This is a genomic window from Labedella gwakjiensis (assembly GCF_003014675.1).
Lineage (GTDB): Bacteria > Actinomycetota > Actinomycetes > Actinomycetales > Microbacteriaceae > Labedella > Labedella gwakjiensis.
The window spans coordinates 3174386-3634445 of record NZ_PYAU01000001.1 but is presented as its reverse complement, the minus strand read 5'-3'; the positions used below and the strand labels follow the sequence as shown (position 1 = coordinate 3634445).

General features: G+C 67.9%; 428 protein-coding genes, 14 tRNA genes, 1 other RNA gene, 2 pseudogenes and 1 riboswitch (2 of these 446 cut by a window edge). Of the genes and pseudogenes, 222 read left to right on the top strand and 223 right to left on the bottom strand.

Going from position 1 to position 460060, the window contains the following annotated elements:
• From CLV49_RS17130 to mutM, 9 genes are all read left to right on the top strand, one after another.
• Nucleotides 1-1131, top strand: partial view of an ATP-dependent DNA helicase RecG gene (locus CLV49_RS17130; RefSeq protein WP_106564624.1) — the 3' portion only. Its footprint begins 1041 nt before the window's first position; the window shows 1131 of its 2172 coding nt (coding positions 1042-2172); the start codon falls outside the window, past its left edge; it ends in the stop codon at nt 1129-1131.
• A 51-nt stretch (nt 1132-1182) separates the two neighbouring features.
• A complete protein-coding gene (gene coaD, locus CLV49_RS17125) occupies nt 1183-1668 on the top strand; it encodes a pantetheine-phosphate adenylyltransferase (protein ID WP_106564623.1) in 486 nt (161 codons plus the stop codon).
• A complete protein-coding gene (locus tag CLV49_RS17120; protein ID WP_106564622.1) occupies nt 1665-2687 on the top strand; it encodes an AAA family ATPase in 1023 nt (340 codons plus the stop codon). Before coaD ends, CLV49_RS17120 begins: the two co-directional genes overlap by 4 nt.
• Before the next feature lies 1 nt (nt 2688).
• Nucleotides 2689-3951, top strand: coding sequence for a DUF58 domain-containing protein (locus CLV49_RS17115; RefSeq protein WP_106564621.1), 1263 nt, complete (start codon nt 2689-2691; stop codon nt 3949-3951).
• A complete protein-coding gene (locus CLV49_RS17110) occupies nt 3948-6242 on the top strand; it encodes a transglutaminase TgpA family protein (protein WP_106564620.1) in 2295 nt (764 codons plus the stop codon). Before CLV49_RS17115 ends, CLV49_RS17110 begins: the two co-directional genes overlap by 4 nt.
• Nucleotides 6243-6335: 93 nt before the next feature.
• Nucleotides 6336-6830: a YceD family protein gene (locus tag CLV49_RS17105; RefSeq protein ID WP_106565191.1), complete on the top strand. Its 495-nt coding sequence runs from the start codon at nt 6336-6338 to the stop codon at nt 6828-6830.
• A gap of 3 nt (nt 6831-6833) precedes the next feature.
• A complete protein-coding gene (gene rpmF, locus CLV49_RS17100) occupies nt 6834-7037 on the top strand; it encodes a 50S ribosomal protein L32 (RefSeq protein ID WP_106564619.1) in 204 nt (67 codons plus the stop codon).
• A 46-nt stretch (nt 7038-7083) separates the two neighbouring features.
• The gene (gene rnc, locus CLV49_RS17095; protein WP_106564618.1) at nt 7084-7779 is read left to right on the top strand and encodes a ribonuclease III; all 696 of its coding nucleotides are present in this window, start codon (nt 7084-7086) and stop codon (nt 7777-7779) included.
• A gap of 12 nt (nt 7780-7791) precedes the next feature.
• Nucleotides 7792-8685, top strand: a complete 894-nt coding sequence (mutM, locus tag CLV49_RS17090; protein ID WP_106564617.1) for a bifunctional DNA-formamidopyrimidine glycosylase/DNA-(apurinic or apyrimidinic site) lyase — start codon at nt 7792-7794, stop codon at nt 8683-8685.
• On the opposite strand, the gene CLV49_RS17085 is transcribed toward mutM, so the two are convergent.
• Nucleotides 8675-9772, bottom strand: coding sequence for a GNAT family N-acetyltransferase (locus CLV49_RS17085; protein WP_106564616.1), 1098 nt, complete (start codon nt 9770-9772; stop codon nt 8675-8677). The two genes, mutM and CLV49_RS17085, sit on opposite strands and share 11 nt — an antisense overlap.
• A 193-nt stretch (nt 9773-9965) precedes the next feature.
• Here CLV49_RS17085 and smc point away from each other — a divergent pair, with 193 nt between their 5' ends.
• The 3 genes from smc to CLV49_RS17070 are packed head-to-tail and all read left to right on the top strand — an operon-like array spanning nt 9966 to nt 14931.
• Nucleotides 9966-13499, top strand: a complete 3534-nt coding sequence (smc, locus tag CLV49_RS17080; RefSeq protein WP_106564615.1) for a chromosome segregation protein SMC — start codon at nt 9966-9968, stop codon at nt 13497-13499.
• 54 nt (nt 13500-13553) lie between these two features.
• Nucleotides 13554-14429, top strand: a complete 876-nt coding sequence (gene ftsY / locus CLV49_RS17075) for a signal recognition particle-docking protein FtsY (protein WP_106564614.1) — start codon at nt 13554-13556, stop codon at nt 14427-14429.
• Nucleotide 14430: 1 nt separating this feature from the next.
• Nucleotides 14431-14931, top strand: coding sequence for a DUF2004 domain-containing protein (locus tag CLV49_RS17070; RefSeq protein WP_106564613.1), 501 nt, complete (start codon nt 14431-14433; stop codon nt 14929-14931).
• Between the two features lie 25 nt (nt 14932-14956).
• On the opposite strand, the gene lipA is transcribed toward CLV49_RS17070, so the two are convergent.
• Nucleotides 14957-15964 (bottom strand): lipoyl synthase, encoded by a 1008-nt coding sequence (lipA, locus tag CLV49_RS17065; protein ID WP_106564612.1) that lies wholly within the window; start codon nt 15962-15964, stop codon nt 14957-14959.
• Nucleotides 15961-16593 (bottom strand): lipoyl(octanoyl) transferase LipB, encoded by a 633-nt coding sequence (gene lipB / locus CLV49_RS17060; RefSeq protein ID WP_106564611.1) that lies wholly within the window; start codon nt 16591-16593, stop codon nt 15961-15963. The genes lipA and lipB overlap by 4 nt, the downstream gene beginning before the upstream one ends.
• 90 nt (nt 16594-16683) lie before the next feature.
• Between lipB and ffh the strand changes: the two genes are divergently transcribed.
• Nucleotides 16684-18258, top strand: coding sequence for a signal recognition particle protein (ffh, locus tag CLV49_RS17055; RefSeq protein ID WP_106564610.1), 1575 nt, complete (start codon nt 16684-16686; stop codon nt 18256-18258).
• Between the two features lie 68 nt (nt 18259-18326).
• On the opposite strand, the gene CLV49_RS17050 is transcribed toward ffh, so the two are convergent.
• Nucleotides 18327-19466, bottom strand: coding sequence for a glutamate--cysteine ligase (locus tag CLV49_RS17050; RefSeq protein ID WP_106564609.1), 1140 nt, complete (start codon nt 19464-19466; stop codon nt 18327-18329).
• Between the two features lie 272 nt (nt 19467-19738).
• Between CLV49_RS17050 and rpsP the strand changes: the two genes are divergently transcribed.
• From rpsP to trmD, 4 genes are read left to right on the top strand one after another with little or no spacing between them, the layout of a single operon-like run.
• Nucleotides 19739-20164, top strand: coding sequence for a 30S ribosomal protein S16 (rpsP, locus tag CLV49_RS17045; protein WP_106564608.1), 426 nt, complete (start codon nt 19739-19741; stop codon nt 20162-20164).
• Nucleotides 20165-20166: 2 nt separating this feature from the next.
• Entirely contained in the window at nt 20167-20403 is a 237-nt protein-coding gene (locus CLV49_RS17040) for an RNA-binding protein (protein ID WP_106564607.1), read from the top strand.
• A 10-nt stretch (nt 20404-20413) separates the two neighbouring features.
• Entirely contained in the window at nt 20414-21079 is a 666-nt protein-coding gene (gene rimM / locus CLV49_RS17035; protein ID WP_243696517.1) for a ribosome maturation factor RimM, read from the top strand.
• Between the two features lie 11 nt (nt 21080-21090).
• Entirely contained in the window at nt 21091-21780 is a 690-nt protein-coding gene (gene trmD / locus CLV49_RS17030; RefSeq protein WP_106564605.1) for a tRNA (guanosine(37)-N1)-methyltransferase TrmD, read from the top strand.
• A 24-nt stretch (nt 21781-21804) separates the two neighbouring features.
• Here trmD and map read toward each other — a convergent pair whose 3' ends face one another.
• Nucleotides 21805-22572: a type I methionyl aminopeptidase gene (gene map / locus CLV49_RS17025; protein ID WP_106564604.1), complete on the bottom strand. Its 768-nt coding sequence runs from the start codon at nt 22570-22572 to the stop codon at nt 21805-21807.
• A gap of 96 nt (nt 22573-22668) precedes the next feature.
• Here map and CLV49_RS17020 point away from each other — a divergent pair, with 96 nt between their 5' ends.
• The 8 genes from CLV49_RS17020 to dprA all read left to right on the top strand — a co-directional run bounded on the left by CLV49_RS17020 (nt 22669) and on the right by dprA (nt 28816).
• Nucleotides 22669-23160: a hypothetical protein gene (locus tag CLV49_RS17020; protein ID WP_106564603.1), complete on the top strand. Its 492-nt coding sequence runs from the start codon at nt 22669-22671 to the stop codon at nt 23158-23160.
• A gap of 155 nt (nt 23161-23315) precedes the next feature.
• Nucleotides 23316-23663: a 50S ribosomal protein L19 gene (gene rplS / locus CLV49_RS17015; RefSeq protein WP_106564602.1), complete on the top strand. Its 348-nt coding sequence runs from the start codon at nt 23316-23318 to the stop codon at nt 23661-23663.
• 78 nt (nt 23664-23741) lie between these two features.
• The gene (gene lepB / locus CLV49_RS17010) at nt 23742-24512 is read left to right on the top strand and encodes a signal peptidase I (protein WP_106564601.1); all 771 of its coding nucleotides are present in this window, start codon (nt 23742-23744) and stop codon (nt 24510-24512) included.
• 63 nt (nt 24513-24575) lie between these two features.
• Nucleotides 24576-25220 (top strand): ribonuclease HII, encoded by a 645-nt coding sequence (locus tag CLV49_RS17005; protein ID WP_106564600.1) that lies wholly within the window; start codon nt 24576-24578, stop codon nt 25218-25220.
• A gap of 10 nt (nt 25221-25230) precedes the next feature.
• A complete protein-coding gene (locus tag CLV49_RS17000; protein ID WP_106565190.1) occupies nt 25231-25554 on the top strand; it encodes a DUF2469 domain-containing protein in 324 nt (107 codons plus the stop codon).
• Nucleotides 25555-25707: 153 nt separating this feature from the next.
• Nucleotides 25708-26064, top strand: coding sequence for a YraN family protein (locus CLV49_RS16995; protein WP_106564599.1), 357 nt, complete (start codon nt 25708-25710; stop codon nt 26062-26064).
• Entirely contained in the window at nt 26064-27599 is a 1536-nt protein-coding gene (locus CLV49_RS16990) for a YifB family Mg chelatase-like AAA ATPase (protein WP_106564598.1), read from the top strand. The genes CLV49_RS16995 and CLV49_RS16990 overlap by 1 nt, the downstream gene beginning before the upstream one ends.
• Complete coding sequence (dprA, locus tag CLV49_RS16985) at nt 27596-28816, top strand: DNA-processing protein DprA (RefSeq protein WP_243696518.1); 1221 nt, start codon at nt 27596-27598, stop codon at nt 28814-28816. The genes CLV49_RS16990 and dprA overlap by 4 nt, the downstream gene beginning before the upstream one ends.
• 39 nt (nt 28817-28855) lie before the next feature.
• On the opposite strand, the gene CLV49_RS16980 is transcribed toward dprA, so the two are convergent.
• Nucleotides 28856-29869 carry a hypothetical protein gene (locus tag CLV49_RS16980; protein ID WP_106564596.1) on the bottom strand — a complete coding sequence of 338 codons (1014 nt, stop codon included), beginning with the start codon at nt 29867-29869 and terminating at the stop codon, nt 28856-28858.
• A 133-nt stretch (nt 29870-30002) separates the two neighbouring features.
• Here CLV49_RS16980 and CLV49_RS16975 point away from each other — a divergent pair, with 133 nt between their 5' ends.
• Nucleotides 30003-30923, top strand: coding sequence for a tyrosine recombinase XerC (locus tag CLV49_RS16975; RefSeq protein WP_106564595.1), 921 nt, complete (start codon nt 30003-30005; stop codon nt 30921-30923).
• A 43-nt stretch (nt 30924-30966) separates the two neighbouring features.
• Here the strand turns inward: CLV49_RS16975 and CLV49_RS16970 are convergent, their stop codons facing one another.
• On the bottom strand, nt 30967-31518 hold the full coding sequence (locus tag CLV49_RS16970; protein WP_127054223.1) for a murein hydrolase activator EnvC family protein: 552 nt from the start codon (nt 31516-31518) through the stop codon (nt 30967-30969).
• A 461-nt stretch (nt 31519-31979) separates the two neighbouring features.
• Between CLV49_RS16970 and rpsB the strand changes: the two genes are divergently transcribed.
• The 9 genes from rpsB to CLV49_RS16925 all read left to right on the top strand — a co-directional run bounded on the left by rpsB (nt 31980) and on the right by CLV49_RS16925 (nt 38816).
• Nucleotides 31980-32957 (top strand): 30S ribosomal protein S2, encoded by a 978-nt coding sequence (gene rpsB, locus CLV49_RS16965; RefSeq protein ID WP_106564593.1) that lies wholly within the window; start codon nt 31980-31982, stop codon nt 32955-32957.
• 22 nt (nt 32958-32979) lie between these two features.
• Entirely contained in the window at nt 32980-33807 is an 828-nt protein-coding gene (gene tsf, locus CLV49_RS16960; protein ID WP_106564592.1) for a translation elongation factor Ts, read from the top strand.
• A gap of 113 nt (nt 33808-33920) precedes the next feature.
• Nucleotides 33921-34634, top strand: coding sequence for a UMP kinase (pyrH, locus tag CLV49_RS16955; RefSeq protein WP_106564591.1), 714 nt, complete (start codon nt 33921-33923; stop codon nt 34632-34634).
• Between the two features lie 34 nt (nt 34635-34668).
• Nucleotides 34669-35223, top strand: coding sequence for a ribosome recycling factor (frr, locus tag CLV49_RS16950; protein ID WP_106564590.1), 555 nt, complete (start codon nt 34669-34671; stop codon nt 35221-35223).
• A 35-nt stretch (nt 35224-35258) separates the two neighbouring features.
• Nucleotides 35259-36266, top strand: a complete 1008-nt coding sequence (locus CLV49_RS16945; protein ID WP_244906356.1) for a phosphatidate cytidylyltransferase — start codon at nt 35259-35261, stop codon at nt 36264-36266.
• 53 nt (nt 36267-36319) lie between these two features.
• Nucleotides 36320-36871: a DivIVA domain-containing protein gene (locus CLV49_RS16940; protein WP_106565189.1), complete on the top strand. Its 552-nt coding sequence runs from the start codon at nt 36320-36322 to the stop codon at nt 36869-36871.
• Nucleotides 36872-37056: 185 nt separating this feature from the next.
• The gene (locus tag CLV49_RS16935) at nt 37057-37617 is read left to right on the top strand and encodes an aggregation-promoting factor C-terminal-like domain-containing protein (RefSeq protein WP_243696519.1); all 561 of its coding nucleotides are present in this window, start codon (nt 37057-37059) and stop codon (nt 37615-37617) included.
• 153 nt (nt 37618-37770) lie between these two features.
• A complete protein-coding gene (locus CLV49_RS16930) occupies nt 37771-38070 on the top strand; it encodes a hypothetical protein (RefSeq protein WP_208019761.1) in 300 nt (99 codons plus the stop codon).
• A 26-nt stretch (nt 38071-38096) separates the two neighbouring features.
• On the top strand, nt 38097-38816 hold the full coding sequence (locus CLV49_RS16925; protein ID WP_106565186.1) for an alpha/beta hydrolase: 720 nt from the start codon (nt 38097-38099) through the stop codon (nt 38814-38816).
• Between the two features lie 16 nt (nt 38817-38832).
• Here the strand turns inward: CLV49_RS16925 and CLV49_RS16920 are convergent, their stop codons facing one another.
• A complete protein-coding gene (locus CLV49_RS16920; protein WP_106564588.1) occupies nt 38833-39879 on the bottom strand; it encodes an AI-2E family transporter in 1047 nt (348 codons plus the stop codon).
• A 219-nt stretch (nt 39880-40098) separates the two neighbouring features.
• Between CLV49_RS16920 and CLV49_RS16915 the strand changes: the two genes are divergently transcribed.
• Nucleotides 40099-41976: a DUF8094 domain-containing protein gene (locus CLV49_RS16915; RefSeq protein ID WP_127054225.1), complete on the top strand. Its 1878-nt coding sequence runs from the start codon at nt 40099-40101 to the stop codon at nt 41974-41976.
• On the top strand, nt 41973-42914 hold the full coding sequence (locus CLV49_RS16910) for a tetratricopeptide repeat protein (RefSeq protein ID WP_106564586.1): 942 nt from the start codon (nt 41973-41975) through the stop codon (nt 42912-42914). Before CLV49_RS16915 ends, CLV49_RS16910 begins: the two co-directional genes overlap by 4 nt.
• Before the next feature lie 69 nt (nt 42915-42983).
• Here the strand turns inward: CLV49_RS16910 and glgB are convergent, their stop codons facing one another.
• Together glgB and CLV49_RS16900 are read right to left on the bottom strand one after the other, a co-directional pair.
• On the bottom strand, nt 42984-45158 hold the full coding sequence (gene glgB / locus CLV49_RS16905) for a 1,4-alpha-glucan branching protein GlgB (RefSeq protein ID WP_243696679.1): 2175 nt from the start codon (nt 45156-45158) through the stop codon (nt 42984-42986).
• 89 nt (nt 45159-45247) lie between these two features.
• Entirely contained in the window at nt 45248-47416 is a 2169-nt protein-coding gene (locus CLV49_RS16900) for an alpha-1,4-glucan--maltose-1-phosphate maltosyltransferase (protein ID WP_424978071.1), read from the bottom strand.
• Between the two features lie 104 nt (nt 47417-47520).
• Between CLV49_RS16900 and glgP the strand changes: the two genes are divergently transcribed.
• A complete protein-coding gene (glgP, locus tag CLV49_RS16895; protein ID WP_106564584.1) occupies nt 47521-50094 on the top strand; it encodes an alpha-glucan family phosphorylase in 2574 nt (857 codons plus the stop codon).
• Nucleotides 50095-50121: 27 nt separating this feature from the next.
• Here the strand turns inward: glgP and ybaK are convergent, their stop codons facing one another.
• Nucleotides 50122-50616, bottom strand: coding sequence for a Cys-tRNA(Pro) deacylase (ybaK, locus tag CLV49_RS16890; protein ID WP_106565184.1), 495 nt, complete (start codon nt 50614-50616; stop codon nt 50122-50124).
• A complete protein-coding gene (glgX, locus tag CLV49_RS16885) occupies nt 50613-52661 on the bottom strand; it encodes a glycogen debranching protein GlgX (protein WP_106564583.1) in 2049 nt (682 codons plus the stop codon). Before glgX ends, ybaK begins: the two co-directional genes overlap by 4 nt.
• Nucleotides 52662-52721: 60 nt before the next feature.
• Between glgX and CLV49_RS16880 the strand changes: the two genes are divergently transcribed.
• The 6 genes from CLV49_RS16880 to gatB all read left to right on the top strand — a co-directional run bounded on the left by CLV49_RS16880 (nt 52722) and on the right by gatB (nt 60946).
• On the top strand, nt 52722-53945 hold the full coding sequence (locus CLV49_RS16880; protein ID WP_106564582.1) for a cysteine desulfurase family protein: 1224 nt from the start codon (nt 52722-52724) through the stop codon (nt 53943-53945).
• Between the two features lie 40 nt (nt 53946-53985).
• The gene (mnmA, locus tag CLV49_RS16875) at nt 53986-55110 is read left to right on the top strand and encodes a tRNA 2-thiouridine(34) synthase MnmA (RefSeq protein WP_106564581.1); all 1125 of its coding nucleotides are present in this window, start codon (nt 53986-53988) and stop codon (nt 55108-55110) included.
• 132 nt (nt 55111-55242) lie between these two features.
• Nucleotides 55243-57576 (top strand): NAD-dependent DNA ligase LigA, encoded by a 2334-nt coding sequence (gene ligA, locus CLV49_RS16870; RefSeq protein WP_106565183.1) that lies wholly within the window; start codon nt 55243-55245, stop codon nt 57574-57576.
• Between the two features lie 60 nt (nt 57577-57636).
• Complete coding sequence (gatC, locus tag CLV49_RS16865; RefSeq protein ID WP_106564580.1) at nt 57637-57936, top strand: Asp-tRNA(Asn)/Glu-tRNA(Gln) amidotransferase subunit GatC; 300 nt, start codon at nt 57637-57639, stop codon at nt 57934-57936.
• The gene (gene gatA / locus CLV49_RS16860; protein WP_106564579.1) at nt 57933-59444 is read left to right on the top strand and encodes an Asp-tRNA(Asn)/Glu-tRNA(Gln) amidotransferase subunit GatA; all 1512 of its coding nucleotides are present in this window, start codon (nt 57933-57935) and stop codon (nt 59442-59444) included. The genes gatC and gatA overlap by 4 nt, the downstream gene beginning before the upstream one ends.
• The gene (gatB, locus tag CLV49_RS16855) at nt 59444-60946 is read left to right on the top strand and encodes an Asp-tRNA(Asn)/Glu-tRNA(Gln) amidotransferase subunit GatB (RefSeq protein WP_106564578.1); all 1503 of its coding nucleotides are present in this window, start codon (nt 59444-59446) and stop codon (nt 60944-60946) included. The genes gatA and gatB overlap by 1 nt, the downstream gene beginning before the upstream one ends.
• A 99-nt stretch (nt 60947-61045) precedes the next feature.
• Here the strand turns inward: gatB and CLV49_RS16850 are convergent, their stop codons facing one another.
• Nucleotides 61046-61609: a TIGR03086 family metal-binding protein gene (locus tag CLV49_RS16850; protein WP_106564577.1), complete on the bottom strand. Its 564-nt coding sequence runs from the start codon at nt 61607-61609 to the stop codon at nt 61046-61048.
• A gap of 115 nt (nt 61610-61724) precedes the next feature.
• On the opposite strand from CLV49_RS16850, the gene dinB reads away from it, so the two are divergent.
• The 6 genes from dinB to CLV49_RS16820 all read left to right on the top strand — a co-directional run bounded on the left by dinB (nt 61725) and on the right by CLV49_RS16820 (nt 67060).
• Nucleotides 61725-62978 (top strand): DNA polymerase IV, encoded by a 1254-nt coding sequence (gene dinB, locus CLV49_RS16845; protein WP_106564576.1) that lies wholly within the window; start codon nt 61725-61727, stop codon nt 62976-62978.
• Between the two features lie 52 nt (nt 62979-63030).
• Nucleotides 63031-63399, top strand: a complete 369-nt coding sequence (locus CLV49_RS16840; protein WP_106564575.1) for a spore germination protein GerW family protein — start codon at nt 63031-63033, stop codon at nt 63397-63399.
• A gap of 15 nt (nt 63400-63414) precedes the next feature.
• Nucleotides 63415-63524, top strand: a riboswitch (TPP riboswitch).
• A 36-nt stretch (nt 63525-63560) separates the two neighbouring features.
• Nucleotides 63561-64193: an ECF transporter S component gene (locus CLV49_RS16835; protein ID WP_106564574.1), complete on the top strand. Its 633-nt coding sequence runs from the start codon at nt 63561-63563 to the stop codon at nt 64191-64193.
• A 65-nt stretch (nt 64194-64258) separates the two neighbouring features.
• Complete coding sequence (locus CLV49_RS16830) at nt 64259-65668, top strand: ABC transporter ATP-binding protein (RefSeq protein ID WP_243696520.1); 1410 nt, start codon at nt 64259-64261, stop codon at nt 65666-65668.
• Nucleotides 65665-66462: an energy-coupling factor transporter transmembrane component T family protein gene (locus tag CLV49_RS16825; protein WP_106564572.1), complete on the top strand. Its 798-nt coding sequence runs from the start codon at nt 65665-65667 to the stop codon at nt 66460-66462. The genes CLV49_RS16830 and CLV49_RS16825 overlap by 4 nt, the downstream gene beginning before the upstream one ends.
• A 1-nt stretch (nt 66463) precedes the next feature.
• Complete coding sequence (locus CLV49_RS16820) at nt 66464-67060, top strand: nucleoside/nucleotide kinase family protein (RefSeq protein WP_106564571.1); 597 nt, start codon at nt 66464-66466, stop codon at nt 67058-67060.
• Nucleotides 67061-67068: 8 nt separating this feature from the next.
• Here CLV49_RS16820 and CLV49_RS16815 read toward each other — a convergent pair whose 3' ends face one another.
• The 5 genes from CLV49_RS16815 to orn all read right to left on the bottom strand — a co-directional run bounded on the left by CLV49_RS16815 (nt 67069) and on the right by orn (nt 71358).
• Nucleotides 67069-68274 (bottom strand): D-alanyl-D-alanine carboxypeptidase family protein, encoded by a 1206-nt coding sequence (locus CLV49_RS16815; protein WP_158261999.1) that lies wholly within the window; start codon nt 68272-68274, stop codon nt 67069-67071.
• A gap of 82 nt (nt 68275-68356) precedes the next feature.
• A complete protein-coding gene (locus CLV49_RS16810) occupies nt 68357-68698 on the bottom strand; it encodes a metallopeptidase family protein (RefSeq protein ID WP_208019832.1) in 342 nt (113 codons plus the stop codon).
• Between the two features lie 51 nt (nt 68699-68749).
• Complete coding sequence (locus CLV49_RS16805; protein WP_158261998.1) at nt 68750-70393, bottom strand: serine/threonine-protein kinase; 1644 nt, start codon at nt 70391-70393, stop codon at nt 68750-68752.
• A 218-nt stretch (nt 70394-70611) separates the two neighbouring features.
• Nucleotides 70612-70687 (bottom strand) — tRNA-His (locus CLV49_RS16800).
• Between the two features lie 50 nt (nt 70688-70737).
• A complete protein-coding gene (gene orn / locus CLV49_RS16795; RefSeq protein WP_106564567.1) occupies nt 70738-71358 on the bottom strand; it encodes an oligoribonuclease in 621 nt (206 codons plus the stop codon).
• Between the two features lie 61 nt (nt 71359-71419).
• Between orn and CLV49_RS16790 the strand changes: the two genes are divergently transcribed.
• From CLV49_RS16790 to nadE, 6 genes are all read left to right on the top strand, one after another.
• Nucleotides 71420-71641, top strand: a complete 222-nt coding sequence (locus CLV49_RS16790; protein WP_106564566.1) for an SCO4848 family membrane protein — start codon at nt 71420-71422, stop codon at nt 71639-71641.
• A 43-nt stretch (nt 71642-71684) separates the two neighbouring features.
• A tRNA-Arg gene (locus tag CLV49_RS16785) sits at nt 71685-71757 on the top strand.
• Between the two features lie 145 nt (nt 71758-71902).
• A complete protein-coding gene (gene mvk, locus CLV49_RS16780; protein WP_106564565.1) occupies nt 71903-72853 on the top strand; it encodes a mevalonate kinase in 951 nt (316 codons plus the stop codon).
• Nucleotides 72850-73824, top strand: a complete 975-nt coding sequence (gene mvaD / locus CLV49_RS16775; protein WP_106564564.1) for a diphosphomevalonate decarboxylase — start codon at nt 72850-72852, stop codon at nt 73822-73824. The genes mvk and mvaD overlap by 4 nt, the downstream gene beginning before the upstream one ends.
• Entirely contained in the window at nt 73821-74909 is a 1089-nt protein-coding gene (locus CLV49_RS16770; protein ID WP_106564563.1) for a phosphomevalonate kinase, read from the top strand. Before mvaD ends, CLV49_RS16770 begins: the two co-directional genes overlap by 4 nt.
• 23 nt (nt 74910-74932) lie before the next feature.
• Nucleotides 74933-75760, top strand: a complete 828-nt coding sequence (gene nadE, locus CLV49_RS16765; RefSeq protein WP_106564562.1) for an ammonia-dependent NAD(+) synthetase — start codon at nt 74933-74935, stop codon at nt 75758-75760.
• 85 nt (nt 75761-75845) lie between these two features.
• Here nadE and CLV49_RS16760 read toward each other — a convergent pair whose 3' ends face one another.
• Nucleotides 75846-76598 (bottom strand): hypothetical protein, encoded by a 753-nt coding sequence (locus CLV49_RS16760; RefSeq protein ID WP_106564561.1) that lies wholly within the window; start codon nt 76596-76598, stop codon nt 75846-75848.
• A gap of 113 nt (nt 76599-76711) precedes the next feature.
• On the bottom strand, nt 76712-76999 hold the full coding sequence (locus CLV49_RS16755) for a hypothetical protein (protein WP_243696521.1): 288 nt from the start codon (nt 76997-76999) through the stop codon (nt 76712-76714).
• Nucleotides 77000-77264: 265 nt separating this feature from the next.
• Here CLV49_RS16755 and CLV49_RS16750 point away from each other — a divergent pair, with 265 nt between their 5' ends.
• From CLV49_RS16750 to CLV49_RS16735, 4 genes are all read left to right on the top strand, one after another.
• On the top strand, nt 77265-77636 hold the full coding sequence (locus tag CLV49_RS16750) for a hypothetical protein (RefSeq protein ID WP_106564560.1): 372 nt from the start codon (nt 77265-77267) through the stop codon (nt 77634-77636).
• Nucleotides 77637-77689: 53 nt separating this feature from the next.
• Nucleotides 77690-78187 (top strand): DUF6993 domain-containing protein, encoded by a 498-nt coding sequence (locus CLV49_RS16745; RefSeq protein ID WP_106564559.1) that lies wholly within the window; start codon nt 77690-77692, stop codon nt 78185-78187.
• Nucleotides 78188-78252: 65 nt separating this feature from the next.
• On the top strand, nt 78253-79935 hold the full coding sequence (ettA, locus tag CLV49_RS16740; protein WP_106564558.1) for an energy-dependent translational throttle protein EttA: 1683 nt from the start codon (nt 78253-78255) through the stop codon (nt 79933-79935).
• On the top strand, nt 79935-80411 hold the full coding sequence (locus CLV49_RS16735) for an acyl-CoA thioesterase (protein WP_106564557.1): 477 nt from the start codon (nt 79935-79937) through the stop codon (nt 80409-80411). The genes ettA and CLV49_RS16735 overlap by 1 nt, the downstream gene beginning before the upstream one ends.
• A 43-nt stretch (nt 80412-80454) precedes the next feature.
• On the opposite strand, the gene CLV49_RS16730 is transcribed toward CLV49_RS16735, so the two are convergent.
• Nucleotides 80455-81324 carry an acyl-CoA thioesterase gene (locus CLV49_RS16730; protein ID WP_106564556.1) on the bottom strand — a complete coding sequence of 290 codons (870 nt, stop codon included), beginning with the start codon at nt 81322-81324 and terminating at the stop codon, nt 80455-80457.
• Nucleotides 81325-81379: 55 nt separating this feature from the next.
• On the opposite strand from CLV49_RS16730, the gene CLV49_RS16725 reads away from it, so the two are divergent.
• Entirely contained in the window at nt 81380-82039 is a 660-nt protein-coding gene (locus CLV49_RS16725) for a DUF8185 domain-containing protein (protein WP_106564555.1), read from the top strand.
• 14 nt (nt 82040-82053) lie between these two features.
• Here CLV49_RS16725 and CLV49_RS16720 read toward each other — a convergent pair whose 3' ends face one another.
• The 4 genes from CLV49_RS16720 to pepN all read right to left on the bottom strand — a co-directional run bounded on the left by CLV49_RS16720 (nt 82054) and on the right by pepN (nt 87848).
• A complete protein-coding gene (locus CLV49_RS16720) occupies nt 82054-83730 on the bottom strand; it encodes an FAD-binding dehydrogenase (RefSeq protein ID WP_106565181.1) in 1677 nt (558 codons plus the stop codon).
• A gap of 63 nt (nt 83731-83793) precedes the next feature.
• Nucleotides 83794-84186 carry a globin gene (locus CLV49_RS16715; protein ID WP_106564554.1) on the bottom strand — a complete coding sequence of 131 codons (393 nt, stop codon included), beginning with the start codon at nt 84184-84186 and terminating at the stop codon, nt 83794-83796.
• Nucleotides 84183-85205: a mechanosensitive ion channel family protein gene (locus tag CLV49_RS16710; RefSeq protein WP_106564553.1), complete on the bottom strand. Its 1023-nt coding sequence runs from the start codon at nt 85203-85205 to the stop codon at nt 84183-84185. Before CLV49_RS16710 ends, CLV49_RS16715 begins: the two co-directional genes overlap by 4 nt.
• A gap of 96 nt (nt 85206-85301) precedes the next feature.
• Nucleotides 85302-87848: an aminopeptidase N gene (gene pepN / locus CLV49_RS16705; RefSeq protein WP_106564552.1), complete on the bottom strand. Its 2547-nt coding sequence runs from the start codon at nt 87846-87848 to the stop codon at nt 85302-85304.
• An 87-nt stretch (nt 87849-87935) separates the two neighbouring features.
• Between pepN and CLV49_RS16700 the strand changes: the two genes are divergently transcribed.
• The 3 genes from CLV49_RS16700 to CLV49_RS16690 are packed head-to-tail and all read left to right on the top strand — an operon-like array spanning nt 87936 to nt 90079.
• Entirely contained in the window at nt 87936-88562 is a 627-nt protein-coding gene (locus CLV49_RS16700) for a mycothiol-dependent nitroreductase Rv2466c family protein (RefSeq protein ID WP_106564551.1), read from the top strand.
• Nucleotides 88563-88617: 55 nt separating this feature from the next.
• A complete protein-coding gene (locus tag CLV49_RS16695; RefSeq protein WP_106564550.1) occupies nt 88618-89091 on the top strand; it encodes a ribose-5-phosphate isomerase in 474 nt (157 codons plus the stop codon).
• Nucleotides 89084-90079: an Fpg/Nei family DNA glycosylase gene (locus CLV49_RS16690; protein ID WP_106564549.1), complete on the top strand. Its 996-nt coding sequence runs from the start codon at nt 89084-89086 to the stop codon at nt 90077-90079. Before CLV49_RS16695 ends, CLV49_RS16690 begins: the two co-directional genes overlap by 8 nt.
• 134 nt (nt 90080-90213) lie before the next feature.
• Here the strand turns inward: CLV49_RS16690 and CLV49_RS16685 are convergent, their stop codons facing one another.
• Together CLV49_RS16685 and CLV49_RS16680 are read right to left on the bottom strand one after the other, a co-directional pair.
• Nucleotides 90214-90696, bottom strand: a complete 483-nt coding sequence (locus tag CLV49_RS16685; protein ID WP_106564548.1) for a Dps family protein — start codon at nt 90694-90696, stop codon at nt 90214-90216.
• 113 nt (nt 90697-90809) lie between these two features.
• Nucleotides 90810-94172: an SCO7613 C-terminal domain-containing membrane protein gene (locus tag CLV49_RS16680; protein ID WP_106564547.1), complete on the bottom strand. Its 3363-nt coding sequence runs from the start codon at nt 94170-94172 to the stop codon at nt 90810-90812.
• Nucleotides 94173-94725: 553 nt separating this feature from the next.
• Here CLV49_RS16680 and CLV49_RS16675 point away from each other — a divergent pair.
• The gene (locus CLV49_RS16675; protein WP_106564546.1) at nt 94726-95271 is read left to right on the top strand and encodes a gamma carbonic anhydrase family protein; all 546 of its coding nucleotides are present in this window, start codon (nt 94726-94728) and stop codon (nt 95269-95271) included.
• A 274-nt stretch (nt 95272-95545) separates the two neighbouring features.
• Here the strand turns inward: CLV49_RS16675 and CLV49_RS16670 are convergent, their stop codons facing one another.
• Together CLV49_RS16670 and CLV49_RS16665 are read right to left on the bottom strand one after the other, a co-directional pair.
• Nucleotides 95546-95743 carry a hypothetical protein gene (locus CLV49_RS16670; RefSeq protein WP_106564545.1) on the bottom strand — a complete coding sequence of 66 codons (198 nt, stop codon included), beginning with the start codon at nt 95741-95743 and terminating at the stop codon, nt 95546-95548.
• A 77-nt stretch (nt 95744-95820) separates the two neighbouring features.
• A tRNA-Gly gene (locus CLV49_RS16665) sits at nt 95821-95894 on the bottom strand.
• Between the two features lie 211 nt (nt 95895-96105).
• Here CLV49_RS16665 and CLV49_RS16660 point away from each other — a divergent pair.
• The 5 genes from CLV49_RS16660 (at nt 96106) to clpX (ending at nt 100457) form a co-directional block, all read left to right on the top strand.
• Nucleotides 96106-96182 (top strand) — tRNA-Pro (locus tag CLV49_RS16660).
• A 43-nt stretch (nt 96183-96225) separates the two neighbouring features.
• Nucleotides 96226-97566: a trigger factor gene (tig, locus tag CLV49_RS16655; protein ID WP_106564544.1), complete on the top strand. Its 1341-nt coding sequence runs from the start codon at nt 96226-96228 to the stop codon at nt 97564-97566.
• 157 nt (nt 97567-97723) lie between these two features.
• Nucleotides 97724-98338: an ATP-dependent Clp protease proteolytic subunit gene (locus CLV49_RS16650; RefSeq protein ID WP_106564543.1), complete on the top strand. Its 615-nt coding sequence runs from the start codon at nt 97724-97726 to the stop codon at nt 98336-98338.
• Nucleotides 98339-98373: 35 nt separating this feature from the next.
• Nucleotides 98374-99042 carry an ATP-dependent Clp protease proteolytic subunit gene (locus CLV49_RS16645; protein WP_106564542.1) on the top strand — a complete coding sequence of 223 codons (669 nt, stop codon included), beginning with the start codon at nt 98374-98376 and terminating at the stop codon, nt 99040-99042.
• A 137-nt stretch (nt 99043-99179) separates the two neighbouring features.
• Nucleotides 99180-100457 (top strand): ATP-dependent Clp protease ATP-binding subunit ClpX, encoded by a 1278-nt coding sequence (clpX, locus tag CLV49_RS16640; RefSeq protein WP_106564541.1) that lies wholly within the window; start codon nt 99180-99182, stop codon nt 100455-100457.
• A gap of 82 nt (nt 100458-100539) precedes the next feature.
• Here clpX and CLV49_RS16635 read toward each other — a convergent pair whose 3' ends face one another.
• Entirely contained in the window at nt 100540-102579 is a 2040-nt protein-coding gene (locus CLV49_RS16635; protein ID WP_106564540.1) for a M3 family metallopeptidase, read from the bottom strand.
• A gap of 63 nt (nt 102580-102642) precedes the next feature.
• Here CLV49_RS16635 and CLV49_RS16630 point away from each other — a divergent pair, with 63 nt between their 5' ends.
• The 3 genes from CLV49_RS16630 to CLV49_RS16620 all read left to right on the top strand — a co-directional run bounded on the left by CLV49_RS16630 (nt 102643) and on the right by CLV49_RS16620 (nt 104349).
• Complete coding sequence (locus tag CLV49_RS16630; RefSeq protein WP_106564539.1) at nt 102643-103461, top strand: methyltransferase domain-containing protein; 819 nt, start codon at nt 102643-102645, stop codon at nt 103459-103461.
• Nucleotides 103462-103534: 73 nt separating this feature from the next.
• Nucleotides 103535-104140: a winged helix-turn-helix domain-containing protein gene (locus CLV49_RS16625; RefSeq protein ID WP_106564538.1), complete on the top strand. Its 606-nt coding sequence runs from the start codon at nt 103535-103537 to the stop codon at nt 104138-104140.
• Entirely contained in the window at nt 104137-104349 is a 213-nt protein-coding gene (locus CLV49_RS16620; RefSeq protein ID WP_106564537.1) for a hypothetical protein, read from the top strand. The genes CLV49_RS16625 and CLV49_RS16620 overlap by 4 nt, the downstream gene beginning before the upstream one ends.
• A 6-nt stretch (nt 104350-104355) precedes the next feature.
• Here CLV49_RS16620 and CLV49_RS16615 read toward each other — a convergent pair whose 3' ends face one another.
• The 7 genes from CLV49_RS16615 to CLV49_RS16585 form a co-directional block, all read right to left on the bottom strand.
• Nucleotides 104356-104601 (bottom strand): hypothetical protein, encoded by a 246-nt coding sequence (locus tag CLV49_RS16615; RefSeq protein WP_106564536.1) that lies wholly within the window; start codon nt 104599-104601, stop codon nt 104356-104358.
• Nucleotides 104598-105077: a GNAT family N-acetyltransferase gene (locus CLV49_RS16610; protein ID WP_106564535.1), complete on the bottom strand. Its 480-nt coding sequence runs from the start codon at nt 105075-105077 to the stop codon at nt 104598-104600. Before CLV49_RS16610 ends, CLV49_RS16615 begins: the two co-directional genes overlap by 4 nt.
• Nucleotides 105078-105088: 11 nt before the next feature.
• Complete coding sequence (gene valS, locus CLV49_RS16605) at nt 105089-107674, bottom strand: valine--tRNA ligase (protein ID WP_106564534.1); 2586 nt, start codon at nt 107672-107674, stop codon at nt 105089-105091.
• 75 nt (nt 107675-107749) lie between these two features.
• Entirely contained in the window at nt 107750-109402 is a 1653-nt protein-coding gene (nikE, locus tag CLV49_RS16600) for a nickel ABC transporter ATP-binding protein NikE (protein ID WP_106564533.1), read from the bottom strand.
• Nucleotides 109399-110265 carry an ABC transporter permease gene (locus CLV49_RS16595; protein ID WP_106564532.1) on the bottom strand — a complete coding sequence of 289 codons (867 nt, stop codon included), beginning with the start codon at nt 110263-110265 and terminating at the stop codon, nt 109399-109401. Before CLV49_RS16595 ends, nikE begins: the two co-directional genes overlap by 4 nt.
• Nucleotides 110262-111233 (bottom strand): ABC transporter permease, encoded by a 972-nt coding sequence (locus CLV49_RS16590; RefSeq protein ID WP_424978090.1) that lies wholly within the window; start codon nt 111231-111233, stop codon nt 110262-110264. The genes CLV49_RS16595 and CLV49_RS16590 overlap by 4 nt, the downstream gene beginning before the upstream one ends.
• Before the next feature lie 5 nt (nt 111234-111238).
• Nucleotides 111239-112879: an ABC transporter substrate-binding protein gene (locus CLV49_RS16585; RefSeq protein WP_106564530.1), complete on the bottom strand. Its 1641-nt coding sequence runs from the start codon at nt 112877-112879 to the stop codon at nt 111239-111241.
• Nucleotides 112880-113004: 125 nt separating this feature from the next.
• Between CLV49_RS16585 and CLV49_RS16580 the strand changes: the two genes are divergently transcribed.
• The 5 genes from CLV49_RS16580 to ndk all read left to right on the top strand — a co-directional run bounded on the left by CLV49_RS16580 (nt 113005) and on the right by ndk (nt 119326).
• Nucleotides 113005-113640: a TetR/AcrR family transcriptional regulator gene (locus CLV49_RS16580; protein ID WP_106564529.1), complete on the top strand. Its 636-nt coding sequence runs from the start codon at nt 113005-113007 to the stop codon at nt 113638-113640.
• A gap of 197 nt (nt 113641-113837) precedes the next feature.
• On the top strand, nt 113838-117179 hold the full coding sequence (ileS, locus tag CLV49_RS16575) for an isoleucine--tRNA ligase (protein WP_106564528.1): 3342 nt from the start codon (nt 113838-113840) through the stop codon (nt 117177-117179).
• Nucleotides 117176-118513 (top strand): bifunctional folylpolyglutamate synthase/dihydrofolate synthase, encoded by a 1338-nt coding sequence (locus CLV49_RS16570; RefSeq protein ID WP_106564527.1) that lies wholly within the window; start codon nt 117176-117178, stop codon nt 118511-118513. The genes ileS and CLV49_RS16570 overlap by 4 nt, the downstream gene beginning before the upstream one ends.
• The gene (locus CLV49_RS16565) at nt 118510-118896 is read left to right on the top strand and encodes a DUF4233 domain-containing protein (protein ID WP_243696523.1); all 387 of its coding nucleotides are present in this window, start codon (nt 118510-118512) and stop codon (nt 118894-118896) included. Before CLV49_RS16570 ends, CLV49_RS16565 begins: the two co-directional genes overlap by 4 nt.
• 10 nt (nt 118897-118906) lie before the next feature.
• The gene (gene ndk, locus CLV49_RS16560) at nt 118907-119326 is read left to right on the top strand and encodes a nucleoside-diphosphate kinase (protein WP_106565180.1); all 420 of its coding nucleotides are present in this window, start codon (nt 118907-118909) and stop codon (nt 119324-119326) included.
• A 69-nt stretch (nt 119327-119395) separates the two neighbouring features.
• Here ndk and CLV49_RS18220 read toward each other — a convergent pair whose 3' ends face one another.
• The 4 genes from CLV49_RS18220 to CLV49_RS16540 form a co-directional block, all read right to left on the bottom strand.
• Complete coding sequence (locus CLV49_RS18220; RefSeq protein WP_127054229.1) at nt 119396-120196, bottom strand: hypothetical protein; 801 nt, start codon at nt 120194-120196, stop codon at nt 119396-119398.
• Nucleotides 120169-120708: a hypothetical protein gene (locus tag CLV49_RS16550; RefSeq protein WP_127054231.1), complete on the bottom strand. Its 540-nt coding sequence runs from the start codon at nt 120706-120708 to the stop codon at nt 120169-120171. The genes CLV49_RS18220 and CLV49_RS16550 overlap by 28 nt, the downstream gene beginning before the upstream one ends.
• A gap of 100 nt (nt 120709-120808) precedes the next feature.
• Nucleotides 120809-122212, bottom strand: a complete 1404-nt coding sequence (locus CLV49_RS16545) for an HNH endonuclease signature motif containing protein (RefSeq protein ID WP_106564523.1) — start codon at nt 122210-122212, stop codon at nt 120809-120811.
• A 256-nt stretch (nt 122213-122468) separates the two neighbouring features.
• The gene (locus CLV49_RS16540) at nt 122469-123068 is read right to left on the bottom strand and encodes a vitamin K epoxide reductase family protein (RefSeq protein WP_106564522.1); all 600 of its coding nucleotides are present in this window, start codon (nt 123066-123068) and stop codon (nt 122469-122471) included.
• A gap of 393 nt (nt 123069-123461) precedes the next feature.
• On the opposite strand from CLV49_RS16540, the gene CLV49_RS16535 reads away from it, so the two are divergent.
• On the top strand, nt 123462-126176 hold the full coding sequence (locus CLV49_RS16535; RefSeq protein ID WP_341810421.1) for an Rne/Rng family ribonuclease: 2715 nt from the start codon (nt 123462-123464) through the stop codon (nt 126174-126176).
• Nucleotides 126177-126246: 70 nt separating this feature from the next.
• Here CLV49_RS16535 and CLV49_RS16530 read toward each other — a convergent pair.
• Nucleotides 126247-126507 (bottom strand): annotated as a pseudogene (locus tag CLV49_RS16530) (DUF4031 domain-containing protein); the annotation flags it as partial.
• 215 nt (nt 126508-126722) lie between these two features.
• On the opposite strand from CLV49_RS16530, the gene rplU reads away from it, so the two are divergent.
• The 10 genes from rplU (at nt 126723) to CLV49_RS16480 (ending at nt 133810) form a co-directional block, all read left to right on the top strand.
• Nucleotides 126723-127031: a 50S ribosomal protein L21 gene (gene rplU / locus CLV49_RS16525; RefSeq protein ID WP_106564519.1), complete on the top strand. Its 309-nt coding sequence runs from the start codon at nt 126723-126725 to the stop codon at nt 127029-127031.
• A 17-nt stretch (nt 127032-127048) separates the two neighbouring features.
• Nucleotides 127049-127312, top strand: a complete 264-nt coding sequence (gene rpmA, locus CLV49_RS16520; protein ID WP_106564518.1) for a 50S ribosomal protein L27 — start codon at nt 127049-127051, stop codon at nt 127310-127312.
• Nucleotides 127313-127463: 151 nt separating this feature from the next.
• Nucleotides 127464-129005: a GTPase ObgE gene (gene obgE / locus CLV49_RS16515; RefSeq protein WP_106564517.1), complete on the top strand. Its 1542-nt coding sequence runs from the start codon at nt 127464-127466 to the stop codon at nt 129003-129005.
• Nucleotides 128992-129780, top strand: a complete 789-nt coding sequence (proB, locus tag CLV49_RS16510) for a glutamate 5-kinase (RefSeq protein ID WP_106564516.1) — start codon at nt 128992-128994, stop codon at nt 129778-129780. The genes obgE and proB overlap by 14 nt, the downstream gene beginning before the upstream one ends.
• 73 nt (nt 129781-129853) lie before the next feature.
• Nucleotides 129854-131119 (top strand): glutamate-5-semialdehyde dehydrogenase, encoded by a 1266-nt coding sequence (locus tag CLV49_RS16505; protein WP_106564515.1) that lies wholly within the window; start codon nt 129854-129856, stop codon nt 131117-131119.
• Nucleotides 131120-131213: 94 nt separating this feature from the next.
• On the top strand, nt 131214-131459 hold the full coding sequence (locus CLV49_RS16500; RefSeq protein WP_208019762.1) for a hypothetical protein: 246 nt from the start codon (nt 131214-131216) through the stop codon (nt 131457-131459).
• Nucleotides 131460-131472: 13 nt separating this feature from the next.
• Nucleotides 131473-132069, top strand: coding sequence for a nicotinate-nucleotide adenylyltransferase (gene nadD, locus CLV49_RS16495; RefSeq protein WP_106564514.1), 597 nt, complete (start codon nt 131473-131475; stop codon nt 132067-132069).
• Complete coding sequence (locus CLV49_RS16490) at nt 132066-133154, top strand: hypothetical protein (protein WP_106564513.1); 1089 nt, start codon at nt 132066-132068, stop codon at nt 133152-133154. Before nadD ends, CLV49_RS16490 begins: the two co-directional genes overlap by 4 nt.
• 133 nt (nt 133155-133287) lie before the next feature.
• Nucleotides 133288-133689: a ribosome silencing factor gene (gene rsfS, locus CLV49_RS16485; protein WP_106564512.1), complete on the top strand. Its 402-nt coding sequence runs from the start codon at nt 133288-133290 to the stop codon at nt 133687-133689.
• 48 nt (nt 133690-133737) lie between these two features.
• Nucleotides 133738-133810 (top strand) — tRNA-Ala (locus CLV49_RS16480).
• Between the two features lie 209 nt (nt 133811-134019).
• Here CLV49_RS16480 and CLV49_RS16475 read toward each other — a convergent pair.
• Both CLV49_RS16475 and CLV49_RS16470 read right to left on the bottom strand, forming a co-directional pair.
• Entirely contained in the window at nt 134020-134520 is a 501-nt protein-coding gene (locus CLV49_RS16475) for a DUF4395 domain-containing protein (RefSeq protein WP_106564511.1), read from the bottom strand.
• 30 nt (nt 134521-134550) lie between these two features.
• Nucleotides 134551-134985, bottom strand: coding sequence for a thioredoxin family protein (locus CLV49_RS16470; protein WP_106564510.1), 435 nt, complete (start codon nt 134983-134985; stop codon nt 134551-134553).
• Nucleotides 134986-135088: 103 nt separating this feature from the next.
• Between CLV49_RS16470 and CLV49_RS16465 the strand changes: the two genes are divergently transcribed.
• The 3 genes from CLV49_RS16465 to CLV49_RS16455 all read left to right on the top strand — a co-directional run bounded on the left by CLV49_RS16465 (nt 135089) and on the right by CLV49_RS16455 (nt 137132).
• Nucleotides 135089-135676 carry a dihydrofolate reductase family protein gene (locus CLV49_RS16465; RefSeq protein WP_106564509.1) on the top strand — a complete coding sequence of 196 codons (588 nt, stop codon included), beginning with the start codon at nt 135089-135091 and terminating at the stop codon, nt 135674-135676.
• 32 nt (nt 135677-135708) lie between these two features.
• On the top strand, nt 135709-136500 hold the full coding sequence (locus tag CLV49_RS16460; protein WP_106564508.1) for an EI24 domain-containing protein: 792 nt from the start codon (nt 135709-135711) through the stop codon (nt 136498-136500).
• Nucleotides 136501-136571: 71 nt separating this feature from the next.
• Entirely contained in the window at nt 136572-137132 is a 561-nt protein-coding gene (locus CLV49_RS16455; RefSeq protein WP_106564507.1) for a YceI family protein, read from the top strand.
• Here the strand turns inward: CLV49_RS16455 and CLV49_RS16450 are convergent, their stop codons facing one another.
• From CLV49_RS16450 to CLV49_RS16425, 6 genes are all read right to left on the bottom strand, one after another.
• A complete protein-coding gene (locus CLV49_RS16450; RefSeq protein WP_106564506.1) occupies nt 137133-138185 on the bottom strand; it encodes an FUSC family protein in 1053 nt (350 codons plus the stop codon).
• Nucleotides 138182-138910 (bottom strand): SOS response-associated peptidase, encoded by a 729-nt coding sequence (locus CLV49_RS16445; RefSeq protein ID WP_106564505.1) that lies wholly within the window; start codon nt 138908-138910, stop codon nt 138182-138184. Before CLV49_RS16445 ends, CLV49_RS16450 begins: the two co-directional genes overlap by 4 nt.
• A gap of 44 nt (nt 138911-138954) precedes the next feature.
• Nucleotides 138955-139992, bottom strand: a complete 1038-nt coding sequence (locus tag CLV49_RS16440; RefSeq protein ID WP_106564504.1) for an App1 family protein phosphatidate phosphatase — start codon at nt 139990-139992, stop codon at nt 138955-138957.
• A 107-nt stretch (nt 139993-140099) separates the two neighbouring features.
• Entirely contained in the window at nt 140100-140774 is a 675-nt protein-coding gene (locus tag CLV49_RS16435) for a DedA family protein (RefSeq protein WP_106564503.1), read from the bottom strand.
• Nucleotides 140775-140783: 9 nt separating this feature from the next.
• A complete protein-coding gene (locus tag CLV49_RS16430; RefSeq protein ID WP_106564502.1) occupies nt 140784-141734 on the bottom strand; it encodes a M56 family metallopeptidase in 951 nt (316 codons plus the stop codon).
• 58 nt (nt 141735-141792) lie between these two features.
• On the bottom strand, nt 141793-142182 hold the full coding sequence (locus CLV49_RS16425) for a BlaI/MecI/CopY family transcriptional regulator (protein WP_106564501.1): 390 nt from the start codon (nt 142180-142182) through the stop codon (nt 141793-141795).
• A gap of 90 nt (nt 142183-142272) precedes the next feature.
• Here CLV49_RS16425 and CLV49_RS16420 point away from each other — a divergent pair, with 90 nt between their 5' ends.
• From CLV49_RS16420 to holA, 9 genes are all read left to right on the top strand, one after another.
• A complete protein-coding gene (locus tag CLV49_RS16420; RefSeq protein ID WP_106564500.1) occupies nt 142273-143697 on the top strand; it encodes a cytochrome ubiquinol oxidase subunit I in 1425 nt (474 codons plus the stop codon).
• Nucleotides 143698-143707: 10 nt separating this feature from the next.
• On the top strand, nt 143708-144712 hold the full coding sequence (gene cydB / locus CLV49_RS16415) for a cytochrome d ubiquinol oxidase subunit II (protein ID WP_106564499.1): 1005 nt from the start codon (nt 143708-143710) through the stop codon (nt 144710-144712).
• A gap of 9 nt (nt 144713-144721) precedes the next feature.
• Nucleotides 144722-146389 carry a thiol reductant ABC exporter subunit CydD gene (gene cydD, locus CLV49_RS16410; protein ID WP_106564498.1) on the top strand — a complete coding sequence of 556 codons (1668 nt, stop codon included), beginning with the start codon at nt 144722-144724 and terminating at the stop codon, nt 146387-146389.
• Nucleotides 146386-148095, top strand: a complete 1710-nt coding sequence (cydC, locus tag CLV49_RS16405; protein WP_106564497.1) for a thiol reductant ABC exporter subunit CydC — start codon at nt 146386-146388, stop codon at nt 148093-148095. The genes cydD and cydC overlap by 4 nt, the downstream gene beginning before the upstream one ends.
• Nucleotides 148092-149459 (top strand): aminodeoxychorismate synthase component I, encoded by a 1368-nt coding sequence (gene pabB, locus CLV49_RS16400; protein WP_106564496.1) that lies wholly within the window; start codon nt 148092-148094, stop codon nt 149457-149459. Before cydC ends, pabB begins: the two co-directional genes overlap by 4 nt.
• 76 nt (nt 149460-149535) lie before the next feature.
• Nucleotides 149536-152088, top strand: coding sequence for a leucine--tRNA ligase (gene leuS, locus CLV49_RS16395; protein ID WP_208019763.1), 2553 nt, complete (start codon nt 149536-149538; stop codon nt 152086-152088).
• Between the two features lie 209 nt (nt 152089-152297).
• Nucleotides 152298-152990: a ComEA family DNA-binding protein gene (locus CLV49_RS16390; protein ID WP_243696524.1), complete on the top strand. Its 693-nt coding sequence runs from the start codon at nt 152298-152300 to the stop codon at nt 152988-152990.
• Nucleotides 152987-155311 (top strand): ComEC/Rec2 family competence protein, encoded by a 2325-nt coding sequence (locus CLV49_RS16385; protein ID WP_106564494.1) that lies wholly within the window; start codon nt 152987-152989, stop codon nt 155309-155311. The genes CLV49_RS16390 and CLV49_RS16385 overlap by 4 nt, the downstream gene beginning before the upstream one ends.
• Nucleotides 155312-155351: 40 nt before the next feature.
• Nucleotides 155352-156413, top strand: coding sequence for a DNA polymerase III subunit delta (gene holA, locus CLV49_RS16380; protein ID WP_106564493.1), 1062 nt, complete (start codon nt 155352-155354; stop codon nt 156411-156413).
• 180 nt (nt 156414-156593) lie between these two features.
• Here the strand turns inward: holA and rpsT are convergent, their stop codons facing one another.
• Both rpsT and CLV49_RS16370 read right to left on the bottom strand, forming a co-directional pair.
• Nucleotides 156594-156854: a 30S ribosomal protein S20 gene (gene rpsT, locus CLV49_RS16375; RefSeq protein WP_106564492.1), complete on the bottom strand. Its 261-nt coding sequence runs from the start codon at nt 156852-156854 to the stop codon at nt 156594-156596.
• Between the two features lie 113 nt (nt 156855-156967).
• Nucleotides 156968-157735 (bottom strand): alpha/beta fold hydrolase, encoded by a 768-nt coding sequence (locus tag CLV49_RS16370; protein ID WP_106564491.1) that lies wholly within the window; start codon nt 157733-157735, stop codon nt 156968-156970.
• Nucleotides 157736-157798: 63 nt separating this feature from the next.
• Between CLV49_RS16370 and CLV49_RS16365 the strand changes: the two genes are divergently transcribed.
• The 6 genes from CLV49_RS16365 (at nt 157799) to hemW (ending at nt 165055) form a co-directional block, all read left to right on the top strand.
• Complete coding sequence (locus tag CLV49_RS16365) at nt 157799-158953, top strand: pyridoxal phosphate-dependent aminotransferase (RefSeq protein ID WP_106564490.1); 1155 nt, start codon at nt 157799-157801, stop codon at nt 158951-158953.
• Between the two features lie 49 nt (nt 158954-159002).
• Nucleotides 159003-160226 (top strand): amidohydrolase, encoded by a 1224-nt coding sequence (locus CLV49_RS16360; RefSeq protein ID WP_106564489.1) that lies wholly within the window; start codon nt 159003-159005, stop codon nt 160224-160226.
• A 5-nt stretch (nt 160227-160231) separates the two neighbouring features.
• Entirely contained in the window at nt 160232-161212 is a 981-nt protein-coding gene (locus tag CLV49_RS16355) for an epimerase (protein ID WP_106564488.1), read from the top strand.
• An 86-nt stretch (nt 161213-161298) separates the two neighbouring features.
• Nucleotides 161299-163152: a translation elongation factor 4 gene (gene lepA, locus CLV49_RS16350; protein WP_106564487.1), complete on the top strand. Its 1854-nt coding sequence runs from the start codon at nt 161299-161301 to the stop codon at nt 163150-163152.
• A 4-nt stretch (nt 163153-163156) separates the two neighbouring features.
• Entirely contained in the window at nt 163157-163825 is a 669-nt protein-coding gene (locus CLV49_RS16345) for a DUF1990 family protein (protein ID WP_106564486.1), read from the top strand.
• Nucleotides 163826-163831: 6 nt separating this feature from the next.
• Nucleotides 163832-165055, top strand: a complete 1224-nt coding sequence (gene hemW, locus CLV49_RS16340) for a radical SAM family heme chaperone HemW (RefSeq protein WP_106564485.1) — start codon at nt 163832-163834, stop codon at nt 165053-165055.
• A gap of 42 nt (nt 165056-165097) precedes the next feature.
• On the opposite strand, the gene CLV49_RS16335 is transcribed toward hemW, so the two are convergent.
• From CLV49_RS16335 to CLV49_RS16325, 3 genes are all read right to left on the bottom strand, one after another.
• On the bottom strand, nt 165098-165775 hold the full coding sequence (locus CLV49_RS16335; protein WP_106564484.1) for a DUF4870 domain-containing protein: 678 nt from the start codon (nt 165773-165775) through the stop codon (nt 165098-165100).
• A 326-nt stretch (nt 165776-166101) separates the two neighbouring features.
• Entirely contained in the window at nt 166102-166446 is a 345-nt protein-coding gene (locus tag CLV49_RS16330; RefSeq protein ID WP_106564483.1) for a hypothetical protein, read from the bottom strand.
• A gap of 134 nt (nt 166447-166580) precedes the next feature.
• Nucleotides 166581-167165, bottom strand: coding sequence for a hypothetical protein (locus CLV49_RS16325; protein ID WP_106564482.1), 585 nt, complete (start codon nt 167163-167165; stop codon nt 166581-166583).
• 101 nt (nt 167166-167266) lie between these two features.
• Between CLV49_RS16325 and CLV49_RS16320 the strand changes: the two genes are divergently transcribed.
• From CLV49_RS16320 to CLV49_RS16295, 7 genes are all read left to right on the top strand, one after another.
• A complete protein-coding gene (locus CLV49_RS16320) occupies nt 167267-167467 on the top strand; it encodes a hypothetical protein (protein WP_106564481.1) in 201 nt (66 codons plus the stop codon).
• Nucleotides 167468-167557: 90 nt separating this feature from the next.
• Nucleotides 167558-168136 carry a hypothetical protein gene (locus tag CLV49_RS16315; RefSeq protein ID WP_106564480.1) on the top strand — a complete coding sequence of 193 codons (579 nt, stop codon included), beginning with the start codon at nt 167558-167560 and terminating at the stop codon, nt 168134-168136.
• 222 nt (nt 168137-168358) lie between these two features.
• Nucleotides 168359-168817: a PDDEXK family nuclease gene (locus tag CLV49_RS18215; RefSeq protein WP_127054235.1), complete on the top strand. Its 459-nt coding sequence runs from the start codon at nt 168359-168361 to the stop codon at nt 168815-168817.
• 118 nt (nt 168818-168935) lie between these two features.
• Nucleotides 168936-169208 carry a hypothetical protein gene (locus tag CLV49_RS16305; protein ID WP_106564478.1) on the top strand — a complete coding sequence of 91 codons (273 nt, stop codon included), beginning with the start codon at nt 168936-168938 and terminating at the stop codon, nt 169206-169208.
• A 193-nt stretch (nt 169209-169401) separates the two neighbouring features.
• Nucleotides 169402-169620, top strand: coding sequence for a hypothetical protein (locus CLV49_RS18210; protein ID WP_127054237.1), 219 nt, complete (start codon nt 169402-169404; stop codon nt 169618-169620).
• Nucleotides 169621-169815: 195 nt separating this feature from the next.
• Complete coding sequence (locus CLV49_RS16300) at nt 169816-170361, top strand: hypothetical protein (RefSeq protein WP_106564477.1); 546 nt, start codon at nt 169816-169818, stop codon at nt 170359-170361.
• A 123-nt stretch (nt 170362-170484) separates the two neighbouring features.
• On the top strand, nt 170485-170787 hold the full coding sequence (locus CLV49_RS16295; RefSeq protein WP_106564476.1) for a hypothetical protein: 303 nt from the start codon (nt 170485-170487) through the stop codon (nt 170785-170787).
• On the opposite strand, the gene CLV49_RS16290 is transcribed toward CLV49_RS16295, so the two are convergent.
• From CLV49_RS16290 to CLV49_RS16270, 5 genes are all read right to left on the bottom strand, one after another.
• The gene (locus tag CLV49_RS16290) at nt 170784-171365 is read right to left on the bottom strand and encodes a recombinase family protein (protein WP_106564475.1); all 582 of its coding nucleotides are present in this window, start codon (nt 171363-171365) and stop codon (nt 170784-170786) included. The genes CLV49_RS16295 and CLV49_RS16290 overlap by 4 nt on opposite strands.
• A 531-nt stretch (nt 171366-171896) precedes the next feature.
• Entirely contained in the window at nt 171897-172217 is a 321-nt protein-coding gene (locus tag CLV49_RS16285; RefSeq protein WP_127054241.1) for a hypothetical protein, read from the bottom strand.
• 16 nt (nt 172218-172233) lie between these two features.
• Complete coding sequence (locus tag CLV49_RS16280; RefSeq protein ID WP_106564473.1) at nt 172234-172650, bottom strand: hypothetical protein; 417 nt, start codon at nt 172648-172650, stop codon at nt 172234-172236.
• 1 nt (nt 172651) lies between these two features.
• Nucleotides 172652-173029: a hypothetical protein gene (locus tag CLV49_RS16275; protein WP_106564472.1), complete on the bottom strand. Its 378-nt coding sequence runs from the start codon at nt 173027-173029 to the stop codon at nt 172652-172654.
• 249 nt (nt 173030-173278) lie between these two features.
• Nucleotides 173279-173995, bottom strand: a complete 717-nt coding sequence (locus CLV49_RS16270; RefSeq protein ID WP_106564471.1) for a hypothetical protein — start codon at nt 173993-173995, stop codon at nt 173279-173281.
• A gap of 414 nt (nt 173996-174409) precedes the next feature.
• Between CLV49_RS16270 and CLV49_RS16265 the strand changes: the two genes are divergently transcribed.
• Entirely contained in the window at nt 174410-174868 is a 459-nt protein-coding gene (locus CLV49_RS16265; RefSeq protein ID WP_106564470.1) for a hypothetical protein, read from the top strand.
• A gap of 7 nt (nt 174869-174875) precedes the next feature.
• Here CLV49_RS16265 and CLV49_RS16260 read toward each other — a convergent pair whose 3' ends face one another.
• Nucleotides 174876-175949, bottom strand: coding sequence for a tyrosine-type recombinase/integrase (locus CLV49_RS16260; protein WP_106564469.1), 1074 nt, complete (start codon nt 175947-175949; stop codon nt 174876-174878).
• A gap of 182 nt (nt 175950-176131) precedes the next feature.
• Here CLV49_RS16260 and hrcA point away from each other — a divergent pair, with 182 nt between their 5' ends.
• The 14 genes from hrcA to CLV49_RS16190 all read left to right on the top strand — a co-directional run bounded on the left by hrcA (nt 176132) and on the right by CLV49_RS16190 (nt 192003).
• The gene (gene hrcA / locus CLV49_RS16255) at nt 176132-177151 is read left to right on the top strand and encodes a heat-inducible transcriptional repressor HrcA (RefSeq protein WP_106564468.1); all 1020 of its coding nucleotides are present in this window, start codon (nt 176132-176134) and stop codon (nt 177149-177151) included.
• 93 nt (nt 177152-177244) lie between these two features.
• Nucleotides 177245-178348, top strand: coding sequence for a molecular chaperone DnaJ (gene dnaJ / locus CLV49_RS16250; RefSeq protein WP_106564467.1), 1104 nt, complete (start codon nt 177245-177247; stop codon nt 178346-178348).
• 3 nt (nt 178349-178351) lie between these two features.
• The gene (locus CLV49_RS16245; protein WP_106564466.1) at nt 178352-179083 is read left to right on the top strand and encodes a 16S rRNA (uracil(1498)-N(3))-methyltransferase; all 732 of its coding nucleotides are present in this window, start codon (nt 178352-178354) and stop codon (nt 179081-179083) included.
• A gap of 50 nt (nt 179084-179133) precedes the next feature.
• Complete coding sequence (locus CLV49_RS16240) at nt 179134-179490, top strand: HIT domain-containing protein (RefSeq protein WP_106564465.1); 357 nt, start codon at nt 179134-179136, stop codon at nt 179488-179490.
• Nucleotides 179477-180544, top strand: a complete 1068-nt coding sequence (locus CLV49_RS16235; protein ID WP_106564464.1) for a PhoH family protein — start codon at nt 179477-179479, stop codon at nt 180542-180544. The genes CLV49_RS16240 and CLV49_RS16235 overlap by 14 nt, the downstream gene beginning before the upstream one ends.
• The gene (ybeY, locus tag CLV49_RS16230) at nt 180541-181002 is read left to right on the top strand and encodes an rRNA maturation RNase YbeY (RefSeq protein WP_106564463.1); all 462 of its coding nucleotides are present in this window, start codon (nt 180541-180543) and stop codon (nt 181000-181002) included. The genes CLV49_RS16235 and ybeY overlap by 4 nt, the downstream gene beginning before the upstream one ends.
• Nucleotide 181003: 1 nt before the next feature.
• Entirely contained in the window at nt 181004-182302 is a 1299-nt protein-coding gene (locus tag CLV49_RS16225; protein ID WP_341810430.1) for a hemolysin family protein, read from the top strand.
• The gene (gene era, locus CLV49_RS16220) at nt 182299-183285 is read left to right on the top strand and encodes a GTPase Era (RefSeq protein WP_106564462.1); all 987 of its coding nucleotides are present in this window, start codon (nt 182299-182301) and stop codon (nt 183283-183285) included. The genes CLV49_RS16225 and era overlap by 4 nt, the downstream gene beginning before the upstream one ends.
• Nucleotides 183286-183377: 92 nt before the next feature.
• Entirely contained in the window at nt 183378-184571 is a 1194-nt protein-coding gene (locus CLV49_RS16215; RefSeq protein WP_106564461.1) for a sensor histidine kinase, read from the top strand.
• Nucleotides 184572-185264, top strand: a complete 693-nt coding sequence (locus tag CLV49_RS16210) for a response regulator (protein WP_106564460.1) — start codon at nt 184572-184574, stop codon at nt 185262-185264.
• A 58-nt stretch (nt 185265-185322) separates the two neighbouring features.
• On the top strand, nt 185323-186084 hold the full coding sequence (locus CLV49_RS16205) for an ABC transporter ATP-binding protein (RefSeq protein ID WP_106564459.1): 762 nt from the start codon (nt 185323-185325) through the stop codon (nt 186082-186084).
• Nucleotides 186081-187472, top strand: coding sequence for an ABC transporter permease (locus CLV49_RS16200; RefSeq protein WP_106564458.1), 1392 nt, complete (start codon nt 186081-186083; stop codon nt 187470-187472). Before CLV49_RS16205 ends, CLV49_RS16200 begins: the two co-directional genes overlap by 4 nt.
• Nucleotides 187473-187644: 172 nt before the next feature.
• Nucleotides 187645-189405, top strand: coding sequence for a 2-isopropylmalate synthase (gene leuA, locus CLV49_RS16195; protein WP_106564457.1), 1761 nt, complete (start codon nt 187645-187647; stop codon nt 189403-189405).
• Nucleotides 189406-189621: 216 nt separating this feature from the next.
• Nucleotides 189622-192003, top strand: a complete 2382-nt coding sequence (locus CLV49_RS16190; protein ID WP_106564456.1) for a PhoX family protein — start codon at nt 189622-189624, stop codon at nt 192001-192003.
• A 3-nt stretch (nt 192004-192006) separates the two neighbouring features.
• Here CLV49_RS16190 and CLV49_RS16185 read toward each other — a convergent pair whose 3' ends face one another.
• Complete coding sequence (locus CLV49_RS16185) at nt 192007-192666, bottom strand: trimeric intracellular cation channel family protein (protein ID WP_106564455.1); 660 nt, start codon at nt 192664-192666, stop codon at nt 192007-192009.
• A gap of 126 nt (nt 192667-192792) precedes the next feature.
• Here CLV49_RS16185 and recO point away from each other — a divergent pair, with 126 nt between their 5' ends.
• Genes recO through CLV49_RS16170 form a run of 3 tightly spaced genes read left to right on the top strand, consistent with a single transcriptional unit; the run spans nt 192793 to nt 195069 of the window.
• Nucleotides 192793-193530: a DNA repair protein RecO gene (gene recO / locus CLV49_RS16180; protein WP_106564454.1), complete on the top strand. Its 738-nt coding sequence runs from the start codon at nt 192793-192795 to the stop codon at nt 193528-193530.
• The gene (locus tag CLV49_RS16175) at nt 193527-194342 is read left to right on the top strand and encodes an isoprenyl transferase (RefSeq protein ID WP_106564453.1); all 816 of its coding nucleotides are present in this window, start codon (nt 193527-193529) and stop codon (nt 194340-194342) included. Before recO ends, CLV49_RS16175 begins: the two co-directional genes overlap by 4 nt.
• Before the next feature lie 28 nt (nt 194343-194370).
• A complete protein-coding gene (locus tag CLV49_RS16170) occupies nt 194371-195069 on the top strand; it encodes a DsbA family oxidoreductase (protein WP_106564452.1) in 699 nt (232 codons plus the stop codon).
• A 125-nt stretch (nt 195070-195194) separates the two neighbouring features.
• Here the strand turns inward: CLV49_RS16170 and CLV49_RS16165 are convergent, their stop codons facing one another.
• Entirely contained in the window at nt 195195-195644 is a 450-nt protein-coding gene (locus CLV49_RS16165; protein WP_106565176.1) for an aminoacyl-tRNA deacylase, read from the bottom strand.
• A gap of 127 nt (nt 195645-195771) precedes the next feature.
• Between CLV49_RS16165 and dusB the strand changes: the two genes are divergently transcribed.
• From dusB to CLV49_RS16140, 5 genes are all read left to right on the top strand, one after another.
• On the top strand, nt 195772-196947 hold the full coding sequence (gene dusB, locus CLV49_RS16160) for a tRNA dihydrouridine synthase DusB (protein WP_106565175.1): 1176 nt from the start codon (nt 195772-195774) through the stop codon (nt 196945-196947).
• Nucleotides 196937-198232 (top strand): deoxyguanosinetriphosphate triphosphohydrolase, encoded by a 1296-nt coding sequence (locus CLV49_RS16155; protein ID WP_106564451.1) that lies wholly within the window; start codon nt 196937-196939, stop codon nt 198230-198232. The genes dusB and CLV49_RS16155 overlap by 11 nt, the downstream gene beginning before the upstream one ends.
• A 10-nt stretch (nt 198233-198242) precedes the next feature.
• Nucleotides 198243-200096 carry a DNA primase gene (gene dnaG, locus CLV49_RS16150; RefSeq protein WP_106564450.1) on the top strand — a complete coding sequence of 618 codons (1854 nt, stop codon included), beginning with the start codon at nt 198243-198245 and terminating at the stop codon, nt 200094-200096.
• Between the two features lie 33 nt (nt 200097-200129).
• Nucleotides 200130-200990, top strand: a complete 861-nt coding sequence (locus tag CLV49_RS16145) for an ATP-binding cassette domain-containing protein (RefSeq protein ID WP_158261997.1) — start codon at nt 200130-200132, stop codon at nt 200988-200990.
• Between the two features lie 49 nt (nt 200991-201039).
• Nucleotides 201040-201112 (top strand) — tRNA-Asn (locus CLV49_RS16140).
• 95 nt (nt 201113-201207) lie between these two features.
• Here the strand turns inward: CLV49_RS16140 and def are convergent.
• The gene (gene def, locus CLV49_RS16135) at nt 201208-201774 is read right to left on the bottom strand and encodes a peptide deformylase (RefSeq protein WP_106564448.1); all 567 of its coding nucleotides are present in this window, start codon (nt 201772-201774) and stop codon (nt 201208-201210) included.
• A 102-nt stretch (nt 201775-201876) separates the two neighbouring features.
• Here def and CLV49_RS16130 point away from each other — a divergent pair, with 102 nt between their 5' ends.
• The 7 genes from CLV49_RS16130 to CLV49_RS16100 all read left to right on the top strand — a co-directional run bounded on the left by CLV49_RS16130 (nt 201877) and on the right by CLV49_RS16100 (nt 209418).
• The gene (locus tag CLV49_RS16130; RefSeq protein ID WP_106565174.1) at nt 201877-202746 is read left to right on the top strand and encodes a DMT family transporter; all 870 of its coding nucleotides are present in this window, start codon (nt 201877-201879) and stop codon (nt 202744-202746) included.
• Nucleotides 202747-202895: 149 nt separating this feature from the next.
• Nucleotides 202896-204152: a glycosyltransferase gene (locus tag CLV49_RS16125; protein ID WP_243696525.1), complete on the top strand. Its 1257-nt coding sequence runs from the start codon at nt 202896-202898 to the stop codon at nt 204150-204152.
• Nucleotides 204153-204158: 6 nt separating this feature from the next.
• A tRNA-Ile gene (locus CLV49_RS16120) sits at nt 204159-204232 on the top strand.
• Between the two features lie 406 nt (nt 204233-204638).
• Complete coding sequence (locus tag CLV49_RS16115; RefSeq protein WP_127054243.1) at nt 204639-206420, top strand: hypothetical protein; 1782 nt, start codon at nt 204639-204641, stop codon at nt 206418-206420.
• Between the two features lie 83 nt (nt 206421-206503).
• The gene (gene hisD, locus CLV49_RS16110) at nt 206504-207823 is read left to right on the top strand and encodes a histidinol dehydrogenase (protein ID WP_106564446.1); all 1320 of its coding nucleotides are present in this window, start codon (nt 206504-206506) and stop codon (nt 207821-207823) included.
• A 12-nt stretch (nt 207824-207835) separates the two neighbouring features.
• Nucleotides 207836-208312 carry a transcriptional regulator NrdR gene (gene nrdR / locus CLV49_RS16105; protein ID WP_106564445.1) on the top strand — a complete coding sequence of 159 codons (477 nt, stop codon included), beginning with the start codon at nt 207836-207838 and terminating at the stop codon, nt 208310-208312.
• A 35-nt stretch (nt 208313-208347) separates the two neighbouring features.
• Nucleotides 208348-209418, top strand: coding sequence for a quinone-dependent dihydroorotate dehydrogenase (locus tag CLV49_RS16100; RefSeq protein WP_106564444.1), 1071 nt, complete (start codon nt 208348-208350; stop codon nt 209416-209418).
• On the opposite strand, the gene CLV49_RS16095 is transcribed toward CLV49_RS16100, so the two are convergent.
• Nucleotides 209393-209983 (bottom strand): DUF3043 domain-containing protein, encoded by a 591-nt coding sequence (locus CLV49_RS16095; RefSeq protein WP_243696526.1) that lies wholly within the window; start codon nt 209981-209983, stop codon nt 209393-209395. The genes CLV49_RS16100 and CLV49_RS16095 overlap by 26 nt on opposite strands.
• A gap of 39 nt (nt 209984-210022) precedes the next feature.
• Here CLV49_RS16095 and CLV49_RS16090 point away from each other — a divergent pair, with 39 nt between their 5' ends.
• The 6 genes from CLV49_RS16090 to CLV49_RS16065 all read left to right on the top strand — a co-directional run bounded on the left by CLV49_RS16090 (nt 210023) and on the right by CLV49_RS16065 (nt 215573).
• Nucleotides 210023-211438, top strand: a complete 1416-nt coding sequence (locus CLV49_RS16090; protein WP_106564443.1) for a dipeptidase — start codon at nt 210023-210025, stop codon at nt 211436-211438.
• A gap of 78 nt (nt 211439-211516) precedes the next feature.
• On the top strand, nt 211517-211894 hold the full coding sequence (gene erpA, locus CLV49_RS16085; protein WP_424978120.1) for an iron-sulfur cluster insertion protein ErpA: 378 nt from the start codon (nt 211517-211519) through the stop codon (nt 211892-211894).
• Between the two features lie 170 nt (nt 211895-212064).
• The gene (ctaC, locus tag CLV49_RS16080; protein WP_106564442.1) at nt 212065-212973 is read left to right on the top strand and encodes an aa3-type cytochrome oxidase subunit II; all 909 of its coding nucleotides are present in this window, start codon (nt 212065-212067) and stop codon (nt 212971-212973) included.
• The gene (ctaD, locus tag CLV49_RS16075; RefSeq protein ID WP_106564441.1) at nt 212970-214697 is read left to right on the top strand and encodes an aa3-type cytochrome oxidase subunit I; all 1728 of its coding nucleotides are present in this window, start codon (nt 212970-212972) and stop codon (nt 214695-214697) included. The genes ctaC and ctaD overlap by 4 nt, the downstream gene beginning before the upstream one ends.
• Nucleotide 214698: 1 nt before the next feature.
• Entirely contained in the window at nt 214699-215118 is a 420-nt protein-coding gene (locus CLV49_RS16070) for a cytochrome c oxidase subunit 4 (protein ID WP_106564440.1), read from the top strand.
• An 8-nt stretch (nt 215119-215126) separates the two neighbouring features.
• Nucleotides 215127-215573 (top strand): GNAT family N-acetyltransferase, encoded by a 447-nt coding sequence (locus CLV49_RS16065; protein ID WP_243696527.1) that lies wholly within the window; start codon nt 215127-215129, stop codon nt 215571-215573.
• Between the two features lie 119 nt (nt 215574-215692).
• Here the strand turns inward: CLV49_RS16065 and CLV49_RS16060 are convergent, their stop codons facing one another.
• The 5 genes from CLV49_RS16060 to ctaE all read right to left on the bottom strand — a co-directional run bounded on the left by CLV49_RS16060 (nt 215693) and on the right by ctaE (nt 220543).
• A complete protein-coding gene (locus CLV49_RS16060; RefSeq protein WP_106564438.1) occupies nt 215693-216265 on the bottom strand; it encodes a P-loop NTPase family protein in 573 nt (190 codons plus the stop codon).
• Between the two features lie 94 nt (nt 216266-216359).
• A complete protein-coding gene (gene qcrB / locus CLV49_RS16055; protein ID WP_106564437.1) occupies nt 216360-217979 on the bottom strand; it encodes a cytochrome bc1 complex cytochrome b subunit in 1620 nt (539 codons plus the stop codon).
• Nucleotides 217979-219043, bottom strand: coding sequence for a cytochrome bc1 complex Rieske iron-sulfur subunit (qcrA, locus tag CLV49_RS16050; RefSeq protein WP_106564436.1), 1065 nt, complete (start codon nt 219041-219043; stop codon nt 217979-217981). Before qcrA ends, qcrB begins: the two co-directional genes overlap by 1 nt.
• 39 nt (nt 219044-219082) lie before the next feature.
• Nucleotides 219083-219895, bottom strand: coding sequence for a cytochrome bc1 complex diheme cytochrome c subunit (gene qcrC / locus CLV49_RS16045; RefSeq protein WP_106564435.1), 813 nt, complete (start codon nt 219893-219895; stop codon nt 219083-219085).
• Between the two features lie 18 nt (nt 219896-219913).
• On the bottom strand, nt 219914-220543 hold the full coding sequence (gene ctaE, locus CLV49_RS16040) for an aa3-type cytochrome oxidase subunit III (RefSeq protein WP_481808293.1): 630 nt from the start codon (nt 220541-220543) through the stop codon (nt 219914-219916).
• 142 nt (nt 220544-220685) lie between these two features.
• Between ctaE and trpD the strand changes: the two genes are divergently transcribed.
• The 8 genes from trpD to CLV49_RS18650 all read left to right on the top strand — a co-directional run bounded on the left by trpD (nt 220686) and on the right by CLV49_RS18650 (nt 226461).
• A complete protein-coding gene (gene trpD / locus CLV49_RS16035) occupies nt 220686-221741 on the top strand; it encodes an anthranilate phosphoribosyltransferase (RefSeq protein ID WP_106564434.1) in 1056 nt (351 codons plus the stop codon).
• Between the two features lie 92 nt (nt 221742-221833).
• Nucleotides 221834-222835: a dihydroxyacetone kinase subunit DhaK gene (gene dhaK / locus CLV49_RS16030; protein WP_106564433.1), complete on the top strand. Its 1002-nt coding sequence runs from the start codon at nt 221834-221836 to the stop codon at nt 222833-222835.
• 40 nt (nt 222836-222875) lie between these two features.
• On the top strand, nt 222876-223508 hold the full coding sequence (dhaL, locus tag CLV49_RS16025) for a dihydroxyacetone kinase subunit DhaL (RefSeq protein WP_106564432.1): 633 nt from the start codon (nt 222876-222878) through the stop codon (nt 223506-223508).
• Nucleotides 223505-224206: a dihydroxyacetone kinase phosphoryl donor subunit DhaM gene (dhaM, locus tag CLV49_RS16020; protein WP_106564431.1), complete on the top strand. Its 702-nt coding sequence runs from the start codon at nt 223505-223507 to the stop codon at nt 224204-224206. The genes dhaL and dhaM overlap by 4 nt, the downstream gene beginning before the upstream one ends.
• 95 nt (nt 224207-224301) lie before the next feature.
• Complete coding sequence (locus CLV49_RS16015) at nt 224302-224511, top strand: Rv0909 family putative TA system antitoxin (protein ID WP_106565169.1); 210 nt, start codon at nt 224302-224304, stop codon at nt 224509-224511.
• A gap of 14 nt (nt 224512-224525) precedes the next feature.
• A complete protein-coding gene (locus CLV49_RS16010; protein WP_106564430.1) occupies nt 224526-224885 on the top strand; it encodes an RNA-binding S4 domain-containing protein in 360 nt (119 codons plus the stop codon).
• Between the two features lie 119 nt (nt 224886-225004).
• A complete protein-coding gene (locus CLV49_RS18655) occupies nt 225005-225769 on the top strand; it encodes an MFS transporter (protein WP_341810438.1) in 765 nt (254 codons plus the stop codon).
• A complete protein-coding gene (locus tag CLV49_RS18650; RefSeq protein ID WP_341810439.1) occupies nt 225742-226461 on the top strand; it encodes an MFS transporter in 720 nt (239 codons plus the stop codon). Before CLV49_RS18655 ends, CLV49_RS18650 begins: the two co-directional genes overlap by 28 nt.
• A 32-nt stretch (nt 226462-226493) precedes the next feature.
• On the opposite strand, the gene CLV49_RS16000 is transcribed toward CLV49_RS18650, so the two are convergent.
• The 3 genes from CLV49_RS16000 to CLV49_RS15990 are packed head-to-tail and all read right to left on the bottom strand — an operon-like array spanning nt 226494 to nt 229522.
• The gene (locus tag CLV49_RS16000) at nt 226494-227669 is read right to left on the bottom strand and encodes a Gfo/Idh/MocA family protein (RefSeq protein WP_106564429.1); all 1176 of its coding nucleotides are present in this window, start codon (nt 227667-227669) and stop codon (nt 226494-226496) included.
• Between the two features lie 54 nt (nt 227670-227723).
• A complete protein-coding gene (locus CLV49_RS15995) occupies nt 227724-228821 on the bottom strand; it encodes a Gfo/Idh/MocA family protein (RefSeq protein WP_106564428.1) in 1098 nt (365 codons plus the stop codon).
• Nucleotides 228806-229522, bottom strand: coding sequence for a ThuA domain-containing protein (locus CLV49_RS15990; protein WP_106564427.1), 717 nt, complete (start codon nt 229520-229522; stop codon nt 228806-228808). Before CLV49_RS15990 ends, CLV49_RS15995 begins: the two co-directional genes overlap by 16 nt.
• A 187-nt stretch (nt 229523-229709) precedes the next feature.
• Between CLV49_RS15990 and CLV49_RS15985 the strand changes: the two genes are divergently transcribed.
• From CLV49_RS15985 to CLV49_RS15970, 4 genes are all read left to right on the top strand, one after another.
• Nucleotides 229710-230762 (top strand): LacI family DNA-binding transcriptional regulator, encoded by a 1053-nt coding sequence (locus CLV49_RS15985; protein ID WP_106564426.1) that lies wholly within the window; start codon nt 229710-229712, stop codon nt 230760-230762.
• Between the two features lie 58 nt (nt 230763-230820).
• The gene (locus CLV49_RS15980) at nt 230821-231585 is read left to right on the top strand and encodes a ThuA domain-containing protein (RefSeq protein ID WP_106565168.1); all 765 of its coding nucleotides are present in this window, start codon (nt 230821-230823) and stop codon (nt 231583-231585) included.
• Nucleotides 231582-232610 (top strand): Gfo/Idh/MocA family protein, encoded by a 1029-nt coding sequence (locus tag CLV49_RS15975; RefSeq protein ID WP_146145363.1) that lies wholly within the window; start codon nt 231582-231584, stop codon nt 232608-232610. The genes CLV49_RS15980 and CLV49_RS15975 overlap by 4 nt, the downstream gene beginning before the upstream one ends.
• Before the next feature lie 103 nt (nt 232611-232713).
• Nucleotides 232714-233721 carry a sugar phosphate isomerase/epimerase family protein gene (locus CLV49_RS15970; protein WP_106564424.1) on the top strand — a complete coding sequence of 336 codons (1008 nt, stop codon included), beginning with the start codon at nt 232714-232716 and terminating at the stop codon, nt 233719-233721.
• Between the two features lie 149 nt (nt 233722-233870).
• On the opposite strand, the gene CLV49_RS15965 is transcribed toward CLV49_RS15970, so the two are convergent.
• Nucleotides 233871-235856 carry a S9 family peptidase gene (locus tag CLV49_RS15965; protein ID WP_106565167.1) on the bottom strand — a complete coding sequence of 662 codons (1986 nt, stop codon included), beginning with the start codon at nt 235854-235856 and terminating at the stop codon, nt 233871-233873.
• A 123-nt stretch (nt 235857-235979) separates the two neighbouring features.
• On the opposite strand from CLV49_RS15965, the gene CLV49_RS15960 reads away from it, so the two are divergent.
• A complete protein-coding gene (locus CLV49_RS15960) occupies nt 235980-237053 on the top strand; it encodes an alkene reductase (RefSeq protein ID WP_106564423.1) in 1074 nt (357 codons plus the stop codon).
• A gap of 120 nt (nt 237054-237173) precedes the next feature.
• Here the strand turns inward: CLV49_RS15960 and CLV49_RS15955 are convergent, their stop codons facing one another.
• Nucleotides 237174-237938, bottom strand: a complete 765-nt coding sequence (locus CLV49_RS15955) for an SDR family oxidoreductase (RefSeq protein ID WP_106564422.1) — start codon at nt 237936-237938, stop codon at nt 237174-237176.
• 160 nt (nt 237939-238098) lie between these two features.
• Between CLV49_RS15955 and CLV49_RS15950 the strand changes: the two genes are divergently transcribed.
• Nucleotides 238099-238857, top strand: coding sequence for a glycerophosphodiester phosphodiesterase family protein (locus CLV49_RS15950; RefSeq protein ID WP_106564421.1), 759 nt, complete (start codon nt 238099-238101; stop codon nt 238855-238857).
• Between the two features lie 94 nt (nt 238858-238951).
• Nucleotides 238952-239317: an RNA polymerase-binding protein RbpA gene (locus CLV49_RS15945; RefSeq protein WP_106564420.1), complete on the top strand. Its 366-nt coding sequence runs from the start codon at nt 238952-238954 to the stop codon at nt 239315-239317.
• A 79-nt stretch (nt 239318-239396) separates the two neighbouring features.
• Here the strand turns inward: CLV49_RS15945 and lnt are convergent, their stop codons facing one another.
• The 9 genes from lnt to CLV49_RS15900 are packed head-to-tail and all read right to left on the bottom strand — an operon-like array spanning nt 239397 to nt 249304.
• A complete protein-coding gene (gene lnt, locus CLV49_RS15940) occupies nt 239397-240974 on the bottom strand; it encodes an apolipoprotein N-acyltransferase (RefSeq protein ID WP_106564419.1) in 1578 nt (525 codons plus the stop codon).
• A gap of 43 nt (nt 240975-241017) precedes the next feature.
• Nucleotides 241018-243435, bottom strand: coding sequence for a DEAD/DEAH box helicase (locus CLV49_RS15935; protein WP_106564418.1), 2418 nt, complete (start codon nt 243433-243435; stop codon nt 241018-241020).
• Nucleotides 243432-244178, bottom strand: coding sequence for a twin-arginine translocase subunit TatC (gene tatC, locus CLV49_RS15930; RefSeq protein ID WP_106564417.1), 747 nt, complete (start codon nt 244176-244178; stop codon nt 243432-243434). Before tatC ends, CLV49_RS15935 begins: the two co-directional genes overlap by 4 nt.
• Nucleotides 244179-244226: 48 nt before the next feature.
• Nucleotides 244227-244493: a twin-arginine translocase TatA/TatE family subunit gene (gene tatA / locus CLV49_RS15925; protein ID WP_106564416.1), complete on the bottom strand. Its 267-nt coding sequence runs from the start codon at nt 244491-244493 to the stop codon at nt 244227-244229.
• Nucleotides 244494-244527: 34 nt separating this feature from the next.
• Nucleotides 244528-245541, bottom strand: coding sequence for a helix-turn-helix transcriptional regulator (locus tag CLV49_RS15920; protein ID WP_106564415.1), 1014 nt, complete (start codon nt 245539-245541; stop codon nt 244528-244530).
• Between the two features lie 2 nt (nt 245542-245543).
• Nucleotides 245544-246569, bottom strand: coding sequence for a helix-turn-helix transcriptional regulator (locus CLV49_RS15915; protein WP_106565166.1), 1026 nt, complete (start codon nt 246567-246569; stop codon nt 245544-245546).
• 37 nt (nt 246570-246606) lie between these two features.
• Nucleotides 246607-247545, bottom strand: coding sequence for an FKBP-type peptidyl-prolyl cis-trans isomerase (locus tag CLV49_RS15910; protein WP_106564414.1), 939 nt, complete (start codon nt 247543-247545; stop codon nt 246607-246609).
• A 53-nt stretch (nt 247546-247598) separates the two neighbouring features.
• Nucleotides 247599-248624, bottom strand: a complete 1026-nt coding sequence (locus tag CLV49_RS15905) for a tRNA (adenine-N1)-methyltransferase (RefSeq protein ID WP_106564413.1) — start codon at nt 248622-248624, stop codon at nt 247599-247601.
• The gene (locus CLV49_RS15900) at nt 248621-249304 is read right to left on the bottom strand and encodes an HAD family hydrolase (RefSeq protein WP_243696528.1); all 684 of its coding nucleotides are present in this window, start codon (nt 249302-249304) and stop codon (nt 248621-248623) included. Before CLV49_RS15900 ends, CLV49_RS15905 begins: the two co-directional genes overlap by 4 nt.
• An 82-nt stretch (nt 249305-249386) precedes the next feature.
• On the opposite strand from CLV49_RS15900, the gene CLV49_RS15895 reads away from it, so the two are divergent.
• Nucleotides 249387-250271, top strand: a complete 885-nt coding sequence (locus CLV49_RS15895) for a PAC2 family protein (protein WP_106565165.1) — start codon at nt 249387-249389, stop codon at nt 250269-250271.
• A gap of 69 nt (nt 250272-250340) precedes the next feature.
• On the opposite strand, the gene mshC is transcribed toward CLV49_RS15895, so the two are convergent.
• Genes mshC through CLV49_RS15880 form a run of 3 tightly spaced genes read right to left on the bottom strand, consistent with a single transcriptional unit; the run spans nt 250341 to nt 253845 of the window.
• The gene (mshC, locus tag CLV49_RS15890; protein WP_106564411.1) at nt 250341-251603 is read right to left on the bottom strand and encodes a cysteine--1-D-myo-inosityl 2-amino-2-deoxy-alpha-D-glucopyranoside ligase; all 1263 of its coding nucleotides are present in this window, start codon (nt 251601-251603) and stop codon (nt 250341-250343) included.
• Nucleotides 251604-251643: 40 nt separating this feature from the next.
• On the bottom strand, nt 251644-252498 hold the full coding sequence (locus CLV49_RS15885) for an undecaprenyl-diphosphate phosphatase (protein WP_106564410.1): 855 nt from the start codon (nt 252496-252498) through the stop codon (nt 251644-251646).
• An 18-nt stretch (nt 252499-252516) separates the two neighbouring features.
• A complete protein-coding gene (locus CLV49_RS15880; RefSeq protein ID WP_106564409.1) occupies nt 252517-253845 on the bottom strand; it encodes a M20/M25/M40 family metallo-hydrolase in 1329 nt (442 codons plus the stop codon).
• Nucleotides 253846-253944: 99 nt separating this feature from the next.
• On the opposite strand from CLV49_RS15880, the gene CLV49_RS15875 reads away from it, so the two are divergent.
• A tRNA-Leu gene (locus CLV49_RS15875) sits at nt 253945-254031 on the top strand.
• Nucleotides 254032-254470: 439 nt separating this feature from the next.
• On the opposite strand, the gene CLV49_RS15870 is transcribed toward CLV49_RS15875, so the two are convergent.
• Nucleotides 254471-256276: a DEAD/DEAH box helicase gene (locus tag CLV49_RS15870; RefSeq protein ID WP_106564408.1), complete on the bottom strand. Its 1806-nt coding sequence runs from the start codon at nt 256274-256276 to the stop codon at nt 254471-254473.
• Nucleotides 256277-256383: 107 nt separating this feature from the next.
• Between CLV49_RS15870 and CLV49_RS15865 the strand changes: the two genes are divergently transcribed.
• Nucleotides 256384-257196 carry an SGNH/GDSL hydrolase family protein gene (locus CLV49_RS15865; RefSeq protein ID WP_106564407.1) on the top strand — a complete coding sequence of 271 codons (813 nt, stop codon included), beginning with the start codon at nt 256384-256386 and terminating at the stop codon, nt 257194-257196.
• On the opposite strand, the gene CLV49_RS15860 is transcribed toward CLV49_RS15865, so the two are convergent.
• Nucleotides 257169-258017, bottom strand: a complete 849-nt coding sequence (locus CLV49_RS15860; RefSeq protein WP_106564406.1) for a TrmH family RNA methyltransferase — start codon at nt 258015-258017, stop codon at nt 257169-257171. The genes CLV49_RS15865 and CLV49_RS15860 overlap by 28 nt on opposite strands.
• Before the next feature lie 99 nt (nt 258018-258116).
• On the opposite strand from CLV49_RS15860, the gene CLV49_RS15855 reads away from it, so the two are divergent.
• A complete protein-coding gene (locus CLV49_RS15855; RefSeq protein WP_243696529.1) occupies nt 258117-258998 on the top strand; it encodes a Sir2 family NAD-dependent protein deacetylase in 882 nt (293 codons plus the stop codon).
• Here CLV49_RS15855 and CLV49_RS15850 read toward each other — a convergent pair.
• Nucleotides 258995-259582, bottom strand: coding sequence for a hypothetical protein (locus CLV49_RS15850; protein ID WP_106564405.1), 588 nt, complete (start codon nt 259580-259582; stop codon nt 258995-258997). The genes CLV49_RS15855 and CLV49_RS15850 overlap by 4 nt on opposite strands.
• Complete coding sequence (locus CLV49_RS15845; protein ID WP_106564404.1) at nt 259579-260472, bottom strand: alpha/beta fold hydrolase; 894 nt, start codon at nt 260470-260472, stop codon at nt 259579-259581. The genes CLV49_RS15850 and CLV49_RS15845 overlap by 4 nt, the downstream gene beginning before the upstream one ends.
• Before the next feature lie 104 nt (nt 260473-260576).
• On the opposite strand from CLV49_RS15845, the gene CLV49_RS15840 reads away from it, so the two are divergent.
• Nucleotides 260577-261278, top strand: coding sequence for a 3'-5' exonuclease (locus CLV49_RS15840; protein WP_106564403.1), 702 nt, complete (start codon nt 260577-260579; stop codon nt 261276-261278).
• A gap of 114 nt (nt 261279-261392) precedes the next feature.
• Here the strand turns inward: CLV49_RS15840 and CLV49_RS15835 are convergent, their stop codons facing one another.
• The 3 genes from CLV49_RS15835 to glgA form a co-directional block, all read right to left on the bottom strand.
• Nucleotides 261393-261644, bottom strand: coding sequence for a type B 50S ribosomal protein L31 (locus tag CLV49_RS15835; RefSeq protein WP_106564402.1), 252 nt, complete (start codon nt 261642-261644; stop codon nt 261393-261395).
• Nucleotides 261645-261852: 208 nt separating this feature from the next.
• Nucleotides 261853-262635: an ABC transporter ATP-binding protein gene (locus tag CLV49_RS15830; RefSeq protein WP_106564401.1), complete on the bottom strand. Its 783-nt coding sequence runs from the start codon at nt 262633-262635 to the stop codon at nt 261853-261855.
• Between the two features lie 41 nt (nt 262636-262676).
• Nucleotides 262677-263861, bottom strand: a complete 1185-nt coding sequence (gene glgA, locus CLV49_RS15825; protein ID WP_106564400.1) for a glycogen synthase — start codon at nt 263859-263861, stop codon at nt 262677-262679.
• A 45-nt stretch (nt 263862-263906) separates the two neighbouring features.
• On the opposite strand from glgA, the gene CLV49_RS15820 reads away from it, so the two are divergent.
• Nucleotides 263907-265151 (top strand): glucose-1-phosphate adenylyltransferase, encoded by a 1245-nt coding sequence (locus CLV49_RS15820; RefSeq protein WP_106564399.1) that lies wholly within the window; start codon nt 263907-263909, stop codon nt 265149-265151.
• Nucleotides 265148-265825 (top strand): phosphoserine phosphatase SerB, encoded by a 678-nt coding sequence (gene serB / locus CLV49_RS15815; protein WP_243696530.1) that lies wholly within the window; start codon nt 265148-265150, stop codon nt 265823-265825. The genes CLV49_RS15820 and serB overlap by 4 nt, the downstream gene beginning before the upstream one ends.
• A gap of 7 nt (nt 265826-265832) precedes the next feature.
• Here the strand turns inward: serB and fabG are convergent, their stop codons facing one another.
• Nucleotides 265833-266543 carry a 3-oxoacyl-ACP reductase FabG gene (gene fabG, locus CLV49_RS15810; RefSeq protein WP_106564398.1) on the bottom strand — a complete coding sequence of 237 codons (711 nt, stop codon included), beginning with the start codon at nt 266541-266543 and terminating at the stop codon, nt 265833-265835.
• An 87-nt stretch (nt 266544-266630) separates the two neighbouring features.
• Between fabG and CLV49_RS15805 the strand changes: the two genes are divergently transcribed.
• From CLV49_RS15805 to CLV49_RS15795, 3 genes are read left to right on the top strand one after another with little or no spacing between them, the layout of a single operon-like run.
• Nucleotides 266631-266948 carry a DUF3099 domain-containing protein gene (locus CLV49_RS15805; RefSeq protein WP_106565162.1) on the top strand — a complete coding sequence of 106 codons (318 nt, stop codon included), beginning with the start codon at nt 266631-266633 and terminating at the stop codon, nt 266946-266948.
• Complete coding sequence (locus tag CLV49_RS15800; RefSeq protein ID WP_106564397.1) at nt 266945-267169, top strand: hypothetical protein; 225 nt, start codon at nt 266945-266947, stop codon at nt 267167-267169. Before CLV49_RS15805 ends, CLV49_RS15800 begins: the two co-directional genes overlap by 4 nt.
• Nucleotides 267166-268008, top strand: a complete 843-nt coding sequence (locus CLV49_RS15795; RefSeq protein WP_106564396.1) for an SURF1 family cytochrome oxidase biogenesis protein — start codon at nt 267166-267168, stop codon at nt 268006-268008. Before CLV49_RS15800 ends, CLV49_RS15795 begins: the two co-directional genes overlap by 4 nt.
• A 42-nt stretch (nt 268009-268050) precedes the next feature.
• Here CLV49_RS15795 and CLV49_RS15790 read toward each other — a convergent pair whose 3' ends face one another.
• From CLV49_RS15790 to sufB, 7 genes are all read right to left on the bottom strand, one after another.
• The gene (locus CLV49_RS15790) at nt 268051-269649 is read right to left on the bottom strand and encodes an ABC-F family ATP-binding cassette domain-containing protein (protein WP_106564395.1); all 1599 of its coding nucleotides are present in this window, start codon (nt 269647-269649) and stop codon (nt 268051-268053) included.
• An 80-nt stretch (nt 269650-269729) separates the two neighbouring features.
• Complete coding sequence (locus tag CLV49_RS15785) at nt 269730-270914, bottom strand: MalY/PatB family protein (RefSeq protein WP_106564394.1); 1185 nt, start codon at nt 270912-270914, stop codon at nt 269730-269732.
• Between the two features lie 55 nt (nt 270915-270969).
• Nucleotides 270970-271299 (bottom strand): metal-sulfur cluster assembly factor, encoded by a 330-nt coding sequence (locus tag CLV49_RS15780; protein WP_106564393.1) that lies wholly within the window; start codon nt 271297-271299, stop codon nt 270970-270972.
• Nucleotides 271300-271304: 5 nt separating this feature from the next.
• The gene (gene sufC, locus CLV49_RS15775; RefSeq protein ID WP_106564392.1) at nt 271305-272069 is read right to left on the bottom strand and encodes a Fe-S cluster assembly ATPase SufC; all 765 of its coding nucleotides are present in this window, start codon (nt 272067-272069) and stop codon (nt 271305-271307) included.
• Nucleotides 272070-272073: 4 nt separating this feature from the next.
• Entirely contained in the window at nt 272074-272400 is a 327-nt protein-coding gene (locus tag CLV49_RS15770; protein ID WP_106564391.1) for a non-heme iron oxygenase ferredoxin subunit, read from the bottom strand.
• A complete protein-coding gene (gene sufD, locus CLV49_RS15765) occupies nt 272400-273620 on the bottom strand; it encodes a Fe-S cluster assembly protein SufD (RefSeq protein WP_106564390.1) in 1221 nt (406 codons plus the stop codon). The genes CLV49_RS15770 and sufD overlap by 1 nt, the downstream gene beginning before the upstream one ends.
• Nucleotides 273621-275039, bottom strand: a complete 1419-nt coding sequence (gene sufB / locus CLV49_RS15760) for a Fe-S cluster assembly protein SufB (protein WP_106564389.1) — start codon at nt 275037-275039, stop codon at nt 273621-273623.
• 331 nt (nt 275040-275370) lie between these two features.
• Here sufB and CLV49_RS15755 point away from each other — a divergent pair, with 331 nt between their 5' ends.
• A complete protein-coding gene (locus CLV49_RS15755) occupies nt 275371-276396 on the top strand; it encodes a COX15/CtaA family protein (RefSeq protein ID WP_106564388.1) in 1026 nt (341 codons plus the stop codon).
• Between the two features lie 254 nt (nt 276397-276650).
• On the opposite strand, the gene CLV49_RS15750 is transcribed toward CLV49_RS15755, so the two are convergent.
• Nucleotides 276651-277571: a heme o synthase gene (locus tag CLV49_RS15750; protein WP_106564387.1), complete on the bottom strand. Its 921-nt coding sequence runs from the start codon at nt 277569-277571 to the stop codon at nt 276651-276653.
• A gap of 269 nt (nt 277572-277840) precedes the next feature.
• Here CLV49_RS15750 and tkt point away from each other — a divergent pair, with 269 nt between their 5' ends.
• The 6 genes from tkt to pgl are packed head-to-tail and all read left to right on the top strand — an operon-like array spanning nt 277841 to nt 285977.
• Complete coding sequence (gene tkt, locus CLV49_RS15745) at nt 277841-279931, top strand: transketolase (RefSeq protein WP_106564386.1); 2091 nt, start codon at nt 277841-277843, stop codon at nt 279929-279931.
• A gap of 30 nt (nt 279932-279961) precedes the next feature.
• Complete coding sequence (tal, locus tag CLV49_RS15740; protein ID WP_106564385.1) at nt 279962-281071, top strand: transaldolase; 1110 nt, start codon at nt 279962-279964, stop codon at nt 281069-281071.
• Nucleotides 281068-282678 (top strand): glucose-6-phosphate isomerase, encoded by a 1611-nt coding sequence (locus tag CLV49_RS15735; protein ID WP_106564384.1) that lies wholly within the window; start codon nt 281068-281070, stop codon nt 282676-282678. Before tal ends, CLV49_RS15735 begins: the two co-directional genes overlap by 4 nt.
• A 28-nt stretch (nt 282679-282706) precedes the next feature.
• Nucleotides 282707-284251 carry a glucose-6-phosphate dehydrogenase gene (gene zwf, locus CLV49_RS15730; protein ID WP_106564383.1) on the top strand — a complete coding sequence of 515 codons (1545 nt, stop codon included), beginning with the start codon at nt 282707-282709 and terminating at the stop codon, nt 284249-284251.
• The gene (locus CLV49_RS15725; RefSeq protein ID WP_106564382.1) at nt 284248-285210 is read left to right on the top strand and encodes a glucose-6-phosphate dehydrogenase assembly protein OpcA; all 963 of its coding nucleotides are present in this window, start codon (nt 284248-284250) and stop codon (nt 285208-285210) included. The genes zwf and CLV49_RS15725 overlap by 4 nt, the downstream gene beginning before the upstream one ends.
• Complete coding sequence (gene pgl / locus CLV49_RS15720; RefSeq protein WP_106564381.1) at nt 285207-285977, top strand: 6-phosphogluconolactonase; 771 nt, start codon at nt 285207-285209, stop codon at nt 285975-285977. Before CLV49_RS15725 ends, pgl begins: the two co-directional genes overlap by 4 nt.
• An 82-nt stretch (nt 285978-286059) precedes the next feature.
• On the opposite strand, the gene CLV49_RS15715 is transcribed toward pgl, so the two are convergent.
• The 17 genes from CLV49_RS15715 to polA form a co-directional block, all read right to left on the bottom strand.
• Nucleotides 286060-286419, bottom strand: coding sequence for an RNA polymerase-binding protein RbpA (locus CLV49_RS15715; RefSeq protein WP_106564380.1), 360 nt, complete (start codon nt 286417-286419; stop codon nt 286060-286062).
• Nucleotides 286420-286431: 12 nt separating this feature from the next.
• Nucleotides 286432-286683 (bottom strand): preprotein translocase subunit SecG, encoded by a 252-nt coding sequence (gene secG, locus CLV49_RS15710; protein ID WP_106564379.1) that lies wholly within the window; start codon nt 286681-286683, stop codon nt 286432-286434.
• 67 nt (nt 286684-286750) lie between these two features.
• Nucleotides 286751-287539 (bottom strand): triose-phosphate isomerase, encoded by a 789-nt coding sequence (gene tpiA, locus CLV49_RS15705; protein ID WP_106564378.1) that lies wholly within the window; start codon nt 287537-287539, stop codon nt 286751-286753.
• Complete coding sequence (locus CLV49_RS15700) at nt 287533-288744, bottom strand: phosphoglycerate kinase (protein WP_106564377.1); 1212 nt, start codon at nt 288742-288744, stop codon at nt 287533-287535. The genes tpiA and CLV49_RS15700 overlap by 7 nt, the downstream gene beginning before the upstream one ends.
• Nucleotides 288745-288754: 10 nt before the next feature.
• Nucleotides 288755-289759: a type I glyceraldehyde-3-phosphate dehydrogenase gene (gene gap / locus CLV49_RS15695; RefSeq protein ID WP_106564376.1), complete on the bottom strand. Its 1005-nt coding sequence runs from the start codon at nt 289757-289759 to the stop codon at nt 288755-288757.
• A gap of 142 nt (nt 289760-289901) precedes the next feature.
• A complete protein-coding gene (locus tag CLV49_RS15690; RefSeq protein ID WP_106564375.1) occupies nt 289902-290528 on the bottom strand; it encodes a superoxide dismutase in 627 nt (208 codons plus the stop codon).
• A 153-nt stretch (nt 290529-290681) separates the two neighbouring features.
• The gene (whiA, locus tag CLV49_RS15685) at nt 290682-291662 is read right to left on the bottom strand and encodes a DNA-binding protein WhiA (protein WP_106564374.1); all 981 of its coding nucleotides are present in this window, start codon (nt 291660-291662) and stop codon (nt 290682-290684) included.
• A 64-nt stretch (nt 291663-291726) separates the two neighbouring features.
• Nucleotides 291727-292605: an RNase adapter RapZ gene (gene rapZ / locus CLV49_RS15680; protein WP_106564373.1), complete on the bottom strand. Its 879-nt coding sequence runs from the start codon at nt 292603-292605 to the stop codon at nt 291727-291729.
• Nucleotides 292606-292648: 43 nt separating this feature from the next.
• Nucleotides 292649-294556 (bottom strand): excinuclease ABC subunit UvrC, encoded by a 1908-nt coding sequence (gene uvrC, locus CLV49_RS15675; protein ID WP_106564372.1) that lies wholly within the window; start codon nt 294554-294556, stop codon nt 292649-292651.
• A 2-nt stretch (nt 294557-294558) separates the two neighbouring features.
• Nucleotides 294559-297450 carry an excinuclease ABC subunit UvrA gene (uvrA, locus tag CLV49_RS15670; RefSeq protein WP_106564371.1) on the bottom strand — a complete coding sequence of 964 codons (2892 nt, stop codon included), beginning with the start codon at nt 297448-297450 and terminating at the stop codon, nt 294559-294561.
• A gap of 124 nt (nt 297451-297574) precedes the next feature.
• On the bottom strand, nt 297575-299638 hold the full coding sequence (uvrB, locus tag CLV49_RS15665; protein WP_106564370.1) for an excinuclease ABC subunit UvrB: 2064 nt from the start codon (nt 299636-299638) through the stop codon (nt 297575-297577).
• Between the two features lie 47 nt (nt 299639-299685).
• Nucleotides 299686-300297: a pyroglutamyl-peptidase I gene (locus CLV49_RS15660; protein WP_106564369.1), complete on the bottom strand. Its 612-nt coding sequence runs from the start codon at nt 300295-300297 to the stop codon at nt 299686-299688.
• Nucleotides 300294-300899 (bottom strand): dephospho-CoA kinase, encoded by a 606-nt coding sequence (gene coaE / locus CLV49_RS15655; protein WP_106564368.1) that lies wholly within the window; start codon nt 300897-300899, stop codon nt 300294-300296. Before coaE ends, CLV49_RS15660 begins: the two co-directional genes overlap by 4 nt.
• A 3-nt stretch (nt 300900-300902) precedes the next feature.
• A complete protein-coding gene (locus CLV49_RS18385; protein ID WP_158261996.1) occupies nt 300903-301559 on the bottom strand; it encodes a TetR/AcrR family transcriptional regulator in 657 nt (218 codons plus the stop codon).
• A gap of 236 nt (nt 301560-301795) precedes the next feature.
• A complete protein-coding gene (rpsA, locus tag CLV49_RS15645) occupies nt 301796-303244 on the bottom strand; it encodes a 30S ribosomal protein S1 (protein ID WP_106564366.1) in 1449 nt (482 codons plus the stop codon).
• 205 nt (nt 303245-303449) lie between these two features.
• On the bottom strand, nt 303450-305171 hold the full coding sequence (locus CLV49_RS15640; protein ID WP_106564365.1) for a DUF885 domain-containing protein: 1722 nt from the start codon (nt 305169-305171) through the stop codon (nt 303450-303452).
• 60 nt (nt 305172-305231) lie between these two features.
• Nucleotides 305232-307886: a DNA polymerase I gene (gene polA / locus CLV49_RS15635; RefSeq protein ID WP_106564364.1), complete on the bottom strand. Its 2655-nt coding sequence runs from the start codon at nt 307884-307886 to the stop codon at nt 305232-305234.
• Between the two features lie 59 nt (nt 307887-307945).
• On the opposite strand from polA, the gene CLV49_RS15630 reads away from it, so the two are divergent.
• On the top strand, nt 307946-308362 hold the full coding sequence (locus CLV49_RS15630; RefSeq protein WP_106564363.1) for a hotdog fold thioesterase: 417 nt from the start codon (nt 307946-307948) through the stop codon (nt 308360-308362).
• A gap of 71 nt (nt 308363-308433) precedes the next feature.
• On the opposite strand, the gene CLV49_RS15625 is transcribed toward CLV49_RS15630, so the two are convergent.
• Nucleotides 308434-309039 carry an ANTAR domain-containing response regulator gene (locus CLV49_RS15625; RefSeq protein WP_106564362.1) on the bottom strand — a complete coding sequence of 202 codons (606 nt, stop codon included), beginning with the start codon at nt 309037-309039 and terminating at the stop codon, nt 308434-308436.
• A gap of 38 nt (nt 309040-309077) precedes the next feature.
• Here CLV49_RS15625 and CLV49_RS15620 point away from each other — a divergent pair.
• Together CLV49_RS15620 and CLV49_RS15615 are read left to right on the top strand one after the other, a co-directional pair.
• A tRNA-Leu gene (locus CLV49_RS15620) sits at nt 309078-309160 on the top strand.
• Nucleotides 309161-309253: 93 nt separating this feature from the next.
• Complete coding sequence (locus CLV49_RS15615) at nt 309254-309682, top strand: hypothetical protein (protein ID WP_106564361.1); 429 nt, start codon at nt 309254-309256, stop codon at nt 309680-309682.
• A 172-nt stretch (nt 309683-309854) separates the two neighbouring features.
• Here CLV49_RS15615 and pyk read toward each other — a convergent pair whose 3' ends face one another.
• The 41 genes and pseudogenes from pyk to CLV49_RS15410 form a co-directional block, all read right to left on the bottom strand.
• Nucleotides 309855-311270 carry a pyruvate kinase gene (pyk, locus tag CLV49_RS15610; protein WP_106564360.1) on the bottom strand — a complete coding sequence of 472 codons (1416 nt, stop codon included), beginning with the start codon at nt 311268-311270 and terminating at the stop codon, nt 309855-309857.
• Nucleotides 311271-311352: 82 nt separating this feature from the next.
• Entirely contained in the window at nt 311353-312810 is a 1458-nt protein-coding gene (locus CLV49_RS15605) for a glutamate synthase subunit beta (RefSeq protein ID WP_106564359.1), read from the bottom strand.
• A complete protein-coding gene (gene gltB, locus CLV49_RS15600; RefSeq protein WP_106564358.1) occupies nt 312803-317377 on the bottom strand; it encodes a glutamate synthase large subunit in 4575 nt (1524 codons plus the stop codon). Before gltB ends, CLV49_RS15605 begins: the two co-directional genes overlap by 8 nt.
• Nucleotides 317378-317775: 398 nt before the next feature.
• Nucleotides 317776-318735 (bottom strand): prolipoprotein diacylglyceryl transferase, encoded by a 960-nt coding sequence (gene lgt / locus CLV49_RS15595; protein ID WP_166426836.1) that lies wholly within the window; start codon nt 318733-318735, stop codon nt 317776-317778.
• 82 nt (nt 318736-318817) lie between these two features.
• Nucleotides 318818-319639 (bottom strand): tryptophan synthase subunit alpha, encoded by an 822-nt coding sequence (gene trpA / locus CLV49_RS15590; protein ID WP_106564356.1) that lies wholly within the window; start codon nt 319637-319639, stop codon nt 318818-318820.
• The gene (gene trpB, locus CLV49_RS15585; protein WP_106564355.1) at nt 319636-320847 is read right to left on the bottom strand and encodes a tryptophan synthase subunit beta; all 1212 of its coding nucleotides are present in this window, start codon (nt 320845-320847) and stop codon (nt 319636-319638) included. Before trpB ends, trpA begins: the two co-directional genes overlap by 4 nt.
• A gap of 4 nt (nt 320848-320851) precedes the next feature.
• Complete coding sequence (trpC, locus tag CLV49_RS15580) at nt 320852-321622, bottom strand: indole-3-glycerol phosphate synthase TrpC (RefSeq protein WP_106564354.1); 771 nt, start codon at nt 321620-321622, stop codon at nt 320852-320854.
• A gap of 4 nt (nt 321623-321626) precedes the next feature.
• Nucleotides 321627-321857, bottom strand: coding sequence for a DUF6704 family protein (locus tag CLV49_RS15575; RefSeq protein WP_106564353.1), 231 nt, complete (start codon nt 321855-321857; stop codon nt 321627-321629).
• Nucleotides 321858-321899: 42 nt separating this feature from the next.
• Complete coding sequence (locus CLV49_RS15570) at nt 321900-322493, bottom strand: Trp biosynthesis-associated membrane protein (RefSeq protein ID WP_158261995.1); 594 nt, start codon at nt 322491-322493, stop codon at nt 321900-321902.
• A gap of 5 nt (nt 322494-322498) precedes the next feature.
• Complete coding sequence (locus CLV49_RS15565) at nt 322499-324016, bottom strand: anthranilate synthase component I (protein WP_106564351.1); 1518 nt, start codon at nt 324014-324016, stop codon at nt 322499-322501.
• Between the two features lie 5 nt (nt 324017-324021).
• Complete coding sequence (gene hisI / locus CLV49_RS15560; RefSeq protein ID WP_106564350.1) at nt 324022-324402, bottom strand: phosphoribosyl-AMP cyclohydrolase; 381 nt, start codon at nt 324400-324402, stop codon at nt 324022-324024.
• Nucleotides 324399-325163, bottom strand: a complete 765-nt coding sequence (gene hisF, locus CLV49_RS15555; protein ID WP_106564349.1) for an imidazole glycerol phosphate synthase subunit HisF — start codon at nt 325161-325163, stop codon at nt 324399-324401. The genes hisI and hisF overlap by 4 nt, the downstream gene beginning before the upstream one ends.
• A gap of 12 nt (nt 325164-325175) precedes the next feature.
• Entirely contained in the window at nt 325176-326015 is an 840-nt protein-coding gene (gene hisG, locus CLV49_RS15550) for an ATP phosphoribosyltransferase (RefSeq protein ID WP_106564348.1), read from the bottom strand.
• A 49-nt stretch (nt 326016-326064) separates the two neighbouring features.
• Entirely contained in the window at nt 326065-326328 is a 264-nt protein-coding gene (locus tag CLV49_RS15545; RefSeq protein ID WP_106565161.1) for a phosphoribosyl-ATP diphosphatase, read from the bottom strand.
• A 29-nt stretch (nt 326329-326357) separates the two neighbouring features.
• Nucleotides 326358-327020 (bottom strand): ribulose-phosphate 3-epimerase, encoded by a 663-nt coding sequence (gene rpe, locus CLV49_RS15540; protein ID WP_106564347.1) that lies wholly within the window; start codon nt 327018-327020, stop codon nt 326358-326360.
• Nucleotides 327021-327055: 35 nt separating this feature from the next.
• Nucleotides 327056-328456, bottom strand: coding sequence for an RsmB/NOP family class I SAM-dependent RNA methyltransferase (locus tag CLV49_RS15535; RefSeq protein ID WP_106564346.1), 1401 nt, complete (start codon nt 328454-328456; stop codon nt 327056-327058).
• On the bottom strand, nt 328453-329376 hold the full coding sequence (locus tag CLV49_RS15530; RefSeq protein ID WP_106564345.1) for a methionyl-tRNA formyltransferase: 924 nt from the start codon (nt 329374-329376) through the stop codon (nt 328453-328455). Before CLV49_RS15530 ends, CLV49_RS15535 begins: the two co-directional genes overlap by 4 nt.
• Nucleotides 329373-331319: a primosomal protein N' family DNA-binding protein gene (locus CLV49_RS15525; RefSeq protein WP_106564344.1), complete on the bottom strand. Its 1947-nt coding sequence runs from the start codon at nt 331317-331319 to the stop codon at nt 329373-329375. The genes CLV49_RS15530 and CLV49_RS15525 overlap by 4 nt, the downstream gene beginning before the upstream one ends.
• A 9-nt stretch (nt 331320-331328) precedes the next feature.
• Complete coding sequence (gene metK, locus CLV49_RS15520) at nt 331329-332522, bottom strand: methionine adenosyltransferase (RefSeq protein WP_106564343.1); 1194 nt, start codon at nt 332520-332522, stop codon at nt 331329-331331.
• A 138-nt stretch (nt 332523-332660) separates the two neighbouring features.
• Nucleotides 332661-332918: a DNA-directed RNA polymerase subunit omega gene (gene rpoZ / locus CLV49_RS15515; protein WP_106564342.1), complete on the bottom strand. Its 258-nt coding sequence runs from the start codon at nt 332916-332918 to the stop codon at nt 332661-332663.
• A gap of 79 nt (nt 332919-332997) precedes the next feature.
• Nucleotides 332998-333921, bottom strand: a complete 924-nt coding sequence (gene gmk / locus CLV49_RS15510; RefSeq protein ID WP_106564341.1) for a guanylate kinase — start codon at nt 333919-333921, stop codon at nt 332998-333000.
• The gene (gene pyrF / locus CLV49_RS15505; RefSeq protein ID WP_208019765.1) at nt 333918-334745 is read right to left on the bottom strand and encodes an orotidine-5'-phosphate decarboxylase; all 828 of its coding nucleotides are present in this window, start codon (nt 334743-334745) and stop codon (nt 333918-333920) included. The genes gmk and pyrF overlap by 4 nt, the downstream gene beginning before the upstream one ends.
• Nucleotides 334742-338035 (bottom strand): carbamoyl-phosphate synthase large subunit, encoded by a 3294-nt coding sequence (carB, locus tag CLV49_RS15500; RefSeq protein WP_106564340.1) that lies wholly within the window; start codon nt 338033-338035, stop codon nt 334742-334744. Before carB ends, pyrF begins: the two co-directional genes overlap by 4 nt.
• Nucleotides 338035-339210 carry a glutamine-hydrolyzing carbamoyl-phosphate synthase small subunit gene (gene carA, locus CLV49_RS15495; protein ID WP_106564339.1) on the bottom strand — a complete coding sequence of 392 codons (1176 nt, stop codon included), beginning with the start codon at nt 339208-339210 and terminating at the stop codon, nt 338035-338037. Before carA ends, carB begins: the two co-directional genes overlap by 1 nt.
• Nucleotides 339207-339722 (bottom strand): PH-like domain-containing protein, encoded by a 516-nt coding sequence (locus CLV49_RS15490; protein WP_106564338.1) that lies wholly within the window; start codon nt 339720-339722, stop codon nt 339207-339209. The genes carA and CLV49_RS15490 overlap by 4 nt, the downstream gene beginning before the upstream one ends.
• Nucleotides 339715-341055: a dihydroorotase gene (locus tag CLV49_RS15485; protein WP_106564337.1), complete on the bottom strand. Its 1341-nt coding sequence runs from the start codon at nt 341053-341055 to the stop codon at nt 339715-339717. Before CLV49_RS15485 ends, CLV49_RS15490 begins: the two co-directional genes overlap by 8 nt.
• A 1-nt stretch (nt 341056) precedes the next feature.
• On the bottom strand, nt 341057-342004 hold the full coding sequence (locus CLV49_RS15480) for an aspartate carbamoyltransferase catalytic subunit (protein WP_106564336.1): 948 nt from the start codon (nt 342002-342004) through the stop codon (nt 341057-341059).
• A pseudogene (gene pyrR / locus CLV49_RS15475) lies at nt 342004-342630 on the bottom strand (bifunctional pyr operon transcriptional regulator/uracil phosphoribosyltransferase PyrR); the annotation flags it as partial. The gene CLV49_RS15480 and the pseudogene pyrR, both read right to left, overlap by 1 nt.
• 75 nt (nt 342631-342705) lie before the next feature.
• Nucleotides 342706-343119 carry a transcription antitermination factor NusB gene (nusB, locus tag CLV49_RS15470; protein ID WP_106564334.1) on the bottom strand — a complete coding sequence of 138 codons (414 nt, stop codon included), beginning with the start codon at nt 343117-343119 and terminating at the stop codon, nt 342706-342708.
• Entirely contained in the window at nt 343119-343682 is a 564-nt protein-coding gene (gene efp, locus CLV49_RS15465) for an elongation factor P (RefSeq protein ID WP_106564333.1), read from the bottom strand. The genes nusB and efp overlap by 1 nt, the downstream gene beginning before the upstream one ends.
• Before the next feature lie 101 nt (nt 343683-343783).
• Entirely contained in the window at nt 343784-344221 is a 438-nt protein-coding gene (locus tag CLV49_RS15460) for a type II 3-dehydroquinate dehydratase (protein ID WP_106564332.1), read from the bottom strand.
• A 2-nt stretch (nt 344222-344223) separates the two neighbouring features.
• Nucleotides 344224-345339, bottom strand: coding sequence for a 3-dehydroquinate synthase (gene aroB, locus CLV49_RS15455; protein ID WP_106564331.1), 1116 nt, complete (start codon nt 345337-345339; stop codon nt 344224-344226).
• The gene (locus CLV49_RS15450; protein WP_243696531.1) at nt 345336-345875 is read right to left on the bottom strand and encodes a shikimate kinase; all 540 of its coding nucleotides are present in this window, start codon (nt 345873-345875) and stop codon (nt 345336-345338) included. The genes aroB and CLV49_RS15450 overlap by 4 nt, the downstream gene beginning before the upstream one ends.
• On the bottom strand, nt 345868-347112 hold the full coding sequence (gene aroC, locus CLV49_RS15445) for a chorismate synthase (RefSeq protein WP_106564330.1): 1245 nt from the start codon (nt 347110-347112) through the stop codon (nt 345868-345870). Before aroC ends, CLV49_RS15450 begins: the two co-directional genes overlap by 8 nt.
• Nucleotides 347113-347170: 58 nt before the next feature.
• Nucleotides 347171-348052: a shikimate dehydrogenase family protein gene (locus CLV49_RS15440; RefSeq protein WP_106564329.1), complete on the bottom strand. Its 882-nt coding sequence runs from the start codon at nt 348050-348052 to the stop codon at nt 347171-347173.
• A gap of 6 nt (nt 348053-348058) precedes the next feature.
• Nucleotides 348059-349495 carry an endolytic transglycosylase MltG gene (mltG, locus tag CLV49_RS15435; RefSeq protein WP_106564328.1) on the bottom strand — a complete coding sequence of 479 codons (1437 nt, stop codon included), beginning with the start codon at nt 349493-349495 and terminating at the stop codon, nt 348059-348061.
• Nucleotides 349492-349983, bottom strand: a complete 492-nt coding sequence (gene ruvX, locus CLV49_RS15430; RefSeq protein ID WP_243696532.1) for a Holliday junction resolvase RuvX — start codon at nt 349981-349983, stop codon at nt 349492-349494. The genes mltG and ruvX overlap by 4 nt, the downstream gene beginning before the upstream one ends.
• A 3-nt stretch (nt 349984-349986) precedes the next feature.
• Nucleotides 349987-352644 carry an alanine--tRNA ligase gene (alaS, locus tag CLV49_RS15425; RefSeq protein ID WP_106564327.1) on the bottom strand — a complete coding sequence of 886 codons (2658 nt, stop codon included), beginning with the start codon at nt 352642-352644 and terminating at the stop codon, nt 349987-349989.
• A 71-nt stretch (nt 352645-352715) separates the two neighbouring features.
• The gene (locus CLV49_RS15420) at nt 352716-352949 is read right to left on the bottom strand and encodes a hypothetical protein (protein WP_106564326.1); all 234 of its coding nucleotides are present in this window, start codon (nt 352947-352949) and stop codon (nt 352716-352718) included.
• Between the two features lie 160 nt (nt 352950-353109).
• On the bottom strand, nt 353110-353739 hold the full coding sequence (rpsD, locus tag CLV49_RS15415; protein WP_106565157.1) for a 30S ribosomal protein S4: 630 nt from the start codon (nt 353737-353739) through the stop codon (nt 353110-353112).
• 310 nt (nt 353740-354049) lie between these two features.
• On the bottom strand, nt 354050-355390 hold the full coding sequence (locus CLV49_RS15410; protein WP_106564325.1) for a replication-associated recombination protein A: 1341 nt from the start codon (nt 355388-355390) through the stop codon (nt 354050-354052).
• A gap of 144 nt (nt 355391-355534) precedes the next feature.
• Between CLV49_RS15410 and CLV49_RS15405 the strand changes: the two genes are divergently transcribed.
• From CLV49_RS15405 to CLV49_RS15395, 3 genes are all read left to right on the top strand, one after another.
• Nucleotides 355535-356323 carry a peptidylprolyl isomerase gene (locus CLV49_RS15405; RefSeq protein WP_243696533.1) on the top strand — a complete coding sequence of 263 codons (789 nt, stop codon included), beginning with the start codon at nt 355535-355537 and terminating at the stop codon, nt 356321-356323.
• 90 nt (nt 356324-356413) lie between these two features.
• Nucleotides 356414-357643: a DUF349 domain-containing protein gene (locus tag CLV49_RS15400; protein WP_424978162.1), complete on the top strand. Its 1230-nt coding sequence runs from the start codon at nt 356414-356416 to the stop codon at nt 357641-357643.
• A gap of 157 nt (nt 357644-357800) precedes the next feature.
• Nucleotides 357801-358364, top strand: a complete 564-nt coding sequence (locus CLV49_RS15395; RefSeq protein ID WP_106564323.1) for a hypothetical protein — start codon at nt 357801-357803, stop codon at nt 358362-358364.
• On the opposite strand, the gene CLV49_RS15390 is transcribed toward CLV49_RS15395, so the two are convergent.
• The 15 genes from CLV49_RS15390 to CLV49_RS15320 all read right to left on the bottom strand — a co-directional run bounded on the left by CLV49_RS15390 (nt 358351) and on the right by CLV49_RS15320 (nt 371707).
• Nucleotides 358351-360603, bottom strand: a complete 2253-nt coding sequence (locus CLV49_RS15390) for a RelA/SpoT family protein (protein WP_106564322.1) — start codon at nt 360601-360603, stop codon at nt 358351-358353. The genes CLV49_RS15395 and CLV49_RS15390 overlap by 14 nt on opposite strands.
• Before the next feature lie 27 nt (nt 360604-360630).
• Nucleotides 360631-361674 carry a protein translocase subunit SecF gene (gene secF, locus CLV49_RS15385; protein WP_106564321.1) on the bottom strand — a complete coding sequence of 348 codons (1044 nt, stop codon included), beginning with the start codon at nt 361672-361674 and terminating at the stop codon, nt 360631-360633.
• Nucleotides 361674-363395: a protein translocase subunit SecD gene (gene secD, locus CLV49_RS15380; RefSeq protein WP_106564320.1), complete on the bottom strand. Its 1722-nt coding sequence runs from the start codon at nt 363393-363395 to the stop codon at nt 361674-361676. Before secD ends, secF begins: the two co-directional genes overlap by 1 nt.
• Before the next feature lie 62 nt (nt 363396-363457).
• On the bottom strand, nt 363458-363838 hold the full coding sequence (yajC, locus tag CLV49_RS15375) for a preprotein translocase subunit YajC (protein WP_243696534.1): 381 nt from the start codon (nt 363836-363838) through the stop codon (nt 363458-363460).
• 135 nt (nt 363839-363973) lie between these two features.
• The gene (gene ruvB, locus CLV49_RS15370) at nt 363974-365014 is read right to left on the bottom strand and encodes a Holliday junction branch migration DNA helicase RuvB (RefSeq protein WP_106564318.1); all 1041 of its coding nucleotides are present in this window, start codon (nt 365012-365014) and stop codon (nt 363974-363976) included.
• Nucleotides 365011-365628, bottom strand: coding sequence for a Holliday junction branch migration protein RuvA (gene ruvA, locus CLV49_RS15365; RefSeq protein WP_106565155.1), 618 nt, complete (start codon nt 365626-365628; stop codon nt 365011-365013). Before ruvA ends, ruvB begins: the two co-directional genes overlap by 4 nt.
• Nucleotides 365629-365698: 70 nt before the next feature.
• On the bottom strand, nt 365699-366265 hold the full coding sequence (gene ruvC, locus CLV49_RS15360) for a crossover junction endodeoxyribonuclease RuvC (protein ID WP_106564317.1): 567 nt from the start codon (nt 366263-366265) through the stop codon (nt 365699-365701).
• Between the two features lie 2 nt (nt 366266-366267).
• Nucleotides 366268-367026 carry a YebC/PmpR family DNA-binding transcriptional regulator gene (locus CLV49_RS15355; RefSeq protein ID WP_106564316.1) on the bottom strand — a complete coding sequence of 253 codons (759 nt, stop codon included), beginning with the start codon at nt 367024-367026 and terminating at the stop codon, nt 366268-366270.
• 90 nt (nt 367027-367116) lie between these two features.
• Nucleotides 367117-367728 (bottom strand): pyridoxal 5'-phosphate synthase glutaminase subunit PdxT, encoded by a 612-nt coding sequence (gene pdxT / locus CLV49_RS15350; protein ID WP_106564315.1) that lies wholly within the window; start codon nt 367726-367728, stop codon nt 367117-367119.
• Nucleotides 367718-368623 carry a pyridoxal 5'-phosphate synthase lyase subunit PdxS gene (pdxS, locus tag CLV49_RS15345; RefSeq protein ID WP_106564314.1) on the bottom strand — a complete coding sequence of 302 codons (906 nt, stop codon included), beginning with the start codon at nt 368621-368623 and terminating at the stop codon, nt 367718-367720. The genes pdxT and pdxS overlap by 11 nt, the downstream gene beginning before the upstream one ends.
• A gap of 104 nt (nt 368624-368727) precedes the next feature.
• Complete coding sequence (locus tag CLV49_RS15340; protein ID WP_106564313.1) at nt 368728-369285, bottom strand: HIT family protein; 558 nt, start codon at nt 369283-369285, stop codon at nt 368728-368730.
• Nucleotides 369282-371204: a threonine--tRNA ligase gene (gene thrS, locus CLV49_RS15335; RefSeq protein WP_243696684.1), complete on the bottom strand. Its 1923-nt coding sequence runs from the start codon at nt 371202-371204 to the stop codon at nt 369282-369284. Before thrS ends, CLV49_RS15340 begins: the two co-directional genes overlap by 4 nt.
• Nucleotides 371205-371382: 178 nt before the next feature.
• A tRNA-Val gene (locus CLV49_RS15330) sits at nt 371383-371457 on the bottom strand.
• Nucleotides 371458-371512: 55 nt separating this feature from the next.
• Nucleotides 371513-371583, bottom strand: a tRNA-Cys gene (locus CLV49_RS15325).
• Nucleotides 371584-371635: 52 nt separating this feature from the next.
• A tRNA-Gly gene (locus tag CLV49_RS15320) sits at nt 371636-371707 on the bottom strand.
• A 174-nt stretch (nt 371708-371881) separates the two neighbouring features.
• Here CLV49_RS15320 and CLV49_RS15315 point away from each other — a divergent pair.
• From CLV49_RS15315 to CLV49_RS15310, 3 genes are all read left to right on the top strand, one after another.
• A tRNA-Val gene (locus CLV49_RS15315) sits at nt 371882-371954 on the top strand.
• A 165-nt stretch (nt 371955-372119) separates the two neighbouring features.
• Complete coding sequence (locus CLV49_RS18380; protein ID WP_158261994.1) at nt 372120-372260, top strand: hypothetical protein; 141 nt, start codon at nt 372120-372122, stop codon at nt 372258-372260.
• Nucleotides 372261-372393: 133 nt separating this feature from the next.
• Entirely contained in the window at nt 372394-373326 is a 933-nt protein-coding gene (locus tag CLV49_RS15310) for an alpha/beta hydrolase fold domain-containing protein (protein ID WP_106564311.1), read from the top strand.
• 1 nt (nt 373327) lies between these two features.
• Here CLV49_RS15310 and CLV49_RS15305 read toward each other — a convergent pair whose 3' ends face one another.
• Both CLV49_RS15305 and zapE read right to left on the bottom strand, forming a co-directional pair.
• Nucleotides 373328-373852: a type II toxin-antitoxin system PemK/MazF family toxin gene (locus CLV49_RS15305; RefSeq protein ID WP_106564310.1), complete on the bottom strand. Its 525-nt coding sequence runs from the start codon at nt 373850-373852 to the stop codon at nt 373328-373330.
• Nucleotides 373853-373989: 137 nt separating this feature from the next.
• Nucleotides 373990-375030 carry a cell division protein ZapE gene (gene zapE / locus CLV49_RS15300; RefSeq protein ID WP_106564309.1) on the bottom strand — a complete coding sequence of 347 codons (1041 nt, stop codon included), beginning with the start codon at nt 375028-375030 and terminating at the stop codon, nt 373990-373992.
• Between the two features lie 172 nt (nt 375031-375202).
• Between zapE and CLV49_RS15295 the strand changes: the two genes are divergently transcribed.
• Entirely contained in the window at nt 375203-376105 is a 903-nt protein-coding gene (locus tag CLV49_RS15295; protein ID WP_106564308.1) for a sulfurtransferase, read from the top strand.
• Between the two features lie 46 nt (nt 376106-376151).
• Nucleotides 376152-376586: a SufE family protein gene (locus tag CLV49_RS15290; protein ID WP_106564307.1), complete on the top strand. Its 435-nt coding sequence runs from the start codon at nt 376152-376154 to the stop codon at nt 376584-376586.
• A gap of 48 nt (nt 376587-376634) precedes the next feature.
• Here CLV49_RS15290 and CLV49_RS15285 read toward each other — a convergent pair whose 3' ends face one another.
• The gene (locus tag CLV49_RS15285) at nt 376635-377840 is read right to left on the bottom strand and encodes an alpha/beta hydrolase family protein (protein WP_106564306.1); all 1206 of its coding nucleotides are present in this window, start codon (nt 377838-377840) and stop codon (nt 376635-376637) included.
• A 19-nt stretch (nt 377841-377859) separates the two neighbouring features.
• On the opposite strand from CLV49_RS15285, the gene CLV49_RS15280 reads away from it, so the two are divergent.
• The 4 genes from CLV49_RS15280 to CLV49_RS15265 all read left to right on the top strand — a co-directional run bounded on the left by CLV49_RS15280 (nt 377860) and on the right by CLV49_RS15265 (nt 383057).
• Nucleotides 377860-378459 carry a DUF3000 domain-containing protein gene (locus CLV49_RS15280; RefSeq protein WP_243696535.1) on the top strand — a complete coding sequence of 200 codons (600 nt, stop codon included), beginning with the start codon at nt 377860-377862 and terminating at the stop codon, nt 378457-378459.
• Nucleotides 378452-379648, top strand: coding sequence for an HRDC domain-containing protein (locus CLV49_RS15275; RefSeq protein WP_243696536.1), 1197 nt, complete (start codon nt 378452-378454; stop codon nt 379646-379648). The genes CLV49_RS15280 and CLV49_RS15275 overlap by 8 nt, the downstream gene beginning before the upstream one ends.
• A 72-nt stretch (nt 379649-379720) precedes the next feature.
• A complete protein-coding gene (locus CLV49_RS15270; RefSeq protein ID WP_106564304.1) occupies nt 379721-380917 on the top strand; it encodes a thiolase family protein in 1197 nt (398 codons plus the stop codon).
• Between the two features lie 4 nt (nt 380918-380921).
• The gene (locus CLV49_RS15265; protein WP_106564303.1) at nt 380922-383057 is read left to right on the top strand and encodes a 3-hydroxyacyl-CoA dehydrogenase NAD-binding domain-containing protein; all 2136 of its coding nucleotides are present in this window, start codon (nt 380922-380924) and stop codon (nt 383055-383057) included.
• Nucleotides 383058-383133: 76 nt separating this feature from the next.
• Here the strand turns inward: CLV49_RS15265 and dxs are convergent, their stop codons facing one another.
• The 5 genes from dxs to dut all read right to left on the bottom strand — a co-directional run bounded on the left by dxs (nt 383134) and on the right by dut (nt 390176).
• Nucleotides 383134-385113, bottom strand: coding sequence for a 1-deoxy-D-xylulose-5-phosphate synthase (gene dxs, locus CLV49_RS15260; protein ID WP_106564302.1), 1980 nt, complete (start codon nt 385111-385113; stop codon nt 383134-383136).
• Between the two features lie 123 nt (nt 385114-385236).
• A complete protein-coding gene (acnA, locus tag CLV49_RS15255; RefSeq protein ID WP_106564301.1) occupies nt 385237-388077 on the bottom strand; it encodes an aconitate hydratase AcnA in 2841 nt (946 codons plus the stop codon).
• 214 nt (nt 388078-388291) lie between these two features.
• Nucleotides 388292-388981, bottom strand: a complete 690-nt coding sequence (locus tag CLV49_RS15250) for a DUF3159 domain-containing protein (protein ID WP_106565153.1) — start codon at nt 388979-388981, stop codon at nt 388292-388294.
• Nucleotides 388982-389001: 20 nt separating this feature from the next.
• Entirely contained in the window at nt 389002-389724 is a 723-nt protein-coding gene (locus tag CLV49_RS15245) for a DUF3710 domain-containing protein (protein WP_106564300.1), read from the bottom strand.
• Nucleotides 389721-390176, bottom strand: a complete 456-nt coding sequence (gene dut, locus CLV49_RS15240; RefSeq protein WP_106564299.1) for a dUTP diphosphatase — start codon at nt 390174-390176, stop codon at nt 389721-389723. Before dut ends, CLV49_RS15245 begins: the two co-directional genes overlap by 4 nt.
• Nucleotides 390177-390258: 82 nt before the next feature.
• Between dut and CLV49_RS15235 the strand changes: the two genes are divergently transcribed.
• Entirely contained in the window at nt 390259-390663 is a 405-nt protein-coding gene (locus CLV49_RS15235) for a DUF3093 domain-containing protein (RefSeq protein WP_243696537.1), read from the top strand.
• Between the two features lie 2 nt (nt 390664-390665).
• Here CLV49_RS15235 and CLV49_RS15230 read toward each other — a convergent pair whose 3' ends face one another.
• On the bottom strand, nt 390666-390959 hold the full coding sequence (locus CLV49_RS15230; protein ID WP_106564297.1) for a DUF4193 domain-containing protein: 294 nt from the start codon (nt 390957-390959) through the stop codon (nt 390666-390668).
• A gap of 195 nt (nt 390960-391154) precedes the next feature.
• On the opposite strand from CLV49_RS15230, the gene sepH reads away from it, so the two are divergent.
• On the top strand, nt 391155-392201 hold the full coding sequence (sepH, locus tag CLV49_RS15225; protein ID WP_106564296.1) for a septation protein SepH: 1047 nt from the start codon (nt 391155-391157) through the stop codon (nt 392199-392201).
• Between the two features lie 4 nt (nt 392202-392205).
• Here sepH and CLV49_RS15220 read toward each other — a convergent pair whose 3' ends face one another.
• Nucleotides 392206-393336 (bottom strand): alkaline phosphatase family protein, encoded by a 1131-nt coding sequence (locus tag CLV49_RS15220; RefSeq protein WP_243696538.1) that lies wholly within the window; start codon nt 393334-393336, stop codon nt 392206-392208.
• 65 nt (nt 393337-393401) lie between these two features.
• Here CLV49_RS15220 and CLV49_RS15215 point away from each other — a divergent pair, with 65 nt between their 5' ends.
• The gene (locus CLV49_RS15215) at nt 393402-395876 is read left to right on the top strand and encodes a DNA gyrase/topoisomerase IV subunit A (protein ID WP_106564295.1); all 2475 of its coding nucleotides are present in this window, start codon (nt 393402-393404) and stop codon (nt 395874-395876) included.
• 37 nt (nt 395877-395913) lie between these two features.
• On the opposite strand, the gene CLV49_RS15210 is transcribed toward CLV49_RS15215, so the two are convergent.
• Nucleotides 395914-398010, bottom strand: coding sequence for a DNA gyrase/topoisomerase IV subunit B (locus tag CLV49_RS15210; protein ID WP_106565151.1), 2097 nt, complete (start codon nt 398008-398010; stop codon nt 395914-395916).
• A 172-nt stretch (nt 398011-398182) separates the two neighbouring features.
• On the opposite strand from CLV49_RS15210, the gene CLV49_RS15205 reads away from it, so the two are divergent.
• Nucleotides 398183-398413, top strand: coding sequence for a DUF7455 domain-containing protein (locus CLV49_RS15205; RefSeq protein ID WP_106564294.1), 231 nt, complete (start codon nt 398183-398185; stop codon nt 398411-398413).
• An 88-nt stretch (nt 398414-398501) separates the two neighbouring features.
• Here the strand turns inward: CLV49_RS15205 and CLV49_RS15200 are convergent, their stop codons facing one another.
• The 7 genes from CLV49_RS15200 to CLV49_RS15170 form a co-directional block, all read right to left on the bottom strand.
• On the bottom strand, nt 398502-399563 hold the full coding sequence (locus CLV49_RS15200; RefSeq protein WP_106564293.1) for an alanine racemase: 1062 nt from the start codon (nt 399561-399563) through the stop codon (nt 398502-398504).
• Complete coding sequence (locus CLV49_RS15195; protein WP_106564292.1) at nt 399560-400297, bottom strand: alanine racemase C-terminal domain-containing protein; 738 nt, start codon at nt 400295-400297, stop codon at nt 399560-399562. The genes CLV49_RS15200 and CLV49_RS15195 overlap by 4 nt, the downstream gene beginning before the upstream one ends.
• 10 nt (nt 400298-400307) lie before the next feature.
• Nucleotides 400308-401057 (bottom strand): type 1 glutamine amidotransferase, encoded by a 750-nt coding sequence (locus CLV49_RS15190; RefSeq protein ID WP_106564291.1) that lies wholly within the window; start codon nt 401055-401057, stop codon nt 400308-400310.
• A complete protein-coding gene (locus CLV49_RS15185; RefSeq protein WP_106564290.1) occupies nt 401054-402331 on the bottom strand; it encodes a MurT ligase domain-containing protein in 1278 nt (425 codons plus the stop codon). The genes CLV49_RS15190 and CLV49_RS15185 overlap by 4 nt, the downstream gene beginning before the upstream one ends.
• 4 nt (nt 402332-402335) lie before the next feature.
• Entirely contained in the window at nt 402336-403658 is a 1323-nt protein-coding gene (locus CLV49_RS15180) for an RNA polymerase sigma factor (protein ID WP_106564289.1), read from the bottom strand.
• A 367-nt stretch (nt 403659-404025) separates the two neighbouring features.
• Nucleotides 404026-405345, bottom strand: a complete 1320-nt coding sequence (locus CLV49_RS15175; RefSeq protein ID WP_106564288.1) for an MFS transporter — start codon at nt 405343-405345, stop codon at nt 404026-404028.
• A 53-nt stretch (nt 405346-405398) separates the two neighbouring features.
• Nucleotides 405399-406328 carry a proteasome assembly chaperone family protein gene (locus CLV49_RS15170; RefSeq protein ID WP_106564287.1) on the bottom strand — a complete coding sequence of 310 codons (930 nt, stop codon included), beginning with the start codon at nt 406326-406328 and terminating at the stop codon, nt 405399-405401.
• A 114-nt stretch (nt 406329-406442) separates the two neighbouring features.
• On the opposite strand from CLV49_RS15170, the gene CLV49_RS15165 reads away from it, so the two are divergent.
• The 3 genes from CLV49_RS15165 (at nt 406443) to sucB (ending at nt 411040) form a co-directional block, all read left to right on the top strand.
• The gene (locus CLV49_RS15165) at nt 406443-407930 is read left to right on the top strand and encodes a leucyl aminopeptidase (RefSeq protein WP_106565150.1); all 1488 of its coding nucleotides are present in this window, start codon (nt 406443-406445) and stop codon (nt 407928-407930) included.
• A gap of 177 nt (nt 407931-408107) precedes the next feature.
• Entirely contained in the window at nt 408108-409481 is a 1374-nt protein-coding gene (gene lpdA, locus CLV49_RS15160) for a dihydrolipoyl dehydrogenase (protein ID WP_106564286.1), read from the top strand.
• A 68-nt stretch (nt 409482-409549) separates the two neighbouring features.
• A complete protein-coding gene (sucB, locus tag CLV49_RS15155; protein ID WP_106564285.1) occupies nt 409550-411040 on the top strand; it encodes a 2-oxoglutarate dehydrogenase, E2 component, dihydrolipoamide succinyltransferase in 1491 nt (496 codons plus the stop codon).
• A gap of 1 nt (nt 411041) precedes the next feature.
• Here the strand turns inward: sucB and CLV49_RS15150 are convergent, their stop codons facing one another.
• On the bottom strand, nt 411042-412568 hold the full coding sequence (locus CLV49_RS15150) for a protein kinase family protein (protein ID WP_127054247.1): 1527 nt from the start codon (nt 412566-412568) through the stop codon (nt 411042-411044).
• A 160-nt stretch (nt 412569-412728) separates the two neighbouring features.
• Between CLV49_RS15150 and CLV49_RS15145 the strand changes: the two genes are divergently transcribed.
• A complete protein-coding gene (locus CLV49_RS15145; protein WP_106564283.1) occupies nt 412729-413436 on the top strand; it encodes a DUF4191 domain-containing protein in 708 nt (235 codons plus the stop codon).
• Nucleotides 413437-413442: 6 nt separating this feature from the next.
• On the opposite strand, the gene CLV49_RS15140 is transcribed toward CLV49_RS15145, so the two are convergent.
• A complete protein-coding gene (locus CLV49_RS15140) occupies nt 413443-413877 on the bottom strand; it encodes an RDD family protein (RefSeq protein WP_106564282.1) in 435 nt (144 codons plus the stop codon).
• Nucleotides 413878-414014: 137 nt separating this feature from the next.
• Between CLV49_RS15140 and glnA the strand changes: the two genes are divergently transcribed.
• Nucleotides 414015-415439, top strand: coding sequence for a type I glutamate--ammonia ligase (glnA, locus tag CLV49_RS15135; protein WP_106564281.1), 1425 nt, complete (start codon nt 414015-414017; stop codon nt 415437-415439).
• Between the two features lie 66 nt (nt 415440-415505).
• Here glnA and CLV49_RS15130 read toward each other — a convergent pair whose 3' ends face one another.
• From CLV49_RS15130 to CLV49_RS15120, 3 genes are all read right to left on the bottom strand, one after another.
• Nucleotides 415506-416924, bottom strand: a complete 1419-nt coding sequence (locus tag CLV49_RS15130; protein ID WP_208019767.1) for a UDP-glucose dehydrogenase family protein — start codon at nt 416922-416924, stop codon at nt 415506-415508.
• 76 nt (nt 416925-417000) lie between these two features.
• Entirely contained in the window at nt 417001-418434 is a 1434-nt protein-coding gene (locus tag CLV49_RS15125) for a glycosyl hydrolase (protein ID WP_243696539.1), read from the bottom strand.
• Nucleotides 418435-418489: 55 nt separating this feature from the next.
• The gene (locus CLV49_RS15120) at nt 418490-420025 is read right to left on the bottom strand and encodes a glycosyltransferase (RefSeq protein ID WP_106565148.1); all 1536 of its coding nucleotides are present in this window, start codon (nt 420023-420025) and stop codon (nt 418490-418492) included.
• A 973-nt stretch (nt 420026-420998) separates the two neighbouring features.
• On the opposite strand from CLV49_RS15120, the gene CLV49_RS15115 reads away from it, so the two are divergent.
• Entirely contained in the window at nt 420999-421304 is a 306-nt protein-coding gene (locus CLV49_RS15115; RefSeq protein WP_106564279.1) for a hypothetical protein, read from the top strand.
• A 32-nt stretch (nt 421305-421336) separates the two neighbouring features.
• Here CLV49_RS15115 and CLV49_RS15110 read toward each other — a convergent pair whose 3' ends face one another.
• The 3 genes from CLV49_RS15110 to CLV49_RS15100 form a co-directional block, all read right to left on the bottom strand.
• A complete protein-coding gene (locus CLV49_RS15110; protein WP_106564278.1) occupies nt 421337-424333 on the bottom strand; it encodes a bifunctional [glutamine synthetase] adenylyltransferase/[glutamine synthetase]-adenylyl-L-tyrosine phosphorylase in 2997 nt (998 codons plus the stop codon).
• A 4-nt stretch (nt 424334-424337) separates the two neighbouring features.
• Nucleotides 424338-425693 (bottom strand): glutamine synthetase family protein, encoded by a 1356-nt coding sequence (locus tag CLV49_RS15105; RefSeq protein ID WP_106564277.1) that lies wholly within the window; start codon nt 425691-425693, stop codon nt 424338-424340.
• 79 nt (nt 425694-425772) lie between these two features.
• Nucleotides 425773-425961: a hypothetical protein gene (locus CLV49_RS15100; RefSeq protein ID WP_106564276.1), complete on the bottom strand. Its 189-nt coding sequence runs from the start codon at nt 425959-425961 to the stop codon at nt 425773-425775.
• 87 nt (nt 425962-426048) lie between these two features.
• Between CLV49_RS15100 and ppgK the strand changes: the two genes are divergently transcribed.
• Nucleotides 426049-426846, top strand: coding sequence for a polyphosphate--glucose phosphotransferase (ppgK, locus tag CLV49_RS15095; RefSeq protein ID WP_106565147.1), 798 nt, complete (start codon nt 426049-426051; stop codon nt 426844-426846).
• A 61-nt stretch (nt 426847-426907) separates the two neighbouring features.
• Here ppgK and rnpB read toward each other — a convergent pair.
• The 3 genes from rnpB to CLV49_RS15080 all read right to left on the bottom strand — a co-directional run bounded on the left by rnpB (nt 426908) and on the right by CLV49_RS15080 (nt 428919).
• Nucleotides 426908-427285, bottom strand: an RNA gene (gene rnpB / locus CLV49_RS15090) — RNase P RNA component class A.
• A 46-nt stretch (nt 427286-427331) separates the two neighbouring features.
• The gene (locus CLV49_RS15085; RefSeq protein ID WP_106564275.1) at nt 427332-428066 is read right to left on the bottom strand and encodes a zinc ribbon domain-containing protein; all 735 of its coding nucleotides are present in this window, start codon (nt 428064-428066) and stop codon (nt 427332-427334) included.
• Nucleotides 428067-428100: 34 nt separating this feature from the next.
• Complete coding sequence (locus tag CLV49_RS15080; RefSeq protein WP_106565146.1) at nt 428101-428919, bottom strand: Nif3-like dinuclear metal center hexameric protein; 819 nt, start codon at nt 428917-428919, stop codon at nt 428101-428103.
• An 80-nt stretch (nt 428920-428999) separates the two neighbouring features.
• On the opposite strand from CLV49_RS15080, the gene CLV49_RS15075 reads away from it, so the two are divergent.
• The 4 genes from CLV49_RS15075 to CLV49_RS15060 all read left to right on the top strand — a co-directional run bounded on the left by CLV49_RS15075 (nt 429000) and on the right by CLV49_RS15060 (nt 432327).
• Entirely contained in the window at nt 429000-429812 is an 813-nt protein-coding gene (locus CLV49_RS15075; protein WP_106564274.1) for a thymidylate synthase, read from the top strand.
• A 62-nt stretch (nt 429813-429874) separates the two neighbouring features.
• Nucleotides 429875-430315 (top strand): dihydrofolate reductase, encoded by a 441-nt coding sequence (locus tag CLV49_RS15070; protein WP_424978730.1) that lies wholly within the window; start codon nt 429875-429877, stop codon nt 430313-430315.
• Between the two features lie 44 nt (nt 430316-430359).
• Nucleotides 430360-431685, top strand: a complete 1326-nt coding sequence (locus CLV49_RS15065; protein ID WP_106564272.1) for an MFS transporter — start codon at nt 430360-430362, stop codon at nt 431683-431685.
• Nucleotides 431686-431745: 60 nt separating this feature from the next.
• Nucleotides 431746-432327 carry a GIY-YIG nuclease family protein gene (locus CLV49_RS15060; protein ID WP_243696540.1) on the top strand — a complete coding sequence of 194 codons (582 nt, stop codon included), beginning with the start codon at nt 431746-431748 and terminating at the stop codon, nt 432325-432327.
• An 18-nt stretch (nt 432328-432345) separates the two neighbouring features.
• On the opposite strand, the gene CLV49_RS15055 is transcribed toward CLV49_RS15060, so the two are convergent.
• Entirely contained in the window at nt 432346-433251 is a 906-nt protein-coding gene (locus CLV49_RS15055; protein ID WP_106564271.1) for a LysR family transcriptional regulator, read from the bottom strand.
• 72 nt (nt 433252-433323) lie between these two features.
• Here CLV49_RS15055 and CLV49_RS15050 point away from each other — a divergent pair, with 72 nt between their 5' ends.
• Nucleotides 433324-434277, top strand: a complete 954-nt coding sequence (locus CLV49_RS15050; RefSeq protein ID WP_106564270.1) for an EamA family transporter — start codon at nt 433324-433326, stop codon at nt 434275-434277.
• An 83-nt stretch (nt 434278-434360) separates the two neighbouring features.
• On the opposite strand, the gene CLV49_RS15045 is transcribed toward CLV49_RS15050, so the two are convergent.
• Both CLV49_RS15045 and CLV49_RS15040 read right to left on the bottom strand, forming a co-directional pair.
• A tRNA-Val gene (locus tag CLV49_RS15045) sits at nt 434361-434433 on the bottom strand.
• A gap of 98 nt (nt 434434-434531) precedes the next feature.
• Nucleotides 434532-435005 (bottom strand): peroxiredoxin, encoded by a 474-nt coding sequence (locus CLV49_RS15040; protein ID WP_106565144.1) that lies wholly within the window; start codon nt 435003-435005, stop codon nt 434532-434534.
• Nucleotides 435006-435224: 219 nt separating this feature from the next.
• Here CLV49_RS15040 and aceE point away from each other — a divergent pair, with 219 nt between their 5' ends.
• The 6 genes from aceE (at nt 435225) to CLV49_RS15010 (ending at nt 442933) form a co-directional block, all read left to right on the top strand.
• Nucleotides 435225-437951, top strand: coding sequence for a pyruvate dehydrogenase (acetyl-transferring), homodimeric type (aceE, locus tag CLV49_RS15035; protein ID WP_106564269.1), 2727 nt, complete (start codon nt 435225-435227; stop codon nt 437949-437951).
• Between the two features lie 17 nt (nt 437952-437968).
• A complete protein-coding gene (locus CLV49_RS15030) occupies nt 437969-439168 on the top strand; it encodes a PucR family transcriptional regulator (RefSeq protein WP_106564268.1) in 1200 nt (399 codons plus the stop codon).
• A gap of 94 nt (nt 439169-439262) precedes the next feature.
• Nucleotides 439263-440177 carry an ACP S-malonyltransferase gene (locus CLV49_RS15025; protein WP_106564267.1) on the top strand — a complete coding sequence of 305 codons (915 nt, stop codon included), beginning with the start codon at nt 439263-439265 and terminating at the stop codon, nt 440175-440177.
• A gap of 14 nt (nt 440178-440191) precedes the next feature.
• Nucleotides 440192-441196 (top strand): beta-ketoacyl-ACP synthase III, encoded by a 1005-nt coding sequence (locus CLV49_RS15020; RefSeq protein ID WP_106564266.1) that lies wholly within the window; start codon nt 440192-440194, stop codon nt 441194-441196.
• A gap of 84 nt (nt 441197-441280) precedes the next feature.
• Nucleotides 441281-441529, top strand: coding sequence for an acyl carrier protein (locus CLV49_RS15015; RefSeq protein WP_106564265.1), 249 nt, complete (start codon nt 441281-441283; stop codon nt 441527-441529).
• Between the two features lie 159 nt (nt 441530-441688).
• Entirely contained in the window at nt 441689-442933 is a 1245-nt protein-coding gene (locus CLV49_RS15010; protein WP_106564264.1) for a beta-ketoacyl-[acyl-carrier-protein] synthase family protein, read from the top strand.
• A gap of 145 nt (nt 442934-443078) precedes the next feature.
• On the opposite strand, the gene CLV49_RS15005 is transcribed toward CLV49_RS15010, so the two are convergent.
• Nucleotides 443079-443582: a DUF3145 domain-containing protein gene (locus CLV49_RS15005; RefSeq protein ID WP_166426843.1), complete on the bottom strand. Its 504-nt coding sequence runs from the start codon at nt 443580-443582 to the stop codon at nt 443079-443081.
• A gap of 285 nt (nt 443583-443867) precedes the next feature.
• On the opposite strand from CLV49_RS15005, the gene CLV49_RS15000 reads away from it, so the two are divergent.
• From CLV49_RS15000 to CLV49_RS14990, 3 genes are read left to right on the top strand one after another with little or no spacing between them, the layout of a single operon-like run.
• Entirely contained in the window at nt 443868-444710 is an 843-nt protein-coding gene (locus tag CLV49_RS15000; protein ID WP_106564262.1) for an amino acid ABC transporter substrate-binding protein, read from the top strand.
• A gap of 30 nt (nt 444711-444740) precedes the next feature.
• On the top strand, nt 444741-445397 hold the full coding sequence (locus CLV49_RS14995; RefSeq protein WP_106564261.1) for an amino acid ABC transporter permease: 657 nt from the start codon (nt 444741-444743) through the stop codon (nt 445395-445397).
• Entirely contained in the window at nt 445387-446187 is an 801-nt protein-coding gene (locus CLV49_RS14990; protein WP_106564260.1) for an amino acid ABC transporter ATP-binding protein, read from the top strand. Before CLV49_RS14995 ends, CLV49_RS14990 begins: the two co-directional genes overlap by 11 nt.
• A 37-nt stretch (nt 446188-446224) precedes the next feature.
• On the opposite strand, the gene dnaE is transcribed toward CLV49_RS14990, so the two are convergent.
• From dnaE to murD, 13 genes are all read right to left on the bottom strand, one after another.
• Nucleotides 446225-449746 carry a DNA polymerase III subunit alpha gene (dnaE, locus tag CLV49_RS14985; RefSeq protein ID WP_106564259.1) on the bottom strand — a complete coding sequence of 1174 codons (3522 nt, stop codon included), beginning with the start codon at nt 449744-449746 and terminating at the stop codon, nt 446225-446227.
• A 48-nt stretch (nt 449747-449794) separates the two neighbouring features.
• Nucleotides 449795-450718: an RluA family pseudouridine synthase gene (locus CLV49_RS14980; protein ID WP_243696541.1), complete on the bottom strand. Its 924-nt coding sequence runs from the start codon at nt 450716-450718 to the stop codon at nt 449795-449797.
• A gap of 1 nt (nt 450719) precedes the next feature.
• The gene (gene lspA, locus CLV49_RS14975; protein WP_166426844.1) at nt 450720-451352 is read right to left on the bottom strand and encodes a signal peptidase II; all 633 of its coding nucleotides are present in this window, start codon (nt 451350-451352) and stop codon (nt 450720-450722) included.
• 10 nt (nt 451353-451362) lie between these two features.
• A complete protein-coding gene (locus CLV49_RS14970) occupies nt 451363-451974 on the bottom strand; it encodes a DivIVA domain-containing protein (protein WP_106564257.1) in 612 nt (203 codons plus the stop codon).
• A 125-nt stretch (nt 451975-452099) separates the two neighbouring features.
• Nucleotides 452100-452399: a YggT family protein gene (locus CLV49_RS14965; RefSeq protein ID WP_243696542.1), complete on the bottom strand. Its 300-nt coding sequence runs from the start codon at nt 452397-452399 to the stop codon at nt 452100-452102.
• A 6-nt stretch (nt 452400-452405) separates the two neighbouring features.
• Nucleotides 452406-452888 (bottom strand): cell division protein SepF, encoded by a 483-nt coding sequence (locus CLV49_RS14960; RefSeq protein WP_106564256.1) that lies wholly within the window; start codon nt 452886-452888, stop codon nt 452406-452408.
• Between the two features lie 36 nt (nt 452889-452924).
• Nucleotides 452925-453599, bottom strand: a complete 675-nt coding sequence (locus CLV49_RS14955; protein ID WP_106564255.1) for a YggS family pyridoxal phosphate-dependent enzyme — start codon at nt 453597-453599, stop codon at nt 452925-452927.
• 3 nt (nt 453600-453602) lie between these two features.
• Nucleotides 453603-454787, bottom strand: coding sequence for a cell division protein FtsZ (ftsZ, locus tag CLV49_RS14950; RefSeq protein WP_106564254.1), 1185 nt, complete (start codon nt 454785-454787; stop codon nt 453603-453605).
• Nucleotides 454788-454952: 165 nt separating this feature from the next.
• Nucleotides 454953-455951 carry an FtsQ-type POTRA domain-containing protein gene (locus tag CLV49_RS14945; RefSeq protein WP_106564253.1) on the bottom strand — a complete coding sequence of 333 codons (999 nt, stop codon included), beginning with the start codon at nt 455949-455951 and terminating at the stop codon, nt 454953-454955.
• On the bottom strand, nt 455948-457357 hold the full coding sequence (murC, locus tag CLV49_RS14940; protein WP_106564252.1) for a UDP-N-acetylmuramate--L-alanine ligase: 1410 nt from the start codon (nt 457355-457357) through the stop codon (nt 455948-455950). The genes CLV49_RS14945 and murC overlap by 4 nt, the downstream gene beginning before the upstream one ends.
• A 39-nt stretch (nt 457358-457396) precedes the next feature.
• Nucleotides 457397-458488 carry a UDP-N-acetylglucosamine--N-acetylmuramyl-(pentapeptide) pyrophosphoryl-undecaprenol N-acetylglucosamine transferase gene (locus tag CLV49_RS14935; protein WP_106564251.1) on the bottom strand — a complete coding sequence of 364 codons (1092 nt, stop codon included), beginning with the start codon at nt 458486-458488 and terminating at the stop codon, nt 457397-457399.
• A complete protein-coding gene (gene ftsW / locus CLV49_RS14930) occupies nt 458485-459735 on the bottom strand; it encodes a putative lipid II flippase FtsW (RefSeq protein ID WP_106564250.1) in 1251 nt (416 codons plus the stop codon). The genes CLV49_RS14935 and ftsW overlap by 4 nt, the downstream gene beginning before the upstream one ends.
• A protein-coding gene (gene murD / locus CLV49_RS14925; protein ID WP_424978188.1) for a UDP-N-acetylmuramoyl-L-alanine--D-glutamate ligase crosses the window boundary here: on the bottom strand, nt 459698-460060 show its 3' end. 1194 nt of this gene lie beyond the right edge of the window; only the last 363 of its 1557 coding nucleotides appear in the window; its start codon lies beyond the right edge, outside the window; its stop codon occupies nt 459698-459700. The genes ftsW and murD overlap by 38 nt, the downstream gene beginning before the upstream one ends.

Sequence of the window (460060 nt, the reverse complement as noted above, 5' to 3'; positions counted from 1 at the left end):
CTCGCTCCGGTCCTCCTCACCGGTCAGCTGTCCACGGCCGAGCGCCGCCGTGCGTTGCTGCGCATCGTGAGCGGCCAAGCGCGGATCGTCGTGGGCACGCACGCACTGCTGTCGAGCGGCGTCGAGTTCTACGACCTCGGACTGGTCGTCGTCGACGAGCAGCACCGCTTCGGTGTGGAACAGCGCGAGGCGCTCCGACGCAAGGGAGCGGTTCCGCCTCACGTCCTCGTGCTCACGGCCACGCCCATCCCGCGTACCGTCGCCATGACGGTGTTCGGAGACCTCGACGTGAGCGCACTCCGACAGCTGCCCTCCGGGCGTCAGCCGATCGAGTCCTTCGTGGTTCCGCTCGCGGAGAAGCCCCTGTGGATCCGGCGGGCATGGGAGCGGTTGTCCGAGGAGCTCGAAGCGGGGCGGCAGGCCTTCGTCGTGTGCCCGGCGATCGAACCGGGCGAACAGATCGCCTCCGACGACGGTTCGGATGCTCCTCCCGACGATGACGAGAACACGAGGCCGCCGCTCTCGACCGTGAGCGGCGTGCTCGCCGAACTCCGCGCCCATCCGGCCCTCGCCGGGCGGGTCATCGAGCCGCTCCACGGGCGGATGGCATCGGACGAGAAGGACCGGGTCATGCGCGGGTTCGCGGACGCGCGGATCGACGTGCTCGTGGCCACGACCGTCATCGAGGTCGGCGTCGACGTTCCCGGGGCGTCGATGATGGTCGTGCTCGACGCCGACAGGTTCGGCGTCTCGCAGCTGCACCAGCTGAGAGGCCGCGTCGGTCGTGGAGGTCTGCCGGGCCTGTGCCTGCTCGTCACGTCCGCTCCGGAGGAGACCATCGCGCGCGATCGTGTGGAGGCCGTCGCCGCGACGCTCGACGGATTCGAGCTCGCTCAGGTGGACCTCGAGCTCCGTCGGGAAGGCGACGTTCTGGGCAGTGCGCAGTCGGGTGGACGATCCCAGCTCAAGCTGCTGCGGGTCGTCTCCGACTCCGACGTGATCGAACGGGCCAGGGGGTTCGCCCTCGAGGTCCTGCGGACCGATCCCGATCTGTCCGCCCAGCCAGCCCTCCGCGCCGCCCTCGATCGGCGCCTCGACGAACAGACGCGCGCGGCCCTCGCGAAGAACTGAGAATCTGTGGGGGACCGGCCAGGCTCCCTGTGCGCCGGATATGCTGGCTCAATGGTTCACCGGATCGCCGTGATTCCCGGCTCCTTCGACCCCGTCACCCTCGGCCATCTCGATGTCATCGAGCGTGCGGCGGGTCTCTGGGACGAGGTCCACGTCGTCGTCGTGCACAATCCCGGCAAGGAGGCGATGCTTCCGATCAACGAGCGGGTGTCTCTCCTCGAACGGTCGATCGCCGACGCGGGATTCGACGGACATATCGTCGTCGCCTCGTGGAGCATGGGACTGCTCGTCGACTACTGCACCGACGTCGGAGCGCATGTCCTCGTCAAGGGCATCCGTTCGCAGGTCGACGTCGCCTACGAGACGCCCATGGCGATCGTCAACCGCAAGCTCGCCGGAGTCGAGACGGTCTTCCTCCTCCCGGACCCGGCCCACGGCCACGTCTCCAGTTCACTCGTCCGGCAGGTCGCAGCACTCGGGGGCGACGTCTCACCCTATGTGCCGCACGCTGTCGCCGAGAGGATCCAGCGCGCATGACCGACACCACGGCGCAGCGGTCCGATCGGCGAGGCGAGGAGTCAGGAGACCTCACGTTCGACGAGGCGCACGACCTCACTCGACGCATCATCGCGAACGTCGAGAGCGTGATCTCCGGGAAGACGGACGCGGTCCGGATGGCGCTCACCGTCGTGCTCGCCGGGGGCCACCTCCTCCTCGAGGACGTCCCTGGCGTGGGCAAGACGATGCTCGCGCGCACGCTCGGGACATCGGTCGGCTCGAAGGTCAACCGCATCCAGTTCACCCCCGATCTGCTTCCGTCGGACGTCACGGGCGTGTCCGTCTACAACCAGGTCGAGCGCCGGTTCGAGTTCTCGCCCGGACCGATCTTCGCGAACATCGTCATCGGAGACGAGATCAACAGGGCGTCCCCGAAAACGCAGTCCGCGCTCCTCGAGAGCATGGAGGAACGCCAGGTCACGGTCGACGGAACCACCTATCCTCTCGCCCGTCCGTTCACCGTCGTCGCCACACAGAACCCGATCGAGATGGAGGGCACCTACGCGCTGCCCGAGGCCCAGCGCGATCGTTTCATGGCGCGGATCTCGATGGGGTACCCGTCGGCCGATGCCGAGGTGGCCATCCTGACGCGCCGCGAGACCTCGAACCCCCTCGACGCCATCGGCCCGGTCGTCACGAATGATCAGCTCGTCCGCGTGATCGAGACGGTCACGGCGACATACGTGTCCCCGGCCGTCACGCACTACGCGGTCGCGCTCGCGCGGGCGACGCGCGCCCATCCAGACCTCCGTCTCGGGGCGAGTCCGCGGTCCACGCTGCAGCTCGTGCGGGCAGCCAGGGCCCTCGCGGTGATCGAGGGCTACGAGTTCGTCCTGCCCGATCATGTCGACCGACTCGTCGTCCCCGTTCTGGGTCACCGCCTGGTGGCCACCAACAAGGCTCTGGGGCACACGGGGGACAGCGACGCCTTCCTGTCGGCCCTCCTCGACGACATCGTCGCGGCGACGCCCGTTCCCTCCGTCGTCCCCCGGACCTGACATGCCCGTGCGCCGGTGGTTCCGACGACGGCCGCCCTTCCGACCCACTCGCAGGGGCTGGGCCGTCGCCGTCGTCGCCGTCGTCGTCCTGATCGCCGCGGCCGTCTTCGATCGTCGCGAGGGTTTCATCGTCGCCGTCTTTCTCCTGACCCTGCTCATCGTGAGCACCGTGTTCGTCGTCGCCCGTCGAGCGGGACTGGTCGTCTCCCGACGACTGTCCTCCGACATCCTCTCGGTGGGTGAGGACGCCGCTGTGGTCCTCGACGTCCGGACAGACACGTGGGATTCATCGATCAGTCGGTGGAGGGACGTCGTGCCGGAGTCGTTCGGCCGGCCGCCGATGGGGGACGCCCACGTCCTCACATCGGCGAGTGTCGGCGGTTCGGTCCGCGCCACCTACCGGGTGCGTCCTCGACGGCGCGGCGAATTCGTGCTCGGCCCGCTCGTCGTCACCAGGGAGGATCCCTTCGGTCTCGTGTCCGCGGAGAGGTCGTCGACGGGACGCAGTGATGTCGTGGTCACACCACGCGTCTTCCCGCTCGTCCCGTCCGAGCTGATCCAGGCGAGCGGAGAGGGTGCCCGCCACGAACACCGGATGTCGAGCCATCCCCGCGTCGACGAACTCATCGCACGCGAATACCGCGCCGGCGACCCCATGCGACGCATCCACTGGCGTGCGACGGCGCGTCGCGGCGAGTTGATGGTGCGGCAAGAGGAGCAGGAGGTCGACCCCGCCGTCATCCTCGTCCTGGACACCGGGGAGCGCGTCGACGGTCCGCGGATCGATCCCGGGATGTTCGAACACATGGTCGAGATGGCCGCGTCGATCGCCGTGCACACGCTCGCGGCGGGTTTCAGACTGACCCTCGTCGAGTCCGTGCCGCGCGACACCGACGCGGCACGGAGGTTCGAACCCTCGCAGTCCGCCGACGTCTTGAAGCGGCTCGCCGTGGTCGCGCCGATTCGCCCGGACGACGATACTCCCGACATCGCCGTCGTCACGCGCGACGTCCTCGATCGGGCGGGTGCACCGGTGCCCGTCGTCGCGGTCCTGGGTGACGGCGGTGTGACGACGACCCGTCGTCTCGGCCCGCTCGCCCGTCTGGCCGATCCCGCGATCGCCTTCCTCCCCACGGTAGACGGGGGAGCAGCGGTCCTGCGAGGCGCCGGATGGGTCACGGGCGCCCTCGATCCGGAGCGAGCGGTCCCGGAGATCTGGAACGACACGGTCCTGTTGGATTCTGCTGTCGGGGGCCCACGATGACCGCCGCCGATCCGAGTGTCGCGCCGGTCGACGACGCGCAGCCGCGCGGGCGTCAGTGGACGACGGTGCTCGCGATCGGCGCCCTTCTCGCGACGTCGCTCCTTCCGCTCGGCGCCGTGATCCAAGGGATGGATTGGTGGCTGACGGCCATCGGAGCCATCGCCGCCGTCCTCGTCCCGGCAGGAATCGTCAGGTCCGTCGGTGGTCGTTCCTGGGTCGGGACGCTCGTGGGCGGGGGAGTCTGGCTCCTCGGCCTGGTCATCGTCTACGCCCCCGGGTCCGCCATCCTCGGCGTCATCCCCACACCGGAGACGATCTCGGCCTTCCGTGATCTCGCCGTCGAGGCGGGCCGATCACTGTATGTCCAGAGCGTGCCCGTCGAGCCCATCACCGCCCTGCAGTTCCTTCTCGCAGTCGGACTCGGCGCGATCGCCGTCCTCGCCGACGTGGTCGGAATGTCGCTCCGCTCGCCCGCACTCACGGGTGTCCTCGCAATCGGGATGCTCGTCCCGCCGTCCATCTTCACCGGCAGTATCGACCTCGTCGCGTACGCGATCGTGGCCGTGGTCTTCCTCGTCGTGCTCCGATTCGACGGCCGCCGACCCGCGGTGGCGGCGGGTTCCAGCTCCGCCCGGTCGGCCGCCCTCATGGTGGGTGCCGCGGCTGTCGCCGTGACGGTGGTCGCCGCGACCCTCGTGCCCACCTTCTCCACCCGCAGCCTCATCGAGCCGGACGGCGAATCGGCCTTCGGTTCCGGAGTGAGCGAGCTCGCCGATCTCGGACGGGACCTCCAGAGGCCGGGGAACACACCGCACCTCCAGTACCAGACCACGTCGACCTCCGCCCAATACCTTCGGCTGCTCACGCTCGATCGGTTCGAGGGCACGCAGTGGACCTCGAGCGGTGAACACGCCACGGCGGCGCAGGCCGACGGAGAGCGCCTGACGGTGCCCGGCCTCGACGGCGAAATCGCGAGGGAGGAGGCCACGGCGAACGTCGAGATCACCGGCCTCGTCGGCGATCTCCTCCCCGTGCCCTTCCCGTCCGTCGCCGTCGACGGGCTGTCGGGCCAGTGGCAGTGGGACACGGAGGGGCTGACGCTGTCGAGCCCGACCGCGACGGTCGAGGACCAGGAGTACTCGGTGACCTCCCTGGTCATCGAGCCGACGGCCGATCAGCTGCGGAACGCTCCAGCGGAGTACCCGGACGACGTGACGCCGTTCCTCGATCTTCCCGACGAGGTCCCGGACACGCTCCAGTCGGTGTTCGACGAGGTGACGGCCGGGACCGCGAACGGCTACGACGCCGCCTACGCGATCCAGCAGTTCTTCCGGACCGAGTTCCGCTATTCGGTGTCGACACCGGTGCAGGACGGCTACGACGGCGACGGTTTCGACGCAATCGCCGACTTCCTCGAGGAGCGCAGCGGCTACTGCGTGCATTTCGCCTCAGCCATGGCCATCCTGACCCGCATGGCCGGGATCCCCTCACGCGTCTCCCTCGGCTACCTGCCGGGCGATCGCGTCGGTTCGGACGACGACGGTTTCGTCGCCTACCGTGTGGGAAGCGACGACCTGCACGCATGGCCGGAGCTGTACTTCGCCGGGGTGGGGTGGGTGCCCTTCGAGCCGACCCCCGGTCGTGGCGTCGTCCCGTCGTATGCGCTCCAGACGAGCGAGGCTCCCGACGAGGACGACGTGCCGGATGGGTCCGCGACGAGGACGCCGTCGGCGACACCCACTCCGTCCGCATCGACAGATCCCGATGCCTCGTCTGCCGGGAGTGCGCGCGACGTCTCGGCTGCGCAGACGACGGCTGTCGGTTCGGTGCTGCTCGTCCTCGTACTCCTCCTGGTCCTCTCACCCGGTGCCATCCGTCTCATGCGGCGCCGTCGGCGATGGGCGGCGGCGACGATCGGATCCACCGTGCTCCCCGTCTGGGACGATCTGGTGGATTCGGTCGCCGACCTCGGCTACCCGCTCGGCGAGGCCGATTCAGAGCGCGACCTCGCCTCGCGACTCGAGGGGATCCTCCGGGACGACGTGACGGCACGGGAGGCCCTCGGCCGTCTCCTCGCCTCGACCGAGGCGGAGCGGTACGCGGGACCGGGGGCCAGGACGGATGAGGGGATGATCGTCGCGCGTCGAGACGACGCCGTGAGAGTCGTCGGGGCACTCGGACAGGTGGCCTCCCGCTCTCGGCGTGCGCGGGCGGCGATCGCCCCCGCCTCGGTGCTGAGCCCCATGCTGGGCGCCCGTGCACGACCGGTCCAGGCCCATCGGGACACCTAGGGGTCGGGGCGAGGATAGAATCTCCCGGTGACTGGACTGAAGAAGACGCCGTACACGGTCGGAGTGAGGGACCTCGAGGGGCGTCCCGGTGAGATGCGCGAGCACTCCTACGATTTCCCCGTCCCCGATCAGCTGGGAGAGGGGCTCGTCGCCGTCAAGGAGGGCACACAGCTGCACGCGGAGATCCGGCTGGAGTCGGTGCACGAGGGCATCCTCGTGACCGCGGAGATCGACACGACGGCCGATGGTGAGTGCGGTCGGTGCCTTCGTGAGATGTCCCAGCCTGTCGAAGTCGAGTTTCAGGAGCTTTTCGCGTACTCTGGATCGGAAGCGTCTGAGTACGAGGTTCTCAACGACCACGTCGATCTTGAACCTCTCGTCAGAGATGCAGTGGTTTTGTCACTGCCGTTTCAACCGGTATGCACTCCCGATTGCCCCGGTCTCGACCCCGAGACCGGCGAGCGAATGGAGAGTCGGCCGGACCCGGAATCCCGTGAAGCCTCCGATCCTCGGTGGGCTGCGCTCGCGGAGTTCGCCCCCAGACCAGGTGCCGCAGGATCGGGCACGGAAGACAAAGAAGAAGGTTGAATCATGGCTGTTCCGAAGCGGAAACAATCCCGTGCCAACACGCACGCTCGTCGTTCGCAGTGGAAGGCTGAGGTCCCCACGCTCGTGAAGACGGTCGAGAACGGCAAGGTCACGTACAGCCTGCCGCACCGTGCCAAGGTCGTCGAGGACTCCGCGGGCACCCCGCTCTTCCTCGAGTACAAGGGCCGCAAGGTCGCCGACGTCTGATTCCGACATGGAGCCCGATGAGGGCTCGCCGTCGACACGTCTTCCCATGAGCCACGATGAGCATGATTCGCTCATCGTGGCTCTTGGCGTGCCCATCAGTCCCGAACTGCTCGAGCTCGCGCTGACCCATCGCTCGTTCGCCTACGAGCACGGCGGCGTCCCTCACAACGAGCGGCTCGAGTTCCTCGGCGACTCCGTGCTCGGCCTCGCCGTGACGGAGAAGCTCTACCGCGACAACCCGGATCTGCCGGAAGGGTCCCTCGCCAAGATGCGCGCGAGCGTCGTCTCGACGGTCGCACTCGCTGTCGTCGCACGCCGGATCGGGCTCGGCGAGCACATCCGGCTCGGTCGCGGCGAGGAACTCACCGGAGGCCGCGACAAGTCCTCGATCCTCGCGGACACGACGGAAGCGCTGTTCGGCGCCGTCTTCCTCGACAGTGGACCCGAGGTCGCGAAGGACCTCGTGCTGCGCCTCGTCTCACCGCTCATCGGCGAGATCGACCGATTCGGGGCCACCATGGACCCCAAGACGAGCCTGCAGGAAGCCGCAGCTGCCCTCGGCGGACCTGCCCCGACCTACACGGTCTCCGCTTCTGGACCCGACCACTCGCGGACCTTCGTCGCGCGGGTGTCCGTCGGCACGCTCGTGACGGCGGAGGGTACCGGGACGAGCAAGAAGCACGCGGAGATGGCGGCCGCGCTCTCCGCATGGACCGAGCTCGACGCCCGGTCCTCTCGGTGATCGTCGGACCCGATGCCCGAACTCCCTGAAGTCGAAGTGGTCCGCTCCGGCCTCGAGGCCGCCGTGACAGGGGCCGCCGTGACCGGCGTCGACGTCCTCGACCGCCGTTCGCTCCGACGGCATCTCGGCACGGTCTTCGAGGAGGACCTCGCCGGGCGCACGATCACCGCGGCCGTGCGTCGCGGCAAATTCCTGTGGTTCCCCCTCGACGACGGCCGTGCCCTCACCGCTCACCTCGGGATGAGCGGGCAGATGCTGCTGCGCCGCCCGGGCGAGACGGATCGCTTCACACGCGTCGCCCTGTCGCTCGAGAACCCCGACCACGGCGAGCTGGTCGTGAACTTCGCGGATCAACGCATCTTCGGGGGGCTCGCGATCGATCCCCTCGTGATCACCGCGGACGCACGGCCCGCCGGGCACGCGGGCGAGGGCACGGCCGAGCCGCTCATCCCCGAGCGGGTCGCCCACATCGCCCGCGACGCTCTCGACCCGTTCCTCGATCACGAGCGCGTGGCTGCGCGTATCAGGGCGAGCCGAAGCGGAGTGAAGCGGCTGCTCCTCGATCAGACCGTGATCAGCGGGATCGGCAACATCTACGCCGACGAGGCCCTGTGGGCCGCGATGACGGCACCGGAACAACCCGGCGCATCGCTCGACGACGACGACGTGGAGCGGATCCTCGAGGAGGTTCGCTCGGTGCTCCGGAAGGCGCTCGTCGAGGGTGGGACGAGTTTCGACGCGCAATACGTCAACGTCAATGGACAGGCCGGCTACTTCGCCCACAGCCTGAACGCCTACGGGCGTCAGGGCAAGCCCTGTGCGCGCTGCGGTACGAGCATCGTCCGCGTCGCCTTCGCGAACCGCTCGAGCCACTACTGCCCGGTCTGCCAGGTCCTCACGGGGTGAGGGCGGTGGCGCGGAGATCCTTCCGCCACCCACCCTCGGCGCCGACGGGGCGGAAACCGAGGGCTTCGTTGACGTCGAGCATCGGCCGATTCTCTTCGGCGTTGAAGGTGGTCACGACGCGCGATGCGGGTGAGACGTCACGCAGGGCGATGAGGTTCGCCGCCTTCACGAGCATGCCGAGGCGACGTCCGCGGTGTTCTCGAACGACGAGCGTCGACTCCTGGACGACGGGTCGGCGGCGATCGGCGGGGACGAGCAGCTCCGTGAACGCGACGAGTCGCCCGCTGGCGTCGTGCCGAGCGACGGTCGTCAGGCCGAGGCGGCCACCGTCCTGACGGTCCCTCTCCATCCGCCGGACTCGAGCGGCATCCCAGATCTCCTCGTCGAGATCCATTCCGGCGACCGGAGCATCTGTCGACATCCGCTGCTGGAGGTCGACCATGTCGTTCAGCCAGGACTCGGGGACGGGCCCCGCCGCGGTGTGCAGGGAGTAACCCTCGGCCCGACGAGAGGCGTCGTCCCTCGCTGAGACGAGCAGAGGCGCGGTCTCGCCGACGTCGAGTCGGGACATCCGCTCGATCTGCTCGAGCCGGTATCCCCGTGCCGTCGCGAAGCGGACCTCCGGCGCGTTCGCGGCAACAGCGCCGAAACCCGTCGGCGGCCGGAGCTCCGGCCCGCCGCGGAACGGTCCGTGGGCGACGAACGCCTTCAGAACGGTCCGGTCGGCCTCGGCCGCCCATCTTTCGAGTCGCTCGAGAAGGGCTGTGCCGATGCCGGCGTCGCGATAGTCGGGCAAGACCTCCACGGAGACGAAGGCGGTGGGGGAGCCGGTCTCGACGGGAAGCTCGATGACTCCTCGGCCGACGATCCTCCCGTCCGTTCGAGCGAGGAGGAGTCGCTTGGGCTCGTCGACCGTGTTCCGCCATGCCGGGAGCAGCTCTTCGGCCGTCGGCGAGAACTCGTCGGAGCCGATGGCCTCGGCCTCTATCGCGTTGCGCACCTCGACCATCTCGCGGAAGTCCTCGGCACCCGGTCCCTCGAGAGACGCCGGGATGATCGCCTCGTCCAGTTCGACCCTCTCGGCCATGACGTTCCTCCATCCGCGGCCCGCGCGGGCAGCCGATCAGGATACATCCAGCACCGATCGCCGACCAGTGTCCTCGACCGGCGATCGACGGCGCCGCTCCGTCGCTCGCAGCGTGGGAGCGGGGCGCCGCGCCGGGGGTCGGCTACCGTAGACCCGAATCGATCGCGACGGATCGGCCGAAGGGACAGCGCGCGTGTACTTGAAGAGCCTCACGCTCAAGGGTTTCAAGTCGTTCGCGTCCCCTACGACGTTCGCCTTCGAGCAGGGCGTGACGTGCGTCGTCGGGCCGAACGGCTCGGGCAAATCCAACGTGGTCGACGCTCTCGCCTGGGTCATGGGGGAGCAGGGCGCGAAGACCCTCCGCGGCGGCAAGATGGAGGACGTCATCTTCGCGGGTACCTCGACGAGGGGACCGCTTGGTCGCGCCGAGGTCACGCTCACGATCGACAACTCAGACGGCGCGCTGCCCATCGAGTACACCGAGGTCACGATCAGCCGAACGCTGTTCCGCAACGGCGGCAGTGAATACGCGATCAACGGCGAGAGCTGCCGCCTCCTCGACGTGCAGGAACTGCTCTCCGACTCGGGCCTCGGCCGGGAGATGCACGTCATCGTCGGGCAGGGGCAGCTGGACGCCGTGCTCCGCGCGAGCCCCGAGGAGCGTCGCGGATTCATCGAGGAGGCCGCCGGCATCCTCAAGCACCGTCGCCGCAAGGAGAAGACGGTCCGCAAGCTCGAGGCCATGCAGACGAATCTCACGAGGTTGAGCGATCTCGCTAGCGAGATCCGTCGTCAGCTCAAGCCGCTCGGCCGCCAGGCCGAGGTCGCACGGGAGGCCCAGACGATCGCCGCCGTCGTCCGCGACGCCCGTGCCCGCCTGCTCGCCGACGAGGTCGTGGGCCTCCGCCGGCAACTCGAGGACTTCTCCCGCAACGAGTCGGAGCGGCACACCGAGCGGATCGTCCTGCAGGAGCAGCTGGAGCAGAAGACTCTCCGCATCGCGCGCATCGAGCAGGAGCAGCAGAGTGATGCCGTGGACGGTGCGCGCCGCACGAGCTTCGCGCTCGAGTCCATCCAGGAGCGCACCCGAGGGCTCTACACGCTCGCGACCCAGAAACTCGCGCTCCTCGGGGCCGAGGCCGAACCGACGGAGCTCACCGAGGGCGTGACGCCAGAGGCCGTTGCGCGGGCCGCCGCCCTCGTCGTCGAACTGCAGGGCGGACTCGCCGGCGCGGAGGCGGCGTGGACCGCGGCGCGCACGGCGACGTCGTCCGCTCGAGCGCGCCTCGACGCGATCGACGAGGAGATCGCCGCGCAGAGTGCGCTCGTGTCCCGGCACGATCTCGAGATCACGAAGCTCGTCGGTCAGGCCGACACCGCCGCCAGTCGACTCGCCGCCGTGCGCGGTGAACGACTGCGCCAGCAGAACGCCATCGATCAGGCCGAGGTGCGACGAGACGAAGCGGCGAGCACGCTCGCGCGGATCGATGAAGAGTCGCCGCTCCGCGACCTGGGGGACAGCGGTCTCGACGAGGCGTACGAACTCGCTCAGGGGGAGGTGTTCGAGGCCGAAGCCGAGATCGATCGTCTGCGCGAACAGTTGCACGGCCACGAACGCGAGCGGGATGCTCTCACCGCCCAGGTGCGTGCCCTCGGTCGGGCGCTCGAGGTGAAGGACGGCGCGTCCGACCTCATCAGGGCGTCGCTGCCGGGCATCCGGGGGATCGTCGGCGACTCCGTCCAGGTGTCGTCCGGATTCGAGACGGCGATCGCCGCCGCCCTCGGATCGACGGCGGAGGCCGTCCTCGCCGAGGACATTGACGCGGCCGTCGCGGCCGTGACGCGTGCGACGGATGACGACCTCGGCCGCGTCGAGGTCGTCATCGGCGACGCGCATGCGCCATCCGCCGCGTGGCCGGAGGTCGACGGTGTGACCCCGGCCTCGTCCGTCGTGACGGCTCCCGACGGGGTGATGGGTCTGCTCGCGTATGTGGGCGTCGCCGACGGCATCGCCGCAGCGCGTGCGGCGATGCCGACGCTGCGTGCGGCCATGGACGGCGTGCCGGTCACGATCGTGACGCGAGCGGGGGAGGTGCTCACGGAGCACCTTTTGCGAGGCGGCTCCGGCGGAGAACAGGGCCGTATCGAGCTCGTCGCGGAACGCGACGCCGCTGCCGAGCGTCTCACCGTGGTGGAGCGCACCATCGACGAGGAACGGTTCGAGCTCGCGGAGCAGCGGGCCGCCGTGTCGGCCGCGAAGGAGCGCTCCCAGCTCGCCCTCGGCGCGCTGCGCGAATACGACGCGCAGCTCGCTGCCGAGACCGAGAAGGTCAACAGGGCTCGTGTGCAGGCCGAGGCATCCGCCGCCGAGTTCGATCGTCTCGTCGTCGCCTTCGATCTGTCCGCCGAGCAGCTCTCCGCGGCCGAGTCCGCGGCCGACCGCGCGAAGGCGGAACTCGAGACGGCGCGTTCTCGTCCCCGGCCGATCCTCGACGTGTCCGCCCGCGACGCACTGTCTGCGGAATTCGAGCAGGCTCGGGAGCGTGAGGTGGAGGCGCGACTCGAGGTCGAGACGGCGCGCGAGCGCATCCGGGCCGAGCAGGAGCGCGTCCAGGCGCTCGAACGGCGTCGCGCCGCGGAACGTCAGGCGGCGGAGCAGGCCGCGCGCCGGGCGGTCGTCCGTCGGCGCCAGATGGACACGGCCCGGCGGGTGGTCGATGCCCTCCCCGCCGTCCTGTCGTCGCTCGATCGTTCCGTCGCCGAAGCCCGGCTCGTCCTGTCGCGCGCGGAGGCCGACCGCTCGAGCCAGAACGAGGAGCTCGGTCGGCTGCGACGGGAGGAGCAGGCCCTTCGTGAGCGGCTCCAGGCCATCACGGAGAGCGTCCACGGCCTCGAGCTGCAGATCTACGAGAAGAAGCTCCACCTCTCAGGGCTCCTCGAGCGCGCTGGGTCGGAACTGGGCCTCGTCGAAGACGTCCTCGTCGCGGAGTACGGACCGGACGTCGAGATCCCGGTCGCCGACGCCGAGCCGGACGAGAACGGGAATCGACCGAGCGTGCCGTTCGAGCGCCAGCAGCAGCAACGCCGATTCGAACAGGCCGAGCGGAAGCTCGCGCAACTCGGCCGGGTCAATCCGCTCGCGCTCGAGGAGTTCGCGGCTCTCGAGCAGCGTCACACCTTCCTCACCGAGCAGCTCACCGATCTCACCAAGACCCGAGCGGATCTCGTGACGATCATCGAGGAGCTCGACGAGAAGATGCAGGTCATCTTCGAGGCGGCGTTCGAGGACACCCGTACGGCATTCGGCGAGGTCTTCCCCGTCCTGTTCCCGGGCGGTACGGGCAGCATCCGGCTCACCGACCCCGAGAACCTGCTCACGACGGGCATCGAGGTGAGCGTGAAGCCCGCCGGCAAGAAGATCGAGCGGCTGTCGCTGCTCTCCGGCGGAGAACGGTCGCTCGCCGCCGTCGCGCTTCTGATCGCCATCTTCAAGGCTCGCCCGAGCCCGTTCTACATCATGGACGAGGTGGAGGCGGCCCTCGACGACGCGAACCTCGGCCGACTCCTCGCGATCTTCGAGGATCTCCGGGAGACGAGCCAGCTCATCGTGATCACCCACCAGAAGCGCACCATGGAGATCGCCGACGCCCTCTACGGCGTCTCCATGCGCCAGGACGGCGTGTCCGCCGTCGTCGGTCAGCGGGTCGTGGAGGAGCGCGCCTCCTGACGCCGTCGTCCACCGTCGACGATTCGCGAGCCCGGCCCCCGGTAGGCTGGGAGGATGGCAGAACGCACTCCGTGGTCCCTCAGCGGGGCCCTGCGCGGCATGTTCCAACGTCCGACGATCACCGAGGACACGTGGGACGATCTCGAGAACGCCCTCATCGGCGCCGACTTCGGTCCCGATGTCACGGAGGCGGTCATCGCTGAGCTGCGCGCCAACGTCGAGCGGTTCCGTACGACCGATCCCCGCGACCTCCAGCGCATGCTGCGGGAGACCATCGAGGAGCGGCTGTCGAAGTACGACACGACGTTGCGGCTGACGGACCGGCCTGCCGTGGTCCTCGTCGTCGGTGTGAACGGCGTGGGCAAGACCACGACGATCGGCAAGTTCGCGCGCTTCCTGGGAACGTACGGACGCACGGTGGTCGTCGGTGCGGCCGACACCTTCCGCGCGGCTGCCGTCGACCAGCTCGCCACCTGGGCCGAGCGGGGCGGCGCGCAGATCGTGCGCCCGCAGCAGCAGGGTCAGGACCCCGCGTCGGTCGCTTACCAGACGGTGGAGTTCGCCCAGCGCACCGGTACCGAGATCGTTCTCATCGACACCGCCGGCCGGCTCCACACGAAGGGTGGGCTCATGGACGAGCTCACGAAGATCCGCCGCGTCGTGGAGAAGCAGGCTCCGGTGGCCGAGGTGCTCCTCGTCCTCGACGCGACCACCGGCCAGAACGGCCTCATGCAGGCGCAGGCGTTCATCGAGCACGCGGGTGTGACGGGCCTCGTCATCACGAAGCTCGACGGTTCCGCCAAGGGCGGATTCGTCCTCGCCGTGCAGGAGCAGACTGGCATCCCGATCAAGCTCGTGGGGCAGGGTGAGGGCATCGGGGACCTCACGGGATTCACGCCCCACGTGTTCGCACAGAAACTGGTGGGCTGACATGGCAGTGGAACACGACTTCTTCGGCGTCGTCGAGGCATCGAGCGACGGGAGCGCCTACTGGTCGGAGAACGTCGAGCTCGGCGACCTCTCCGTCGACGTCTCGCTCGTCGCCGAGGATGCCGGCGATCTGCGTGAGGAGGACCTCGACCTCGTCCAGGCCATGATCCTCTCGCTGGACGGGATCGATCGCGAGACCCGGGAATCGATGGTCGCCGAGCTGGGTGACCGCTCGTCCGTGACGGTGACGTACGTCGACGCCCTCATCGAGGAACTCGGGGACGCGATCCACGACGTGCTCACCGACTCGTCCGGCGATCTCCCGATGGACGTCCTCCGTTCGCTCATCGTGTCGAGGATCGAGTTCCGTCCACTGTCCCGCGGTACGGACGACGTCTTCGCGGTGCTCGAATACACCCTGGGTGAGGACCTCAGCGAAGAGTTCCTCGTCGCCTCGATCAACCGCACCGGCGAGATGGTCGACACGGAGATCCAGGACTGATCCCAGCTGTCGTTCGCCTCGGCCGTCAGGCCGGGGTGCCGGCCGACACGGTGGCCTCCTGTCGGAAACCGCCGGCGTCGGCGAGATGTCTGAGGGCCTCAGGCACCTCGCGACCGTGAGCGAGCATCGTCCGCGCCCACAGGCGGCCGGCGCGATACGAGGAGCGCACGAGCGGTCCGGCGAGCACCCCGGCGAAGCCGATCTGCTCGGCCTCTTCGCGGATCTCGACGAACTCCTGCGGGGTCACCCAGCGGGCGACCGGTAGATGGCGCGGAGTCGGGCGCAGGTACTGGGTGACCGTGATGATGTCGCACCCCGCCTCGTGCAGGTCGCGCAACGCCTCGGACACCTCGGCCCGCTCCTCGCCCATCCCGAGGATGAGGTTCGATTTCGTCACGAGACCGGCGTCCCTCGCTCGGGTGATGACGCCGAGCGAGCGCTCGTAGCGGAACGCCGGCCGGATGCGTGAGAAGAGACGCGGAACGGTCTCGACGTTGTGTGCGAAGACCTCGGGCATGGATTCGAAGACCACGTCGAGCAGGGCGGGATCTCCCGAGAAGTCTGTCGCGAGGATCTCGACGCCCGTTCCCGGGTTCATCGCGTGGATCCGTCGCACCGTCTCGGCGTGCAACCATGCGCCCTCGTCCGGAAGATCGTCGCGCGCGACGCCCGTGACCGTCGCGTACCGCAGTCCCATACGCCGCACCGAGACGGCCACACGCGTCGGCTCGCCCGTGTCGTAGGCGGCCGGTTTCCCGGTGTCGATCTGGCAGAAGTCGCAGCGACGAGTGCATTGGGACCCGCCGATGAGGAAGGTCGCCTCGCGGTCCTCCCAGCACTCGTAGATGTTCGGGCAGCCGGCTTCCTGACAGACCGTGTTGAGACTCTGGCTCGACACCAGTTCACGGAGTTGCCGGTACTCCGGCCCCATCCGTGCTCGTGTCTTGATCCACTCGGGCTTCCGCTCGATCGGTGTCTCGGCGTTCCGCGCCTCGATACGGAGGAGTCGGCGGCCGTCGGGCGCCGCGGTCATGCGGGCACCTGCTCGGAAGCGAAGGCGGCGGTGACCATGTCCGCCACATCTGCGGGCACCATGCGCCGTCCTGCCACGATCGACAGCGTGGACACACCGGCGTCGGAGATCCCGCACGGCACGATCGTGTCGTAGGCCGCTAGTGAGTTGGAGCAGTTGAGGGCGAACCCGTGGAGGGTGGTGCCGGAGACGACGCGCACGCCCACAGCACCGATCTTGACGGCGCCTGTGGGGGAGTCGACCCAGACGCCGGACCTGCCGGTGATCCGGATGCCGACGACGCCGACCTGCGCGGCGACGTCGATCATGACCTGTTCGAGGCGACGGACGTGACCGACGACGTCTCGGTACTCCGCCAGTCTGACGATGGGGTAGCCGACGAGCTGTCCGGGACCGTGCCACGTGATGCGGCCGCCTCTGTCGACGTCGATGACGGGGCTCCCGTCGCGGGGCAGGTCGCCTGGTTCCGTGCGGCTCCCGGCGGTGTAGACCGAGTCGTGTTCGCAGAGGATGACAGTCTCTGGCCGGACCCCGGCGACCACCTCTGCATGGATCTCGCGTTGCAGCCGGAGTCCGTCGGCGTATGGGAGCGTGTGCGGAGCGAAACCCGCGAGAAGCACATCGGTCATGGGCCAAGTCTGCAATTAATGTATCCAGTACACAAATACGACACGCGACGATGAGGAGGCGCGCTCATCGACCGGTAAACTGGAGGTCTCATGGCTACCTTTGGAAATCTCTCCGACCGCCTCGCGGACACCTTCAAGAACCTGCGCAAGAAGGGCACCCTGTCGGCGTCGGACGTCGACGGCACCGTTCGTGAGATCCGCCGGGCGCTGCTGGAGGCCGACGTCGCATTCGATGTCGTCAAGGACTTCACCTCGCGCATCCGGGAACGGGCTCTCGGCGACGAGGTCAACAAGGCGCTCAACCCGGCTCAGCAGGTCGTCCAGATCGTCAACGAGGAGCTGGTCGCGATCCTCGGCGGGCAACAGCGCCGCCTCGAGTTCGCGAAGAACCCGCCGACGGTCATCATGCTCGCGGGTCTCCAGGGCGCCGGTAAGACGACGCTCGCGGGCAAGCTCGCGAAGTGGCTCGCGAAGGACGGGCACACGCCGCTCCTCGTCGCGGCCGACCTCCAGCGTCCGAACGCTGTCACGCAGCTGTCCGTCGTCGCTGAGCAGGCCGGTGTCGCCGTCTTCGCACCCGAGCCGGGCAACGGCGTCGGAAACCCGGTGAAGGTCGCCAAGGACGGCGTCGCCTACGCCCGTTCGCGCCAGTACGACACGGTCATCGTGGACACGGCCGGTCGACTCGGCGTCGACGCGGAGCTCATGAAGCAGGCCGCCAACATCCGCAAGGCGGTGGACCCTGACGAGGTCCTCTTCGTGATCGACGCGATGATCGGCCAGGACGCGGTCAACACCGCCAAGGCGTTCCAGGACGGCGTGGACTTCACGGGTGTCGTCCTCTCCAAGCTCGACGGCGATGCCCGCGGTGGAGCGGCTCTGTCCGTCGCCTCCGTGACGGGCCGCCCCATCATCTTCGCCTCCACGGGTGAGGGCCTCGACGACTTCGAGCCGTTCCACCCGGACCGGATGGCGTCCCGCATCCTCGACCTCGGTGACATCCTCACCCTCATCGAGCAGGCCCAGGAGGCCTTCGACGAGGAGGAGGCCCGCAAGGTCGCGGAGAAGTTCGCGACGGACACGTTCACGCTCGAGGACTTCCTCAAGCAGATGCAGCAGTTGCGCAACATGGGCTCGATCAAGAAGATGATCGGCATGCTCCCGGGCGCCGGAGCGATGCGAGAGCAGCTCGACTCGTTCGACGAGCGCGAGATCGTGCGGACCGAGGCCATCATCCAGTCGATGACTCCGGCGGAGAGACGCAATGCGAAGCTCCTGAACGGCTCCCGCCGCCTGCGTATCGCCCGCGGCGCCGGCACGAGCGTGACCGAGGTCAATCAGCTCGTCCAGCGGTTCGAGCAAGCGGCGAAGATGATGAAGACCGTCGCCCGCGGGGGAGTGCCCCAGATGCCCGGCATGGGGCCGATCCCTGGCGCTCACGGCGGAGCATCGCGGAAGCAGTCGGCCAAGGCGAAGAAGAAGTCCGGTGGCTCGCGGTCGGGCAACCCCGCCAAGCGGGCGGCAGAGAACTCCGGTGCTCTCGCTGCCGCGCCGCAGCCGGGCTCCGGTTCGGGCTTCGGGCTCGGATCCGGTGGCGCGGCTCCGGCCGGTGCCCCGTCGGAGGATGAGCTCGCCGCATTGCAGAAGTTCCTCGGTCGCGGCTGAGCCTCGGCGCCGCTCCGTCGCCTGCCGGTGAGTGTCAGGCCGGGGAGAGTGTCAGGCAGGGGTGAATGTCAGGCCGGAGCGATTCCGTGTCGCAGCTCGTGAGCGAGGGAACGGACCACGGCCGTCAGATCGCCGCCGTTCGCCGCGGCCACCCGCTGCTGACGCTGCGAGCTCGCGCCGGCGTCGAGGATGTCGCCGATCGAGGCGAGCTCGGCCGAGCACCCTAGCCGCTCGGCCGTCGGAGCGAGCGTCTGCACGAGTGAGCGCAGGTCGTCGGAGACGAGAGACTCCCGTCCGTCCGAGCCGACGATGAGCTCGGCGTCGAGGCCGTACCGCGCGGCGCGCCACTTGTTCTCGCGGACGTACCATGGCGCGAGGGTCGTGGGTGACTCTCCGCGGTCGAGAGCGGACGAGAGGTCCTCCGTGAGGCAGTGGATGAGGGCGGCGACGGCCCCGAACTCGGTGAGGGTCGAGGTGCTGTCGCACGCCCGGAACTCGAGGGTGCCCCAGCGGGGAGCCGGCCGGATGTCCCAGCGGACCTCGGTGACGTCCTCGACGATCCCGGTCTTCGACATGTCGTCGACATAGCGCTCGAAGTCGCCCCACTCGCGGAGCTGATACGGCAGGCCGGCCGTCGGAAGCTGCTGGAACATGAGCGCACGATTGGACGGGTACCCGGTGTCGACCCCGGCCCAGAACGGGCTGGACGACGACAGGGCCTGGACGTGGGGCGACCACGTCAGCAGGGCGTCGAGGAGCGGCATCACCTTGTCACGGTCCTCGATGCCGATGTGGGTGTGGACACCCCAGATCATCATGTTGCGTCCCCACCACTGGGTGCGGTCGATGAGCTTGTGGTACCGGGGCTTGTCCGTGACCGGCTGGTCGAACCACTGCCCGAACGGGTGAGAACCGCTCGCGATGAGCTCCACACCGAGGGGATCGATGATCTCCCTCACCTCGGCGATCTGCCCCTCGAGGTCCCGGACGGCCGAAGGGACGTCGTGGTGCACTCCGCTCACGAGTTCGACGGTATTGAGGAGGAGCTCACCCGTGATGTGCGGGTGGTCCGATCCGTCTGGTTGCTTGAGTCCTTCGAGGACCTCGTCGGCGATGGAGCGGAGCTCTCCCGTCTCGGCGTCGACCAGCGCGAGCTCCCACTCGAGACCGATCGTCGAGCGTTCCGACGAAGCGAACTCGATCTGCACGTTGTGCCCCTTCCGGTGGGCTGGCTGGCGTCGTCGCCATCCTTCCATGCGTCGACCGGCTTTCGCGGACGGCGCGGACGGCTGTTGCCTCCCGTGTCGGCGACGACCCCGGGATTAGGACGAGCGCTCGCGTCGTGACAGAATACAGAGTTGGATGCGCCGTGCCCGACCCTCTATCCGGTCCGGCTGCGTCCCCTCGAGCTCATGCCGAGTGTGCCCCCACGCTCACGGCGGCAGTTCATACGACATCTCATACACATCAGGAGCATCGTTTGTCCGTCAAGATCCGTCTCAAGCGCCTCGGTAAGATCCGCGCGCCCTACTACCGCATCGTCGTCGCCGACTCGCGCACCAAGCGCGACGGCCGCGTGATCGAAGAGATCGGCAAGTACCACCCCACCGAGGAGCCCTCGTTCATCGAGGTCGACTCCGAGCGCGCGCAGTACTGGCTCTCCGTCGGCGCTCAGCCGACCGAGCAGGTCGCCGCGATCCTCAAGCTCACGGGCGACTGGGGTCGCTTCAAGGGCGACAAGGACGCCGTCTCGACCGTCAAGGTCAAGGAGGCGAAGGTCGCCTTCGTCGCCGACGAGAAGAAGAAGCCGGTCCTCAAGCCCAAGTCGGAGCCGAAGGCCGCTCCCGCTCCGGAGGCCGCCGAGACCGAGGCGCCCGCAGAGGCCGCCGACGCAGACAAGGCCTGACGTTGCTCGGACCCGCGCTCGAACACCTCGTCAAGGGGATCGTCGACAATCCCGACGACGTCCGCGTGGTCGAACAGAACACCGCACGCGGTGAGGTCCTCGAGGTTCACGTGAACCCCGAGGACCTCGGCCGCGTGATCGGTCGTTCGGGCCGCACCGCGAAGGCGCTCCGCACGCTCATCACGGCTCTCGCCGACGGACGGCGCGTGCGCGTCGACGTCGTCGACACCGACGCCTGACGTGGCGGACGTGGATCGCAAGACCGAACTGCGCGTCGGTCGGCTCACCAAAGCGCATGGCCTGAAGGGCGCTCTCAAGGTCGAGCTCTACACGGACGACCCGTCGACGCGCTTCACTCCCGGAGCCACTTTCTCGCTTCAGGTCCCCGCGGACTCCCCGTGGTCGGGAAAGTCGATCGAACTGGCCGAGCTCCGCTGGTACAACCAGCAGCCCGTGGCTTTCTTCGTCGGAATCGACGACCGCACGGCCGCCGAGACTCTCGTCAAGGCGATCCTCTGGGTCTCGCTCGATCCCGACGCGCTCCCCGAGGAGGAGAACGCGTGGTACGACCACCAGCTCGTCGGCCTCCGTGTCCTTCACGGCGATGACGAGGTCGGTCGAGTAGCCCGCGTCGACCACTTCCCGGCGCAGGACCTCCTCGTCGTCACCACGCCGGCCGGCGAGGTCCTCGTTCCCTTCGTCTCGGCCATCGTGCCCTCCGTCGATGTCGTGGCCGGCACGGTCATCGTGACGCCTCCTCCGGGTCTCTTCGAGATGAACGCCGACGCCGATACAACGGAAGCCGACGCAGCCGACAGCGACGCAGCCGACAGCGACGCCCCGGAGGCCGTCTCCGACGAGAGCCAGGGCGAGCCCGACGGCGACGCGTCGCCGGAGCACAAGCCCGAAGGCTGAGGAGGAGCGCCATGCGTTTCGACGTGGTGACGATCTTCCCCGAGTTCTTCGACACCCTGGACATCTCGTTGCTCGGCCGCGCCCGTCGGGGCGGCACCGTGTCGTGGACGATCCACGATCTCCGCGATCACACCCATGACCGCCACCGGACCGTCGACGACACCCCGTACGGCGGCGGTGCGGGTATGGTCATGCGGCCGGAGCCGTGGGGCGAGGCACTCGACGGGATCCTCGACGGCGCCGACGATCCTCTCGTGATCTTCCCGTCGCCGGCCGGGGAGGTCTTCTCCCAGGCCATGGCGAGGGAGCTGAGCGCAGAATCGCACCTCGTGTTCGGCTGCGGCCGCTACGAGGGAATAGATCAGCGAGTGTTCGATCACACGGCGGCGCGCGCTCGGACGCGGCTGGTGAGCATCGGAGACTACGTGCTCAACGGCGGAGAGGTCGCCGTCGTGGCGATGCTCGAGGCGATCATCCGTCTCGTCCCCGGCGTCGTCGGAAACCCGGAGAGCCTCGTCGAGGAGTCTCACGAAGCCGGTCTCCTCGAGTACCCGTCCTACACCAAGCCGAAGGAGTGGCGAGGCCTTTCCGTGCCCGATGTCCTCCTGAGCGGCAACCATGGGGCGATCGCCGATTGGCGGCACGCGGCGAGTGAGGAGCGCACGCGACGCGTCAGGCCCGACCTGCTCCCGCCCTCCTGATCCCGCCGGTGGGCGAGAAGGACGTCAGCCCCGCGCCGTGAGGACGATCGGGCCGTCGTCGGTGATCGCGATCGTGTGCTCCATGTGAGCGCCTCGCGAGCCGTCGGCGCTTCGCAGGGTCCACCCGTCCTTGTCCGTGTAGATCTCGTCCGTCGACTGCAGGAACCACGGTTCCACGGCGACGACGAGGCCGGGTCGCAGCGGGTAGCCGCGGCCGGCGCGCCCGTTGTTCGGGATGTGCGGGTCGCCGTGCATGGTGCGACCGACGCCGTGTCCACCGAAGTCGGTGTTGATCGAGTAGCCGGCGGAGGTCGCGACGGCCGCGATCGCGGCGGAGATGTCGCCGACCTTCGAGCCTGATTGCGCTGCGGCGATCCCGGCGTCGAGAGCGGCCGTCGTCACCTCGATGAGGCGGGCGTCCTCTGGCCGTGCGCGGCCGACGACGACACTCACGGCGGAGTCTGCGACCCAGCCGTCGACGGACGCGGCGAAGTCGAGGCTCACGAGATCGCCGTCGCGGAGCCTGTAGTCGAAGGGGAGGCCGTGAAGCACGGCATCGTTCACCGAGGTGCAGAGGACCTTGCCGAAAGGCATGGCGCCGAACGACGGGTGGTAGTCGATGTAGCACGAGGTCGCGCCACGCTGTGTGATCATCTCGTGGGCGAGCGCGTCGAGCTCGAGGAGGTTCACTCCGACGGCCGCCTCGGCTGCGAGCCGCGTGAGGACGTCGGCGACGAAGCGTCCGGCCGGTCGCATCTCCTCGATCTCGGCGGGCGTGCGCAATTCGATCATCAGTTACCTCCTCGTCCATTCTGACAGGCCGCGGGAGGGGGCCCCGACACAGCCGACGCCCCGCCAACTCCCAGCGGCCGATCCTAGAATCGGCTCATGCTGTTGCGACGCACGTTCTTCTACTGGCAGTTCATCGCCGCCCTCGTGCTCCCGCTCTGGCTCTTCGTCGGCTGGGGCGTGTCGAGCGGAAGCGGATGGTCCTTCGTCGGCCTGCTCCTCCTCGCACCCCTCCTGTTCGTGTTCCTCACGATCGTGGGCGTCATCGTCTACATGCGGGCGGGAGTGCGGCGCACCAACGCGGTCTCCTGGTTGGATGTCGGCCTTCTCGGAGCGCTCCACGTGGCGATCATCGCTTTCGGACTCTTCACCGAGGCCACCTCGGCGATCGCCGTGGTCGGCGTGATCCTCGGACTCGCCGCGTTCTGGGGTGCGGTCTGGCAGCTCGTCGAGGAGACGCGGTCACGAGCCCGTGCCGCTCTCCGCGAGTTCGAGCAGATGACCTCGAGCCCCCCGAGCGCACCGCGAGCCCATTCCGTGGACGGCCGGGTCATCGTCGTGGAGGAGACCCACAGGGGCACTGTCGCCTGACGCTTTGCGGATCGCGACGTCCGCATGGCACAATAGATGATTGTGCCGCTCTCGGCTCCTGCCTCTGGGGGTCTCCGTGAATCGAGCGGGCGCACCTCATCGTTGAAACCCCGAACGCGCGATCGACCAGAGGCGGTCGCAGAGAGTGAATCATCATGCACATCCTCGACTCCGTCGATGCAGCATCCCTGAAGTCGGACATCCCCGCCTTCCGCGCCGGCGACACCGTCAAGGTGCACGTGAACATCATCGAGGGCAGCCGCTCGCGTATCCAGGTCTTCCAGGGTGTCGTCATCGGCCGCTCGGGCGAGGGCGTCCGTGAGACGTTCACGGTCCGCAAGGTGAGCTTCCAGGTCGGCGTCGAGCGCACGTTCCCCGTGCACTCCCCGAACATCGACCACATCGAGGTCGTGACTCGTGGAGACGTCCGCCGCGCGAAGCTGTACTACCTGCGCGACCTGCGCGGCAAGAAGGCCAAGATCAAGGAGAAGCGCGACGCGTAAGCAACGCGCCGGACGCCTTGCGCGTCATCTTCACGGAGCTCCCCACGGTTACACTGGTGGGGAGCTCCGGGCGGTTAAATGACAGACAACACTCTCTCGGTGGACGATGCGTCCACCTCGTCCCGGCGTACCCGTCGGCGTTCGGGAGAGGGTCCTCGCAAACGCGGCGCCCTCTATTTCCTCCGCGATCTACTGGTCATCTTCGTGGTGGCGCTCCTCGTCTCCTTCCTGGTGAAGACCTTCCTGATCCGCTCCTTCTACATCCCGTCCGGGTCGATGCAGAACACACTCCAGATCGACGATCGCATCATCGTGAATCAGCTCGTTCCGGAGGTCGTACCGCTTTCGCGCGGCGACGTCATCGTGTTCCGCGATCCAGGTGGCTGGCTCGACAGTGCTCCCGAGCCCGAGCGCTCTCCCGTCGTCGAGGCGATCGATTGGACGCTCGGCCTGGTCGGACTGACATCCCCCGACAATGACGAGCACCTCATCAAGCGGCTCATCGGCCTGCCGGGCGACCACGTGGTGTGTTGCAACACCCTGGGACAGATGAGCGTGAACGGCGTCCCGCTCGATGAGCCCTACGTGCTCCTCCCGGATGCGTCGTCACCCGTCTCGAAAGACGCCTTCGACGTCGTCGTCCCGGAGGATTCCCTCTGGGTGATGGGGGACAACAGATGGAACTCGAAGGACTCTCGCTACAACACCAGCACCCCGGGCGGAGGCTTCGTACCGATCGACGACGTCGTCGGTCGTGCGTTCGTGGTGAGCTGGCCCATGTCGCACTGGGCATGGCTCGATGACTACCCGTCGGTCTTCGACGCTGTACCGGATCCCGCCGATGAGTGAGGCTGGTCGACGGGACGTCGTTTATCGCTCGAAGGTGGACGGTCGGACGGACAGCGCGCGCTGATGGTCGTCGTCCTTCCGCATCTCGAGGTCGAACGGGAGATGTTCGGCGCCGGCGCCCCCCTCGTCATCGGCATCGATGAGGTGGGGCGAGGTGCGATCGCCGGTCCGGTCGCAGTGGGTGTCGCCGCCGTCGCCCCGTCGTGTGCGCCTCTTCCGGATGGTGTCCGTGATTCGAAGCTCCTGAGCGAGAAGCGACGTGAGCTCCTCGAACCCGTCGTGATCGAGTGGGCCGTCGCGACAGCCGTCGGGTTCGCCGAGGCCGATGAGATCGACGAATTCGGCATCATGCGGTGCCTGGGCCTCGCGGGGAAGCGGGCCCTCGCGTCTCTCCACGCCCAGGGGGTCGACGTGCTCGCGAGCACGCTGCTGCTCGACGGCAACCACGACTACGTGAGCGCCTCACTCTCGACGCCTCTGCGCATCGTCACCCGAGTCAAGGCCGACCGCGACTGCGGGTCCGTCGCCGCGGCGTCGGTCGTAGCGAAAGTCGCCCGCGATCGCGTGATGATCTCCCGTCACGCCGAGCATCCCGACTACGGATGGGCCGGCAACAAGGGCTACGGCAGTTCGGCGCACCTCGAGGCGATCGGGGCGGTCGGCGCGACGGTCCATCACCGACGCACCTGGCTTCACGCGACCGCCTAGGATGGGTTCGATGGACGAGGAAGAGATCGAAGACTACGACCGCGAAGTCGAGCTCGCGCTGTACCGCGAGTACCGCGACATCGTCGGCCAGTTCGCCTACGTCATCGAGACGGAGCGTCGCTTCTACCTCGCCAATGAGGTCGAGTTCGTACGTCGTGACACCGAACACGACTTCTACTTCGAGATCACCATGAAAGACGTCTGGGTCTGGGACGTCTATCGCTCCGACCGCTTCGTGAAGTCGGTGCGCGTCCTGACCTTCAAGGACGTCAACATCGAGGAGCTCTCGAGCCGGGACTTCGAACTCCCGAAGGAACTCGCGCTCGACGAGTAGCGCCGCGGCCGACGGATCGCCCCACGGGTCTCCGTCGTCGATGAGCGCTATGAGCGTCGTCCACAGACGCCCAGGCCGCCGGGATTCCACCGAACACGCGACCCCGACCGAGCGCGACCGCGGCTCCCCGCATGCTCGTGTGCGGAGGTGCACATGGCACGCAAGGACGAATTGGGGCGGCGCGGGGAGGACCTCGCTGTCGTCTTTCTGGAGCGGTCAGGATACGAGATCCTGGCCCGCAATTGGCGGTCCCGAACCGGCGAGATCGACATCGTCGCTCGGAAGGAGACGGTCACTGCGATCGTCGAGGTGAAGACCCGCACGAGCGTGGTCTCAGGCCACCCGTTCGAGGCCATCACCTTCCGCAAACTCTCGCGGCTTCGAGCGCTGGCCGCGGAATGGAGCGCGGCAGATGGGGGCGGGGCGTCGCTCTTGCGTATCGACGTCATCGGCGTCGTCGCGCCGGTGGATGCGCCGGCCGTCGTCGAGCACCTCACGGGGGTGATGTGATGCCGGTGGGGCGCACATGGGCGGTGAGTCTTCTCGGGCTCGAGGGGGCGATCGTCGAGGTGGAGACGGACGTGTCGTCCGGACTGCCACGGTTCACGATCATCGGGCTCGCGGATCGGGCGATCTCGGAAGCGGAAGGCCGGGTCCGGCAGGCGATCGCCAACTCGGACTGCACGCTGCCGCCGCAACGGATCACGGTCAACCTCTCGCCGGCCGGGCTCCCCAAGAACGGGACGGCCTTCGATCTCGGCATCGCACTGTCCTGCCTCGCGGCGACCGGAGCCGTTCCGGCCGAGTCGATCACTCGGGTGGTGCACGCGGGGGAGCTCGGTCTCGACGGCCGGTTGCGGCCCACCCCGGGAATCCTGCCGATCGTGCGCGCGGCGCAGCGAGCCGGCCGCGCCACCGTCATGGTTCCGGCGGCCAACCAGGCCGAGGCGTCGTTGGTCCCAGGCATCGAGGTGGTCGCCGTGGACTCTCTCCGCGCAGCCGCGATCTGGCATGGGGCAGAACTCGAGCCCGGACACCCGGTCCTCGAGGCGACGGCGGCCCCGCCCCGTCTTCCACCAGCGCCGCTCGAACTCGGCGACATCCTCGGTCAGGAGGACGCCGTCGAGGCGCTCGTGACGGCTGCGGCCGGCGGGCACCATCTGTTCCTCCTCGGCCCGCCCGGGTCGGGCAAGACGATGTTGGCCGAACGACTGCCCGGCATCCTCCCACCTCTGTCCACCGCTGCAGCTCTCGACGTCTGCTCCGTCCGGTCCCTCGGCGGTGAGCGGGTGGGAGCATCGCTCGACACCGTGCCACCATTCGAGAGTCCGCATCACACGGCCACCGCTGCCGCCGTCGTCGGGGGCGGGAGCGGGCTCATCAGACCGGGTGCGGTGGCGCGGGCCAGTCACGGCGTCCTGTTCCTGGACGAAGCCCCCGAGTTCGCTCGAGTGGTCCTGGACTGTCTTCGGCAGCCGCTCGAGACAGGATGGATCACGATCCATCGGGCCAACGCGATCGCACGCTTCCCTGCCCGTGTGCAGCTGATTCTCGCCGCGAACCCGTGCCCATGCGGTCAATACGGCGCGCCAGAGTCCTCGTGCCAATGCCCGCCGTCGGCCATCAGGCGGTACTTCTCACGAGTCTCCGGGCCGCTTCTCGATCGGATCGACCTGCAGGTCACCGTCAGACGCGTCTCGAGCGCGACGATGCGGAACGCCGACGAGCGGCCGGTCTCCACCACCGCGGCCGCTCGCGCTCGGGTGATCGAAGCCCGGGAGCGTGCCGGACATCGACTTCGGGGCACTCCGTGGTCGCTGAACGCGCATGTTCCGGGCTCGTGGCTGCGGTCGTCTTCCGTTGCTTTGTCACCTGCCGTACTCCGCCCCCTCGACCGCGGACTCGAGCGGGGAGCTCTCACCATGCGAGGGTATGACCGCGTCCTTCGCGTGGCATGGACGCTTGCCGACCTCCGAGGCGCCGACCGGCCCGACCTCGACGACGTCAGTCGTGCCCTGTTCCTCCGCAAGGGGATCAGCTCGTGACGCTCCTCGGCTTCTCGGACGATCGCGTCGCCGAGCTCGCGGCCGCGATCGCCGACGGACCGCAGCCCGTCGACTCCGACCCCGTCGGCTGGTGCGAGGATCTCATTGCTCGTGCCGCGTGGTCGTGTGTCGCGGAACCCGGGGACGGAGCGGCCGGCGGGGTCGTCGCAGCGATCGGTGCAGCGACGTCCCTGCGGCTTCTCACGTCCTCCGGGGCCACACGGAGACTCCGGTCACTGTGCGCCGAACGCGGTCTGGAGGATGTGACCGAGGCTGTGGTGGCGGCCTGGCGATCCGGCGCAGCACGCTGGGCGGCGCGTCTCGATCCGACAGCTGTCGAGCGGTCCATCGATCTTGCGCGTCGTACCGGGGCCCGGCTTGCCACCCCGGGGGCGCCGTCGTGGCCGACTCGATTGGACGATCTCGGGGTGCATGGCCCCACCGCCCTGTGGGTGCGGGGGAGAAGGCTCGCGGCCGAGTTCGACCGGTCGATCGCGCTCGTCGGCGCTCGCGCCGCGACCGGATACGGCGAACACGTCACCATGGACGCAGCGAGTGGGCTCGTCGATCGAGGTTTCACCGTGATCTCCGGTGCGGCCTACGGGATAGACGGGGCAGCCCACCGGGCAGCCCTCGCGGATGGAGGCACCACCGTCGCGTTCCTCGCCGGTGGCGTCGACCGCCCCTATCCGAGTGGGCATACGTCTCTCATCTCACGGATAGCCGAGGTGGGTGCCGTCTACGCGGAGGTTCCGTGCGGCGTCGCTCCGACCAAGTGGCGGTTCCTGCAGCGGAACCGTCTGATCGCCGCCGCATCGGCGGCCACGGTCGTCCTGGAAGCCGGTGCACGCAGTGGCTCCCTGAACACGGCGGGTCACGCGGCCTCTCTCGGGCGCCCGCTCGGGGCTGTCCCCGGTCCCGTCACGTCGGTCGCCTCGGCGGGGTGCCACCGCCTCCTCCGCGAATACCATGCCACCTGCGTCACAACGGCAGCGGAGATGGCGGAGCTCGTGGGACCCCCTGTGGTCGTCGAGTCCGCCGTGGGGGCAACTGCATCCGCCCACGTGCTCGGTGCACTCCGGCTCCGGCGGGTGACGACCGTCGCGGAGCTGGTCACGACGACGGGACTCACGACGAGAGACGTTCAATCGGCATTGGGACTGCTCGATCTCGATGGATCCGTCATCGAGAGGGGAGACGGGTGGGTGCGTAGGTGATGACACCCGTGCCGACGGGTTGCAGTCAGATCTGCGGAATCAGCTCTCGGGACCCTCCGTGGACCGCGCTGACGTTCGCCGGAGTCGGCGGACCACCGCCTCCGTCCGCTTCCACTCGAGTTCACGAGACCGGATGTCGGCGACCACGGAGTCGAGACGATCCTCGGCGTCCGCGAGCTCCTCCTCCGCGACTCGGACGGCGTCCCGCTTTCGGGCCAGGTCCTCGCGGATCCCCTCCAGCCGGGTTGCGAGCACCTCCCGCTCGGTCTCGCGCGTCAACCGGTCCGCTCGTGCCGTCGCCTCCGCACCCTCGGCGGCAGCCAGATCGCGCTCGAGTCGGCGTTGCTCGGTCGTCGACGACTCGGAACCTCGACGGCGCCCCCGCGACGAGCGCGCCGATCCGTCGGTGAGTATCGAACGGTGTCCATTCCCACCCGGCGGAGCGCGATGGTGTGGCGTGTCGCCCCCCTCGTCGCCCGTGTCCGAGTCCGCGCCGCCCTCCTCGGCATCAGGATCGTCCCGGTTCTGTGCCAGCCCGTCAGGGGGAGCGGCGACGAGCGCACGGATGTCGCTCGCCGCCATCCCACCGGTCCGAGGAAGGGTGACGAGGCGGCCTGTGCGCAGCGCTGCTTCCACGTCCGTGTCTGCAAGCGCCGCGAGCACGGCATCCGACAACTCGGCCGACGAGGCCACGCTCAGAGACACTCCCGATTCGGCCGCGAGGGAGCGCGCGTCCTCGACCAGACGCGCGACGACAGCGTGTCGATCCCGCGTGGCCTCCCGCAGATCGTCGCGGTCACCGGCGGCCGTGATCGACTCGATGCGATCGCGCAAGCTCGCCACCGGCTCGAGCGCGGCCGGGGACGAGCGGACCAGGGCGTTCATGGCCCAGGCCGCCGAGGTCGGCTTCGTCAGTGCTCGGATCGCTTCGGCGAGCGAGGCGGCCCCGCGCTTCTTCTCCTCCGCTGCTCGTGCATTCCGAGACGCGGTGAAGGTGTCGATCGGCGACGCATACAGCTCGTCGGCGACCGAGCGGAGTTGCGCGGCGTCCATGCGTCGATTCCAGCACATCGGGACCCTCTCGGTCCCTCATCCTCAGGGGTTCGTCCGCCGCGAACAGGACCGGACCCGCTCGGCCGGCGGGGCGGCTCCGCCGACGTGCGCCGGGGTGGTGCAAGCTGGGGGTATGGACCTCAGGACGGCGATCGACGCGTTCCTCGGCCATCTGCGTGACGAACGCAACCTCTCGCCGGAAACGGTCCGCGCCTATCGCTCCGATCTGGCGACCTTCGTGGCGTGGGGAGAACGGCGGTCCGTTCGATCTGTGGAGGATCTCGATCTCCCTGTCCTCCGCGACTGGTTGTGGTCGTCGGCCAAGGACGGACTGGCGCCGCGCACGCTCGCGCGACGTTCGGCGGCGTTGAAGAGCCTCTGCCACTGGCTGGCCGCGACGGGCCTGACGCCGCATGACGTCGCGGGTCGCCTACGCACGCCGAAAAGCGGCTCACACCTGCCGGCGGTCGTCCAACAGCCTCAAATCGACGAGCTCTTCGACGCCCTCGAAGAGGACGCCGCCTCGGGGGATCCGATCGCCCGACGGGACCGTGCGGTCGTCGAGCTGCTCTACGCCTCCGGAATCCGTGTGTCGGAGCTCTGCGGGCTCGATCTCGGCGATCTTGATCTCGATCGCTTGACCGCGCGCGTCATCGGCAAGGGCGACAAGGAACGTGTCGTACCGTTCGGCGTCCCCGCCCGCGTCGCCGTGGTCGATTACCTCGGAGACGCTCGAACGGCCCTGCTCGAACGATCGGGGGATCGCGCCCGTGTGGAGACGGCGCTCTTCCTCGGAGCACGGGGGAGACGCCTCGGAACGCGGACGGCGTACTCGATCGTGCAGCGTCTCTATTCGCGCGTGGATGGGATCGCGGCGTCCGGCCCGCACAGCCTGCGGCACTCGGCGGCGACCCATCTGCTGGACGGGGGAGCCGACCTCCGGAGCGTTCAAGAGATGCTCGGGCACGCCAGCCTCGGGACGACGCAGATCTACACGCATGTCTCGATGGAGAGGCTGGCGCAGAGCTACCGCCAGGCACATCCGCGCGCCTGAACGTGTCCGGTTCCTCCGTCAGGAGCGAACCGCGGCGGCGACGTCAGTTCCCGAGGGGAAGCAGAACGGACCGCGCGGGTCTGCCGAAGAACGGTAGCGGGTCGACGTAGTCTCCGCCGACGCGGACGCCCAGGTGGAGGCACCCCGACGCGCAGTGCATCGCCTCCGCGGCTTCGAGGGTCCCGATGACCGTTCCAGGCGTCACCGCGTCCCCGACGGTGACAGCCGGGACGACGGGATCGTACGACGTGACGATTCCGCCGCCGTGGTCGACGGTGACCACGGAGCGGCCGGCCACGGGCCCGGCGAAGAGGACCGTGCCGGCCGCGGGCGCCGCTACCGACGCTCCGACCCCTGCTGCGACGTCGATGCCGCGGTGCCCGGCGCCGTACTCGTGATCAGGACGATCGAACGGACGCTTCAGAACGCGCGGCTCCGGAACCGGCCAGGCCCAGGAACCCTGGCCGCCCACGACCTCACCCGACGCTTCGATCTGACCCGTGGCGCCGGCCGCCTCGACCGCGATGGCCGGCACGTACCCGAAGCCCAGGACTCCGGCGCCCATGAGGACGATCGCGAACACGCGGCCGGTCATCAACCGGCAGGGGTTTCAGCGGCGACGGGCCGGCGGCGGGAGCGCGTGACGCGGACGGCGCATCCTCTGGGAGACAGGGAGACTCGGACGGACGGGTGGGCGCAGGCGCGGGTGTGCATCGCCCCACTAGACCGCATGCAGATCGCGTCCCGATGGTGTCGCCGGGCACATGGGGGATATGCCGGTCGATGTGAGTCTGTGGACGACAGTCGTCCGTCGTCGGCAGCACCGGTCGCCGCATCGGGGGCCGTATCGGTGGTGTACCATGATCGGAGCACCTCGCTGAGCGGGGTGACTACGCGTGCCCACTTGCGGCAGCACAACCACCGGTCCCCAACTCTCCCGATCGAGCGCGAGCTCGAACGGTCGCGGGGGCGGTCGTGCGCCAGGGCACCAGGAGACCGGTCGACCGACCGGCGACAACCGAATGGCGCTCACGCGCCGGAAAAGGAGAACGGCTCATGGCCGTCGTCACCATTCGCCAGCTGCTCGACAGCGGCGTGCACTTCGGGCACCAGACCCGCCGTTGGAACCCGAAGATGAAGCGCTTCATCTTCACGGAGCGTTCCGGCATCTACATCATCGACCTCCAGCAGTCGCTCGCCTTCATCGACAAGGCGTACGACTTCGTCAAGGAGACGGTCGCCCACGGCGGCACCATCCTCTTCGTCGGAACGAAGAAGCAGGCGCAGGAGTCCATCGCCGAGCAGGCCACCCGTGTCGGCCAGCCCTACGTCAACCAGCGCTGGCTCGGTGGCCTCCTCACGAACTTCCAGACGGTCTCGAAGCGCCTCGCTCGCATGAAGGAGCTCGAGGAGCTCGACTTCGAGGACGGCTCGAAGTCCGGCTTCACCAAGAAGGAACTCCTCATCAAGAAGCGCGAGCTGGACAAGCTCCACAAGTCGCTCGGTGGTATCCGCAACCTCACGAAGACGCCGTCGGCGCTCTGGGTCGTGGACACCAAGAAGGAGCACCTCGCGATCGACGAGGCCAAGAAGCTCGGCATCCCGGTCATCGGCATCCTCGACACCAACTGCGACCCGGACGAGGTCCAGTACCCCATCCCGGGTAACGACGACGCCATCCGCTCCGTGAGCCTGCTCACGCGCATCGTGGCCGACGCCGCCGCCGAGGGCCTCATCCAGCGTCACCAGAAGCCCGAGGAGGGCGCCGAGCCCGCCGAGCCGATGGCCGAGTGGGAGGCCGAGCTCCTCCAGGCCGGCCAGGCCTCCGCCGAGACCCCCGCCGCCGAGGCCGAGCTCCCCACCGAGGAGAACGACGCCGACGCCGCCGTGGCCGAGAAGAACGAGGCCAAGGGCGACGACGCTCCCGTTGAGGACCCGAAGACCCCCGAGACGGACGCCGAGACCGAGGCTCGTCTCGAGGCCGAGGCTTCCGAGGACGAGAAGGTCCCCGCCGCCGACGCCGACAACAACTGAGCACCGAAGGAGTAACCGCCGCATGGCAAACTTCAACATCGCCGACCTGAAGGCTCTCCGCGAGCAGCTCGGCACCGGAATGAGCGACACCAAGAATGCTCTCGTCGAGGCCGACGGCGACGTCGAGAAGGCCACCGAGATCCTCCGTCTCAAGGGTGCGAAGGGCAACGCGAAGCGTGCCGACCGCTCCACGAGCGAGGGCCTCGTCGCCACGACGCAGACCGACGCGGGCGTGACGATCATCGAGCTCGCGTGCGAGACCGACTTCGTCGCGAAGAACGACAAGTTCGTCGCTCTCTCGGAGAAGGTCGTCGCAGCGGTGGCCGCCGCCGCCGCGACCACCCTCGAGGAGGCACTCGCGGCTCCTGTCGACGGCATCACCGTCGCACAGGCGATCGACGACCAGGCCGCCACCATCGGCGAGAAGGTCGAACTCCGTCGTGTCGCACTCGTGACGGGTGACCAGTTCTCCGTATACCTGCACCGCACGTCGAAGGACCTGCCGCCGCAGATCGGTGTCGTCGTCGCCCACACGGGTTCCGACGCCGAGACGGCCCGTGGTGTCGCGCAGCACATCGCGATGTTCGCGCCGCAGTACCTCACGCGCGGCGACGTCCCCTCGGACGCCGTCGACAAGGAGCGCGAGATCGTCACCGAGATCTCACGTGGCGAGGGCAAGCCGGAAGCGGCGCTTCCGAAGATCGTCGAAGGTCGCCTCACCGCGTTCTTCAAGCAGGTCGCGCTGCTCGAGCAGGACTACGCCCGCGACAACAAGCAGCAGGTCGGGAAGATCCTCGAGGCCGCGGGCCTCACGGTCACCGACTTCGTGCGCTTCAAGGTCGGCGCGTAACCGATGATTGAAAGAGTCCGGATCGCTCATGGCGGTCCGGACTCTTTCGTGTGTACGGCGAGCTCGCTCGCCCACTAGTTTTAGGCAAGACCCTCGGGAAGGAACGGGCCAACATGACCGCACCGCAGAAACGACGTGTACTTCTGAAACTCTCGGGGGAGGCGTTCGGCGCCGGAGCCCTCGGGGTCAACCCCGACGTGGTGAGCCAGCTCGCTCGCGAGATCGCCGCAGCTGCTCGAGAGGTGGAAGTGGCGATCGTCGTCGGTGGCGGCAACTTCTTCCGCGGCGCCGAGCTCTCCCAGCGAGGCATGGACAGGGGACGTGCCGACTACATGGGCATGCTCGGGACCGTCATGAACGCGCTGGCCTTGCAGGACTTCCTCGAGCAGGCGGGAGCCGAGACGCGCGTCCAGTCCGCTATCGCCATGACACAGGTCGCCGAGCCGTACATCCCGCGTCGCGCCGAGCGTCACCTCGAGAAGGGTCGCGTCGTGATCTTCGGAGCCGGAGCGGGGCTCCCGTACTTCTCGACAGACACCGTGGCTGCTCAGAGGGCCCTCGAGATCGGCGCCTCGAGCGTCCTGCTCGCGAAGAACGGCGTCGACGGCGTCTACTCGGCCGACCCGCGGACGAATCCCGATGCGACGCGCATCGACCACATCTCCTACCAGGAGGCCTTGCAGCGAGGGCTGAAGGTCGTCGACTCGACGGCGTTCAGCCTGTGCATGGACAACGGCATGCCGATGCGCGTGTTCGGGATGGAGCCGGAGGGCAACGTCACCGCGGCCATCGAGGGCAAGGAAATCGGGACGCTCGTCAGCAACTAGACTCGTCCCAGTACCGCAACGTGAGGAGAAGCGAGTGATCGCCGAAGTTTTGGCCGATGCATCGAGCCGGATGGACAAGGCCGTCGAGGTCGCCAAGGACGATTTCGCCACCGTGCGAACGGGACGGGCGAACCCGCAGCTGTTCCAGAAGGTGCTCGTGGACTACTACGGCACTCCGACGCCGCTCGCGCAGCTCGCCTCGCTGCAGAACCAGGAGGCGCGCACCCTCATCGTCACCCCGTACGACAAGAGTGCGCTCAAGGACATCGAGCAGGCGATCCGCGACATGCCGAACCTCGGGGCGAACCCGACGAACGACGGCAATCTCGTCCGCGTGAGCCTCCCCGAGCTCACCCAGGAGCGCCGCAAGGAGTTCGTGAAGCTCGTCAAGTCGAAGGGCGAGGACGCGAAGGTCTCCGTCCGCAACATCCGCCGCAAGGCGAAGGACGACCTCGACGCCCTCAAGAGCGAGGTCGGCGATGACGATGTGGCGCGCGGTGAGAAGGAACTCGAGAGCATCACCAAGGCTCGGATCGACGCGATCGACGAGGCTCTCAAGCGCAAAGAAGCAGAGCTGCTCGAGGTCTGACCCGTGAGCCGTGACTCGACACCATGGCGTCGGACGTGACAACGCCGGACGACGGTGACCCGTCGTCGCCGACGTCTCCAGCGGAGGCTCGCCGACACTCCCAGTTGAACGCGAAGCGCGCGGAGATCGAGGAACGCGTCCGATCCACGCGCGCCGACCTCGAAGGCCGTGTCACCGAGGCCCGCGCCCAGTTCGACCAGGCGAATGAACGTGTAGAGGCGCGCGTCGGACGCAACCTCGTGATGGCGATCGGGATCGGCGTCGGTCTCGGGGCCGTGCTGCTCCTCAGCCTCTTCGTGTTCAAGGGTCTGTTCGCCGTCTTCGGCGCGGCCGTCGTGGTCTTCACGACCCTCGAGCTCGCGACGGCCCTCCGCCACTCGGATCGTCGGGCAGATCGCTGGCCCGCTGCCGGTGCCGGTCTGGTGATCGTGGCGGCCGCGTACTTCACGGACGGACCGACGCGGTGGGCCGTGATGATCGCGGCGATCACGTTCGTTGTCGTGTGGCGTCTCATCGCGCAGATGGCGGCAGGCGATGGGCGTGCGCCGCTGGAGGTCGTCCTCGACCTCGCCGCGGTCGTCTTTGTCCAGGCCTACGTGGCCGGCCTCGGGAGTTTCGCCGTCATTCTCGTCGCTCGCGACGGTGGAGAACTGTGGGTGTTCGCCTTCATCTGCCTCGTCGTGGTCGTGGATGTCGGCGCCTACGCGTCCGGCCTGACCTTCGGCCGCCATCCGATGGCGCCACGGGTGAGCCCGAACAAGACGTGGGAAGGCTTCGCCGGTGCGTTGATCCTGAGCCAGGTCGCCGGTGTCCTGATCGCCGTCTTCCTGCTCGGTCAGCCGTGGTGGGTCGGCATGATCTTCGGTGCGGTCATCATCCTCTCGGCGACGATCGGCGATCTGTCCGAGTCGATGATCAAGCGTGACATCGGTGTGAAGGACATGAGTTCCTGGCTTCCCGGCCACGGCGGCTTCCTCGACCGGCTCGACTCGATCCTCCCATCGGCCCCCATCGCCTACCTCCTGTTCGTGATCTTCTCGTGACCGGCGCGAGTGTCTCAGCTTCCTCCAGGCGAGGGGTGGGCGAGAATAAGACGGTGTCGACGTCTCCTTTCCCCGCCGTCCGCCGTGGTCGCGGCTACGATCCCGCCGAAGTCGACGCGTTTCTGACGGATGCGCGAGCGGCGTACGACCTCGATCCGTCCGCTGAACCCGTCCTCAGCGCAGAAGACATCCGTCGGGTGTCGTTCGGCCTGGTCCGCAAGGGATACTCGACCTCTCACGTGGACGCGGCGCTCGAGCGACTCGAGGACGCCTTCGCGATCCGCGAGCGCGAACGCTCGCTCGACATCGTCGGTCGGAGGGCGTGGCTCGCGGAGACGCGCGAGACCGCGCAGGTACTCCTGAACCGATTGTCCCGTCCCGCGGGCGAGAGGTTCCGGCGCGTCGGGAAGCTGACGCAGGGGTATGCGATCACCGATGTCGACGCTCTTGCCGCCCGCCTCGTGGCCTACTTCGAGACAGGCGCGGCTGTGGACGTCGACGTGGTCCGAACCGCCGTCTTCCGCGCGCAACGCGGGGGATATGCGGAGGAGCAGGTCGACCGTGTGCTCGACGCCGTCGTCGATGTGATGCTCGCCGTTCGGTGACGCGCTGAGCTGTTTCGTGACATTTTCGTGATCTACGCTAAAATCGTTGGATCGTGGGTAAGCATGTCGCAATCTCAGTTCCCGTCCCGGCCGTAGGCCGCCAGCGGGATGTCCGTAGTTCTTCTTCGCGGAAGCGCCTTCCGCTGACCCTTCTCGGATCTCTCGCCGCGATCGGCTTCATCGCCGTGAACGTGGTGGATCCGTATTCGGGTGCGACGGCGTCGCCGTACTTCCAGATCGTCCCGCGCTACGAGCAGACGGATGTTCAGAGCCTCGCTCTCGCCGGCGACTACGACACGACCTTCACACGCGACGTCTACGACTCCGAAGCCGCTCCGCCGCCCCCGCCGCCGCCTCCGCCCGTGGAGGAAGAGGTAGAAGACGAGACGTCCGACGCGTCCTCCGGGTCCGGCTTCACCGCGCCGAGCGCCGCCGTGCCGGATCCCGGCACCGCACAGGCGATCGCGTACGACAAGGTCGTGGCGCGCGGGTGGGGCGAGGACCAGTACTCGTGCCTCGTCGCGCTCTGGAACAAGGAGTCCGGCTGGAGGGTGAACGCGCACAACGCCAGTTCCGGTGCCTACGGGATCCCGCAATCGCTCCCTGGTAGCAAGATGGCGACGGCCGGTGCCGATTGGGCCACCAACCCGGCGACCCAGATCGAGTGGGGTCTCGGCTACATCAGCGGTCGGTACGGCACGCCCTGCGGCGCATGGGGCCACTCCCAGTCCGTCGGCTGGTACTGACCGTCGATCGTCCCAGCCCGCAGCACGAGGTGACAGCATGCCCGGGCCGCGTGAGGCTGGTCTGTCTCCTCGGCTTCTGACCGGCCGTGACCTCGACGGGATCGACGACGCGCACCGCGTACGATCGATCGTGAGGACGGGAGCGGAACCACAATGCCACGCAGTAATCGACCGCGCCGATCCGGTGGCGGATCCGCAGACCGCGAGGAGTCCGACCTGTCGTCGTTGCTCCAGGGATGGAAGCGAACGGAAGTCCGTCGTGGCATCACCTGGTCCGTCCAGCCGATATCGGCGGCTCGGGCCCAGAAGGACTACGTCTGCCCCGGGTGCGGCGGCACGATCGACTCGGGAGTGGCCCACGTCGTCGCGTGGCGAGCCGACGGTCTCCTCGGCGATGCCGCCGATCTCGCGGCCCGAAGGCACTGGCATCTCCACTGCTGGAAGATCCAGTGAACCCGTCCTCGATCGGAAGGAAGACGATGACCGAGATCCGAGGCGGTGTCGAGCTACCCGCTCGCCGCGAGGACATCGAGCTGCGCACAGATGACGGCCTGACGCTCGTGGGCGAGCTCGCTCGTCCGGAGGTCGGCGACGGAGTGGCGACCCTCGTGACCCTGCATCCTCTGCCGACAGCCGGCGGGTTCATGGACTCACACGTGCTGCGCAAGGCCGCCGGGCGTCTTCCGGCGCTGGCCGATCTCAATGTCCTCCGCTTCAACACCCGTGGAACGTCATCTCCTCGAGGGACGAGCGACGGCGAGTTCGACGGCGGAACGGCCGAGCGTGCGGACGTAGCAGCGGCGATGCGGTTCGTGGCGGAGCGCGGTCTGCCGCGCCCGTGGCTGCTCGGCTGGTCGTTCGGCACCGAGCTCGCCCTCAAGTACGGCCGCGAGCACGACGTCGAGGGCGCCATCCTCCTCTCGCCGCCACTCCATCGGGCGACGCCCGACGAGGTGGCCGCATGGGCCGGGGATGAGCGACGGCTCGTCGTGCTGGTCCCCGAGTTCGACGACTATCTGCGTCCGGCAGAGGCCGCGGAACGGTTCGCCTCCGTGCCGGACGCCGTGCTCATCCCGGTCGAGGGCGGCAAGCACCTCTGGGTGGGGGAGAACCTCACGCGCCGCGTTCTCGACGAGATCGTGCGCGTGGTGAATCCGGCGGCTTTGCCTCTCGCGACGGACTGGCCGGACGCCGGCTGACCTGTCGACGGGGAGGTCAGAGCTCGTTCTGCCGTGGGATGACGACCTGCTTGATGATGAGCAGCACCGCAGCCGCCGTCGGGATGGCGATGAGCGCGCCCAGGATCCCGAGGAGCGACCCGCCGGCGAGGGCGGCGATCACCACGACGGCGCCCGGCACGGCCACTGCCCGTTTCATGATGTTGGGGCTGAGGACGTACGCCTCGATCTGCATGTAGACGAGGTAGTAGATCGCTGCGATCAGGGCGGTGATCGGTGAGCCGAGTCCCGGGATGAGACACACCAGCGAGATGATGATCGACCCGGTGAGCGTGCCGACGAGCGGGATGAGCGAGAAGAAGAACCCGATGCATGCCAGGACCGGCGGGAACGGCGCATCGATGATCGACAGCATGATGTAGCTGAGGATCCCGCTGCACGCCGCGATCGTCACCTGTCCTGTGACGTACCGTCCGACGGACGCGGTGATCTGCTCGGCGAGATCGGCGAAGCGTTCCCGCTTCGTCGCCGGGACCAGCTGGTAGAGGCCGCGCTTCGTCGCGGGGAGCGATGCGGTGAAGTAGATCATCAGGATGAGGACGATGACCGCTCCGAAGAACCCGGAACCGATCGCGAAGACCACCTGGACGGCGCCGCTGCCGATGTTCGAGATGTTGTCGGTGATGAACGATCCGGCCTCGCTGATGATGAGGTCGACGTTGAGGAACGGGAACTGATCCCGGAGGTTCTCGATGAACTCATTGGAGCTGATCTGCAGTTGCAGCACCGGCACGAGCCTCGCGAGATCGCTGATCTGGTCGACGATGATCGGCACGACCATCCAGACGAGACCCCCGAAGAGCGCGAGGAGGGCCACGACGACGATCACGAGCGCCGCCCACCGGGGCAGACCCCTCCGCTCGAGCCACGTGACGATCGGGTCGAGACCGAGGGCCAGGAACAGTGCGGCACCGATATAGACGAGGATCGTCTGCAGCGTCACGATCGAGAGCAGGATGAGCAGCCCGAGGCCCACACCGAGAGTCCCGACGAGCCCGACGCGGAACGCATTCTGGATCCTCATCCGACCTCCCTCTCGACCTCGACCCGATCATCCTATGGGCCGGTATGGACCGGGCCGGGACACGACGCGGCTGGTGTATGGCGGGAGCCGGGCGACGTGCGGAGGCGGCGCTCAGCCTTTTTCCGATATTCTGGATCGTCCCGTGTCCGTTGCCGCGCCGTGTCCATCCCGCTCGACGTGCCTCTCCGGCCGTCCATCGGCAACGTAGAAGGAGTGTTCGTGCGTTTTGTTCTCGCCATTGCCGCATTCGTCGTCGCTGCGGCGATGATCGTGTTGGGCATCGCCCAGCGCACGGTCTTCCTCCCGCCGTCCACCGTCGCAGCGGAGGGGACCGTCGAGGGCGGCCTTCCGTACACGCTCGTGAGTGGAGCGGTGCTGAACTCCCGCGAGGGCTCCCAGACCGTGACGGCGACGGGCTCCGACACCGTCTTCGTGGCCTACGGGCGCACGAGTGACGTGATGGCCTGGCTCGGTACGAGCGAGTACGCCGAGCTGTCGGTCGACGAGGAGACGGGCGAGCTCACGACGACCATCCGCGGCGGAGACGAGGCCGAGGAGCCGACAGAGACGGCATCACCTGCCCCGACGGACACCGCGGCGCCGGCCGATCCCGATTCCGAGGAGGACGCGGCGACGGAGGATGCGACCGGGGACGCGACGACCGACGACGCCCAGGCAGCTGACCTTCCCACGGATCCGCGCGGCTCCGACCTCTGGCTGAGCGAGTACGACGAGGACGAGGCCGTCATCGCGCCGATCAGCGTCCCGGATGACGTGAGCGTGCTCATCGCCTCCGACGGGGAGGCGGCAGCCCCGGCGACGGTTCGGCTGTCATGGCCCGTCAGCAACGCCACTCCGTGGGCCGGACCGCTGATCGCGGGCGGCATCCTCCTGCTGATCGTCGGCCTGGTCCTCTACCTGCTGGGCCTCAACCACCTCCGGAAGTCGCGCGGCCCGCGGCGCAAGGGGATCACGGCCGGTCCCGGCCTCGAGCAGACGGCGAAGCCGCCGAGGCGGAGACGACGTGCGCGGCGGACCCGCGCCCGCGCGAGCATGCGTGTCGGGATGCCGGTCATCCTCATCTCCGGGTTGCTCCTCAGCGGCTGTTCGGCCAACTACTGGCCGGACCTGTCGTCGTCCGGATCCACGCCAGAACCCACGGACAGCGCCGCCGTCGTACCGGAAGCCACCGACGAGTCCGCGACTCCCGCTGTCACGGTTCCCCAGCTGGAGCGCATCATCACACGCATCTCCGCCGTCGCGACGGAGGCCGACGCTGACCGCAACAGCGAGCTCGCCGCGACGCGATTCACCGGTGCCGCGCTGCTGGAACGGCAGTCGAACTACTCGGTCAGGGGCAAGGTGAGCGACTACGCCGCCCCGCGGGCGATCCCGTCGTCTCCACTGCTCCTCTCGCTGCCCCAGGCGACCGACGTCTGGCCGCGCTCCGTGTTCACGGTGGTCGGGGACCAGGAGGACACCGAGACGCCGCTGATCGCGCTCATGCTCCAGCAGGACGACCCGCGCTCGAACTACAAGGTGGCGTACGCCGTGGCTCTGGAACCGAACGCCACGATCCCCGAGTCCGCGCCCGCGTCGATCGGGGCTGCGTTCATCCCGCCGGACTCGCCGCTCATGCTCGTGACGCCGGCCGATCTGGCGACGCAGTACGCGGATCTGGTGGCGAAGGGGGCGGAGAGCGAGTTCGCCGCCTCGTTCGCGGAGTCCGATCCGTTCCGGGAGCTCATTGCGGCTGACCGGAAGAGCAAGCAGGATGCTCTCCCCTCGACGGCGAGCATCGATTTCGCGACGTCGGCAGGCGAGACGGATGCGCTGGGACTCGCCACGATCTCATCAGGAGCCATCGTCGCCGTGAGCATGACCGAGGGCGAGACGGTCAAGCCGACGGAAACAGGCGCTGTCGTGAAACTCAGCGGAGCCGTCGCCGCCGTCGTCGGACTCGAGGAGACGGCCAAGGGCGCCGAGGTCCAGTACTCCGACCAACTCCTGTTCTACGTGCCTCCCGCGGACTCGACCGATCAGGTCGTTCTCCTCGGGTTCAGTCAGTCACTCACCTCTGCGAAGGAATTGCCATGAGCATCCCCATGAACTCCGGCGCGAACCTCCGAGGAGCCGTCGACCTGTCGGGGCTCTCCACTCGCCAGCCCGCGCAGCAGGCCGCTCCGGGGCGGCCGGCGTCGACAGACGCGATCCGCGTGCCGTCCCTCGTCCTCGAGGGCGACGATCAGAACTTCGGTCAGTTCATCGAGCTGTCGTCACGTGTTCCCGTCATCATCGACCTGTACTCCGCCCGCTCAGAGGCGAGTGTGGCTCTGAGCCCCGTGCTCGAGCGCATCGTCGGTCAGCACGCCGGCAAGGTCGTGATCGTCCGGGTGGACGTCGACTCGAACCCTCAGCTCGTCCAGGGCCTACAGGCGACGACCGCTCCGACCGTCGTCGTCCTCATCGGCGGTCAGCCGATGCCGCTCTTCCAGGGCGCCCTGCCCGAGGCACAGCTGACGGATGTGGTCGCTCGAGTGATCGAGGCGGCCGCTCAGAGCGGTGTCGCCGGTCAGGTGACGGTCGAGGGCGACGCGTCGCAGCCCGTTCCCGAGCCCGAGCTGCCGCCGCTGCACCAGGAGGCGTACGACGCGATCGCCCGCCGGGACTACCCAGCAGCCATCGCCGCCTACCGCAAGCAGATCGCGCAGCAGCCGAGCGACCGCGAAGCGGTGGCCGGACTCGCCCAGGTCAGCCTGCTCGACCGCCTCGACGGCAAGACCGTCGACGCGATCCGGTCGGCGGCCGCCTCGGATCCCGAATCGGTCGACGCCGCTCTGGACGTCGCCGATCTGGATCTCTCCGGTGGGCACGTCGCTGATGCGTTCGACCGCCTCCTCGCGCTCTTCCCGTCCCTCGACGGCGACGGTCGCGATGCGGTCCGCACGCGCCTACTCGACTACTTCGAGATCGTCGGAGTCGCAGACCCCCTCGTCGTGTCCGCTCGGGCACGGCTGGCGGGGCTCCTCTACTGACCAGCCCGCTCGATACCGAAGGGGCACGGCGACATCGGTCGCCGTGCCCCTTCATCGGTTCTCAGCCGATCAGCGGCGTCGCTTGAGCCAGAGGCCCGCGAGCGGGGGAAGGGTGATGTCCGCCGAGGCCGGACGACCAGCCCACGGCTCGTCCCGCGCCGTGACGCTCCCGAGGTTGCCGACGCCTGAGCCGCCGAAGTCGCCGGCGTCCGAGTTGAGGATCTCGTCCCAGATGCCGGCCTGGGGGAGACCGGCCCGGTACGGACCGACGGTCGCTCCGGAGAAGTTCATGAAGACCGCGATCTCGTCGCCATTCCCGTCGCGTCGGAGGAACGAGACGATGTTGTGCGTCGAGTCGCCACCGTCGAGCCACTCGAAGCCGGCGGGCGAGTTGTCGAGCGCCCACAGCGCGGGGTTCTCCGTGTAGACGCGGTTGAGCTGTGTCACGAGGGAGTGCAGTCCGCGGTGCGCCGGCTGGTCGAGGATCCACCAGTCGAGGTCGCGCGACTCCGACCACTCGCTGAGCTGGCCGAACTCCTGACCCATGAACAGGAGCTGCTTGCCCGGGTGCGACCACATGAAGGTGAGGTACGCACGGAGGTTGGCGAGCTTCTGCCAGTGATCACCGGGCATCTTGCCGAGGAGCGATCCCTTGCCGTGCACGACCTCGTCGTGGCTGATCGGCAGGAGGAAGTTCTCGCTGTAGGCGTAGAGGAACGAGAACGTGATCTCGCCGTGGTGGTACGAGCGCCACATGGGATCGTTCGCGATGTACTGGAGCGAATCGTGCATCCAGCCCATGTTCCACTTGAAGCCGAAGCCCAGCCCGCCGCCGTTCGTCGGGGCGGTGACCCCTCCCCAGTTGGTGGACTCCTCGGCGATCATCACGACCCCGGGGTTGCGCCGGTATGCCGTGGCGTTGGCCTCCTGCAGCAGGCTGATGGCCTCGAGGTTCTCGTTGCCGCCGTGGATGTTCGGCAGCCACTCGCCCGGTTCCCTGGAGTAGTCGAGGTAGAGCATCGACGCGACGGCATCGACGCGCAGACCGTCCACGTGGAACTCCTCGAGCCAGTACAGCGCATTGGCGACGAGGAAGTTCCGGACCTGCGGGTTACCGAAGTCGAAGATCAGCGTGCCCCAGTCCTTGTGCTCTCCGCGGCGCGGATCGGGGTGCTCGTAGAGCGCCTCGCCGTCGAAGCGGGCGAGTGCCCACGCATCGGTGGCGAAGTGGCCGGGCACCCAGTCCATGAGCACGCCGATGCCGGCCTGATGCAGTCGATCGATGAGGTAGCGGAGGTCGTCGGGGTTGCCGAAGCGGCTCGTCGGCGCATAGTAGCCCGTGACCTGGTAGCCCCAGGAGCCGCCGAACGGGTGCTCGGCGAGAGGCATGAATTCGACGTGCGTGAAGCCGAGTTCCGTGACGTAGTCGATGAGGTGGTCGGCGAGCTCACGGTACCCGAGTCCGAGCCGCCACGATCCAGCGTGCAACTCGTAGACACTCATCGGGCCGTCGTGCGGGTTGCTCGCCGCGCGCGCGGTCATCCACTCGTCATCGTTCCACGTGTAGTGCGATTCGGTCACGATCGATGCCGTGAGCCCGGCCGTCTCCGCGTGCCGCGCAAGGGGGTCCGCCTTCGTCACCCACTCGCCGTCCCGGCCGCGGAGCTGGAACTTGTACATGGCACCGGGCTCGACGTCGGGGACGAAGAGCTCCCAGACGCCGGAGCCTCCCATGGAGCGCATCGAGTGCGCCTCGCCGCTCCAGTCGTTGAAGGTGCCGACGACGCGCGCAGCACTCGCGTGCGGTGCCCAGACGGTGAAGGATGTGCCGTGCACGGCGCGATCGGCCGTGCCGAGGGTGCGGTGGTGCGCGCCGAGCACGTCCCAGAGGCGCTCGTGGCGGCCCTCGCCGATCAGGTGGAGATCGAGCTCGCCGATGGTCGGAGCGAACGCGTACGCGTCGTCGGCGATCCAGTCGGGACCGCCGTCGTAGCTCGCCTCGATACGGTACGGCTGATGGCCGGTCACGTGCGCGCCCTGCCAGATCCCGGAGTGCACGTGCGTCAGCTCGACGCGTGCCCCGGAATCGAGGATGGCGGCCACGCGCGTCGCGAGGGGGCGACGCGTGCGGATCACCGTGAGTGCGTCACTGACACCCTCGGCCGCGACGGGGTGGCTGCCGAGCACGGAATGCGGGTCGTGGTGCGTCCCGGAGGCGACGGCCCCGAGGAGATCGTCGCTCAGCTCCGGTAAAGCGACCTTGTCAGGGGCGGACCGCTGGGCGGATACCGTGACGTGCTCGGTCGGCTGCGAAGGGATGGGGGGAATCGTGCTCACGGTCGGTCCTCCAGGATCTCGAGAATGTGCACAGGGGTCGTGAAGGCGTCGAGACGCACGTAGTTGTGCTCGCCCCACTCCCAGACGGTGTCGGTGATGACGTCACGCACACGGAAAGGTGTTCCGCTCGGGATGCCGAAAGCGGTGGAGTCGAGGTGAACCGTCGTCTCCCTCACCGAGTGCGGGTCGACGTTGGCCACCACGATGACGGTGTCAGCCGTTCCCGTCGGCGACAGCTCGGCGCTCAGGTGCTTCGAGTACACGAGGATGCTGTCGTCGTCGGAGGAGTGGAGCCGCAGGTTGCGGAGCTGACCGAGTGCGGGGTGCTCGCGTCGAACACGGTTGAGCGTGCCGATGAACAGCCCAAGCGACGAGCCCGCGGCCTCGGCCGCCGCGTAGTCGCGCGGCTTGTACTCGTACTTCTCGTTGTCGATGTTCTCCTCGGACCCCGGACGCGCCACGTTCTCGAAGAGTTCGAAGCCGGAGTACACGCCCCAGAGCGGTCCGGCGGTCGCAGCGAGTGCGGCGCGGATCGTGAAGGCCGCGGGACCGCCGAACTGCAGATACTCGGTCAGGATGTCCGGCGTGTTCACGAAGAGGTTCGGCCGGTAGTAGTCGGCCGTCTCGGTCGAGATGCTCCCGAAGAACTCCTCGAGCTCCTCGCGCGTGTTGCGCCAGGTGAAGTACGAATACCCCTGCTGGAATCCGACCTTCGCGAGGGCGCGCATCATCGCCGGTCGGGTGAACGCCTCGGCGAGGAAGACGACGTCGGGGTCCGACGCGTTGACCTCGCCGATGAGCCACTCCCAGAACTCGACGGGCTTCGTGTGGGGGTTGTCGACGCGGAAGGTCCGAACGCCGAGGGACATCCAGTAGCGGACGATGCGGAGGACCTCGGCGCGAATGCCCTCCGGATCGTTGTCGAAGTTGATCGGGTAGATGTCCTGGTACTTCTTCGGCGGGTTCTCGGCGTAGGCGATCGTGCCGTCCGGGAGCGTCGTGAACCATTCCGGGTGCTCGGTGACCCAGGGGTGGTCAGGCGACGCCTGCAGCGCGAGGTCGAGCGCGACCTCCATGCCGAGCGCGGAGGCGGCGGCGACGAATGCCTCGAAATCGGCGACCGTTCCGAGGTCGGGGTGGATGGCGTCGTGACCGCCTTCGGCGGATCCGATCGCCCACGGCGAGCCCGGGTCGTTCGGCCCGGCGTCGAGGGTGTTGTTCGGCCCCTTCCGGAAGGCGCGACCGATGGGGTGGATCGGCGGAAGGTAGACCACGTCGAATCCCATGGCCGCGACGGCGGGCAGACGCTCGGCCGCGGTCCGGAAGTTGCCGGAGGACCAGGAGCCGTCGGCGTTCTTCTTCGCACCTTCGGAGCGGGGGAAGAACTCGTACCAGGAGGCGAAGCCTGCCCGGGTCCGCTCGACGACGATGGAGCGCTCGTCCGACTCCGAGCGGAGCCCCATGAACGGCCGTTGCCGAGCGATCTCTGCGAGGTCGGGGTCGTCGAGGACAGCGCGACGGGCCTCCGGGTCGGTCGAGGAGGCGAGGGTCGCCGCATGATCTGACAGCAGACGGCGCTCGTCCTCGGGACGACCCTCATCGGAGGCGGCCTCGGTCAGCAGCTGCTCGCCGATCGTGTACATGAGTTCGACGTCGATCCCCGCGTCGATCTTGATCTCCGCGTTGTGGTGCCACGTCGCGAATTCGTCGGCGAACGAGAGGATGCGGAACGTCCACGTCCCCTCGTCGTCGAGTCGGGCGGATCCGACCCACGTGTCGGTTCCGGGCGCCCCGGGATCGAGGATCACGGTCGACCGGGCGCCGGTGGGGGAGGTGAGGAGCGCGCGTACCCCGATGAGGTCGTGTCCCTCGCGGAACGCGGTCGCACCGAACGACACGACCTCGCCCGCGAAGGCCTTCGCCGGCCAGCGGCCTGCCTCGACCTCGGGCTTCACGCCGAGGATCGGCAGTCTGCCGACCGTGGCGGGAGCCGAGGACGTCGACGTGCCGCTCGTCGTCGCCGGCTCCGGGGTCGGGGCTGCCGCGGCGGCCTCCGGTTCGGTTCTCTGAGGCTGCGGCGTCACCGCGGCCGAGGCTGATCGTTTCGGCGTCGTCGCCGACTGGACATCGCGTGCGGCCGGTGTGCCGGCCTTCTTCTTAGCCACTCTCCGACCGTACCGGGTCGCGACCCCGAGCGGCAGGGGCGCGACGGGGCTCGGGGGCGTGAACACCGACGCGCTACACTCCGCTCCTCGTCTAGGCTGAGCGCGTGAAGGCCATCCGTCGTTTCGCCGTCCGTCCAGCCCTCCCCGAACGCCTCGCCGCGCTCGAGACCCTTGTCGGGAATCTGCGGTGGGTCTGGCATGAGCCGACCGTGGCGCTGTTCTCCGACATGGCTCACGGCGTGGAGGATCGACTCGCTCGCGACCCCGCCGAACTGTTCGCCTCTCTGTCCCAAGCACGGCTCGACGAGCTCGCGGCCGACGACGTGTTCGTCGCTCGCGTGGACGCGCTCCGGGACGATCTCCAGCGCTATCTCTCCGAGCCGCGCTGGTACCAGGGCCTCGGCGAGTCCGCCCCGACGTCGATCGCCTACTTCTCGCCCGAGTACGGGATCACGGCGGCCCTGCCGCAGTACTCCGGCGGCCTGGGCATCCTCGCGGGCGATCACCTGAAGAGCGCGTCCGACCTCGGGGTGCCTCTCGTCGCGGTCGGCCTCTTCTACCGGTCCGGGTACTTCAGCCAGTCGCTCTCGGCCGACGGGTGGCAGCAGGAGACCTACCCGATCGTCGATCCGGACGGTCTTCCGCTCTCCGTCCTGCGTCATCTCGACGGCACCCCCGTGGACATCGTGCTCGCGCTGCCGGACGGACGCTCTCTCAATGCGCGCGTCTGGGTCGCGCGGGTCGGGCGGGTGACGCTCCTGCTGCTCGACACCGACGTGCCGGAGAACGATGCCGACCTCTGTCAGGTCACGGACCGTCTGTACGGCGGAGGGGAGGAGCACCGTCTCCGGCAGGAACTGCTCCTCGGAATCGGCGGCGTCCGGGCGATCAAGCAGTGGTGCGATCTGACGGGCGCCGACATGCCCACGGTGTTCCACACGAACGAGGGACACGCCGGTTTTCTCGGACTGGAGCGCATCTCCGACCTCGTGGGAGCGGGCCTCGGATTCGCGGAGGCCCTCGAAGTGGTGCGCGGTGGCGAGGTTTTCACCACACACACGCCGGTTCCGGCCGGCATCGACCGCTTCGATCCCGAGCTCATCACCCGGTACTTCTCCACGGAACTGCTCCCGGGTGTCGAGTCGCGCGATGTGCTCTCGCTCGGCCTCGAGTCTGCAGTGGACGGGCGACCAGGGCTGTTCAACATGGCGATCATGGGTTTCCGTCTGGCGCAGCGCGCGAACGGCGTCTCGCGGTTGCACGGAGAGGTCTCCCGCCGGATGTTCCGATCGCTGTGGCCGGGGTTCGACGAGAACGACATCCCCATCGGGTCCATCACGAACGGCGTGCACCCGGCGACCTGGACGAGTACGCCTCTCACCGACCTGGCCGAACGGGCGTGGGGCACGCGTGACACGACGTCGGTCGACTGGCGCGACCACGCGGTCTCCGACGCGGACCTGTGGGAGACGAAGCGGCACCTCCGGGCCGAGCTCGTTGCGGACGCCCGGCGGCGGGTCGAGGCGTCTTGGGTGTCGCAGAACCCGGGCGGCGTCGTTCCTGAATGGGTGCACGGGGTCCTCGATCCCGACGTCCTGACCATCGGCTTCGCGCGTCGTGTGCCGACCTACAAGCGCCTCACGCTCATGCTGCACGACGAGGACCGTCTGCGCGCGCTCCTCCTCGACCCCGAGAGACCGATCCAGATCGTCGTCGCGGGCAAATCCCACCCGGCTGACGACGAGGGCAAGCGCCTCATCCAGCAGCTCGTCGAGTTCGCGGCCGAGCCGGAGGTGCGCTCGCGCATCGTCTTCCTGCCCGACTACGACATGGCGATGGCGAAGACGTTGTTCCCGGGTACCGACGTGTGGCTCAACAACCCGCTGCGTCCCCTCGAGGCGTGCGGCACGTCGGGAATGAAGGCCGCTCTCAACGGCTCGCTGAACCTGTCGGTGCTCGACGGGTGGTGGGCGGAGTTCGCCGACGGTGCGAACGGATGGACCATCCCCACGGCGGCCGCGAACCTCTCGCCGGAGGAACGGGACCGGATCGAGGCGGCCTCGCTCTACGAACTGCTCGAGCACCACATCGTTCCGAGCTTCTACGACAGGGGCGAGTCCGGGCTGCCACACGGATGGCTCGCCACGATGCGACACTCGCTCGCCACACTCTCGCCGGAGCTCAGTGCCGACCGGATGCTGCGGCAATATGTCGGCGCCCTCTACCTGCCGGCTGCAGCCGCGGCTGAGCGACTGAGCGAGTCCTCGTACAAGCCGGCGCGCGAGCTCGCGGCGTGGAAGCGCCGCGTCGTCGAGGCGTGGCCGCGGGTCGAGATCAGTCACGTCGAATCGGGCGGGCTCGACGTCACGCCGCAAGTGGGGGAGACGCTGCGGCTGCGCGCCTACGTCGCGCTCGGTGGCTTGACACCGGACGACGTGAGCGTCGAACTCGTCTACGGTGCGGGCTCAGCGGAGGGCGAGCTCACCGACGTCGCGACGCTCCCGCTGCAGCCGGTCGACGGTCCCAGTGGACGCGGCGACGGAGAGACGAGTGTCGTCTACGGAGGAGAGCTGCGCCTCGAGCGCTCGGGAAACTTCGGCTACACCGTGCGTGTCGTTCCCCATCACAGGGACGTGGCGAGCGACGTGGAGATGGGGCTCGTCGCCGTCGCGCGGTGACGGGCTCGGCCACGGCGTCCCGGGGCACTAGGGCGCGGTGATCGCGGAGACGCTCGCGTTCGTGAGTACGACCAGATCCGCCGGTGACAGCTCGACGTCGAATCCTCGGCGCCCTCCCGACACGAAGACCGTCGGGTGAGGCTCGGCCGATGCGTCGATCACGGTGCGGTGAGAGTGCTTCTGGCCGAGTGGGCTGATGCCGCCGGCGACGTAACCGGTTCGCCTCTCGGCTAAAGCCCGGTCGGCGAGGGCCGCGCGCTTCGCGCTCACGGCGGAAGCGAGAGCCCCCAGGTCGAGCCGTTCGGCCACCGGGATGACCGCAACCAGGAGTTCGTCGTCCGCTGTGACCATGAGCGTCTTGAAGACCCTGTCCATCGGAACATCCAGAGCCGTCGCAGCCTCGAGGCCGTAGGCGGTCACGGCCGGATCGTGGGTGTAGACGTGACCGCTCCAGGTGATCCGTGCCGAGTCGAGTACCCGCGTCGCAGGCGTGGCGGGGATACGTGGGGCGGAACGACTCACGGCACCGCTCGGAACAGGAGCACGCACGTTCCCGGGATATCCATGCGTGAGCCGGGCTCGTGCATCGAGATCTCGTGGACCGGACGCTCGTCGGCGCTCGACCACAGCAGTTCATAGCACGCGATGCCCTCGTGCCGGGGAAGCGCGATGGTGGTCGGCCGCTCCATGCCGTGGACGACGAGCAGGATCTGGTTGAGGTCCTCGGTCTCCGGGGTCGAGGTCGCGAGGTACTGCAGCGTGCGGTGATCCGGCCGCGTCCACTCGTCGTCGCTCATCGTTCCACCGTCGGCGTCGTACCAGTCCATGCGACTCGCACTCGGCGTCGTCTCTCCCGGACGGCCGTACCGGGACGGCCGGAGCGCCGGGTTCTCCGCGCGCAACGACAGGAGACGCTTCGTGTGCTCACGGAGGTCCTGCTGCCAGTCGAGGAGGCTGTGGCTCATCCAGGTGAGCTCCGAGTCGTGGCAGTAGGGGTTGTTGTTACCGCGCTGCGACCGGCCGAATTCGTCGCCGGCGGTGATCATCGGTATTCCCGCGGAGAGGAGCAGGGTGCCGAGGAGGTTGCGCATCGCCTTCCTGCGCACGGCGAGGATGGCCTCGTCGTCGGTGTCGCCCTCCGCGCCGTGGTTGAAGGAGCGGTTGTTGTCGCTCCCGTCGCGATTCGACTCGCCGTTGCCCACGTTGTGCTTCACGTCGTACGACACGAGGTCCGCGAGGGTGAAGCCGTCGTGCGCCGTGACGAAGTTGACCGAGGCGAGCGGTCCGCGGTCGGTGGAGAACGTGTTCGAGGATCCCGTGAGGCGGGTCGCGAAGCCGCCGATGCCGACGGGGGCGTGCTCCGCGCGCCGCGCGTAGTCCACGTCGCTGAGCCAGAAGTTGCGGACGCGGTCGCGGTAGCGGTCGTTCCACTCGTGCCAGCCGTCGGGGAAGTTGCCGGTCTGCCAGCCACCCATCCCGGTGTCCCACGGCTCGGCGATCATCTTGACGTCCGCGAGGCGCGGGTCCTCGACGATCCGGCGGAGGAGCGGGTGGTCGCGGCGGTACTCGTGCGTCGCGTCGCGCCCGAGCGCCGGTGCCAGGTCGAAGCGGAAGCCGTCGACCTGGACGTCGTTCGCCCAGTAGCTGAGCGAGTCGATCACGAGTCGCTGAGCGGCCTCGGTCGCGAAGTTCACGGTATTGCCCGTGCCCGCCGTGTCGATGTAGTGGCCCTCGGCGGTCTGTCGGTAGTAGCTCGCATTGTCGAGGCCGCGGAGGCTCGTCGTGGGCCCGCCGGGCCCCTCTTCCGCCGTGTGGTTGTAGACCACGTCGAGCACGACTTCGAGACCGGCCTCGTGGAGGAGCTTGACCATTCCCTTGAACTCACGGAGCACCGCGGAGGGGCCGTCGGCCTGCGCGCGCTTCGAGGCGTAGGCCGAGTGGGGCGTGAAGAAGTTGAGGGTGTTGTAGCCCCAGTAGTTCGTGAGGCCCTGCTTGATGAGTCGCTGCTCCGAGACGTATGCGTGGATCGGGAGGAGTTCGATCGTCGTGACCCCGAGATCGAGCAGCCGTGCGATCGTGTCCGGGTGAGCAAGACCGGCGTAGCTCCCGCGCAGGTCCTCCGGGACGTTCGGGCTCAGCCTGGTGAGCCCCTTCACATGGGCTTCGTACACGACGGTGCGGTCGAGGGGGATGCGCGGCTTGGCGACGCCGCCGAAATCGAACTCGGTGTCGGGCACGGCGGAGCGGAACACCCCCGGCTTGCGGCGGACGAGCCCGGTGCCCCACGGATCGAGCAGGAACCGGGACGGATTGAAGGCATGGTTCGGACCGTTCGGCCCATCGGCGCGGAGTGCGTACCGGGTGCCCACCTTGAGGCTGCGCGTCCGTGCCGACCACACACCGGCTCCAACGTCCTGAAGAGGGACCGTCTTGACGATCCAGTCGAGGTCGGTGTCATCGAAGATCACGAGTTCCACGGCCGTGGCGTTGGCCGACCAGACGCGGATCTCGCCGCCTCCGGAAGTGAGCCTCACACCGAGGTCGCGGAGGGGATCGGCGGCAGTCATGCGTTCTACAGTAGGGGTGACGAATGTCGTCGGCGTTACGGCTGTGAGGAGGGCGATCCGATGCCGGTCTATCTCGACCACTCCGCGACCACTCCTTTGCGCCCGGAGGCGGCCGCCGCGTGGATGGAGGTCGCCTCGTCTATCGGCAACTCGTCGTCGATCCACAGTCATGGGCAAGCGGCCAGACGCACACTCGAGGAGGCGCGCGAGACGATCGCAGCGACACTCGGGGTGGACGGGATCGAGGCGCTCATCGTCTCGGGCGGGACCGAGGCGATCAACCTCGCGATCAAGGGCCTGTACTGGACGCGCAACGCCGACTCCGAGCGACCGGTGGTGGTCGCGGCACGGGGGGAGCACCACGCGACGATCGACGCGGTGGAGTGGCTCGTGGACCACGAGGGTGCTGAGGCCGCGTGGGTCGATCTCCTCGACGACGGGGCCGTGGATCTCACGCACCTCGACCGGGTGCTCGCCGAAAACGCCGGCCGGATCGCCGTCATGACCGTGATTGTGGCCAACAACGAGGTCGGGACGATCCAGCCCGTCCGGGAGATCGCGGTGCGCGCGGTCGCGGCCGACGTGCCCCTGCACCTCGACGCGGTGGCCGCCTACGGTCATGTGCCGCTCGACCTCCGCGCGCTGCGGTCGGAGACCGGAGCGACGGGCGCGACGGGACCGGTCGCGGTCTCGGTGTCCGCCCACAAGATCGGGGGCCCTCAGGGGATCGGGGTGCTCGCGCTCCATCGGGGTGCAACGGTGGAACCGCTTCAGCACGGCGGAGGTCAGCAGCGACGGCTCCGTTCGGGCACGCAGGATGTGGCGTCCGCGGCGGCCTTCGCCCGTGCGGCGCTGCTCGCGCGTGCCGAGCTTCCGTCGGAAGGACGGCGACTGCGCGTGCTGAGGGATCGGCTCGTGGCGGGAGTGCTCGCGTCCGTGCCGGACACGAGGGTGAACGGTGCGCCGCTCGATGGACCCGATCGACTCCCCGGTAACGCCCATTTCGCCTTCTCCGGATGTCAGGGCGACTCGATCCTGTTCCTGCTCGACATGGCGGGGATCTCGGTCTCGACCGGGTCGGCGTGCCAGGCCGGAGTGCCTGAGCCGTCTCACGTCCTCCTGGCCATGGGGCGGTCGGAGGACGAGGCGCGCTCTGCTCTCCGGGTGACGCTCGGTCGTACGACCACCGATGCCGACGTCGATGCATTCCTCACCGCGATACCCGGGGTGATCGCCTCGGCGCGGAAGGCCGGTCTCTCCGAGCGTGACGTCGCGCTCCGCTGAGCCACGGACCGACGGCTGTGGCCCGCCGTAGACTGGACCCATGAAGGTTCTCGCGGCGATGTCCGGTGGCGTCGATTCGGCGGTCGCAGCGGCGCGAGCCGTGGACGCCGGTCACGAGGTGGTGGGGGTGCACCTCGCCCTCAGCCGGATGCCGGGCACGCTCCGCACCGGCAGCCGGGGCTGCTGCACGATCGAGGATTCGATGGACGCGCAGCGCGCGGCGAACCTCATCGGCATCCCCTACTACGTCTGGGACTTCTCCGAGCGGTTCAAGCTCGACGTCGTGGACGACTTCATCGCGGAGTACTCGGCGGGACGCACCCCCAACCCGTGCATGCGCTGCAACGAGAAGATCAAGTTCGCAGCGCTTCTCGAGAAGGCGATCGATCTCGGTTTCGACGCCGTCTGCACGGGGCACTACGCGCGCCTCGAGCGTTCGGCCGCCGGCTCCATCGAACTGCACCGAGCGAGCGACGAGGCGAAGGACCAGTCGTATGTGCTCGGCGTCCTCACCGGCGACCAGCTCGAGCACTCGATGTTCCCGCTCGGAGAGACGCCGTCGAAGGCCGTCGTCCGGGCGGAGGCCGCCGCTCGCGGCCTGAGCGTCGCGGCGAAGCCGGACAGCCACGACATCTGCTTCATCCCCGACGGCGACACCCGCGGCTGGCTGGCCGAGCGTGTGGGTGCGGAGACGGGCTCCATCCTCGATCGCGACGGCCGGGTCGTCGGCGACCACGACGGAGCCCACGCATTCACCGTGGGGCAGCGCCGCGGGCTCCGACTCGGGGTGCCGGCGGACGATGGCAAGCCCCGTTTCGTCCTGGAGGTGCGGCCGAAGACCAACGAGGTCGTCGTCGGACCGAAGGAGGCTCTCGCGATCGCGGAGATCGGAGGCCGACGCTTCTCGTGGGCCGGAGCTCCGGTGGAGGACGCGGGCGAGGCGTTCCGTTGTGATGTCCAGATCCGCGCGCACGCCGACCCCGTGCCGGCTGAGGCTCGCGTCGTCGAGGGAGCCGACGGGATCGAGTTCGTCGTCGTCCCCGATGTTCCGCTCGATGGAGTGGCCCCCGGGCAGACGGCTGTCGTGTACCTCGGGACGCGCGTGCTCGGTCAGTTCACCATCGACCGCACCGTGAGTGCCGTTCCGGTCACCGCCGGCGCCTGACCGCCGCACGGTGGTCCCTCGACCGCGCCACCCCCTGAGAGTGTCGGTGGCCGTCCCTAGACTTGACGCGTGAACGCGACAGACGAATCGGGGAACACCCACGCCGTGACGGGCGACTCAAGCGGCTCGGAGATCGACCCGGCAGACCTCTCTCCGGAGCAGGCGGCCGAAGAGTCCCACCGGCTCACCGGGCGCATCCTCGAATTGCGGGACGCCTACTACGAGCGCGACGAGGTGCTCGTGGACGACGCCGAATACGACGCGATGCTGCGGCGTCTCGACGAGATCGAGCGGCTCTTCCCTGCGCTGCAGAGCCAGGACAGCCCGACGCAGACGGTCGGCGGCCGCGCGCAGACGACCCTCTTCGATCCGGTCACGCATCTCGAGCGCATGCTGAGCCTCGACAACGTGTTCTCCCGCGAGGAGTTCGAGGTCTGGGCCGGCAAGGTCGTCGCGGCCAGCGGTCGGCCCATCCGCTGGCTGTGCGAGCTGAAGATCGACGGACTCGCCATCAACCTGCGCTACGAACGCGGGCGCCTCGTGAGCGCGGCCACCCGCGGCGACGGCGTCGTGGGGGAGGACGTCACCGAGAACGTGCGGCGGATGTCGGTCATCCCCACCCAGCTCCAGGGAGATGCCCACCCGGAGGTCGTCGAGGTGCGCGGCGAGGTGTTCTTCCCCGTCGAGGCGTTCCGCGAACTCAACGCCGCGCAGGCCGAAGCGGGAGAGCGTGTGTTCGCGAACCCGCGTAACGCCGCGAGCGGCTCGCTGCGGCAGAAGGCCGAGGGCAAGAACGCGAAGGCCATGGAGCTCATGGAGAGGCGCTTGTCGAGCCTCGGCATGCTCGTGCACGGCATCGGTGCGTGGCCGAACCCCCCGGTGTCGAGCCAGTCGGAGGTCTACGACCTGCTCTGCTCGTGGGGGTTGCCGACGTCGAGTCACTATCGCGTGGTCGATTCCGTCGAGGAGGCCGCCGATTTCATCGTCCGCACGGGCGAAGACCGCCACTCGGTCGAGCACGAGATCGACGGAGTCGTCGTCAAGGTCGACGAACTCGCGCTCCACGACGAGCTCGGCGCGACGAGCCGGGCCCCGCGATGGGCGATCGCCTACAAGTACCCGCCGGAGCAGGTCAACACGACGCTTCTCGACATCGTCGTGAGCGTGGGGCGTACCGGTCGTGCCACGCCGTTCGCCGTCATGAAGAAGGTGCGCGTGGCGGGAAGCGAGGTGCGCCAGGCGACACTCCACAACCAGGACGTCGTGAAGGCGAAGGGTGTCCTCATCGGCGACACCGTGGTCCTGCGCAAGGCCGGCGACGTCATCCCCGAGGTCCTCGGTCCGGTCGTGGAGCTCCGAGACGGGACCGAGCGCGAGTTCGTCATGCCGACGAACTGCCCGGAGTGCGGCACCCCGCTCGCCCCGGCGAAGGAAGGCGACGTCGATCTGCGGTGCCCGAATGCGCGAAGCTGCCCGGCGCAGGTGCGGGGACGGGTCGAGCACATCGGCTCGAGAGGTGCCCTCGACATCGAGGCCCTCGGAGAGGTCTCCGCCGCCGCGCTCACCCAGCCCATCGTGCCGGAGGATCCGCCGCTCCACACCGAGGCCGGACTGTTCTCCCTCACGCTCGCGGATCTCTTCCCGATCGAGGTGATCGTCCGTGACAACGAGACGGGGCTGCCCAAGCTCCGCGACGACGGCACGGAGAAGACGGACACCCCGTTCCGACGCCAGCGGAAGAAGAGCGACGGCCCGTTCGACCCGGAGGCCGAGGGCTTCCAGGGCACCGAGACGCACGTTCCGTCGAAGAACGCCGTCGACCTCATCGCCAACCTCGACGGTGCAAAGCAGAAGCCGTTGTGGCGGTTCCTCGTCTCCCTGAGCATCCGGCACGTCGGGCCCGTCGCCGCGCGGGCCCTCGCCGACTGGTTCGGCTCCCTGGCCGCCATGCGGTCGGCGAGCCGAGAGGAACTCGCGGCCGTCGAGGGCGTGGGTCCGACCATCGCGGATGCCCTGATCGACTGGTTCTCGGTCGACTGGCACCAGGAGATCATCGACCGCTGGTACGCCGACGGCGTGCCGTTCGAGACTCCAGGACACCCCGGTCCCGGAGCGGCCGCGAACGCCGGCGGAGTGCTCGCGGGCATCACGGTCGTGGCCACGGGGTCACTCGAGGGATTCACCCGTGAGGGCGCCCTCGAGGCGATCATCGCGGCTGGCGGCAAGGCCGCATCGAGCGTGTCGAAGAAGACCGACTTCGTCGCGGCAGGTCCCGGGGCGGGCTCCAAGCTCGCGAAGGCGGAGTCGCTCGGTCTGCGCATCATCGACGCCGAACAGTTCGCCCTCCTCGTGACGGAGGGGCCGGGGGCCCTTTCCGAGACGAGCGGCGAACCGAGCGGTGCCGACGACGCGATGGACGACCTCGCGGTTGCCGACGCGACGACCGAGGCGGCCACGGGCGACTGAGCGCCGTCCCGCCACGGCCTAGAATGGGGCGACACCCCGACATCCATCTGACGGAGATCCATGTCCGAAATCTCGGAGGAGCAGGTCGCACATCTCGCGAACCTCGCCCGCATCGCACTCACCCCCGAAGAGATCACGAGCCTCACGAGCGAGCTCGACCAGATCGTCGACAGCATCGCGAAGGTGCAGGAGGTCGCGACACCAGACGTGCCCGCGACGAGCCACCCCGTGCCGCTCGAGAACGTCTTCCGCGACGACGTCGTGGGACAGACGCTCACGCGCGAGCAGGCTCTCGCCAACGCGCCCGAGCGTACGGAGGACCGGTTCAAGGTCTCGGCGATCCTGGGGGAGGAACAGTGAGCGAGCTCATCCGTAAGTCCGCGAGCGAGCTGTCCGACCTGCTCGGATCGGGCGAGGTCTCGAGCGTCGAGGTCACGCGCGCCCACCTCGACCGCATCGAGGCGGTGGACGGCGAGGTCGCGGCCTTCCTCCACGTGTCGTCCGATGCGCTCGACGTCGCCGCGGCGATCGACGAGCGCCGGGCAGCCGGTGAAGACCTCGGTCCTCTCGCCGGGATCCCCTTGGCGGTGAAGGACGTGCTCGTCACGACCGACATGCCCTCCACCTCGGGGAGCCGGATCCTCGAGGGCTACATGTCGCCGTTCGACGCGACGGTCGTCGCGAAGTCGCGCGCCGCCGGTCTCATCCCGATCGGCAAGACCAACATGGACGAGTTCGCCATGGGGTCCTCCACCGAGCACTCGGCGTACGGACCCACGCACAACCCGTGGGACCTCGACCGCATCCCCGGCGGCTCGGGCGGTGGCTCGGCCGCGGCCGTCGCCGCCTTCGAAGCCCCTCTCGCCCTCGGCAGCGACACCGGCGGCTCGATCCGTCAGCCGGCGCACGTCACGGGAACGGTCGGCGTGAAGCCCACGTACGGCGGCGTCAGCCGCTACGGAGCGATCGCCCTCGCGTCGTCCCTCGACCAGGTGGGTCCTGTGACCCGCACGGTCCTCGACGCCGGTCTCCTGCACGACGTCATCGGCGGCCACGACCCGTTCGACTCGACCTCCCTGCGTGACGAGTGGCCATCGATGGCCGCAGCAGCCCGTGAGGGCGCGTCGGGGGGTTCGCTCGCAGGCCTCCGCGTCGGCGTCGTCTCCCAGCTGAACGGCGACGGCTTCCAGGCCGGGGTGCGTCGTCGTTACGAGGAAGCACTCGCTCTCCTCGAGCGCAACGGTGCCGAGCTCGTCGAGGTCAGTGCACCGCACTTCGAGTACGCGATCGCCGCGTACTACCTCATCCTGCCGGCTGAAGCCTCCTCGAACCTCGCGAAGTTCGACTCCGTGCGATTCGGCATGCGGGTCACACCTCCGGGTGGCGGCACGGTCGAGCAGGTCATGTCGGCCACCCGTGAGGCCGGCTTCGGCCCCGAGGTCAAGAGGCGCATCATCCTCGGCACCTACGCTCTGAGCGCCGGATACTACGACGCCTACTACGGCAGCGCCCAGAAGGTCCGCACGCTCATCCAGCGCGACTTCGAGCAGGCGTTCACGTCGGTCGACGTGCTCGTGAGCCCGAGCGCGCCCACGACGGCGTTCCGTCTCGGAGAGAAGCTCGACGACCCGCTCGCGATGTACCTCAACGACATCGCGACGATCCCCGCGAACCTCGCGGGAGTCCCCGCGATGAGCGTGCCTATCGGACTCGCTCCGGAGGACGGCCTTCCCGTGGGACTCCAGATCATGGCGCCGCTCCGCGAGGACGCCCGTCTGTACCGCGCGGGTGCGGCACTCGAAGCGCTGCTCCTGGAGCAGTGGGGACATGGCCTCCTCGCCGAGGCACCGGAACTGGGAGGCAAGTGATGGCGAAGGATCGCCTGATGGACTTCGACAAGGCGCTCGAGCTCTTCGAGCCGGTGCTCGGTTTCGAGGTGCACGTCGAGCTCAACACGAAGACCAAGATGTTCTCGTCGGCTCCGAACGGCTTCGGCGACGCTCCCAACACGAACGTCTCACCCGTGTGTCTCGGCCTCCCGGGTTCCCTCCCGGTCGTGAACGAGCAGGCCGTGCGCTACTCGATCAGCCTCGGTCTCGCGCTCGGGTGCAGCATCGCGCCGAGCTCGCGGTTCGCGCGCAAGAACTACTTCTACCCGGATCTGGCCAAGAACTACCAGATCTCGCAGTTCGACGAGCCGATCGCCTTCGAGGGCCAGGTCGACGTCGAGCTCGCCGACGGCAGCGTCCGGACGATCCCGATCGAGCGCGCGCACATGGAGGAGGACGCCGGCAAGCTCACGCACGTCGGCGGCTCGACCGGGCGCATCCAGGGTGCCGAGTATTCGCTCGTCGACTACAACCGCGCGGGTGTGCCTCTCGTGGAGATCGTCACGAAGCCGATCTACGGCGCCGAGCACGATGCGCCGGAGCTCGCGAAGGCCTACGTGTCGACGATCCGCGACATCGTCATCGCGCTCGGCATCTCGGACGCCCGTATGGAGCGCGGCAACCTGCGCTGCGACGCGAACGTGTCGCTGCGCCCTCGCGGCCAGGAGAAGCTCGGGACGCGGACGGAGACCAAGAACGTCAACTCCCTACGCTCGGTCGAGCGCGCCGTGCGATACGAGATCCAGCGCCAGGCCGTGATCCTCGCCGAAGGCGGGACGATCACGCAGGAGACGCGGCACTGGCACGAGGACACCGGGTCGACGTCTGCCGGTCGGCCGAAGAGCGACGCGGACGACTACCGCTACTTCCCCGAGCCCGATCTGCTTCCCGTCGTGCCGTCGGCCGAGCTGATCGAGGAGCTCCGTGCCGCACTTCCCGAGGCGCCTGCCATCCGTCGCCGCCGGCTCAAGGAGTCGTGGGGCTACACGGACCTCGAGTTCCAGGACGTCGCCAACGGCGGACTGGTCGCCGAGGTCGAGCTGACGATCGCCGCCGGGGCAACGCCCGCCGCGGCGCGTAAGTGGTGGACGGGGGAGATCTCGCGGCTCGCGAACGCCGGAGGTGTCGAGGCCTCCTCGCTCATCTCCCCGGAGAACGTCGCGGAGCTCGCGCGGCTCGTCGACGCCGGCACCCTCACCGACAAGCTCGCCCGACAGGTTCTCGAGGGCGTCATCGCCGGCGAAGGCACGCCGCAAGAGGTCGTCGATGGCCGGGGACTGGCTGTCGTGTCGGACGACGGAGCCCTCATCGCCGCGATCGACGAGGCCCTCGCGGCCCAGCCCGACGTGCTCGCGAAGATCCAGGACGGCAAGGTCCAGGCGGCCGGAGCCGTCATCGGAGCGGTCATGAAGGCGATGCGGGGCCAGGCGGATGCGGCCCGCGTGCGTGAACTCATTCTGGAGCGCGCCGGCCAGGTGTGATGACGGTCCGCCACTGGCGGCCGTCCGACGAACGACGATCGGAGCGTCTCCCACTGCTGTGGGCGGCGCTCCGATCGCGTCGGGCGGCGGTCCTGCGGCTCAGGCCGGGTTGCGTCCCGTGAGGGCGAGCAGCTGGAACTGGAGAGGAGCGTCCTCCGGCACGGTAATCGGCGCGCCGTAGAGGCCGCTCGCCTGCAGGGTCTCCCGCTGCGGGGCGAAGACGGTCCAGACCGCTTCGACGAGATCGTCGTGCAGGCGCTCGTCGTCGCCGATCGCACGTGCCAGGTCCCACGTGTGGATGGCGACGTCCGATACCTGCTCGGTGAGGTAGGCGAGCGCCGTGACCGTGTCGGAAGAGAGCTGGACGTGCTGGCGCTCGTCATGGGCGCGCCACGCCTGCGAGGCGCGCTCATGGTGCCGCTCCCATTCACTGACGAGGTCGTCGCCGAGGGGTTCGACGACGAGTCGGGCCTGTGCGAGGGAGCGTCCGTCGAGGAGCGGACCCACCCACTGCTGCTCCTCGGTGACGTGAGCCACGAGCGCCCGAACGTCCCAGTCGTCGTCGGGAGTGGGGGCGGTCCAGTCGGTGATGCGTCGGACGCGTCGACCGAATTCTTCGCCCGCCATTCGTTGGAACTCGAGCCATTCCTCGTATCCGTACATCGTCGCCTCCTGAAGTCGAGCTTACGGAAAAGCAACGCTGCGTGGGCGCCCGCATTCCCTCCCGCGCGGTACCGTGGACGGCCGCGATGTCGGTGGCCGATGGGACAATGGATCCATGGGTCGCGACGACGGAGCAGGACGGCAGGTCACCGTCGGCTCCGCCGACGATTCGGAGACTCCCATCCTGCACATCGACATGGACGCGTTCTTCGCCTCTGTCGAACTCCTGGATCGACCGGACCTCCGAGGTCTCCCCGTCATCATCGGCCACCGCGACGGACGTTCCGTGGTCACGAGCGCCACGTACGAAGCTCGGAAGTTCGGCGTGGGCGCGGCCATGCCGGTCTCCAAAGCGCTCCGGCTCTGCCCTCATGCCGTCGTCGTGCCGCCCAACTACGCGGCGTACTCTCACTTCTCCGGTGAAGTGATGCGTATCTTCTCCGACGTCACTCCGCTCGTCGAACAGTTGAGCATCGACGAAGCGTTCCTCGACGTCTCCGGTGCGCGTCGTCTGCTCGGCTCTCCGGCAGAGATCGCAGCGCTCGTTCGCGAACGGGTCGAGTGCGAGACGGGTCTCACCTGCTCGGTGGGCGTCGCCGCGTCCAAGTTCGTCGCCAAGATGGCGTCGACGCGGGCGAAACCCGACGGCTTCCTCGTCGTCCCGAAGGCTGACACCCTCGCCTTCCTGCACCCCTTGCCGATCCGCACACTGTGGGGGGTCGGGCCGTCGACGGAGGAGTCCCTGCGCCGTCTCGGGCTCGCAACGATCGGCGACATCGCCGAGGTGCCGATCGCTGCTCTCCGGAGCGCCGTGGGCAACGCGGGCGCGAACAAGCTGCACGACCTCGCTCTCGGTCTCGACCCGCGGTCCGTCGAGACGACACGGATCGAGAAGAGTATCGGCCACGAGGTCACGTTCCACACCGACATCACCGACATCGGTCAGCTGCGGGTGGAGCTCCTCCGGCTCGCGGACAAGGTCGCCGTCCGCCTCCGCGAACGCCACTGGGTCGCCCGCACGATCGGCCTGAAGGTGCGCTGGACGGATTTCACGACGCTGTCGCGATCGCACACCCTGCCGGAGCCGACATCCGTCGGCCGTCGGCTGCACGAGGAGGCGGTGTCCCTCCTCGACGGGCTTCGGCCCCTCCGACCGGTCCGACTCATCGGCATCCGGGCGGAGCACCTCTCGCCGGCTGGAGACGGGGCACTGCTGTGGGACCCCGACGAGGACTGGCGTGAGGCCGAGAATTCCGTGGACGCGGTGCGAAAGCGTTTCGGCTCGTCGGCACTCGCCCCGGCATCGCTTCTGAGGGAGCCGTCCGGCGGCGCAGGAGGCCCACGGACGGCGCCCTTCCCCGACGACTGATTCGCGGTTCCGACCCCTTGGAAGTGCCCGTGCGCGCGGGTAGCGTGGCATCATGACGAACCCAGCGCTCGACCTCGCAGACCGTTTCCGCACCATCGGAGTCAAATCCGTCTACGGAGACCCCGTCGACCTCGACGGCTCCACCATCGTTCCCGTCGCCGTGAGCGTCTTCGGTTTCGGCGCGGGTGAGGGCGAGGGCACCGGAGACGGCGCTTCGGGCGACAAGACCACGGGAAAGGTCGGCGGTTCGGGTGCGGGCGGCGGGGGCGGTGGCTACTCGTGGCCCGTCGGCGCCTACGTCTCGGAATCGGGAACAGTCCGGTTCGAACCGAATGTCATCTCGCTCATCATCGTCTCGGTGCCGCTCATCGCCGTCACCGGCAAGGCCCTCAGCCTGATCATCAAGGCGCTCAAGCGGTGAGCTGCGCGCTATAGTTGCGATGAACACGGGAGTCCGGTGAGCCGGGCTGAGAGGAAGGTCCTCAACCTTCGACCGTCGAACCTGATCTGGATCATGCCAGCGCAGGGAGTCTGACATCTCATCACCCGTGCCCTATCCACTCATCGAGAGGGGCACGTCACGTGCACGCAACAACATCGTCCATCGATTCATCGTCGACCGACCGTTCGGAACGGTCCCTGCGGTGGCGGGTCATCGACATCGTCATCGCTGCCGTCCTCGGCGTCGCGACAGGCCTCATCTTCTGGTTCTGGAACACCGTCGGGTACCTCTGGTTCCAGACGGCCGACGCAGTCACGCCGGGCTTCGGCGGCGTCGCCGTGGGTATCTGGCTCATCGGAGGCGTGATCGGCGGGCTCGTCATCCGGAAGCCGGGGGCCGCGCTTCTGGTCGAACTGATCGGCGCCGTCGTGTCGATGCTCGTCGGCAACGTCTGGGGCGTTTCGACCGTGTACTCCGGCATCGTGCAGGGTCTCGGCGCCGAACTCGTCTTCGCGGCGTTCGCCTACCGTCGTTTCGGTGTCGTCACGGCCGCCCTCGCGGGAATCGGCGCGGGTGCCGCGGCGTGGCTCTTCGAGTTCTTCACCGGGAACATCGAGAAGAGCGCGACGTTCAACGTCATCTACCTGTCGTCGGTCGTTGTCTCCGGTGCTCTGCTGGCCGGCGTGCTCGGTTGGCTTCTGGTCCGTGCCCTGGCTGCGTCGGGTGCGCTCAGCCGATTCGCCGTGGGCAGGGACGCGCGGCGGGACGTATGACCGGAGGAGCGCGCATCACCGCGACCGGTTGGGGCTGGAGGCACGCGGGTCGAAAGCGTGCAGCGGTGGCCGACGTCTCGATCGACATCGCTCCGGGGGAGCGGGTCCTTCTGCTCGGCGCGTCGGGCTCGGGGAAGTCGACCCTCCTCGCGGGAATCGCGGGTCTCCTCGGGGGCGATGAGGATGGAACGGCTGTCGGAACCCTGACGGTGGACGGTCGTGACGCACGCGAAGCGCGCGGCCGAACCGGTCTGGTTCTCCAGGACCCCGATGCCGCTCCCGTGCTGTCCCGTGTCGGGGACGACGTGGCGTTCGGATGCGAGAACCTCGGGGTGGAGCGCGACGAGATCTGGCGACGGGTGGCGCGGAGCCTCGAGGCGGTGGGGCTCGATGTCCCGCTCAGCCGCCAGACATCACAGCTGTCGGGTGGGGAGAAGCAACGCCTCGCCATCGCGGGAATCCTCGCGATGGACCCCGCCGTCATCCTCCTCGACGAGCCGACCGCGAATCTCGACCCCGTGGGGGTGTCCGAGGTCCGGGCTGCCATCGAGAGAGCCGTCCTCGATGACGGGACGACCCTCGTCGTCGTGGAACACCGTACGGAGGTCTGGGTCGACCTCATGACCCGCGTGATCGTGCTCGACGCCGGCGGCGGGGTGTTCGCAGACGGTCCGCCTGCGGAGGTCTTCGCACGCGCCGGCGCGGCTCTCGCGGACGCCGGTGTCTGGGTGCCCGGGGTGTCCGTGGGCCTACCGGATGCCGGCAGACCCGGCTCCGACGACGGAGCGGCGCTCTCGACGTCCGTCCTCTCGATCGGTCGATCGGCCGAGGCGATCGTCCGATCCCGTCTTGATGTGGTGGTGCCGATGCACCGCTCGACGGTCGTGGTCGGGTCGAACGGGGTGGGGAAGTCCACGCTCGCACTGACACTCGCCGGCCTCCTCCCGGAGAGGGAGGGGACGGTGACGGCTTCGGCCGCGCTCGCGACATGGCGGGGCCCCCGTCCCTCCCGGTGGTCGTCGCGTGATCTCCTCACCCGGATCGGCACGGTGTTCCAGGAACCGGAACACCAGTTCCTCGCCTCGACGGTGCGAGACGAGCTCGCGATCGGCCCGCGGGCACTCCGGCTCGGGGACCACGAGGTGCAGGGGCGCGTCGACGAGATGCTGGATGTCCTCGGCCTCGCCGAGCTCGCGCGTGCGAACCCGTTCACGCTCTCGGGAGGGCAGAAGCGGCGGCTCTCCGTGGGCACCGTCCTCATCGCCCGGCCCGCCGTGATGGTGCTCGACGAGCCGACGTTCGGACAGGACCGTGGGAGCTGGATCCGCCTCGTGGCCCTGCTTCAGAAGCTCGTCGCGGACGGTGGGACCGTCGTGTCGGTCACTCACGACGCCGGGGTCGTCCGTCACCTGGGGCAGCACGTCATCAGGCTCGACGACGTCGGGGTTCCTGGTATGACGGAGGCGGCCGCATGACCACCCTCCGCGTTGCGGCGCCGGCCGTTCTCACACGGGGGGCGCTCCTCGACGACATCAACCCCGTCTCGAAGATCATCGCAATGGTCATCCTCTCCGTTCCGCTCATCGTCACCATCGATTGGGTCAGCGCCGCCGTGGCGATCGCCATCGAGCTCGTCCTCCTTCCGCTGTGCGGTCTCGCACTCGGGGCTCTGCTGCGCCGGGCGGTCCCCCTGGCGATGTTCGCGCCGATAGCGGGCATCAGCATGCTCCTCTACGCAGAGCCGGAGGGCCGCGTCCACGCACAGTTCCTCACTGCCACGATCAGCGATTCGTCGATCCAGCTCGCTGTCGCAGTGACGCTCCGCGTCTTCGCGCTCGGCCTGCCCACGATCCTGCTGTTCTCCCGTGTCGACTCGACGGAGCTCGCTGACGCGCTCGCGCAGGTGGCACGGCTCCCCGCACGGCTCGTGCTGGGGGTCGTCGCCGGTGTCCGCCTGCTCGGGCTCTTCATCGACGACTGGCGGAGCATGGAACTCGCGCGTCGCGCGCGGGGAGTCGGTGATGCCGCGCCGATCCGTCGACTCTTCTCGATGTCGTTCCAACTGCTGGTCTTCGCTGTCCGCCGTGGTACGAAGCTCGCGACGGCGATGGAGGCCAGGGGTTTCGGCGCGCAGTCGACACGCACGTGGGCCCGTCCGTCGTCGCTGTCCTGGAGAGATGCCGTCTTCCTCCTGGGATGCGTTGCCGTGATGGCGGCGGCGATCGGTGGGGCGGTCGCCGCCGGGACGTTCCGTTTCGTGGGGTCCTGACGTGGTAGTCACTCGATCGGACGTCAGGAGCGAGCTTCGGCGCTCCGACGGCATCGTTCTCATCGACGGCCGGAGCGGTGCGGGCAAGTCGACTTTCGCCGACCTCCTCGTGTCACGCTGGCCCGGCGAGGTTCCGCCGGTGCTGGTGCGGATGGACGACATCTATCCGGGGTGGTCTGGACTCGACGACGCGTCGGAGCAGGTGTGGAGCGAGCTCCTCGCCCCGCGAGCGGTCGGAATGCCTGGACGCTGGCGGCGTCACGACTGGGTTCTCGGCCGATCAGCCGAGTGGCATGATGTTCCGGCCGACCGTCCGCTCGTGATCGAGGGGTGCGGCACGCTCTCGAGGACGAACGCCTCAGCCGCGAGCCTCCGCATCTGGCTCGAGGCGGGTCCCGTCGTCCGCAAGAGGCGTGCGCTCACGCGAGACGCCGGCGCATTCGACGGACACTGGGACATGTGGACGGACCAGATGGAGTCCTTCATCGGCCGCGAGGACCCGATCGCGTCTGCCGATCTCGTGCTGGGGAATGACGGCGGCGAGGCGGCGGATTGGCTCGACGACGTCCTCGACCGTTCCACCGGCACCACCGTCTAGAGACGCGCTCAGCCCTCGTGGAGGTCGGCGATCAGGGCCGAGATCACGGGGATCGGGTGGGTGATCCGCCACAGCACGCCCGGATCCTGGAGCCGCTCGTCGAGTCGCAGTGGCGCCGTCTCGGTACGCCCGCCGGCCGTCGCTTCGACCGAACCGATCGTCGTCCCCGCACCGGCGGCCTCGAGCGGGTCGAGGGTCGTCGTCACCACGGGGGTGGAGACCGCCCAGTGCGGTTCCGACACGGCAGCCCCGGCGGACGCCGTCACCTCGTCGCCCCACGGCGCGGTGACGGTGACCAGTGGGGTGCCGACGGCGATGAGCGACTCGTCGACGACCGCAGTGGCGGCCTGCTCGGCGAGAGCGCGGACCGCCGCCTCGAGAGCGTCCCAGTCGGACTGCCGGAGGATGGCGCCGTAGGCCCGGTAGGTCGTGTCCCCGATCTCGACGCTCAGGCCGAACAGCAGGCAGATGCCGGCAGCGTCCGTGTAGCTCCGTGAGACGCCCGTGATGCCGAGCTCGGGCAGGTAGGTCGTGGTGTTCTCGATCCCTCTCCTGGACGGGAGTCCCTCGACCGTGCTCGTCAGCACCGAGTCGATGGCGGGATCCTGGAGGGCCAGTGCGGCCACGACGGCGAGGTCGGAGGCCGTGCCGGCGCTCTCCTCGGACAGACCGGTGGCGTCGGCGACTGTGATGCCGTCGAGTCCGTTCTCATCGAGCCAAGCCCGAGCGGCGACGAGGTAGTCATCGACGGAGCCGAAAGCCCATCGAACGAGAGTGTCGGCGTGGTTGTTGCTCGAGCCGAGGAGGAGCGCCTGGAGCATTCCCCGCTCGCTCCATTGGTCGTCCGTGTACACGGTGACGGTCCTGGCTCCGGCCGCCTGGTAGTCGCGGTAGGAGAGGAAGTCCTCTGAGGTGATCGGGACGATCGCTCCCTCGTCGTCCGCAGCGAGGGGGTGCGCATCGAGCACCACGAGCGCCGCGATGACCTTGGTGGCGGCGGCCATCGGCACGGGCTGCGTGTCGCCCGCCACGGCGAGCGGTGTCCCCGTCGGATCTTCCGTCAGGGCGCTGGCACCGTCAGCGGGGAGTACCGGATCATTGGCCGGAATCTCGTCGACAGGGATCGTGGAGGTGGTCGCCTCGGGGAGCGGACCGAGGAGAGTGGCCGGGCCGTACAGCCCGACGGCCAGGATCGCGACGGTTCCGACGCTCACTCCGATGACGCGTCCTACCCCCACGAAGACCCCCGGCTACCCGACATGGGTTCAGGCTAACCCGGATGCGCCGCTCGGCTCGTCAGCCCCAGCCGAGTCGGTGCAACTCCGCGTCGTCCAGACCGAAGTAGTGTCCGATCTCGTGGACGAGGGTCACCCGCACTTCGGCGCGCAGCGAGTCGACATCGTCGACGTGGTGGAGGAGTGGTTCGCGATAGATGCTGATGGTGTCGGGCAGCTCGCCGAACCCGTACTGTCCCCGTTCGGTCAGGGCGACGCCGTGGTACAGACCGAGAAGGTCGAGGGAGCCGTCCTCCGGACGGTCCTCAACGATGATCGCGACATTGTCGAGGTCGGCGACCATGTCATCGGGGAGCGTGTCGAAGACCTCTTCGACGAGGGCTTCGAAGTCGTCCGGCGTCATGTCGATCACGAGGACTCATCGTATGCGGTCGAGTTGTGACAGAACCGGACGTCAGCCGCCGGGGCCTTTTCCGTTGTCGGCACCGTTCCCGTTCCCGTTCCCGTTCCCGTTGCCCTGACCTTTGCCGTTCCCGTTTCCGTTGCCCGGCGCAGTCTGGTCCGTTCCTGGTCCCGCTTCACCTCCGGGCGTGTTGTCGTCCGTTCCGGGTTCCGGTCCTGAGGGAGTCGACGTGTCGGAGGCGGGACTCTCGGTCTCGTCGTCGGTACCGGCGTCGGTGGCGTCGTTCTCGGTGTCGGTGGTCTCGGTGTCGGTGGCATCGGTGGCATCGGTGGCATCGGTGGCCGGGATGGCATCGGGGGTTTGCGCGGTCTCGGAAGCTGCGGCGGCGGCTTTCCGCTCGTCGACGAACGAGGTGATGCCGGTCGAGAACTCGTCCATGGCCGTCGAGAGGGTGGCGATCCCGACGCCGCCCGTGTTCGAGGCGCTCACGGGTGCTCGACCGCTCGTCAGTAACCCCGCGAGGCCTCCGCCGAGACCGATGGTGACGACGGCGGCGCACGCGACGAGGAGGAGGCGACGACGAGAACGGCGACGGTCCACCTGGCGGCGTGCGCCTGGCCTGTCACGTCGGAGTCGGCGTGCGGGCACACCGAGCGTCACTCCAGCGGCGCGGACGGCGGCAGGCTGGGGAACCGCACCATGAGTCATGGGCTCCGTCGGTGTGGGGGAGGAGGCACCGACGTCGGGAATGCGCTTCGTGACGGTTGCGGCTACGTTCGTGACTCCGCCCTGGGCGGGCGACACCCTCGCGAGCGAGACCGTCTCCGTCGCGACGAGGGGACCCGTTCCCTCCGAGCGGAGGATTTCACGCGCCGAGGCGGCCACATCGAGGGCTGTCGGCCGCGCCTCGACGGAGCGGGATGTCATGGCTGTGAGGAGGGACTTCCAGGCGTATCCGAGCTCGCCGGGGATCGTGGGGTCGCGCTGGACTCTCGCCACGAGCGACTCGGTCATCCCGCCGGGGAAGGCGCGCGTGCGGGTGAAACTCTCGAGCAGGACGAGACCGAGGGAGTAGATGTCTCCGGCCGGGGCGGGGGTGATACCTCTCGTCTGTTCGGGACTCAGGTAGGCGGCGGTTCCCATGATCGTGCCGGGCATGGTGAGCCTGGCCGAGTCGACGAGATGCGCGATTCCGAAGTCGGCGAGCTTGGCCCGGAATTCCCGTGTCGGCGAGACGGACGGAGCGAGGAGGACATTGGACGGCTTGATGTCGCGATGGACCATGCCGGCGTCATGAACGGTGTGCAGCGCCTCGGCCAGGTCGAGCGCCATAGCTGCGATGTCGACGTCGCTGAGGGGGCCGTCGCTGATGCGCTCGTGGAGTGTGGGACCGTCGACGAGTTCCATGACGAGAAAGGCGTCATCGCCCGGAGCGACCCGTGCGTCGTAGAGGGTCACGAGGGAGGGGTGGTTGAGGGCGGCGAGAAGTCGGACTTCCGTCGAGGCCCGTCGGGCCTGGTGTTCGCCGTCCGAGGTGTCACCGAACAGTTTGACAGCGACGGGTCGGTGCAGGACCTCGTCCGTGGCTCGGTAGACGTTGGCCATACCGCCTCGTCCGATGAGGGAGTCGACCCGGTATCGCCCGCCGAGGACGTGACCGATGAACGCGTCAGCGGGGACGTGTCCGACGGTCATCCATGCTCCTCTGTCGTGGGCAGCACGATCGCCCGCCGCTCCCAGTCTGATGGACCGCGCAAACGAAAGTTGGCCGTTGACAGACCCCGGAAGCCGGTGCATTCCGCACCCCCGACTTCACGAAGCCACGGCAGAGATCCGTTGACCTCACGAAGCCACGGCAGAGATCCGTTGACCTCACGAAGCCACGGCAGAGATCCATTGACCTTAATGAACACTGGGGTGAGTAACGGGGCTTGAACCCGCGACCTCCTGGACCACAACCAGGCGCTCTACCAACTGAGCTATACCCACCATGTGCGCCTGTTCCGGGCTGACCCGGAAGACGCAACTCGAAAATTGTATTACACGTTTGAGGTGTATGCGTTCACCGTGGCCGCGGCGGCTGCTTTTGCCTCGTCGGATGTGGGCCCGGGGAGCGGAACGAAGACCGCCGACCGGTAGTACGCGAGTTCGCGGATGGACTCGAGGATGTCGGCGAGGGCGCGGTGCCCGCCGTCCTTCGACGGTGCGTTGAAGTAGGCACGGGGGTACCACCGGCGGGCGAGTTCCTTCACCGAGGAGACGTCGACGTTGCGGTAGTGCAGGTGGGCGTCGAGCCGTGGCATGAACTTCGCCAGGAACGCCCTGTCCGTGCCGATGGAGTTTCCGGCGAGCGGTGCCTTCTGCGCATCGGGGATGTGGTCGACGACGTACTGGAGCACTCGGAACTCGGCGTCGGCGAGGTCGAGGCCATCCGGGATCTCCTCGATGAGTCCCGACGTGGTGTGCATGGTCGTCACGAAGTCGCCCATGTTGGCGAGGGCGGCATCGCTGGGTTTGATGACGACGCTCAGCCCCTCGTCGACGGGGTTCAGATCGAAGTCCGTGATGACGACGGCGATCTCGACGAGTTCGTCGACCGAGAGGTCGAGTCCCGTCATCTCGCAGTCGATCCAGACGAGGAGGTCGCTGCCTGTGGTCATGCTCCGATCCTATCCGCGACCGCCGACACCCCGGTTCGGGCGCCGGTAGGCTGGTCGCACCATGCTCGTCGCCCTCGCCATCGCCCTGCTCGTGAACGCCGCGTACAACGTGATCGTGTGGCCCCGTTTCCTGTCGCGCATCGCGAAGGACCCACGGGCCCGCGCGGCGGATGGTTCTCGCACCGCGTTCTTCCGCGTGCACCTCGTGTTGATCTCGGTGGCTCTCGGTCTGGCTGCTGTCTCCGCTGTTCTCGGTATCGCCGCACTCGTCACCGTCGCCTGATCCAGGTCGCGGGACACCGGTGGGCTATCCTGGTTGCCGGTCTGCCCTCATAGCTCAATGGATAGAGCAACGGCCTTCTAATCCGTAGGTTGCAGGTTCGAGTCCTGCTGGGGGCACTGGAGCAGAGCGGATCTATCGGATCCGACAGCGCGTCGAATCTCCTCCCAGCGCAACCGCGCTCCGGGCGGACGCCGAACGGGTACAGTCGTGGGCGGCGCGCGAACGGCCGCGTCCGTCCGGAACCCTCGGGAGGAATCGGCAGTGGAACGTCGGAGCGGAGTGCTCGGGTCCGGGCATACGCGCGCGAAGTTCATCCTCATGGGTGAGCATTCCGTGGTCTACGGCCGGCCGGCCATCGCTCTTCCCCTGCCGGCGCTCGCCATGGATGTCGAGATCTTCGCGGTACCGGGGCCGGCTCGGATCGCATCCGATCTGTTCACCGGCGCTCTCGCCGACGCCCCCGCCGATCTCGCGGGTCCGGTCGCGGCCATCGACGCAGCCAGTCGTGCCTTCGACGTCCCGCTGAGCGATGTCACCGTCGCCATCGAGAGCACGATCCCGGCCGAGCGTGGGCTGGGTTCGAGTGCGGCGACGGCCGGCGCGATCGTCCATGCGTTCGCCGATGCGGCCGGTCGGCGGATCGGCGACGTCGAGCACTTCGACCTCGTCCAGGTGGCCGAGCGGGTGGCGCACGGAACGCCCAGCGGCCTCGACGCCGTGGCGACGAACTCCCGTGTCCCCGTACTGTTCAGAGGCGGTGTGGCGCAGAGCCTGCCGATGTCGCTCGACGCGACGTTCGTCATCGCCGACACGGGTGTCCGCGGGCGTACGAGGGACTCGGTCGCCTCCGTGCGCGCGCAACTCGCGCAGCGACCCGAATGGACGGAGGACCGCATCGATCGTCTCGGGGTTCTCGCGGAAGGTGCCGTTGGCGACCTGGGCGAGGGTGCCGCTGATCGCCTCGGAGCGCGCATGGCGGAGGCGCATGGCATCCTCGCCGAACTCGGTGTGAGTTCTGACGAACTCGACGCACTCGTGCGTGCTGCCTCGTCCGCTGGCGCTGTGGGCGCGAAGCTGACCGGTGGTGGACGCGGGGGGTGCGTCGTCGCTCTCACGAATTCCCCGGCTCACTCGGTGGAGGTCGCCGATGCGCTCATCGCGGCGGGTGCGCACGCGACCTGGACCTACGACACGATGGTGCCGATCGCATGAGCGGCAGGTCGACGGCTGTCGCTCATTCGAACATCGCGCTGATCAAGTACTGGGGCAAGGTGGATTCGCGGCTCGCCATCCCCGCGACGAGCAGTGTGTCGCTGACGCTCGACGCCTACCGCACGGAGACGACCGTCGAGTGGGGGAACGATCGCGATTCCGTCGTTCTCGACGGAGATCCGTTGTCCGGGGTGCCAGCTGATCGTGTGTCCCGATTCCTGGATCTCGTGCGCGACCTGTCGGGTCGGAGCGAGTACGCCAGCGTCGTCTCTCGGAACACGGTGCCCACCGCTGCCGGTCTCGCGTCGTCAGCGTCCGGATTCGCGGCTCTCGCCGCCGCGGCCACGTCGGCGGCCGGGCTGTCTCTGAGCCCCCGAGAGCTGTCGATCCTGGCTCGGAAAGGCTCCGGTTCCGCCTCGCGCAGCATCTTCGGCGGTCTCGCCGTCTGGTATGCCGGGACGGACGACGCTTCGTCCTACGCTGAGCCCCTTCACGACCCGGGGCTCGATCTGGCGATGGTCGTCGCCGTCGTCAATGCCGGGACGAAGGAGATCTCGAGCCGCGACGCGATGCGGCTCACCGCGGACACCTCGCCGTACTATGACGCGTGGGTGTCGTCGTCGCGCGTCGACTTCGCGGGCATGCTCGAGGCGGTCGCCGCAGGGGACTTCACCCGAGTCGGAGAGCTCGCCGAATCCAACGCCATGCGGATGCACGCCTCGATGCTCGGATCGACACCTCCCGTCTCGTACTGGGAGCCCGACAGCGTCCGGTGTCTTCGACTCGTCCGCGAGCTGCGTGCTGCGGGCACCGAGTGCTACGCCACGATGGACGCCGGACCCAACGTGAAGGTCTTGTGCCGTCGTCCGGATGTCGCGAGTGTTTCCGCGGCCGTCGGATCTCTCGGTGTGGCCGGAGTGACCACGTCGCTCCCGGGACCGGGAGTGCGTGTCACGGAGGCTCCGCGATGATCGAGGTCGCAGCGCCGGGGAAGCTCTTCATCGCCGGAGAGTATGCGGTGGTCGAGCCCGGGTATCCGGCGGTCCTCATCGCCGTGGACCGGTTCGTCACGGTGACGCTCGAAGCGAGTGCGGGGCGCGGACAGCTGATCTCCGATCAGTTCGGCCATCTGCCCGTGGTGTGGCGGCGCGACGGCGATCGACTCGTCATCGACAGGGATCAGCGTCCGTTCGACTACGTGCTGTCCGCCATTCGCGTGGTCGAGGCCTTCGCCCTCGAATCGGGTCGTCGGCTGGACTTCTACGACCTGGCGATCCGTAGCGAGCTCGACGACCGTTCCGGCCGGAAGTTCGGACTGGGGTCGAGCGCCGCCGTCACGGTCGCGACGGTGACGGCCCTCGATCGGTTCTACTCGCTCGGACTCGACGAGCTCTCCCGCCTCAAGCTCGCGCTTCTCGCGACGATCGGCGTGAATCCGCTCGCGTCGGGCGGCGACGTCGCGGCGAGTCTCTACGGCGGGTGGATCGCATTCTCATCTCCTGATCGCGGGTGGGTCGCGCGTCGATCCGCGGAGACGGACGTCGTCTCACTGATCGCTGAGGACTGGCCGGGGCTATCCGTTCGCAGACTGCCCCCGTTGACCGGGGGTCGACTCGTCGTGGGCTGGACAGGCGAACCCGCGTCGACGGCTCAGCTCGTCGATGGGATCCAGAAACGGAAGCAGCAGGAAGACAGCCACTACGAATCGTTCCTGGAGGACAGCAGGGCGTGTGTCGAGGCTCTGGTCGCCGCGTTCGACGCCGACGATCTCGCGGGCGCCCAGAAGCAACTCCACCGGGCACGTCGACTGCTCGTCCGACTCGGTGTCAGCGTCGGGATCTCGATCGAGACCCCCGACCTCACTCTTCTGTGCGACTCGGCCGAATTCGTCGGCGCAGCGGCCAAGTCGTCGGGTGCCGGAGGAGGCGATTGCGGCATCGTGCTGGCGGATGAGGCGACCGACCTCGACCCCATGTTCCGTCAATGGGAGCTCGGTGACATCAGGAGGCTCTCGCTCCATGTCCACCCGGCTCCGGAAACGGAAACGACTCCGTAATCCAGCGGGTTTAGGCTGATGTCATGCGTGATCTTCAAAGCGACATCATCGCCGAGCTGGGCTCCCTTCCGGAGGTGGATCCGGCCGCCGAGATCGAGAGGCGGGTCTCGTTCCTCGTCGACTACGCCACCACGACAGGCGCGGCCGGATTCGTGCTCGGGATCAGCGGTGGACAGGACTCATCCCTGGCCGGACGGCTCTGCCAGTTGGCGAGCGAGCGGCTCCGCGAGGGGGGCGGCACGGCCGAGTTCGTCGCCGTCCGGCTACCGTACGGCGTCCAGCACGATGAGGACGATGCGCAGCTCGCCCTCGGCTTCATCGCCCCCGATCGGAGCGTCACGTTCAACGTGAAGCGCGGCGTCGACGGCTTCTTCGACGAATACGGAGACGCCGTCGGCGATCGGATGACGGACTTCACGAAGGGGAACGTGAAGGCTCGGGCACGGATGGTCGCCCAGTACGCCATCGCCGGTCAGCGCGCCCTCCTCGTGGTGGGAACCGATCACGCCGCTGAGGCGATCACCGGCTTCTTCACGAAGTTCGGAGACGGGGGAGCGGACATCCTGCCTCTCAGCGGGCTCACGAAGAGGCAGGGCAAGGCCCTCCTGCAGCATCTCGACGCCCCGGCTCGCTTGTACGAGAAAGCGCCGACGGCCGACTTGCTCGATGACACTCCCGGGCAGACGGACGAGGCGAACCTCGGGCTGACGTACAACGACATCGACGACTATCTCGAAGGTCGCGAGGTCGCGGACGACGTCGCCGAGGCGATCGAGACGCGCTTTCTCATGACGCGGCACAAGCGCACCGTGCCCGTCACTCCGTTCGACGATTGGTGGCGCACGGCGTGACAACGAGCGAGGTGCCGGCCCGCAGTAGCGGACCGGCACCTCGCTCGGCGTGGGGTCTCGAATCCCGCACCGACGGACGGTGAGGTCAGGCCGAGCGTTCCTCCGTGGACGGGGTCTTACTCGTCGCGGCGATGCGCTGGTCGATGGCCGCAACGTCCTCGATGAGTTTCTGCGTCTGGGTGTCCGTCTTCGGCTCGCGGATGTTGCGGTCGGCTAGCGCCGTCGTTGCAGCCGCCGGGCGTTCGGTCTCCTGCGCGGAGGGAGCCGGGGACGTGTGCGCCTTCTGGTGCTGCTCGGCGACCCACCCGTCTTGCCGACGCACGAGGTCTCGCTCCGAATCGTCGGTGTTGAAGGACCACCGCTCGATGTCGCTCTGGAAGAGCTTCTTCGCCTTCGCGGGGCGATGCTGCCAGTCGAGGAGGCGGTCACGGAACTCGGTGAGCGCTGGCGCGAGCTCATAGCCGAAGGTGGCGGAATTTCGCTTCATCTCGGCGAGCTGGTGAGCGGCCCAGTCGGCGACGATCGGGGCGGACTTGATCGGCAGGAGTCGCACGAGGATGTCGGCCTGCCCGACCGCACGGTCGGCGAGAACCTGTTCGCCGGGCGTGAGGGAATTCCACACCGACGCCTCGGTCGCCGCGTCGATGAAGGCGGCGATCGCCGCCGACTTCTGCTCGCGTTCGCGCTGATCGACCAGACGGCGGACTGCCGCCTTCGCGATCGATGCGGACACGAATCCGGAGACGAGGATCGCGAGCACGATGGTCGCAGCCGTGAAGAGAGTCGGGCGCGTCTCGGGCGCCGTCAGCCAGGTCGTGAGGTCATTCCACCAGTCCATGCGCCGAACGATACCGCTGCCGTCGGCATGTTCCCGGCATTAGTGGAGGGTGTCGCCGGATGACCGGGATCCCCCGTTCGGGGCCGTGGACGTTCGCCTCGACAGGTGCGGCGTCACCCTCCGAGTCGAAGGCAATCGACGGCATCGTCGAGGGACCAGAACCGGCCGTGATCGACGAACCTCGCGTAGGTCGGCGAGTATCGCTTCGCCAAGAAGATCTCGCCCGCTGCCGTGTCGAGGAGCTCGACATGACCGACGACGGCGAACGTGGGCGTGGAGACACGCCAGAGCCTTTCACCGCGCGCATCGACCCGCACGGTGCCGGACGACGGCGAGGTGGTGGGGGCGGAGGTCGACGTGACGGCGACCGGTGCTTCGATGGTGAGGGTGTCGAGGGTCATTCCCGTTGTCCTTTCTGATGTGCGGCCGGCCCCGCTGAACTCGTGATCGAAGGCTACGACGCACCACCGACATCGCCGTCGGGCGGCCTGCGACGTCGTCCACAGGGGGACGGGCGGGGAGTTGTCCGCCGACGCGGCGATCGAGGGCAGCGCCCCTCGATCCGCTCCTGCACACTCGTGTTGCGGTCGTCGCTCCGGCGGACCCGGCATCCACGCCGGAGCGGCGATCCGCACCGCGGTCACGACGGTGGAGGAGTGCAGACACATGGGGGACCGGGCGATCGTGAGAGGTTCGGTGGACGGACGACCCCGCTCCGTCCGCACGGACGACGGCCTCGTCGTCACGAGCTTCCTGCTGAGGACGCGAGCAGACGGGGCGGCCCGCATCCGGCTGCCGAGAGGCGCTTCACCCGGCTGCTTCCTCGTGACGGTGATCGGCGAACCTGCTCTGGACATGTCCAACAGCCTCTGCGATGGGGCGACTGTCACCGTTGCGGGCGCGATCGTGCTGCGTGAATCCTCCGATCCGCCGCACGTGCTCGCCGAGCTCCACGGAGACCTCGTCGACGTCGACCGGGAATCCCGCGTGCATCCTGCGTCTGTGGAGCGACCAGGTGGCCGGGCGTTCCTCTCCTAGACTCGAACGAGCACGCAATCGACCGCCTGTCGGTCCGACTCAGGGGAGCGCCCGTGGAATCCGATCGACTCGAGCGTCGACCGACGCGAGGAGCCCGCGGCGTTTTCGCTGCGTCGGCGGTCGCGGCCGTCGTCGTGCTGGCCGGCTGCACGATGCAGGCGCCCACCACGGTGGAGACCACGACGACATCGTCGCCCACAGCGACGCCGACCGCGGAGGCGATCGTCCTCGTCCCGGACGGCACGGCGGAGGACAACAAGCCGTTCTTCGACCAGGTGAACGCGGCGACGGCGGAGAACGCGGACGCCGGCGGGCGGGACTTCATCGACGCCCTCGTCGCGGCGGGATTCGACAAAGGTGCGATGGAGGTCACGAACGACGCCACGACGCTGGGCGATCGGGCGGAGTCCATCCAGTTCAGTGTCCGCTGGGGCGAGTCCTGCCTCATCGGACAGTTCGGTCCGTCGGTCGACGGGTACCACTCGACCATCCAACCCGTGCTCGGCACCGGTCTCTGCCTCATTGGCGACACCCGCGTCATCGACTGGTGAGTCCGGCCGTGTGTCACCGCGACGGATACGTCTGGAGCGCGCTCGCCCCGTAGACTGGACCCGATATGGCCGAATACATCTATTCCATGGTCCGTGCCCGCAAGGCGGTCGGCGACAAGCTCATCCTCGACGACGTCACGATGGCGTTCCTCCCCGGCGCGAAGATCGGCGTCGTCGGTCCGAACGGCGCCGGTAAGTCCACGATCCTCAAGATCATGGCCGGTCTCGACACCCCGAGCAACGGCGAAGCGAAGCTCACCCCCGGTTACTCGGTGGGCATCCTCATGCAGGAGCCGGAGCTCGACGAGTCGAAGACCGTCCTCGAGAACGTCCAGGAGGGCGTCGGCGAGATCAAGGGCAAGGTCGATCGTTTCAACGAGATCTCGCTCGCGATGGCCGAGCCCGATGCCGACTTCGACGCTCTGCTGGCCGAGATGGGCGTGCTTCAGGAGGCGATCGACGCTGCTGACGCCTGGGACCTCGATTCTCAGCTCGAGCAGGCCATGGACGCCCTCCGCACGCCTCCGGGCGATGCGAGCGTCGCGAACCTCTCCGGTGGTGAGAAGCGCCGCGTCGCGCTCTGCAAGCTTCTGCTCCAGAAGCCCGACCTCCTGCTCCTCGACGAGCCCACCAACCACCTCGACGCCGAGAGCGTCCTCTGGCTCGAGCAGCACCTCGCAAAGTACCCGGGCGCCGTGCTCGCTGTGACACACGACCGGTACTTCCTCGATCACGTCGCCGAGTGGATCGCCGAGGTCGACCGCGGGCACCTGTACCCCTACGAGGGCAACTACTCGACCTATCTCGAGAAGAAGCAGGAGCGACTCAACGTCCAGGGCAAGAAGGATGCGAAGCTCGCGAAGCGCCTGTCGTCGGAGCTCGAGTGGGTGCGCTCGAACGCGAAGGGCCGCCAGGCCAAGTCGAAGGCGCGCCTCGCCCGCTATGAGGAGATGGCGGCGGAGGCCGAGCGCACGAGGGTCCTCGACTTCGAGGAGATCGTCATCCCTGTCGGTCCCCGTCTCGGCAGTCAGGTCATCGACGCATCCAAGCTCCAGAAGGGCTTCGGCGACCGCATCCTGATCGACGGCCTCACCTTCACTCTTCCGCGCAACGGCATCGTCGGCGTCATCGGCCCGAACGGTGTCGGCAAGACGACGCTCTTCAAGACCATCGTCGGACTGGAACCGCTCGACGGCGGCACCCTGAAGGTCGGCGAGACCGTCGACATCTCGTACGTCGACCAGAGCCGCGGCGGCATCGACCCCAACAAGAACCTGTGGGAGGTCGTCTCCGACGGCCAGGACTACATCCAGGTGGGGAAGACCGAGATCCCCTCCCGCGCCTACGTCTCGCAGTTCGGGTTCAAGGGTCCGGACCAGCAGAAGAAGGCGGGAGTGCTCTCCGGTGGTGAGCGCAACCGCCTCAACCTCGCCCTCACGCTCAAGCAGGGCGGAAACCTGCTGCTGCTCGACGAGCCCACCAACGACCTGGACGTCGAGACGCTCGGAAGCCTCGAGAACGCACTCCTCGAGTTCCCCGGTTGCGCCGTGGTCATCACACACGACCGGTGGTTCCTCGACCGCATCGCGACCCACATCCTGTCCTACGAGGGCACGGAGGAGAACCCCGCCAACTGGTACTGGTTCGAGGGGAACTTCGAGGCGTACGAGGAGAACAAGATCGAGCGCCTCGGGCCGGACGCCGCGAAGCCCAACCGCTCGGCGTATCGGAAGCTCACGAGGGACTGATGCGCCTGCACGTCCCCGTCCATCTGCGCTGGGGCGACCTCGATGCGTACAACCACGTCAACAACGTGGAACTCATGCGCCTGCTCGAAGAGGCGCGTGTGCGCGCCTTCTGGCGGAGCGATGAAGACGGCGACGGCGTCGACCGCGGCATGGCGCTCATCGAGGCGGAGGCCGGATCCGACACGATCACGCTCATCGCACGGCACGAGGTCGCCTATGTCGCACCGATCGCCTATCGTCGGGCTCCGCTCGACGTGCAGCTGTGGATCTCGCACCTCGGCGGAGCGAGCCTCGACGTCTGCTACGACGTCTACGGCACGGGTGAGACGTCGCGTGACCTCTACGCGCGAGCGGTGAGCACCATCGTCCTCGTGGACTCGTCCACGAGCCGTCCGCGGCGCATCACGGACGAGGAGCGCTCTGCGTGGTCGGTCTACCTCGGAGACCCCCTCCAGCTGGGACGCAAACGCGACTGACGCCTGAGTCCGGCGTGCCTGTCCACGGGCACGGCCGTTCGATTCAGCGAGTCGACGGGATGCGGATCATTCCCTCCTGGGCGACGCTCGCGACGAGGACACCGTCGCGCGTGTAGAAGGCACCCCGGGAGAGACCCCGTCCGCCCACCGCGCTCGGGGAGTCCTGCACGTAGAGGAGCCAATCGTCGACGCGGGCGGGGCGGTGCCACCACATCGCGTGATCGAGGCTGGCGATCTTCGCTCCAGGGGTCGCCCACGGGATGCCGTGCCGGCGGAGGACGGGCTCCAGGATCGTGTAGTCGCTCGCGTAGGCGAGCGCCGCCTGATGGATCAGGGGCGAGTCGGGAAGGGGACTCGTCGCGCGCATCCATACCGCCTGACGGTCGACGTGCTCGCCCTCCACGCTCAGGTAGATCGGCGACGGTATGTGCCGCATGTCGAAGGGGCGGTCCCGAGCCCAGGTCTGGGCCACGGGGTGGTCGAGATCGCCGAGGAGATCGGCTGCAGACGGGAGGTCCTCTGGCTGTGGAACGCCCACAGGAGCGGCGTGCTGATGATCCAGGCCATCGTCTTCGTCCTGGAACGAGGCGATGAGCGACAGGATGGGGACACCGTTCTGGTAAGCCTGCGTGCGACGGGTGGAGAAGGACCGCCCGTCGTGGATGCGATCGACCGCGAACGTGATCTCCTGGCTCGCATCGCCGGCTCGCAGGAAGTAGCCGTGCATCGAGTGGACCGAACGGTCGGGCGCGACCGTCCGCATGGAGGCGGTGAGCGACTGCGCGAGGACCTGACCGCCGTACACGCGGCCGTGAGGCATCCACTGCGACGGTCCGGTGTAGATGTCCTCCGTGGTGCGTGCCCCCGTGTCCGTGAGATCCAGCGTGTGCAAGAGCGACTCGATGGGGTTCATCGGCTGGCCTCCTCTGGACACCCTGACGGCGTCGGTCACGTAAGTTTATGAGGACATGAGTTCCACGATCACCTTCCCAGACCCGGCGTCCCTCTCCGACGCCCGGACGTACCTCGCGCGCGCTGCTCGTGTCGACGACACAGCGGTTCGTCTCGTCCTCCGGGGCGGAGTCCTCGCGCTCTACACGGCTGCGCTCTCCCCGCGGGGCCTGATGGATCGTGGTTTCACGGTGCTCGGGCTGCGCACCATGCGTGCGGCGAGCGGGTCCGACCTCGATATCGTCGTCCCGGTCCGCAGCATCCTCGATCGCATTGCGACGCCGGGTCCCGACGCGGGTCCGCCTCTGGATCTCGCGCTCCCCGATCAGAGGGTCACGACGGTGTGGGCAGGGATCTCGCCGCCCCGCTCAGGGTGGCTCCCGATCGGCGATGTTTCCGCCGCGACACTCGTCGAGACGGCGCGCCGTGGTGTGGCGGACGTCGCCGATGCCGTTCCAGAGGCCGCGGGGGACCACGTCGTGCATTCGATCAGGCAGGCTGTGTGGACACGGCCCATCGGGGATCGAGACGACCTGCCGAGCGGCGCGGCTTTCGCCGCGGACGCTCTCGGTTTCATCCCGGACGGAGACGAGAACGTCCCGATCTTCGCGAGCGGGTCCTGGGTGCGGCTGAGTCCGCGGCGCGGCCACGTTCTGGCTCGTCGCAGCGCGGTCTGATCACCCTCCGCCGATCACACGGCGGCGGCGACGCTCCGGCCCACCGTTCGACCGGAGAAGAGACACCCTCCGAGGAACGTCCCCTCGAGCGCTCGATAGCCATGCATCCCGCCCCCTCCGAATCCGGCGACCTCGCCCGCCGCATAGAGCCCGCCGACGGTCGTCCCATCGTCACTGAGGACGCGTCCCTCGAGATCCGTCTCGATACCGCCGAGGGTCTTTCGGCTCAGCACGTGCAGCTTGACCGCGATCAGGGGACCGGCAGCTGCATCGAGAAGCCGGTGAGGAGCGGCGACCCGCAGGATCCGGTCGCCGCGGTACTGACGCGCCGATGTGATCGCTGCGAGTTGGGGATCCTTGGAGAACGGATTCATGGACTGCGCGTCGCGATCGCGGATCGCGCGCGTGACCTCTCGTCGGTCGAGCGGGGCGTCGGGGGAGAGCGACTTCATTCCATCGAGCAGGCCTGACAGCGTCCTCGACACGACGAAGTCCTCGCCGTGATCCTTGAACGCCTCGACGGGCCCGGGGGCTCCGGCTCCGAGTCGCTTCGCCAGCAGCCGGAGATCCTTCCCGGTCAGGTCGGGGTTCTGTTCGCTGCCCGAAAGTGCGAACTCCTTCTCGATGATCTTCTGGGTGAGGACGAACCAGCTGTGCTCGTACCCTGTCTTCAGGATGTGCCCAAGCGTTCCGAGCGTGTCGAAGCCGGGCGAGTAGGGGTGGGGGAGCCGACGTCCTAAGGCATCGAGCCACAGCGACGACGGACCCGGGAGAATGCGGATGCCATGGCCCGGCCAGACCGGGTCCCAGTTCGTGATCCCCTCGGTGTAGTGCCACATCCGGTCGGTACCGATGAGCCGAGCTCCGGCACGCTCGGCGATCCCCCATCCGCGGCCGTCGACGTGGGCCGGCACTCCCGACAGCATCGACCGCGGCGCCCGTCCGAGACGCTCGGGCCAGTAACGACGGACCAGGTCGGGAGATCCTCCGATTCCGCCCGTCGTCAGCAAGACCGCGGAGGCCGCCACCCGGAAGTCGCCGATGGGAGTTCTCGTCGAGGACTGTCCGCGGGCGGCTTCGCTCGGCTCGAGGATGGTTCCACTCACACCGACGGCCGTGCCGGCCACGAGGTCCACGGCATCGACACGGTGTCGGTGCAGGACCCTGATACGGCCTGACGCTACGTGGGCCTCGACGCGCTGGACGAACGGGGCGAGGACGCCAGGACCCGTGCCCCAGGTGACGTGGAATCGCGGCACCGAGTTCCCGGGTCCCTCCGGACCGGCGCCGCCACGCTCGGCCCAGCCGACGATGGGGAAGAATCCGACACCGAGCGAGCGGAGCCACGGCCGTTTCTCACCGGCGGCGAATTCGACGTACGCCCTGGCCCATCGCTTCGGCCAGGTGTCGTCCTCGCGGTCGAACGCTGCTGTCGCCGTCCAGTCGCTCCACGCCAGATCGACGGAATCGCGGACGCCCATGCGACGCTGCTCGGGCGAATCGACCAGGAAGAGTCCGCCGAACGACCACCATGCCTGCCCGCCGAGGGAAGCGGGCGGCTCCTGGTCCAGCACGATGACGGACCGGCCGGCCGAGGCGATCTCGTGGGCCGCAACCAGCCCGGCGAGTCCTGCTCCGACGACCACGGCGTCAGCTGAGAGGGTGGCGCCAGCGGTCACGTTCTCGGTCATCATCGACTCCTTCGTCAATCACGTGATGCACCGATCGTATGGCGATGTCGCCGACGACCGCCTCTACTCGTCGAACGTGTTGACCATCGCGTGGGCCGCCCGCTCGAGGTAGGCCCAGAGTTCCGCCTCGTGCAGCGGAGAAAGCTCGAGCGTGTCGAGGGCTGCGCGCATGTGGTGCAGCCAGCGATCGCGGGCATCCGGATTCACCTTGAAGGGCATGTGGCGCATGCGGAGACGCGGGTGGCCGCGGGTCTCTCCGTACGTCGAGGGACCGCCCCAGTACTGTTCGAGGAAGAGGAGGAGGCGCTCGGCCGCCGGTCCGAGATCCTCCTCCGGGTACATCGGCTTCAGGACGGGGTCGCCCGCCACACCACGATAGAACTCGGTGACGAGCTTCTCGAAGGTCGGTCGACCTCCGACGTCGTCATAGAACGATCGTGCGAGAAGGTCGTTCATTCGTCGGTCGCTTTCGGCTTGCGGATGCGCGATGGCTTCTTCGTGGGAGGTGTATCGACGACGCCGACGGGTTTGGTGCGCGGGGGACGGGCGCCGGACACGCTCGCGGCTCCGTCGAAGCCCTCGAGCACGACGCTCTTCAGCGACGGGAGCTTCACGTCCATCTCGTCCATCGCCGCCTTCAGTCGGAGGCGCAGCTCGCGCGCGACGTCGTCCTTCGCGCTCGTGCGCGTCTTGATGACCAGGCGCACGACGAGCGCATCGTCTGAGATCGACTCGAGACCCCAGGACTCGGGACGCTCGAGGATCCGTGTGCGCCACTTGGTCTCACGAGCGAGCGCATTGGCCGTATCGAGGAGTCGGTCCTGAACCGCGTCGACGTCGACGTCGTACGGGACGGCGAGGTCGACGATGACACGGGCCCAGCCCTGCGACATGTTGCCGACGCGCAGGATCTCACCGTTGCGCACGAACCAGAGCGTTCCGTTGACGTCGCGCACCTGGGTGATCCGGATGCCCACTGCCTCGACCACTCCGGTCGCCGGACCGAGGTCGACGACGTCGCCGACGCCCAACTGATCCTCCATCACCATGAACAGACCGTTCAGAACGTCCTTCACGATGTTCTGGGCGCCGAAGCCGAGGCCCGCGCCGAGCGCCGCCGTGAGCAATGCGAGCGACCCGATGATGTCCTTGTCGACCGTGTTGACGATGAGGACGATAGCGATGACGGCTACGACGACGTTGACGATGTTCGACAGCACGGTGCCGATCGTCCTGGTCCTCTGGACCACTCGCACGGCAGCGAGCGGGGAGACCGAGAGCTCTTTGGTGTCGTCGGCGTTGTTCGAACGCTTGACCCCGTTCACGATCCGGTCGACAGCATGGCGGATGACGAGGCGCATCAACCAGACGGCGGCGAACGCGAAGGCGACGATGAGAGCGATGGACGTGAGTTTGCCGAGGAACGTCGTGTTCAGGAACGTGCCGACGGCATCGAGCATCTCATTGAGGTTCATCGGATCCAGCCTATCCGCGAGCCGGTCGGAGAAGACTGAACGCCGGACCCCAGGAGAGGGATCCGGCGCTCAGCGACCACGCAGGGGCCGGGTCCGTCAGCGCTTGTCTCGAGCCTGTGCAGCCACAGCGCGCTCGACACCCGCGAGGTTCTCGAGGACGAGGCGCCGGAGTGCCGGTGCTGCATCGGTGTGGGCGTCGAGCCAGGAACGGGTCGCGTCCACGAGTTCCTGGTCCGCGAGGGCGGATGGGTACATTCCCGCCACGAGGTACTCGGCGATCTTGTAGCTGCGCGATTCCCAGATCTCCTCGATCGAGTCGAAGTACCGCTCGACGAAGGGCCGCAGCACCTCGGTGTCGGCGGCACGCTGGAAGCCGAGGCCCGTCGTCCGCACGATCGTGTTCGGCAGCTTGTCCGAGTCGAAGACCGAGGACCACGCAGCGGCCTTGCCGTCGGCGGTGGGGATCGAGGCGCGCGCGTGCGCTGCCGACTGCTGCCCGGTCGCCGTGTTGTCGGCGGCGAGTTCGGCCTCGATGAGGGCTTCGTCGGCCCGGCCTCCCGCCGCCAGAGCGATGAGGAGCTCCCACCCGAGGTCGGTGTCGATGTCGAGCCCTTGGAGGGTCTCCGTCCGATCGCGGAGGTTCTCGATGATGTCGAGGTGCTCGTCGCTCGATGCGAGGGCGGCGAAGAACTTGACGAACTGGAACTGCGCGTCGCTCCCGGGCTCGGCGTTCCGGGCGAGTGTCCAGAGCGTCGATGCCGCCTCGTCGCCGGCAGCCTTCTGGCGCTCGGGGGCGACGTAGGCGCCGACCGCGAGCAGCAGCTGGTTGAGCGTCGTGCGGATCGTGGTCGACTCGGTCTCGCTCGCGATGTTCCCGAGCACGAGAGCCACGTAGTCGCTCGCCGGCGTCTCGGCGTCACGGGTCGCGTCCCATGCCGAGCCCCAGACGAGCGAGCGGGCGAGCGGGCTCTCGATGTCCGAGAGGTGGGCGATAGCGGTCGCGAGTGACACCTCGTCGAGACGGATCTTCGCGTAGGCGAGGTCGTCGTCGTTGAGGAGGACGAGGTCAGGACGTGCGAGGCCGATGAGCTCCGGCACGGGCGACGACGCTCCGTCGACGTCGATCTCGACGCGATGCGTTCGGCGGAGGCTACCGCCCTCGAGCGAGTAGAAGCCGATCGCCAGGCGGTGCGGACGCAGCGTCGGGTAATCGGAGACAGCCGTCTGCTCGATGACGAAGGAACCGATCCGGCCCTCGTCGTCCGTCTCGATGGCGGCGCGGAGCGTGTTGACGCCCGCTGTCTCGAGCCACAGCTTCGACCACGATCGGAGCTCCCGCCCACTCGTGGCCTCGAGCTCGTCGAGCAGGTCGTTCAGCACGGTGTTGCCGTAGGCGTGCTTGGCGAAGTAGGCGGAGACCCCGGCGAGGAAGTCCTCCTGCCCCACCCAGGCGACGAGCTGCTTGAGGACCGAGGCGCCCTTGGCGTAGGTGATGCCGTCGAAGTTCACCTGCACGTCCTCGAGGTCGCGGATCTCCGCGACGATCGGGTGTGTCGAGGGCAGCTGGTCCTGCTTGTACGCCCACGACTTCTCCATGGCGGAGAAGGTCGTCCACGCCTCGGTCCACTCCGTCGCCTCGGCGACCGCGAGAGTCGAGGCGTACTCGGCGAAGGATTCGTTGAGCCAGAGGTCGTTCCACCACTTCATCGTGACCAGGTCGCCGAACCACATGTGGGCGAGCTCGTGCAGGATCGTGACGACGCGGCGCTCCTTCACGGCGTCGGTGACCTTCGATCGGAACACGTACGTCTCGGTGAAGGTGATCGCGCCGGCGTTCTCCATGGCCCCGGCGTTGAACTCCGGGACGAAGAGCTGGTCGTACTTCTCGAACGGGTACGGCATGCCGAACGCGTTCTCGTAGAAGGCGAAGCCCTCCCGGGTCTTCTCGAAGATGTAGTCGGCGTCGACGTAGTCGGCGAGGCTCTTGCGAGCGAACACCCCGAGCGGGATCGTGCGGCCGTCGCTCGAGGTCAGTTCGCTGTGCACCGAGACGTAGGGTCCCGCGACGAGAGCCGTCACGTAGGACGACAGCACCGGGGTGGGGGAGAAGCTCCACGTGCTGACACCGTCGCCGGCTGCGACCGGCTCGGGCGTCGGAGAGTTGCTCACGACGCTCCACGCCGACGGTGCGGTCACGGTGAACGTGAAGGTCGCCTTCAGATCGGGCTGCTCGAAGACCGCGAACACCCGACGCGAGTCGGGTACCTCGAACTGCGTGTAGAGGTAGACCTCACCGTCGACCGGGTCGACGAAACGGTGGAGTCCTTCGCCCGTGTTCGTGTAGAGGGCATCGGCAACGACCGTCAGCTCGTTCTCCTCGGCCAGGTCGTCGAGGGCGATGCGCACGCCGTCGCTCACGACGGACGGGTCGAGCTCGCGGCCGTTGAGAGTCACCGAGTGGACGGACGCCGTGATGGCGTCGATGAACGTCGAGGCTCCGGCCGATGCCGTGAAGCGGACGGTGGTCGTGCTGAGGAACGTCTCGTCACCGGTGGTGAGGTCGAGCGTCACGTCGTAGCTCGATGTCGAGACGATGTTCGCCCGCTCGATCGCTTCGGCGCGGGTGAGGTTCTCTCCGGGCAACAGTGCCTCCTGTGATGTGTGTGGATTCTGTCCATCGGCCAGCCTAGTGCGGCCGTTCCGGGTCTCACCCGGAGCTAGAGTCGGAGTATGGCTTCCTCCGACACCACCGCCGAGACGGTGACCGTGGACTTCTGGTTCGATCCCTCCTGCCCCTGGGCGTGGATGACGTCCCGCTGGGTCGACGAGGTCGCTCGTCACCGCCCCCTCGACGTCACCTGGCACATCATGAGCCTCGCCGTCCTCAACGAGGACAAGGACGTGTCGGAGGAGTACCGCGCGTTCTTCCCCCGCGCCCTGCGGTACACGCGACTGGTCTCCGCGGCGAAGGAGATCCACGGAGACGCCATCGTCAAGCCGCTCTACGATGCACTCGGCACACGCATCCACCCGGGCGAGAGCATCGATGTCGACGCGGTCATCGCCGGCGCCCTCGATGAGGTGGGTCTCGAGGCCGACTTCGCACGCTACTCGGAGTCCGACGAGTACGACGCCCCCATGCGAGCGAGCCATTTCGACGGCATCGAGCGCGTCGGTCAGGAGGTCGGCACCCCGATCCTCTCGGTGGACGGCGTCGCCTTCTTCGGCCCGGTCATCTCGCCGGCGCCGAAGGGGGACGAGGCGCTCGCCCTGTGGGACGGCGTCGTCGCCGCTGCACGGTACCCGGGATTCTTCGAGCTCAAGCGCACGCGCACCGTCGGGCCGATCTTCGACTGAGCCGGGGCGCGCCCGATCGCACGATCCGCCGCGCACGCGACCCTAAACTGGGCGCATGCGCATCCACATCGCCACCGATCACGCCGGCCTGGAGTTGTCCCGCCGGCTGCAGGACCACCTGATCGACGCGGGACACGAGGTCGTCGACCACGGTCCGCAGAGCTACGAGCCGCTCGACGACTACCCGGGATTCTGCATTGCAGCGGCCGAGGCGGTCGTGCGGGACCAGGCAGCAGGAATCGACGCCCTGGGTGTCGTGTTCGGTGGCTCGGGCAACGGTGAGCAGATCGCCGCGAACAAGGTGACGGGTGTTCGCGCGGCCCTCGTCTGGAACGAGAGCACAGCTCTTCTCGCTCGGCAGCACAACGACGCGAACGTCATCTCGATCGGCGCGCGCCAGCACCCCGAGGACGAGGCGATCTCGTTCATCGACGCCTTCATCGCCGAGCCGTTCTCGCAGGACGAGCGGCACATCCGTCGGATCGGCCAGATCGCGGCATACGAGGCGTCGCGCTCCACCGATGCCTGAGGGTCATTCCGTCCACCGCATCGCCCGCCAGTTCGGGCACAACTTCGTGGGTCATCGGGTCTCCGCGTCGTCGCCGCAGGGGCGCTTCGCCGAGGGCGCGACGGTGCTCGACGGCCGCGAGATGCTCGGCGCCGTCGCGGTGGGCAAGCAGATGTTCCTCGAATTCGATGGGGGCGTCTTCCTGAGGGTCCATCTCGGTCTCTACGGAGCCTGGGACTTCGCAGGTCGGATCGACACAGACCCCACGATCATGTCGGCGGGCGGCCGCATGGGTCAGACCAATCAGCGGGGGACCGTGCGGCTCGACACCGTCGCGGACGGTGCCTTCGAGGACTCGGTGTCGAGCATCGGCGCGCCGAGGCGCGCACGCGTCCGCATGTCGGAGCAGACGAGCGCCCTGCCCGGCGTCGAGGCGGAATCCTTTCCCCCACCCCCTGTCGGTGCTGTCCGCCTTCGGCTCCTCACCGAGGAGTCGCTCGCCGATCTTCGGGGGCCGACGGCATGCGAGCTGCTCGACGCGTCTGGTGTCCAGGCGGTGATCGAGCGGCTCGGGCCCGACCCGCTCGTCGACGAGATCGACGTCGGGGAGCGTCGCTTCGTGGAGCGGGCCGGTAAGCGGGGCACGGCGATCGGGCTTCTGCTCATGGACCAGTCCGTCGTGAGCGGCATCGGCAACGTCTACCGCGCCGAGCTGTTGTTCCGCGAGCGGGTGAATCCTCACACGACGGGTAAGCGGGTGCCCACCGACACTCTGCGCGAGCTGTGGCGCGATTGGGTGCAGTTGCTGCGTATCGGGGTCGAGACGGGTCAGATGATGACCATCGACGGTCTCGAAGGCGAAGCGTACGACCAGGCCATGGCGAGTCGTGCCGATCGGCACTGGGTGTACAAGCGTGAGGGCCTGCCGTGTCGTGTCTGCGGCACGTCGATCGTCCTCGAGGAGATGGGCGCCCGGAAGTTGTACTGGTGCCCTGTCTGCCAGGCGTGACGGTGGCTCGGAAGCCATGCCACGCCCCGTCCGTCCGCAGGTCTGCGTGGTGAGGCATGACGTGAAAGGGCCCTCCCCGTTCCCGGGGAGGGCCCTTTCAGGTCACGTGATGAGCGGCGGAGAGGCCTGACCGACTACTTGCTGATGTGGGCGACGAGGAACCAGCGGTCTTTCTCGAGCCCTCTGGCGATCTCGATTGCGACGTCCTGGCTGGCTGCGTCGATCTCGCCGAGCTCGTCGACAGCGGCGTGCACACCCACGAGGGCTGCATCGATCTGGGCGACGATCTCCGCGATCGTGTTGTCCGACTGCTGGAAACCGGCGGTGAGCGAGCCGGTCGTGGTCTTCGCTGCGACCGTGGCCAGTCGCGCGTCGACCGGGAGGCCGAGGGCGACAATCCGCTCTGCGGCGAGGTCTGCCCACTCCTGCGTGTGGGCGACGACGTCGTCCAGCAGCTCGTGCACGCCGATGAAGTTCGCACCGCGCACGTGCCAGTGAGCCTGCTTGCCGTTGACGACGATGGCCGTCAGGTCGATGACGAGGGGGCTGAGGAACTGCGCGACGCCGGCGGCGACGTCGGGGCTGACGGAGGTCTGGGAAACGGTGATGTCGGTCATGGGCTCTCCTTGAGGTCTGTTGAGTACAACCGTACGCGTCCCTGGGCATTCCGCAAGCAAGAGAAGGCTCGGCTTACTCCCCGCTGACCGGGGGTTTTCTAGTGAGGCAAGCCTCACCGAAGCGCGACGAGAGCCCGGCGGGCGTCCCGGATGTTCTTCACGCGCTGCTCGTATCGCGCGGCGAAGACGATGAGGACGACACCGCAGACGCCTGCCCAGAGCCACCAGTAGCCGGACTCGTAGAGCCCGGAGATCCACGGCCAGAGCTGTGCCAGCCCGTGGGTGATGACCGTCAGAGCGCCGATGACGATGGGAGCCTGCAGTCGCCGGAGGACGCCGATAAGAAGGACCCCCACGGCGACGAGGCCCACCGCGATGACCCGCCACAACGTGGTCTCGCCGAAGTCGTACGCCAGTGAGGGCAGGATGAGCAGGATCAGCCCCGGTGACAGCATGGGCCACGAGCGCGCGGCGCGATCACGTGCGAGCCGGATGGCCCCCGCCACGATCGCGGCGGCGGCGAGCGGCACACTGACGTACTCGACCTGGGGCACGGTCGCCAGCATGGTGACACCGAGGACGACGGCACCCACGGTCGACGTGATCGCCGTGACCACGGAGGATCGCCCTGATCGAGTCGTCGCGACGACGGCGGTGGCGCCGACGATCAGGAGCCAGGACAGCCCGTCGACGCCCTCCAGTGATCCCTGCCCGACGAGGCACGACGCGCAGACGACCACGACGATCGAGCTCGCGGTCGCTGCGGCGTTCGCGAGGAGAGCGGAAGCCCGGAAGAGCGAGACGGCGACCGCCGCGATGAGGAACGCCGACGTGGCACCGGCGAGCAGTGCGAGGATCTCCGCCGGGGCACGGGTGCCGTCGGGTCCGAGGACGCGGAAGATGAGGGGTGCACCGATGGCCGCCAATGCCGTGAACCACGCGATGGTGCGTCCACGCAGGAGCCACGAATCTCGGAGCAGGACCAGGGCAAGAACCAGGAGCGCGACGCCGATCGCGACGACCACGACGGCGCGCCCGATCGGCCCGGACCCCGCCTGGAACGCACTCGGGAGTGTCGCGATGGCCGCAGCCGCACCGACAACCACGTCGGCGCCCTGGATGCGCCCGAGCGGCGTCCGTCGGCCTTCGATGGTTCGCGTACGACTGATCGTCGAGACGCCTCCCACGATCATGAGCAGCCCGGCGACGGGCAGGGAGTAGAACTCGACCGTGTCCACCGACCGATCCGCGAGGAACCACCAGAGCGCCGCGGTCGCGAGGATCGCGCCGACCCAACCGAGCTGTCGACGGGGGTGGACGCCTCCGATCGGGCGGAAGGCGACGAATGTCGGCGCGGCGGCGAGGATGAGGAGCGAGAGTGGCCCGAGCGGAGCGCCGAGGCCGGCCGTGAGGACGAGGATGACGAGCGCCGGTACGGCGGTCCCGATGTCCGCGGCGAGAGCGACGGACCGAGACCGCGCGACCCGGACGGCGTTGACCGCAGCGATGAGGCCGAGGGTGCCGCCGGCCGCGAGGACCCCCAGGCCCTCGGTCGCTCCGTGGTCGAGCCACAGGCCGATCTCGGCCGCCATGACCGTCGACGTGGGCACGATGGCCGACACTGCGATGACACGAACGATCTCGGGCCGACGTCGTCCGCTCCAGCAGACCGCCGCAGCGAGAACCGAGAGCGCGATCGCGATCCGCCAGCCGACGTCGGCCACTCCGTTCTGGAGGACCCACACGATTCCCCAGGATGCGACGGTCGCGACCGCAGCGAGACAGGCGACGACGACGGCCTCGACAGTGGTCAGCCGGCCGACGAGGAGGGCGAGCGCGATGAGCACGGCGGCACCGGCGACCGCGACGCCGAAACCGTCGGGGACCGGCCCGCCGACGAGGTCGATCGATCGCGCCCACGAAGGCGCGACGAGGCCGATGCCGATGACGGCGACGGCGACGCTGGTCGAGGCGATCACTCCCGACGCTGCGGCCCCGGGTGTGCGCCGCTGGGAAACGAGCGCGCGGGCGCCGACCAGGATGACGAGCGTGACAAGTGCGGCCCCCGGCCAGACGGCCGCGCTGGCGGTCGCCAGCGCGGAGGTGAGCAGCGCGAGCATGATGCTGCACGCGAACGCCGTCGTGCGGATCTGGGGGCCAGGTCGACTCCACACGCACAGCACGAGTGCGACAGCGGCGGCGATGAGGAGGATCGCGATCGACACGACCACGCCCGGAACGGCGAGTGCGCCGCCGATGACGGCGAGCGACAAGACGACCACGGGACCCCACCCCCAGATCGCGACGACCCGCCCAGCGCCGAGGGCGCGGAGCTGGAGGGCTACGAGGACCGCGGTGACGCCCAGGCCGGCGGTGGACTCGGCGAGACCCTCCATTCCCACGAGAAGCGCTCCCGTCGGGTACGTCCTGAACCACGGAGAGGACAGCGCATCGCCTGCATGTTCGACGACGAGGCCCGCCGGGAGCAGCAGTGCGAGGGACGTGAACGACATCATGACGGCCGAGACGAGGTGCAAGGTGCGCCGTGCCGCATCCGGCACGGACTTCGCGACGGCGACGACGACAAGCGCGGCCGCCGCGAGGAACACGGGGCGCAGCGCATCGACGACCGGGGGAGTCGTCGCCACTTCGTCAGCGGCGGAGACGGCGAGGCCCCCTAGCGCAAGCGCCAGTCCGAGCCCCGCGAGGACCCGCCACGCCGGGCCCGCGAGGGCGGTCGTCGACCGATGAGCGACGAGGAGGACGAGACACCACGCGGCCGCAGAGAGGGCGAAGGCGAGGACGGGTCCCCCGTCGATCGTGCGGAATGCGGCACCGGCCACGGAGATGGCCACGACTCCGAAGATCAACGCGCCGAGGCGAGTCATCTCGCGCTCGGCCCGAGGCACCGGTGCGACGAGTTCGACCGCGCCGACGAGGACGGCCGCAACAGCGCCGAGCAGTACTCGTGCAGCCCCGTCGTCCAAGGATGCCGAGCCACCGACACCGAGCGCGAAGACCCCGACCGGAGCGACGAGGACCGCGGAGAGGGAGGGGGCTCGGAGACCCGTCAGTCGGGCGATGCCGACGAGGATGGACGCGAGGACCACGAGAGCAAGTCCGGTGTAGAGCCACACGTCGAGACGATCGACGGAGAACAGGCGATTCACCCGAATGATCCACACGTCGAGAAGGAGCAGCACGACACCGATGACGGCGATTCCCTCAGCGGTGCCCGCGAGTCGACGGGAGCGCAGCGTCCACGCGATACCCAGGACGAGGAGGCTCGCGATACCCGTGAGGATCGAACGAAACTCCACGGTGGCGAAGACGTAGGCGAGAATCGCGAAGAAGATGGCGAACACCGAGACGAGGACGACACCCGCCGTGAGGAGGAGGATCTGTCCGGTCGAGCGACGGTGCTGCTCGGGCGACTCGCCGATGCGCTGAGGCGAGACCGGCTGTCGAGCGGGCACTCCGGCGCGGCCCTGCGAAACCGGGAGGGCCTCATCACGGGGCGCGGGTCCACCAGGGGGTGGGAACGGACCGGGCGCCGGGATCGCGCCGGCTGCCGTCTCGCGAGATGTCGTCGTCGGGCCTGCAGCCGCCCATGCCTGAACGACCGTCGGTTGGTCAGGGGGCGTGGGGCGAGAAGCTGCCCGTTGCCAGGCCTCGTGCCGGATATCGACGATGACGGCCTGGCGCTCCGCCTCCGTCTGCACCATCGCCCGCCCGAGCTCCAGGACTCGGGCAGCGAGTGGCGTGCGGAGGTCGAGCCCGCAGAACCCGCATACCGACGCGCCCAGCGTTCGGAAGCAGGACGGACAGAGCGACGTGTCCACGAGGTCCGCGGGACGCACGGGCCAGAACCGTTGCGGATGGGCCGTTCGAGGGTGCTGCGAATCGGTCATGCCGCACACTCTGCCAGAGGGCGTGCGAGCTTCTCGTACTGGGCCCCCCGATGTGGGATCCCCCGCCGTCCACAGGTCGGTCGTGCCCAGGCCGTGGGGGAGCGGCTAGCGTGTGGCCATGAGTGAAGACCACCACGTCCCATCGACCGCCATCGCTCTTCCCGGCGTACCGGCCCCACGCATCGCCGATGGCGTCTTCATCGCTCCCGGCGCGCGCATCGTGGGCGACGTGACGATCGCCTCCGGTGCGAGCGTCTGGTACAACGCGGTCGTGCGGGCCGAGCGCGCGCCCGTGGTGATCGGCGAGCGGAGCAACCTCCAGGACGGGGTAGCGGTGCACGTCGATTCCGGGAGCGGAGTCACCATCGGCGCGGGAGTGTCCGTGGGTCACAACGCGGTCGTGCACGGCTGCCGGATCGGCGACGGCAGTCTCATCGGCATGGGTGCCGTCGTTCTGAGCGGAGCCGTGATCGGAGAGGAGAGTCTCGTCGCCGGGGGAGCTGTGGTGCTCGGCGGGACCGTCGTCCCCCCGCGCAGTCTCGTCGCGGGCGTCCCCGCCAAGGTCAGGCGTTCGCTCACGGACGACGAGATCGACGGCCTCCGGCGCAACGCCGACACCTACATCGAGTACAGCGCGCTGCACCGTGGCGCGATAGCCGGGTGAACGGGGGACGCTTCCCGAGCTACCGCCCCGAACGGTGGTGGCGCGTCATGAATGTGTCGGTGTTCGGCGCGGTCGGGCGATCATCGACACCGATACCGAGCCCCACGACAACGTCGTGATCTGGCGGACCAGGATCGGGCTGTGGTGTTTCACCCCTCCGACCATGATGTGGGGAGGGAGTAGCGGATGGATGCCCCGGTCGTCTCGGCGCGAACGTCGGCGATTCCTCGCAAAGCTCGCGCGATGGGTCGAGCAGGGCGACTGAGGGGTCAGCCTAACCGCGCCGTCCCCCGGTCGAACGCCCGGCACGGGTGAGCCCACCGAGACAGATCGTGAGCCCGACGAGGAAGGCCACCCCGAGCCCGGGACGGCCGAGTCCGAACGCGATGGCCGAGGCGACCGTGAAGGCCGAGGCGGCGAAGGTCCAGAGGGCACGCGCCCGCGTGAGACGCCTCTGATCGCGTGCGTTCATGCTCGTCGCTCGGTGATCATGCCTTCGGCCCCAGGTCGCGCTCGCGGACGACCCGTATACCAGGAGGTCGGTCGAGATGGAGGGGCTGACGAGAATCGAACTCGCATCATCTGTTTGGAAGACAGAGGCTTTACCACTAAGCTACAGCCCCGAATCCGGCGGATATCCGTCGGGGGGATTTCAATTGTCACTGCTACGAAAGCGGCGTCAGACGCCGCAAGCGCCCTGCAAGGTTACTACATCGACGTGGCCGTTCCGTGCACGTGGGTCAGGGTGCCGCGCTCGATTGAGGCTAGACTGCATGAGGTCCATCCGCCCGACGCCAGCTACGCGAGGTCGTGTGACCACCGGCTTGAGTCAGCCGGGGCGTAGCTCAGCTTGGTAGAGCGCCCGCTTTGGGAGCGGGAAGTCGCAGGTTCGAATCCTGTCGCCCCGACCACGACCACTGACGTCAGATCCACCAACCAGGAGAACGTACCAACGTGAAGACCACCGTCGAAAAGCTCAGCCCGACGCGCGTCAAGCTCGCGATCGCCGTGACGCCGGACGAGCTGAAGCCCAGCATCGACCACGCCTACGGACACATCGCCGAGCAGATCAACGTGCCCGGATTCCGCAAGGGCAAGATCCCGCCGCCCATCATCGATCAGCGTGTCGGCAAGGGCGCCGTGCTCGAGCACGCCGTCAACGAAGGCCTCGACAAGTTCTACCGCGAGGCCGTCACGACCGAAGGCATCCGCACCCTGGGCCGTCCAGAGGCCGACATCACCGAGTGGCCCAGCGACAAGGACTTCTCCGGCGACCTCCTCGTGACCATCGAGGTCGACGTCCGCCCCGAGGTCGAGGTGCCCGCGCTCGACGAGATCACGATCGAGGTCGAGCCCGCCGCCGTCACCGACGCGGACATCGACGAGGAGCTCGAGCGTCTCCGTACCCGGTTCGGCACGCTCGTCACCGTCGACCGTCCGGCCAAGACGGGTGACTTCGCCCAGATCGACCTCATCGCCACGATCAACGGCGACGAGGTCGACAACGCCTCCGGCATCTCCTATGAGCTCGGCTCCGGCGAGCTGCTCGAAGGTATCGACGAGGCGCTCGAGTCGCTCACCGCCGGTGAGACGACGACGTTCTCGTCCGACCTCCTCGGTGGAGAGCACGCCGGCGAGACCGCTGAGATCACCGTCACGGTCACGGCTGTCAAGGAGCGCGAGCTTCCTGAGGCCGATGACGACTTCGCCCAGATCGCGAGCGAGTTCGACACCATCGCCGAGCTCCGCGAGAGCCTCACCGAGCAGGTCGAGCGTCAGAAGGCCTTCGGTCAGGGCAACGAGGCGCGCACGAAGCTCGTCGACGCCCTCCTGGAGAAGGTCGACGTCCCCGTTCCGCCGAAGCTCATCGAGGACGAGGTGCACCGTCACCTCGAGGGTGAGGGTCGTCTCGAGGATGACGCTCACCGCACCGAGGTCACGGAATCGAGCGAGAAGACCTTCAAGACGCAGATCCTCTTCGACCAGATCGCGGAGACCGAGAAGGTCCAGGTCAGCCAGGAGGAACTCACGTCCTACCTGATCCAGGGTGCAGCCCAGTACGGCATGGAGCCCGGCGAGTTCATCAAGGTGCTCGACGAGAACGGCCAGATCCCGCAGATGATGGGCGAGGTCGCACGCAACAAGGCGATCGCCATCACGCTCGGCAAGGTCACCGTCGTGGACACCGATGGCAAGCCCGTCGACCTCAGCGGGTTCATCCCGTCGGACGACGACGAGATCGACGAGTCTGAGGACGCCGCCGCCGATGCGGACGACGAGTCCGCCTCGAAGTAGGCCGTTCCTCTTCCGTGAAGCGGGTCGTCGACGTCATGTCGACGGCCCGCTTCGCCGTTGATGCGGCTCGATATGCGCCCACGGCGAACACGGCGACCCGCCAGCGTCGCACCCGATAAGTTCGATAACGCAAGCGACAACTGAAACGGAGCGCGACATGGCAGAGCCTCTGATGGCCCAGAGTGTATTCGATCGACTTCTGAGGGACCGGATCATCTGGCTGGGCTCCGAGGTCCGGGACGAGAACGCGAACGAGATCTGCGCGAAGATCTTGCTCCTCGCGGCCGAGGATCCCAAGAAGGACATCTACCTCTACGTCAACTCGCCCGGTGGATCCATCACCGCGGGTATGGCGATCTACGACACGATGCAGTTCGTCCCCAATGACATCGTCACGGTGGGGATCGGTATGGCGGCCTCGATGGGGCAGCTTCTGCTCACGAGCGGCACGAAGGGCAAGCGGTACATCACGCCGAACGCCCGTGTCCTGCTGCACCAGCCGCACGGTGGCTTCGGCGGAACCTCGAGCGACATCCAGACTCAGGCGCAGCTCATCATCGACATGAAGAACCGCCTCGCGCAGATCACGGCGGATCAGACGGGCAAGTCGCTCGAGCAGGTCAACGCGGACGGTGACCGTGACCGCTGGTTCACCGCGCAGGAGGCCCTCGAGTACGGCTTCGTCGACCACATCCGCGAGTCCGCGACCGACGTGATCGGCGGCGGCGGTACCGAGGTCGCCGACGGCGGCACCGGAAACCCCGCGGTCTGATCGCCGGCGAGAGAACGAGAGACAGGACGAACCCCATGCAGACCCCCACGTTCGCTGCTGCCGGCCGCTCCATGGAGATGCCGGGAGCGCGCTACATCCTCCCGAGCTTCGAGGAGCGCACCGCCTACGGCTACAAGCGCCAGGACCCCTACGCGAAGCTCTTCGAGGACCGCATCATCTTCCTCGGAGTTCAGGTCGACGACGCGTCGGCCGATGACATCATGGCCCAGCTCCTCGTGCTCGAGAGCATGGACCCGGACCGCGACATCGTGATGTACATCAACTCACCCGGTGGCTCCTTCACCGCGATGACGGCGATCTACGACACGATGCAGTACATCCGGCCCCACGTGTCGACCGTCGTGCTCGGCCAAGCGGCCTCGGCCGCTGCCGTGCTCACAGCTGCGGGCACGCCGGGCAAGCGCCTCGCGCTTCCGAACGCGCGCATCCTGATCCACCAGCCCGCCGTCGGCGAATCCGGTCACGGGCAGGCGTCAGACATCGAGATCCAGGCGGCCGAGATCCTGCGCATGCGGACGTGGCTCGAGGAGACGCTCGCGCATCACTCGAACCGTTCGCAGGAGCAGGTCAACAAGGACATCGACCGCGACAAGATCCTCGGTGCGGCAGAAGCCCTCGAGTACGGGCTCATCGACCAGGTCCTCACGACCCGGAAGAACCCGCTGGCCATCACCCAGGGCTAGCACCGGACACCGTCCGGGCTCCACTCACGACGCTGCGCAATCGACCTCGAAAAGCCGAGGCGGTTGCGCAGCGTTGTCGGAGGGAGCGGCTAGGCTGACAGAACAGTACGTACCACCGCTTAAGAGGGAGTGACCGCATGGCTCGGATAGGCGAGAGCGCAGACCTCCTGAAGTGTTCGTTCTGCGGCAAGAGCCAGAAGCAGGTCCAGCAACTGATCGCCGGCCCCGGTGTGTACATCTGCGACGAATGCGTCGAGCTCTGCAACGAGATCATCGAGGAGCGTCTCGCCGAAGCGGGCGAAGAGCCCGCAGGTGACTTCGAGCTCCCGAAGCCCAAGGAGATCTTCTCGTTCCTCGAGGAGTATGTCATCGGGCAGGTGGCAGCGAAGAAGGCCCTGTCTGTCGCCGTCTACAACCACTACAAGCGTGTGAAAGCCAAGTCGACCCTCACGAGTGCGGATTCGCTCGGTGACGACATCGAGATCGCGAAGAGCAACATCCTGCTCATCGGCCCGACCGGTTGCGGTAAGACATACCTCGCGCAAACCCTCGCGAAGCGGTTGAACGTGCCGTTCGCCGTCGCTGACGCCACGGCGCTCACCGAAGCGGGCTACGTCGGTGAAGACGTCGAGAACATCCTCCTCAAGCTCATCCAGGCGGCGGACTACGACGTCAAGCGAGCCGAGACCGGCATCATCTACATCGACGAGGTCGACAAGATCGCCCGCAAGGCCGAGAACCCGTCGATCACGCGTGACGTTTCGGGCGAGGGCGTCCAGCAGGCGCTCTTGAAGATCCTTGAGGGAACGGTGGCGTCGGTGCCTCCGCAGGGTGGCCGGAAGCACCCCCACCAGGAGTTCATCCAGATCGACACGACGAACGTGCTGTTCATCGTGGCCGGGGCGTTCGCGGGGCTCGAGGAGATCATCTCGTCCCGCGCCGGCAAGAAGGGCATCGGCTTCGGTGCGCCCCTTCACTCCAAGCTCGATGAGATCGACCTCTTCACCGAGGTACTCCCGGAAGACCTCCACAAGTTCGGTCTCATCCCCGAGTTCATCGGCCGTCTTCCCGTGGTCACGACCGTCACCCCACTCGATCAGCACGCTCTCATGGAGATCCTGACCGTGCCACGGAATGCGCTCGTGAAGCAGTACCAGCGCATGTTCCAGATCGACGGGGTCGAGCTCGACTTCGCCCCGGATGCTCTCGAGGCGATCGCCGACCTCGCGGTGCTCCGGAAGACCGGAGCTCGTGGTCTCCGCGCCATCATGGAGGAGGTCCTCGGACCGATCATGTTCGAGGTGCCGTCGACCGACGAGGTCGCCCGGGTCGTCGTCACGCGGGCGTCGGTTCTCGACAATGCGGCTCCCACGATCGTGCCCCACGCCGAGCGTCGCCAGGACAAGTCCGCGTAGACCGGCCGTCGCCGGAACGTCACGAAGGGCGCCGCATCCTCAGGGATGCGGCGCCCTTCGCCGTGACGCGGGTCTTCCGCGCTCAGTCTGCGAGCAGTCCACGCCTTTTCAGGAGGGGAGTGATGTCGGCGTCGCGGCCGCGGAACTCCCGGTAGGACGCGATCGGGTCCGTCGAACCACCGATGCCCAGGACGTAGCGCCGGAACCGGTCTCCGTTCTCACGCGTGAGCCCGCCGTTCTCGCGGAACCATTCGACGGTGTCGGCGTCGAGGACCTCGCTCCAGATGTAGGAGTAGTAGCCGGCGTCGTAGCCGCCTGAGAACGTGTGCGCGAAGTACGTGCTCGCATAGCGAGGCGGTACCGACGGGTTGTCGAGTCCGACCCGCGCGAGGGCCGCGGCCTCGAACGCAGCGACATCGGTGATCTCCTCGTCCGCCGTGACGCGGTGCCATGCCTGGTCGAGAAGCGCGGCCGCGAGATACTCGCTCGTGCTGAACCCCTCATTGAACGCCGCGGACTCGTGGAGCTTCTGCACGAGATCTGCCGGCATGGGCTCGCCGGTCGTGTGATGCACGGCGTAGTTCGCGAGGATCTCCGGCCAGAGCATCCACATCTCGTTCACCTGGCTCGGGAACTCGACGAAGTCGCGATGGACGCTCGTGCCAGAGAACCGGGGGAAGGTGACATCGGCGAGGAGGCCGTGCAGCGCGTGCCCGAACTCGTGGAACGCGGTCACGACCTCGTCGTAGCTCAGGAGAGTCGGCTCCCCGGGCGACGGCTTGGGGACGTTGAGGTTGTTCACGACGATCGTGGGCTGGTCGAGGAGACGATTCTGCGCGATGAGCGAATTCATCCAGGCGCCGCCGCGCTTGGAGTCGCGCGTGTACAGGTCGAGGATGAAGAGGCCGAGGGCGCTGCCGTCCTCATCGAACACCTCGAAGACACGGGCATCCTGGTGGTAGGCGACGAGGTCGGGTCGCTCCGTGAAGGACAATCCATAGAGCTTCGAGGCCGCAGTGAAGATGCCGTCGTGGTAAACGCGCTCGGACTCGAAGTACGGTCGCATCGCTGCGGTGTCGACGGCATAGCGCTCTCGGCGGACGATCTCGGTGAGGAACGCCCAGTCCCAACTCTCCACGGCGCCCGTCTCCGAGACCCGGGCGAGCTCTGCCTGTTCCGCACGGGCGTTGCGCGCGGCAGCCGGCGCGAGACGCTCGAGCATATCGGCGACGTTCTCAGGATTCTTCGCCGTCTGGTCGGCCGTCACGAACGACGCATGGTCGGCGAAGCCGAGGAGACGGGCACGCTCGGCGCGCAGCTTGACGATCTCGAGCAGGACGGAGCGGTTGTCGTGGTCACCGCCACGCGTACCGCGCGACCGCGATGCGGTCATGATGCGCTCGCGCACGTCGCGGTTCTGGAGAGAAGCAAGCGACGGGTGACCGGTCGGAAGTACGAGTGTGATGACGTACGAGCCCTCGAGTCCGCGATCAGCGGCGGCCTGGGCGGCGGCGGAGATCTCGCCCGAACTGAGACCCGCCAGGTCCGCAACGTCCTCCACGACGACGGCGAGGTCGTTCGTGTCGGCGAGGAGGTTCTTCTCGAAGGCGGTGGTGAGCGAGGACAGCCGTGCGTTGTACTCCGTCAGTCGTGACTTCTCGTCGTCGGACAAGCCGGCGCCTGCGAGCGTGAACTCGGTGTAGTACCGCTCCAGGAGGTACGCCCGCTCGTCGTCGAGCCCGAGGTCGTCGCGAGCGTCCCACAATGCGCTGATACGGGCGTAGAGACGGGAATCGAGGCGGATCGAGTCCTCGTGAGCGGCGAGCAGGGGAGCGATCCGTTCCTCGATCGCGTTCGTCGCGTCATTGGAATCGGAAGAGCTCTTGTTGTAGAACACGTGCAGGACGCGGGAGAGGATCGCACCGGAACGCTCGAGCGCCACGAGGGTGTTGTCGAAATCGGCCGGCTTGCTCTGGGACGCGATCGCCTCGACCTCCTCCCGCTGCTGAGCCATGCCCGCCTCGATCGCGGGAAGGTAGTGCTCGTCGGTGATGCGCTCGAACGGCGGGAGCTGGTATGGGAGTGTGCTGGCTTCGATGAAAGGGTTGTCCTGTGTCGACATCCCTCCACACTACGACCTCGTCACACGGCGGAATCCCGCACGACGGGGCAATAGGCTCGACACATGCCTGACGCACCACAACGCACCGAGCGATACACCCACGGCCACCATGCGAGTGTTCTCCGAGCTCATTCCTGGCGGACCGTCGACAACTCCGCCGCCTACCTGGCCCCTCATCTCCGACCGGGTCTCGATGTGCTCGACGTCGGGAGCGGGCCCGGCACGATCACCGTCGACATCGGTCGCCGTGTCGCACCGGGTCGAGTCGTCGGCCTCGACGCAGCAGCGGACGTCGTCGGCCAGGCGACTGCCCTCGCGGAGTCGGAGGGCCTCCGGAATGTCGAGTTCACCTCGGGTGACGCGTACGCCCTCGACTTCCCGGATGACTCGTTCGACATCGTGCACGCTCACCAGGTCCTTCAGCACCTCGGCGACCCGGTCGCGGCACTCCGCGAGATGCGACGCGTGACGCGACCAGGCGGTATCGTCGCGGCTCGCGACGTCATCTACCTGTCGGCGTCCTGGTACCCGCTCCTTCCTGGTCTGGCCGAGTGGATGCGGATCTATCAGGGAGTGGCCCACTCGAACGGGGGCGATCCCAACGCAGGTCGCGCGCTCAAGGCCCTCGCCCATGAGGCCGGATTCAGCGACGTGACGAGCACCGCGTCGATCTGGTGCTTCTCCGGCCGAGAGGATCGGGAGTGGTGGGGCGGTGCCTGGGCGGAGCGAGCGGTCGCCTCGAGCTTCGCGCCGCAGTCGATCGAAGCCGGTGTCGCGACCCTCGCCGACCTCCAGGCGGTGTCCGACGCGTGGACCGCGTGGGTGGATGACGATGACGCCTGGTTCTCGATGCCCCACGGGGAGATCATCGCTCGCGTCTGAGCACGTCAGCGTGCAAAGCAAACATTGCAAAGAAACCCTTGCAAAGGAAGCTTTGCGGTAGTACGGTCGAGCCATGACCGACGATGACGGCCCCGTGGCCGAAGAGCGCACCCTCGACATCTCCGCGATGAAGGCCATAGCTCACCCTCTGCGCGTGGCCATCTACGACACCCTGTCTCAATACGGGGCCCAGACGGCTTCGGGCCTCGGCGCACATCTCGGAGAGTCCTCGGGCGCGACGAGCTATCACCTGCGCCAGCTCGCGAAGCACGGGCTCATCAGGGAGGTGCCTGGCAAGGGGACCGCGCGAGAGCGCTGGTGGGAACGGCCGCCGGGCGGCGTCACGATGGGCGGCGCAGACGTCCTCTCCACTCCGTCGGGGCGAGAGGCCTCCGGGTTCGTCCTGCGGGAGATGATCAACAGGCGAACGCGTGAGATCCAACGGTTCTTCGTCGACGACTTCCAGCGTGAGAGCGTGGCGTGGCAGGAGGCGGCGACGTTCTCCTCAGCGAATCTGCGTCTGACGGCCGACCAGCTCGACGCGCTCAACTCCGAGGTCTACGCGCTCCTCCAGACCTGGGTGGACCGCCATCGCGACCAGGAGGGCGACGGGGTCCGGCCCGTCACGGTCCAGTACAACAGTCTTCCGCTTCCAGAGAGCCTCGAGGGGGAATCATGACAACCGTCGCTGCGGGAACGCTCGTCGACCGCGGAACGGAATCGGCCGACGGCGTGGATCTCGCCCTCATCCGACTCGGACGTGCCCTCGAAGCGTGGGGTATCCGTCGCGCCCACGGTGCGTTCCGACGAGAACAGCTCATCGCTCGGTATTCCGAGAAGCGCTCCACCGCGGCCGCGATCGCTCATTCGGGCATCCTTCCCCGCTGAGCGACGTCACCAGGCGTCGGCGTCGTCCTCGCCGTCCACGGTGCTGATGCGCGGGATTCCGCCGTCGATCGTCACAGTCGTACCGTCGTCGAGAGTGGCGATCGGACGGCCCTCGAGCCACGTGAGCGTCCAAGACGAACCCTCGCCGGCCGGACCCGCCGCGGCTTCTGCCTCACTGATCGCCGCATGGATGCCGATCGGCACCGCCGTGGGCGGAGCACTCCCGAAGCCCCAGCGCGTGCCGAGCTTCACGGACCCGACTCCTCTGCGACGGAGGAGGTCGATTGCGCGGCCATCTCGTACGTCACCCAGCTGGTGCGCGTCGCGAGCTTGTCGTAGACCGCCTGCGCAGCGGCGTTGTCGTCAGCGGTGATCCAGGAGACACCCGAGCGGCCTTCGGATGATGCGAGCGACCGAAGGAACTCGAGCAGTTCCGTGGCGACTCCGGCACCCCTCGCGGATTCGGCCACGAACAGGTCGTCGAGGTAGAGGGCGGTCGTGCCCTCGAGAGGCTGAGCGATCGTGCGGACATGCGCGAGGCCCACGAGGTCTCCGTCGCCGTTCTCCGCAACGAACGCACGGAGTCCGTGGTCGCCGCGCACGATCCACTGCCAGGTCTTCACCGACCGCTGATCAGTGAGGGGCTGGTGGTAGAACTCGGCATAGCCCTCGTACAGGGTCAGCCACGGGAAGAAATCATCGTCGCGGGCGGCGCGGATCATGGTCATGGTCGGTCCGTTCAGGATTCGGTGACGGCGAGGTCGACACGCGTGACCGCGAGGTCGCCGCCCTCGACGATGGAGAGGTCCGCGATGCGGCCGACGGCTCGCAGATCGCCCGCGACCGCGCGGAGACGCTCGGCGGACTCGGCGGGAGCCGCGATCTCGGCGAAGGAGACCGGGGTCTTCTGCGAAGCCTTCGCGTCCGTCTTGGCACGGCGGATCGAGGTGAGAGCGAGGCTCGTCAGGTCGAGGAGCTCGGTGTCACCGCCGGCGGCCACGGCGAGCTCCTCCTCCGTCGGCCAGGAGGCCACGTGGACCGAGGTGTCGTGCCACCATGACCAGGACTCCTCCGTCGCGTAGGGGATGACCGGCGCGAACAGGCGGAGCAGCACGTCGAGGGCGAGCCGGAGGGCGGCGGCGGCGGAGGCCTGCCCCGGGGTCCCCTCGGCGTAGGCGCGCTCCTTCACGAGCTCGAGGTAGTCGTCGCAGAACGTCCAGAAGAAACTCTCGGTGATCTCGAGCGCACGTGCGTGGTCGTATCCCGCAAGCGCCCTGGTCGCGTCGGCGACGACGGTGCGCAGCGTCGCGAGCATGCTGAGGTCGACCGGCTCCGTGACCTGTGCGTCATCCGCGGCGGGGAACGAGAGGATGAACTTGGACGCGTTCAGCACCTTGATGGCCAGACGGCGACCGATCTTCACCTGGGTCGGGTTCTGGGGATCGAAGCCCGCATCCGTCCCGAGGCGCGCGGAAGCCGCCCAGTATCGGACAGCGTCCGATCCATGCTGCTCGAGGATCACCGCCGGGGTGATGACGTTGCCCTTGGACTTCGACATCTTCTTGCGGTCCGGATCGAGGATCCAGCCGGACAGCCCTGCGTGGTCCCACGGCTTCTGATCGAACTCGAGAGCCGAGCGCAGCATCGTCGAGAACAGCCAGGTGCGGATGATGTCCTGACCCTGCGGTCGCAACGAGAACGGGAACACGGCGTCCCAGAGCTCGGGATCCGTGTCCCACTTGCCGGCCAACTGAGGGGTCAGCGACGACGTGGCCCACGTGTCCATGATGTCCACCTCACCGACGAAGCCGTTCGGCGCACCACGTTGCGACTCGTCGTAGCCGTCCGGCACGTCGCTCGACGGGTCGACGGGAAGCGACTCCGGAGACGGGACGATGGGGGAGTCGTGCACGGGCTCACCATCGGCGTCGAGCGGGTACCAGAGCGGGATGGGTACACCGAAGAACCGCTGACGGGAGATGAGCCAGTCACCGCTGAGTCCGTTCACCCAGTTCTCGTAGCGGACGCGCATGAAGTCGGGGTGCCATTCGAGCTCCCGGCCGAGGTCGAGCAGCCGGGCCTTGAGCTCCTCATCCCGAGCGCCGTTGCGGATGTACCACTGACGCGTCGAGACGATCTCGAGCGGCCGGTCGCCCTTCTCGAAGAACTTCACCGGGTGCGTGATCGAGCGTGGCTCTCCGATGAGGTCACCCGACTCCTTCAGGAGTTCGACGACGGCCTGCTTCGCGCTGAAGACCGTCTTCCCGGTCACCGCTTCCCACGCCTCGAGACCGGTAGGTGACGTGATCACGTCCGGCGCCTCGGCGATGATGCGACCGTCACGACCCATGATCGTGCGATTGGGGAGGTCGAGCTCGCGCCACCACACGACGTCGGTCACGTCGCCGAAGGTGCAGACCATCGCGATGCCGGCCCCCTTGTCCTGCTGGGCGAGGTGATGGGGGAGAACGGGAACCTCGACGCCGAAGAGCGGGGTCGTGACCGTGGTTCCGAAGAACGGCTTGAAGCGCTCATCGTCGGGGTGGGCCACGAGGGCGACACAGGCGGGAAGCAGCTCCGGTCGGGTCGTCTCGATCTCGATCGTGCCGCCGTCGGGGCGGTGGAACGCGATGCGGTGGTACGCGGCCGGCTGGTCCTTGTCCTCGAGTTCGGCCTGGGCCACCGCCGTGCGGAATGTGACGTCCCACAGGGTGGGGGCCATGGCCTGGTACGCCTCGCCACGCTCGAGGTTGCGGAGGAATGACTTCTGGCTGATGCGGAGAGAGTCGTGGTCGATCGTGCGGTAGCTCTGTGTCCAGTCGACCGAGAGTCCGAGGGAACGCCAGAGCGCCTCGAACTGCTTCTCGTCCTCGACGGTGAGACGCTCGCACAGCTCGATGAAGTTGCGGCGGCTCACGGGCACCTGATCGGCCGCCTTGACGCTCTTGCCCTCGCCTCCGTCATGGGGCGGGACGAATCCATCGATGTATGGGAGTGTCGGGTCGCAGCGGACGCCGTAGTAGTTCTGCACGCGACGCTCGGTGGGCAGGCCGTTGTCGTCCCAGCCCATGGGGTAGAAGATCGTGTGGCCCAGCATCCGCTGGTACCGGGCGATCACGTCGGTGTGGGTGTAGCTGAAGACGTGCCCGATGTGCAGCGAGCCCGAGGCCGTGGGCGGGGGAGTGTCGATCGAGTACACCGATCCGTGCCCGCGCGACACCGCGGCGTCACGATCGAATCGGTAGGTCCCGTCGTTCTCCCACGTGGCGCCCCACTTCTCCTCGAGGCCTTCGAGTGCGGGCTTGTCGGGCAGGGCGTTGCTCATGGGATCTCCGATTCGATGTGGGCGGCACCGTGTCAACGTGCCTCTTGTGATCCCCTCATCCTACGGGAGGCCGACTCAGCCCTCGTCCGGACGACGGAGCCGAGGCACGTCGGCGAGGAGTCGTCGTGTGTACTCGTGGCGAGGCGTCGAGAAGACGAGATCAGCCGGGCCGGTCTCGACGATCCGACCGCCGTTCATGACCGCGACACGATCACTCATGTGCTGCACCACGCCGAGGTCGTGGGAGATGAAGATGAAAGCGAGCCCCCGGCGTCTCTGGAGGTCGTCGAGCAGATCGAGGACGCCAGCGGCGACCGTGGCGTCGAGCGCCGACACCGGCTCGTCGAGGACGAGTACTCGCGGTTCGGCCGCAAGCGCTCTGGCGATGGCGACGCGCTGGCGCTGCCCGCCTGAGAGCGTCGAAGGAGAGCGGTCGAGGAGGCTCTCGTCGAGTGCGACATCGGAGAGGAGACCTCTGATGCGTTCGCGGCGCTCCGCCACGGGGCCGGGAGGGAGCGCGTCGGCGAGTACCTGGAAGACGGAGGCCCGCGGGTCGAAAGCGCTCGAGGTGTCCTGCGCGACAGAGCCGAGCACGCGTCGGCGGGCGCGTCGCCTCCTCTCGGGGATCGTCGACCACGGTTCGCCGGCGAGGAGGACGACTCCCCGATCGGGCTCGTCGAGTGCGAGGAGGAGGCGAGCAAGCGTCGTCTTCCCCGACCCCGATTCGCCCACGATGCCGAGGGTCTCTCCGCTCGAGACCGAGACGTCGACGTCCGCGACCGCCGCCGTCACGTCGGCGCCCGTTCCGAAGCTCTTCGAGACGCCCGTGGCTTCGAGGACCCTCACGACGCCGGGCATCGCGGCCGCGACAGGCTGCTCCTCGCCGCGGGAGGCGGCGGTCAGCGCGACGCCGCGGGGCACGCTGCTCGGGACGGCGCGGACGAGGTCGCTCGTGTACGGGTGGCGTCCTCCCACGAGGATGTCCGCTGTCGTGCCCTCGTCCACGATGGCTCCCTGGCGCATGACGATCACGCGATCGGCCAGGTGCGACACGACACCCAGGTCGTGACTGATGAGGAGGAGCGCGGTTCCCGAGGAACGGAGCTCTCCCAGGAGCCGCAGTATTCCGGCTTGCACCGTCATATCGAGGGCGGTCGTCGGCTCGTCCGCGATGAGGAGACGGGGTCCGGCGGCGATCGCCGACGCGATGAGAGCACGCTGGCGCAGGCCACCAGACAACTCGTGGGGATACTGGCGTGCCCGCAACTCGGGCCGGGGCACACCGACGCGCCGCAGCAGGTCGACGACCTCGTCGTCCCGAGATTGGTCACCCCGAGGGAACGCACGTCCACGCCCGCGATGCAGCCGGAGGGGATCGCCGATCTCCCTTCCGACTCGGCGCAGAGGATCCAGGGAGACCAGCGCGTCCTGCGAGACCAGCCCGACCGCGCCGCCCCGAAGGCGTCGCAGGTCGTTCTCTCCGGCCGTCAGGACATCGATCCCGGCCACCTCCAGTCGCCGGGCGGTGACGGACGCTCCGTCACCGGCGAGACCCAGGACCGAACGGGCCGTGACGCTCTTTCCCGAGCCCGATTCGCCCACGACGGCGACGCACTCGCCGGGCGAAACGGTCAACGACACGTCGCGCACGACGTCGGTACGGCCTCCGTCGAAGGAGATCGCCAAGCCGTCGATGGCGAGCACCGCGGACGCCGCCTTCTCGCTCATCGGCGCGTCCGTCCGCGGGCGTCGAGCGCGCGACCTATCGCCGTCGCCGAGAGCGTCGTCGCCACGATCATGAGTCCGGGGAACACGGTGAGCCACCACGCCGTCGTCAGGTAGACGCGGGCCGAGGCCAGCATGGCGCCCCACTCGGGTGCGGGCGGCTGGGCGCCGAGACCGAGGAAACTGAGCGAAGACGCCCACACGACGGCCTGGCCGACGCCGAGCGTGGCAAGGGCGAGGAGAGGCGCGAGCGCGTTGGGGAGAACCGTCCGCGTCAGGATCCGGAACGGCCCGTGCCCGAGCAGCCGAGCTGCTTCGACATATCCGGACGCGCGCACCGTCAACAGACTCGTCCGGATGATGCGTGCATAGCCGGGGGCCGTCGAGAGTCCCACGGCGATGGTCGCGGCGACGGGACCCGGGCCGAGGACGAGGATGACGAGGAGCGCGGACAAGAGAGCGGGGAAGGCGAAGAGCACCTCGACGGTGCGGCCGACGACCGCGTCGCCGAGACGCCCGCCGAAGACGGCTGCGAGCGCGAGGACCAGAGCCGTCGACAGGCCGATCGCTGTGGCCGCCACGCCGATCAGGAGAGAGGAGCCAGCCCCGTGCACTACCCGTGTGTAGACGTCTCGGCCGGATTCATCGGTTCCGAAGAGATGGGCAGGGGAGGGCGGCGAGAATGCATCGAGCGGGGCGACGGCGGTGGGATCCTGCGGGGCGACGAGGGCCGGCGCCACGCAGGCGATCACGAGAAAGAACACGAAAGCCACGGCACAGGCGAGCCCGACGGTGATCCGCGGCCGCGCGGACGGCGCGGGAGGCGGAACGAGCGGATCCACGGCACGTCCATCGACGACGGTCATCGTGATCCTCCGGCCGTGCGCGGATCGAGGAGGCGGGTGAGTGCGTCGGTCGCCATTGTGAGCACGACGTAGACGAGTGCTGAGACGAGGACCACGCCGGTGACGACGGGGATGTCGCGAACGGTGATCGCGGAGAGCAGAGTGCGCCCGAGACCCGGTCGGGCGAAGATCGTCTCCACGACGACCGCTCCGCCGATGAGATATCCGAAGGCCCAGGCGGAGAGTCCGAGAGCGGGGAGGGCGGCGTGCCGGAGTGCGTGACGCGTCACGAGGCCCATCCGCGTCTCACCCCTGGCTCGAGCGGAGATCGCGAACGGCGAGTCGAGGGCCTCGGCGAGGGAGCCGCGCATCACCTGTGCGAGGAATCCGGCGATGGGGATCGCCAGGGTGACGACTGGCAGGACGAGGCCCGCCGCCGTCCCGTTGGACACGGGTGGGAGCCAGGACAGAGCGGTACTGAAGACCGCGATGAGGATCGTCGCGAGCCAGAAGTGGGGGAGAGCCGAGGCGACGATCTCGACGGTGTCGCCGATGCGCGCGGCGATCCGGGACCCGTGAGCCTGGGCGAGAGTGAGGCCGAGCGCCAGCACCCACGCGACCACGAGGGACAGCACGGCCAGGAGGAGGGTCCCGGGAACCGCGTCAGCGAGGATCGTCGCGACCGGCTGACGGAGGGCATACGACGTGCCGAGGTCGAGGCGCAGCAGCGAGAGCATCGCGATCCCGTACTGCACGGGAAGCGGTTGGTCGAAGCCGAATTGCCGGCGGACCGCATCCACCGCTTCCTCGGACGCTTGTGAACCCGGACCGCCCAGCGCGGCTTCAGCCGGGTCTCCCGGAACGAGGCGGGTGATGAAGAAGACGAGGGTGGCCGACGCCCACAGGACGACGACCGCGCGCAGCACCGACGCGCCGAGCCATCTCAGGATGGCGGCTCGGCGCGTCGAGGTCGTGGAGGCCCGAGGCACTCGGTTCAGGACAACCAGGCGTCGGCGAAGCTCGGCGTCGACACCGTGCCGAGGGCACGCGCGTCGTGCACCGTCGTCGAGAGCAGGAAGTGGTTCTGCTGGTCGTAGAGCGGCAGGATGTAGAAGCCCTCGAGGACGTCGGCCTGAGCCTCCTCGTACAGGGCCGACCGATCACCGTCGTCGAGCGTCGCGCTCGCTTCGTCGAGGAGGGCGTCGATGGCGGGATCGTCCACCTGGGCGTGGTTCGCGAAGTAGCCGCTCGGCGCCGGCACGATGCCGTCGGAGTGGTAGAGGATGCGCAGCACGTCGGGTCCGACCTTCGTGTACGGAGCGCTCACGAGGTCGTACTCATTCGCGCCGAGAGCCTCGTACCAGCTGGCGAGGTCGAGGAGATCGAGTTGGACGTCGAATCCGGCCTCAGCGGCGTTCGCCTGCAACTGCTCGAACAGTGACACTTCGGCGGGTATCGACTGGTTCGTGCTCACGGGGAACGTCAGGGTGAGGCGTTCCCCGTCCTTGGTTCGGACGCCGTCCTCGTCCTTCTCCGTCCACCCGGCACCGTCGAGCAGCTCGTTCGCGGCGTCCAGGTCGAACTCGAAGAGCGACGGGTCCGAGTAGGCGGACGGCTCGACACTCGCCAGAGGCGAGTAGGAGCGCTCGGCGGTCCCCTGGAACAGTGAACTCACCGCGTCATCGACGTTGACGCTGCGGATGAAGGCCTCGCGCACGTCGACGTCGTCGAACGGCGCCTTGCCCGAGTTGAGCTCGATGCGGTTGGACGATCCGGGACGCGGGGCGTCGAGTTCGACCACGGCGTCGGAATCCTGCGCCTGGACGAGGACATCGGGCTGGACGTTGTCGATGACGTCGACCTCACCGCTCTGCAGCGCGGCGTAGCGGGAGGCCGAGTCGGGGATGAAGCGCCACTCGATCCCGTCGAGGTAGGCGGCTCCCTCGTGCCCGGCGTCGGCCGGAGCCGAGGAGTAGTCGTCGTTTCGAACGAGGGTCACACGATCCTGCTTCGTCCACGACTCCACGACGAACGGGCCGGTGCCGATGGGGCTCTCGCAGTTCGCCTCGAGTCCGCGCTCGAGGCCGGCGGGCGACTCGATCGCGAGCCATGGCTGGGAGAGCGACTCGAGCAGTGCGCTGTCCGGGGCTGAAAGGGTGAATCGGGCCGTCGTGTCGTTCACGGCCTCGACCGATTCGACCTTCGCGACGGCGAGGTAACCGGTCGACGACTGCGTGGCCGGGTCCTGGAGGTGTTCGATGTTGGTCTTGACGGCCTCGGCGTCGAGCGGGGTTCCGTCGGTGAAGGTCACACCGTCCTTGAGAACGAAGTCCCACGTGAGCGCGTCGTCGGAGACGGACCAGGACTCGGCGAGCCACGGAATGATCGTTCCCTCGTCGTCGCGTGAGACGAGGGATTCGAGGAACTGGGTGGCGAGCAGCGCCTGCGGATAGTTGCCACCGACATGAGGGTCGAGGCACGTGGGCTCTGCGTCACCGCTCGCGTACGTGAGAGTGCCACCGGTCGTGGGGCCGGTGGCCGCCGGCTCGGGGCTCGAGCTGCAGGCACTCAGCGCGACGGCTGCGATGGCCGCCGTGGCGACGACGACGGAGGAACGATGGAGTGGAGAGCGCACGGAAGTCCTCGGGACGAGACGGAGTGGTTAGTGTACTGAGTACAGAAAGAGCCTACTGCAGCCCGAACCATGCGGTGCACGGTGCGGAGGACCCCTGAGCCCTCCGGCTACGAGAGGATGGGCGTATGACCACGAGTGAGCGACGCCCTCGCGCGGGCGCCTCGCGCGTCGGGCGTCCTCGGCGGTCATCACCGGTGATGCTCGAGGAGGCTGCGGCCGAACTGTTCCTGGAACAGAGCTACGACGGCACCACGATCGACGAGATCTCGACTCGCGCCGGAGTGGCTCGCACCACCTTCTTCAACTACTTCGGGAGCAAGGGCGACCTCTTGTGGGTCGAACTGGACGCCGCGATTCCGCGATTGCGGGCCGCCCTCGATGCGCCGGAAGGCCCCACCCCGGGTCTCGAGAGTGTGGAGGCCGCGCTGTCCCGGGTCGCCGACGGCATCTCCGCGGCGCGGGTTCCGTGGGCGATCGCGCATCGCGACCTGATGGGAACGACGGCGGAACTCCAGGCCACCGGACTCGCACGCCTTCTGGAGGTCGTCGACGTCATCGCGCGGCACCTGTCTCGGCGGGAACCGACGCTCGGCGATGCCGGGGCGCGGGCAGCCGCATCGGCGATAGCAGGCGCCGCTATGGCCGGTGCCGCGCAGTGGATCGGGACAGGCACGGCCCGAGGTCCCCTCGCGGACCACATCCGCGAGGCCGTGCAGCCCGTGATCGTCGGCTGGCGAGCACGAATCGGCGCTGTAGACTGAAGTCACCAGTACAGATCCGGCCATCACCGGGGAGCTTCCGGAAGAACGGGTCTCGCGACCCCGGTAGAACCGGACGGGGCAGGCCCGTGACAGCCGCAGACGAGAGGCCCGATCATCCACCCGGGTGGCCAGGCAAGCAGGGTGGTACCGCGTCGGTCACGGCGTCCTTGCGGAACGAGTCGATCCGCAGGAGTGAGATGACCTACCCCCGATCCGCAGACGCCGCCGGTCTTTCGAGCGATCCAGAGAACCACGAGCCCGGCGCATCGTTCGGTGTCACGTCGAACCCGTCCTTCCCGCGCCTCGAGGAGGATGTCCTCGCCTTCTGGAAGGCGGACGGGACGTTCGCCGAATCCATCGCCCGGCGTGAGGGCGCGCCCGAGTGGGTCTTCTACGACGGCCCGCCGTTCGCCAACGGCCTTCCGCACTACGGCCATCTGCTCACCGGGTACGCCAAGGACCTCTTTCCTCGGTACCAGACGATGCGCGGCAAGCAGGTGCACCGGCGCTTCGGGTGGGACACCCACGGCCTTCCCGCCGAGCTCGAGGCCATGCGCCAGCTCGGCATCACGACGAAGGACGAGATCGAGGAGATGGGGATCGGTGCCTTCAATGCGAAGGCGCGCGAATCCGTGCTCGCCTACACGCAGGAGTGGCAGGACTACGTCACGCGTCAGGCGCGCTGGGTCGACTTCGAGAACGACTACAAGACACTCGACATCACGTTCATGGAGAGCGTGATCTGGGCGTTCAAGCAACTCCACGACAAGGGACTCGCCTACGAGGGCTACCGCGTCCTTCCGTACTGCTGGAACGACGAGACGCCTCTGTCGAACCATGAGCTGCGGATGGACGACGACGTCTATGCGATGCGTCAGGACCAGTCCGTCACGGTCACCTTCCCCCTCGTCGGCGAGAAGGCCGAAGCACTGGGACTCACCGCCGTCAACGCCCTCGCCTGGACGACGACCCCGTGGACCTTACCCACCAACATGGCTCTCGCCGTGGGACCGGAGATCGTCTACGCGGTCCTACCGGCCGGCCCGAACGGCGCCGCCGATGGGAGTGAGGGAGGGGCCGCCCGCTACCTGATGGCCCAGGACACCGTCGCGGCGTACTACAAGGACCTCGGCTTCGACAGCGCAGAGGATGCCGTGGCCGCGATCGAGCGCACGGTCACGGGCACCGAGCTCGGTGGCGTCCACTACGACCGCCTGTGGGACTACTACGCCGACACGGAGGCCTTCGGCACCGAGAACGCGTGGCAGATCCTCGTCGCCGAGTACGTGGCGACGGGCGAAGGCACGGGTATCGTCCACCAGGCTCCGGCCTACGGCGAGGACGACCAGATCGTATGTGCCGAAGCCGGCATCCCCGTGATCCTCTCTCTCGACGACGCCGGTCGTTTCCTCGATACAGTCCCCGACGTGGCCGGTGAGCGTTGGTTCGACGCCAACAAGCCCCTCACGCAGTCGCTTCGGGCGTCTGGGCGTCTCCTGCAGATGCGCAGCTACGAGCACAGCTACCCGCACTGCTGGCGGTGCCGGAACCCTCTCATATACAAGGCGGTGTCGAGCTGGTTCATCCGCGTGACCGAGATCAAGGACCGCATGGTGGAGCTCAACGAGCAGATCACGTGGGTTCCGGACAACGTCAAGGACGGCCAGTTCGGCAAATGGCTCGAGAACGCACGTGATTGGTCGGTGTCGAGGAACCGGTACTGGGGATCGCCGATTCCCGTCTGGAAGAGCGACGACCCGAACCACCCGCGGGTGGACGTGTACGGCTCGCTCGACGAGTTGGAGCGCGACTTCGGCGTGCGACCCGATGACCTCCACCGCCCGTTCATCGACGAACTCACCCGGCCGAACCCCGACGACCCCACCGGACAGAGCACGATGCGCCGCATCGAGGACGTCTTCGACGTGTGGTTCGATTCGGGATCGATGCCGTACGCGCAGGTGCACTACCCGTTCGAGAACCAGGAGTGGTTCGACTCTCACAATCCGTCCGATTTCATCGTGGAGTACATCGGACAGACCCGCGGCTGGTTCTATGTGATGCACGTACTCGCGACGGCGCTGTTCGATCGTCCGGCGTTCTCCAACGTCATCAGCCACGGGATCGTCCTCGGCAGCGACGGACAGAAGATGTCGAAGAGCCTCCGCAACTATCCGGACGTCTCCGAGGTCTTCGATCGTGACGGTGCCGATGCGATGCGATGGTTCCTCATGTCGAGCTCGGTCATCCGCGGCGGGAACCTCGTCGTCACGGAGGCGGGTATCCGCGAAGGGGTCCGGCAGTTCATCCTGCCGCTGTGGAACTCGTGGTACTTCTTCGCGCTCTACTCGAACTCCGCGCGTCCCGGCGGCTACGAGGCCACGTGGCGCACCGACTCGGCGGACGTGCTCGACCGCTACATCCTCGCGAAGCTCCGCACGGTGGGCGAGGAGGTCACGCGACACCTCGACGCACTCGACTCGCCCCTCGCGGCGAACGCGCTCCGTGACTTCGCCGACGTGCTCACCAACTGGTACGTCCGACGCTCACGCGATCGGTTCTGGACGGGAGTGGGCGAGGACGGCGTCGGAGCCGACGCGTTCGACACCCTCTACACGGTGCTCGAGGTGTTGACGCGCCTCGCCGCCCCGCTCCTTCCCCTGACGACCGAGCGCGTGTGGAAGGACCTCACCGGGGGACGCAGCGTGCACCTCGAGGATTGGCCGGACCTCGAGTCCCTGCCGAGCGACGACGATCTGGTCTCGTCGATGGATGCGGTCCGGACCATCACGGGTTCCGTGCTGTCGCTCCGGAAGAAGGAGGGGCTGCGCGTTCGTCTTCCCCTCGCGGGACTCACCGTCGTGTCGACGGAAGCCGAGCGGCTCGGCGAGTTCGAAGCGATCCTCCGGGACGAACTCAACGTCAAGAGTGTGACGATCGAGCACCTCGAGCCGTCGAGCGCCGAGCGCTTCGGTGTGTCATCCCGCCTGACCGTCAACGCCCGGGCGGCCGGCCCCCGACTCGGCAAGCGGGTGCAGGAGGCCATCAAGGCGTCGAAGTCGGGAGACTGGTCCGACGTCGACGGGGTCGTGACCGCCGGCGGCATCGAGCTCGAGCCGCACGAGTACGACCTCGTCCTCGAGGCGGCTGACGGGTCGGAGGGCGCTGCTGTGGCCGTGCTGCCGACGGGCGGATTCGTCCTCCTCGACACCACTCTCACGCCCGAGCTCGAGGCCGAGGGGCTCGCGCGCGACATCATCCGTGCCGTGCAGGACACCCGTAAGGCCGCGGACTTCGACGTCAGCGACCGCATCAGTCTGCACCTCGTCTTCGCCGACCGCGAGGACGAGGCGGCGATCGAGCGGTGGACCGAGGAGGTGGCCCGTGAGACGCTCGCGACGGACATCGTCGCCGGATGGCGAGAGAACCTCGCCGTCCCCGGGGACGCTGAACACGTGGCCTCGATCACGGCCGGAACCTATGCGAACGTGGGCTCCGTGGAGATCGCGGTGAGCAGGATCGACGGAGGAGACCGATGACCGAAGACGCCGAGAACGTCTACCAGGCGCTGCTCGGACGCGTCGGCGAGGGCGCGCCTCGGCGGCGACTCGCACCGACGCGCCGCGTCCTGGAGCTCCTCGGAGACCCGCAGCGCGCGTACCCGATCATCCAGATCGCCGGAACGAATGGGAAGACGAGTACCAGCCGCATCACCGAGAGCATCCTGCGCGCCTACGGGCTTCGGACGGGCCTGTTCACGAGTCCGCACTTCGTGTCCTTCACCGAACGCATCACGATCGACGGCGAACCGATCTCCGACGAGGCCATCGCCGCGAACTGGGACGACATCACGCCGTACGTCGAGATGGTCGATGCGGAGCTCGAGGCGGCCGGAGAGAAGCGGCTGACGTTCTTCGAGGTTCTCACGGTCCTCGCGTTCGCGTCGTTCGCCGACGCGCCCGTCGACGTCGCCGTCGTCGAGGTGGGAATGGGCGGGGAGTGGGATTCCACGAACGCCGCCGACGCGGCCATCGCCGTCTTCACTCCGATCGGGATGGACCACGCAGCACAGCTTGGGAACACCGTCGCGGAGATCGCTCGGACGAAGTCGGGGATCGTCAAGCCGGGGGCCGTGGTGGTGACCGCTCCGCAGGCGCCGGAGGCTCTTGCAGAGATCGAACGCGCTGCCGAGCTGAGCGAAGCGACCCTCGTGCGGTCCGGTACCGAGTTCGAGCTGCTCGACGATCGGGTCGCCGTCGGTGGTCAGCTCATCACCGTCAGGGGACGAGCGGCGACCTACGACGAGCTCTACCTGCCGCTCTACGGGGATCATCAGGGCGTGAACGCGTCCGTGGCGATCGCCGCGGTCGAGAGCTTCCTCGGTGGGGGAGCGATCCCGCTCGCAGCGGAGCCCCTCGGCGACGGTGTCGGCTCGGCGACGTCGCCCGGTCGGCTGCAGCTCATCGGCGCCGATCCGACGATCCTCGTCGACGCTGCGCACAACCCGCACGGCGCCGAGTCGCTCGTCGCCGCCCTCGGTCGTTACTTCGACGCGAACGAGATCGCCTTCGTGGTGGGCATCCTCTCGGACAAGGACGCTGCGGGCATCCTCACGACGCTCGCGCCGATCGCAGCTCGCTTCCACCTCACCCAGCCGGAATCCGACCGATCCATCCCGTTCGAGGACCTCGCGAGCATCGCGCGGGTGATTCCCGGGGTGGAGGCCGACGGCTATGAACGGGTCGAGGATGCTCTCGAGGACGCGCGGACCTGGGCGGCTGCGGGTGAGAAGCGCATCGTCGTGGTCACCGGTTCGATCGTCCTCGGTGGCGAGGCGGCCGCCTTCGCCGACGATCAGGGGTGGAAGCCGTGAGCCTCTTCCGGAACGCAGGCCGCTCCGGCGGGCGCCCGCGGTCGGTGCGTGGGTCGCTTCTGTCGATCGTGCTCGGCTTCGAGATCATCGTCGTGTTCCTGGGCGCGCTCGTCGCCTTCGGTCTCGACGCCTTGGAACCGCCGGTGGCCTTCATCGGGGGTGGCGTGCTCGTGGCGGTCATGATCGTCACCCTCGGACTCGTCCGGTTCCGGATCGGGGCCGTCATCGGCACGGTCGTTCAAGCCGCTATCGTTGCAAGCGGCTTCCTCGTCCCGGTCATGTTCTTCATCGGGGGGACGTTCGCCGCGGTCTGGGTGTACTGCCTGATCGTGGGGACCGGGATCGACCGGAGGAATTCGGCCACCGACACAACGGATATCTGAGGAGATGCTCATGGACGTCGAAGAAACCCTCGTCCTCGTCAAGCCCGACGGGGTCGCCCGCAATCTGACCGGTGAGATCCTGCGCCGCATCGAGGCGAAGGGGTACTCTCTCGTCGACATCCGCATGATCGAGCCCGACCGCGCCCTGCTCGCCCAGCACTACGCGGAGCACGAGGGCAAGCCGTTCTATGAGCCGCTCGTGGAGTTCATGCTCTCCGGGCCCGTCGTCGCACTCCGCGTGGCCGGGAACCGCGTCATCGAGGGCTTCCGCTCGCTCGCAGGGACGACCGACCCGACGACCGCTGCGCCTGGGACGATCCGTGGTGACTTCGGTCGCGACTGGGGACTGGCCGTGCAGCAGAACCTCGTGCACGGGTCTGACAGCCCGGAATCCGCGTCACGAGAGCTCGGTCTCTGGTTCGCATCCTGACGCGAGCGTCGCCGCTGTATCGACGGCCCGGACCCGGTGAGGGTCCGGGCCGTTTTTGCGGTTATCGGACTAACACCCCGGTGCGGTGGGGTCCGCGTCGCAGTCGTCCGGCACGTTGACAGTCTTTGCGGTACCTACGTAAACGTCGACGGTGTTGGCGGAGGACACGGTCCCCTCGACGGTGATCCACTCTCCGTCTCCGAATCGGAAGGCGACGGAGTAGTCGACGGCCAACGAGACCTCGACTGTTCCACGATCCGAGTAGGTGTGTGACGTGTCGGTTTCGGAAAAGCGGGGGACGCCGAGGTTCTCCCACGTCGCGCCGGGAGTGGAGAAGACGTTCTGAGAACCATCACCCCAGTCCCACCGGTACGCCGTCGGTGTGAACCGGACGGTCACGGCGTGACCGAGGAGGGTTCCGTCGTGGGTGTTGGTGGTGGTCTCGGCGATCGCGTTGGCGGGTCGTCCGCGAAGGGCCCAGCCGTCGGGTTCCATGTGGATGGCGGGTGTGGTGGGGGTGAAACTGGCGAGATCGGTGAGGGTGATGCTCCGGGTGCCGGTGTCTCCACACCGGTCGCTGCGGCAGGTGCCGAGAGTGTCGGTGATTTGTGTGGGGTCAACGCCGGTTCCAGGGGAGCTCGTATCTGGGTTCGGAGATACTCCAGATCCGCCGGGGCTGGAAGGAGACGGGCCCCCGTTCTCCGTGTTTTGCGTGCCGGTGAGGTCCGCCGAACCGCCAGAAGCGCCAGCGTCGATGCAGAGCCCCGATACGGCGCTGGCTTCGACGCAGGCTGCCGTCAGGGCGATATTTCCGGGAAGGGTCGCCGCTGCTAAGAGGTGGGTTACGAGCAGTACGTGGGCGAGGGCCATTGGTTCATTTCAGTGATGAGGAGCGTTTCAGAGTCGGACGAATTCGGGGTGAAGTACACGATGAGGGCGACCCGTAGGACCCGATCCGGTACGTCGAGGGGTTCTCCGTCCTGGTTCACGACTTCCGTCCGAGAGAGGTCTCTGCAGAGCGTGATGACGGTCGCGTCTGGCCAGTCCTTTAGCGGCGGGTCTTCCACCAAGACGACGGAATCGAAAGAGGTCGTCCCCGACACCCGCTGCTCCGAGTAGGTGGCATCCTGTTCGGCCAGAGTTGCGAAGTACTCATCCGTGACAAGTGGCTTCAGCGAATCGAGAGAAGTCGAGCCAGACGAGTACCCGTCAAACGCCGCGTTGAAAACGGTGAAGGCGTCGATTGCGGCGGCGAGATCCGCGGACTGAGTGTCCGACGCGACGGGTGTTGGCGTCTTCGTTGTCCCTGGATCTGCAGCGCATGCCGATGCGGTCAGTGCCAGTGCGAATGTGGCGATGAGCGCGCCGAGTTGCTTGGTCAATCGTGTTTCCCCCACGTCGAACACCCTAAGGCCCGGAGGAACTCCGCGTGTGGCCCCGTCCACAAGCCCCGCGAGACGTCGAGCGAGCGCTTCCCTGATGTCATCCGGTGCGTGTGAGTGGTGGCCCGGTGCGGGTCTTCGTGGTGTGCGTCCGGTCGGGGTGGCCGGGTCCGCGGACGTGGGGGATCCCGTCCGACATCGTGAGTCGCCAGGGCCCTCTGTCGATGTTCTGGTGGTGCCCCCAGCACAACAGGACCCCGTTGTCGGTGTGAGTCTCACCGCCGGCCCGCCAGGGAATCACGTGGTGGACTTCGCACCATCCCGCGGGCGTGGTGCACCCAGGGATGACGCACCCGCCGTCGCGGGCGGTGATCGCCCTGCGTTGCGAGGAGGTGAAGCACCGTTGCACAGACCCGAGGGACAGGATCCGCCGGTCCGGGTTCATCGTGACGGTCTGGATGCCACGGGAGTCGGTCATCTTCTCGATCGCGTCGACGGAGATCGGGGTATCGACGCCATCGATCGATCCGACGCCACGACCGGAGTCGAGCACCGTCTGTGTCACGGTGACGATGATCGCGGGAGCTGCCCCGGCCAGTTCGGGGGCGTCCTTCACGCGCGACGCGGCGCTGACGATGTCGGCCAACGTGTCGTGGCGTCTCTGCGCCGGAGTGCGATCATCCACGGACTCCACGGACTCCACGGACTCGGCGGCCTCCACGGGTCGGGTCGTGTCATCCAGCTGCCGTGGACCGTCGGTGAACGTGACTTTACGGACGTGGGCGTCGATGAGGCGCTTCAGGCCCGCGCCGATCTCCAACGTAAGCAAGCCATGAACAGGGATGAGCCCATCGTGGGTGTCCGGTCCGATCGTGAACCGCCGCTTCCGCCTCGCGACCTCTTCGCGAGGCCTGACCCCGTCGGGATCGATCGCTTCGACGAACAGGTGCGCCTGTCCGCGGACGAGGTCCGCGCGCAGCGGCGGGTGATCCGGGGATCCCTCTGCGAGGTGAACGAGGGCTTCCTCGGCCTCGGCGATCACGACCGGATCGATCCGCGGTGAGACCCCCTCGAGGGCATCGGTCAGGATCGTCGCGGCATCGACACCGAGGTTCCCCGCGGACACGGCCCGAGCGACGGAGGGATAGACCGACCTGGTCTCCGCGCCGGTCAGCGACAGCCCGGCATTCAGCGTGGCACCGAGCCGGATCCGTCGCTTCGCGTCCCGATCCGCCAACCCGGTGAGCGTCGCGACAGCGTCGACCGCTGACGCAAACCTGAGAGCGGCGAGAGCGTCGACGGGGCCGCCGGTGCGCTGCTCCGCGTCCCCGGCCAACGCGACGCGGGCCGCGTCGACGAGGCGGCCGAGACGCTCCACGTCACGGACCATCATCATCCACTCGGAGGTCGACAACCGGCCGGGAACGAGGCCGGCGACGGGCGCGGTGAGGACCTCGGTCGCGTGGGCGACCGCGTCCTGGAGAGCCGCGCCGTGGGTGGTCATGCGTCCAGTGAACACGACACCACCGACACTCGCGAAGGTATCCGTAAAAGGAGTCAGAAACTCGGACGGATACTCCCTGTGGACGACAGGTCACGTCTTCGATGCGATGCCCATCGACACCCCCTCCGGCCGTCTTCAGCGATCCCGGGAGCGGGCGCGAGCTCGCGATTATCGCTCATTGACGGGCTCAGGATCGGGGGCATCGACGGGCTCGGGATCGAGCGGAGCGACGGCTGACGCCGACCGCGAGGGGGCGTTAGAGCCGGTTCAGGACGTCCAGTTGAAGTTGTGCGATCACCGCGACGACGACGTACGCGAGCACCGTCGCGAGCGGCACCCAGCGCAAGAGCACACGACCGGCGCGACGGGCACGGGCGCCGAGGGGGAGAGCTCCCTCGGCGAGCACGTAGGACGTGACGGCGAAGAAGGACGGGATCGTGACCGACCACGTCACCATGCACCACGGGCAGAGCGTGCCGAGGACGAAGATGCTCTGGGAGATGAGCCAGACCACGAAGGTGATCGCGCCGACGAACCCGAGCCAGAAGAGCATCCAGAACCACCGCGCGAACCGGGCACCCGAGAGCAGCGCGACACCGACGACGATCGGGGCGATCCAGGCAGCGAGCCCGAGGATCGGATTGGGGAAACCGAAGAGGGAGCCCTGTGGGGAGTTCAGATTCTCCGAACACTGGACGAGGACGCTGAAGTCGCATCCCGCGGCGCGCCCGGGATTCTCGAGCGCCTCGAACTTCTCGATCGTCAGCGAGAAGGCAGCCCACCACCCGACGACTCCCGACACGATGAGCAGCAGGGACAGGGCTATGGGGCGTCGCCCCTGCGAGGTCGGGATCACCGCTCGATTATGGCACCGCGACTCTCGGAGGAACCCGAGGGAACATGCAGATCCAGCGGTCCGTGCGATAATGACGTCAGACGAGTTCGGCCCGCGCGTCGAACAACGTCGTCAAGGTTTTTCAGGCTCGGCCCCCGGAGAACGGGAACCGGTGCAGTTCCGTCGATGCGACGCATCGCGGCCAGCAGCGCCGGTCCGGATTCGAGGGCTCCTCGCTCGTCGAGGGGTCTGAAGTAGTCGGTCACGAAGGCCGACGGTGCGCGACACGGGTGAGCCACAGAGCACACCCCCGTCGCCATGGACACAGGATTCGCTCGGACCGCCTCGGCGGAGTCGAGCTGGAAGATTCCCGGGGCGAAGGCGCGGCTCACCCGGATGAGGAGTACACCAGAGATGGTGAAAGACAACGAACAGTCAGCCGGCGCAGCCGGAAACACTGAGGCCGAGGACGTCACGCCGGAGCGGGGCGAGAGCCTCACCGTCGAGACCGTCGACCAGTCGGCTGGTCCACAGAACGCGGAGGCAGGACAGCCGGTTGCACAGGCCGACGTCCTCGACACCTCGGGCGCACCGGTCGACGAGTCGGCCGATGACGAGTCGATCAACGCCGACCGCAGCGGCGATCGCACGGTCGACGTCTCCTCTGAGTCCGCCGACGCGGTAGCCGATCCCGCCGGAGACCCGTTCGCCGGAGTGGCCATGAGCACCACGACGCTCATCTTCCATGCCCCGGCGATCGCGCCCCTGCCCGCTCTGACTCGCGACGACCGTCCCGACCTCGACGACGATGACGAGGACGACGACGAGCGCGGATCGAACGTCCGGCGCCGATCGCGCCGCCGTCGCGGCGAGGACGGCGGACGGGGGAGCGGCGAGCAGCAGCAGTCGTCCAACCGCGGCCGCCCGCAGCGTGAGCCGGAACTCATCACCGAACCTCAGCGGGTCAAGGGTTCGACGCGTCTGGAGGCGAAGAAGCAGCGCCGTCGCGATGGCCGTGACGCCGGCCGGCGTCGCACCGTCGTGACCGAGGCTGAGTTCCTGGCGCGCCGCGAGTCCGTCGACCGCGCCATGGTCGTGCGGTCCAAGGACGGGCGCATCCAGATCGGCGTCCTCGAGGACGGTGTCCTCGTCGAGCACTACGTCGCACGCAATCAGGACGCCTCGCTGATCGGAAACGTCTACCTCGGCCGTGTCCAGAACGTGCTCCCCAGCATGGAGGCCGCCTTCGTCGATATCGGACGTGGACGGAATGCCGTGCTCTACTCCGGAGAGGTCGACTGGGACGCCGCCGCCGAGAACTCCAGCGAGGGCAAGAACCAGCCCCGTCGCATCGAACTCGCGCTCAAGCCGGGCGACAAGGTGCTCGTGCAGGTCACCAAGGACCCTGTCGGGCACAAGGGTGCGCGTCTCACCAGCCAGGTGTCGCTGCCCGGACGGTACCTCGTGTACGTCCCCAACGGATCGATGAACGGCATTTCGCGCAAGCTTCCGGACACGGAACGCGCGCGCCTCAAGCGCATCCTCAAGGAGGTCTTGCCGGAGAGCTCCGGCGTGATCGTGCGGACGGCGGCGGAGGGTGCGACCGAGGAGCAGCTGACGGTCGACGTCAACCGCCTCACGTCGCAGTGGACCGAGATCAGTCACTACGCGGAGTCCGCTCAGGCGCCGGCGCTGCTCCACTCGGAGCCCGACCTCCTCATCAAGATCGTCCGCGACGTGTTCAACGAGGACTTCCAGCGCCTCGTGATCGCCGGCGACGACGCCCTCGAGACGATCGAGACGTACGTGCGCCAGGTCGCGCCAGACCTCGTCGACAGGATCGAGCGGTACGAGGGTCAGCGCGACGTCTTCGACGAGTTCCGCGTGAGCGAGCAGATCGAGAAGGCGCTCGACCGGAAGGTCTGGCTGCCCTCCGGCGGTTCGCTCGTGATCGACCGCACCGAGGCCATGACGGTCGTCGACGTCAACACGGGGAAGTTCGTCGGCTCCGGCGGCAACCTCGAGGAGACCGTCACGAAGAACAACCTCGAGGCCGCCGAGGAGATCGTCCGTCAGCTGCGTCTGCGCGACATCGGCGGCATCATCGTCGTCGACTTCATCGACATGGTCCTGGAGTCGAACAGGGACCTGGTCCTGCGTCGCCTCGTCGAGTGCCTGAGCCGCGACCGCACGAAGCACCAGGTGGCCGAGGTCACGACCCTCGGTCTCGTCCAGATGACGCGCAAGAAGCTCGGTCTCGGGCTGCTCGAGTCGTTCAGCGAGCCGTGTGAGACCTGCGCGGGCCGAGGGGTCATCGTTCACCACGAGCCCGTGGCCAAGGGCGGTCGCCCGGTTCACTCGTCCGGTGGCCAGCAGAACGGCTCGGATCGCCGCCGCAAGGGTGGACAGAACGGCAACGGCGGAGCCAACGGCGGGCAGAACGCGCCCCAGCAGGCTCCGGCCGCCAAGGCCGCACCTCACGCCATCACCGACGACGCCAAGAACGCGCTCGCTCAGATCGCCGCCTCGACCATCCACCACACGGGTGCGTCCGCTGCGGACGAGTCCACCGACGGGCAGGTCGAGAAGGCACAGCCCACCGTCGAGTCGATCGACGCCGTCGAGGTGGACGGCACGGCTCTGTCCGTCGAAGCCACCCTGGCTGACGCGGGGTCCGCCGTCTCCGGGTCCGCCGTCTCCGGGTCCGCCGACACCGATTCCGTCGAGACCGGGTCGACGGCGGCGTCCGGATCGCCGGACAACGACGCCGAACTGCCCTCTGAGGATGCCGCCGTGGCTGCGACCGAGCCCGTCGAACGTCGTGCACCGCGCACCCGAGAGCCCCGCAAGGGACGCCGCGGTGGCCGGGCGTCGTCGGACAGCGTGCTCGGACCGGTCGAGACGAGGGAGCCGTCCGGATCGCCTCTCGCGATCCTTGACATCCCGATCGCACCGGCAGGCTCGTCGTCGCAGCGTGTCGACAAGCGCGCAGCTGAGGACCTCCTCGGCTCCGTCCTCGACGCCCTTCCGGAGCCGAAGCGTCCCGGTCGGGGACGCGGTCGCAGCCGACGTGTGACGACGGCCGCTCTCACCGGCACCCCGATCTCGCACGAGGACGAACAGGGCTGATCCCCGCGCGCTGAGCCCGTCGATGCGATCCCGACACGTCGGGTCCCGTCGACGGGTTCAGCACGCTTCAGCGGTCCTTCGCGCGGATCCGCAGGCCGGAAGCGATCAGCCGTCGGGTCAGTTCGTTCGCCGATACAGCCACGGCACCCGCGGCCACGAGGCGATCCTGCTCCCGTGCCGGCACGTCGTAATGGTCGAGATCGAAGCTCCGGGACGGGAGTCCGGCGGCTCGCGCGAAGCGGTGCAGTTCGTCGATCGACGTGTCACTCACGAGGTGCGACCACAGGGTTCCGTGGGCCGGCCACAGCGGGGGATCGATGAAGACCGTCATATCCGGAGTCTACGAGCCGCGCCGCGCCGCGCGTCATTTGCCGGGAACGGCTCCGATGACGTAAACTCGACCCTTGGTGCGCGCAGCTTATCCCTGCGATCGAACCGTAGTTTTCTGAACCGACAGACTTTCCTTCCCACGAGGTCTGGCGCGGGCAGTGACACTTTCCAAATCGAAGCCAGCGAGCGCGAGCTCCCGGGAGAAGTAGGTACGAAGTGGTTTACGCAGTAGTGCGAGCCGGCGGTCGCCAGGAGAAGGTCGAAGTCGGCACCATCGTGACGATGGACCGCGTCAAGGCGGACAAGGATGGCAAGCTCACGCTCGCCCCCGTCCTCCTCGTCGACGGTGACACGATCACGTCCGACGCGAAGTCGCTCGAGAAGGTCGTCGTGTCGGCCGAGGTCATCGAGAACCTCCGCGGACCGAAGATCATCATCCAGAAGTTCAAGAACAAGACCGGCTACAAGAAGCGTCAGGGGCACCGTCAGGAGCTCACGCGCGTCAAGGTCACCGGAATCAAGTAGCCAGAGGAGAGACAGACATGGCACACAAAAAGGGTGCGAGCTCCACTCGCAACGGTCGTGATTCCAACGCTCAGCGACTCGGCGTGAAGCGCTTCGGTGGTCAGGTCGTCCTCGCGGGCGAGATCATCGTGCGTCAGCGCGGAACGCACTTCCACCCCGGCGTCAACGTCGGTCGTGGCGGCGACGACACGCTCTTCGCGCTGTCGGCTGGCTCGGTCGAGTTCGGCCAGAAGGGCGGCCGCAAGGTCGTCAACATCGTGGCGGCAGCCGCAGCCGAATAGTCGGCGCTTTCCGCCTCGCGGCGGTTCTTCAGGCAGGGGCGAGCTTCGGCTCGCCCTTGTCCGTTTATCGGGGTCCATCCCCGCCAGTACGAAACGTCCCCCGACTTCGGAGGGACGGAATGATCCATGAGATCGAAAAGGAAGTGGTTCGATGGTCACCTTCGTCGACGAGGTGACGCTGCATCTCCGGGCCGGCAACGGCGGTAACGGCTGCGTCTCCGTACGCCGTGAGAAGTTCAAGCCCCTCGCAGGACCGGATGGCGGCAACGGCGGCAACGGCGGGGACATCGTGCTCGTGGCCGACCCCCAGACCACGACCCTGCTCGGCTACCACCGCGCCCCCCACCGCTCCTCGCAGAGTGGCGGATTCGGGATGGGCGACTACCGGAACGGCACGACGGGGGAGACACTCGAGCTCCCGGTGCCCGTCGGTACCGTCGTTCGGAGCGCCGACGGCGAAGAGCTCGTCGACCTCGTCGAGCCAGGAATGCGCATCGTCGTCGCCCCCGGCGGTCAGGGCGGGCTCGGCAACTCGGCCCTCGCGAACACGAAGCGCAAAGCGCCCGGGTTCGCGCTTCTCGGCACGCCCGGTTGGGAGGGCGACGTCGTCCTCGAACTCAAGACCGTCGCCGACATCGCTTTCGTCGGATACCCCTCTGCCGGCAAGTCGAGCCTCATCGCCGCCGTCTCGGCCGCGAAGCCGAAGATCGCCGACTACCCGTTCACGACACTCGCTCCGAATCTCGGTGTCGTCCAGGCCGGCGAGGTGCGGTTCACCGTCGCGGACGTGCCCGGACTCATCGAAGGGGCGAGCGAGGGCAAGGGTCTCGGCCTCGACTTCCTCCGCCACGTCGAACGCTGTTCAGCGCTGCTGCACGTCCTCGACTGCGCGACCCTCGAGCCCGATCGCGATCCGATCTCGGACCTCGATGTGATCCTCGGCGAACTCGAGGCGTACCCGGTGCCGGACGGCCAGACGCCGCTCACCGAGCGTCCGCAGCTCATCGCACTGAACAAGGTCGACGTGCCCGACGCACGTGAACTCGCCGACATGGTACGTCCCGAGCTCGAGCGCCGCGGATTCAAGGTGTTCGAGATCTCGGCCGTGAGCCACGAGGGACTCCGTCAGCTGACCTTCGCCCTCGGCGACATCGTGTCGGCCGATCGCGCCTTGAAGGCGGCCACCCCGGCGCCCGAGCGGATCGTCATCCGTCCGACGGCCGTCGACGAGCAGGGCTACGAGATCAAGGTCGAGGGTGGCACGTACGGTCCCGTCTACCGGATCCTCGGTGCGAAGCCGGAGCGCTGGGTCGCCCAGACCGACTTCACGAACGATGAGGCGATCGGCTTCCTCGCCGACCGGCTCGCGAAGCTCGGTGTCGAGGACATGCTCATGAAGAAGGGCGCCGTCGCCGGATCGACCGTCGTCATCGGGCCCGGAAGCGGCATCGTCTTCGACTGGGAGCCCACCCTCACGTCGGCGGCCGAACTCATCACGACGCCTCGTGGAGCCGACGCCCGACTCGACACCAACGACCGCCCGACCCGCGGTCAGCGTCGCGACGCCTACTTCGACCGGATGGACGCCAAGGCCGAGGCCCGTGCAGAGCTCGAGCGCGAACGCAAGGCCGGCCTCTGGCAGGACGGTGACGACGAGCAGAACGAACCCCTCGACGACGATGACGCTCGCTGACCGATCGGCGGTGCGGGCGGCGCGCCGCGTCGTCGTGAAGGTGGGGTCGTCGTCGATCAGCGGGGAGAACTCCGGAGCGATCGAACCCCTCGTCGACGCCATGGCGTCCGCCCACTCGCGAGGCACCGAGATCATCCTCGTGTCATCGGGCGCCATCGCGACGGGGATGCCGTTCCTCCGGCTGTCGTCCCGACCGACGGATCTCGCCACCCAGCAGGCTGCGGCAGCGGTCGGACAGAACCTCCTCGTCAACCGGTACCAGCAGAGCCTCGACCGGTTCGGCATCGTCGCCGGGCAGGTCCTCCTCACCGCCGGTGACCTCGAGAACGCGACGCACCGCAGCAACGCGCAGCGGGCAATGGAGCGTCTCCTCGGTCTCCGCATCCTTCCGATCGTGAACGAGAATGACACGGTCGCGACGCACGAGATCCGTTTCGGTGACAACGACCGGCTCGCGGCGCTGGTGTCGATCCTCGTCCAGGCGGACGCCCTCGTCCTCCTGAGCGACGTCGACGCCATCTACACCCGTCCTCCGGCTGAGCCCGGTGCCGAACGCATCACCACCGTGATCGACGACTCGGACCTCGACGCCGTCACGTTCGGCGAGTCCACGAGCGGGGTCGGAACAGGGGGAGCGTCGACGAAGGTCAGCGCCGCCCGTCTGGCTGCGTCCTCGGGCACGGGTGTTCTCGTGACGTCGACTGCGCGTGTCGCAGAGGCCCTCGACGGGGCCGACATCGGTACGTGGTTCCGGCCGACGCCTCGGTCGTCCTGAGCGGTCTCGGGCCACTCGACCGGTGGTCCGACACAAGAGCGGCGTGATCGTGACCGCTCGCTAGAATCGGCGCATGACCGAAGTGACCGTCGAGACCTCTCTCCTCGAGCGATTCCACGCCGCTCGTGCGGCGTCCATCGCCCTCGCCACGACGACTGGGCTCGAGCGCAGCACAGCTCTCCTCGCGATCGCGGACGCGATAGACGCACGCACCGACGACATCGTGGATGCGAACGGCCTCGACCTCGCCAACGGACGGGAGAACGGTCTCTCGACGGCACTGCTCGATCGGCTGTCGCTTTCTCCGGAACGTGTCGCCTCCTTGTCAGCGTCGGTGCGCGAGATCGCAGCGCTCCCGGATCCGCTCGGTCAGACGGTCAGGGGCTCGCGTCTGGCGAACGGTCTCAAGATCGACCAGGTCCGCGTGCCGTTCGGCGTCGTTGGCGCGATCTACGAGGCACGACCCAACGTGACGGTCGACATCGCCTGCCTGGCCCTCGCGAGCGGAAACGCCGGCATCCTCCGCGGCGGCTCAGCCGCCGAGCGCAGCAATGCCGTGCTCGTCTCGATCATCCGATCGGCCCTCGACTCGGCGGGGCTCCCCGCCGACGCCGTCCAGACCATCGACGACTTCGGGCGGGAGGGTGCGTCGGCCCTCATGCAGGCGCGCGGTTTCGTCGACGTGCTCGTGCCTCGGGGGAGTGCCGGCCTCATCGAGACGGTCGTGTCGTCGTCGACCGTCCCCGTCATCGAGACGGGAGCCGGCATCGTGCACATCGTGCTCGATCGGTCGGCCAGGGAGGACTGGGCCGTCGACATCGTGCACAACGCCAAGGTGCAACGCCCCAGCGTCTGCAACAGCGTGGAGACGCTCCTCGTCCACGCCGACGCCGCGCGGAGGCTCCTGCCTCCCGTGCTCGACCGCCTCGCCGCCGCCGGAGTCACCGTTCACGGGGACGAAGCGACGCGGTCCATCTGGCCCGCCGCTCTACCGGCGAGCGACGACGAGTGGTCGACCGAGCACCTCAGCCTCGACATCGGCGTGCGAGTCGTGGACGGGCTCGACGACGCCGTCGCCCATATCCGTCGCTACTCCACGGGACACACGGAGTCGATCATCACGGAGGATCTGGCCGCGGCCGAACGATTCCTCGCAGAGGTCGACTCGGCCGTCGTCATGGTCAACGCGTCTACACGCTTCACCGACGGAGGCGAGTTCGGCTTCGGCGCCGAGGTGGGCATCTCCACCCAGAAGCTCCACGCTCGCGGCCCGATGGGCCTGTCGGAGCTCACGAGTACCAAATGGATCGTCCGAGGCAACGGTCAGAGTCGCTCCTGACTCCTCCCGCCCGCCGCGTGTGGGGTCGTCGGGCCGGACGGTGAACGGATAGACTGACGAGGCGCCAGATGCGCACGAACGAAACGGAGCTCGGATGTCGATGGTCGCGGTGTCGATGATGGTGAACCTGGTCGCCGAGGCTGAGGCGCACCACAACGAGCTGCCGATGCCGGCCGTCATGTTCGGGGTCGTCGCTGCGGTGGTCTTCGCGATCCTCGGTTTCGTCATGTTCACCTACCGGGACGTCGCGAACCGTCGCCCCGGGGCGAACTCGTCCTCCGCGACCCAGCACGGTGGCGCGGACGCGCACGGTCACGACTCGACCGCCAGCGGACACTGACGCGAACGACGTGGTGGCTGAGACGCGTCGCCCGCGGATCGGGGTGATGGGCGGAACCTTCGACCCGATCCACCACGGCCACCTCGTGGCTGCGAGCGAGGTCGCGACGTCCTTCGATCTCGATGAGGTCGTCTTCGTCCCCACCGGTCAGCCCTGGCAGAAGACGGTCGTCACGGAGAGCGAGCATCGCTACCTGATGACCGTCATCGCGACGGCAGCGAACCCGCGCTTCACGGTCAGCCGGGTCGACATCGATCGCGATGGTCCCACATACACGATCGACACGCTTCGCGATCTGGCTGCTGCGCGACCGGATGCCGACCTGTTCTTCATCACCGGGGCCGATGCCATCGCGCAGATCCTCAACTGGAAGAACGTCGAAGAATTGTGGTCGCTCGCCCATTTCGTCGCCGTGAGCAGGCCAGGACACGCGCTGTCCGTTTCGGGATTGCCGAGCAGGCGCGTAAGCTTGCTGGAAGTTCCGGCCCTGGCGATATCGTCGACGGACTGTCGGAGCCGGGTGAGCCGGGGGTTTCCGGTCTGGTATTTGGTTCCTGATGGCGTCGTCCAGTACATCACCAAACACCACTTGTATCGGAGTAGCACATGACCACGCCCGCTGAGGAGCAGCCGCTCTCGCGCCGGCAGCTGCGTGAGCTGCAGAAGTCCGGTCGACCCTCCTCGACCGGCACGCGCGCACCGACCGACGCACCAGACGTCGAACCGACCACCGCTGAGCCCTACGCGAAGGTCGCGCCGACCGACGAGGTCATCGAGACGGCGGAGATCGTCTCGTCGTCGTCGGGCGACACGGTCGACGAGTCGGCTCCCGTGCCGACGGGCGCTCCCGAGGTCACCGCGCACGAGAGCGATCCCGTGGTCCCGGCGATCCCGGCGGACGGCGTACCACTGACCCGTCGACAGGCGCGCGAGCTCGAACGAGTGCGCACGGCGTCCATCTCCGTCATCGGGGCAGACCAGGGCTCGTCATCCGATGAGACCGGCGAGGTCGTGACGGCGGAGGCGATCGAGGACCCGACGGGGGAGCACGCCCCTGTGGTCGCCCCGGAAGCCGAACTCGCGGTCGTCGAGAAGGGCGCCTCCGAGACGGGCGATCTGACGGAGGCGGTCGTCGATGTCGACCCCGCGCCGGCGGAGGCGACGGATTCCGGAGGACAGGACACGTCGGAGCCCGCGACGATCGTGGCCGGTGATTTCGGCGAGGCCGCCCTCGAGACGGACACCGACCCGCTCGCCGAGGAGCAGCCGTTCGACGAGCTCATCGCCACCGGTATCGCCGAGGCTGAACAGACACCCACGACATCGAGCACGCTCATCGTCGGATCACCGATGACCACCTTCACGGGTCCTATCGGTGGCACGGGGGAGATCATGGTCACGGGATCGATCGACCTTCCGCGAACTCTCACCGGAACAGCCGACCCGGGCTCGGGCGGCGATCGCGCGGATTACGACCGGTCGCTCGATCACGAGCCGCCGGCACCCCCCACCGCCGGGACCCCCGTGTCGGCGTCGCGCGCCGTGAGCACCCACACGTCGGCTCGCGACATCATCGCTCCGCCCGCCCGTTCCAAGAGACCGAGCATCGTGCCCGTTCTCGCGATCATCGCCGGTGTCCTCATGGTCGCCGTGCTCGCGGTGGTCGTCACCAGCCTGCTCACCGGAACACTCTGAGTCGGCACGCATCGAGTCAATACGCGCTGACTGGGGACATCCCCCGTCGGCGCCCCTCGGCTCGACCCATCTCGATCGGATACCGCGCACGCCGGCCCGAATTCCGCACGCCTGAGGTTCAGGAGGAACCTGAATGACCGCAACAATCGAAGCCCGCGAGATGCTCGCGATCGCCGCCGACGCGGCGTCGTCGAAGTCCGCCGAGGACCTCGTCGCCCTCGACGTGTCCGAACCCCTGCCGCTCGTCGACATCTTCCTGCTCGCCACGGGCCGGAACGAGCGCAACGTCGTCGCCATCGCCGACGAGATCGAGGATCGTCTCATCGCGTCGGGAACGAAGGCCGTGAGGCGGGAGGGCAAGGCCGAGGGACGCTGGATCCTCCTCGACTTCGGAGATCTCGTCGTCCACGTCTTCCACGAGGAGGAGCGGCTGTACTACTCGCTCGAGCGCCTCTGGAAGGACTGCCCGGTCGTCCCGATTCCCGAAACAGCGGCGATGACCGGAGCCGTGTCTCCCGATTCGCCCACCGCTTGATCCTGTTGTAGGATCGATGAGTTGCCTCCTCCGGGAGGGAACGAATCTGGGTCTGTGGCGCAGCTGGTAGCGCACCTGCATGGCATGCAGGGGGTCAGGGGTTCGAGTCCCCTCAGATCCACCGAATTCATCAGTTCTCATCAGAGTCGAACCCCCGCGATGCATCAGCATCCGGGGGTTTCCTGGTTCGAGTCGGCTGTGCTCATCGTCGGTGCTCGTCAGAGTCGAACCCCGTGGCTTATCGAGTCGAACCCCGTGGTTCATCGGAGTCCGCTCGAACGGAGAACCCACTGGCCCCAGAAGCGTCACGGGGGTTCGAGTCTGTCCTCCTCAGGTGGCGATCGGGGTCTTCGGGCGGATGAAGCCGGCGCGGATCAGGACGAGATAGACCTGGCAACCGAGGCAGAAGCCCACGAACGCCTGCAGGAACGACGCGATCACGATGAATGCCGCGGCCACGGCGAGGCCGAAGGGCACGCCCGCAGCGTGGAGTACGAGTCCAATGGTCGAGATCACGAAGCCGACGAGCAGAGCGAAGCGGGGCGGGCGCGGGTCCTCCACATCGGCTGGTCCGAGGTGAGGCCGGATGACCGTCCGGAAGACGGCCGCGAATGGATGCGCTCCGTTGCCGAATACCGTTCCAGCCCCGAAGGACGCCCAGAGGACGATGAGGAGCAGGAACTCTGGGCCGGCGAGGCGGGCCGTGATGCTTTCTTCCAGAGGACGGAGGAGCGCCACGAGCAGGACGATCACGGCGAGGACGAACGTATACCCCCCGACGAACCGAGGGGCGCGGACATCGATCGGACGAGACGGCGGTTTCTGGGGCATCGAGACGGTCCTTTCCAGGGCATGGTGCGATCAGCGGACGGGGATCGAGGACAGCCCGTCGAGCACATCGGTGAGGGCATCGAGCCGGGGGCTCCCGCCGATCCGCGATACGAGCCGGCCCCGACGATCCAAGACGAACACCGTCGGGGTCTGCAGGATGCGCAGCCGCGAAGCGAGCTCTGCATCGTGCGTCAGATCGACGTCGAGGTAGGTCAGCTCCTCCCGATCCGAGGTGATCCTCTGCAGCAAGCGGCGAGTCGCGGGGCAGCTGCTGCAGAACTCCGTGGAGAACTGGACGAGGGTGGCCGTCCGTCCGAGCACGTCGAGGCCCGGCAACTGCCCGGGTGCGAACGACGAGTCGTCTCCGGGTCGTGCGCGACCCGTCGTCGAACGGAGGACGATCGCGATCGCGGCGGCGACGGCCAGGACAGCGGCGGTGATCGAGAGGGCGGCGAGGGGCTCCACTCCATCACGCTACGACCGGATCGAGCGTCGTGGAGCAGTGTGACGATCGATGACGCGCCGACGTCGCGCAACGGTTGTCGGGGGCTCTCGATACCGTGGCCCCATGGGACGAATCCTCTTCGACACGGCGACGAGCATCAATGGGTGGATAGCCGACGAGGCCGGCTCGCTGGACTGGCTCTTCGCCGTGGAGAACGGTGATACCCCGGATGAGGAGCTCTTCCCCTCCGGCGCAACCGTCCTCGTGGAAGGTTCGAGCACCTACGAATGGCTTCTGGCCGAGCAGGACATCCTGGCTCATCCGGAGAAGTGGCGTGAATTCCACGGCGAGAAGACGACGTTCGTGTTCACTTCGCGATCACTGCCCGTGCCGGAGGGGGCGGACATCCGCTTCGTCTCGGGTTCCGTCGCCGACATCCTGCCCGAGATCCGCCGCGTCGCCGGCGACGGGGACATCTGGGTCGTGGGCGGAGGCGACCTCGCCGGGCAGTTCCTCGACGCCGACGCTCTCGACGAGATCGCACTCTCGGTCGCTCCGGTCGCGTTGACGGGCGGAGCAGCGCTGTTCCCGCGTCGCGTCGAAGCCGACCGTCTGCGGCTCGTCTCGGCGACCGCGGTCGGCCAATTCGCCCGCCTCGTCTACACGGTGAGGGGGACCGCGCCGCAGAACGACCCGACGGAGCCGCGGTGAGGACTGCCGATCGTGCACGCTAGCGTTGAGGCGTGAACAAACGGTCCCGTCCCAGCGCCGCTGCCCGCTTCTTCACAGGGGCCGGCTACTTCTGGCGAGGCTTCGCGGTCTGGGGCACTCGTCCGAGCCTGATGGCCCTCGGTGCCGCTCCGGCCCTCATCGTCGGCGCGCTCGTCGTGGCGGCGCTCGTCGCCCTCGGGTTCTTCGTCGACGACCTCGTCGTTCTCCTCACGCCCTTCGCCGACGGCTGGGCCGCCGCGCTTCGGAACACCGTCCGGCTCGCCGCCGGAGCCGCGATCGTCGTCGCAGCGCTCCTCCTCGTGGTCGTGACCTTCACGGCGCTCACGCTCGCCGTCGGTGATCCCATCTACGAGCGCATCTGGCTGCGCGCGGAACGCGACCTGGGGGAGTTCGACGGCCCGGTCGAGTTGCCGTTCTGGGCAGGTATCCGCCGGGCCACGGCGTCGGGCCTGCGGCTCGTGGGATTCACCGCCGTCGCCGGCCTCGTCGTCTTCGTGATCGGTCTCATCCCCGTGGCCGGCACGGTCCTCGGCCCCGTCTGCGGATGGACCGTCGGAGGGTGGGCGATCGCACGAGAACTTCTCTCGCGGCCCGTCGACGCGCGAGACCTCGACCGCCGCACGGAGACCGCGATGCGAGCGGCCGATCGCCCGCTCGTCCTCGGGTTCGGGCTCATGGTCTACGTGGTGTTCCTGATCCCGTTCGCCGCCATCGTCGCGATGCCCGCCGCGGTCGTCGGTTCGACGTTCCTCTTCCGCCGCCTCGCGAAGCCGTTCGAAATTGCTCAGGCGAATCGGGAATAGACGCCGGATCTATTCACTTGCATCCAGTTGAGCCGGGACGGACTCGGCTCGATGAAGGAGATCCGCACACAATGACTGCATCCTCGACGATCGACATCCCCGGCTACAAGGTCGGCACCTGGGCTCTCGACCCCTCCCACAGCGAGGTCGGCTTCAGCGTCCGCCACATGATGATCAGCAAGGTCAAGGGAACGTTCGGAACCTTCTCCGGGTCGTTCACGACCGCCGAGAACCCCACCGACTCGACCGCCACTGCGAGCGTCGACGTCGCCACCATCAACACGAAGGACGAGGGCCGCGACGCCCACCTCCGTTCCGCCGACTTCTTCGACGCCGAAACGTACCCCACGATCGACTTCGTCTCGACGGGTGCCCGCGACGAGGACGGCGACCTCAAGGTCGACGGCAACCTCACGATCAAGGGAATCACCAAGCCCGTGACGTTCGACTTCGAGTTCGGCGGCTTCGGTCAGGACCCGTTCGGCAACTACAAGGGCGGCGCGACGGCTCAGACCGTCATCAACCGCGAGGACTTCGGCCTCACCTGGAACGCGGCCCTCGAGGCCGGCGGCGTGCTCGTTGGCGAGAAGGTCACGATCACGCTCGACCTCCAGGCCGTCCACCAGGCCTGATCACCCCTCGGCCTCTGAACGGCCGACGATCTCCTCACGCACCCGTCGGAGGTCCTCGAGAAGAGAACCGATCAGGATCCAGTGATCCGGGTTCGCTCGTGGGACCACGACGGGTGCTGTGAGGAGCGGGGGCTCGAGGTCCTCCTCCGGCACCGTCCCGAGCCCCGCATCGACGACCCCGCGCAGATCGTGGCCGGCTCGCTCGAGCTGCGAGGCGATCTCGGCGACCACCGGGTCGTCGATGAGAGAGCCCTCGTACTCGTCATGGATGTTCCGCGTCATCCCGACGACGCGATTGACGAGGGCCGTGAGCCGTGCAAGCAACTCGTCCGTCTCGGCCACGAGCGGGCCAACGCTCCCTCGACGCGGGTTGAGCGACAGCGACTCCTCGGCCTCCGTCACCGCCGTCACAGCTTTCTCCCGCATGGGCCGCAGGAGTCGTGCCTGAATCATGAGCGTCTCGAGCTCCGCCCGTCCGATCGGGCGTCGAAGCGCGCGACCGAGCTCCTCCAGGTGATCGGCGACCGCCCGTCCCAGAAGGTCGACGGCCTCGCGAGCCGGGCCGATCGCGACGGGCGGCACGATCAGCGCGTTGATGACGAGCGCCGTCGCCGCGCCGATGAGGGTCTCGACGATACGGAGAGCCGCATACTCCGGCGTCGCGGCACCGAGGGCGAGCACGAGCATGGCGCTGATCGCGACCTGATTCGCCGACGTCGGCGACAGCCGCAGCGCCCATGAGGCGAAGATGGCGACGACGATCGCCACGATCACGATCCAGCCGGCGGACCCGAGCGCCAACGACACGCCGGTGGCGATCGTCACCCCCGCCACGACTCCGATACTGCGTTCGAGCGCCTTGACGAGGGTCTGGTTCACGCTCGGCTGAACGACGATGAGCGCGGCGACGGCGGCGAACACGGGGAGTTCACCGGGCAGTGCGATACCGGCGATCAGCCACGCGAGCACGGTCGCGAGCGACGTCTTGACCGCCTGCAGCAGGGGGATCCGGCGGGCGGATCGGACGGCGCGGGCTGCGGCGAGGCGCCTCACTGGCCGTCCGACGGATCGACCGGGTCCATGAGCTCCCTGCCCGTGTTCGCCACGTTTCCGACCGCCTTCGAGACGGGGTGGAAGGCGACGCCGGCGACGACGGAGTCGCTCGCCTCGAGGACGCGGTCGAGGAGCGAAGCGTCACCTGCGGTCGACGGATCGATCCAGGTCTCGGCCACGTCGTCGCTCAGCATGACCGGCATGCGGTCGTGGATGTCGGAGAGCGCTCCGCTCGACGCACGCGTCATGATCGACGTGGACAGTAACCAGCGCGCGGGGTCGTCGTCCGCAGCGGCGGGATCCCGCCACCAGGAGTACAGGGCCGCGAACGAGAACAGTGCGCCGTCGTCCGGTCGGATGAAGTACGGCTGCTTGCCCGCGGCGCTCGTCCGCCACTCGTAGTAGCCCGTGGCGGGGACGAGCGCGCGCCTCGAACGGACGGACTGACGGAACGCCGGTCTAACGGCCGCCGACTCGATGCGGGCGTTGAACATCCGCGCTCCCATCGACGGATCCTTGGCCCACGATGGGACGAGCCCCCACCGAGCACCCTCGAGACGCGTCGCGACGGTGCCGTCGTCGTCCGCCGACTCGATCACCACGGGTACCCGTGTGGTCGGGGCGATGTTGAAATTGGGACCGGGGAGGTCCTCTCCCGGTCGATCGACATCGAAGATCGTGAGGAGTTCGTTCGACTCCTTGGCCACCGCGTATCGCCCGCACACAGCTTCAGGCTACTCCGCCAATGCGGGCACGCGCCCGCCCGGCGTCACTCGATCCCGTGGCGAGACAGTCGCTCGAGCAGTCCGGCTCCGTCCGGTGCGTAGACCCACGGCGGTGAGTCTCCGCCGTGCTCCTCCGCCTTGGAGCGACCACCGGCCAACACGGCTTCCGACGCCGAGAGCTGCCGGATGGCCACAGCTCTGACGTTCTCCGGGTGGTTCGCGGCGAAGTCGCCGTAGAGGTCTTCGTCGTGCTGTCCGTCGTCACCCACGAGCAGCCAGGAGATATCAGGGAACTCCTCGGCGAGCCGGAGCAGGTTCGTGCGCTTGTGCTCGCGACCCGATCGGAAGATCCGCTCCGGCGTCGGTCCCCAGTCCGTGAGAAGGATCGCCCCGTCCGGGTAGAGGTTCCGGGACAGGAAGCGCGTGAGAGTGGGGGCGACGTTCCACGCACCGGTGGACAGGTAGATCATCGGGGCGCCCTCGTGATCGCGCATGATGCGCTCGTAGAGCACGGCCATCCCCGCGACGGGCGTGCGCGCATGCTCGTCGAGGACAAACGTGTTCCACGCGGCCACGAAGGGCCGGGGGAGGGCCGTGACCATCACCGTGTCGTCGATGTCGGAGAGGATCCCGAACCGTACGTCAGGCGCCACGATGAAGACGGGCGCTTCGACCGGTTCCGATCCGTCGGCGCTCAGCGAGATCCGCTGCCACCCAGGAGGCAACTCCGCCTGCACGACGGCGTCGACGAGTCCGCCGCGATCGGCGACGACGGTGTGCTCCGTCTCGCCGACGCGCACGGTCACCGTGCTCGAGACGACAGGAATGCTCGTGAAGCTGCGCCAGCCGCGGAGGGAGCGTTCCGGCTCGTCCTCGACCTCAGGCTTCGCGAGCAGAACGCGGCAGAGGACGCGGACCCAGGTCGTGGACCCGTATCCGGCGAACGGGATGACGGTGGGAACGAGCCCGCGTTTCACACCGCGGCCGTGTCGCCAGGCGAGAAACGCGTCGTCGATGCGCGCCGCTCGGTGGAGCCTCGTCGCGAGTGCGCTGGGAAGGGTGCCTTCGGGGGTCGGTGCCACGAATCCAGTCTTTCATGAGGTTGACCCCCGGCCGCGACCCCTGGCACGGCCGGACGACACTGTGCCGCGCTGTCTGCGGGGAACGACGCGGCGCCGTCTCGTTCCGCTCAGACGGTGTCGTCGTCGGAGTCGGCCGTACCGGCGGTTCTCCGCATGTGGCGTGCCTCAGCCCGCGCGAGAAGCTTCCGAACGAGCATCACGACGAGCAGGAAGGCGACGATCACGGCGACGAAGAGATAGCCGGCGTAGTGCAGCCGATCGGAGAGCTCGCGGTAGCCACCGGCTGCTGCCGAGCCGATCGACACATACGCGAGGGCCCAGATGACGCACGCCGGAGCGGTCCAGGAGATGAATCGGCGGTAGCTCATGGCGCTCATGCCGACCGTGAGGGGGATGAGCGAGTGGAGGACGGGGAGGAACCGGGAGACGAAGACGGCGATGCCGCCACGACGCGCGAGATAGGTTTCCGCGCGCACCCAGTTGTGCTCGCCGATGCGGCGACCGAGGCGCGATGACCGGATGCGAGGACCGAAGAAGCGCCCGAGTGCGAAGCCGATGCTCTCACCCGCAAGGGATCCGACGATGACGGCGATCACGAGGGACCAGTACTCGATCCGAGAGTCGACGCCCGTACTCGCCACGATGACGATCGAGTCACCCGGCACGATGAGCCCGACGAGGATGCTCGTCTCGAGCAGGATTCCGATACCGGCGATGATCGTGCGGACGACCGGATCGACGCTGCCGACGGCGTCGAGGATCCAGGTCAGCGCGTCGTTCACGGTGCGAGCCTACGCGACGAGGCTGAAGGTGAGCAGGAGTGCGAGGGGCAGCAGGAGGAGGGCGATCGCACCAGCCATGATGGCGCTCCGTCGTCCCCGATCCAGGGGCGGGGGCCCGTCGACGAGACGACGGATACGGGTCGTCGCCACCCGGGTGTCGACGCGATAGTCGCGCGCGGGCGAGTCGACGTCGGCGGGGGCGGCCGGAGCGCCGGCGGAGCCGATGAGTGCGATGGCGCTCGCCAGTTGCCGGCTGTCCACCACGGTCCGCGCGTGATCGTCGGCGATGAATTCGACCAGGGCCTCCACGGCGATCTCGGCGAGGTGAGCGATGGGGAACCACGGCAGGGCATTGCCCCAGGACCGGAAGCTCAGGAGGACGAGGGCGTGCTGCTGCTGGAGGTGCGCGCGCTCGTGCTCGAGGACGGCACGGAGCTCGTCTCGATCGAGGAGCTCGAGGAGCCCGTCGGAGAGGACGGTGACGGACCGGAACGCGCCGGGGAGGCAGTACGCGACGGGCGCCGGGTGGTCGAGTCGGCGTGTTCCCGGCTCGCCCGGCACGGGATCGCTCAGCAGTGTCACGAGGTCGAGGTGACGACGGCGCTGGCGCTCGGTGCGGACGAAGGTGGACGCGAGGTTCAGGAGGAGATGGCCCGTCAGGAGGACGGCGAAGCTCAGGGACCCCACCTGGAAGATGGTGGCGCCCTCGGGGATCCGGCCGGCGAGAGTCTCGTCGACGAGGGCCGAGAGCGCCTCGAGCGGAGAATCGCCGTAGGCGGAGAGGCCGAACAGGAGGAGCGAGCCGATCATCGAGAGCCCACCGGTGAGCGCGATGGACTGCCACAGGAACAAGGCCGTGCTGGGTGCTCGCGACGGCCAGCTCGCTCGCGAGAGTCGGGCGGGGATGGGCCATGCGAGAGCCCATGCCAGAACAGCCAGGACGATCGTGAACGCGATCATGTGGTCGGTCCGGTCAGCTGCGGTGCCGGCCCCGTCGACGAGAACCGGCGCGGCAGCGTCACTCGGGGGCGCCGCCGTCGCGCGGGCGATCCAGGAGTCCGCGGAGAGCCGCGGCCTCCTCTGGGCTCACCTGTCCGAGGAAGCGGGCGAGGACCTCGCTCCGATCGGTCGACGAACCGAGGATCTCGTGCATGAGATCGGCCGTGTGGTCGGCGTGGCTCGACGACGCCTTGTACAGGTGCGGGCGCACGGTGCGGTCGCGCACGACGAGCCCCTTGTGCTCGAGGCGCGAGAGCACGGTGAGCACGGTCGTGACGGCGAGCTGTTTGCCGCTGGTGTCGCGCGCGCGCTCTTCCAACGTCTCCTGAAGTTCGGTGGCCGAGAGGGATCCCTCCGCCGCCCAGAGAGCGTCCATGATGCTGCGCTCGAGCTCGCCCAGTTGTGCCATGTGAACAGAGTACCGCTCGATCGCAATTTGTTCTACACTCCGTAGAAGAACGTGTTCTACACCGTGTAGAAAACGTTGGACGGAGGACTCGTGGAGGACCTGCTCGACCCGCTCGCCCTGTCGAGGTGGCAGTTCGGCCTGACGACGATCTATCACTTCCTCTTCGTACCGATCACCATCGGCATGGCGAGCGTCGTCGCCGTCTACCAGACCATGTGGGTCCGCACCGGCAAGATCGTCTACCTGCAGCTGGTCCACTTCCTCGGCAAGATCTTCCTGATCAACTTCGCGATGGGCGTCGTCACGGGGATCGTGCAGGAGTTCCAGTTCGGGATGAACTGGTCCAACTATTCGCGATTCGTCGGCGACGTCTTCGGCGCTCCTCTCGCACTCGAGGGGCTCCTCGCGTTCTTCCTGGAGGCGACCTTCATCGGCCTCTGGATCTTCGGCTGGGACAAGCTGCCGCCGAAGCTCCACCTCGTGACGATCTGGGCCGTGGCCGTCGGCACGATCCTGTCGGCGTACTTCATCATCGCCGCGAACGCGTTCATGCAGAACCCCGTCGGCTACACGATCAACGAAGCGAAGGGGCGCGCAGAGCTCGTCGACATCGGAGCGGTGCTGACGAATCCGGTCGCCCTCGCCGCGTTCCCCCACACGATCCTCGCGGCGTTCATGGTGACGGCCGGCGTCATGATCGCCGTTGCGGCCTGGCACCTCAAGCGCAACCAGAACATCGAGACGATGCGACCCACCCTGAAGTTCGGTCTGTGGCTGATGGTCGGCGCCTTCGCCGGTACGGCGCTCTCCGGCGACCAGTTGAGCCTCGTGATGGTGGATACGCAGCCGATGAAGATGGCGGCGGCCGAGGCGATGTACAACACGTCGACGGGCGCCGACGCGTCCTTCTCGATCTTCACGCTCGGAACACCGGACGGCGTGCACGAGCTGTTCTCCATCCGCATCCCGTACCTGCTCTCTTTCCTGTCGACCCACACCTTCGACGGGACCGTCGAGGGCATCAACGACCTCCAGGCGCAGTACGTCCAGCTCTACGGTCCCGGCGACTACACCCCCGTCATCTGGGTCACCTACTGGGCGTTCCGCTGGATGATCGGCCTCGGCGCCGCCCACGCCCTCGTCGCCGTCGTCGGCCTCTGGCTCACCCGCAAGGGACGCACGCCGACCGCGAAGTGGGTCTGGACGATCGCCATCTGGGCCTCGCCGATGTCGCTCCTCGCCATGAGCGTCGGGTGGGTCTTCACCGAGATGGGACGTCAGCCCTGGATCGTCTTCTCCCTCATGAAGACCTCCGACGCGGTGTCGCCCAACGTCTCGGGGCTCGAGGTGCTCATCTCGATCATCGCGTTCACGATCGTCTACGGCATCCTCGCCGTCGTCGAGTTCCGGCTGATCCTGAAGACCGCGCAGAAGGGGCCGGAGCCCATCGAGCTCGAGGGGGACGACCCCGAGGACCCCGCTGCCAAGCCCATCGTCCGAGCCACCGTCTACTAGGAGACCAGCCATGGATCTGCCCACACTCTGGTTCTGGATCGTCGCAGCCCTGTTCGTCGGCTACTTCGTCCTCGACGGCTTCGACTTCGGCGTCGGCATGTCGCTGCCCTTCCTCGGGAAGGACGACACCGACCGCCGCGTGCTCATCAACACGATCGGTCCCGTCTGGGACCTCAACGAGACGTGGGTGATCGTCGCCGGAGCGGCGATCTTCGCGGCCTTCCCCGAGTGGTACGCGACGCTGTTCTCGGGGTTCTATCTCGCACTCCTGCTGATCCTGCTGGCACTCATCATCCGCGGAGTGTCGTTCGAATACCGGCACCAGCGACCGGAGCTCGCCTGGAAGCGTCGATTCGATCTGATGATCACGGTCGGATCGGCCGTTCCGGCCTTCCTCTGGGGTGTTGCGTTCGCGAACATCGTGCAGGGTGTCCCTCTCGACGCCGACCACAACTTCACCGGGACGTTCTTCTCCCTCCTGAACCCCTATGCGCTGCTCGGAGGGCTCACGACCCTGCTCCTGTTCTTCACGCACGGGGTCTACTTCGTCGCGCTCAAGACGGACGGTGAGATCCGGGCCCGCGCACGCCGGCTCGGAGTGCGCGCGAGCATCCTCACGATCATGGTCGCCGCCGGCTTCCTCGCGTGGACGGTCCTCGCCTTCGGCACGCTGCTCGGAACGGCGTTCGCCGCGGTGGCCGCCGTCGCACTCATCGGCTCGGCGATCGCGAACGGGCGCGGGCGGGAGGGGACGGCGTTCGCCCTCATGGCCGTCACGATCGCGGCAGCCGTACTCGCGCTCTTCTCCAGTCTGTTCCCCGCCGTCATGCCGGCGTCGAACGACGTGGCCAACTCCCTGACGATCGCCAACGCGTCGAGCAGCACCTACACGCTCACGATCATGTCGTGGACCGCCCTGATCTTCCTGCCCCTCGTCCTGGCCTACCAGGCGTGGACGTACTGGACCTTCCGCAAGCGGATCACGCGCGCTCACATCGACGCGGCAGCGCACTAGCCTGGGAACGTGCGCCCCCTCGATCCCCGTCTCGTGCGGTACGCATCCGCCGCACGGACCTTCCTCGCGCTCGGCGGCGTCATCGCGGTAGCACAAGCGCTCTCGGTCGTCGCGTTCGCCTGGCTCGTCACCGAAGCGGTGACGGGCGCGATCGCCGGGCGCGGCCTGGACGACCTGAGTGCCACGCTCATCGCGCTCGGTCTCGTCGTCGCGGTGCGCGCGGTCCTCGCGCTCCTGCAGGAGGCCGTGGCGGCCAGAGGGGCCGCTCTCGTCAAGTCGCAGCTCCGGTCGCGTGTGCTCGATGCGGTCACGACGCTCGGACCCGGCTGGCTCGGGGAACGGCGCTCCGCCGAGATCGCGACCGTCATCGGGCGAGGCATCGATGCTCTCGACGGCTACTTCGCACGGTACCTGCCGCAACTCCTCCTCACGGCCATCGTCACCCCGATCGTTCTGATCGCCGTCTTCTCGCAGGATCTCCTCTCAGCCGTCATCCTCGCCGTCTGCCTGCCGATCATCCCGGTATTCATGATCCTCATCGGCTGGGCGACGCAGTCCATGCAGAAGCGCCAGTGGAGCGAGCTCACCGCGCTCTCGACGGCGTTCGATGACACGATCGGCGGTCTGTCCACTCTCAAGGCTTACGGGCGCCAGCACCGACAGGTCGATCGGCTCCGCGACATCACACGACGCTTCCGTCAGCGCACGATGGCCGTGCTGCGCGTGTCCTTCCTGTCGAGCTTCGCCCTCGAGCTCGCATCGAGCCTCGCCGTCGCGCTCGTCGCGGTCACGATCGGGTTGCGGCTCGTCTCGGGAGAGATCGACCTCGTGTCTGGACTGTTCATCCTCCTGTTGGCACCGGAGTTCTTCCTGCCCATCCGCCAGGTCGGCGTCAACTACCATGCGGCCGCCGAGGGGGTCGAAGCCGCTGACCGCGTCTTCGAGATCCTCGACGACGCCCGCGCCGCGGCACCCGTCCGTGACACCGGCTCGACGCCCACGGCGGGGGAGCGCGGACTGACGTTCCGCGACGTCCGGATCGCCTACGACTCCGACTCGTCGTCCGGACGGACCGTCGTCGACGGGTTCTCGGCGGACGTCGCGCCTGGCGTGCTCACCGTCCTGTCCGGACCGAGCGGCTCGGGTAAGTCCAGTCTCGTCTCGGCCCTGCTCGGATTCGTCCCCTTCGCGGGCGCGATCCGTGCAGCGGGGCATGACGCCGTCGGCGGCGCCGCACGCGAGGCCCTCGCGTGGAGCGGTCAGGCGCCGACGCTCTTCGCCGGAACGATCGCGGAGAACGTCGCGCTCGGCGACTCGACCCCGTCGACCGACCGCGTCACCGAGGCGCTGTCGATCGCTGCTCTCGAGCATCTGGATCCGGCGACTCCGCTCGGAGAGCGCGGAACCGGACTCTCCGGCGGTCAGTCGCAGCGCGTGGCGATCGCCCGGGCGGTCTACCGCGTCCTCGACTCCGATGAGCGGGTGCTCGTCCTCGACGAGCCGAGTGCCGCGCTCGACCACGAGACCGAGGCCCGGCTCGTGGCCAACCTCGTCCGGTTCAGCCGGACGGGTCGGGCCGTGCTCGTCGTCTCTCACCGCGAGGCCTTCATCGGGCGGGCCGACGTCGTCGTCCAGCTCGCTCCGGCGGACTCCCGCGTCGTGGCGGGTGCGCCGTGAGGCGCCGCGCCGCTCGCCCCTCGCCCCGCGACGAGGTCCTGCGTCTCGCGCGACCCCGTCTCAGCGCGTCGGCGCCCGGACTCCTCACGGGACTCGCGGCCGCCGCGAGCACCGTCGCGCTGCTGGCGTGCAGCGCATGGCTCATCGTGCGGGCCTCGGAGCAGCCGCCCATCCTCTTCCTCGGTATGGCCGTCGTCGGGGTCCGCGCATTCGCGCTCTCCCGCGCGTTCTTCCGATACCTCGAACGGCTCTTCAGCCACGACGCCGCCTTCCGCTCGCTCGAGGCCGTCCGCGTCCACGTCTTCGAGCGCCTCGTGCCGCTCGCGCCGGACGGCCTCGCGCGATCGAGCAGGGGGAGCGTCCTCTCGGCAATGGTGTCCGATGTCGACGACCTGCAGGATCATCCGCTGCGGGTCGTCCAGCCTCTCGCGACGTCCCTCGGCGTCGCGGTGGTCGCGGTCGTGGTGGTGGCGACCGTGTCACCGGCGGCGGCCGTGACGCTCGCGATGTGCCTCATCGGCTTCGTCGTCGTGAGCGCGCTCGTATCGACCGTCGTCGCCTCCTCGGCCGAGCGCACGATCGCCCCGCTGCGTGCAGGGCTCGTCGGCGCCGTCGTCGAGCACATGCGCGCCCTCGACGTGCTCATCGCCTTCGGCGTCGCCGGCGATTCCCTCGACCGTCTGCGCGCCGCCGATCAGGCCCTCACCGGTGCCGTGGTGCGGCGAGCCGCCGGAGCCGCCGTGGGCGCCGCGGGCCTGAGCCTGTTCGGAGGCCTTGCGGTGGCTCTCGCGCTCCTCGTGTCGATCCCGTCGGCCTCGACCGGGGCGCTCGACGGTCCGTCGTTCGCGATCGTCGTGCTCGTGCCTCTCGCCGTCTTCGAGATCGTGTCGGCTGTTCCCCTCGCCCTCGGTGTCGCTCGCCAGGTGAATGCAGCGGCGGATCGCGTGGCGGAGGCGGCGCCAGCCGATGCCCCGGCGCACCTGCCGGCCGAGACGGGGTCGACGGATGCCCCGGCGCAGAGCGATGCACCGGCTATCGCTATTCGACGCCTCGTTGCGACCTGGCCGGACGGGACCCCGGCAGTGCGGCACGCGAATCTCGTCGTCGCCGAAGGAGAGCGGGTCTGGATCGACGGGGAGAGCGGGTCGGGGAAGACGTCGCTCGCGCACGTCCTCGTGCGATTCCTCGACCACGAGGGGGACTACATGCTGCGCGGGGTCGACGCCCGCTCCCTGCACCCCGACACGGTTCGCGAGGTCGTCGGGATCGTGGAGCAGAACCCGTTCCTCTTCGACGAGTCGATCCGCCAGAACCTCCTCTTCGCTCGCGACGACGCTGACGACGCCGAGCTCGAGGCCGTCCTCGATCGTGTCGGGCTGGGGGAGTGGCTCGCGGAACGCGGCGGGCTCGACGCCCGCGTCGGCGAACGCGGCGCCCTCGTCTCGGGCGGGCAGGCCGGTCGGATCGCCCTCGCGCGGGCGCTGTTGCGTGATTTCCCGATCGTCGTGCTCGACGAGCCGACGGCGAGCGTGGAATCGGATCTCGCCGACAGGCTGCTCCGCGACCTGCTCGACGCGAGCGCCGACCGCACGGTCATCCTCATCTCGCACGCCGACGTGCCCAGGGGACTCGCGGTCTCCCGCGCGACCATGCGCGACGGTGTCCTCGTCCCCGCGTCATCCGTCGGCGCGGGAGCGGACTCGTGACGCCGGCTCACGGTCCCGACGACTTCGAGGCGATGGCCCGACGGCTCGTCGCCGACGAGGCGAACGTCTTCTGGCTCGACGCCGGCCCGGATGCGACGGACGGGTGGAGCTACCTCGGTCGCGGGACCCGCACGCTGTCCGCTCGCGGCGGTGTCGTGCGTGTCGGCGGCGACGTCACCGGGTCCGATGTCCTCACGACGCTGTCACAACTCGTCGAGAACGCTGCGGCCTCCGATCCGGCTGCGGCCTCCGACCAGGCTGCGGCCTCCGGCGGTCCGATGTTCCGTGGAGGCTGGGTCGGCGTGCTCGGGTACGAGTACGGCGCCGGTCTCGTCGGTGTGCCGCGTTCGACCAGCGATCTTCCCGACGCCCTGTTCGTCGAGTGCGATCTGCTCTGGTCTCTCGACCATCGCACGGGCGCGGTGACGCGGATCCTCGGCGATGACACGACGCTCGCCGACATGTCGGGTCGCCCCGCGGTACCTCCGTCATCGGACGCTCCCTCCGGCGCCGGTCCGACCGTTCACTGGCGACACGATCGAGTGGGGTACATGAGCGCGATCGCCGCGAGTCTCGACGCGATCTCGCGCGGAGACGCATATCAGGTGTGCCTCACCAACGAGGCGATCGTCGAGACCCCCGCCGATCCGTTCGAGGTGTATCTGCGGCTCCGGCGGGAGAACCCGGCTCCCCACGGCTGCTTCCTGCGCATCGATGACGTGGCCGTCGCCGGTTGTTCCCCCGAGCGGTTCCTCGCGGTCTCGTCGGATGGCGCCGTCGAGACGAGACCCATCAAGGGCACGCGGAGGCGCGATCCCGATCCTCACGTGGACGCCGAGCTGGCGTCCGAGCTCCGCTCTGACGAGAAGGAACGGGCCGAGAACCTCATGATCGTCGACCTCATGCGCAACGACCTCGGTCGCGTCGCGGCGCTCGGTTCGGTCGACGTGCCGGACCTCTTCGCCGTCGAGTCGTACCCCAGCGTGCACCAGCTCGTCAGCACCGTCACGGCGCAGCTCGCTCCCGGACTCACGGGGATCGACGCTGTGCGCGCGAGCTTCCCCGCCGGGTCGATGACGGGAGCGCCGAAGCATCGTGCGATGTCCCTCCTGCACGACCTCGAGGGCGGTCCGCGTGGCCTCTACGCCGGCGCGATCGGCTGGTTCGGAGCGGACGGAGCCGTCGACCTGGCGATGGTGATCCGCTCGATCGTCTTCGCAGACGGTATGGCGCGGATCGGCACGGGTGGAGGCATCACGGCCCTCTCCGATCCCTCGCGAGAAGTGGACGAGACTCTGCTCAAGGCGCGCCCCCTGCTCGCCGCCCTCGGCGCCCCCGCCACACTGCCCGACCCCTCCGCCTGAACCGGTAACGTAGAGGATCGGGTCCGACGGCCCTGCCCGTCGAATCCCCGATCTCCCCGCAACGAATGAGAGTTCCGTGACCGACGCCCCGACCGTCCCCGCCGCACCGACGTACGACCCCACCGCCATCCAGGCGAAGTGGCTTCCGGTGTGGGAGAAGCTCCGCCCGTTCGCGACGGACGACACCACGGACACCCGCCCGCGCAAGTACGTGCTGGACATGTTCCCGTACCCGTCCGGCGACCTGCACATGGGTCACGCTGAGGCCTACGCTCTCGGCGACGTCATCGCGCGCTACTGGCGTCAGCAGGGCTTCAACGTGCTGCACCCCATCGGCTGGGACGCCTTCGGTCTGCCGGCGGAGGGCGCCGCGATCAAGCGAGGCCTCGACCCGCGGCAGTGGACCTACGACAACATCGCCCAGCAGAAGGCGAGCATGCGTCGCTACGCCGCGTCGTTCGACTGGGACCGCACGCTCGAGACGTGCAGCCCCGAGTACTACAAGTGGAATCAGTGGCTGTTCCTCAAGCTGCGCGAGAAGGGACTGGCCTACCGCAAGGCGAGCCTCGTCAACTGGTGCCCGTTCGATCAGACGGTGCTCGCCAACGAGCAGGTCATCGACGGCCGCTGTGAGCGCTGCGACAACATCGTCACCAAGAAGGACCTCACGCAGTGGTTCTTCGGCATCACCCAGTACGCCGACCGCCTCGTCGACGATCTGAACCAGCTCGAGGGCTCATGGCCGTCGAAGGTCCTCACGATGCAGCGCAACTGGATCGGGCGCTCGAGCGGCGCGGACGTCACCTTCGCCATCGAGGGACGGGACGAGCCCGTCACGATCTACACGACGCGACCCGACACCCTGTACGGTGCGACCTTCATGGTGGTCGCCCCGGACGCGTCGCTGGCCGCCGAACTCGTCGCCGACGGTTCAGACGAGCTCAAGGCGCGCTTCGAGACGTACCTCGGCGAGGTGAAGGCGCAGACCGACATCGAGCGGCTGTCGACCGAGAAGGAGAAGACGGGCGTCTTCCTGGAGCGCTTCGCGGTGAACCCTCTCACGGGGGAGCGCCTGCCGATCTGGGCCGCCGACTACGTGCTGTCCGACTACGGACACGGCGCGATCATGGCCGTGCCCGCGCACGACCAGCGCGACCTCGATTTCGCGAAGCGGTTCGACCTGCCGGTCCGGGTCGTCGTCGATGTCAATCAGCCCGTCACGGGCATGATCCCCGTCATCCCCGAGGGCGCGGAACTCGAGGACCTGCCGGATCTCGACCCGCTCGCCGACGGCAAGGCGCTCACCGGTCCCGGTCGTCTCATCAACTCCGGTCCGTTCAACGGTCTGAGCAAGAACAACGCGATCCGGAAGATCACGGAGGCCCTCGAGTCGTCCGGTCTCGGCGCGCCCGCCAAGAACTACCGTCTGCGCGACTGGCTGATCTCCCGCCAGCGTTACTGGGGCACACCCATCCCGATCATCCACTGCCCGGCGTGCGGCGAAGTCCCCGTACCGGAGGACCAGCTGCCCGTCGAGCTGCCGCCGACCGAGGGCCTCGACCTGCAGCCCAAGGGCACGAGTCCGCTCGGCGCGGCCGAGGACTGGATCAACGTGGACTGCCCGTCCTGCGGCGGTCCGGCGAAGCGCGACTCCGACACCATGGACACGTTCGTCGACAGCTCGTGGTACTTCCTGCGCTTCCTGAGCGTGGGGGACGACACCCAGGCGTTCGACCCCAAGGAGGCCGAGAAGTGGGCTCCCGTCGACCAGTACATCGGCGGTGTCACCCACGCGATCCTCCACCTGCTCTACTCGCGCTTCATCACGAAGGTGCTGTTCGACCTCGGCCTCGTGTCGTTCACCGAGCCCTTCAGCGCCCTGCTGAACCAGGGCATGGTGATCATGGAGGGCTCTGCGATGAGCAAGTCGCGCGGCAACATCGTGAAGCTGAGTGACCAGCTCGACGAGCACGGTGTCGACGCCGTGCGCCTCACCATGGCCTTCGCCGGACCTCCGGAGGACGACATCGACTGGGCCGACGTGTCGCCTGCGGGTTCCGCGAAGTTCCTCGCGCGCGCCTGGCGCGTGGCGCAGGACGTCACGAGCGCTCCGGACGTCGTGTGGAAGACGGGCGACGAGAAGCTCCGCCGCGTGACGCACCGGTTCCTCTCGGATGCACCTGGCCTCATCGAGTCGTTCAAGTTCAACGTCGTCGTCGCGCGCCTGATGGAGCTCGTGAACGCGACCCGCAAGGCGATCGATTCGGGTGCCGGCCCTGCCGACGCCGCCGTGCGCGAGGCTGCGGAGGTCACCGCGATCGCGCTCAACCTCTTCGCCCCGTACACGGCGGAGGAGATGTGGGAGGCGCTCGGGTACGAGCCGACCGTCGCGCTCGTGCAGTGGCGGAAGGCCGACCGCACGCTGCTCCGCGAGGAGAGCGTGACGGCTGTCGTCCAGGTCGACGGCAAGGTGCGCGACCGTCTCGAGGTGGCTCCGAACATCGACGACGCCGAGCTCGAGAAGCGGGCCAGGGAGTCCGCCGCCGTCACGAAGGCGATCGGCGATCGCGAGGTCGCGACGGTCATCGTGCGGGCGCCGAAACTCGTGAACGTCGTCACCAAGCGCTGACACGGTCGGGGGACGCGAGTTCTCGGCGCCCGGCCGGCGGCCCGTCCTGAACCGAAGGCGGATCGACCGTGCTCACGCCCCCTGGTCCGTAGCCGACCGGGCGTGAGAGGACGCGCCTCCTGGTCGATGCGGGCTTGTGGATGACAGGTTGTCCGCTGCTTCCTCGGGGCGTCGCACGCCGATCGCTCTGAGAGCCCTACCGTCGGCGTGTGATCCCCTCGACCCCACACGTCCCGATCCATGTCGCTTCCGCGGGCACGGACCGACGCTCGCGGCTCGCGGCACGAAAACGGCGGGCGAGGATCGGCGTCTCCGCCGCCGTCGTTCTCGTGCTCGTGTTCCTGGGGATCGCCGCTCTCGTCGCCGGAGCACGTTCGGCGGCCGACACGAGTCGTACGACCATCCCCGTGGATGGACCGACGACGGCGACGGCAGAGGACGATCTCGAGACGGGGGCGCCCGCAGCATCACCCGGCGTCCTCTACGTCCACGTCCTCGGCGCGGTGGCGAAGCCGGGGCTCTACACGCTCGACATGGGCGCTCGTGTCGTGGACGCGATCGCGGCGGCCGGGGGATTCTCCGCCGAGGCCGACACGGGCTCCGTCAATCTCGCGCGCACGCTGACGGACGGCGAGCAAATCGCCGTGACGAAGCCGGGTGAGGCGCCCGCGCCGGGTAGCGCCGCCGGAACCGAGGACGGTGCCGCGGACGCCCCCGTCAACCTCAACTCCGCGACCGCCGCACAACTCGAGTCGCTACCCCGCATCGGGCCGGCCCTCGCCGAACGGATCATCGCCTGGCGCACGGACAACGGTCCCTTCCGACTGGTGGACGAGCTGCTCTCGGTCCCCGGTATCGGAGATGCGATCCTCGCCGGGCTCGACGGGCTCGTGACGGTGTGAACGACCTCCGCATCGTGTCACCCGCCGTGGCGGCGTGGCTCACCGCTCTCGCCTGCACACAGAGCCGCTCCGTGCCGGTTCTCATCGGCGTCGTCCTCGGGGGCGGCGCGATCGCCCTCCTCGCTGCGGCCGCGCGGACAGGCTCGCGCCGTGGTCTCTCACGGACCCTGTCCACCGTGGCCGTGTGCCTCGCCCTCAGCGCCGCCGTGGCCACGGGTGTGTCCGCCTCATCGCACCTGCGCACTCCGGATTCGCTCGAACGCGCAGCGGATACAGCCAGCCTCCTCGATATCCGGGCCGACGTGAGCGGCTCTCCGATCGCGCTCGGTGGCGCGTCTGAACGCGTCGTCGTCGACGTGACCATCACGGGCGCCGCGTCCCGACAGGGCCGGGAGAGCGGCCTCTCCGTTCCAGCCGTCCTCTTCGTCGGCGCCGACGAGGATCTCCGGATCGGGGACACCCTGGAACTCACCGCGCGCATCCAGCAGGGGCGCACCGGAGACCGGGAGGCCTATCTCGTGACAGACGTCGGCGGCCACGTCACGCGCACACCCGCCCCACCGGTCATCGACACGGCGGCAGGTCTGCGCGCGGCCTTCGTCGATCTGGCCGGCCGGTTCCCCGGAGACGGAGGCCCTCTGCTTCCCGGACTCGCCGTCGGCGACACGAGTCTCGTCGACGACGAACTGACGGATCGGATGACCGCCGCGTCGCTCAGCCACCTCACGGCCGTATCCGGCGCGAACTGCGCTCTCGTTGTCGGGGCGGTTCTCGGGGTGCTCGCGCTCTGCGGTTCCCCGCGGTGGGTGCGCGTCGCCGGGAGTCTTCTCGCCCTGGGGGGCTTCGTCATCCTCGTGACACCCGAACCGAGCGTCGTGAGAGCCTCCATGATGGCGGCGATCGTGCTGGTCTGCGAGGGGATCGGTCGCCGCTCTCTCGGCGCATCGGTCCTCTTCTTCGCGGTGGTGGTCTGTCTGCTCATCGACCCGTGGTTGTCCCGCGAGTTCGGCTTCGCGCTCTCCGTCGCCGCGACGGCCGGCCTCCTCTTTCTGGCCGGCCCCCTGACGACCGTGCTGCAGAAGATCATGCCCCTGTGGCTCGCCGGGGCGGTCGCGCTACCCCTCGCCGCCCAGCTCGCGTGTCAACCCATCATCGTGCTGCTCGACCCGAGCGTGCCTCTGTGGGGAGTGCCCGCGAACATGCTCGCCGCCCCGGCCGCCCCCATCGTCACGATCCTCGGCATGTCGGCGTGCCTGCTCCTCCCGGTCCTCCCGGGTCTTGCGAATGTGCTCGCCGTCCTCGCCTGGCTGCCATCCCAGTGGATCGCCGGAGTGGCCGCGGCCACGGAGGCCGCCCCACTCGCTCGCCTGCCCGGCGCGCCGGGCGTCGCCGGAGTGCTCTCGGCCTCGGTGGTCCTCGTGCTGGTCGCTGTGCTGGCGGGCTCGCGATCGCCGGTGATGCGCCGATGGGTCGCGAGCGCGCTGACCGTCGCGATCTGCGGGTACCTCGCCGTCCTCGGGGGCGCACGGGTCGGCGAGCTCTGGTCCCGCCCGGACGACTGGTCGGTCGCGATGTGCGACGTCGGCCAGGGCGACGCCGTGCTCGTCCGGAGCGATGATCGCGTGGCGCTCATCGATACGGGCCCCCATCCCGATGCACTCGATCGATGCCTCGATGACCTCGGGATCGGGCGCATACAGCTCCTCGTCCTGAGCCACTTCGACGCCGACCACGTCGGCGGTGTCGACGCGGTCGCCGGTCGCGTGGACACGGTGCTCCATCAGCCGCTCAGAGAACCGGCCGATCGCGCACTGATCGCACGCGCCGTCGCCGCAGGGGCCGCGGCACACGAGGCGACGGTCGGCTCGTCGGGTGACCTCGGAGCGTTGCCCTGGCGCGTCCTCTGGCCGCCGCCCGAGCCATCGTCGTACACCGGGAACGACGGCAGCGTCGTCATCGAGTTCGGCGGCGGCGTCGACGCGCTCTTCCTCGGTGATCTCGGAGCCGACTCCGAGCTGGCACTCCTCGCAGAGGGGACCGTCGGATCCGATTACGCGATCGTGAAGTTCGCCCATCACGGCTCGGCCGATCAGTACGACCCACTGTACGAGCGGATCCGGGCGGTACTCGCGCTCATCTCGTGTGGTCTCGACAACGACTACGGTCACCCGGCGCCGAGCTCCCTCGCCCTCCTCTCTCGCGTCGGGACCGCGGTAGCACGTTCCGACCAGGACGGAACGACCCTGGTCTCCCTCCGGGCAGGCGAGCTCGAGACCTGGTCGTCGGGCCCGAGCGGGGCCCCGGAGGGGCCGAGTGGATGACGGCCGTGCGCCCTAGAATCAAGAGGTCGGAGGAGGTCGCATGGCGGAGCGTCGCGCATCGAAAGCAGGGGCGTCGAAAGCCGGCGCCAAGCCGTCGGCGAGGGTCGCGATCCCGCAGCTCGCCTGGCACGACGTCCGCCCAGCGCCGGTGGTCCTCGTCTCCGGCGCACAGGAGTTCCTCGCCTCACGGGCGATGACGGCACTGCGGGACTTTCTCCGAGCGGAGGACCCGAGTCTCGAGGTCTCCGATATCGAGGCGGACGCCTACACGTCAGGCGAACTCATCTCACTCGCGAGCCCGTCGCTCTTCGGCGAGCCACGTCTCGTGCGCGTGTTCTCCGTCGAGAAGTGCACGGACGCGTTCATCGACGAGGCCGTGCGGTACCTCGAGTCCCCGCCGGACGGCGCCACAGTCGTCCTCCGTCACGGCGGGGGAGTGCGGGGCAAGAAGCTCCTCGACGCCGTGAGGGCCGCGTCGGGCGTCGCCGTCGAAATGGTGTGCGCCGACCTCAAGAAGGACGCCGAGAAGATGGACTTCGCGTCCCGCGAGTTCCGCGTGGCGGGCCGTCGGATCGCGCCAGGCGCTCTCCGCCAGGTGGTCGCCGCGTTCTCCGATGACGTCGCCGAACTCGCCGCCGCGTGCCAGCAGCTCATCGCGGACATCGAAGGCGACATCACCGAAGAGACGGTCACGCGCTACTACGCCGGCCGGGTCGAGACGTCGTCGTTCACCGTCGCCGATGCCGCGATCGCTGGACGGACGGGCGAGGCGCTCGTCTCGCTCCGCAACGCCCTCGACTCCGGAGCCGACCCCGTGCCGATGGTCGCCGCCTTCGCGATGAAGATGCGAACGATGGCGAAGGTGAGCGGCAGTAGAGGATCGTCAGCAGCGTCCCTCGGCCTCGCACCCTGGCAGATCGACCGCGCCCGCCGCGACCTGTCGGGGTGGACGGACGCCGGACTCGGAGTCGCGATCCAGGCCATCGCCGAGGCCGACGCCAACGTCAAGGGCGGGGGGCGCGACCCGGTCTTCGCACTCGAGCAGATGATCGTCACCGTCGCGTCCCGCGGCACCGTCGTCCCCGTACCCGACGCCTTCTGACATCTCGCCGCGCCGCAACCGCCCGCGTGGTTCGTTCCCCGTGCACGGCGCGACGGCACCACGGCGCGACGGCGCGACGGCACCACGACGCGACGGCAGCTGGAAACGACGAATGCCCCGTCCGACGGACGGGGCATTCGGCACGCTGTCGACCCGAGGGTCAGCTGCGGAGCTTGTCGATCAGAGCGCGGCGACCTTGCTCGCGATGGCCGACTTGCGGTTCGCGCCCTGGTTCTTGTGGATGACGCCCTTGCTGACGGCCTTGTCGATCTTGCGACCGGCCACCTTGAGAGCGGCGACGGCCTGCTCCTTGTCGCCGGCCGTGATGGCGGTGCGCGTCGCGCGGATCGCCGTCTTGACCTCGCTCTTGACCGCCTTGTTGCGCTCCTGAGCCTTCTTGTTGGTGCCGATTCGCTTGATCTGCGACTTGATATTTGCCACGTGTACGTACGCTTTCGTCGAGGTTGTATGGAGATGCCGGGAACGAGAGAGGGTCGTGACCGGCGATTCGTGTGGTGAAACCCACACGCAAGCCAACAGGAAACGATACCAGTTCAGGCGTCGGAGGGGAAATCACGACGTGGCCCACCGCCACCCGCATCCGGGGCCGCGGCAACCGCGTCGAGGACGATACGTGTGAAGGCCTCCGGGGCCATGAGCGACACGAGGTGGCCGGCGCGAGGCACGACGATGAACGGAGCCTCCGGGCGTGCCGCTCGAAAGCGCCTCTCGTCCAACCGGAAGTGGTCGAGAGCGCCCGTCACGAACTGCACCGGCCCGTCGTATCGTCCGAGCGAGTCGATCGGGTCGGTCAGCCCCACGGCCGCGAGCGTCTCGTCCATCGCGTCGAGCGCGACGCCGCCGGCTCCGACGTCGGCGGAGGCCGTGCGTCCGACCGTGAAGCGCGCCATCGTGTCGTTGAGCCACATCCCGCGGTCCGGAAGGCGTCGGATCACGCGCGCGAGGCCGCGGTAGCCGGCGAGTCCGAGCCCCGTCGGCAGGGTGAAGCACGACGAGGCCACGAGCAGGGCAACGGACGACGGACGGCGTCCGGCGTACTCCATCGCGAGGTACCCGCCGAGCGACAGTCCCACGATCACGACGCGGCCGCCGAGCGCCGTCACGGCGTCGTCGATCGCCGAGAGGGCTCCGTCGAGCGAGAACGTCTCACCGATGCGTGCGCCGTGGGCGGGCAGGTCGACGGCCTCTGCGCGGATCCCCGCGGCCTCCACTGCCGCGAGCTGACCGCGCCACATCGATCGGGACGTCCGGATGCCGTGGACGAACAGCACGGGAGGGCGAACGCCTGCGACTCGATCCATCCGGTCATCGTAGGCGGCGACCGACGGCGACGACACCTGCTTCCCGCGTACTAGCGTGGCCCCATGCCGCAGCTCGCCTCGCACATGTCGTCCGTGCCGGAGTCCGGCATCCGCCGCCTCTTCGAGATCGCCCTGACGCTCGACGACGTCAACATCCTGGCTGTGGGCGAGCCGGACCAGCCCGTGGCCCCGCACATCGTCGCCGCCGCGACCGCGGCCTGGGAGGCGGGCGAGACCCGATACACGCCCAACGGAGGCATCGCGGACCTGCGTCGGGCGATCGTCGACAAGCTCGCGCGCGACAACGGGATGCACGTGGACGTCGAGCAGGTGTGGGTCACCGTCGGCGCGACACAGGCGCTCATGCAGGCGATGGGGTTGCTCCTCGACGCCGGCGACGAGATCCTCGTGCCCGACCCCGGCTACACGACCTTCTCCATGAACGCGCGCATGCTCCAGGCCGTCCCCGTGCCGTATCGACTGTCGCCGGAGGACGGCTTCGCCCCCGACATCGCCGAGCTCGAGACCCTGGTCACGCCGCAGACCCGGGTTCTCCTCGTCAACTCGCCGTCGAATCCGCTCGGCCGTGTCTTCTCCGCCGAGGTCCTGCAGGGCCTCGTCGACTTCGCGGCCCGGCACGATTTGTGGGTGCTGTCCGACGAGGTGTACGAGTACTTCACGTTCACCGGACGTCACGTGAGCCCGGCGACCCTCGACCACGACGGTCGGGTGTTCAGCGTGTTCTCGCTGTCGAAGACCTACGCCATGACGGGCATCCGTGTGGGCTACCTCGTGACGCCGCCCGGATTCTCCGCCGAGATGCGCACCGTGCAGGAGGCGATGATCAGCTGCGTCTCGACGCCGGCGCAACGCGCGGCGGTCGCCGCCATCACCGGGCCGCGCGAACCCGTCGATGTCGCGTCTCGGCACTACGAGGCGAATGCACTGGCCGCCTCGGCTCTCCTCACCGAGCGCGGCATCCGCTTCCTCGATCCGGAGGGGGCGTTCTACCTCTGGATCGACATGTCCCACGCGACCGGCGGCGACGTCGCCACCTGGGCCGAACGTTTCCTCCTCGAGCATCGAGTGGCGGTCGCGCCGGGCAGCGCCTTCGGACGGTCGGGGGAGGGATGGATCCGCGTCTGCCTGGCCGCCGACAGGCCCCGCCTGCTCGAGGGCCTCTCGAAACTGCCGCGACCCACCCCCGAGGGTCGCTGAGGTGATCGCACCTCGTGGCGCATCGCGTCCACGGCGATACGCTCGACGCATGACCTCCCAGCATTCTCCCTTCGCCATCGTCGGCGGGCGCGTCGTGCCCGTCTCCTCAGAACCCATCGAGAACGGCGTCGTGCTCGTCGAGAACGGACGCATCACCGCCGTCGGCACGGGACTCGACGTTCCAGAGGGCTGGGACGTCGTGGACGCGAGCGGCAAGGTCGTCCTGCCGGGCTTCATCGAATCCCACGGCCACGTGGGCATCCACGAGGAGGCGAATGGCAAGGCCGGCGACGACACGAACGAGATGACCGACCCCAACACCGCGTTCGTCCGGGCGATCGACGCCGTCAACATCGAGGACGAGGGCTTCGTCGACGCTCTGAGCGGGGGAGTCACGACGGTCGTCGTGAAGCCAGGCTCCGGCAACCCCATCGGCGGCCAGACCGTCGCCATCAAGTCGTGGGGCGGCCGCACGATCGACGAGCAGCTCGTCTCGAACTCCGTGAGCGTGAAGTCGGCGCTCGGCGAGAACCCGAAGCGTGTGTACGGCGAGAAGGGCAAGACCCCGAGCACGCGCCTCGGCGTCGCCTCGGTCATCCGGCAGGCCTTCATCGACGCCCAGGACTACGCCGAGGCACGTGCAGCCGCCGCGCGCGACGGCAAGCCGTTCTCACGCGATCTCGCGAAGGACACCCTCGTCCGTGTTCTCGACGGCGAACTCGCCTGGGACCAGCACGTCCACCGTCACGACGACATCGCCACGGCTCTCCGCCTGCAGGACGAGTTCGGCTACCGCCTCGTGATCAACCACGGAACCGAAGGGCACAAGGTCGCCGACGTGCTCGCCGAGCGCGATGTGCCCGTCATCTTCGGGCCCATGCTCACCTCGCGTTCGAAGGTGGAGCTCAAGGACCGTGCGATCGGCAACCTCGCGACGATCGCGAACGCAGGGGTCCGGGTCGCGATCACGACCGACCACCCGGTCGTCCCGATCAACTTCCTCATCCTCCAGGCGGCACTCGCGGTGAAAGAGGGTCTCGATCGCGACGTCGCCATCGAGGCGCTCACAACGAATCCCGCCTCGTTCCTGCGCCTCGACGACCGGGTCGGCTCCCTGGCGCCCGGTCTCGACGCCGACATCGTGATCTGGTCGGGCGATCCCCTCGACACGACGAGCATCGCCGAGCGCGTCTACATCGACGGGCGACTCCAGTTCGAGGTCGTCGAGGGAGTCGCCACCGTGGCCGACCGCTTCGCTCGCCGGAACGGCTGAGTCCGATGGCCGAGGGGGAGCGACGCCGCGCGGTCGTCGCGGGCGCCGCGGGATTCGTCGGAACGGCCATCGTCGCCGATCTCGCTGCTCAGGGGTACGACGTCGTGACGATCGGTCGAGTGCCGACCGGTGGAACGCACGCCTCGTGGGGCGACACCGGCGCTGTCGACGCCGCGATCGACGGCGCGTCCGTCCTGATCAACCTCGCCGGGAAGAACGTCAGCTGCCGCTACACGGCCCGTAATCGTCGCGAGATCCTGGTCTCCCGCACGGCGACGACGTCGGCGCTCGCCCGCTCCATCGCCTCGGCCGACTCACCCCCTCCGGTCTGGATCAACGCGAGCACGGCCACGATCTACCGGCACGCGATGGACCGACCGATGACGGAGTCCACAGGCGAGATCGGATCGGGGTTCTCCGTCGACGTCGCGACGGCATGGGAACGGGCGTTGTTCACGCCGGAACTCCCGGGAGTGCGCCGGGTGGCTCTCCGCATGGCGATCGTGCTGGGGGAGGGCTCGGCTCTCGCCCCTCTCCTCGGCCTCAGTCGGGTGGGCCTCGGAGGCCGCCAGTACGACGGGCGCTGGTGGGCGCCGCGCTCGAAGCGCGATGCCGGCGCCTTCCACGAGTACCAGCCGACCCACGGGCGCCAGATGTTCAGCTGGGTGCACCTCGACGACGTACTCGCCATCGTCCGACGCTCGATCGACGATCACGCGATCTCCGGCGCGATCAACGTCGCCGCCCCGAATCCGGTGGACAACGCGGAGCTCATGTCCACTCTCCGTCGGGTGCTGGGCGTGCCCTTCGGCGTTCCGCTGCGTCGCTGGATGATCGAGGTCGGAGCGATCGGGATGCGCACCGAGTCCGAACTGCTGTTGAAGAGCCGCTGGGTCGTCCCGGAGACGCTCACCGCGGCCGGCTACTCGTTCCGCCACCCGGAGCTCGAGGGCGCCGTTCGCGCGATCGTGGAGGGCCGCTCCTGAGGGGGTCACGATCGATCCGTCCGCACCGACTCCGGCACCGTGGGACAATGTGATGTCCACCGAACACCCCCTGACGTGAGGACCGCGTGAGCCCCCGAGCGACTACGGCACTCCAGCCCGCCTCCACACCCCCGGCGTCGATCCGGAACTTCTGCATCATCGCGCACATCGACCACGGCAAGTCGACGCTCGCCGACCGCATGCTCCAGATCACGGGCGTGGTGTCGGATCGTGACATGCGCGCCCAGTACCTCGACCGCATGGACATCGAGCGCGAGCGCGGCATCACCATCAAGAGCCAGGCCGTGCGCATGCCGTGGGAGCGCAACGGAGAGACCTTCGCGCTCAACATGATCGACACGCCGGGCCACGTCGACTTCACATACGAGGTCTCCCGCTCGCTCGCGGCCTGCGAGGGTGCCATCCTGCTCGTGGATGCCGCGCAGGGCATCGAGGCTCAGACCCTCGCGAACCTCTACCTCGCCCTCGAGAACGACCTCGAGATCATCCCTGTCCTCAACAAGATCGACCTGCCGGCCGCCGACCCCGACAAGTACGCGGCCGAGCTGGCCGGCCTCATCGGCGGCTCGCCCGACGACGTGCTCCGCGTCTCGGGGAAGACCGGCATGGGCGTCGAGGAGCTCCTCGACCGCGTCGTCGACCGTATCCCCAACCCGCAGGGCGACGCGAACGCTCCGGCCCGCGCGATGATCTTCGACTCCGTCTACGACACGTACCGCGGCGTCGTCACGTACGTGCGCATGATCGACGGCTCGCTGAGCCCCCGTGAGCGCATCCAGATGATGTCGACGCGCGCGATCCACGAGCTCCTCGAGATCGGCGTCTCGTCTCCCGAGCCGATCCCCACGAAGGGGCTCGGTGTCGGCGAGGTCGGCTATCTCATCACCGGCGTGAAGGACGTGCGTCAGTCGAAGGTCGGCGACACGGTCACGACCGCGTCGAAGCCCGCGACGGAAGCGCTCCCGGGCTACACCGACCCGAAGCCGATGGTCTTCTCCGGTCTGTACCCGATCGACGGCGCGGACTACCCCGACCTGCGCGAGGCCCTCGACAAGCTCAAGCTCTCCGACGCGGCCCTCAATTACGAGCCGGAGACCTCCGTGGCCCTCGGGTTCGGTTTCCGCTGCGGGTTCCTCGGTCTCCTCCACCTGGAGATCATCACCGAGCGACTCGAACGCGAGTTCGGCCTCGACCTCATCGCCACGGCGCCGTCCGTGACGTACGAGGTGACGACGGAGGACAAGAAGAAGGTCATCGTCACCAACCCGAGCGAGTTCCCCGGCGGCAAGATCCAGTCGGTGTCCGAGCCCATGGTGAAGGTCGGTGTTCTGGCCCCGAAGGACTACGTCGGCACGATCATGGAGCTGTGCCAGTCGCGACGCGGCAGCCTCCTCGGCATGGAGTACCTCGGAGAGGACCGCGTGGAGCTGCGCTACACGATGCCGCTCGGCGAGATCGTCTTCGACTTCTTCGACCACCTCAAGAGCCGCACGCAGGGCTACGCCTCGCTCGACTACGAGCCGTCGGGAGACCAGGAGGCCGACCTCGTGAAGGTCGACATCCTGCTCCAGGGCGACCAGGTCGACGCGTTCAGCGCCATCGTGCACCGCGACAAGGCCTACGCGTACGGAGTGCTCATGACGGAGCGCCTCAAGAACCTCATCCCGCGCCAGCAGTTCGAGGTGCCCATCCAGGCGGCGATCGGCGCCCGGATCATCGCGCGTGAGTCGATCAGGGCCATGCGCAAGGACGTCCTCGCCAAGTGCTACGGCGGTGACATCACCCGGAAGCGCAAGCTGCTCGAGAAGCAGAAGGAGGGCAAGAAGCGCATGAAGATGGTCGGCAAGGTCGAGGTACCCCAGGAGGCGTTCATCGCGGCGCTCTCCGGCGACACCGAGACGAAGAAGGACAAGAAGTAGAGCCATGCGCCGCGAGAGCTTCGAGGACCTCCACGTCGACTACGGCGCCGTCGGTGCCACCGCTGCCCCGGACATGATGCAATACCCGCCCCGCGGGTTCCGCTCCGCCGAGGTCGAGGTGCGCCTCGGCAGCGGCGCCGAACGCTTCACGCAGGCCGTGGACGCGATCATGTCGTGGGACCTCTACCGCGGCTCCGGCATCGCCGTCCAGGTTCTCGCCCACGGCGAGCCCGGCGCCTACACGGGCGTGAAGTTCGCGGAGGACGGCACCCCGATCGCGCCGGCCACGCTCTCGGCCGAGGAACGCTTCACCGCCGACGGAACGCCCTACGTCTCATCGGGTGCGTCCGCCCGTCTGAGCGGTCGTGTGGGTGTCTACCGCGTGACGAGCCGTGTGCGCGTCGTCTCCGTCGTCGAGGACGAACGGCGCGTGAGCGTCACGTTCGGCACGCTCGGCGGCGGCGTCGCGAGCGGCGAGGATGCGTACATCGTCGAACTCGCCGAGGACGACAGCGTGCGGTTCATGCAGCGCTCGGTCTTCCGAGCGAAGGCGCTGCACTATCGTGTGCTCCCGTGGCTTCCGCGCCGTCGATGGGTCGCCCTGTCGACGCGCTTCGCCCGCACGCTCTCACCCCTCTGGGCGGCGCGCACGCGCGGCAAGGTCACGGAGTAGCGGCGCGTGGCCGGTCCGCTTCCCCTCGCCGACCCGGCCCCGCGCGACGGACTCCTCCCGGACTCGGTCGCCCTCGGGGCCGAGGATCGACCTTTCGGCGTGTACGTCCATGTGCCGTTCTGCACCGTCAGGTGCGGGTACTGCGACTTCAACACCTACACGGCCACGGAACTGCGCGGCGCCTCGCAAGCCGACTACGCCACCCAGGCGATCGGAGAGATCTCCCTCGCGGCCGATGTGCTCGAACGCGCCGGTCTGCCCGAGCGGCCCGCACGCACCGTCTTCTTCGGTGGAGGGACGCCGACGCTCCTCCCGGCGTCACACCTCGTGCGGATGCTCGACGCCATCCGATCCTGCGTGGGCATCGCCGACGGCGCGGAGGTGACGACCGAGGCGAACCCCGACAGCGTCGATGCCGACTATCTCGCCGAGCTCGCGGAGGCGGGATTCACGCGGGTGTCGTTCGGCATGCAGTCCGCCGTTCCGAGTGTCCTCGCCACCCTCGACCGCACCCACGACCCCGAACGGATTCCGGTCGTGGTCGAGGCGGCGAGGGCCGCGGGCCTCCAGGTGAGCCTCGACCTCATCTACGGCACTCCCGGCGAGACCCTCGACGACTGGAGGACATCCGTCGAGACGGCCGTCGCGCAGCGCCCCGACCACGTGTCCGCGTACGCGCTCATCGTCGAACAGGGCACGAAGCTCGCCCGCCGGATCCGTTCGGGCCAACTCGAGACGCCGTCCGACGACCTCCAGGCCGACATGTACGAGCTCGCGGACGAGCTCCTCGGTCGCGCCGGATACTCCTGGTACGAGGTGAGCAACTGGGCGACGGGACCGGCGTTCCGTTCACGGCACAACCTGTCCTATTGGACGGGATCGGACTGGTGGGGTGTCGGCCCCGGGGCCCACAGTCACGTCGGCGGCGTGCGCTGGTGGAACGTCAAGCACCCCGCGGCCTACGCAGCTCTCCTTGCGGACGGTGCGTCGCCGGCGCACGGCCGCGAGACACTCGACGACGCGACCCGGCTCGTGGAACGCATCCTTCTGGAGACGCGCATCGTCGACGGACTCGCGATCGACGCTCTTCCGTCCGAGGGTCGTGTGGCCGTCGCCGGTCTCATCGCGGACGAGCTCGTCAACGCAGAAGCCGCCCTGCGCGGTCGGGTCGTATTGACCCTGCGCGGGCGGCTCCTGGCCGACGCCGTCGTTCGGCGACTCGTCGGCTAGCGTCCGTTCCCGACCGTCACGGACGGGAACGGACGCACGGGCTCACTTGATGAATCGGAAGTTCACCGGGTAACGGTACGCCTGACCACTGTTCACCTTGACGCCGCCGATGATCGAGAACACGAGGTTCGCGAGGTACGGCAGCCAGGCGATGAAGCTCAGGAGGGCGCTGATGCCGCCGTAGCCATAGCCGCCGCCGAAGATGAGCGAGACGCTGAGGATCGTCGTGATGATGCTCACGGCGATGTTGGCGATGATCCACGTGATCTGCCAGTTCAGCGCTTCCTTGGACTCCTGCTTCGTGAAGCCGCCACGGTCCTTGAAGACGAGGAAGATGATGAGGGACGGCAGGAAGCCGAGCACACCACCGAAGTGCGACCACATCGCCCACTGCTTGTCCTCGGCCGGCGTCAGGGGCGCTGCGCCGGACGGCTGGCCGTAGGGCTGCTGGCCGTAGGGCTGCTGCGGTCCGCCGTACCCGGGCTGGCCACCCTGGGGAGCTCCGTAGCCCGGCTGCCCCTGCGGAGCGCCGTAACCCGGCTGGCCCTGCGGAGCACCGTAGCCCGGCTGCCCCTGGGGAGCGCTGTAACCCGGCTGGCCCTGCGGAGCACCGTACGGCTGCTGCGGCGGGGGAGGAGGCTGCTGGGATCCGCCGTATGGCGGCTGGCCGTTCGGATTCGGCTGCTGATCTCCCGACTGGGGGGAGTTGGGGTCGGACATCGCCGTTCCTTTCGATCGAGGGTCGTGCGCGGCGGAGTGATCGGAACGACGTGCGTGTCGCCGGGGCCGCGTGGCACAGGATCACGGTATCGGTCAGGCCGAAGAGCCCGCAATCGCCGTGCCGACGGTGTCGAATCGTGTCTCGTCCCCGACACGAGCGGCCCTCGGCCGTTCCCGACTCGGAACGGGTATCATTGGCACTCGAATATTTCGCGTGGTCAGGCCCTTTAGTGATTCAGGGCCTGACCTGCTTGTTTCTAGAAACAAGCCTCCTCGATCCCGCCACTATACGGGTTTCAAAGGGGAGCGTAGGGGGAGCGGCGGTCTCAATCGAAGCGTGACTTGAGGAGGCGCAAAGCGAACCAGTAGACAGCGATAGCTAGAACTGCTCCGTCTATGGCGATGGTCCCGCCGACGTAGGCGTTGGGTCTCTCTCCGATTGCCACGACATAGGCCGCGATGACCGTTCCGCCTAGGCCGCAGAAGACGCCGAGATTCACAAGCACGAGTTCCATCCCAACAGGTGAGAAGAGAATACGCAGGCGCGTGACTTTGCTGTGTCTTCCAAGTCTGGGTCCCTCAAGGTCGCGAAGACTTCGGGTCTCGACCAGGAGGATGAGTACGCCGATCGGGTAGAGAGTCGCCAGGAGCGAAGCACCGTCCAATGTCATGGTGGGAACCTATCGCCCCACGTCGTCGGCGATGGGTCTGCCCCCTCTGTAGACGCGATCCGACGGCGGGACGATGCTCAGGTACGAGAAGGCGTCGGAAGTGGACGAGCTGAACAGGTGGACATGTGAAAGCACTAGAGGCTTGTCCTGTCGAGAGAACCTTCTGAAGTGTCGAAGGGTGCTTCCCACCCCTCGCGTCGGCAGAGGTCCGCGAGGGGCATCGACATCGCCTCCGCTAGTTCGGGATGCTCCGGAAGGTCGTTGATACGCATAGCGATCGTGTGGAAGGCAGAGACGCGCGTGTTCGGCCAGGCGATGTCCTTCCGAACGGCAAGAAGAAATTCCGCCATCAGACGCATCGTGATCGAGACCGGGGGCGACGAGTTCGCCGCGAGGCGGTAACGGAAGAACTTCTCGATGGCCTCGTCTGAGCCCCACACGATGACGAAAGTCTGGAAGTCCGCCATCACGTCTTCGAACTTCTTCAGGGCTGCTGCACTCCGGTGAGGCGTGAGAATGTCGCCCATCGCTTGGAGGAAGGGCTGGTACATCTCGTACGTCTTCTGAGCAACGCGGTCTTCCAGTGCGCGGAGGCGTGCTGCCTCATGTTCGGCCTGCTGCGCCCGTCGGGCAGACCTAGTCGCCCACAATGCCGAGAACACCGCGACCACCGCAGGGACGACGAGTGCGACGATCTGAAGCCACAGCGGAAGAGTCATGCCGTGATCGTAGACCGGACGGCGTCCGCGTGGCATGGTGGAGTCACCCGCGGAGGGTCGGCTGTCGTTGATGCTCCCCTGCCCCACGAGAAGGAGCCGTCGTGACCTACATTCACCTTGTGTTTCCAGACGAGCCCGGCGTGAGCTGGGAAGGCGACACCGCACCGGAGGAGTACACCACCGACCGGGGCATCTACCAGCTCGTACGAGTGGGTAACCCGGTCGGAACTATCGATGACGCCACCGGCTTCAAGTTCGACCGCAACCGGTTCGCCTGGTACGAGCCGAAGCCCACTGTCTAGGCGAGGTGCAGCCTTTGTCTGAGAAAGGCAGGTCGTATGGGTCGGGGTGGCACGCGCGGAGGGAACGACCCAGCAACTAGGTTTTTGAGCATGCCAGATGTGTTCAGCGGTGAAGCAGTGATTGGGTTCGGCCCCGACGATTCACTGTGGGCCGTGACCACACGAGTGTCCCAGGAGCTAGGCGAGGTGTTGTCCCGGGTCGGTGGGAAGCTCCGGACCGAGGGGTTCACCGGCTCGGCGAACGACGGAACCCTCCTTCAACGAAAGACACTCGGTGAGTTGCAGGCAGCTTTCGAGAGCCACAATCTTCAGCCGAGTTGGGTTCGCCAGTTCATGGAGGTCAGACAGGTCGGGTTTCCCCGCAGACCTGTCCAAGGGCTCGGTGCAACCCTCCACACTCACTTCGGCATTCGAGACATGAGCATCCATTTTCAGGGAACCAGCTCTGTCGTCGTACGCGGAGCCAAGGAACAGATGCAGGAGTTCATGGACTCTGTTGACCGGCGTGACTTCGATGTGTGGGACTTCACGTCAGTCGCGTTTGGGCATCCGAAGCTAAGGACGCGTTGGAGTCAGCGCTGGTGGGTGCGAGCAATCATTGTCGCCGCCATCGGCTTGCCCTTCGCAATCTTGACGATCTGGATCGGCTTCGTGAACGGCTGGAACTAACCGCTCGTTCACGATCCACGGTAGGTAGATGGGTCCCTTCCGTCGAGTTCCAACCGCCCCAGTAGACCTCTTGTTTGTGGAGAAGTGTCTGCAACGGTCAGGGGAGGTCGGTTCGCCTGGTCTCGACATTTTCTCTTGCTCACCTTGTTCGTTCCGGCTTCGCTCGGCGTATCAATTACCAGCGGTAGTAGCGAAGTTGGCCATGAAATTGAGGAGCGAACCGTGGACATTAAAATTCAGGAACAGAAAGCACGTCGGGCGGCACAGCGTCAGGGTCTGCGTCTCGTGAAGAGCCGTCGGCGTGATCCCCACGCTGAGGACCACGGGACCTACGTGTTCGTAGAGGACAAGGCCGGTAGCCGGAAGGGAGGCGGTCAGGCAGCGAAGTCGGCGTTCGACCGGGGCGGCGGCCTGCGTCTCCATGAGGTACTGGTAGCCCTGTTCGGGCACGACATTGATGTGCGGGTGAATGACTACGTCAATGTGGCGATCGAGAATTACCGGTCTCTCCTGGAGTGGCACGATGGGTGGCCTGACCCGGAGCGTGGACGATGGACCCTTTACACCGCAGACGAGAACGATGACCCGCACGTCATGTTCGGGGGCCTGGGTGACCTTGATGACGTGTTGAAGGAGGCGCACGAGCACCTGGACCGCCACTACGGAGTAGACCCCGTCTGATCGGATGTCGGGGGGCTCCTCGTACACTCGGAGTCGCGCGGGCCGGTGCGCTCCGAGAGAGGAGTGTCCCAGTTTGTTGCCGAAACCTATTCGCGTCTCCCGCGTGGAGTGGGTCTGTATGCGGAACGATCCCGTCATTCCCAAGGCGGTGATTCGGCTCGTCGTCGTGACGCCTCCGTCCGGTGGCGATCAGGTCCAGGCATACAGGGTGGTCACCTGGGCTGAGGAGTCCCGTGACCGAAAGCTTGTCGGATACTACGAGTCACTTCAGGACGCGAATTCGGTCGTGCTTTTCGACGTGCCGGACCCGGAATCGATCGTGAAGGGTCTGGACGCCTTCGGGATGTACAAGGCTGCCCCCGGGCCTCGACCGCGACGGACCCAGGTCTAGAACCGGACTGTGTCCGCCTGACAGGGTTGATCCACCCGGGGTTGACTGACCTTCGCTGGCCCTCCCCGGCAGCCCAGGGGACGTGTTGGGCCAGATGTGGACAACGTCACGCAACGGAGACTAACGAGGCATTCTCAGTACCCCTTCAGCGAGGGGTAGCGGGACCCCGTTGGTACAGAGCTAAACTCACATCATGTCCGCCACCCTCAAGGTTCAGCGTAAGCCTTCCGTTCAACCCGTACCTTCCAGCGCTGAGCGCCTGGTCAAGGTCGTTCGGAGTCGCAGCGACGAACACATTGCTGACGAGATCCGGGCTCGACGGTCGATGTCGAACGACGAGCGCGTCGAGCGCGAGAAGACCCAGCGACGCAGCCGTGCCGAGGCTGCTGCTGCTCGCCTTCGCGCCAGCTAATTGCCTCACTCATCACCCCATCTTCGAGCCACACGACGCTGCGTAGCGAGCGATCTAGGCCTGGATGTCGAACACGCCTTCCGCGACGCTCGCCACTACTGTGCCGATCACCACGCACTGAGGACATTCGTCAACAAGAGGGCTGGTTCGCCAGGGGTCGGTGAGCCCGTTAAGGACGTCTTCCCGTACCCAGGGGTGCTAAGCCTGCACGTGGGCCGTGGACGCGGGGCGACCTACTGGGACGAAGTCGAGGACGTGTGCTGGCTGCTCGCCTACGGTGACACTCACGCGACGCACGAGGACCGAGACGTCTACAAGCACTTCATGTCTCTGAGCGATAAAGACCTTTTGCTTCCGACTCCTGACGACTACGAGGCGCTGGAAAGAATTAGCTCTGCAAACTTGCTCGATGAGTTCAGGGCGATTGGCCGCACTGCCTATGAGGAAGCTCGCGCCAACCCTGGCACCGAGGTGCAGTACTCCGGGTTGCTGGATGACTCGGAATTGCTCGTCGTCATCGACCTCTACGTCATCGAGAAGGAACAGTGTGAAGAAGGATGGGTGTCCTGGATTCTTCCCAGGGACACGCCATTCTCCGAGGGCCAGGTGTACGACCTCCTCGAAGCGATCTTGCCCGACAACGTGGATTTGGACACGCTTCGGCAAGCCGCCACCGTCGGGTCGCGGCCCGTTCGCTACGACGAAATCGCCTGGACCTGGAGCACGTACGCGAGCGAGTAGGACCGCCTTGTCTCAGTTCTTGAGACAACCCATGCGACGTGCCATTCTGACTGTGTCAGTCAGGGTCGGCCCTCCTCTCTAGAATTTTCGACCTCCCGAACGTGCGACAGCCAAGGAGAACCTATGATTCAGCCCCAGGATGTTCAGTACGCCGAGGGAAAGCACGTCGAGATTGACGTGGACGGTCATGCCGTTCACATTCGAGTTCTGAACGACAACACATGGCTCGGACAGCCGTTGCGAGAGTCGGAGTGGTACGTCGTGTCGTTCGGCGCCCACACGGGTCATATAAGCGTGGGTAGAGACGGCGTCAGCTACGCGTACACGGCTTCGGCTGAGCTGTCCGATGGACTGGGGCGAGAGTTCGACTCGTTTGGCGAAGCAATTAAGTTCGTTGTCAGGCAGCAGGGGCCAACCGGCCGCTAACCCCGAGGAGCCGACGTCAGCCTATAGACCGTAGCGACCGAGATTTCGAGCGTGGATGAAATCTCTGCGATGCTCTCGCCAGAATCCCGCAGCGTCTGCGCTTTCCTAGCCGTCGCGGGATCGGTCCTTGGACGTCCGCCCTTGCGATTTTTCCCCTTCGCTGCGGCTAGCCCTGCGATTGTGCGCTCAGAGATGAACGAGCGCTCCATCTCCGCAAAGATGGCGAGCATCTGGAGCATGGCCCTGCCTGTGGGAGTAGAGCTGTTCAGGCCATCGGAAATCGACTCCACGAAAATGCCTCGCTCGGTCAAGTTGGCAAGGAGCTGTGCGACGTGCGCCGTTGAGCGCCCGATGCGGTCGAGCTTGTAGACGACGATGGTGTCGCCTGTACTCGCGTCGGCCAGCATGGCGTCGAGAGCAGGACGAGAAGACTTCGATCCAGAGACTCCATGATCGACGTACCTGTTCCTCTTCAGTACCTTCGCGTTGTCGAGCGCATCGTGTTGGAGGCTCTCATCCTGCTTACCTGTGCTTACTCGTACGTACCCAAGGCGCGTACCCGTCGAGGATGTTGTCATTCCCCAAGCCTCGCACAAAGCCATACGTTTCTGCAACGCAAAAACGTATGGGTATTTACCGAAGAAAGATCGAGGTTGGGGCCCGGAACGACGAGTGAGTGACATCGCCTCGATCTGTCGCATCTGGGCATCGTTTTTGAGAACAAGAATGTGACCCCCCACTAGAAAGTAGCCGCCCCCAGCAGGCTCTCGATTTCCTGATGGGGGCGGCCTCCGGGGTGCCGGGCGACACGTCCGGATTCGGGTTCACCAACGGAGGAGAGGAGGAACCCGAAGTGTTGAGGAGGCGTCAGGTGTGCTCCCGGCCGAATTGACGCACCAAGATCGTCGCCCGCATCTCAGCAGGGATGTCCACCTCCAGAGCCTCGCCACCCACTGCGGTGAGACAGTGCACTCGTCCAGCGTCCATGACGTAGACCAGGCGTCGTCCGTTCCGACGCGAGGCCGACACCCGAGCGGCAGGGGAAGCGCTCCAGGACGCACTAGAGAGCTGGATGGTCTGGCTACCGGCGAACGACGGGGCGTGGGTCCTCACGGTCGCTCCGGAAGGCGCTGGACGAGTTTCCCGAATGTTCCGAGGCTCATCGTGACGTGCTGCTCCTGTAGTTCTCTTCCGGGCGAGTACGACACGACCGCGGGGAGGGCCGTGCCGCCGTCATCGAAGTTCTCGGCGCGACGGAGGGCGGCATCGGGAGTCTCGTCGTTCGCGATGCTGACGGCAAGACTCCATCCTGGAAGATCGAGAGTCGGGCGGTTGGCGTCGCCTGAATCCACTGCGACCCCGCTCTGGGTCAGGGCGATCGCGACCAGCTCGGAGAGAGCGGAGTGGCGGTCCATTGTGGGTGTGTCCATGGGTGTTTCTCCTAGTTCAGAGCGTGATGGATGTTCTACGCGACCCGTATGTGCGATTCAGGTCTCGGAGAGCCTGGGTCCGCTCCTCAAGATCGTCCAACGCCCAAGCTGCTTTCCGAGCGGCGTCCCGTGCAAGATCTTCTTCCGGCGATCCCTCTGTCCACACTCGGAAACCCTCTGGAGCTGGACCGGGACGGACAATCTCGTGGCCCCACTTGGAGCGCTGGGCTTCAGCATCGTGGAACGTTGTCAGGAAGCTTTCGCCATGCCGGTTGATCGACTCTTGGATGTGCTCGGCCGTGAGGACGACAGTGTCGCCCCGCTTCCAGACCGCACCGAACAAGACGGTGCCTGAGCGGAGGACGTGAAACTCCTCGCCTGCCTTCGGCATCGTCGCGGAAGCGGCCTTGTCGGTTGTCGTGGTGTGTGTCATTTCAGTTCTCCTCCTGGGTGTGAGTTCGTGGGGTGATCGCGAGGACTGCCATCGCCCCGGCCATCTCGTGTTCGCCTTCGGCGGTGAGACGATCACGAAGTGCCGCCGCGAACTCGGGGTTCCGGCGTGCTGTCTGTCCGACCGCCAGAGCAAGGCGCTCTCCGTCTCTGAGCTGGCGCACGACCTCCTCGTCATCCACGCCCATCGTGGTGAGGATCGTGGACACAAGGCGTTCCGTCGTCGCTGCGGCCCGGAGTACGGTCGCCGCCTGCCCCGCCGCTAGGGCCGCTCTGCGGACCGCCATGACGTCGCTGAGAGCCAGTGACAGTGCACCAGCGAAGTCCGACACGCTGGGCCCGTCTTCCATGCTGGCGGTCACGAGGAGGCTAGTACCCAGATGATTTCGAGCGTGCCGACGTAGGGAGGATTCGCCAATTCCGAACTTCGTCGCGACGTCGGAGACAGGGGTCAGTCCAGCGAGAGATCGATCGATTTCGGCCCGGGAAACATGGGTGCAGACAGAACAGGGTCTCGCCATCTCGGTGCTCCCTCCGTCGATACGTCGATTCGGTGTCGTATGTACTATCGGCCCCGAATCGATTTTCTTCAGTGGTCTCTCGTTACGTGTTCATGACGAGACTCTTAGGCCGTAGTGACGTGCGACCTCCAGGCGTGCTCGTCTGTCAGGCGCGAAGAGGAGCGCCATGTTGATCGTCTTCTGTCGCTCACCACGAAGGACGGCGAGGGGTACGAACGGGCGAGACTTCCGGGCTGTGCGGCGGTCATCCTTGTAGAGGTCCCGGAGGGCCACGAGGTCCTGGATGGTGAGCTTGAACCCTTTGGGGCGAGAGGCGAAGTCCAGTGCTGCCATACGGAGTGCGAGCTGACGACGGAGGCGGGTAATGGTACTCACAGAGCACTCCAGCTTCCGGGCCTGTTCGGACTTGGAGAGGCCTTTGACGGCCTTCAACTCCTTGAGCGTCCAACGAGGGCGTGGCTTGCTCTTCCGCCCTGCACGCGAGCAACGGGCGATGTAGCCAGCGTCGTACGTCTCAGCTACTCGGACAGCGGCTGCCTGAGCCAGCGTCTCCCAGTCGTCCCACGAGAGGTGTGGAGCCAGTTCACGAACACGGACGAACAGACGTTCCGCTGTCATGTCCACGGGGTCCAGGCCCCAGTAGGTGCCAGCTCGTACGAGGTCGTTCAGTCGGTAGAACTCCTCAACGACGAGGATGCGAAGAGTCTTGGCCCGGAACTTCCGTGGTCTGAAGTAGTCGGGGTTGGGTGCCTTCTTCGCTTTGTGCGTGACGGAAGGTCCCAAGAGGGTGGGGGCGGGGAAGGCCATGTCGGCTCCATTCGAAGTGAAGTGATGAATTTCGAATGGGCCTCAGCGGATGGAGCCTCTACTAGTCCGCCTAGCGCCTCAAGGAAGTGATGCGTGGGGAGTCGGGTATTCCGTAGCTCCCCACGCGAATGCTTCACTTCACTGGAGCGTCTCCAGCATATCACGCAGGCCGAATATCCTCGCTTTCATCTGGTGTTTAGCGCGTACGGACGGGAACTAGAGAGGGTGGCAATGGGACCCCATGTACTCATCTACCGGGGCAGATAGTTCTATGACCTAGGTAGAAAATTGACGTAGAAGTTGAAGGGGCACGAGGCTCTATCTGTTCATCTGCTGGAGCAGATAGTTCTATGAACCAAGCACCCACCTCGCTTCGAAAAGCCTCTTCTTCTAGACGCTCGATACTCTCTCCCCATGCACAGACAGGGGTCGCCCGAGGACTGGGCCAAGTTCCACGAACTACTCGGTCGGTACATCACTGCCGCGGGGAACGCGGAATCGATGATGTACCGTCTCCTCCTGTTGATGCGCTCGCAGGCGGGGTTACCGACCCTCGAAAACGCCCCTATGTGGGGCGGTCTGCTTCGCATCCTCCGAGCAGACGCTGCCGGTGGTCCCTGGGAGGAGGAGATGACGTATCTCCTCCGGAGCGCCGATCGTCGTGGACGACTTCGGAACTCCATCGTCCACACCGGCTGGTTCGCCGTCGGACCGGATGGCTATGTGGGTCGGCGGCATTCGGCACACGACGACGGAAGCATGTTCATGACCATGTCACGGGACGTCCTAGAGACCGATATCGAGATTATGGAGCAGTTCGAGAACGACCTGGAGAGCTTCGGGCAGAGGGTGCAGAGCGAGCGCCGCCTGTAAGTAGGGCTCAGGCACGCCTACGAATCCCCGCACGAGCGGCCACCTGAGCATCACGAGCGGCGTCGGTCCCCTGGTAGACGAGAGCCATCCGCTCCGTGGTGTGGTCCCCCCGGTGCATCACGTCCTTCAAGGTCGCGCCGTTCTGGGCCACGTGAGTCAGGCTGATGTGCCTGATGTCGTGGAAATGCATGGTCGGGACTCCAGCGGCCTCACGTGCCTTGATGAAGGCGCTCCGGAGGGCGTTGTGAGACAGCCGATCACCTTTTTTCCCCACGAACATGGGAGCCAGGTCAAAGATGTTCCGTGCGTCCACGTACGCCCTCAGCTCCTCCAGTCCCTCGGGAAGGAGCGTCAACTTCTTCACCCGTCCGGTCTTCGTCTGCCGAAGCGACTTGGAACCGATGTTGGTCAACTGCCGCTGCACGGTCAGGACGCCCGTCTTCTTGTCGAAGTCACCACGGTTGAGTCCAAGTACCTCCCCGAGCCGGAGGTGGGCTGAGAAAGTCACCCAGAGCACAACCTGAAGCTCCAGAGGCGTGTGCTCCAGTACGTCGAGGAACTGATTCACAGTGAACACGGGTCGGGTGGTGTGCGCCTGCTCACCGCGCTTCTTCTCGACGTTGCACGGGCTGATGCGAATGTACTTCCAGGAGACGGCCTTCTTCATGATCTTCCTGAGGAGCTGATACGCCGCCTGACGCGATGCCTTCCGGTGAGCGTTCGCAGCCCACCAGAGGTCCACCTCCTCCTCATCGATGTCTCCGATCCTCTTGGACCCGAACGTCGGCAGGATGACCGCACGGAGGGCGGAGAGATCGTTGCGGTACGTGCCCGGGGCCACCTCTGTCTGCCGGATGACCATGACCTTGTCCACGACCGCGGAGAAGAGAACGCGCGACTTCTCCTTCTCCACGTGCTCACCACGTTCTATGTCCACGAGGACTGTACGAAGGTGACGAGCTGCGTCCGTCTTCGTAGTGAAGGTTCCGCCGCTCACCCTCTTACCCACCGTGTTGATGTACCGGACGGACCAGCGTCCGGATTTCTCCAGGCGGATGGAGCCCTTGGCAATTCTGCTCATGATGTGTGCCTCCTTGGTATGTCAGTTCTTATACGCCGGAGGAGGCTTGATTGACCAAGGTCAACGGGGAGCGAATTGGGAGCGGACGACACGACTTCCGCGCCAGCACTGGGCGAGCGGGTAAGGGGTATCATTGGCACTCAGAGACGGTGAGTGCCAACGCGATCGACGGGAGGGCGCCGGTGGTATCGGAACGCGGACTGGATGTCCTTCGTGCGATCGTGCACGACTACGTCGCCTCTCGCGAGCCCGTGGGATCGAAGTCCATCGTCGACCGCCACGCGTTCGGGGTCTCGGCGGCCACCATTCGCAACGACATGGCCCTCCTGGAGGAGGAGGAGCTCATCGTCGCTCCCCACACGTCGAGCGGCCGGGTGCCGACGGACAAGGGATACAGGCTCTTCGTCGACCAGCTCGCCGACCGCCGTCCGCTCTCGAGCGCGCAGCGCGTCGCGATCGAGCAGTTCCTCGGAGAGTCGGTCGACCTCGACGACGTGCTGTCGCGCACGGTCCGGTTGCTCTCGCAGCTCACGAACCAGGTCGCGATCGTCCAGTACCCCACGTTCTCGAAGGCATCCGTACGGCACGTCGAACTCGTGACGCTGGCGCCGTCCCGACTGCTCGCCGTCCTCATCACCGATTCCGGTCGCGTGGAGCAGCGCGTCATCGAGACCGGAACCCCCGTCGACGCCGAAGCCGTCGAGAGGCTCCGCACCGCCATCGGCGACGCGACGGTCGGATTCTCGATCGCCGAGGCGGCCGCCGCGCTCGAGAAGCTGCCGAACGCCGTCGACGCGCCGGATCGGGACCTCGCCATCCTCGTGACCGACGCCGTGATCGGGCAGCTCGGTCATCACCGCCAGGACCGCCTGGTGCTCGCGGGATCGGCCAACCTCGCGCGGACGGAGGACGACTTCCGTGGGAGTATCTTCCCCGTGCTCGAGGCGCTCGAGCAGCAGGTCGTCCTGCTCAGGCTCTTCGGGGAGATGCAGTCGGACGCCTTCGGTGTGACCGCGCGCATCGGTCGCGAGAACGCGGCGTACGGTCTCGCCGAGACGTCGGTCGTGGTGAGCGACTATTCGACGGCGGGCGAGACCGCCCGGCTCGGCGTCCTCGGCCCCACCCGCATGGACTACAGCAACAACATGGCGGCCGTCCGCGCCGTCGCCCGCTACCTCACGCGGCTCCTCGGGGAGTCGTGACGAACCTGGTCCGGACTTCCCGGGCCACCGAACATCCCATCCACGCCGTCTGCGCCCACGAGGCGCCGACGCACCCCAGACGAAAGGCCCTGTGTGGCTGACCACTACGACGTCCTCGGCGTCTCGCGCGACGCGAGCGCCGACGAGATCAAGAAGGCGTACAGGAAGCTCGCGCGCGAACTCCACCCGGACGTGAACCCCGGGGCGGACGCCAGCGAGAAGTTCAAGGCCGTCACCCACGCCTACGACGTCTTGAGCGACCCCGAGCAGCGCCAGCGCTACGACCTCGGCGACGCCGGCGGCTTCGGGGGCGGCGGCGCCGCAGGCTTCTCCGGTTTCGGGGACATCTTCGATTCGTTCTTCGGTGGCGGAGCCCAGCGCGGCCCGAAGTCTCGACGGGAGCGCGGGCAGGATGCCCTCCTGCGCGTCGAGGTCGACCTCGACGAGGTCATCTTCGGAACGCACCGCGACCTCGAGGTCGACACGGCCGTGGTCTGCGGAACGTGCAACGGCAGCTGCTGCCAGCCCGGCACGAGCCCTGTCACGTGCGACGTGTGCCGCGGAGCCGGACAGATCCAACGCACCGTCCGCTCGCTCCTCGGCAACGTCGTCACGGCCTCCCCGTGCGGTACCTGCCGCGGATACGGCACCGTCATCCCGAACCCGTGCGTCACGTGCGGCGGCCAAGGGCGCGTCAGGGCGCGGCGCACCGTTCCGGTCGACATCCCCGCCGGCGTCGACACCGGCTTGCGTCTCCAGATGCCCGGCAGCGGAGAGGTCGGGCCGGCCGGCGGGCCGAACGGCGACCTGTTCCTCGAGATCAAGGTGCGCCACAACGAGGACTTCAGTCGCGACGGCGATGATCTCCTCTGCACGCTCGAGGTCCCGATGACGGATGCGATCTTCGGCACAGAGGCCTCAATCCCCGGTCTCGACGGCAACGTCGATGTCGAGGTGCGCGCGGGCGCGCAGAGCGGCGAGGTCCTCACCATCAAGGGCCGTGGCATCACGAAGCTCCGTGGATCCGGGCGCGGAGACCTCCGCATCGGACTCCAGGTCGTCACTCCCACCAAGCTCGACCACAAGGAGCGCGAGCTCATGGAGGCATTCGCGAAAGGCCGGAAACAGCACGGGCCGCAGCTCGCTTCCTTCCACCAGGGCATCTTCTCGAAGCTCCGCGACCGCTTCCGCGGCTGAGCCGTGAGCTCGCTCTTCTACGCGGACGATCTCGCAGATCGTGATGGTGGCGCGCTCGTTACGGTGGACGGCCGCGAGGCCCACCACGCCGCCGTGAACCGGCTGCGTGTGGGGGAGCAAATCCTCCTCGGTGACGGCAGGGGCACGCTGGCCGACGCCTCGGTCGAGGCGGTCTCTCCGACCTCCGTCTCCTTCCGCATCGGGGACCCGCGTCGGCAGGAGCGGCCGACACCCGAGATCTGGCTAGCCCAGGCCCTCGCCAAGGGCGACCGCGACGAGCTCGCGATCCAGGCCGCCACCGAGGTGGGGGTGTCCGGCGTGATCCCGCTCCAGGCCGCCCGGAGCATCTCGCGGTGGTCGGGCCCGAAGGTCGAGAAGGGCGTGACCCGCTGGACGTCGATCGTGCGGGAAGCGAGCAAGCAGGCGATCCGCGCCTGGGTCCCCGAGGTGACCGCTCCTCTGCCTCCTGCCGATCTGGTGGCGGACGGGGATGCCGTCCTCGTGCTCGATCCTCGCGCCGATGTCCGGCTCGCCGACGCCGTGCGCACGGTGCCCGATTCGACGCGGCGAATCGTGCTCGCCGTCGGACCGGAGGGCGGCTTCACACCCGAGGAGCTGACGCGTCTCGAGGACGCTGGAGCGGTCCTCGTCGTGCTCGGCGACACCGTGCTCCGGACGTCGACGGCGGGGCCGGCCGCCATCGCCGTGACGAACGTCGCCCTCGGCCGCTGGTGACCGGCTCCCGGGCGCCCCGGCTCCCGCCCCACGCCCGTAGACTGGATCGCATGGACACCACCGAGCCGAGCATCTTCAGCCGCATCGTCGCGCGCGAGATCCCAGCCGACGTCGTCTTCGAGTCCGAGCGGATCATCGCGTTCCGCGACATCGCCCCGCAGGCCCCCGTTCACGTGCTCGTCGTGCCGAAGACCGAGGCCTATCGCGACGTGACGGAGCTCGCCGCCGGAGACCCGGGGCTGCTCGCGGAGGTCGTCGCCGTCGCTCGGGACATCGCCGACGAGCACTCGGACGGCGACTTCCGTCTCGTGTTCAACACCGGAGAGCGAGCAGGGCAGACGGTCTTCCACGTCCACGCCCACGTCCTGGCCGGCGGACTCGAGGAGGGGACGCTTGGCGGAGCCTGACGGCGGCGCGGTGTCGCGCCTGCACATCGACGGCATCGCCCTCGTGCGCCTGTTCGGTCCGCAGGACCGCCTCCTGCGCACGATCGAGACCCAGTATCCGGACGTGGAGCTTCACGCCCGCGGCAACGAACTCACCCTCACCGGCGACCCGGAACAGGTAGCCGCAGCCACCACTCTCATCGAGGAGCTCCTCATCATGATCCGCAACGGACAGGACGTCGAACCCGCTGAGGTGCGCTCGTCGGCGAGCATCATCGAGAGCGATGGCCGACCGGCCGACGTGCTCGGCGGCCAGGCCATCCTCACCTCCCGCGGGAAGAGCATCCGGCCGAAGACGGCGGGCCAGCGGTCCTACGTCGACGCGATCGACGAGAACACCATCGTCTTCGGGATCGGCCCGGCCGGCACGGGCAAGACCTACCTCGCTATGGCGAAGGCCGTGCAGGCGCTGCAGCGCAAAGAGGTCAATCGGATCATCCTCACGCGACCGGCCGTCGAGGCGGGGGAGCGGCTCGGCTTCCTCCCCGGCACCCTCACCGACAAGATCGACCCCTACCTGCGGCCGTTGTACGACGCGCTCAACGAGATGATGGATCCGGAACTCGTTCCGAAGCTCCTCGCCGCCGGCACGATCGAGGTGGCCCCGCTCGCCTACATGCGCGGTCGCACGCTCAACGACTCGTTCATCGTGCTCGACGAGGCGCAGAACACGTCGCCCGAGCAGATGAAGATGTTCCTGACGCGTCTCGGTTTCGGGTCGAAGATGGTGATCACGGGCGACATCACCCAGATCGACCTGCCCACCAACGCTTCCGGACTCCGCCTCGTCACGCGTGTCCTGACGGACATCGACGACATCCACTTCGCGCGTCTCACCAGTGAGGACGTCGTGCGCCACACCCTCGTTGGCCGCATCGTGGACGCCTACAGCGAGTACGACGCGAAGAAGCAGGCGGATCACTACGAGCGCGAGCAGGCCAGGGAGTTCGCCAACCGCGCGGAGCGACGCGGTGCGTCCCCCCGGGATCGTCTGCCCAGAGGAGGCCGTGCATGAGCATCGAGATCAACAACGAGTCCGGCGTCGAGGTCGACGAGGCCAAGATCCTCCGGGTCGCCGACTTCGCCCTCGGCGTCATGCACGTGAGCGAGGAGGCCGAGCTCAACATCGTGCTCGTCGACGAGGCCGCGATGGAGCAACTCCATGTCCAGTGGATGGATGAGCCCGGGCCGACCGACGTGCTCAGCTTCCCCATGGACGAACTCCGCCCGGGCACCGAGGAGGAACCCACCCCTCCCGGCCTCCTCGGCGACATCGTCCTGTGTCCGCAGGTCGCCGAGTCGCAGGCGGAGACGGCTGGGCACCCCACGATCAACGAGCTCCTCCTCCTCACCGCCCACGGCGTGCTCCACCTGCTGGGCTTCGACCACGCGGAGCCCGAAGAGGAGCGGGAGATGTTCGGCATCCAGCGGGACATCCTGCTCGGATTCGCGATGAGCGAGCGGCGCGGCTGACGTGCTCCTGCTCTGGCTCATCGCCGGGTCGTTCGTCCTCGTCGCCTTCGCCGGGCTGATGTCGGCCGCCGAGGCCGCCATCTCCGTGAAGTCGCGCTCCGACATCCTGTCGATCGCCATCGAGTCTCGCGCCAGGCGCTCACTCGTGCGTATCGCGGAGGACACGGGTACCCACGTGAACGCGATCTCGTTCATCAGGATCAGCGCGGAGACCACCGCGGCCGTGCTCGTGACGCTGGCCTTCTCGTTCTCCCTCGAGTCGCTGTGGCTCGCACTCGTCCTCTCCGCTCTGCTCATGACCGCTGTGTCCTTCGTGCTCGTCGGAGCGAGCCCCCGTGGATTCGGCCGATCGAACGCCGACTCGATCCTCGAGGTGACCGCGCCGATCGTCCACGCGGTGCGCGTCGTCCTCGGTCCCCTCGCCGACGCGCTCGTCGCTTTCGGCAACAGGGTCACTCCCGGCGTCTCCCGCAACTCGGCGTTCTCCTCGGAGGAACAGCTCCTCAGCATGGTCGATGAGGCCACGGAGCTCGCCGTCCTCGAGGAGGACGAGCGGGCCCTGATCCACTCGATCTTCGAGTTCAATCAGACCGTCGTCCGGGAGGTCATGGTCCCGCGGACGGACATGATCGTCGTCGACGCGTCGGAGAGCGTCCAGGCGGCCACCGGCGTCTTCCTCCGCACGGGAGTCTCGCGGCTGCCGGTGATCGACGGTGATATCGACGAGGTCGTCGGCATCCTGTACTTGAAGGACGTGGCCAGGATCGGCTACGAGACTCCCCACGAGGCTGACGTGCTCACCGCAGCGGCCATCGCCAAGCCGGCCCTCTTCGTGCCCGAGTCGCAGAAGGCCGACGCGCTTCTTGCTCAGATGCAGGTCGAATCGACGCACCTCGGGATCGTGATCGACGAGTACGGCGGAGTGGCCGGCCTCGTGACGATCGAGGATCTCATCGAGGAGCTCGTCGGGGAGATCTCCGACGAGTACGACACCGAGCTGGAGGAGGTCGTCCCGCTCGAGGAGGGCGGCCACCGGGTGAGCGCTCGGCTCGCGATCGACGAACTCGGCGAGCTCTACGGGATCGAGCTCGAGGACGACGACGTCGACACTGTCGGCGGTCTCCTCACGAAGCATCTCGGGCGACTCCCCGTCGCCGGCGACCAGGTCACGGCGAACGGGCTCGTCCTCGTCGCCGAACGAGTGGACGGGAGACGCAAGCGACTCGTGAGCGTCGTCGTCCGACCGACGGAGGCGCTCGACGAGATCCGCGCGGCGCTCGACAGAGAGGCAGCGGAATGACGAACGAACACTCTGAGCACGACGCGGAGGCCCCAGTGGGGTCCACGCAACCATCCTCCGACGCTTCCCCCGACACCGATGCGGCGAACGCCGGGCCCGCCTACCGCGCGGGATTCGTCTCGTTCGTCGGGCGACCGAACGTCGGTAAATCGACCCTCACGAACGCGCTCGTGGGCGAGAAGGTCGCCATCACGAGTTCGAAGCCCCAGACGACGCGTCGCGCCATCCGCGGCGTCGTCCACCGTCCGGACGGGCAGATCGTCATCGTCGACACGCCGGGTATCCACCGGCCGCGAACCCTGCTCGGTCAGCGCCTGAACGATCTGGTCGAGGCGACGCTCGGCGACGTCGACGTCATCGGTCTCTGCATCCCCGCCGACGAGAAGATCGGCCCGGGGGACCGCTTCATCAACGAGCAGCTCGACCGCTACGGTCGGGCGAAGAAGATCGCCATCGTCACGAAGATCGACGATGTTCCCCGTGACAAGGTCGGGGATCAGCTGATCGCGGTGTCACAGCTGCGCGAGTGGGACTCGATCGTTCCGGTGTCCTCCACCGAGAGCATCCAGCTCGACGTCCTCGCGGACGAGATCCTCGCCCTGCTTCCCCCGTCCGTTGCGCTCTATCCTGCGGAGGCCGTCACGGAGGAGACGCTCGAGGATCGGGTGGCCGAGCTCATCAGGGAGGCCGCTCTCGAAGGCGTCACCGACGAACTCCCTCACTCTCTCGCCGTCACGATCGACGACATCCAGCGGCGTGAGGACAAGGACATCGTCGAGATCTACGCGAACGTGTTCGTGGAACGCGACAGCCAGAAGGCGATCATCATCGGAAAGGGCGGTTCACGTCTCAAGGACGTCGGCTCCCGCGCCCGCGCCGAGATCGAGCCGCTCGTGGGCTCACCCGTGTTCCTGTCCCTCCGGGTCAAGGTCGCGAAGGAATGGCAGCGCGACCCGAAGCAGCTGAGGCGCCTCGGCTTCTGAGCGTCAACCCAGCGGATGATGTTCGTCGGCCCGGGGGCGGAACCCCGGCCGGTGGGCGTCCGGCGTGCCTCCTCTCTTGTTAGCGTGGTCGGATGATCCGGGTCCTCACGCGCACGCAGAAGGTCGTCGACGTCGTCGTCGCCGCGGGCATCGGACTGATCCTCCTCCCGTTCGTCTTCTTCTCGCCCGACCCCGTGATCGCCGGCTTCGTCGTCCTGTTCCTCGCATCGGCGCTCGCTGTCCGTCGGTACTCGCCGGTGATCGCACTCTCCGCCGCATGGTTCGCGGTCGCGGTTCAGCTCACAACGCAGCAGCCGGCGAACGTCTTCGACGTCATGATCCTCCCGGTCCTCTACGCGGTCGGTCGCTACGGCGAAGGCTGGGTGCGCTGGTACGGACTCGTGTCGGCGATCGTCGGCGGCGTGATCGCGTCCGTCTACACGGTCTCGCAGGTCTACGGCGTCGGGGTCCCGATCTACGATTCGACCGGGTGGACGGTCACGATCTTCAGCGTCGTCACAGCGTCCGCCGCGGCCGTGTTCGTTCTCACAATCGCGTGGGGACTCGGCGTCATCATCCGCCAGGCGGAGACGACGAGGGCCTCCCGCGCCGAGCAGTACCGCCTGGAGCAGGAACGGCTCTCCGCCGAACGCACCGTGGTCGTCGAGCAGGAGCGCAACCGGATCGCGCGTGACATGCACGATGTGGTCGCGCACTCGCTCGCCGTCGTCATCGCCCAGGCCGACGGCGCCCGGTATGCGATGGTCACGGCTCCACAGATGGGGGAGCGTGCCCTCGAGACCATCTCGGAGACTGCGCGCGAGGCCCTCATCGACGTGCGTGTCCTGCTTGCAGAGCTCCGGCACAGTCAGTCGGGTGGCCCGCAGCCGATGATCGGCGATCTGGGTCGACTGGTCGACCAGATGAGGGCTGCCGGACTGGGCATCCGATTCGTGGAATCCGGCGTCGCACGCCCGATGCCGGCCAGTCATCAGATCGCGGTGTACCGAATCGTGCAGGAGTCGCTCACCAACGCGTTGCGCCACGGTGACAAGACGAGGGATGTCGCCGTCACGGTGCGCTGGGTCGAGCAGGGTGTCGCGGTGTCTGTCGAGAACGCCGTGCCCCCCGTGCCCACAGCGCCGTCGCCCGGCCACGGCATCGCCGGGATGCGTGAGCGTGCAGAACTCACGGGCGGCCGTCTCACGATCGACCGTCCCGGTGGCATGGCCTTCCGCGTCGACGCCTTCATCCCCTTCCCCGCCCCCCTCCGAGAGGCCCCCTAAGTGACCGACGCCCCGATCTCCGTTCTGCTCGTCGACGACCAGTCGCTGTTCCGTGCGGGTATCCGCATGCTCGTCGACTCGCAACCCGACCTCACGATCGTCGCGGAGGCTGAGGACGGCGCTGGCGGCGTCGAGCGGGCCATCGAACTCGAACCGGACGTGATCCTCATGGACGTGCGCATGCCGGTCATGGACGGGATCGCGGCGACGGGCGCGATCCTCGAGCGCTTCGACGCGTCGGGGCGGCCCGCACCGAAGATCATCGTCCTCACGACGTTCGACCTGGACGAAGCGGCCGCGACCGCCCTCCGCCGGGGCGCGAGCGGCTTCCTCCTCAAGGACACGCACCCCGAGTTCCTGCTCGCCGCGATCCGGACCGTCTATGCGGGCAACGCCGTCATCGCCCCCGGCGCCACGGTGGAACTCTTCCGCCACGTCGGCGCGGCGGCCACCGCAGCTGTGCCTCCGGCCTTCGCGACGCTCACATCCCGAGAGCACGACATCTTCCTCTTCGCGGCCGCCGGCCTCAGCAATTCGGAGATCGCCGCACAGGAGTTCGTGAGCGAGGCGACCGTGAAGACCCACATCTCCCGCGTGCTCTCGAAGCTCGGCTTGCGCGACCGCGTCCAACTCGTGATCTTCGCGTACGAGCACGGGCTCGTCGACCCCGGATCGGTTCATCCTCGGGGATGACGCATCATCACCCCGGCTGCCGACGCGGCGGCGGGGGTCCGGTTCCTAGCGTGGAACCATGACGATCACCACTACAGAAATGGGCCTCGCGGCCCGCGTCGCCGGCGTCTCCCGGCGATTCGGAGTCGGCCACGGCGCCGTCGTCGCCCTCGACGACGTCTCGGTCGGGATCCGACGCGGACAGTTCACAGCCATCATGGGCCCGAGCGGCTCCGGCAAATCCACTCTCATGCACGTCATGGCCGGACTCGACTCGAGCGACGGTGGACAGGTCTGGGTCGGCGACACCGACATCACCTCGCTCGGCGATCGCGACCTCACGCTCCTCCGGCGTCGTCGCATCGGCTTCGTCTTCCAGTCCTTCAACCTCGTCCCGACGCTCGACGCCCGCGCGAACATCCTTCTGCCCTTCGACCTCGACGGTCGGAAGCCGACGGGGGACGAGTCGCGGTGGATCGACTCGCTCGTGTCCACGCTCGGCATCGCCGACCGGCTCACACACCGACCCCACGAGCTCAGCGGCGGGCAGCAGCAGCGCGTCGCCATCGCCCGTGCCCTCGCGACCCGGCCGGACCTGGTCTTCGCCGACGAACCGACGGGGAACCTCGACTCGCGGAGCGGCCGCGAGGTGCTGACGCTCCTCACGGAGGCGTGCTCGCGCTTCGGGCAATCCATCGCGATGGTCACCCACGACCCGGTGGCGGCGTCCTACGCCGACCGCATCCTCTTCCTCGCCGATGGTCGCATCGTGGACGAGCGGGACCGTTCGACACCCGAGGAGATCTCCCGTCTCATGCTCGCCATGGAGGATGCGCGATGAGGATGCGCTGGCGCGACTACCGTGCGACGGTGCTCGTCGCCGCTCTCTCCGGCGCCTTCGGCGCCCTCCTCCTCCAGGGCACGGTGCTCCTCAGCGTGCTCGTCTCCGGAGACTCGATCGGGCAGAAGGAGTCGGCCCAGGTCGCACTCGGCCTGGTCGCCGTCGTGTTCTTCGCGATCGCCATCTTCGTCGGCGGCATCGTCACAGCCAACACCGTGGGCACCGTCATCGCGGGACGCACGCGGGACATCGCGCTCCTGCGGCTCGTCGGCGCCGACGCACGTCGGCTGAGGGCGCGCACCGCGATCGACGGGATCACCATCGGCTTCACAGGCGCCGTCATCGGGACTCTCGCGGGTGTCGGCCTCATGGCCGGACTGATAGCGGCAGGCGTCGCCACGGGTGACCTTCCGGACGAGGACTACGGCGTCGTGTCGTTCGCGCTCGTGGCGCCCATCGTCGCCGTGACACTCACGACGTGGCTCTCCTCGTGGGTCGGGTCGCGCCGCATCCTGTCCGTGAGCCCGATCCAGGCGTCCGCCGCCGCGGTGGAACCGGACGAGGAGACCATCCGCGCCGCCACAGGTCGCCGGGTCGGCGCCATCGTGCTCATCGTCGTCGGCGCCGTGCTCCTCGGTGCCGGAGTCGTCGTCGGATCGATCTCCATGCTCGGAGTGCTCGTGGGGATGGCCGGCGGCATCCTCTCGTTCTCCGGCGTCGTGCTCGCCGCCCCCTTCATCATGCCGGCGGTGCTGCGACTCATCGGTCGGGCCATGGGCTCGTCGCCGACGGCACGGCTCGCGGCGGAGAACGCCGTGAGGAACCCCGCACGCAGTGCCCGAGCCACGATCGGTCTCGTCATCGGCGTCACACTCGTCACGATGTTCGCCGTCGCCGCCGCCAGCTACTACGACATGATCATGCGGGCGGCGGAGCAGTACCCCGACGACTTCGCCGGCGTCGATCAGACGCTCGTGATGACCATCGGCGTCTTCGCGGTGCTCTTCGGATTCAGCGCCGTCATCGCCGCCGTCGGGATGGTGAACACGCTCTCCCTCAGCGTGCTGCAGCGGCAGCGCGAGCTCGGGCTCCTCCGCGCCCTCGGTTTCACCGCTGGTCAGGTCCGCCGAATGGTCCTCGCCGAGGCCGCGCAGATGTCGGTGGCATCGGTCGCCTTCGGACTCGTGCTCGGCATCGCCTACGGCTGGTGCGGAGCGCAAGCGCTCCTCGGCTCGATGCTCGGGGGCGCCTTCGTCGGACCCAGCGTCCCGTGGTTCATCCTCGTCGGGGCGGTCCTGATCGCGGCGCTCCTCGCGGCCTCGGCGTCGGTCGCTCCGGCTCGACGCTCGACACGCGTCACCCCGGTCGCGGCCCTCGCCGTCGACTGAGCGACGTGAGCGGACTGCACGGTGCGACGTGGAGCCTCCCGTCGCACCGTGCTAGCCTGATCGCGTGTTGTTCGGTTCGCTCCTCCTTAGCTGCCGCGACGAGGCTTAGCCGCTTTCTCCTCGTCGCGGAGTCCGTCGTGACCTACGTAGACGTTTCGCAAGGAGTAGAGCAATGAAGAACACCCAGACCGCATCGGCTATGCCGATCCACAAGTACCGTCCGTTCCACGAGCAGATCAGCGTCGAGCTGCCGGATCGCACCTGGCCGGGCAAACGCATCGAGACAGCGCCCCGCTGGTGCGCCGTCGACCTCCGCGATGGCAACCAGGCGCTCATCGACCCCATGAGCCCCGAGCGCAAGCGCGTCATGTTCGACCTGCTCGTGAAGATGGGCTACAAGGAGATCGAGGTCGGTTTCCCCAGCGCCTCCCAGACGGACTTCGACTTCGTGCGCAGCCTCATCGAGGAGGGCGCGATCCCGGATGACGTCACCATCCAGGTCCTGACCCAGGCGCGCGAGCACCTCATCGAGCGAACCTACGAGTCGATCGCCGGCGCGAAGCAGGCGATCGTCCACCTCTACAACTCGACGAGCATCCTGCAGCGCGACGTCGTCTTCCGCACCGACAAGCAGGGCATCATCGACATCGCCCTCGCCGGTGCCCGGCTCTGCCGCGAGATGGAATCCCGTGTGCCCGAGACCACCGTATACTACGAGTATTCGCCCGAGAGCTACACGGGCACGGAACTCGACTTCGCGGTCGACATCTGCAACCAGGTCATCGAGATCTTCGAGCCGACTCCCGAGCGCAAGGTCATCATCAACCTGCCGGCGACGGTCGAGATGGCGACCCCCAACGTCTACGCCGACTCGATCGAGTGGATGTCTCGTCACCTGGCACACCGCGAGAACGTCATCCTGTCGCTGCACCCTCACAACGACCGGGGGACGGCCGTGGCGGCCGCAGAACTCGGCTACCTGGCGGGCGCCGATCGCATCGAGGGCTGCCTCTTCGGCAATGGCGAGCGCACCGGCAACGTCGACCTCGTCGCGCTCGGTGTGAACCTCTTCACCCAGGGCATCGACCCGCAGATCGACTTCAGTGACATCGACTCGATCAAGCGCACGGTGGAGTACTGCAACCAGCTCCCCGTCCCCGAGCGCAGCCCGTGGGCCGGCGACCTCGTGTTCACGGCGTTCAGCGGCTCCCACCAGGACGCCATCAAGAAGGGCTTCGAGCGGATGGCGGCCGACGCGGCCGCCCGTGGAGTCTCGGTCGACGACATCGAGTGGGCCGTTCCCTACCTGCCGGTCGACCCGAAGGATCTCGGCCGCAGCTACGAAGCCGTCATTCGCGTGAACTCCCAGTCGGGTAAGGGCGGCGTCGCCTACCTGCTGAAGACGGACCACGGGATGGATCTGCCCCGGAAGCTGCAGATCGAGTTCTCCGGCGTCGTCCAGGCGAAGACCGACGCGGAGGGCGGCGAGATGACGAGCGCCGCCATCTGGCGGATCTTCGAGGACGAGTACCTGCCGTCTCCCGTCGAGGAGGCCAAGTGGGGACGCTTCGAGCTGCGCCACGCGCGCACGTCGAGCGATCTCTCCGGCGTCGTCGACCTCGTCGTCCAGCTGCGCGACGGTGACGAGGTCGCCGAAAGCACGTCGACGGGCAACGGCCCGATCGACGCCTTCCTCGAGATCCTCCGCGGTCACGGTGTGGACGTCACGCTCTACGACTACGTCGAGCACGCCATGAGCGCGGGCGGCGACGCACGGGCCGCTTCGTACGTCGAACTCCAGGTCGAGGGCGAGCGGCTCTGGGGCGTCGGGATCGACAGTGACATCGCCGTCGCCTCCTTGAAGGCGATCGTGTCGGCCGTGAACCGCGGGGTGCGCACGGGACAGCCGGAGCGGGAGCTCGCCTCGGTCTGACGAGTCGTCCCGATCCGCGGGCGATCAACGGGCGGTCACCGGTGCTCACGCGCCGGTGACCGCCCGTTTCGCTCGGAGAGGGGAGACCGCAGAGCGCCCAGTGCGTCACGTTCTGTTCACCTGCGGTTCCCGGGGAAGTCATGCGTGATCGACTGGGCGTTCCCTGTGCCCTGTTTGAGTGGTCAGAGTCCCCGCCCACTCACGGAGAGCCAGGTTATGACCACCTCACTGCGACGCATCGATCTCCCCATGGCCGGCCACGTGAAGGGGAAGCGGAGCGCGGTCACGTGCGCGCTCAAGTGCTCCAACGCGTGCGCCTCGGGAGTCTGCAACACGTCGAGCAACAGTTACTTCCGCGACATCGTGCAGGCCCAGGTCTCCCGCCGCACGGCGCTCGGGCTCGGACTCGCCGGGGTCGTCACGGTCGCCGCCGGCTCGTTCGGCATCTCTCGCGGAGGCGCGGCCACCGCCGCGACGGCCGGCGGCCCGTTCGCCGCGGCTGCGCCCTCGGCCCTCTCCTTCGCGCCCATCGATCCCGTGCCCTACACGGTCGACGCGTTCACGGTGCCTGAGGGCTTCTCCTGGCAGCCCATCATCCGCTGGGGCGACCCGCTCTTCGCGAGTAGCGCGGAGTTCGACATCACGAACCAGACGGCGGCGTCGCAGGCCGGGCAGTTCGGTTACAACAACGACTACACCGACATCGTCGAGCTTCCCGGGACCGACCGCCTCCGCGCGCTGCTCTTCGTGAACCACGAGTACACGAACGAGACGATCATGTTCTCCGAGGAGGAGATCGCGGCTGACGCAGCTCGAGTTCGCGCCGTCGGCCGAGCCGCGCACGGACTCTCCGTCGTCGAGCTCGAGCGCGAGGCCGTCGACCGCCCCTGGTCGTACGTCCGCGGGGGAGAGCACAACCGACGATTCCTCATCGACACGCCCTACACGGTGACGGGTCCGGCCGCCGGCTCGGCCCTCCTGACGACGACCGCAGACCCCACCGGGACCACCGTGCTCGGGACGCTGGGCAACTGTGCGGGCGGAACCACCCCGTGGGGAACGATCCTCTCGGGGGAGGAGAACTTCAACGGCTACTTCCGATCGGCCGGGACGAGCGCGGCCGAGAAGCGCTACGGCCTCGGGTCCGCCGCGACGGCGCGCCAGTGGGAGCTCGACGACCCGCGCTTCGATGCGAGGAACGCCGGATACGAGAACGAGGTGAACCGCTTCGGCTGGATCGTGGAGGTCGACCCCTTCGATCCGACCTCGACGCCCCGCAAGCACACGGCCATGGGCCGCCTGAAGCATGAGGGCGCCAACGTGATCGTGGCCCCGAACGGCAAGGTCGTCGCGTACATGGGCGACGACGAGCGCTTCGACTACCTGTACAAGTTCGTCTCGCGGAAGAGCTACATCGAGGGCGACCGCGCACACAACCTCACGCTGCTCGAGGAGGGCGACCTCTACGTCGCGCGCTTCACGGGCGACTCGCCGTCCGAGGAGATCACCGGCACCGGCGCCGTCCCGTCCGACGGCTCGTTCGACGGGACCGGGCAGTGGATCCCGCTCGTCGTCTCCGGTGCGTCGGCGATCTCCGGGATGAGCGTCGAAGAAGTCCTCGTGCACACGCGACTCGCGGCCGACATCGCCGGCGCCACCAAGATGGACCGCTGCGAGGACGTGGAGCCGAACCCCGTCACCGGCAAGATCTACGTGGCCTGCACGAACAACTCCAACCGCGGAAACGCCGGCACGGAGGGGGCCACCGAGGTGAACCCCCGTCTCCAGAACCGCGACGGTCACATCGTCGAGATCACCGAGGACGGCGGAGACCAGACGGGCACGACCTTCACGTGGAATCTGCTCATGCTCTGCGGGGACTACTCCCAGGGGGACGTCGTCTACTTCTCGGGCTTCCCGCAGGAGCAGGTGTCGCCGATCTCCTGCCCCGACAATCTCGCGTTCGACTCGGTCGGCAACCTCTGGATCTCGACGGACGGGGCGCCCGACGGGATCGGCTACAACGACGGACTCTTCAAGGTGTCGCTCGACGGAGCCGATCGCGGAAAGGTCGAGCAGTTCCTCTCCGTCCCGGCCGAAGCGGAGACCTGCGGGCCCGTGATCCACGACCGCGACCAGCACGTGTTCGTCTCCGTTCAGCACCCGGGGGAGGACGGGACGTACGCCGCCCCCACCTCGTACTTCCCCGACTACGCGAACAGTCCGTCCGCGCGACTCGTCGGTGCGGTCGCGGCACCTCGTCCAGCCGTCGTGCAGGTGCTTCCGACCGTCCAGCTCGAGCCCGAACCCACTCCCACCCCGACGCCGACGCCGTCGGCGACCCCGACGGCCGGCCCCACGAGCACGGCGTCTCCGTCACCGACCGCCTCCGGCACCCCGGGCGGGGGCGTCGGCAACGGCGGAGGCACGGGGAACGGAACGGGTGCGGGCGGCGGACTCGCCAACACGGGAGCCGAGACCGGTGGTGTCATCGCCGCCGCTGCGGCGCTCGTCGCGGCCGGGGCAGCGGCCATCGGACTGCGCGCCCGTCGCGCCGGTCGTTCGACGGACGCCGACGAGGCGCCGACCGACGCCTGAGCGTCAGCGGCGTCGCCGCCAGGTCTGCCAGCCGGAGAGCGCTCGCTGCTCCGGAAGGCTCCAGCCGAAGCTGATCGCGAGCACGCGGATGAGCGTGGTCACGACGACGCAGGCGATCGCCGCTGCGCCGACAGGGAGGCCGAGGCTCGCGGCGACGACGAGCGTCGCGGTTCCCACCCCCGCCGCCACGGCGTAGAGCGAGCCGACGTGCATGAGCGCGACGGGCAGGTTCAACATGACGTCGCGCACGACACTGCCGCCGACGGCAGCGACGACGCCGACGAAGATCGCCGGAACCTCTGGCAGGCCCATCGCGAGTGCCTTCGACGAGCCGATCGCACCGAACAGGCCGATGGTGAGCGCGTCGAGACCGATGATGACGGGACCGAGCCGCGAGAAGACCCGGAGCAGCAGCATCCCGAGCAGAGCGGCGGCCGTCGCGACGATGAGGTAGCCGTTCGACTGCAGCGCCGCTGGTGGGAGTCCGAGGAGGATGTCACGGCCGAACCCGCCCCCGAGTCCCACGACGATCCCGATGATCCCGACGCCCAGGAGGTCGAGCCGGTTGTCGGTGAAGCGGGCGGCGAACATCGCCCCTTGCACGCCGCCGACGGCGACGGCCGCGAGGTCGATCCAGAGCGGGATGGTGAAGAGCGGTGACACGGCACCATCGTGCCACGGTGCGGCTCGGTCCTGCGCCAGCGGATGGGCCGACGGCGGACCGGGAATCCGCCGCGCCGGGCGCGGCGCGACGGACCTCCGGTCGGGCGGAGCGGGGATAATCGACTCATGCCCGTGTACCGAGATGAAGGCGTCGTGCTGCGCACGACGAAGCTCGGTGAGGCCGACCGCATCGTCACGCTCCTCACGAAGCAGCACGGCAAGGTGCGCGCCGTCGCCAAGGGTGTCCGCCGCACGTCGTCGAAGTTCGGCTCACGACTCGAGCCGTTCATGGTCGCCGACCTCCAGCTCTACGAGGGCCGCAGTCTCGACATCGTGAACCAGGCAGAGACACTCGGGGCCTACGGAGCGGACATCGTGTCGGACTACCCCACGTACACGGCCGCGAACGCGATCGTCGAGACAGCTGACCGTCTCACGGACTCCGAGCCGCAGCTCCAGCAGTACCTGCTCCTCGTCGGAGCCCTGCGTTCCCTCGCGCGACGCGACCACGACCCCGCTCTCATCCTCGACGCGTACCTCCTGCGGTCGCTCTCCCTCGCGGGCTGGGCACCGAGCTTCTTCGACTGCTCCCGGTGCCAGAAGCCCGGACCGCACTCGCACGCCGTCGTGCAGTTGGGTGGCGTGGTGTGCGACGACTGCGCACCCACCGGCAGCCCGCGCCTCGACGACGACACCCTCGAACTCCTCTCGGCCCTCCTCACGGGCGATTGGGGGATCGCGGACGACAGCCCCGACCCCGTGCGCCGCCGGGCCAGTGGAGTCACAGCCGCCTACACGCAATGGCACCTCGAGCGGGGACTGCGGTCCCTCGCGCACCTCGACCGGAGGCAGATCACCTCATGACGCCGAAGCCGTACACGCACCGCGATGCCGTGCCGTACCGTCCGCTCGACTGGACGGGTCTCTACCCGCCGGAGCTCCCGAAGCGCGTCGTGCCGAACCACGTGGCGATCGTCATGGACGGCAACGGTCGGTGGGCGAACAAGCGCGGCCAGACACGAATCGAGGGCCATCGCGCCGGCGAGGCCGCGTTGCTCGACGTCGTCGCCGGCGCCGTGCAGCTGGGCGTCAAGCACCTGAGCGTGTACGCGTTCTCCACGGAGAACTGGAGCCGCTCGCCCGACGAGGTCCGCTTCCTCATGGGGTACAACCGGGACGTCCTCCACAGGCGCCGCGACCAGCTCAACGAGTGGGGCGTGCGTATCCGGTGGGCCGGACGTCGACCGCGACTCTGGCGCTCCGTCATCTCCGAACTCGAGTACGCGGAACGCCTCACGGCCGGCAACTCGACGCTGACCCTCACGATGTGCGTGAACTACGGCGGTCGCACCGAGATCGCCGACGCGGTCCGCGGCCTCGCGGAAGAGGTCAAAGCAGGCCGGCTGAAGCCGTCGGGCATCTCCGAGAAGACGATCTCGCGCGCCCTCTACCTGCCGGACATGCCCGACGTCGACCTCTTCGTCCGCAGCTCGGGGGAGCAGCGGACCAGCAACTTCCTGCTCTGGCAGAGCGCCTACGCCGAGATGGTCTTCCTCGACACGCTCTGGCCGGACTTCTCGCGGACCGATCTCTGGGAGGCCGCGCAGATCTACGCCTCCCGAGACCGACGGTTCGGCGGAGCGGTCGACAAGCCGACGGGATCGACCGCGGAATAACGCGCCGCGCACGGAGGTTGCGCACATCATGAATTCCGACACCCTCCGCGTCGACGTCTGGTCCGACATCGCCTGTCCGTGGTGCTACATCGGCAAGCGCCGTTTCGAAGCGGGAGAGGCGGCCTGGCGCGAGAGCACATCCGCCGACGCTCCTGCCGTCGAGCTGGTCTTCCACAGCTTCGAGCTCTCTCCCGACACACCGGAGGACTTCGAAGGCGACGAGGCCGACTACCTGGCCCGTCACAAGGGCATCGACGCCGGCCAGGCACGGCAGATGCTCGACCACGTGACGGGGATCGCGGCGACGGTCGGGCTCGAGTACCGCTTCGACCTCCTGCAGCACACCAACACGGTGCTCGCTCACGAGCTCATCCACTTCGCGGCGTCGCAGGGGCGCCAGCTCGAGATGACCGAGCGTCTCATGCGCGCGTACTTCACCGAGGGCCGTCACCTCGGACGCACGGACGAGCTCGTGTCGCTCGCTGCCGAGATCGGCCTCGACGCCGATGCCGCCGCGACAGCTCTCCACGAGCACACGTTCCGCGACGACGTCATGGCCGACGAGCGCCAGGCGAGTGAGCTCGGCATCAACGGCGTCCCCTTCTTCGTCATCGACGGGAAATGGGCGCTCTCGGGCGCTCAGGAGCCGGCGACCTTCGCCGCTGCTCTCGCGCACGCCGATCGAGAGCGCACCTCGGTACCGGTGTCCGGGGGAGCGGAAGCGTGAGCGTCGGCGCGGGATTCTCGGCTCCGGACGGGGGATTCACCTTCGTCGCACCCGCGCAGGACGCATGCGAGGGCGACGCGTGTCTCATTCCCGGAGCGACACCGAGCGCCGCAGGAGAGGCGGACTCACTCCTCGCCGGTGATGTCCGCGACGGTCGCGTCGAGGGCTGAGAGCAACGCGTCCCCGTCCACGAACGTGCTGAGTCCGTGGGCGCCGCCGCCGAGCGCGACCCGGTGTCCCTGCACACGCTCGTCGGCGAAGACCGGCCAGGCTGTCGTGCTCCCGAGCGGAGTGATCGTGCCGCGCTCGTAGCCGGTCGCCGCTTTCGCCTGTTCGGCATCGGGGAGCGACAGCCGATTGGTGCCGACGGCCGCCCGCAGCTTCGCCCAGTCGATCTTCCGTCCGCCTGGTACGAGCGCGAACAGGTAGTCGCCGTCCGAACGGCGCACGACGAGCGACTTCACGATGTCTCCGGGGGAGATGCCGAGCATTTCGGCAGCCTCGGCCAGGCTGCGCGCTGCCGGGCGCGTGACGACGTCGACATCGAGTCCGAGGGCGTCGGCGTGGGCGCGCATCGATTCTGTGCCCCTCAGGACCTTCTCGACTGCTCGATCCGAGCGGCCCTCGCCGCTCAACGGGCTGTCTTCGTTCGGCTGGGCCATCCGCTGGTGTCCGATCTGGGAGAATGGGGAGGACATGACGATGCAATCAACGATAGGCGAGCGGCCGGCGACGCGCCCCGCTCCCGCGCCCCTGACGATCGGACCGCTCCGGCTCGACGTGCCGGTCGTGCTCGCCCCGATGGCGGGTATCACCAACACGGCGTTCCGCCGCCTGTGCCGCGAGTTCGGTGCCGGACTCTACGTGAGCGAGATGATCACCTCGCGCGCGCTCGTCGAGCGCACGCCCGAGACGATGCGACTCATCACTCACCACGAGTCAGAGACCCCTCGAAGCATCCAGCTGTACGGAGTGGACCCGAAGACCGTGCGCGAGGCAGTGTCCATCCTCGTCGACGAGGACCGGGCCGACCACATCGACCTCAACTTCGGCTGCCCCGTTCCCAAGGTGACGCGGAAGGGCGGGGGAGCGGCGCTCCCCTGGAAACTCGACCTCTTCCGCGACATCGTCGAGAACGCCGTCTCGGCTGCGGGGAGCGTGCCCCTCACCATCAAGATGCGCAAGGGAATCGATCCCGACCATCTCACGTACCTCGAGGCCGGTCGCATCGCAGAGGGCGCCGGGGTCTCGAGCATTGCGCTCCACGCGCGCACGGCGAGCGAGTTCTATTCCGGGGAGGCCGACTGGAGCGCGATCGCGCGTCTCAAGGAGACGATCTCCGCCGTCCCCGTCCTGGGCAACGGCGACATCTGGTCGGGCGAGGACGCGCTTCGCATGATGGACGAGACCGGTTGCGACGGCGTCGTCGTCGGACGCGGCTGCCTCGGACGCCCCTGGCTCTTCGGTGATCTCGCGGCGGCGTTCACGGGGTCGGACACGCGGTACCGGCCGGACCTGGGTCAGGTCGCGGCCACCTTCCGGCGCCACGCGGAGCTTCTCGCCGAGTTCTTCGACAGCGAAGAACGCGGCTGCCGAGACATCCGGAAGCACGTCGCCTGGTACTTCAAGGGCTACCCTGTCGGCGGCGATCTCCGGACGCGTCTCGCGATGGTCGAGTCGCTCGTACAGCTCGACGAGCTCCTCGCCTCCCTTCCTCTCGACGCGCCCTATCCGGGTGCCGACGCCGAGGGCCCCCGCGGCCGCGCGGGGACGCCCAAGCGCCCCGTCCTGCCCGAGAACTGGTTGTCGTCCCGCGCACTCGCGACACAGGAGGCGAGCGACCTGACCGAGGCGGAGCTCGACACGAGTGGGGGCTGAGACGGACGGGCAGTACACGGCGTTCGACTCGGAACGCTGGCTGCCCGAAGAACACTCATCGCGTCGCAGTGACTTCGCACGGGATCGCGCGCGGCTCCTGCACTCCAGTTCGCTCCGTCGCCTCGCCGCGAAGACCCAGGTGCTGTCGCCCACGGCCGGCCTCGACTTCGCCAGGAATCGGCTGACCCACTCCCTCGAGGTGGCCCAGGTGGGTCGCGAACTCGCGACGAGCCTCGGCCTCGATCCGGACATCGTCGACACCGCGTGCCTCGCCCACGACCTCGGCCACCCTCCCTTCGGCCACAACGGCGAGCGCGCCCTGTCCGAGTGGGCGAGCGACGTCGGGGGCTTCGAGGGCAACGCGCAGACCTTGCGGATCCTGACGCGACTCGAGCCGAAGGTCTTCGGAGACGACGACCGCAGCTACGGGCTCAACCTCACCCGGGCGAGTCTCGACGCCAGCTGCAAGTACCCGTGGCCTGCGTCGTCGTCGCTGCCCGATCCCGGCGGGCGGGAGAAGTTCGGCTTCTACGAGGACGATCGCGCCGCGTTCGACTGGGTGAGGCAAGGGGCGCCCGAGCGGAAGCCGTGCGTCGAGGCCCAGGTCATGGATCTCTCGGACGACATCGCCTACTCGGTCCACGACTTCGAGGACGCCGTCGTCGGCCAGTTCATCGATCCGGCCTTCCTCAACGCGCGAGCGGGACACGATTCCCTCATCCGCGCGATCCGCGACTGGAACGGACCCCGCTTCTCTCCGGACGACCTCGCGGCCGCGTTCGATCGCCTCGCCGGCTTCGACGTCTGGATGACGAGCTGGGACGCGTCCAGACGAGACCTCGCGAAGCTCAAGAACTTCACGAGCCAGATGATCGGCCGGTTCGCCGGTTCAGCCGTCGCCGCGACGCGGGCGGCGTTCCCCCACTCATCCCTCGCCCGCTTCGGCGCCGACGTCGTCGTCCCCGACGACGTGGCCGCGGAGATCGCCGTCCTGAAGGGTGTCGTCGGGGCATACGTGATGACGAGCGAGCCGCGTCAGCCGGTGTACGCGCAGCAGCGCGAGATGCTCACGACGATCGCCGACGCCCTCTGGGACACCGCCGGGGCCGGACTCGACACGGGACACCGGGACGAGTGGGAGGCCGCCCCCGACGACATAGCCAGGCGTCGTGTCGTGGTCGACCAGGTGGCGAGTCTCACCGACCAGGCCGTCATCGCGTGGATCGAACGCGGCCGTCCCCTGAGCACCGGTGCATCGGGACCGGGCGACCTCGCCCACGGCTAGAATTCACGTCATGGCAGGGCGGATTCGACAGAGCGACATCGACGAGGTGAAGTCGCGCACGAACATCGCCGACATCGTGGGAGACCACGTGAGCCTCAAGAGCGCCGGTGTCGGTTCGATGAAGGGGCTGTGCCCCTTCCACGACGAGCGCAGCCCGAGCTTCCACGTGCGCCCGCAGGTCGGCTTCTACCACTGCTTCGGCTGCGGCGAATCGGGCGACGCCATCTCCTTCCTCCGAAAGATCGATCACGTCACGTTCACGGAGGCGGTCGAGCGTCTTGCGGGCCGCATCGGCTTCACCCTGCACTACGAGGACGGCGGTCGTGCGGACGAGGACGGACCCAACAGGGCACGACTGCTCGCCGCCAACACCGCGGCAGAGCAGTGGTTCCAGGAGCAGTTGCACACGGCGGCGGCCGATCCGGGACGGCGCTTCCTCGGGGAGCGTGGCTTCGATGCCGCAGCGGCCGCACGCTTCGGCGTCGGCTTCGCCCCGCAGAGCTGGGATCAGCTCACGAAGATGCTGCAGGGCCGTGGGTTCACACGCGAGGAGATCCTCGCCTCCGGACTCGTCTCCCAGGGCGACCGGGGTGCGTACGATCGGTTCCGCGGTCGTCTCATCTGGCCGATCCGCGACGTGACGGGGCAGACCGTCGGGTTCGGTGCACGGCGACTGCTCGACGACGACAAGGGCCCGAAGTACCTGAACACACCGGAGACGCCGGTGTACCACAAGGCGCAGGTCCTCTACGGGCTCGACCTCGCGAAGCGCGAGATCTCCCGGGGGCACCGCGTCGTCGTCGTCGAGGGTTACACCGACGTCATGGCCGCTCACCTCGCGGGTGTCGGTACCGCCGTCGCCACGTGCGGCACCTCGTTCGGCGTCGATCACATCAAGGTCCTCCGGCGCATCATGGGCGACGACTCGAGCGGGGGAGAGGTGATCTTCACCTTCGACCCCGACGCGGCCGGCCAGAAGGCCGCACTGCGGGCATTCAGCGAAGAGAAGCGGTTCTCGGCGCAGACCTACGTGGCGATCGGACGCGATGGTCTCGACCCGTGCGACCTCCGCCTCGCCCACGGCGACGGGGCGGTCCGCGGCCTCATCGATTCCAAGGAGCCGATGTTCGAGTTCGTCATCCGCCAGGTGCTCGCCGACTTCGATCTCGACACCGTCGAGGGTCGCGTCGCCGCCTTGCGCAAGGCCGCCCCAATCGTGGCGGACATCCGTGACCCGTCACTCCGCCCCGGCTACGCGCGCGTGCTCGCTGGCCGGCTCGGGGTCGAACTCGACGAGGTCACACGGGCTGTGAACGCAGCCTCCCGCCGCAGCTCCGGTCCCACTCTTCAGGACCCTGTGAGCGTCGTCCCCGTCGTCGAACGCGCGGCGTCCCTCCGTGACCTCCCGTCGGATCCCGCGACGCGACTCGAGCGAGATGCCCTCATGGCGATCGTTCAGCACCCCGACCTCGTCGGCCGTGAACTGGTGGAGTCGGCAATCCACACCCGGATCGACAACCCGACCCTGGCGCTCGTCCGCGACGCACTGGCCGCGAGCATGGACCTCTTCGGCACACCCGAGTGGTTCCTGCGTGTCGCCGAGTCCCTCCCGGAGCCGTATCGTCCCTTCGTCCGGCAGCTCGCGGTGGCGCCGATCCCTCAACGCGACGGCGACCGCTTCGCCGGCTACGTCCGCGGCATCACCACGTCGCTCGTCGAACGCGACCTCCTGCAGCGCGAGGCGGAGCTGCGGCGGATGATCCAGCGCAGCGACCCGACGGACCGCGACGCCTCCCGCGACCTGCAGCGGCGCCTCGTGGCCCTCGGCGACGAGCGACGTCGGCTTCAGAGCGGCGTGGCGTGACGTGAGGGTGCGAGGGGGTGCAGGATGGAACGTGTGACGCCTTCCTCACCTGACCTGCGCGCCATCGTCGTCGACGACGTGAGCGTTGACTTCCCCGCCCACGGCATCAGCGGGGCGCACCGCGCCGTCGACGGTGTCTCGCTGTCCGTGGACTGGGGCGATGTCGTCGCCATCATGGGGGAGTCCGGGTCGGGGAAGTCGAGCCTCCTGCGTGTCCTCGCCGCCGACCACCTCCGCCCCTCCGGGCAGAACACCGTGCCGCAGATCGTCGGCGGAGAGGCCCGCGTCAACGGATCATCGGTGCGCAGGCTCCGTCGCCGGGACCTCCCGCGTTTCGACTTCGACGTGGCGTTCCTCCGGCAGGACGCAGCGGACACGCTCGATTCCGAGCGCACAGCGGCCGAGATCGTCGCGGCCCCCATCCTCGAGCGCGACCGTCGGTACAACCGGAAGTCCCTCGACATGAGGGTGGCGACGCTCATGGACGAACTGATGCTGCCCCTCGGCGCCATGGGCAAGTACCCGTTCGAACTCTCCTCAGGTCAGCGGCAGCGTGTCGCGCTGGCGCGGGCCCTCGCGCTCGACCCGAAGATCCTCATCGCCGACGAACCCACCGCCGGCATCGACATCTCCGTTCGCTCCGCCGTCTCCGACCTCGTCGATCGCCGCCGGCAGGCCGGTGAGTTCGCTGCGGTCTTCGTGACACACGACATCGACCTCGTCCGCGCCCTCCGCGGCAGCGTGTTCGCGCTGCACAGCGGCAGCGTGGTCGGGGTCGGAACCGTCGACGGTCTGCTCGAGTCGGCCGAGCACCCGTATCTCACCGCTCTGGCGCACGCCATCGGCCCGTCCCGCCGCCGTCCCGGACGCACCATCGGGGGATCGATCACGTGATTTGGCGTCCCGTGAAGTTTTGCTAGAGTAGTCGAGTCCTCAGGGATGATCCTCGATAGCTCAATTGGCAGAGCAATCGGCTGTTAACCGATAGGTTCTTGGTTCGAGTCCAAGTCGAGGAGCAACGGTGTAGGTCAGGATCGACGACCGATGGCTGTGAAGAAGGGCTCGTCACCACGATGACGGGCCCTTTCTTCGTCTTCCCCTGCTCATCAGCTCACGCGTCGAGGTCGTCGACTCCCGGCGTCCAGCTCGAACCGGGCTTCCCCCACCCGCGCTTCCGCTCGATCTTGTCGGCCGTGCGCTGATAGGCGTGCTGCAGCCGGTCGACGTAGAGCGTGCCGTCGAGGTGGTCGTACTCGTGCTGGAGGATTCGGGCGCGCCAACCGGTCACATCGAGATGGACGGCAGCGCCATCGAGGTCAGTCCCCGTGATCACGGCACGATCACTGCGCCGCAGGGGGAACCGTTCGCCGGGGAACGACAGGCAGCCCTCGGACTCGTCGTCCTCGTCAGGGTCGCCCGGTTCCGGTGGCGAGATGAGCAGTTCGGGGTTGATGACGACACCGCGCCACGGGGCGCCCTCCTCGTCCGCGTAGCCGTAGACGAAGATGCGCAGGGGAACGCCCACCTGCGGGGCCGCGAGTCCGACACCGGGTGCGGCGTCCATCGTCTCGAACATGTCGGCGACGAGCATTCGGATGCGGTCGTCGACGGCCTCGACGGGTGACGCGGGGGAGTGGAGCACGGGATCGCCGGAGATGCGAATCGGGAGAACAGCCATTCGCTGAGCCTAACGAACGGAGGCCGAGGGTAGGCTCGCACCGTGTTTCTCGCCCCACTCGACGACCTCACCGACATCACCGACGAGTTCGTCAGGGACCCGATGCAGCTCGCGGGCATCCCGCTCGCCATCATCGGAGCGGTCTTCCTCTCGGTCGGGGCGCAGTTGCAGCACCGGGGTGTCACGAAGGTGGAGGCGCAGAGCGGCGGCACGACCTCGTCCGGCCTCAATCTCGCTCAGCTCTCCGCACTGCTCACCCGGCCGTCCTGGGTCCTCGGCACTCTCATGCTCGGTCTCGCTGTCGTCTTCCAGCTGGGCGCTCTCGCGTTCTCGCCGCTCATCATCGTCCAGCCTCTCGGCGCGATCGCCCTCGTCCTCACCGCGATCATCAATTCGAAGACGCACGGGGTGCGCCTGAACACAGCATCCGTCAGAGCGATCGTCGCGTGCGTCGGCGGTGTCGGACTCTTCGTCACGATCGCGGCCCTGGTGGCAGGAGAGAAGGAGGTCACCGACGACAACCTCGTCGTCATCCTCGGGCTCCTCGCCGTCGTCCTCGCCGTCTTCGGCGCGGCTTTCCTCCTCCAGCGTCGCCGCACCCGAGCCGTCTTCTACATCGTCGCGGCGGGATTCATCTACGGTTTCGTGGCGACTCTCGCAAAAGTCATCATCAATCGTGTCCAGAACGGCAACGTCGAGTGGCTCACGATCCTCTGCGGCGTCGCGCTCCTCGCGGGCGCTGCGCTCGGCGCCTACTTCGTGCAGAACGCCTACTCCTCAGGGCCCCCGGACCTCGTCATCGCCGGCCTGACGGTGATCGACCCGATGGTCGCGATCGGGATCGGCATCGTGGTCCTCGGTGAGGCCGCCGGTGCTCCGCTCTGGGCGGTCATCGGCTTCGTCATCGCCGGAGCCCTCGCCGTCTGGGGCGTGCTGCAGCTCGCGCGCCATCACCCCCAGCTCCAGGTCTGAGCCCGATCGTCCCGGCACGCCGGGCCGATCGAGACCACGGCTGATCCGTTCGCGGCGGCTACACTGGGACGACCGCAGACCGGCACCGCCAGACACCGCCAGAGGGCCAGCGAACGGCGTGCCGGCCGATACCGGAGGATCATCCCACTTTGTCCGACTCATCGAGCACGACCCCGTCTCACGATCGCGAACAGCCCGAGAAGCCGCTCACGATCCTGATCGGTGCCGACACCTTCCCGCCGAACGTCAACGGAGCCGCACGCTTCGTCGAGCGCCTCGCGGCCGGCCTCGTCCGGCGTGGTCACACAGTGCACATCGTCGCGCCGGCCGCGTCCCGCAAGCACGGCACGTTCCAGGAGACCCACGACGGCGCGGTCATGACGGTCCACCGGCTCTTCAGCGTGCGGTGGCTTCCGCACGACTGGCTCCGCTTCGCGCTCCCCGTCGTCATCCAGCACAATGCCGCGAAGATCCTCGACGAGGTCCGACCCGATGTCGTGCACTCCAACTCGCACCTCATCGTGGGGCGCGGTCTGAGCATCCAGGCGGCCAAGCGCGGCATTCGCGTGGTCGCGACGAACCACCTCATGCCCGAGAACATGATGGAGTTCACCGTCGTCCCGAAGTGGACGCGGGGTGCCCTCCTCCGCTGGGCCTGGGGCCAGACCCGCGACATCCTCGGTCTCGCGGAGTCGATCACGACACCCACGCGTCGAGCCGCCGACTTCCTCGAGAAGAACACCGGCCTCACGGGCGTCATCCCGATCTCCTGCGGTATCGACGCCGACATGTACACGCCGAGCTTCGCGCCGCGCACCGAGAACAGGATCCTCTTCGTGGGCCGTGTGACGGGCGAGAAGCACATCGACGTCCTCATCCGTGCCCTCGGCCGACTGCCTCAGCACCTCGACGCCAAGCTCACCATCGTGGGCGGCGGCGACCAGAAGCGCAATCTCGAGGTCCTCGCCGAGCAGCTCGGGCTCGCCGATCGGGTCACCTTCGCCGGATACGTCACCGAGGAGGAGCTGCGCGCGAGCTACACGAGAGCAACGGTCTTCGCGATGCCCTCGATCGCCGAGCTGCAGTCCATCGCCACCATGGAGGCGATGGCTTCTGGTCTTCCCGTGGTGGCCGCCGACGCCATGGCGCTTCCGCACCTCGTTCACGACGGCGAGAACGGGTTCCTCTTCGCGCCGGGCGACGTCGATGAGCTCGCCGCCCGCCTCACCGACGTCCTCGAAGCGGAGCCCGAGCGGCTCGAAGCCCTCAAGAACGAGTCCCTCCGCCTCATCCAGGCCCACGACATCAATCGGACGCTGTCGACGTTCGAGAGTCTGTATCGTGGGGAGACGGTGCCGGACGCAGCAGCGGACCACCAACCGGAGCAGGCCCGCGGCGAGGCGTGAGGTCCCGGGGCGTTAGCTCAGTCGGTCAGAGCAGCGGACTCATAATCCGTCGGTCGTGGGTTCAAGCCCCACACGCCCCACTCGTCCGTCGTCCGGCTGCGCGTCCGTGACACGACGAACACCATCCCGGTGGCCGCTTCGCCGCCGATGTCCGGTCGCCCCCTGAGGACGCGGCCGAGGGGCGCGACGGGTCGCGCGGGTCACCGACAGGGTGAGGCAGTGGATGGTTCCTCCCGTCCGGCCCAGCTGTTCCACTCGGGTGGAGCACGTAGGGCGTCCCCCTCATCGGTTACGGCAACAGGCAGCGCCGAACGCCACCCCCTGTCTCGCCGACGTGGAGCTTGTAGCGTGAGGACAACGACCGTCTCGTCGCGCTGTCGGCGCCGCCGGTTAGGGTGAAGACCAGCCGACGACCGATTCGACGAATCGGGGGTCGCGGAGACGAAGACCATCGGAACCGTGCGCGAGCTCGAGTGAGGGATGACGATGACCGATCACAACCAGAACACACCGGAATGGCAGGACCCGAACGGTCGCCAGGGCGCTCCGAGCGGGGGAGACGTGGAGGGCGGAAACCAGTCCGGTGGACAACAGCCCAGCGGCCAGCCGGGCCAGTACACGCACAACACCGGTGCCGCTCCGGAAGGTCAGTACGGCCAACCGGGTGAGTACGCCGGTCCGTCCCAGCATTCGGCCGAGGGACATTACGGGCAGCCGGGTGAGTACGCCTACCCGGACTCCGCGACGGCACCGGCCGGCTACACCGATCAGTTCGGCCAGCCAGGTCAGTACGGCCAGCCAGGTCAGTACGGCCAGCCAGGTCAGTACGGCCAGCAGGGCCAGTACGGGCAGCAGGGCCAGAACGGGCAGCAGGGTCAGTACGGTCAGCAGCCGTTCGGCCCCTCGTCGTCCTCCCATCCGAACGAGACGGGCCAGCACGCTCCCTACGGGCAGCCCGTGGCGCCGTCCGGCTACCCGGATGCCGCCGCGCAGCCGAAGCAGCGGAGACCGCGGACGGACGAGAACGGCGAGCCCTACGGTGTCGGACCGTTCAGCCTCCGCGAGACCATCGTCGCCGGCCTCGGGGTCCTCCTCCTCATCGCGTCGTTCCTCCCGCTCGTCGGAGGAGAGTACGCGTCGTACGTCGGCTACTCCAACCTCTGGGGCCCTGCACCGTGGCTCGTGATCCCCGGCGCGCTCCTGTTCGTCGCCGCAGCTGCTCTCGTCGTGCTCCGGCGCACCGTGCCGTCCGTCCGCTGGCGGGTCGGCTCCCTCTCGGTCGATCAATTCGCCTCTGCAGCGGCGATCACCAGCGCCGGGTTCCACCTCGGCGCGATCTTCCTCATCCTCGGACTCGTGGGTTGGCTCGGGGGCTCGGTCAACGGCTTCACACCGGGAGCCGGCCCGATCCTCGGTCTCGTCGTGTCGCTCGCCGCCATCGCCGTCACGACCTTCGGCAACCGCATCCCGCCGTTCTCCGCCGACTTCCAGGGACGCTCCGAATCGGAGGCGCATCCGCTGGCTCGCGACCCGAAGGCCGTGCCGCAGCGGCCCAAGCCCGAGCCGCAGGCGCAGCAGCCCTGGGACGGAGCGCAGAACCAGCAGTCGGGTTCGTGGCCTGCCCCGACCGCATCGACGGCAGGGGGCTACGCGGAGACAGCGACCGGCGGCTGGCCGCAGGAGACCTCCGAGCCGTGGCCGGGAACCCCGGCAGCGTACGAGCAGGAGTCCGGAGCCCCGGCGACGACTCATCAGACCGACGCGCGCGCTCAGGACGCCGTCGTCGCCGAGCCTGCCGCCGGCCAGCCGGACCCCCGGGCGGTGTTCGACGCAGACACCCCCGATCTCGCGTCCGGTGGTTCCGCAGACCCGTCCCCGTCCGCATCGCTCGCCTCCACGCCGACGCCCACGACGGCGTACGAGCCGATCGACGAGTCGACGATCCTCCGGGAGCAGACGACCGGCGTCGAACCATCCACATCAGAACGAGTCGAGGGCGAGCCCGCCGTGCAGTTCGCTGCGTCCGAGCCCGCGGTCGAGGCCGCACCGGCGGAGGAGCCGCCCGCTCCGGCGGTCTTCGCCCCGTACTGGGTCCTCGCCCCCGAGAACCGTCAGGTCGTCGACATGTCGGACGGATCGCCCCTCTTCGAGGTCGGCCCGACGGCTTGGGCCCTCGCCGTCGGCGAGCACCACGGCGGACTCGTCATCCGAGCGGACGACGGTCGCGTCGGACTGCTCCGCTCGGTCGACGACCTCACACGCGGCTGATCGTCCGTCGCCCCGGGAGGCCGCCCACAGCGCGTTCCCGGGGCGACGTCATGGGCCGGTGCTCCCGGTAGGCTGAGGGGGCCATGATGCAGTCCATCGATCTCCGCGGGCGCACGCTCGACACTCTCGCCCTCCGCCAGCTCATCCCTCGACCGGTCGTCGATGTCGCCGTCGCCAGTTCCTCCGCCCGGACCCTGATCGACGACGTCGCAGAACGCGGCGAGGACGCGCTCGTCGAGCAGTCCGAGCGCTTCGATGGCGTGAGACCCCTCGCGCTGCGTGTGCCGCAATCGCACATCGACGATGCGGTCCGCTCCATGGACCCGGCGGTACGCGCCGCCCTAGAGGAGGCCATCAGGCGGGTCACCGCGGCCTCCTCTGCGCAGGTTCCCGCAGCTTCTCGCACGATGCTCGGCGACGGTGCGGTCGTGGAGCAGCGCTGGCACCCTGTCGATCGTGTCGGTCTGTACGTTCCGGGCGGCAAGGCGGTCTACCCGTCGAGCGTCGTGATGAACGCAGTGCCGGCGATCGTCGCCGGCGTGCGTTCCATCGCACTCGCCTCTCCCGCCCAGAAGGAGCACGGCGGTGGTGTCCACCCCACGATCCTCGCCGCCGCCGGTCTCCTCGGGATCACCGAGATCTACGCCATGGGCGGAGCCGGGGCCATCGGTGCGTTCGCGCACGGCGTCCCCAGCATCGGTCTCAGCCCGGTCGACGTGGTCACCGGGCCGGGGAACGTGTTCGTAGCGGCCGCCAAGCGCCTCGTGAAGGGACTCGTCGGCATCGATTCCGAAGCCGGAACCACCGAGATCCTGGTGATCGCCGACGAGTCAGCCGACCCTCGACTGGTCGCCTTCGACCTCGTGAGCCAGGCGGAGCACGACGAAGCGGCCGCGTCCCTCCTCGTGACGGATTCCGAGACGTTGGCGCGCGCTGTCACTGAGGTCCTCCCCAGCGTGGCGGCCGGCACGGCGCACAGCGAGCGCGTGAGAACGGCCCTCGCCGGCCCGCAATCGGCGGTCGTCCTCGTCGACGATCTATCGGCCGCAGCCGCCTTCAGCAACGTGTACGGACCGGAGCACCTCGAGCTCCAGGTGGCCGACAACGATGCCCTGCTGTCGGACATCCACTCGGCCGGCGCGGTCTTCGTCGGCCCACACTCGCCGGTGAGTCTCGGTGATTACCTGGCCGGCTCGAATCACGTGCTGCCGACAGGGGGAGGAGCCCGCTTCGCCTCCGGTCTGGGTGCCTTCACATTCCTGCGGCCCCAGCAGATCGTCCGATACTCCGGTCCCGCGCTCTCCGAGGTGGCAGACCACATCGTGGCGCTCTCCCTCGCCGAGGCGCTTCCGGCGCACGGCGAAGCCGTCACGGCCCGATTCACCCCACCCCACGCGGACTGACGGAGGCCCACCATGCACTGTCCTTTCTGCCGGTTCCCCGATTCCAGAGTGATCGACTCGCGCACGAGTGACGATGGCTTCTCGATCCGACGCCGACGCCAATGCCCGGAGTGCGGCCGCCGATTCAGCACCACCGAGACCGCCAGCCTGGGAGTGATCAAGCGCAGCGGGGTGGTCGAGCCCTTCAGCCGCGACAAGGTCGTGAGCGGGGTCCGCAAGGCGTGCCAGGGACGCCCCGTGACGGACTCCGATCTCGCCGTCCTCGCGCAGCGCGTCGAGGAGACGATCCGGCAGACCGGTTCCGCTCAGATCGATGCGAACGACATCGGGCTCGCCATCCTGCAGCCACTGCGCGAACTCGACGAAGTGGCCTACCTGCGCTTCGCGAGCGTCTACCAGGCCTTCGACTCTCTCGACGACTTCGAGGAGGCGATCACCCTCCTGCGCGTCGAGCATGCGGGCGACGAGCGTCCTCGCCGCGTGGAGTGAACCGGTCCAGCCGTCCCCCCTACCCCGGAGCCCGAATGTACCGAGCCCTCTTCTCCCTCTTCCTCAAGCGGCTCGACCCCGAGCGGGCCCACCACCTCGCCTTCGCGGTGATCCGATCGATCCCGCGCCTGGGGATCGCCGGAGCCGTCTCGCGATTCACCCGGGCGGAGCCGGACGAAGAGGTGCGCGCCCTGGGTCTGACGTTCTCGTCGCCGTTCGGCGTCGCCGCCGGCTTCGACAAGAACGCCGAGGCGATCATGGGGCTCGGCAGTCTCGGCTTCTCGCACGTCGAGGTCGGGACGCTCACCGCTCGTTCGCAACCGGGCAACCCGAAGCCGCGCATGTTCCGCTTCGTGGAGGACCGGGCCGTCGTCAACCGCATGGGCTTCAACAACGGGGGAGCCGCTGGTGCCGCCGAGCGCATCCGCGCCGTCCGATCCCTCCCCGGCCGCCCCGTCATCGGGGTCAACATCGGCAAGAGTCGTGTCGTCGAGGTCGACGATGCGATCGACGACTACCTGGAGAGCACCCGCGTGCTCGCTCCGCTCGCCGACTATCTCGTGGTCAACGTGTCGTCGCCGAACACGCCCGGCCTCCGCGGCCTGCAGGAGATCGACCGGCTCGCGCCGCTCCTCTCCGCCGTGAAGGCGGCTGCCGGTGGCACCCCGCTGCTCGTGAAGATCGCTCCGGATCTCGCCGACGACGAGGTTGTCAGGATAGCGGTCCTCGTCCAGGAGACAGCCCTCGACGGGGTCATCGCCACCAACACCACGATTTCCCGCGACGGCCTGACGACCCCGTCGAACGTGATCGAGGCCGCCGGTGCCGGCGGGCTGTCGGGCAAACCGCTCGCCGAGCGATCGATCGCCGTACTGCGCATCCTGCGACGCGAGTTGCCCGCGGACAGCTGTGTCATCTCGGTCGGCGGTATCGAGACGGCAGAGGACGTGCGTGAACGACTCGAAGCCGGTGCCACCCTGGTCCAGGGCTACACCGGCTTCGTCTACGCCGGGCCTTTGTGGGCCCGCGCCGTCAATCGCGGACTGGCTCGGCTAAGGGTGCAGCGCGGGCCCGTCGTTCCTACTCGGGGTACTGCCGGCGCTTGACCTGCGGCTTCGGCAGGCGCAGCACACGGAGCTGGAGCGACCTCATCGCCGCATACCACCGCACACCGCGCTCCACCTTGGACTCGCCGAACTTCGCTGCGAGGCGCTTCCGGAGCGAGCGGCCCAAGAGGAAGACGTCGATGAGGGCCAACAGGAAGAAGGCCCAGATCACGAGCATCGAGTAGACCTGCACCTCGGTGACCGGGATGAGTGTCAGCAGGATGACGGCGAACATCACGGGGATCAGGAACTCGCCGACATTGAATCGAGCGTCGACGAAGTCGCGGATGTACTTCTTCTGCGGACCACGGTCGCGCGCAGGGAGGAATTTCTCATCGCCCGCCGCGTAGCCGAGTCGAGCCTTCTCACGGGCCTCGGCCATCTTGGCGCGGGCTTCCTTCGCGGCGAGCTTGCGATCGCCGGGCACGAGCGGTCGCTTGTTCGCGGCCTCGCGTTCCTTGCGGGTGGGCGTCGGGCGCCCCTTACCCGCGGCGATGCGCGCTTCGGTCTCAGCGTCGCTCGACGACGTCGTCGTCGTCGGGATCTCTGTCTTGTTCCTGGTCACGGTCGGTTCCTCCACCCACTGGCTCTTAAGATTACCTGCATGAGCCATTCCCCAGCTGACAGCGTGCCCGCAGCCGAGCGCGATAGCGCGATCACCGACGCCGTCCGCCTCGGCCTGCCCACGACGATCGCCGATCTCTCGGCCCTCGTGCGCATCCCCTCCGTCTCCTGGGCGGCGTTCGATCCTGCGCACGTCCAAGCGAGCGCGGAGTCCGTCGCCGCCCTGGCCGAGAGCACGGGTGTCTTCGATTCTGTGCGGATCGCCCGCGCGACGATCGGCGACACCGATGAGGTCGGACAGCCCGCCGTTCTCGCCCGACGGTCTGCCCGGAACGGCGCCCCGACGATCCTGCTCTACGCGCACCACGACGTGCAGCCCCCCGGAAAGGACGAGGACTGGGACACCGAGCCGTTCGAGCCCACGGTCAGAGGTGACCGCCTCTACGGCCGCGGCGCTGCCGACGACAAGGCCGGTGTCATGGCGCACATCGCCTCGATCAGGGCTCTCACCGAGGTGCTCGGGCCCGACTTCGACCTCGGCATCGCCCTCTTCATCGAGGGCGAGGAGGAATTCGGCTCCCGGTCGTTCGAGACGTTCCTCGCGGACAATGCCGAGGAGCTGCGGGCCGACGCGATCGTCGTCGCCGACTCCGGCAACTGGGACGAGGTCACCCCCGCGCTCACCGTCAGTCTCCGCGGAAACGTCACCTTCCGCCTCTCCGTCCGCCCACTCGAACACGCGTCGCACTCGGGGATGTTCGGGGGAGCGGTGCCGGACGCGATGCTCGTGATGATCCGCCTCCTCGACTCCTTCTGGAACGAAGACGGCTCGGTCGCCGTCGAGGGTCTCTCCTCGCATGTCGGGGAGACCCCCGACTACTCCGAGGCGCAGCTCCGCTCGGAGACGGGGCTCGTGGACGGTGTCGGTCCGATCGGTTCGGGCTCCCTGCTCAGCCGCATCTGGTGGCAGCCGTCCATCACCGTCACGGGCATCGACGCGCCCACCGTCGCGAACGCCTCCAACACCCTCATTCCCGAGGTATCCGTCCGAGTGAGCGCGCGCATCGCACCGGGGCAGTCGGCCCAGGACGCCGCCGATGCCCTCATCTCCCACATCCGGGCACACACGCCGTTCGGCGTCGTCGCCCAGGTCGACGACATCGATACAGGAAACCCGTTCCTCGTCGACACGTCCGGTCCGATCGTCGCCGCCACCAAGAAGTCGATGGCGGACGCGTGGGGCGTGGAGCCTGTCGATTTCGGCGTCGGCGGCTCCATCCCCTTCATCGCGAGCCTCGTGGAGTCGTTCCCCGATGCAGAGATCCTCGTGACCGGCGTCGAGGATCCGCACTCGCGCGCTCACAGCCCGAACGAATCCCTCCACCTCGGTGTATTCCACCGTGCCGTCCTCGCGGAGGCGCTCCTGCTCGCACGCCTCAGCGCGGGGGAGCGATGAATCGGACCGTACGCGGGTCCCACGCGGTAGACTCGGTGGACCGGCGCTCGCCGGCCCACCGATGATCCGAGGAGAGTCATGACGGACACGATGACCACGGCCACCGACGCCGGCACCCCTGAGACCAAGGCTCACGGAGTCGGTCTCACGGACACCGCCGCGGCGAAGGTCAAGAGCCTCCTGGAGCAGGAGGGGCGCGAGGACCTCAGACTGCGTGTCGCGGTCCAGCCGGGCGGCTGCTCCGGCCTGATCTACCAGCTGTACTTCGACGAGCGTCTGCTCGACGGCGACGCAGCCGTCGATTTCGAGGGCGTCGAGGTCGTCGTCGACAAGATGAGCGTCCCGTACCTGGAAGGCGCCTCCATCGACTTCGAGGACACCATCCAGAAGCAGGGCTTCACCATCGACAATCCCAACGCGCAGGGCAGCTGCGCGTGCGGAGACAGCTTCCACTGATCCGTCCACGGCAAGCGGGGGTCGACCATCCGGTCGGCCCCCGCTTCCGCGTATACATGCGGATATCACGATTTCGACACGTCGTAGAACCAGGGCCCGTGGTCATCGGCTCTCGCCGCATTCGGGCTAGACTGTCAGCGAACCAACAGTGTCTTGCGAAAGGTCCCCAGGTGCGCTCGAAACGACTCCGATGGGCTGCAGTTCCGGTCGCCCTCACCCTTGCGGTAGTGCTCGCCGGCTGCACCCAGGCTGAACTGAACGGCTATCTGCCGGGCTTCAAGGAGGGCGAGGCGCCCGTCACGAACCGGACGGAGATGGTCTCCGGTCTGTGGACCAACTCCTGGATCGTTCTCCTCGTCGTGGGCATCATCACCTGGGGTCTCATCCTCTGGGCCGTCGTGGTGTACCGACGCCGGAAGGGCCAGACCGGCCTGCCCGTGCAGATGCGGTACAACATGCCGATCGAGATCTTCTACACGATCGTGCCGCTCATCCTGGTCCTCGGCTTCTTCGCGTTCACGGCACGTGACCAGGAGATCATCGAGACGCAGTACGAGAACCCGGACGTGCAGATCGACGTCTACGGCAAGCAGTGGGCCTGGGACTTCGTGTACAAGGGCGCTGCCGACGGCGAGGACGTCTGGTCTGCCGGCGTGCAGGCTCAGGACATCGAGGGCGATGACACCGAAGCCGGAGCCGTCGATCAGGACCAGCTCCCCACCCTCTACCTGCCGGTCAACGCCGAAGTCAACTTCGACCTCAACTCTCGCGATGTGCAGCACTCCTTCTGGGTCATCGACTTCCTGTACAAGAAGGACCTGTACCCGGGCATCACAAACCACATGGCCGTGCAGCCCCTCCGTGAGGGCACCTATGCCGGCAAGTGCGCCGAGCTCTGCGGCGAGTACCACTCGCGCATGCTCTTCAACGTCAAGGTCGTGTCGCAGGAGGAGTACGACGACTACATCCAGTCGCTCGTCGACCTCGGGAACGTCGGCGACTACGGCAGCACGTACGACAGGGACTACACGCCCGGCTTGACCGGCGGCGAAGGAACGGAAGAGGGAGCAGGCTCATGACGAGTGTCGTCGATCTGCCCGCGGGCCAGGCGAAGGTCGTGAACGCCAGCGGCGTCGACCGAAAAGGCAACATGGTGGTCAACTGGATCACCTCGACCGATCACAAGACGATCGGGTACATGTACCTGATCTCGTCGTTCTTCTTCTTCTGCATCGGCGGAGTGATGGCCCTCATCATCCGCGCGCAGCTCTTCGAGCCGGGCCTCGAGATCCTCGCGACGAAGGAGCAGTACAACCAGCTCTTCACGATGCACGGCACGATCATGCTGCTCATGTTCGCCACCCCGCTCTTCGCGGGTTTCGCGAACGTGATCATGCCGTTGCAGATCGGCGCCCCCGACGTCGCGTTCCCGCGCCTCAACGCCTTCGCCTTCTGGCTCTTCCTCTTCGGCAGCACCATCGCGGTCAGCGGATTCCTCACCCCGGGTGGCGCTGCCGCCTTCGGCTGGTTCGCGTACACGCCGTTGTCGAGCACCACCTTCACGCCGGGGCTCGGCGGTCACCTCTGGGTGTTCGGTCTCGGCCTCAGCGGATTCGGCACCATCCTCGGTGCCGTCAACTTCATCACCACGATCATCACCATGCGCGCTCCCGGCATGACGATGTTCCGGATGCCGATCTTCACGTGGAACACGCTCGTGACGTCGCTGCTCGTGCTCATGGCGTTCCCTGTGCTCGCCGCGGCCCTCCTGGCCCTCGGCGCCGATCGCGTCTTCGACGCCCAGATCTACGACCCGGCTCACGGAGGCGCGATCCTCTGGCAGCACCTGTTCTGGTTCTTCGGTCACCCGGAGGTCTACATCATCGCTCTGCCGTTCTTCGGCATCGTGTCGGAAATCTTCCCGGTGTTCAGCCGCAAGCCCATCTTCGGATACAAGACGCTCATCTACGCGACCATCGCCATCGCAGCGCTCTCGGTCACGGTGTGGGCGCACCACATGTACGTCACGGGCTCGGTGCTGCTGCCGTGGTTCGCGCTCATGACGATGCTCATCGCTGTGCCGACGGGTGTGAAGATCTTCAACTGGATCGGCACCATGTGGCGGGGGTCGATCACTTTCGAGACGCCCATGCTCTGGAGCATCGGCTTCCTGATCACCTTCACCTTCGGTGGACTGACGGGCGTCATCCTGGCGTCTCCGCCCCTCGACTTCGCGGTGTCGGACTCCTACTTCGTCGTCGCCCACTTCCACTACGTCGTCTTCGGCACCGTGGTGTTCGCGATGTTCGCCGGTTTCTACTTCTGGTGGCCGAAGTGGACGGGCAAGATGCTCAACGAGAAGCTCGGGTACTGGCACTTCTGGATCCTGTTCATCGGCTTCCACATGACCTTCCTCATCCAGCACTGGCTCGGCGTCGTCGGAATGCCGCGTCGTTACGCCACGTACTCACCGGAGGACGGCTTCACCTGGATGAACCAGGTGTCCACGGTCGGCGCCATGGTCCTCGCGAGCTCGATGATCCCGTTCTTCCTCAACGTGTTCATCACCGCCCGCACGGCGCCCAAGGTCACCGTGAACGATCCGTGGGGTTACGGCGCGTCGCTCGAGTGGGCCACGTCCTGCCCGCCGCCGCGTCACAACTTCACCTCCATCCCGCGCATCCGCTCCGAGCGCCCGGCGTTCGACCTGAACCATCCGGAGGCGATGCCCGTCGGCGTCGGCCCGGCCAAGGATGCTCCCGACGCACCGGTGTACGACGCCGGTTCCGAGAAAGTGAAGTGACGTGAGGGCTAATACCAACCTCTTCTGGCTGCTCACGGCCTTCTTCGGGCTGTCGGCAGTGGTGTACACCGGCTGGAATCTTCTCGACGACAAGCACATCGTGGAGTGGGTCGGCACTGTCGCATTGCTCCTGAGCACGGCGCTCGGGGCTTTCCTCGCGTTCTACCTCGGACGGGTCCACAAGAACCAGGGCGGTGAGCTGCCCGAGGACACCCTGACGGCGGACATCGACGATGGCGACCCGGAGATCGGGCACTTCAGCCCGTGGAGCTGGTGGCCGATCTTCCTGGCCGGCGCGCTCGCGCTCGTCTTCCTCGGAGTCGCAATCGGGCCGTGGATCGCCTTCATCGGCCTCCCGCTCGTGCTCATCGCCATCGTCGGATGGTGCTACGAGTACTACCGCGGCTACTTCGCCCGCTAGGAGATCACGTGACCCTCATCCGACGGGGATCGCTCGACGATCGAGATGCCGTTTTCCAGCTGGCCCGACAGTTCGTGACCGAGACGGCGTCCATCGATCTCGACGGATTCACGGTCGCCTTCAACAACGTGATCCGGTGGCGCGAGAACGAGACCAATGTGCTCCACGTCGCAGAGAACGATGAGGGCGCCGTCATCGGCTACACCCTCATGAGCGTCTCACGACTGCTTCACGTGTCCGGTCTGACCGCGCACCTCCAGGAACTCGTCGTCGACGAGTCCGCGCGCGGCAAGGGAGTCGGCTCCGACCTCGTATATGCGAACGAGCTCTATGCGATGGAACGGGGCGTTCGGAGACTGACGATGTCGACATCTCGCGCCGGCGAGTTCTATCGTCGCCTCGGCTATGAGGTCACCGCCGAGTTCTACAAGAAGATCCTCCCCGCCGGCGGCTGATCGACGATCGGTCATCGACCTTTCGCAGGGCGTTCCCCGCTTCGGCGGAGGGACGCCCTCGTGTTTGGACACGGCCATCTCGAATCCTGCTCGCGTCGAATGCAGAGGGAGATGTGGCCTCACCCGGCAAAGCCGTCCAGCCAGGCCTGTGTGCATCGTGGAGACCGGAGGAGAATCACGTCCAGTCCAGGTGGAGGCGCAGCGGCGACCGAGCGGATGAGCTTCCGGTTGCGCGTGAAGGTCGACCAGGACCACCTGACGACGTGTTCGGGATCGGTGAAGACCGTGCGCAGGGCCGGTTCACGGTTCCCGTTCCACAGCTCGATACGCGCCCATCGCCGGACGAGTGTTCGGCGGATCACACGTGCCATGACGACGGCGCGGGAGTAGTCGAGACCGATGAAGAGCTCGGCCCGATCGAGGAGGACGGGCCGAGCCGACGAATAGCTCCACTCGCTCACCCACGCATCTGCGTGGGCGATCGCCGTCACATCGGCGACGAACGACTCCCGGGGCGTCCAGGACGGCCCGTGGAAGAGGGAATCGAGCTCCGTGTAGGGAAGGCTCAGTCGGCTCGCGAGGGCGGCCGCCAGTGTCGTCTTGCCCGCACCCGACGAACCGGCCACGAGGATCCGTCGGGGGAGTCGAGGCTCGACGGGAGAGGGGTCGTTCTGCTGTTCACGGTCGACCATGACGAACGGCTCCCTTCCCGATGACCGGTCGATTCTATCGACAGGTGGGGGAAGAGAGCCGTTCGGTGAGGTGAGCCGTCGGGCGAGCCGATGCTCAGTGGTCGTGGTGCGACGCCTCGATCTCGCCACGCGACACCGGCGCGATGCGGTCCTCAAAGAACCAGCGGGAGAGCGACGCACGCACCTTCTGTGCCGCCGAGATCTTGCCACGGGAGTTCGGGCGGATCATCAGAGGCTTGTAGTCGTGGTAGCTCACGAGCTTCCACCGCTGGTACTCGTCGATCGGCTCGTGCTTCTCGATGTACTCACCACCGGGGAGGCGGATGATACGGCCGGACTCGTAGCCGTGCAGGACGATCTCTCGGTCCTTCTTCTGGAGCGCCAGACAGATGCGCTTGGTGATGAAGTAGGCGATGAACGGACCGGCGATGACCATGAACTGCAGAGCATGGATCACGCCCTCCATCGTGACCTTGAAGTGAGTCGCGATGATGTCGGAGCTGGCCGCGGCCCACAGACCGGCGTAGAACGTGAGGCCGGCTGCGCCGATAGCGGTACGCGTGGCCGCGTTCCGCGGACGGTCGAGGATGTGGTGCTCGCGCTTGTCACCCGTGACCCACGCCTCGACGAACGGGTACAGCATCGCCAACACGATGAAGATACCCAGCGCGCCGAGCGGGATCAGGATGTTGAACGACCACGTGCGCTCGAACAGGACGAACTCGAGGTGCGGCGGGATGAGACGGAGAGCCCCATCGGCGAAACCGATGTACCAGTCCGGCTGTGTACCGGCCGAGACCGGTGACGGGTCGTACGGCCCGTAGTTCCAGATCGGGTTGATCGTGAAGAACGTGGCGAGCAGGGCGATGACGCCGAACACGATGAAGAAGAAACCACCGGCCTTGGCGGCGTACACCGGGAGGACCGGGTAACCGACGACGTTCTGCTGGGTCTTGCCCGGTCCGCTGAACTGCGTGTGCTTGTGCACGACGACGAACACGAGGTGGAGCGCGATGAACAGCAGCACCAGGGCGGGCAGCAGCAGGATGTGGAGCGTGTACAGCCGCCCGACGATCGCGGTTCCGGGGAACTCCCCACCGAAGAGGAGGAACGAGATCCAGGTACCGACGAGGGGGATTCCCTTGATCATCCCGTCGATGATCCGCAGACCGTTTCCGGAGAGGAGGTCGTCGGGGAGCGAGTATCCGGTGAAGCCTTCGGCCATCGCGAGGATGAAGAGGACGAAACCGATGACCCAGTTGAGCTCGCGCGGCTTGCGGAACGCACCGGTGAAGAAGATGCGCATCATGTGCAGACCGATGGACGCGACGAACAGCAAGGCGGCCCAGTGGTGGATCTGACGCATCAGGAGTCCACCGCGGATGTCGAACGAGATGTCGAGGGACGACGCCATGGCAGCCGACATCTCGACGCCCTTGAGCGGCACATACGATCCGTCGTAGTGCACCTCGGCCATCGACGCCTGGAAGAAGAACGTCAGGAAGGTACCGGACAGCAGGATCACGACGAAGCTGTAGAGCGCGACCTCGCCGAGGAGGAACGACCAGTGGTCGGGGAAGACCTTGCGGCCGAATTCCTTGACCACGGCGGAGATCGACGTGCGCTCGTCGATGTAGTTGGACGCAGCGGCCGTGATGCCGCCCGACCGCTTCTCGGCGACGGGTGCCGGACGGTCTTCAGTGGTGGTGCTCATCAGTGACGCTCCCAGAAGGACGGTCCCACGGGTTCCTTGAAATCGCTCTGCGCGACGAGGTAGCCCTCGTCGTCGACAGCGATGGGGAGCTGGGGGAGGGGACGTGCGGCCGGTCCGAAGATGACGGCTGCGTGGTTGGCCACGTCGAACTGCGACTGGTGGCACGGGCACAGCAGGTGATGGGTCTGCTGCTCGTAGAGGGCTACGGGGCACCCGACGTGGGTGCAGACCTTCGAGTAGGCGACGATGCCGTTGTACGACCAGTCCTTCTTCGATTCCTCTTCGTTGAGGTCTTCAGGCTTGAGCCGCATGAGGAGGACGATGGCCTTGGCCTTCTCCTCGAGCATGTGGTCCATCTCCGGGAGACCTTCGGGGATGACGTGGAAGACCGAGCCGATCGTCACGTCCGATGCACGGATGGGGGTGCCATCCGGGTCGCGTGCGAGTCGGGTTCCTGCCTCCCACGCGGTGTTCTCGAGGAGCTCGACCGGGTCCTCGCCCTCCGGTGCCAGCCCGCGGAAGAGCACGACGGCGGGGAGCGGGAACGCGATCAGCGCTCCGATGAGGGTGTTGCGGATGAGCGAGCGTCGGCCGAAACCGCTCTCCTCGTTCGCCTCCTGGAAGATCTCGACGGCGCGGGCGCGGGTCTCGTCCGTTCCCCTGACGGGGTGACGGATGTCGATCGCCTCGTGATCGTGCATGAGGGCCTTGCCCCAGTGCACCGCTCCGATGCCGATGCCCAGCAGCGCGAGGGTCATGCCGATACCGATGAACATGTTGTTCAAGCGGACCGACAGGAGGTCCTCCGGCGTGATCGGGAAGGCCATGTAGGCCGCGACCGCGAAGAGGCTGCCCGCGAGGGAGAGGTAGAACAGCGTGTAGACCGTACGTTCAGCCCGCTTGGCCTTCTTGGGGTCGGTGTCCGTGACGCGCAACCGGTGCGGCGGGAGGCCTGGGTCGCGGACGGCATCGGAGGACACCACAGCCGTGCCCGGCGAGACGGACTGCACCTCGTCGTGGTCGCCGGCAGCGGTGAGCTCTGTGCTCTGACCGTCCTGTGCCATGTTGCTCCTTCTACTTTCCGTGCTGTGAGACGTGGGTGACTAGTTGGACCGAGCCGTGATCCACACGGTCAGAGCCACGATGATGCCCATGCCGGCGATCCAGAGGAACAGACCCTCCGCGACCGGTCCGAGCGATCCGAGGGGGTGTCCACCGACGCTCGTCGAGTTCTCCTGGAACTTGAGGGCCGTGATGATGTCGCGCTTGTCCTCGGGCGTGAGGTTGGCGTCGTTGAACACGGGCATGTTCTGCGGACCGGTGAGCATCGCCTCGTAGATGTGCGTCTCCGTGACACCGGTGAGCTCCGGAGCGTACTTGCCCTCGGTGAGCGCTCCGCCGGCACCGGCGACGTTGTGACACATCGCGCAGTTCACTCGGAAGAGCTCAGCGCCGCGGGCGGCGTCTCCATCGGCGTCGAGGTACTTGTCCTCGGGGATGGCCGGACCGGGGGAGACGGAACCGACGTACTGGGCGAGTGCCGAGATCTGCTCATCGGTGAACTGGACCGGCTTGACGGGTGCCTGGGGTGCGTTGGCCTGGAGCGGCATGCGTCCGGTGCCGACCTGGAAGTCGACGGCGGCCTCGCCGACACCGATGAGCGACGGGCCCTCCTTGCTGCCTTCGAGATTGAGGCCGTGGCACGTGGCGCAGTTGGCCTGGAAGAGCTTCTCGCCCTCCTCGACCGTCGCCTGCGTCGCCGTGCTCGAGGTGTCCGCGACGGCGGTCGACGAGCTGACGAGGGCGTACGCGCCGCCGGACAGCAGGAGACCGAGGGCGATGAGCGAGACACTCGCGAGGGGCGAACGCCGGCCCGTCTTGCGGATCCCGGATGTCTTCCGTGAAGTTCTGAACATGTGCTGCGCTCTCCGGTGCTATTTCAGGACGTAGATGACGACGAAGAGGCCGATCCAGACGACGTCGACGAAGTGCCAGTAGTACGAGACGACGATCGCGCTCGTCGCCTCCTTATGACCGAACGACTTGACCGCGTAGGCGCGTCCGATGACGAGGAGGAAGGCGATGAGACCCGCGGTCACGTGGAGGCCGTGGAAGCCGGTCGTGAAGTAGAACACCGAACCGTACGAGTCGGAGCTGAGCGTGACGCCCTCGCTCACGAGCGTGGCGTACTCCCAGATCTGGCCCGCGACGAAGATGGCGCCGAGGGCGTAGGTGAGGAAGAACCACTCCACCATGCCCCAGTTCTTCGGGTGCCCAGAGGTCGACCGCGGCTGGAGCTTCTCCGCCGCGAACACCCCCATCTGGCACGTGACCGACGACGACACGAGGATCAGCGTGTTCACGAGGGCGAAGGGGACGTTGAGCAGGCTCGACTGCTCAGCCCACAGCTCTGGGGCCATGGAACGGAGGGAGAAGTAGATCGCGAAGAGGCCGGCGAAGAACATCACTTCGCTTCCGAGCCACACGATCGTTCCCACCATCACCGGGTTCGGTCTGTTGAGTCGCTGCGCTGCGGCCGCGAAGTTCACTGGGGTGCTCGTCACCTCTCCATTATGGACGATGCCGGCGGCGTTTACGCGCACCACAGCAACCAATTCTACAAGTCGTCGAACTTAGGATCCCCTTAGTCGAACCGGTGAAACGGCAGGGAATCCGGCGCGAATGTGCCCCGGATAGGATCGGATCATGACCGACACGCCGTCTTGGCCAACACTCATCACGTCGCTGCTCGCTCGCGAGGATCTCAGTGTGGCCGAGGCCACCTGGGCCATGCAGCGCGTGATGCGCGGCGAAGCGAGCGACGCCCAGCTCGCCGGATTCCTCGTCGCGCTGAATGCAAAGGGAGAGACCGTCGACGAGATCATCGGGTTCCGCGACGCGATCCTCGAGCACGCCGTGCCCCTTCCAGCGGACTCGATGGCCCTCGACATCGTCGGCACCGGGGGTGACCGCTTCGGAACCGTCAACGTATCGACCATGGCAGCGGTCGTCGCCGCCGCGACCGGCATCCCCGTCATCAAGCACGGCAACAAGGCGGCGAGTTCGAGGTCCGGATCGAGCGACGTCCTGGCGACCCTTGGCATCGACCTCACGCTGTCGCCCGAGCGGGTCGCCTCGACCGTCGCAGAGGTCGGGATCACCTTCGCATTCGCCGGGGCATTCCACCCCGGCTTCCGGCATGCAGGTCCCGTGCGGGCGCAGCTCGGCATCCCGACCGTGTTCAACTTCCTCGGGCCCCTGTGCAACCCTGCACGTCCCGAGGCGTCAGCGGTCGGCGTCGCATCACTCGAACGTGTCCCCCTGATCGTCGGAGTCTTCCGCACGAGGGGCGCGACCGCGCTCGTCTTCCGCGGAGACGACGGACTGGATGAGCTCACGACGACGGGGCACTCGCACGTGTGGGAGGTGAGCAGGGGTCTCGTCACCGAACACGATCTCGACCCTCGCGATCTCGGCATCCCACTGGCCAGCATCGAGGACCTCGTCGGCGGCGATCCCGAGCACAACGCCGAGGTGGTACGGCGGACCCTGGCGGGAGAGACCGGCGCCGTCCGCGACATCGTGCTCCTGAACGCCGCGGCCGGCATCGTGTCGTACCGCCTCGCGGAGGATCCGGCGCAGGGTCAACAGAGCGTCGTCGAGCGGTTCCACGCGGCGATGCAGGTCGCGGCCCGAGCGATCGACTCGGGGGCGGCGACCCGGAAGCTCGAGGCGTGGGTCGACGCGACGCGCACGGCCTGACGAAGGTCCCTTCCGCCGCATCCGTCGTCCGGCGTACCGTGTGCAGTGACGGACCACCCTGATCCGATCGTCCCGAAGAGGTGGAGATTTCAATGAAGAAGCTCATCAACGACCCGAAGAACGTGGTGCAGGAGTCTGTCGCGGGATTCGCCGCGGCGCACTCCGACATCGTCACGGTGTCGAGCGACCCCCTGTTCATCGTCCGCGCAGACGCGCCGATGCAGGGCAAGGTCGGCATCGTGAGCGGGGGAGGAAGCGGACACGAGCCTCTCCATGGCGGATTCGTCGGCTACGGCATGCTCGGCGCCGCCGTGCCCGGCCCCGTCTTCACTTCTCCGACACCCGATCCGATCATCGCCGCGACGAAGGCCGTCGACGGCGGAGCCGGTGTGCTCCACATCGTCAAGAACTACACGGGCGACGTGCTGAACTTCGAGACCGCGGCCGATCTGGCCGGTGCCGACGGCATCGAGGTGCGAACGGTCGTCACCGACGACGACGTCGCTGTTCAGGACTCGCTCTACACGGCCGGTCGGCGCGGCGTCGGCGGTACCGTGCTCGTCGAGAAGATCGCCGGAGCGGCGGCGGAACGCGGTGACTCCCTCGACGCCGTCGCCACGATCGCCGAGCGCGTCAACGCGAACGTCCGCACCATGGGCGTGGCGCTCACTCCGTGCGTCGTACCGCACGCCGCAGAACCCAGCTTCACCCTGGGAGACGACGAGATCGAGATCGGCATCGGCATCCACGGTGAGCCCGGCCGCGAGCGGATTCCGCTCGAACCGGCCGATGCGATCGTCGAGCGCCTCCTCGAACCGATCCTCTCGGACCTCCCGTTCGCCTCGGGCGACTCGGTGCTGCTCTTCGTGAACGGGATGGGCGGGACTCCGCTCGTCGAGCTGTACATCGTCTACCGGCACGCCGTGGAGGTCTTGGCGAGCCGTGGAATCACGGTCGTCCGCAACCTGGTGGGCAACTACATCACCGCACTCGAGATGCAGGGTGCATCGATCTCGGTCCTCAAGCTCGACGACGAGACGATCGAGTTATGGGACGCCCCCGTGCAGACCGCCGCGCTGCGGTGGGGTCGATGACGGAGCACGGCCGAGCGCGGCCGCAGAACGGAGAGAACGTATGACATTGGGAACCGATTGGGCCATCGCCTGGGTGCGTCGCTCGGCCGCGGTGGTCGCCGAGCACCGGGTCGAACTCATCACACTGGATCGGGAGATCGGCGACGGCGATCACGGGGAGAACCTCGACAGGGGATTCACCGCCGTCATCGCCAAACTCGACGGACTCCCCGAGGGCTCGACGCCGGCCGACGTGTTCAAGCTCGTCGCCACCACCTTGATCTCGACGGTGGGTGGCGCGTCCGGGCCTCTCGTCGGCACCGCCTACCTCAAGGCCGCCGGCGCTGTGAACGGGAAGGCCGACCTCGACTCTGCGGCCCTGGTCGAGCTGTTGACGGCAGCTCGTGACGGCGTCGTACTCCGCGGCAAGGCCGCCGTCGGAGACAAGACGATGATCGACGCATGGACTCCGGCTGTCGCCGCCGCGTCCGCGGCAGCGGAAGCGGGGGCCGATGAGAAGGCCGTCCTCGAGGCGGCGGCCGACGCGGCGAGCGAGGGCGCGGCGGCGACCGAGCCGCTCGTCGCGCACAAGGGACGCGCGAGCTACCTCGGCGAACGGGCCATCGGTCACCGCGACCCCGGGGCGCAGTCGAGCGCTCTCATCCTCCGAGCCGCCGCGGAGGCCGCGGCATGACGGTCGGGATCGTCGTCGTCTCGCACAGCGAGAAGATCGCCGACGGCGTCGTCGAACTCGCGGCGCAGATGGCCGAGAACGTCGCGATCATCGCGGCAGGAGGCACGGACGACGGGCGCATCGGGACGAGCTTCGATCGTGTGTCCGCAGCGCTCGCCCGTGCGGAGTCCGGCGACGGAGTCGTCGTGCTCTGCGATCTCGGCTCCGCCGTCCTCACCGCCGAGACCGCCCTCGACTTCCTCGACGACGACGAACGGGACCGCATCGTGATCGCCGACGCGCCGCTCGTCGAGGGCACCGTCGCGGCAGCGGTCGCGGCCGCCACCGGTTCGGACCGCGCCGGGGTCGCGGCTGCGGCCGGCACGGCCAACGGTCAGGAACGATCCGGCCCGTCCCCGTCGAACGAACCGGCGGAGGATCCGGATGCGCCCGCGTCCGATGGCCCCTACACGCGTTCCGTCGACCTCGTGAATCGCGATGGTCTCCACGCGAGGCCGGCGGCGGAATTCGTCAAGCTCGCCTCCCGCTTCGACGTCCCCGTGTCGGTGAATGGGAAGGATGCCAAGAGCCTCCTCGCCATCATGGGCCTCGGGCTCACGGTCGGTACGACTGTCGAGCTCTCGACACCGGACCCCGGGGGGCGCGAAGCGGTCGACGCCCTCGCAGACCTCGTCCGGTCAGGCTTCGGCGAGGTCTGAGTCCCCGCAGGCTCAGCGAGGCGGGGTTGTCGAGCGCCGCCCGCCACGTGAGGATGGGGACACCGGATGACCCCGGCCAGACAGAACGGATCGACATGGGAATCGACGACATCTCGAAGAAGGCGCAGGAGTTCCTCAAGGACGAGCGCGTGACCAAGGCTCTGAAGAGCGAGCAGGCCGAGGGGGCGAGCGACAAGATCCTCGACGGGATCGCCGCGGCGGCCGACAAGGCGACCGGCGGGAAGTTCGCGGGTCAGATCGACGACGCGAAGAAGGCTGCGGACAAGAAGATCGGCAACGAGTAGCGAGGGAGTGGTTCATGGCGACGGTCCGTGTCGACAGCTGGATCTGGGCCGTCCGCCTCGCGAAGACCCGTTCGGCCGCCACGGCGGCGTGCAAGGCCGGCCACGTGCGCGTCAACGGAGAGCGCGCGAAACCAGCACAGTCGATCGGCGTCGGGGACGAGGTGCGCGTCCGTCTCGCGGACGAGCGGATCCTCGTGGTACGAGGACTCCTGGTCAAGCGCGTGTCGGCGAGCGTGGCGGCGGATAACTACACGGATCTCACCCCGCCGAAGCCTCCGCGGGTCGAGGTCCCGGTGACCGTCGAGCGAGACAGGGGGAGTGGCCGTCCCACGAAACGCGACCGCCGCGATCTCGAACGCCTGCGCGGTCGGTGACGTCCGGACCCGTGGGATGCTGGGCGATTTCTACTCCTCTCCCTGCCGGTCCGCAAGGGTGAAACGGAGGCCGACTATCGGGTCGTGAACGGGTCTATGGTTTTCGCCGAGGAGGCACCATGTCGACCACTGACACGTCCCACGACACCGCTCCGATCCGGAGTCTCGTCCCCGCCCGGATGGACCGATTGCCGTGGACTCGATTCCACTGGTCGATCGTCGTGGGGCTCGGGTTCTCCTGGGTACTCGACGGCCTCGAGATCCAGATCGTCGCCTCGGCCGGCTTCCAGAAGGAATTCGGGCTCAGTGCCACCGAAGTCGGTGTGACCGCGACGGTGTACCTCATCGGTCAAGTGATCGGAGCGCTCGTCTTCGGGCGGCTCTCCGATCGTCTCGGTCGCAAGAAGCTGTTCATCCTGACGCTCGTCATCTACCTCGCGGCGTCCGGCCTCGCGGGGCTCGCGCCGAACTTCGAACTCCTCCTCGTGTGCCGATTCATCGCGGGCGCCGGGATCGGCGGCGAGTATGCGGCCATCAATTCGGCGATCGACGAGCTCATCCCGGCGAAGTACCGCGGACGCGTGGACATCGCGATCAACGGAACCTACTGGGGCGGAGCGGCTCTCGGCACCGCAGCCAACTTCTTCTTCCTCAACGAGGCGATCTTCCCCGAGACGGTCGGATGGCGACTCGCGTTCTTCATCGGCCCCATCCTCGGCATCCTCATCATCTTCCTGCGTCGGCACATCCCCGAGAGCCCACGGTGGCTCATGACCCATGGTCGCGAGGAGGAGGCCGAGCGCACCGTCGACGACATCGAGGGCGTGTCGAACGGGAGGGCGGCACTCTCGCGAAGGTGGACGATTCCGAGGCGATCGAGCTGAAATCGACCGGATCGATCCCGTTCCGCGTCATCGCGCGCGTGCTGCTCAAGGACTACCCGAAGCGCACGCTCGTGGGGGCGACGATGATGATCACGCAGTCGTTCCTGTACAACGCGATCTTCTTCACCTACGCGCTCGTCCTGCAGAACTTCTACGGACTCGACTCGTCGACGACACAGCTCTACTTCTTCCCGTTCGCGATCGGCAATCTCATCGGACCGCTCATCCTCGGGCACTTCTTCGACGTGTGGGGGAGGCGCAACATGATCCTGCTCACCTATGGCGTCTCCGGCGTGGTCCTGGGTGTCTCGGCCGTGCTCTTCCAGGCCGATATGCTCACGGCGACGACGCAGACGATCTTCTGGTGCGTGGCGTTCTTCTTCGCCTCGGCCGGCGCATCGTCCGCCTACCTCACCGTGAGCGAGATCTTCCCGCTCGAGCTCCGCAGCCAGGCGATCTCGTACTTCTTCATCATCGGACAGCTCGCCGGCGCCTTCGCGCCCACCATCTACGGAGCCCTCGTCGGCGACGGTACGGACCGCGGACCGCTCACGATGGGGTACGTCCTCGGCGCCGCCATCATGATCGTGGGCGGTCTCGTGGCGAAGATCTTCGGCGTCGACGCGGAGAGGCAGTCCCTCGAGGCGATCACGAAGCCTCTCTCGCTCTACGAGGTGGGGACGAAGGACTGAGCCCACGCCTCGGACAGCTCCGGAACCCGCTGTCAGGCAGACGTCGGAGTGAGGCGCGATCGGTCCGCCGCGCTGCGTTCGACGGCCTCGAGCACCCGCTGCACCTGGAGAGCGTTCGCGAAAGAGGGTTCCGGCTGACGGCCCTCGGCGATCGCCGTCACGAGATCGACGACCTGGTGGGTGAAGGCATGCTCGTAGCCCAGTCCGTGCCCCGTCGGCCACCACCGGTCGACGTACGGGTGAGACGGATCCGTCACCTGGATGCGGCGGAAGCCCTGGGCATCGTCCGGGTCGTCGCCGTCGAAGTACTCCAGCTCGTTCATCCGCTCGAAGTCGAAGGCGATCGAACCCCGGTCCCCGTTGATCTCGATCCGGTTCGCGTTCCGGCGCCCGAGAGCGAATCGCGTGGCCTCGAAGACGCCGATCGCTCCGCCGCTCAACCGAGCGGTGAAAGCCACGGCGTCGTCCACCGTGACGGGTCCGCGCGGGGCTCCTTCGGCAGCGCGCCCGCCGAGGCCTTCCTGCTGAGCGAGGACCGGACGCTCGGTGACGAACGTGGTGAGGACGGCGGACACCTCGTCGATCGTCTGCCCGGTCAACCACTGAGCCGTGTCGATGCTGTGGGCGCCGATGTCGCCGAGCGCCCCGGAGCCCGCTTTCTCCTTGTCGAGACGCCACGTGAGGGGAGCCTCGGGAGAGCTGAGCCAGTCCTGCAGGTACTGGGCACGGACGTGGCGGATGCGGCCAAGGCGCCCGTCGTCGACGAAACGTCTGGCCAGGGCGAGCGCTGGAGTACGGCGGTAGCTGAAGCCGCACATGGCTCGGACGCCCGAGGCGAGGGCTCCCTGGGCGGCGTCCGCCATCTCCTGGGCCTCGGTCACCGTCCGGGCGAGGGGCTTCTCGCAGAGCACGTGCTTCCCCGCGGCGAGCGCAGCGATCGCGATCTCCGCGTGCTGGTCGCCGGGGGCGCAGATGTCGACGATGTCGATGTCGTCGCGAGCGATGACCGCGCGCCAATCGGTCGACCACTCGGCCGCGCCGAAATTGGCCGCCGCGGCCCTGGCACGGTCTTCGTCCCGTCCCACGACGACGACGAGCTCGGGCTCGAGGGGGAGCGGGAAGAAGCGGTGAGCCGTGCGCCAGGCGTGCGCATGGGCCCTGCCCATGAAGGCGTGGCCGATGAGCGCTACGCGGAAGGACGAGGTCATGCTGTTCTCCTTGTGCTGAATGCGTCGATGCAGACGGGTCGGGGAAGCGCTCGACTACGCCGGTGCGCGTGGGGACTGCAGCGGAACGAGCTCCGGCTTCGACACCGTACTGCCGATCGTCATCACGGCGCGTTCCCTCGTCGAACGCAGGATCGCGTCCATGACGTCGAGGACGTGGAAGGCGAGTCGACCGGATGCTCGGTGCGGGCGGTCTTCCACGATCGCCGTCGCGAGATCGGCGAGTCCGACCCCGCGTCCCGTCCCGATGTATCCCGCGGAATCGGGCAGGACGGTCCACGCGGGTCGAACCGCTGTCGCCACCTCTACCAGTTCGGAGAACATGTTCGGGTCGGGCACGGCGAGCGTCCCGGACGTGCCGAAGACCTCGAAGAGGGGAGCGCGAGTACTCCAGACCTCGAAGCTCACCGTGACCGTCGTCGTCACGCCGTCCGCATGCTCGAGCAGCGCCGTGATGTGGGTGTCCACCGCGACGTCGATCGGTGCGCCGGCGAGAGGTCCCGTCTCGATGGTCCGTTCCCGCTGCGAACGCGTGCCGAGCCCCGATACGCGGACGACGGGGCCGAAGAAGTGCACGAGAGCGCTCAGGTAGTACGGTCCCATGTCGAAGAGCGGTCCGGCACCTTCCTGGTAGTAGAAGGCCGGCGCGGGGTGCCAGCGCTCGTGGCCGGGCGCCGACCAGAAGACCTGGGCCGCCACGGGCGTGCCGATGGCGCCGGACTCGAGAGCATGTCGGGCCGTCTGGATGCCCGTGCCGAGCACGGTGTCCGGTGCGCTCCCGATCCGCAGACCGAGTCTGTCGGCGAGGTCGAGCATGGGTGCTGCCTCAGCAGGGCTGAGACCGAGCGGCTTCTCGGCGAAGACGTGTTTCCCGGCCTCGAGAGCCCGCGTGCCCACCTCGACGTGCGCCGCAGGGATGGTGAGGTTGAGGACGGCGTCGACCTCCGGGTGCGCGATGAGCTCATCGACGCTCATGGCGGAGACACCGTGTTCCGCCGCGACGGTCTGCGCCCTCGATACGTCGAGGTCGGACACGGCGAGCAGCCGAAGACCGGGGAAGGTGGGGAGGTTCGCGAGGTACTGCTCGCTGATCTTCCCGACGCCGACGATGCCGACGGTCAGCGGGACGCCCACAGGAGACCCCTCTCGATGATGGTCCGGACGTTGGGGTCTTCGAGCACCTCGACGCGGTGCCCGGGTGTCGAGACGAAGATGCGCCCGGCGCCCCACCGGCGCGTCCAGATCGCCGGCGACGTGACGGAGCGATGCCACGGGTCCCACTCCCTGGCCGCCTGCGTGGTGGTCGCGAGGACGTCGTTGTAGTCGTCGTGCAGCACCCAGTACTGCTCGGTGACGAGCGTGAAGTCTGTGATACCGGCGGTGATCGGATGCTCGGCCGCCGCCGCGGTCATCTCGATCGTGTGGGGGACGTAGTTGTCGGATTGATCGCCGGTGCGCTCGTCGGCGTGCTTTCCCGGGTGCGAGGCGAACTGGCCGCCGATCAGGTGGAGGTAGTCGGACGTGTTGCGGTAGGAGTCGGCGATACCGCCGTGCCACCCCGCGAGTCCCGTTCCGTTCTCGACGGCGGCGCGCAGTCCCGCGAACTCGTCCGCTTCGATCGTCGACATGGTGTTCGACTGGACGATCAGGTCGATCTCCGCAAGGACTGCGGCGTCCGCATAGACGGCCGGCGATTCATCCACCCGCACCTCGAAACCGTTCGCCTCGAGGAACGGGATGAAGAGCTCGGTGGCCTCGACGGGCTGGTGACCGTCCCATCCGCCGCGGACGACGAGGGCCTTCCGGGTCGCCGTGGCGGGGGGAGCATCAGTCATCGTCATCCTTGAGGAGCTGGGTATGCCTCTCGCGACCAGGTTCGGTGCGAGTTGCGAAAGTCCGAACGGTGGTCGGACGGGCGCGGATTCATTCTGCACCCGATTCACGGGCCGTGCAATCGGCCGCGCGTGACCGTGATCGCCAACGGACACATCAGAGTTGCGCAACTTCGGATACTCTCGAGACATGGTCGGACCGGAGAGCACAGCGCCGCGCGCCACGATGAGGTCGATCGCGGAGCGCGCGGAGACGAGCGTTCCCACCGTGTCGAAGGTGCTCAACGGCGGGACCGACGTCTCGGAGGCGACGAGACGACGTGTGATCGACGCGGCCCACGAGCTCGGCTACCGGCGGCGTCCGCGCACCACCGGGAACCCCCGACGGCCCCGCGAGTCGGAGCTCGTCGACGTCGTCGTCGGCCACGTGGGGAGCAGTTGGATCAGCCGCGTGCTCGAGGGGATCGAAGAGGAATGCGCCGCAGCCGGAACGGATCTCGTCCTCAGTGTCGCGCGTGCGGACGGGAAGTGGCTGCGGCGCATCACGGGACGACCGTCCATCGGAGCGATCCTCGTCGTCACCGAGGCCGATGCCGCCGAGCTCTATTCCCTCACCTCGAGCGGCGTCCCCGTCGTCGCGATCGACCCCGGATCGCGCCCTCCCGCCGATATCGCGAGCGTCGGGTCGACCAACTGGGACGGTGGTCGGATGGCAGCCGAGCACCTGCTCGATCGTGGTCACCGCTCCTTCGGCATCGTCGCCGGTCGGCGCTCGCATCCGTTCAGCAACGCTCGTGTCGACGGATTCCTCACGGCCGCTCGCGGAGCGGACGCCACCGTCCCGGCCGAGCGCCAGGCGTTCTGCGACTGGGATCGCGAGATGGCGCGCCTCGCGGCCATCGATATGCTGTCGCCTGCCGAGCGACCGACGGCCGTTTTCGCGTGCTCCGACGTGATGGCGCTGGGTGTGTACGACGCGGCTGCGTCGCTCGGCCTCGCCATCCCCGACGATCTCAGCGTGGTCGGATTCGACGACGTCGAGGAGTCCGCACTGGCGGCACCGCCGCTCACGACGGTGCAGCAACCGATCTCCGAGATGGGGGCCACGGCGTTCCGCATGCTGCACCAGGCCGCGACACGCGGCCGATCCGCTTCCGACGTGTCCCAACGCCTCGAGCTCGAGACGCGCCTGGTCGAGCGTCACTCGACAGCACGACCTCCCCTCGGTCCGCGTCAGCCGTGACGCCGACCGAGACATCAGACACCGTATGGTGACAGCCATGCACGAAGGAGAGCACACGATGACACGACCGATCCGAGTCCTCGTCTGGGGCGAGAACCATCACGAGAAGCACGACGAGATCGTCCAGCGGCACTACCCCGACACCATGCACGGGACCATCGCCGCGGGACTCCGCGAACTCCTCGGTGAGTCCGCCGTGGTCGAGACGGCGACCCTCGACGACGAGGAGCACGGCTTGTCGGAGGAGCGTCTGGCGCGCACCGACGTGCTGCTGTGGTGGGGTCATATGCTGCACGACGCAGTGGAGGACGCCGTCGTCGATCGTGTCCGTGAGCACGTGCTCGGCGGGATGGGCCTCGTCGCTCTGCACTCCGCGCACTTCTCGAAGATCTTCATACGACTCATGGGCACCACCTGCTCGTTGCGCTGGCGCCAGGCCGACGATCGCGAGCTCGTCTGGACCGTCGCGCCGACGCACCCGATCGCGGAGGGCGTTCCCCAACCGATCGTCATCCCCTCGCAGGAGATGTACGGGGAGTTCTTCGACGTCCCGACCCCCGACGATCTGGTCTTCGTGTCCGGGTTCTCTGGGGGAGAGGTGTTCCGCTCCGGGATGACGTTCTCCCGTGGGCACGGGCGCATCTTCTACTTCTCACCCGGCGATCAGGACTACCCCGTCTATCACGATGCGGGGGTCAAGCGTGTGCTGTCGAACGCCGTGCGCTGGGCGCACCAGGATCGCGAGAGGGTGGCGCCCCGGATCGGGATGTACCGGGAGAACGACTTCCATACGGCTCGCGAGTGGGACGGGAGTCCGTTGTGAACGCGGTGCGCTCTGTCATCGTCGTCGGCGCGGGCGCGATGGGCCGGACGTGGCTCGACACGATCGCGCGACGCTCGGATCTGCATGTCTCCGCGGTGGTGGACGTCGTCGAGGGGGCCGCCCGCTCGGCGGTCGAGGAACGCGGATGGGATGCTCCCGTCTTCTCGACCGCCGACGGCGCCCTCTCGGCCGTCCACGCCGACATGCTGCTCAACGTGACGATCCCTGAAGCTCATCTCGCTGTGAGCAGCGCTGCTCTCCGGGCCGGAGTCCCGGTGCTGAGCGAGAAGCCCGTCACGCCGACGGTGGCTGAGGCGCTCCAGCTCGCGGATCTCAGCGAATCGACGGGCGTACTCCTGGTGACGAGTCAATCCCGACGATTCTCGCCCGGCATCTCGACGTTCCGCGACGCCCTCCAGGCACGCGGGGGAGCGGGACAGCTCGACACCCGGTTCTTCCAGAATCCCCGCTTCGGCGGTTTCCGCGACCGTATGGATCATCCTCTCCTCGTCGACATGGCGATCCACAGCTTCGATCAGGCGCGCTTCCTCCTCGACGAGGATCCGGAGTCGGTGTACTGCGAGGAGTTCGCGCCGAGCTGGAGCTGGTTCGACGGAGGCGCGGCCGCTGAGGCGATCTTCCGGTTCCCGAGCGGTGCCCGCTTCTCCTATTCGGGCAGCTGGTGCGCCGACGGCCTCGTGACCTCGTGGAACGGCGACTGGCGGGGGAGCGCTCCCGATGGCACCGTGACGTGGGACGGGGAGGCCGAGGTCGTGGCCCAGGGGAGGGACGACGATCCCGCCGCCGTGCCACTGGGTCCCGCACCGGACGGGGAGGGGCTCGACGCGGCCCTCGCGGAATTCGTCGCGGCCCTCGATGGAGGTCCCGTTCCTTCTGGAGAAGTCCACCTCAACGTGTGGAGCCTCGCGATGGTCGAGGCGGCCGTCCAGTCCGCCGATCGAGGGGAGCGGATCGTCCTCGCCGACGTCTTCGATGCGGCACGACGCGACGCTTCGGCTCGATGAGGAGCCGAACGACGGGTCCTCTCTGATATGTTGCCGTACACGCCAAATCTCCCGTCATGGCCGCGCCGGCCGGACGGACATCACGGACGATGAAGGGGACGCAATGACGCGACCGATCACGCTGTTCACGGGCCAGTGGGCCGACCTGCCGTTCGAGGAGGTCGCACGGCTCGCAGGGGAGTGGGGCTACGACGGACTGGAGATCGCCTGCTGGGGCGACCACATCGACGTCTCGCGCTGGGACGACGATGCGTACGTGCAGAGCCGACGCGACATCCTCGAACGCAACGGGCTGACCGTCTTCGCGATCTCGAATCATCTGACGGGCCAGGCCGTCTGCGACGATCCGATCGACGAGAGGCATCGGGACATCCTCAGCGACCGCGTGTGGGGAGACGGGGACCCCGAGGGGGTCCGGCTCCGGGCGGCGGAGGACCTCAAGGACACGGCCCGCTTCGCGGCCCGTCTCGGTGTCCCGATCGTCAACGGGTTCTCCGGATCGTCGATCTGGAAGGGCGTCGCGATGTTCCCACCGGCCTCCGATGAGTGGATCGCGGCGGGGTACCAGGACTTCGCAGACCGCTGGAACCCGATCCTCGACGTCTTCGACGAGGTCGGGGTGCGGTTCGCACTCGAGGTGCACCCGAGCGAGATCGCCTACGACTATTGGACGGCTCAGCGCACACTCGAGGCGATCGGGCATCGATCGGCCTTCGGCTTCAACGTGGACCCGTCGCACTTCGTGTGGCAGCGGATCGATCCCGTGGCATTCGTGCTCGACTTCGCCGAGCACGTCACGCACGTGCACGTCAAGGAGTCGATCACGAATCTCGACGGCCGCAACGGCGTCCTCGGATCCCACTTGCCCTGGGCGAACCCCCGTCGTGGGTGGACGTTCGTGTCGACGGGACATGGCGCCGTTCCCTGGGAGCCGTTCTTCCGGGCCCTGAACGCGATCGGGTACGACGGGCCCACGAGCGTCGAATGGGAGGACGCCGGCATGGACCGACTGGTCGGCGCGCCCGAGGCGCTCGCTTACGTGAGGCGACTCAACGCCATCACGCCGTCGGCGGAGTCGTTCGACGCGGCGTTCTCGACGTCACGCGAGTAGTAGCGCCGGGGAGGGGGTCGGGAACCCCCTCCGCACGCTCCCATGTTCTCGAACTGACATAATGTGCATTATCAGCGTTATCTCACGGGTGGCAGGAGACCAGCGATCGGGCGCCCGGGCGATGATCCCCGGGCACCCGATCCCGCCCGTCACACCGGAAGGACGCGGCTCCACCACTCGAGGATGACGTCGAAGCGGTCGCGACGGTGGCGCGGACGACCCGAGCGGCTGAGCTCGTGGTTCTCGCCGGGGAAAACGACGAGTTCGGCGTCGACCCCATGGCGCTTCAAGGCTGCGTAGTACCGCTCGGCTTGAGACAGCGGGCATCGGAGGTCATCCTCCGAATGCAGCACGAGCGTCGGTGTGCGCACCGAGCCGACATGCGCCTGAGGGCTCTGTCGAGCGATGTCCTCCGGCGACGTTCCCACGTATTCGTCTCCGAAGAAGTCGCCGATGTCCGACGTGCCCACGAAGAGTTCCGGGTCGAGGAAGCCGCGTTCGACGATCGCACCGGCGAACCGGTGGTCGTGCGCCGTGATCCACGCCGTGAGGTAGCCGCCGTAGCTGCCCCCGAGGACGCCCACGCGGTCGGCGTCGAGCGTCTCGTCGGCGTCGAGGACCCCCTCGAAGAAGTCGATGACGTCCGCGAAGTCGACGGTGCCCATGGCGTTCTTGATCGACCGCCCGAAAGCCTCACCGAAGCCCGCCGCGCCACGCGGGTTGCAGTAGACGACCGCGTACCCCGCGTCCGCGTACACCTGGGATTCGTCGAAGAGCGCTCCGGTGTAGGCGGCGAACGGACCTCCGTGGATCATGAGGAGCGTCGGGAACGGCCCGTCACCCTCCGGCTTGACGAGCCAGCCCTCGACGACCTGGCCATCACGTCCCGTCACGGCGTGGTGCTCCACCGGGAGGATGCCGGCGTCGCGGAGACCGATGGAGAAATCGGTGAGCACCTCGGGGCTCGGACCGCCGAGCAGGGCGACCTCCCCGGAGTCGCGGGAACCCGCGACGACGGCGACGATGCGATCCCCCGACGCGTCGATGCCCGACACCACATCGGAGTCCGACGTGAGAACGGTTCTCGATCCATCGGCCGCGAGACGCTCTGCTCTGATCGCACCGCGAATGCGATTCGCGAACACGACCGAGCCGTCGCCTGTGAACACGATGTCGGACACCTCTCCGATGTCGGTGTCGGTGACGTCCGTGAGAGCCTCGGCCCGGGCATCCGGGCTGGGCATGCGGTACAGCGAGGTGTTCCGAGCCACGAAGTCGCGTCCGGAGTCCCCCAGTTCCTGGGCCAGGACGTGGAGGACACCGTCGGGTGCGAACGCGAGGCCGGCGATGGACCGGCGCGCATCGGCGGCAGACAGTCGTCGCGGCTCATCCTCGCCGTCGACACTCACACTGTAGACGTCGTTCGCACGGTCGACATCGGCCGTCTCGTGGAGATCGGAGATGAACGCGACGGCGGAACCGTCCGGCGTGAACACGGGGTGCGAGACATCGGCGTCGAAGGACGACAGGCGTCGCGATTCGGGAACGGTCGGCGCGTCGGGAGCCTTCTCCCCCGAACGCTCGGGGACCGGCTGCACCGCGGGTTCCGCCGTGACGTCCGGGACGTCGACGACGAAGAGGGACGCTCGCCGGTCGGTCGTGTAGCCGACCCCGTTGGCGCGGAACGTCCTCGTCGTGAAGCGCCGAGGAGCCTCAGCGCCCGCGCCGATCTCGGGCACCGTTCCGTACCGTCCCTGCTCGGCGACGCGCGCCGTGTAGGCGATGCGACTCGAATCGGGCGACCATGCGATGTCCGAGACCCCGAGCAGCTGGGCGGTGACGACCACAGGCTCGCCGCCGTCGGACGAGACGACGTGCAGCTGAGGCGGCTCCCCCGGCGCCGCCCGCAGGAAGGCGATGAGAGACCCGTCCGGCGAGTGCCGCGGTGCGCTGTCTCGGAAGCCGCGGGTGATGCGCCGTGGCTCGCCGCCCGTGAGCGGGACGCTCCAGAGCTGTCCGACGTACGCGTCGGCCGAGATGTCCGGGCGGGTCACGGAGACGACGGCGACGTCGCCTCTCGGGTGGATGCTCGGTCGACCGGGCGTGGACAGGAGAGGGAGATCGGTTGCCTTCACCATCCCATTCAACGCCGAACCCGTCCCGCCGCCAAACCGCGGACTCTCTGAAGACGGGAATACGGCGACGAGGGGGTCCGTTCGGCCAGAAGGCGCCATCGGGCGTCGAAACGGAAGGACACGATGAACCTCTACGCTCCACTCACCGCCGGCGAGCTCTCACTCCCGAACCGCGTCGTCATGGCCCCGCTCACACGGGTGCGTTCCCACGCCAACGGCGTGCCGAGCGATCTGAACGTCGAGCACTACGCCCAGCGCGCGGGACTCGGGCTCATCATCAGCGAGGGCACCTACCCGTCTGCCGAGTCGAAGTCGTACCCCGGGCAGCCCGGTATCGCCACCGAGGAGCAGGCGGCCGGCTGGTCGCGCGTCGCCGAGGCCGTCCACGAGGCCGGTGGCCGGATCGTCATGCAGATCATGAACGGCGGGCGGGTCTCGCACACCGACATCACGGGCACCGAGCGCATCGTCGCTCCGAGCGCCATCGCGATCGACGGAGAGGTCCGCACGCCGTCCGGCAAGAGCGCGTACCCCGTCCCCCACGCCCTCACGACGGAGGAGCTCTCCGTCGTCCGGGACGAGTTCGTCGCTGCCGCCCGTCGCGCGATCGACGCCGGACTCGACGGCGTCGAGGTCCACGGCGCCAACGGGTACCTCCTCCACGAGTTCCTCTCCCCCGCCGCCAACCGCCGCGAGGACGCGTACGGCGGATCCCCCGCAGCGCGTGCGTCGTTCGTCGTGGAGGTCGTGCGCGCGGTGGCCGACGAGATCGGAGCGGGCCGCGTCGGCCTGCGTCTCTCCCCCGCCCACAACATCCAGGACATCGCCGAGACTGACGCGGACGACGTCCGGGCAACGTACACGGCGGTCGTCGAGGGGATCGCCCCGCTCGGACTCTCCTACCTGAGCGTCCTCCACGCGGAGCCGACGGGAGAGCTCGTCCAGGAGCTCCGCTCGCGCTTCGGCGGCGTGCTCATCGCGAACAGCGGCTTCGGAACGGTGACGACGAAGGCGGAGGCCGAGCGCCTCGTCGCCGAGGGCTCGGCGGATGCTGTCGCCGTCGGTCGTCTCGCGATCGCGAACCCCGACCTCGTCGAGCGCTGGCGCGGCGGCCACCCCGAGAACGAGCCCAACCCGGCGACGTTCTACGGTGATGACGCGACCGGCTACACGGACTACCCGCGCCTCTCGGCCTGACCAACGGACCGGCCTGATCGAGACGGTCTGGCCGATCAGACGAACGAAGCCCGTCAGCCGGTGTAATCCCCACCGGCCGACGGGCTTCGTGTCTGTCTCCGCGTCGGGTCAGACGATCGTTCAGTTGCCGCCGAAGTCCGATACGTCGCCGACGTAGCGCGTGTGGTCCGCCCCGATCGGCTCGACGGCGGCGCGTGCGACCTCCGCGGCGAACTCGGAGACGTTGAAGAGCCGACCGGCGGCTTCCTTGCGTGCGGAGATCGCACCGGGATTCGCGCGCTCGAGGAGCGTCGCCGTGATGGTGCCCTCGATCATGTCGCCCGAGACGACGACGAACTCGACTCCGGCCGACTCGAACTCCTCGATGCGCGCGCGCAGGGCGTCCTCGCCCGCCCGCTTGGAGCGGGCGACGGGCTCGTACTCGGGCATGGTGGGCGTCGAGTGGATGAAGTGCGCCTGGTGGCTCGTCACGAAGACGATCCGCGATCCGACAGCGAGCAACGGGAGCATCGCGTCGACGACGCCGACCTGTGCATCGCGGTTGAGGACCATGGCGTAGTCCTCCGCCATTCCGCTCTCCATGCCGCCAGACGCGTTGAGGACGAGGACGTCGAGCGAGCCGTAGGCCTCGCGGATCTGTGCGGCCATGCCGGCGACGGAATCGGCGTCGGTCAGGTCGGCGCCGACGGTGAGGGCCGTGCCACCGGTGGCGCGGATCTCCTCGGCGAGCTTGACCGCTCGCGCCTCCTTGTTCCGGAAGTTGATGACCACATTGGCTCCGGCCGCGGCGAAGTAGCGCACGGTGTCGGCGCCGATGCCGCGGGACGAGCCGGTGACGAGGACGTTCTTGCCCTCGAGTGAGCCGGGGGCGAGGGGGTGTGACACGGAGGATTCCTCTCAAGTGGGACGACGGCCGACAGCGGCGAACGATCCGTGACGGACGTCATGTCAAGCTGGGGCCAGCCCCGAGACTACCAAGCGGTGATCGTCTTGAGGCAACGGGGCTCCGGACGGCCCCGCCGCGGACAGAACCGAGGAGACACACATGACCACCCGCTACTTCGACTCCCCGCTCCCCCGGGTCTTCGCTCATCGGGGGCTCGCGACGTCCGCACCCGAGAACACGGTGGCCGCCTTCCAAGCCGCCATCGCCGCCGGCGCCGACTACGTCGAGACCGATGCGCACGTCACGGCCGACGGCGTAGCCGTCCTCGCGCACGACCCGACCATCGTCGTCGGACAGACGACGATCGAGATCGCCTCGACCGCCTCGGCTGATCTGGACGCTCTCGACCTCGGCGCCGGAGAGCGCGTGCCGCGTCTGCTCGACGTGCTCGAACGGTTCCCCGACACGCCGTTCAACATCGATGTGAAGGCACCGTCCGCCGTGCCGTCGGTGGTCTCCGCGATCCATTCGGCGGACGCCCGCGACCGCGTGCTCGTGACCTCCTTCGACGGAGCGACGCGGTCGGCAGTGCTCCGAGCGCTTCCGGGAGTAGCCACGAGCGCGTCCAGCGACCTCGTCGCCCGCGCTCTCCTGCCCGCGCGTCTCGGCCTCGCCGGCATCGTCGGCCGCATCCTCCGGGGCGTCCCGTGCGTGCAGGTGCCCGAACGGCACCGCGGAATCGCGGTCGTCACACGACGATCCGTCCGTGCCTTCCACTCCGCCGGGATCGAGGTCCACGTGTGGACCGTGAACGACCCCCGAGACATGCGGCGGCTCCTGGCACTCGGGGTCGACGGAATCGTGACCGATCGGTGCGACGTCGCGCTCCGAACCATCGGTAGAGCGACTCGAAGCTGAGCACGGCCTGGGAGCATGACGGCCGTTGGAAGAGAAAACCCAGCTTGAAGCGTTATAACTTGACGAACCACACTATGCGAGAGGAGACCACACAATGGCAGATCGCAGCCTGCGCGGAATGCGCCTCGGATCCCAGAGCCTGCAGAGCGAGGAAGGGGTCGTGTTCTCGGAGCGGATCGCACACGAGTACTCGTGTGCCGCTTGCGGCAACGACACCGTCCTCATCTTCGCCGCCGACGCGGACGCACCCGACACCTGGGAGTGCAAGACCTGCGGTGCTGAGGCCGTCCTGATGGTGGACAGCAAGCCCGTCGACATCGATCACGGGGACGTCAAGGCCCCGCGTACCCACTGGGACATGCTGCTCGAACGGCGTACTCGCGCGGAACTCGAAGAGCTCCTCCAGGAGCGCCTCGACTTCCTGCGTGCCCGACGCGGACAGCACAAGATCGGCGCCTGAGCCGCTTCTCCCTCGCAGAATCCACGAAGCACCGGACGGAAACGTCCGGTGCTTCGTCGTGTGCGCTGTTCGAGACCGCTCAGCCGCGACGCCCGCGCCGGGCGCCGAAGAGTCCGGCGAGAAGAAGCGTCCCGATCCCCCATCCGACGATGAGCCCTTCGGTCTGGCCGCCGAGGACGACAGCCGGCGTGAGATCACGCGAGAGAGGGACGTCTTCGACCATGGCCCCCGGCTCGTAGGCCGGGACCGTCGCGATCGTCCGACCGTCGGGACCGATGACCGCGCTCAGACCGACGGTCGAGATGCTCACGACGCTCCGTGACGTCTCGATCGCGCGGAGGCGCGTGATCGCCAGCTGCTGCTGGTTCTCGTCGGTCTGGCCGAAATCGGCGTTGTTCGTCTGGGCGAGCAGAACCTGCGCACCACGATCGACGGAGTCGCGGATCACGGCATCGTCGACGATGTCGAAGCAGATGCTGATCCCCGCGATGACCCCGTTCACGTTGAAGATGCCGTCGCGCGTCCCCGGCGTGTAGTCGCGCGCGATGAGACCGATGAGGTCGGGGGCGAACGGCTCCCAGAACTCCCTGTCCGGTACGTACTCGCCGAACGGCACCGGGTGCTTCTTGTCGTACCAGTCGGTCGCGCGACCGTCCTGCCAGAGGAGCGAGGTGTTGTACACCTTGTCCTCCCGCTCCTGGTTGGTCCCGAGGATGACGGGCGCACCGCCCGCGAGCTGGCTCAGCGCGTCGAGCGCACGGCCTGCCGACGGCACCGTGGCCGGGTCGTACTCACTCGCCCCCTCCGGCCACACGATCATGTCGACGCCCTCGTCCAGCACCGGCAGGCTCGCGTCGAGCTGTCCGGAGATGAGGTCGCCGGGCTTGCGCTCGGCCGCATCGAAGTAGCCGGCCTTGGTGTTCCCCTGCACGGCCGCGATCCGGGAGGTTCCGAAGACGGACGTCGGCCACGCCGGTACCGCCAGAACGGCCACGACGAGGACGACGGGGACCGCCATCCTCCGCACGAGACCGGGAGCGGGCTCGCGGAGGACCTGCACGGTGACGGCGACGACGACGACCATGACGAAGCTCAGACCGGAGATGCCGACCCAGGCGACGAGGGGGGCGAAAGGGCTCTCCGACTGACTCAGGGCGACCCGGCCCCACGCGAAGCCGCCGTACGGCCACGTGCTGGCGACCATCTCCCGAGCGGTCCACAGCGCGCCGATGAGTACCGGGAGCACGGCGAGCCGAGCGATCGTGCCCGACCAGACGCGCGGGAACCAGCGGTACGCCAGGGTGATGAGCACCGCTCCTGCACCGAAGAACAGGGACTCGAGGACGGAGAGCGCCACCCACGGCACCGGCCCGAGGTACAGCGCCGTCCACGACACGTGCACCAGGTAGAACGAGAGCCCGGCGATGAAGCCGACGAGGAAGGACGTACCGGCCCGTCGTCCGACGACCGCGACGAGAACGATGCCGATCCCGACGAACGTGAGCGGCCACGCCCCGAGATCGGGGAAGCCGGCGTCGAGCACCGGCCCGGCGCCGAGCGCGAGGAGGACCGCAGCCCACAGGGGCACGATCGGAGCGTCGCGGTCGCGCGGGTCAGCGGCTGACGGGAACGGCTGACGGGAGGGGGTTCGGGTCACTCCACAACCCTACGATCGGAAAGCTGGGCGAACGGACCGAGCATCAGACGGAGCTGTACGCGACGATGCCGCGACGCACGGCGTCGAGTGCGTGCCGGGCTGTCACGCCGACGGGCGGGTCGGCGACCGTCGAGAGCTGGTCGAGGAGATCGATCGTCTGCTTGCACCACCGGACGAAGTCCCCGGCGGCCAGGTCCGCGTCGCGCAGGACGACGTCGAGAGGTGATCCGGACGCCCACTTGTACATCGCGAGAGCGAGGCCGTTGGCCGGTACATTGCTGCCGGGCAGCCGATGCGCCTGCTCGACGTCGTCGAGGACGCTCCAGACCTCCTGCGTGGCCGTGAGTGCTTCGCGGAATCGTCCTCGCGGGAGGTAGCGCTCCGGCACGTCGGTGTCGTCGCGTCGGGGCTCGTACACGAGGCAGCAGGCGAGAGCGGCGAGGCTCGGCGCATCGAGGCCGTTCCAGAGCCCACGTCGGAGACACTCGGCCACGAGAAGATCGCGTTCCCCGTAGATGCGACGAAGCGCCTGCCCCTGCGGCGCGAGGGAGATCCCTCCGGGCCCCTCCCCCTCGACGAGGTATCCGAGCTCGACGAGCACGTCGACGACACGGTCGAAGACCTTTGCGACGGCGCCCGTGCGTGTGTTGATCTGCCGACGCAGCGCGTCCGTCTCGCGACGCAACCGGAACCACCGCTCGGCCCATCGAGCGTGCTTCTCACGGTCGGAGCAGCCATGACACGGGTGGGCCTTGAGCCTCTTCCGGAGAGAGGCGATCTGACGGGAGCGGCGTTCACGCTTGGCGGCGGAGCCGGCGTCAGGTCGCTGCTTCTCCAGATCGCCGAGCTCTCGACGGATGGACGCGTACTCCGCGAAGTCCCCCAGGTGGCAGCGCATCGCCTCCGCGTAGCCCTCGAGGGAGCCCTCCTGATCCCGCACCTTTCTGGCGAGGTCGACGACAGCCCGGTCCGCCTGGAACTGCGAGAAGGACGACTCGAGGATCTCGCGGGTGCGCCGGCGGCCGAATCGGTCGATGAGATTGACCGCCATGTTGTACGTCGGTCGGAAGCTCGAGTTGAGCGGATAGCTGCGTCGTGATGCGAGGGCCGCGACGGCCTGGGGGTGCAGGCCGTCGACCCATTGGACGACCGCGTGGCCCTCCACGTCGATGCGTCGCCGTCCAGCCCTGCCGGTGAGCTGCGTGTACTCCCCCGACGTGATCGGGACGCGCGCCTCGCCGTTGAACTTCTCGAGCTTCTCGAGCACGACCGTACGAGCCGGCATGTTGATGCCGAGGGCGAGGGTCTCGGTGGCGAAGACCACCTTGAGGAGTTTGCGCTGGAAGAGCTCCTCGACGACCTCCTTGAACGCCGGCAGCATCCCGGCGTGGTGGGCGGCGACGCCGCGCTCGAGCCCGTCGCGCCACTCCCAGTACCCGAGAACCGCGAGGTCCTCGTCCTGGAACGCGGCTGTCCGCTCCTCGATGACGGCACGGATCTCGTGCCGCTCGTGTTGCTCGGTCAGCCGGACCCCCGCCCTCACCACCTCGCGCACGGCCTGATCGCAGCCGACGCGGCTGAAGATGAAGAAGATGGCGGGAAGGAGATGGTGCTCACCGAGCAGCTCCACGGTGCTGGCGCGCGAGGTCCGCTCGTGGCGCTGCGGTCCCCTCCGCCGGTGGTATCGGCTGACGTCGTCGTACTGCTTCGTCGAGAGCGAGCGACCACCGAACTGCGCGAGACGGACGAGTTCCGGATTGACGTTGGGCTCGTCCCCCGATGTCTTGGCATCGAAGAGGTCGAGCAACCGGCCGCCCATGAGCACATGCTGGTCGAGCGGAACCGGACGCTCCTCCGAGACGATCACATCCGTGTCACCACGGACGGTGTGCAGCCAGTCTCCGAACTCCTCTGCATTCGACACGGTCGCGCTCAGCGAGACGAGTCGGACGGCAGGCGGCAGGTGGATGATGACTTCCTCCCAGACGGCGCCGCGGAAGCGGTCAGCGAGGTAGTGCACTTCGTCCATCACGACGAAAGCGAGGTCGGCGAGAAGTGCCGAGTCTGCATAGAGCATGTTCCGAAGCACTTCCGTGGTCATCACGACCACACGTGCTCCGGAGTTGATGTTCGTGTCACCCGTGAGGAGACCGACGTTCTCAGCGCCGTACGCGTCGACGAACTCGCCGTACTTCTGGTTGCTGAGGGCCTTCATCGGGGCGGTGTAGAACACCTTCGCCCGCTCCTCGCGCATGGCCAGGAAGACGGCGAACTCCGCGACGATCGTCTTCCCCGCTCCCGTCGGGGCTGCTACGAGCACGCTCCGACCGGCCTCGAGGCGTTCGCAGGCCGCCTCTTGGAACGGATCGAGCGCGAAGGACAATCCGTCCCGGAACTCGCGGACGAGGGCCGTGCGCCGGGAGGCCGCGTACCGCTCGGCCGGGGAGAGTGTCTCGCTCACACCGCGAACTCCGGGTCGGGCGCCGACACGCGGCGGGCTGCGCGTCGATCGTGGACCCAGGCCACCCCGTAGGCGGCGAAGTAGAGGATGACCATCGGGATCGCGAGGAGGAACATCGAGACCACGTCGGCCGCCGGCGTGGCGAGGGCGCAGAACACCATGATCGCGAGGATCGCCCACCGCCAGGACTTGATGATCGACGACGCCGAGAGCACTCCGACGAAGTTCAAGAGGACGAGGAACACCGGCAGTACGAAGGCGATCCCGACGGCCAGCACGAGCTTCAGGACGAAGTCGAAGAAGTAGCTCGCCGTGTAGATGCCGCTTCCACCCTCCGGGATGAAACCGGCCATGAGTTCGACGATGTGCGGCATGACGAGCCAGCCGGCGGCGGCACCTCCGAAGAAGAGCGGGAGAGCGGCCCCGAGGAAGCCGAGCGCGTAGCCGATCTCCCGACGCTTCAGACCCGGGACGAGGAACGCCCAGATCTGGTAGAGCCAGACCGGTGCCGATACGACGATGCCGACCGTGAGCGCGATCTTCATGTACAGGTCGAAGCCGGAGGTGACGGTCTCGAAGTTGAGACTCGCGTTCATCTTCTCGGCCAACTCGGCGATGGGCTGCGACATCGCGCGGATGACGGGCTCAGCCACGATGAAGCCGAACACCATGCCCACGACGATCGCGAGGGCCGAGATGAACAGTCGCTTCCGGAGTTCGAGCAGGTGTTGGCCGAGCGACATCCGCCCCTCGGTGTTCTTCTGCCTGCGCTGTTTCGCGGGCACGACCGGTTACGGCGTCGTGTCGGCGTCGCGTCGAGCAGACGCGCTGGGGGTCACGGTGCTCTCGTCGGTGCGGACGCCCGAGTCGGTGCGGACACCGTAATCGGATCCCGGGTCCGACGGCTTCGACGCGTCGTCGTCGCGGACTTCCTTCTTGAAGATGCGCACGGACTGTCCGATGCTCCGTGTGAGAGCGGGGAGTCGGGTCGCGCCGAACAGCAGCAGCACGATCACGAGGATGATGACGAGATGCCATCCGGTCAGGTTGCCCAACATGCGCGATCCTCCAGAGGGTCGATGTTCGTCGAGTCTACCTCGCGCCGCCGGAGATAGGGCTGGGAGAACCGCCGTTCGCGGCGTAGTTGCCGAGCGCATCCCCCGCCCACGCCGCCACCGCTGCCCTGGCCTCCGGCGGTCCGACGACCGTCACGAGCCCCGCGAGACCGGAGACGAATCGCGTCAGGGTCCCGTAATGCGCCAGTCTGACCGTGACTCGGACGCGATGTCCGTCGACCGCGGTCCGTTCGCTTCCACCGATCCACTCGTCGATGAGCGGCAGGGCAGCCTCCGACACCTCGAGTTCGACGCTCAGGTCCTCAGGAGAGGCCTGGAAGAGGGTCTCTGGCAGAACGACGTCTCGCGCCTCCGCGTGCGCCGGCTCCTCCGTCACCTCGATGCGCGACATCCGGTCGAGCCGGAACGTCCGCACGGCCGACCGGCTGTGATCCCAGGCGCGCACATACCAATCCGCGTCGAGCGATTCGACCCGGAGCGGGTCGACCGTGCGGCGTTCGCGCTCTCCTCGTGCGTTCACGTAATCGAACGCGAGCGAACGGGCTGTCGCGACCGACTCGCGGATCGTCGCGAGCGCCGCATCGAGGTCGCCGGATCCCACGGCGACTTCGCTGGGAACGGCGGAGGCCCCGATCGCGAGCTTCGCCATGAGGGCACCGACGACGTCGCGATCAGCCTGCTCCGGAAGCCCCGAGAGGTACTGCAGTCCGGCGATGAGCGCTGCGGCCTCGCGTGCCGAGAAACGCGGCGACTCGTCGATTGCGACGAGGTGCGTGATGGCGATCTCGTCGTCCTGCTCGAAGGCGTCCCAGTCGATGTCGAAGAGATCGTCGTGCTGGTACTGCGTCGTCTCACCGGGGACCCCCGACACGGCGATGAGCCTCACGGCCTGGCGGATCTGTTCAGGCGGCACCCCGAAGTGCGCGGCGGCATCGGCCACGCTCACGCGGTCGTGGTCCATGAGATACGGGACGAGAGACAGGAGGAAGGCGAGCTTGTCCTGTGCGTGCACGGGCTGGAACGAGGCCATGATCAGTCCTCCTCGTTCTCTGACGACGCCGAGTGTGCGTTCGCGAGCATGGTCAGTCTCTTGACGACGGCGGCGCGCAGGTCGCCGGGACTCAGCGCCTCCACCTCCGGTCCGAACGCCGCGAGCTCGTCGGCGAGGATGTCGACGTCCGTGTAGTGCAGGGTCAACACTCCCCCGAGGTCGGCGCTCGAGTCGGGTCGGCGCGCCAGTCGTGTCTCGGCGTCGGATCCGGGGACGACGCGGACGGTCGCCCGCTGCGACCGCCACAGGGCGTCGAGCTCGCCGAGGGCACGGTCGGCGAAACCGCCGCCCTCCGGGAGGGGGAACGTCTTCGAGGTCGACCGCGGCGTCCCGACGATGCGTGCGAGGAGGAAGGTGCGTGGAGCGGCCGCGTCCTCGTCGATCCCGTACAGGTGCCAACGCCCACGATGCTGGACGAGGGCGAGCGGCGATACGCTGCGCCGTCGCGGGGCCGCGTCGCCGGGCTTCAGGTAGGGGAACGTCACGATCGTGTGCCGCTCGAGGGCGGAGCGCAGGGGCTCGAACGAACTCTCTCGCGTGCGCAGTCGAGGCGCATAGCCGATCACGGGATCGTCCGACGGGATGCCGAGGGAGCGCAGCTTCAACAGGGCCCGCTGGGACTCGGCGGACAGGGAGCCCTGACGCCAGACTGTCGCCGCCAGGCCGAGGAGGGTGATCTCCTGAGCCGAGAAGGTCAAGTCGGACGGGAGATCGTAGTCACCCTTCGAGATGCGATAACGCATCAGGTGGTTGTTGCCCTGCTCCCCGGGCGGCTCGACGGTCTCCATCGGGATTCCGAGATCGCGGATATCGTCCTTGTCGCGCTCGAACTGCCGCTCGAGACTCGCGTTGTCACCGCCAGGGGTGAACCGCTGGCGGTAGCCCTGCACCGTCGACAGGATCTCGTTCTTCGTGAGTCCGTTCTCCGTCGCCACGAGTGCGAGGACGAGCGAGAACAGTCGCTCCTCGACGGGCACCCGCACGGATGGACTCGACGATTCAGGCACGGTCACATCCTACGTCCGGCAGGCGTCGAGCCAGCGATCAGCCGACCCCGAGGATGTCGATGACGAACACCAGCGTCGAGTTGGCGGGAATGGACCCCGACGCGGTATCGCCGTAGCCCTGGGAGGGCGGGATCACGACGACCACCTGGGAGCCGACCTGGGCCCCCACGAGAGCATCGGCGAACCCGGGCACCACCTGATCGGTCGTGAACTGTGCGGGGGTGCCCCGCTCCCACGACGAATCGAAGATCGTCCGCTCCGTCCAGAGCGCCCCCGTGTAGTTGACGGTCACGAGGTCGCCCTCCTTCACCGTCTGTCCGCTCCCCTGCAGCAGCGTGGCCTTCCGGAGGTCGGCGGGCGGATCCGTCTTCGGGATCGTGAGACCGGGCGTGCCGTCCGCCGCCGTGACCACCGACGGGAGGCCCGGGGTCGTCACGGGCACGGGGAAGCCGTCGGCCTTGGCGAGGTAGCTCTTGTGGACGTCCATCACGGCGAGGATCGTGTCGTCCTCATCGATGCCGTACTGCGGGTTCCCGCCGGACGGTCCGAAGGCGTCCTCCGCCGAGATGGCGACGGCCACGCGCGACCCGGCCGTGGCGCAGACGAGCCCCTTGGCCATGCCCGGCAGGAGGTTCTCCGGGGAGAACGTGGTCGGAGCGGACGCGTCGTAGGCGGACTGAGTCACGACCTCGCCGGTGCGTCCGTTGACGAGGGTGTAGTCGATGACGACGAGCTCGTCGGGGAGGACCACGTCGCCGTCGCCCTCGATGAGCGTCGTGCTCTGGGTCTTCGTGGTGTAGACGTCGCTCGGGGCGTCGACGACCGGGGCCGTGCCGAAGTCGCCGTCTGCGGTGATGACGTTCGAGGCGTCACCAGGTGTCGCCTCGGGGGTGCATGCGTCTGCCGGCGACGTGCACGCCGTCAGCGAGAGGGCGACGAGCCCAGCGGACAGGAGCAGGATGGGTGCCTTACGCACGGTGCCTCGATTCGGTGCGGGCGGGCCTTCGGCCCCGGGATGCGCGGTTCAGTTTAGTCGGCGTCCGGGCCCTCGCCCGACACCTCGTCGCGCGACCGGACGAGGTCGGCGCTCGCCGCCGCCGCGCGGACACGTTTGCGGAGGCTCTTCGGGCTGGACTCGCGTTCGCCGAGGGCTCCAGGAGTCCACAGCTCGACGTCCTCGTCGGAGAAATCCGACTTCGACGGGCGACGCTTGAGCTCCGGCAGCACGGCTCCGTCCGCGAGACGCCTCGCGGTCAGCAGGAAACCGGTGTGTCCGATCATCCGGTGGTCCGGGCGCACGGCGAGCCCCTCGACGTGCCACCCGCGGACCATGGTCTCGGTGGAGGACGGGTCGGTGAATCGTTCCGTCTCCCGGATGGCCTCGGCCACACGAGACAGCTGAGTCACGGTGGCGACGTAGCAGAGGAGGACGCCGCCGGGGGTCAGGGCATCGGCGACGGCGTCGACGCACTCCCACGGGGCGAGCATGTCGAGGACGACCCGGTCGGCGCTCCCCCGCTCGACGGCGCCGGGGAGCTGCTCGACGAGGTCTCCCACGACGACGTCCCAGGCTGCCGGGTCGTATCCGAAGAAGCTCGCGACGTTGTCGCGTGCGACGTCGGCGAATTCCTCCCGGCGCTCGAACGACGTGAGGTGACCGGACTCGCCGATCGCTCGCAACAGCCAGATCGAGAGAGCACCGGACCCGACGCCGGCCTCGACGACGCGCGCTCCGGGGAAAATGTCGGCCGACGCGAGGATCTGAGCAGCGTCCTTCGGGTAGATGATCGCGGCGCCTCGAGGCATCGACATCACGAAGTCGACGAGCAGGGGGCGGAGGGCGAGGTACTCGATTCCCGCCGTGTTGGTGATGACCGAGCCGTCGTCTCGGCCGATGAGGTCGTCGTGGTTGATCATGCCGCGGTGGGTGTGGAACACCTTGCCCGACTCGAGGCTGATCGTGTGCAGCTTGTTCTTGGGTCCCGTCAGCTGGACGCGATCCCCCACGCGGAACGGCCCGGAATTGCGGACGCGCTCACCGCTCTGCGCGCTCATCGGACGCCCGCGTCCGCGCGGCGTGCGGCGAAGAGATCGGCGATGTCCTGAGCGGTACGGCCGGCGAGGGTCGGCCAGACGACGTGGTCGTCCGACTCGGGGATGGAGACGGCGTGCGGAACGGCGACGGCGACGGTCCCCGCAGCGACAGCGGACGCGAGGCCCGTGCGCGAATCCTCGATCGCCACACAGCGACGGATATCGACTCCGAGGCTCTCCGCCGCGCGCAGATACGGGTCGGGATGAGGCTTCGGCCGCGAGACCTCGTCGCCCGTGATGAGGACCTCGAACGGGTCGTCGTCCATCCGATCGACCACGTGACGAGCCATGCTGCGTACAGACATCGTGACGAGCGCGACGCGGACGCCGGCCGTGCGGAGGTCGGTGAGGAGCTCCAGGGCACCCGGACGGAACGGCACGCCGTCGGCTGTGATGCGGTCCATGACGGTCCCCGTCAGCTGCGACACGATCTCATCAGCTGAGAGGTCCACACCGTGCGAGCGGAGCGTCTCCGCCGAATCCCACAGCCCGGCCCCCACGAGCTGCATCGCATCCTCGTATGTCCAGGTGTGTCCGAAGGACTCCACGAGATCGGTTTCGGCCGAGATCCAGTACGGCTCGGTATCGACGAGGGTTCCGTCCATGTCCCACAGGACGGCGTCGGGCATCAGAGAGGTCACGGGGTGCAATGCTACCCGGTCGTCGAAAGCGCCTATCCTGGAGTGATCGATCGGCCGGAGGGCTGCGGAAGGGCTGGTGCACGTGACGGCTGAAGTCGAAGCGTTCTCGCGGGGACGGGTCCTCGTCGTCGCTTTCGAAGGGTGGAACGACGCGGGCGACGCGGCGACGGGCACGGTCCGACTCCTGAAGGAGCAGCTCCAGCTCGTCCCTCTCGCTTCGGTGGACCCCGAGGACTACTACGACTATCAGTTCACTCGCCCCACCATCGCCGCCGGCGACGACGGTCGCCGGACGATCCAGTGGCCGGGGACCACGTTGTACGGACCCGCCGTCGAGAGCGACGGGCAGGGATCCGTCTACCTCCTGCTCGGAATCGAGCCGTCGAGGAGCTGGAAGAGCTTCACCGCGGAGATCCTGGACGCGGCGCTCACCGCCGACGTGTCCGCGGTCGTCTTCCTCGGAGCGATGCTCGCCGACGTCCCCCACACGAGGCCGATCTCCATCTTCACCACGAGCGAGAACCCCGACGTCCGTCGTGCATTCGCCGTCGAACGCTCCTCCTACGAGGGGCCGGTCGGCATTCTGAGCGTCATCGCGGACGCCGCCGAGGTGCTCGGCATGCCGACCATCTCCGTGTGGGCCTCGGTTCCGCACTACGTGCACAACGCGCCGTCGCCCAAGGCGGTCCTCGCGCTCGTCGACCGTCTCGAGGAGATCATCGACGTCGTCATCGACCGCGGAGAGCTCCTCTCCGAGGCCGCAGAGTGGGAGCAGGGCATCGATGTCCTGGCCGAGGAGGACGACGAGATGGCCACATACATCCAGCAGCTCGAGCAGGCGAGGGACACCGTCGAATCCCCCGATGCGAGCGGCGATGCGATCGCCGAGGAGTTCGAACGCTATCTCCGCCGTCGCGGTGACAAGCCAGACGGCAAGAGCGGCGACGAGCCGTGGGGAAAGGCCTGACGTCCCGTCGAGCCGTGCTCGATCCCCGATCCTGAGCCGTTCCCCTCGCGGACGCGGACGGATCCGCGATCAGTCCGCGAGGAGGGCGACGCCGAGGAGCGCGTCGATCGCGCTGACCAGGAGACCGGGGTCGTCGACGCCGGATCGGACGGCCTCGTCGACGACGGCGATCGTGCCCGGTGTGTCGAGATCGTTCCGCAAGGCCGAACGCATCGCCTCGACGACGTCGCGCGCCGACACCTGCTGCCGCGGCTCGGAGTGTCGCCCGTCGACGACGTCCCGCCAGCGCACGACGCGGTCGGCGGCCTCGTCGAGGACGGAATCGGTCCACTCCCAGTCCGAACGGTAGTGGTGCGCGAGCACGGCCAGCCGGACGGCCCGTGGGTCGACCCCGCGTGCGCGGAGCTCGGAGACGAGAACGAGGTTGCCGAGCGACTTCGACATCTTCTCGCCCTGATAGGCGACCATTCCGGCGTGACTGTAGACGGCTGCGAGGGGGTGACCAGACAACGCGGCCGCGTGCCCCGCACTCATCTCGTGGTGGGGGAAGACCAGGTCGGAACCGCCGCCCTGCACCGTGAAGTCTGTTCCCAGATGATCGAGCGCGATCACCGAACACTCGATGTGCCAGCCGGGCCGACCGGCGCCGACGACCGTCTCCCAGCTCGGTTCGCCCACTCGCGCGGCACGCCACAGCAGCGGGTCGAGAGGGTCCTTCTTCCCGACGCGGTCGGGGTCTCCCCCGCGTTCGGCGCTCAGGCGCTCCATGAGAGCCCGGTCGTACCCGCTCTCCGAACCGAGGGTCCAGACACCGGGAGCCGAGGCCGCGGCGATGTCGAAGTACACATCGTCACCCGCGTCGGAGTCGGGCGTGTCGACGCGATAGGCGACACCGGCGTCGAGGAGACGCACGACGGCCGCGGCGATCGGATCGATCACCTCGGTGACGGCCACGTAATCGTCGGGCGGCAGGACGCTCAGGGCCGTCATGTCGTCGCGGAAGAGCTGGATCTGCTCGTCGGCCAGGGAGCGCCAGTCGAGACCGCGTTGCGCCGCGCGCTCCAGGAGCGGGTCGTCGACGTCGGTGATGTTCTGCGCGTAGTGCACTTCGAGGCCCGCATCGAGCCACACGCGCTGCAGGGTGTCGAAGGCGAGGTACGTCGAGGCGTGCCCGATGTGGGTGGCATCGTACGGGGTGATCCCGCACACGTAGAGACGGGCGGTGTCCCCCGTGTGCACCTCCACGAGTCGCCCGCTGGCCGTGTCGTGGAGCAGGGGCGCACAGGCCTCTCCGGGGACCGTGGGGACGTCGGGACGGGGCCAAGCACGCATGCCCTCAGCCTAGGCGAGCGTCCGCGCCCCGCGGACCAGGTCAGGCCTGCATCGCGCCCGTCGAGAGGAGGACGATCAACACGAGGCCGAGCACGATCCTGTAGACCACGAAGGGCAGGAACGACCGCTTGGAGATGTACTGCATGAAGAACTTGATCACGACGAGCGCGACGACGAAGGCGATGACGGTCGCGACGAGGGTCTCGAGCGGCCCGTAGACCTCCGGGAGGCATCCCGTCGCCCCGTCGACGCACGGGTCGGTGATGGACTTCGCCACTTGGTACAGTCCGCTTCCGAAGACGGCGGGGATCGCGAGGAGGAACGCGTAGCGAGCGGCCGCCTCGCGCTTGTAGCCGAGGAACAGGCCGGCCGTGATCGTGCCACCCGATCGGGAGACGCCCGGGATCAGGGCGAGCGCCTGTGCCATGCCGTAGACGATGCCGTGCGGGTAGGTGATGTCCCCGAGCTCGCGACGCTTCGCCCCGACGTAGTCAGCGATACCCAGCAGGATGCCGAAGCCGATGAGCGTCCCGGCGATGAACCAGAGCGAACGGAACGTCGTCTCGATCTGATCCTGGAACAGCAGACCGAGCACCACGATCGGAACCGAACCGATGATGATGAGCCATCCCATCCGCGCGTCGGGATCGTTCCGCGGGACGCGACCGGCGAGCGAACGGAACCACGCCCCGATGATGCGCACGATGTCTCGCCAGAAGAAGATGACGACGGCGAGCTCCGTGCCGATCTGCGTGATCGCCGTGAACCGCGCTCCCGGATCCTCTCCCGTCCCGAGGAACTCGCCGACGATGCGCAGATGAGCACTCGAGGAGATCGGGAGGAACTCGGTGAGACCCTGGACGAGGCCAAGGATGATCGCATTGACGAAGTCCACTCGGGGCTCTCCTGACGGTCAGTAGGTGCGGAACAGATCCTCGAGGACTCGCCGCCCGAACACGAGCGACTCGAGCGGCACGCGCTCATCCACCCCGTGGAACATCGCGGGGAAGTCGACGTCCTCCGGCAGGCGGAGCGGAGCGAACCCGTAGCCGGTGATTCCCAGCCGCGAGAGCGCCTTGTTGTCGGTCCCCCCGGAGAGCATATACGGGAGCACGACGGCCTCCGGGTCGTGCGCCTGGAGGGTCGCGACGGCCGCATCGATCAGCGGGCCCGCGAACGGCGTCTCGAGTCCGATGTCCTGCTGAACGATCTCGATCTCGATGTCTTCGCCCACGATCGCGCGCACCTCGGCCAGGACGTCGTCCTCCTCGCCCGGGAGGGTGCGGATATCGACGAGCGCCGTGGCGACGTCGGGGATCACGTTGTGCTTGTACCCGGCCTCGAGGAGCGTCGGGTTGCTCGTCGTGCGGAGCGACGCGCGGATGAAGCCGGCGGCCGTGCCGGTCGCGATGGCGATCTCGTCCGGCCCCGTGGTTTCGGGGTCGACGCCGAGGATCTCGGCAAGCTCCGCGAGAAGGGCCGTGGTCGTCTCCGTCAGGCGGATCGGCCACTCGGTCCGGCCGATCGCCGCGATGGCGACGGCGAGCTTGGTCACCGCATTGTTCTCGATGACCCTCGATCCGTGAGCCGCGACACCTTGAGCACGGAGACGGATCCAGACGAGCGACTTCTCCGCCGTCTGCATGAGGTACGCCCGACGTCCACCGACCGTGATCGAATACCCGCCGACCTCACTGATCGCTTCCGTCGCGCCGTCGAACAGCTCAGGGCGCGTCTTCACGATGTGCTGCGAGCCGTAGACGCCGCCGTTCTCCTCGTCTGAGAAGAAGGCGAGCACGAGATCCCGCTCGGGGGCTCCCCCACCACGGGCCAGGTCGGCCACGGCGGTGAGGATCATCGCGTCCATGTTCTTCATGTCGACGGCGCCTCGGCCCCACAGCATGCCGTCTCGGATCTCTCCGGCGAACGGGTCGACGGACCAGTTCGCCGGATCGGCTGGAACCACGTCGAGGTGACCGTGCACGACGAGAGCCGGCTTGTCGGCATCACGACCCGCCACACGCGCGACGACGCTGGTCCGCCCCGGAGCCGCGTCGATGAGTTCGGGATCCAGGCCGAGATCACGCAGATACGCGGCGACGTACTCCGCCGCGTCCTTCTCCGGCTTCGCCTTCCCTTCGCCGTAGTTCGTCGTGTCGAATCGGATGAGATCCCGCGCGACGCGGACGGTCTCGTCATTCTCGAGGTCCGGTGTCGTGCGGTCGTCTGGGGAGGAGGGCATGCGTCCACGCTACCCGCTGCCCTCGAGGGTGTGAAAACACGTCCGGAATTCGTGCTATCGTCGTTTCTCGGCGCCCGAAGCTGGGAGCCGAAACAACTCGCGCGGGTGGCGGAATTGGCAGACGCGCTAGCTTGAGGTGCTAGTGCCCTATTAATGGGCGTGGGGGTTCAAGTCCCCCCTCGCGCACGTGAGTTGGAAGGCCCGGATCATCGCGATCCGGGCCTTCTGTGTTTTTTAGCGCCGCGGCAGAGCGTGGAACGCTACCCGATGGCAGGTGCTGGATACACGTCCGATGGGCACCTTGCCTCCCGCAGCAGATCGGGAGTCCCGACCCAGCGGCAGGTGCTGGATACACGTCCGATGGGCACCTTGCCCCCCGCAGCAGAACGGGAGTCCCGACCCAGCGGCAGGTGCTGGATACACGTCCGATGGGCACCTTGCCTCCCGCAGCAGAACGGGAGTCCCGACCCAGCGGCAGGTGCTGGATACACGTCCGATGGGCGCCTTGCCTCCCGTCCGACCGCGGGAGCACGCCCCGACCGCAGGTGCTGGATACACGTCCGATGGGCGCCTCGCCCCCCGGCAGAGAGAGGTGCCCGACGCTCGAGGTAGCCGTCGACAACGCTCAGTGGGAGCCGAGGCGGCGGCGGAGGTAGTCGATGCGCTGCTGCAACTGGGTCACACTCGCCTGAGCGACGGGCGGGCCGCCGCATACTCGACGGAGCTCGGCGTGCACGAGGCCATGCGGCTCGTTCGTGTTCTTCGCGTACAGCCCGACGAGACTGTTCAGCAGACTCCGCTGCTCCTTGAGCGTGCGATACAGGGCCTGTGGCGGCTGCTCCTCTGGCGGCGCCTGCTTTCTCTTCCCGTCGATGCGTCGCGCCTGCCGCTGATGACGTTGGGTCAACAGCTCATGCACCTGATCAGGCTCGAGGATCCCGGGGATACCGATGAAGTCGAGCTCCTCCTCGGTGCCGGGCACGGCATAGGAGCCGAACTCATCACCGTCGAAGACCACGCGATCGAAGGTCGCATCCGACGCTATCGCCTCGAAGCTGAACTCGCCCATGAGCGAGTCCGAGGCCTTGTCGGAACGGTTCGCCTCCCCCATCATGGCGTCTTCCGGATTCCAGAGATCGCCCTCGGCGTTCGGATCCTGGCGCCGATCGAGCGCGTGGTCCCGCACGCGCTCGAGCTCCGCCGCGAGGTTCATGAGCTGCGGGACGTTCGGGAGGAAAACGCTGGCGGTCTCGCCTCGTCTCCTGGCACGCACGAAGCGTCCGATCGCCTGCGCGAAGAAGAGCGGAGTCGACGCGGAGGTCGCATAGACGCCGACCGACAATCGCGGCACGTCCACCCCCTCGCTGACCATGCGCACGGCGACCAACCACCGCCCGGTGCCTTCGGAGAACGAGTCGATCTTCGCGCTCGCTTCGGCGTCGTCGGAGAGGACCACGGTGGGAGCTTCCCCGGTCAGCCGCTCGAGGATGGCCGCATAGCCTTTAGCGGCGAAGTGATCGGTGGCGATCACGAGACCGCCGGCATCGGGGACACCGTGCCGCACCTCGGTCAGTCGCCGGTCGGCGGCGCGGAGCACGGATGGGATCCACTCCCCCGCCGGGTCGAGTGCTGTGCGCCAGGCCTGAGAGGTGATGTCCTTCGTGTTGCCTTCGCCGAGCCGGGCCTCCATCTCGTCGCCCGTGCTCGTCCGCCACCTCATGTGCCCCGCATACACCATGAAGATCACCGGCCGGACGACGCCGTCGGCGAGGGCCCGCCCGTAGCCGTAGTCGAAGTCGGTGACCGACGTCCTGATGCCCTCTCGATCCGGCAGGTACGTGACGAAGGGGATGGGCGCGGTGTCCGATCGGAACGGCGTCCCCGTCAGGGAGAGTCGCCGCACGGCCGGCGAGAACGCCTCACGGATCGCATCGCCCCAGCTCAGCGCGTCCCCTCCGTGGTGGACCTCGTCGAGGATCACGAGCGTCCGCGACGAGGCGGTGAGGCTCTCGTGGAGCGCGGCTCGCGTCGCAACCTGGGCGTAGGTCACAACGACCCCGTGGAAGTGGCGGCCTACGACGCCTGCGCGGTTGCTGAACTCCGGGTCCAACCGGATGCCGGCACGACTGGCCGCTTCGGCCCACTGCTTCTTGAGGTGCTCCGTCGGTGCCACGACGGTGACGCGGTCGACCGTGCGACGCGAGAGGAGCTCAGCGGCGAGTCGGAGCGCGAAGGTGGTCTTCCCCGCACCCGGCGTCGCCGCGGCGAGGAAGTCGCGCGGCTCGCTGGCGAAGTACGCGTCCATCGCCTCTGCCTGCCAGGCACGGAGCTTGCTGACCGTTCCCCACGCGGCGCGCTCGGGGAACGCCGGCGAGAGATGCTCCGCTGCGGCGGTTCCGATGCGGGGTCCGGCTTCGCCGTTCTCCGTCATCCCGTCCGCATCCACTCGCAGTACATTAGACGACTCCGCCGACACCGCGGACCGCCGGTGACGGGGATGGGTACTCTGGACGGACCGAGTGGAAGAGGAGGTCGCCCATGTCGGAGACAGCGCACGAGATGCTCCACCCGTGGTCCCGTTACGTCGCCATCGGCGACTCCTTCACCGAGGGGATCGGGGATCCGGAGCCCAACGCCCCCGGAGGAAACCGCGGCTGGGCCGATCGAGTCGCCGAGGTCCTCGCCGCCGGAAACGAGAACTTCCGGTACGCCAATCTCGCCGTTCGCGGCAAGCTGATCCAGCAGATCATGGACGAGCAGATCGAACCGGCGATCCAACTCCGGCCGGATCTCATCACGATCTCCGCCGGCGGGAACGACGTGATCCGCCCGGGCACCGATCCGGACGAGATCGCCGCGAAGTTCGAGACCACCATCGAGAGACTCGCGGCCGACCGCGCGACGATCGTCGTGTTCACGGGTGTCGACGTGGGTTTCTCCCCCGTCTTCCGCAGCATCAGGGGCAAGGTCGCGATCTACAACGAGAACATCAGGAGCGTCGCGGCGAAGTTCGACTGCATCGTGGCGGACCAGTGGGCCCTCACGGAGATCCAGGATCAGCGGATGTGGGCCCCGGACCGCCTCCACCTCAACCCGATCGGACATCACACGGTGGCACGGATGGTGCTCGACGCCCTCGACGTGCCGAACACGCTCGAGCCGATGAGGCCGGAGCCGTTCCCGGAACGATCCCGGCGCGACGTGCGCAGCGAGGACATCCAGTGGGCTCGCGAGTACCTCGTACCGTGGGTCCTTCGTCGCGTCCGCCACCAATCGTCCGGCGATGCCATCTCCGCGAAGCGTCCCATCGCCGGACCGCTCGTTCAGCCGGCGGAACTCCGCGAGGACTGACGCGACGACCCCGCCTCCCGGACGCGGAGCGCCCAGAGCGCGACGGCGCTCGCCGAGGCCACGTTGAGCGAGTCGATCCCGTGGAGCATGGGAATCGTCACGACGGTGTCGGCCGCGGCCAGAGCCGCTCGGCTCAGTCCGTCACCCTCTGTGCCGAGAGCGATCGCGAGTCTCTCCGGCGGATCCACTTCGAATGCGCCGAGACCCACGGCGCCGTCGGCGAGGGCCAGCGCGGCGACGTGGAAACCGGCATCCGAGAGGATGCGACGAGAGGTCGCCCAATCCGGCAGTCGCGTCCACGGGACCTGCAGGACGGTCCCCATGCTCACGCGCACACTGCGGCGGTAGAGCGGATCCGCGCAGCGTTCGCTGACGAGAACCGCGTCGGCCCCGAGGCCGGCGACGGATCGGAAGATCGCTCCGACGTTGGTGTGGTCCACGATGTCTTCGAGGATGACGACCCGGCGCGCCCCCGCGATCACCTCCTCCACGGAGCGCAGCGGCGGCCGGTGCATCGCCGCCAGGGCGCCGCGATGCAAGTGGAACCCCGTGAGCTCCTCGAGGAGATCGGGCTCGCCCACGTAGACGGGGACGTCGGGGAAATCGACGAGCAGCGGCTCCACATCCGGCAGCCACTTCTCCTGCAGCAGCACCGAGCGCGGACGGTGCCCAGCACGGATCGCGCGGCCGATGACCTTCGTGGACTCCGCGATGTACAGGCCCCCAGCCGGTTCCGTCTTCTTCCGCAGCGCGACGTCCGTGAGCCGCGAATAGTCCTCGAGTTCCGTCAGCCCGTCCGCCGTGATCGTCTGGATGCGCATGCTCGCGTTCAGCCTTCCGTGTCTCCGCACATCGTGAGGAAACAATTCCGTCAGGTGCGTCGTTTACCATCGTGTCAGGTTCGTGAGTCGGGAGGTTCCATGACGATGCTCGTCGGATCGAACGCGGGCGACACCGTCACACCGGGAGTCGACGACGCCGTGGCCCTCCTTCGCGGTAAGCGATCGGTGTTCCTCACCGGGGCCGGCGTCAGCACGGACTCGGGCATCCCCGATTACCGCGGGGAGGGCGCGCCGAAGCGCAGCCCCATGAATGTCGCGCAATTCCTCACCGATGCCGCCTTCCGTCAGCGCTACTGGGCGGGATCGCACCGCGGGTGGAAGCGATTCGCCTCGTCGCGGCCGAACGATGGGCACCACGCCATCGCTCGGCTCGAGGAGGCCGGCCTCTCGTCCGGAGTCGTGACTCAGAACGTGGATGGTCTGCACATCAGGGCGGGTTCGCGTCGCGTCGTCGACCTCCACGGTTCGATGGAGCAGGTCCGTTGTCTCACGTGCGGTCAGATGTTCAGTCGCGACAGCGTCGCCGAACGCATGGTCGCCCAGAACCCGGCGTTCGACCTGTCCGACGACGAGGAGCTCGGGCCGGACGGTGACGTGCTCGTGGCGGGGATCGAGACCTTCGACGTCCCCGACTGCACGGTCTGCGGCGGTGTCTTGAAGCCGGACATCGTCTTCTTCGGCGAATACATCCCCCGGGAGAAGTTCGAAGAGGCGACGCAACTGATCTCCGAGGCCGACGTGCTCGTCATCGCGGGATCGTCCCTCGTCGTCAACTCGGGGATCCGTCTGCTCGAGCAGGCGAGACGATCGCGGAAGCCCGTCATCATCATCAACAGGGGTGTGACGAAGGGCGACGGTCGGGCGGCCGTCAAGATCGACGCCGGAGCGTCCCAGACGCTCACGGCCATCGCGGACCGCCTCCTCGCCGACAGGGCCGTCGACGGCGAGGACCAGGCCTAGCGTCGAGCCACGAGCGCCGCGAACAGCTCCAGGAGCCGCTCAGCGGGTTCGGCCCAGGCCTCCGGGTCCGTCGCGTCCAGCCGTGATGGCGCGAGCCCGAGTACGGGCTGCCGGGTGCGGCTCGCCCCGATCGCGATGCGCTGATCGGACGACGTCGTGGTCACGATCGCGTCGGCGCGAGCGAGCAGGAGTCGACGGAGCAGCGGGACCATCCTCAACCAGGTGAGAGCGCCGATGGCCGGTCCGGATCGGCGGCGCCCGGCGAGCGTCCGCCTGGCGTCCTGACCCGTGCCGGTGACGAGCGCGTAGCGGCGGCCCGCACTCCCCCACATGGGCGCGGGAGAGAACACCACGTCCGGATCGATCGTGTTGAGGCCCAGCGCCGTGAACAGCTCCCTGGGGTCGTCGGGGCTGCGCAGCAACTGCCACGGGAGGTCGGGGAGGAGGCGGAGCTGCTCGCGCGTCGAGACGATCATCGTCACCCGGCCGCGCCGCGCCAGAGCCGCGACAAGACCGCGCGTCGTCGTGGAGAGCCTGTCGTTCGCATCGTCTGTCGCCCATCGGCAGTCGACGAGGATCCTCACGCAGGTCTCCGAGTCAGGAAGTCCTCGATGTAGCCGGCTGCGGCCTCGGGAACCTCGTAGTGGATGAGGTGACCGACCGACGGGATGACCTCGAGTCGCGCGTCGGCGAAGAGCTGCTGAAGCCGGTGCTGCGCGGCCACGGGCGTGATGTCGTCTCGCTCTGCCGCGATGAGCAACGTCGGCACGACGATCCGCTCGGCCACCATGCTGACGTCGGTCGACACCGAGGCGCGGAAGGCCTCGAGGACGACGCGACGGGAGGCGAAGCGGGAGAAGTACATCTGGTGCTGGGAGTGGATCCAGTTCCGCAGGCCACGCTCGCGGGTCTTGGCCATGGCCTCGCTCATGATGCGGACGACGATGCGACTGCGCAGGACCGCGAAGCCGATTCGCTCCGGCAGCGCCGCGGCCGCCCAGTAGTAGAACACGGCGAGCCGCGTCAGGACGCCGCGCGGACCCGAGAGAGCCGGAGCGGCTATCGGGTTGACGAGGATCAGGGCAGGTGTCGGGAGTCCGTCGGCGACCGCGGCCGAACTCACGATCGAGCCGAACGAGTGACCGAGGATGATCGCCTCGCCTCCTGGCACCACGGCATCGACGAAGGCGCGAAGCCACGCCGAGTATCCGGGGATGTCATGCGTGGAGACGAGCGACTCCGATTCGCCGAACCCCGGGAGATCCGGTGCGACGAGTCGATAGCCGGAAAGGTGAGCCACGACAGGCTCGAGGCCGTGGTGGTCGCCGCGGAATCCGTGGACCAGCACGATCGTGGTCCGGGCATCGGGGTCTCCGTACTCCCACCATCTGGTCGTGGTGCCGAGCACCGACGTGGCGTGCTCGCGGACGGGGACGCGGCGCAAGAGCGCATCGTAGGGGGATGTGACGGCCATGAGACCTCCAGTTTAGGGGCCACGACCGGCTGCCCGGTGGCTTCCGGTCCGACTCGCCCGTTCGGTGACGACCGAGTGTCGTCGGTCGCATCTATCGTGAAGGCGTGGATAGCGACAGACCTTCTCCGTGGTGGTCCCTCCTCGGGGTCTTCGACCTCGAGACGACCGGGATCGACGTCCGGACCTCGCGGATCGTGAGCGCCCACGTCGGCCTCCTCGACGCCGACGGGTCCGTCATGCGCAGTCGGGACTGGCTCGCCGACCCCGGTGTCGAGATCCCTGAGCAGGCCACGGCCGTGCACGGGATCACCACCGAGACCGCCAGGAGCGAGGGACGCCCGGCTCCCGAGGTCGTCGCGGAGATCGTCCACGAGTTGAACATGTTCTTCGACGCGGGCATCCCCGTGGTGATCTACAACGCACCGTACGATCTGTCCCTCCTGGCAGCCGAGGCGCGCCGGCACGGCGTCGCACCCATCGAGAACCCCACGCCCATCATCGATCCCCTCGTCATCGACAAGGCCGTCGACCGCTACCGCCGCGGCAAGCGGACTCTCGCGGCCGCCGCTGGCTTCTACGGGGTCGATCTCCTGTCGGCCCATGAGGCGAGCTCCGACGCGATCGCCGCCGGTCGCGTCGCACAGGCGATCGCACGTGCGTATGCAGACGCCCTCGATGTCCGCGCCGAAGACCTGCACGGTCTGCAGATCGACTGGTGTCGGACGCAGGCGGAGAGCTTCCAGGACTACATGAGACGGACGCGCGACCCCACCTTCGTCTCGATCGGCTCCTGGCCGGTGCACTGAGGTGAGAGTCCCCTCTCCGCGCCCGTCGTCGCGCAGAGGCGAGCCGCGGACGACGAAGGCCGGCCCCCGTGGGGGCCGGCCTTCGTCGTCTGCTCCGCCGATCGGCGGTGAGGCTTACTTGCCGAAGCTCTTGAAGCGCTGGTTGAACTTCTCGACGCGACCGGCCGAGTCCATGATGCGCTGCTTGCCCGTGTAGAACGGGTGCGACTCCGACGAGATCTCGACGTCGATCACGGGGTACGTGTTGCCGTCTTCCCACTCGACCGTCTTGTCGCTCGACACCGTCGAACGGGTGAGGAACGAAGCGCCGGAGGCGAGGTCGCGGAACACGACGGCGTTGTACGTCGGGTGGATGTCAGTCTTCATCGGGGATCCTTGGTGTCTACGAGTGTGGAGTGTCTACGAGTGCGACGGTCTGTTCACCGCCGACGTGTCGGGGCCCATCGCCCGGTCCGTCGAACTGCTCCCGGGGCGGACGCACACGAATGCGTGCTGACCGACTGTCGAGTTTAGCAGAAATCGGGTGCGATCGCCCGGCAGCGGCGCGCCGCCGGCAGCGCGTATCGGCGGACGGTCAGACGGAGCGGGCCGAGAAACGGCCGTCCCGCTCCTCGAGCGAGATCCCGAGCCCGAAGGTCTCGGAGAGGGTCTCCGATGTGAGGGCCTCGGACAGAGGGCCGCTCGAGACGATGCCTCCCCCGGAGAGCAGGAGTGCGTGGGTGAATCCCGGCGGGATCTCCTCGACGTGGTGCGTCACCATGACGATCGCCGGCGAGTCGTCAGCCTGCGCGAAACCGCTCAGCAGACCGACGAGCTCCTCGCGAGCCCCGAGGTCGAGGCTCGCGGCCGGTTCGTCGAGCAGCAGCAGCTCGGGGTCGGTCATGACGCTCCGCGCGATCTGGACACGCTTCTGCTCGCCGTCGCTGAGGGAGCCGAAGCGGCGGTCGGCGAGCCCGTCGAGCTTCCACTCCCCGAGGACACGATGGGCCCGCTTCACGTCGATGTCCTCGTAGGACTCGTGCCACCGGCCGGTGACGGCGTAGGCGGCGGTGAGGACGACGTCGAGCACCGACTCCGATTCGGGGATGCGTCGGGACATCGCCGTCGAGGCCAGCCCGACACGCGAACGGACGTCGAACACGTCGACGCGGCCGAGGCGGTTGCCGAGGAGATCCACTGAGCCTGTCGTCGGGAACATGAAGCTCGAGGCGAGCTGGAGGAGGGTGGTCTTCCCCGCTCCGTTCGGCCCGAGGATGACCCAGCGCTGGTCGCCCGTCACCTGCCAATCCACGTCACGCAAGATGGCGTTCCCGTTTCGGACGACGGACACAGCTGAGAGATCGAGAACCGACGACATGGTCTCTAGCCTACCGGCCGCATGTCGCCGATCGTGCCCCGTCACCGGGCCAGGACCGAGTCGTACAACGCACGCGTGTCATCGGCGATCCGCTGCCAGCTGAACAGCTCCTCGGCGCGTCGACGACCCGCGGCGCCCATCTCGGCCGCACGCGGATCGGAGACGATCCGGGTGAGGGCGTCGGCCAGGTCGGCGACGAAGCGGTCGGGGTCCACGGGCGTGCCCGTCCCGTCGGTCACCTGCTCGATCGGCACGAGTAGGCCCGTCTCGCCGTCGGCCACGACCTCGGGGATGCCTCCCGTGGCCGATCCGACCACCGGCGCGCCACACGCCATGGCCTCGAGGTTGACGATGCCGAGGGGTTCGTAGACCGACGGGCAGACGAAGGCCGTCGCCCCGGTGAGCACCGCGCACAGTTCGCGTCGCGCGAGCATCCGGTCGATCCAGACGACCCCTGCGCGCGTCTGCTGCAGCTCCCGGACGCCCGCCTCGACCTCCGCGAGGATCTCCGGCGTGTCGGGAGCACCGGCGCACAGCACGAGCTGCACGTCGTCCGGCAGGCTCTTGGCCGCCCGCAGGAGGTACGGGAGACCCTTCTGGCGTGTGATCCGACCCACGAAGACGATGGACGGCTTGTCCGGGTCGATACCAGCCGACCGCAGGAAGTCCGGGTCCTCCACGGGCTGCCACTGCTCCAGGTCGATCCCGTTGTAAATCACCTGGACCTTCTCGGGATCGAGGGACGGATAGCTCCGCAGGATGTCGGCGCGCATGCCGCCGCTCACGGCGACCACCGCAGCGGCAGCCTCGAACGCCGTCTTCTCGATCCAGCTCGAGACCCGGTATCCGCCGCCGAGCTGCTCGGCCTTCCACGGCCTCAGCGGCTCGAGACTGTGGGCGGTGACGACGTGCGGGATCCCGTGGAGGAGGCTCGCGAGATGGCCGGCGCCGTTCGCATACCAGGTGTGGGAATGCACGAGATCGGCACCGCCGCAGTCCTGGGCGATGAGGAGATCCGTACCCAGCGTGCCGAACGCCGGGTTGGCCGAGGCGAGCTCCGACGGTACCTGGTAGGAGAAGGTGTCCGGCTCGTCTCGAGGCGCGCCGAACGCTCGCACCGTCACATCGATGTCTCGTCGCAGCGCTCGGACGAGCTCCGTGACGTGGACGCCGGCGCCCCCGTAGATCTCCGGTGGATACTCCCGTGACAGTAGGTCGACTCGCATTCTCCGACGGTAGTACACGACCCCCCTCTCCTCTAGGGTGGGGGCATGCCTGCAACGAAGAAGGTCTTCGGAATCGTCCTCGCCGGGGGTGAGGGAAAGAGACTGATGCCCCTCACCGCCGATCGAGCGAAGCCCGCCGTTCCTTTCGCCGGTCAGTACCGGCTCATCGACTTCGCCCTGTCCAACCTCATCAACTCCGGTCTCACGCAGATCGTGGTGCTGACGCAGTACAAGTCGCACAGCCTCGACCGGCACGTCTCGCAGACGTGGCGGCTCTCCGGCCTGCTCAATTCGTACGTCGCGTCCGTTCCCGCGCAGCAGCGCCTCGGGAAGCGATGGTTCTCGGGCTCGGCCGACGCGATCTTCCAGAGCCTGAACCTGATCCGCGACGAGAAGCCGGACATCGTCGTCGTGGTCGGCGCCGACCACGTCTACCGCATGGACTTCAACGACATGATCGAGGCGCACATCGCCTCGGGCAAGCCGGCGACGGTGGCCGCCATCCGCCAGCCGATCGAGCTCAGCGATCAGTTCGGCGTCATCGACGTGCAGCCGGACGACCCCACGTCGATCCGCGAATTCCTCGAGAAGCCGATCAACGCGACCGGTCTCGCCGACGCTCCCCACGAGGTCTTCGCATCGATGGGCAACTACGTCTTCGACGCCGACGCCCTCATCGAGGCCGTCACGGTCGACGGCGAGTCGACGACGTCCAACCACGACATGGGCGGCGACATCGTTCCGTACTTCGTGAACAAGGGAGAAGCCGGCGTCTACGACTTCAAGCGCAACGACGTCCCCGGGTCCACGGATCGCGATCGGGCCTACTGGCGCGACGTGGGAACGATCGACAGCTTCTTCGAAGCGCACCAGGACCTGATCTCGACGCTCCCGATCTTCAACCTGTACAACGCGGACTGGCCGATCTTCTCGCAGCAGCTGAACTCGCCGCCGGCCAAGTTCGTGCGCGACGGGCGAGGCAACCTCGGCGAGACGATCGACTCGATCGTCTCTCTCGGCTCGCTCATCTCCGGCGCGCACATCGAGCGGAGCGTGCTCGGGTCCTGGGCCCTCGTGGAATCAGGGGCGCGCGTGATCGACTCCGTCCTCTTCGACCGTGTCACCGTGCGTCCGGACTCGATCGTCCAGCGGGCCATCCTCGACAAGGAGGTCGTGGTGGAGGCAGGTGCCCAGATCGGCGTGGACCACGATCGTGACAGGGCGCGTGGATTCACCGTCACCGACTCCGGCCTCACCGTTGTCGGCAAGGGGGTCAGGGTCGTCCCGTGACCGCCCGTGACACCCTGGCCGAGACGGCGCCGCGATTCCTCGTCGTCCTCGACGTCGACTCCACCCTCATCGAGAACGAGGCGATCGAGCTGCTCGCCGCCGAGGCGGGAGCCCTCGACCACGTCGCACGGGTCACCGAGCGTGCGATGCGAGGCGAGCTCGACTTTTCGGAGAGCCTCCGAGAGCGCGTCGCGACCCTCGCAGGGCTCCCGCAATCCGTCTTCGCCGACGTCGCTCCGCGCATCGTTCTGACGACGGGGGTCCGGGAGCTCATCGCCGGGATCCATGACGCCGGTGGTGCCATCTGCGTCGTCTCCGGGGGCTTTCACGAGCTCCTCGATCCCCTCGCCGCGCGCCTCGGACTCGACGGCTGGCATGCGAATCGACTCGAGGTGCGCGACGGCATCCTCACGGGCGCCGTCGACGGCGACATCGTCGACGCGCGGACGAAGGCTGACCGCTTGCGCGAATGGGCCGAGACGTGGAAGCTCCCGCTCGCACGCACGGTGGCGGTCGGCGACGGAGCCAACGACCTCGAGATGATGGCGGCGGCCGGACTCGGCGTCGCCTTCGACGCCAAACCGGCTGTCCGAGCCCGGGCGGACGTCGTGCTTCCGGATCGCGATCTCTCGGCCGTCCTCGCCCTCCTCGGACTCCCCCGCGTCTCGCTCTGACGGCGGGTCAGTGCCCCATCCCGAGGCCTCCGTCGACAGGGATGACAGCACCGGAGATGTAGCCGGCGTCGTCGCCGGCGATCCACGAGACGACCTTCGCGACCTCTGCCGACGTCGCGTAACGACCGGCCGGGATCGACTTCAAGTACTCGGCCCGCTGCTCCGCCGGAAGAGCGTCGGTCATGTCCGTCTCGATGAAACCGGGCGCGACGACGTTGGCCGTGATCCCGCGGGCGCCGAGCTCCCGGGTGATGGATCGGGCCATACCCACGAGTCCGGCCTTGGAAGCCGCATAGTTCACCTGCCCGGGCGAGCCGTAGAGACCCACGACGCTCGAGATGAGGACGATACGACCGAAGCGAGCCTTGAGCATGCCCTTCGACGCGCGCTTGACGACACGGAACGATCCGCCGAGGTTCGTGTCGACGACGCGGTCGAAATCGTCCTCCGACATGCGCATGAGGAGCGTGTCGGCGGTGATCCCCGCGTTGGACACCAGGACCTCGACCGGTCCGAGTTCACGCTCCACCTCTGAGAAGGCCGCGTCGACGGATGCGGCGTCGGTCACATCGGCGCGCACCGTCAGAGCGCCGTCGGGTCCAGAACCCGAGCGGGCGGTGACGGCGACGCGGTGGCCGGCGGCGATGAACTCCTCCGCGATCGCGAAGCCGATGCCCCGGTTGCCTCCGGTGACGAGAACGGTACGTGCAGTAGTCATGAGATCCTTTTCGAACGTGCAAGGGGGCCGCGATAATGCCTACCCCCGGCGTACAGCCTAGGAGATGGACGTAGGCTGGTGACGACCATGAAACAGCCTTCCATCACCACCCTCCCGCCGTCGCCGGACGACGAGCGTCGGAGTCGGATGCGCAAGTACACCATCGCGATGAGCGTTCGAATGGTCTGCATCCTGCTCATCTTCGTGGTGCCGGGCTGGTGGATGTGGGTGTTCGCGATCGGCGCTATCGTCCTCCCCTACATCGCCGTCGTGCTGGCGAACGTCGGCGATGGTCGTCGCGGAACGGTCGAGCAGCCCGGACTCGCCGCTCCCCTCTCCATCGAGCGTGGCGACCGGCGCACCGACGCACGTGCCGATCAGGAGACGGACGGAGACCGGCTGTGATCGGGCTCGGCGGCGAGATCGCTCGCCACACGTGTTCACGCGCGGGCTGCGTCGCCACGGCGACCTCGCGGGTCGAATGGCGCAATCCCCGTATCCACGGCCCGGAACGCACCAAGGTCTGGCTCGCCTGCGACGAGCATGTCGACTATCTGCACGACTTCCTAGCGGCTCGAGACTTCCCGGTGTCCGTCGTTCCCCTGGCCGCGGAGAGCGAACGATGAACCGTTGGCGTTTCGCGTTCTCGCGGAGGTGGTTCGGGTACCTCGCCGTCGCGATCGTGTTCGCGATCGTCTGCGTGCTCCTCTCGAATTGGCAGCTCGCCCGCCGCGCGGAGAAGACCCACGAGATCTCCCTGGTCACCGACAACTACGATGCGCGTCCCGTCGCCGTCGACGCGCTCCTGCCCGACCTCGATGCGTTCGACCCGGCCGACGAGTGGCGCCCGGTCGTCCTCGAGGGTACGTATCTGACCGACGACGAGGTCCTCGTCAGAAATCGTCCGCGTGGAGGTCAGCCCGGCTTCGAGCAGCTCGTCCCGTTCCGGACCACGGACGGCTCCGTGTTCGTCGTGGACCGAGGATGGCTGCCGACGGGCAACGAGCAGGATCTCCCGGATGTCGTCCCGGCCGCACCGAGCGGCACCGTGACGGTGACGGTGCGGTTGCGCCCGGGTGAGCCGACGGTCGCCGGCCGCGGCGCGGGCGAGGGCCAGATCGCGACGATCCACCTGCCCGAGCTGGCCGAGCGCATCGGGGAACCCACGTACACCGGCGCCTATGGCCTGCTCGTCGACGAGTCGCCGGCGCCGGCGGAGACCCGACCGGCTGCGGCGCAACGTCCCGTCGCGGACGAGGGCGCCCACCTGTCCTACGCCTTCCAATGGCTCATCTTCGGGATCCTCGGCTTCGTCTTCCTCGGGTACGCGATCCGTCAGGAGTACCGCGCTCTCAACGCCGACGACCCCGAGGAGCAGGAGCGAGCCGAGAAGCGCGAGCGCAGACGACGTGAGAAGCGGACGGACGCGGACGTCGAGGACGAATTGATCGACGCCTCACGCTGATCCCGCGGTGGACCGCGACGAGACGATCGCGGGGCCCGTTATTCAGGCGAGCGAGATGAGCTCGGCGTAGTCCTTGTTCCAGTGATCCTCGACCCCGTCGGGCAGGATGAGCACACGCTCGGGGTTGAGGGCTTCGACCGCACCCTCGTCGTGACTGACGAGGACCACGGCGCCCTCGTAGTGCGCGAGAGCGTCCAGGATCTCGTCGCGGCTCGCCGGGTCGAGGTTGTTGGTCGGCTCGTCCAGGAGGAGCACGTTGGCCCCGGAGACGACGATCATGGCGAGAGCGAGTCGTGTCTTCTCGCCGCCCGAGAGGACGCCGGCCGGCTTGTGCGAGTCGTCGCCCGTGAAGAGGAAGGAGCCGAGCACCTTCCTCGCTTCCGTCTCGGTGATGTTCGGCGACGACGACACCATGTTCTCGAGCACGGATCGCTTGACGTCGAGGGTCTCGTGCTCCTGGGCGTAGTAGCCGATGCGAAGTCCGTGACCCGGCTCGATCTGGCCGGTGTCCGGCTTGTCGACGCCGGCCAGAATACGGAGAAGTGTGGTCTTGCCCGCACCGTTGAAGCCGAGGATGACCACCTTGCTTCCCCGGTCGATCGCGAGATCCACCGCGGTGAAGATCTCGAGGGAGCCGTACGACCGGGAGAGGTTGGATGCCATGAGAGGTGTCCGCCCGCACGGGGCCGGCTGCGGGAAGCGCAGCTTCGCGACGCGGTCGACCGCGCGCACCTCGTCGAGACCCGCGAGCATCTTCTCGGCGCGCGCGACCATCTGGTGCGCGGCGGCGGCCTTCGATGCCTTCGCCCCGAAACGCGCAGCCTGCAACTGCAACGTCGTGGCCTTCTTCTCGACGTTGACGCGCTCCTTCTTGCGGCGCTCCTCGTCGGCCTCGCGCTGCTTCTGGTAGTTCTTCCAGTTCATGTTGTACGTGTCGATGACCTGGCGATTCGCGTCCAGATAGAACACACGGTTGACCGTCTCGCCGACGAGCTCGACGTCGTGGCTGATCACGATGAATCCGCCCGTGTAGTTCTTGAGGAAGTCGCGGAGCCACACGACGGAGTCGGCGTCGAGGTGGTTCGTGGGCTCGTCGAGGATCATGGTTCGCGCGTCGGAGAACAGGATCCGCGCCAGCTCGATACGCCGGCGTTGACCACCCGAGAGCGTCTTGAGGGGCTGGTCGAGGATGCGATCCGGGAGCGCGAGGTTGCTCGCGATCGATGCAGCCTCGGCCTCGGCCGAATAGCCGCCGAGCGTGTGGAACCGCTCCTCGAGGTCGCCGTAGCGCTTCATGGCTGCGGCGCTCTCTGCGGCGTCCGACGATGCCATCGCCATCGTCGACTCCTGCATACCGAGCACGAGACTGCCGAGGCCGCGGGCGTTGAGGATGCGGGTGCGTGCGAGCTCCTCCGGGTCTCCGGAGCGCGGGTCCTGGGGCAGATAGCCGAGCTCCCCGCTGAGATCGACGGAGCCGGCGTTCGGCTGCAGCTCCCCCGCGAGCACCTTGGTGAGCGTGGTCTTGCCCGCGCCGTTCCGGCCGACGAGGCCGATCTTGTCTCCATCGGACACCCGGAAGTCGACGCCCTCCATGAGTACGCGCGCTCCCACGCGGATCTCGAGGTCGTGAACGCTCAGCACGGTGTGTCCGTTTCTCGTCGGGCGCGCGCAGGGGCTCGCCGCTTCGACGGTAGGGGTGGAGGGGGGATCAGCCTCCCAGTCTACGACGTCGCGCGCGACCTATCGGCGTCGCGTACCTCGTCGGCCACGACCACGATCCGGTCGATCGCCTCCTCGAGGAGCGCGGGGTCGCACGCGATGTTGACGCGCACACGTCCAGCTCCCCCTGGCCCGAAGTCGCTGCCGGTGCGGAGGGCCACCCGTGCTCGGCGCAGGATGACGTCTGCCGGTTCCTCCCCGAGACCGAGTGACGAGACGTCGACCCACGCGAGATACCCGGCGCGCGGCTCGGAGACGACGACATCCGGGAGCTCGGTGCCGAGCCGGCGGACGAGCGTGTGGCGGTTGCGTTCGATGGTGCGAACGGCGCGTGCGAGCCACGCATCGCCCTCCGTATACGCCGCAATGCTCGCGATGACTCCGAACTGCCCGGTTCGCCAGGCGACCTCGACGGGGAGGGAACGGAGCACGGCGGTGGTCCGCGGCGAGGCGGCGATCATGAGGGCGCACTTCAGCCCGGCGATGTTCCAGGCTTTGCTCGCAGCGTGCAGCGCGAATCCGGTCCGGCGCGCAGCGTCCGACACCGACAGCCACGGGACGAAGCGAGCGTCGGAATGCGTGAGGGGTGCGTGGATCTCGTCGCTGACGATGGTGGCGTCGAAGCGGTCGGCGAGATCGGCGAGCTCGGCGAGGGATCCAGCATCGTGCGGGTACCCGAGCGGATTGTGCGGGTTGCACAGCAGGAGCGCGCGCGACCCCGCCCGGAACGCACGCTCGATCCCCTCGAGGTCGAGCGCGCCCGTTTCGAGGAGCGGGACGTCGACCACAGTGGCGCCCGCCTCGTCGGCGAGCATGTAGAACGGCGGATAGACGGGAGGGGTGATGACGAGCCCCGTACCGACGTCGATGCGCCGCAGGATCTCGACGATCCCCATGCTCACGTCAGCGGTGGTCTGTACCGTGGCGTCGGCGAGATCCCATCCCCAGTGCCGCCGTGCGAAGCCCGCGAAGGCGTCGGGCAGGCCCGTCCGGGAGGCGACGTAGCCGGTATCGCCCGCCTCGATTGCGGCGTGCAGGGCTCGAGCGATCGGCTCTGCGAGAGGGAAGTCGGATTCGGCGACGAACATGGGGATGACGTCGTCGGGGTACTCGCGCCATTTCTCGCTCGTTCGGGAGCGGAGCACGTCGATCGGTGCAGCGGACAGCTCGTCCGTCGGCTCGGTCATGGGACCTCCAGGAACGACGAAGCCGACCGGGGCGAACCGGTCGGCTTCGAGTTGGTCAGATGGCGAATCCGAGCGCGCGCATCATGTCGCGTCCATCATCGGTGATCTTCTCTGGACCCCACGGCGGCATCCACACCCAGTTGATCCGGAACGCGTCGACCACGCCATCGAGGGCCTCGGCCGTCTGCTCCTCGAGCACGTCGGTGAGCGGGCACCCGGCCGATGTGAGGGTCATGTGGATGATGAGGGCGTTGTTCTCGTCGTCCCACCCGAGATCGTAGATGAGACCGAGATCGACGATGTTGATCCCCAACTCGGGATCCATCACATCCTTGAGTGCTTCCTCGACCTGGTCGAACTTGTCGGGAGCGAGCGTCGTGACCATGGCCTTTATGCTACGGGAGCGTCGGAGAGATAGCGATCGTATCCCTCGTCCTCGAGGCGGTCCGCCAGCTCCGGCCCACCCTGCTCAGCGACCTTCCCGGCGACGAACACGTGGACGAAGTCAGGCTTGATGTACCGGAGGATGCGCGTGTAGTGGGTGATGAGGAGGACGCCGAGGCCGGTGTTCTCCTTGGCGCGGTTGACGCCCTCCGAGACGATCTTGAGCGCGTCGACGTCGAGCCCCGAGTCGGTCTCGTCGAGCACGGCGAACGACGGCTTGAGCAGCTCGAGCTGGAGGATCTCGTGGCGCTTCTTCTCGCCGCCCGAGAACCCCTCGTTGACATTGCGCTCCGCGAACGTGGAGTCCATCCGCAGGTCGCTCATCGCGCTGCGCACGTCCTTGATCCAGCTGCGCACCGACGGAGCTTCGCCGTCGATCGCCGTCTTGGCGGTGCGGAGGAAGTTGGTGACGGTCACTCCCGGGATCTCCACCGGGTACTGCATCGCGAGGAAGAGGCCGGCACGGGCGCGCTCGTCGACGCTCATCGCGAGCACGTCCTCGCCGTCGAGCGTGATGCTTCCCGACTCGACCGTGTACTTGGGGTGGCCGGCGATCGTGTAGGCGAGCGTCGACTTGCCCGAGCCGTTCGGCCCCATGATCGCGTGCGTCTCGCCCTTGCGGATCGTGAGGTCGACGCCCTTCAGGATGGGCTTCGTTCCCTGATCGGTCTCCACACTGACGTGGAGGTCGCGGATTTCGAGTACAGACATGGGACTAGATCTCTTTCGTTACGGTCGGGTCGATGTAGATGTCGCCGTCGCGGAGTTCGACCGCGTAGACGGGGACGGGTTCGTAGGCCGGCAGCGTCAGGGGCTTCCCTGTGGTGAGCTCGAACTTCGAGCCGTGCGCCCAGCACTCGAGGGTGTCGTCCTCGACGAAACCCTCGGCGAGCGAGATATCGCCGTGCGTGCAGGTGTCGCCGATGGCGTGCACGACTCCGTCGCCGTCGAGGACGAGAGCGATGGGCGCTCCCCCGACGACGACGCGCTTGGCCTGATTGGGTGCCAGCTCGGAGAGCGGGCAGACGTTCTCCTGCACGATCAGCGCTCACCCGCTGACAGGGTGGTTCCGGCGAGCTCGGCCTCGATGGCCGTGCCCAGGCGTTCCTGGAGCTCGGCGTCGTCGATCTGCTGCACGATCTCGGTGAGGAACCCGCGCACGACGAGGCGTCGAGCCTCCTCCTCCGAGATCCCACGAGCCTGCAGGTAGAACAGCTGCTCGTCGTCGAAACGGCCGGTCGCGCTCGCGTGCCCTGCTCCCGCGATGTCACCGGTCTCGATCTCGAGGTTCGGGATCGAGTCGGCGCGGGTGCCGTCCGTGAGGACGAGGTTGCGGTTCTGCTCGTACGAGTCGGTGCCCGTGGCCTTCTGCCCGATGAGCACGTCGCCGATCCAGACGGAGCGGGCCCCCTGCCCTTGCAGTGCACCCTTGTAGGTCACGCGGCTGCGGGTGTGCGGAGCGTCGTGGTTGACGTAGACCTGCTGCTCGAGGTGCTGGCCGGCGTCAGAGAAGTAGAGCCCGAGCGCCTCGATGTCGCCGCCCTCCGACGCGAGGTGCGTCGACGGGTTCACGCGCACGACGGAGCCGCCGAGCGACACGACGACGTGCTTGAGCTTGGCGTCGCGCCCGATCTTCGCGAAGTGCGCGGCGAGGTGGAGAGCGTCGTCGTCCCAGCCCTGCACGCTCACGACGGTGAGGTGGGCGCCGTCGCCGACGACGATCTCGACGTTCTCCGTGAGCTTCGCCTGACCGGCGCTGTCGAGGATCACGAGTCCGGAGCTGAAGGGCGCGGCTGTGATCACCGTGTGCGCGGCGCGCGGCGTCGTGCCGAGCGTCGAGCGGCGGATCACTGCGCGCTTCTTCTCTTCTCCGGAGACATCGATGCGCAGCACATCGGCTGTCTGCGACCAGGCGTTCGCCGCCGCTCGCTCCTCCGGGATGCCGGCGAGCCCGCGCTCGGTGCTCGCCGCGTCGGCCCACGCGACGGAGACTCCGTCGACGGAATCGGCGTCGACGGCGTACGCCGAGCCGTCGAGGTCGCCGGAGATGAGCTCTCCGAGCTTGTCGACGGGGGTGAGCTTCCAGGACTGCTCGCGTCCCGTGACGGCGGCGAAGTCGTCGACGTTCGTCGACGTGAAGCGCTCCGATCGCGTCTGGACGGGGACGAAGCGCCCCACGCCGTCGCTGTGGGCCTTGAAGCCGTGTTGGCCGGTGGTCTCGAGGGTCTGGCTGGGTGTTCCAGCCGGCACTGCGGTCGTCATCTAGCCGACGGATCCTTCCATGCCCATTTCGATGAGCTTGTTGAGTTCGAGCGCGTATTCCATGGGGAGCTCTCGCGCGATGGGCTCGATGAACCCGCGCACGATCATGGCCATGGCCTCGTCCTCCGGCATTCCGCGGGACATGAGGTAGAAGAGCTGCTCCTCGCTCACGCGGGACACTGTCGCCTCGTGGCCGAGCTGCACGTCGTCGACGCGGATGTCGATCGCCGGGTAGGTGTCGCTGCGCGAGATCGAGTCCACGAGCAGGGCGTCGCATCGGACCGTGTTGGCCGAGTGGTGCGCGTTGGCGTCCACCCTGACCTCTCCGCGGTATCCGGCACGTCCGCCGCCGCGCGCGATCGACTTGGAGACGATCGACGACTGCGTGTACGGCGCCATGTGGATCATCTTGGCCCCGGCGTCCTGGTGCTGGCCCGGGCCGGCGAACGCGACGGAGAGCGTCTCGCCCTTCGCGTGCTCACCGGTGAGGTAGATGGACGGGTACTTCATCGTGACCTTGGACCCGATGTTGCCGTCGATCCACTCCATCGTCGCGCCCTCCTGGGCGATCGCACGCTTGGTGACGAGGTTGTAGACGTTGTTCGACCAGTTCTGGATCGTCGTGTAGCGAACGCGGGCGTTCTTCTTCACGATGATCTCGACCACGGCGGAGTGCAGCGAGTCCGACTTATAGATCGGGGCGGTGCAGCCCTCGATGTAGTGGACGTAGCTGCCCTCGTCGGCGATGATGAGCGTTCTCTCGAACTGGCCCATGTTCTCCGTGTTGATGCGGAAGTACGCCTGGAGCGGGATCTCGACGTGGACGCCCGGGGGGACGTAGACGAACGAGCCGCCCGACCACACGGCCGTGTTGAGCGCCGCGAACTTGTTGTCGCCGGCGGGGATGACCGTGCCGAAGTACTCCTCGAAGAACTCGGGGTGCTCCTTCAGCGCCGTGTCGGTGTCCATGAAGATGACACCCTGGCGCTCGAGCTCCTCGTTGATCTGGTGGTAGACCACCTCGGACTCGTACTGGGCCGCGACTCCGGCGACGAGGCGCTGGCGCTCCGCCTCCGGGATGCCGAGGCGCTCGTACGTGTTCTTGATGTCGTCGGGAAGCTCTTCCCACGTCGCGGCCTGGCGCTCCGTCGACCGGACGAAGTACTTGATGTTGTCGAAGTCGATGTCCGAGAGGTCTGCGCCCCACGTGGGCATCGGCTTACGACCGAAGAGGTCGAGCCCGCGCATGCGGCGCTTGAGCATCCACTCCGGCTCGTCCTTCAGTCGCGAGATGTCCGCGACGACCTCCGGCGACACTCCACGGCGCGCGGAAGCCCCCGCGACGTCGGAGTCCGACCAGCCGAATTCGTACACGCCGAGGCTCTCGAGCTCTGGGCGATCGATCAGGACGTCCGACATGACTACCTCTCTCTCCTCCATCGGCAACAGGGGCGTGCGAACACGCATTCCCCGAACCGACACGTGACACCGTGCGATGAGGCACAGCTCCCGACGAGCGAGCCCCGTTCCCGGGCACCCGACCCGTTCGGGCATGGTTCTCGAGACCTCGTCGTCTCCGTAGAATGGTTGTGGAAGCACCGATCGGACCGTCGCCGTTCGGGAGAATCCCTCTCCGCGAACACCAGCCGATCCGGTCCCGGCCTCAACCCCACGATTCTACAGGGTGCAGCATGCCCGCGGGACGTCGTCCGGGCGGCCTTTCAGCAAAAGAACGCAGGAAGAAGTCGAGATGAACGCCCCGACCCGCACGACGAACCGTCTCACGGAGGCGCTCGCGCGCTTCTGGGGCTGGCTGCGGATCCGGTTGGCGCACTTTTGGGCCTGGCTGCCGACGAGCATCGATCGCCGGGTCCGCATCATCGTCTGGGCGAACTTCGTCGCTCAGACCGTCATCGTCGGAACGGGCGGCGCCGTCCGCCTCACGGGTGCAGGACTCGGATGCCCCACGTGGCCGCGCTGCACGGCCGACTCCTTCGTGACGACACCCGAGATGGGCATCCACGGCATCATCGAGTTCGGCAACCGCACGCTGTTCTTCGCGGTGGAGATCATCGCGATCCTCGCGGTCCTCTTCGTGATCCGCTACCGGAAACAGCGCCGCGACCTGTTCGTCCTCACGATCATCCCGGCAGCGAGCGTCTTCCTCCAGGCCATCGTTGGCGGCATCACGGTCCTCAGCGGACTCAACCCCTACGTCGTCGGACTCCACTTCGTGCTGAGCGTCGTCCTCGTCGTCCTCGCCGCCGTCCTCGTGTACCGCGTCTACGAGGCGCCGGGACCGCGGGTGCGCGTCGCGCCGTCCTGGTACGCGGGTCTTGCGCATCTCACCTCTTTCTTCGTCGCCGTCACGGTCGTCGTCGGCATCCTCACGACGGGCTCAGGACCGCATGCTGGAGACGGCGGCGCCAAGCGCAACGGGCTCGATCCCGAGCTGCTCCAGCACGTCCACAGCTGGCCTGCCTACATCACACTGGGCCTGACCGTCGTGCTCGTCGTCGGGGCCGTTCGCTTCCCGCCGCGCCCACGGACGCGCACCTTCGTGCTGTGGCTGCTGGGCACTGAGATCGTTCAGATCATCGTCGGAGTCACCCAGGCACGTCTCGGACTCCCCGAGATCCTCGTGGGCATCCACATGGTGCTCGCGTGCCTCCTGACGGCCGCGATGACCGCCGTGGTGCTGTCCCTGAAGAGCCCGATCGCGTCGACGGTCGGCGAGGCCGAGCGCCAGCCCGTCACGGGGTCCGTCGCCGCCTGACGGGTCGACGGCCAGTTGGCCCCACGTCGAGCGCCGTCCCCCGTTGCGGGCTGCCCCACGTCGAGGGTGTCCCCACGTCGAGGACCGTCACCGCGCTGACGGCCCTCCCTCCGTTCCACGCGCCCGCCTCCGCATCGCGCCCACTTCAGGTCGAGCCGAGCGCCACACGAAAACGTGTGGCGCTCGGCTCGATGTGTAGCGCTCAGGAACTCCGGCCCGCGAGAAGAGTCGCGAGTCCGAGATGTCCGCGCCGCTTAGAAGGGCAGCAGCGGGTCGATCGCGATGGCGAGGAACAGGATCGTCAGGTAGCTGATGGACCCGTGGAACACGCGCATCGGCGACACGGTCTCGTGCCGGATCGCCAGGTTGTAGAGACGGTGGGTCTCATAGATGAACCAGACGCCGGCTCCAAGAGCGGTGACCGTGTAGACGACCCCCATCCCGGCTGCCGGGATGAGCAGGAGCGAGCACGCGACCGTCGCCCACGTGTAGAGGATGACCTGCAGACCGACCTGAGCACGCCCGCGGACCACGCCGAGCATGGGGACGCCGACCGACTTGTAGTCCTCGCGGTACTTCATCGACAGGGGCCAGTAGTGCGGAGGCGTCCAGAGGAAGACGACGCTGAAGAGGATGAACGGCGCCCAGGTGAGCGAGTTCGTCACGGCTGCCCAGCCGATGAGGACGGGGAAGCACCCGGCGATCCCGCCCCAGATGATGTTCTGAGACGTGCGTCGCTTCAGCCACAGCGTGTACACGAAGACGTAGAACGCGATCGCCGCGACCGACAGCGCGGCGGCGAGGAGGTTCGTGAAGGCGAGGAGCCAGGCCGTCGAGACGACCGCGAGTATCCAGGAGAACACCAGCGCTTCCCTCGGGGTGAGGTCACCCGTCACGAGCGGCCGCTTGCTCGTCCGCTTCATGACCTTGTCGATATCGCGGTCGATGTACATGTTGAAGGACGCAGCGGACCCGGCGCTCATCGCGCCACCGAGAACGGTCGCGATCACGAGCCAGAGGTCGGGCAGGCCGCCCTCGGCGAGGATCATGACCGGGATCGTCGTGACGAGCAACAGCTCCATCACACGAGGCTTGGTGAGGGCGACGTAGGCCTTCGCCTTTCGACGGAAGCCGATCCTCTCGGATACGACGCGTTCTTCTACGGCTGCCTTCATCGCTCCTCTAACCGGTTCTCGTCCCGTCCGATTCTACGCGATGTCGAACGCGCGGCACTCCACTACTCCTCGCTTCGAGGCGATGCAACATCGGGAAACCGTGCATCTCCCGTCCCTATACTGGTCCTGCCCGCATCGGGCGCACCCCTCTCCTCGCTCGTCAGAAGCGGCGGCGCGTCCGGTGTCGACGGCGGCGCCGCGAGCGCGCCAACACCCCACCGAGTCGAACCCGCTGTTCGCTCGGTTACGAATTGGGAAGGATCAGTCACGTGGCAGTTCTCGAATGGGACGGAGTCGACGCGAAGGCCGTCGACACGGCGCGAATCCTCGCAGCCGACGCGGTGGAGAAGGTCGGGAACGGCCATCCGGGTACCGCGATGAGCCTTGCGCCCGCCGCCTACCTCCTCTTCCAGAAGGTCATGCGCCGCGACCCGCGCGATCAGGACTGGCTCGGCCGCGACCGCTTCATCCTCTCGGCCGGCCACAGCTCGCTGACCCAGTACGTCCAGCTCTACCTCGGCGGCTACGGTCTCGAGCTCGACGACCTCAAGGCGCTGCGCACGTGGGGATCCAAGACCCCGGGGCACCCCGAGTACGGCCACACGGATGGCGTCGAGATCACAACGGGACCGCTCGGTCAGGGCCTCGCCTCGTCCGTCGGTTTCGCATACGCCGCCCGCTACGAGCGCGGCCTGTTCGATCCTGAGGCGCCGCAGGGCGAGAGCCCCTTCGACCACTTCGTCTACGTCATCGCAAGCGACGGCGACATCGAGGAGGGAATCACGAGTGAGGCGTCCTCGCTCGCCGGCCACCAGCAGCTCGGCAACCTCGTCGTCATCTACGACGCGAACCAGATCTCGATCGAGGACGACACCGACGTCGCCTTCACCGAGGACGTCGCGGCCCGCTACGAGGCCTACCACTGGCACGTGCAGACAGTCGACTGGAAGAAGACGGGCGACTACGTCGAGGACGTGCAGGAGCTCTTCGACGCGATCGAGGCCGCCAAGGCCGAGACGACGAAGCCTTCGCTCATCGTCCTCAAGACGATCATCGGTTGGCCGAGCCCGACCAAGCAGAACACGGGAAAGATCCACGGTTCGGCCCTCGGCGGCGACGAGCTCGCCGGCGTCAAGAAGGTCCTCGGCTTCGATCCCGAGAAGACCTTCGAGGTCTCCGACGAGGTCATCGAGCGCACCCGCGGCGCCGTCGAGCGCGGAGAGGCCGATCGGGCGGAGTGGCAGAAGTCGTTCGACGCGTGGGCCGAGGCCAACCCGGAGCGCAAGCAGCTCCTCGACCGCCTGCTCACCGGCGAGCTGCCAGAAGGGGTCGAGGATGCTCTCCCCGTCTTCGAGGCGAACACGGTGGTGTCCACGCGCAAGGCGTCCGGCAAGGTCCTGTCGGCGCTCGGCGAGGTCGTCCCCGAACTGTGGGGCGGTTCGGCCGACCTCGCGGAGTCGAACAACACGACCATCGAGGGCGCCACGTCCTTCATCCCCGCGAGCCGTTCGACGGAGATGTGGACGGGCGACCCCTACGGTCGCGTCCTCCACTTCGGCATCCGCGAGCACGCGATGGGCGCGATCCTCAACGGCATCGTCCTCCACGGTCCGACGCGCGCCTTCGGCGGCACCTTCCTGATCTTCAGCGACTACATGCGGCCGGCCGTCCGGATCGCGGCCCTCATGCAGATCCCGTCGATCTACGTCTGGACGCACGACTCGGTCGCCCTCGGAGAGGACGGACCGACGCACCAGCCGATCGAGCAGCTGTCGACGCTCCGTGCCATCCCGAACCTCGCTGTCGTCCGCCCCGGCGACGCCAACGAGGTCTCCTACGCGTGGCTCGAGATCCTCAAGCGTCGGGGCGGGCCTGCCGGTATCGCCCTCACGCGCCAGGACATCCCGGTGTTCGAGCGCGGAGACGGCGACGCGAGCGGCGACACCTTCGCGTCGGCGAAGAACGTCGCGAAGGGCGCGTACGTCCTGGCCGAGTCCCCCACGGGAACGACCGACGTGATCTTCCTCGCGACAGGCTCCGAGCTGCAGATCGCAGTGGACGCCCGTTCGACCCTCGCCGAGGAGGGCATCGGCGCTCGTGTGGTGTCGGTCCCCTCTCTCGAGTGGTTCGAGGAGCAGGACGAGGCCTACCGCGAGTCGGTCCTCCCGTCGTCCGTGACCGCTCGGGTATCGATCGAGGCCGGTCTGGCGTTGTCCTGGAGGCACATCGTCGGAGATGCCGGTCGCAGCGTGTCCATCGAGCACTTCGGCGCGTCGGCCGACTACAAGACGCTGTTCAAGAAGTTCGGCATGACGACGGAAGCAGCCGTCGCCGCCGCCAAGGAGTCGCTCGGTCACTGACCGGGCAGGAAGAAGAAACGGGTACACCCCATGAGCGACAACCCCACTACAGCCCTCTCCAACGCCGGCGTCAGCATCTGGCTCGACGACCTCTCCCGTCAGCGCATCGCGTCGGGCAACCTCGAGCAGCTCATCGCCGAGAAGAATGTCGTCGGTGTCACGACCAACCCCACGATCTTCGCCGGCGCTCTCTCGCAGAGCGAGTCGTACGCCAAGCAGGTCGCCGAACTCGCCGCGCAGGGAACCGATGTGACCGACGCGGTCTTCGAGATCACGACGGACGACGTGCGTGACGCGGCGAACATCTTCTCGAAGGTCTACGAGTCGACAGCCGGATTCGACGGTCGCGTCTCGATCGAGGTCGAGCCGGGCCTCGCCCGCGACGCCGCCGGGACGATCGCCGAGGCGCAGCGCCTCTGGACGAAGATCGACCGCCCGAACGTCATGATCAAGATCCCGGCCACCGTCGAGGGCCTCGAAGCCATCGCGGAGACCATCGGTGCGGGGATCAGCGTCAACGTCACGCTCATCTTCAGCCTCGAGCGCTACCGCGAGGTCATCAACGCCTACCTCACGGGTCTCGAGAAGGCGCGAGCCGCCGGCATCGACCTGTCGACGATCCACTCGGTCGCGTCCTTCTTCGTGTCGCGCGTCGACACGGAGATCGACAAGCGACTGAGCGCGATCGGCACGGACGAGGCCGAGGCTCTCAAGAGCAAGGCCGGGGTCGCGAACGCGCGCCTCGCATACCAGGTCTACGAGCAGGCATTCGGATCGGAGCGGGCCAAGGTCCTCACCGCGGCGGGTGCCAACCCGCAGCGCCCCCTCTGGGCGTCGACCGGCGTGAAGGACCCGAACCTCTCCGACACCCTCTACGTCACGAGCCTCGTGGCCGAGGGAGTCGTCAACACGATGCCGGAGAAGACGCTCGACGCGACGTTCGACCACGGAGACGTGACGGGTGACACCGTGACCGGCGAGTACGAGAACGCGAACGCCGTCCTCGACGCCCTCGCCGGTCTCGGCATCTCCTACGACGAGGTCACGGCCCAGCTCGAGAAGGAGGGCCTCGAGAAGTTCGAGGTGTCCTGGAACGAACTGCTCGAGACCGTCGGATCCGCCCTGGAGAGCGCGAAGTGAGCTTCAAGATCCAGGTGAGCGGAGCGGCCGCCGAGGCCGTCGCCACTGCGGTCCCGACTCTCGTCGCCGATCTCGTCGCGTCCGGCATCACCGGGCAGAACCCCGACCTCTGGGGTCCAGACGCCGTCGAGGAATCCTCGAAGCGTCTCGGTTGGGTCGAGGCCGCGAGCATCTCGCGCCCCCTCGTGGCCGAGATCGCCGAGCTGCGCGAGCAGCTCGCCGCTCGCGGCGTCACCCGCATCGTGCTCGCAGGCATGGGCGGGTCGTCGCTCGCTCCCGAGGTCATCACGCAGACCGTCGGCGCGGAGCTCACCGTCCTCGACTCCACGGCGCCCGGTCAGGTGCGCGCGGCCCTCGCCGACCGCCTCGCGGAGACGGCCATCGTCGTCTCCTCGAAGTCGGGCTCGACGGTCGAGACCGACAGCCAGCGTCGTATCTACGAGGAGGCGTTCCGCGCCGCGGGCATCGACCCCGCGGAACGCATCATCGTGGTCACCGACCCCGGCTCGCCCCTCGAGTCGTCGGCCCGCGACGCCGGCTACCGCGTGTTCCTCGCGGATCCGAACGTCGGAGGCCGCTACTCGGCGCTCACCGCATTCGGCCTCGTCCCGAGCGGACTCGCGGGCGTCGACGTCGGAGAGCTCCTCGACGAAGCGCAGGCCATCTCCGTCGAGCTCGCCGTCGACAGCGAGCAGAACCCCGGGCTCATTCTCGGCGCGGCGATCGCCGCGACGTCCCCACGGCGCGACAAGCTCGCGATCGTGGCCGACGGCACCCACATCGTCGGATTCCCCGACTGGGCCGAGCAGCTCATCGCGGAATCCACGGGGAAGCTCGGTACGGGAATCCTGCCGGTGGTCCTCGAGCCTCTCGCGACGGAGATCACCGCCGGATACTCCGACGTCCAGGTCGTCCGCATCGTCGACGACGCCGATTCCCACGGACACCTGTTCTCCGGGGACGACCACCACGGCGAGATCCACGTGAGCGGGACGTTGGGCGCGCAGATGCTCGTCTGGGAGTACGCCACGGCGGTCGCCGGGCGACTCCTCGCGATCAACCCGTTCGATCAGCCCGACGTGGAGTCGGCGAAGGTCGCGACGCGTGGCCTGCTCGACGCCACCCCGGAGCCCACAGCTCCGGCATTCGTCGACGGCGGCGTCGAGGTGCGAGCGACGGACGGGCTCGTCGATGGTCAGTCGACCGTCCGCGGCGCGATCGACGCGCTCCTCGCGGCGCTGGGCGAGGACGGCTACGTATCGATCCAGGCCTACGTCGACCGGGTGGCGACGCCGCAGCTCGATGGCATCCGCGACCTGCTCGCCGCCCGAGCGGGCCGCCCCGTCACCTTCGGATGGGGGCCGCGATTCCTGCACTCGACCGGCCAGTACCACAAGGGTGGACCGGCCACCGGTGTGTTCCTGCAGATCACCGAGAACACGACGGAGGACCTCCCGGTCCCCGGTCGGCCGTTCACGCTCGGTCAGCTCATCCGCGCCCAGGCTGCCGGTGACGCGAGCGTGCTCGCCGACCACGGCCGTCCCGTGCTCACGCTGACCCTCGCCGCAGGCGCCGACATCACCGCGCTCTTCGAAGCCGCAAACTGAGCTCGCGCTCTCCAGCGAAAGAACCTGAATGCCTCCTGTCCCTATCACCGCGGACTCGAATCCCCTCCGGCACGAGTCGGATCGCCGACTCAACCGCATCGCCGGCCCCAGCGGTCTCGTCATCTTCGGCGTGACAGGGGACCTGTCACGCAAGAAGCTCATGCCTGCCGTGTACGACCTCGCCAACCGTGGGCTCCTCCCCCCGGGCTTCGCCCTCGTCGGGTTCGCCCGGCGGGACTGGGAAGACCAGGACTTCATGGAGGTCGTCCATGACTCCGTCCAGAAGTACGCCCGGACCGAGTTCCGCGAAGAGGTGTGGGAACAGCTCGCACAGGGAATCCGCTTCGTCCCCGGTGAGTTCGGAGACGACGCGGCGTTCGAGCACCTGAAGCGCACGATCGAGGAGCTCGACTCCGAGCGCGGGACGATGGGCAACCACGCGTTCTACCTGTCGATCCCACCGAAGGCGTTCCCCCAGGTCACCGAGCAGCTCAGGCGGTCGGGACTCGCCGAGCAGAAGGACGGACAGTGGCGACGGGTCGTCATCGAGAAGCCCTTCGGAAGCAACCTCCGCACCGCGCGAGAGCTCAACGCCGTGGTCGAATCGGTGTTCCCCCCGGACAGTGTGTTCCGCATCGACCACTACCTGGGCAAGGAGACAGTCCAGAACATCCTCGCCCTGAGGTTCGCCAACCAGCTGTACGAACCCATCTGGAACGCGAACTACGTCGACCACGTCCAGATCACGATGGCCGAGGACATCGGCGTCGGCGGCCGGGCCGGGTACTACGACGGCATCGGTGCTGCCCGTGACGTCATCCAGAACCACATCCTCCAACTGCTCGCACTCACCGCGATGGAGGAGCCGATCGCGTTCGACGCGGCCGCCCTCCGTGCCGAGAAGGAGAAGGTGCTCGCCGCCGTCTCCCTGCCGCAGGACCTGTCGACGGCTACGGCACGTGGACAGTACGCCGGCGGGTGGCAGGGGGGCGAGCGTGTCCCGGGATTCCTCGACGAAGACGGGATGAACCCGCAGTCGACGACCGAGACGTTCGCGGCCATGCGCCTCGACATCAACACCCGTCGGTGGTCCGGAGTTCCGTTCTACCTCCGCACGGGTAAACGTCTCGGCCGTCGCGTCACGGAGATCGCCGTGGTGTTCAAGCGCGCCCCTCAGCACCTCTTCGCCGACTCCCAGACGTCCGAGCTCGGCCAGAACGCTCTCGTGATCCGCGTCCAGCCGGACGAGGGCGTCACGATCCGCTTCGGGTCGAAGGTGCCGGGCGCCGGTATGCAGGTCCGCGACGTGACGATGGACTTCGGCTACGGCCACGCATTCACCGAGGCGAGCCCGGAAGCGTATGAGAGGCTCATCCTCGACGTGCTCCTCGGCGACCCGCCGCTCTTCCCTCGCCATGAGGAGGTCGAGCTCTCCTGGAAGATCCTCGACCCGATCGAGGAGTTCTGGGCCGCGCAGGACGGCCCGCTCGAACAGTACACACCGGGATCCTGGGGTCCCTCGTCAGCTGACGCCCTCATCGAGCGCGACGGCAGAACCTGGAGACGTCCGTGATCGTCGACCTCCCCGACACCACCGTCAGCGCGGTGTCGAAGACCCTCGTCACTCTGCGTGAGGACGGCGGCGCCGTCGCCCTCGGGCGCGTGCTCACCCTGATCATCGTCTCCTCCGACGGCGAGGAGGAGGAGGCCATCGAGGCCGCCAACGACGCTTCGCGCGAGCACCCCATGCGTGTCATCGTCGTCTGCCGCGTCGACAACGCCGCGGCCGACCCCCGTCTCGACGCGGAGATCCGCGTCGGCGGCGATGCCGGAGCGAGCGAGGTCATCATCCTCCGAGCCCGCGGCGACGCCGCGAGCAACGAGGAGAGCCTCGTAACGGGTCTGCTCCTTCCCGACGCCCCCGTCGTCGCGTGGTGGCCGAGCAAGCCTCCCGCCGATGTGGCCAACTCCCCCATCGGCCACATCGCCCAGCGGCGGATCACCGACTCGTCGACGGCAGACGACCCTGAGGCAGCCCTCCTCCGTCTCGCGGAGAGTTACAAGCCCGGAGACACGGACTTCGCCTGGACGCGACTGACCCTGTGGCGCGCGCAGCTCGCCGCCGTGCTCGACCAGCCGCCGTACGACGAGGTGACGGCCGTCTCGGTGTCAGGCTCCTCGGACTCCCCGTCGACCATCCTCCTGGCCACCTGGCTCGAGATGGCCCTCGACGTGCCCGTCCAGCACGAGCTCACCAGCGGTCGCTCGGGCATCGGAGGGATCCACGGCGTCGCCCTGGAACGCGCGAGTGGTGAGATCTCGCTCGAACGACCGGAATCGACCATCGCGTCCCTTCGGCAGCCCGACCAGCCGACGCACGACATCGCCCTCCCACGCCGGACCCTTCGGGACTGCCTCGCCGAGGAGCTGCGCAGGCTCGATCCCGACGTCCTGTACGGTGAAGTGATGACCACCGGTCTCCCGCGGTTCCTCGCGGAGGTCGGCGCAGTGAAGGGACACTCGGGCGAATGACGAACGATCGGCGCGTGCTCGTCCACTCGGATGCCGAGGCCCTCGCAGCCTCCATCACGGCTCGATTCCTCACGAAGGTGATCGATCTCCTCGACGAGCGCGACCACGTCAATGTGGTGCTCGAGGGTGGACGGATGGGTGTCCGAGTTCTCGAGACCATCAACGCATCGCCCGCTCGTGACGGAGTCGACTGGTCGCGTGTGCACTTCTGGTGGGGCGATGAACGGTGGGTCCCCGCCGACCACGAGGACCGCAACGACGTGAAGGCCCGTCGTGCACTGATCGATCACATCGATCAGCCGTCCACGTGCGTCCACGCCTTCGCCTCGTCGGACGCCGGCCTCACGCTCGATGAGGCGACCTCGGCGTATGCCGACGAACTCGCTGCCCACGCCGAGTCCGATTCCGGTCTGCCGATCTTCGACATCACCTTCCTCGGTGTGGGCCCGGATGGGCACACCGCGTCGCTGTTCCCCGACCGGGCCGAGGTGAACGAGCGCGAAGCGACCGTCGTCGCGGTTCGGAACTCGCCGAAGCCCCCGGCCGAGCGCCTCTCCCTCACCCGTCACGTTCTCAACTCGTCCCAGCGGATCTGGGTGGAGATGTCGGGCTCCGACAAGGCGTCCGTGCTCGGGCTCGCTCTCGCCGGAGCATCCTATGCGGAGGTTCCCATCGCGGGCATCAAGGGGCGCAAGCGCACGGTCTTCTTCGTCGACCGGGCGGCCGCGTCCGAAGTACCCGACAGCCTGATCGCTCGCGACTACTGACGCCGTCGTCGGCCTTACGCAGGTCGCCCCACGACGAAGGCCCCGACCGTGTTGGTCGGGGCCTTCGTCGTAGATCAGGTGGTCAGGCGTTCGTTCCGCGGCGTTCGCGCAACTGACGGAGTGCGTCGTCGAGCAGCTGCTCGGCTTCCTCCTCCGTACGACGTTCCTTCACATAGGCGAGGTGCGTCTTGTACGGTTCGAGCTTCGCGACCTCCGGCGGGTTGTTGCGATCCCGACCTGCGGGAAGACCGGAAGACGGGCAGTCGATGATCTCGGGGATCTCCTCGTCGGGGAGATTCGCCGCGAAGTATCGCACGGTTTCATTGCCGAGCGCGTCCCAATACGAGATCGCCACCCGGTCGGCGTGGTAGCCGTGATCCTGCTCACCCATGGGCCCGGCGCCGACGCGCGAGCCCCTGATTGCACTTCCTCCAGCAGCCATTTCCGTGCCTTCCTAAGCGGCCGTCGCGAACTTCGTGAGAAGCCCGAGAACGACGATCGATGCGAACCAGACCAGGCCGAGGATGACCGTGATGCGATTCAGGTTCCGCTCAGCGACGCCCGAGGCGCCCAGATTCGAGCCCATTCCCCCGCCGAACATGTCGGAGAGGCCCCCGCCCCGACCCTTGTGAAGCAGGATCAGGAACGTCAGCAGGAGGCTGGTGATTCCCAGCACGACCTGGAGGACGACTTGCAGAATATCCACGGAGGACCTTTCTTCGACGGCGCGGTGATCCGAGGCCGCCGTCAAGTATAACCGGCGGCCGGCGGAATCAGACTCCGACGTGCTTCTGGAACCGGACGATGCTGGAGAACTCGGCCACATCGAGGCTTGCGCCGCCGATGAGAGCACCGTCGACGTTCGGTTCACGCATGAAGCCGGCGATGTTCGACGACTTGACGGAGCCACCGTAGAGGATTCGCGTCCGAGCCGCAGCGTCCTCCCCGAGCACCGATGCGATCACGCCGCGCAACGCGGCGGCGACCTGCTCTGCCTGGTCGGGCGTCGCCGCCTGGCCGGAGCCGATCGCCCAGACGGGCTCGTACGCGACGAGGATGTCCGCCGACGCGTCGAGGCCCTCAAGAGCTGTCGTGAGCTGCGCCACGGGGACGGCGCTCGGACCCTGCTCTGCGAGGTCCTCGGCAGTCTCGCCTACGCAGATCACGGGGACGATCCCGTGCTTCACCGCGGCGGCGGTCTTCGCCTTGACCTGCTCGTCGTCCTCTCCGTGCAGCGTGCGCCGCTCGGAGTGCCCGATGATCACGTACGTGCAGTCGAGCTGAGCAAGGAACGCACCGGAGATCTCACCGGTGTAGGCACCGGAGTCGTGGGCGGAGAGATCCTGGGCGCCATAGGCGATCGGGAGCTTGTCTGCCGCAACCAGTGTCTGCACACTGCGCAGATCGGTGAACGGCGGGAACACGGCGACCTCGGCGTCCGCGACGTCGTGCCCCGCGTCCTTGAGCGTCCACGCGAGCTTCTGCACGAAGGCGATCGCCTGCAGATGGTCGAGATTCATCTTCCAGTTGCCCGCAAGGAGCGGGACTCTGTTCACTACCATCCGAGGACCTCCAGTCCCGGGAGACGCTTGCCCTCGAGGAACTCGAGGCTCGCGCCACCACCTGTAGAAATGTGACCGAACTGGTCGTCTGAGAAGCCGAGGGCTCGCACAGCAGCAGCCGAGTCGCCCCCTCCGACGACTCCGAGGCCGTCGACGTCGGTCAGCGCCTGCGCGACGGCCTTCGTGCCGGCCGCGAACGGCTCGAGCTCGAACACGCCCATGGGGCCGTTCCAGAAGACCGTCTTCGATGCCTGGATCCGCTCGGCGAAGAGCGCGGCCGTCTCCGGTCCGATGTCGAGTCCGAGACCGCTCGAGCCGAAGCTCGTGGACTCGATCGAGTCGGCCGCCGTGACCTCGTGCTCGGCATCCCCCGAGAAGGAGGCCGCCACGACGACATCGGTCGGCAGCACGATCTCGACGCCGCGTTCCTTCGCGTCCGCGAGGTAACCCTTGACCGTTTCGATCTGATCGGACTCGAGCAGGCTCGAACCGACGGAGTGACCGAGCGCAGCGAGGAACGTGAACATCATCCCGCCGCCCACCAGCAGCGTGTCGACCCGCGGAAGCAGATGACCGATCACACCGAGCTTGTCCGACACCTTCGACCCGCCGAGGACGACCGTGTACGGCCGCTCGGGGTTCTCCGTGAGGCGGTCGAGCACGTCGAGCTCGGTCGCGATGAGCAGTCCGGCGGCGCTCGGGAGAGCCGCCGCGAGCTCGAACACGCTCGCCTGCTTGCGGTGGACCACACCGAAGCCGTCGGACACGAAGACATCGCCGAAAGCGGCGAGCTTCTCGGCGAAGGCCTGTCGCTCGGCGGCATCTTTGCTCGTCTCCTCCGCGTTGAAACGCAGGTTCTCGAGGAGGGCGATGTCGCCGTCCTCGAGCGACGCGACGGCCTCGGCTGCCGCGTCCCCGACGGTGTCCGAGGCGAAGGTCACAGGCTTGCCGAGAAGCTCGCTCAGCCGCTGAGCGACGGGAGCCAGCGAATACTCCGGCTTGGGCTCGCCGTCAGGACGACCCAGATGGGAGATCACCACCACACGGGCGCCCTGAGTGAGGAGCGCGTTGAGGGTGGCGAGGGATGCCCGCACACGGCCATCGTCCGTGATGACCCCGTCCTTGACGGGGACGTTGAGGTCACAACGGACGATGACGCGCTTGCCTGCGAGCGAGCCCAGCGAATCGAGGGTGCGCAGAGTCACGGGTACCGGCTCAGAGACGGTCGGCGACGTACTCGGTGAGGTCGACGAGACGGTTGGAGTAGCCCCACTCGTTGTCGTACCACGCCGACAGCTTGACCTGGTTGCCGAGGACACGGAGGAGCCCGGCGTCGAAGATCGACGAGTGCGGGTCGCTGACGATGTCGCTCGAGACGATCTCGTCCTCCGTGTACTTGAGGATGCCCTTGAGCGGGCCCTCGGCTGCCTCCTTGTAGGCGGCCTTGACCTCCTCGACCGTGACAGGGGTCTTGGTCTCGACAGTGAGGTCGGTGATGGAACCGGTGGGGATCGGCACGCGCAGCGCGAACCCGTCGAGCTTGCCCTTGAGCTCCGGCAGGACCAGGCCGATAGCCTTCGCGGCCCCCGTGGAGGTGGGGACGATGTTCACGGCGGCAGCGCGGGCACGACGCAGGTCGCTGTGCGGGCCGTCCTGGAGGTTCTGGTCAGCGGTGTACGCGTGCACCGTGGTCATGAGGCCACGCTCGATGCCGAACTTGTCGTTGAACACCTTCGCGAGCGGCGCGAGGCAGTTCGTCGTGCAGGACGCGTTCGAGATGATGTGGTGGTTCGCTGCGTCGTAGTCGTGCTCGTTGACGCCCATGACGAACGTGGCGTCCTCGCCCGATGCGGGAGCCGAGATGAGGACCTTCTTCGCGCCGGCCTCGATGTGCTTGCGGGCGTCGTCGGCCTTGGTGAAGCGACCGGTGGACTCGATGACGATGTCCACACCGAGCTCGCCCCAGGGGAGGTTCGCGGGGTCGCGCTCGGCGAACACCTTGATGGCCTTGCCATCGACCGTGATCTTCTCGTCGTCGAACTCGACGGTGGCGTCGAGGCGGCCGGTGATCGAGTCGTACTTCAACAGGTGGGCGAGCGTCTTGTTGTCGGTGAGGTCGTTCACCGCGACGATCTCGAGGTCGCTGCCCTTGGCGAGGGCGGCGCGGAGGTAGTTGCGGCCGATGCGACCGAACCCGTTGATACCGATCTTTACTGACAAGAGTGACTCCTGTTTATGTGGCGCGGAAGCGCTGTCTTCTGTCCCGGAGGACGGGGGTATGTGGGTCTCACCGATCCGACGATCGTGTCATCGGCGGAGAAGAAAGGGCCGCCCGGGGTGGAGCCCGGGGCGGCCCTATCGCTTATGACAGTACCAGGAGGCCGTCGGTCTTCTCGCGCGCTGCGGTGAAGCGCGCCTGAACGTTCGACCAGTCGACGATGTTCCAGAATGCCTTCACGTAGTCCGCGCGCACGTTCTGGTAGTCGAGGTAGTAGGCGTGCTCCCACACGTCGAGCATGAGGAGCGGAACGAGACCGAGCGGGACGTTGCCCTGCTGGTCGAAGAGCTGGAAGACGCTGATGCGCTGCCCGATGACGTCCCACGCGAGCACGGACCAGCCGGACCCCTGGACGCCGAGCGCGGTCGCCGTGAAGTGGGACTGGAACGCCTCGAACGAGCCGAACGTGTCGTCGATGACGGCCGCGAGCTCGCCGGTGGGCTTGTCGCCGCCGTTCGGGGACATGTTCGTCCAGAAGATGGAGTGGTTCACGTGACCGCCGAGGTTGAACGCGAGGTCCTTCTCGAGCTTGTTCACGTTCGCGAGGTTGCCGGATTCTCGCGCTTCGGCGAGCTGCGCGAGAGCGGTGTTCGCACCCGTCACGTAGGTCTGGTGGTGCTTCGAGTGGTGCAACTCCATGATGCGCCCCGAGATGCTCGGTTCCAACGCACTGTAGTCGTAAGCCAGATCGGGAAGTGTGTATTCAGCCATCGATATCTCCTCTTTCCCGCCCTTCACCCGAGTCGGCGAAGGGCCTTTGAGCGACACGTCGAGTCTACTCTCGCGCGTCATGCCGTCGCCCCGGATTGCATCGATCGGGCCGCGGTGCGACGGCCGGTGGTCGGCCCGATCCCGATGGCCCGATCAGAGGTCGTCGAGGTCCGGAGGCAGGTTGGCCGACGTCCCCGGAAGACCCAGGTCCGACGCCTTCTTGTCCGCCATCGCGAGCAATCGGCGTATCCGACCGGCGATGGCGTCCTTCGTCATCGGCGGGTCGGCGTGATGTCCGAGCTCGTCGAGGCTCGCGTCGCGATGCGCGAGCCGGAGCCGGCCGGCGTACGCGAGATGCTCCGGCACGTCGTCGGCGAGGATGTCCATCGCCCGCTCGACCCGCGCACAGGCGGCGACGGCGGCCTGCGCCGAGCGACGCAGGTTGGCATCGTCGAAGTTGACGAGCCGGTTGGCCGTCGCGCGGACCTCGCGCCGCTGGCGCATCGCCTCCCAGGAGGCGACGGTCTCGGCAGCACCCATCAGCGAGAGCATCGCACTGATCGCCTCGCCGTCGCGGATCACCACCCGGTTGACACCGCGCACCTCTCGCGCCTTCGCCGTCACCCCCAGGCGGCCGGCCGCGCCCACGAGCGCCATCGCCGACTCGTTGCCTGGACAGGTCACCTCGAGCGCCGAGGAACGCCCCGGATCGGTGAGTGAGCCTGCCGCGAGGAACGCTCCCCGCCACACGGCCGCGATCTCGTCGCGCGAACCGGTCGTGAGACGGTTCGGCAGCCCTCTGACGGGTCGCCGTCGGGCGTCGAGCAGACCGGTCTGACGGGCGAGGGTCTCGCCGCCGTCGATGACACGGACGAGGTAGTACGGGGTCCTCCGCGATCCGGACGGTGAGACGACCGACCCCTCACTCCGCATGCCGTAGAGCTCAGCGAGGTCGCGCCGGACCCGCGTCGCGAGCTCTGGCGTCTCGAGCTCAGACTCGATAGCGATGCGGCCGGAGATGACGTGGAGCCCTCCGCTGAAGCGGAGGATCGACGCGAGCTCGGCCGCACGTACGGACGTACGTGCTTCCTGTACTCGGGTGAGCTCCGCTTTGACGTCCGTCGTGAGGGCCAATCTTCGTCCTTCGTGTGTCGTGTTCGGGTCGGCGTGTGTCGCGTTCCGGAGAGGTGGTGCCCCGCTATTCGCGACCGAGATCGCGATGGTTCAGGGTGACGGCCACGCCGTCGAGATCTCCGAGCCGCGCGGCCAGATACTCCGTCATCGCGACCGAGCGGTGCTTGCCGCCCGTGCATCCGAGCGCGACGACCGCGTGGCGCTTGTTCTCGCGCTGGTACCCGTCGAGCACGGGGACAAGGGCTTCGAGATAGTGGTCGAGGAAGTCCGTCGCTCCCTCGCGACTGAGCACGTAGTCGCTGACGGCCTCGTCGAGGCCGGTCAACGGCTTCAGCTCCGGGACCCAGAACGGGTTCGGCAGGAAGCGCGCGTCGGCCACGAGGTCGGCATCGGGAGGCAGACCGTACTTAAATCCGAAGCTCATGACGGTGAGGTGGAGCGACGGCGCGCTGTCATCCGAGAACAACGCCCTGATCTTGGTGGCGAGCTGGTGGATGTTGAAGTCCGACGTGTCGATGACGATGTCGCTCGACTCCCGGATCGCCGCGAGACGTCCGCGCTCGATGCGGATCCCGTCGATGATCGTGCCGGAGCCCTGCAACGGGTGCGGTCGGCGGACGGCCTCGAATCGCCGGACGAGGGCGGCGTCCGATGCGTCGAGGAACAGTATCCGCACGTGCGATCCGTCACGCATGCTCTGGACGATGTCCTGGAGCGCCGCGAAGAAGTCTCGACCACGCACGTCGACGACCGCGGCGATCTTCGGGATGGCTCCTTCTGCACGCGATGCGAGGTCCGTCAGTGGCCTGAGCATCTGAGGCGGCAGGTTGTCGACGACGTACCAGTCGAGGTCCTCGAGCACGTTCGCCGCCGTGGAGCGGCCGGCGCCGGACATCCCGGTGACGACGAGTACCTGCTGGGGTGACGGAGCGTCCTCGGCCATCCTCACCTCGTTCCTGTCCACCGCGCGCCGGACGTGCTCCAGCCTAGTCACTCCTCAGCCGCTCGTGGACGGCCGCGGCGAGCTGTGAACCGATGCCCTTGACCTCGGCGATCTGATCGGGCGTCGCGGATTTCAGCCTCGATACGGAGCCGAAGGCCGTGAGGAGCTGCTTGACTCGCGACGGTCCGAGACCGGGGATCTCACCGAGGACCGAGGAGATGTCGCGGCGACGTCTCTGCCGTTGGTAGCTGATCGCGAACCGGTGGGCCTCGTCGCGCACACGCTGGATGAGGAACAGGGCTTCACTGCCGCGAGGCAGGATCACCGGGTAGTCGCTGTCCGGAGTCCAGATCTCCTCCAGTCGCTTCGCGATCCCGGCGAGGGTGATGCCCTCGACGCCCGACTCCTCCAGCGCCCGCTGCGCCGCGGTGACCTGCGGTACACCACCGTCGACGAGGAGGAGCTGTGGCGGATAGGCGAACTTCTTCGGCTTCGCGACGGCCTCGACCTCGCCGTCCGTGAGCGGATCGGGCGTCTCGGCGGGCTCGTCAGGGTCGGGGGTCCCTCTCAAGTACGCGAGTCGACGGGTGAGGACCTGGTAGATCGAGTCCGTGTCGTCCGTCGACGAGGCGATCGAGAAGCGTCGGTACTGGTCCTTGCGGGGCAGCCCGTCCTCGAACACGACCATCGACGCCACGATGTTCGTCCCCGAGAGATGAGAGACGTCGTAGCACTCTATGCGGAGGGGGGCCTCGTCCATGTCGAGCGCCTCCCGGATGTCGCCCAAAGCGTTCGATCGTGCAACGAAGTCGCCACTCCGACGCATCTTGTAGAGCTGCAGCGAATGCTTCGCGTTCACGATCGCGGTGTCCATCAATGCGACCTTCTCGCCCCGCCGTGGGACCTGTACCTTCACCTTGCCGCGTCCGCGCCGCTCTCCGAGCAGCGCCTCCATCTCGTCGAGATCGTCTGGAAGCGCCGGGACGTAGATCTCCTTCGGGATCGTCTCGCGCCCGGCGTCGGCGTACACGCGCAGCAGTGTCTGCTCGACGAGCTCAGGGGTCTCCATGTCGAGCTCCTTGTCGACGGTCCAGGAGCGCACGCCCCTGATGCGCCCGCCGCGCACGATGAATTGCTGAACAGCGGCCGAGAGCTCGTCGTGCTCGAAGCCGAAGACGTCGGCGTCGACGCGGTCCGCGAGGACGACGGCGCTCTTCTCGAGCACGGCTTCGAGAGCGAGCAGACGGTCCCGATAACGTGCAGCCGCCTCGTAGTCCTGTCGCTCCGCCGCCGCCTTCATCTTCTTGGTCGCATCCGTCACGAAACGGCGATCGTGACCGGACATGAACGCCACGAAGTCATCGACGATGGCGCGATGCTCCTCGATCGTCACGCGTCCGGAACAGGGTCCGCCACAACGTCCGATCTGTCCGGGGAAACAGGGACGTCCCGACTGCATCGCCCGCTTGTAGCTCGAGTCCGAGCACGTGCGGATGGGAAACGCCTTGACCATCAGGTCGATGGTGTCGTGGACTGCCCAGATCTTCGGGTAGGGCCCGAAGTACTTCGCGCCACGGATACGCGTGTTCCGCGTGACCATGACGCGCGGAGCTTCGTCCCCGAGCGTGATCGCCATGAACGGGTAGGTCTTGTCGTCTCGGAACTTGACGTTGAACGGCGGATCGAACTCCTTGATCCAGGTGTATTCGAGCTGCAGGGCTTCGATGTCGGAGCCGACCACTGTCCAGACGACACCCGTCGCGGATGTGACCATACGACGGGTGCGCTCGTGCAGGGTGTGCAACGGAGCGAAGTAGTTCGACAACCGTGCTCGGAGGTTCTTCGCCTTGCCGACGTAGAGGACGCGCCCCCCCTCCCCCGTGAACCTGTAGACACCCGGCTCTGTGGGGATCTCACCGGCCTTCGGCCGATAGCTGCGCGGATCCGCCATTCTCAGCCGGCCTTGCGCGTGAGGTTCCGCTCGGCGTCGAAGATCTCCTTGAGGAACACACCCGTGTGGCTCTTCTTGACCGATGCGAGCTTCTCCGGGGTGCCGACCGCGAGCACCCGGCCACCTCCGGCGCCACCCTCCGGGCCCATGTCGATGAGCCAGTCTGCGGACTTGATCACGTCGAGGTTGTGCTCGATGACGATGACCGTGTTGCCCTTGTCGACGAGGCTGCCGAGAACAAGGAGGAGCTTGCGCACGTCCTCGAAGTGCAGTCCCGTCGTGGGCTCGTCGAGAACGTAGACGCTCCGCCCATTGGTCCGCCGCTGGAGTTCCGTGGCGAGTTTCACGCGCTGAGCCTCTCCACCGGAGAGGGTCGTGGCGCTCTGACCGAGACGGACGTACCCGAGTCCCACGTCGACGAGGGTCTTGAGGAAGCGGTGGATCGAGGAGATCGGCTCGAAGAACTCGGCAGCCTCGGCGATCGGCATGTCGAGCACTTCCGCGATGTTCTTGCCCTTGTAGTGGACCGTGAGGGTGTCGCGGTTGTACCGCGCTCCCCCGCACACCTCGCATGCGACGTATACGTCCGGCAGGAAGTTCATCTCGATCTTGATCGTGCCGTCGCCCGAGCAGGCCTCGCAGCGGCCTCCCTTGACGTTGAAGCTGAATCGGCCGGGCTGGTATCCCCTAGTCTTCGCTTCCACCGTCTCCGAGAAGAGAGTGCGGATCCTGTCGAAGACCCCGGTGTAGGTGGCGGGGTTCGAGCGGGGCGTGCGGCCGATGGGCGCCTGGTCGACGTGGATCACCTTGTCGAGCTGCTCGAGGCCCGTCACCCGCGTGTGCTTCGCCGGCACCTTGCGCGCCCCGTTGAGCTTGTTCGCGAGGACGCGGTAGAGCACGTCGTTCACGAGAGACGACTTTCCCGATCCGCTGACGCCGGTGACGGCCGTGAAGACACCGAGGGGGAAGTCCACCGTGACGTTGCGCAGGTTGTTGGCCGAAGCGCCGACGACGGAGATCATCCGCTCGGGGTCGACGTCCCGACGGCGCGACGGCGTCTCGATCGACTTGCGTCCCGACAGGTAGTCGCCCGTGAGGGAGTTGCGCTCGGCGACGAGGGACTCGTAGTCACCCGAGTGCACGACCGTGCCGCCGTTCACTCCAGCGCCAGGTCCGATGTCGACGATCCAGTCGGCCGTCCGGATGGTGTCTTCGTCGTGTTCGACGACGATCAGGGTGTTGCCGAGATCGCGAAGCTTCACGAGCGTCTCGATGAGTCGCCGATTGTCGCGCTGGTGCAGACCGATGCTCGGTTCGTCGAGCACATAGAGCACGCCCGTGAGCCCGGAACCGATCTGGGTGGCCAGGCGGATGCGCTGAGCCTCCCCGCCCGAGAGGGACCCGGCGGATCGTGCCAGGTCGAGGTAGCCCAGTCCCACCTCGTTGAGGAAGTCCAGTCGCAGCTTGATCTCGCGGAGCACCTGAGCGGCGATCTTCGCCTCCCGCTCGGTGAGCTCGAGACGGTCCATGAACGAGCGGGCGTCCTCGAGGCTCAGGAGCGAGACGTCGGCGATGTTCTCGCCGTGGATGAGGACGGAGAGCACCTCCGGCTTGAGGCGCTTCCCCTGGCAGACGGGGCACGGGACCTCGCGGAGGTACTCGGACCAGCGCGACCGCTGCACGTCGGTCTCGGCCTGCAGGTACTGACGCTCGATGTAGGGCATGACCCCCTCGAAGCCCGAGGAGTAGCTCATCTCGCGCCCGTATCGATTGCGCCACTTGACCTTGACCTTGAAGTTCTCACCGCGGAGAACCGCCTCGCGTACACGCTCGGGAAGGTCTTTCCACGGGGTGTCGAGGGAGAAGTCGAGGTCGCGAGACAATCCGTCGAGGAGCTTCTCGTAGTACTGGTAGAGACCCTTGCCCTGCGTGGTCCACGGGACGATGACGCCCTCGTTGAGGCTGAGCGTCTCGTCTCCCAGGAGGAGCTCGTCGTCGACAGCCATGCGCGTGCCCAGACCGGAGCACTCGGGGCATGCGCCGAACGGCGCATTGAAGGAGAACGTGCGGGGCTCGATCTCCGTGAGCTGGATGGAGTGGTTGTTCGGGCAGGAGAGTTTCTCCGAATACGTGACCGTTCCGTCCGGTCCGTCCTCGTCCACGAAGTTGATCTGCACCACGCCGTCGGTGAGGGAGAGAGCGGTCTCGAGCGAGTCCGTGAGCCGCGACAGCGCATCGGGGCCGGCTACGAGGCGGTCGACCACGACGGAGATGTCGTGCTTGTACGACTTCTTGAGGGTGGGCGGCTCGCTGAGCTGGATCGTCTCGCCGTCGACGACGGCTCTCGCATATCCTTTGGCCGACAACTCCTGGAAGAGGTCGACGAACTCGCCCTTCTTCTGGGAGACGACGGGGCTCATGACCATGTATCGCGTGCCGGCCTCGAGCTCCATGAGCTGGTCGGCGATCTGCTGGACCGTCTGGCGCTGGATCTTCTCACCGCACACCGGGCAATGCGGGATGCCGACGCGCGCCCACAGGAGGCGCATGTAGTCGTAGACCTCGGTGATCGTGCCGACGGTGGACCGCGGGTTACGGTTCGTCGACTTCTGATCGATCGAGACGGCGGGACTCAGACCCTCGATGAAATCGACGTCCGGCCGGTCCACCTGCCCGAGGAACTGCCGGGCGTAGGCGGACAGCGATTCGACGTATCGACGCTGACCTTCGGCGAAGATCGTGTCGAACGCGAGGGACGACTTTCCGGACCCTGACAGGCCCGTGAAGACCACGAGCGCATCACGAGGGATGTCGAGATCGACGTTCTGGAGATTGTGCACTCGGGCACCACGGACGCTGAGCTGAGCGCTCTGTTCTACGGGGGAAATCGACACCTCGAAAGTCTACGGGGACCCACTGACACTGGGTCCCGCCGAGCACTCGCCCTCCGCGAACAGGCGTGCGGCGGTAGACTCCGCGCCCCGCGAGCCGCTGGTTTATCCGCTGCCCGCCGACCGGTCAGATATGACCAGCCTTCTCCATCTGGCGCAGTTCCCGCTTGAGCTCGGCGACCTCGTCACGGAGGCGACCGGCGAGCTCGAATTTGAGCTCGGCCGCCGCTGACAGCATCTGAGCGTTCAGGTCGGCGATGATCGACTCGAGATCGTTCGCGCCCTCGGCTGCGAGCCCCTCCCGGCGGAGGTTGGGGGTTGGGCTCTTCTTCTTGCCGTCCCGCCCGGCCAGAAGCCGTTCGGTGTCCTCCCCCTCGCGAGCCAGCATGCCGGTGATGTCGGCGATCTTCTTGCGCAGAGGAGTGGGGTCGATACCGTGTTCGGCGTTGTATGCGAGCTGACGGTCGCGACGCCTGTCCGTCTCCTCGATCGCGCGCTTCATCGAGTCGGTCATGACGTCGGCGTACATGTGCACCTCGCCCGAGACGTTTCGCGCCGCACGCCCGATCGTCTGGATGAGCGAGGTCGACGAGCGCAGGAAGCCCTCCTTGTCCGCGTCGAGGATGGCGACGAGCGAGACCTCCGGCAGGTCGAGTCCTTCACGCAGGAGGTTGATGCCGACGAGCACGTCGTATACACCGGCTCGGAGTTCGGAGAGCAGTTCCACACGACGAAGTGTGTCGACGTCCGAGTGCAGGTAACGCACGCGTACGCCAGCCTCCGTGAGGAAGTCGGTGAGTTCCTCGGCCATCTTCTTCGTGAGAGTGGTCACGAGGACGCGCTCGTCCTTCTCGGCGCGCTCCACGATCGATTCCAGCAGATCGTCGATCTGGCCCTTCGACGGCTTGACCACGATCTGAGGATCGACGAGGCCCGTCGGTCGGATGATCTGCTCCACCACGCCGTCGGCGATCCCCATCTCGTACCGCCCTGGGGTCGCCGAGAGGTAGACCGTCTGACCCACACGGCTCTTGAACTCGTCCCATTTCAACGGTCTGTTGTCCATGGCACTCGGAAGCCGGAAACCGTGCTCGACGAGAGTGCGTTTGCGGGAGGCGTCTCCCTCGAACATGGCCCCGATCTGCGGCACCGTGACGTGAGACTCGTCGATCACGACGAGGAAATCGTCGGGGAAGTAGTCGAGGAGGCAGTTCGGTGCTTCGCCGGGCGCGCGTCCGTCGATGTGCCGCGAATAGTTCTCGATGCCCGAGCAGAACCCGATCTGCTGCATCATCTCGAGGTCGAAGGTCGTGCGCATACGCAGCCGCTGTGCCTCGAGGAGCTTGTTCTGCTTCTCGAGCTCCGCCAGCCGCTCCTCGAGCTCCACCTGGATGGTTGCGATCGCCCGCTGCATCGTCTCCGGGCTGGCTGCGTAGTGCGTGGCCGGAAAGATGGAGACGGCGTCGAGCTTCTTCACCACATCTCCCGTGAGCGGATGAAGGGCGTACAGCGCCTCGATCTCATCGCCGAACATCTCGATGCGGATCGCGAGCTCCTCGTAGACGGGGATGATCTCGATCGTGTCGCCACGGACGCGGAAGTTGCCACGGGAGAAGTCCACGTCATTGCGGTTGTACTGCATCCCGACGAACGAGCGGATGAGGCGGTCGCGTCCCACCGAGTCACCGACGTGCAGGGCCACCATGGCATCCAAGTACTCTTCGGCCGCGCCGAGTCCGTAGATGCACGAGACCGTCGACACGACGACGACGTCGCGGCGGGAGAGCAGCGAGTTGGTGGTGGAGTGGCGGAGACGCTCGACCTCCGAGTTGATCGACGAGTCCTTCTCGATGAAGGTGTCCGTCTGCGGGACGTAGGCCTCCGGCTGGTAGTAGTCGTAGTACGAGACGAAGTATTCGACGGAGTTGTTGGGCATGAGCTCGCGGAACTCGTTCGCGAGCTGCGCAGCGAGGGTCTTGTTGTGGGCGAGCACCAGCGTGGGCCGCTGCGTGGCCTCGATGAGCCACGCCGTTGTGGCCGACTTTCCCGTACCCGTGGCACCGAGCAGGACGACGTCGGTCTCGCCCGCGTTGATGCGACCCGCGAGCTCGGCGATCGCCGCGGGCTGGTCGCCGCTCGGCTTGTACTCGCTGACGACCTCGAACGGGTTCACGGAGCGTGTCGGTTGCATGCTTTCATTCTAAATCCCGCCACCGACACCGGGTCCGGGTCGCGCGATCAGAACTCCGCGCCGCGGCTCACGCGGATGTCCTCCGTCGTTCGAGCCGCAGAGCGGATCACCGCCGCGAGAGCGGTGGCCGACGCCGCGGCCGACAGACGGTCGAGGGTGGGAACGTGGACGAAGCCGCCTCGACGTTCCGGCTGACCCTCGAGCATGTGCATGAGGGCGAAGAAGACGTGGTTGCACACGAACGTGCCGGCCGTGTTGGACACCCCCGACGCGACACCCACCTCGTCGATGGCCGCCGCGCACGCTTTGACCGGGAGCCCGGACAGGTACGCGACGGGAGCGTCGTCGATGATCACGCGATCGATCGGCTGTCTCCCGGCGTTGTCGGGGATTCGCGCGTCGTCGAGGTTGACGGCCACGCGCTCGACGTCCACGCTCGTCCGGCCACCGGCCTCCCCCACCGCCACGACGAGATCCGGCGAGACCTCGTGGATCAGGAGGGCGAGACGACGAGGCGCCTCATCGAAGAGGCACGGAAGCGTCGCACGCACGATGTCGACGTCGCCGATCCTGTCGGGAAGCAGGGCGACTGCCTCTGCCGATGCGTTCACCGTCGACCCGCCGAACGGCTCGAAGCCGGTGACCAGGACGCGAGTCACCGACGGCCCGCCACGAGATCGGCCCACAGGGAATCCACCTGCGCCTCTGTCTCCTCGAGCGAGCCGGTCGTGTCGATGAGGACGTCGGCGATCCGACGTCGCTCCTCGTCGCTGGCCTGGGCGACGACACGGCGTCGCGCCTCCACCGGATCGAGGTTCCGGAGCGAGATCAGTCGCTGAGTCCTGATCTCCGCGTCGGCGTCCGCCACGACGACGAGATCGAAGTCGTGGTCGACGCCGGTCTCGACGAGGAGCGGGACGTCGTAGACAGCGATGGCGTCCGGGTCGTTTCGCGCGATCGTCGCGAGCCGTTCCGCCGCGAGACGCCGAACCTCCGGGTGGACGATCGCGTTCAGATCGTTGCGCGCGGCCTCGTCGGCGAACACGATGGATCCGAGAGCCGCCCGATCGAGCGAGCCGTCAGCGGCGATGACGTCGGAGCCGAAGCGTTCGGCGATCGCCGCGAGACCGGGGCTCCCCGCGTCGACGGCCTCACGAGAGAGCAGGTCGGCGTCGACGACCGACGCGCCCAGCTGGGACAGACGCGACGATATCGTCGACTTTCCCGACGCGATGCCGCCGGTGAGCGCGATGACGCGCATGACTCAGCGGGCCGCGAGCTGGGTCTCGAGGTAGGTGATCGCGACGGTGCGCGCCTCGTCGAGCAACCACTCGTCGCCATCGGCCTCCGCGTCGAACGCGAGACGCTGAAGGGAACGCGAGAGCTCGATCGCGACGGCGACGCGAGCCGTCCACGCCTCGTCGGTCGGAAGGTCGAACGCGGCGAGCTGACCCACGACGGCGTCGATGTAGGAGGTCGTGCGCAGGTTGTACTTCTCTTGGCTCTCCTCGTCCGCGAGGACGCGGTACTGCGTCGCCCGGTAGCCCGGTACGGTGCGTCGCGCGACGACGTTGGTGTCCGTGAGGATGTCGAAGGCCTGCTGCCACGTGGCGGGCTCCGCCGCCGAGAGCGCCTCGATGCACATCTCGACGTAGCGCTTCGTCATGTAGTCGTACACGCCGAGCATGAGCGCGACACGATCGGGGAAGAAGCGGTAGACGGTGCCGATGGCCATCTCTGCACGCTTCGCGACTTCAGCGGTGGTGACTCCCGCGTGGCCGGTCTCGTCGATGATCTCGCCGCATACGCGGAGGATGGTCTCGAGGCTCAGCCTGCTGCGTTCCTGCTGCGGGCTGTTGCGGAGGTCGGCTGACTCCGCGTAGTCGAGGGCGAGGAACCGTCGCAATGGGTCAACATTCACTACGTTCAGGTCCTTCTCGTTGGTTCGAGTGGTGAGCACGGAAACCTCGGGGTATGGGCAGCAGTACACGCTTACCCTAGCATCAGCGGACCCCTCGACCCGTCGGCGCGACACGCCGCCGACGAGGTCAGGACTGCGCTCGCCGGACGGCGAGAGGCCCGCGCAGCCCGGATGAGACCGGGCCGCGCGGGCCTCTCGTGCCACCCGGCCGGACGGATCCGACCGGGTGGTGATACTCAGGAGTTGCTGGAGAGCTTCTCGCGAAGAGCGGCGAGCGACTCGTCGTCGGCGAGGGTACCCGCGCCGGCCGACTCGCTCGAGAACGTCGAGCCGGCGGAGCTGTCGATGGACGACTCCTCGGCGGCCGCCTGAGCGACCTGACGCTTGTGGGCTTCCCAGCGGCCCTGTGCGGCAGCGTAGTCCTGCTCCCACTTCTCGCGCTGGGTCTCGAAGCCTTCCTTCCACTCGTTGGTCTCCGAGTCGAAGCCCTCGGGGTACTTGTAGTTCCCCTGCTCGTCGTACTCGGTGAGCATGCCGTAGAGGGCCGGGTCGAACTCGGTGCCCTCGGGGTCGACGCCCTCGTTCGCCTGCTTCAGCGAGAGGGAGATGCGACGACGCTCGAGGTCGATGTCGATGACCTTGACGAAGACCTCCTCGCCGACCGACACGACCTGCTCCGCGAGCTCGACGTGCTTGCCGGAGAGCTCGGAGATGTGGACGAGACCCTCGATGCCATCCGCGACGCGGACGAACGCACCGAACGGGACGAGCTTCGTGACCTTGCCCGGGGCGACCTGGCCGATCGCGTGGGTACGGGCGAAGACCTGCCACGGGTCCTCCTGGGTGGCCTTGAGCGAGAGCGACACGCGCTCGCGATCGAGGTCCACCTCGAGGATCTCGACGGTGACCTCCTGGCCGACCTCGACGACCTCCGACGCGTGCTCGATGTGCTTCCAGCTGAGCTCGGAGACGTGGACGAGACCGTCGACGCCGCCGAGGTCCACGAAGGCACCGAAGTTGACGATCGAGGAGACGACGCCCTTACGGACCTGTCCCTTCTGGAGGTTGTTGAGGAAGGTCGTGCGGCTCTCGGACTGCGTCTGCTCGAGCAGCGCACGGCGCGACAGCACCACGTTGTTGCGGTTCTTGTCGAGCTCGAGGATCTTCGCCTCGATCTCCTGGCCGAGGTACGGCGTGAGGTCGCGAACGCGGCGGAGCTCGATGAGCGAGGCCGGAAGGAAGCCACGGAGTCCGATGTCGACGATGAGACCGCCCTTGACGACCTCGATGACGGATCCGGTGACGACGCCGTCGGCGTCCTTGATCTTCTCGACGTCTCCCCATGCACGCTCATACTGAGCGCGCTTCTTGGAGAGGATCAGGCGACCTTCCTTGTCCTCCTTCTGGAGGACGAGGGCTTCGACGCTGTCGCCGACCTTGACGACCTCTGAGGGGTCGACGTCGTGCTTGATCGAAAGTTCACGCGAGGGGATGACACCCTCGGTCTTGTATCCCACGTCGAGGAGGACCTCGTCGCGGTCGATCTTCACTACGGTGCCTTCGATGAGGTCACCGTCGTTGAAGAACTTCAGAGTCTTCTCGACCGCGGCAAGGAAGTCTTCAGCAGAGCCGATGTCGTTGATAGCGACCTGCTTGGTTGCCTTTTCGGTCGTTGCGGTTGTCATGTAGTGGGTGCTCCAGTATGGACGGATATCAGGCCTGGCACGGATGGTGGTGATGTGTTTCGCGCCGGGCAGGCGGATAGGACGTCGCGAGTGCGACATTCCATCATAGACACTCCATGGGGCACTGACCAAGCGTCGTCTGCCAAGAAGAGACGGATGGGACGCCGACCGTGATCGACGTCCCATCGCGTGAACAGCCCGCCTCTCAGCCGAGGAGCGTGCGGCGGAGGGTGTCGAGCCCGACACCCCCGAGGTCGAGCGCCCGCTTGTGGAACGTCTTCATGTCGAAGGAGTCGCCCTCGCGCTCCTTCGATTCGTCGCGGATCTGCTCCCAGATTCGCTGACCCACCTTGTACGAGGGCGCCTGTCCCGGCCACCCGAGGTACCGGTTGACCTCGAACTTCACGAAGCCGGCGTTCATGTTGACGTTGCGACCCATGAAATCGAATGCGTAGTCGGCCGTCCACTGGCCGGATCCGTCGGGAAGCTGCTTCTCGAGGTGCACGCCGATGTCGAGGACGACGCGAGCGGCTCGCATGCGCTGACCGTCGAGCATGCCGAGACGATCAGCCGGGTCGTCGAGGTAGCCGAGCTCCTGCATGAGACGTTCGGCGTAGAGCGCCCACCCCTCCGCGTGGCCCGAGGTACCGGCGAGTTGACGACGCCAGGTGTTGAGGAGCGCACGGTTGTAGACCGCCTGCCCGATCTGCAGGTGGTGACCGGGGATGCCCTCGTGGTAGACCGTCGTGAGCTCTCGCCAGGTGTCGAACTCCTCGACGCCCTCGGGAACCGACCACCACATGCGGCCTGGACGTGTGAAGTCGTCGGACGGGCCGGTGTAGTAGATGCCTCCCTCTTGGGTCGGTGCGATCATGCACTCGAGGCTCTTGATCGGATCGGGGATGTCGAAGTGCGAGCGGGAGAGCTCGTCGACGGCCCGGTCGCTCGTCTCCTGCATCCACGTGCGCAACGCATCGGTGCCATGGAGCTTCCGGCTCGGATCCCCGTCGAGGAACTCGATGGCCTCGAGCACGCCGGCGCCCGGCTTGATCTGGTGGGCGATCGACTCCTGCTCGGCGACCATCCGCGCGAGCTCCTCGATGCCCCACTCGTACGTCTCGTCGAGATCGATCGTCGCGCCGAGGAACTTGCGCGACTGGATCGCGTAGAGCTCACGTCCGACGGCGTCCTTCTCCCCGGCGACGGGCTCGAGTTCGTGAGCGAGGAAATCGGCGAGCTCCTGGTACGCGACCGCCGCCTCCCCCGCGGTGCTGGACAGCTCGCTCGCGAGCGACGCGGGCAGCTGACCGGAGTCCGGTGACGCGTTGGCGGCGAGACCCGCGAAGAATCCATCCGAGTCGGCGAGCTTCTTCGCCTGTTCGAAGACCTCGTGCACCTGCCGCTTCGCCGGAACGATCCCGCGCCGGATCCCTTCGCGGAGGGATTCGATGTATCCGTCGATGGCGCCGGCCACATTGCCCAGACGGGTCGACACGATCTCCCAGTCGTCGACCGTCGACGTGGGCATGAGGTCGAAGACCTCGCGGATGTCCTGCGCCGGCGAGGCGATCACGTTCACGTCGCGCAGGTGCAGACCGGCCTCGTGCTCCTCGATATCGAGGGCGAGGGAGTCGCGGAGGTCCGACTTCGTGACCTCGTCGACGGCGTCAGACGGAGCAAGGGCGTCCAAGGCGGAGATCGTCCGGCGAGCGGCGGACGCGTAAGCCTCTGCTCCGGCGGGCGACAGATCGCCGTAGCCGCCGGAGTCGGGCATCCCGCCGATCCAGACGGCGAGGCGGGGCTCGAGGTCGGCGAGCGTGGTGACCCACTCCTCGGCCACGGCGTCGATCGCGGTCGGGGTGCGCTCGGGCTGGCCGCCCGCCGCCGCGACTCCTTCGGGACCGGAGGTGTATGCGTTTTCAGTCATGCTCGCGAGCCTATGTCGCGACCCGACGCGCCTGCAATCCGGTCGATGCCCTGGACAGGATCAGTGGGCGGCGGCGTCCCAATCCGTGCCGTGACCGAGCTGTACCTCGAGCGGCACCGTGAGGTCGGCCGCTCCGGCCATCCGAGAGGTCACGATCTCCTCGACCTCGTCCGTCTCAGACGCGTCGACCTCGAAGATCAACTCGTCGTGGACGGTCATGAGCATGCGGGAGCGCAGGCCCCTGCTCGTGAGGTCCTCCTCCACGCGCATCATCGCGAACTTCATGATGTCGGCGGCGGAACCCTGGATGGGCGAGTTGAGCGCAGCGCGCTCGGCGTTGTCACGGAGCACGCGGTTGGGACTGGAGAGGTCGGGGAAGGGACGACGGCGACCGAAGATCGTCGTCGTGTACCCGTCCACCTTGGCCTGGACGACGACATCCCTCAGGTAGTCGCGGACGGCGCCGAAGCGCTCGAAGTAGTCGGTCATGAGCACCTTGGCCTCGGACTGATCGATCCGAAGCTGCTTGGAGAGCCCGAAAGCGCTGAGACCGTAGGCCAGCCCGTAGGACATGGCCTTGACCTTCGTGCGCATCAGATTCGTGACGTCCGCTGGATCCACTCCGAAGATGCGGGCACCCACGAAGCGGTGCAGATCCTCGCCCGAGCGGAAGGCTTCGATGAGTCCGGCGTCGCCCGAGAGGTGGGCCATGATGCGCATCTCGATCTGCGAATAGTCCGCGGTGAGCAACGTGTCGTAGCCGTCGCCGACCCGGAACGACTGCCGGATGCGCCGACCCTCCTCCGTGCGGACCGGGATGTTCTGCAGGTTGGGGTCGGTCGACGAGATACGGCCGGTGGCCGTGCCGCTCTGGACGTAGCGCGTGTGGATGCGGCCGTCGTCGGCGATCGACTTGTCGAGGGTCTCCACGATCTGGCGGAGCTTCGTCGCGTCGCGGTGCTGCAGGAGGAGGTCGAGGAACGGGTGCGGATTGCTCGCCTGGAGGTCGGCCAGCGCACCGGCGTCGGTGGAGTATCCCGTCTTGTTCGGGCGTGTCTTCGGCATGCCGAGCTGATCGAAGAGCACCTCCTGGAGCTGCTTCGGCGACCCGAGATTGACCTCGCGCCCGATCTCGGCGAAAGCGGCCTCCGCGAGGTCGGCGGCGCGGGTGCCCAACCCGCCCGAGAGATCGGCGAGGGACGCATGGTCGACCGTGACTCCGCGGAGCTCCATGGCTGCGATCACGAGGAGAGTCGGCATCTCGATGTCGCGGAGAACCCCGAGCGAGCCGGCATCGAGCGCCGTCGTGAGCTGGTCGACGATGCGACCGACGTACCAGGCCGCGGTGGCTGCGGTGGGAGCGTCGTCGTCGGGGACGAGCTGGTTGGGGTCGGCAGCAGGGAGGTCCTCGTCGAGCATCTTCCGGGTGAGGTCCGCGAGCGACGCCTCCTTGCCGCCGGGAGCGAGGAGCCAGGCCCCGATCTGCGTGTCGAACGCGAGACCGGCGAACGGCACACCGGCGCGAGCGAGGGCCTTCACCTGCGGCTTGGCGTCGTGCATGAGCTTGGGCGCGTCGCTCGCGAGCCACTCCTCGAACGGCGCGTAGTCTGCCCCGCCCGTCTGCCACGGAAGCAGGACGATCTCATCGGCCGACGCGATTCCCGCCGACACCGGTCGGCCGTCGAGCACGTCGATGCTGAGCCCGAGTCCGTGGGGCGACGCCGCCATCGATCGCGTCAGCCAGCCGCGCAGTTCCTCGTCCAGGAGGCGCTGTGTGGCCGGCACCGTGATGCGGGGAGCGGAGACGACGGGTTCACCGCCGGCGATCCCCTCGAGCGTGAGGACGCGTTCGAGGAGCGTCCGGAACTCGAGCCGTCCGAAGACGGACCGCACCTCCTCTTCGTCGATCGGCTGCTTCTCGAGCTCGTCGATCCCGACCTCGACCGGCGCGTCCGTGACGAGTCGGTTCAAGCGGCGGTTGCGGACCGCGTTCTCCTTGTGCTCGCGAAGGCTCTCCCCCACCTTGCCCGTGATCTTGTCGGCGTTCTCGAGGATTCCGTCGAGGCTCCCGTACAGACCCAGCCACTTGACCGCGGTCTTCTCACCCACCTTCGGCACGCCGGGGAGGTTGTCGCTCGTCTCCCCGACGAGGGCGGCGACCTCCGGGTACTGGTGCGGCTCGATGCCGTACCGCTCTCTGACCTTCGCCGGGTCGTAGCGGGTGAGATCGGAGACACCCTGACGCGACGGGTAGAGCAGAGTGACGTCGTCGTTGACGAGCTGGATGGTGTCGCGATCCCCGGAGACGAGCAGCGTCCGGAACCCCTGCTCCGTGGCGCGAACCGAGAGCGTCGCGAGCACGTCGTCGGCCTCGAAGTCCTCGAGCATGATCGTCGCGATGTTCATGGCCTTGAGCGCGTCCTGGAGGAGCGGGACCTGCCCGATGAATTCGGACGGCGTCTCTCCTCGCGTGCCCTTGTACTCCGGATACTCGCGCGTGCGGAAGCTGAAACGCGAGATGTCGAACGCCACGGCGAGATGCGTGGGCTTCTCCGCCTTGAGCAGGTTGATGAGCATCGCGATGAAGCCGTGGATGGCGTTCGTGTGCTGTCCATCCCTGGTCTGGAAACTGTCGACCGGAAGGGCGTAGAACGCCCGGAATGCGAGCGAGTGACCGTCGATGACGAGGAGGGTAGGCTTTTCGGATTCCGACACACGCCCAGCCTACAAGCCACCTCCGACGGTGCCCGGCGGGCGACGACCAGGAGGCGATCATGCCCGAAGACCGACACGAGGACGCGCTCGACTTCGTCCGGAAACGGGGGGCCGGAGCCCTCGCGGAGAAGATGGGCATCGAGTTCACCGAGTTCTCCGTCGACCGTTCCGTGGCCACGATGCCCGTCGAGGGCAACACCCAGCCGGCGATGCTGCTGCACGGCGGAGCATATGTCGTGCTCGGGGAGTCTCTCGGCTCGATGGCGGCGAACCTGTGGGCCGGCGCGGATCGGCTGGCCGTCGGGATCGACATCAACGCGACCCACACCCGATCCGCGACGTCCGGGATCGTCACGGGAGTCTGCACCCCGATCCATCTGGGGCGTTCACTGACGGTCCACGAGATCGCGGTGACGGACGAGGCAGGTCGGCGCTGCTCGACGATCCGCATCACGAATCTCATCAAGGACCGCTGAGCGCTCGCACCCGCTCACGACGAAGCCCCCGGCGCCATCGCCGGGGGCTTCGTCGTCGTCGGGGTGTCTCGCTACTTCTTGGCGGCGAGCTGTTCGATGATCGCCTGGGCGACGTCGTGCATCGTGAGCCGCCGATCCATCGATGCCTTCTGGATCCAGCGGAACGCCTCGGGCTCCGAGAGGCCCATCTTCTCGTTGAGCAGCCCCTTCGCGCGGTCGACGAGCTTGCGGGTCTCGAAGCGCTCGACCATGTCGGCGACCTCGGCTTCGAGGGTGATGATCTGCTGGTAGCGGCTGAGCGCGATCTCGATCGCCGGGAGGAGATCGTTGGGCGTGAAGGGCTTCACGACGTACGCGAGTGCCCCGGCGTCGGCAGCCTGCTCGACGAGCTCCTTCTGACTGAAGGCCGTGAGGAGCACCACCGGGGCGATCTGGGCCTCCGTGATGCGGCGCGCGGCGGCGATGCCGTCGAGCTGCGGCATGCGGACGTCCATGACGACGAGGTCGGGGCGCAGCTCGGTGGCGAGAGCGACGGCCGTTTCGCCGTCGCCGGCCTCGCCGACGACCTCGAAACCGTTGTCTCGGAGGATCTCGACGATGTCCAGTCGGATCAAGGACTCGTCCTCCGCGACGACGACGCGTCGGGGAGCTGTTGCAGGTTCTTCGTGCTCGGTCACAAGTCGATCCTACGGTAACCTGATCCACGGTGTTGTGCGCCGGTGTGGCGGAATGGCAGACGCGGAGCACTCAAAATGCTTTGTCCGAGAGGGCGTGTGGGTTCGAGTCCCACCACCGGCACAATCCATCTCCTCTACTCTCCCCTGTATGGAGCGGCGAGAACGCTCGCGTGAAGACCCTCCGCGGGACACTTCTTCGTCGAGGAGACGACTGATGAGCATCCGGCGGACGATCGAGTCTCCCCACGACCTCGAGGACGGCTGGTTCGTCGTCGTCGATGACGACGGAGACCGCGAGGTCGCGCATTTCTCCTCCGCGGAGTACGCCCGCATCCGCGACCGGAGGAAGGCGGCCGACGAAAGCCACCTCGACCACGACGTGGTCGAGGTCGAGGGTTGGCGGCGGTACCGCGTCGGCGACTCCATCGAGCTCGCCTCCGGTGAGGCTCTGGAGGACGGATTCCGGCGAAGCGTACGAAAGCTTTGGCTGCCGTCCATCACGCTTCCCGTCTACATCGTCGGGCTGTTCCTCCTCGACCTGACGGGTCTCCCCTGGCGCACCGATCTCGCGCGCCAGCTCTTCATCGGAGCCGCCTGCGCCTCCCCGTCGTCTTCCTCGTCCGTGCCGCGTTGTGGAGGGTGACCCGCTCACCCGACGCACGGTTCACGCGTGCGATGGCCGGCCGGTACCGTGACGAGTTCGACCGTCAGCGAGCCCTCGAGGACTAGCGGACGCTCGACTGCTCGCGGGAACGACGGAGGCCGTCGTCGATGTCGGATGACATCGACGACGGCCCCGGTCCGGCCGTTGTCCTCTACAGGACGTCGCCCACGTTGTGAACGCGGACGTCGTTCGTCGAGCCGGGGATTCCGGGAGGGGAACCGGAGATGATGATGACCTTCTCGCCCGTCTCGGCGCGGCCCGTCGAGGTGAGCACCTCGTCGACCTGCGCGACCATCTGGTCCGTGTGCGTGACGCGGTCGACCACGAAGGACTCCACACCCCAGTTGAGCGCCATGCGGCGGCGGATCGCGGGGTCGGGCGTGAACGCCAGGATGGGGATGGGGCTGCGCAGACGGCTCATCCGGCGCACCGACTCCCCCGATTCGGTGAACACGCAGAGATACTTGGCCTCGACGAAGTTCGCGATGTCGACGGCGGCGAGCGTGATCGCGCCGGCCTGCGTACGCGGCTTCGTGCCGAGCGCCGGAACGCGCTCGAGGCCGTGCTCCTCGGTCGACGACACGATGCGCGCCATGGTCTGGACGGTGACGACCGGGTACTTGCCCACGCTCGTCTCACCGGACAGCATGACGGCGTCGGCGCCGTCGAGGACGGCGTTCGCGACGTCGGACGTCTCGGCGCGCGTCGGGACGGGGCTCGAGATCATCGACTCGAGCATCTGCGTGGCGACGATGACCGGCTTCGCGAGGCGACGCGCGATCTCGATGGCGCGCTTCTGCACGATCGGAACGGCCTCGAGCGGCAGCTCGACGCCGAGGTCTCCACGCGCGACCATGATCGCGTCGAACGCCTCGGTGATGTCCTCGAGGTTGTCGACGGCCTGCGGCTTCTCGATCTTCGCGACGACGGGGAGCTTGCGCCCCTCCTCCGCCATGATCTCGTGGACGCGGACGATGTCCTCCGCGTTGCGGACGAACGACAGCGCGATGATGTCGGCGCCGAGACGGAGTCCCCAGCGCAGGTCGGCCTCGTCCTTCTCGGACAGAGCCGGGACGTTGACCGCGACGCCGGGCAGGTTGATGCCCTTGTTGTCCGAGACGGGGCCGGCGACGATGACCTCGGTCGTGACGACGACGCCGTCCGTCTCGAGGACCTTGACGCGGACCTTGCCATCGTCGATCAGGAGGAAGTCGCCGGGGGCGACGTCCTGCGGGAGGCCCTTGAACGTCGTGCCGCAGATCTCCTTGGTGCCGAGGATGTCCTCTGTGGTGATCTTGAAGATGTCTCCGACGGCGAGATCGTGGGGTCCGTCCGAGAACTTGCCGAGGCGGATCTTCGGACCCTGCAGGTCGACGAGCACCGCGACGGCCTTGTCGACGTCGTCTGCGGCCTTGCGGATGTTGGCGTAGACGCCCTCGTGGACCTCGTAGCTGCCGTGGCTGAGGTTCATCCGGGCCACGTCGACACCGGCCTCGAGGATGGCTCGGATGTTCTCGTAGCTGGAGGTCGCCGGACCCAGGGTCGCGACGATCTTTGCACGTCTCATGCGTTGGTCTTCTCCAAATTTTGCGCTGATGTGCGCGTGGATGGCGGGACGAAGCGGCCGTTCGGCCGCTCCTTGCGGAAGTCTAGAGGCTGATGGGGCGGTCCGTCGGCCGGACGGGGAAGGGCAGGCTCGTCTCGCCCTCGAGGTAGCGGTCCACCGCCGATGCGGCGGCCCGTCCCTCGGCGATCGCCCAGACGATGAGCGACTGGCCGCGCCCGGCGTCGCCGGCGACGAACACACCCGGCTCGGACGTCTGGTACTCACCGTCGCGCTGCACGTTGCCGCGACCGTCGAACGGAACGCTGAGCTGCGTCGACAGGTCGTCGGATTCCGGCCCGGTGAACCCGAGCGCCAGGAGGACGAGGTCCGCGGGGATCTCGCGCTCGGTGCCGCTCTTCGGGACGCGCTTGCCGTCGATGAACTCGGTCTCGGCCACGCGCAGGGCGACGACCTCCCCCGCGTCGTTCCCGACGAACTCGACCGTCGACACCAGGTACTCGCGCTCACCACCCTCCTCGTGGGCGCTCGCCACCTCGAAGAGGGTCGGGGTCATCGGCCACGGCTGGGCGTCGGTCCGCTCGCTGGCCGGCTGGCGGCCGATCGCGAGGTTCGTGACGGACGCCGCACCCTGACGATGCGCCGTTCCGATGCAGTCCGCGCCGGTGTCGCCACCGCCGAGGACGACGACGTGCTTGTCCTCCGCGACGATCTGGGCGGGGACCGAGTCACCGGCGCCGACCTTGTTCGCCTGGACGAGGTACTCCATGGCGTAGTGGACACCCTTGAGGTCTCGCCCGGGGATCGGCAGATCACGCGGGACCAGGGCGCCCGTGGCCACCACGACGGCGTCGTAGCGCGCACGGAGGTCCGCCCACGAGATGTCGACGCCGATGTTCACGCCCGCGCGGAAACGCGTTCCCTCGTCCTGCATCTGGCGCAGACGCTGGTCGAGGTGGCGCTTCTCCATCTTGAAGTCGGGGATGCCGTAGCGCAGGAGGCCGCCGATGCGGTCGTCCCGCTCGTACACCGCGACGGTGTGCCCGGCGCGGGTCAGCTGCTGCGCGGCGGCAAGCCCTGCGGGGCCCGATCCGACGACGGCGACGGTCTTGCCGGTGAGCCGCTCCGGCGGGTGGGAGTCGACCCAGCCGTTCTGGAACGCCTGGTCGATGATCGAGACCTCGACCTGCTTGATCGTCACCGCAGGCTGGTTGATTCCGAGCACGCAGGACGACTCGCACGGGGCCGGGCAGAGACGGCCCGTGAACTCCGGGAAGTTGTTCGTCGCGTGGAGGCGCTCGATGGCCTGTCGGCCCTCGCCGCGCCACATGAGGTCGTTCCACTCGGGGATGAGGTTGCCCAGGGGGCAGCCCTGGTGGCAGAACGGGATGCCGCAATCCATGCAGCGGCCCGCCTGGCGGCGCACCTGCGACGGATCGCCCTGCTCGTAGACCTCTTTCCAGTCCATGATGCGGACGGGCACGGGGCGTCGCTTCGGCAGCTCCCGCTCCCGTACCTTCAAGAAACCCTTGGGATCAGCCACCGGTCACCTCCAGAATCCGTCGCCACACGACATCGCCGTCGGGGTCGAGCCCCTCGTCGATCGCTCCACGGCGCGTCTCGAGGACGGCCGCGTAGTCGCGTGGGAGTACTTTCACGAACTTGTCCATCGTCTCCGGATCGGCGAGGAGCCGTTCCGCGAGCGTCGAGCCGGTCTCCGCCTGGTGCCTCTCGAGCAGATCCGTCACGATCTCGACATCGGCCGAGTCGAGCGGAAGGAGCGACAGCTCTCCCGACTGCAGGGACTGGGTGTTCACCCGTGCCTCGTCGAGGTCGTAGACGTAGGCCGTGCCACCCGACATGCCGGCGCCGAGGTTGCGGCCGGTGCCACCGAGGATGAGAGCGAGCCCACCCGTCATGTATTCGAGCGCGTGGTCTCCCACGCCGTCGACGACGGCCGTCACGCCCGAGTTGCGGACGAGGAACCGTTCGCCGACGATGCCGCGCAGGAACATCGTGCCCTGCGTCGCCCCGTAACCGATCACGTTTCCGGCGATGACGTTCTCCTCGGCGACGAAGCCGCTGCCCCGCGCCGGTCGGATGACGATCTGACCGCCGGAGAGCCCCTTGCCCACGTAGTCGTTCGAGTCGCCCTCGAGGCGCAGCGTGATGCCGTTGGGCAGGAACGCACCGAAAGACTGGCCGGCGGAGCCGTGCAGGGTCACGTCGATGGATCCGACCGGGAGGCCGTGTTCGCCGTGACGGATGGTGACCTCGTGGCCGAGCATCGTTCCGACGGCACGGGCGGTGTTGCGCACGGGCAGCTCGATCTTCACGCTGCCGCCGTGCTCCAGCACGTCACGGCTGTCGCGGATGAGGCGCACGTCGAAGTGGTCCTCGAGCTCGTGGTTCTGCTCGCGCGCATTCAGCCGCGGCTCGTCGTCCGCGAAGTCGGGGCCCACGAGGATCGGCGCGAGGTCGAGACCCGACGCCTTCCAGTGGTCGACGGCGCGATCGACGTCGAGCACCTCGTGATGACCGATCGCCTCGTCGAGCGAGCGGAAGCCCAGCTCGGCGAGATACTCGCGCACCTCCTGGGCGATGAACTCGAAGAAGTTCACGATGAACTCGGGCTTGCCGTTGAAGCGGGCGCGGAGCTCCGGGTTCTGCGTCGCGACGCCGACAGGACACGTGTCGAGGTGGCAGACGCGCATCATGATGCAACCGGAGACGACGAGTGGTGCCGTCGCGAAGCCGAACTCCTCAGCTCCCAGCAAGGCGCCCACGACGACGTCGCGGCCGGTCTTGAGCTGGCCGTCGACCTGCACGACCACCCGGTCGCGCATCCCGTTGAGCATGAGCGTCTGCTGGGTCTCGGCGAGACCGAGTTCCCACGGCGTGCCGGCGTGCTTCAGCGAGTTGAGCGGACTCGCGCCCGTTCCGCCGTCGTGGCCCGAGACGAGGATCACGTCGGAGAGCGCCTTGGCGACCCCGGCCGCGACCGCACCGATTCCCGACTGGCTCACGAGCTTCGTGTGGATCCGAGCCTTCGGATTCGCCCGCTTGAGGTCGAAGATGAGCTGCTTGAGGTCCTCGATCGAGTAGATGTCGTGGTGCGGGGGCGGCGAGATGAGGCCGACGCCCGGAGTCGCGTGACGCGTTCGAGCGACCCAGGGGTACACCTTGGCCGGCGGGAGCTGACCGCCTTCTCCCGGCTTGGCGCCCTGGGCGAGCTTGATCTGGATGTCGTCGGCGTGCGTGAGGTACATGCTCGTGACGCCGAAGCGACCGGAGGCCACCTGCTTGATGCTGCTGCGGCGCTCGGGGTCGAGGAGACGGTCGACGTCCTCGCCGCCCTCCCCCGTGTTCGACTTGGCGCCGAGCCGGTTCATCGCGATCGCGAGGGTCTCGTGCGCTTCCTGCGAGATCGAGCCGTAGCTCATCGCTCCGGTCGAGAACCGCTTGACGATCGCCTCGATCGGCTCGACCTCGTCGAGCGGGATCGACGGCCGGACGCCCTTCTTCAGGGCGAACATGCCGCGGAGGGTCATGAGCTCCTCCGCCTGACCGTCGACCATGGCCGTGTACTCACGGAAGATGTCGTATCGCCGGGTGCGCGTCGAGTGCTGGAGGCGGAACACCGTGTCGGGGTTGAAGAGGTGGGGCTGCCCGTCGCGGCGCCACTGGTACTCGCCGCCGCTCGCGAGCCGCTCGTGCGCGACCGCAGCGGGGTCCTCGGGGTACGCGGCGCGATGGCGCTCGGCGTTCTCCTTCGCGATCACGTCGATCCCGACGCCTCCGAGCTTGGACTCCGTGCCCGTGAAATAGGCGTCGACGAACGACTGGCTGAGACCGACGGCCTCGAACGCCTGAGCACCCGCATACGAGGACACGGTCGAGATGCCCATCTTGGACATGATCTTGAGCACGCCCTTGCCGAGCGCGTAGATCAGGTTCTTCACGGCCTTCTCCGGAGTGATCCCGGAGATCATCCCGGCCCGCACGAGGTCCTCGCAGGACTCCATCGCGAGATACGGGTTCACCGCGGAGGCGCCGTACCCGATGAGCAGCGCGACGTGGTGGACCTCGCGGACGTCGCCGGCCTCGACGACGAGTCCGACCTTCATCCGGTTCTGCTCTCGGATGAGGTGGTGCTGGACCGCCGCGAGCATCAACAGGGACGGGATCGGTGCGAGCTCCTTCGTGGAGTCGCGGTCGCTCAGGACGATGAACTCGCTCCCGGCCTCGATCGCCTCGTCGACCTCCGCGCACATCTCGGCGATACGCGACTGCATCGCCTGCGGGCCGTCGTCGACGCGGTAGAGACCGCGGATCGTCGTGGTCGTGCGGGCGCCCGGCCGCGGGTCGATGTGCTGGATCTTCGCGAGCTCGTCGTTGTCGATGACGGGGAAGTCGAGGATGACCTGCTTCGCGTGCTCCGGTCCCCACGAGAGCAGGTTCCGCTCCGGGCCGAGGCCGGAGGACAGCGAGGTGACGACCTCTTCCCTGATCGAGTCGAGAGGCGGATTCGTCACCTGGGCGAACTGCTGGACGAAATAGTCGAAGAGCAGACGGGGGCGCTTCGACAGGACGGCGATCGGCGTGTCGGACCCCATCGCGCCGAGCGGCTCCGCACCGTTCTGGCCCATGGGCATGAGGAGGATGCGCACCTCCTCCTGCGTGTAACCGAAGGTGCGCTGGCGCCGCGAGACCGACGCCGGCGTGTGAACGATGTGCTCGCGCTCCGGGAGGTCCGCGAGGCGGATCCGGCCGGAGTCGAGCCACTCGCCCCACGGCTGGGACGCCGCGAGGGAGTCCTTGATCTCGTCGTCCTCGATGAGGCGCTGGCCCTCCGTGTCGACGAGGAACATCCGTCCGGGACGGAGCCGTCCCTTGCGCTTCACGCGCGCCGGGTCGATGTCGAGCACACCGGTCTCGCTGCCGACGACCACGAAGCCGTCATGCGTCTCGAGCCACCGTCCCGGACGCAGACCGTTGCGGTCGAGGGTCGCACCGACGAGTGTGCCATCGGTGAAAGTGAGGGCGGCCGGCCCGTCCCACGGCTCCATCTGGAGCGAGTTGAACTCGTAGAAGTCGCGCCGGCTCTTCGGGATGTCCGGCTGCTTCTCCCAGGCCTCCGGGACCATCATCATCATGGCGTGCGGGAGCGATCGGCCGGTGAGCGTGAGCAGCTCGAGGACCTCGTCGAACGACGCGGAGTCGCTCGCGCCCGGCGTGATGATGGGGAGCAGCGGGTCGATGTCCCCGATGAGCTCCGATTCGAGCTGCGACTGGCGGGCACGCATCCAGTTGCGGTTGCCCTCGACCGTGTTGATCTCGCCGTTGTGCGCCATCATGCGCAACGGCTGAGCGAGCGGCCACGACGGGAACGTGTTCGTCGAATACCGCGAGTGCACGATCGCGAGCTTCGACGCGAAGCGCTCGTCCGACAGGTCCGGATAGAAGGGCTCGAGCTGGAGCGTCGTGACCATGCCCTTGTAGACGAGGGTGCGGCTCGAGAGCGAGATGAAGTAGGCGCCGAGGGTGCGCTCCGCGCGCTTGCGCAGGCGGAACGTCTGGCGGTCGAGCGCGATCCCGGAGCGGGGCGCCTCGTCCTCCCCCGTCAGGGTGCTGGAGACGAAGAGCTGCTCGAACGCCGGCATCGCGGCCCGCGCGAGCTTGCCCAGGTTGTCCGGGGCGATCGGCACCTCTCGCCACCCGAGGACGCGAAGGCTCTCGTCCTCCGCGATCTCGGCGATGCGGGCCTTGAGCGTCTCGCGCTCGTCGCGATCCGTCGGGAGGAAGGCCATGCCGACCGCGTAGCTCCCCATCGCCGGCAGCTCGAAGTCCGTGACGGCGCGCAGGAACTCGTCAGGGATCTGCGTGAGGATGCCGGCGCCGTCGCCGGTGCCGGCGTCGGAGCCGATGGCCCCGCGGTGCTCGAGGTTGCGGAGCGCGTCGAGGGCACCGTCGATGATGTCGTGTCCAGCGGTGCCGCGCAGTGTCGCCACCATGGCGAGACCGCATGCGTCCTTCTCGGCCGCCGGGTTGTAGAGGCCCTGGGCCTCGGGCACGAGACTGAACTGGGAATACGGAGGGCGCTGAGCCATGGAGAGTACCGTCCTCACGAGGTCAAGGAGAGTGAGGGACATCGATGGCCCTGCTGCGGGTGGCGGAGGTCAGGTCCCCCGGTGGTCCGGTTCGTCGCTCTCGACGGAGTGACGTCCGGTCGCGATGAGGCCGGCGCCTTCGTCGACGCTTCGACGGAGTGATGATCGCCGGTTCGCGAGGCTGGTGCTTGTCGCCCGTGTGCCTGTCGCCCGGTCAGGTATCGCCCGGTCGCCGTGCTCTCGACGGATTGTGTCAGTCGGTCGCGGTGGCTGTTGTCATGCGGCGGTGTGGGTCGTGACGTCGTCTTCGTCGTCGCCGTCTTCTCGACGGATGTCGTCACCGCGAGCACGAGTCTACCCCAGCGCCGGACGCGCTCCGCTCGACCGCCTCGCGGTGGTCATGAGCGTGTCGTCGTGTCGGGAGTCGACGTTCCCGCTGCGCTGAGACGGTCGTCGACGTCGCTGGACTCCGGGGCGTCGGGATCGCTCGTGTCGACGAGGTCACCCGATGGGGCGTCCGGGTCGACCCACGCACGACCGGGGTAGTAGGGGGACGGCTCGACGCCCACGTGGCGACGCCGCTGGACGACGTTGATGATGATGCCGAGCGCGACGGCGCCGATGGCTGCCCACACGTTGACGCGGAGACCGAAGATGATCTCGCTCGGATCGATGCGGATCGATTCCCAGACGATACGCCCCAGCCCGTACCAGATCAGGTAGATGCTGAACACACGGCCCCACTGCAGGCGGAAACGACGCTCCAGCCAGAGGATCACGGCCACGCCGATGAGGTTCCAGATGATCTCGTAGAGGAACGTGGGATGGAACAGGGTCCCGGCCGGGAGACCGAGCGGCCATGCGGCATTGGTCGACTCGATCTCGAGTCCCCACGGCAGCGTCGTGGGCTGCCCGAAGAGCTCGTGGTTGAAGTAGTTGCCCAGTCGGCCGAAAGCCTGCGCGAGGAGCATCCCCGGCGCGAGGGCATCGGCGAAGGTCCAGAACCGGACGCCGGTCTGGCGGCTGGCGAGCCATGCACCGACCGCACCGCCGAGCAGTGAACCGAAGATCGCGATCCCGCCCTCCCAGATGGCGATGACCTTCCACAGCTCGGCGCCCTCGAAGAAGTAGTCGTTGGGGTGGGTGAGCACGTGGAAGATGCGGGCACCGATGATGCCGAGCGGGACCGTCCACAGGAGGTAGTCGAAGATCACGCCGGGCTCGACGCCTCGTGCGGTGAGGCGGCGCGACGTGAGGGTGGCGGCCACGATGATGCCGAGGAGGATCCACAGGGCGTAGAAGTGGATGGTGAACGGCCCGAGCGTGATGCTGCTCACCTCTGGGCTGGGAATGCTCACGGGGAACACGTCGGATACGCACCTTTCACACGTCGGAACGGGGTCGTCCGTCCGATGGGCCAGTCTAGTCGGCGGGGGCTGTCTAGGTGGAGCGGATGCCCTCGTCGCGGCGGACCTCGCCAGCACGCGAGGTACCGGTCGCCAGATCGGCGGCGACGCGGGCGACGGCGTCGACGCCTCCGGATGAGAGGGCGGTGACGAGGGCGGAGCCGACGATCGCACCATCGGCGTAGTCGAGAACCTCGCGGACCTGCTGCGCCGACGAGATGCCGAGGCCGACGCACGTGTTCTCGACGCCCGCATCGCGCAAGCGGGAGACGAGGCTGCGCGCGGCGGAGTCGACGTCGGTCCGGGCCCCGGTGATGCCCATCGTGGACACGGCGTACACGAACCCGCGGCTCACTTCGACCGCTCGCGCGAGACGGGCGTCGGACGAGGACGGGGCCGCGAGGAACACGCGATCGAGGCCGGTGCGCTCGGAGGCTGCGAGCCACTCCTCCGCCTCGTCCGGGATGAGGTCGGGGGTGATGAGTCCGGCGCCGCCAGCGGAGACGAGGTCATCGGCGAAACGCTCGACCCCATAGGAGAGGACCGGGTTCCAGTACGTCATGAGGAGGACGGGAACCGACACCTGATCGGTGATGCGCCGCACGGCCTCGAAACCCTGACTCAACCGGAATCCGCGAGCGAGAGCCTGCTGCGTCGCGGCTTGGATGACCGGGCCGTCCATGACGGGATCGGAGTACGGAAGCCCCAGTTCGATGACGTCCACGCCGTTCTGCGCGATGGCGACGGCTGCGTCGATCGATTCCTCGAACGAGGGGAAACCCACAGGGAGGTAGCCGACGAGCGCGCCTGAACCGGCGTCGACGCGTGTGCGGATGACGTCGGAGACGGCGCTCATGACTGCTCCGCCCCGGAGTCGATCAAATCGAAGTATCGACCGGCCGTCTCCATGTCCTTGTCTCCGCGGCCGGAGAGGTTGACGAGGATGATCGCGTCAGGGCCGAGCTCCTTGCCGAGCTCGAGGACCCCGGCGAGGGCGTGCGACGACTCGATCGCCGGGATGATGCCCTCGGTACGACTCAGGAGGCGCAACGCCTCCATCGCCGCGGCGTCCGTGACGCCGCGGTAGGTCGCCCGGCCGATGCTCGAAAGCCACGAGTGCTCCGGTCCGACACCCGGGTAGTCGAGGCCCGCGGAGATCGAGTGCGACTCGATGGTCTGGCCGTCCTCGTCCTGCAGCAGGAAGCTCCGCGCGCCGTGAAGCACACCCGGCCGGCCGCGCGAGATCGTGGCGGCGTGCCGAGGCGTGTCGACCCCGTCGCCCGCAGCCTCGAAGCCGTAGAGCCCGACCTCGGTGTCGTCGAGGAACGCGTGGAAGATCCCCATCGCGTTGGATCCGCCGCCGACGCACGCCGCGACGGCGTCCGGCAGTCGACCGGTGAGGGCGAGGACCTGCTCGCGCGACTCCTCACCGATGATCTTCTGGAGGTCGCGGACCATCGCGGGGAACGGGTGGGGACCGGCCACGGTGCCGAAGATGTAGTTGGTGGTGCCGACGTTCGTGACCCAGTCGCGCATGGCGTCGTTGATCGCGTCCTTGAGCGTCCGCGAGCCGGTCGTGACGGGGATGACCTCGGCGCCCAGGAGACGCATCCTGGCCACGTTGAGGGCCTGACGCTCCGTGTCCACCTCGCCCATGTAGATGACGCAGTCGAGGCCGAAGAGGGCTGCGGCTGTCGCGGTGGCCACACCGTGCTGGCCGGCACCGGTCTCGGCGATCACGCGGGTCTTGCCGATCCTCTTCGTGAGGAGGGCCTGACCGAGCACGTTGTTGATCTTGTGAGACCCCGTGTGGTTGAGATCCTCCCGCTTGAGGAGCACGCGTGCGCCGCCGGCGTGGCGGGCGAAGCGCTCGACCTCTGTCACGACGGACGGACGTCCGACGTAGTCCTTGAGGAGCCCGTCGAGCTCCGCATGGAAGGCGGGGTCGAGCTTCGCGAGCTCCCACGCCTCCGACAGCTCGTCGAGGGCTTCGATCAGGGACTCGGGGACGTAGCGTCCTCCGAATTCGCCGAAGTACGGACCGGTCTCGTCGCGCAGGGCCACAGGGTCACACCGCCAGGAAGGATTCGAGAGTGGATACGGGGTCATTGGTGACGAGGGCCTCGCCGATGAGGACGACGTCGGCACCCGCCTCGCGGTACGCGGCGACGTCCGCCGGGACCGAGACGGCCGACTCGGCGACCTTCACCACGTCGTCGGGGATCGTCGGCGCGAGGCGCGCGAAGAGCGTCTTGTCGAGCTCGAACGTGCTGAGATCGCGAGCGTTCACTCCGACCAGGCGGGCACCGAGGTCGAGGGCCCGCGACAGTTCGTCCGCGCTGTGCGTCTCGACCAGAGTGGTCATGCCCAGCTCGGTCGAGAGGGCGAACAGCTCGGAGAGAGCGCGGTCCTCGAGGGCCGCGACGATGAGGAGGACGAGATCGGCGCGGGCCGCCCTCGCCTCGAACACCTGGTACGGCTCGGAGATGAAGTCCTTGCGCAGGATGGGGACGTCGACGCGCTCGCGCACGGCACGGAGGTCGTCGAGGGATCCCTTGAACCGGCGCCCCTCCGTGAGCACGCTGATCGCGCTCGCTCCCCCGATCTCGTACTCGGCGGCGAGGGCCGCCGGGTCGGTGATCTCGGCCAGGTGACCGCGAGACGGACTGGCGCGCTTCACCTCGGCGATGATCTTGACGCGGTCGGAGCGCGACAGAGCCGACAGCGCGTCGAGTGCCGGCGGCGCGGCGATGGCGGCCCTCTCGACCTCGGCGCGCGGCGTGACCTCGCGCCGGGCCCGTGCGTCTTCCGCTGCGCCGGCCGTCAGTTCGGCCAGCATGCGGTCAGTGCCCCTTCGAGACGTACTTGTCCCCATAGGCGCCGTAGCCCGCCTTGGACATGATGAGGCCGGCGAGAGCGCCGACGAGCAGCAGTCCGACGCTGGCCCAGACGAGGACCGGCATGTCGAGCCAGAAGAAGAGCGTCCCGAGAGTGATGGCCACGAGCATGACCACGACGGCGGTCCAGGCTGCGGGCGAGTGTCCGTGTCCGAGCTCGGTCGAGTCGTCGCTCATTGGTCTCCTTCGTGTGCGGGCGTTCGGGGAAAGTCTACCGGTTCACCGGGTGGGGTCGTCGCCGCGGCTCAGCTCGTCCCAGCTGTCCACGGCATCGAGCGGAGCGCCGTCATCGGCGTGTTCGAAGCGGACGGCGTCGTACTTCCGCGACGGGCCAGGCCACCGGCCGGCCGTCGCCACCACGACCACGCCGATGAGCACGAGGAGTGCACCGACCACGACGCCGAGGGCTGGCCAGGGAGAGGTGTCCACCGAGTCGACGACGGCCGCGATCGAGTCCCTGCCAGCGATGCCCGTCGCCGTGCTGATCGCCGACGAGGACGAGGCGATCGGATCGATGATCGCGAGGACCGCCGACAGCACGACCGAGGCGCCGATGAGCCCCACGAGCGATCCGAGGACGACACGGAACAGCCGACCGGCGATACTGAGCGCCGCGCCGGCCGCGAGACCCGCGAGCCCGAGAGCGGCGAGGGCCGGCGCCGCGGACTCCCCCGTCGCCTCGACCGCGACACCCTCGGTCTGATCGGCCGTGACCTCGAAGACGAACCACGTGCGCGTCCAGATGAGGAAGACGAGTCCCGATACCACGAGCACCGCGAGGATCGAGAGCGACTTGAGGCGCTTGGGACTCACCGCACTCACCGGACCCGCTGCATCGCGTCTGCGACGGCGACGGCTCGCAACGGGGCCGCCGCCTTGTTCTGAGACTCGAGGAATTCGCTCGCCGGGTCGGAGTCGGCGACGAGGCCGCCGCCCGCCTGCACGTACGCCGTGCCGTTCATGATCGTCGCGGTGCGGATGGCGATCGCGAGGTCGACGTCGCCGGAGAAGCCGAAGTAACCGACCACTCCCCCGTAGACGCCGCGCTGGGCCGGCTCGAGCTCGTCGATGATCTCGAGTGCGCGCGGCTTCGGGGCACCGGACAGGGTGCCGGCCGGGAACGTCGCCCGGAACACGTCGAGGCTCGATGCTCCGGGGGTCAGATCACCCTCGACGCTCGACACGAGGTGCATGATGTGGCTGAACCGCTCCACCCTCATGAACTCGGTGACCTCGACGCTGCCGGGCGTGCACACCTTGAGGAGGTCGTTGCGCGCGAGGTCGACGAGCATGAGATGCTCGGCGCGCTCCTTGGGGTCGCCAGACAGCTCGGCCTCGAGCTCGGCATCCTCCTCCGGTGTCGCACCGCGGGGCTTCGACCCGGCGATGGGATGGGTGAAGACGCGACCGTCCTGCACCTTCACGAGGGCCTCGGGCGACGAACCGACGATGTGATACGGCTCACCGTCGGGCGTTTCGAGACTCAGGAGGTACATGTACGGGCTCGGGTTGAGACTGCGGAGGATACGGTAGACGTCGATCGCCTCGGCGTCCGTGTCGAGCTCGAACCGCTGAGACACGACCACCTGGAAGATGTCGCCGTCGCGGATGTAGTCCTTCGAGGTGACGACGGCGTCGAGGAAGTCCTGACGTTCGGTGCGATGACGGGGCTCTGCGCGGCGATCGAGGTCGACGGTCGCGAGCCATGCCTCCGACGGTTCGGACAACTCGACCTGCATGCGATCGAGTCGCGACTGCGCCTCGGCCCAGGCATCGTCAGGGCCCTCGCCGTCCGAGAGGACGTTCGCGATGAGCATGACCGTACCTCGTCGGTGATCGAGCACCACGATGTCTGCGGCGAAGCTCACGGCTTGCCCCGGCACGCCGATCTCGTCCACCGGGCGATTGGGCAGCCGTTCGATCTGCCGGATGGCCTCCCATCCGATGAAGCCGACGAGACCGCCCGTGAGCGGCGGGTGGCCGGCGATCTTCGGCGTCTCCCAGCGCGCGTGCAGTGCCTCGACGGCTCGAAGCGGCTCCGCGGGGGCGTCAGGGCCGAGGGCGCGCTCGGCCGAGAGTCCGAGGTCGATCCAGACGGACTCGTCCCCCCTCTGCGTGAGGACGCCGAAGGAGCTCACCCCCACGAAGGAGAATCGGCTCCAGATGCCTCCCTGCTCCGCCGACTCGAGGAGGAACGTGCCCGGCTTGCCCTGAGCGAGCTTGCGGTAGATGCCCACGGGTGTCTCCCCGTCAGCGAAGAGCTCGCGGATGACAGGGACGACGCGGTGCGTCGCGAGGAGCGCGTCGAAGCTCTCTCTCGTGGTCGATCCGGCCATTCCGCTCATGAGGATGCACCCCCTTCGGTCTGCTCGGCCTCTCCGAAGACGACCTCGAGCCGGTCGGCGTCGAAACACGTCCGTGTGCCCGTGTGGCAGGCGACCCCGACCTGGTCGACCTGGACGAGGACGGTGTCGCCGTCGCAATCGAGGGCTGCGGAGCGGACGTACTGGGCATGACCCGAGGTGTCGCCCTTCCGCCAGAATTCCTGCCGAGAACGCGACCAGAAGGTGACGCGCCCCTCCGTGAGGGTGCGGCGGAGGGCTTCGGCGTTCATGTAGCCGAGCATGAGGACCTCTCGGGTGTCCCACTGCTGGACGACGGCCGGCACGAGGCCGTCCGAGGCGAAACGCACGCGGTCGATCACGGGCTGGACGTCGGTCATGAGCGCACTCCGATTCCTTCGGCCTGCATGGCCGACTTCACGTCGCCGATGGACAGCTGGCCCGAGTGGAAGACGCTCGCGGCGAGGACGGCGTCGGCGCCGGCCGAGATCGCCGGAGCGAAGTGCTCCGTCCGTCCAGCGCCGCCAGACGCGATCACCGGGACGGAGCTCACCGACCGCATCGCCGTGATGAGCTCGAGGTCGAAACCGTCCTTGGTGCCGTCGGCGTCGATGGAGTTGACGAGCAGCTCACCCGCCCCGCGTTCGATGGCCTCGCGCGCCCACTCGAGCGCGTCGATGCGCGTCACCGTGCGGCCTCCGTGGGTGGTGACGACGAAACCCGACGGCGTCGTGTCTGCCCGGGTGACATCGAGCGAGAGCACGACGACCTGGGCGCCGAAGCGATCGGCGATCTCGCCCACGAGCTCGGGTCGACGGATCGCCGCCGAATTCACTCCCACCTTGTCCGCGCCGGATCCGAGGAGCCGCGCGACGTCCTCGGTCGAGCGGATGCCGCCTCCGACCGTCAGGGGGACGAAGACCTGCTCGGCGGTCGCCGTGACGACCTCGTAGGTCGTGTCGCGGCTCTCGACCGTCGCGGTCACGTCGAGGAAGGTGATCTCGTCCGCTCCTTGAGCGGCGTAACGGGATGCGAGTTCGACCGGGTCCCCCGCATCGGCGAGGTTCTGGAAGTTGACGCCCTTGACGACGCGTCCGTCCGCGACGTCGAGGCACGGGATCACACGCACGGCGAGTGACATCGTCTGCCTCCCCTACAACCGCGCCGCGTGGATGGCGCTCACGAGGATGGCGCGCGCACCGAGCTCGTACAGCTCGTCCATGACCGAGTTCGTGTCCTCGCGGCGGACCATCACCCGGACGGCCACCCACTCGGGGTCGCGCAACGGGGAGACCGTCGGCGATTCGATGCCGCGGGCGATGACCGTGGCCTGTTCGAGGAGCGCGACGGGCAGGTCGTAGTCCATGAGGACGAACTGCCGCGCGACGAGGACACCCTGCAGACGGCGCAGCAGCGTCGACATCGCGGCGGGGGCCGCAGGGGACGAGATGAGCACGGCGCTCGACTCGAGGATGACCGGTCCGAAGATCGTGAGGCCGGCGTTGCGCAACGATGACCCGGTCTCGACGACGTCCGCGACCGCGTCGGCCACACCGAGCTGCACGGCCGACTCGACCGCTCCGTCGAGCTTCACGAGGGTCGTCTCGACACCGGCGCGGGCGAGGAAGTCGCCCACGAGTCCCGGGTAGCTCGTGGCGAGCCGCTTCCCCGCGAGGTCGCCGATCTCCGAGAACGTCCCCGTCGGGCCTGCGAAACGGAACGTCGACCTCGCGAAGTCGAGCTCCGTGACCTCGACCGCCTCGCTGTGCGAGTCGAGGAGGAGGTCACGACCGGTGATGCCGACGTCGAGCGCGCCCGAGCCGACATAGGTCGCGATGTCGCGCGGGCGGAGGTAGAAGAACTCCACGTCGTTGCGGGAGTCGATCAGGTGGAGGACCTTCGGGTCCTTCCGGACGGCATAGCCGGCCTCGTCGAGCATGAGGGCGGCCGTCTCGGCCAGCGAGCCCTTGTTGGGCACTGCGATTCGCAACATGTGGGTCGTACTTTCGTCGGGGACAACGGGTGACGTCAGGATGAGCGCGTCACAGATGTCGGTAGACGTCAGCAGTGTCGAGGCCCTTCGCGAGCATGAGCACCTGGAGGTGGTACAGGAGCTGCGAGATCTCCTCGGCCGTGGCCTCGTCCGACTCGTACTCGGCGGCCATCCAGACCTCTGCTGCCTCCTCGACGATCTTCTTGCCGATCGCGTGCACCCCGGCATCGAGTTCACGGACGGTCTTCGAGCCCTCTGGGCGGGATCGTGCCTTCTCGCCGAGTTCGGCGAAGAGGTCGTCGAAGGATTTCACCACCCCAGCCTACCGGGGATGACGGGGTGTCACGCGCGAGCGGCGTCCGCGAGCGATCGGAGCTCGGAGATGCGGGCGGCGGGGTCCTCCCCGCCGAAGACGGCCGAGCCGGCGACGAAGACATCGGCGCCCGCCGCCGCAGCGGTGGCGATCGTGTCGACCGCGATACCGCCGTCGACCTGCAGGTCGAACGCGAGGCCGCGGCGCTCCCGGATGTGGGCGAGCGCCTGGAGCTTCGGCATCGTCTCCGGCATGAAGGACTGACCGCCGAACCCTGGTTCGACGGTCATGATCAGCACGAGATCGAACTCGGCGAGGTCGTCGACGATCGTCTCGATCGGTGTACCCGGCTTGAGGGAGACACCGGCCTTGGCGCCTCGAGCCCGCAGCTCGCGTGCGAGCTCGACGGCGTCGGTCGCGGCCTCGGCGTGGAAGGTGACGCCGGCGGCGCCGGTCGCCGCATACTCGGGTGCCCACCGGTCGGGATCATCGATCATGAGGTGCACGTCGAGCGGAATCGGTGAGACGGCCTGGATGCGCTCCACCATCTGGCGACCGAAGGTCAGATTCGGGACGAAGTGGTTGTCCATGACATCCACGTGCACGGCGTCCGCCGTTACGATCGTGCGGAGCGCCGCCTCCATGTTGACGAAGTCGGCGGACAGGACACTCGGGTGGATGCGGGCCGTCATGAGCACAACCCTAACGGCCCAGCGGGGCCGTCGACTCAGGAGTCGACGGACAGCAGCGCGATGAACATGGCGTCCGTCGCATGCCGATGCGGCCAGAGCTGGGCGCTCAGGCGATCGCCGTCGTCTCCGAGGTCGAGACCGTCCCCGGCGATACCGCGCAGGACCTCCCCAGCGTCGATCTCCGACACCCGTCCGCCGGCGCGACGGATCGCCGCCGACACGACGGCTCGGGTCTCCGCGAGGTGGGGCGAACACGTCACGTAGGCGACGAGCCCGCCGGGACGGGTCGCGGCGATGGCCGAGTCCAGGAGCCGGTTCTGGAGGTCCGCGAGCTCGGCGACGTCGCGGGGCTGCTTGCGCCAGCGCGCCTCGGGCCTCCGGCGCAGCGCTCCCAGACCCGTGCACGGGGCATCGACGAGTACTCGATCGAACTCCCGCGGGTGCCGCTCCCCCACCGTCGTCCCGTCGAGGACCGTCACCGGCACATCGAGCGGCACCGGCGCGATCGCCCGACGGACGAGGTCGGCGCGCGCGGGGACGAGCTCGTTCGCCGCGAGTCGGGCGCCGGAGGCGAGGGCCTCGGCCGCGAGGAGGGCCGTCTTCCCGCCGGGACCGGCGCAGAGGTCGAGCCAGCGCTCGCCGGGGACGACGGCGCGAGCGCGGCTGAGCGCGAGAGCGACGAGCTGCGACCCCTCGTCCTGCACGCGAACACGCCCTCCCGACGCCGTGACGGCCGCGTCGGGATCGCCGCCCGCGCCGGCGAATCCGACGGGAGAGAAGCGATTCGGGATCGCGTCGTCCGGGCGCTCTGCGAGCCCCGGGAGCGCGGCGAAGTTCACCACTGGAGCGTCGTTGTCGGCCTGGAGCAATTCGTCGAGCTCGGCCTCACGCCCCTCGGCCGCGAGTGAACGACGGAAAGCACGGAGCACCCACTCGGGGTGGGAGGTCAGGGCGGCCGTGCGATCGTCTTCGCTCGTCGCCGCGTCCGACACCGCTCGCCTCCACGCGTCCGGGGAACGCCGCGTGATCGCGCGGAGCACTCCGTTCGCGAAGCCCACCGCCGATCGGGAACCGAAGCGGCGGACGAGGGCGACGGACTCGTTCACGGCCGCGTGGTCGGCCACCCGCATGCCGACCACCTGGTGGCAGCCGAGGCGCAGAGCGTCGAGCACCGTCGCGTCGATCTGCGCGACCGGGCGGGCGGCCGCGATCGCGATGATCCGGTCGTAGTAGCCCGCCATCCGGAGCGTGCCGTAGCAGAGCTCGGTGGCGAGGCCGGCGTCGGCCCGATCGAGACCGGCTGAGGCGATCGCCCCCGGAAGCAGGAGGTTGGCGTACGCGTCGTCACGGCTGACGGCCGAGATGACGTCGAACGCCACGAGCCGGGCCGGCTGGACGCGCTCGTCGGGCCGATGGTTCCGTCGGTCGTCCCTCATGATGCGGCCACCTCTGCTCCCCTGTCGACCCCGAGTCCCCGCCACCAGGATGCCGCGTCCATCTCCTTCTTCCCCGCCGGTTGCACCGTCACGAGGCGGATGGGCTCCGTCGCGGTGCCGACGAACACGCCTGTGTCGGTCGAGGCGACGGTTCCGGCCTCCAGGGCCGGATGTGCGCCGGTCGCGCGGTCTACAGCGAGGACCTTGACGCGGGTCTCGCCGACCGACGTGTGCGCGCCGGGTTCCGGCGTCATCGCCCGGATGTGCGCGATGACGTCGAGCGCAGCACGGTCCCAGTCGATTCGGGCGTCGGCAGCCGTGAGCTTCGGCGCGAACGACGGCTCCCCGGTCTGCTCCAACGGGCGCTCGCCGCGAGCGATCGCGTCGACGACGGAGACCACGTCTGCGGCACCCGAGACCGCGAGCTCCGCCAGCAGGGCGCCCGACGTCTCCTCGCCCGTCAGCTCACGCTCGCGGCGCGACCACACCGGGCCGGCGTCGAGGTCGGGAACGAGCTGGAAGACCGTCGCCCCCGCTCCCGATCGGTGCGCGATCGACTGCTGGACGGGAGACGCGCCGCGCCACGCGGGCAGGGCCGAGAAGTGGAGGTTGATCCACCCCGCCGACGGTCCGCTCAACAGCGGTTCCCGTACGAGTCCGCCGAACGCGACGATGACGCCGAGCTCGGGATCGGTCGCGAGGATCTGTTCAGTGGCGTCGGCGTCCAATCGTGCGGCGCGGATGACGGTGAGATCGCGTTCCTCCGCAGCCGTCGCGACGGGCGACGGCGTGAGGACCCTCCTCCGGCCGACGGGGGCGTCCGGTCGTGTCACGACCGCGACGACGTCGTGACCCGCCGCGATGAGCGCATCGAGCGTGGGGACCGCGGTCACGGGGCTTCCAGCGAAGACGATCCTCATGTCCAGACCTCCGGGTCGTCGAAATGCAGCCGCAGTGAGGGCGCGGCACGTTGGGGACGGCCGGCGACGGGGCGTCGCCGGGTCGTCGCGTTGCGGATGAGGGCCGAGCGCAGCTCCCGCGCGACGTCTGCTCCCGCTCGGTAGTCGAACCGCACGACCGATCGTACGCCGCCGGTCTCGACGGGGATCGGCCCGAGGATGTCACGGACGGCGACATCGGCGAGGGCATCGACCGCCGTCCCGACGGCATCGGCCGGCCCTGTGACGGTCGCCGTCCTGACGGCAGGCGGGAAGCCGAGTGTCCGCCGATCGGCGAGTTCGCGCGAGGCGAAGAGAACGTGGTTTCCCGCGGCGAAGGCCTGGGCGAGTCCACCGGACACCCCGGCGAGGACCACGGGCGCGCGCGGAGCCGCGAGAGCCGCGGCGTTCGACCACCACCGCATCGCATCCTCCGCGATCGTGAGCGACTCCCGTGCGAGCATGCGCTCCCCGTCCAGGAGGAGGACAGCGGCGTAGCCGCCGGTCGCAATGGGTTCGGCTCCGCGAGTCGCGACGACGAGCGACGGGGACGCCGGAACGGTGAGGACGCGATGCTCGCCGTCCGCGACGACGACCCGTGAACCGGGGAAGGCTCGACCGAGCTCCTCGGCCGTGCGTCCGGAACCGCGCGAGACCAGACGCAGGGCACCCCCTGAGCACACGTCGCACGTCCACGGCGCCGCGACGGCACCGCACACGCCGCACTGGGGTTGGGCTCCCCGCCGGGCGACGCCGAGTGGACCGTGACAGCGCGCGCACGTCGCGGCCGTGCCGCACGAGCCGCACGCGACGACCGGCGCGTAGCCGGGCCGGGCGACCTGAACGAGGACGGGACCGCTCGCGAGTGCTTCACGTGCGAGCTTCCACGCCGTCGCAGGGATCCGCGCGCTGGCCTCCCCCGGTGGATCCTCCGCGAGGACGACGCGCGGCCGCACGACCGGGGAGGGCGACACGGAGGCGAGCCACTCCATCTCCACGAGCCTCTGGGCATCGACGCTGCGGGCGTGGGAGAGCAGCACGAGACTCGCGTCCGATTGCGACTGCCGGATGAGGGCGACGTCTCGAACGTGGGCGTACGGGGCCAGGGGCTCCCGATGAAGCGGATCGCCGTCGTCCCAGACGAGGATGAGCCCGAGCCGAGACGCGGGCGCGAGGAGCGCCGAGCGGTTGCCGATCACGATGTGCGGACCGTCGCCGAGCGCGGAGAGGAACGCGCGGTAACGCGAAGCCGGGGGCTGTGCCGCGTCGAGTCGGAGAACGAGGTCACCAGCGCCGAGCTGCCCGAGCGCCGCCTCCAGCTGGTCGAGGTCCCGGTGGTCGGGCACCGCGATCAGGGATTGGCGCCCTCGTGACGACGTGTTCACCGCGAGACGCGCAGCCGTCGCCGCCCACGCGCCGATCGATCCGTCTCCGACCGGCACGAGTCCAGGGACGGCGTCCACGGCGAATCGGCCACCGTCGGCGATGCCCTCGTCGAGCCCCGATCCGGCGTATCCCTCGAGCGGAGCATGCATCGCGCCGCCGGCAGGGACGCCGGGAGCCCCGGCGGCCACGTACGCCTTCTCCACACGCACCTGCCGCTTGGGTACGGCGAGCCGCAGGACATCGCTCGCGGAGCCCGCCGCACGGTCCGCGACGGCCCGTGCGACATGCCAGACCTCCGGAGAGAGCACAGGCACCTCGGAGACGAGGGTCTCGAGGGGGCTGAGACTCCCCTGGTGCTCCGAATCGTCGACGACCTCCACGACGAACGCGTCCGCGACCCGCCCGGCCGAGCGCAGGGGCACCCGCACACGCACCCCGGGGACGACCCCGTCCAGCTCCGCCGGTATCGCGTAGTCGAAGAGGTGGTCCAGCTGCGGAAGGGGCGAGTCGATGACGACCCGCGCGACCCGGGCGCTCACACCGGCGCCCTAGAGGCCTGCGGCTGCCCGCAGGTCGGCGACACGGTCGGTGCGCTCCCAGGTGAAGTCGGGGAGCTCTCGACCGAAGTGGCCGTACGCAGCGGTCTGCGCGTAGATGGGGCGGAGCAGGTCGAGGTCCTCGATGATGGCGGCAGGACGGAGGTCGAAGACTTCGCGGATCGCCTCGGCGATCTTCTCCTCCGGCACCGTTCCGGTGCCAAAACTCTCGACGTAGAGGCCGACGGGAGCGGCCGCGCCGATCGCGTACGCGACCTGCACCTCGAGCCTCTCGGCGAGACCGGCGGCGACGGCGTTCTTCGCGACCCATCGCATCGCATACGCGGCCGATCGGTCGACCTTCGACGGATCCTTGCCGCTGAATGCGCCACCGCCGTGGCGGGACGCTCCGCCGTAGGTGTCGATGATGATCTTCCGGCCCGTGAGCCCCGCATCGCCCTTCGGGCCCCCGATGACGAAGGTGCCCGTCGGGTTGATGAGGAAGCGCGTGGAGGAGGTGTCGAGATCGACGGTGTCGAGAACCGGGCGGATGACGTGCTCGGTGACAGCGGCCCGGACGTCGGCGGTCGAGATGCCCGCGGCGTGCTGGGTGGACAGCACGATCGTCTCGACGGACTGGGGTGTCGATCCGTCGTAGCCGATCGTCGCTTGCGTCTTGCCATCCGGGCGCAGGAAGTCGAGCTCACCGCTCTTCCGAACGGACGCGAGCTTCTCGGCGAGCCGATGGGCGACCCAGACGGGGATGGGCATGAGCTCCGGGGTCTCGTTCGTCGCGAAGCCGAACATGATGCCCTGGTCGCCCGCTCCCTGCGCGTCGCGCGCGTCGATGCTCGACTGCTCGCGCGACTCGAACGCGGCGTCGACGCCCTGGGCGATGTCGGGAGACTGCTGCCCGATCGACACGGAGACGCCGCACGACGCGCCGTCGAAGCCCGTCTCGGACGAGTCGTACCCGATACCGGTGACGACGTCGCGAACGATCTGCGGGATCTCGACGTACCCCGTCGTGGACACCTCACCGGCGACGTGGACGAGGCCGGTCGTCACGAGGGTCTCGACGGCTACCCGACTCGCGGGATCGACCGTGAGGAGCGCATCGAGGATGCTATCGGAGATCTGGTCGCAGACCTTGTCCGGGTGTCCCTCGGTGACGGACTCGGAGGTGAACAGGCGACGCACGGTCATGGATGGTCTCCATCGGGGAAAGGTTCGGTGCTCGACGATGTGTCGGCGTTCCCAGCATGCCTGGATCGACCGACACCGGTGGTGCATATGACGACGAAAGGCCGGCACCCGCGGGCGCCGGCCCTCGTCGTGGTGGGGCTATTCCGCCAGCGGGCGGACGGTCAGCTTGTCCTCGTTGATCTCGCGCATCGCGACGGAGAGGGGCTTGTCGTCGACGTTCGAGTCGACGAGCGGGCCGACGTTGTCGAAGAGGCTTCCCTCGTGGAGGTCGGCGTAGTAGTCGTTGATCTGACGGGCGCGCTTCGACGCGAAGATCACGAGGGCGTACTTCGAGTCCACCTTCGACAGCAACTCGTCGATGGGGGGATCGATGATTCCTTTTTGGCGATCGGCCATGGTTTGTTCACACTCCTGGTGCGTTAGTCGTGAGCGGATTCGAGGAGGCTGGAGAGCAGAGGACGCTGCTCGAGAGCGATCAACGCGAGGTCGCGGATCCGCGGGTCACCAGTAAGTCTACGACCTCGGCGGCCGCGGTGCCCACGTCGGAGTTCACGATGCGGTGATCGAACTCGTCCTGAGCCGCCAATTCGATGTGCGCCGTCTCGAGCCGACGTGCCTGTTCCGCCTCATCCTCGGTGCCCCGACCGATGAGTCGACGGACGAGTTCGTCCCACGACGGAGGCACGAGGAACACGAGGGTCGCCTCGGGCATATGCCGCCGCACCTGACGCGCTCCCTGGATGTCGATCTCGAGCAGGACACTGTCTCCGCGCTCGAGCGCCTCGTCGATCGGTCCCCTGGGCGTGCCGTAGCGGTGCGAGTTGTGGACCGTCGCGTGCTCGAGGAGCTCGTTCGCCGCGATCATGCGGTCGAACTCCTCGTCCGTCACGAAGAAGTAGTTGACGCCCTCGACCTCGCCCGGTCGCGGCTTCCGTGTGGTCGCGGACACGCTGAGAAGCACGTCGGGATAGTTGTCGCGAATGTACGAGGCGACGGTGCCCTTTCCGACCGCCGTGGGCCCCGCGAGCACGACGAGCCGGCTGCGGCGGCGCGAGCGGTTCACGGACTCGCGATCGGCGAGGAAGGACTTGAGCTTGCGACGCTGATGCACCCCGAGGCCGCCGAGACGCTTCGACGGCGAGATCCCGAGTTCGTTCATGATGCGCGGGAGCTTCGTCTGACCGATCGCCGGGACGCTCAGCAGGAGGTCGGTGACGCGGAGACGTCCCTCGACGCCGACCGGATCGGACGTCGCTGCATCGAGCACGTCGACGGAGGATCGTGTCCCACCGGCCACCGCCGCCTTCACGGCGGCGCGAGCGCGACGTGCGGCGACGGCGGCGTGGGACGCCGCGGTGCGGTCGACCTCCGGTGGTCGACGACCCGAATCCTGCGTCACAGCGCTCCTCTCACCTCCGCCGCTCGCTCGACGATGGCGTGTTCGATCCCGTCGGGACCGGCCAGGAGGAGACTGCGTGATTCGCTTACGATAACGCCACCGGAGAGGTTCCCGTAAATCTGCCGGGCCTCGCCTGTGTGAGCGCCCTGATGACCGAAGCCAGGCGCGAGCACCGGCAGGGCGGCTGTGACGTCGCCGAGACCTGCTGACGCCAGGTCGACCGTCGCGCCAATGACGACGCCGATGGGACCGAGCGCGTCGCCCGTCCCCCTGTTCCACGAGGCCACGTCGTCGAGGACGGTCCGGGCGAGCGTCCGGCCGTCGGGTGACCGGGTCGATTGGACGCGGGCGCCGGCGGGGTTCGACGTCGCTGCGAGGACGAAGGCGCCCTTCCCCGCCGACGACGCGGCGGCGAACGTGTCGTGCAGATCGTCGACGCCGAGGTAGGGATTCAGGGTCAGCGCGTCCACCTCGAGCGGCGCGCCGACGGTGAGCCAGGCGGCCGCGTAGCCGGCCATGCTCGACCCGATCTCTCCGCGCTTCACGTCACCGATCACGAGGAGCCCAGCGGAACGCGCGGCGGCGAGGACGTCTTCGAGCGCCGCGAACCCGGCAGAGCCGAATCGTTCGAAGAACGCCACTTGCGGCTTGACGATGCCCGCGACACCCGCTGTGGCCTCGACGACCCTCAGGCCGAAGTCGCGGACTCCCGAGGCGTCGACGGGAAGCCCCCATGCGGTGAGGAGGCTCTCGTGCGGGTCGATGCCGACGCAGAGCCGGCCGACGTCGTCGAAGACGCCGAGCAGTCGGTCGCCGAAGCTCACACGCGTGCCTCGCGTTCCCGCTGGTACTCCTGCAGGCTCGTCACCTGGAAGCCGTCCCGGATGGCGCCGAACGAGGCGACGGCGGCCGTGAGCTGCGCGATGGTCGTGAAGAGCGGCTTGTCGGCGGCGACGGCGGCTGCGCGGATCTCGTAGCCGTCGGCGCGAGCCGAGCGGCCGGACGGCGTGTTGATCACGATGTCCACCTCGTTCCGGTTGATGAGATCGACGATCGACGGCTCCCCCACGACCGCCTCGTCACCCTCACTGAACTTCCGCACCTGCGTGGTGTGGATGCCGTTGCGGCTCAGGACCTCAGCCGTTCCCACGGTCGCGAGGATCGTGAAGCCGAGTTCCTGGAGTCGGAGCACCGGGAGCACGATCGAACGCTTGTCGCGATCCGACACGGAGACGAACACCGTGCCCTCGAGCGGGAGACCGCCGTACGCGGCCTCCTGGCTCTTGGCGAACGCCGTCGGGAAGTCGCGGTCGATGCCCATGACCTCGCCGGTCGAGCGCATCTCCGGGCCGAGAACGGAGTCGACGATGTCGCCGTTCTTCGTGCGGAATCGCTTGAACGGCAGCACGGCCTCCTTGACGGAGACGGGCGAGTCCATCGGGACGAGTGAGCCGTCGACGGCCGGGAGGAGCCCGGATCCGACGAGACCGCGGATCGTCGACCCCGTCATGATGAGCGACGCCGCCTTCGCGAGAGGGATCCCGAGAGCCTTGGAGACGAAGGGCACCGTGCGCGAGGCACGCGGATTGGCCTCGAGCACGTAGAGCACTCCCTGCGCGATCGCGAACTGCACGTTGAGGAGTCCGCGGACGCCGACCCCCTTGGCGATCTCGAGCGTCGCGTCACGCACCCGGTCGATCTGGGCCTTGCCGAGGGTCACGGGCGGAAGGGTGCAGCTCGAGTCGCCCGAGTGGATGCCGGCCTCCTCGATGTGTTCCATGACGCCACCGATGTAGAGCTCTTCGCCGTCGTAGAGGGCGTCGACGTCGATCTCGATCGCGTCGTCCAGGAACCGGTCGACGAGCAGCGGGTGCGTGGAGTCCACGATCCCCTGGTCGGCGATGCGGTGGAAGTAGTCCTCGAGCGACGCGCTGTCGTAGACGATCTCCATGCCGCGGCCTCCGAGCACGAAGCTCGGACGCACGAGGACCGGGTACCCGATGTCCTCGGCGATCCGCACGGCGCCGTCGAAGTCGGTCGCGGTGCCGTTCTTCGGCGAGAGCAGGCCGGCCTGGTCGAGGATCGTCGAGAACGCTCCGCGCTCCTCGGCGAGGTCGATCGCCTCCGGCTGCGTCCCGAGGATCGGGACGCCGGCCGCCTTCAGTCCGTTCGCGAGACCGAGGGCCGTCTGGCCGCCCAGCTGCACGACGACACCCACGAGTTCGCCCGACAGGCTCTCCGCGTGGATGACCTCGAGGACGTCCTCGAGCGTGAGCGGCTCGAAGTAGAGGCGGTCGCTCGTGTCGTAGTCGGTCGAGACCGTCTCGGGGTTGCAGTTGATCATGATCGTCTCGAAGCCGGCCTCCGAGAGGGCGAACGACGCGTGGACGCACGAGTAGTCGAACTCGACGCCCTGACCGATGCGGTTGGGCCCGGAGCCGAGGATGACGACCTTGCGCCGGTCGCTCGGCGCGACCTCCGTCTCCTGGTCGTAGCTCGAGTAGTGGTACGGCGTGAGCGCGGGGAACTCGCCGGCGCACGTGTCGACGGTCTTGTAGACGGGACGCACACCGAGGATGTGCCGGACCTCGCGCACCTCGGTCTCGCCGAAGCCGCGGAGCTGACCGATCTGGGCGTCGGAGAAGCCGTGGTCCTTCGCGACGGTGAGCAGCGGCGTGTCGAGCACGGGAGCCGAGCGGATGTAGTCCGCCACCTCGTTGATGAGGACGATCTGGTCGAGGAACCACGGGTCGATCTTCGTGGCTTCGAAGGCCTCCTCGACCGTCGCACCGAGTCGGAGGGCCTGCTGCACGACGACGATGCGTCCGTCGGTGGGCGTGCGCGCGATCTCGAGGAGTTCGGCCGCCGTGCGCGATTCCTCGCCCCAGTGGAAGCTCGACCCCTTCTTCTCGAGCGAGCGGAGGGCCTTCTGCAGCGCCGTCGCGTAGTTGCGGCCGATCGCCATGGCTTCGCCGACACTCTTCATCGTGGTCGTGAGCGTGGGGTCGGCTGCGGGGAACTTCTCGAACGCGAAGCGCGGGACCTTCACGACGACGTAGTCGAGCGTCGGCTCGAAGCTCGCCGGCGTGACCTTCGTGATGTCGTTCGGGATCTCGTCGAGGCGGTAGCCGATCGCGAGTTTGGCGGCGATCTTGGCGATCGGGAAGCCCGTCGCCTTCGACGCCAGGGCGCTCGAGCGCGAGACGCGCGGGTTCATCTCGATCACGATGACCCGGCCGTTGGACGGGTCGACGGCGAACTGGATATTGCAGCCGCCGGTGTCGACGCCCACGGCGCGGATGATGTCGATGCCGATGTCGCGGAGGTTCTGGTACTCGCGGTCGGTGAGGGTGAGCGCCGGAGCGACGGTGATCGAGTCGCCCGTGTGCACACCGACCGGGTCGACGTTCTCGATCGAGCACACGACGACGGTGTTGTCCGCCGTATCGCGCATGAGCTCGAGCTCGTACTCCTTCCACCCGAGGATCGACTCCTCGAGCAGGACCTCGCTCGTCGGGCTCTGGTGGATGCCGTCGCCGACGATGCGTCGCAGCTCCTCCTCCGTGTAGGCGAAGCCCGAGCCGAGCCCGCCCATCGTGAAGGACGGGCGCACGACGAGCGGGTACCCGAGGTCCTCGGCGTACGACACCGCCTCGTCGACGGAGTGGGCGATGTAGGAGCGGGCCACGTCGGCCCCGGCGTCGAGGACGAGCTGCTTGAAGACCTGACGGTCCTCACCCTTCTGGATCGCCTCGAAGTTCGCACCGATGAGCTCGACGTCGTACTTCTCGAGGATGCCGTGGTCGTGCAGCTGGATCGCCGCGTTGAGCGCCGTCTGCCCGCCGAGCGTCGGGAGGATCGCGTCGGGACGCTCCTTCGCGATGATGGTCTCGATGACCTCCCACGTGATGGGCTCGACGTAGGTGGCGTCCGCGAAGTCGGGGTCCGTCATGATCGTCGCCGGGTTCGAGTTCACGAGGATGACGCGCACGCCCTCCTCGCGCAGGACACGACAGGCCTGGGTGCCCGAGTAGTCGAATTCGACGGCCTGGCCGATGACGATCGGGCCGGAACCGATGACGAGGACGCTGTTGATGTCGTCGCGCTTGGGCATTAGTTCTGCTCTCCTGTGGAGGTGGTCTCGTTCCGTCGCGCGATCACGAGATCGCGGAAGCGGTCGAACAGGTGGTTGGCGTCGTGCGGGCCGGCCGCCGATTCAGGGTGGTACTGCACGCTGAAGGCCGGGATGTCGAGGCAGCGCAGACCCTCCACGACGTTGTCGTTGAGGGAGTAGTGGCTCACTTCGGCACGCCCGAAGCCCTCCGGGCTGTCATGGACGCCCTCGACGGGCAGGTCGACGGCGAAGCCGTGGTTCTGCGAGGTGATCTCGACCCGGCCCGTCGTCTTGTCGAGCACGGGCTGATTGATCCCCCGGTGCCCGAAGGGAAGCTTGTAGGTCGGGAAGCCGAGGGCGCGACCGAGCAGCTGGTTGCCGAAGCAGATGCCGAAGTACGGAACGCCCGCGCGCAGCGACTCGCGGAGCAGTTCGACGTGGGCGTCGGACGCCGCAGGGTCACCTGGACCGTTCGAGAAGAACAGCGCGTCGGGATTCAGCGCCTTCACCTGGTCGGCCGACGCGGTCTGCGGCAGCACCTCGACGTCGAAGCCGCGCTCCGACAGATAGGTGAGCGTGGACTTCTTGACGCCGAGGTCGAGAACGGCGACCGTTCCGACCCTCTCGCCGCTCGCGGGGATCCGGTACGGCTCGGCCGTCGACACGTCGCCGGACAGATTGCGTCCGCGCATGTCGGCTCCGTGGCGCACGAGCTCGAGTTGCGCGCTCGAGGACAGCTCGGCCTCGTCTCCCGAGAAGATGCCGGCCTTCATCGCACCGGCCGACCGGATGTGCCGGGTGACGGCTCGCGTGTCGATGCCCGCGATGCCGACGACCCCGTCGCGGGTCAGCTCGTCTCCGAGCGAGCCCTCCGCACGGAAGTTCGAGACGACACGGGAGGGGTCGCGGACGACGTAGCCGGCCACCCAGATCCGTCCGGACTCGCGATCCTCCGTGTTGACGCCCGTGTTGCCGATGTGCGGTGCCGTCTGCAGGACGATCTGGCCGGCGTACGACGGGTCCGTGAGGGTCTCCTGGTAGCCCGTCATCCCGGTCGCGAAGACGACCTCGCCGAGAGTGCGCCCGATCGCTCCGTACGCGCGGCCGGCGTAGCGGGTGCCGTCCTCGAGGACGAGGACGGCCGGAGGGCCGGGGACGAATCGGTTCTCAGTCATGAAAGGGACTCACTCTCGGTGGGTGCGGGGGGAAGTGGGACGAGGAGGCGTTCGAGGTCGGCTATCACGGCGAGCTGATCGGCGTCGACGACACGGACGTAGGAATCGCAGGGGACGCCGCCGATGCTCCAGCCGATGCGGATGAGGCCGTCGGATTCGACGACCCGATCGATCGCGACGTTGGTCGCTGCCACCGAGGTGAGGGTCGTCGCCTCGATGAAGCTCGGCCGCTCCCCCGGGATGGCGAGCACGACGCCGGAGGGTGCGATCGAGAGGACGGCCCGGGCACGGAAGCCGAGTCCGCGGACGGCCAGTCGTTCGAGTGGACGATCGCCTTCCGTCGTCGCGACGTAGAGCACGTCGACGGACGAGACGGGCACGTAGCCCTCCGGCACCTCGGGGACGACGAGGTCGGCGTCGCGGCGCACGCGTGAACGCCAGCCGAGCCACATGACCGTGAGGATCGCGGCGAGGACGACGGCGACGATCAGCCCGGGGAGGAGCTTATCCACGAGCGCTCACCGCCGTCACGTCACGGACGACCTCGTCGTGCGGACGCAGGACCCCGTCGAGCACCGTCGGAACACCACGGTGGACGGTGGCGACGACGCGTCCGGGCAACGACCGTCCGAGGTACGGCGAGTTCACGCTCCGCCCCGCGAGGTCGTCGACGGCGAACGTGCGCGACACGTTCGGGTCGTACAGGGTGACGTCCGCCCGGGACCCGGCCGCGATGGGCGAGCCCGCGTGAGCGAGCCGACCGATCTGCGCCGGCGCTTCCGAGAGCACCCTGGCCACGTCGCCCCAGCCGATCATGCCGGTGTCCACCATCGTCGTCTGCACGACGCTGAGGGCCGATTCCAGTCCGACCATGCCGTTGGCCGCCTCCGGCCACGCGCAGTCCTTGTGCTGCTCCGGATGCGGGGCGTGGTCGGTCGCGACGATGTCGATCGTCCCGTCGGCGAGCCCGGCGCGTACGGCCGCGACGTCTTCCGCTGACCGCAGCGGAGGGTTCACCTTGAAGCGCGCGTCGTAGGACTCGGCGAGGTCCTCCGTGAGCAGGAGATGGTGTGGCGTCACCTCGGCGGTCACAGCGATGCCGCGCGCCTTGGCCCAGCGGATGATCTCGACGGACCCGGCGGTCGAGACGTGGCAGACGTGAAGCCGGCTGCCGACATGCTCGGTGAGAAGGACATCGCGCGCGATGATCGCCTCCTCGGCGACGGCCGGCCATCCCGCGAGGCCGAGTCGCGTCGCGACCTCGCCCTCGTTCATCTGAGCGCCGACGGTGAGCCGCGGCTCCTGCGCGTGCTGCGCGATCGCCCCGTCGAACGCCTTGACGTACTCGAGGGCACGACGCATCAGGAGCGGGTCGCTCACACAGACGCCGTCGTCCGAGAAGAGCCGGACCCGCGCCCGGGAGGACGCCATGGCGCCGAGTTCAGCGAGCCGCTCCCCCGCGAGACCGACTGTGACGGCACCGATCGGCTGGACCGTGGCGTAGCCGGAGGCCTCTCCGAGGGCGAGCTCCTGCTCGACGAGACCGGCCGTGTCGGCGACGGGGGACGTGTTCGCCATCGCGAAGACCGTCGTGAACCCACCGGCGGCGGCGGCGCGCGTCCCGGTCAGGACGGTCTCGCTGTCCTCGTGCCCGGGTTCACGAAGGTGGGTGTGCAGGTCGACGAGTCCCGGGAGCGCCTGGAGGCCATCGGCGTCGACGACGGTCGCGCCCGACACGGACAGGCCCTGACCGACGTCGGTGATGAGACCGTCGGCAACCGCGATGTCGGCACGAGAGCCGTCGGGCAGCGTCGCCGCACGGATGAGGAGGGTGGGTGTCGACATGTCAGTCCTCACGTTCGCCGGAGAGAAGGAGATACAGGACGGCCATGCGCGCCGAGACACCGTTCGCGACCTGCTCGCGCACCGTCGACTGCGCGGAATCCGCTGCTCGGGAGGAGATCTCGAGGCCGCGGTTCATCGGGCCGGGGTGCATGACAATCGTATCCGGGCCGAGACGCGCGAGGCGTTCGTCGTCGAGTCCCCAGCGCCTCGCGTACTCGTGCGGGCTCGGGAAGAACGCGTCGTTCATCCGCTCCGTCTGGATGCGGAGCATCATGACCACGTCGGGGTGCGTCGTGAGGGTCGCATCGAGATCGTAGGAGGTCTCGGCCGGCCATCCCGTGAGGTCGAGCGGAATGAGTGTCGGCGGGCCCACGAAGACCGTGCGCGCGCCGAGAGCGGAGAGGAGCCACACGTTCGATCGGGCCACTCGCGAGTGCAGGATGTCACCCACGATGGCGACCGTGATGCCGTCGAGGCCGCGACCCCTGCTCGCCGAGCCGTGGATCCGTCGCCGCATCGTGAAGGCGTCGAGGAGCGCCTGCGTCGGGTGTTCGTGCGTGCCGTCTCCGGCGTTCACGATGCCCGCGTCGATCCATCCGCTCGCCGCGAGCGTGTGCGGCGCGCCGGACGCCCCGTGACGGATGACGACGGCATCCGCCCCCATCTCCTCGAGGGTCTGAGCCGTGTCCTTCAGGCTCTCTCCCTTCGAGACGCTCGATCCCTTGGCGCTGAAGTTGATGACGTCGGCCGAGAGCCGCTTGGCCGCGGCCTCGAACGAGATGCGCGTGCGCGTCGAGTCCTCGAAGAACAGATTGACGACGGTCTTGCCGCGCAGGGTCGGAAGCTTCCGCACCTCACGGGTCTGGGTCTCTGCCATGTCCTCGGCGACGTCGAGGATGTGGATGGCCTCGTCGCGGGAGAGGTCTCGCGTGGACAGGAGGTGGCGCATCAGGACTCCCCTCCATCGGTCGAGCGGCCCTGCTCGATCGAGACGGATTCTTCGCCGTCGACGTCCTCGAGACGCACGTAGATGCGCTCGCTCGGTGACGACGGCAGGTTCTTGCCCACGAAGTCCGGGCGGATCGGGAGCTCGCGATGTCCGCGATCGACGAGCGCCGCGAGGCGCACGGCCCGCGGACGGCCGATGTCGCCGAGCGCGTCGAGGGCGGCACGGATGGTGCGTCCCGAATAGAGGACGTCGTCGACGAGGACGACCGTCGCACCGTCGATACCACGCGGCGGGATCGAGGTCGGCGCCGGTGCGCGCGTGGGGTTCCGCGAGAGATCGTCGCGGTACATCGTCACGTCGAGCGAGCCCGTGGGGACGTCCGTCCCGGAGAAGTCGGAGACGAGACCGGCGATCCGGCGACCGAGGATGACGCCGCGCGTCGGGATGCCGAGGATGACCAGATCCTCCGCTCCGCGATTGGATTCGAGGATCTCGTGCGCGATGCGGGTCAGCGCCCGCGAGATGTCAGCATGCTGCAGCACGACGCGTGCACTCATGTCCGACTCCCTTCTCCGCCTCTCGGACGGTGTTAAAGGTTGTCTCGTTGCTCTGGCGAGCCTATCAGCCCGCCGACGTGGCTCGTCCCGAGCGAGCGCGCGCGTTGCAGATGGCGCCGTCGCACGGGAGGAGTTCCCCCGGAATCAGGAGGCCTGCTGCGCGATGCGTCCGAGCAGACCGTTGATGAAGCTCGGCGAGTCGTCCGTCGAGTACTCCTTGGCGGCCTCGACGGCCTCGTCGATCGCCACGCCCGTGGGGATCTCCTCGTTGAAGAGGACCTCCCAGACGCCGATGCGCAGGATCGCCCGATCGATCGCGGGCATACGCTCGAGGGACCAGCCCTGGGAGAACGTCTCGATCTGTTCGTCGATCTCGACCTGGTTGTCGATGACGCCGTCCACGATGTCGCGAGCGTACAGCCACGACGCCGCACGGTCAGGTTCGCTCGCCGCCCGCCCGGCCTCAGCCGAGAGCGCCTCGGCCGGGGTGATCCGACGCACGTCGGCCGAGTAGAGGATGTCGAGCGCGCGCTTGCGCGCCTTCGTCCGAGCGCCCACTAGTCGGTGACCCGGCCCAGGTAGTCGCCCGTGCGCGTGTCGACCTTGACGCGCGTGCCGGTCTCGACGAAGAGCGGCACCTGGATCTGATGTCCCGTCTCGACGGTCGCCGGCTTGGTGCCGCCCGTGGAACGGTCTCCCTGGAGGCCCGGCTCCGTGTAGGTGATCTCGAGCACGACGGAGGCGGGGAGCTCGACGTAGAGCGGGTTGCCGTTGTTCATGGCGACTGTCGCCATCTGGTTCTCGAGCATGAAGTTCGCGGCATCGCCGACGATCTCGCTCGGGACGGTGATCTGGTCGTAGTCGCTCGTGTCCATGAACACGAAGCCGGAGCCGTCGTTGTACAGGTACTGGTAGTCGCGGCGGTCGACGTTCTCCGTCTCGATCTTCGCGCCGGCGTTGTACGTCTTGTCGACGACCTTGCCCGTCATGATGTTCTTGAGCTTCGTGCGCACGAAGGCGCCGCCCTTGCCCGGCTTGACGTGCTGGAACTCGATGACGGACCACAGCTGTCCGTCGATGTTGATGACGACGCCGTTCTTGATGTCAGCGGTTGAAGCCATGGGGATGTCCGTTCGATACGCGTTCAGGGAGCAGCGGTCGTGAACCGCGGAGGGGCCGGAGACGGCCAGCAGCCGAGTCTACCGTAGGGCCGGGGAGCCGGTCAGGAGCGGCCGACGATGTGCAGCAGGGCGAGGCGGTACGAGTCGAAGCCGAATCCGGCGATCACGCCGGATGCAACGCCCGAGATCACGCTCGTGTGGCGGAACTCCTCACGGGCGTGCGGGTTCGAGATGTGGACCTCGATGAGGGTCCCTCCCGGCTTCGTCACGAGAGCCGCCGCGTCCCTCAGCCCGTAGCTGTAGTGGGTGAACGCCGCCGGGTTCAGGATCACCGGCGAGCTCGAGTCGACGGCCTCGTGCAGCCAGGAGATGAGCGTCGCCTCGTCGTCGGTCTGACGGAGGTCGAGGTCCCACCCGTCCGGGAGGGACGTGACGAGCGACGCCTCGAGGGCCGCGAGGTCGGCCGAGCCGTAGACGTCGGGCTCGCGGCTGCCGAGGCGCCCGAGGTTCGGGCCGTTGAGGACGAGGACGGTCGGCATGGCTACGAACCTACCTCCTGCCACGCCGTGAAGAGGAGGGACTGGTCGGGCGCCGTGAGGACGGTCGGCCGCGCGATGTCGTCGAGCACGATGAAGCGGAGCAGCCCCGCACGCGCCTTCTTGTCGCGCTGCATCGTCGCGAGAAGCGTGTTCCAGCGTCCGACCGGGTAGTCGATCGGCAGATCGAGTGACGAGAGGACCGAACGGTGCCGGTCCACGACGGCGTCGGACAACGGGCCGGACAGACGACCGAGCTCGGCCGCGAACACCATGCCGATCGCCACGGCCGCTCCATGCCGCCACTGGTAGCGCTCGGCGTGCTCGATCGCGTGTCCGAGCGTGTGACCGTAGTTGAGGATCTCGCGACGGCCCTGCTCGGTGAAGTCCTCGCTCACGACAGCGGCCTTGAGCGCGATCGACCGCTCGACGACCTCGCGGAACTGGTCCGTCGTCGGGTCGGTGACGCGCGCGACGTCGTCCTCGATCACCTCGAGGATGCGCGGGTCGCCAATGAATCCGCACTTCACGATCTCCGCGAAGCCCGCGAGGATCTCGTTCCGCGGCAAGGTGCCGAGAAGGTCGAGGTCGGCGACGACGGCGGCGGGAGCGTGGAACGCGCCCACGAGGTTCTTCCCCTCGTTCGTGTTGATGCCGGTCTTGCCTCCGACGGCCGCATCGACCATGCCGAGCACCGTCGTCGGGATCTGCACGACCGCGACACCGCGGAGCCACGTCGCCGCGACGAACCCGGCGAGATCGGTCACCGCCCCTCCGCCGAGTCCGATCACCGCGTCGCTCCGCGTGAAGTCGGCCTGCCCGAGGATCTGCCAGCAGAACGCCGCGACCTCGACGCGCTTACCGGTCTCCGCGTCGGGGACCTCGGCGAGCAGGGCCTCGAGCGAGGAATCGAGGAGTCTCGCCCGTAGCTTCGCGGCCTCGGCTCCCAGCGTCGGCGGGTGCACGATGAGCACCTTGCGCACTCCGGTCCCGAGCGCGTCGACAACACGGTCCAGGATGTCGCGCCCCACGTGCACGTCGTAGCCGTCGGTTCCCCCGACGTGGATGGGAGAGGAGTCCGCGCGCCCCGTGGGCGAGCCCTGCGTGTTTCCGGTGGTCATATCCGTCCTTTCGCCCAGTGCGCGATCTCATCGGCGATCCGCGAGATCGGGAGCGTCGATGTGTCCCACGTGGCCGTCGCGAGCCGCTCATAGAGGGGCTTCCGCTCGGCGAAGATGCGTTCCCACGACTCGACGCCGTCCGTGAGGAGAGGCCGATTCGATCCGGCGATCCGCGATCGTACGGCCTCGGGGCTCACCGTCAAGTAGACGACGGTCGCTGCGGAGAGCAACTCGGCCGTCGAGGGGTGGACGACCGCTCCGCCTCCGAGCGAGACGACGGAACGCTTCGCCACGGCCCGTGCGACGGCGTCACGTTCGTACTCGCGGAAGGCGTCCTCGCCCTCGCGCTCGAAGATCGCAGGGATCGGGCCGTGCGCGGACACGACGACACGATCGGTGTCGCTGAAGGGCATCCCCAGCAGGCGGGCGACGCGGCGTCCGATCTTCGACTTGCCCGCAGCCATCGGGCCGATCACGACGAGGGCCCGAACGTCGAGGGGCCGGGCGTCATGGGACCGAGCGTCGACCTCAGGCACCGGTCGGGGCCGCCTCGACGCCGTCCTCGCCGAGACGCGCGTCCGACGCGGCGGCCGTCCGCAGCTCCTCCGGGATGGCCGCGAGGTACGACTCGAGGTTCCGGCGGGTCTCCCCCACCGAGTCGCCCCCGAACTTCTCGAGCACGGCGTCGGCCAGCACGAGCGCTACCATCGCCTCGGCGACGACGCCCGACGCGGGGACGGCGCAGACGTCCGAACGCTGGTGGTGGGCCGTGGCCGTCTCACCGGTGGCGACGTCGACGGTGCGCAGCGAATGCGGGACCGTCGCGATGGGCTTCATTCCGGCACGGACCCGCAGAACGGTTCCCGTGCTCATGCCGCCCTCGGTGCCGCCGGCGCGATCCGTCGAGCGGACGATGCCGTCCTCACCGATGAAGAGTTCGTCGTGAGCGCGCGATCCGCGGCGCGTGGTCGTGAGGAAGCCGTCGCCGACCTCCACTCCCTTGATCGCCTGGATCCCCATGAGCGCCTGGGCGAGACGCCCGTCGAGGCGGCGGTCCCAGTGCACGTGGGAACCGAGGCCTGGGGGCAGACCGAAGCCGAGGACCTCCACGACACCCCCGAGGGTGTCGCCATCCTTCTTCGCGTCGTCGACCTCGGCGACCATCGCGGCGCTCGTCTCGGCGTGGAAGCACCGCAGAGGATCGGCATCGAGTGCCGCCACGTCGTCCGGTCCGGGCAGAGGCGCGTCCTCTGGCACGCGCACGGGCCCGATGGAGAGCGTGTGGCTCACGAGGCGGATGCCCAGCTCGGACAGGAACGACCGCGCGACCGAGCCGAGGGCGACGCGCGCGGCGGTCTCGCGGGCGCTCGCGCGCTCGAGGATCGGCCGGGCCTCGTCGAAGTCGTACTTCTGCATCCCGACGAGGTCGGCGTGTCCGGGACGGGGGCGGGTGAGGGGCGCGCTGCGCCCGCGCGAACGCTCCGTCGTCTCGACGGGCTCGGCGCTCATGACCTCGCTCCACTTCGGCCATTCGGTGTTGCCGACCCGCAGAGCGACAGGACTGCCGAGGCTCAGCCCGTGTCGGACACCTCCAGAGAGGGAGAGCTCGTCTTCCTCGAACTTCATCCGGCTGCCTCGGCCGTAGCCGAGCTTGCGGCGGGCGAGATCCTCGCGCATGGCCGCGAGCGAGACGGGCACGCCGGAGGGCAGTCCCTCGAGGATCGCGATGAGTTCCGGGCCGTGGGATTCCCCGGCTGTGAGCCAACGAAGCATGGTCCCATCCTTCCACAGCGCGGGCGGCGGCCCGTCCCTGTGACGGCGGCCGTCGGCCTCAGCGAAGCGACGTGACGACCCCGGAGGACGGCAGTCCGACGACGTCGAACATCGCGCGGGTCACCGGTCCGACCGCGTCGCCCCATTCGCCCTCGTCGAGGCCGGCGAAGACACGGACCTGCTGGGCGGCCTGATGGACGAGCATCGACAGCCCGTGGACGACGGTCGCTCGCTCGGCGATGCCGCGCTCGACGAGCGCGCTGGGCCAGGGAGAGTACGCGACGTCGAGGACGACCGCGCCGGGGACGAGCGCCGCGAGCGGAAGGGCTGGCATGGCCGTTCCGCCCGGGAGGGTCGAGACGACGAGGTCTGCTCGAACCGCCGCCACGTCGGCGAGAGCGACCACGGTCACGTCGAGACCGAGCGAACGCGCGAGGCCGACCGTCTCCCCGGCGCGCTCCGGGGATCGGACCGCGAGGGTGAGGGAGACGGCGCCGAGCTCGACGGCCGCGACGACGGCGGAGGCCGCCGTCGCCCCGGCCCCGAGGACGAGGACGCGTCGGACGTCGTCCGGTAGGGCCGCGCGGACGGCATCGACGATCCCCGCGACATCCGTGTTCGATCCGCTGAGCGGAGCCTGTCCACCGCTCTCGGGCCAGACCAGGGTGTTGACGGCACCCGTCAGTTCAGCCGCACGATCCCGGGTGGTCGCGGCGACCCAGGCCTCTCTCTTGAGCGGCATCGTGATCGATACGCCGCGCCGTCGAGGGGGCGACGAGCTGAGGAAGTCGGTCAGCCCGCCAGCGACCACCTCGGTCCTGTCGTACTCGGCGTCGAAACCGATCACCTGGTAGGCGGCGCGGTGGAGTATCGGCGACCGCGAGTGCTCGATCGGCGATCCGATCACGCCGAAGAGCGGGACGGGCGTGTCATCATCCACGACGGGTCAACACCCGCTGTCGGGGTTGTCCGCGCACCAGGCCCTCAGCTGGGCGACGGCGGCGTCGTGTTCGGCGATCGTGTTGGAGAACACCGTCTCGCCGGTGTCGAGGTTCACCGTGACGAAGAAGATCCAGCTGCCGTCGGCCGGGTGCATCGCGGCGTCGATCGCGACGTCCCCCGGACTCGCGATCGGACCGACGGGGAGGCCGTCCCGCTGATAGGTGTTCCACGGGTTGTCGGAGCCGAGCGCCTCGGCCGACGACCATACCGAGCCCGACGCCTCGTTCACGCCGTACTGCGCCGTCGAGTCCATCTCGAGTCGCATGCCGTCGTCGAGGCGATTCTGGATCACACGGGACACCTTGTAGAAGTCGTCGGCCTGCCGTGCCTCGCGCTGGATGATCGAGGCGATGGTGAGGACGCGCTCACGGTCCTCCACCGGCACGCCGGCACTGTCGAGCGACGAGATCGTGCGGTCGACGAGCGTCTTGACGACCTGCGTGGCGGTGAGTCCCGGGTCGAACGTGTAGGTCGCAGGGAAGAGCCACCCCTCCATCGAGACGGCATTCTCCGGGACACCGTATTGCGTCGGGTCCTCGATCGCAGCCTCGAAATCCTCGACGGGGATGTCCGTAGCCGCCGAGAGCTCCTCGATGATGGTGGCGCCCGTGAGTCCCTCACGGATCACGGCCGTGCGTTCGATCTTGTTCGCGGGGTCCTGCAGCGCGTCGAGCGCCGACTGCGCACTCATCTCCTTCGCGAGTCGGTAGACGCCCGGCTGGAACACGACGTCCTCGTCCTGTGCGAGGAGGAGCTTATAGAACGCCTCAGCGGTCTTCGTGACCCCGGACGACGCGAGCGTGTCGGAGATGTCGGAGCCCGTCTCCCCGTCGGCGATCGTGACGAGAACCTCTCCCGTCCCGGAGCCCTCGAAGTCGTTGGGTTCCTCCCAGCCCATCACCGCTCGGATCTGCGGCTCGAACGTGTTCCAGACGTAGAGGCCGCTCGCGACGAGGCCCACGACGACGAGGAGCGCGATGATCGTGCCGATCAGGCCACGGCGACTCCTCTTCTCGCGCGGAGGGTACCCGTCGTCCTGGGCGGCGGCACGACGCGACGCGCGATCGGCCGCGACCGTCGGTTGTTCCGCGGTGGCCGTCCCCAGCAGGATGTGCGGGCGCTCCGTCTCCGCCGACTCGTCAGGCACCGAGACGGGCGAGCCGTCGGAGCCGCCGCGCGCGGTGTCGTCCGGACGCTCGGCGGCCGATCGCTGCCGTGCCTCCCGACGGGACAGAGGCTGGGGTGTCGTGGCACCACGTGCAGGATCGCCACCGGGGCCGACGGAGCGGGACGCGCCGTCCGCGGAATGCGACCCGTTCAGGAGGGCGGTGAACGGGTCCTGTTCTTCGGACGGAGCGTCCTTGTCTGGCGTTCGACTCATGGGGTGGGGGGAAGTTCCTCTGCATCGACGAGCGATCCGGGGGGCCGTCCCGTGCTGCGCTCGGTGTCGAGGGCCTGCTGCAAGATGACGACGGCGGCGATCTGATCCACGATCATACGGGACGACTTCTGGCTTCGACCCGAGGTGCGGAGCACCGAATTGGCCGAGACGGTGCTCAGCCTCTCGTCGACCAGCCGGACCGGCCGACCGACGGCACCGGCCACTCGCGCGGCGAAGCCTCGCGCGTCGTCCGTCGACGCCGTCTCGCGCCCCGACAGCGCGAGCGGGAGGCCCACGAGGATCTCCGCCGCGTCGTACTCGACGGCGAGCTCGACCACACGGGCCAGGTCCGAACCATCCGCAGCACGCCGCACGGTCTCGAGGGGCGTCGCGAGCATGCCGTGGAGGTCGGATCGGGCGACGCCGATCCTCGCCTTCCCGACGTCGATCCCGAGCCGCACCCCGGACCGGAAGGCGTCATGCACCACCGATCAGGCTCCGATGCCGCCGACGATCGCGGAGAGGGCCGCGTCGATCTTCGACACGTCGCTCCCGCCACCCTGAGCGAGGTCGTCCTTGCCGCCTCCGCCACCGCCGAGGACACCTGCAGCGATGCGCACGAGTGCGCCGGCCTTCGCACCGGCGGACCGAGCCGATTCGGTGGTCGCCACGATCACGACGGGACGTCCGGAGACCTCGGCCGCGAGAGCGACGACGGCCGCCTCGGATGCGAGCTTCGCGCGCACCTGGGTGGCGAGCGAACGCACCTCGTCTCCCGACCCGATCGATCCGAGGTTCTCCGCCACCACGAGGACGTCCCCGACCCGACGCGCCGCGGAGGCGAGAGTGGGCACACGCTCGGCGAGAGCGCGCGACTCGAACGCCTGGATGCGCTTCTCGGCCTGCTTGAGGCTCGAGACGAGGTCGGCGATCCGGTCGGGCAGCGATTCCCTCGGCGTCTTCAGGCTGCTCGAGAGCTGCGACACGATAGCCCGCTCGACGGCGAAGTCGCGGAACGCCTCCGGCCCGACCAGAGACTCGACGCGCCGGCTGGTGGAACCGACGGACGACTCGCTCACGAGGTTCACGATGCCGACTTCAGCACTCGTTCGTACGTGGGTGCCGGCGCACAGCTCGCGCGACCAGGGGCCGCCGATGTCGACGACGCGAACGACGTCGCCGTACTTCTCACCGAAGAGCGCCATGGCACCGAGCGACTTCGCCTCGTCGAGCGGCAGCTCGCGCGTGACGACCTCGAGGTTGTCCTGGATCGCGTTGTTGGCGATCTCCTCGATCTCCGAGCGCGTCTCGGGCGAGAGCGCCTGGTTCCAGGAGAAGTCGAGACGGAGGTACCCGGCCTTGTTGTACGAACCCGACTGATGAGCGTCCGGACCGAGGACCTGACGGATGGCGGCGTGGATGAGGTGGGTGCCCGAGTGGGCCTGACGCGCTCCCCTGCGGTAGTCCGGGTCGACGATGGACGTCGCCTCATCGTCGATCGCGACCTCGCCTGACGAGACCCGCACGGTGTGCGAGATCAGTCCCTTGACCGGTTTCTGCACGTCGAGGACCTCGAGCTCGTAGCCCGGCCCGACAATGAGACCCTTGTCCGCGTCCTGACCACCCGACTCCGCATACAGCGAGGTCTCGGCGAGGATCACTTCGGCGGTCTGGCCCACGCTCGCCCGCGAGACGGACTCGCCGTCCACGATGATGCCGAGGATGCGGGACGCGGTCTGCAGCTCGTCGTAGCCCGTGAAGACGGTCTCTCCCGCCCGACGGAACTCGCTGTATGCCGAGAGGTCGGCGAGCACCGACTTCTTCGCCTTCGCGTCGGCCTTGGCCCGCGTGCGCTGCTGGGTCATGAGGGTGTCGAACGCGTCGCGGTCGACGGTCAGGCCGGCCTCCTCGGCGATCTCGAGGGTGAGATCGATGGGGAACCCGTAGGTGTCGTGCAGGAGGAACGCGGTGTCACCCGGGAGCGCGGCTGTTCCGGCCGCCTTGGTCTTGTCCACCGCGAGGTCGAGGATCGTCGTCCCGCCGGCGAGCGTGCGGAGAAATGCCTCCTCCTCGCCGATCGCGGCGCGGGAGATCCGGTCGTAGTCGGTCTCGACCTCCGGGTACGCCGCCTTCATCGCATCGCGTGACACCGCGAAGAGTTCGGGGAAGGTCGCGCCGTCGACGCCCAGGAGGCGCATGGAGCGGACGCTGCGACGGAGAAGCCGGCGCAGGATGTAACCCCGGCCCTCGTTCGACGGGGTGATGCCGTCGCTCATGAGCATGAGGGACGAACGCACGTGGTCGGCGATGACGCGCATGCGGACGTCGTCCCCGTGATCGGCGCCGTAACGGCGGCCCGACAGCTGAGCCGCCATGTCGAGCACCGGACGGACCTGATCGATCTCGTACATGTTCTCGACGCCCTGCTTGAGGAATGCGACGCGCTCGAGGCCCATACCCGTGTCGATGTTCTTCCGCGGAAGGTCACCGGCGATGCGGAAGTCGACCTTGCTGCGAACGTCCTCGATCGCGTACTGCATGAACACGAGATTCCAGATCTCGACATAGCGGTCGTCGTCGGTCGCCGGGCCGCCGTCGGCTCCGTACGCCGGGCCACGATCGAAGAAGATCTCCGAGCAGGGGCCGGCGGGGCCGGCCTGACCCGTCGACCAATAGTTGGTGTCCTTGCCGAGGCGTTGGATGCGCTCATCGGGAAGCCCGGCGATCTGCTTCCAGAGGCGGATCGCCTCGTCGTCGTCCTCGTAGACGGTGACCCACAGGTCCTTCTCATCGAAGCCGTAGCCGCCGGCGGACTCGGGGCTGGTGAGGAGCTCCCACGCGTACCCGATAGCGCCTTCCTTGAAGTAGTCGCCGAAGGAGAAGTTGCCGTTCATCTGGAAGAAGGTGCCGTGACGCGGCGTCTTCCCGACCTCTTCGATGTCGTTCGTCCTGATGCACTTCTGCACGCTCGTCGCGCGGGAATACGGCGCGGGAACGAGCCCCGTGAGGTACGGGATGAACGGAACCATGCCTGCCACGGTGAAGAGCAGGGTCGGGTCATCGCTCACGAGCGAAGCGGACGGAACCACCGTGTGGCCGCGTGTTCCGAAGAAGTCGAGCCAGCGTTGCCGGATGTCAGCTGTCTGCATGGTTCCGTTCGAGTCGTTCGGGGCTCATGGCCCGGTGTTCGTGTGGTGGAGCCGGCGGAGCCGCCGACCCGTCAGTCCTTCGACAGCCTGTCGATGGCGTCTTCGGCCTCGCGGGTGACGTCTTCGAGCGAGGAGCGGAGTTCCGCCTCACGTTCCTTGTATGCGTCGGCGATGGAGTCGCCGAACTCGCGCATCTTGTCGTCGAGGTCAGCGAAGAAGGCGTTGCCCCGCTGGGACTTGTTGACCTGGTGGGCGACGACGAACCCGCCGATGATGCCGAGGATGAGGTAGGCGATGGACTTCATGGAACTGCTCCTCCGGGGACGTCGATCTGCGGTGCCGGCCAAGAATCCATCCTAGTCGGCGACCCGATGCGAGGGCACCGACCGGCGGGACGCCGCTTCCCCGAGGACGACGAAGGGGGCCACGGCGAACCGTGACCCCCTTCGAGTGATGACTGACGTGTCAGCGCGCCGCGTAGTACTCGACGACGAGCTGGACTTCGCAGGTCACGGGGACCTCTGCACGCTTCGGGTCGCGCACGAGGCGCGCCTGGAGCTTGTCGAGCTCGACCTCGAGGTAGCCCGGGACCTTGGGGAGGACGTCGGCGTGTCCGCCGGCTGCCGCCACCTGGAAGGGCTCGGTGCCCTCGCTACGAGCCTTGACGTGGATGAGCTGACCCGGCTTCACGCGGAAGGAGGGACGGTCGACGATCTTGCCGTCGACGAGGATGTGGCGGTGCACGACCATCTGACGCGCCTGCGCCGTGGTGCGGGCGAGGCCGGCGCGCAGGACGAGGGCATCGAGACGGTGCTCGAGGATCTCGACGAGGTTCTCACCCGTGAGGCCCTTCGTGCGACGAGCCTCCTGGAAGGCGATGCGGAGCTGCTTCTCACGGATGCCGTACTGGGCGCGGAGACGCTGCTTCTCGCGCAGACGAACGGCGTAGTCCGAGTCGGCCTTGCGCTTGGAACGGCCGTGCTCACCCGGAGCGTACGGACGCTTCTCGAGGTAGCGGGCGGCCTTCGGGGTGAGCGCGATGCCGAGCGAACGCGACAGGCGGGTCTTGCTACGGGTACGTGACTTGGTAGACACGGTTTCCTTTCGGATGGAATTCTCTGACGTCTCCATGGCGCCGTCGGCGACATGGGTCGGAGTGCGTACGCGCACCCCGGAAAGTTCACGGGGGAACCTTCCGAACGATTCGGTCCGTCCGCGCCGGCAGACTGAAAGCACAGCAGCACGGATCGGTCGATGTTCGGTTGTAAGAGGGTTCGGACCTGGGCCGCTCGGCTACAGAGCGCATCCCGTCGGTCGTCGTCGCGCAGCCGCACGCTTCGATCGGACCTAGGCCGTCGACAATCCTAGCACGGGGCGGTGGTGATGCTGTTGCGCTGTGGCGGTCTCATCCCGTGATGCCGCGGATGATGCGACGGAGCTTCTCGAGCCGGGATCCGACCTCCCGCTCGTGACCGTGCGTGGTCGGTCGATAGTACTGGGCCGTGCGGAGTTCGTCAGGGAGGTACTGCTGCGCCACGACCCCCAGATCGGCGTCGTGCGGGTAGACGTAGCCCTTGCCGTGGCCGAGCCGCTTCGCACCCGCGTAGTGGGCGTCGCGCAGGTGGAGAGGGACACGCCCGAACGCACCGGCCCGCACGTCGGCGATGGCCGCGTTGATGCCGTTGTAGGCCGCGTTCGACTTCGCCGCCGTCGCGAGGTAGACCGTGGCTTCCGCGAGCGGGATTCGCCCCTCCGGCATCCCGATGAGCTGAACCGCGTCCGCGGCCGCGACCGCGATCGGCAGGGCCTGGGGGTCGGCCATGCCCACGTCCTCCGACGCCGAGATGATGAGGCGACGGGCGATGAATCGCGGGTCCTCCCCTGCCTCGATCATGCGCGCCAGGTAGTGCAGCGAGGCGTCGACGTCCGAGCCCCTGATCGACTTGATGAAGGCGCTGATGACGTCGTAGTGCTCGTCGCCGTTCTTGTCGTAGCGCAGGAGAGCCCGGTCCACCGCGGTCGACACGATGTCGGCCGTCACGACGGCGCGCTCCTCCTCCTCGGCGACGGCGCCGGCCGAGAAAGCCGCGGCCTCGAGGGCGGTGAGGGCCCGACGCGCGTCCCCGGAGGCGAGACGCACGATCGCGTCCTTCGCCTCGTCGTCGACGTCGACCCGGCCGCCGAGCCCGCGCGGGTCCTCGATCGCCCGGTCGACGAGGAGGCGGAGGTCCTCGTCTGACAGCTGCTGGAGGGTGAGCAGGAGAGACCGGGAGAGGAGCGGGGAGATGACCGAGAAGGACGGGTTCTCCGTCGTCGCCGCGATGAGGATGACCCAGCCGTTCTCGACGCCGGGAAGGAGGGCGTCCTGCTGCGCCTTGGTGAAGCGATGGATCTCGTCGAGGAAGAGGACGGTCGACAGGCCGTAGAGATCGCGCCCGGAGAGCGCCTCCTCCATCACCTGACGCACGTCCTTGACTCCCGCCGTCACGGCGGAGAGCTCGACGAAGCGGCGTCCGGACGAGTGCGCGATCGCCTGGGCGATGGTCGTCTTCCCTGTACCCGGCGGCCCCCACAGGATGACGGACACCGATCCCTTGGTCCCCTCCGTGTCGCTCGCGAGGCTCCAGAGCGGAGAGCCCGGCCCGAGGAGATGGCGTTGGCCGGCGACCTCGTCGAGGCTGCGCGGGCGCATGCGCACCGCGAGCGGGGACGAGCCCGGGTGCAGTCCGGGCGCAGAGGAGGCCATGCAACCAGGCTACTGGCCGGGCCCGACACCGGGGCCGAGCGTGTCTGTTCTGGCCACTCCACCCGTCCCAGTAAAGTGCTAGGGGGTTCGGGGACGATAGAGCCCTCGTCCCGGGCATCGACCCGATCAGCAGCGGAGGACTACGTGGCAGCCAGCAAGAACGAGGAGCGCGCGGCACGCGAGGCGCGTCAGCGGCTCAAGGCGTACAAGGCCCGCCAGGCCGTGCACGCGCACCGCACCTCGCGTCGGGTCCGCGACAACTGGATCGCCGCCGTCCTCGTCGTCGTGGTCGCCTCGGCCGTGACCCTCGGTCAACTCGCGTTCCTGAAAGCCGGACCGTTCGAGGCCGCTGCCACCCCGTCGGCCAGCGCGTCGGCCGATGCGTCCGCGGCCCCCGCGGTGGACCTTCCCTCCCCCGACTTCGCCGAGGACCGCACGTGGACCGGCACCATGACGATCAACGACATCCCTCTCGGCATCGAGCTCGACGGCGCGGCAGCACCGCAGGGCGTCTCGGCGTTCGTCGCCCTCACGCAGGCCGGCTTCTACGACGGGCTCTCCTGCCACCGCCTCACGACATCCGACGGCTTCGGCGTCCTGCAGTGCGGTGACCCGAACGGCGACGGCTCGGGCGGACCCGGATTCAGCTATGGCCCCATCGAGAACGCACCGGACGACGACGTCTATCCGGCTGGCACGATCGCCATGGCCCGCCAGAGCGGCGACGGCGAGAGCATGGGCAGCCAGTTCTTCATCGTCTACGAGGACACGACGATCCCCTCGGACGAGGCCGGCGGCTACACCGTCCTCGGACAGGTCACGAGCGGACTCGACGGGCTGATCTCCGGCGTCGTCGATGCCGGCACTGCCGACGGCTCGACAGACGGCTCTCCCGCCGTCGCGACGACCATCACCTCGGTAACGGTTCAGTAGCCCGTCGCGTCGCACCGAGCCCCTCGTAATAGGCTGGGGGCTCGGTACGGTCGCACCACAGCGCGACCGCGAGCGACAAGGGTGATGCACGTGACAACGTCTGGGCAGCAGGAGTGGGGCCGCGTCGACGACGACGGCACCGTATACGTCCGCGAGGGTGAGGAGTGGCGCACCGTCGGCCAGTTCCCCGACGGGACACCGGACGAGGCGATGGCGTACTTCCAGCGGAAGTACACGGATCTCGCCGGTCAGGTCGTCCTCCTCGAGCAGCGGGCGCGCAACGGCGCGCCGGCCGCCGACGTCGCGCGAGCGGTCACGCGTCTGAAGACGGAACTCCAGACCCCCAACGCCGTGGGTGACCTCGAGTCGCTGCGTGGGCGGGTCGCGGCGCTCGACACCACGGTGTCGGAGCTCACGGAGCAGCAGAGCGTCGAAGCCCAGGCGGCCGTCGCAGGCGCCATCGCCGAGCGCACGGCGATCGTCGACGAGGCCGAGGCACTCGCCGCTCTCGATCCCGCCAAAGTCCAGTGGAAGCAGGCGACCGAGAAGCTCAACGATCTCTTCGCTCGCTGGCAGGCGCACCAGCAGACGGGGCCGAAGCTCCCGAAGGCGGAGGCGAACGAGCTCTGGAAGCGTTTCCGCACGGCACGCACGACGATCGAGCAGCACCGCCGCACGTTCTTCGCCGAACTCGATTCCGTCCACCGCGACGCCAAGTCGAAGAAGACGAGCCTCATCGAGCAGGCTGAGGCCCTCATCCCGAAGGGCATCGACGGCGTTCCCGGGTACCGGGATCTCCTCGACGAGTGGAAGCGCTCCGGACGCGCCGGCAAGAAGACGGACGACGCTCTCTGGGCGCGATTCAAGGCCGCTGGCGATGCGATCTACCAGGCCAAGGCCGAGGTCGACGCCGCCGAGAACGAGGAGTACACCGCGAACCTCCAGGTGAAGCTCGCTCTCCTCGAAGAGGCCGAGCCGCTCATCGGCGAGAAGGACCTCGACACCGCCAAGAAGGCCCTCCTCTCCATCCAGCGGCGATGGGACGCCGCCGGAAAGGTGCCCCGCGACCAGATCCGTCCGATCGAGGATCGGCTGCGCAAGGTCGAGCAGGCCGTCCGCACCCTCGAGGACGAGCAGTGGCGCCGCAACAACCCCGAGACGAAGGCCCGCACCGAGGGCCTCGCCTCGCAGCTCGGCTCGGCGATCCAGAAGCTCGAAGCCGACCTCGAGTCGGCCAAGGCCTCGGGTGACGCCCGCGCGGAGGCCGAGGCTCGCGAGGCGCTCGAGACCCGACGCGCCTGGCTCGACGCGATCGGCTGATCACGCGAGGTGACGATGCGGGGCCGGCGACGATTCGTCGGCCCCTTCTCGTGCACCGATGGTTCTCTCCCCACCGCGCGAGACGGGTAGAGACTGCCGTCCACAGATAGGCCCGGAGCGGCGGACGACACCGACCGGTTCGCTCATGCTGTCAGGCATGTCCTCTCCAGCGCTCCCTCTCCTGTTCATCGGCGGCCGCGAGTTCTCCATCGCAGAACTCTCCTCAGCACGTATCGACGGCGAGCTGCTCCCCGTGGGCGATGGATTCGCCCCGGTGGGCGAGCCCGTCGGTGTGCGGCATCGCGCCGCTGCCCTCGTCGGCGACATCCCGCCGGCCTATACGGTCGTCGGCCGCAGCGCCGCCTGGCTGCACGGAGCGGGGGGACGATGCCCCGTCCCTGTCGAGGTCGGAGGATCCGGGCCGGCCGCGCGGTGGGTCCGGCCTTATCGCTCGGTCCGGACGATGAGGATCCGGGACGAGCACCGGATGCACGTCCCCGTCGGTCGACTGAGTGTCGCGGTCCTCACCCCGGTCGGGACGGCGATCGACCTCGCGCGCATCGGCGTCTCCCCCGAGGACGACGCTCTCCTACGGGCGATCGTGCGTCGGTGCGGCCTCGAGAAGGCGCAGCTGCTCGCCGACCTCGACGATTGGACGCATCTCCCGGGCAAGCGACACGTCGCCGGACGCATCGAGGCCGCGTGTGTCAGCCACCGTTGACGCGATAGACGTCGTAGACCGCATCGATACGGCGGACAGCGTTCAACACCCGTTCGAGGTGGGTGGTGTCCCCCATCTCGAAGACGAAGCGGCTGATGGCCAGACGGTTGTTCGAGGTGGACACCGTGGCGGAGAGGATGTTCACGTGGTGCTCGCTGAGCACGCGCGTGACGTCCGACAGAAGGCCGGCCCGGTCGAGCGCCTCGACCTGGATCTGCACGAGGAAGAGGCTCTTCGAGGTGGGCGCCCAGTCGACGTCGATCATCCGCTCGGGTTCCTGCAGGAGCGACTGCACGTTGTGGCAATCCGACCGGTGGACCGACACTCCCGTGCCACGCGTCACGAAGCCGACGATCTCGTCACCGGGAACCGGCGTGCAGCATTTCGCGAGCTTCACGAGGATGTCCGGCGCTCCGCGAACGAGGACCCCGGAGTCGCTGTCCGGCAGAGGGCGCGTGCGCCCGCGCACGGGGAAGTCCAGAGCTGTGGGATCGTCCGCGTCGGTCTCACCCTGGATGAGAGCCGCGACCTTCTCGAGCACCGATTGCGTCGAGACGTGACCCTCGCCGACAGCGGCGTACAGCCCCGAGACGTCTTCGTATCTCAGCTGAGAGGCGACCTCGGCGAACGAGTCCTGATTCATGAGCTTCTGCAGCGGCATGTTCTGCTTGCGCATCGCTCGGGCGATCGCGTCCTTGCCCTGCTCGATCGCCTCGTCGCGGCGTTCCTTCGTGAACCACTGACGGATCTTGTTGCGTGCCCGCGGGCTCTTGACGAAGTTCAACCAGTCCTGGCTAGGACCTGAGTCGGGGTTCTTGGAGGTGAACACCTCCACGACGTCGCCGCTGTTGAGCTCGGACTCGAGTGGCACGAGCCGGCCGTTGACCTTGGCACCCATCGTGCGGTGACCGACCTCGGTGTGGACCGCGTAGGCAAAGTCCACGGGAGACGCGCCTGCTGGGAGCCCGATGACGCGACCCTTCGGAGTGAAGACGTACGTCTCCTTCGCGCCGATCTCGAACCGCAGCGAATCGAGGAACTCGCTCGGATCGGCCGTCTCGGCCTGCCAGTCGGAGATGTGCGCGAGCCAGGCGAGGTCGTTCTCCGACGGAGCTCCCCCGGCCTTCGTGCCGTTCATCCGCTCCTTGTACTTCCAGTGGGCGGCGACACCGTACTCGGCGTGCTGGTGCATCTCGTGCGTGCGGATCTGGATCTCGACCGACTTGCCGCCCGGCCCGATGACGGTCGTGTGGAGCGACTGGTACAGGTTGAACTTCGGCGTCGCGATGTAGTCCTTGAACCGCCCGGGCAGCGGTGTCCACCGGGCATGGATGGACCCGAGCACGGCGTAGCAGTCGCGCACGCTGCCGACGAGAACGCGGATTCCGACGAGGTCGTAGATGTCGTCGAAGTCGCGGCCCCGCACGATCATCTTCTGGTAGATCGAGTAGTACTGCTTCGGTCGTCCCACGACCTTGCCGCGGATCTTGAGACCCTTGAGGTCCTCGCCGACGGAGTCGATGACGTTCTGGACGTACTCCTCGCGCTGCGGGGTCCGCTGCCGCACGAGGCTCTCGATCTCGGCGTAGATCTTCGGGTGGAGGACCGCGAACGACAGGTCCTCGAGCTCCCATTTGATCGTCTGGATACCGAGTCGGTGCGCGAGCGGCGCGTAGATCTCGAGAGTCTCCGTGGCCTTCCGTGTGGCCGATTCGGGCTTCACGAAACCCCAGGTGCGCGCGTTGTGGAGACGATCGGCGAGCTTGATGATGAGGACGCGGATGTCCTTCGACATCGCGACGATCATCTTGCGGACGGTCTCCGCCTGGGCGCTGTCGCCGTACTTGACCTTGTCGAGCTTGGTGACGCCGTCGACGAGCATGGCGATCTCGTCGCCGAAATCACCACGGAGGTCGTCGAGGGAGTAATCGGTGTCCTCGACCGTGTCGTGGAGGAGCGCGGCGGCGATCGTCTTCGCCCCGATACCGAGATCGGCCAGGATCTGCGCGACAGCCACGGGGTGGGTGATGTACGGCTCACCGCTCTGACGCTTCTGGCCACGGTGCGCACGCTCCGCCACCGTATAGGCGCGCTCGATGATCGAGATGTCGGCCTTCGGCTCGTGCATCCGCACGGTGCGGATGAGCCTGTCGACAGCGCCGGCCGGCTGTGCTCGCGAGAAGATCCTCGGCACGAGGCGGCGCAGAGAGGCAGTCTGCGACGGAGTCGTCTCGGTCATCGCACGCACCACCTCTCTGATCCGAGGTTACTCTGCGTCGGAGGACTGTCCGGCCATCGCGGGGCGCACGGCCGACGTCGATCGAGACCGGTTGAGGAGGATTCGCTTGTCGCGCTTCGCGATCTCAGGCTCCCCTTCGCGGAACAGCGCATAGAGCGGTGCTGCGACGAAGATGGTCGAGTAGGTGGCGACGAGGATGCCGACGAGCAGCGAGAGCGAGATGTCGCGCAACGTTTCCGCGCCCAGGACGAACGCACCGATCACGAGGATGGCAGCGACCGGCAGAGCGGCGACGACCGACGTGTTGATCGACCGGACGAGGGTCTGATTGACCGCGAGGTTGACCGACTCGGCGAACGTACGCGGAGACTCTTCGCCATCCTCTGAGGTGTTCTCTCGGATCTTGTCGAACACCACGACGGTGTCGTACAAGGAGTAACCGAGGATGGTGAGGAATCCGATCACCGCCGCCGGCGTGATCTCGAACCCGCTGAGCGAGTACACACCGAGCGTGATGACGAGGACGTCGACGAGGGCGATGATCGCGGCCGCGGACATCTTCCACGTGCGGAAGTAGATCGCCATGATGCCGAAGGTCAGGACGAGGAAGATCACGAGACCGGTGAGAGCCTGCCGCGTGACGTCTTGGCCCCAGGATGCACCGATGAAGGAGGTGCTGACCTGGCTCGGCGAGACACCGTACGCGTCGGCGAGGGACGCGGCGACAGCGGTCGTCTCGTCCGGGGTGAGCTGGTCCGTCTGCACACGCACGGCCGTCTCGCCGACCGTGCTGACGCGCGCCACGGCGTCGGGCGCGGCCTCCGCGACGGCCTCCGTCGCCGTCTCCTGGTCGATGCTGTCCGCGTTCTCGACGGTGAACTGCGACCCGCCGGTGAACTCGATACCGAAGTTGAAGTACGAACCGGTCGTCGCACCCTTGATGAGGGGGACGGCGATCGAGCCGAGGACGAGGATGAGGGCCACGGTGAACCAGATCCGGCGGTTGCCGACGAAGTTGATCGACCGCTTGCCCGTGTAGAGATCGTTTCCGAACTGCGTGAGGTTGGCCATCAGGAGTCCTTGTCCTTCGTGGAGGTCGACGTGCTGCTCTTCTGCGATTCCGCGAGCTTGCGCTCCGCGATCGTCTGGCGGCGCTGCGCCTCGCGGCTCGACGACGCGAGCTTGGCCTGCTTCACCGTCTCCGTGGGCGACCGGAACTGGGCGCGCCCGCGATAGACGGCGCCGAGCGCCTTCGGATCGAGACCCGAGAGCTTGTGACCGCTCGAGAAGAACCGGGTCTGGGCGAGCAGCTGCAGCATCGGGTGCGTGAAGAGGAGCACCACGAGCACGTCGATGATCGTCGTGAGTCCGAGGGTGAACGCGAATCCACGCACGTTTCCAACCGCGACGGCGTAGAGCACCACGGCCGCCAGCAGGTTGACGCCCTTGGACGCGTAGATGGTGCGCTTCGCACGCTTCCACGCCGCCTCGACAGCGGACTCGAGTCCGCGGCCGTCACGGAGCTCGTCCCTGATGCGTTCGAAGTACACGATGAACGAGTCGGCCGTGAAGCCGATCGCCACGATGATTCCCGCGACACCCGCGAGCGACAGCCTGTAGCCCTGGCGCCACGAGAGCAGCGCGATCGCGAGATAGGTGAGCACGCCGGCGACGACGAGTGACGCGATCGTCACGAAGCCGAGGAGACGGTACTGGAAGAGCGTGTAGATGACGACGAGGATCAGACCGATGAGACCGGCGATGAGACCGATCTGCAGCTGAGCCGAGCCGAGCGTCGCCGAGATCTGCTCGGAGGACGAGACCTCGAAGCTGATCGGGAGCGCGCCGTACTTGAGCTGGTCGGCGAGCGTCTTGGCGGTCTCCTCGGTGAAGCTTCCCGAGATGCTGGGTCGACCGTCGGTGATCAGTCCGTTCATCGACGGGGCCGAGATGACCGAGCCGTCGAGGACGAACGCGAACTGGTTCTGCGGAGCCGTGGCTCCGTAGAGGCGCTGGCTGATGTCGGCGAAGATGTCGGTTCCGTCTCCATCGAGGGTGATGTTGACGACCCAGCGTCCGGTCGTTCCGCCGGACGACGTGGTCTCCAGCCCGCTCGAGGCGTCGGTGATCGCCGATCCGCTCAATTCCACGGGACCGAGGATGTACTTCACCGTCCCGTCCGATTCGCACGTGACGAGCGGCTCGTCGTCCGGCGCGTCGGCGACATCGGCCGGAGGGTTGGCGCAGTCGTAGGCCTGGAACTCGGCTTGCAGCGCCGGCGTGATGTACTCCAGGTCGCTCGCGTTCGTCGGGGACGTGCTCGGCGTGGCCTCGAGGGAGGGATCCGGCGACGGGTACGGCGTCTCCGCGCCGTCCTCACCAACGAAGGTGTTGGCGGGTGCCGAGGTCGCGAGGACCGGTCGGAACTCAAGCTGGGCGGACGCCTCGATGCGCTGTCGCGTCTCCTCGTCGGCCTCACCGGGGATCGAGACCACGATGTTCTGGCCGCCCTGGGTGTTGACCTCGGCTTCCGAGACACCGGAGGCGTCGACGCGCTGCCGGATGATCGACACGGCCTGGCTGAGCTGTTCCTGGGAGACCTGCTGGCCGTCCTCGAGTTGGGCTTCCAGGATGATCTGGGTGCCGCCCTCGAGGTCGAGCGCGAGTTTCGGAGCGACGGTCGCATTGCCCCAGATCACACCACCCGCGAGCACTGCTCCGAGGACGATGAGGATAACGCCCAACCACGCGAGAGAACGCGATGCATTTCTGACCGGTGTCGATCGTGCCAACTCGGTACTCAGCTTTCTACGACCGTGCCGCCCACGAGGGGCGGCACGAAGGGGTGGATCGACTAGTTGTCGGACTTCTTCTCGGCGTCTGCCTGCTTCTCGGCATCCGTCCGCACGTCGATGACGGGCTCACTCGCGACGAGCGGATCCGTCGAGGAGGTCGACTCGTCCACGATCCCGTGGTCGTCGACGGGGGCGGCGTCCACGTCATCGATGACGCGCGCGATCGTCTGGCGGTGGACGGTGAGAACCGTACCGGGCGCCACCTCGAGCGCGACCTTGTTGTCGTCCTCGTCCATGGTGAGGATGGTGCCGAACAGACCGAAGTTCGTCATGACCTCGGCGCCCGGAGCGACCTTCGACTGCAGCGCTTCCTGGTCGCGCTTGCGCTTCTGCCCGTTGCGGAACATGAAGAAGATGAGCACGGCCAGGATGGCCAGCATGCCGAGAGTCAACGGGTCCATGAGGGGGGTGACACCTTTCGCGGTACGGAACCGCTGATCGATAAGTACGTTACGTATGGGGATTCGCCGCTCGGAAGCGCGTGTTTCGCCGCGCGCCCGGAAGGCCAGCTTGAATTATAGGTCATCGGTGAGGTACGGACCTGTGGCCCTGTCCACACCGCTCCGCTCGATGCCGAAGTGGCGGAAGGCGAGCGGAGTCGCCACGCGTCCGCGTGGTGTGCGGGTGAGCAGACCGATCCGGACGAGGAAGGGTTCGACCACGCTCTCGATCGTCTCGGCTTCCTCTCCTACGGATACGGCGAGGGTTCCGAGGCCGACCGGTCCCCCGTCGAACCGCGTCAGGAGGATGTCCATGACCGCACGATCGAGACGATCGAGACCGAGCGGGTCCACGTCGTAGAGTTCGAGCGCCCCGCGCACCGCCGTGAGATCCGCCCCCGTGCCGTGGACGAGCGCGAAGTCGCGCACGCGACGCAGGAGCCTGTTCGCGATTCGAGGGGTTCCGCGGCATCGGCCCGCGATCTCGGCGATGGCCGACGACGAGATGTCGAGGTCGAGCAGGAGGGCGGCGCGCGCGAGCACCCGCTCGAGATCCGACGCGTCGTAGAACTCGAGGTGCGCGGTGAATCCGAAGCGATCTCGCAGCGGGTTGGGGAGCAGACCGGAACGCGTGGTGGCCCCGACCAGGGTGAACGGCGCCAGCTCGAGCGGAACGGAGGTGGCTCCCGCTCCCTTACCTACCATGATGTCGATGCGGAAGTCCTCCATCGCGAGGTAGAGCATCTCCTCCGCCGACCGTGCCATGCGATGGATCTCGTCGATGAAGAGGATCTCCCCGGGGAGCAGACTCGACAGCACCGCAGCCAGGTCCCCGGCGTGCTGGATGGCCGGCCCGCTCGACAGACGGAGCGGGCGCCCGCTCTCGGCGGCCACGATCATGGCGAGCGTCGTCTTGCCGAGGCCCGGAGGACCGGCGAGGAGGATGTGGTCCGGCGTGCGGTTCTGGATGGCCGCGGCCCGGAGGAGGAGCTCGAGCTGACCGCGCACCTTCGGCTGACCGACGAACTCGGCGAGGGTAGAGGGGCGCAGAGCCCCTTCGAAGGCGAGTTCGGCCTCGGACTCGGGGGCCGCGTCGAGCGCACGATCGTCGCTCACGCGCTCGACCCGTTCCGCGGCGCCGGACCGAGCTGCGCGAGCGCGAGGCGCAAGAGCGTCTGGACGGGCGCGTCGGCCGCCTCCGGGTGGGCCGTCGCGACGTCGTCCACGGCGGCTGCGGCGACGCGCTCGGGCCACCCCAGACCGACGAGCGCGCTCACGACGTCTGAACCGGCCGACACCGGCACGGCCGAGCGCTCCGGCTGCTGGGAGATTCCGAGCAGCTTCCCCGCGAGTGAGACCACGATGAGCTTCGCCGTCTTGGGACCGATGCCCGAGACCTTCCGGAACGACGCGTCGTCGTCGGCGGCGACGGCCGCGGCGATCTGTCCGGGCCCGAGGTGAGACAGGACGCCGAGGGCCGACTTCGGTCCGACGCCGGCGACTCCGAGCAGCAGGTCGAAGACCTCACGGTGCTCGACCGTCTCGAAGCCGAACAGGGTCATCGCGTCCTCTCGGACGATGAGCGTGGTGTGGAGGAAGGTGTCGTGGCCGACGGTCATCGCGATGGCGTGCTCCGGCGTGACGAGCACGGCGTAACCGACTCCGCCCACCTCGATGTGCGCCGTCGCTCCGGTCACGGCGAGCACGCGGCCCCTGATGCTGGAAATCACCGTCACAGCCTACGGCGGCCCACCGACAGCGCCACGACCGGCGCGCGGACACCGCCGAGGCGAGGACGACTCAGCGCTTGCTCGCGCGCTCCGCCGCGAGCCACGCACGCTGCGCCGGGGTCATCGCGGAGGGGTCTCCTCCCGACGCCGCAGCGGGTGCAGCCCCTCGCCACGCATGACAGATCGCGAGGGCGAGCGCGTCGGCGGCGTCGGCCGGCTGCGGCAGCTCGGCGAGACCGAGGACGCGGGCGACCATCGTCTGCACCTGCTTCTTATCAGCGGCGCCGTACCCGGTGATCGCCGCCTTGACCTCGCTCGGCGTGCGCAGACCGACGGGGATCGTGCGCGACGCCGCGGCGTGCAACGCGAGGCCGCTCACCTGCGCCGTACCCATGACCGTCCGCAGGTTGTGCTGCGCGAACACTCGCTCCACCGCCATCGCGTGGGGCTTGTGCTCGTCGATCGCCGCTTCGAGCCCGAGACCGATCGTCAGCAGCCGCTGTTCGATCGGGCTCGACGGCTCGCTCCGGACGACGCCGTAGTAGACGAGGGACACGCGGCGGTCCGGCTCCACGTCCACGACGCCGATGCCGCACCGGGTGAGACCGGGGTCGACCCCGAGCACCCGGAGCGTCACGGTCAGTCCTCGGTCTCGAGCTGCGCCTGGACGTCAGGGGTGATGTCGTAGTTGCTGTAGACGTTCTGGACGTCGTCCGAGTCCTCGAGCGCATCGATGAGACGGAAGACCTTGCGTGCGGTCTCCGCGTCCACCTCGATCTTGAGGTTCGGAACGAATGCGACGTCGGCGGAGTCGTAGTCGATCCCGGCCTCCTGCAGCGCCGTGCGGGTGGCGACGAGATCGCTCGCCTCCGTGAAGACCTCGAACGTGTCCTCCTCGGCGACGACCTCCTCTGCTCCCGCCTCGAGCACCGCGAGCAGGACGTCGTCCTCCGTCGTCCCCTCGGACGGGACCACGATGATCCCCTTGCGTGCGAAGTTGTAGGCGACGCTGCCGGGGTCGGCCATCGCGCCGCCGTTGCGCGACATCGCTGTGCGCACCTCGGCCGCCGCGCGGTTCTTGTTGTCCGTCAGACACTCGATGAGGAGCGCGACGCCGTTCGCGGCGTAGCCCTCGTACATGATCGTGGTGTACTCGACGACCTCACCGGTGAGGCCTGCACCACGCTTGATGGCGCGATCGATGTTGTCGTTCGGCACCGAGGTCTTCTTGGCCTTCTGAACGGCGTCGACGAGGGTCGGGTTGCCCGAGAGATCGGCGCCACCCATCTTCGCGGCGACCTCGATGTTCTTGATGAGCTTGGCGAACGACTTCGCGCGCCGCTGGTCGATGACGGCCTTCTTGTGCTTCGTCGTCGCCCACTTGGAATGCCCGGACATGTGCTCCTCTTACTGCCGTGATGATCGCACCCATTGTAGAACGCCAGCGCGATGCGTCCGCGGCGCAGCACCGTGCCGACCGCGGACCGGTCATGTCGACGCGCGCGCCGACACCCTCTCGAGGAAGCGGCGGTGGAACCGTGACTCCCCCGTCATCTCGGGGTGGAAGGACAACCCCAGCAGGTTACCCTGCTCGACGCCGACGACCGTCCCATCGGCCAGTCGGGCGAGCGGCGTCGCCGCCGCCCCCACCTCCTCGACGAGCGGTGCGCGGATGAAGACGGCGTGCACGAGCCCCGATCCGAGCACCGTCACATCGAGATCGGTCTCGAACGAGTCGAGCTGGGATCCGAACGCGTTCCGACGGACCGTGACGTCGAGCCCCCCGAAGGTGCGCTGACCGGGGCCCCCGTCGACGATCCGGTCGGCCAGGAGGATGAGACCGGCACACGTCCCGAACACCGGGAGCCCGTCGGCGATCGCGGATCGGATCGGGTCGCGGAGTCCGAAGGTCGTCGCGAGCTTGTCGATGACCGTCGACTCCCCTCCGGGAAGGACGAGGCCGTCGACACTCGCGAGATCCACCGGTGTTCGCACGGGCACGGCCTCCGCTCCGAGCGACGACAGGACGGAGAGATGCTCGCGCACGTCGCCCTGCAATGCCAGGACTCCGACGCGCGGCGTTCCCGAGCTACCAGCCACGCTCGGCGAGCCGGTGCGGCGCGGCGAGGTCGGCGACGTTGATCCCCACCATCGCCTCGCCGAGGCCACGCGATGCCGCGGCGATCTCCGCCGGGTCGTCGAAGAACGTCGTCGCCTTCACGATCGCAGCGGCCCGCTGGGCGGGGTTGCCCGATTTGAAGATGCCCGAGCCCACGAATACGCCGTCGGCGCCGAGCTGCATCATGAGCGCGGCGTCCGCCGGGGTGGCGACCCCGCCGGCCGTGAAAAGGACGACGGGGAGCTTCCCGGTCTCCGCGATCTCGGCCACGAGCTCGTAGGGGGCTTGCAGCTCCTTCGCCGCGACGTAGAGCTCGTCCTTCGACAGAGCGGTCAAGGCCCGGATCTCCGAGTTGATCGTCCGGATGTGCTTCGTGGCCTCCGAGACGTCGCCCGTCCCCGCCTCGCCTTTCGAGCGGATCATCGCCGCGCCCTCGTTGATGCGGCGGAGCGCCTCGCCGAGGTTGGTCGCCCCGCAGACGAAGGGGACGGTGAACGACCACTTGTCGATGTGATTGACGTAGTCGGCCGGGCTCAGCACCTCCGACTCGTCGATGTAGTCGACATCGAGCGCCTGCAGCACCTGGGCCTCCACGAAGTGCCCGATACGGGCCTTCGCCATGACCGGGATCGACACCTCCGCGATGATCGCCTCGATGAGATCGGGGTCGCTCATTCGGGCGACGCCGCCCTGGGCTCGGATGTCGGCGGGCACACGCTCGAGAGCCATGACGGCGACGGCTCCGGCGTCTTCGGCGATCCGCGCTTGCTCGGGCGTGACGACGTCCATGATGACGCCGCCTTTGAGCATCTCGGCGAGTCCGCGCTTGACGCGGTCCGAGCCCGTGACGGAGGAGGTGGGTGCGGTTCGGTTCATGGCTGCGAGCCTAGATCCGCCAGGGCGTCGGGGCGCCGTCGCGGGTCGGGCCAATTCACCGAAACTGGCCCGCAGATGCAAGGTCGCCGCAGGCCAATTCCCGACTAGTGGCCCGGGGACCCCGGCCAGGCATCGGCGAGAGTCCTGCGGACGTCGCCGAGCAGCTGCGGGAGCGCCTTCGTCCGAGCGATGATCGGGAAGAAGTTCGCGTCCTGGGCCCACCGCGGCACGATGTGCTGGTGGAGATGTCCGGCGATCCCGGCCCCCGCCACGGCGCCCTGATTCATCCCGATGTTGAAGCCGTCGTTGTTCGAGGCGGCGCGGACGACGCGCATCGCCGTCTGTGTCAGCGATCCGATCTCCGCGACCTCCTCCGGCGTCGCCTCGTCGTAGAGCGGGATGTGACGATACGGGCAGACGAGGAGATGTCCGGAGTTGTAGGGGAAGAGGTTGAGCAGAACGTACGCGTGTGTTCCGCGCGCGACGATGAGCGACGTCTCGTCGTCCTGCTGAGGCGCCCAGCAGAACGGGCACTCGTCGATGTGCGGCTGCGGGCCGTTCTCGATGTACGCCATCCGGTGGGGCGTCCACAGACGCTGGAATTCGTCGGGCACGCCGGCGAGGTGCGCGGCATCCTCCACGGGAGAGCGGTCGTCCGTCATTCCGCCCACGCCGTGAGGACGAGTTCCTTCTCGGCGATCGCGCCGCGGATACGCTCGATCGCCTGATCGACCGGAATGCCGTTGAGCTGGGTGCCGTCGAGGAAGCGGAAGCTGACGGAGCCGCCGGCCACGTCCTGCTCGCCCGCGATGAGCTGGAGCGGGACCTTGCCCGTCGTGTGGGTGCGGATCTTCTTCTGCATGCGGTCGTCGCTGCGGTCGACGGTCGCGCGCACTCCCGCGGAGCGCAGGCGAGCCACGATGTCCTCGAGATACGGCGCGTACTCGTCGGCGACGGGGATCGCGACGACCTGCTCCGGCGCGAGCCAGAGCGGGAAGGCCCCGGCGTAGTGCTCGAGCAGGATCGCGAAGAAGCGTTCGATCGAACCGAGGAGCGCTCGGTGGATCATGACGGGCTGCTGTCGCGAACCGTCGGCGGCGGCGTACTCGAGCTCGAAGAGCTCCGGCTGGTTGAAGTCGAGCTGCACCGTGGACAGCTGCCACGTGCGGCCGATCGCGTCGCGGGCCTGAACGGAGATCTTCGGCCCGTAGAACGCGGCGCCACCCGGGTCGGGCACGAGCTCGAGGCCGGACTCCACGGCGACCTGGCGGAGCGTCTCCGTCGCCTCCTCCCACGCCTCATCGGTGCCGACGAACTTCTCCGGATCCTTCGTGGAGAGCTCGAGGTAGAAGTCGTCGAGCCCGTATCCCCTGAGCGTCTCCAGCACGAACTCGAGCTGGCGAGCGAGCTCGGCCTTGACCTGGTCAGGTGTGACGTAGATGTGCGCGTCGTCCTGAGTGAGGCCGCGGACGCGCGTGAGGCCCGAGAGGGTCCCGCTCTTCTCGTAGCGGTACACCGTGCCGAACTCCGCGAGGCGCAGGGGCAGCTCGCGATAGCTGCGACCGCGCGCCCGGTAGATGAGGTTGTGCATCGGGCAGTTCATGGGCTTCAGGTAGTAGTCCTGGCCCTGGCGCGTGAGCTCGCCGTCGGCGTCGTACTCGGCGTCGAGATGCATGGCCGGGAACATCCCGTCCTTGTACCAGCTGAGGTGCTGGCTGATCTCGTAGAGGTGTCCCTTGGTGATGTGCGGCGTGTTGACGAGCTCGTAATCGTTGGCGATGAGGCGCTCGCGCATGTAGTTCTCGATCTCGTTGCGGATGATGCCGCCACGAGGGTGGAAGACCGCGAGTCCCGAGCCGATCTCGTCGGGGAAGCTGAAGAGGTCGAGCTCGCGCCCGAGCTTGCGGTGATCGCGCTTCGCCGCCTCCTCGAGCCGCGCCTGGTACGCGCGCAGCTCGTCCTTCGTGGGCCAGGCGGTGCCGTAGATGCGCTGGAGCTGGGGGTTCTTCTCCGAACCGCGCCAATAGGCGGCCGCCACACGCATGAGGGCGAAGCCGTTCCCGATCATGCGGGTGTTCGGCAGGTGCGGACCGCGGCAGAGGTCCTTCCAGACCGTCTCCCCCGTCTTCGGGTCGACGTTGTCGTAGATCGTGAGCTCGCCGCCGCCGACCTCGACGGACTCCCCCGACTCGCCGGCATCCGATCCGCCCTTGAGGCCGATGAGTTCGAGCTTGAACGGCTCGTTCGCGAGTTCGGCGCGCGCCTCCTCCTCCGACACGACGCGGCGGATGAACCGCTGGCCCTGACGGATGATGCGGTCCATCTCCTTCTGGAGCGGCTTGAAGTCGTCGAGCGTGAACGGCTCGGCGACATCGAAGTCGTAGTAGAAGCCATCGGTGACGGGCGGCCCGATACCGAGCTTCGCCTCGGGATTGATCCGCTGCACCGCCTGCGCGAGCACGTGAGCAGCCGAGTGACGGAGGATGCCGAGGCCGTCGGCGGAGTCGATCGTCACGGGCTCGACCTCGTCGGCGTCCGTGATCGTGGTCGCCAGGTCCTTCAGCTCGCCGTTGACGCGCATGGCGACAACGGACCGGTCGGTGAACCTGGCGAAACCGTCTGACACAGCTGTTCCTTATCCGTCGAGGAGGGGGCTTACGTCCCCAACTCTATCGCCGCGTCGCGTCGCGTCCGTCGGGGCATGATCTCCTCCGGGGAACGACGAAGGCCTCCGGGAATCCCGGAGGCCTTGATATCGATGGTGGGCGATACTGGGATCGAACCAGTGACCTCTTCCGTGTCAGGGAAGCGCGCTACCGCTGCGCCAATCGCCCATGTTGTTGAGTTGTCTGCGTGGCTCAGGAAATGAGTTCTTGATCCTGATGATTGAGGTGGCGACGGGATTCGAACCCGTGTGGACGGCTTTGCAGGCCGCTGCCTCGCCTCTCGGCCACGCCACCGCGTGTGGTTGCCCACATGCCGCAGCCGACCGAAGCCGACCACCAACACTCGAGCGGATGACGAGATTCGAACTCGCGACCCTCACCTTGGCAAGGTGATGCGCTACCACTGCGCCACATCCGCATTTTCGCTCCCGTTTCCGGGTGCCTTGGAACTCTAACCGAAACCCCACCGCATGTCCAAACCGAGACACGCCGCCCGGTGGACGGCGGACGACCGCCACCATCGTGGTTCGCACCACACCCCGGCGTCCGTTAGGATCGTGTACCGCAGGCGTCCTCGCAGGACGCCGAATCAGGGCGATTGGCGCAGTTGGTAGCGCGCTTCCTTCACACGGAAGAGGTCATCGGTTCGAGTCCGGTATCGCCCACAACGACGCCCCGCACGACCACTGGTCGAGCGGGGTTTTCGCTTTCAGGACTCGACGGCACTCCCGCCTCTCCCCTGTGGATCCGCCGGTTTCGCAGCGCGACCGGCTGAAAGCGCGTACGGTCAGGGCTACAGGGTCACCCCGGCTCTCGACGGAGGCAGGACCATGGCGGAGAAGTCATCACGCAAGGCGGTCGCGAAGACGGCCGTTCGCTCTCTCAAGGAGAAGCGACTCGACAAGAAGAACAAGAAGGACGCCACGTCCGACGCTGGAGACATCGTCTCGAACGTCAATCGCAAGCGCTGAGGCCTCTCGGGTGACTGCGGTCGCTTGAGACGGAGGAGACGGTTCATCGCTCATCGGGCGGTGGGCCGTCTTCGCTGTTCCGGCGCGAGAACGTCCCCGGTTTTCGGGCGGCGTGAGCTGAGAGGATGGGCCGATGACGACTCCTGACCGTCCGAGCACGTTGGCCCGCCTCATCCCGGCGCTCATCACCCTGCGCGGCAGCAAGAGGATGTTCGCCTCCGCTGATCGGACGATGGAACATGCACGGTCGCACGTGCTCCGGCCGGAGTCGTTCGCGCCGCCGCGGTCTCTCGATCGTCGCGTCGACATCACGATCCGTCACGAGGACGGCTGGCCCGTGTACACGGTGAGCCCCCGCTCCGGAAGGACGCGACGGCGAGCGGTCTACGTCCACGGAGGGGCATGGATCAACGAGATCACCGCGTTCCATTGGCGCCTCATCGCGGAACTGTCGGAGACGACCGGCACGGAGATCACCGTGCCGGTCTATCCCCTCGTTCCGCGGCCGGAGGCCACGGCCCAGGCCGTCGTCACGCGGATCGCGGACATCGCGCACGGACTCTCCGAGGGTGTCGGCGGCCACAACGTCACACTGCTGGGCGACTCGGCCGGCGGCACCATCGCCCTGTCGGTCGCACAGCTCCTCCACACTCGCGGCGTCTCGTCACCGCGCGACGTCGTGCTGATCTCACCCGTGATCGACATGACCTTCACCGACCCCGAGATCTACCGCATCGAGCCGTCCGACCCGTGGCTCGACGTGCCCGGGCCGCGAGCCGTCGGCGAACGCTGGAGGGGCGAGCTCGACATCACGGATCCGCTCGTGAGCCCCGTGAACGGACCGCTCACGGGGGTGGGACGCATCAGTCTCTTCACCGGCACCCGCGACATCACGCACGCCGATGCGATCACCCTCGAGCGGAGGGCCCGCGAAGAGAGTCACCCGATCGACGTCTTCCGCGCGCCCGGGATGCTCCACGTGTATCCGCTGCTCCCCATACCGGAAGGAGCAGCCGCGCGGTCGATCATCGCGCGCATCCTCCGACGGGACGCGACCGAGGACTGACTCAGCCGACGGACCACCCGTAGCGTCGGGCGAGCGCGCTCGCCACGGCGCGGTACGTCTTCTCCGGGAGGAACGACGCCTCGCGCCGCACACCCGACGCGTCCACGCGGAAGACGCGGTCGAGTCGCGCCCAGCTCTCACGGTGCTGTCCGTCCCACGCACCCGTGCCCACCGAGAGGTGGTCGGGGTCGCCGTCGTGGGCCTTCGAGGTGAGTTGGATGCCGAGAAGACCGGACCGCCCGGCGGCCACCACGAGAACGGGACGGTCCTTTCCGCGGCCGTCGTTCTCCTCGTAGGGGACCCAGGTCCACACGATCTCGCCAGGGTCGGGCACGCCGTCCGCGGATGGTGTCCATTCGAGCCGCACGCGGCCGAGTCCGCGCGGATCGACCTCGACCGTCCGCCCGGGCGTCGACGTGCTGTCGATTCCGGCGGGAGTCTGCGGGCGGACCGGCGTCGGGTTCCTCCTCGAGCGGGGACGGAACAGGCCGACGACGGCAGCGAGGAGACCGGAGGAACGAGCCATGCCCGGAACACTACCCGGCACGACGGGACGAGTCGGGCCATCGTCCCCAGGACGACGAGCGACGGCACGATCCGTGCCTCGGCAGCCTGTGGTCGCCACCGTCGACACACTCAGGGATCGTGTGGGGACTGCCGACGTCAGTCCGCGGCGGTGAGCGCCATCATGCGCGACATCGAGCGCAGGTACTTCTTCCGGTAGCCGCCCGAGAGCATGTCTCCGCCGAACACCTCGTCGAGAGGGACGCCGCTCGCGACGATCGGGATCTGGGCGTCGTACACGCGGTCGATGAAGGCGACGAGGCGCAGCGCTTCGGCCTGGGACTCGGTCGCATGCACTCCCGAGATCCCGATCCGATCGATCCCCTCGATGAGGCCGATGTACCGGGACGGGTGGACCGTCGCGAGGTGGGCGATGATCGCGTCGAACGAGTCGTCGCTCACCGTCTCGCCGTCGGCTGCCGCGCGCTCGATCCGGGAGGCGTAGCCGGCGTCGTCCTGCGTCGTCGCGTGCCCCTCGAGCGTCCGGCGGCGGTAGTCGGTGCCGTCGATCCGCAGCGTGTCGAAGTTACCCGAGAGCGCATGGATCTCTCGAAGGAAGTCGGCGGCGGCGAACCGGCCCTCTCCGAGGGCGTTCGGCGGCGTGTTCGAGGTGGCGGCGAGTCGGGAGCCGGTAGAGACGAGCTCGGTGAGCAGCCGCGTCATCATCATGGTGTCGCCCGGATCGTCGAGCTCGAACTCGTCGATGCAGAGCAAGGTCGAGCCGGTGAGGAGCTCGACGGTCTTCGCGTAACCGAGAGCACCGACCAGGGCCGTGTACTCGATGAACGTGCCGAAATACTTCCGCGGTCCGGGAGCGGCGTGCCAGAGCGCCGCGAGGAGGTGGGTCTTGCCCACGCCGAAGCCACCGTCGAGGTAGATGCCGGGACGCGTTTCCGGCAACTTCTTCTTCCGCGAGAAGAGCCCGCCGCCACGTGACGGCGCCGACCACGAGCCGGCGAACGTCCGCAGGATCTCGACGGCCTCGGCCTGAGAAGGGTACTCGGCGTCCGGTCGGTAGTTCTCGAAACTCGCCTCGGCGAACTGACGAGGCGGGGCGAGTCCCTGGGCCAGCTCGGTCCCGCTGAACTGCGGGGAACGTGCGGCGAGGCTCACCGGTGGTCGAGAGGGTGAGGAGGCCATGTCGTCGCTGGGCACCTTCGAATCGGGGCGGGAGGCGTGTGTCGAAGTCTTACAGCCACGGTGACAGCGGGAGAGGGCTTCCGTAGATTCGCTCGTGGCAGGCCCAGCCTATCCGTCAGTTTCGACGGGTAGCGTCGGGTGGACAGCAGCACCGATCGCGAGGAGAACACCGATGACCATCGAGACCGACAGCTCGGACGAGAAGTTCATTGGCTACGCCCACCCCGAACGTCTCGTGACGACGGAGTGGCTCGAGGAGCACCTCGGAAGCGACGGTCTCGTCGTGGTGGAGTCGGACGAGGACGTCCTGCTCTACGAGACCGGGCACATCCCCGGAGCCGTGAAGGTCGACTGGCACACGGAACTCAACGACCCCGTCCAGCGCGACTACGTCGACGGAGCCGGGTTCGCGCGCCTCCTCGGGTCGAAGGGCATCGACCGCTCGGACACCGTGGTGATCTACGGCGACAAGAACAACTGGTGGGCCGCCTACGCTCTGTGGGTCTTCACCCTCTTCGGGCACGAGGACGTGCGTCTCCTCGATGGCGGCCGCGACAAGTGGATCGCGGAGGGACGGCCGCTCACGACGGAACCGGCCGACCGACCGGCGACCCGCTACCCCGTCGTCGCGCGTGACGACACGGTCATCCGCGCGTTCAAGGACGACGTGCTCACCCACCTCGGCAATCCCCTCGTCGACGTCCGCTCACCGGAGGAGTACTCGGGCGAGCGCACGACGGCCCCCGCCTACCCCGAGGAGGGTGCGCTGCGCGCCGGACACATCCCGAGCGCACAGAACGTGCCGTGGGGGAAGGCGGTCGCGGAGGACGGCACCTTCCGGCCGGTCGTCGAGCTCGACACGATCTACCGCGATGGGGCGGGTCTCGCCGACGGCGACGACATCGTCGCGTACTGCCGCATCGGCGAGCGGTCGAGTCACACGTGGTTCGTCCTGACGCACCTGCTCGGGTTCGAGAACGTCCGCAACTACGACGGTTCGTGGACCGAGTGGGGAAGCGCCGTGCGCGTCCCCATCGTGACCGGGTCGAAGCCCGGGGCCGTCCCGTCCACCTGAGGCGGTCCCCGCCCGTCGCCCGTCGACGGGCGGGGATAATGGACGGATGAGCGACGAGACCCTCCCACCCGCCCTCGCGGAGATCAGCGAGGAGTTCCTCGCCGTCGGCGAAAGGGATCGCCTGCAGCTCCTTCTCGACTTCTCACGCGAGCTCCCCGTCCTGCCGCAGCGCCTCGCGGATCACCCCGAGCTCTTGGAGCGGGTCGCCGAGTGCCAGTCCCCTGTGTTCATCGTCGCGGAGATCGAGGACGGTGCCGTTCATCTGCACGCGACGGCCCCGGAGGAGGCTCCGACGACACGCGGATTCGCCAGCATCCTCGTGCAGGGGCTCGAGGGGCTCACGCCGGACGAGGTCCTCGCGACGCCGAACGATGTCGCACACCGCCTCGGTCTCGGCCGAGCCGTCTCGCCCCTGCGCCTCAGCGGGATGTCGGGGATGCTGGCCCGAATCAAGCGTCAGGTCGCCGCGCGCGTCGCCTGATCCTCCGCGGGCGCTGCGGGCGCCCTCCCACGGACCGCCGGCTCGATCTCAGCGGCCGAGGGCGGCCAACCAGTCGGAGATCGCGGCGTTCCAGCCGGCCTCGTCGTGGTTCCAGATACGAGCGTGACGCGCCTCGGAGAACGAGACGAGCCGCACGATATCGGGACGAGCGTCCGCGAGAGCCTTCGAACCGTCTGACGGCACGAAGCCGTCGTCCTCGCTGTGCAGGATGAGGACAGGGTGGGTGAGCCGTGCCGCCGATGCCACGACGTCGAGCGAGTGGAGATCGACCGGCTCGGCGAGCCCCGTGAGGCGGCGCCCCCAGTCGTTCCCGATCGCGTGCAGAGCCGCATCCCGGACGACGCCGGGCAGGTGTGAGGCCGATGCTTGGAACGCGAGAACCCGGTGCCAGTCGACGACCGGCGAGTCGAGGACGACGCCGACCACGAGATCCTTCAGGTCCGAGCGCAACACGGTCTGCAGAGCGATCGCGCCGCCCATGGACCAGCCCATGAGGACGATCCGTTTCGCCCCGCGTTCGGCTGCGAACTCCATGGCGGACTCGGCGTCGCGCCACTCCGTGCTGCCGAGCCCGTATCGGCCGTCGGTACTCCGAGGCCCCTCGTTGTCGTTGCGGTACGAGACCAGAAGAGAGGTGTAACCGGCCTGGGCGAAGACGGGCACGGCGCGGAGTCCTTCTGCTCGCTGCGAGCCGTGGCCGTGGAGCTGGATGACCCAGTCCTCCCCCACGCCGCCCTCGGACGGGACGATCCACGCAGGCGCCGGGCCGAGAGGCGTCGGCACGGACACGTACTCGTAATCGACACCCAGTTCACGCGGGTGCCGGTAGAACCAGCCGCTCATCCCCGCTGCGACGTCGCCGGGTACACGAGCGAGGTTGCTCGACAGGACGGCACGGGTCACCGTGCGATCGGAGCGGGAGAGGATCTCGCCGATCTTGACGTACGGCTCCGACCCATCGACCCACAGTCCGTATCGACCGGGAACGATCGTCTCGGAGTCCGCGCGGAGCGTGATCGCGCGACCAGGCCGGTCGACGGCCACGATGCGTGAGTTCGACGGCCGTTTGCGAGGCGGCACGAGGACCTTGCGGGAGACCGTCGACACCAGGGCGAGGAACGCGGCCGCCGTGGAGGAGGTGACGGCGACAGCCGCGAGGGCCGCAGCGACACCCGAACTCCGCGGGGTCTCCCGCTGGCGGCGGGCGGCGTGCCTCTGAGCTTTCATCGTCATGTCACTCTAGTCTGCACCCGTGGGAGAGATTCCGATCACCGACGCCGTCCCGGCCGTCTTCGCCGCGGCGCGCGACGCCATCCGTGCTGCCGAGATGCGGGACGAGCTCGTCGTCACCGAGATCCCGGCGCCCGCTCAACTGGCGCCGAACGCCGTCGCGTTCTCCGCCGACGTCCGCCCGTCACGGCACGGCGTCGACTCCGAGCTGGGCACCGGCAGGTTCATCCTGCTGCACGACCCCGCAGAGCCGGAGGCATGGGGTGGGCCGTTCCGCGTCGTCTGCTTCGCGCAGGCGCCGCTCGAGACGGAGATCGGGCTCGATCCGTTCCTCGCCGACGTCGCCTGGTCGTGGCTCGTGGATTCGCTCGACGCGCTCGGAGCGCAGTACGCCGCCGCTTCCGGCACGGCCACCAAGATCCTCTCTTCGGGCTTCGGTGAACTCGCCGAGCACGGGGACGGCGCCCAGATCGAACTGCGGGCCTCCTGGTCCCCCCGCGAGGGCTCCATGAGCGCTCACATCGAGGGATGGGGTGAGCTGCTCTGTCTCCTGGCGGGTCTCCCCCCGGTCGGCGCGGAGGGTGTCGCTTCTCTGGATGCACGGAGGATCGCCCGTGACTGATCGTGTCGTCATCGACACGCGAGCGGACTATCTGCGCGCCGTCGAGGAGATCGCCGGCGGCGAGGGGCCCGTCGCCGTCGACGCCGAGCGCGCAAGCGGTTTCCGCTACTCGCAGCGTGCCTACCTCATTCAGATCTTCCGCCGCGGTTCGGGGGTCTTCCTGTTCGATCCTCCGGCCATCGGCCGATTCGACGAGCTGCAGGCCGTCATCGGTTCCGAGGAGTGGGTGCTGCACGCCGCGAGCCAGGACCTCGCGTGCCTCCGCGAAGTCGGTCTGGATCCGAGCACGGTCTTCGACACGGAGCTCGCCGCCCGGCTCCTCGGTCTTCCGCGCGTAGGCCTCGGCACCGTCGTCGAGGAGAAGCTCGGCATCGTCCTCCGCAAGGAGCACTCGGCCGCCGACTGGTCGACGCGGCCGCTCCCCGACTCCTGGCTCGAATACGCCGCCCTCGACGTCGAGTTCCTCGTCGACCTCCGCGACGTCCTCGCCGATGACCTCGTCGCAGCCGACAAGGTGGAGATCGCTCGCCAGGAGTTCGATGCGACCGTGGCTCGTCCCGAGAAGGCTCCTCGAGTCGATCCGTGGCGTCGCCTCAGCGGTATCCACTCCGTGAGGGGCGGGCGCGGCCTCGCCATCGCACGCGAGCTCTGGGAGTCACGTGACGCCCTCGCTCGCGAACGCGACGTCGCCCCCGGACGCCTGATCCCCGACACGTCGATCGTCGCGGCCGTGCGGACTCAGCCGACGAGCATGAATGCCCTCGCCGCCCAGAAGGACTTCTCCGGCCGCGCGAGTCGTTCCGAGATCGACCGCTGGTGGGCCGCGATCGAACGCGGTCGCACCACGACCGATCCCCCTGTCGCACGCGGGACCGGGGAGACTCTCCCGCCTCCGCGATCCTGGGCCGATCGCAACCCGGAGGCGGACGCGCGCCTGAAGGCGGCCAGGCCGCTCCTCATCGCCCGCGCGGAGGAGATGCAGCTCCCCGTGGAGAACCTCCTCACGCCCGAGTTCCTCCGTCGGCTCGCGTGGATTCCGCCAGAGCCCACCACGCCGGAGACGATCTCCGAGGTTCTCGAGCAGCTGGGCGCGCGGCCGTGGCAGATTGACGCAACCGCACAGTCGATCGCCGAAGCCTTTGTCGCTGCCCACCAAACGCCCGTCGCCGCCGAGTCGGACGAATCGTAGAAAGAATCAAAGGATTGGGGACCGTCGGTGCCCCTTCCTAAGATCGTTGGCGTAATCCAACAAGGAGGCACTGTGGCCGGAAACAACGACGTCTACTTCGTCGATGGAGTGCGAACGCCCTTCGGGCGAGCGGGCGAAAAGGGCGTGTACTGGGACACCCGCGCGGACGACCTGATCGTGAAAGCGATCATCGGACTGCTGGAGCGCAACCCGAACGTCCCGAAGGACCGCATCGACGAGGTCGCGATCGCCGCGACGACGCAACAGGGCGACCAGGGGCTGACCCTGGGACGCACGGCGGCACTCCTGGCAGGACTGCCCAAGTCGGTGCCCGGATTCGCGATCGATCGGATGTGCGCCGGTGCCATGACGAGCGTGACGACCACCGGATCAGGTGTCGCCTTCGGCGCCTACGATCTGGCGATCGCCGGCGGAGTCGAGCACATGGGTCGCCACCCGATGGGCTTCAACGCCGATCCGAACCCGCGCTTCCTCTCGGAGAAGCTCGTGAGCGGGGACGCCCTCAACATGGGCAGCACCGCCGAGCGGATCCACGACCGGTTCCCCCACCTCACGAAAGAGCGGTCCGACCGCTTCGGCATGCGCAGCCAGCAGAAGGTCGCCGCGGCCTACGAGGCCGGGAAGATCCAGCCGGACCTCGTCCCCGTCGCCGTGCGCAGCGCGCAGGGGTGGGGTCTCGCGACGACGGACGAGGGCATGCGCCCCCAGACCACCATGGAGGGACTCGCAACGCTGCGCACGCCCTTCCGGCCGCACGGCCGCGTCTCGGCGGGCAACGCCTCGCCGCTCACCGACGGCGCGACCGTGAGCCTTCTCGCGTCGGGTGACGCCGTGAAGGAGTTGTCGCTCGCGCCCAAGATGCGGATGGTCTCGTTCGCGTTCGCGGGCGTCGAGCCCGAAGTCATGGGCCTCGGGCCCGTCCCGTCGACGGAGAAGGCGCTGCGCAAGGCCGGACTCTCCATCGAGGACATCGGCCTCTTCGAACTCAACGAGGCCTTCGCCGTCCAGGTGCTGTCGTTCCTCGACCACTTCGGCATCGACGACGACGACCCTCGGGTCAACCCGTGGGGCGGCGCCATCGCGATCGGCCACCCGCTCGCGGCGTCGGGGGTCCGCCTGATGATCCAGCTCGCCCGTCAGTTCGCCGAGCGCCCCGACGTCCGATACGGCCTCACGGCCATGTGCGTCGGTCTCGGGCAGGGTGGCACGGTCATCTGGGAGAACCCGAACTGGAAGGGAAAGAAGTAGCAGCATGAACGACTACGAGAACATCGACTTCACGCCGCTCGTCACCCTGTCGGACGACGAGGTCATCACACACTCCTTCGTCCGCGACGTGCCGCTCTCGGGTGGTCGCGTGCTCGCGCTCGTGACCCTCGACAACGGTCGGGATCACACACGCCCGAACACCCTTGGCCCGGCCACCCTCCTCGAGCTCAGGGACGTCCTCGACGGGCTGCGCGAGCGCGCGACTCGGGGCGAGATCCATGGTGTCGCCGTCACCGGCAAGCCGTTCATCCTCGCAGCAGGTGCCGACCTCAGCCAGGTCGACAAGATTCCCGACCGTCGGTCCGCCGCCCTCCTGCCGAAGCTGGGGCACGACGTCCTCGGTCGGCTCGGAGACCTCGGTGTGCCGAGCTTCACCTTCATCAACGGCCTCGCCCTCGGCGGCGGCCTGGAGATCGCGCTCAACTCGGACTACCGCACGCTCGACACGTCAGCGGCTGCGATCGCCCTGCCCGAGGTCTTCCTCGGGCTCATCCCCGGGTGGGGCGGCGCGTATCTGCTGCCGAACCTCATCGGCATCGAGAACGCCCTCAAGGTCGTCATCGAGAATCCGCTCAAGAACAACCGGATGCTGAAGCCCACGGACGTCCTCGAGCTCGGCATCGCCGACATCGGGTTCTCCCCCGCGACCTTCCTCGAAGAGTCGATCCGGTGGGCCGACGGCGTCATCGCGGGTACGACGACGGTCAAGCGTCCGCACGCGCCCGGAAAGATCGAGCGTGCCGTCAAGTGGGACGCGGCCGTCGGCATCGCGCGCAAGCAGGTCGCGTCCCGTCTCGGCACCGTCCAGAAGTCGCCGTACGTCGCCCTCGACCTGCTCAAGGCGGCCAAGTCGGGGACGAAGGCTGAGGGGTTCGCTCGCGAGGACGAGGCACTCACCGATCTCATCTCGGGCGATCAGTTCCGGGCGAGCGTCTACGCGTTCAACCTCGTTCAGAAGCGCGCGAAGCGACCGGCCGGCGCACCCGACCCGAAGATCGCTCGCACGGTCTCCAAGGTCGGCGTCATCGGCGCCGGGCTCATGGCGAGCCAGTTCGCGCTGCTCTTCGTGCGTCGCCTCCAGGTGCCTGTCGTCATCACCGACCTCGACCAGGCCCGCGTCGACAAGGGGCTCGCCTACATCACGGGGGAGATCGATTCGCTCCGCGAGAAGGGACGCATCTCGCGGGACGAGGCGAACCGTCTCACCGCTCTGGTCACCGGAACGACCGACCGCGCCGACTTCGCCGACGCCGACTGGGTGATCGAGGCGGTGTTCGAGGAACTCGGCGTCAAGCAGGAGGTCTTCGCCGACATCGAGAAGTACGTGAGCCCCGAGGCGATCCTCGCGACCAACACGTCGTCGCTGTCGGTCGAACGCATCGGAGAGCGTCTCGCTCACCCGGAGCGGCTCGTCGGGTTCCACTTCTTCAACCCCGTCGCCGTCATGCCCCTCATCGAGGTGGTCTCGGCGCCCGCAACCGATGATGTCGCCTTGTCGACGGCCATGGTCACGGCGAAGGCCTTGAAGAAGAACGCGGTCATCACGCGGGATACCCCGGGCTTCGTCGTGAACCGCGTTCTCGCGAAGGTCTTGGGAGAAGCGATGCGAGCCGTCGACAGCGGCACGCCGTTCGCCGACGTCGATGCGGCTCTCGCACCGCTCGGCCTCCCGATGGCCCCGTCGGCTCTCCTCGATCTCGTGGGCCTCAAGGTCGGTGCGCACGTCCTCGACACGCACCACGCCGCGTTCCCCGATCGGTTCTACCGCTCGGACAACCTGCACCGGTTGGCCGAGCACGGTTCCCTCTTGGAGAAGGACAAGTCGGGCAAGATCACCGGCTTCGACAAGACGGCGCTCAAGATCGTGTCGGGCGGCGGCGCACCGACGCCCGGCGACGACATCCTCCGTCGTCTCCAGGACGGTCTCGCCGACGAGATCCACCGGATGCTCGAGGACGACGTCGTGCACGCCGCAGAGGACATCGATCTCTGCATGATCCTCGGCGCCGGTTGGCCGTTCCAGATGGGCGGCGTCACGCCGTACCTCGACCGCGTCGGAGCGAGCGAGAGAGCGTTCGGCGGTACGTTCCACTCGCCGCGCATCGCCGGCGTCGAGTAGGGCCGGCACACCGGTAACACGAAGGGCCTCGACCGCTGCGGCGGACGAGGCCCTTCGTGTTACCGGGGGTCGTCGGTCAGCGGGCGCCGTCGTCGGACGCCTGCGCGGAATGCTCCGCTCCGGCGAGCACGTCGTCGTCATCGTTCGTCGAACCGTCCAACGGTCGAGCGACCGGGATCCGCGTCCCGAGCACCTGGGAGACGATCCCACGCGCGATCGACTTCGCCGACAGGCCGACCTCCTCGAGGATCTCGCCGCGCGAGGCGTGAGACAGGAAACGGTCGGGCAGGCCGAGTTCGTCCACAGCCGTATCGATCCCCGCCGCGCGCAGATCCTGACGCACGCGGGTCCCGATACCTCCGATGCGGATGCCGTCCTCGATGGTGATGACGAGGCGATGCTCGGCGGCGAGCTCGACGACCGAGGCCGGAACGGGGACAACCCAGCGTGGGTCCACGACGGTCGCTCCGATACCGTGGGCGTCGAGCAGAGCGGCGACATCCAGCGCGAGCCGAGCGAAGGGGCCGACCCCGACGATGAGGACGTCTCGGCGCTCCGCCCGGGACAGGACGTCCACGCCGTCCTGCAGTCGCTCGATGGACGGAATGTCCTCCCCGACGTCGCCCTTCGGGAACCGGATGACGGTGGGGGCGTCCTCGACCGCGACGGCCTCCCCCAGCTCTTCGGTGAGGCGCGCCCCGTCGCGGGGAGCGGCGATGCGGATTCCCGGGATCGCCTGGAGGAGCGCGAGGTCCCACACCCCGTGGTGACTCGGACCGTCCGGTCCGGTCACTCCGGCCCGATCGAGCACGAAGGTGACTCCCGCCTGATGGAGGGCCACGTCCATGAGCGCCTGGTCGAACGCGCGGTTGACGAAGGTCGCGTAGAGGGCGACGACCGGATGAAGTCCTCCGAAGGCGAGTCCGGCGGCCGACGTCACAGCGTGCTGCTCCGCGATCCCGACGTCGAAGACACGCGACGGGAAGCGCTCGGCCATTCGGTGCAGACCCGTCGGTCGCAGCATCGCCGCGGTGATCCCCACCAGACGATCGTTCGTGCCGGCGAGGCGGACGAGCGAGTCCCCGAACACCTCCGTCCAGCTCTGACCCGAGCCGGAGTCGAGTGGCTCACCCGTCTCCGGATCGATCTTGCCGACGGCGTGGAACTGGTCGGCGACGTCCCGTCGTGCAGGCTCGTAGCCGCGACCCTTCTCCGTGATCGCATGCACGATCACCGGCCCTGCGTAGTCGCGCGCATGCTGCAGGACCTCCTCGAGCGCCGGCAGATCGTGCCCGTCGACCGGACCGAGGTACTTGATGTCGAGGTTCGAGTAGAGGGCCTCGTTGTTCGTGAACCGCGACAGGAAGCCGTGCGCACCGCCGCGGACGCCCCGGTAGATCGCGCGTCCCGGCGCGCCGAAGCGGGAGAACGCCTGCTCGCTCGAGCGGTGCAGGGTCTGATAGGTCTTGCGCACGCGCACGTCGTTGAGGAATCGCGCCATGCCGCCGATCGTCGGCGCGTACGACCGTCCGTTGTCGTTGACGATGATGACGAGGCGTCTCGTGTTGTCGTCGCTGATGTTGTTGAGCGCTTCCCACGTCATCCCGCCGGTCAGCGCGCCGTCGCCGACGACGGCGACGACGGTGCGATCGTCCTGCCCGGTCATCGTGAACGCACGGGAGATCCCGTCGGCCCACGACAGGGAACTCGACGCGTGCGAGCTCTCGACGATGTCGTGCTCGGACTCGGCTCGCTGCGGGTAGCCGGCGAGCCCGCCCCTCTGGCGCAGGGTGGAGAAGTCCTTCCGGCCGGTCAGGAGCTTGTGAACGTACGACTGGTGCCCGGTGTCGAAGACGATCGCGTCGTGCGGCGAGTGGAAGACCCGGTGCATCGCGATGCTGAGCTCCACGACGCCGAGATTCGGCCCGAGATGACCTCCGGTGCGCGAGACCTCGGCCACGAGGAACCGCCGGATCTCGCGTGCCAGCTCCTCGAGCTGACGCGGGGTGAGCGCATCGAGGTCGCGTGGCCCGTCGATGCCGTCGAGAACTGTCATCTCGTTCCTCGCCTTCCGATCGTCGGTGCTTTCCACTCTACGCAGCACGTCGCCGAAAAGAGACGGCGACCGGTCCGCGGAAGCGGATCCGGTCGCCGTCTGTCGTGTCGGCGGAGTCTGGCGTCAGACCAGGCTGCGCAGCACGTACTGCAGAATGCCGCCGTTGCGGTAGTAGTCCGCCTCACCAGGCGTGTCGATCCGGACGACCGCATCGAACTCGACGACCGACTTGCCCTCGGGAGAGTGCTCGGTCGGCTCTGCGACCACGTGGACCGTCGAGGGCGTGACGCCCTCGTTGAGCTTCTCGATCCCGGAGATCGAGATCGACTCGGTGCCGTCGAGGCCGAGGGACTCCCACGATTCGCCCGCCGGGAACTGCAGCGGAACGACACCCATGCCGATGAGGTTCGAGCGGTGGATGCGCTCGAAGCTCTCCGTGATGACGGCCTTCACGCCGAGGAGGCTCGTGCCCTTGGCCGCCCAGTCACGGCTGGAGCCGGAACCGTACTCCTTGCCACCGAGGACGACGAGCGGGGTGCCCTGCGCCTGGTAGTTCTGCGAGGCGTCGTAGATGAACGACTGCGGGGCGTCCGGCTGCGTGAAGTCACGCGTATACCCGCCCTCGACACCGTCGAGGAGCTGGTTCTTCAGACGGATGTTCGCGAACGTGCCGCGGATCATCACCTCGTGGTTGCCGCGACGCGAGCCGTAGGAGTTGTAGTCCTTCCGGGCCACACCGTGCTCGTCGAGGTAGCGACCTGCGGGGCTGTCGCCCTTGATCGAGCCGGCCGGGCTGATGTGGTCCGTCGTGACCGAGTCGCCGAGCTTCGCGAGCACACGGGCTCCGACGATGTCGCTGACCGGGGTCGTCTCCATCGTCATGCCCTCGAAGTACGGGGGCTTCCGCACGTAGGTGGACTCGGCGTCCCACTCGAACGTCGCACCCTCGGGCGTCGAGAGCGAACGCCAGCGCTCGTCGCCGTCGAAGACGCCGTTGTACTCGTGCGTGAACATGTCGGTGTCGATCGACGAGTCGATCGTGTCCTGCACCTCGGCCGCATCCGGCCAGATGTCCTTCAGGAAGACGTCGTTGCCCTCGGAGTCCTTCCCGAGCGCGTCGACCTCGAAGTCGAAGTTCATCGACCCGGCGAGGGCGTACGCGATCACGAGCGGGGGGCTCGCGAGGTAGTTCATCTTCACGTCGGGGTTGATGCGGCCCTCGAAGTTGCGGTTGCCCGAGAGGACCGCGGTCACGGCGAGGTCGTTGTCCTGGACGGCGGTCGAGATCTCGTCGAGGAGTGGACCGGAGTTTCCGATGCAGGTCGTGCAGCCGTAGCCGACGGTGTAGAAGCCGAGGTCCTCGAGGTAGCTCGTGAGGCCGGCCTTCTCGTAGTAGTCGGTGACGACCTTCGACCCGGGAGCGAGGGTCGTCTTGACCCACGGCTTGGCCTTGAGGCCCTTCTTCGACGCGTTGCGCGCGAGCAGGCCGGCGGCCATCATGACGGACGGGTTGGACGTGTTCGTGCACGAGGTGATCGCCGCGATCGCGACGGCGCCGTGGTCGATCGTGAAGTCCGCGCCGTCCGCGAGAGCGACCTTCGTCGGCTTCGACGCCGTCTTGGGCGAGTGGCTCGCCGCGTGGTCGTGTCGGTGGCTGACGTCCTGCTCGCCCGGGGCGTGCGCGGTCTCCTCGTCCTGCGGCGTGAAGCCGATGGGGTCTGAGGCCGGGAACGTGCCCTCGACAGCCGCGTCGACCTGCGAGTGGCCGGGCGTCGTGTAGTTCCCGAGGTCGACCTCGAACTGAGACTTCGCGTCGGTGAGCTCGATGCGGTCCTGCGGGCGCTTGGGGCCGGCGATGGACGGGACGACCGTGGCGAGGTCGAGCTCGAGGTACTCGCTGAAGACGGGCTCGACCGCGGGGTCGTGCCAGAGCTTCTGCACCTTCGAGTACTCCTCGACGAGGGCGATCTGCTCCTCGCTGCGTCCCGTGAGACGCAGGTAGTCGAGCGTGACGTCGTCGATCGGGAACATCGCGGCCGTCGAGCCGAACTCCGGGCTCATGTTGCCGATGGTGGCGCGGTTCGCGAGGGGGACCTCGGCGACGCCTTCCCCGTAGAACTCCACGAACTTGCCGACGACCCCGTGACGACGGAGCATCTGCGTGATCGTGAGCACGACGTCGGTCGCGGTGACACCCGTCGGGATGGAGCCGGAGAGCTTGAAGCCGACGACCTTGGGGATGAGCATCGACACGGGCTGGCCGAGCATTGCCGCCTCGGCCTCGATGCCGCCGACACCCCACCCGAGCACGCCGAGGCCGTTGACCATGGTGGTGTGCGAGTCGGTACCGACACACGTGTCGGGGTAGGCGCGGAGGACGCCGCCCACCTCGCGGGTCATGGTGACGCGGGCGAGGTATTCGATGTTGACCTGGTGGACGATCCCGGTCCCCGGCGGGACGACCTTGAAGTCGTCGAACGCCGTCTGGCCCCACCGCAGGAACTGGTAGCGCTCACCGTTGCGCTCGTACTCGAGCTCGACGTTGCGCTCGAGCGCGTTCTCCGAGCCGAAGAGGTCGGCGATCACGGAGTGGTCGATGACCATCTCGGCGGGCGCGAGCGGGTTGATCTTGTTCGCGTCTCCGCCGAGGGCCTCGACCGCCTCGCGCATGGTGGCGAGGTCGACGATGCAGGGCACGCCGGTGAAGTCCTGCATGACGACGCGCGCCGGGGTGAACTGGATCTCCGTGTCGGGGTCCGCCGTGGGGACCCAGCCACCGAGCGCCCGGATGTGCGCGTCGGTGATGTTCGCACCGTCTTCGGTGCGCAACAGGTTCTCGAGCAGCACCTTCAGGCTGAACGGGAGCTTCTCGTGGCCCTCGACCGCATCGATGCGGTAGATCTCGTAGTCGTTACCGGAGACGTGGAGCGTGTCCTTCGCTCCGAAGCTGTTGACCGTTGACACGATGCCTCTCCTTCGTCGGCGCCGCGGCGGCGCACTCATACCAATCTTGGATTCCCGGAGCGCCGCGGGCTAGCAAGGAGGCCCTAACCTCCCGAGCGGCCGACGCACTGCCACGCATCCTCGATTTATCTCGATGTCGAGATAATTCTAACGCACCGAGAACCGTGATCCGTCGGACAGGCCGACCGTCTGCGAATGCTCGTCCGCGGCGGTCTCAGGCGGCGCCGCGGGAACCGGAGCGCTGCAGCGAGCGGATGACGAGCCACGTGATGACGAGCAACGGCGCGTACAGCGGGATGCCCATGACGAGGCGAGCCGTCCCCAGAGCCTCGATGGCGCCGGCGTAGTAGAGCGGGATCTGCACGATGAGGCGCAGCGCGAAGAGCGAGCACCACATCAACGTGAGCGCGGCGTACACCCGCCTCCGACGGCGGTCCGCTCGCCAGGTCGTCCCTTCACCCGTGAGGAAACCGGCGGCGACGCCGATGATCGGCCACCCGGCGAGGACAGAGACGAGGAGGACGACGAAGTAGCCGCCGTTGGTCCAGAACCCAGGGATGTAGTAGTCCTCCGGGCGATTGTTGAGGAGGGCGAGCACCGCCGACAGCGCGATGCCGAGCACACCGCCGATCGCCGGAGACGCCGGCTGTCGTTGGATCAGACGCACGACGACGAAGACGACCCCCACAGCGAGAGGAAGGACGATAGAGAGGACGAGGTCCCGCGTGAACGTGTAGGCGATGAGGAAGACGAACCCGGGCAGCATCGCCTCGACGACACCGCGGACCCCGCCGATCGCGGAGAGCACCGAACGCCCGTCGACCTGGCCGGACTCCGCGAGACGCCCGATGCCGGAGAGGCGAGCGGCCCGTTCGAGGCGAGCGCTCGTGTCGTCGTCGCTCATCGCGCCCTCGTCGCCCGCCACTACTCGGCGGGGGCGGCGTCCGCGGACGCCGGCATCTTGAGCGGGATGAGGTCGCGCGGGGGCATGGGCTGCGTCCCGCGGACCACGACGACGCTGCGGAAGAGGTCTTCGATCTTCTCGGCGGCCTCGGCGGACGACGTGCCCTCCCCCGCGATCACGCCGCGCAGGAACCACCGGGGGCCGTCGATGCCGACGAAACGCGCGACACGCGTGGACGCCCCGGACCCGTCGGCTGCGGCGACCGGCACCTGGGCCCGGATCTCCGGACCGAAGGGACCGTCGACGTCTTCGACCGTCCCACCCTGTCGTGTGATCTGCTCGACGATCTGAGAACGCGTCTCGTGCCAGAGTCCGGTCGATCGGGGTGCGGCGAACGGCTGGACCTGCAGGGACGATCCTGCGTAGTCGAGCCCGACCGCGACGATCCGCTTCGAGCTCTCCTCGACTTCGAGCCGGAGGTTGAGTCCCTCTCGCGGGAGGATCTTCACGCCGCCGAGGTCGATGTACGGGCGGACCGCGTTCGCCTCCGACTCGTCGAACGGTCCGTTCTCGGCGCGGTCGACGGGTGCCGATTTCGCGTCCAGATCCGCGTCGGGCTCGCCGTCTGGCGCCTCGATCGCGTCGACGACGTCATCGGTCGGCGGGACGGTCTCGACGTCGGTCGTGTCGACGGACTTCTCCTCCGTCGTCGCGACGCTCTTGTCCTTCTTCGTGCGCTTCATCGTCCTGCTCCCGTCTCCGTGCCATAGCCGCTCGAACCGAAACCGCCTTCGCCCCGCGCGCTGCCGGGGAGAGTCTCCACCGGGACGAAGCGAGCCCGTGACACAGGCATCACGATCAGCTGAGCGATGCGATCGCCGACCGCCACGTCGTACGCCTCACGGGCATCCGTGTTGAGAAGCGTGACCTTGATCTCGCCCCGATAGCCGGCATCCACCGTACCGGGAGAGTTCACGATGGTGATGCCGTGCTTCGTCGCGAGACCACTGCGCGGCACGACGAACGCGGCGAAACCGTCCGGGAGCGCGATGGCGACGCCCGTGCCGACGAGGGCGCGCTGGCCCGGATCGAGACGGACGGCCTCGGCGGCGCGCAGATCGGCGCCGGCGTCACCGGGGTGGGCGTAGCTCGGGAGTTCGGGAGCGATAATGAGAACGTCAACGCTTTCGGTCACGTGTCGAGGGTAGTGCAGAACGATGAGCGAAGTGGGTGCTGTGCGGTATCGGGAAAGACTGTGGCCGGCACGATGGATCCTCGTGGCGACTCTCCTCGTGATCCCCGCGAGCGCTCTCACCTTCGCCCCGTTGTCGTGGGTCCTGGGATTCGTCGTCGGGGTGTTCCTGTACGCGGGCTGCGTCGGCCTGTACGCGATCGCTGGCGTCCCCGTCGAGGTGACGGACACCGAGCTCCGCGCCGGCCGAGCGCGCATCGAGCTCGACTTCGTCGGCGGGGCCACAGCATTCACGGGAGCCGACGCCACGTCGCAACGGGGCCCCGAACTCGACGCGCGCGCCTGGCTGCTCCTGCGAGGAGGCGTACCGGGTGTGGTCAGGGTCGACATCGCCGATCCGAAGGATCCGACGCCGTACTGGCTCATCTCGACAAGAAACCCCGACCGGCTCGTCTCCGAGCTGATCGGGGCTGTCGCCTCACGCGCCTGAGGTCAGGCCGCGCACTCCGCGCACAACGGTCCGAGCTTCGACTCGTGATCGAACTGCGAGCGGTGCTTCACGAGGAAGCAGCTCACGCACGTGAACTCGTCCGCCTGAGGCGGGAGCACCACGACGTCGAGGTCGAGGTCCGAGAGGTCGGCACCCGGCAGGTCGAAGCCCGTGGGGTTGTCCGCATCCTCCACGTCGACGGCACCGGACATCTTGTCAGGGACGCGCTCCTTGAGTGCCTCGATCGACTCGGAGTCGTCCTCGGTCTTGCGAGGGGCGTCGTAATCGGTTGCCATACCCGTCCATCTCTGCTGTGTAGTCCACTGAAATCGCGGCGTCAGTTTGCATGAAAGGTCTGCGAATAGCAAACCGGTGCACGGTCTCCGGACGACGCTTCCTGATCAACTTCCGGCACGCCCTCGGTATTCCCCGAAACGGCCGACCTCCCGTGTGAGTATGGGGCATCCGGATCCATCCTGGAAGGCAGGCACATGCAGGATTTGAAGGTCGTCGGAGTAGAGGACGGCGCTCTCGTCGCCGCGACGGAGAACGGCGAGCGGTACCGCATCGTCATCGACGAAGTGCTGCACTCCTATGTGCGTCCTCCGCGCCTCGAGCAGAACACCGGTCCGCGTATCAGCCCGAAGGACATCCAGGCGCACATCCGCTCGGGATTGTCCGCCGAAGAGGTCGCGGATCTCACTGGTGCCACCATCGATTACGTGCGGCGCTTCGAGCGCCCCGTGCTCGCCGAGCGCGAGCACATCGTCGGGCAGGCGCTGAGTGTCCCCGTCATCGCCCCCGTCGAGGCTGCCGACGGCGAAGAGGCCACCTTCGGCGCGGCCATCCGTGCGCGACTCGACTCCCTGTCGGCGACCGGTGAGCGGTGGACGAGCTGGAAGGACGCCGAGGACGGCTGGATCGTCAAGGTGTCCTTCACCTCCGGCGAGGTCGACCACGACGCGCGTTGGACGTTCGAGCCGAAACGTCAGACCCTCTCACCCCAGAACTCCGAGGCGCTCACCCTCTCGCGACAGGGCGAGATGCCGAACGGGCTCATCCCCCGCCTCCGGGCCGTCGAGCCCGACGGCCACACGCACGACGACTCCCGCTTCGACAGCGGCGCCTTCACGATCGAACGGTCATCGGGAGACGACGACCTCGTCGCCGTCCTCGAGCCCCTCGCCTTCGGCCGCAATCAGACCTCATCGAAGGCGGCGGCTGCGGCCGCGGTCAACCGCGGTGACGATGACGCGGGCTCGGCCTCCACACAGACGGCCGACCTCCTCGAGGCGCTGCGCAAGCGGCGCGGCGAGCGGGAGCCGGCGGACTACCGGGGGACGCAGACCCCTTCCGTCTCCCCTGCCCAGGAATCGACCCCGGAATCGACTCAGCTCTTCGACATCCCCCTCGAGGGAGAGAAGGAGAAGCCGTCCTCCGAACCGCCGCTCACGAAGGCCCCGGCGCCTCGGAAGGGTCGTGCGTCGATGCCGTCGTGGGACGAGATCGTGTTCGGCGCGCGCACCGACGACGACTGAGCGCTCACGCCTTCCAGGCAGCCAGCCGGATGAGAGGGACGGATCGTTCCTCGGGCGTCAGCGAACCGTGCTGCCCGACCATGCGCCGGCCGAGATCCTCCCCGAATCGGTCGTCGTAGAAGGCCACGCGTTTGCGCGGAGCGACGAGCACGTCTCCGATCCTGTCCAGTACCTCGGACGCCACCTCTCCCCCGAACCAACCGGCGGCGACAGCGACCTCTCGGGTGGCGACCCACGAGGAATCCCCGAATCGGTCCGTCCATGACGCCGCGACCGCTTCCGGGTCCTCCCCGGGTTCGAGTCCGAGATGCAGGAAGCGGGGTTCGCCCGCGACGTGCCGGATGCCGTGCATCACGTCGGTGTGCGCCGAGAGGAGGATGTGGGCGTCGTGCGGGATGTCGAGCATCCCATGGTCAGCGGTGACAGCGATCCCGGTGCCGCGTGCCACCGACCCCTCGAGCGTCCCGAGCGCCGAGTCGATCGCTTCGAGGACGGCCGTCCACCGTGGACTCTCGACCCCGTCCGCATGTCCTGTCTTGTCGAGTTCCGGGACGTACACGTAGGTGAGGGTCCGCTCGATGGCCGAGCGTTCGGCGGCGACGCGGAACCGGGCCGCGAGGTCGTCCTCGCCCCGATAGGGCGCCCCACGCAGGATGGCCCGCGTGAGGCCGGACCCGGCGAAGCTTCGCGGGCCGACGGCGACGATCGACGCCGACGCGGGCTCCGTCCGCTCGAAGACCGTCGTGCTCCGCTGCCACGTCTCAGGAACCATCCGTGCGTCCCACCCGGAGAGCTGCTTGACGACGCGGTCGTTCGCCCGATCCAGCGCGGTGTAGCCGACCAGGCCGTGGGTGCCCGGCCAGACTCCCGTGAGGATGGTCGTGAGAGCCGCAGCCGTCGTACTCGGCACCACACTGTCGATCGTCCGCGCCTGGTTCACGACCAGCCGCCTGGCGTGCCCTGCCCGAGCGCCGAGGGCGAGCGCCCCGAGCCCGTCGACGACCACCACGACGGCGGACCGCACCCGCGGGAGTCCCAGTCGGCCGCGCCGGCCCGACAGCGCGGCGATCGAATCCGGCAGAACGTCGGCCAGGCTCACGGCCGCCGGTTTCACGATCGGTAGCATGGTCGGCATCGGGCCCAGTCTTCCATACGCTGTCCGGCCCTCGCCCTCCATCCGCCTCCGCTCGGAATCAAGGAATGACGCCCAGAAACACGAACACCGGCTCGTCGAACTCGAACGACGAGGAGATCGCCGAGCGCATCGAGGACGTCGACGTCTCGACCGAGATGCAGGGGTCCTTCCTCGAGTACGCCTACTCCGTCATCTACTCCCGTGCCCTGCCCGACGCACGCGACGGCCTCAAGCCCGTTCAGCGCCGCATCCTCTTCCAGATGACGGAGATGGGGCTTCGTCCCGACCGCGGACACGTCAAGTCGGCCCGCGTCGTCGGCGAGGTCATGGGCAAGCTGCACCCACACGGCGATACAGCCATCTACGACGCCCTCGTGCGCCTGGCTCAGCCATGGACTCTCCGCGTCCCCCTCATCGACGGCCACGGCAACTTCGGCTCGCTCGACGACGGGCCCGCGGCCCCCCGCTACACGGAGGCTCGTCTCGACGCGGCGGCCCTCGCCCTCACCGACGGACTCGATGAAGACGTCGTCGACTTCGTGCCGAACTACGACAACCAGTTCCTCCAGCCGGACGTCCTCCCGGCGTCCTTCCCGAACCTCCTGGTGAACGGGGCGAGCGGGATCGCGGTTGGCATGGCGACCAACATGGCCCCTCACAATCTCATCGAGGTCATCGGCGCGGCGCGGCATCTGCTCGCGCACCCCGATGCGAGCCTCGACGACCTCATGGAGTTCGTTCCCGCTCCCGATCTCCCATCGGGCGGCACGATCGTCGGGCTCGAAGGCATCAAGGACGCTTACGCCACCGGTCGTGGCGCGTTCAAGACGCGCGCCCGAGTGAGCGTCGAGAACATCACGGCACGCAAAGCCGGCCTCGTCGTGACGGAGCTCCCATACCTCGTCGGCCCTGAGAAGGTCATCGAGAAGATCAAGGACGGCGTCGGCTCGAAGAAGCTGAGTGGCATCTCGGACGTCACCGACCTGACCGACCGTCAGAAGGGGCTTCGGCTCGTCATCGGCATCAAGACCGGCTTCAGCCCCGAAGCCGTTCTCGAGCAGCTCTACCGCTACACACCGCTCGAGGACTCGTTCAGCATCAACAACGTCGCACTCGTCGACGGCGGGCCGCGCACGCTCGGGCTCCGCGAGCTGCTCCAGGTCTACGTCGATCACCGCATCTCGGTGGTCACGCGACGCACGCGCTATCGCCTCGATCGTCGGCGCGAACGGCTCCACCTCGTGGAGGGACTGCTCATCGCGATCCTCGACATCGACGAGGTCATCCAGGTCATCCGGACGAGCGATGATTCCGAGCAGGCGCGCACGAGGCTCATCGAGGTCTTCGACCTCTCCCAGGTCCAATCCGAATACATCCTCGAGCTCCGGTTGCGTCGCCTCACCCGGTTCTCGCGCATCGAGCTCGAGGCCGAGCGCGACGCACTGCGCGCGGAGATCGCCCAGCTCGAAGCGCTCCTCGCCTCCGAGGCCGCCATCCGCACGCTCGTGTCGGACGAGCTCGCCGAGATCGCCGAGAGGTTCGGAACACCGCGTCGTACCCTGCTCACGACAGCTCGCCCGAGCATCGCGACGTCGTCCCGCTCCAAGAACGCGCCGGTCCTCGAGGTCGCGGACGTCGCGTGCCGCGTGCTCCTGTCGACCTCCGGCCGCATCGTCCGGGTCGACCTGCCCGACGGAGTCGACGCCATCGTTCCACCGTCGAGACGATCGAAGCACGACGCCGTGCGGTCGGCCATCGACACCACGAGCCGCTCCGAGATCGGTGCGATCACGACCGCCGGCCGGATGGTGCGGTTCAGTCCGGTCGATCTCCCCGTCGTCCCCCCGCAGAGCGTTCAGCTGGGAGCGGGAGTGAAGGTCTCGGACTACCTGGCTCTCTCCGATCGCTCGGAGCGCGTTCTCGCCCTTGTCGCCCTCGACGATCCACGCCCCCTCGCGCTCGGCACCGCCTCCGGTGTCGTCAAGCGCGTCGCGCCCGGCGAATGGCCGTCACGCCCCGACGTCGAGGTGATCGCCTTGAAGCCCGGCGACTCGGTCGTCGGCGCTGCCGCATCGGAGGACGGCGACGAGGTCGTCTTCGTGACGAGCGACGCGCAGCTCCTCCGATTCTCGGCATCCAGCGTTCGACCGCAGGGACGGTCGGCTGGAGGGATGGCCGGCGTCAAGCTCGCATCCGGCGCCCGGGTGGTGTTCTTCGGGGTGATCCGTCCAGACGATGAGACCGTGGTGGCCACGGTCGCGGCCGACTCGACGACGCTCGCCGGAACGGACGCCGGAAGCGCCAAGGTGTCGGATCTGTCCGAGTTCCCGGCGAAGGGCCGTGCCACCGGCGGGGTGCGAACTCAGCGCTTCCTCAAGGGAGAGGATCAGATCGCCGTCGCGTGGGTCGGTCCCACCCCCGCCCGGGCGCTCGGTCCCGACGGCGCCCTCCGCACACTGCCGGAGGGCGGAGCCAAGCGCGACGCGTCCGGCTCCCCGCTCGACGCACCGATCGGGACGATCGGTCGCGCGATCGGCTGAGCCCGTCCGACGGACCGGTGGCCCGGCGAGCGGGCCATCAGACGTCGATGCGGTCCCTCGACAGCCGATCGGAGCTGTCGATGATGAACTCCTTGCGTGGCGCCACGTCGTTGCCCATGAGCAGTTCGAACACGTTCCCGGCCATCTCGGCGTCCTCGATGCGCACGCGACGGAGCGTGCGGTGCGCGCGCTCCATCGTGGTCGACGCCAGCTGCTCCGCATCCATCTCGCCGAGACCCTTGTACCGCTGGATCGGCTCCTGGTAGCGCTTGTTGCTGCGCTTCAGGCCGGTCAGCACTCCCTGGAGTTCCTGCTCGGAGTACGTGTAGATGATGTCGTTCGGCTTGGAACCCGGATTGACGACGACGACCCGGTGGAGGGGCGGGACGGCGGCGAAGACACGTCCGGCCTCGATGAGGGGACGCATGTAGCGGAAGAAGAGCGTGAGGAGGAGGGTGCGGATGTGGGCGCCGTCGACGTCGGCGTCGCTCATCAGGATGACCTTGCCGTACCGCGCGGCCTCCAGGTCGAACGTGCGGCCGGACCCGGCACCGATGACCTGCAGGATGGAGGCGCACTCGGTGTTCGAGAGCATGTCGCTCACGGAGGCCTTTTGAACGTTGAGGATCTTGCCGCGGATCGGGAGCAGCGCCTGGAACTCGCTGTTGCGGGCCAGCTTGGCCGTTCCTAGAGCCGAGTCGCCCTCGACGATGAACAGCTCGGTCGAGGCGACGTCGCTCGAGCGGCAGTCGACGAGCTTCGCCGGGAGCGTCGAGCTCTCGAGCGCATTCTTGCGACGCTGCGTCTCCTTGTGGGCGCGAGCCGAGATGCGAGTCTTCATCTCGGCGACGACCTTGTCGAGGACGAGAGCGGTCTGCGCCTTGTCCTCGCGCTTGGTGGAGGCGAAGCGTTCCTTGAGCCGCTCCCCCACGACGCTCGCGACGATCGCTCGCACAGCAGGCGTACCGAGCACCTCTTTCGTCTGTCCCTCGAATTGCGGCTCGGGGACGCGCACCGTGACGACCGCCGTGAGGCCCGCCATGACGTCGTCCTTCTCGAGCTTGTCGTTGCCGACCTTGAGGCGACGCGCGTTCTGTTCGACCTGGGAGCGGACGACCTTGATCAGCCCCTGCTCGAAGCCGGACTGGTGCGTTCCGCCCTTCGGCGTCGAGATGATGTTCACGTAGCTGCGCACAGCCGTGTCGTAGCCGGATCCCCAGCGGAGAGCCACATCGACGCTGCAGGTGCGCTCGATCTCGGTCGGCACCATCGCCCCCGAGTCCTGCAGTACCGGGACCGTCTCGGAGAACGTGCCGTCGCCCGTGAGTCGCCAGGTGTCGGTGACGGGAGCGTCGTTGGAGAGGAAGTCGACGTACTCGGAGATGCCGCCGTCGTAGCGGAACTCGGAGACGGACGCTCCCTCGCCGGTCGCCTCGGTGGCGCGCTCGTCGTCGATCCGGATGCCGAGTCCCGGCACGAGGAAGGCGGTCTGGCGCGCGCGAGCGTGCAGGTCGTCCACGTTGAACGTGGCGCCCGGGGTGAAGATCTGCCGGTCAGCCCAGTACCGGACCCGCGTACCCGTGACCCCCTTCGCGACCTTGCCCACCGACCTCAGCACGCTGCCCTTCTCGAACGGCGTGAAGGGAGCATCGGGCGTGCGACCGGCGGAGTCGTCGAAGATTCCCGGCTCCCCTCGGTGGAACGACATGGCCCACGTCTTGCCGTTCCGGTCCACCTCGACGTCGAGGCGTTCGGACAGCGCATTGACCACCGACGCACCGACCCCGTGCAGGCCGCCGGATGCGGCATACGATCCACTCCCGAACTTGCCGCCGGCGTGAAGCTTCGTGAAGACCACTTCGACTCCCGAGAGCCCGGTCTTCGGCTCGATGTCGACGGGGATGCCTCGACCGGTGTCCCGCACCTCGACGCTGTCGTCCGGATGGAGCACGATGCCGATCTGGGAGCCGTTGCCCGCGAGGGCCTCGTCGACGGAGTTGTCGATGATCTCCCACAGGCAGTGCATGAGCCCGCGGGAATCCGTCGTCCCGATGTACATGCCCGGTCGCTTCCTCACGGCCTCGAGGCCTTCGAGGACGGAGAGATGGCGAGCCGAGTAGTCTGTCACGGACACCCACACTAGTTCGCCCGCGGCTCCGAACACCCGATAGACACGGCCGCACGCCTCGCTCCGATCGGCACGTACGCGTACAGCGAAATACGTGTCAATCCGGCAGAAAGAGGATGGGCGCGTGGTTGTATTGGAAGACCACGCTGAACGTAGTAGGTCGAACAGGAGGAGCCCCATGGAATACACCACTAGCCAGAGCGAGCAGCTCGAGTCGAGCGCTCCCCAGCTCACGGCCGCCGACCGCTGCGACAGCTGTGGCGCTCAGGCATACATCCGCGTCGAGATGAACTCGGGAGAGCTCTTCTTCTGCGCCCACCACGGCCGCAAGTACCAGGAGAAGCTCGCGAGCGTCGCTCAGAGCTTCCACGACGAGACGGCCCGTCTCCTCGAGGACCAGCGCGCCTGATCCGCAGTCGCACGAACAACCCAGACGCACCAAGAATGGCCGCCACGATTTCGTGGCGGCCATTCTTGTGTTCTCGGATCGCGCGAGGTCAGGGGTGTGAGACCACGGTGTCCACGGTCACCCTGGGGATGCGCGGAGAGAGCCGGACCGCGATCTCCTCACCGATCGTGCCGGTGGCATCGGCCCATTCCTGAAGGGTCGGCTCGTTGCGACCCTCGCGTCCGAAGAGCGTGACGACGTCTCCGACCGCCACCCCGTCGGCCGTCACCGTGGACTCGACGAGACCGACGGCGATCGACGCACGACGACCGTCGATACCGACGCTGAGCGCGACCCCCTCACCCGGCAGACCGTCGACGGATCCGATCGAGAGGACGCCGCGGCCGGATGCGTCGATCGCGACGATCCGTGCGCGCAGGGAGAGCACCGGGACGAGGCCGAGGGACGACGGGGTGATCCCGTCCCCCGGAGCGATCCCGTAACCGAAGGCGCCCACGCGGACGACATCGAAGCGACTGTCGGCGCGCGCGAACGACGCGGCACTCGCCGCGAGGTGTCTGAGGAGACCAGCCCGACGTCCCTCCGAGACCGCACGTACGGCCCGTTCGAACGCGATGATCGACCGCGTGTCCTCCGCGTCGGACGCCTCCGCGATGTGCGTCCAGACGCCGGCGAACTCGACGACACCGGCATCGGCATCGCGTTCGATCGCGGCGACCAGGGATTCCCATTCCTCGGGCCGTGCCCCGGCACGGCCGAGTCCCGTGTCGATCTTGGCGTGGATCCGCGCAGGCCTGCCATTGGAGGTCTCGATGATGCGCTCCAGCTGACGCTCACTCGATACTCCGAGTTCCACGTCGCACTCGACAGCGTCGGCATAGTCCTCTTCGGGCCCGAACAGCCAGGCGAAGAGCCGCACATCGTCCGGCAGTCCTGACCGGCGCAGCTCGACGCCGACGGCCGGGTCGAGCACACCGATGAACCGGACGCCTTCCTCCACAGCTGCGTCCACGATCCGTCTCAGGCCGTGACCGTACGCATCGTTCTTGACGACCGCCATCGCCGAGGCGGGGGCGACCGCCTCACGGACCCGCCGAAGATTGGCACGATACGCGTCGAGGTCTATCTCTGCCCACACATCGGCGTTCACGACTCCACCCGTTCCACGCGGTTCCCTATCCCGGCGACGACGGCCGCCGGTTGCACGCCCAGCGCGCGTGACCAGTCCGCGAGGGCCGGATCCCCGTCGTCCGGGTCACCGAACAGCACCACAGGCGCACCGGGACGGACGAGGCGGTCGCCGAGAGAGACGACGAAGACATTCATCGCGACGCGTCCGACGATGGGAGCGACCGAGCCGTCGATGCTCACGGTGGAGACGTTCCCCGCATGGCGGTGGACACCGTCGCCATAGCCGAGCGCGACGAGGGCCGTGCACTCGTCCCGGCTCGCCCGGTAGGTGTACCCGTACGAGACGCCGTCGCCAGCCCTGATGTGCTTCGTCGAGAGCACCTCGGTGCGGAGGGAGGCTGTGACGCGCGAGCGTCCATCGAAGCCGTAGACCTCGTCGCGCACGATCCTCCTTCCGCCGGCAGGGTCGACCGAGATGCGCGCTTCGTCGAGCTCGGCTCCGCGGTCGGCAGTCGCCCGACCGACCACGATCTCGAGATCGGGTACGAGTCGACGTGTTGCCAGAGCACCGTCCATGGTGGCCACGAACAGCCTCGGCACTCCAGCGGCGCGAGCAGCGGCCGCGACCCGGTCGACGCCGAGACCGAAGGCGTCGGCCGTCACGTCGACGAGGACGTCAGCACGGTGGGCCTCTCGTGCGATGTTCTCCTCGAGCGCCGAGACGACGACGCGCAACTGCCGCAGGGGACGCATGTCCTGACCGCTAGATGGTGCTGAAGACGTGATCGATGTTGGCGAGGATGACGCCGCGCGCCTCCTCGGCGAGCCGGTCCAGTTCGGCGTGCGACGGGCCAGCCGACCAGTCGAGACCACGGCGCTCGAGGGCGCGCGCGATGAGGAAATCGGTCAGCACGGGGTTCAGCGGGAGCACCGGCCCCTGGACGCGCGTGCCGATCGCGTTGGACACGCGGACGCCGTCCTCGAAGCCCGCGGTGCCGGTGACGCCGGACGTGACACGACCGAACGGAGCCGCACCGTCGCGTCGAGTGGTGACCGTGCGGTGGTCCTCGAAGCCGACGATACGACCGACGGACGAATCGACGACCAGGTACCCGGCGTGGCGGGCTCCGGCGCGATCGGTCGACAGGGGGAAGACACCGATCCCGTCGATCGTCTCCCCGTCCGGGGTGACGATGCTCTCGCCGAGAGCTTCCATCCCGGCACCCACCGCGAGAAGAGGCAGGCCCGAAGCGACCCACTCCGTCAGGTCTGGTGCGATCCGCCGCAGGTCGTCGATCACGGAGCGGACGGCCGACAGCGGCCCGTTGCCGATCACGACGATGTCGGGCCGGGATACGAGCGCGTCACCGATCCGGTGGTGCACGACCGTCACGGTCGCGCCCGCCCGTTCGAGACGCGTCGATATCGCCAGCACGTTGCCGCTGTCGCCCGTCACCCCGAGCTCGTCGGGGTACAGCTGGGCGATGACCAGGTTTTCGCCGTCGACGCTCATCGTGCGATCTCCATGTCGCCCTGGCCCACGAGCTTGCGGGCGTACATCATCTGCTCGTAGTTGACGATCCAGGCCTTTCGGCCCGTCGTCGGGGCCGGAAGTCGGCGCATGATCTCGATGCCCTTCTTGAGGTCCGGCTCGATGTGGTGGACGGGGATCCCTGCATGCTCGAGGCGGAGGGCGATCTGCCAGCCCTTCGCACCGGAGATGACATCCACGTGATCGAGGGCCGAGAAGTCGACGTCGTAGATCCAGGAGATGTCGGGGGTACCCTCATCGATCGCCAGGAGGACCTGCTCTGGCGGTGAATCGAAGGCGTCGAGGTTCAGTTGCAGGCTCGCGCCGTTCTTGAACATCGTGATCTCGACCTGCTCGCTTCCGAACTGAAGGAGCTCGCCGCGGCCGTACGCCGGCCGCATGACGCGGAAGGCCTCGACGGCACGATCGGCCGAGAACTGGGACTCGAGCACGAGGCGAGCGGTCTGGAGCGCCGCCGCAGCGTCGACCGCGTAGTGGAGCCCGCGTGCCGGCAGCGCGACGTCGAGCGTCTCCCCGCCGATCGAGATCGATGCAGAGGTGCCAGACCAGCCGACGACCTCGGACGCCGCCTCGACGTGCCCGACGGCGTCAGGATCGCGGAAGTCCTCGGCGTTGACGAGGCCATGAGCGGAACGCGCCACGACGTCGGCGCTCGCGCCGAAGTAGCTGACGGCGGGGCGGTCCCCGGCGATCTTGCGGCCGACCTTGCTGAGGTAGGGGTCTTCACGGTTCGTCACGACGTTCGTCGACGCGAGCACCCCGGTGTCGATCATCATGTCGGCCACACGCTCGGTCTCATAGAACCGGAAGAGCTGATCGACCTGGACGTTGAGCATCAGAACGATCGACGGCCGCAGTGTCTGCGCGAGCTTGACGGCGTACGCCTCGTCGATCTCGAGGACGGCGACGTCGGCGGAGAGCCGGCCCGTGAGGCTGACCTCGCTCAGCAGGGCGCTCGTCACGCCTTGCGGGAGGTTCGCCCCCGTCGGGTTGGTGAACACGCGGAGCCCGTGGGCTCTGAGCACCTCCGACACCATGTGGGTGGTCGTCGACTTCCCGTTCGACCCGAGGACGAAGACGACGCCGCCGGGAAGCTGATCCGGCAGGCTCGGGAGGTAGCTCGGCGCGAGCCGGTTGACGAGGTGGCCGGGATAGGCCGAGCCGCCACCGCGCGCGCGCGTGACGGCCCGGGCCAGCCGGCCGATGAGGATCGGGACGGTATAGCGGAGACCCATCGATCTACTCGAGGTAGTCCCGCAGCGACTGCGACCGGCTCGGGTGCCGCAGCTTCGCCATCGTCTTCGATTCGATCTGGCGGATCCGCTCACGCGTCACCCCGAACGTGTCGCCGATCTGGTCGAGCGTCTTCGGCATTCCGTCGCCGAGGCCGAAGCGCATCCGGATGACACCGGCCTCACGCTCGGAGAGCGAGTCGAGCAGGCTCTCGAGCTGCTTCTGCAGCATCGTGAAGCCCACAGCGTCCGCCGGAACGACGGCCTCCGTGTCCTCGATGAGGTCTCCGAATTCGCTGTCGCCGTCCTCGCCGAGAGGTGTGTGGAGCGAGATGGGCTCGCGGCCGTACTTCTGGACCTCGATGACCTTCTCGGGGGTCATGTCGAGCTCGCGGCTCAGCTCCTCCGGCGTGGGCTCGCGACCGAGATCCTGGAGCATCTGACGCTGCACGCGGGCGAGCTTGTTGATGACCTCGACCATGTGCACCGGAATACGGATCGTGCGCGCCTGGTCGGCCATCGCACGCGTGATCGCCTGACGGATCCACCAAGTGGCGTACGTCGAGAACTTGAAGCCCTTGGTGTAGTCGAACTTCTCGACCGCACGGATCAGGCCGAGGTTGCCCTCCTGGATGAGGTCGAGGAACTGCATGCCTCGACCCGTGTAACGCTTCGCGAGGGAGACGACGAGACGGAGGTTGGCACCGAGCAGGTGGCTCTTGGCGCGCTGTCCGTCCTTCGCCACCCAGGTGAGCTCGCGGCCCAGCTGCGTGCGCTTCTCCTGATCGCTCAGGTGCGAGAGCTTCTCCTCGGCGAAGAGACCGGCCTCGATGCGCATCGCGAGCTCGACCTCCTCGGCTGCGTTGAGGAGGGCGACCTTTCCGATCTGCTTGAGGTAGTCCTTGACGGGGTCGGCCGTCGCTCCCGTGATCGCCGAGGAGTAGACGGGGACCTCGTCCTCGTCGTCCGTCATCGACAGGACGAGAGCGCCCTGCGGGAGCGGCTCGACGGCGGCGGCGGGAGCCGCCTCGTCGTCGTCGCCGTCCGCCGCGGGAGTGTCCGTGTCGGCTGCGGCGTCGTCCGTGGCGTCGACCGCCACGACCTCGACATCGGCCTCGACGTCTTCGGTCTCGTCGTCCGGCGCGCCATCGGCGGCTGCCGTGCTCTTCTTCGCCGCAGCGGTCTTCGTCTTGGGAGCGGCCTTCGCGGGCGCCTTCTTCTTCGCGGCGGGCTTCGTCGCGGTCGTCGTCCGTTTGGTCGTCGGCTCCTCGTCGACGACGGCCTCAGCCTTCGCCTGCGCCTGTGTGGGCGCTGCGGTCTTGGTTGCCATTGCGAACACCTTTCGGTCCTAGCGGCGGAGATGTGCGCCTACCGGGCTCGGGTTGCTTTGTCGGACAGAATTCTTCGGTGGATCTCCCGGAGAGCGTGGCGGCGAACCGTCGACGGACTTTCGGGCAGTACGAGGACCCATGTCAAGTCCCGGTCTCACGCGCGACCGACGTCTCGATTACTCCGACGTCGTACCGCCACCGCCTCACGCGAGCGAGAGACCGTGGTGACCGGGACCCGAACGGGTCCGTGCACCATTATACCCACGGATGGGAGCCCCGGATCGCCTGGGCACCTTTCCGACGGGCCACTCCCCGGGTCTGTCGGAGTCGAAACGCCGCCGGATCAGGCGGAGACCTCCTCGGTCGTCATCCGTTCGACCGCCTCAGCCTCCGAAGGAGTGCAACCCAGATCGGGCCGACGTTTATTCCCTCGTCATCGGACAGACGAGTGCGCACGGTGCGGCGAGTCAGCAGCAGGAACACCACTCCCACCCCGACGACGACGTACTGCACGAGGAAGGCGATGCGGAACGAATCGAGCCGATAGAGCTCGGCGTTCGACGTCGCACCGCGCCCGAGGGCGTCGATGACGACGCCGATCAGGAACATCATCACGAAGCTCGCGAGGAATCCGCCGACGTTGACCACGCCGTTGGCCGAACCCAAAGAACGCGCGGGGTTGTAGGTCCTCGCATAGTCGAAGCCGATGAGGGAGCCAGGGCCCCCGATCCCGAGGAACACGAGCAGGACGACGAGGACGGCCAGCGGCGGCGTGCCCGGCCACAGCAGCAGCAGCGTCCAGGCGGAGAAGACGAGGGCCACGATGAGGAGGACGAGATTGCTCCGCCGGTAAGGGAAGCGCGCGCTCAGAACGCCGAGGATCGGTCCGACGACGACGCCGGACGCGACGACCACGAGGAGCAGGGAGGCTGCGAGTCGTTCGTCGATCCCCAGCCCGAAGACCATGAAGGGGAAGCCCCACATGAGCGTGAACACCGTGCCGCTCGACTGGGACACGAAGTGGGCCCAGAATCCGAGGCGTGTACCGGGCCGCTTGAGGCTCGACACGAGAAGATCGAGCGACTGCCCCCAGCTCGACGCCCTGGGCTGCTCGAGCGAATCGTCCGGCCGGTCCGCGATCACCCCGATCACGACGACGGTCGCGAGCACGGCGAGCGATCCCGCCGTGAGGAACGCGGGCGTCCAACCGGCCGAGTGCAGCAACCACGCGAACGGAAGGGCGGAGAGGATCTGACCGACCTGCCCGAGATTGCCCACCCACTGCGACAGCTGCGGGACGCTTCGCCCGGAGAACCAGGAGTGCACGAGCCTCATGACGGCTGGAAAGATCCCCGCGTCGCCGATACCGACGAGGATGCGACCGAGCACGGCGATGGCGATGTCCGGCGCGATGGCCAAGACGATCTGACCGAGCGCCATCAGCACGAGTCCGGACAGGAGAAGGACGCGAGGGCCGATGCGGTCGATCAGGACCCCGACGGGGATCTGCGCGGCCGCGTAGACGACGAGCTGGACGACGGCGAGGCTCGACAGTGCCGCGGCCGACACCGCGAATCGATCGGCGGCCTCGACTCCGGCAACTCCGAGGGTTGTCCGTTGCAGGATCGCGACGATGTAGGCGACGATCCCGACCCAGAAGACCAACCAGGAGCGACGCGAATTCACCTCGTCAGCCTACCGGGGTCGCACCGGAGGGCCTCCGATGAGCCGGCCTCGGCTCAGACCCGACCCGGGAAGTCGTCGTCCCCTGATCGCCGACCGGCGAGGAACTGCTCGAGCTCGTCGGCGATGGCGTCGGCGCTCGGGAGCTCGCCGTCCTCGTCCGTGAGCGGCGACCGGACCGATGTGCCCTCCATGTAGGCGTCGTACCGCTGCTCGAGGGTCGTGACGAGCCGCGCGAGCTCCTCGTTGCCCGCGACCTGTTCGTCGATCCGCGACACGAATTCACGGCCGGCCCCGCGAAGCTCGTCGCTCGGCAGGATGAGACCCGTCGCCGAGGAGATGCTGTCGAGAGCGGCGACTGCGGAGTCGGGGTACTCCGTGTCGGCGAGGTAGTGGGGGACGAGGAGGGCGAAACCGGTCACGTCGGAGCCGCGCTCGGCCAGGCGGTACTCGAGAACGTGGAGGACGTTGGCCGCGACCTGGGTGTGCGGACGCCAGACGGAGAGAGACTCGATGAGGTCCGAGCGGTTACCGCTCACCGTGACGCCGATGGGCCGCGTGTGCGGGACCGGCATGGGGATCGCGTGGACCCAGGTCACACCCGACACGGCGAACCGCTCGCCGAGGTCGATGACCGCGGCGACGAAACGCTCCCACCCGAAGTCCGGCTCGTAGCCCGAGAGGAGCAGGAAGGGCCGATGCACGTCGTCCTCGGCGAGCGAGAGCTCCAAGCGCGGAGGGGTGTAGTCGGTCAGCCGATCCTGCTCGAACGAGATGATGGGGCGCCGGGCACGGTAGTCGAGAAGCGTGTCGTTGTCGAAGCGCGCGACCACACGGTGAGTGATCGATTCGAGGAGGTGCTCGGTCACCTGGGCGACGGCACCGCCGGCATCGGCGAAACCCGTGAGTCCCACCACGAGCGGGAGCCCGTCCTGGACCTCGTCCGCCACGGCGGTCAGCTCGTACAGTGCGTCGGTTCCAGGCATGTCTTCATGCTAATCGCGGCCCCGAGACGCCCGGTGCGCGCGGGCTGCGCTCAGGGCGAACAGCGCGCGACGACGCGCCGCGCCGGCACGTGGCGGGCGGTTAGCATGGCGGGCATGGCGATCCCCTCCCTCTCCCTGTCGACCGCGTCCGCCCCCGATGTCACGTGCGACGTGCTTCTCCTGTTGTCCGCGAAGTCTCCGGACGGCCCGCGGGTGTCGGGAGCCGGGTCCGCCGACCTCGCGTCCGCGCTCGTCGCCGTCGGTGCTACGGGGGCTGCGGAAGAGCTCGTGCGCCTCCCATCCCCCTTCACGTCGGCCGGATCCGTTGCGGTCATCGGCACCGGTGATGACGCCGACGCCGGCACGATCCGTGACGCGGTGGGCTCGGCCGTCCGACGGCTGGGCGGAACCGTGCACGTCGCCATCGAAGCGTCCGATCTGGACACCGATGCCGTGCGCGGCGCTGTCGAAGGCGCCCTCCTCGGCTCCTACGCATTCACGCGGTACCGCGGAACGTCGGCCGCCGACGTGAAGGCGCCCGTCTCGACGATCACGGTCCTCGTCTCCGCGACGACGGCCGATGATGACCGGACCGGCATCCTCGCTCGAGCACGCGCTGTCGCGACGGCGATCGCGTCCGTCAAGGACCTGGTCAACACACCGCCGTCGGATCTCTACCCGGAGTCCTTCGCCGACCACGCCCGTGAGATCCTCGCCGGCACTTCGGTCGACGTCACCGTGTGGGACGAGGTCGCCCTCGCCCGAGACGGCTTCGGCGGCATCCTGGGTGTCGGGAAGGGGTCGTCGCGCGGCCCCCGGCTCGTGAAGATCGACTATTCGCCGGACGGAGCAGCCCGTCACATCGCGCTCGTCGGCAAGGGAATCACATTCGACACGGGAGGGCTCTCGCTCAAGCCCGCCGGCTCGATGGTCGGGATGAAGTACGACATGACGGGAGCGGCATCCGTCCTCGCCGCCGTGGCGGCCGTCGCCGAGCTCGGCCTCGCCGTGCGGGTGACCGGGTGGCTCTGCCTCGCGGAGAACATGCCGTCGGGCACCGCGATGCGTCCGGAGGACGTCATCACGATCCGCGGCGGTCGCACGGTCGAGGTCCTCAACACCGACGCGGAGGGCCGCCTCGTCATGGCGGACGGAATCGTCGCCGCGAGCGAGGAGTCCCCCGACGTCATCCTCGATATCGCGACGCTGACGGGTGCCGCAGGGATGGCACTCGGCACCCGGTACTCGGGAGTCATGGGAGACTCCGCGCTCGTATCGACCGTGGTCGACCTCGCGGACGGAGCCGGCGAGAAGTTCTGGCACATGCCGTTGCCGTCGGAGCTCCGCGCCCTCCTCTCCTCGGACGTCGCCGACATCGCCAACGCGAAGATCGGCAACCGCAACGGCGGCATGCTCCTCGCCGGGGTCTTCCTGCGCGAGTTCGTCGGATCCGTCGACGGCACGACCATCCCGTGGGCGCACATCGACATCGCGGCGACCGCCAACAACGAAGGATCCCCGTACGGATTCACGGGCAAGGGACCGACCGGAGTGGGCGTCCGGACGCTCATAGCACTCGCCGAGAGCATGAGCGACGCGTAGTAGGGTTTGAGGGGCGCTCCGGCCCCCGCACCGCGGTCGGCAGGACCGAACGACGGACGGGCAGGAACGAGCGACCACCGCGGACACAGCGTCCAGCAGGACGTGGGATGTCCGCCATCCGACATGCACGGCCCACGAGAAGCACATCACCACGAGAAGCGCTAAGGGAGAAGCTCAGTGTCAGAGCACAATTTCGACGTCGTCGTGCTCGGAGGTGGAAGCGGAGGGTACGCCGCTGCACTCCGGGCCAGCGAGCTCGGACTCTCGGTCGGACTGATCGAGAAGGACAAGGTCGGCGGCACTTGCCTCCACCGTGGCTGCATCCCGACCAAGGCGCTGCTCCACGCGGCCGAGGTGGCCGACGTGTCGCGCGACTCCTCGAAATTCGGTGTCAAGACGACCTTCGACGGCATCGACATCGCCGGGGTGACGAGCTACCGCGAGGGGATCGTCGCCAAGAAGTTCAAGGGCCTGCAAGGCCTCATCAAGGCGCGCAAGATCACGACGATCGCCGGCGAGGGACGGCTCACGTCGCCCACCACCGTGCAGGTCGGCGACCAGACGATCACGGGGAAGAACATCATCCTCGCGACCGGGTCGTACAGCCGTTCGCTCCCCGGTCTCGACATCGGTGGCCGCGTCATGACGAGCGAGCATGCGCTGCAGCTCGACTTCGTGCCGGACCGTGTGGCCATCCTCGGCGGCGGCGTTATCGGTGTCGAGTTCGCGAGCGTCTGGAAGAGCTTCGGCTCCGAGGTGACGATCATCGAGGGCCTCCCCCACCTCGTACCCGCAGAGGACGAGGCGATCAGCAAGCTCATGGAGCGCGCCTTCCGTCGTCGGGGGATCGACTTCTCTCTCGGTGTGCGCTTCGCCGGCGTGACACAGGACGACTCGGGCGTGCACGTCTCGCTCGAGAACGGGACCACGATCGATGCGGACATCCTCCTCGTCGCGGTCGGGCGCGGCCCCGCCACCTCGGGTCTCGGCTTCGAGGAGGTCGGCATCGCGATGGACCGCGGGTTCGTCACCACCGACGACCGCCTCCAGACATCCGTCCCTGTTGTCTACGCCGTCGGTGACATCGTCCCCGGCCTTCAGCTCGCGCACCGCGGCTTCCAGCAGGGCATCTTCGTCGCCGAGGAGCTCGCCGGCCTGAAGCCCGTCATCATCCCCGACATCAACATCCCGAAGGTCACGTACAGCGACCCGGAGGTCGCGTCGGTCGGATTGTCCGAGGCGAAGGCCAAGGAGCAGTACGGGGATGACAAGATCACGGCGTACGACTACAACCTCGCCGGGAACGGCAAGAGCGAGATCATCGACACGAGCGGCCTCATCAAGGTCGTCCGCGTGAACGACGGTCCCGTCGTCGGCGTCCACATGATCGGCGCGCGCGTCGGAGAACTCATCTCCGAGGGCCAGCTCGCCGTGAACTGGGAGGCCTACCCGGAGGACATCGCGCCGCTGATCCACGCACACCCCACTCAGAGCGAGGCACTCGGAGAGGCCTTCTTGGCTCTCGCCGGAAAGCCGTTGCACGCCCTCTGAATCACGACGACCGGTGATCCGGTCGATAGAGTTGTCACACGAAGTACGGTTTTGAAGGAGACAAGGTCATGAGCGAATCCGTCAGCCTCCCGGCGCTCGGCGAGAGCGTCACCGAGGGCACGGTCACCCGCTGGCTCAAGAACGTCGGCGACAGGGTGGAGGTGGACGAGCCGCTCCTCGAAGTATCGACGGACAAGGTCGACACCGAGATCCCGTCGCCGGTCGCAGGAGTCATCGAGAAGATCCTCGTGGAGGAGGACGAGACGGTCGAGGTCGGTACCGACCTCGTCGTGATCGGGGACGGTTCCGCATCGGCGGGCGACTCCGCCGACGACGCCCCGTCCGAGGCGGCTCCCGCGGAGGAGGCTCCCGCAGAGGAGAGCGCTCCTGCCGAGACGCCGGCACCCGAAGACGAGACGCCAGACCAGACGTCGCGCGAGCAGGACACCGAGACCCCGGCGGCCTCCGACGAGGCCCCCGCGAGTGAGGCCGAGGAGATCGCCCAGGAATCGGTCTCCGAGGGCATCGACGAGACGGACTCTCCGGCGCCTGTGCCCGCGGCGGCCCCCGCTGCCGCTCCGGCTGCCGCACCCGCCGCTCCGGCGCCTGCTGCAGCCCCGGCCGCAGCCGGCTCGGCCGAGTCGGACTCCGCCTCGTCCGGCTCCGGCTACGTCACACCCCTCGTCCGCCGTCTGGCGAACGACAAGGGTGTCGACCTCGCGTCCGTCACCGGAACGGGTGTGGGAGGGCGCATCCGCAAGGAGGACGTCCTCGCCGCCGCCGAGTCCTCGACCACGTCGGCTCCTGCCGAGTCCGCGGCTGCTCCCACGGTGGAGATTTCGCCGCTGCGAGGCACCACCCAGCCGATGTCGCGACTGCGCAAGGTCGTCGCCGAGCGCGCCGTGGCCTCGATGCAGGCAACCGCCCAGCTCACCACGGTCGTGGAGGTCGACGTCACGAAGGTGGCTGCGTTCCGCCAGAAGGTGAAGGACCGCTTCCTCGAGAAGACGGGCGTCAAGCTCTCGTTCCTGCCGTTCTTCGCTCTCGCGGCCGCCGAGGCTCTCCGCACCTACCCCGTGATCAACGCGACGGTGGACGGCGACCAGATCGTCTACCCGGACCACGAGAACATCAGCATCGCGGTCGACACGGAGCGCGGTCTCCTCACCCCGGTCGTGAAGAACGCCGCCGACCTCGACATCGCGGGCTTCGCAGCCCAGATCGCCGACCTGGCCGGACGTACGCGCGACAACAAGCTGAAGCCCGATGAGCTCGCCGGTGGAACGTTTACGCTGACGAACACGGGCTCACGGGGCGCCCTGTTCGACACGCCCCTCGTGTTCCAGCCGCAGAGCGCCATCCTCGGCACCGGCATCGTCGCGAAGAAGCCCGTGGTCATCTCGGCGGACGGCAGCGACTCGATCGCGATCCGTTCGACGGTGTACCTGGCGCTGTCCTACGACCACCGCATCGTCGATGGCGCAGACGCGGCCCGCTTCCTCGTCGCCGTCAAGAACCGGCTCGAGGCCGGGGCGTTCGAGGGCTCGCTCGGAATCTGAGCTAGGTCTCGAACACCTCTCGAAGTCGCCAACCGGCCTCCGTCCTGATCATCAGGACGGAGGCCGGTTTCGTCTCCCCTGTTGGCGTGATGACGATCAGACGAGCGTCCCCGAAGTCGTCTTCCTGCACGATCTCCACGGCCTCCACAGGCAGGAGGAGCGCGCTCGGAAGTTCGGCGGCTCCCCCGTGGGAGACGGCGGCCGAGAGCCTGGAACCCGGCTCGACCGCCGCGGACCAGCAGACGTCCGTCTGGTCCCGGGCGCATCGGGCGACGACGTCGAGAACCGCTCGCGTACCCGCGATAGCGTCGTCCGAATGCCCACCGTCCGCGTCCGCGTCAGCGGTGGCCTCCGGCGGCGATGCATCGGGATCCTCGCCGGGAGACGATCCCCGGGTCGCTCCCGCGAGAGAGGGAGGACTCGTTCTGACATCGCCCGGTTCGAGCTGACCGGCTACGGGCTCTCCCGCCGGGATCAGAAGGACGACGACGGCCGCTGCGCAGATTCCTGCGATCGCCGAGAGCAACACCCGTCTCCGTCGGCCCCCGGAACGGACGGAGGCTGACAGAGGTCCGACCAGCGACGACATGCGTGACGAGGCGTGAGCGAGGACCTGTCGCACTCCGTCGACGCTCGGTCGGCGGCCGAACCGCACAGAAGCGCCTCCGCGACGCCGCTGTCGTCGTCTCTCCGCCGGCACGAGTGATCGCGTCACCTGTTCGGTCGCCGCACCGTCCGCACCCTCGGCCTCCCGAACGAACATGAGCGGCGCGGGCTCGGCGATCTCGAAGAGGCGGACCTCCGCCTCCGATCGGAACGACGTCGAAAAGGGACTCGACGCGCCGTCCCGGATCTTGGCTGCGGCGGCCCGGACGCGACGACTCTCCGATACGTCAGCGACCGCGGCTCCGAGGTCTTCCACGAGGTCGGCGAACGCCCGTGCGTCATCGGCGGTCCGACGCTCGCGTTCCCGTCGGTCGCCAGGTCCTCGCAGGTCCTCCGCGCGATCACAGCCCAGAAGCACGGGCCGACCGTTGCGGCCGATCGCGATGCACGACGACGAGATGCCGCCGTGGACGAAGCCCCGGTCATGGACAGCCAGGACGGCAGCGAACACCGGTGCCAGAAGGGTGACGACCTCGCCTCCGGACAAGCGTGCCCCGGATGCCAGGATCGACGACAGGAGGTCCCCGCAGAAGTCGAGGACGACGGCCGGGTGTCCGTCACGATCGACGCAGACGTCGAGGACCCTCGGTATCGAATCACCTCCGAGGAGCTCCAGCCGCTCGACGAGGCGCATCGCGAGCTCGCTACCACGATCGCCGTCGAACACGACGATCGTGGCACTCGTCCGCAGCCCCGATGCGCCGTCAGCTGCCGCATGGTAGACCCGCCCTCCATGCCGATCGGGCACCCGGCGCAGCAGTCGATAGCCCGCGAGGAGCGGGTCGGAGGCCGGCGACGCCGCTGTCCTCTGCGGCATCAGGTCGGCATCATCCGTCGGTGAAAGGGCTGCATCTCTCGTCATCCCGAGAGGATGGGCCACTCGCCAGCGGCGGCGGTCCGCGGACGAAGCATCGGTGGGCTTCCGGCTGTCCACAGCTCCTCGAAGCGCGAGACGGAACGTCGCAAGACCGGCCTCGCATCCCGGGGCGGAATCGCGCGATCGGGAGGGTATTCTTGTTGCCATGGCACGCAAGGAACGCGCAGCGAAGGCGCCGAAGGAACCCGGTCGCATCAAGCAGATGGTGCAGGTGTTCCACATGACGCGCCGGTACGACCCGTCGGTCGTCTGGTGGATGATCCTCGGGTTCGTGGGAAGCGTCGCGGTGTTCGTCCTCGCCGCCGTCCTGTTCTCGCGGGACAGCATCGTCGGCATCGTCCTCTGGAGCGTCGCCGGCCTGCTCGCCGGTGTCCTCGTGACGATGATCATCCTCGGTCGGCGCGCAGAGCGCGCCGCGTACGGTCAGATCGCCGGGCAGCCCGGCGCCGTCGGAGCGGTCTTCAAAGGCTCACTCCCCCGCGGATGGGCCGGCAGCGAGATGCCCGTAGCCGTCAACGGCAAGACCCAGGACGCCGTCTACCGCGCCATCGGTCGCGGTGGCATCGCGCTCGTCGGCGAGGGACCGCTCTCGCGGACTCGCCGGATGGTGGAGGACGAGAAGCGCAAGGTGGCGCGAGTGCTGCCGAACGTGCCTGTCACGATGCTCTACGTCGGCCCGGACGACTCGTCCGTGCCGCTCCACCGCGTTCCTCGTGAACTGCGCCGCGTCAAGCCGCAGCTGACGAAGCCCGAGGTGCTCGCGGTGACCAATCGCCTCAGTTCGCTCGGCACCTCGCTCCCCATCCCCAAGGGCGTCGATCCGTTCAAGGTGCGCCCGCAGCGCGCACGCTGACCTCGGTCAGTACCGAACGAGGACGGTTCCGGCGATCTTGTCGTGAAGCCCGCGCTGATCCGCGTCCCAGATGACCGCGGGTATCACGAGGAGCAGCAGAACCGTGCGGACGATCGGCCGCCAGAGGCCGATCCATCCGCCGTCGACAGCCACGACGCGCATGCCCAGGAGTCGGTGCCCGAGGCTGCCCCCGATCGTCGGGATGAACACGATCTGCATCGCCGCGAAGATCAGGGTGAGCGCGAGGCCGTCGATGATCCCGTCGGAAGAGCGGAAGAACGCGAACGCCAAGAGGTACGCAGGGGCCTGATCGACGAGGAGCGCTGCGATGCGGCGGCCCAGTCGGGCGACGCTGAGGCGGCCCGTCGCCGGTAATCCCAATCTTTTCCCCGGCCACTCGGACGGTGCTGCATCAGCGGGTTCTCGGGGTTCACGGGGCACGATTCGATACTATCGACGAGTCCGTAACATCCCGGAAACATAGGTGTCACGGTCGGGAAACCCCCACTCCCTACGCTGGGGCGAGGCTGCGCCCGTGCAGTCGTACTCGACGCAATCAACGATGGAGAGATCGTCACATGTTCAGTGATTCTTCCGAAGTTCTCAAGTTCATCAAGGAAACGGATGTCAAGTTCCTCGACATCCGCTTCACCGATCTCCCCGGTGTTCAGCAGCACTTCAACATCCCGGCCTCCACGGTCGACGAGGAGTTCTTCACCGTCGGCCAGCTGTTCGACGGCTCCTCGATCCGTGGATTCGCCAACATCCACGAGTCCGACATGCAGCTCATCCCGGATGTGACCACGGCATACATCGACCCCTTCCGGGTCGAGCGCACCCTCATCCTCGTCTTCGACATCTACAACCCGCGCAACGGCGAGATCTACACGAAGGACCCGCGCCAGGTCGCCAAGAAGGCTGAGAAGTACCTCGCCTCCACCGGCATCGCCGACACGGCGTTCTTTGCCCCCGAGGCCGAGTTCTACATCTTCGACGACGTGCGCTACTCGGTGACGCAGAACCAGGCGTTCTACTCGGTCGACTCCGAAGAGGGAGCGTGGAACACGGGCCGCGAGGAGGAAGGCGGAAACCTCGCCAACAAGACCCCGTACAAGGGCGGATACTTCCCCGTCAGCCCCGTCGACAAGCAGGCCGACCTGCGCGACGACATCAGCCTCAAGCTGATCGACGCTGGCCTCATCCTCGAGCGCGCCCACCACGAGGTCGGTACCGGCGGACAGGCCGAGATCAACTACCGCTTCGACACGATGGTGCACGCGGCTGACGACATCCTCAAGTTCAAGTACATCGTGAAGAACACGGCCGAGCAGTGGGGCAAGACGGCCACGTTCATGCCGAAGCCGCTCTTCGGCGACAACGGCTCGGGCATGCACACCCACCAGTCGCTGTGGAACGACGGCACGCCGCTGTTCTACGACGAGAACGGCTACGGCGGTCTCTCCGACGTCGCCCGCTGGTACATCGGCGGCCTGCTCAAGCACGCCCCCGCCGTCCTGGCCTTCACGAACCCGACGGTGAACTCGTACCACCGCCTCGTCCCCGGCTTCGAGGCTCCCGTGAACCTCGTCTACTCGGCGGGCAACCGTTCGGCCTCGATCCGCATCCCCATCACGGGAACGAACCCGAAGGCCAAGCGCATCGAGTTCCGTGCGCCGGACGCGTCGGGCAACCCGTACCTCGCCTTCGCCGCGCAGCTCATGGCCGGCCTCGACGGCATCAAGAACCGCATCGAGCCGCACGAGCCCGTGGACAAGGACCTCTACGAGCTGCCGCCCGAGGAGGCCAAGCTCATCCCGCAGGTGCCGGCGTCGCTCGGCGAGGCGCTCGACGCCCTCGAGGCGGACCACGAGTTCCTCCTCGCGGGTGGGGTCTTCTCCCCCGAGCTCATCGAGACGTGGATCGACTACAAGCGCGAGAAGGAGATCAAGCCCCTCGCGCAGCGTCCCCACCCCTTCGAGTTCGAGCTCTACTACGGGGTCTGATCCGCTCAGAACCATCAGGCCGAAGGGCCCGTCACCGATTCCGGTGGCGGGCCCTTCGGCTGTGCACTAGACGAGGACCGATTGCGCGTGAGCCTCAGCAGGCACCGTCGTCTCCCGTCCGAGGGCGATGACGCGCCAGCCGGCCGCGCTCCACCGCGCCGCGTCGAGGCAATTGCGTGCGTCGATCACGACACGGTTCTCGACGAGTTCGCCGAGTTCATCCGGTGAGACCGCTCCGAAGTCCGGCCATTCGGTGAGGACGAGCAGTGCCGAAGCGCCGATGGCCGCATCCCGGGCCGTTGTCGCGTAGCTCAGGGTCGGGAAGTTCGACCGAGCCGTGCCATTCGCCTCCGGGTCGTGCACGGTGACCTGTGCCCCGCGGAGGTGCAGGGCCGCGGCGACGTTGAGCGCCGGGGAGTCCCTCACGTCGTCCGTGAAGGGCTTGAACGCCACCCCGAGGACGCCGATGCGTCGGTTGAGGACGGATCCGCCGGCCGCCGCGACGGTCTTGTCGATGACGGACTGCCGCTGGGCCATGTTGATCTCGTCGACCTGCTGCATGAGCCCGGCGGCCCGGTGCGCTCCGAGTTCCTTCGAGCGATGCATGAGCGCGCGGATGTCCTTCGGCAGGCACCCGCCCCCGAACCCGAGGCCGGCGTTGAGGAACTGGCGTCCGATCCGGACGTCGTGCCCGAGCGCGTCGGCGAGAACGGAGACGTCCGCCCCCGCCGCCTCGCACACCTCGGCGATCGCGTTGATGAAGGAGATCTTCGTCGCGAGGAAAGCGTTGGCGCTCACCTTCACGAGTTCGGCGGTGGGGAGATCGCAGGAGATGACGGGCACACCGGCCCCGATCGGGCCAGCGTAGAGCGTCCGCATCGTCTCCTCGGCCTCCCGACTCGCCCCTCCCAGGACGATCCGATCCGGCGAGAGGGTATCGTCGACCGCCTTGCCCTCGCGGAGGAACTCCGGGTTCCAGATCAGTTCGACATCGATGCTCGACGAGACGTGGCGAGCGACGAGGAGTCGCAGACGGGCCGCGGTCCCGACCGGGACCGTCGATTTGCCCACGATGAGTCCGCGATGCGTAAGATTCCTCGCCACCGCCGCCGTCGCGTCCTCCACATAGCTCAGATTCGCGGCGAAGCTCGTCGCCTGCTGCGGCGTTCCCACGCAGATGAAGTGCACGTCGGACGCAGCCGTCGCCTCGGCGATATCGGTCGTGAACCGGAGGCGGCCGCTCGCCACGTGCTTCTCGATGAGTTCGGGCAGCCCCGGCTCGAAGAAGGGGACGCGCCCGGCGCTCAGCGCTTCGACCTTGCGAGGATCCTGGTCGACGCCGACGACCTCGAACCCCATCTCGGCCATGGCGGCCGCGTGAGTGGCGCCGAGATAACCGGTCCCGATCACGCTGACGCGCGGCCGCGTCGCGCTGTCGGCATCCGGCGGCGCGATCTCCGGGGATGGAATGGTGCTGTTCTTCACGTTGTCCTCCAGTGTGATGTGGGTCCTCCGGCACGGAGTGGGGTGGCGACAGGGATCGAGTGAGGCGTGTTCATCGTCACTCCCCCGTGGGTACGAGTCGGAAGTCCGCGAGTGGATCGGACAGTCCCGTGGTGAAGGCGAGGAGCGAGTCGGCCCTCGAGTCGATTCGCCAGTCGTTCGTGGTCCTCTCCCCTTCCACGTAGGTCGTGACCGCGAGGTTGAACCAGGCGAACCCGATCACGTCCGAGTTGGCCTCGTCGGTGAACGCTTCGAAGAAGCTCTTCACCCACGTGGGTTTGTGGCCACCCGTCTCTGAGGCGCCGACCTCGGCGAGCAGGATCGGTTTGTCGCTGAGAGCCCTCACCTGATCGAGGCTCTCGCCGAAGGTGTACTCGAACGTGAACTCCTGACCCGGCTTGTACGCCGGCCGCAGGTAGCCGGACAGGCCGACCCAGTCGACGTACTCGTCGCCCGGGTAAAGACTCTCGAGGAACGCCGGATCCTTCTGGAGTGACGGGAGGTTGTTCACGATGTTGGGCGCCCAGAGCCAGCCGACGTACTCGTTCGCCCCCTCCTCCTCGAAGATGTCGTGGACGTGCCGCCACATCTTCACGTAGTCGCCACGGCTGTTGCCGTTGATGGACGCCCCTTTCGACGTCACCTCGTTCCACGGGTACCAGACCCCGTTCATCTCGTGGTCGAGGCGGATCACGAGCGGAAGACCAGTCGCCACGATGTCGCGGGCGTACTGCCGCAGGTAGTCGTCGAAGCCGCCCTCGATGATGACGGGAAGGGAGTACTCCGGTTCGTCGATGACGTCGTTCTTCGAGTCGATGGGGCGCGACTCCCATGTGAGCATCGGTACACGCTCCTGCTCCCAGGCCCTCGTCACAGCATTCGCCCGGAAGTCCTCGTCCCAGCCGCCGAAGTATCCGACGAGGTTCGGCGACGCGCCGATCTTCGTTGCCGTGCTGTCGAACGTCGCCCAGTTGAACGGCGCCTGCTCCGTGTACATCCCGACGTATCGGTAGTCGGGGTCGAGGATGGACGAGAGCGACGGTGCAGTGAGGGTCGGCTCTTCTGAGCCGTTCCCGTCACCCGGCTCTGTCGGGGCCGGCGTGACGGAGCCGCCCGAGCCCTGACCCGATCCCCCGGAGGAGCCCGATGAACGCGCGGCGTCGAGAGCAACGTTGGCTTGATCGAGCTGGGTCTGCACGTCGACGAGCTGCTGCTGCGCCTCGGCGAGCTGAGCGGTGTATGACGCCTGCTGCTCGAGCTGTTCGGCGAGGAGGGCATCCACCCGGTCCGCTTGCGACGCGACGGTGGACTCGAGGTCGGCGACCTTCTTCTCGAGCCCGGAGACCGTCGCAGTGAGCTGGGCGTTCTCCATCTGCAGGTGTGTCGGCGACAGCGCCTCCTGGATCGCTTGCACCGTGCTCTTCCCACCAGGCGACATCCACACGACGTAGGTCATGATCGAGAGAGCGGTGACGAACGCGATCGATGCCACCGTGGTCCGGCGGGCCGCGGATCGCGTCGGAGCCCACCAGTGGGGTGCCGTCGCGCTAGACAATGAACACGACCTGGATCGAGAAGACGACGGCGCCGATGAGGTACGGGATTCCGGCATAGAGGTTGGGACGCTTTCGGTTCGCGCGCACGGGCCGCCGACGCCGTGCGACGGCGTTCGTCGCGGGACGCTCGAGAATCGCGATGGCGGTCGTGGATCGCGCCTCGGTCGATTCGCCTCCGGTTCCCGGGGCCTCCGACACCATCCGGGCGTCCGCGCGCGACGCATCGTCGATCACAGCTGCCGGCGAACTCGCGAGCTCCACGGGGTCGGGGTCGTCGACCGCCCCGCCGTAGGCTCCGCTGCGTGTCCCCCAGCCGCTCGCGTGCGCCATTCGGAAGAAGCCGATGATGCGGATCGGCATGAGGAAGAAGGTCGACACGATGATGAAGACAGGGAGGCGGAAGAAGTCCGTCGGCTTCTCCGACAGGTGGCGCATCTGCCGGATGGCCATGCTCACGACGGTCGAGGCGACCATGAGCCCGAGAACATAGAGCAGCCCGGTACCGAAGCCGAATTCGGCGAGGAATCCCTCGTAGAGGTCCTGACCCTGGCCCGTGAGCGCCCGGTACGCCCACCCCAGGATCACGCCGGCCAGGAGGAACGGCAGCACGATGTCCATCACGAAGAAGAAGCAGAGCACCGGCGCGTGCACGGCCATCCACGGGAACATCCTCAACGTGTTGTACTGGCTCCCCCTGGCCCAGCGCAGCTGTTGCTTGAAGAGCTTCTTCACCTGAAGCGGCGCGTCCGTGTAGACGAGGCTCGTGTACTGGTACACCGTGCTGTACCCCTCCTTGAGCGTGAGGTTGGTCAGCGTCCTGTCATCCGACACCTCGAGGAACACCCCCATGAATCTCTCCGTCATGAAACGGTCCATGACACGGACGAGGATCGATCGACGGAAGGCGATCGTGCGTCCCGGAAGGCATCCGACCTGGCCGAGCACGCTCTGCGCCGGCATGGCGTAGAGGGCCCGTGAGTTCTCGAGCCAGTCGGCCCAGCGTGTGATCCAGCTGCGCGTCGGTTCGAGGATGCGCTGCCGCGTCGTGACGCCGCCCACTCGCGATTCGGCGAACGGCTTGACGAGTTCGGCGAGCGTACCGTCGGTCCAGATGGTGTCGGAATCGACGAGGACGACGATCTCTCCGGACGACAGTTCCGTGCCGACACGGACCGCGTTCCGCTTCCCGGGGATGGGGGTGTGCACCCACCGGACGAGGGGCGCGAACTCCTCGCAGACCTCGACGAGGCCGACGTTGGGCGCCCCGTTGATCACGACGATGATCTCACCAGGGCGCTGCTCGACCATGCGGTCGAGCACCTCGCGGAAGAGGTCGAGCGGCTCATCCACCACGGGGACCACCACGCTCGTCGTGCCGGTGAACGACCCGGTGTACGGGCGATACCGGGACGAGAGCACTACCTTCACGAGCCAGAGGGCCCAGATGAAGGCTGAGTACACGACGAACATGTAGAGCTCGGGGTGACCTCCGAGCATGTGCCTCAATTGCAGGATGACGATGAACACGAACGACTCCACATCTCGACGAGGGGAATGGGGTGGGTTCCGCGACGGTGAGGAAGTGTGCGACTCGGGTGGCTGATGTCTAACACCCCGCTTTCGGAGGTCACAACCCGGCCGAATGGGGGACACGCGCCGGGACGATATCGATCGATTCACGACCAGCCGTCGGACGGTCGGATCCCGGCGACGGCGCGATCGTGACGGGCTCCCCGGTCGGGGAAGACGGCGATTCCATCGACTCGGATAGCCGGAATCGATCGAAAAGCCTGATCGACCCTGGAATCGACAAACGGAGGTCCGTCGCCGGAAAAGATGAGGAATTATCGCTCTGACCAGGGAAATGATCAATGCGTCACGCAAACACCATCCCAGAGGGCTCCCCGTCGATACTCCACGAGAGGCCCCGACGACCAACGAAATTCACGCGGGCGGAATGAACGCGCAACCTGCCGGAAACCCGCGTGTCGCGGACGGAGAGTCCTGGGCGCGATACCCGACCGTCCGAGGAGCCACTCTCGGGGAGCTGACGGACGCCGAGATCGACTGTTGACGGGAAAGTGAGGGCATTGCTATCATCTCAGCGATCCCACCGTCGAGCCGCCTCCCTCTCTCCGCTCCGCTGGTCTTCGAGGCCCCTCGCCGCCCCTGTCAGAAGGGGCTCATCGTGCCCCTCTCGGAGGGGTTCTTCCGCCGACCCCGCAGGGTGATCGGCGCGCAATCCTGGAGATCCTCGATGAAGACGAAAGAAGAGGGGGCCGTCGGAACACCGCAGATCCGCGCCCCCCGGACGACTGAACAACTGATCGCCGGCGCAGCGTCGGCTCATGCTCATCGGGCATCACGACGACGAGGACGATCTGCCGTCCTCGCTGCGCTTCCTCCCGAGATCGCCGGCAATCGGCCGTCCCTGATCGACCGCAATCTGACCAGGGGCGCGCGACTCCTTCTGCCCGCAGGCCAAGTGGTCGCGGCACACATGGGAGCACCCGTCCTGAGCGATGACGACCTGGGTCTGCCGGACGGTGGCGCGGCTCCCCTGTGGTACTACATCCTCAAGGAGGCCAGTGTGCTCGGCGACGGAGGCCGCCACCTCGGCCCCGTGGGCGGACGCATCGTCGCGGAGGTGTTCATCGGCCTCCTCCAACAGGACGCGTCGTCGTACCTCCGCAATCAGCCGACATGGAGACCGTTTCTTCCATCGGTCGTCGAGCACGACTTCACGGTGCCCGATCTCATCGCGATGTCCGGCCACGGCCTCGAGGAGACGAACCTCCCCGGGTGATCCGAATCGACCCGGCACGGACGTCCTGACCGTCAGTCCGTGTCGGGTATCCCGTAGAAGAGGCGCTCGAAGACAGCGCGGGACCGTCTCGTGACGGCGAGGTAGTCCTCCTCGAGATCGCTCGCAGAGCCGGGCGGGTACTCGAGGATGCGCGCGATCCCGTCCAGGCCGCGTCTGTCGGACGGAAGCACGTCGGTCGTGCGGTTGAGCCACAGCGTCATGGCCGACCGCACCCGGGAGGAGAACACCCAGGCCGCATCGAGGAGCTCGGCGTCCTCCGGCTCGACGAGCCCCTCGTCGCGGGCGACGGCGAGGGCCTCCCTCGTCGACGTGGTCCGCAACGCCGGGATCTCGGCGGCGTGTTCCAGCTGGATCAACTGGACGAGCCACTCGACGTCGCTGAGCGAGCCGCGACCGAGCTTGACATGGCGGGCGGGGTCGGCTCCCTGCGGAAGCCGTTCACTCTCCACCCGGGCCTTGATGCGCTTCACCTCGCGCACGTCGGCGTCGCTCACGTCCTTGCGATAGCGCACGGAGTCGGCGAGGGCGCCGAAGTCGTCCAGGAGCGCCGCGTCTCCGACCACCGGGCGCGCACGGAGGAGCGCTTGGGCCTCCCATGTGAGCGACCAGCGCTCGTAGTAGGCCCTGTAGCTGTCGAGCGACCGTGTGACGGGCCCGTTCTTCCCCTCGGGCCGCAGCCCGATGTCGAGGTCGAGGGGAAGCCGGCTGTCGTCGGTCAGGCGGGCGAGCTCATGCACGAGCCGCGTGGCCGCGCGCGGCACCTCGTCGGCGCGCTCCCCCGTCGGTCGGAACACGTAGATGACGTCCGTGTCCGAGCCGAATCCGAGCTCGCGGCCCCCGTACCGCCCCATACCGATGATCGCGAACTCGAAGGGCGGGTCGTCGACAGCGGCGTCGCGGAGTGCGCCCAGCATGCCGCTCAGCGTCGCCGTCGTCACATCGGTGAGTGCGTCCGAGATGTCGCGCAGACTGTTGATGCCGAGCACCGACGACATCGCCAGACGCAGGATCTCTCGTCTCCGGACCCGACGGATCGACGCTGCCGCCTTCGTGAGGTCCTCGTGCCGCGAGAGGATCGCGTGCATCTCCTCGTCGAGCACCGCGCGCGGCTTCGCGCGGAGCTCTCCGTCGTCGCCGAGCCACGCGGCGGCTTCGGGGAAGCGGTCCATCAGCTCGCCGATGTAGCGCGAGCCCGAGAGTACCCGCGTCAACCTCTCGGCGGCACCGGAGGAGTCCCGCAGCATCCGCAGGAACCAGTGTGAATCGCCGAGGGATTCGCTCACGCGGCGGAACGTGAGGAGACCGTAGTCGGGGTCTGCCCCCTCGGCGAACCACCGCAGCAGAACCGGGAGGAGGAGTCGTTGGATGGTCGCCTTCCGTGAGACGCCGGATGTGAGGGCGGCGATGTGTGCAAAGGCACCGGCGGGATCGTGGAAACCGATGGCGGCGAGCCGCGCTCCGGCCTGTGCGGGAGTGAGGACGAACTCGTCGTCAGGAAGGGCAGCGACGGCTGTGAGGAGCGGACGATAGAACAGCCGCTCATGGAGAGACCGCACACTGTGCTTCGTGCGCTCCCACAGGACGATGAGCTCGCCAGCCGTCGACGCCAACCGCGAGCCGCGAGCGAGCGCCCGGAGGGCGTCGTCGTCGCGAGGCATGAGATGGGTGCGGCGCAGCCGCGTGAGTTGCAGACGATGCTCGAGCACGCGCAGGACCCGGTAGTCCTCGGCGAAGTCGGCTGCTTCGGTCCGCCCGATGTAGCCGTGGGAGGCGAGCGCCTCGAGAGCAGCCAACGTGCCACGCTGGCGGACGCCCTCGTCGTTCGACCCGTGGACGAGCTGGAGCAGCTGCACCGTGAACTCGATGTCGCGGAGCCCTCCGGGCCCGAGTTTGAGCTGGTGGTGCACGTCCTCCGACGGGATGTGGGCGGTGACCCGCTCACGCATCTTCTGGACCGACTCGACGAAGCCGTCACGAGACGAGCTGTTCCACACGCGCGGGCTCACGGCGGCGACATAGGCGTCACCGAGATCGCGGTCGCCGGCGAGGGACCGTGCCTTCAGCAGGGCCTGGAACTCCCAGCTCTTCGCCCAACGGTCGTAGTACGCGAGGTGCGAATCGAGAGTGCGTACGAGGGCCCCGGCCTTGCCCTCCGGGCGGAGGTTGGCGTCGACCTCCCAGAGGGGAGGTTCGATCGCCGGCTCGGCGATCCCCCGCATCGTGAGGACGGCGAGCCGGGTCGAGATATCGATCGCCCGCGCTGACGAGATCCGGTCACCATCCGGTTCCCCGACGAAGATCACGTCGACGTCGCTCACGTAGTTGAGCTCGGACGCGCCGGCCTTCCCCATTCCGATGATGGCGAGTCGGGTCGAGCGCACCTCTCCTGCAGGGAAGACTCCGGGGCGCGGCGTCTCGCTCGAGACCATACGTCGCGCAACCGCGAGGGAGGCGTCGAGTGCCGCGCCCGCGAGGTCCGCGAGACACTCCGAGACGCGCGCGACCACCGAGACCGGTGATCTCGACGTGAGATCGAAGGCCGCGATCATGGTCAGGAGGCGACGGTATCGCGTGCGGAGTGCGCCCCACTCGTCCTCGGTTCCGTCCCGGGACACACCGTCGACCGCGCCGACGCTCTCGAGGAGCGACGTCCGCAACTCGATGGCTTCCGGGAGTCGGCGCACCGGCTGCTCGATGGCGTCGAGGCACTCGGGATGGCGGTGGAGGAAGTCGGCGAGCCCTCGAGACGCCCCGAGCACCTGAAGCAGCGTCCGACGCCCCTCGACCCCGCGACACACACGGCGGACCTCGTCCGGATGACTCCGCGCCAGCGCGAGGAGACCGCCGAGGGCCGCATCGGGGTCGGCGACCTCGGCGAAGTCGCCGACGATCTCGACATCTCCCACGATCGACAGAGAGTCGAGCTCGTCGAGCGCCGCCCGGGCGTCCGACAAGGCGGTGAATCCCACCCGAGCGAGCCCGCTCAGGGTGGCCAGCTCGCGTCTCACGGGGTCAGAGGATCTGCAGGTTCGTCTCGAGCTCGAACGGCGTGACCTGGGCCCGGTACTGCTGCCACTCCTGACGCTTGTTCAGGAGGACGTAGTTGAACACCTGCTCGCCGAGAGTCTCGGCGACCAGCTCGGAGCGCTCCATGAGGCTCGTCGCTCGGTCGAGGCTCGCCGGCAGGCTGTCGTAGCCGAGGGCGCGACGCTCCGTGTCCGTGAGGCTCCAGACGTTGTCCTCCGCCTCGGGCGGGAGCTCGTAGCCCTTCTCGATGCCCTTGAGGCCCGCAGCCAGCATGAGCGAGAACGCCAGGTACGGGTTCGCGGCCGAGTCGATGGCGCGGTACTCGACGCGCGCGGACTGGCCCTTGTTGGGCTTGTAGAGGGGCACGCGCACGAGGGCGGAGCGGTTGTTGTGCCCCCACGAGACGAAGCTCGGAGCCTCCGACACCATTCCGGTGCCGACGCCTCCCCAGAGCCGCTTGTAGGAGTTCACGAACTGGTTCGTCACGGCGGTGATCTCGGGGGCGTGCGTGAGCAGGCCGGCGATGAACTGGCGGCCGACCTTCGAGAGCTGGTACTGGGCACCCGCTTCGTAGAAGGCGTTCGAATCGCCCTCGAAGAGCGACATGTGGGTGTGCATCCCGCTGCCCGGGTGGAGCGCGAGCGGCTTCGGCATGAACGTGGCGTGCACGCCCTGCTCGATCGCGACCTCCTTGATGACCGTGCGGAAGGTCATGATGTTGTCGGCCGTCGTCAACGCGTCCGCGTAGCGCAGGTCGATCTCGTTCTGACCGGGACCCGCCTCGTGGTGGCTGAACTCGACCGAGATGCCGAGATCCTCGAGCATGCGCACGGAGCGGCGGCGGAAGTCGTGAGCGGTGCCGCCCGGCACGTTGTCGAAGTAGCCGGCGTGATCGACGGGCACTGGCCCCTCTGCCCCGTACTGGGCCGACTTCAGCAGGTAGAACTCGATCTCGGGGTGCGTGTAGAACGTGAACCCCGCTTCCGCGGCCTTCGCGAGAGTGCGCTTCAGAACGTTGCGGGGGTCCGCGACGGCGGGCTGACCATCCGGCGTGGTGATGTCGCAGAACATGCGAGCCGTGGGGTCGATCTCGCCCCTCCATGGCAGGATCTGGAACGTCGACGGGTCCGGCAGCGCGAGGAGATCGGACTCGAAGGACCGCGTCAGACCCTCGATCGCGGAGCCGTCGAAACCGAGGCCCTCCGCGAAAGCGCCCTCGACCTCGGCCGGAGCGATGGCGACGGACTTGAGCGTGCCCACGACATCCGTGAACCACAGCCTGACGAACTTGACGCCGCGTTCCTCGATCGTTCGAAGCACGAAGTCCCGCTGCTTGTCCATCCACTCCTCTTTCAGTCGGTCCGAGCGAACTCCAGGCTATCGTCTGGAGCGCCTCTCAGGCTGAGCGGTGCGGGGCGCGTCACGCGTCCTCAGCACGCTCCTCGTCGGCCCAGCGCTTGCTGTTGGCTCGGATCCGCTCGGGTGCCGCAGCGGCCTCGGCCTCGGTGTCGTACGGCCCGGCGCGATCGACCGACGGCGACTGGAACCCGTGCTCGACGGCTCCCGTGCTCAGGTTGTACCAGTACTTCTTCTCAGCCTCCGATGCCATGGCCCTATCCTCCCGCATCCGTGGCTCGATCCTATGCCCGGCATCCCGACGACGCCGATGGCCCGAGCGCTCGGTACGCTGAGAGGCATGACGAAGCACACTCACGCAACCGCCATCGGTATCGACATCGGCGGCACCGGCATCAAGGGGGCGACGGTCGACCTCGAGGAAGGCGTGTTCCAGAGCGACCGGATCAAGATCGCCACCCCGGCGGGCGGCAAGCCTGACGACATCGTGGCGGTGGTCGCGGACATCGTGAGCCAGCTTCCCTCATCCGACGACGAGTCGATCGCCCTCGGTGTCGCGTTCCCGGCGATCGTGAAGCGCGGGCGCACACTCAGCGCAGCCAACGTCTCCGACGAGTGGATCGGCCTCAAGGCGGAGAAGAAGTTCGAGAAGGCGCTGGGGCGCGACATCACGTTCGTGAACGACGCCGACGCCGCCGGTTTCGCCGAGGCGCGCTTCGGTGCTGCAGCGGACGTCGACGGGCTCACGCTCGTCACGACGCTCGGCACCGGGATCGGTACGGCGCTCCTGTACGACGGCGTCCTCGTGCCCAACGCCGAGCTCGGTCACCTCGAGATCGACGGACGCGACATCGAGACGGTCGCGTCCTATGGCGCGAAGGAGCGCGACGACCTCTCCTGGGAGGAGTGGGCCGCGCTCCTCACGACGTTCTACAAGCGACTGGAGCGCCTCATCGCACCGGATCTCTTCATCGTCGGCGGCGGCGTCTCGAAGCACCACGAGGAATTCCTGCCGCTCATCGAGATCGACACACCGATCATCCCGGCGAAGCACCGCAACAAGGCAGGGATACTCGGGGCGGCAGCGATGGCGGATCGAGGACACGCCGTCCCGGACAAGTCCACGCACGGCGCCTGACCGACGGAGGCGAGCGAGCCGCCGGTCTCGACGACCTGCGGCTCGCGCGTGATGCTCGAGGTGAACGGGCCGGCTGATACGCCGGGTTCTGTGACGACACGGATGTCGCCGACGACCATCTCTCTCGGGAGTACGTTGCCGCACCCCTCTAGCGGCCTACCCGGGGACGGGACGAGCAGCCCCATGGTCCCCTGTCTGACCTTGCTCCGGGCGAGGTTTACCGAGCCGACCGGGTCACCCCGGCCGCTGGTGGTCTCTTACACCACCGTTTCACCCTTACCGCAGGTGACGAGCACCTGAGGCGGTCTGTTCTCTGTTGCACTGTCTCGCGGGTTGCCCCGGGTGGGTGTTACCCACCGCCCTGCTCTGCGGAGCCCGGACGTTCCTCGGCGTCCGCGCGGGAGACCCGCGCGAACGACGCAGCCGTCTTGCCGACCCGTTCACGAGGTCGATCCTAGCGCGGCCCCCGTCGATGGCTCATGCGGTCAGAGCCCAGACTCCTCCGTACGGACGAGGATCGCGCCGCATTCCGGGCACGAGAGCACGTCGTCAGCCGGAGCGGAACGCACCGTCGCGAGGTCGTTGCCCGTGAGGGTCATCGTGCAGGCTCCACACGTTCCCGCCCGGAGCAGCGCCGCCCCGAAACCGCTCCGTGCACGGGAGCGTTCGTACGCCGTGACCAGGGCATCGTCGATCGTCGAGACGAGGCTGGAGCGCGATGCCTCGAGCGCCGCGAGCTCCTGGTCTAGATCGGCACGGCTCGCGTCGCGCGTCGCTTCGAGCTCCGCGATGCGCTCGGACAGCGAACGGTCCGACGCGGCGGTCTCGCCGTAGACCGCCTCGGCGGCCTCGAGTCGCTCCATGACCTCGAGCTCGGCGTCCTCGAGGTTCTCCTTGCGCCGCGCGAGCGACAGGAGCTCCGACTCGAGAGCCGAGGCGTCCTTGGCGGACGACGAGCCGTTCAACCGCTCCGTGTCCCGGGCGATCCGGGAGTCGACGACGGCCACGTCGGACTCGATCCGGGCAAGATCCGTGCGTGCGTCCTCGACGGCGCCGAGTTCGGTCGCGAGACGTCCCCGCAGCGCGTCCCTGTCGGCCACGAGCGCCGCGATCGCGGCGATCTCGGGGAGGTGCCCCTTCCGGTGGGCTACGCGCGTCACGTTGGTGTCGACGGTCTGCAGGTCGAGCAGCGAACGCTGGGCGGCTGGGTTGGCTTTCATGTGATTCTCACTTCGGGATAGGGGTGCGCGAGCGCTACTGCGTGACGACGAAGTCCCACGGATCGGTCCGCAGATCGCTCACGCGCACGTCGAGTTCGGGGAGTTCAGCACGTAGCTGCCGAGCGCCGGCCTCGAGCCAGAGCCACTCGCTCGCCCAGTGCGACGTATCGAGAAGCGCCGGACCCGCTCCGAGCAGTGCACGGTCGCGTGCATCGGACGCCGGGTGGTGGCGCAGGTCGCTCGTGATGTAGACATCGGCGGCGAGGACCGAGGGGTGATCGAGGAGCGAATCGCCCGCGCCGGCGCAGAGCGCCACGGTGGATACGGGGGCGTCGTAGTGCCCGGCCGCGCGGATGCCGCCAGCAGTGGCGGGGAGGATCTGCGACAGCGACGCGGCGAGCGCGCCGAGGGTCGTCGGGGAAGGCAGTCGTCCGATCCGCCCGATTCCCGCCTCTCCCGTCGCGTCGGGCTCAAGGGGGCGGACGTCTGTGAGGCGAAGCAGGGACGCGAGCACTCCGGAGGTCCCCTCGGCCACGACGTCCGCGTTGGTATGGGCCGAGAGAAGGGCGCATCGGGCGCGGACGAGACGCGTGACGAGAGAGCCTTTCACCGTGTCGCCGGCGAGGCTCGTGACGCCGCGCAGGAGCAGCGGATGATGCGCCACGATGAGGTCGGTGCTCTCCTCGACGGCCTCGTCGACGGTGTCACCGACGACGTCCACCACGAAGGCGACGCGGGAGATTTCGTCGTCCGGGTGGCCGCAGACGAGTCCGGTCTCGTCCCACGACGACGCGCCGGCCGCCGGCCAGAGCCGCTCGACCGCCTGCAGGACCTCTCTCACCGCGTACGACACGAGCAACACCCTACGTGATCCGCGAAACCGCGGCGGTGTCGTCCGCACCGACGACGGCCCCCGGCGGTACCATCGAGGGGATGAACGAGACGCCGATCGCCACCCCGTACGAAGACCTGTTGAGGGACGTGCTCGAGAACGGCACGCCGAAGTCCGATCGCACGGGCACGGGGACGCGGAGCGTCTTCGGTCGGCAGATCCGGTTCGACCTCGCTGAGGGCTTCCCCCTCATCACGACGAAGCGCGTGCACTTCCGCTCGATCGCGTACGAACTCCTCTGGTTCCTGCGCGGCGATGGGAACATCACCTGGCTCACCGACCACGGCGTGACGATCTGGGACGAGTGGGCCGACGACGCCGGCGAGCTCGGGCCGGTCTACGGCGTCCAGTGGCGATCGTGGCCGACACCCGACGGCGGACACATCGACCAGCTCGCTCAGATCATCGACACGATCCGCCGGGACCCCGATTCGCGCCGCCTCATCGTGTCGGCATGGAACGTCGCAGACGTCCCGAACATGGCGCTCGCTCCGTGTCATGCCCTCTTCCAGTTCTACGTGGCCGACGGCAGACTGTCGTGCCAGCTGTACCAGCGCAGCGCAGACATGTTCCTCGGCGTGCCCTTCAACATCGCGAGCTACGCGTTGCTCACCCACCTCGTGGCGGCGCAGACGGGTCTCGAGGTCGGCGAATTCATCTGGACCGGCGGCGATTGCCACATCTACGACAACCACGTCGACCAGGTGATGGAGCAGCTCTCGCGCGACCCCTTCCCGCTCCCCACCCTGCGCATCACGGGTGAGCACGCGGACATCTCGGACTACACGTTCGAGGACCTCGTCGTGGAGGGGTACGAGCACCACCCCGCCATCCGTGCGGCCGTCGCCGTCTGATCGGCGTGCTCGGTCTCGTGTGGGCACAGGCCCACGGCGGCGTCATCGGCCGCGACGGCGGAATGCCGTGGCACGTCCCCGAGGATCTCGCTCACTTCAAAGCCGTGACGCTGGGCTCCACGGTGATCATGGGCAGGCGCACGTGGGAGTCGTTCCCCGAACGGTTCCGCCCGCTGCCCGGGCGCCGCAACATCGTCCTCACGCGGGACGACGCGTGGGAATCGGACGGCGCGGAGCGGGCGCGCTCCCTGGACGAGGCGTTGACTCTCGCCGGCGATGAGGACGTGTGGGTGATCGGAGGGGGTTCCCTCTACGCCGAGGCGATCGGGCGAGCAGATGTGATCGAGCTCACGGAACTGGACCTCGTGGTCCCGGGCGACACGCTCGCGCCGGCGATCGACGGGACCTGGGTCGAGGCGTCGCGCACCCCGACCGATGGCTGGACGGTCTCACGGACGGGAGTACCGTTCCGGTTCCGCCGTCTCGAGCACGAACCTCACTGATCTCCACCACCGGCGGCGAGCGCCCGAGAGCGGCATAGACTCCTCTGGTGCCATCAGCTCCTCCTCCGTCCCCGAGGCGCGGACATCTGATCGACATCTCCCCGCTCCGTGAGAGCCCCGCGTTCGCGCGGCTGTGGGCGGGAAGCGCGATCGCCGGTATCGGCGGCCAGATGACGATCGTCGCGGTGGGTCTCCACATCTACGAACTCACCGGATCGACGTTCGCCGTCGCGATGGTGGGAACGCTCGCGCTCGTGCCGATGATCGCCGCGGGGCTCTACGGCGGCATGCTGGCCGATGCGTTCGATCGCCGGCGGCTGGCACTCGCCTCGTCGACCGTCGCATGGCTCTCGACGATCGGCCTCGTCCTCGTCGCGTGGAGCGGATTCGAGCAGGTGTGGCCGTTCTATCTGCTCACGACGGTGACCTCGGTGGCAGCGACCATCACGGGAACCGCGCGACAGGCGATCGTGCCGAGGCTCGTGCCGCGTGAACTCCTCCCGGCCGCATCGGCCCTCGGCGGCGTGAGCATGGGCGTGATGGTGACGGTGGGTCCGGCGCTCGCCGGTGTGCTCGTCGCCGCGGTGGGCTTCGGGTGGACGTATGCGATCGACGTCATCCTCTTCACTGCCGCTTTCCTCGGCATCGTGACCCTCCCGGCCATCCGCCCAGAGGGCGAGACGAGCAGACCGGGCCTCGAGTCGGTGAAGACCGGTCTGCGGTTCTTGAAGGGCGCCCCGAACGTCCGCATGTCGTTCATCGTCGACATCATCGCGATGACGTTCGGTCGCCCGCACGCGCTCTTCCCCGCCGTCGGTGCTCTCGTGATCGGCGGGGGCGCCGTGACCGTTGGCGTCCTGACGGCGGCGAGCGCCGTCGGCACCCTGGTATGCAGCCTGTTCTCGGGTCGGATCGGTCTCGTCCGGAAGCACGGCGTCGCGATCGGTTGGGCCATCGGCGTGTACGGCGCGTTCGTGGCCGGCTTCGGAGCGGTCCTCGCCGTCCTCGTGCTCACCGGATCGTCCCGGTCCGACCCGGACATCGCCGGCGCCGATCTCGTCGCACTCGGGATCGCAGCCCTCATGATGGCGGGGACGGGTGCAGCAGACAACGTGAGTTCGATCTTCCGCAACACGATCCTCCAGACAGCCGTGCCCGACAACATGCGGGGTCGTCTCCAGGGGATCTTCACGGTCGTCGTGACGGGCGGGCCGCGGGTCGGCGACTTCTACGTCGGTGTGCTGGCCCTCATCGTCGCCGTCTGGGTCCCACCTCTCCTCGGTGGGTTCCTCATCATCGCGCTCATCGCATTGTGCCTTCGGCTTGCCCCGAGCTTCCGCCACTACGACGCAGACGCCCCGACTCCCTGAGCCCACCGCTTCGAGCCTGACGCGCCGCCCAGGCGCTTGCGCGGACAGCGTCCGATGGTCATGATCGAACATGTGTTCGAACCCCTCGCGACGTGCGTCGCACCCTCCGGCTCGGGAGTCAGCTGCGGCCTGCCGTCCATCGGAGCGCCCGTCCCCCTCTGTGCGGGACACGTCGACGCCGTCTCCGAATGGATCGAGACCGAGACGGGCCGGACGGATCTGCTTCCCGCACCCTGCCGGGTCTGCGGGTCACGTCTCGGTGCGCGGTACCCGTCAGGGTGGGTCTGCGCCGTCTGCGAGTGGCGCGTCGGCGAGGTCCTCGACGGCGAACTGCCGCCGCCACGGATCGACGTCGTCTACTACATCCGCTTCGACGGCCGCATCAAGATCGGGACCACGGCGAATCCGCGACAGCGCCTTCAGCGACTCTGGCACGACGACGTCCTCGCCTTCGAGCGCGGCGACCGTCTCGTGGAGCGGAGACGGCACGAGCAGTTCGCCGCTCTCCGACAGGGTCGATCGGAGTGGTTCTCCCCAGCCCCTCCGCTCGACCGGCACATCGCCGGCATCGCCGCCGGTGTCGACGACCCGTGGGCGCGCTACACGCGCTGGGTCAGCGAGGCCCTCGCACTCCGCGGGTGACGGCCCGTTCCGGGAGCGTCACTCCCGCTCCGTGATGAGCACCGCGAGCTCACGGCGGACGGAGGCGAGTGCCGGGTTCTCCGCTGTCGAGCGACGCCACACTGCGGAGACCTCACGGAAGGGCGTCGTGTCCTGGACGGGAACGGGGACGACGCCGTCGGGAAGGGACGGCCGCCCGAGACGCGGGAGAAGCGCCACGGAGATCCCCGCGTCGACCATCGCGATGTGGGACGTGTAGTCGGCGTCGTAGTAGGCGATGTCCGCGTGATGACCGGCCCCGGCGAGCAGCTGGCAGAGCCCCTGGTGACAGATGGTGCCGGCGAGCGTGCTCACCCACGTCTCCTCTCCGAGTTCGGCGGGCGTCACGGCGGCGCGGTCGGCGAAGCGGTGATCCGCGGGCACGAGGACGTCGACGCGGTCGTCGAACAGACGCTCGGTCGCGAGCGATGGCGGCACATCGAGGGTCACCGTGTTCCAGTTGTGCACGAGCCCCATGTCCGCGCGACCCCGCTCGAGCACCTCGAGCACGTCCCACGGATCCATCTCCGTGGTCGTGACGCGCAGAGCCGGAGCCATGCGTCGCAGTCGGGCGATGAGCGGCGCGACGAGGCCTCGGTTCGCCGTGGAGAACGAGGCGATGCGGAACGTCCCGGTGAGGGGCGCGTCTGGCGCGTGCGCGATGCTCTCGAGAGCTTCCAGATCGCCGAGGAGCGCGACGCCGCGGTCCGCGACCAGGCGACCGTGTTCGGTGAGGAGGACGCGGCGCCCTACCCTCTCGAGCAGCGCCGAGCCGGTCTGGCGTTCCAGTCGTTTGATCTGCTGGGACACCGCCGACGGCGTGAAGTCGAGGCTCGCGGCCGCCGACGCGACCGTTCCGAGGTCGCGAACGGCGATCAGGGAGCGCAAGGACGTGAGATCGATCATGTACGAACGCTACCGGTTTTTGGGTTCTAAGCATCGCTGGATTTGCACGATTCGCGCTGAGAGGCTGGCATCATGACCCCACGCCACACCGCGCTCGCTCTTCTCGTCGTCGTGCTCTGGGGATTCAACTTCGTGGTCATCGACGAGGGTCTCGACGGCGTTCCCCCTCTGCTCTTCCTCGCGCTCCGCTTCGTCGTCGTGGCGATCCCGGCGATCTTCCTCGTCCCGCGGCCGAAGGCGCCATGGACCACCGTCGTGCTCGTCGGGCTGTTCCTGAGCCTCGGCCAGTTCTCCCTCCTCTACCTCTCCCTGGCGGCCGGGATGCCGCCTGGTCTCGCGTCGCTGCTCCTGCAGGTGCAGGTGGTCTTCACCCTCGTCCTCGCGAGCGCGACACTGCGGGAGAAGCCGCGTCGGATGCAGATCGTCGGCGTCGTCGTCGGGATGGTCGGACTGGGGGTCGTGATCTCCGGGCAGGCGACGGTCGTGCCGCTCCTCGCCCTCCTGCTCATCCTCGCCGCCGCCCTGTCCTGGGCGACCGGAAACGTCATCACCCGACACGCCAAGGTCTCGTCCGGACTGTCCCTGGTGGTGTGGTCCGCTCTCGTCGTCCCCCTCCCGAGCTTCGGCCTCTCACTCCTCGTCGACGGACCCGTCGCGGTCGGCGATGCCCTCTCGCACCTGTCGCTCACGGCCATCCTCAGCACCGTCTACACCGCGGTCGCCGCGTCCCTCGTGGGCTACGGCATCTGGAACTCCCTCATGGCCCGCTACCCCGCCGGCCGTGTGGCCCCGTTCACCCTCCTCGTGCCCGTCATCGGCATCGCGGCGGCCTGGATCGTGCAGCACGAACAGCCGAGCGTGACGGACCTCGTCGGCGGCGCCGTGATGCTCGTCGGGCTCGCCGCCGCGGTCATCGTGCTCGACGGAAGGCGTCGGGGGCCGGGAGCCGCCGACGGGCTCGGCGCACCGCTCGACCTGCCGGTCCCGGCTGCACGAGAGGACCGCGTGACCGCTCCGTCGCCCTGATGAACCGGGCATGGCGCCGTGATTCTGCTCATCGGGGACCGTCGACAGGGGACGGTGCACTCGAGCATCGACAGGATGATGAGTGGGCCCTACCGGGCTCGAACCGATGACATCCACGGTGTAAACGTGGCGCTCTACCAACTGAGCTAAAGGCCCCTCACGCCCGGAGGCGCGCGTCGATCCTATCGCGACGGACGACCGCCCCTGAATCCCGTCGACACGCCACGTAGAGCCAGACCGAACGGGACACCCGATCAGACGGGGATGCGGCGCATCTCGTCGAGGGCCGTGCGGTATGCAGCGATGTCGCGCGCCTCGCCCGGCGCGGTGATGAAGCTCGCGCGGATGATGCCGTCGACGTCGATGAGGAACGTCGCCCGATTCGCCTGACCGCGCTCCGGGAGGAACACGCCGTACTCCTTGGCGACCTGACCGTGCGGCCAGAAGTCGGCGAGGAGGCGGAACGGGAACTTCTCCTTCTCCCCCCACGCGCGGAGTGAGAAGGTCGAGTCGACGGAGATCGCCAGGAGTTCGACGCCGGCATCCGCGAACATCGCGAGGTTCTCGCTCAGGGCGCACATCTCGTTCGTGCAGATTCCCGAGAATGCGAGAGGAACGAAGACCACGGCGACGGGCTTCTTCCCGCGGAACGACGAGAGACGGACGGATTCGCCGTACTGGTCGAGGAGCTCGAAGTCAGGTGCCCTCGTGTCGTTCTCGAGTGCCATGAACCTCTTCTTCCGGTAGCGCCCGCCGGTCGGCGAGCGGACGCCCGTGGACCCGGTGAGCAATCCTAACCCCGTTGGCGCGGCATGGTACGTGACGCGCGAGCATGCGCTGATGGGTAGGCTGGATGGGATGGGCGCGCCCCCACGATAAGGGCGGCGCCGTACGGCGGGATCCCCCGCTCAACCCGGCACGATCTGCCACACACAGAAAGGTCGACGGTGACTGTTCACGATCAGGACCCGTACTCGGTAGGCCACAGCGATTCCGATCCGGAAGAGACGGCCGAATGGCAGGAGTCGCTCGCAGCGCTCGTCGAGGCCCGCGGCAGCGGACGCGCTCGCGAGATCATGCTGAGCCTGCTGAAGCAGTCGAAGGAGCTCCACCTCGGTGTTCCGATGGTGCCCACCACCGACTACATCAACACCATCGCCCCCGAGAACGAGGCGGAGTTCCCCGGCAACGAGGAGCTCGAGCGCAAGTACCGCGCCTGGATCCGTTGGAACGCGGCGATCACGGTGCACCGTGCGCAGCGGCCAGGGATCGGTGTCGGCGGACACATCTCCACGTACGCGTCCTCCGCGGCGCTCTACGAGGTGGGCTTCAACCACTTCTTCCGCGGCCAGGACCACGCAGGCGGTGGAGACCAGATCTTCATCCAGGGCCACGCCTCCCCCGGTACCTATGCTCGCGCCTACCTCGAGGGCCGTCTCTCGACGGACCAGCTCGACGGCTTCCGACAGGAGAAGTCGCACCAGGCCGGAGGACTCTCGTCCTACCCGCACCCGCGACTCATGCCGTCGTTCTGGCAGTTCCCCACCGTGTCGATGGGCCTCGGGCCGATCAACGCCATCTACCAGGCGCACGCCAACAAGTACCTCACCAACCGCGGCATCAAGGACGCGTCGGACCAGCAGGTCTGGGCGTTCCTCGGTGACGGCGAGATGGACGAGGTCGAGAGCCGTGGTCAGCTCCAGGTGGCGGCGAACGAAGGCCTCGACAACCTCAACTTCGTCATCAACTGCAACCTGCAGCGTCTCGACGGCCCGGTCCGCGGAAACGGCAAGATCATCCAGGAGCTCGAGAGCTTCTTCCGCGGGGCCGGCTGGAACGTCATCAAGGTCGTGTGGGGCCGCGAGTGGGACGACCTGCTCTCCCGCGACACCGAGGGCGCGCTCCTCAACATCATGAACCAGACGCCCGACGGCGACTACCAGACTTACAAGGCCGAGAGCGGCGCGTTCATCCGCGAGCACTTCTTCGGGAAGGACGAGCGCGCTCTCAAGCTCGTCGAGGACTACTCGGACGACCAGATCTGGAACCTCAAGCGCGGCGGACACGACTACCGCAAGGTGTACGCGGCCTTCAAGGCTGCGGCCGAGCACAAGGGCCAGCCCACGGTCATCCTGGCGAAGACGGTCAAGGGCTACGGCCTCGGCCCGAGCTTCGAGGGACGCAACGCGACCCACCAGATGAAGAAGATGACGCTCGACAACCTCAAGACCTTCCGCGACGCGATGCACATTCCCATCACGGACGAGAAGCTCGAGGAGAACCCGTACCTGCCGCCGTACTTCCACCCGGGAGAGGACGACGAGGCGATCCAGTACCTGCACGAGCGCCGCCGCGCGCTCGGCGGCTACCTGCCGGAGCGCCGCAGCAAGTACACGCAGCTCAACCTGCCGGACGACTCCGCGTACGCCATCAGCAAGAAGGGCTCTGGCACGCAGGAGATCGCCACCACCATGGCGTTCGTCCGGCTGCTCAAGGACCTGCTGCGATCGAAGGACTTCGGTCACCGCATCGTCCCGATCATCCCCGACGAGGCGCGCACGTTCGGAATGGACGCGTTCTTCCCGTCCGCGAAGATCTACAACCCGAACGGCCAGCACTACACCTCGGTCGACCGCGAGCTCCTCCTGGCGTACAAGGAGAGCCCTCAGGGGCAGATCGTGCACGTCGGAATCAACGAGGCCGGCGCACTCGCGGCGTTCACGAACATCGGAACGACGTACTCCACGCAGGGTGAGGCCCTCATCCCGGTGTACGTCTTCTACTCGATGTTCGGCTTCCAGCGCACAGGCGACGCCCTGTGGGCGGCCGGCGACCAGATGGCGCGCGGTTTCGTCATCGGTGCGACCGCCGGGCGCACGACTCTCACGGGCGAAGGCCTCCAGCACGCCGACGGGCACTCGCCACTCCTCGCGTCGACGAACCCGGCCGTCGTGAGCTACGACCCGGCCTACGGCTACGAGATCGGGCACATCGTGCGCGCCGGCCTCGAGCGCATGTACGGCGGGGACCACTCCGATCCGAACGTCATGTACTACCTCACGGTGTACAACGAGCCGATCGTGCAGCCGGCCGAGCCGGAGAACGTGGACGTCGACGGCATCGTCCGCGGAATCCACAAGGTGAAGACGTCGGAGCAGGACGGTCCGAAGGCGCAGATCTTCGCGTCGGGCGTCTCCGTGCCGTGGGCCATCGAGGCCCAGCACCTCCTCGCGGAGGACTGGGGCGTGTCGGCCGACGTCTGGTCGGTCACCTCGTGGTCGGAGCTGCGCCGAGACGGCCTCGCGGCCGACGAGCACAACTTCCTCTACCCGGACGACGAGAAGCGGGTTCCGTACCTGCAGACCAAGCTCGAGGGCGCGGAAGGCCCCGTCGTCGCCGTCACGGACTACATGCACGCGGTCGCCGACCAGGTGCGTCAGTTCGTTCCGAACGACTTCGCGACCCTGGGTGCCGACGGCTTCGGCTTCTCCGACACCCGCGCGGCCGCTCGTCGCTTCTTCAAGATCGACGGCCCGTCCGTCGTCGTGAAGGTGCTCGAGCGTCTCGTGGCCCAGGGTGTCGTGGACGCTTCCCTGCCGTCGCAGGCGATCGACCGCTACAACCTCCACGACGTCACGGCTGGCACCACCGGCAACGCCGGCGGCGAGTCCTGACGAAGAACACCCCATCCGTGGCCAGGACCAAACCGGAGACCCTCGCGTGGCTGCGCAGGATCTCGGGTGAACTCGCGACGGTGACACTCGGTCGCCTCGAGGACACCCTGCCCTGGTACGCGGACATGCCGCCTGGGCGACGATCGGCCGTTGGCCTCGTCGCCCAGGCGGGCATCAGCTCCTTCATCGCGTGGTACGACGACCCGCGGGCCACACCGTGGATCGCTGCGGACGTCTTCGGAGCAGCGCCGCGCGAGTTGCTTCGCTCCGTGAGCCTCCAGCAGACACTGCAGCTGATCCGTGTGACCGTCGAGGTCGTCGAAGAGCGGGTCGCCGGTCGTGGCGAAGACCTGCGAGAGGCGATCCTGCTCTACTCTCGCGAGATCGCCTTCGCGGCCGCCGACGTCTATGCGCGTGCTGCGGAAGCGCGCGGGCTGTGGGACGCGCGGCTCGAGGCGCTCGTCGTCGACTCGATCCTCACCGGCGAGACCGACGACGAACTCCCGAGCAGGATCGCAGCCCTCGGGTGGCACGGCCATGGTGAGGTCGCCGTGCTCGTGGGAACGACGCCGCCGTCCCTCGATGTCGATCAGCTCAGACGGACGGCGCGCCACATGCTCGCCGACGTCCTCATCGGCGTCCAGGGCAAGCGCCTCGTCCTCGTCATCGGGCGAGCCGAACCCCGATCGGAAGAGGGCGACGAGGGCTCGAATCCACAACCGCTGTCGTTCCTCGAGATCGCGTCGGGCCTCGAGCCCGGCTTCGGGCCGGGGCACCTCGTACTCGGACACGAGGTCGCCAGCCTCGTCGACGCGTCCCGTAGCGCGCGGGCGGCACTCGCCGGTTTCGCCGTCGCGCGGTCGTGGCGCCACGCACCGCGTCCCGTGTCGGCGGACGACCTCCTCCCGGAGCGGGCGCTCGCGGGGGATCCTCTGGCCCGGACGACGCTCGTCGAACGCATCTACCGTCCCCTCATGGCCCACTCCCCCGAACTCGCCACCACGCTGTGGAGCTATCTCGACAGCGGCCGGTCGCTCGAGGCGACGGCTCGAGAGCTCTTCGTGCATCCGAACACCGTCCGCTATCGGCTCAAACGCGTATCCGACGTGATCGGCTGGGACGCTACCGGCGCGCGCGAGTCGCTCATCCTGCAGTCTGCGCTCATTCTCGGTTCCATCTCTGAGCAGGAGACGCGTCCACCCCGGAGAGCCCGGTGACCGGCGGCGGTTTGTGCGCCATCACCAACGCTTGTTCCGAATGTTCGTGGCATGTCGACAGCCCGGCGTCCCGAACCCTTGGCAGACTGTTCAGGTGATCATCCTCGCGTGCCCTGGTCAGGGCTCACAGACTCCCGGATTCCTCAGCCCCTGGCTCGACCTCGACGGTGTGCCAGAACTCCTCGCGGGCTTCTCCGATGCCGCGGGGATCGACATCGTCCAGCATGGCACCGTCTCCGACGCCGACACGATCCGTGACACGGCGATCGCCCAGCCCCTCATCGTGGCGGCCGGACTCGTGGCGGCACACGCGCTGTCGGCTCGGGGTGTCATGGCCGGAATCGGCGGCGTCGCCGGCCACTCCGTCGGCGAATTCACCGCGGCAGCCGTCTCGGGTGTCGTCGACGACGAGACCGCTCTGCGTCTCGTGCGGGTGCGCGCCCTCGCCATGGCGCACGCGGCCTCCGTCGAGTCGACGGGCATGAGCGCCGTTCTCGGCGGGGATCCGGCGGAGGTCGTCGCCGCGGCCGAATCCGCCGGTCTCTCCGCCGCCAACTACAACGGTGGAGGCCAGATCGTGGTCGCCGGACGGAGGGACGACCTCGCGACCTTCGCGTCGGCACCCCCCACGGGCACGCGGGTCATCGCCTTGCAGGTCGCCGGAGCATTCCACACCCGCTTCATGGAGGACGCACGTGCGGAACTCGCCTCCGCCGTCGCCGGTGCGGAGGCGCACGACCCCACCCTTCCCCTCTGGACGAACAACGACGGTTCCCGCGTCGAGCACGGCACGCGATTCCTCGACCTCCTCGTGACCCAGGTCGCCTCCCCCGTCCGCTGGGACGCCTGCATGAACGCATTCGCCGACGCCGGAGCCACGGGGCTCATCGAGGTCGCCCCGGCCGGAGCCCTCACCGGACTCGCCCGACGCGGCCTCAAGGGCCTCCCGACCGTCGCCATCAAGACGCCCGACGACCTCCAGGCCGCCGCGGATCTCGTCGCCGCCTGAGCAGAAGGAACACCATGACACGCCCAGAACTCCGTCAGTCGACGGGGCCCCGCTACACCCGTATCCTCGCCCTCGGTGCCGCCCGCGGTGACCGGATCGTGCCGAACGACGACCTCATCGAGCCCATCAACTCCTCGGACGAGTGGATCAGGCAGCGCACGGGGATCATCACACGGACCCGAGCCTCCGAGGGAGTCTCTGCCGTCGACCTCGCCACGACCGCGGCGAAGGAAGCCATCGAGCGCTCGGGAGTCGACCCGGCAGAGATCGACGTCGTCCTCGTGGCCACGATCAGCAACATCATGCAGTCGCCATCGATCTCGGCCGTCGTCGCCGATCGCGTCGGAGCGAACCCTGCGGCGGCGTACGACCTCAACGCCGCGTGTGCCGGCTACGCCTACGCGGTCGCTCAGGCCGACGCCCTCATCCGCGCGGGCAGCGCACGCAACGCGCTCGTGATCGGCGCCGAGAAGCTCTCCGACATCGTCGACCCGACGGACCGGAGCATCTCGTTCCTCCTCGGCGACGGCGCTGGCGCCGCAGTCATCGGCCCGAGCGACTACCCCGGCATCTCGGGAACGGTCTGGGGATCCGACGGCTCGAAGGCCGACGCCGTGAGCATGAACGGCACCCTCGTCGACTTCCGCGATGGGAAGGCCGTCTGGCCGACCCTCCGGCAGGAGGGCCAGACCGTCTTCCGATGGGCCGTCTGGGAGATGGCGAAGGTCGCTCAGCAGGCCATCGACGAGGCCGGCATCACGGCGGACGACCTCGCCGCGTTCATCCCCCACCAGGCGAACATGCGCATCATCGATGAGTTCGCGAAGCAGCTGAAGCTCCCCGAGCATGTCGCGATCGCTCGCGACATCGCGACGACCGGCAACACCTCCGCTGCGTCCATCCCGCTCGCGACGCACCGACTGCTCGAGGAGAACCCCGAGCTGAGCGGCGGACTCGCCCTCCAGATCGGCTTCGGAGCCGGCCTCGTCTTCGGCGCACAGGTCGTCGTCCTCCCCTAGATCCCCGGCCCGGTCGAATGACGGTCGGGCCACCTCCCCCATAGACTGTTTCGCGGTCATACGACACTCAAGGAGAAACCCACCATGGCACTGTCCACCGAAGAAGTCCTCGCCGGCCTGGCCGAGCTCGTCAACGACGAGACCGGTATCGCCACCGACACCGTCGAGCTGGACAAGTCGTTCACCGACGACCTGGACATCGACTCCATCTCGATGATGACGATCGTCGTCAACGCCGAGGAGAAGTTCGACGTGAAGATCCCGGACGAGGAAGTCAAGAACCTCAAGACGGTCGGAGACGCCGTCGACTTCATCGTCAAGGCGCAGGGCTGATCGGGACCTTCCGTCCCGCATCACCCCGCTGACGTCAGCGCAGGGAGACCGGGGCGTCGATCGGTCCGACCGATCGACGCCCCGTCCATCCCTCGACGTGGCGGAGCGCATCCCGCCGCCACCCGGCGCTCGGGCAGTGATCCAGAAAGAGTTCTCGACATGACCACCAAGAGAATCGTCATCACCGGCATCGGCGCCACGTCGCCCCTCGGAGGCACGGCCACGGAGTCGTGGACCAACCTCCTCGCAGGAGCATCAGGCGCTCGGAGCCTCGAACAGCCATGGGTCGAGGAGCTCTCCCTCCCCATCACCTTCGCCGCGCAGGCCGCCGTGCCCGCGGCAGACATCCTGCAGCGCCAGGAGACGAAGCGGCTCGACCCCTCCAGCCAGTTCGCCCTCATCGCCGCCCGTGAGGCGTGGGCAGACGCCGGAGACGTCGGAGTGGACCCCGAGAGACTCCTCGTCGATTGGGCCACCGGCATCGGCGGCGTCTGGACGCTTCTCGACGCGTGGGACACCCTCCGCGAGCGCGGCCCGCGGCGCGTCCTCCCGATGACCGTCCCCATGCTCATGCCCAACGGCCCGGCAGCGGCCATCGGCATGGATCTGGGTGCACGCGGCGGTGAGCGGACGGTCGTCTCGGCGTGTGCATCGAGCACGGAGTCGATCGCGAACGCATACGACCACCTTCAGGCCGGTCTTGCCGACGTCGTCGTCGCGGGCGGCTCCGAGGCAGCGATCCACCCGCTGCCGATCGCCTCGTTCGCCGCGATGCAGGCTCTCTCGAAGCGCAACGACGACCCGTCGACGGCCTCCCGGCCGTACGACGTCACGCGTGACGGGTTCGTCCTCGGAGAAGGCGCTGCGGCACTCGTCGTCGAGACTCTCGAGCACGCCCAGGCCCGTGGTGCCCGCATCTACGCCGAGCTGCTCGGTGGAGCCGTGACGAGCGACGCGTACCACATCACCGCCCCAGACCCCGAGGGCTCGGCGGCGGCGCGCGCCATGCGAGCAGCTGTCGAGAACAGCGGGTACGGCCTGGACCAGGTGGCCCACATCAACGCACACGCCACCTCCACTCCGGTCGGCGACATCGCGGAGTACAACGCGCTCAAGCGCGTCTTCGGGGATCGTCTCGGCGAGATCCCGGTGACGGCCACCAAGGCGTCGACCGGTCACCTCCTCGGCGGTGCCGGCGCGATCGAGGCGCTCTTCGTCGTGAAGACGCTGCACGAGGCGCTCATCCCGCCGACGATCAACCTGAACGAGCCCGATCCGGAGATTCCGCTCGATGTCGTCACGGAACCCCGCGCACTGGGTGACGGTGAGCACATCGCGATCAGCAACTCGTTCGGCTTCGGCGGCCACAACGCCGTTGCCGCGTTCCGCACCTTCGCCGGCTGACCCGGACGCGGAGAACCCCCGGTGGGAAGCCTTCCACCGGGGGTTCTCTCGTTTCTCGGTCGCACACCGTTTCGCCACTCATGTCGCCGGGAAGCCCTCCGACGACACGGTCCGCGCCAGGGCGACGACCGGGTCTCTGAGGTCGTCAGCCGACCTTGTGGAGCCAGATGACGGACGAGTCATCGCTCGCATGCCGGAAGGCCTCGAGCTCGTCGTCCCACGCCTGGCCGAGCGCGACACGGAGTTCGCGCTGCAGTTCGACGGAGTCCGCACCGGCGACCTCCATCGCGTAACGGATGCGGTCCTCGGCGATGACGACGTTGCCGGCGCTGTCGGTCTGCGCGTAGAAGATTCCGAGATCGGGCGTGTGGAGCCAACGACCGCCGTCCGCGCCGGGGCCCGGATCCTCCGTGACCTCGAAGCGCAAGTGCTCCCAGCCACGCAGAGAGGACGCGATGGCAGCGCCCATACCCTGCTGGCCATCCCAGTAGAACTCGGCCCTCTGAGAGCCTGCGAGGACCGGCTGATCGGTCCACGAGAAGTTCACCGCACGACCGAGAGCGCGACCGGCTGCCCACTCGACATGTGGGCAGAGCGCGCGCGGTGACGAGTGGATGAAGATCATCCCTCGTGCAGCTGGTGCCACCATTTCATCCTCCATCATCCTGGTACGTCTTCCCCTACGACCAAGACGGATGAGCGGTGCTGTTCTCTTGATGCCGTGGCCTACACGAGACCACCGACATCGTTGATTATGCCGCAGGTTGCTGGGGAATACCAGCGGTGTCATTCGATGTTCACATGAGAGCGCCGCTCGATCACCCGGGTCGGCGATCCACCGGTCATCGACCGTCATACGATGTCGCGACCGCTCCGGTCGTGTCCTACAGTTTCCATCTGCGAAACCCTCCGACCGTCACCCAGCAAGGAACCCATGTCGTCCCTCACCTCCTCCCCCGCCGCCCGCACCGTCATCGCCGCGATCGCGGTCATCGGTGCGCTCAGCGTGTCCGCGTGCTCGTCATCCGGAGCGAACCCGGGTTCGTCGGCGTCCGCCGAGGCCGACGGGCGGACCCTCGCCGAGGTTCAGGACGCCGGCGTCCTCGTCGTCGGCACAGAGGGTACGTACCGGCCGTTCTCTTTCCACGAGGACGGCTCCGGCGACCTCACGGGCTACGACATCGAGATCATCACCGCCGTCGCGGACGAGCTCGGTGTCGACGTCGAGTTCCAGGAGACCCAGTGGGACGGCATCTTCGGAGGCCTCGACGCTGGCCGCTTCGACGTGATCGCGAACCAGGTGTCGATCAACGAGGAGCGCCTCGCCGACTACGACTTCAGCACGCCGTACACGATCTCCCCCGGCGTCCTCGTCGTCGCGGAGGACAACACCGATATCACCTCCCTGGAAGACCTGTCGGGGAAGTCATCGGCGCAGTCGCTCACGAGCAACTGGTACGAGGTCGCGACGGGCTACGGCGCGAATGTCGAGGCCGTCGAAGGCTGGGCGCAGGCCGTCGAGCTCCTACGTCAGGGTCGCGTCGACGCGACCGTCAACGACGAGCTGACGTTCCTCGACTACGAACAGACCGAAGGCGGCGACACCGGGCTCAAGCTCGTCGACGAGACCGACGACGCATCCGAGAACGCGTTCGCGTTCCGTAAGGGCAGCGACGACCTCGTCGACGCGGTCGACGATGCTCTCGAGGAATTGCGATCGAACGGTACGCTGGCCGAGATCTCGGAGAAGTACTTCGGGCAGGACGTCAGCCAGTAGGACGTCGCACGGTAGGCCGGAGACGGGCACATGGACTGGGACCTCATCCTGTCATCGGCCGGACCACTCGCGGTCGGCGCGGTCACCGGGACGATCCCACTCGCGCTGGCCTCGTTCGCGATCGGTATCGTCATCGCCCTGCTCGCCGCACTCGCTCGGCTGTCCGGCCGTTGGTGGCTGTCGGGAGTGGCTCGGTTCTACATCTCGGTGATCCGCGGTACCCCCCTCATCGTCCAGCTCTACGTCATCTTCTTCGGGCTCCCGTCGATCGGCATCGTGATCGATCCGTGGCCGAGCGCGATCATCACGCTCTCTCTCAATGTGGGCGGGTACGCCGCAGAGGTCATCCGTGCCGCGATCCTCTCCATCCCTCGCGGCCAATGGGAGGCGGCGTACACGATCGGCATGCCACGCTGGCTCGCGCTGCGCCGCATCATCCTGCCGCAGGCCGCCCGCGTCTCGGTGCCACCGCTGTCGAACACGTTCATCAGTCTCGTGAAGGACACGGCTCTCTGCTCGCTCATCCTCGTCACCGAGATGTTCCGTGTGGCGCAGCAGATCGCGGCCTTCTCCAACGAATTCCTCCTCCTGTACATCGAGGCCGCCGTGTTCTACTGGCTCATCTGCCTCGTCCTCTCCGCTGGACAGGACCGGCTCGAACGGAGGCTCGAACGTCATGTCGCCTGATCCCACCGACCCTCCGTCCACCTCGTCGCCGATCGTGCCCGTCCTCGAGGCCAGAGGGCTGTCGAAGTCGTTCGCCGAGAACACCGTCCTGAGGTCCGTCGACCTCGATCTCCTGCCGGGGCGTGTGGTCTGCCTCATCGGGCCCTCGGGATCCGGGAAGACGACCGTCCTCCGCTCGCTCAACGGTCTCGAGACCCCGGACGGCGGAACGATAAGCGCGGCTGGCGCAGGTCTCGAGATCGACTTCTCCCGCCCCGTCACGAACGCCTCACGCAACCGGCTGCGTGACCTCTCCGCGATGGTCTTCCAGCAGCACAACCTGTTCCCGCATCTGACCGTTCTCGAGAACGTCACGGAGGGGCCGCTGCGCGTCCAGAAGCGCCCTCGTGCCGAGGTGCTCGACGAGGCCCATGCCCTCTTGTCACGCGTCGGCCTCGCCGAGAAGAGCGGAGCCTTCCCCGCTGAGCTGTCGGGTGGTCAGCAGCAGAGGGTCGGGATCGTGCGAGCGCTCGCTCTGCGTCCGCAGCTCCTGCTCTTCGACGAGCCCACCTCGGCTCTCGACCCCGAGCTCGTCGGGGAGGTCCTCTCCGTCATGAAGGGACTCGCCGACGAGGGCTGGACGATGGTCGTCGTCACCCACGAGTTGGCCTTCGCCCGCGACGTCGCGGACGAGGTGCTCTTCCTCGACGGCGGGGTCGTCCTCGAGCGCGGCGCGCCCTCCGAGATCTTCACCGCTCCGACGGAGGAACGGACGCGCCGCTTCCTCGAACGCCTCATGCGGCCGTTCTAGAACGGCCTCCGGCGCCGGTCGTGGTGCGAGCCCCCGCTCAGTTCAGGCAGTTGGGCCCGAGGAGCGATTTCAGCTCCCCGTAGAGGTCCGCCGTCACGGACACGGGGTACGGAACCTCGAAGAGACGAGCGGCATCGCCCTTGATGAGTTTCAGCCTCACCTCCGTGTCACCGCGGTGCCTGGCCAAGATCGTGCCGAGCTCGGTGATCGTCTCCGTCGTGGCCCGGAAGTCCGGCACGCTGAGGCTGAGAGGGCCGGACGCGTCGGCCTGCCCCAGATCGGGCGACATGAGGCTGTACGCGTGGAGGTTCATTCCGTCGTCGCGCATGCTCACCCGGCCGCGGACCACCACGATCGAGTCTCCGACGAGGGCCGGCGCGAACTCCTGGTACGCCTTACCCATGAACATGACCGAGATGTCGCCGGTGAAGTCCTCGACGGTGATGATCCCGTACTGATTGCCCGAGGCCTTCGCCACCCGGTGCTGCACGCTCGTCACGAGACCCGCGATCGTCACCTGGTCCCCGTCCTCGGTGCTCTCTGAGGACGTCAGATCGGTGATGGTCGTGGAGTAGTGCTTCGCGAGTTGCGCTTCGAGACCCGCGAGAGGGTGATCCGACACGTAGAGCCCGAGCATCTCCCTCTCGAACGCGAGCTTGTCCCGCTTCGACCACTCCGGCCTCTCCGGCACATGGGACTCCGGCGCGACACCGGCCTCCTCGAAGAGCGAATCGAAGTCGAAGCCGATGTTGCCGTTCTCCTCGTCTCGCTTGATCTTGACCGCCGACTCGACGGCGGACTCGTGGACCTCGACGAGGGCCCGGCGCGTCGCGCCGAGAGTGTCGAACGCGCCGGCCTTGACGAGCGATTCGATCGTGCGCTTGTTCGCCACCGGGAGGGGCACCTTGCGCAGGAAGTCGTGGAACGACTCGAATCGCCCCTTCTCGTCACGCGCACGGCGGATGCCGTCGACGACGTTGGTTCCCACGTTGCGGACGGCACCGAGACCGAACCGGATGTCCTCTCCGACGGCGGCGAAGAACCCGATCGACTCGTTGACGTCCGGCGCGAGCACCTTGATGCCCATCCGGCGACACTCGTTGAGGTACATCGCCATCTTGTCCTTCGAGTCACCCACCGACGTGAGGAGGGCGGCCATGTACTCGGCCCGGTAGTGGGCCTTGAGATAGGCCGTCCAATAGCTCAGGACGCCGTAGGCGGCCGAGTGCGCTTTGTTGAAGGCGTAGTCGGAGAACGGCAGCAGGATGTCCCACAGCATCTTCACGGCCTCGTCGCCGTATCCGTTTGCGTGCATTCCGCCCGAGAAGCCCTCGAACTGCTTGTCCAGCTCGGACTTCTTCTTCTTGCCCATGGCGCGACGGAGGATATCAGCCTGACCGAGCGAGAAGCCGGCGACCTTCTGAGCGATCGCCATCACCTGCTCCTGGTAGATGATGAGGCCGTAGGAGGTCGACAGGATCTCCTCGAGCGGCTCGGCGAGCTGCGGATGGATGGGGGTGATCGGCTGCTGGCCGTTCTTCCGCAGGGCGTAGTTGATGTGCGAGTTGGCGCCCATGGGGCCGGGGCGGTACAGCGCGATGACCGCGGAGATGTCCTCGAAGTTGTCGGGCTTCATGAGCCGCAGCAGGGACCGCATCGGGCCACCGTCGAGCTGGAACACGCCCAGGGTGTCGCCGCGTGCCAGGAGCGCGTAGGCCTCGGGATCGTCGAGCTCCAGGTCCTCGAGGACGGGCCGGAACCCGCGGTTGCTCTCGATGTTGTCGAGGGCGTCGTCGATGATCGTGAGGTTGCGAAGCCCCAGGAAGTCCATCTTGATGAGGCCGAGCGACTCGCATGCCGGGTAGTCGAACTGCGTGACGATCTGGCCGTCCTGCTCCCGCTTCATGATCGGGATGATGTCGATGAGCGGATCCGACGACATGATGACGCCGGCGGCGTGGACACCCCACTGGCGTTTCAGGTTCTCGAGACCGAGGGCGGTGTCGAAGACGGTCTTCGCCTCGGCGTCGGTCTCGACGACAGCGCGGATGTCCGCGGCCTCCTTGTAGCGCGGGTGGTCCTTGTCGAAGATGCCCGTGAGCGGGATGTCCTTGCCCATGACCGCCGGCGGCATCGCCTTCGTGAGCTTCTCACCCATGCCGAACGGGAACCCCAGCACGCGTGACGAGTCCTTGAGGGCCTGCTTCGCCTTGATCGTTCCGTAGGTGACGATCTGGGCCACGCGCGCGTCGCCGTACTTCTCGGTGACGTACTTGATGACCTCGCCACGACGACGCTCGTCGAAGTCGACGTCGAAGTCGGGCATCGAGACGCGGTCGGGGTTGAGGAAGCGCTCGAAGATCAGACCGTGACGGAGCGGGTCGAGGTCGGTGATCCTCATGGCGTAGGCGGCCATGGAACCTGCACCGGAGCCGCGGCCGGGCCCCACCCGGATGCCGTTGTTCTTCGACCAGTTGATGAAGTCCGCGACGACGAGGAAGTAGCCGGGGAATCCCATCTGCGTGATGACGCCGACCTCGTAGTCGGCCTGCGCGCGGACCTCGCTCGGCACACCGTTCGGGTACCGCACGTCGAGGCCGCGGTCGACCTCCTTCACGAACCAGGACTCCTCGGTCTCGCCCTCGGGCACGGGGAAGCGCGGCATGTAGTTGGCGCTCGTGTTGAACTTCACGTCGCAGCGTTCGGCGATCGCGAGCGTGTTGTCGCACGCCTCGGGGTGGTCGCGGAAGATCTGCCGCATCTCGGCCGCCGACTTGAGGTAGAACTCGTCCGCGTCGAACTTGAAGCGGTTGGGGTCGTCGAGCGTCGAACCCGACTGGACGCAGAGGAGTGCGGCGTGCGACGTGGCGTCGTGAGCGTGCGTGTAGTGGAGGTCGTTCGTGGCCACGAGCGGGAGGGAGAGGTCTTTGGCGAGCCGGAGCAGATCCGTCATGATGCGGCGCTCGATGCCGAGGCCGTGGTCCATGATCTCGCAGAAGAAGTTCTCCGCACCGAAGATGTCGCGGAAGTCGGCTGCCGCCTGCACCGCGGCGTCGTACTGCCCGAGACGCAGTCGCGTCTGGACCTCCCCACTCGGGCACCCGGTGGTGGCGATGAGCCCGGAGGAGTAGGTCGACAGCAGCTCGCGATCCATGCGGGGCTTGAAGTAGTAGCCTTCGATCGACGCCTTCGAGGACAGTCTGAAGAGGTTGTGCATCCCCTCCGTCGACTGCGCCAGGAGGGTCATGTGCGTGTAGGAGCCGGCACCGGAGACGTCGTCGCCGCCGCCGTCGCCCCAGCGCACGCGCGTACGGTCCGACCGGTGCGTTCCCGGCGTGAGGTAGGCCTCCGTGCCGATGATGGGCTTGATGCCGGCGTCCGTCGCCGTCTTCCAGAAGTCGAACGCCCCGAAGACGTTGCCGTGGTCGGTGATCGCCACGGCCGGCATGCCCTCGCCGACGGCCGCCTCGATGAGTGGTTTCACGCGTGCAGCCCCATCGAGCATCGAGTACTCACTGTGCACGTGGAGATGGACGAAGGAGTCAGATGTCCGAGTCATGTGGTCTGTCGAACCCGTCGCTGGAGGAGGAACTGGTGTGTCTTCAGGCTAATCGGAACCGACGACATCGAGGGCGTGCTGCAGGTCAACCGGGTACGACGACGCGAACTCGACCGGCTCGCGGGTGCCGGGGTGCACGAAGCCGAGCCTGACGGCGTGCAGCCACTGACGGGTGAGGCCGAGGCGCTCCGAGATGGTCGGGTCTGCCCCGTACAGCGGATCCCCGACGCACGGGTGCCGCTGAGCCGCCATATGCACACGGATCTGGTGCGTGCGACCGGTCTCGAGGTGGATCTCGAGAAGGGTCGCGGCGCGCCACGCCTCGAGGGTCTCGTAGTGGGTCACCGACGGCTTCCCGCCGGCCGTCACGGCGAACTTCCAGTCGGACTTGGGGTGGCGGCCGATGGGCGCGTCGATGGTTCCGGCGAACGGATCGGGATGCCCCTGCACGAGGGCGTGATAGACCTTGTCGACCTCACGGTCGTGGAACGCACGCTTGAGTTCGGTGTAGGCGCGCTCCGACTTCGCGACGACCATGAGTCCGCTGGTCCCCACGTCGAGCCGGTGCACGACACCGGCGCGCTCGGCGGCACCCGAGGTCGAGATGCGGAAGCCGGCCGCAGCGAGTGCACCGAGCACCGTGGGACCGTTCCATCCCACCGACGGATGCGCCGCGACGCCCGCCGGCTTGTCCACCACGACGATGTCGTCGTCGTCGTGGACGATCCCGAGGTCGTCGACCGCGATGGGAACGATGACGGCCTCCGCGCGCGGCTGCCACTCCACCTCGAGCCACGCACCGGCACTCAACCGGTCCGACTTCCCGGAGAGGCGCCCATCGACGGTCACTCCCCCGGCCTCGATGATCTCCGCAGCGAAACTGCGTGAGAATCCGAGCATCTTCGCGAGCGCCGCGTCGACCCTGGTTCCTTCGAGACCGTCGGGGACGAAGAGGGATCGTGATTCGCTCACGTCAGTCCGCCACGTTGCGCTCGGTGCGCGGGTCGCCATCGGCCGTTCCCGGCTCGGTCGTCGCTTCGGAGGCGACGGAGTCTCCCCCGCCCGTCTCTTCCTCGCCCGTGTCATCCCTTGTGCGTGCGCGCGTGCCGTCGATTCCGACGCCCAGGATCGTGAGCAGGATGAAGATGCCCATGCTCACGACGATGCAGATGTCGGCGATGTTGTAGACGGCCGGCAGCATCCACGGGGTGGAGATGAAGTCGACGACGTGTCCGAGACCGAAGGAGGGTTCGCGGAAGAGACGGTCGGCCAGATTGCCGAGGACGCCTCCGAGGAGGAGCCCGAAGACGAGCGCCCACAGCCGCGACCTGATCTTGCGGGCAAGGACGATGATCGTGATGCTGACCGCCGCGGCGAGGATCGAGAAGATCCACGTTGCTCCCTCGGCGAACGAGAAGGCGGCACCGGGGTTGCGGACGAAGTAGAAGACGAGGAACTCGCCGAGGACCGGGACGCGCTCACCCTCGACCATCGACGAGACGATGAGGAACTTGGCGAGCTGGTCGAGCGCCAACGCCGACACAGCCACGGCGATCAGGACGAGAATCGTCCTGGCCGTGGCTGTGTCGGTCGATCGAGTGGTCAAGCTCTGTGCGTCAGTGATTGTCGCCCACGGCGGCGGCGATGCCGCCGGTGGACGCAGCCGTGCCACTGTCGAGGTCGCGCAGGTGGCTCTCGATGTAGCTGCGGAGCTGCTGACGGTACTCGCGCTCGAACACGCGCAGCTCGTCGATCTCCTTCTCGAGGACCGAGCGCCGCTCGTCGAGCTTCGCGAGCTCCTCGCGCTGCTTCGCCTCGGCCTCGGCCACGACGCGCGCGGCGGTCGCATTGCCCTCGGCGATCAGCTGGTCGCGCTTCTCTGCGCCCTCGCGGACGTGCTCGTCGTGCAGACGACGCGCCAGTACGAGGAGGCTGTTCGAGCTCTCCGACTCGTCCGCGACCGGAGCGGCCTGGACAGGAGCGGCCGCAACGGGCTCGGGAACCGGAGCGGCAACGGGCTCGGGTGCGGAGGTCTCCTCAGCGGCCGGAGCCGGAGCGGACCCGCCGGAGGACAGACGCTCCTGCAGCTCCTCGTTCTCCTTGATGAGGCGGCGCAGTTCGACGACGACCTCATCGAGGAAGTCGTCGACCTCGTCCTGGTCGTAGCCCTCGCGGAACTTGGTCTGCTGGAACTGCTTGTTGACGACGTCTTCGGGCGTAAGCGCCATGGCGTACCACCTTCACTTGTTTCGATCGGAATGACCTTGCAACGGTAGCAAACCCTGAGGGTCGGCGGAGCCGCATTGGAGTCGCGGTGGCGCGACCTGGTCAAGAATACAGCCGGATGAGCCGATCAGCGGATGAAACCGACCAGAATCATGGCCACGAGAACACACAGCATCGTGAGGGTCCAGCCGAAGTCGAGCGCTGCTCGACCCACGCGAACCGGTGGAACCACACGGCGGAAGAAACGGATGGGAGGGTCCGTGAGGTAGTACACGGCCTCGGCAGCGACGAGACCGACGCCGGAGGGGCGCCAGGCGCGGTTGAACGTCCTGACCAGGTCGAGGATGAACCTCGCCCACATCGCAAGCAGATAGATCAGCAGGGCCGCGTAGAGGATGTTCCCGATGACGGGGATGATCGAGCCCACCCCGACTCAGCGCTGGGCGAAGAAGGTGGCTTCGGTCTCCACGGCCTGCGCGTCCTGCTCTCCGGAGATGGAGACGTGGGACGGCGAGAGCAGGAAGACCTTGTTGGTCACACGCTCGATCTTGCCGTAGAGCCCCTGCGACAGACCGCTCGCGAAGTCGATCAGGCGACGTGCATCGGCATCGCTCATCTGGGACAGGTTGATGATGACGGGGACGCCGTCTCGGAAGCTCTCAGCGATGACCTGGGCGTCCTTGTACTGCTTGGGGTGCACCGTGAGGATCTCGTTGAGCTCGGCGGGAGCGGGCTGCCGCACCGGGGCCGGAGCCTTCCGCAGCGGCGTAACCGGAGCCTTCACCTCGGACGCCTGGTGCTGCTGCTGGCGAGGAGCGTCGTTCACCGGCTTCTGCTCGTTGGCGGGCTCGTCGTAGTCGAGCTCCTCATCGGCGAGTCCGAGGTAGACCATCGTCTTCTTCAGCGGGTTGGACATCAGTACCTCCGTCGTGCGGTTGCTTCCTCTTCGAGGTTAGGGCGTGGCCGGGCGTTTGCCCGTGATTGCGGTACCGATTCGCAGGTGTGTCGCGCCCTCGAGGATGGCGTCCTCGAAGTCGCCGCTCATGCCTGCCGATATCGATGTGGCCGAAGGCTCGATGCGTCGGATGTCGTCGGAGACCGACCGGAGCCGCGCGAACGCCTCGCGCGGTTCGGCGCCGAGCGGTGCGACGGCCATCACGCCGAGGAGCGACAGTCCGTCCGTCGCGACGATGCGCTCCGCGAGGCGCTCCACATCCGCGAGAGGAGCGCCGCCACGGTGGTCGTCGACGCTCAGGGCGACCTGGACGAAGCATCCGACGGCGTGCTCTGCGCCCGCGAGTGCATCCACGACGGAGTCGCGATCCACCGAGTGGACGACGCGCGCGTATCGGGCGACGCGTTTGGCCTTCTTCGACTGCAGCTGACCGACGAAGTGCCAGGTGAGGCCGTCGAGAGCATCCAGCTCGGCCGCCTTGGCCTCCGCCTCCTGATGCCGGTTCTCTCCGACGTCCCTGACACCCGCGTCGTACAGCGCGGCCACGAGGCTCGCCGGATGGAACTTCGTGACGGCGATCATCGTGATCTCGTCAGGGCTCCGTCCAGCGCGAGCGGCCGCCCGGGAGATGTTCTCCCGGACGGCCGCGACGCGTGCATCGAGCTCGGACATCGCCTACTTGAGGAAGTCGGGGATGTCGAGCTCGTCCTCGTCGGAGAAGCCCGCATCGTGCGACGGTGCCGTGGCGTGCACACGCGCGTCTGAACTTGTCCACTCGGGCTCGCGCGGCTTCTCGGGCGTCTGCGCGACGGGCACGGGCGGCGCCGGCGGGACGTCGGGCTCTGCGGCCGTCATGACTCCACCGGTCGTCACGATCCCGGCAGTGGATCCCTCGAGTACCCGGGTGGGAGGCTCGCCGCCGTCGAACCCTGCGGCGATCACGGTGACGCGCACCTCGTCGCCGAGTGTGTCGTCGATGACAGCGCCGAAGATGATGTTGGCCTCCGGGTGCACGGCCTCCTGGACGAGGCGCGCTGCGTCGTTGATCTCGAAGATGCCGAGGTTCGACCCGCCCTGGATGGACAGGAGCACACCGTGGGCACCCTCGATGCTCGCCTCGAGGAGTGGAGAGGCCACGGCGAGTTCGGCCGCCTTGATGGCGCGGTCGGCGCCCCGCGACGATCCGATTCCCATGAGGGCCGATCCGGCACCCTGCATCACGGACTTCACGTCCGCGAAGTCGAGGTTGATGAGGCCTGGAGTCGTGATGAGGTCCGTGATGCCCTGAACACCCGCGAGGAGCACCTGGTCAGCCGTGGCGAACGCCTCGAGCATGCTGATGCCGCGGTCGCTGATCTCGAGGAGCCGGTCGTTCGGCACCACGATGAGGGTGTCGACCTCTTCCTTGAGACGGGCGACGCCCGCCTCGGCCTGTCCCTGGCGGCGCTTGCCCTCGAAGCCGAAGGGCTTCGTGACGACACCGATCGTGAGCGCGCCGATCGACTTCGCGATCCTGGCGACGACAGGCGCGCCACCGGTCCCGGTGCCACCGCCCTCTCCCGCCGTGACGAACACCATGTCGGCGCCCGCGAGGGCTTCCTCGATCTCCTCCGCGTGGTCTTCGGCGGCACGACGTCCGACCTCGGGGTCCGCGCCGGCCCCGAGGCCTCTCGTGAGGTCACGACCGACGTCGAGCTTCACGTCGGCATCGCTCATCAGGAGCGCCTGGGCGTCGGTATTGATCGCGATGAATTCGACTCCGCGGAGTCCGATCTCGATCATGCGGTTGACGGCGTTGACGCCGCCGCCGCCGATACCGACGACCTTGATCACTGCAAGGTAGTTCTGGTTTGTCGTCACGTCAGCCTCCGGTGAGAACTTTCAACCTCAGGTTTAGGTTTAAAGTTATGCTCAGTATGCATTTCCTGATTCAGACGTTACGGCCGGGACCCACCCCAACACGCCCACTCGACAGCGTGTCGCGAGATGGATGCGCGGATTGATCCGGGAACGGCGACCCGATGGTCAGCGAGGGTCGATGACGACCGATTCCGGGCTCGAGACGTCGTAGCGGCTCACCGACTCCGGCGGATACGCCGCCATCAGCTTCTCGAGCGCCGCGGCCTTCACCGCGGAATCCTCGGCGCTCCCCCAGGCCACGACGGCTCCGCTGTCCGCGAGAGTGAGGGTCACGTCGTCGACGGTCGTCGCCGTGACCTCGTCGACCGTCGAGAGCACGTCGTCCGGGAGGGATCTGAGCACCGAGGCGGCGGCGGAGAAGCCCTCAGACGACGAGTCGCCGTCGAAGACCATCAGCGGATACCCATCGGGTCGCTCCGGGCTCGTGGACAGCACGACTCCCGCGACGTCCACGAGGTCGAAGGCGTCGCCCGCCGCGATCACCCCCACCGGGCGCCTCTCGACGATCCGGATGACGAGGGTGCTCGGCGGCCGGGACTCGACCGAGTAGCTCTGAACGAGCGGGTACTGCACGAGAGCGGCCTTGATCGCGCTCTGGTCGACGAGGGGCAGCGGCGTCCCGATCTGGCTGTCCAGGTCCCGAACGATCAGATCGGAGCTGACCAACCGTGCACCCTCCACCTGGACCTCACGCACCGCCATGATCGGCGTGTACGACACTCCGACGCATGCCGCCGCGAGGACGAGCACCCCTCCGACGGCCGAGAGCCACACGATGCGGCGTCGTCTCGACGAAGCGGTAAAACGCCGGACCTCCTCGCGTTCACGCCGGCGTCGCGCGCGCGCCGCCCGCCAGACGCTCGTCGCAGGGTCGCCGGGAGACGCAGCCTGACCGTCGAGTGGCTCCTCGCGCGCCGGCACTCCATCCACCGGGAGGGGAATGGGAGCGGTGAGCTGGTCCAGGTCGTCTTCGCGGTCACGCCCGAAGCGACCGAAGAGACCTCGGGTGCGAGTGCCGGCCGCGTCGGGCGTCGTCTCCGGCTCCTCCGATGCCGACGGACGATTCGACGCCGCCGGGCGGGGGATGCCGGAGGGCCGCTTCACCGCGAGTTCTCCGGGTGGACCTTCTCGAGGGAACCGAGCAGCTGCGGGACGATGCGGTAGACGTCGCCGCAGCCGAGCGTGACGACGTAGTCGCCCGGACGGGCGATCTCGGCCACGCGGTCTGCGGCGGCCTGCCAGTCGGCGATGAAGTCGACATGGTCGGCGTCGGCGAATCGTTCGGAGACGAGGGCGCCCGTGACACCGGGCTCCGGGTCTTCGCGGGCACCGTAGACATCGAGGACGATCGTGTGGTCCGCTCGCGATTCGAGCACGTGCGCGAACTCCGTCGCGAACAGCCGGGTGCGGCTGTACAGGTGGGGCTGGTGCACCGCGATGATCCGCCCGTTCCCGACGACCGTACGGGCGGCCGAGAGCGCGGCGTCCACTTCCGTGGGGTGGTGGGCGTAGTCGTCGAAGACGCTCACGCCGTCCACCGTGCCGTGGAGCTCGAACCGACGCTTCGTTCCGCCGAAACCGGCGATCGCGTCGAGGACCTTCTGCGGATCGAAGCCGAGACCGGTCAGCACCGCGAACGCTCCGGCCGCGTTGATCGCGTTGTGGCGACCGGGAACGGCGAGGATGCCCGTGTAGCTCGAGCCGCCGGTGCTGATCGTGAAACGGACCGGTCCGTCGGTGACGATGTCATGGACGCGCACGTCGGCGTGCGGGTCCTCGCCGAACGTCACGACGCGGTCGTGCGTGAGCCGACCGGTCACGGCGACGGCCCCTGGATCGTCGGAGGAGATCACGACGAGCTCTCCGGCAGCGTCGGCGAAGTCGACGAATGCCTGCTGGAACGCTTCGAGGGAGCCGTAGTGGTCGAGGTGATCGGGGTCGACGTTGGTGATGAGCGCGACCGCGGTGTCGTAGAGCTGGAACGAGCCGTCGGACTCGTCGGCCTCGACCACGAAGAGTTCTCCGGAGCCCCACCCCGAGCTCGTCCCGAGCGTCTCGATCACGCCGCCGTTGACGAAGCTCGGATCGGCCTCGAGGGCGAGGAGCGCCGTGACGATCATGCCCGTCGATGTCGTCTTGCCGTGAGCGCCCGCCACCGACACGAGTCGGCGCGAGCGGGTGAGCCAGGCGAGGGCTTGCGAGCGGTGCAGCACGGGGATGCCGCGCTCCCGTGCGAGGAGATACTCGGGGTTGTCCGCCCAGAGAGCGCCCGTGACCACGAGAGTGTCGGCGTCGCCGACGTTGGCCGCGTCGTGTCCGATCGTGACGACGGCTCCCATCGCCCTGATCGCCTCGGTCGCGGCGGACTCTCGCGAGTCGGACCCCGACACGGTCGCCCCTGACTCGATGAAGAGCTTCGCGATACCGCTCATCCCGGATCCGCCCACCCCGACGAAGTGCACGGCGCCGAGGTCCACGGGGATCTCGAGTGAGAGGTCAGGCTTGATCACGACAATCTTCTTTCTGATTCGAGACGAGCTTGGACGAGCTCAGCGACGTCGTCCGCGGACGGCACGGGACGCCTCGTCGATGAGGTCCAGCATGCGGGCGTTCCCATCGAGGGTGCCGGCGTGGCGCGACTGCACGGCCATGTCGTGCACGCGCACATCGTCGGCGAGCAGGGGAAGCAGCACAGAGTTTACCCACGCCGGCTGGAAGTCGGCGTCGGCCACGAGCACCGCTCCGCCGGCGTGGACGGAGTCGCTCGCGTTGTAGCGCTGCTCACCGTTCCCCACGGGGTACGGGATGTAGACGGCCGGGATGCCGAGAGCGCTCAGCTCGCTGACGGTGGCGGCACCCGCCCTGGACACGGCGAAGTCGGCGACGGCGAGGGCGAGGTCCATCCGATCGCAGTAGTCGACCACGTGGTAGTGATCGATACCGGGATCCGTGAACTCGCTCGACCGTCCCACGATGTGGACGATCTGCCATCCGGCCTCGATCACCGAGGGTGCGGATTCCGCGATCGTGGTGTTCAACCGACGGGCACCGAGCGACCCTCCCGTGACGAGGAGAGTCTTGCGCTGCGGCTCGAGACCGAAGAAGTCGATCCCCTCGCGCCGAGCGCCGTCGCGATCGATGTTCTCGATCTCGCGTCGGAGCGGCATTCCGACGAATCGCGAGTGGCGCAGGCGGGTGCCGTGGAATGCCACGCCGACGAATCGCGTGTAGAGCACGCCGAGGCGGTTCGCGAGACCGGGGCGAGCGTTCGCCTCGTGGATGATGAGCGGCACGCGGGCGCGACGAGCCGCCACGTACGCGGGTGCCGATGCGTAGCCGCCGAACCCGACGACGACATCCACGCCGCGACGGGTCATGATCTCGGTGGTCGAGGCGACGGCCCGACGGAAACGCCCTCCGAAGGACAGGCTCGACCCGTTGAGCCGCCGGGGGAACGGGAGCTTCGGGATCGTCTCGAGCTCATAGCCACGAGCCGGAACGAGCCGGGCCTCGAGCCCCTCGGCGGTGCCGAGGACGATCACGGTCGCATCGGGGTCTCGCGCGGTGAGTGCGTCAGCGACCGCGAGAAGCGGATTGACGTGGCCGGCGGTGCCGCCGCCGGCGAACAGATAGGTGGTCATCGGAATGATCCTCTTCCTTGCATGGCGAGCGTCGCCCGCCGACCCTCGTGGCGCGCGAACGACAGGACGATGCCCACGGCCATGAGAGATGTGATGAGCGCCGTGCCACCGGCGGAGATGAAGGGCAGCGGTACACCGAGCACCGGGAACACCCGGAGCACGACGCCGATGTTGACGAACGCCTGTCCGATGATCCACATGAGGACGGCGCCGGTCGCCGTCCGGACGAAGGGATCGTCGGAGGATCGGATGACCCGGAGGAAGGCGACAGCGAGGAGGACGAACATGAGCAGGAGCACGACGGCCCCCACGAGCCCGAGCTCCTCCCCCACGATCGCGAAGATGTAGTCGTTCGACGCCGCGGGGAGCCAGTCCCACTTCTCGACGGAGTTGCCGAGCCCTACACCGAAGAGGCCGCCGTTCGCGAGCGCCCACGTGCCGTGGAGCGGCTGCCAGCAGACGCCCTCGTAGTCGGAGCACTCGGCGTCGAGGAAGCTCATGAGTCGGTTCATCCGGTTGGCGCTCGTGCCGACCGCTACGGCCGCTCCGATTCCGGCCAGGATCATGACCGGGATGAGGATCCTCCAGCGGACCCCGGCGAAGTAGAGGGCCGCGAACACGATCGAGGCGAGGATGAGGACGGTTCCGAGATCGCGGCCCAGCAGGACGAGCCCGATCGCGAGTCCACCGATCGGGACGACCGGGATGAGGGCGTGCCTCCAGTCGGTGAGGAGCTCACGCTTGCGCGAGAGGACGAACGCGAGCCAGACCACGAGGGCGAGCTTCACGAACTCGGAGGGCTGACCGGAGATCGATCCGATCCTGATCCAGTTCCGGTTGCCGTAGTCCTCGATGCCCAGAGGCGAGAACACGAGGGCCTGCAGCGCGATCGCCACGAAGATCGCCGGCCAGGCGATCTTCTTCCAGAACTCGAGCGGCATCCGCGACATCACGAGCATGAGCGGGACGCCGATCACGGCGTAGGTCGCCTGCTTCCAGAAACCCCCGAAGAAGCCTTTGTCGTCCGTCCAGGACTCGATCGATGACGACGACAGGACCATGACGAGACCGAACACCACGAGGAAGAGGGTGACGCCGAGCAGCAGCAGGTAGTTCGACGAGTCGGCGAGGGCCAACCGGCCGAGGGAGATGCGCGCGGAGGCCGGACGTGTGTGATCCGACCGTTCCACCCCGAGCGCCTGTGCCGTGTCAGTCCGCGTCCGGGGTGTGCGTGGTGGGGCGCTCATCCGCGTCTCCTCCCACGAGATCTGCGACGGCGGCGGCGAAGAGTCGTCCGCGCTCCGCGTAGTCGGTGAATTGGTCCATCGAGGCCGCCGCCGGTGCGAGGAGAACGGTGTCTCCAACGGCCGCGATGCCGCTCGCCGCCTCGACGGCCCGCGGCATCACCTCTCCAGTGTCGGCGGCGGACACCTCGATCACGGGGACGCCCGGCGCGTGTCGTTCGAACGCGCCGACCACGGCTGTCCTGTCCTGCCCGATCACGACGGCGGCACGGACGCGATCCGCGTGCTTCTCGACGATCGGCGCGACGTCTATCCCCTTGAGGAGGCC

Coding starts and splice junctions, on each gene's coding strand:
- CLV49_RS16365 (WP_106564490.1), top strand. CDS start 157,799: ATGCCGCAGCTCGCCTCGCACATGTCGTCCGTGCCGGAGTCCGGCATC.
- yajC (WP_243696534.1), bottom strand. CDS start 363,838: ATGCTGGCCATCCTGGCCGTGCTCATCTTCTTCATGTTCCGCAACGGG.
- hisG (WP_106564348.1), bottom strand. CDS start 326,015: ATGTTGCGAATCGCAGTGCCCAACAAGGGCTCGCTGGCCGAGACGGCC.
- rplS (WP_106564602.1), top strand. CDS start 23,316: ATGCACATCCTCGACTCCGTCGATGCAGCATCCCTGAAGTCGGACATC.
- dinB (WP_106564576.1), top strand. CDS start 61,725: ATGGGTCGCGACGACGGAGCAGGACGGCAGGTCACCGTCGGCTCCGCC.
- CLV49_RS16620 (WP_106564537.1), top strand. CDS start 104,137: ATGACAACCGTCGCTGCGGGAACGCTCGTCGACCGCGGAACGGAATCG.
- CLV49_RS16995 (WP_106564599.1), top strand. CDS start 25,708: ATGGCACGCAAGGACGAATTGGGGCGGCGCGGGGAGGACCTCGCTGTC.
- CLV49_RS15085 (WP_106564275.1), bottom strand. CDS start 428,066: ATGAAAGCCAACCCAGCCGCCCAGCGTTCGCTGCTCGACCTGCAGACC.
- pgl (WP_106564381.1), top strand. CDS start 285,207: ATGACGAACGATCGGCGCGTGCTCGTCCACTCGGATGCCGAGGCCCTC.
- CLV49_RS15285 (WP_106564306.1), bottom strand. CDS start 377,840: ATGACGATGAAAGCTCAGAGGCACGCCGCCCGCCGCCAGCGGGAGACC.
- CLV49_RS16330 (WP_106564483.1), bottom strand. CDS start 166,446: ATGACATTGGACGGTGCTTCGCTCCTGGCGACTCTCTACCCGATCGGC.
- CLV49_RS15990 (WP_106564427.1), bottom strand. CDS start 229,522: ATGACTGATGCTCCCCCCGCCACGGCGACCCGGAAGGCCCTCGTCGTC.
- valS (WP_106564534.1), bottom strand. CDS start 107,674: ATGAGCAACGCCCTGCCCGACAAGCCCGCACTCGAAGGCCTCGAGGAG.
- CLV49_RS16360 (WP_106564489.1), top strand. CDS start 159,003: ATGACCTCCCAGCATTCTCCCTTCGCCATCGTCGGCGGGCGCGTCGTG.
- dusB (WP_106565175.1), top strand. CDS start 195,772: ATGCAATCAACGATAGGCGAGCGGCCGGCGACGCGCCCCGCTCCCGCG.
- nrdR (WP_106564445.1), top strand. CDS start 207,836: ATGCACTGTCCTTTCTGCCGGTTCCCCGATTCCAGAGTGATCGACTCG.
- mnmA (WP_106564581.1), top strand. CDS start 53,986: ATGAAGGTTCTCGCGGCGATGTCCGGTGGCGTCGATTCGGCGGTCGCA.
- rpoZ (WP_106564342.1), bottom strand. CDS start 332,918: ATGGCCGATCGCCAAAAAGGAATCATCGATCCCCCCATCGACGAGTTG.
- CLV49_RS18210 (WP_127054237.1), top strand. CDS start 169,402: ATGTCCGCCACCCTCAAGGTTCAGCGTAAGCCTTCCGTTCAACCCGTA.
- pdxS (WP_106564314.1), bottom strand. CDS start 368,623: ATGAACCGAACCGCACCCACCTCCTCCGTCACGGGCTCGGACCGCGTC.
- ettA (WP_106564558.1), top strand. CDS start 78,253: ATGGCCGAATACATCTATTCCATGGTCCGTGCCCGCAAGGCGGTCGGC.
- CLV49_RS16545 (WP_106564523.1), bottom strand. CDS start 122,212: ATGACCACCCACGGCGCGGCTCTCCAGGACGCGGTCGCCCACGCGACC.
- CLV49_RS16500 (WP_208019762.1), top strand. CDS start 131,214: ATGTCGATGGTCGCGGTGTCGATGATGGTGAACCTGGTCGCCGAGGCT.
- CLV49_RS16920 (WP_106564588.1), bottom strand. CDS start 39,879: ATGAGGATCCAGAATGCGTTCCGCGTCGGGCTCGTCGGGACTCTCGGT.
- sufB (WP_106564389.1), bottom strand. CDS start 275,039: ATGTCGGACGTCCTGATCGATCGCCCAGAGCTCGAGAGCCTCGGCGTG.
- CLV49_RS16165 (WP_106565176.1), bottom strand. CDS start 195,644: ATGCGCGCCCACGCCGACGCCCTCGGACTCGATGTCGACGTCGTCACG.
- CLV49_RS16175 (WP_106564453.1), top strand. CDS start 193,527: ATGACGCCGAAGCCGTACACGCACCGCGATGCCGTGCCGTACCGTCCG.
- CLV49_RS16325 (WP_106564482.1), bottom strand. CDS start 167,165: ATGACTCTTCCGCTGTGGCTTCAGATCGTCGCACTCGTCGTCCCTGCG.
- CLV49_RS16675 (WP_106564546.1), top strand. CDS start 94,726: ATGAGTGAAGACCACCACGTCCCATCGACCGCCATCGCTCTTCCCGGC.
- mvaD (WP_106564564.1), top strand. CDS start 72,850: ATGAGCGGCAGGTCGACGGCTGTCGCTCATTCGAACATCGCGCTGATC.
- CLV49_RS15390 (WP_106564322.1), bottom strand. CDS start 360,603: ATGACCGAGACGACTCCGTCGCAGACTGCCTCTCTGCGCCGCCTCGTG.
- thrS (WP_243696684.1), bottom strand. CDS start 371,204: ATGCGCGTCAACGGCGAGCTGAAGGACCTGGCGACCACGATCACGGAC.
- sepH (WP_106564296.1), top strand. CDS start 391,155: ATGCAGGATTTGAAGGTCGTCGGAGTAGAGGACGGCGCTCTCGTCGCC.
- CLV49_RS16060 (WP_106564438.1), bottom strand. CDS start 216,265: ATGGTCGACCGTGAACAGCAGAACGACCCCTCTCCCGTCGAGCCTCGA.
- mutM (WP_106564617.1), top strand. CDS start 7,792: ATGCCCGAACTCCCTGAAGTCGAAGTGGTCCGCTCCGGCCTCGAGGCC.
- CLV49_RS15830 (WP_106564401.1), bottom strand. CDS start 262,635: ATGTCGTCGGTTCTCGATCTCTCAGCTGTGTCCGTCGTCCGAAACGGG.
- qcrA (WP_106564436.1), bottom strand. CDS start 219,043: ATGGCACAGGACGGTCAGAGCACAGAGCTCACCGCTGCCGGCGACCAC.
- CLV49_RS15860 (WP_106564406.1), bottom strand. CDS start 258,017: ATGCGCATCCAGACGATCACGGCGGACGGGCTGACGGAACTCGAGGAC.
- uvrC (WP_106564372.1), bottom strand. CDS start 294,556: ATGGCGGATCCGCGCAGCTATCGGCCGAAGGCCGGTGAGATCCCCACA.
- CLV49_RS15855 (WP_243696529.1), top strand. CDS start 258,117: ATGACGATGCTCGTCGGATCGAACGCGGGCGACACCGTCACACCGGGA.
- CLV49_RS17115 (WP_106564621.1), top strand. CDS start 2,689: ATGCCCGTGCGCCGGTGGTTCCGACGACGGCCGCCCTTCCGACCCACT.
- CLV49_RS14995 (WP_106564261.1), top strand. CDS start 444,741: ATGGACTGGGACCTCATCCTGTCATCGGCCGGACCACTCGCGGTCGGC.
- sucB (WP_106564285.1), top strand. CDS start 409,550: ATGAGCGAATCCGTCAGCCTCCCGGCGCTCGGCGAGAGCGTCACCGAG.
- dnaE (WP_106564259.1), bottom strand. CDS start 449,746: ATGACTCGGACATCTGACTCCTTCGTCCATCTCCACGTGCACAGTGAG.
- hisF (WP_106564349.1), bottom strand. CDS start 325,163: ATGTCACTCGCCGTGCGTGTGATCCCGTGCCTCGACGTCGCGGACGGA.
- CLV49_RS16730 (WP_106564556.1), bottom strand. CDS start 81,324: ATGAACCCCATCGAGTCGCTCTTGCACACGCTGGATCTCACGGACACG.
- CLV49_RS16015 (WP_106565169.1), top strand. CDS start 224,302: ATGGGAATCGACGACATCTCGAAGAAGGCGCAGGAGTTCCTCAAGGAC.
- CLV49_RS15395 (WP_106564323.1), top strand. CDS start 357,801: ATGTCCTCTCCAGCGCTCCCTCTCCTGTTCATCGGCGGCCGCGAGTTC.
- trpC (WP_106564354.1), bottom strand. CDS start 321,622: ATGCTGGCCGAACTGACGGCCGGCGCAGCGGAAGACGCACGGGCCCGG.
- CLV49_RS16285 (WP_127054241.1), bottom strand. CDS start 172,217: ATGGACACACCCACAATGGACCGCCACTCCGCTCTCTCCGAGCTGGTC.
- CLV49_RS16535 (WP_341810421.1), top strand. CDS start 123,462: ATGGTGAAAGACAACGAACAGTCAGCCGGCGCAGCCGGAAACACTGAG.
- CLV49_RS15805 (WP_106565162.1), top strand. CDS start 266,631: ATGAAACAGCCTTCCATCACCACCCTCCCGCCGTCGCCGGACGACGAG.
- tatC (WP_106564417.1), bottom strand. CDS start 244,178: ATGTCGCTCGGCCAACACCTGCTCGAACTCCGGAAGCGACTGTTCATC.
- CLV49_RS16910 (WP_106564586.1), top strand. CDS start 41,973: ATGAGCATCCCCATGAACTCCGGCGCGAACCTCCGAGGAGCCGTCGAC.
- CLV49_RS15970 (WP_106564424.1), top strand. CDS start 232,714: ATGACGCGACCGATCACGCTGTTCACGGGCCAGTGGGCCGACCTGCCG.
- rsfS (WP_106564512.1), top strand. CDS start 133,288: ATGACCGCAACAATCGAAGCCCGCGAGATGCTCGCGATCGCCGCCGAC.
- CLV49_RS14970 (WP_106564257.1), bottom strand. CDS start 451,974: ATGGCGCTTACGCCCGAAGACGTCGTCAACAAGCAGTTCCAGCAGACC.
- CLV49_RS16970 (WP_127054223.1), bottom strand. CDS start 31,518: ATGACCGGCCGCGTGTTCGCGATCGTCCTCATGGGCGCCGGAGTCCTG.
- CLV49_RS16650 (WP_106564543.1), top strand. CDS start 97,724: ATGGCAGAGCCTCTGATGGCCCAGAGTGTATTCGATCGACTTCTGAGG.
- trpD (WP_106564434.1), top strand. CDS start 220,686: ATGACCGACACGCCGTCTTGGCCAACACTCATCACGTCGCTGCTCGCT.
- CLV49_RS15060 (WP_243696540.1), top strand. CDS start 431,746: ATGATCGAACATGTGTTCGAACCCCTCGCGACGTGCGTCGCACCCTCC.
- cydB (WP_106564499.1), top strand. CDS start 143,708: ATGGATCTGCCCACACTCTGGTTCTGGATCGTCGCAGCCCTGTTCGTC.
- CLV49_RS16295 (WP_106564476.1), top strand. CDS start 170,485: ATGATTCAGCCCCAGGATGTTCAGTACGCCGAGGGAAAGCACGTCGAG.
- CLV49_RS16130 (WP_106565174.1), top strand. CDS start 201,877: ATGCAGCTCGCGGGCATCCCGCTCGCCATCATCGGAGCGGTCTTCCTC.
- CLV49_RS16645 (WP_106564542.1), top strand. CDS start 98,374: ATGCAGACCCCCACGTTCGCTGCTGCCGGCCGCTCCATGGAGATGCCG.
- CLV49_RS15195 (WP_106564292.1), bottom strand. CDS start 400,297: ATGCGTCCCCTGCGGCAGTTGCGCGTCGTCGTCTCGGCGCTCGAGGAG.
- CLV49_RS15920 (WP_106564415.1), bottom strand. CDS start 245,541: ATGGCCTCGTTCCAGCCCGTGCACGCACAGGACAAGCTCGCCTTCCTC.
- tpiA (WP_106564378.1), bottom strand. CDS start 287,539: ATGGTAGTGAACAGAGTCCCGCTCCTTGCGGGCAACTGGAAGATGAAT.
- CLV49_RS15640 (WP_106564365.1), bottom strand. CDS start 305,171: ATGACTGAAAACGCATACACCTCCGGTCCCGAAGGAGTCGCGGCGGCG.
- ftsW (WP_106564250.1), bottom strand. CDS start 459,735: ATGAGCGCCCCACCACGCACACCCCGGACGCGGACTGACACGGCACAG.
- CLV49_RS16770 (WP_106564563.1), top strand. CDS start 73,821: ATGATCGAGGTCGCAGCGCCGGGGAAGCTCTTCATCGCCGGAGAGTAT.
- CLV49_RS15185 (WP_106564290.1), bottom strand. CDS start 402,331: ATGGGTCTCCGCTATACCGTCCCGATCCTCATCGGCCGGCTGGCCCGG.
- CLV49_RS15165 (WP_106565150.1), top strand. CDS start 406,443: ATGGCGATCCCCTCCCTCTCCCTGTCGACCGCGTCCGCCCCCGATGTC.
- era (WP_106564462.1), top strand. CDS start 182,299: ATGACGAACGAACACTCTGAGCACGACGCGGAGGCCCCAGTGGGGTCC.
- rpsA (WP_106564366.1), bottom strand. CDS start 303,244: ATGACAACCGCAACGACCGAAAAGGCAACCAAGCAGGTCGCTATCAAC.
- ftsY (WP_106564614.1), top strand. CDS start 13,554: ATGGCAGAACGCACTCCGTGGTCCCTCAGCGGGGCCCTGCGCGGCATG.
- lipA (WP_106564612.1), bottom strand. CDS start 15,964: ATGACCGCGGCGCCCGACGGCCGCCGACTCCTCCGTATCGAGGCGCGG.
- tal (WP_106564385.1), top strand. CDS start 279,962: ATGAGCGACAACCCCACTACAGCCCTCTCCAACGCCGGCGTCAGCATC.
- CLV49_RS16760 (WP_106564561.1), bottom strand. CDS start 76,598: ATGGACTGGTGGAATGACCTCACGACCTGGCTGACGGCGCCCGAGACG.
- qcrB (WP_106564437.1), bottom strand. CDS start 217,979: ATGAGCACCACCACTGAAGACCGTCCGGCACCCGTCGCCGAGAAGCGG.
- CLV49_RS16335 (WP_106564484.1), bottom strand. CDS start 165,775: ATGTCCGACCCCAACTCCCCCCAGTCGGGAGATCAGCAGCCGAATCCG.
- CLV49_RS16430 (WP_106564502.1), bottom strand. CDS start 141,734: ATGATCGCGTTCACGATCGTCCTGGCTGTTCTGGCATGGGCTCTCGCA.
- sufD (WP_106564390.1), bottom strand. CDS start 273,620: ATGACGACCGCAGTGCCGGCTGGAACACCCAGCCAGACCCTCGAGACC.
- CLV49_RS16315 (WP_106564480.1), top strand. CDS start 167,558: ATGCCAGATGTGTTCAGCGGTGAAGCAGTGATTGGGTTCGGCCCCGAC.
- CLV49_RS15115 (WP_106564279.1), top strand. CDS start 420,999: ATGGGAGCACCCGTCCTGAGCGATGACGACCTGGGTCTGCCGGACGGT.
- CLV49_RS15075 (WP_106564274.1), top strand. CDS start 429,000: ATGAACGAGACGCCGATCGCCACCCCGTACGAAGACCTGTTGAGGGAC.
- CLV49_RS15055 (WP_106564271.1), bottom strand. CDS start 433,251: ATGATCGATCTCACGTCCTTGCGCTCCCTGATCGCCGTTCGCGACCTC.
- CLV49_RS15265 (WP_106564303.1), top strand. CDS start 380,922: ATGAACGACTACGAGAACATCGACTTCACGCCGCTCGTCACCCTGTCG.
- CLV49_RS16580 (WP_106564529.1), top strand. CDS start 113,005: ATGACCACGAGTGAGCGACGCCCTCGCGCGGGCGCCTCGCGCGTCGGG.
- CLV49_RS16290 (WP_106564475.1), bottom strand. CDS start 171,365: ATGACAACATCCTCGACGGGTACGCGCCTTGGGTACGTACGAGTAAGC.
- CLV49_RS16735 (WP_106564557.1), top strand. CDS start 79,935: ATGCGCCTGCACGTCCCCGTCCATCTGCGCTGGGGCGACCTCGATGCG.
- CLV49_RS15880 (WP_106564409.1), bottom strand. CDS start 253,845: ATGCCCTCCTCCCCAGACGACCGCACGACACCGGACCTCGAGAATGAC.
- CLV49_RS15615 (WP_106564361.1), top strand. CDS start 309,254: ATGAGCATCCGGCGGACGATCGAGTCTCCCCACGACCTCGAGGACGGC.
- CLV49_RS16280 (WP_106564473.1), bottom strand. CDS start 172,650: ATGACACACACCACGACAACCGACAAGGCCGCTTCCGCGACGATGCCG.
- CLV49_RS17005 (WP_106564600.1), top strand. CDS start 24,576: ATGGTCGTCGTCCTTCCGCATCTCGAGGTCGAACGGGAGATGTTCGGC.
- CLV49_RS17105 (WP_106565191.1), top strand. CDS start 6,336: ATGCGCGAGCACTCCTACGATTTCCCCGTCCCCGATCAGCTGGGAGAG.
- CLV49_RS15905 (WP_106564413.1), bottom strand. CDS start 248,624: ATGAGCGCGCAGAGCGGTGAGCGCGTCCGCAATTCCGGGCCGTTCCGC.
- proB (WP_106564516.1), top strand. CDS start 128,992: ATGACGCTCGCTGACCGATCGGCGGTGCGGGCGGCGCGCCGCGTCGTC.
- CLV49_RS16930 (WP_208019761.1), top strand. CDS start 37,771: ATGCCACGCAGTAATCGACCGCGCCGATCCGGTGGCGGATCCGCAGAC.
- CLV49_RS15755 (WP_106564388.1), top strand. CDS start 275,371: ATGAACGCCCCGACCCGCACGACGAACCGTCTCACGGAGGCGCTCGCG.
- CLV49_RS15715 (WP_106564380.1), bottom strand. CDS start 286,419: ATGGCTGCTGGAGGAAGTGCAATCAGGGGCTCGCGCGTCGGCGCCGGG.
- CLV49_RS16455 (WP_106564507.1), top strand. CDS start 136,572: ATGACTGCATCCTCGACGATCGACATCCCCGGCTACAAGGTCGGCACC.
- aroC (WP_106564330.1), bottom strand. CDS start 347,112: ATGCTTCGTTGGCTCACAGCCGGGGAATCCCACGGCCCGGAACTCATC.
- metK (WP_106564343.1), bottom strand. CDS start 332,522: ATGACCGTGCGTCGCCTGTTCACCTCCGAGTCCGTCACCGAGGGACAC.
- CLV49_RS16475 (WP_106564511.1), bottom strand. CDS start 134,520: ATGCCCCAGAAACCGCCGTCTCGTCCGATCGATGTCCGCGCCCCTCGG.
- CLV49_RS15250 (WP_106565153.1), bottom strand. CDS start 388,981: ATGAGCGACGACGACACGAGCGCTCGCCTCGAACGGGCCGCTCGCCTC.
- fabG (WP_106564398.1), bottom strand. CDS start 266,543: ATGACTACTGCACGTACCGTTCTCGTCACCGGAGGCAACCGGGGCATC.
- coaD (WP_106564623.1), top strand. CDS start 1,183: ATGGTTCACCGGATCGCCGTGATTCCCGGCTCCTTCGACCCCGTCACC.
- clpX (WP_106564541.1), top strand. CDS start 99,180: ATGGCTCGGATAGGCGAGAGCGCAGACCTCCTGAAGTGTTCGTTCTGC.
- CLV49_RS16670 (WP_106564545.1), bottom strand. CDS start 95,743: ATGAACGCACGCGATCAGAGGCGTCTCACGCGGGCGCGTGCCCTCTGG.
- CLV49_RS15290 (WP_106564307.1), top strand. CDS start 376,152: ATGAGCGACGAGACCCTCCCACCCGCCCTCGCGGAGATCAGCGAGGAG.
- CLV49_RS15010 (WP_106564264.1), top strand. CDS start 441,689: ATGACCACCAAGAGAATCGTCATCACCGGCATCGGCGCCACGTCGCCC.
- CLV49_RS15750 (WP_106564387.1), bottom strand. CDS start 277,571: ATGAAGGCAGCCGTAGAAGAACGCGTCGTATCCGAGAGGATCGGCTTC.
- ctaD (WP_106564441.1), top strand. CDS start 212,970: ATGACGAGTGTCGTCGATCTGCCCGCGGGCCAGGCGAAGGTCGTGAAC.
- CLV49_RS16755 (WP_243696521.1), bottom strand. CDS start 76,999: ATGACCCTCGACACCCTCACCATCGAAGCACCGGTCGCCGTCACGTCG.
- CLV49_RS16980 (WP_106564596.1), bottom strand. CDS start 29,869: ATGGACGCCGCGCAACTCCGCTCGGTCGCCGACGAGCTGTATGCGTCG.
- rapZ (WP_106564373.1), bottom strand. CDS start 292,605: ATGGCCGAGGACGCTCCGTCACCCCAGCAGGTACTCGTCGTCACCGGG.
- CLV49_RS15215 (WP_106564295.1), top strand. CDS start 393,402: ATGACGCCCAGAAACACGAACACCGGCTCGTCGAACTCGAACGACGAG.
- CLV49_RS16725 (WP_106564555.1), top strand. CDS start 81,380: ATGAGTTCCACGATCACCTTCCCAGACCCGGCGTCCCTCTCCGACGCC.
- CLV49_RS16850 (WP_106564577.1), bottom strand. CDS start 61,609: ATGTACGGATACGAGGAATGGCTCGAGTTCCAACGAATGGCGGGCGAA.
- CLV49_RS15835 (WP_106564402.1), bottom strand. CDS start 261,644: ATGAAGACTGACATCCACCCGACGTACAACGCCGTCGTGTTCCGCGAC.
- CLV49_RS16465 (WP_106564509.1), top strand. CDS start 135,089: ATGGGACGAATCCTCTTCGACACGGCGACGAGCATCAATGGGTGGATA.
- CLV49_RS15945 (WP_106564420.1), top strand. CDS start 238,952: ATGGCAGATCGCAGCCTGCGCGGAATGCGCCTCGGATCCCAGAGCCTG.
- CLV49_RS16010 (WP_106564430.1), top strand. CDS start 224,526: ATGGCGACGGTCCGTGTCGACAGCTGGATCTGGGCCGTCCGCCTCGCG.
- erpA (WP_424978120.1), top strand. CDS start 211,517: ATGACGGACACGATGACCACGGCCACCGACGCCGGCACCCCTGAGACC.
- CLV49_RS16840 (WP_106564575.1), top strand. CDS start 63,031: ATGACGAACCCAGCGCTCGACCTCGCAGACCGTTTCCGCACCATCGGA.
- CLV49_RS16690 (WP_106564549.1), top strand. CDS start 89,084: ATGCCTGAGGGTCATTCCGTCCACCGCATCGCCCGCCAGTTCGGGCAC.
- CLV49_RS16190 (WP_106564456.1), top strand. CDS start 189,622: ATGACCACCTCACTGCGACGCATCGATCTCCCCATGGCCGGCCACGTG.
- mshC (WP_106564411.1), bottom strand. CDS start 251,603: ATGCGTGCTTGGCCCCGTCCCGACGTCCCCACGGTCCCCGGAGAGGCC.
- CLV49_RS15420 (WP_106564326.1), bottom strand. CDS start 352,949: ATGAAGTCCATCGCCTACCTCATCCTCGGCATCATCGGCGGGTTCGTC.
- gltB (WP_106564358.1), bottom strand. CDS start 317,377: ATGGCTCAGCGCCCTCCGTATTCCCAGTTCAGTCTCGTGCCCGAGGCC.
- CLV49_RS16925 (WP_106565186.1), top strand. CDS start 38,097: ATGACCGAGATCCGAGGCGGTGTCGAGCTACCCGCTCGCCGCGAGGAC.
- dhaM (WP_106564431.1), top strand. CDS start 223,505: ATGACGGTCGGGATCGTCGTCGTCTCGCACAGCGAGAAGATCGCCGAC.
- carB (WP_106564340.1), bottom strand. CDS start 338,035: ATGCCCAAGCGCGACGACATCAACAGCGTCCTCGTCATCGGTTCCGGC.
- def (WP_106564448.1), bottom strand. CDS start 201,774: ATGGCTGTTCTCCCGATTCGCATCTCCGGCGATCCCGTGCTCCACTCC.
- qcrC (WP_106564435.1), bottom strand. CDS start 219,895: ATGTTCAGAACTTCACGGAAGACATCCGGGATCCGCAAGACGGGCCGG.
- tsf (WP_106564592.1), top strand. CDS start 32,980: ATGGCAAACTTCAACATCGCCGACCTGAAGGCTCTCCGCGAGCAGCTC.
- pyrH (WP_106564591.1), top strand. CDS start 33,921: ATGACCGCACCGCAGAAACGACGTGTACTTCTGAAACTCTCGGGGGAG.
- CLV49_RS15100 (WP_106564276.1), bottom strand. CDS start 425,961: ATGGCATCGGAGGCTGAGAAGAAGTACTGGTACAACCTGAGCACGGGA.
- aroB (WP_106564331.1), bottom strand. CDS start 345,339: ATGACCACCGGAAACACGCAGGGCTCGCCCACGGGGCGCGCGGACTCC.
- CLV49_RS15150 (WP_127054247.1), bottom strand. CDS start 412,568: ATGACGAGAGATGCAGCCCTTTCACCGACGGATGATGCCGACCTGATG.
- CLV49_RS15410 (WP_106564325.1), bottom strand. CDS start 355,390: ATGGCCTCCTCTGCGCCCGGACTGCACCCGGGCTCGTCCCCGCTCGCG.
- CLV49_RS15190 (WP_106564291.1), bottom strand. CDS start 401,057: ATGAGCGTCGACGGCGAAAACCTGGTCATCGCCCAGCTGTACCCCGAC.
- CLV49_RS15575 (WP_106564353.1), bottom strand. CDS start 321,857: ATGAGCGACGACTCGACCGAGCTCGGACACGGACACTCGCCCGCAGCC.
- CLV49_RS16260 (WP_106564469.1), bottom strand. CDS start 175,949: ATGAGCAGAATTGCCAAGGGCTCCATCCGCCTGGAGAAATCCGGACGC.
- CLV49_RS16345 (WP_106564486.1), top strand. CDS start 163,157: ATGCGCCGCGAGAGCTTCGAGGACCTCCACGTCGACTACGGCGCCGTC.
- CLV49_RS16595 (WP_106564532.1), bottom strand. CDS start 110,265: ATGACCGTCGTCGATGGACGTGCCGTGGATCCGCTCGTTCCGCCTCCC.
- CLV49_RS16305 (WP_106564478.1), top strand. CDS start 168,936: ATGCGGAACGATCCCGTCATTCCCAAGGCGGTGATTCGGCTCGTCGTC.
- CLV49_RS15015 (WP_106564265.1), top strand. CDS start 441,281: ATGGCACTGTCCACCGAAGAAGTCCTCGCCGGCCTGGCCGAGCTCGTC.
- orn (WP_106564567.1), bottom strand. CDS start 71,358: ATGACCACAGGCAGCGACCTCCTCGTCTGGATCGACTGCGAGATGACG.
- CLV49_RS15180 (WP_106564289.1), bottom strand. CDS start 403,658: ATGGCAACCAAGACCGCAGCGCCCACACAGGCGCAGGCGAAGGCTGAG.
- CLV49_RS16355 (WP_106564488.1), top strand. CDS start 160,232: ATGGCCGAGGGGGAGCGACGCCGCGCGGTCGTCGCGGGCGCCGCGGGA.
- glnA (WP_106564281.1), top strand. CDS start 414,015: ATGTTCAGTGATTCTTCCGAAGTTCTCAAGTTCATCAAGGAAACGGAT.
- leuA (WP_106564457.1), top strand. CDS start 187,645: ATGAAGAACACCCAGACCGCATCGGCTATGCCGATCCACAAGTACCGT.
- CLV49_RS15355 (WP_106564316.1), bottom strand. CDS start 367,026: ATGTCCGGGCATTCCAAGTGGGCGACGACGAAGCACAAGAAGGCCGTC.
- nadE (WP_106564562.1), top strand. CDS start 74,933: ATGCGTGATCTTCAAAGCGACATCATCGCCGAGCTGGGCTCCCTTCCG.
- lepB (WP_106564601.1), top strand. CDS start 23,742: ATGACAGACAACACTCTCTCGGTGGACGATGCGTCCACCTCGTCCCGG.
- CLV49_RS15485 (WP_106564337.1), bottom strand. CDS start 341,055: ATGTCGACACCCACCCTCCTCATCCGTGCGGCGACGCTGCCCGACGGC.
- CLV49_RS17110 (WP_106564620.1), top strand. CDS start 3,948: ATGACCGCCGCCGATCCGAGTGTCGCGCCGGTCGACGACGCGCAGCCG.
- carA (WP_106564339.1), bottom strand. CDS start 339,210: ATGACTGAGAACCGATTCGTCCCCGGCCCTCCGGCCGTCCTCGTCCTC.
- dnaG (WP_106564450.1), top strand. CDS start 198,243: ATGGCAGGGCGGATTCGACAGAGCGACATCGACGAGGTGAAGTCGCGC.
- CLV49_RS15960 (WP_106564423.1), top strand. CDS start 235,980: ATGAACCTCTACGCTCCACTCACCGCCGGCGAGCTCTCACTCCCGAAC.
- CLV49_RS16570 (WP_106564527.1), top strand. CDS start 117,176: ATGACCGAAGACGCCGAGAACGTCTACCAGGCGCTGCTCGGACGCGTC.
- ybeY (WP_106564463.1), top strand. CDS start 180,541: ATGAGCATCGAGATCAACAACGAGTCCGGCGTCGAGGTCGACGAGGCC.
- CLV49_RS15020 (WP_106564266.1), top strand. CDS start 440,192: ATGACACGCCCAGAACTCCGTCAGTCGACGGGGCCCCGCTACACCCGT.
- rpe (WP_106564347.1), bottom strand. CDS start 327,020: ATGACGGCCCGCATCCACCCGAGTGTCCTGTCCGCCGACTTCGTCAAC.
- CLV49_RS16090 (WP_106564443.1), top strand. CDS start 210,023: ATGAGCCATTCCCCAGCTGACAGCGTGCCCGCAGCCGAGCGCGATAGC.
- map (WP_106564604.1), bottom strand. CDS start 22,572: ATGATCGAATTGCGCACGCCCGCCGAGATCGAGGAGATGCGACCGGCC.
- CLV49_RS15565 (WP_106564351.1), bottom strand. CDS start 324,016: ATGGCCGGATCGACCACGAGAGAGAGCTTCGACGCGCTCCTCGCGACG.
- CLV49_RS16790 (WP_106564566.1), top strand. CDS start 71,420: ATGCTCGTCGCCCTCGCCATCGCCCTGCTCGTGAACGCCGCGTACAAC.
- alaS (WP_106564327.1), bottom strand. CDS start 352,644: ATGCAGACAGCTGACATCCGGCAACGCTGGCTCGACTTCTTCGGAACA.
- CLV49_RS15630 (WP_106564363.1), top strand. CDS start 307,946: ATGCCCGAAGACCGACACGAGGACGCGCTCGACTTCGTCCGGAAACGG.
- CLV49_RS15480 (WP_106564336.1), bottom strand. CDS start 342,004: ATGCGCCACCTCCTGTCCACGCGAGACCTCTCCCGCGACGAGGCCATC.
- CLV49_RS16720 (WP_106565181.1), bottom strand. CDS start 83,730: ATGACCGAGAACGTGACCGCTGGCGCCACCCTCTCAGCTGACGCCGTG.
- CLV49_RS15220 (WP_243696538.1), bottom strand. CDS start 393,336: ATGCCGACCATGCTACCGATCGTGAAACCGGCGGCCGTGAGCCTGGCC.
- gatB (WP_106564578.1), top strand. CDS start 59,444: ATGGCGAAGGATCGCCTGATGGACTTCGACAAGGCGCTCGAGCTCTTC.
- CLV49_RS17020 (WP_106564603.1), top strand. CDS start 22,669: ATGCTGTTGCGACGCACGTTCTTCTACTGGCAGTTCATCGCCGCCCTC.
- rnc (WP_106564618.1), top strand. CDS start 7,084: ATGAGCCACGATGAGCATGATTCGCTCATCGTGGCTCTTGGCGTGCCC.
- CLV49_RS15205 (WP_106564294.1), top strand. CDS start 398,183: ATGGAATACACCACTAGCCAGAGCGAGCAGCTCGAGTCGAGCGCTCCC.
- obgE (WP_106564517.1), top strand. CDS start 127,464: ATGGTCACCTTCGTCGACGAGGTGACGCTGCATCTCCGGGCCGGCAAC.
- CLV49_RS15230 (WP_106564297.1), bottom strand. CDS start 390,959: ATGGCAACCGATTACGACGCCCCTCGCAAGACCGAGGACGACTCCGAG.
- CLV49_RS15795 (WP_106564396.1), top strand. CDS start 267,166: ATGAACCGTTGGCGTTTCGCGTTCTCGCGGAGGTGGTTCGGGTACCTC.
- CLV49_RS15865 (WP_106564407.1), top strand. CDS start 256,384: ATGTCGGAGACAGCGCACGAGATGCTCCACCCGTGGTCCCGTTACGTC.
- CLV49_RS16115 (WP_127054243.1), top strand. CDS start 204,639: ATGACCGATCACAACCAGAACACACCGGAATGGCAGGACCCGAACGGT.
- CLV49_RS16880 (WP_106564582.1), top strand. CDS start 52,722: ATGCCGGTCTATCTCGACCACTCCGCGACCACTCCTTTGCGCCCGGAG.
- CLV49_RS15000 (WP_106564262.1), top strand. CDS start 443,868: ATGTCGTCCCTCACCTCCTCCCCCGCCGCCCGCACCGTCATCGCCGCG.
- efp (WP_106564333.1), bottom strand. CDS start 343,682: ATGGCTTCAACCGCTGACATCAAGAACGGCGTCGTCATCAACATCGAC.
- CLV49_RS16805 (WP_158261998.1), bottom strand. CDS start 70,393: ATGACCGTCGGACACGTCCCCGCTGACGCGTTCATCGGTCACGTCCTC.
- CLV49_RS14990 (WP_106564260.1), top strand. CDS start 445,387: ATGTCGCCTGATCCCACCGACCCTCCGTCCACCTCGTCGCCGATCGTG.
- CLV49_RS15305 (WP_106564310.1), bottom strand. CDS start 373,852: ATGGCTCGTTCCTCCGGTCTCCTCGCTGCCGTCGTCGGCCTGTTCCGT.
- CLV49_RS14960 (WP_106564256.1), bottom strand. CDS start 452,888: ATGTCCAACCCGCTGAAGAAGACGATGGTCTACCTCGGACTCGCCGAT.
- uvrB (WP_106564370.1), bottom strand. CDS start 299,638: ATGCAACCGACACGCTCCGTGAACCCGTTCGAGGTCGTCAGCGAGTAC.
- CLV49_RS16100 (WP_106564444.1), top strand. CDS start 208,348: ATGTACCGAGCCCTCTTCTCCCTCTTCCTCAAGCGGCTCGACCCCGAG.
- CLV49_RS16215 (WP_106564461.1), top strand. CDS start 183,378: ATGATCCGGGTCCTCACGCGCACGCAGAAGGTCGTCGACGTCGTCGTC.
- CLV49_RS16710 (WP_106564553.1), bottom strand. CDS start 85,205: ATGAACCTCAATGAGATGCTCGATGCCGTCGGCACGTTCCTGAACACG.
- rpmA (WP_106564518.1), top strand. CDS start 127,049: ATGGCACACAAAAAGGGTGCGAGCTCCACTCGCAACGGTCGTGATTCC.
- dxs (WP_106564302.1), bottom strand. CDS start 385,113: ATGACAGTTCTCGACGGCATCGACGGGCCACGCGACCTCGATGCGCTC.
- CLV49_RS15070 (WP_424978730.1), top strand. CDS start 429,875: ATGCCGTGGCACGTCCCCGAGGATCTCGCTCACTTCAAAGCCGTGACG.
- ileS (WP_106564528.1), top strand. CDS start 113,838: ATGACCTACCCCCGATCCGCAGACGCCGCCGGTCTTTCGAGCGATCCA.
- CLV49_RS16695 (WP_106564550.1), top strand. CDS start 88,618: ATGCGCATCCACATCGCCACCGATCACGCCGGCCTGGAGTTGTCCCGC.
- trmD (WP_106564605.1), top strand. CDS start 21,091: ATGCGTTTCGACGTGGTGACGATCTTCCCCGAGTTCTTCGACACCCTG.
- dhaL (WP_106564432.1), top strand. CDS start 222,876: ATGACATTGGGAACCGATTGGGCCATCGCCTGGGTGCGTCGCTCGGCC.
- CLV49_RS15005 (WP_166426843.1), bottom strand. CDS start 443,582: ATGGTGGCACCAGCTGCACGAGGGATGATCTTCATCCACTCGTCACCG.
- CLV49_RS16685 (WP_106564548.1), bottom strand. CDS start 90,696: ATGACCGACATCACCGTTTCCCAGACCTCCGTCAGCCCCGACGTCGCC.
- CLV49_RS17000 (WP_106565190.1), top strand. CDS start 25,231: ATGGACGAGGAAGAGATCGAAGACTACGACCGCGAAGTCGAGCTCGCG.
- recO (WP_106564454.1), top strand. CDS start 192,793: ATGCCCGTGTACCGAGATGAAGGCGTCGTGCTGCGCACGACGAAGCTC.
- CLV49_RS16810 (WP_208019832.1), bottom strand. CDS start 68,698: ATGACGCCGGACGACTTCGAAGCCCTCGTCGAAGAGGTCTTCGACACG.
- trpA (WP_106564356.1), bottom strand. CDS start 319,639: ATGAGCGCCGTCTCCGACGTCATCCGCACACGCGTCGACGCCGGTTCA.
- CLV49_RS17120 (WP_106564622.1), top strand. CDS start 1,665: ATGACCGACACCACGGCGCAGCGGTCCGATCGGCGAGGCGAGGAGTCA.
- CLV49_RS15950 (WP_106564421.1), top strand. CDS start 238,099: ATGACCACCCGCTACTTCGACTCCCCGCTCCCCCGGGTCTTCGCTCAT.
- CLV49_RS16205 (WP_106564459.1), top strand. CDS start 185,323: ATGACGATCACCACTACAGAAATGGGCCTCGCGGCCCGCGTCGCCGGC.
- CLV49_RS15245 (WP_106564300.1), bottom strand. CDS start 389,724: ATGAAGCGCACGAAGAAGGACAAGAGCGTCGCGACGACGGAGGAGAAG.
- CLV49_RS15690 (WP_106564375.1), bottom strand. CDS start 290,528: ATGGCTGAATACACACTTCCCGATCTGGCTTACGACTACAGTGCGTTG.
- CLV49_RS18220 (WP_127054229.1), bottom strand. CDS start 120,196: ATGGCCCTCGCCCACGTACTGCTCGTAACCCACCTCTTAGCAGCGGCG.
- CLV49_RS15460 (WP_106564332.1), bottom strand. CDS start 344,221: ATGCCGACCGTCCTCGTCCTCAACGGCCCGAACCTCGGGCGCCTCGGC.
- ffh (WP_106564610.1), top strand. CDS start 16,684: ATGGCTACCTTTGGAAATCTCTCCGACCGCCTCGCGGACACCTTCAAG.
- CLV49_RS16635 (WP_106564540.1), bottom strand. CDS start 102,579: ATGTCGACACAGGACAACCCTTTCATCGAAGCCAGCACACTCCCATAC.
- CLV49_RS16370 (WP_106564491.1), bottom strand. CDS start 157,735: ATGGATCGAGTCGCAGGCGTTCGCCCTCCCGTGCTGTTCGTCCACGGC.
- CLV49_RS14935 (WP_106564251.1), bottom strand. CDS start 458,488: ATGACCACCTATCTGTTCGCCGGCGGCGGCACCGCCGGCCACGTCAAT.
- coaE (WP_106564368.1), bottom strand. CDS start 300,899: ATGCGCGTCATCGCGCTCACCGGCGGCATCGCGTCGGGAAAGTCGACG.
- ndk (WP_106565180.1), top strand. CDS start 118,907: ATGGACGTCGAAGAAACCCTCGTCCTCGTCAAGCCCGACGGGGTCGCC.
- CLV49_RS16425 (WP_106564501.1), bottom strand. CDS start 142,182: ATGGCACAACTGGGCGAGCTCGAGCGCAGCATCATGGACGCTCTCTGG.
- CLV49_RS16975 (WP_106564595.1), top strand. CDS start 30,003: ATGGACCTCAGGACGGCGATCGACGCGTTCCTCGGCCATCTGCGTGAC.
- rpmF (WP_106564619.1), top strand. CDS start 6,834: ATGGCTGTTCCGAAGCGGAAACAATCCCGTGCCAACACGCACGCTCGT.
- CLV49_RS17070 (WP_106564613.1), top strand. CDS start 14,431: ATGGCAGTGGAACACGACTTCTTCGGCGTCGTCGAGGCATCGAGCGAC.
- zwf (WP_106564383.1), top strand. CDS start 282,707: ATGCCTCCTGTCCCTATCACCGCGGACTCGAATCCCCTCCGGCACGAG.
- nikE (WP_106564533.1), bottom strand. CDS start 109,402: ATGAGCGAGAAGGCGGCGTCCGCGGTGCTCGCCATCGACGGCTTGGCG.
- CLV49_RS15530 (WP_106564345.1), bottom strand. CDS start 329,376: ATGAGGATCGTCTTCGCTGGAAGCCCCGTGACCGCGGTCCCCACGCTC.
- CLV49_RS16825 (WP_106564572.1), top strand. CDS start 65,665: ATGACCACCCTCCGCGTTGCGGCGCCGGCCGTTCTCACACGGGGGGCG.
- CLV49_RS15170 (WP_106564287.1), bottom strand. CDS start 406,328: ATGCCTGGAACCGACGCACTGTACGAGCTGACCGCCGTGGCGGACGAG.
- hisD (WP_106564446.1), top strand. CDS start 206,504: ATGATGCAGTCCATCGATCTCCGCGGGCGCACGCTCGACACTCTCGCC.
- CLV49_RS15845 (WP_106564404.1), bottom strand. CDS start 260,472: ATGGCCGTCACATCCCCCTACGATGCGCTCTTGCGCCGCGTCCCCGTC.
- CLV49_RS16750 (WP_106564560.1), top strand. CDS start 77,265: ATGGGGGACCGGGCGATCGTGAGAGGTTCGGTGGACGGACGACCCCGC.
- CLV49_RS16265 (WP_106564470.1), top strand. CDS start 174,410: ATGCACAGACAGGGGTCGCCCGAGGACTGGGCCAAGTTCCACGAACTA.
- CLV49_RS16715 (WP_106564554.1), bottom strand. CDS start 84,186: ATGAACGACCTTCTCGCACGATCGTTCTATGACGACGTCGGAGGTCGA.
- CLV49_RS18380 (WP_158261994.1), top strand. CDS start 372,120: ATGGCGGAGAAGTCATCACGCAAGGCGGTCGCGAAGACGGCCGTTCGC.
- CLV49_RS15820 (WP_106564399.1), top strand. CDS start 263,907: ATGCCTGCAACGAAGAAGGTCTTCGGAATCGTCCTCGCCGGGGGTGAG.
- CLV49_RS15040 (WP_106565144.1), bottom strand. CDS start 435,005: ATGGCACTCGAGAACGACACGAGGGCACCTGACTTCGAGCTCCTCGAC.
- tatA (WP_106564416.1), bottom strand. CDS start 244,493: ATGTTGGGCAACCTGACCGGATGGCATCTCGTCATCATCCTCGTGATC.
- CLV49_RS16170 (WP_106564452.1), top strand. CDS start 194,371: ATGAATTCCGACACCCTCCGCGTCGACGTCTGGTCCGACATCGCCTGT.
- CLV49_RS17085 (WP_106564616.1), bottom strand. CDS start 9,772: ATGGCCGAGAGGGTCGAACTGGACGAGGCGATCATCCCGGCGTCTCTC.
- CLV49_RS15105 (WP_106564277.1), bottom strand. CDS start 425,693: ATGGACAAGCAGCGGGACTTCGTGCTTCGAACGATCGAGGAACGCGGC.
- CLV49_RS16270 (WP_106564471.1), bottom strand. CDS start 173,995: ATGGCCTTCCCCGCCCCCACCCTCTTGGGACCTTCCGTCACGCACAAA.
- CLV49_RS15340 (WP_106564313.1), bottom strand. CDS start 369,285: ATGACGGACGACCGCTCTCCCGTGGAGGATGCCGCGCACCTCGCCGGC.
- CLV49_RS16505 (WP_106564515.1), top strand. CDS start 129,854: ATGACCGAAGTGACCGTCGAGACCTCTCTCCTCGAGCGATTCCACGCC.
- hisI (WP_106564350.1), bottom strand. CDS start 324,402: ATGACCGACGTCCAGCCCGTGATCGACCGCGTGCGTTTCGCCTCGGAC.
- CLV49_RS15050 (WP_106564270.1), top strand. CDS start 433,324: ATGACCCCACGCCACACCGCGCTCGCTCTTCTCGTCGTCGTGCTCTGG.
- CLV49_RS16200 (WP_106564458.1), top strand. CDS start 186,081: ATGAGGATGCGCTGGCGCGACTACCGTGCGACGGTGCTCGTCGCCGCT.
- sufC (WP_106564392.1), bottom strand. CDS start 272,069: ATGTCTGTACTCGAAATCCGCGACCTCCACGTCAGTGTGGAGACCGAT.
- holA (WP_106564493.1), top strand. CDS start 155,352: ATGGCGGAGCGTCGCGCATCGAAAGCAGGGGCGTCGAAAGCCGGCGCC.
- CLV49_RS15785 (WP_106564394.1), bottom strand. CDS start 270,914: ATGACCGAGCCGACGGACGAGCTGTCCGCTGCACCGATCGACGTGCTC.
- CLV49_RS15145 (WP_106564283.1), top strand. CDS start 412,729: ATGGCACGCAAGGAACGCGCAGCGAAGGCGCCGAAGGAACCCGGTCGC.
- lipB (WP_106564611.1), bottom strand. CDS start 16,593: ATGACCGATGTGCTTCTCGCGGGTTTCGCTCCGCACACGCTCCCATAC.
- CLV49_RS16700 (WP_106564551.1), top strand. CDS start 87,936: ATGGCTTCCTCCGACACCACCGCCGAGACGGTGACCGTGGACTTCTGG.
- CLV49_RS16610 (WP_106564535.1), bottom strand. CDS start 105,077: ATGACCATGATCCGCGCCGCCCGCGACGATGATTTCTTCCCGTGGCTG.
- CLV49_RS15535 (WP_106564346.1), bottom strand. CDS start 328,456: ATGAGGGACGACCGACGGAACCATCGGCCCGACGAGCGCGTCCAGCCG.
- rpsB (WP_106564593.1), top strand. CDS start 31,980: ATGGCCGTCGTCACCATTCGCCAGCTGCTCGACAGCGGCGTGCACTTC.
- glgA (WP_106564400.1), bottom strand. CDS start 263,861: ATGCGAGTCGACCTACTGTCACGGGAGTATCCACCGGAGATCTACGGG.
- CLV49_RS16630 (WP_106564539.1), top strand. CDS start 102,643: ATGCCTGACGCACCACAACGCACCGAGCGATACACCCACGGCCACCAT.
- CLV49_RS15870 (WP_106564408.1), bottom strand. CDS start 256,276: ATGACGGAGAACGGCGAAGCCGGACCCCGCATCGGAACCGCCGCAGCG.
- secF (WP_106564321.1), bottom strand. CDS start 361,674: ATGGCCAACCTCACGCAGTTCGGAAACGATCTCTACACGGGCAAGCGG.
- CLV49_RS15985 (WP_106564426.1), top strand. CDS start 229,710: ATGGTCGGACCGGAGAGCACAGCGCCGCGCGCCACGATGAGGTCGATC.
- CLV49_RS15780 (WP_106564393.1), bottom strand. CDS start 271,299: ATGGTCACGACGCTCGCTCCCGACAAGTTCGACCAGGTCGAGGAAGCA.
- glgX (WP_106564583.1), bottom strand. CDS start 52,661: ATGACTGCCGCCGATCCCCTCCGCGACCTCGGTGTGAGGCTCACTTCC.
- CLV49_RS16000 (WP_106564429.1), bottom strand. CDS start 227,669: ATGACCTCGTCCTTCCGCGTAGCGCTCATCGGCCACGCCTTCATGGGC.
- dhaK (WP_106564433.1), top strand. CDS start 221,834: ATGAAGAAGCTCATCAACGACCCGAAGAACGTGGTGCAGGAGTCTGTC.
- gatC (WP_106564580.1), top strand. CDS start 57,637: ATGTCCGAAATCTCGGAGGAGCAGGTCGCACATCTCGCGAACCTCGCC.
- ppgK (WP_106565147.1), top strand. CDS start 426,049: ATGACGAAGCACACTCACGCAACCGCCATCGGTATCGACATCGGCGGC.
- mltG (WP_106564328.1), bottom strand. CDS start 349,495: ATGAGTCGAACGCCAGACAAGGACGCTCCGTCCGAAGAACAGGACCCG.
- CLV49_RS15310 (WP_106564311.1), top strand. CDS start 372,394: ATGACGACTCCTGACCGTCCGAGCACGTTGGCCCGCCTCATCCCGGCG.
- CLV49_RS15295 (WP_106564308.1), top strand. CDS start 375,203: ATGACCATCGAGACCGACAGCTCGGACGAGAAGTTCATTGGCTACGCC.
- CLV49_RS16990 (WP_106564598.1), top strand. CDS start 26,064: ATGCCGGTGGGGCGCACATGGGCGGTGAGTCTTCTCGGGCTCGAGGGG.
- CLV49_RS16490 (WP_106564513.1), top strand. CDS start 132,066: ATGACCACGCCCGCTGAGGAGCAGCCGCTCTCGCGCCGGCAGCTGCGT.
- pyk (WP_106564360.1), bottom strand. CDS start 311,270: ATGAGACGTGCAAAGATCGTCGCGACCCTGGGTCCGGCGACCTCCAGC.
- CLV49_RS16240 (WP_106564465.1), top strand. CDS start 179,134: ATGGACACCACCGAGCCGAGCATCTTCAGCCGCATCGTCGCGCGCGAG.
- CLV49_RS16625 (WP_106564538.1), top strand. CDS start 103,535: ATGACCGACGATGACGGCCCCGTGGCCGAAGAGCGCACCCTCGACATC.
- CLV49_RS18655 (WP_341810438.1), top strand. CDS start 225,005: ATGTCGACCACTGACACGTCCCACGACACCGCTCCGATCCGGAGTCTC.
- zapE (WP_106564309.1), bottom strand. CDS start 375,030: ATGGCCTCCTCACCCTCTCGACCACCGGTGAGCCTCGCCGCACGTTCC.
- CLV49_RS15980 (WP_106565168.1), top strand. CDS start 230,821: ATGACACGACCGATCCGAGTCCTCGTCTGGGGCGAGAACCATCACGAG.
- CLV49_RS14955 (WP_106564255.1), bottom strand. CDS start 453,599: ATGTCCGAGCTCGATGCACGCGTCGCGGCCGTCCGGGAGAACATCTCC.